The organism is Butyrivibrio sp. CB08 (assembly GCF_003625485.1).
GTDB lineage: Bacteria > Bacillota > Clostridia > Lachnospirales > Lachnospiraceae > Butyrivibrio.
In genome coordinates, this window is the sequence record NZ_RAIR01000002.1 from 1 (window position 1) to 461,373 (window position 461,373).

Annotated in this window: 399 protein-coding genes, 3 tRNA genes, 1 other RNA gene and 1 riboswitch (1 of these 404 only partly in view); of the genes, 39 read left to right on the plus strand and 364 right to left on the minus strand. The window is 44.1% G+C overall.

From position 1 onward, the window contains the following. Positions 1 to 230 precede the first annotated feature (230 nt). From D6855_RS03625 to D6855_RS03720, 22 genes are all read right to left on the minus strand, one after another. Positions 231 to 515, minus strand: coding sequence for an HNH endonuclease (locus tag D6855_RS03625; protein WP_120738168.1), 285 nt, complete (start codon positions 513 to 515; stop codon positions 231 to 233). Between the two features lie 85 nt (positions 516 to 600). Next, entirely contained in the window at positions 601 to 1,065 is a 465-nt protein-coding gene (locus tag D6855_RS03630) for a hypothetical protein (RefSeq protein WP_120738170.1), read from the minus strand. A 13-nt stretch (positions 1,066 to 1,078) separates the two neighbouring features. Further along, positions 1,079 to 1,486 carry a single-stranded DNA-binding protein gene (locus D6855_RS03635; protein ID WP_120738172.1) on the minus strand — a complete coding sequence of 136 codons (408 nt, stop codon included), beginning with the start codon at positions 1,484 to 1,486 and terminating at the stop codon, positions 1,079 to 1,081. Then, a complete protein-coding gene (locus tag D6855_RS16665; RefSeq protein ID WP_158589456.1) occupies positions 1,479 to 1,625 on the minus strand; it encodes a hypothetical protein in 147 nt (48 codons plus the stop codon). Before D6855_RS16665 ends, D6855_RS03635 begins: the two co-directional genes overlap by 8 nt. Beyond that, a complete protein-coding gene (locus D6855_RS03640; RefSeq protein WP_120738174.1) occupies positions 1,622 to 2,011 on the minus strand; it encodes a VRR-NUC domain-containing protein in 390 nt (129 codons plus the stop codon). Before D6855_RS03640 ends, D6855_RS16665 begins: the two co-directional genes overlap by 4 nt. An 85-nt stretch (positions 2,012 to 2,096) precedes the next feature. Further along, on the minus strand, positions 2,097 to 2,237 hold the full coding sequence (locus tag D6855_RS16670) for a hypothetical protein (protein WP_158589457.1): 141 nt from the start codon (positions 2,235 to 2,237) through the stop codon (positions 2,097 to 2,099). After that, positions 2,234 to 2,884, minus strand: a complete 651-nt coding sequence (locus D6855_RS03645; RefSeq protein WP_120738176.1) for a lytic transglycosylase domain-containing protein — start codon at positions 2,882 to 2,884, stop codon at positions 2,234 to 2,236. The genes D6855_RS16670 and D6855_RS03645 overlap by 4 nt, the downstream gene beginning before the upstream one ends. A 15-nt stretch (positions 2,885 to 2,899) precedes the next feature. Continuing rightward, entirely contained in the window at positions 2,900 to 3,658 is a 759-nt protein-coding gene (locus D6855_RS03650; RefSeq protein WP_120738178.1) for a rolling circle replication-associated protein, read from the minus strand. Between the two features lie 91 nt (positions 3,659 to 3,749). After that, positions 3,750 to 4,829, minus strand: coding sequence for a glycosyltransferase (locus tag D6855_RS03655; RefSeq protein WP_120738180.1), 1,080 nt, complete (start codon positions 4,827 to 4,829; stop codon positions 3,750 to 3,752). Then, complete coding sequence (locus tag D6855_RS03660; RefSeq protein ID WP_120738182.1) at positions 4,808 to 5,425, minus strand: single-stranded DNA-binding protein; 618 nt, start codon at positions 5,423 to 5,425, stop codon at positions 4,808 to 4,810. Before D6855_RS03660 ends, D6855_RS03655 begins: the two co-directional genes overlap by 22 nt. A gap of 4 nt (positions 5,426 to 5,429) precedes the next feature. Continuing rightward, positions 5,430 to 5,801, minus strand: coding sequence for a hypothetical protein (locus tag D6855_RS03665; RefSeq protein WP_120738184.1), 372 nt, complete (start codon positions 5,799 to 5,801; stop codon positions 5,430 to 5,432). Next, positions 5,802 to 6,167 carry a DUF7768 domain-containing protein gene (locus D6855_RS17160; protein ID WP_120738186.1) on the minus strand — a complete coding sequence of 122 codons (366 nt, stop codon included), beginning with the start codon at positions 6,165 to 6,167 and terminating at the stop codon, positions 5,802 to 5,804. It abuts the gene before it with no gap. Between the two features lie 24 nt (positions 6,168 to 6,191). Then, on the minus strand, positions 6,192 to 6,836 hold the full coding sequence (locus D6855_RS03675; protein WP_120738187.1) for a DNA-methyltransferase: 645 nt from the start codon (positions 6,834 to 6,836) through the stop codon (positions 6,192 to 6,194). Between the two features lie 20 nt (positions 6,837 to 6,856). Continuing rightward, positions 6,857 to 7,171 (minus strand): hypothetical protein, encoded by a 315-nt coding sequence (locus D6855_RS03680; RefSeq protein WP_120738190.1) that lies wholly within the window; start codon positions 7,169 to 7,171, stop codon positions 6,857 to 6,859. Positions 7,172 to 7,174: 3 nt separating this feature from the next. Further along, on the minus strand, positions 7,175 to 7,558 hold the full coding sequence (locus D6855_RS03685) for a hypothetical protein (RefSeq protein ID WP_120738192.1): 384 nt from the start codon (positions 7,556 to 7,558) through the stop codon (positions 7,175 to 7,177). 34 nt (positions 7,559 to 7,592) lie between these two features. Beyond that, entirely contained in the window at positions 7,593 to 7,958 is a 366-nt protein-coding gene (locus tag D6855_RS03690) for a hypothetical protein (RefSeq protein ID WP_120738194.1), read from the minus strand. Positions 7,959 to 8,099: 141 nt separating this feature from the next. Then, entirely contained in the window at positions 8,100 to 8,657 is a 558-nt protein-coding gene (locus D6855_RS03695; protein WP_120738196.1) for a hypothetical protein, read from the minus strand. Beyond that, positions 8,647 to 8,985: a hypothetical protein gene (locus D6855_RS03700; RefSeq protein ID WP_120738198.1), complete on the minus strand. Its 339-nt coding sequence runs from the start codon at positions 8,983 to 8,985 to the stop codon at positions 8,647 to 8,649. The genes D6855_RS03695 and D6855_RS03700 overlap by 11 nt, the downstream gene beginning before the upstream one ends. Next, positions 8,982 to 9,194, minus strand: coding sequence for a helix-turn-helix domain-containing protein (locus D6855_RS03705; protein WP_120738200.1), 213 nt, complete (start codon positions 9,192 to 9,194; stop codon positions 8,982 to 8,984). Before D6855_RS03705 ends, D6855_RS03700 begins: the two co-directional genes overlap by 4 nt. Further along, complete coding sequence (locus D6855_RS03710; protein ID WP_120738202.1) at positions 9,181 to 9,384, minus strand: hypothetical protein; 204 nt, start codon at positions 9,382 to 9,384, stop codon at positions 9,181 to 9,183. The genes D6855_RS03705 and D6855_RS03710 overlap by 14 nt, the downstream gene beginning before the upstream one ends. A gap of 17 nt (positions 9,385 to 9,401) precedes the next feature. Then, entirely contained in the window at positions 9,402 to 9,683 is a 282-nt protein-coding gene (locus D6855_RS03715) for a hypothetical protein (RefSeq protein ID WP_120738204.1), read from the minus strand. A gap of 22 nt (positions 9,684 to 9,705) precedes the next feature. Continuing rightward, positions 9,706 to 10,464 (minus strand): hypothetical protein, encoded by a 759-nt coding sequence (locus tag D6855_RS03720; protein ID WP_120738206.1) that lies wholly within the window; start codon positions 10,462 to 10,464, stop codon positions 9,706 to 9,708. Positions 10,465 to 10,671: 207 nt separating this feature from the next. Here D6855_RS03720 and D6855_RS03725 point away from each other — a divergent pair, with 207 nt between their 5' ends. Then, the gene (locus D6855_RS03725; protein ID WP_120738208.1) at positions 10,672 to 11,034 is read left to right on the plus strand and encodes a helix-turn-helix domain-containing protein; all 363 of its coding nucleotides are present in this window, start codon (positions 10,672 to 10,674) and stop codon (positions 11,032 to 11,034) included. A gap of 304 nt (positions 11,035 to 11,338) precedes the next feature. Continuing rightward, positions 11,339 to 12,394, plus strand: a complete 1,056-nt coding sequence (locus tag D6855_RS03730) for a tyrosine-type recombinase/integrase (RefSeq protein WP_120738210.1) — start codon at positions 11,339 to 11,341, stop codon at positions 12,392 to 12,394. Between the two features lie 151 nt (positions 12,395 to 12,545). Here the strand turns inward: D6855_RS03730 and D6855_RS03735 are convergent, their stop codons facing one another. From D6855_RS03735 to D6855_RS03765, 7 genes are all read right to left on the minus strand, one after another. Next, positions 12,546 to 13,565 carry a GGGtGRT protein gene (locus D6855_RS03735; RefSeq protein WP_120738212.1) on the minus strand — a complete coding sequence of 340 codons (1,020 nt, stop codon included), beginning with the start codon at positions 13,563 to 13,565 and terminating at the stop codon, positions 12,546 to 12,548. A gap of 24 nt (positions 13,566 to 13,589) precedes the next feature. Next, positions 13,590 to 14,282, minus strand: a complete 693-nt coding sequence (locus D6855_RS03740) for an iron-sulfur cluster assembly scaffold protein (RefSeq protein ID WP_120738214.1) — start codon at positions 14,280 to 14,282, stop codon at positions 13,590 to 13,592. 148 nt (positions 14,283 to 14,430) lie between these two features. Continuing rightward, entirely contained in the window at positions 14,431 to 17,928 is a 3,498-nt protein-coding gene (locus D6855_RS03745) for a type IA DNA topoisomerase (protein WP_120738216.1), read from the minus strand. Then, the gene (locus tag D6855_RS03750) at positions 17,921 to 19,297 is read right to left on the minus strand and encodes an ATP-binding protein (RefSeq protein WP_120738218.1); all 1,377 of its coding nucleotides are present in this window, start codon (positions 19,295 to 19,297) and stop codon (positions 17,921 to 17,923) included. The genes D6855_RS03745 and D6855_RS03750 overlap by 8 nt, the downstream gene beginning before the upstream one ends. Positions 19,298 to 19,316: 19 nt before the next feature. Continuing rightward, positions 19,317 to 20,402, minus strand: coding sequence for an aspartate-semialdehyde dehydrogenase (gene asd, locus D6855_RS03755; protein ID WP_120738220.1), 1,086 nt, complete (start codon positions 20,400 to 20,402; stop codon positions 19,317 to 19,319). A gap of 38 nt (positions 20,403 to 20,440) precedes the next feature. After that, the gene (gene argH / locus D6855_RS03760) at positions 20,441 to 21,829 is read right to left on the minus strand and encodes an argininosuccinate lyase (protein WP_120738222.1); all 1,389 of its coding nucleotides are present in this window, start codon (positions 21,827 to 21,829) and stop codon (positions 20,441 to 20,443) included. A gap of 142 nt (positions 21,830 to 21,971) precedes the next feature. Beyond that, a complete protein-coding gene (locus D6855_RS03765; protein ID WP_120738224.1) occupies positions 21,972 to 24,494 on the minus strand; it encodes a DUF342 domain-containing protein in 2,523 nt (840 codons plus the stop codon). 226 nt (positions 24,495 to 24,720) lie between these two features. Between D6855_RS03765 and D6855_RS03770 the strand changes: the two genes are divergently transcribed. From D6855_RS03770 to D6855_RS16775, 3 genes are all read left to right on the plus strand, one after another. Then, positions 24,721 to 25,923 (plus strand): 2-hydroxyacyl-CoA dehydratase family protein, encoded by a 1,203-nt coding sequence (locus D6855_RS03770; protein WP_120738226.1) that lies wholly within the window; start codon positions 24,721 to 24,723, stop codon positions 25,921 to 25,923. Then, positions 25,916 to 27,481 (plus strand): 2-hydroxyacyl-CoA dehydratase family protein, encoded by a 1,566-nt coding sequence (locus D6855_RS03775; protein ID WP_120738228.1) that lies wholly within the window; start codon positions 25,916 to 25,918, stop codon positions 27,479 to 27,481. Before D6855_RS03770 ends, D6855_RS03775 begins: the two co-directional genes overlap by 8 nt. Positions 27,482 to 27,542: 61 nt before the next feature. Beyond that, entirely contained in the window at positions 27,543 to 27,710 is a 168-nt protein-coding gene (locus tag D6855_RS16775) for a hypothetical protein (RefSeq protein WP_199712400.1), read from the plus strand. Positions 27,711 to 28,286: 576 nt separating this feature from the next. Here D6855_RS16775 and ppdK read toward each other — a convergent pair. After that, a complete protein-coding gene (ppdK, locus tag D6855_RS03780) occupies positions 28,287 to 31,124 on the minus strand; it encodes a pyruvate, phosphate dikinase (protein ID WP_120738230.1) in 2,838 nt (945 codons plus the stop codon). Between the two features lie 97 nt (positions 31,125 to 31,221). Next, complete coding sequence (locus D6855_RS03785) at positions 31,222 to 32,079, minus strand: glycerophosphodiester phosphodiesterase family protein (protein WP_120738232.1); 858 nt, start codon at positions 32,077 to 32,079, stop codon at positions 31,222 to 31,224. A gap of 141 nt (positions 32,080 to 32,220) precedes the next feature. On the opposite strand from D6855_RS03785, the gene D6855_RS03790 reads away from it, so the two are divergent. Together D6855_RS03790 and D6855_RS03795 are read left to right on the plus strand one after the other, a co-directional pair. After that, positions 32,221 to 33,534 (plus strand): MFS transporter, encoded by a 1,314-nt coding sequence (locus D6855_RS03790; protein ID WP_120738234.1) that lies wholly within the window; start codon positions 32,221 to 32,223, stop codon positions 33,532 to 33,534. A 58-nt stretch (positions 33,535 to 33,592) separates the two neighbouring features. Beyond that, positions 33,593 to 36,118, plus strand: coding sequence for a bifunctional diguanylate cyclase/phosphodiesterase (locus tag D6855_RS03795; protein ID WP_120738236.1), 2,526 nt, complete (start codon positions 33,593 to 33,595; stop codon positions 36,116 to 36,118). 71 nt (positions 36,119 to 36,189) lie between these two features. Here D6855_RS03795 and D6855_RS03800 read toward each other — a convergent pair whose 3' ends face one another. The 10 genes from D6855_RS03800 to pheA all read right to left on the minus strand — a co-directional run bounded on the left by D6855_RS03800 (position 36,190) and on the right by pheA (position 48,197). Continuing rightward, entirely contained in the window at positions 36,190 to 37,065 is an 876-nt protein-coding gene (locus tag D6855_RS03800) for a phosphoribosylaminoimidazolesuccinocarboxamide synthase (protein WP_120738238.1), read from the minus strand. A gap of 35 nt (positions 37,066 to 37,100) precedes the next feature. Further along, positions 37,101 to 38,741, minus strand: coding sequence for an ABC-F family ATP-binding cassette domain-containing protein (locus D6855_RS03805; RefSeq protein WP_120738240.1), 1,641 nt, complete (start codon positions 38,739 to 38,741; stop codon positions 37,101 to 37,103). Positions 38,742 to 38,875: 134 nt separating this feature from the next. Further along, the gene (locus D6855_RS03810; protein ID WP_120738241.1) at positions 38,876 to 40,765 is read right to left on the minus strand and encodes an EAL domain-containing protein; all 1,890 of its coding nucleotides are present in this window, start codon (positions 40,763 to 40,765) and stop codon (positions 38,876 to 38,878) included. A 95-nt stretch (positions 40,766 to 40,860) separates the two neighbouring features. After that, on the minus strand, positions 40,861 to 41,460 hold the full coding sequence (gene thrH, locus D6855_RS03815) for a bifunctional phosphoserine phosphatase/homoserine phosphotransferase ThrH (RefSeq protein WP_120738243.1): 600 nt from the start codon (positions 41,458 to 41,460) through the stop codon (positions 40,861 to 40,863). A gap of 81 nt (positions 41,461 to 41,541) precedes the next feature. Then, entirely contained in the window at positions 41,542 to 42,354 is an 813-nt protein-coding gene (locus D6855_RS03820; protein ID WP_120738245.1) for a Cof-type HAD-IIB family hydrolase, read from the minus strand. Between the two features lie 107 nt (positions 42,355 to 42,461). Further along, positions 42,462 to 42,716 (minus strand): glyoxalase, encoded by a 255-nt coding sequence (locus D6855_RS03825; RefSeq protein WP_120738247.1) that lies wholly within the window; start codon positions 42,714 to 42,716, stop codon positions 42,462 to 42,464. A gap of 17 nt (positions 42,717 to 42,733) precedes the next feature. Beyond that, positions 42,734 to 43,321: a Maf family protein gene (locus tag D6855_RS03830; protein ID WP_120738249.1), complete on the minus strand. Its 588-nt coding sequence runs from the start codon at positions 43,319 to 43,321 to the stop codon at positions 42,734 to 42,736. A gap of 17 nt (positions 43,322 to 43,338) precedes the next feature. Continuing rightward, positions 43,339 to 45,489: an RNA degradosome polyphosphate kinase gene (locus D6855_RS03835; RefSeq protein WP_120738251.1), complete on the minus strand. Its 2,151-nt coding sequence runs from the start codon at positions 45,487 to 45,489 to the stop codon at positions 43,339 to 43,341. Positions 45,490 to 45,504: 15 nt separating this feature from the next. Then, the gene (locus D6855_RS03840) at positions 45,505 to 47,052 is read right to left on the minus strand and encodes a Ppx/GppA phosphatase family protein (RefSeq protein WP_120738253.1); all 1,548 of its coding nucleotides are present in this window, start codon (positions 47,050 to 47,052) and stop codon (positions 45,505 to 45,507) included. 17 nt (positions 47,053 to 47,069) lie between these two features. Then, positions 47,070 to 48,197, minus strand: a complete 1,128-nt coding sequence (gene pheA, locus D6855_RS03845) for a prephenate dehydratase (RefSeq protein WP_120738255.1) — start codon at positions 48,195 to 48,197, stop codon at positions 47,070 to 47,072. Positions 48,198 to 48,300: 103 nt separating this feature from the next. Between pheA and D6855_RS03850 the strand changes: the two genes are divergently transcribed. From D6855_RS03850 to D6855_RS03860, 3 genes are all read left to right on the plus strand, one after another. Further along, positions 48,301 to 49,311, plus strand: coding sequence for a DUF5050 domain-containing protein (locus tag D6855_RS03850; protein ID WP_120738257.1), 1,011 nt, complete (start codon positions 48,301 to 48,303; stop codon positions 49,309 to 49,311). A gap of 77 nt (positions 49,312 to 49,388) precedes the next feature. Next, entirely contained in the window at positions 49,389 to 50,309 is a 921-nt protein-coding gene (pyrB, locus tag D6855_RS03855) for an aspartate carbamoyltransferase (RefSeq protein WP_120738259.1), read from the plus strand. A 15-nt stretch (positions 50,310 to 50,324) separates the two neighbouring features. Then, entirely contained in the window at positions 50,325 to 50,768 is a 444-nt protein-coding gene (locus D6855_RS03860) for an aspartate carbamoyltransferase regulatory subunit (protein WP_120738261.1), read from the plus strand. 52 nt (positions 50,769 to 50,820) lie between these two features. Here D6855_RS03860 and D6855_RS16680 read toward each other — a convergent pair whose 3' ends face one another. Next, positions 50,821 to 50,991, minus strand: a complete 171-nt coding sequence (locus D6855_RS16680; protein ID WP_158589460.1) for a hypothetical protein — start codon at positions 50,989 to 50,991, stop codon at positions 50,821 to 50,823. Between the two features lie 224 nt (positions 50,992 to 51,215). Continuing rightward, entirely contained in the window at positions 51,216 to 51,779 is a 564-nt protein-coding gene (locus D6855_RS03865; protein WP_120738263.1) for a CAP domain-containing protein, read from the minus strand. Positions 51,780 to 51,990: 211 nt separating this feature from the next. Between D6855_RS03865 and D6855_RS03870 the strand changes: the two genes are divergently transcribed. After that, entirely contained in the window at positions 51,991 to 53,301 is a 1,311-nt protein-coding gene (locus D6855_RS03870; protein ID WP_120738265.1) for a DNA polymerase Y family protein, read from the plus strand. A gap of 32 nt (positions 53,302 to 53,333) precedes the next feature. Here the strand turns inward: D6855_RS03870 and D6855_RS03875 are convergent, their stop codons facing one another. The 6 genes from D6855_RS03875 to D6855_RS03900 form a co-directional block, all read right to left on the minus strand. Continuing rightward, positions 53,334 to 54,272, minus strand: a complete 939-nt coding sequence (locus D6855_RS03875) for an RluA family pseudouridine synthase (RefSeq protein WP_120738267.1) — start codon at positions 54,270 to 54,272, stop codon at positions 53,334 to 53,336. A gap of 56 nt (positions 54,273 to 54,328) precedes the next feature. Next, the gene (locus tag D6855_RS03880; protein ID WP_120738269.1) at positions 54,329 to 54,577 is read right to left on the minus strand and encodes a hypothetical protein; all 249 of its coding nucleotides are present in this window, start codon (positions 54,575 to 54,577) and stop codon (positions 54,329 to 54,331) included. 10 nt (positions 54,578 to 54,587) lie between these two features. Then, positions 54,588 to 56,132, minus strand: coding sequence for a M56 family metallopeptidase (locus tag D6855_RS03885; RefSeq protein WP_120738271.1), 1,545 nt, complete (start codon positions 56,130 to 56,132; stop codon positions 54,588 to 54,590). 31 nt (positions 56,133 to 56,163) lie between these two features. Then, positions 56,164 to 56,517 carry a BlaI/MecI/CopY family transcriptional regulator gene (locus tag D6855_RS03890; protein WP_120739133.1) on the minus strand — a complete coding sequence of 118 codons (354 nt, stop codon included), beginning with the start codon at positions 56,515 to 56,517 and terminating at the stop codon, positions 56,164 to 56,166. 142 nt (positions 56,518 to 56,659) lie between these two features. Further along, a complete protein-coding gene (locus tag D6855_RS03895; RefSeq protein WP_120738273.1) occupies positions 56,660 to 58,045 on the minus strand; it encodes a PhoH family protein in 1,386 nt (461 codons plus the stop codon). Between the two features lie 90 nt (positions 58,046 to 58,135). After that, complete coding sequence (locus D6855_RS03900) at positions 58,136 to 61,039, minus strand: ATP-binding response regulator (protein ID WP_120738275.1); 2,904 nt, start codon at positions 61,037 to 61,039, stop codon at positions 58,136 to 58,138. Between the two features lie 167 nt (positions 61,040 to 61,206). Between D6855_RS03900 and D6855_RS03905 the strand changes: the two genes are divergently transcribed. Then, positions 61,207 to 63,711 carry a DUF342 domain-containing protein gene (locus D6855_RS03905; RefSeq protein ID WP_120738278.1) on the plus strand — a complete coding sequence of 835 codons (2,505 nt, stop codon included), beginning with the start codon at positions 61,207 to 61,209 and terminating at the stop codon, positions 63,709 to 63,711. A gap of 87 nt (positions 63,712 to 63,798) precedes the next feature. Here D6855_RS03905 and D6855_RS03910 read toward each other — a convergent pair whose 3' ends face one another. The 27 genes from D6855_RS03910 to D6855_RS04045 form a co-directional block, all read right to left on the minus strand. After that, on the minus strand, positions 63,799 to 65,418 hold the full coding sequence (locus tag D6855_RS03910) for a SulP family inorganic anion transporter (RefSeq protein WP_120739135.1): 1,620 nt from the start codon (positions 65,416 to 65,418) through the stop codon (positions 63,799 to 63,801). A gap of 154 nt (positions 65,419 to 65,572) precedes the next feature. Continuing rightward, positions 65,573 to 67,453 (minus strand): peptide ABC transporter substrate-binding protein, encoded by a 1,881-nt coding sequence (locus D6855_RS03915; protein WP_120738280.1) that lies wholly within the window; start codon positions 67,451 to 67,453, stop codon positions 65,573 to 65,575. Between the two features lie 75 nt (positions 67,454 to 67,528). Continuing rightward, on the minus strand, positions 67,529 to 68,518 hold the full coding sequence (locus D6855_RS03920) for an ABC transporter ATP-binding protein (protein ID WP_120738282.1): 990 nt from the start codon (positions 68,516 to 68,518) through the stop codon (positions 67,529 to 67,531). Beyond that, positions 68,518 to 69,504 carry an ABC transporter ATP-binding protein gene (locus tag D6855_RS03925; RefSeq protein WP_120738284.1) on the minus strand — a complete coding sequence of 329 codons (987 nt, stop codon included), beginning with the start codon at positions 69,502 to 69,504 and terminating at the stop codon, positions 68,518 to 68,520. Before D6855_RS03925 ends, D6855_RS03920 begins: the two co-directional genes overlap by 1 nt. A gap of 15 nt (positions 69,505 to 69,519) precedes the next feature. Beyond that, a complete protein-coding gene (locus tag D6855_RS03930; RefSeq protein WP_120738286.1) occupies positions 69,520 to 70,578 on the minus strand; it encodes an ABC transporter permease in 1,059 nt (352 codons plus the stop codon). Between the two features lie 40 nt (positions 70,579 to 70,618). Further along, positions 70,619 to 71,548, minus strand: coding sequence for an ABC transporter permease (locus tag D6855_RS03935; RefSeq protein WP_120738288.1), 930 nt, complete (start codon positions 71,546 to 71,548; stop codon positions 70,619 to 70,621). A 560-nt stretch (positions 71,549 to 72,108) separates the two neighbouring features. Further along, a complete protein-coding gene (locus D6855_RS03940) occupies positions 72,109 to 72,783 on the minus strand; it encodes a DUF4956 domain-containing protein (RefSeq protein ID WP_120738290.1) in 675 nt (224 codons plus the stop codon). Next, positions 72,780 to 73,505 (minus strand): polyphosphate polymerase domain-containing protein, encoded by a 726-nt coding sequence (locus D6855_RS03945; RefSeq protein ID WP_158589461.1) that lies wholly within the window; start codon positions 73,503 to 73,505, stop codon positions 72,780 to 72,782. The genes D6855_RS03940 and D6855_RS03945 overlap by 4 nt, the downstream gene beginning before the upstream one ends. Further along, the gene (locus D6855_RS03950) at positions 73,505 to 75,034 is read right to left on the minus strand and encodes a CotH kinase family protein (protein ID WP_120738294.1); all 1,530 of its coding nucleotides are present in this window, start codon (positions 75,032 to 75,034) and stop codon (positions 73,505 to 73,507) included. Before D6855_RS03950 ends, D6855_RS03945 begins: the two co-directional genes overlap by 1 nt. Beyond that, positions 75,031 to 77,649 carry a YfhO family protein gene (locus D6855_RS03955; RefSeq protein ID WP_120738296.1) on the minus strand — a complete coding sequence of 873 codons (2,619 nt, stop codon included), beginning with the start codon at positions 77,647 to 77,649 and terminating at the stop codon, positions 75,031 to 75,033. Before D6855_RS03955 ends, D6855_RS03950 begins: the two co-directional genes overlap by 4 nt. A gap of 91 nt (positions 77,650 to 77,740) precedes the next feature. Then, a complete protein-coding gene (locus tag D6855_RS03960) occupies positions 77,741 to 78,163 on the minus strand; it encodes a hypothetical protein (protein WP_120738298.1) in 423 nt (140 codons plus the stop codon). Between the two features lie 144 nt (positions 78,164 to 78,307). Further along, positions 78,308 to 79,066, minus strand: coding sequence for an ABC transporter ATP-binding protein (locus D6855_RS03965; protein WP_120738300.1), 759 nt, complete (start codon positions 79,064 to 79,066; stop codon positions 78,308 to 78,310). Further along, a complete protein-coding gene (locus D6855_RS03970) occupies positions 79,063 to 79,878 on the minus strand; it encodes an ABC transporter ATP-binding protein (RefSeq protein WP_120738302.1) in 816 nt (271 codons plus the stop codon). Before D6855_RS03970 ends, D6855_RS03965 begins: the two co-directional genes overlap by 4 nt. Beyond that, positions 79,869 to 80,693, minus strand: coding sequence for an ABC transporter permease (locus D6855_RS03975; RefSeq protein ID WP_120738304.1), 825 nt, complete (start codon positions 80,691 to 80,693; stop codon positions 79,869 to 79,871). The genes D6855_RS03970 and D6855_RS03975 overlap by 10 nt, the downstream gene beginning before the upstream one ends. Beyond that, positions 80,686 to 81,633, minus strand: a complete 948-nt coding sequence (locus tag D6855_RS03980; protein WP_120738306.1) for an ABC transporter permease — start codon at positions 81,631 to 81,633, stop codon at positions 80,686 to 80,688. The genes D6855_RS03975 and D6855_RS03980 overlap by 8 nt, the downstream gene beginning before the upstream one ends. Before the next feature lie 36 nt (positions 81,634 to 81,669). After that, the gene (locus D6855_RS03985) at positions 81,670 to 83,199 is read right to left on the minus strand and encodes an ABC transporter substrate-binding protein (protein WP_120738308.1); all 1,530 of its coding nucleotides are present in this window, start codon (positions 83,197 to 83,199) and stop codon (positions 81,670 to 81,672) included. A 133-nt stretch (positions 83,200 to 83,332) separates the two neighbouring features. After that, the gene (gene nrdR / locus D6855_RS03990) at positions 83,333 to 83,845 is read right to left on the minus strand and encodes a transcriptional regulator NrdR (RefSeq protein ID WP_120738310.1); all 513 of its coding nucleotides are present in this window, start codon (positions 83,843 to 83,845) and stop codon (positions 83,333 to 83,335) included. 765 nt (positions 83,846 to 84,610) lie between these two features. Then, positions 84,611 to 85,858 carry a cell division protein FtsZ gene (ftsZ, locus tag D6855_RS04000; RefSeq protein ID WP_120738313.1) on the minus strand — a complete coding sequence of 416 codons (1,248 nt, stop codon included), beginning with the start codon at positions 85,856 to 85,858 and terminating at the stop codon, positions 84,611 to 84,613. A gap of 110 nt (positions 85,859 to 85,968) precedes the next feature. Beyond that, positions 85,969 to 86,766 carry a cell division protein FtsQ/DivIB gene (locus D6855_RS04005; RefSeq protein WP_120738315.1) on the minus strand — a complete coding sequence of 266 codons (798 nt, stop codon included), beginning with the start codon at positions 86,764 to 86,766 and terminating at the stop codon, positions 85,969 to 85,971. A gap of 7 nt (positions 86,767 to 86,773) precedes the next feature. Beyond that, positions 86,774 to 87,919 carry an FtsW/RodA/SpoVE family cell cycle protein gene (locus D6855_RS04010; RefSeq protein WP_243111804.1) on the minus strand — a complete coding sequence of 382 codons (1,146 nt, stop codon included), beginning with the start codon at positions 87,917 to 87,919 and terminating at the stop codon, positions 86,774 to 86,776. Positions 87,920 to 87,960: 41 nt separating this feature from the next. Then, on the minus strand, positions 87,961 to 89,334 hold the full coding sequence (gene murD, locus D6855_RS04015; RefSeq protein ID WP_120738317.1) for a UDP-N-acetylmuramoyl-L-alanine--D-glutamate ligase: 1,374 nt from the start codon (positions 89,332 to 89,334) through the stop codon (positions 87,961 to 87,963). A gap of 49 nt (positions 89,335 to 89,383) precedes the next feature. After that, entirely contained in the window at positions 89,384 to 90,349 is a 966-nt protein-coding gene (gene mraY, locus D6855_RS04020; protein ID WP_120738319.1) for a phospho-N-acetylmuramoyl-pentapeptide-transferase, read from the minus strand. Positions 90,350 to 90,366: 17 nt separating this feature from the next. Next, entirely contained in the window at positions 90,367 to 92,637 is a 2,271-nt protein-coding gene (locus D6855_RS04025; RefSeq protein ID WP_120738321.1) for a penicillin-binding transpeptidase domain-containing protein, read from the minus strand. Between the two features lie 48 nt (positions 92,638 to 92,685). Then, positions 92,686 to 93,123, minus strand: a complete 438-nt coding sequence (locus D6855_RS04030; protein WP_120738324.1) for a cell division protein FtsL — start codon at positions 93,121 to 93,123, stop codon at positions 92,686 to 92,688. A 15-nt stretch (positions 93,124 to 93,138) separates the two neighbouring features. Beyond that, a complete protein-coding gene (gene rsmH / locus D6855_RS04035; RefSeq protein ID WP_120738326.1) occupies positions 93,139 to 94,077 on the minus strand; it encodes a 16S rRNA (cytosine(1402)-N(4))-methyltransferase RsmH in 939 nt (312 codons plus the stop codon). Positions 94,078 to 94,103: 26 nt separating this feature from the next. Beyond that, positions 94,104 to 94,544, minus strand: a complete 441-nt coding sequence (gene mraZ / locus D6855_RS04040) for a division/cell wall cluster transcriptional repressor MraZ (protein ID WP_120738327.1) — start codon at positions 94,542 to 94,544, stop codon at positions 94,104 to 94,106. A 257-nt stretch (positions 94,545 to 94,801) separates the two neighbouring features. After that, positions 94,802 to 96,379: a helicase HerA-like domain-containing protein gene (locus D6855_RS04045; RefSeq protein WP_120738329.1), complete on the minus strand. Its 1,578-nt coding sequence runs from the start codon at positions 96,377 to 96,379 to the stop codon at positions 94,802 to 94,804. Positions 96,380 to 96,523: 144 nt separating this feature from the next. On the opposite strand from D6855_RS04045, the gene D6855_RS04050 reads away from it, so the two are divergent. After that, positions 96,524 to 97,798 (plus strand): Y-family DNA polymerase, encoded by a 1,275-nt coding sequence (locus D6855_RS04050; protein WP_120738332.1) that lies wholly within the window; start codon positions 96,524 to 96,526, stop codon positions 97,796 to 97,798. Beyond that, positions 97,791 to 98,111, plus strand: coding sequence for a YolD-like family protein (locus tag D6855_RS04055; RefSeq protein ID WP_120738334.1), 321 nt, complete (start codon positions 97,791 to 97,793; stop codon positions 98,109 to 98,111). The genes D6855_RS04050 and D6855_RS04055 overlap by 8 nt, the downstream gene beginning before the upstream one ends. On the opposite strand, the gene D6855_RS04060 is transcribed toward D6855_RS04055, so the two are convergent. The 6 genes from D6855_RS04060 to D6855_RS04085 all read right to left on the minus strand — a co-directional run bounded on the left by D6855_RS04060 (position 98,108) and on the right by D6855_RS04085 (position 104,319). Then, entirely contained in the window at positions 98,108 to 98,959 is an 852-nt protein-coding gene (locus D6855_RS04060) for a DegV family protein (RefSeq protein WP_120738336.1), read from the minus strand. The genes D6855_RS04055 and D6855_RS04060 overlap by 4 nt on opposite strands. Positions 98,960 to 99,127: 168 nt before the next feature. After that, the gene (locus D6855_RS04065; RefSeq protein ID WP_120738338.1) at positions 99,128 to 99,715 is read right to left on the minus strand and encodes a low molecular weight protein-tyrosine-phosphatase; all 588 of its coding nucleotides are present in this window, start codon (positions 99,713 to 99,715) and stop codon (positions 99,128 to 99,130) included. Next, positions 99,712 to 100,203, minus strand: a complete 492-nt coding sequence (locus tag D6855_RS04070; protein WP_120738340.1) for a GNAT family N-acetyltransferase — start codon at positions 100,201 to 100,203, stop codon at positions 99,712 to 99,714. The genes D6855_RS04065 and D6855_RS04070 overlap by 4 nt, the downstream gene beginning before the upstream one ends. Positions 100,204 to 100,236: 33 nt before the next feature. Beyond that, positions 100,237 to 101,067, minus strand: coding sequence for a deoxyribonuclease IV (locus tag D6855_RS04075; protein ID WP_120738342.1), 831 nt, complete (start codon positions 101,065 to 101,067; stop codon positions 100,237 to 100,239). Between the two features lie 126 nt (positions 101,068 to 101,193). Further along, positions 101,194 to 103,977, minus strand: a complete 2,784-nt coding sequence (locus D6855_RS04080; RefSeq protein WP_120738344.1) for a hypothetical protein — start codon at positions 103,975 to 103,977, stop codon at positions 101,194 to 101,196. A gap of 24 nt (positions 103,978 to 104,001) precedes the next feature. Then, positions 104,002 to 104,319, minus strand: coding sequence for a hypothetical protein (locus D6855_RS04085; protein WP_120738346.1), 318 nt, complete (start codon positions 104,317 to 104,319; stop codon positions 104,002 to 104,004). Positions 104,320 to 104,456: 137 nt separating this feature from the next. Here D6855_RS04085 and D6855_RS04090 point away from each other — a divergent pair, with 137 nt between their 5' ends. Both D6855_RS04090 and D6855_RS04095 read left to right on the plus strand, forming a co-directional pair. Then, positions 104,457 to 105,389 (plus strand): DUF2156 domain-containing protein, encoded by a 933-nt coding sequence (locus D6855_RS04090; RefSeq protein ID WP_120738348.1) that lies wholly within the window; start codon positions 104,457 to 104,459, stop codon positions 105,387 to 105,389. A 69-nt stretch (positions 105,390 to 105,458) separates the two neighbouring features. Further along, complete coding sequence (locus D6855_RS04095) at positions 105,459 to 106,961, plus strand: DHH family phosphoesterase (RefSeq protein ID WP_158589462.1); 1,503 nt, start codon at positions 105,459 to 105,461, stop codon at positions 106,959 to 106,961. Here the strand turns inward: D6855_RS04095 and D6855_RS04100 are convergent. The 11 genes from D6855_RS04100 to D6855_RS04150 form a co-directional block, all read right to left on the minus strand. Then, complete coding sequence (locus D6855_RS04100; RefSeq protein WP_120738352.1) at positions 106,958 to 110,050, minus strand: TIR domain-containing protein; 3,093 nt, start codon at positions 110,048 to 110,050, stop codon at positions 106,958 to 106,960. The two genes, D6855_RS04095 and D6855_RS04100, sit on opposite strands and share 4 nt — an antisense overlap. 119 nt (positions 110,051 to 110,169) lie before the next feature. Next, positions 110,170 to 111,288: a hypothetical protein gene (locus D6855_RS04105; protein ID WP_120738354.1), complete on the minus strand. Its 1,119-nt coding sequence runs from the start codon at positions 111,286 to 111,288 to the stop codon at positions 110,170 to 110,172. A gap of 86 nt (positions 111,289 to 111,374) precedes the next feature. Further along, positions 111,375 to 112,712, minus strand: coding sequence for an MATE family efflux transporter (locus D6855_RS04110; RefSeq protein ID WP_120738356.1), 1,338 nt, complete (start codon positions 112,710 to 112,712; stop codon positions 111,375 to 111,377). Position 112,713: 1 nt separating this feature from the next. Then, positions 112,714 to 114,516: an arginine--tRNA ligase gene (gene argS, locus D6855_RS04115; protein WP_120738358.1), complete on the minus strand. Its 1,803-nt coding sequence runs from the start codon at positions 114,514 to 114,516 to the stop codon at positions 112,714 to 112,716. A gap of 21 nt (positions 114,517 to 114,537) precedes the next feature. Next, positions 114,538 to 115,566, minus strand: a complete 1,029-nt coding sequence (locus D6855_RS04120; protein WP_158589463.1) for a zinc ribbon domain-containing protein — start codon at positions 115,564 to 115,566, stop codon at positions 114,538 to 114,540. A gap of 37 nt (positions 115,567 to 115,603) precedes the next feature. After that, positions 115,604 to 116,293, minus strand: coding sequence for an epoxyqueuosine reductase QueH (locus D6855_RS04125; RefSeq protein WP_120738362.1), 690 nt, complete (start codon positions 116,291 to 116,293; stop codon positions 115,604 to 115,606). Next, on the minus strand, positions 116,290 to 117,681 hold the full coding sequence (locus D6855_RS04130; RefSeq protein ID WP_120738364.1) for a shikimate kinase: 1,392 nt from the start codon (positions 117,679 to 117,681) through the stop codon (positions 116,290 to 116,292). Before D6855_RS04130 ends, D6855_RS04125 begins: the two co-directional genes overlap by 4 nt. A gap of 11 nt (positions 117,682 to 117,692) precedes the next feature. After that, a complete protein-coding gene (gene lgt, locus D6855_RS04135; RefSeq protein WP_120738366.1) occupies positions 117,693 to 118,562 on the minus strand; it encodes a prolipoprotein diacylglyceryl transferase in 870 nt (289 codons plus the stop codon). Between the two features lie 39 nt (positions 118,563 to 118,601). Beyond that, on the minus strand, positions 118,602 to 119,699 hold the full coding sequence (gene ychF, locus D6855_RS04140) for a redox-regulated ATPase YchF (RefSeq protein ID WP_120738368.1): 1,098 nt from the start codon (positions 119,697 to 119,699) through the stop codon (positions 118,602 to 118,604). A gap of 682 nt (positions 119,700 to 120,381) precedes the next feature. Further along, positions 120,382 to 121,785 (minus strand): MATE family efflux transporter, encoded by a 1,404-nt coding sequence (locus tag D6855_RS04145; RefSeq protein ID WP_120739139.1) that lies wholly within the window; start codon positions 121,783 to 121,785, stop codon positions 120,382 to 120,384. 77 nt (positions 121,786 to 121,862) lie between these two features. Then, on the minus strand, positions 121,863 to 122,291 hold the full coding sequence (locus D6855_RS04150; RefSeq protein WP_158589464.1) for a MarR family winged helix-turn-helix transcriptional regulator: 429 nt from the start codon (positions 122,289 to 122,291) through the stop codon (positions 121,863 to 121,865). 516 nt (positions 122,292 to 122,807) lie between these two features. Between D6855_RS04150 and D6855_RS04155 the strand changes: the two genes are divergently transcribed. Then, complete coding sequence (locus D6855_RS04155; protein WP_120738372.1) at positions 122,808 to 124,841, plus strand: methyl-accepting chemotaxis protein; 2,034 nt, start codon at positions 122,808 to 122,810, stop codon at positions 124,839 to 124,841. A gap of 100 nt (positions 124,842 to 124,941) precedes the next feature. Here D6855_RS04155 and trpA read toward each other — a convergent pair whose 3' ends face one another. The 18 genes from trpA to D6855_RS04245 all read right to left on the minus strand — a co-directional run bounded on the left by trpA (position 124,942) and on the right by D6855_RS04245 (position 146,652). After that, positions 124,942 to 125,712, minus strand: a complete 771-nt coding sequence (trpA, locus tag D6855_RS04160) for a tryptophan synthase subunit alpha (RefSeq protein ID WP_120738374.1) — start codon at positions 125,710 to 125,712, stop codon at positions 124,942 to 124,944. Further along, a complete protein-coding gene (trpB, locus tag D6855_RS04165; RefSeq protein WP_120738376.1) occupies positions 125,712 to 126,911 on the minus strand; it encodes a tryptophan synthase subunit beta in 1,200 nt (399 codons plus the stop codon). Before trpB ends, trpA begins: the two co-directional genes overlap by 1 nt. A gap of 3 nt (positions 126,912 to 126,914) precedes the next feature. Further along, a complete protein-coding gene (locus D6855_RS04170; RefSeq protein WP_120738378.1) occupies positions 126,915 to 127,547 on the minus strand; it encodes a phosphoribosylanthranilate isomerase in 633 nt (210 codons plus the stop codon). Positions 127,548 to 127,573: 26 nt separating this feature from the next. Next, positions 127,574 to 128,356, minus strand: coding sequence for an indole-3-glycerol phosphate synthase TrpC (gene trpC / locus D6855_RS04175; protein WP_120738380.1), 783 nt, complete (start codon positions 128,354 to 128,356; stop codon positions 127,574 to 127,576). A gap of 10 nt (positions 128,357 to 128,366) precedes the next feature. Beyond that, on the minus strand, positions 128,367 to 129,389 hold the full coding sequence (gene trpD / locus D6855_RS04180) for an anthranilate phosphoribosyltransferase (protein ID WP_120738382.1): 1,023 nt from the start codon (positions 129,387 to 129,389) through the stop codon (positions 128,367 to 128,369). 431 nt (positions 129,390 to 129,820) lie between these two features. Beyond that, positions 129,821 to 131,887: an oxidoreductase gene (locus tag D6855_RS04185; protein ID WP_120738384.1), complete on the minus strand. Its 2,067-nt coding sequence runs from the start codon at positions 131,885 to 131,887 to the stop codon at positions 129,821 to 129,823. A gap of 19 nt (positions 131,888 to 131,906) precedes the next feature. Then, entirely contained in the window at positions 131,907 to 132,755 is an 849-nt protein-coding gene (locus tag D6855_RS04190; RefSeq protein WP_120738386.1) for a patatin-like phospholipase family protein, read from the minus strand. 81 nt (positions 132,756 to 132,836) lie between these two features. Beyond that, positions 132,837 to 133,517 (minus strand): hypothetical protein, encoded by a 681-nt coding sequence (locus tag D6855_RS04195; protein ID WP_120738388.1) that lies wholly within the window; start codon positions 133,515 to 133,517, stop codon positions 132,837 to 132,839. A 136-nt stretch (positions 133,518 to 133,653) separates the two neighbouring features. Then, positions 133,654 to 135,372, minus strand: a complete 1,719-nt coding sequence (locus tag D6855_RS04200) for an ArnT family glycosyltransferase (RefSeq protein ID WP_120738390.1) — start codon at positions 135,370 to 135,372, stop codon at positions 133,654 to 133,656. A gap of 8 nt (positions 135,373 to 135,380) precedes the next feature. Then, positions 135,381 to 136,985 carry a DUF5722 domain-containing protein gene (locus tag D6855_RS04205; protein WP_120738392.1) on the minus strand — a complete coding sequence of 535 codons (1,605 nt, stop codon included), beginning with the start codon at positions 136,983 to 136,985 and terminating at the stop codon, positions 135,381 to 135,383. Positions 136,986 to 137,039: 54 nt separating this feature from the next. After that, positions 137,040 to 137,792 carry a tRNA pseudouridine(38-40) synthase TruA gene (truA, locus tag D6855_RS04210; protein WP_120738394.1) on the minus strand — a complete coding sequence of 251 codons (753 nt, stop codon included), beginning with the start codon at positions 137,790 to 137,792 and terminating at the stop codon, positions 137,040 to 137,042. 14 nt (positions 137,793 to 137,806) lie between these two features. Then, on the minus strand, positions 137,807 to 140,551 hold the full coding sequence (locus D6855_RS04215) for a GH36-type glycosyl hydrolase domain-containing protein (protein ID WP_120738396.1): 2,745 nt from the start codon (positions 140,549 to 140,551) through the stop codon (positions 137,807 to 137,809). A 156-nt stretch (positions 140,552 to 140,707) separates the two neighbouring features. Continuing rightward, an RNA gene (gene rnpB / locus D6855_RS04220) (RNase P RNA component class A) lies at positions 140,708 to 141,060 on the minus strand. A gap of 117 nt (positions 141,061 to 141,177) precedes the next feature. Further along, entirely contained in the window at positions 141,178 to 141,891 is a 714-nt protein-coding gene (locus tag D6855_RS04225) for a hypothetical protein (RefSeq protein ID WP_147368117.1), read from the minus strand. Continuing rightward, positions 141,884 to 142,489 carry an RNA polymerase sigma factor gene (locus D6855_RS04230; protein ID WP_243111805.1) on the minus strand — a complete coding sequence of 202 codons (606 nt, stop codon included), beginning with the start codon at positions 142,487 to 142,489 and terminating at the stop codon, positions 141,884 to 141,886. Before D6855_RS04230 ends, D6855_RS04225 begins: the two co-directional genes overlap by 8 nt. 44 nt (positions 142,490 to 142,533) lie before the next feature. Next, complete coding sequence (locus D6855_RS04235; RefSeq protein WP_120738400.1) at positions 142,534 to 144,213, minus strand: vWA domain-containing protein; 1,680 nt, start codon at positions 144,211 to 144,213, stop codon at positions 142,534 to 142,536. 105 nt (positions 144,214 to 144,318) lie between these two features. Beyond that, on the minus strand, positions 144,319 to 145,329 hold the full coding sequence (locus tag D6855_RS04240) for a type I phosphomannose isomerase catalytic subunit (protein ID WP_120738402.1): 1,011 nt from the start codon (positions 145,327 to 145,329) through the stop codon (positions 144,319 to 144,321). 9 nt (positions 145,330 to 145,338) lie between these two features. After that, positions 145,339 to 146,652 carry a sugar phosphate nucleotidyltransferase gene (locus D6855_RS04245; RefSeq protein WP_120738404.1) on the minus strand — a complete coding sequence of 438 codons (1,314 nt, stop codon included), beginning with the start codon at positions 146,650 to 146,652 and terminating at the stop codon, positions 145,339 to 145,341. 87 nt (positions 146,653 to 146,739) lie between these two features. On the opposite strand from D6855_RS04245, the gene D6855_RS04250 reads away from it, so the two are divergent. Then, on the plus strand, positions 146,740 to 147,384 hold the full coding sequence (locus tag D6855_RS04250; protein WP_120738406.1) for a S1 family peptidase: 645 nt from the start codon (positions 146,740 to 146,742) through the stop codon (positions 147,382 to 147,384). Positions 147,385 to 147,480: 96 nt separating this feature from the next. Here D6855_RS04250 and D6855_RS04255 read toward each other — a convergent pair whose 3' ends face one another. The 16 genes from D6855_RS04255 to D6855_RS04335 form a co-directional block, all read right to left on the minus strand. After that, a complete protein-coding gene (locus tag D6855_RS04255) occupies positions 147,481 to 149,136 on the minus strand; it encodes a nucleoside kinase (protein WP_120738408.1) in 1,656 nt (551 codons plus the stop codon). Positions 149,137 to 149,155: 19 nt separating this feature from the next. After that, the gene (locus D6855_RS04260; protein ID WP_120738410.1) at positions 149,156 to 149,914 is read right to left on the minus strand and encodes a tRNA (adenine(22)-N(1))-methyltransferase; all 759 of its coding nucleotides are present in this window, start codon (positions 149,912 to 149,914) and stop codon (positions 149,156 to 149,158) included. A gap of 15 nt (positions 149,915 to 149,929) precedes the next feature. Then, the gene (rpoD, locus tag D6855_RS04265) at positions 149,930 to 151,138 is read right to left on the minus strand and encodes an RNA polymerase sigma factor RpoD (protein WP_120739143.1); all 1,209 of its coding nucleotides are present in this window, start codon (positions 151,136 to 151,138) and stop codon (positions 149,930 to 149,932) included. Between the two features lie 513 nt (positions 151,139 to 151,651). Continuing rightward, positions 151,652 to 153,430, minus strand: a complete 1,779-nt coding sequence (gene dnaG, locus D6855_RS04270; RefSeq protein ID WP_120738412.1) for a DNA primase — start codon at positions 153,428 to 153,430, stop codon at positions 151,652 to 151,654. Between the two features lie 24 nt (positions 153,431 to 153,454). Continuing rightward, positions 153,455 to 154,465, minus strand: coding sequence for a deoxyguanosinetriphosphate triphosphohydrolase (locus D6855_RS04275; protein ID WP_120738414.1), 1,011 nt, complete (start codon positions 154,463 to 154,465; stop codon positions 153,455 to 153,457). A gap of 100 nt (positions 154,466 to 154,565) precedes the next feature. Further along, on the minus strand, positions 154,566 to 154,799 hold the full coding sequence (locus tag D6855_RS04280; RefSeq protein ID WP_243111806.1) for a hypothetical protein: 234 nt from the start codon (positions 154,797 to 154,799) through the stop codon (positions 154,566 to 154,568). 80 nt (positions 154,800 to 154,879) lie between these two features. Beyond that, the gene (locus D6855_RS04285; RefSeq protein ID WP_120738418.1) at positions 154,880 to 155,557 is read right to left on the minus strand and encodes a DUF6465 family protein; all 678 of its coding nucleotides are present in this window, start codon (positions 155,555 to 155,557) and stop codon (positions 154,880 to 154,882) included. A 12-nt stretch (positions 155,558 to 155,569) separates the two neighbouring features. Further along, complete coding sequence (locus tag D6855_RS04290; protein WP_120738420.1) at positions 155,570 to 156,034, minus strand: hypothetical protein; 465 nt, start codon at positions 156,032 to 156,034, stop codon at positions 155,570 to 155,572. A 37-nt stretch (positions 156,035 to 156,071) separates the two neighbouring features. Further along, positions 156,072 to 159,317, minus strand: a complete 3,246-nt coding sequence (gene carB, locus D6855_RS04295) for a carbamoyl-phosphate synthase large subunit (RefSeq protein WP_120738422.1) — start codon at positions 159,315 to 159,317, stop codon at positions 156,072 to 156,074. 83 nt (positions 159,318 to 159,400) lie between these two features. Continuing rightward, entirely contained in the window at positions 159,401 to 162,820 is a 3,420-nt protein-coding gene (locus tag D6855_RS04300) for a DegV family protein (RefSeq protein ID WP_120738424.1), read from the minus strand. Beyond that, entirely contained in the window at positions 162,817 to 164,880 is a 2,064-nt protein-coding gene (locus D6855_RS04305; protein WP_120738426.1) for a hybrid sensor histidine kinase/response regulator, read from the minus strand. The genes D6855_RS04300 and D6855_RS04305 overlap by 4 nt, the downstream gene beginning before the upstream one ends. Positions 164,881 to 164,891: 11 nt before the next feature. Continuing rightward, positions 164,892 to 166,946: a sensor domain-containing diguanylate cyclase gene (locus tag D6855_RS04310; protein WP_120738429.1), complete on the minus strand. Its 2,055-nt coding sequence runs from the start codon at positions 166,944 to 166,946 to the stop codon at positions 164,892 to 164,894. A gap of 347 nt (positions 166,947 to 167,293) precedes the next feature. Beyond that, positions 167,294 to 168,403 (minus strand): tyrosine-type recombinase/integrase, encoded by a 1,110-nt coding sequence (locus D6855_RS04315; RefSeq protein WP_120738431.1) that lies wholly within the window; start codon positions 168,401 to 168,403, stop codon positions 167,294 to 167,296. Positions 168,404 to 168,561: 158 nt separating this feature from the next. Then, the gene (locus tag D6855_RS04325) at positions 168,562 to 169,017 is read right to left on the minus strand and encodes a type II toxin-antitoxin system PemK/MazF family toxin (protein WP_120738435.1); all 456 of its coding nucleotides are present in this window, start codon (positions 169,015 to 169,017) and stop codon (positions 168,562 to 168,564) included. 466 nt (positions 169,018 to 169,483) lie between these two features. Next, a complete protein-coding gene (locus D6855_RS04330) occupies positions 169,484 to 170,011 on the minus strand; it encodes an RNA polymerase sigma factor (RefSeq protein ID WP_120738437.1) in 528 nt (175 codons plus the stop codon). Positions 170,012 to 170,352: 341 nt separating this feature from the next. After that, positions 170,353 to 170,544: a hypothetical protein gene (locus D6855_RS04335; protein WP_120738439.1), complete on the minus strand. Its 192-nt coding sequence runs from the start codon at positions 170,542 to 170,544 to the stop codon at positions 170,353 to 170,355. A 183-nt stretch (positions 170,545 to 170,727) separates the two neighbouring features. Here D6855_RS04335 and D6855_RS04340 point away from each other — a divergent pair, with 183 nt between their 5' ends. Beyond that, the gene (locus D6855_RS04340) at positions 170,728 to 171,102 is read left to right on the plus strand and encodes a helix-turn-helix domain-containing protein (protein ID WP_120738441.1); all 375 of its coding nucleotides are present in this window, start codon (positions 170,728 to 170,730) and stop codon (positions 171,100 to 171,102) included. A gap of 45 nt (positions 171,103 to 171,147) precedes the next feature. On the opposite strand, the gene D6855_RS04345 is transcribed toward D6855_RS04340, so the two are convergent. The 34 genes from D6855_RS04345 to D6855_RS04515 form a co-directional block, all read right to left on the minus strand. After that, positions 171,148 to 171,330, minus strand: a complete 183-nt coding sequence (locus tag D6855_RS04345; protein WP_120738443.1) for a cysteine-rich KTR domain-containing protein — start codon at positions 171,328 to 171,330, stop codon at positions 171,148 to 171,150. A 155-nt stretch (positions 171,331 to 171,485) separates the two neighbouring features. Continuing rightward, the gene (locus tag D6855_RS04350; RefSeq protein ID WP_120738445.1) at positions 171,486 to 172,523 is read right to left on the minus strand and encodes a hypothetical protein; all 1,038 of its coding nucleotides are present in this window, start codon (positions 172,521 to 172,523) and stop codon (positions 171,486 to 171,488) included. A gap of 57 nt (positions 172,524 to 172,580) precedes the next feature. After that, a complete protein-coding gene (locus D6855_RS04355) occupies positions 172,581 to 173,426 on the minus strand; it encodes a hypothetical protein (RefSeq protein WP_120738447.1) in 846 nt (281 codons plus the stop codon). A 40-nt stretch (positions 173,427 to 173,466) separates the two neighbouring features. Next, complete coding sequence (locus D6855_RS04360) at positions 173,467 to 175,272, minus strand: hypothetical protein (protein ID WP_120738449.1); 1,806 nt, start codon at positions 175,270 to 175,272, stop codon at positions 173,467 to 173,469. Between the two features lie 106 nt (positions 175,273 to 175,378). Then, on the minus strand, positions 175,379 to 175,996 hold the full coding sequence (locus D6855_RS04365; protein WP_120738451.1) for a hypothetical protein: 618 nt from the start codon (positions 175,994 to 175,996) through the stop codon (positions 175,379 to 175,381). 170 nt (positions 175,997 to 176,166) lie between these two features. Beyond that, the gene (locus tag D6855_RS04370; RefSeq protein ID WP_120738453.1) at positions 176,167 to 176,793 is read right to left on the minus strand and encodes a hypothetical protein; all 627 of its coding nucleotides are present in this window, start codon (positions 176,791 to 176,793) and stop codon (positions 176,167 to 176,169) included. A gap of 158 nt (positions 176,794 to 176,951) precedes the next feature. Further along, on the minus strand, positions 176,952 to 177,563 hold the full coding sequence (locus D6855_RS04375; protein WP_120738455.1) for an HD-GYP domain-containing protein: 612 nt from the start codon (positions 177,561 to 177,563) through the stop codon (positions 176,952 to 176,954). 40 nt (positions 177,564 to 177,603) lie between these two features. Then, positions 177,604 to 178,881, minus strand: coding sequence for a sensor histidine kinase (locus tag D6855_RS04380; RefSeq protein WP_120738457.1), 1,278 nt, complete (start codon positions 178,879 to 178,881; stop codon positions 177,604 to 177,606). After that, on the minus strand, positions 178,878 to 179,588 hold the full coding sequence (locus D6855_RS04385; protein WP_120738459.1) for a LytR/AlgR family response regulator transcription factor: 711 nt from the start codon (positions 179,586 to 179,588) through the stop codon (positions 178,878 to 178,880). The genes D6855_RS04380 and D6855_RS04385 overlap by 4 nt, the downstream gene beginning before the upstream one ends. Positions 179,589 to 179,749: 161 nt before the next feature. Next, the gene (locus tag D6855_RS04390; RefSeq protein ID WP_120738461.1) at positions 179,750 to 180,730 is read right to left on the minus strand and encodes a hypothetical protein; all 981 of its coding nucleotides are present in this window, start codon (positions 180,728 to 180,730) and stop codon (positions 179,750 to 179,752) included. Positions 180,731 to 180,764: 34 nt separating this feature from the next. Next, on the minus strand, positions 180,765 to 181,526 hold the full coding sequence (locus D6855_RS04395) for a hypothetical protein (RefSeq protein WP_120738463.1): 762 nt from the start codon (positions 181,524 to 181,526) through the stop codon (positions 180,765 to 180,767). A gap of 80 nt (positions 181,527 to 181,606) precedes the next feature. Next, positions 181,607 to 183,040 (minus strand): sensor histidine kinase, encoded by a 1,434-nt coding sequence (locus D6855_RS04400; RefSeq protein ID WP_120738465.1) that lies wholly within the window; start codon positions 183,038 to 183,040, stop codon positions 181,607 to 181,609. Between the two features lie 25 nt (positions 183,041 to 183,065). After that, entirely contained in the window at positions 183,066 to 183,830 is a 765-nt protein-coding gene (locus D6855_RS04405) for a LytR/AlgR family response regulator transcription factor (protein WP_120738467.1), read from the minus strand. 271 nt (positions 183,831 to 184,101) lie between these two features. After that, entirely contained in the window at positions 184,102 to 185,076 is a 975-nt protein-coding gene (locus D6855_RS04410; protein WP_120738469.1) for a hypothetical protein, read from the minus strand. 357 nt (positions 185,077 to 185,433) lie between these two features. Further along, positions 185,434 to 185,865 carry a hypothetical protein gene (locus tag D6855_RS04420; protein ID WP_120738473.1) on the minus strand — a complete coding sequence of 144 codons (432 nt, stop codon included), beginning with the start codon at positions 185,863 to 185,865 and terminating at the stop codon, positions 185,434 to 185,436. Positions 185,866 to 185,902: 37 nt separating this feature from the next. Then, entirely contained in the window at positions 185,903 to 186,937 is a 1,035-nt protein-coding gene (locus tag D6855_RS04425) for a hypothetical protein (RefSeq protein ID WP_120738475.1), read from the minus strand. An 82-nt stretch (positions 186,938 to 187,019) separates the two neighbouring features. Then, positions 187,020 to 187,673, minus strand: a complete 654-nt coding sequence (locus D6855_RS04430; RefSeq protein ID WP_120738477.1) for a hypothetical protein — start codon at positions 187,671 to 187,673, stop codon at positions 187,020 to 187,022. Positions 187,674 to 187,754: 81 nt separating this feature from the next. Then, positions 187,755 to 188,636, minus strand: coding sequence for a DUF6033 family protein (locus D6855_RS04435; RefSeq protein WP_120738480.1), 882 nt, complete (start codon positions 188,634 to 188,636; stop codon positions 187,755 to 187,757). A gap of 44 nt (positions 188,637 to 188,680) precedes the next feature. Next, positions 188,681 to 189,715 (minus strand): hypothetical protein, encoded by a 1,035-nt coding sequence (locus tag D6855_RS04440; protein WP_120738482.1) that lies wholly within the window; start codon positions 189,713 to 189,715, stop codon positions 188,681 to 188,683. A gap of 227 nt (positions 189,716 to 189,942) precedes the next feature. Beyond that, entirely contained in the window at positions 189,943 to 190,332 is a 390-nt protein-coding gene (locus tag D6855_RS04445; protein WP_120738484.1) for a hypothetical protein, read from the minus strand. Beyond that, entirely contained in the window at positions 190,325 to 190,921 is a 597-nt protein-coding gene (locus D6855_RS04450) for a hypothetical protein (protein WP_120738486.1), read from the minus strand. Before D6855_RS04450 ends, D6855_RS04445 begins: the two co-directional genes overlap by 8 nt. Positions 190,922 to 191,182: 261 nt before the next feature. Continuing rightward, a complete protein-coding gene (locus D6855_RS04455; RefSeq protein ID WP_158589465.1) occupies positions 191,183 to 191,476 on the minus strand; it encodes a SpoVG family protein in 294 nt (97 codons plus the stop codon). 164 nt (positions 191,477 to 191,640) lie between these two features. Further along, positions 191,641 to 192,822, minus strand: coding sequence for a relaxase/mobilization nuclease domain-containing protein (locus tag D6855_RS04460; protein ID WP_120738489.1), 1,182 nt, complete (start codon positions 192,820 to 192,822; stop codon positions 191,641 to 191,643). Positions 192,823 to 192,918: 96 nt separating this feature from the next. Continuing rightward, positions 192,919 to 193,203, minus strand: coding sequence for a hypothetical protein (locus D6855_RS04465; protein WP_120738491.1), 285 nt, complete (start codon positions 193,201 to 193,203; stop codon positions 192,919 to 192,921). An 83-nt stretch (positions 193,204 to 193,286) separates the two neighbouring features. Then, positions 193,287 to 193,619: a plasmid mobilization protein gene (locus D6855_RS04470; protein ID WP_120738493.1), complete on the minus strand. Its 333-nt coding sequence runs from the start codon at positions 193,617 to 193,619 to the stop codon at positions 193,287 to 193,289. Next, positions 193,576 to 193,923 (minus strand): DUF4316 domain-containing protein, encoded by a 348-nt coding sequence (locus D6855_RS04475; RefSeq protein WP_120738495.1) that lies wholly within the window; start codon positions 193,921 to 193,923, stop codon positions 193,576 to 193,578. The genes D6855_RS04470 and D6855_RS04475 overlap by 44 nt, the downstream gene beginning before the upstream one ends. After that, positions 193,923 to 194,141 (minus strand): hypothetical protein, encoded by a 219-nt coding sequence (locus D6855_RS04480; protein ID WP_120738497.1) that lies wholly within the window; start codon positions 194,139 to 194,141, stop codon positions 193,923 to 193,925. The genes D6855_RS04475 and D6855_RS04480 overlap by 1 nt, the downstream gene beginning before the upstream one ends. A 76-nt stretch (positions 194,142 to 194,217) precedes the next feature. Continuing rightward, positions 194,218 to 194,874, minus strand: a complete 657-nt coding sequence (locus D6855_RS04485; protein ID WP_120738499.1) for a DUF4366 domain-containing protein — start codon at positions 194,872 to 194,874, stop codon at positions 194,218 to 194,220. After that, complete coding sequence (locus D6855_RS04490; RefSeq protein ID WP_120738500.1) at positions 194,861 to 195,133, minus strand: DUF4315 family protein; 273 nt, start codon at positions 195,131 to 195,133, stop codon at positions 194,861 to 194,863. The genes D6855_RS04485 and D6855_RS04490 overlap by 14 nt, the downstream gene beginning before the upstream one ends. Positions 195,134 to 195,143: 10 nt before the next feature. Next, positions 195,144 to 196,862 carry a C40 family peptidase gene (locus D6855_RS04495; RefSeq protein ID WP_120738502.1) on the minus strand — a complete coding sequence of 573 codons (1,719 nt, stop codon included), beginning with the start codon at positions 196,860 to 196,862 and terminating at the stop codon, positions 195,144 to 195,146. 4 nt (positions 196,863 to 196,866) lie between these two features. Continuing rightward, on the minus strand, positions 196,867 to 199,269 hold the full coding sequence (locus tag D6855_RS04500; RefSeq protein WP_442861346.1) for a VirB4-like conjugal transfer ATPase, CD1110 family: 2,403 nt from the start codon (positions 199,267 to 199,269) through the stop codon (positions 196,867 to 196,869). 1 nt (position 199,270) lies between these two features. Then, a complete protein-coding gene (locus D6855_RS04505) occupies positions 199,271 to 199,666 on the minus strand; it encodes a PrgI family protein (protein WP_120738506.1) in 396 nt (131 codons plus the stop codon). 18 nt (positions 199,667 to 199,684) lie between these two features. Continuing rightward, positions 199,685 to 200,551 carry a VirB6/TrbL-like conjugal transfer protein, CD1112 family gene (locus D6855_RS04510; RefSeq protein ID WP_120738508.1) on the minus strand — a complete coding sequence of 289 codons (867 nt, stop codon included), beginning with the start codon at positions 200,549 to 200,551 and terminating at the stop codon, positions 199,685 to 199,687. Positions 200,552 to 200,670: 119 nt separating this feature from the next. Then, positions 200,671 to 200,883, minus strand: coding sequence for a Maff2 family mobile element protein (locus tag D6855_RS04515; RefSeq protein ID WP_120738510.1), 213 nt, complete (start codon positions 200,881 to 200,883; stop codon positions 200,671 to 200,673). A gap of 431 nt (positions 200,884 to 201,314) precedes the next feature. On the opposite strand from D6855_RS04515, the gene D6855_RS04520 reads away from it, so the two are divergent. Then, complete coding sequence (locus tag D6855_RS04520) at positions 201,315 to 201,848, plus strand: type III toxin-antitoxin system ToxN/AbiQ family toxin (protein WP_120738512.1); 534 nt, start codon at positions 201,315 to 201,317, stop codon at positions 201,846 to 201,848. A gap of 37 nt (positions 201,849 to 201,885) precedes the next feature. Here the strand turns inward: D6855_RS04520 and D6855_RS04525 are convergent, their stop codons facing one another. The 14 genes from D6855_RS04525 to D6855_RS04590 all read right to left on the minus strand — a co-directional run bounded on the left by D6855_RS04525 (position 201,886) and on the right by D6855_RS04590 (position 211,929). Next, positions 201,886 to 203,631 (minus strand): VirD4-like conjugal transfer protein, CD1115 family, encoded by a 1,746-nt coding sequence (locus tag D6855_RS04525; protein WP_120738514.1) that lies wholly within the window; start codon positions 203,629 to 203,631, stop codon positions 201,886 to 201,888. Then, entirely contained in the window at positions 203,628 to 204,104 is a 477-nt protein-coding gene (locus tag D6855_RS04530) for a PcfB family protein (RefSeq protein ID WP_120738516.1), read from the minus strand. Before D6855_RS04530 ends, D6855_RS04525 begins: the two co-directional genes overlap by 4 nt. Before the next feature lie 22 nt (positions 204,105 to 204,126). Then, positions 204,127 to 205,071 (minus strand): ParB/RepB/Spo0J family partition protein, encoded by a 945-nt coding sequence (locus tag D6855_RS04535; RefSeq protein ID WP_120738518.1) that lies wholly within the window; start codon positions 205,069 to 205,071, stop codon positions 204,127 to 204,129. After that, entirely contained in the window at positions 205,031 to 205,852 is an 822-nt protein-coding gene (locus tag D6855_RS04540) for a ParA family protein (RefSeq protein ID WP_120738520.1), read from the minus strand. The genes D6855_RS04535 and D6855_RS04540 overlap by 41 nt, the downstream gene beginning before the upstream one ends. 18 nt (positions 205,853 to 205,870) lie before the next feature. Further along, positions 205,871 to 206,863, minus strand: a complete 993-nt coding sequence (locus D6855_RS04545) for a DUF6017 domain-containing protein (protein ID WP_158589466.1) — start codon at positions 206,861 to 206,863, stop codon at positions 205,871 to 205,873. After that, positions 206,850 to 207,080 carry a hypothetical protein gene (locus D6855_RS04550; RefSeq protein WP_120738524.1) on the minus strand — a complete coding sequence of 77 codons (231 nt, stop codon included), beginning with the start codon at positions 207,078 to 207,080 and terminating at the stop codon, positions 206,850 to 206,852. Before D6855_RS04550 ends, D6855_RS04545 begins: the two co-directional genes overlap by 14 nt. Continuing rightward, on the minus strand, positions 207,080 to 208,102 hold the full coding sequence (locus tag D6855_RS04555; RefSeq protein WP_199712401.1) for a DUF5688 family protein: 1,023 nt from the start codon (positions 208,100 to 208,102) through the stop codon (positions 207,080 to 207,082). Before D6855_RS04555 ends, D6855_RS04550 begins: the two co-directional genes overlap by 1 nt. Positions 208,103 to 208,410: 308 nt before the next feature. Next, positions 208,411 to 208,494: transfer RNA gene (locus D6855_RS04560), tRNA-Leu, on the minus strand. A gap of 109 nt (positions 208,495 to 208,603) precedes the next feature. Then, positions 208,604 to 209,263: an HAD family hydrolase gene (locus tag D6855_RS04565; RefSeq protein ID WP_120738526.1), complete on the minus strand. Its 660-nt coding sequence runs from the start codon at positions 209,261 to 209,263 to the stop codon at positions 208,604 to 208,606. A gap of 74 nt (positions 209,264 to 209,337) precedes the next feature. Next, positions 209,338 to 209,420, minus strand: a tRNA-Leu gene (locus tag D6855_RS04570). A 48-nt stretch (positions 209,421 to 209,468) separates the two neighbouring features. Continuing rightward, positions 209,469 to 209,801: a hypothetical protein gene (locus D6855_RS04575; protein ID WP_120738528.1), complete on the minus strand. Its 333-nt coding sequence runs from the start codon at positions 209,799 to 209,801 to the stop codon at positions 209,469 to 209,471. A 71-nt stretch (positions 209,802 to 209,872) separates the two neighbouring features. Then, on the minus strand, positions 209,873 to 210,355 hold the full coding sequence (gene ybaK, locus D6855_RS04580) for a Cys-tRNA(Pro) deacylase (RefSeq protein ID WP_120738530.1): 483 nt from the start codon (positions 210,353 to 210,355) through the stop codon (positions 209,873 to 209,875). After that, positions 210,348 to 211,034 carry an arginase family protein gene (locus D6855_RS04585; RefSeq protein WP_158589467.1) on the minus strand — a complete coding sequence of 229 codons (687 nt, stop codon included), beginning with the start codon at positions 211,032 to 211,034 and terminating at the stop codon, positions 210,348 to 210,350. The genes ybaK and D6855_RS04585 overlap by 8 nt, the downstream gene beginning before the upstream one ends. A 121-nt stretch (positions 211,035 to 211,155) precedes the next feature. Then, the gene (locus D6855_RS04590; protein WP_158589468.1) at positions 211,156 to 211,929 is read right to left on the minus strand and encodes an adaptor protein MecA; all 774 of its coding nucleotides are present in this window, start codon (positions 211,927 to 211,929) and stop codon (positions 211,156 to 211,158) included. A 304-nt stretch (positions 211,930 to 212,233) separates the two neighbouring features. Here D6855_RS04590 and D6855_RS04595 point away from each other — a divergent pair, with 304 nt between their 5' ends. Further along, positions 212,234 to 213,253, plus strand: a complete 1,020-nt coding sequence (locus tag D6855_RS04595) for a PD-(D/E)XK nuclease family transposase (protein WP_120738536.1) — start codon at positions 212,234 to 212,236, stop codon at positions 213,251 to 213,253. A 50-nt stretch (positions 213,254 to 213,303) separates the two neighbouring features. On the opposite strand, the gene D6855_RS04600 is transcribed toward D6855_RS04595, so the two are convergent. The 8 genes from D6855_RS04600 to D6855_RS04635 form a co-directional block, all read right to left on the minus strand. Beyond that, positions 213,304 to 213,954 (minus strand): sortase, encoded by a 651-nt coding sequence (locus tag D6855_RS04600; protein WP_120738538.1) that lies wholly within the window; start codon positions 213,952 to 213,954, stop codon positions 213,304 to 213,306. A gap of 66 nt (positions 213,955 to 214,020) precedes the next feature. Next, positions 214,021 to 215,184, minus strand: a complete 1,164-nt coding sequence (locus D6855_RS04605) for a Cna B-type domain-containing protein (RefSeq protein ID WP_120738540.1) — start codon at positions 215,182 to 215,184, stop codon at positions 214,021 to 214,023. 12 nt (positions 215,185 to 215,196) lie between these two features. Beyond that, positions 215,197 to 216,045, minus strand: coding sequence for a class C sortase (locus D6855_RS04610; RefSeq protein ID WP_120739144.1), 849 nt, complete (start codon positions 216,043 to 216,045; stop codon positions 215,197 to 215,199). A gap of 127 nt (positions 216,046 to 216,172) precedes the next feature. After that, a complete protein-coding gene (locus D6855_RS04615; protein WP_120739146.1) occupies positions 216,173 to 217,633 on the minus strand; it encodes a SpaH/EbpB family LPXTG-anchored major pilin in 1,461 nt (486 codons plus the stop codon). 74 nt (positions 217,634 to 217,707) lie between these two features. Then, positions 217,708 to 222,210, minus strand: a complete 4,503-nt coding sequence (locus D6855_RS04620) for a Spy0128 family protein (RefSeq protein ID WP_120738542.1) — start codon at positions 222,208 to 222,210, stop codon at positions 217,708 to 217,710. Between the two features lie 197 nt (positions 222,211 to 222,407). Continuing rightward, positions 222,408 to 223,025, minus strand: a complete 618-nt coding sequence (gene lepB, locus D6855_RS04625; protein ID WP_120738544.1) for a signal peptidase I — start codon at positions 223,023 to 223,025, stop codon at positions 222,408 to 222,410. Continuing rightward, positions 223,018 to 223,467: a hypothetical protein gene (locus D6855_RS04630; RefSeq protein WP_120738546.1), complete on the minus strand. Its 450-nt coding sequence runs from the start codon at positions 223,465 to 223,467 to the stop codon at positions 223,018 to 223,020. Before D6855_RS04630 ends, lepB begins: the two co-directional genes overlap by 8 nt. A 284-nt stretch (positions 223,468 to 223,751) precedes the next feature. Continuing rightward, a riboswitch (cyclic di-GMP riboswitch) is annotated at positions 223,752 to 223,837 on the minus strand. Between the two features lie 262 nt (positions 223,838 to 224,099). Continuing rightward, the gene (locus tag D6855_RS04635; protein ID WP_158589469.1) at positions 224,100 to 225,440 is read right to left on the minus strand and encodes a flagellar hook protein FlgE; all 1,341 of its coding nucleotides are present in this window, start codon (positions 225,438 to 225,440) and stop codon (positions 224,100 to 224,102) included. Positions 225,441 to 225,671: 231 nt separating this feature from the next. Here D6855_RS04635 and D6855_RS04640 point away from each other — a divergent pair, with 231 nt between their 5' ends. After that, positions 225,672 to 226,571, plus strand: a complete 900-nt coding sequence (locus D6855_RS04640; protein ID WP_120738550.1) for a serine O-acetyltransferase — start codon at positions 225,672 to 225,674, stop codon at positions 226,569 to 226,571. A gap of 38 nt (positions 226,572 to 226,609) precedes the next feature. On the opposite strand, the gene D6855_RS04645 is transcribed toward D6855_RS04640, so the two are convergent. The 13 genes from D6855_RS04645 to D6855_RS04705 all read right to left on the minus strand — a co-directional run bounded on the left by D6855_RS04645 (position 226,610) and on the right by D6855_RS04705 (position 239,940). Beyond that, positions 226,610 to 227,674 carry a tRNA dihydrouridine synthase gene (locus tag D6855_RS04645; RefSeq protein WP_120738552.1) on the minus strand — a complete coding sequence of 355 codons (1,065 nt, stop codon included), beginning with the start codon at positions 227,672 to 227,674 and terminating at the stop codon, positions 226,610 to 226,612. Positions 227,675 to 227,685: 11 nt separating this feature from the next. Next, positions 227,686 to 228,513, minus strand: a complete 828-nt coding sequence (locus tag D6855_RS04650; protein WP_120738554.1) for an energy-coupling factor transporter transmembrane component T family protein — start codon at positions 228,511 to 228,513, stop codon at positions 227,686 to 227,688. Beyond that, complete coding sequence (locus D6855_RS04655) at positions 228,510 to 230,225, minus strand: ABC transporter ATP-binding protein (protein ID WP_243111808.1); 1,716 nt, start codon at positions 230,223 to 230,225, stop codon at positions 228,510 to 228,512. The genes D6855_RS04650 and D6855_RS04655 overlap by 4 nt, the downstream gene beginning before the upstream one ends. A 5-nt stretch (positions 230,226 to 230,230) precedes the next feature. Continuing rightward, on the minus strand, positions 230,231 to 230,788 hold the full coding sequence (locus D6855_RS04660) for an ECF-type riboflavin transporter substrate-binding protein (RefSeq protein WP_120738556.1): 558 nt from the start codon (positions 230,786 to 230,788) through the stop codon (positions 230,231 to 230,233). After that, a complete protein-coding gene (locus D6855_RS04665; RefSeq protein ID WP_158589470.1) occupies positions 230,778 to 232,481 on the minus strand; it encodes an EAL domain-containing protein in 1,704 nt (567 codons plus the stop codon). The genes D6855_RS04660 and D6855_RS04665 overlap by 11 nt, the downstream gene beginning before the upstream one ends. Positions 232,482 to 232,568: 87 nt before the next feature. Beyond that, positions 232,569 to 233,234, minus strand: coding sequence for a hypothetical protein (locus D6855_RS04670; RefSeq protein WP_120738560.1), 666 nt, complete (start codon positions 233,232 to 233,234; stop codon positions 232,569 to 232,571). Between the two features lie 129 nt (positions 233,235 to 233,363). Then, positions 233,364 to 233,672 carry a hypothetical protein gene (locus D6855_RS04675; RefSeq protein ID WP_120738562.1) on the minus strand — a complete coding sequence of 103 codons (309 nt, stop codon included), beginning with the start codon at positions 233,670 to 233,672 and terminating at the stop codon, positions 233,364 to 233,366. 162 nt (positions 233,673 to 233,834) lie between these two features. Beyond that, on the minus strand, positions 233,835 to 234,332 hold the full coding sequence (locus tag D6855_RS04680; protein WP_120738564.1) for a Gx transporter family protein: 498 nt from the start codon (positions 234,330 to 234,332) through the stop codon (positions 233,835 to 233,837). A 21-nt stretch (positions 234,333 to 234,353) separates the two neighbouring features. After that, entirely contained in the window at positions 234,354 to 234,731 is a 378-nt protein-coding gene (locus tag D6855_RS04685; RefSeq protein WP_120738565.1) for a NusG domain II-containing protein, read from the minus strand. After that, the gene (locus D6855_RS04690; protein WP_120738567.1) at positions 234,728 to 235,804 is read right to left on the minus strand and encodes an FAD:protein FMN transferase; all 1,077 of its coding nucleotides are present in this window, start codon (positions 235,802 to 235,804) and stop codon (positions 234,728 to 234,730) included. Before D6855_RS04690 ends, D6855_RS04685 begins: the two co-directional genes overlap by 4 nt. An 87-nt stretch (positions 235,805 to 235,891) precedes the next feature. Next, the gene (locus D6855_RS04695; RefSeq protein WP_120738569.1) at positions 235,892 to 236,944 is read right to left on the minus strand and encodes a hypothetical protein; all 1,053 of its coding nucleotides are present in this window, start codon (positions 236,942 to 236,944) and stop codon (positions 235,892 to 235,894) included. Positions 236,945 to 236,996: 52 nt separating this feature from the next. Next, positions 236,997 to 237,953 (minus strand): polyprenyl synthetase family protein, encoded by a 957-nt coding sequence (locus tag D6855_RS04700; RefSeq protein WP_120738571.1) that lies wholly within the window; start codon positions 237,951 to 237,953, stop codon positions 236,997 to 236,999. Beyond that, positions 237,946 to 239,940: an FAD-dependent oxidoreductase gene (locus D6855_RS04705; protein ID WP_120738573.1), complete on the minus strand. Its 1,995-nt coding sequence runs from the start codon at positions 239,938 to 239,940 to the stop codon at positions 237,946 to 237,948. The genes D6855_RS04700 and D6855_RS04705 overlap by 8 nt, the downstream gene beginning before the upstream one ends. A gap of 150 nt (positions 239,941 to 240,090) precedes the next feature. Here D6855_RS04705 and D6855_RS04710 point away from each other — a divergent pair, with 150 nt between their 5' ends. Further along, complete coding sequence (locus tag D6855_RS04710; RefSeq protein WP_120738575.1) at positions 240,091 to 240,990, plus strand: UbiA family prenyltransferase; 900 nt, start codon at positions 240,091 to 240,093, stop codon at positions 240,988 to 240,990. Between the two features lie 45 nt (positions 240,991 to 241,035). Here D6855_RS04710 and D6855_RS04715 read toward each other — a convergent pair whose 3' ends face one another. From D6855_RS04715 to radA, 15 genes are all read right to left on the minus strand, one after another. Continuing rightward, positions 241,036 to 241,482, minus strand: coding sequence for a chemotaxis protein CheW (locus tag D6855_RS04715; RefSeq protein WP_120738577.1), 447 nt, complete (start codon positions 241,480 to 241,482; stop codon positions 241,036 to 241,038). A 202-nt stretch (positions 241,483 to 241,684) separates the two neighbouring features. After that, positions 241,685 to 241,757: transfer RNA gene (locus D6855_RS04720), tRNA-Pro, on the minus strand. Positions 241,758 to 241,816: 59 nt separating this feature from the next. Continuing rightward, positions 241,817 to 242,863: a galactose ABC transporter substrate-binding protein gene (locus D6855_RS04725; protein WP_243111809.1), complete on the minus strand. Its 1,047-nt coding sequence runs from the start codon at positions 242,861 to 242,863 to the stop codon at positions 241,817 to 241,819. 8 nt (positions 242,864 to 242,871) lie between these two features. Continuing rightward, entirely contained in the window at positions 242,872 to 243,852 is a 981-nt protein-coding gene (locus tag D6855_RS04730) for a sugar ABC transporter substrate-binding protein (protein ID WP_120738579.1), read from the minus strand. Then, positions 243,842 to 245,710, minus strand: coding sequence for a cache domain-containing sensor histidine kinase (locus D6855_RS04735; protein ID WP_330546857.1), 1,869 nt, complete (start codon positions 245,708 to 245,710; stop codon positions 243,842 to 243,844). Before D6855_RS04735 ends, D6855_RS04730 begins: the two co-directional genes overlap by 11 nt. A gap of 5 nt (positions 245,711 to 245,715) precedes the next feature. Continuing rightward, complete coding sequence (locus tag D6855_RS04740) at positions 245,716 to 247,314, minus strand: response regulator (RefSeq protein WP_120738581.1); 1,599 nt, start codon at positions 247,312 to 247,314, stop codon at positions 245,716 to 245,718. A 194-nt stretch (positions 247,315 to 247,508) separates the two neighbouring features. After that, entirely contained in the window at positions 247,509 to 247,817 is a 309-nt protein-coding gene (locus tag D6855_RS04745; protein ID WP_120738583.1) for a hypothetical protein, read from the minus strand. Positions 247,818 to 248,131: 314 nt separating this feature from the next. Next, positions 248,132 to 249,121, minus strand: coding sequence for a galactose/methyl galactoside ABC transporter permease MglC (locus D6855_RS04750; protein ID WP_120738585.1), 990 nt, complete (start codon positions 249,119 to 249,121; stop codon positions 248,132 to 248,134). 24 nt (positions 249,122 to 249,145) lie between these two features. Next, positions 249,146 to 250,657, minus strand: a complete 1,512-nt coding sequence (locus D6855_RS04755) for a sugar ABC transporter ATP-binding protein (RefSeq protein WP_120739154.1) — start codon at positions 250,655 to 250,657, stop codon at positions 249,146 to 249,148. Positions 250,658 to 250,758: 101 nt separating this feature from the next. Further along, positions 250,759 to 251,862, minus strand: a complete 1,104-nt coding sequence (locus tag D6855_RS04760; RefSeq protein WP_120738587.1) for a galactose ABC transporter substrate-binding protein — start codon at positions 251,860 to 251,862, stop codon at positions 250,759 to 250,761. A 271-nt stretch (positions 251,863 to 252,133) separates the two neighbouring features. After that, positions 252,134 to 252,547: a hypothetical protein gene (locus D6855_RS04765; protein ID WP_120738589.1), complete on the minus strand. Its 414-nt coding sequence runs from the start codon at positions 252,545 to 252,547 to the stop codon at positions 252,134 to 252,136. 49 nt (positions 252,548 to 252,596) lie between these two features. Then, positions 252,597 to 253,592: a transglutaminase domain-containing protein gene (locus D6855_RS04770; protein ID WP_158589471.1), complete on the minus strand. Its 996-nt coding sequence runs from the start codon at positions 253,590 to 253,592 to the stop codon at positions 252,597 to 252,599. A gap of 8 nt (positions 253,593 to 253,600) precedes the next feature. After that, positions 253,601 to 254,704 carry a hypothetical protein gene (locus tag D6855_RS04775; protein WP_120738592.1) on the minus strand — a complete coding sequence of 368 codons (1,104 nt, stop codon included), beginning with the start codon at positions 254,702 to 254,704 and terminating at the stop codon, positions 253,601 to 253,603. A 202-nt stretch (positions 254,705 to 254,906) separates the two neighbouring features. Continuing rightward, positions 254,907 to 256,823, minus strand: a complete 1,917-nt coding sequence (locus tag D6855_RS04780; protein ID WP_120738594.1) for a hypothetical protein — start codon at positions 256,821 to 256,823, stop codon at positions 254,907 to 254,909. A gap of 127 nt (positions 256,824 to 256,950) precedes the next feature. Continuing rightward, a complete protein-coding gene (gene radA, locus D6855_RS04785) occupies positions 256,951 to 258,327 on the minus strand; it encodes a DNA repair protein RadA (protein WP_120738596.1) in 1,377 nt (458 codons plus the stop codon). Positions 258,328 to 258,496: 169 nt separating this feature from the next. Between radA and D6855_RS04790 the strand changes: the two genes are divergently transcribed. Next, positions 258,497 to 258,907, plus strand: a complete 411-nt coding sequence (locus tag D6855_RS04790) for an endosialidase (protein WP_120738599.1) — start codon at positions 258,497 to 258,499, stop codon at positions 258,905 to 258,907. 51 nt (positions 258,908 to 258,958) lie between these two features. Here D6855_RS04790 and D6855_RS04795 read toward each other — a convergent pair whose 3' ends face one another. The 17 genes from D6855_RS04795 to D6855_RS04870 all read right to left on the minus strand — a co-directional run bounded on the left by D6855_RS04795 (position 258,959) and on the right by D6855_RS04870 (position 278,605). Then, on the minus strand, positions 258,959 to 261,562 hold the full coding sequence (locus D6855_RS04795; protein WP_120738600.1) for an ATP-dependent Clp protease ATP-binding subunit: 2,604 nt from the start codon (positions 261,560 to 261,562) through the stop codon (positions 258,959 to 258,961). 3 nt (positions 261,563 to 261,565) lie between these two features. Further along, positions 261,566 to 261,937, minus strand: coding sequence for a GntR family transcriptional regulator (locus D6855_RS04800; RefSeq protein WP_120738602.1), 372 nt, complete (start codon positions 261,935 to 261,937; stop codon positions 261,566 to 261,568). Positions 261,938 to 262,054: 117 nt separating this feature from the next. Continuing rightward, the gene (locus tag D6855_RS04805; protein ID WP_120738604.1) at positions 262,055 to 263,530 is read right to left on the minus strand and encodes an SH3 domain-containing protein; all 1,476 of its coding nucleotides are present in this window, start codon (positions 263,528 to 263,530) and stop codon (positions 262,055 to 262,057) included. Between the two features lie 3 nt (positions 263,531 to 263,533). After that, positions 263,534 to 264,811, minus strand: a complete 1,278-nt coding sequence (gene purD / locus D6855_RS04810) for a phosphoribosylamine--glycine ligase (RefSeq protein ID WP_120738606.1) — start codon at positions 264,809 to 264,811, stop codon at positions 263,534 to 263,536. Positions 264,812 to 264,843: 32 nt separating this feature from the next. Then, entirely contained in the window at positions 264,844 to 265,494 is a 651-nt protein-coding gene (gene purN / locus D6855_RS04815; RefSeq protein WP_120738608.1) for a phosphoribosylglycinamide formyltransferase, read from the minus strand. After that, positions 265,491 to 266,516 carry a phosphoribosylformylglycinamidine cyclo-ligase gene (gene purM / locus D6855_RS04820; protein WP_120739156.1) on the minus strand — a complete coding sequence of 342 codons (1,026 nt, stop codon included), beginning with the start codon at positions 266,514 to 266,516 and terminating at the stop codon, positions 265,491 to 265,493. Before purM ends, purN begins: the two co-directional genes overlap by 4 nt. A 52-nt stretch (positions 266,517 to 266,568) precedes the next feature. Next, a complete protein-coding gene (gene purE, locus D6855_RS04825) occupies positions 266,569 to 267,072 on the minus strand; it encodes a 5-(carboxyamino)imidazole ribonucleotide mutase (protein ID WP_120738609.1) in 504 nt (167 codons plus the stop codon). Between the two features lie 104 nt (positions 267,073 to 267,176). Then, a complete protein-coding gene (locus D6855_RS04830; RefSeq protein WP_120738611.1) occupies positions 267,177 to 269,282 on the minus strand; it encodes an aminopeptidase in 2,106 nt (701 codons plus the stop codon). A 2-nt stretch (positions 269,283 to 269,284) separates the two neighbouring features. Beyond that, positions 269,285 to 269,629, minus strand: coding sequence for a DUF6142 family protein (locus D6855_RS04835; protein ID WP_120738613.1), 345 nt, complete (start codon positions 269,627 to 269,629; stop codon positions 269,285 to 269,287). 4 nt (positions 269,630 to 269,633) lie between these two features. Next, positions 269,634 to 269,786 carry a hypothetical protein gene (locus tag D6855_RS16780; protein ID WP_199712402.1) on the minus strand — a complete coding sequence of 51 codons (153 nt, stop codon included), beginning with the start codon at positions 269,784 to 269,786 and terminating at the stop codon, positions 269,634 to 269,636. A 23-nt stretch (positions 269,787 to 269,809) separates the two neighbouring features. After that, positions 269,810 to 270,490 carry an orotate phosphoribosyltransferase gene (gene pyrE / locus D6855_RS04840; RefSeq protein ID WP_120738615.1) on the minus strand — a complete coding sequence of 227 codons (681 nt, stop codon included), beginning with the start codon at positions 270,488 to 270,490 and terminating at the stop codon, positions 269,810 to 269,812. Between the two features lie 76 nt (positions 270,491 to 270,566). Further along, positions 270,567 to 272,270 (minus strand): MutS-related protein, encoded by a 1,704-nt coding sequence (locus D6855_RS04845; RefSeq protein WP_120738617.1) that lies wholly within the window; start codon positions 272,268 to 272,270, stop codon positions 270,567 to 270,569. A gap of 116 nt (positions 272,271 to 272,386) precedes the next feature. Continuing rightward, positions 272,387 to 272,719, minus strand: a complete 333-nt coding sequence (locus tag D6855_RS04850) for a hypothetical protein (RefSeq protein WP_120738619.1) — start codon at positions 272,717 to 272,719, stop codon at positions 272,387 to 272,389. A gap of 5 nt (positions 272,720 to 272,724) precedes the next feature. After that, the gene (locus D6855_RS04855; protein ID WP_120738621.1) at positions 272,725 to 273,201 is read right to left on the minus strand and encodes an HAD family hydrolase; all 477 of its coding nucleotides are present in this window, start codon (positions 273,199 to 273,201) and stop codon (positions 272,725 to 272,727) included. A gap of 97 nt (positions 273,202 to 273,298) precedes the next feature. Then, on the minus strand, positions 273,299 to 274,696 hold the full coding sequence (locus D6855_RS04860; RefSeq protein WP_120738623.1) for an adenylate/guanylate cyclase domain-containing protein: 1,398 nt from the start codon (positions 274,694 to 274,696) through the stop codon (positions 273,299 to 273,301). Between the two features lie 87 nt (positions 274,697 to 274,783). Next, on the minus strand, positions 274,784 to 275,749 hold the full coding sequence (locus tag D6855_RS04865; RefSeq protein WP_120738625.1) for a cyclic nucleotide-binding domain-containing protein: 966 nt from the start codon (positions 275,747 to 275,749) through the stop codon (positions 274,784 to 274,786). A 105-nt stretch (positions 275,750 to 275,854) separates the two neighbouring features. Further along, on the minus strand, positions 275,855 to 278,605 hold the full coding sequence (locus tag D6855_RS04870) for an InlB B-repeat-containing protein (RefSeq protein ID WP_120738627.1): 2,751 nt from the start codon (positions 278,603 to 278,605) through the stop codon (positions 275,855 to 275,857). A gap of 170 nt (positions 278,606 to 278,775) precedes the next feature. On the opposite strand from D6855_RS04870, the gene D6855_RS04875 reads away from it, so the two are divergent. Continuing rightward, on the plus strand, positions 278,776 to 279,543 hold the full coding sequence (locus tag D6855_RS04875; protein WP_120738629.1) for a hypothetical protein: 768 nt from the start codon (positions 278,776 to 278,778) through the stop codon (positions 279,541 to 279,543). Positions 279,544 to 279,991: 448 nt separating this feature from the next. Here the strand turns inward: D6855_RS04875 and D6855_RS04880 are convergent, their stop codons facing one another. The 35 genes from D6855_RS04880 to D6855_RS05050 all read right to left on the minus strand — a co-directional run bounded on the left by D6855_RS04880 (position 279,992) and on the right by D6855_RS05050 (position 316,196). Next, entirely contained in the window at positions 279,992 to 280,288 is a 297-nt protein-coding gene (locus D6855_RS04880; protein WP_120738631.1) for an STAS domain-containing protein, read from the minus strand. A gap of 20 nt (positions 280,289 to 280,308) precedes the next feature. Beyond that, positions 280,309 to 281,517 carry a hypothetical protein gene (locus tag D6855_RS04885; protein ID WP_120738633.1) on the minus strand — a complete coding sequence of 403 codons (1,209 nt, stop codon included), beginning with the start codon at positions 281,515 to 281,517 and terminating at the stop codon, positions 280,309 to 280,311. Positions 281,518 to 281,560: 43 nt separating this feature from the next. Beyond that, positions 281,561 to 282,484: an orotidine-5'-phosphate decarboxylase gene (gene pyrF, locus D6855_RS04890; protein ID WP_120738635.1), complete on the minus strand. Its 924-nt coding sequence runs from the start codon at positions 282,482 to 282,484 to the stop codon at positions 281,561 to 281,563. Between the two features lie 24 nt (positions 282,485 to 282,508). Further along, positions 282,509 to 283,285, minus strand: coding sequence for a response regulator (locus tag D6855_RS04895; RefSeq protein ID WP_120738637.1), 777 nt, complete (start codon positions 283,283 to 283,285; stop codon positions 282,509 to 282,511). Positions 283,286 to 283,346: 61 nt separating this feature from the next. Continuing rightward, entirely contained in the window at positions 283,347 to 286,385 is a 3,039-nt protein-coding gene (locus D6855_RS04900) for a response regulator (protein ID WP_120738639.1), read from the minus strand. 38 nt (positions 286,386 to 286,423) lie between these two features. Continuing rightward, positions 286,424 to 287,896 carry a 4Fe-4S dicluster domain-containing protein gene (locus D6855_RS04905; protein WP_120738641.1) on the minus strand — a complete coding sequence of 491 codons (1,473 nt, stop codon included), beginning with the start codon at positions 287,894 to 287,896 and terminating at the stop codon, positions 286,424 to 286,426. A 41-nt stretch (positions 287,897 to 287,937) separates the two neighbouring features. After that, positions 287,938 to 288,528 carry an ABC transporter ATP-binding protein gene (locus D6855_RS04910; RefSeq protein WP_158589472.1) on the minus strand — a complete coding sequence of 197 codons (591 nt, stop codon included), beginning with the start codon at positions 288,526 to 288,528 and terminating at the stop codon, positions 287,938 to 287,940. Next, complete coding sequence (locus D6855_RS04915) at positions 288,525 to 289,250, minus strand: ABC transporter permease (protein WP_243111811.1); 726 nt, start codon at positions 289,248 to 289,250, stop codon at positions 288,525 to 288,527. Before D6855_RS04915 ends, D6855_RS04910 begins: the two co-directional genes overlap by 4 nt. A gap of 6 nt (positions 289,251 to 289,256) precedes the next feature. Further along, complete coding sequence (locus D6855_RS04920; protein WP_243111812.1) at positions 289,257 to 290,270, minus strand: ABC transporter substrate-binding protein; 1,014 nt, start codon at positions 290,268 to 290,270, stop codon at positions 289,257 to 289,259. A gap of 35 nt (positions 290,271 to 290,305) precedes the next feature. Continuing rightward, positions 290,306 to 291,082, minus strand: a complete 777-nt coding sequence (gene larB, locus D6855_RS04925; protein ID WP_120738645.1) for a nickel pincer cofactor biosynthesis protein LarB — start codon at positions 291,080 to 291,082, stop codon at positions 290,306 to 290,308. Between the two features lie 131 nt (positions 291,083 to 291,213). After that, complete coding sequence (locus D6855_RS04930) at positions 291,214 to 291,903, minus strand: aspartate/glutamate racemase family protein (protein WP_120738647.1); 690 nt, start codon at positions 291,901 to 291,903, stop codon at positions 291,214 to 291,216. A gap of 111 nt (positions 291,904 to 292,014) precedes the next feature. Further along, complete coding sequence (locus D6855_RS04935; RefSeq protein ID WP_120738649.1) at positions 292,015 to 292,641, minus strand: esterase; 627 nt, start codon at positions 292,639 to 292,641, stop codon at positions 292,015 to 292,017. Positions 292,642 to 292,644: 3 nt separating this feature from the next. Next, entirely contained in the window at positions 292,645 to 293,199 is a 555-nt protein-coding gene (locus D6855_RS04940) for a PadR family transcriptional regulator (protein ID WP_120738651.1), read from the minus strand. 4 nt (positions 293,200 to 293,203) lie between these two features. Continuing rightward, entirely contained in the window at positions 293,204 to 293,944 is a 741-nt protein-coding gene (locus D6855_RS04945) for a 4Fe-4S binding protein (protein WP_120738653.1), read from the minus strand. Between the two features lie 139 nt (positions 293,945 to 294,083). Continuing rightward, the gene (locus tag D6855_RS04950; RefSeq protein WP_158589473.1) at positions 294,084 to 296,444 is read right to left on the minus strand and encodes an EAL domain-containing protein; all 2,361 of its coding nucleotides are present in this window, start codon (positions 296,442 to 296,444) and stop codon (positions 294,084 to 294,086) included. An 87-nt stretch (positions 296,445 to 296,531) separates the two neighbouring features. Then, entirely contained in the window at positions 296,532 to 297,113 is a 582-nt protein-coding gene (locus tag D6855_RS04955; RefSeq protein ID WP_120738657.1) for a DJ-1/PfpI family protein, read from the minus strand. Between the two features lie 18 nt (positions 297,114 to 297,131). Beyond that, the gene (locus tag D6855_RS04960) at positions 297,132 to 298,250 is read right to left on the minus strand and encodes an alpha/beta hydrolase (protein WP_120739162.1); all 1,119 of its coding nucleotides are present in this window, start codon (positions 298,248 to 298,250) and stop codon (positions 297,132 to 297,134) included. A gap of 34 nt (positions 298,251 to 298,284) precedes the next feature. Continuing rightward, positions 298,285 to 298,986, minus strand: coding sequence for a DUF4097 family beta strand repeat-containing protein (locus D6855_RS04965; protein ID WP_120738659.1), 702 nt, complete (start codon positions 298,984 to 298,986; stop codon positions 298,285 to 298,287). A 111-nt stretch (positions 298,987 to 299,097) separates the two neighbouring features. Then, positions 299,098 to 300,069: a ribosome small subunit-dependent GTPase A gene (gene rsgA, locus D6855_RS04970; protein WP_158589474.1), complete on the minus strand. Its 972-nt coding sequence runs from the start codon at positions 300,067 to 300,069 to the stop codon at positions 299,098 to 299,100. Between the two features lie 323 nt (positions 300,070 to 300,392). After that, complete coding sequence (locus tag D6855_RS04975; RefSeq protein ID WP_120738664.1) at positions 300,393 to 302,387, minus strand: hypothetical protein; 1,995 nt, start codon at positions 302,385 to 302,387, stop codon at positions 300,393 to 300,395. A 266-nt stretch (positions 302,388 to 302,653) separates the two neighbouring features. Next, complete coding sequence (locus D6855_RS04980) at positions 302,654 to 302,890, minus strand: zinc-ribbon domain-containing protein (RefSeq protein WP_120738666.1); 237 nt, start codon at positions 302,888 to 302,890, stop codon at positions 302,654 to 302,656. Between the two features lie 15 nt (positions 302,891 to 302,905). After that, positions 302,906 to 303,331 carry a hypothetical protein gene (locus tag D6855_RS04985; RefSeq protein ID WP_120738668.1) on the minus strand — a complete coding sequence of 142 codons (426 nt, stop codon included), beginning with the start codon at positions 303,329 to 303,331 and terminating at the stop codon, positions 302,906 to 302,908. Between the two features lie 78 nt (positions 303,332 to 303,409). Next, positions 303,410 to 304,144 (minus strand): ABC transporter ATP-binding protein, encoded by a 735-nt coding sequence (locus D6855_RS04990; protein WP_120738670.1) that lies wholly within the window; start codon positions 304,142 to 304,144, stop codon positions 303,410 to 303,412. 5 nt (positions 304,145 to 304,149) lie between these two features. Beyond that, on the minus strand, positions 304,150 to 306,429 hold the full coding sequence (locus D6855_RS04995; protein WP_120738672.1) for an ABC transporter permease: 2,280 nt from the start codon (positions 306,427 to 306,429) through the stop codon (positions 304,150 to 304,152). 14 nt (positions 306,430 to 306,443) lie between these two features. Further along, entirely contained in the window at positions 306,444 to 307,697 is a 1,254-nt protein-coding gene (locus D6855_RS05000) for an MFS transporter (RefSeq protein WP_120738674.1), read from the minus strand. Positions 307,698 to 307,783: 86 nt separating this feature from the next. Then, entirely contained in the window at positions 307,784 to 308,407 is a 624-nt protein-coding gene (locus D6855_RS05005; protein ID WP_120738675.1) for a TetR/AcrR family transcriptional regulator, read from the minus strand. 62 nt (positions 308,408 to 308,469) lie between these two features. Beyond that, a complete protein-coding gene (locus D6855_RS05010; protein ID WP_120738677.1) occupies positions 308,470 to 309,120 on the minus strand; it encodes a DUF6796 family protein in 651 nt (216 codons plus the stop codon). 30 nt (positions 309,121 to 309,150) lie between these two features. Next, a complete protein-coding gene (locus tag D6855_RS05015) occupies positions 309,151 to 309,486 on the minus strand; it encodes a DUF3795 domain-containing protein (RefSeq protein WP_120738679.1) in 336 nt (111 codons plus the stop codon). 121 nt (positions 309,487 to 309,607) lie between these two features. Then, the gene (locus D6855_RS05020) at positions 309,608 to 310,144 is read right to left on the minus strand and encodes a Crp/Fnr family transcriptional regulator (RefSeq protein ID WP_120738681.1); all 537 of its coding nucleotides are present in this window, start codon (positions 310,142 to 310,144) and stop codon (positions 309,608 to 309,610) included. Positions 310,145 to 310,349: 205 nt separating this feature from the next. Then, a complete protein-coding gene (locus D6855_RS05025) occupies positions 310,350 to 310,691 on the minus strand; it encodes a hypothetical protein (protein WP_120738683.1) in 342 nt (113 codons plus the stop codon). Further along, complete coding sequence (locus D6855_RS05030) at positions 310,688 to 311,968, minus strand: MFS transporter (protein ID WP_120738685.1); 1,281 nt, start codon at positions 311,966 to 311,968, stop codon at positions 310,688 to 310,690. Before D6855_RS05030 ends, D6855_RS05025 begins: the two co-directional genes overlap by 4 nt. A 102-nt stretch (positions 311,969 to 312,070) precedes the next feature. Continuing rightward, positions 312,071 to 313,480 (minus strand): MATE family efflux transporter, encoded by a 1,410-nt coding sequence (locus D6855_RS05035; protein ID WP_120738687.1) that lies wholly within the window; start codon positions 313,478 to 313,480, stop codon positions 312,071 to 312,073. A gap of 18 nt (positions 313,481 to 313,498) precedes the next feature. Continuing rightward, complete coding sequence (locus D6855_RS05040) at positions 313,499 to 313,726, minus strand: hypothetical protein (RefSeq protein ID WP_120738689.1); 228 nt, start codon at positions 313,724 to 313,726, stop codon at positions 313,499 to 313,501. An 83-nt stretch (positions 313,727 to 313,809) separates the two neighbouring features. After that, positions 313,810 to 315,429 carry a histidine kinase N-terminal 7TM domain-containing protein gene (locus tag D6855_RS05045; RefSeq protein WP_120738691.1) on the minus strand — a complete coding sequence of 540 codons (1,620 nt, stop codon included), beginning with the start codon at positions 315,427 to 315,429 and terminating at the stop codon, positions 313,810 to 313,812. A gap of 17 nt (positions 315,430 to 315,446) precedes the next feature. Continuing rightward, complete coding sequence (locus D6855_RS05050) at positions 315,447 to 316,196, minus strand: LytR/AlgR family response regulator transcription factor (RefSeq protein ID WP_120738693.1); 750 nt, start codon at positions 316,194 to 316,196, stop codon at positions 315,447 to 315,449. A gap of 192 nt (positions 316,197 to 316,388) precedes the next feature. Between D6855_RS05050 and D6855_RS05055 the strand changes: the two genes are divergently transcribed. Next, the gene (locus D6855_RS05055; protein WP_120738695.1) at positions 316,389 to 316,586 is read left to right on the plus strand and encodes a hypothetical protein; all 198 of its coding nucleotides are present in this window, start codon (positions 316,389 to 316,391) and stop codon (positions 316,584 to 316,586) included. 23 nt (positions 316,587 to 316,609) lie between these two features. On the opposite strand, the gene D6855_RS05060 is transcribed toward D6855_RS05055, so the two are convergent. The 38 genes from D6855_RS05060 to lepA form a co-directional block, all read right to left on the minus strand. Then, the gene (locus D6855_RS05060; protein ID WP_120738697.1) at positions 316,610 to 317,185 is read right to left on the minus strand and encodes a histidine phosphatase family protein; all 576 of its coding nucleotides are present in this window, start codon (positions 317,183 to 317,185) and stop codon (positions 316,610 to 316,612) included. 15 nt (positions 317,186 to 317,200) lie between these two features. Further along, positions 317,201 to 318,118 carry a ribosome small subunit-dependent GTPase A gene (gene rsgA, locus D6855_RS05065; RefSeq protein ID WP_120738699.1) on the minus strand — a complete coding sequence of 306 codons (918 nt, stop codon included), beginning with the start codon at positions 318,116 to 318,118 and terminating at the stop codon, positions 317,201 to 317,203. A 6-nt stretch (positions 318,119 to 318,124) separates the two neighbouring features. Continuing rightward, positions 318,125 to 320,161 carry a Stk1 family PASTA domain-containing Ser/Thr kinase gene (gene pknB / locus D6855_RS05070; RefSeq protein ID WP_120738701.1) on the minus strand — a complete coding sequence of 679 codons (2,037 nt, stop codon included), beginning with the start codon at positions 320,159 to 320,161 and terminating at the stop codon, positions 318,125 to 318,127. Beyond that, positions 320,154 to 320,915: a Stp1/IreP family PP2C-type Ser/Thr phosphatase gene (locus D6855_RS05075; RefSeq protein ID WP_120738703.1), complete on the minus strand. Its 762-nt coding sequence runs from the start codon at positions 320,913 to 320,915 to the stop codon at positions 320,154 to 320,156. Before D6855_RS05075 ends, pknB begins: the two co-directional genes overlap by 8 nt. 54 nt (positions 320,916 to 320,969) lie before the next feature. Next, positions 320,970 to 322,034 (minus strand): 23S rRNA (adenine(2503)-C(2))-methyltransferase RlmN, encoded by a 1,065-nt coding sequence (gene rlmN, locus D6855_RS05080; protein WP_120738705.1) that lies wholly within the window; start codon positions 322,032 to 322,034, stop codon positions 320,970 to 320,972. Positions 322,035 to 322,057: 23 nt separating this feature from the next. Further along, positions 322,058 to 323,272, minus strand: a complete 1,215-nt coding sequence (locus tag D6855_RS05085; RefSeq protein ID WP_120738707.1) for an ABC transporter permease — start codon at positions 323,270 to 323,272, stop codon at positions 322,058 to 322,060. Between the two features lie 15 nt (positions 323,273 to 323,287). Then, positions 323,288 to 324,688, minus strand: coding sequence for a 16S rRNA (cytosine(967)-C(5))-methyltransferase RsmB (gene rsmB, locus D6855_RS05090; protein ID WP_120738709.1), 1,401 nt, complete (start codon positions 324,686 to 324,688; stop codon positions 323,288 to 323,290). A gap of 8 nt (positions 324,689 to 324,696) precedes the next feature. After that, positions 324,697 to 325,395: a zinc metallopeptidase gene (locus tag D6855_RS05095; protein WP_120738711.1), complete on the minus strand. Its 699-nt coding sequence runs from the start codon at positions 325,393 to 325,395 to the stop codon at positions 324,697 to 324,699. A 10-nt stretch (positions 325,396 to 325,405) separates the two neighbouring features. Further along, a complete protein-coding gene (gene fmt / locus D6855_RS05100; RefSeq protein ID WP_120738713.1) occupies positions 325,406 to 326,395 on the minus strand; it encodes a methionyl-tRNA formyltransferase in 990 nt (329 codons plus the stop codon). Between the two features lie 39 nt (positions 326,396 to 326,434). Then, the gene (locus D6855_RS05105) at positions 326,435 to 329,089 is read right to left on the minus strand and encodes an HD domain-containing protein (protein ID WP_120738715.1); all 2,655 of its coding nucleotides are present in this window, start codon (positions 329,087 to 329,089) and stop codon (positions 326,435 to 326,437) included. 30 nt (positions 329,090 to 329,119) lie between these two features. Next, the gene (gene def, locus D6855_RS05110; RefSeq protein WP_120738717.1) at positions 329,120 to 329,626 is read right to left on the minus strand and encodes a peptide deformylase; all 507 of its coding nucleotides are present in this window, start codon (positions 329,624 to 329,626) and stop codon (positions 329,120 to 329,122) included. Positions 329,627 to 329,669: 43 nt separating this feature from the next. Beyond that, positions 329,670 to 331,925 carry a replication restart helicase PriA gene (gene priA / locus D6855_RS05115; RefSeq protein WP_120738719.1) on the minus strand — a complete coding sequence of 752 codons (2,256 nt, stop codon included), beginning with the start codon at positions 331,923 to 331,925 and terminating at the stop codon, positions 329,670 to 329,672. A gap of 16 nt (positions 331,926 to 331,941) precedes the next feature. After that, on the minus strand, positions 331,942 to 333,435 hold the full coding sequence (locus D6855_RS05120; RefSeq protein ID WP_120738721.1) for a UDP-N-acetylmuramoyl-L-alanyl-D-glutamate--2,6-diaminopimelate ligase: 1,494 nt from the start codon (positions 333,433 to 333,435) through the stop codon (positions 331,942 to 331,944). A 198-nt stretch (positions 333,436 to 333,633) separates the two neighbouring features. Beyond that, on the minus strand, positions 333,634 to 335,442 hold the full coding sequence (gene recJ, locus D6855_RS05125) for a single-stranded-DNA-specific exonuclease RecJ (protein WP_120738723.1): 1,809 nt from the start codon (positions 335,440 to 335,442) through the stop codon (positions 333,634 to 333,636). 110 nt (positions 335,443 to 335,552) lie between these two features. Further along, the gene (secD, locus tag D6855_RS05130) at positions 335,553 to 337,853 is read right to left on the minus strand and encodes a protein translocase subunit SecD (protein WP_120738725.1); all 2,301 of its coding nucleotides are present in this window, start codon (positions 337,851 to 337,853) and stop codon (positions 335,553 to 335,555) included. 17 nt (positions 337,854 to 337,870) lie between these two features. Continuing rightward, entirely contained in the window at positions 337,871 to 339,307 is a 1,437-nt protein-coding gene (scfB, locus tag D6855_RS05135) for a thioether cross-link-forming SCIFF peptide maturase (RefSeq protein ID WP_120738727.1), read from the minus strand. A gap of 133 nt (positions 339,308 to 339,440) precedes the next feature. Beyond that, entirely contained in the window at positions 339,441 to 339,587 is a 147-nt protein-coding gene (gene scfA, locus D6855_RS05140; RefSeq protein ID WP_013281386.1) for a six-cysteine ranthipeptide SCIFF, read from the minus strand. An 88-nt stretch (positions 339,588 to 339,675) separates the two neighbouring features. Beyond that, positions 339,676 to 340,950 carry an HlyC/CorC family transporter gene (locus D6855_RS05145; RefSeq protein ID WP_120738730.1) on the minus strand — a complete coding sequence of 425 codons (1,275 nt, stop codon included), beginning with the start codon at positions 340,948 to 340,950 and terminating at the stop codon, positions 339,676 to 339,678. 18 nt (positions 340,951 to 340,968) lie between these two features. Beyond that, positions 340,969 to 342,234: a histidine--tRNA ligase gene (gene hisS, locus D6855_RS05150; protein WP_120738732.1), complete on the minus strand. Its 1,266-nt coding sequence runs from the start codon at positions 342,232 to 342,234 to the stop codon at positions 340,969 to 340,971. Between the two features lie 105 nt (positions 342,235 to 342,339). After that, the gene (locus D6855_RS05155; protein WP_120738734.1) at positions 342,340 to 344,295 is read right to left on the minus strand and encodes an EAL domain-containing protein; all 1,956 of its coding nucleotides are present in this window, start codon (positions 344,293 to 344,295) and stop codon (positions 342,340 to 342,342) included. 2 nt (positions 344,296 to 344,297) lie between these two features. Next, positions 344,298 to 346,250 (minus strand): EAL domain-containing protein, encoded by a 1,953-nt coding sequence (locus D6855_RS05160; protein ID WP_120738736.1) that lies wholly within the window; start codon positions 346,248 to 346,250, stop codon positions 344,298 to 344,300. A 24-nt stretch (positions 346,251 to 346,274) separates the two neighbouring features. Then, entirely contained in the window at positions 346,275 to 346,535 is a 261-nt protein-coding gene (locus D6855_RS05165; protein ID WP_120738738.1) for a hypothetical protein, read from the minus strand. Between the two features lie 83 nt (positions 346,536 to 346,618). After that, the gene (locus tag D6855_RS05170) at positions 346,619 to 348,808 is read right to left on the minus strand and encodes a beta-galactosidase (RefSeq protein WP_120738740.1); all 2,190 of its coding nucleotides are present in this window, start codon (positions 348,806 to 348,808) and stop codon (positions 346,619 to 346,621) included. 10 nt (positions 348,809 to 348,818) lie between these two features. After that, complete coding sequence (locus tag D6855_RS05175) at positions 348,819 to 349,811, minus strand: LacI family DNA-binding transcriptional regulator (protein WP_120738742.1); 993 nt, start codon at positions 349,809 to 349,811, stop codon at positions 348,819 to 348,821. 2 nt (positions 349,812 to 349,813) lie between these two features. After that, positions 349,814 to 350,677, minus strand: a complete 864-nt coding sequence (locus tag D6855_RS05180; RefSeq protein WP_120738744.1) for a sugar ABC transporter permease — start codon at positions 350,675 to 350,677, stop codon at positions 349,814 to 349,816. Then, entirely contained in the window at positions 350,677 to 352,074 is a 1,398-nt protein-coding gene (locus D6855_RS05185; RefSeq protein ID WP_120738746.1) for a carbohydrate ABC transporter permease, read from the minus strand. Before D6855_RS05185 ends, D6855_RS05180 begins: the two co-directional genes overlap by 1 nt. Positions 352,075 to 352,185: 111 nt before the next feature. Beyond that, on the minus strand, positions 352,186 to 353,514 hold the full coding sequence (locus D6855_RS05190) for an extracellular solute-binding protein (RefSeq protein ID WP_120738748.1): 1,329 nt from the start codon (positions 353,512 to 353,514) through the stop codon (positions 352,186 to 352,188). A 209-nt stretch (positions 353,515 to 353,723) separates the two neighbouring features. Further along, positions 353,724 to 354,890, minus strand: a complete 1,167-nt coding sequence (gene dprA, locus D6855_RS05195) for a DNA-processing protein DprA (protein ID WP_120738750.1) — start codon at positions 354,888 to 354,890, stop codon at positions 353,724 to 353,726. A 2-nt stretch (positions 354,891 to 354,892) separates the two neighbouring features. Continuing rightward, a complete protein-coding gene (locus tag D6855_RS05200; RefSeq protein ID WP_120738752.1) occupies positions 354,893 to 356,461 on the minus strand; it encodes a YifB family Mg chelatase-like AAA ATPase in 1,569 nt (522 codons plus the stop codon). Between the two features lie 154 nt (positions 356,462 to 356,615). Continuing rightward, positions 356,616 to 357,674: a type IV pilus twitching motility protein PilT gene (locus D6855_RS05205; RefSeq protein WP_120738754.1), complete on the minus strand. Its 1,059-nt coding sequence runs from the start codon at positions 357,672 to 357,674 to the stop codon at positions 356,616 to 356,618. A 14-nt stretch (positions 357,675 to 357,688) separates the two neighbouring features. Further along, a complete protein-coding gene (locus D6855_RS05210; protein WP_120738756.1) occupies positions 357,689 to 358,810 on the minus strand; it encodes an HD-GYP domain-containing protein in 1,122 nt (373 codons plus the stop codon). A gap of 47 nt (positions 358,811 to 358,857) precedes the next feature. Beyond that, positions 358,858 to 359,451 (minus strand): 5'-deoxynucleotidase, encoded by a 594-nt coding sequence (yfbR, locus tag D6855_RS05215; RefSeq protein ID WP_120738758.1) that lies wholly within the window; start codon positions 359,449 to 359,451, stop codon positions 358,858 to 358,860. 113 nt (positions 359,452 to 359,564) lie between these two features. After that, the gene (gene hemW, locus D6855_RS05220; RefSeq protein ID WP_120738760.1) at positions 359,565 to 360,743 is read right to left on the minus strand and encodes a radical SAM family heme chaperone HemW; all 1,179 of its coding nucleotides are present in this window, start codon (positions 360,741 to 360,743) and stop codon (positions 359,565 to 359,567) included. Next, positions 360,740 to 363,883, minus strand: a complete 3,144-nt coding sequence (locus D6855_RS16895) for a [Fe-Fe] hydrogenase large subunit C-terminal domain-containing protein (protein ID WP_243111813.1) — start codon at positions 363,881 to 363,883, stop codon at positions 360,740 to 360,742. Before D6855_RS16895 ends, hemW begins: the two co-directional genes overlap by 4 nt. Positions 363,884 to 363,904: 21 nt before the next feature. Continuing rightward, on the minus strand, positions 363,905 to 364,669 hold the full coding sequence (locus tag D6855_RS05230; RefSeq protein WP_120738762.1) for a response regulator: 765 nt from the start codon (positions 364,667 to 364,669) through the stop codon (positions 363,905 to 363,907). A gap of 18 nt (positions 364,670 to 364,687) precedes the next feature. After that, positions 364,688 to 368,068, minus strand: coding sequence for a DegV family protein (locus D6855_RS05235; RefSeq protein WP_120738764.1), 3,381 nt, complete (start codon positions 368,066 to 368,068; stop codon positions 364,688 to 364,690). Continuing rightward, positions 368,065 to 370,113, minus strand: coding sequence for a hybrid sensor histidine kinase/response regulator (locus D6855_RS05240; protein ID WP_120738766.1), 2,049 nt, complete (start codon positions 370,111 to 370,113; stop codon positions 368,065 to 368,067). Before D6855_RS05240 ends, D6855_RS05235 begins: the two co-directional genes overlap by 4 nt. 160 nt (positions 370,114 to 370,273) lie before the next feature. After that, positions 370,274 to 372,082, minus strand: a complete 1,809-nt coding sequence (gene lepA, locus D6855_RS05245) for a translation elongation factor 4 (protein WP_120738768.1) — start codon at positions 372,080 to 372,082, stop codon at positions 370,274 to 370,276. Positions 372,083 to 372,264: 182 nt separating this feature from the next. On the opposite strand from lepA, the gene rpsT reads away from it, so the two are divergent. After that, positions 372,265 to 372,528, plus strand: coding sequence for a 30S ribosomal protein S20 (rpsT, locus tag D6855_RS05250; protein WP_120738770.1), 264 nt, complete (start codon positions 372,265 to 372,267; stop codon positions 372,526 to 372,528). A 35-nt stretch (positions 372,529 to 372,563) separates the two neighbouring features. On the opposite strand, the gene D6855_RS05255 is transcribed toward rpsT, so the two are convergent. The 6 genes from D6855_RS05255 to D6855_RS05280 form a co-directional block, all read right to left on the minus strand. Then, a complete protein-coding gene (locus D6855_RS05255) occupies positions 372,564 to 373,529 on the minus strand; it encodes a putative ABC transporter permease (RefSeq protein ID WP_120738772.1) in 966 nt (321 codons plus the stop codon). A 2-nt stretch (positions 373,530 to 373,531) separates the two neighbouring features. Beyond that, a complete protein-coding gene (locus D6855_RS05260) occupies positions 373,532 to 374,494 on the minus strand; it encodes a TIGR03943 family putative permease subunit (protein WP_120738774.1) in 963 nt (320 codons plus the stop codon). Further along, a complete protein-coding gene (locus D6855_RS05265) occupies positions 374,491 to 375,747 on the minus strand; it encodes a GTP-binding protein (protein ID WP_120738775.1) in 1,257 nt (418 codons plus the stop codon). Before D6855_RS05265 ends, D6855_RS05260 begins: the two co-directional genes overlap by 4 nt. A gap of 76 nt (positions 375,748 to 375,823) precedes the next feature. Beyond that, complete coding sequence (locus D6855_RS05270) at positions 375,824 to 377,704, minus strand: hypothetical protein (RefSeq protein WP_120738778.1); 1,881 nt, start codon at positions 377,702 to 377,704, stop codon at positions 375,824 to 375,826. A gap of 252 nt (positions 377,705 to 377,956) precedes the next feature. Further along, positions 377,957 to 378,418 carry a PH domain-containing protein gene (locus D6855_RS05275; protein WP_120738780.1) on the minus strand — a complete coding sequence of 154 codons (462 nt, stop codon included), beginning with the start codon at positions 378,416 to 378,418 and terminating at the stop codon, positions 377,957 to 377,959. Positions 378,419 to 378,427: 9 nt separating this feature from the next. Then, a complete protein-coding gene (locus tag D6855_RS05280) occupies positions 378,428 to 379,798 on the minus strand; it encodes a TrpB-like pyridoxal phosphate-dependent enzyme (RefSeq protein ID WP_120738781.1) in 1,371 nt (456 codons plus the stop codon). Between the two features lie 109 nt (positions 379,799 to 379,907). Between D6855_RS05280 and D6855_RS05285 the strand changes: the two genes are divergently transcribed. Beyond that, positions 379,908 to 380,441: a GNAT family N-acetyltransferase gene (locus D6855_RS05285; protein ID WP_120738784.1), complete on the plus strand. Its 534-nt coding sequence runs from the start codon at positions 379,908 to 379,910 to the stop codon at positions 380,439 to 380,441. Positions 380,442 to 380,542: 101 nt separating this feature from the next. Here D6855_RS05285 and D6855_RS05290 read toward each other — a convergent pair whose 3' ends face one another. The 7 genes from D6855_RS05290 to D6855_RS05320 all read right to left on the minus strand — a co-directional run bounded on the left by D6855_RS05290 (position 380,543) and on the right by D6855_RS05320 (position 391,053). Next, the gene (locus D6855_RS05290; protein WP_158589475.1) at positions 380,543 to 382,282 is read right to left on the minus strand and encodes a bifunctional diguanylate cyclase/phosphodiesterase; all 1,740 of its coding nucleotides are present in this window, start codon (positions 382,280 to 382,282) and stop codon (positions 380,543 to 380,545) included. Between the two features lie 52 nt (positions 382,283 to 382,334). Then, a complete protein-coding gene (locus D6855_RS05295; protein WP_120738788.1) occupies positions 382,335 to 384,452 on the minus strand; it encodes a SpoIIE family protein phosphatase in 2,118 nt (705 codons plus the stop codon). 16 nt (positions 384,453 to 384,468) lie between these two features. Next, entirely contained in the window at positions 384,469 to 385,413 is a 945-nt protein-coding gene (locus D6855_RS05300) for an ABC transporter permease (protein WP_120738790.1), read from the minus strand. A 5-nt stretch (positions 385,414 to 385,418) separates the two neighbouring features. After that, on the minus strand, positions 385,419 to 386,753 hold the full coding sequence (locus tag D6855_RS05305; RefSeq protein ID WP_120738792.1) for an ATP-binding cassette domain-containing protein: 1,335 nt from the start codon (positions 386,751 to 386,753) through the stop codon (positions 385,419 to 385,421). A gap of 157 nt (positions 386,754 to 386,910) precedes the next feature. After that, positions 386,911 to 389,220: a glycogen/starch/alpha-glucan phosphorylase gene (locus tag D6855_RS05310; protein ID WP_199712403.1), complete on the minus strand. Its 2,310-nt coding sequence runs from the start codon at positions 389,218 to 389,220 to the stop codon at positions 386,911 to 386,913. A gap of 153 nt (positions 389,221 to 389,373) precedes the next feature. Further along, positions 389,374 to 390,363 (minus strand): LacI family DNA-binding transcriptional regulator, encoded by a 990-nt coding sequence (locus D6855_RS05315; RefSeq protein WP_120738794.1) that lies wholly within the window; start codon positions 390,361 to 390,363, stop codon positions 389,374 to 389,376. Between the two features lie 138 nt (positions 390,364 to 390,501). Beyond that, positions 390,502 to 391,053, minus strand: a complete 552-nt coding sequence (locus D6855_RS05320) for a DUF3793 family protein (protein WP_120738796.1) — start codon at positions 391,051 to 391,053, stop codon at positions 390,502 to 390,504. A gap of 157 nt (positions 391,054 to 391,210) precedes the next feature. Here D6855_RS05320 and D6855_RS05325 point away from each other — a divergent pair, with 157 nt between their 5' ends. Next, positions 391,211 to 391,642 (plus strand): flavodoxin, encoded by a 432-nt coding sequence (locus D6855_RS05325; protein ID WP_120739168.1) that lies wholly within the window; start codon positions 391,211 to 391,213, stop codon positions 391,640 to 391,642. 537 nt (positions 391,643 to 392,179) lie between these two features. Here D6855_RS05325 and D6855_RS05330 read toward each other — a convergent pair. From D6855_RS05330 to D6855_RS05350, 5 genes are all read right to left on the minus strand, one after another. Continuing rightward, a complete protein-coding gene (locus tag D6855_RS05330; RefSeq protein ID WP_120738798.1) occupies positions 392,180 to 392,545 on the minus strand; it encodes a heavy-metal-associated domain-containing protein in 366 nt (121 codons plus the stop codon). A 50-nt stretch (positions 392,546 to 392,595) separates the two neighbouring features. After that, positions 392,596 to 392,829: a Fur family transcriptional regulator gene (locus tag D6855_RS05335; RefSeq protein ID WP_120738800.1), complete on the minus strand. Its 234-nt coding sequence runs from the start codon at positions 392,827 to 392,829 to the stop codon at positions 392,596 to 392,598. A gap of 73 nt (positions 392,830 to 392,902) precedes the next feature. Next, positions 392,903 to 393,055 carry a FeoB-associated Cys-rich membrane protein gene (locus D6855_RS05340; RefSeq protein WP_120738802.1) on the minus strand — a complete coding sequence of 51 codons (153 nt, stop codon included), beginning with the start codon at positions 393,053 to 393,055 and terminating at the stop codon, positions 392,903 to 392,905. Between the two features lie 27 nt (positions 393,056 to 393,082). Further along, positions 393,083 to 395,074 carry a ferrous iron transporter B gene (feoB, locus tag D6855_RS05345; RefSeq protein ID WP_120738804.1) on the minus strand — a complete coding sequence of 664 codons (1,992 nt, stop codon included), beginning with the start codon at positions 395,072 to 395,074 and terminating at the stop codon, positions 393,083 to 393,085. A 60-nt stretch (positions 395,075 to 395,134) separates the two neighbouring features. Further along, complete coding sequence (locus D6855_RS05350; protein WP_120739170.1) at positions 395,135 to 395,350, minus strand: FeoA family protein; 216 nt, start codon at positions 395,348 to 395,350, stop codon at positions 395,135 to 395,137. A gap of 377 nt (positions 395,351 to 395,727) precedes the next feature. Here D6855_RS05350 and D6855_RS05355 point away from each other — a divergent pair, with 377 nt between their 5' ends. Continuing rightward, the gene (locus D6855_RS05355) at positions 395,728 to 396,105 is read left to right on the plus strand and encodes a metal-dependent transcriptional regulator (protein ID WP_120738806.1); all 378 of its coding nucleotides are present in this window, start codon (positions 395,728 to 395,730) and stop codon (positions 396,103 to 396,105) included. 391 nt (positions 396,106 to 396,496) lie between these two features. Here D6855_RS05355 and D6855_RS05360 read toward each other — a convergent pair whose 3' ends face one another. The 4 genes from D6855_RS05360 to D6855_RS05375 form a co-directional block, all read right to left on the minus strand. Further along, the gene (locus D6855_RS05360; protein ID WP_120738808.1) at positions 396,497 to 396,760 is read right to left on the minus strand and encodes a cobalt transporter; all 264 of its coding nucleotides are present in this window, start codon (positions 396,758 to 396,760) and stop codon (positions 396,497 to 396,499) included. Positions 396,761 to 396,821: 61 nt separating this feature from the next. Continuing rightward, entirely contained in the window at positions 396,822 to 398,330 is a 1,509-nt protein-coding gene (locus D6855_RS05365; RefSeq protein WP_120738810.1) for a 2-oxo acid dehydrogenase subunit E2, read from the minus strand. Between the two features lie 2 nt (positions 398,331 to 398,332). Continuing rightward, positions 398,333 to 399,064, minus strand: coding sequence for a lysophospholipid acyltransferase family protein (locus D6855_RS05370; RefSeq protein ID WP_120738812.1), 732 nt, complete (start codon positions 399,062 to 399,064; stop codon positions 398,333 to 398,335). 174 nt (positions 399,065 to 399,238) lie between these two features. Next, a complete protein-coding gene (locus D6855_RS05375) occupies positions 399,239 to 401,116 on the minus strand; it encodes a hypothetical protein (protein WP_120738814.1) in 1,878 nt (625 codons plus the stop codon). A gap of 222 nt (positions 401,117 to 401,338) precedes the next feature. Between D6855_RS05375 and D6855_RS05380 the strand changes: the two genes are divergently transcribed. Next, positions 401,339 to 401,551: a hypothetical protein gene (locus tag D6855_RS05380; RefSeq protein ID WP_120738816.1), complete on the plus strand. Its 213-nt coding sequence runs from the start codon at positions 401,339 to 401,341 to the stop codon at positions 401,549 to 401,551. Between the two features lie 65 nt (positions 401,552 to 401,616). On the opposite strand, the gene D6855_RS05385 is transcribed toward D6855_RS05380, so the two are convergent. From D6855_RS05385 to D6855_RS05445, 13 genes are all read right to left on the minus strand, one after another. After that, complete coding sequence (locus D6855_RS05385; RefSeq protein WP_120738818.1) at positions 401,617 to 402,138, minus strand: peptidylprolyl isomerase; 522 nt, start codon at positions 402,136 to 402,138, stop codon at positions 401,617 to 401,619. 25 nt (positions 402,139 to 402,163) lie between these two features. Next, complete coding sequence (locus D6855_RS05390; RefSeq protein WP_120738819.1) at positions 402,164 to 403,198, minus strand: hypothetical protein; 1,035 nt, start codon at positions 403,196 to 403,198, stop codon at positions 402,164 to 402,166. A gap of 85 nt (positions 403,199 to 403,283) precedes the next feature. Then, positions 403,284 to 405,125, minus strand: coding sequence for a PcfJ domain-containing protein (locus D6855_RS05395; protein WP_120738820.1), 1,842 nt, complete (start codon positions 405,123 to 405,125; stop codon positions 403,284 to 403,286). Continuing rightward, positions 405,122 to 406,093 carry a hypothetical protein gene (locus D6855_RS05400; RefSeq protein WP_120738821.1) on the minus strand — a complete coding sequence of 324 codons (972 nt, stop codon included), beginning with the start codon at positions 406,091 to 406,093 and terminating at the stop codon, positions 405,122 to 405,124. Before D6855_RS05400 ends, D6855_RS05395 begins: the two co-directional genes overlap by 4 nt. Before the next feature lie 261 nt (positions 406,094 to 406,354). Then, on the minus strand, positions 406,355 to 407,335 hold the full coding sequence (locus D6855_RS05405; protein WP_120738822.1) for a GGDEF domain-containing protein: 981 nt from the start codon (positions 407,333 to 407,335) through the stop codon (positions 406,355 to 406,357). A 38-nt stretch (positions 407,336 to 407,373) separates the two neighbouring features. After that, a complete protein-coding gene (locus D6855_RS05410; protein WP_120738823.1) occupies positions 407,374 to 407,760 on the minus strand; it encodes a response regulator in 387 nt (128 codons plus the stop codon). 21 nt (positions 407,761 to 407,781) lie between these two features. Further along, positions 407,782 to 408,294, minus strand: coding sequence for a hypothetical protein (locus D6855_RS05415; RefSeq protein ID WP_120738825.1), 513 nt, complete (start codon positions 408,292 to 408,294; stop codon positions 407,782 to 407,784). Positions 408,295 to 408,497: 203 nt separating this feature from the next. Next, on the minus strand, positions 408,498 to 409,304 hold the full coding sequence (locus tag D6855_RS05420) for a tetratricopeptide repeat protein (RefSeq protein WP_120738827.1): 807 nt from the start codon (positions 409,302 to 409,304) through the stop codon (positions 408,498 to 408,500). A gap of 2 nt (positions 409,305 to 409,306) precedes the next feature. After that, positions 409,307 to 410,272, minus strand: coding sequence for a vWA domain-containing protein (locus tag D6855_RS05425; RefSeq protein WP_120738828.1), 966 nt, complete (start codon positions 410,270 to 410,272; stop codon positions 409,307 to 409,309). Further along, complete coding sequence (locus D6855_RS05430) at positions 410,269 to 411,378, minus strand: vWA domain-containing protein (protein WP_120738830.1); 1,110 nt, start codon at positions 411,376 to 411,378, stop codon at positions 410,269 to 410,271. The genes D6855_RS05425 and D6855_RS05430 overlap by 4 nt, the downstream gene beginning before the upstream one ends. Beyond that, positions 411,369 to 411,866 carry a hypothetical protein gene (locus D6855_RS05435; protein WP_120738832.1) on the minus strand — a complete coding sequence of 166 codons (498 nt, stop codon included), beginning with the start codon at positions 411,864 to 411,866 and terminating at the stop codon, positions 411,369 to 411,371. The genes D6855_RS05430 and D6855_RS05435 overlap by 10 nt, the downstream gene beginning before the upstream one ends. After that, complete coding sequence (locus D6855_RS05440) at positions 411,850 to 412,734, minus strand: DUF58 domain-containing protein (RefSeq protein WP_120738834.1); 885 nt, start codon at positions 412,732 to 412,734, stop codon at positions 411,850 to 411,852. Before D6855_RS05440 ends, D6855_RS05435 begins: the two co-directional genes overlap by 17 nt. Continuing rightward, the gene (locus D6855_RS05445; RefSeq protein ID WP_120738835.1) at positions 412,731 to 413,735 is read right to left on the minus strand and encodes an AAA family ATPase; all 1,005 of its coding nucleotides are present in this window, start codon (positions 413,733 to 413,735) and stop codon (positions 412,731 to 412,733) included. Before D6855_RS05445 ends, D6855_RS05440 begins: the two co-directional genes overlap by 4 nt. 134 nt (positions 413,736 to 413,869) lie before the next feature. On the opposite strand from D6855_RS05445, the gene D6855_RS05450 reads away from it, so the two are divergent. Then, positions 413,870 to 415,378: a X2-like carbohydrate binding domain-containing protein gene (locus D6855_RS05450; RefSeq protein WP_158589476.1), complete on the plus strand. Its 1,509-nt coding sequence runs from the start codon at positions 413,870 to 413,872 to the stop codon at positions 415,376 to 415,378. Between the two features lie 55 nt (positions 415,379 to 415,433). Here D6855_RS05450 and metF read toward each other — a convergent pair whose 3' ends face one another. From metF to D6855_RS05520, 14 genes are all read right to left on the minus strand, one after another. Continuing rightward, positions 415,434 to 416,297, minus strand: coding sequence for a methylenetetrahydrofolate reductase [NAD(P)H] (gene metF / locus D6855_RS05455; protein WP_120738839.1), 864 nt, complete (start codon positions 416,295 to 416,297; stop codon positions 415,434 to 415,436). Between the two features lie 7 nt (positions 416,298 to 416,304). Then, positions 416,305 to 417,738, minus strand: a complete 1,434-nt coding sequence (gene purB, locus D6855_RS05460) for an adenylosuccinate lyase (RefSeq protein WP_120738841.1) — start codon at positions 417,736 to 417,738, stop codon at positions 416,305 to 416,307. A 195-nt stretch (positions 417,739 to 417,933) separates the two neighbouring features. Continuing rightward, positions 417,934 to 419,121, minus strand: coding sequence for a hypothetical protein (locus D6855_RS05465; RefSeq protein WP_120738843.1), 1,188 nt, complete (start codon positions 419,119 to 419,121; stop codon positions 417,934 to 417,936). Further along, on the minus strand, positions 419,122 to 419,964 hold the full coding sequence (locus D6855_RS05470) for a hypothetical protein (RefSeq protein WP_120738845.1): 843 nt from the start codon (positions 419,962 to 419,964) through the stop codon (positions 419,122 to 419,124). A gap of 6 nt (positions 419,965 to 419,970) precedes the next feature. Further along, complete coding sequence (locus tag D6855_RS05475; RefSeq protein ID WP_120738847.1) at positions 419,971 to 421,269, minus strand: DUF5716 family protein; 1,299 nt, start codon at positions 421,267 to 421,269, stop codon at positions 419,971 to 419,973. Positions 421,270 to 421,275: 6 nt separating this feature from the next. After that, a complete protein-coding gene (locus tag D6855_RS05480) occupies positions 421,276 to 424,866 on the minus strand; it encodes a DUF5717 family protein (protein WP_120738849.1) in 3,591 nt (1,196 codons plus the stop codon). 40 nt (positions 424,867 to 424,906) lie between these two features. Next, a complete protein-coding gene (locus tag D6855_RS05485; protein ID WP_120738851.1) occupies positions 424,907 to 426,115 on the minus strand; it encodes an ABC transporter permease in 1,209 nt (402 codons plus the stop codon). Between the two features lies 1 nt (position 426,116). Then, positions 426,117 to 427,685, minus strand: a complete 1,569-nt coding sequence (locus tag D6855_RS05490) for an efflux RND transporter periplasmic adaptor subunit (protein ID WP_120738853.1) — start codon at positions 427,683 to 427,685, stop codon at positions 426,117 to 426,119. Positions 427,686 to 427,719: 34 nt separating this feature from the next. Next, positions 427,720 to 428,424, minus strand: a complete 705-nt coding sequence (locus D6855_RS05495; RefSeq protein WP_120738855.1) for an ABC transporter ATP-binding protein — start codon at positions 428,422 to 428,424, stop codon at positions 427,720 to 427,722. 143 nt (positions 428,425 to 428,567) lie between these two features. Continuing rightward, positions 428,568 to 429,788, minus strand: coding sequence for an adenylosuccinate synthetase (locus D6855_RS05500; RefSeq protein ID WP_120738857.1), 1,221 nt, complete (start codon positions 429,786 to 429,788; stop codon positions 428,568 to 428,570). After that, complete coding sequence (locus D6855_RS05505) at positions 429,788 to 430,681, minus strand: hypothetical protein (RefSeq protein ID WP_120738859.1); 894 nt, start codon at positions 430,679 to 430,681, stop codon at positions 429,788 to 429,790. The genes D6855_RS05500 and D6855_RS05505 overlap by 1 nt, the downstream gene beginning before the upstream one ends. 25 nt (positions 430,682 to 430,706) lie before the next feature. After that, positions 430,707 to 431,651, minus strand: coding sequence for a TFIIB-type zinc ribbon-containing protein (locus D6855_RS05510; protein WP_147368123.1), 945 nt, complete (start codon positions 431,649 to 431,651; stop codon positions 430,707 to 430,709). Positions 431,652 to 431,654: 3 nt separating this feature from the next. Beyond that, on the minus strand, positions 431,655 to 433,787 hold the full coding sequence (locus D6855_RS05515) for an ATP-binding cassette domain-containing protein (RefSeq protein ID WP_243111814.1): 2,133 nt from the start codon (positions 433,785 to 433,787) through the stop codon (positions 431,655 to 431,657). Between the two features lie 60 nt (positions 433,788 to 433,847). Beyond that, positions 433,848 to 436,010, minus strand: a complete 2,163-nt coding sequence (locus D6855_RS05520) for an NHLP family bacteriocin export ABC transporter peptidase/permease/ATPase subunit (RefSeq protein WP_120738865.1) — start codon at positions 436,008 to 436,010, stop codon at positions 433,848 to 433,850. A gap of 200 nt (positions 436,011 to 436,210) precedes the next feature. Here D6855_RS05520 and D6855_RS05525 point away from each other — a divergent pair, with 200 nt between their 5' ends. Continuing rightward, on the plus strand, positions 436,211 to 436,993 hold the full coding sequence (locus D6855_RS05525; protein WP_120738867.1) for a formate/nitrite transporter family protein: 783 nt from the start codon (positions 436,211 to 436,213) through the stop codon (positions 436,991 to 436,993). 4 nt (positions 436,994 to 436,997) lie between these two features. On the opposite strand, the gene D6855_RS05530 is transcribed toward D6855_RS05525, so the two are convergent. Together D6855_RS05530 and D6855_RS05535 are read right to left on the minus strand one after the other, a co-directional pair. Next, a complete protein-coding gene (locus D6855_RS05530; RefSeq protein ID WP_120738869.1) occupies positions 436,998 to 438,653 on the minus strand; it encodes an alpha-amylase family glycosyl hydrolase in 1,656 nt (551 codons plus the stop codon). Positions 438,654 to 438,667: 14 nt separating this feature from the next. Continuing rightward, positions 438,668 to 439,642, minus strand: coding sequence for an adenylylsulfate kinase (locus tag D6855_RS05535; RefSeq protein ID WP_199712404.1), 975 nt, complete (start codon positions 439,640 to 439,642; stop codon positions 438,668 to 438,670). Positions 439,643 to 439,766: 124 nt separating this feature from the next. Between D6855_RS05535 and D6855_RS05540 the strand changes: the two genes are divergently transcribed. From D6855_RS05540 to D6855_RS05555, 4 genes are all read left to right on the plus strand, one after another. After that, entirely contained in the window at positions 439,767 to 440,783 is a 1,017-nt protein-coding gene (locus D6855_RS05540) for a LacI family DNA-binding transcriptional regulator (protein ID WP_120738871.1), read from the plus strand. A 346-nt stretch (positions 440,784 to 441,129) separates the two neighbouring features. Beyond that, positions 441,130 to 442,476 (plus strand): ABC transporter substrate-binding protein, encoded by a 1,347-nt coding sequence (locus D6855_RS05545; RefSeq protein WP_120738873.1) that lies wholly within the window; start codon positions 441,130 to 441,132, stop codon positions 442,474 to 442,476. Between the two features lie 102 nt (positions 442,477 to 442,578). Further along, complete coding sequence (locus tag D6855_RS05550) at positions 442,579 to 443,664, plus strand: carbohydrate ABC transporter permease (RefSeq protein WP_120738875.1); 1,086 nt, start codon at positions 442,579 to 442,581, stop codon at positions 443,662 to 443,664. Then, the gene (locus D6855_RS05555; protein ID WP_120738877.1) at positions 443,664 to 444,533 is read left to right on the plus strand and encodes a carbohydrate ABC transporter permease; all 870 of its coding nucleotides are present in this window, start codon (positions 443,664 to 443,666) and stop codon (positions 444,531 to 444,533) included. Before D6855_RS05550 ends, D6855_RS05555 begins: the two co-directional genes overlap by 1 nt. 104 nt (positions 444,534 to 444,637) lie before the next feature. On the opposite strand, the gene D6855_RS05560 is transcribed toward D6855_RS05555, so the two are convergent. The 7 genes from D6855_RS05560 to D6855_RS05590 form a co-directional block, all read right to left on the minus strand. Then, on the minus strand, positions 444,638 to 445,285 hold the full coding sequence (locus D6855_RS05560) for a hypothetical protein (RefSeq protein ID WP_120738879.1): 648 nt from the start codon (positions 445,283 to 445,285) through the stop codon (positions 444,638 to 444,640). Positions 445,286 to 445,366: 81 nt separating this feature from the next. Beyond that, positions 445,367 to 446,152 (minus strand): class B sortase, encoded by a 786-nt coding sequence (locus D6855_RS05565; protein WP_120738881.1) that lies wholly within the window; start codon positions 446,150 to 446,152, stop codon positions 445,367 to 445,369. A 4-nt stretch (positions 446,153 to 446,156) separates the two neighbouring features. Further along, complete coding sequence (locus D6855_RS05570; RefSeq protein ID WP_120738883.1) at positions 446,157 to 447,218, minus strand: LCP family protein; 1,062 nt, start codon at positions 447,216 to 447,218, stop codon at positions 446,157 to 446,159. Between the two features lie 11 nt (positions 447,219 to 447,229). Further along, positions 447,230 to 447,754: a hypothetical protein gene (locus tag D6855_RS05575; protein WP_120738885.1), complete on the minus strand. Its 525-nt coding sequence runs from the start codon at positions 447,752 to 447,754 to the stop codon at positions 447,230 to 447,232. Positions 447,755 to 447,766: 12 nt separating this feature from the next. Beyond that, positions 447,767 to 448,600, minus strand: coding sequence for a polysaccharide biosynthesis tyrosine autokinase (locus tag D6855_RS05580; RefSeq protein WP_120738887.1), 834 nt, complete (start codon positions 448,598 to 448,600; stop codon positions 447,767 to 447,769). Between the two features lie 9 nt (positions 448,601 to 448,609). Then, positions 448,610 to 449,341 (minus strand): YveK family protein, encoded by a 732-nt coding sequence (locus D6855_RS05585; RefSeq protein ID WP_120738889.1) that lies wholly within the window; start codon positions 449,339 to 449,341, stop codon positions 448,610 to 448,612. Between the two features lie 21 nt (positions 449,342 to 449,362). Next, positions 449,363 to 450,091: a CpsB/CapC family capsule biosynthesis tyrosine phosphatase gene (locus tag D6855_RS05590; RefSeq protein ID WP_120738891.1), complete on the minus strand. Its 729-nt coding sequence runs from the start codon at positions 450,089 to 450,091 to the stop codon at positions 449,363 to 449,365. 246 nt (positions 450,092 to 450,337) lie between these two features. Here D6855_RS05590 and D6855_RS05595 point away from each other — a divergent pair, with 246 nt between their 5' ends. Both D6855_RS05595 and D6855_RS05600 read left to right on the plus strand, forming a co-directional pair. After that, a complete protein-coding gene (locus D6855_RS05595; protein WP_120738893.1) occupies positions 450,338 to 452,047 on the plus strand; it encodes a methyl-accepting chemotaxis protein in 1,710 nt (569 codons plus the stop codon). Between the two features lie 48 nt (positions 452,048 to 452,095). Further along, positions 452,096 to 452,278, plus strand: coding sequence for a DUF4250 domain-containing protein (locus D6855_RS05600; RefSeq protein ID WP_120738895.1), 183 nt, complete (start codon positions 452,096 to 452,098; stop codon positions 452,276 to 452,278). A 467-nt stretch (positions 452,279 to 452,745) separates the two neighbouring features. Here D6855_RS05600 and D6855_RS05610 read toward each other — a convergent pair whose 3' ends face one another. From D6855_RS05610 to D6855_RS05630, 5 genes are all read right to left on the minus strand, one after another. Then, on the minus strand, positions 452,746 to 453,342 hold the full coding sequence (locus tag D6855_RS05610; RefSeq protein WP_120739174.1) for a flavin reductase family protein: 597 nt from the start codon (positions 453,340 to 453,342) through the stop codon (positions 452,746 to 452,748). Between the two features lie 99 nt (positions 453,343 to 453,441). Continuing rightward, positions 453,442 to 455,535 (minus strand): molecular chaperone HtpG, encoded by a 2,094-nt coding sequence (htpG, locus tag D6855_RS05615; RefSeq protein ID WP_120738899.1) that lies wholly within the window; start codon positions 455,533 to 455,535, stop codon positions 453,442 to 453,444. 153 nt (positions 455,536 to 455,688) lie between these two features. After that, positions 455,689 to 458,073 carry a hybrid sensor histidine kinase/response regulator gene (locus D6855_RS05620; protein WP_120738901.1) on the minus strand — a complete coding sequence of 795 codons (2,385 nt, stop codon included), beginning with the start codon at positions 458,071 to 458,073 and terminating at the stop codon, positions 455,689 to 455,691. A 31-nt stretch (positions 458,074 to 458,104) separates the two neighbouring features. Further along, positions 458,105 to 459,412, minus strand: coding sequence for a DUF3798 domain-containing protein (locus tag D6855_RS05625; protein ID WP_120738903.1), 1,308 nt, complete (start codon positions 459,410 to 459,412; stop codon positions 458,105 to 458,107). Continuing rightward, positions 459,409 to 461,373, minus strand: partial view of an ATP-binding protein gene (locus D6855_RS05630; protein WP_120738905.1) — the 3' portion only. It continues 540 nt past the right edge of the window; only the last 1,965 of its 2,505 coding nucleotides appear in the window; its start codon lies beyond the right edge, outside the window; its stop codon occupies positions 459,409 to 459,411. The genes D6855_RS05625 and D6855_RS05630 overlap by 4 nt, the downstream gene beginning before the upstream one ends.

Here is a 461,373-nt window from a genome sequence, read left to right on the forward strand (position 1 = left end):
TTTTTTGGCGCGCCTTTTTTGGCTGCTGCCGTTTTTGTTGCTGTCGTTCTTGCCATGTTCTTACCTCTCTACCCCCGCCCCCCTACTACACTACGCGTGCGCCCGCCTGCGGAGTAAAATTAGAGTTCCCCCCTCGGTTACTGTACCCCTTAGTCTTTGTGATCTAATGGGGGGAGTTGTCAAGCTGGGCTTTGCAATAAATAATTTTCAAAAAATAATTTGATTATTATTTATTTTTCGCTAGGAATTATATTTCCGTCACTATCAAAGCTGTAGCGCTTGGGTTTGTTGTGGTGTTCTTTGTTATGGCAGTCTTGGCATAACGCCTCTAGGTTATCCCAGCTAAGCGTTATGCTTACGTCGTTAATATTCTTTGCGGTTAAGTATTTCTTGTGGTGCACAACCTTTGCAATGTCGCCGCAGCGCTCGCATACGTTGTGCTGGCTAATGAGATATGCAGCCCTGCACTCTCGCCAGCTGCTACTTTCGTAAAACTCTTTTGCCCATGCTTTCATACTTTCCCACTCACTAACATTGTATACAATGCCTTAGCCTCAAAAAATATCATAAAAAAATCACGCCTGCCATTTTATCTGCTGCTTATATAATCGTATCGTCTATGCCCCAAAGCATAACGCTTAGCTCTTGTACTATAGCTGTTACCCAGCGGCGCGGTGTAGCCTCGCCTGTGTTAAGTGCCTCTGCTATGTACTGGTATGTCCTGCCCTCTAAGAAATACAACTTAAACGCCTCGTACTCGTGCTGCCTGCCGTCCTTAGCTTTGTCTGCCTCTATCTGCTGCATAGCTGCGTTAATATGCTCTACTGCTATTTCTGTCTTAAGCCTGTTAGCTTTTAACTTAGCCTGCTGCAATAGCTGCCCGCCGTCTGCTGGCGCTTGCTTTGTACTAAACAGTGCAGCCCTGTAGCTCTTCATAAGGTTAAACGTGTCTGTGTATCTGTCTCGCTGCTGGCGTTCTGCTTTCTCTTGTCTCTTGTATTCCTTTACGCCTGCTGCTACTGCCTGCGTTATGATCTGGGTTAACTCGTCCTGTGTTAGTTCCATAAGCGCCCCCTAATCACTTAAACGGTAGTTCCTCGTCTATACCGTCTGGTATGTTCATAAAGCCGCTGCCGTCGTCCTCAGTCTGTGGCTGCTGGCTCTGTGTCTGTCCTCTGTTCTCTGCGTCTGTCTTACTCTCTCCAAAGCCCACGCTATTAGCTCTTACCTCTGTGTAGTAAACCTTAACGCCGTCTTTGTTGGTATAGCTGCCCGTCTTAATCTTTCCTGTTAGCTCTACCTTTGTGCCTTTGCTTGCCCACTTCTCTAACCACTCTGCCTGCTTATCGAAAGCGACGCAGCTTATAAAGTCTGTCTCTTTGTAGTCGTCTACTGCCAGTGTAAAGCGCGCTACTGCTTTGCCCTCTTGCGTGTACCTTACGTCTGGCTCTCTAGTAAGTCTGCCTACTAAGCATGCGTTATTCATTCTTAGCGCCCTCGCTTTCTGTAATTCCTGCTGCAAGCTCTAGCCTGCGTCTCTTTGTCTTGCCTGCCTCGCTCACGATCTGAAACGCTAAGAGCGTTAAGCAGATAATGCCAGTAATTGCTATTGCTGTTGTGTTCATAGTTTTACCTCGCTTTCTAAGTAGTCTGTTAGTGTCTGTATTGTCTCGTCGTAGCCGTAGCATACAGCTGTAAAGTAGCCCTGCTCTTGTAATGCCTCTAGCCACTCTTTCTGCAGCTTTGTTGGCTTGTTGCTGTGGTCGCTCTTCTTAAGCTCGATATACAACCCGTGAAAGCCTAGCCTCGATACTGGTAGCATTAAGTCTGGTACGCCTGCCTTTACGCCCTGCCGCTTTAGTGCTATGGCTGTGCTCTTGTTTCTCTGCCCGCCGTTTGGTATGTGGTGCAGTAGCTTAAGCTCTGGGTAAGTGTTCCGCATAATGTCACACCAGCTAAATACTGCCTCTTGTGCCCCTGCCTCTGTGTCTAGTCTGTAGTTGTGCCTCATGTTATCCCCCTTGCTCGTCCTCTTTGCACTCGTCGTAGTGCCTGCATGTTAAGCAGCAGCTATGGCAGCCCTTGCCTCTTTTAAATCAGTGGCTAAGCCTCTGCTTAAACTGTGCGCCGCTGTCCTCTGCTGCCTGCTGCGCGCCTGCCTTACTGATAGCTACGCCTGCTGCCAGTACAAGCGCTATAAACACTGCTGCCGTAATAGTAATAAATGCTGTTATCATTTCCCGTGTAACCTCTCTAGGCGCTTGCTCTCTTCTATGATCTCTAGCGCATAGTCTGTATACGCGCCCTCTTTATACAGCCTGTTTGCTGTGTCTGTCGCCATGTTATACCTCATAAGCACGTATATAATGTCGTACCCGTAGTCTGTAGTGTCTCTAAGCTCTGCCAGATAGTCTGCAGCTACAAGTATGTTGCCTCTTACGTCGTATATGTCCGTAACGCCTAAGCGCTCCATGCGGTCTGCGTGCCAGCGCTCGCTTACCTGCATAAGCCCTTTGCAGTCGCCGTTAGTAGCCATAATGTAAAGCGTGCTCTCACGCTCTGCCATTGCCTGCAGTATCTCTGGGCATATCCCGTACATGTTGCCGTATTCCTCGGTAATCTCTATAAGCTCTAGCTCGCTTATGTAGCCCTCTGCTGCCTGCGTGCTAGGTATGTACTCGTACTGCGTCTCTACTACCTCGTCGCCTGCTGCCTCTGCTGGCGCTTGCTCTATAACCAGCTCTATAACTTCTAGCTCTGGCTCTTCGGTTTCTACTACTGCCTCTACTGCCTCGTCTCTCACAAAGCAGCTGCCCAGTAGCACAAGTGTAAGCACTGCTGCAATGCTCGCCGCTATAACTCTCTTTGCTTTTGCCTTTGTCATGGTTAGCCCCTCTCTTTACTCTAGCCGTACCATTGTGTACCTAAACCAGCCATAGCCGTAATACTCTGGGCTTGTTACGCCCTGCTCTATGCTGTCTGCTGGTATGTAGTAGCCTTTAGGTGGTTTAATATCCTCTCGCACTCTGTAGTAAGCGCGTGTGGTGCATATTTCATACTTTGGCTCTGGGTGTACTAGGTTGCGGCTACTGTTGTAGCGCTTGCCCATAAGTGCGCCCTCGTCTCTGCGGTGCTCGCTGGTGTACTTAATCAGATATGCCGCCAGCTCTGCGTAGTTGCCTGTATCGTCTAGCGGGAATACCTTAACGCGGTTGTGCCCCTCGTATGCTTTGTACCACGCCTGCTGCAATAGCTCAGTGTCTAGCTTGTTTATAACTAAGTGGTGGTGGCGTGCTCCCTTTTTGCCTATCTCCATTACGTGCACATACTTAAGCTCTTTGCCTGCTTTCTTGTATAACTTTCTCAGCTCACGCAGAAACTTAGCTATATCTGTCTGCATTTCCTCTTTGGTGCGATCTGGCTTACCCTCTTGTCTGATGTAGTCAAGTATTACGTGGTAGTCTCCATAACCAAAGTTAGCATTAAGCAGCAGCCTTAACTTTCTCTCTGCCTGCTTATTGTTAATTTTTTTCTGTGCCTCTTTCGTAGGCTTTACTTTATCGGCTCTGCACTGCCCCTTACGGTTGTACTGGCTGGTGTAGTAGTACTCTACCTCTATTGTCTTTCCTGCTTGGGTTGTTCTCTTAACATAAGGCATATTATTTTTTATCCCCCTGTCGGTAAGTTAATACTTTTATCAAGTGTTTTAAGAGCGCTTACCGCGCCTGTTTCTTCCTATATATATGTAGTTAATTTTCGATTAGCTTTACTAAGCCCATGCTTAGCAGCTTGTTTGCTCTCGGTATACTCATGTAGTGGCGCTCGCCAGCTACTACTACTTTGCCTAGTGCATTGTCTAAGTAGTCCTGTGTCGCCTCTACGTGCAGTTTTTCTGCTGGCTTATATGTGGGCTTGTGCGTTGGCTTGCCTATGATCTGCCGCCAGCGCTTTAATATTTCCTTGTCCTCGCTCTTGTAAGTAAAGCCTGTGGGTATCTGCTCGTATATCTTCTTAACGTCTATGCCCTGCATATCAAACGGCACTACATAGCCGTTAACGCCGTCCTCTACGCCTATTTCGTCTGCTACGCTAATAGGTGTAGTAATTACTGGCGTGCCTAAGCTAAACGCCTCTACAATGCTGTAGCAGTAGCTCTCGTTGTCCGAAAGCTGCACTAAGTAGTCTGCTGCTGCAATATATGGCTTAATCTCTAAGTCTGGCTGCATTACTACAATGCCTTTAGGCGTGCCGTTAAATGCGTTGGCTGTAAATACCAGCCATATAAACGGTATATGCTCGTCGTTTAATGCCTTTGCCAGCGCTTTAATACGGTCTGCGCCCTTTTCCTCAGTAAGCCTAGTAGCGCTTAAGAGCTTAAGCAGCTTTCTAGGCTTTTTGTTGTTTCCGATATTGTGCAGTACGCCTGCTGCCGCTGCTATCTCGTCGTCGTAGCTGTCCTTTGCGGTCTGGCTTACTGCTATGTACTCGTCGCGCCCCTCTGGTATTACGTAAAAGTCGCGCAGCTTGCAGCTGTGTATAAGCTGTAGTGTTTTTTTGGCTGTGATCTGTACGGGCGGCTTATCAAAAAGGCTGTTCATAATAAGCAAATCGCAGCTAGCCTCTAGCTCGTTGCCTAACTGCAGTGTCATTACTACGCCCTGCAGTCTCTCTACTTGCTTGTCGTCGCCGTTCTTATATATAACCGTTATGTCGTACTCTTTATGGAGTGCGCAGCATAGGTTATATATAAAAGTCTCTATGCCGCCTACTGGCGCTAATAGTTCTGCGTATATAATTACTTGTGCTGTTATAGCCTTGTCATATTGCATATTGATACCTCGTAGCTGGTGCGCTTAATATCCTCTGCGCCCTCTTGTTTTTTGATAAAGTCGCGGCTCTGCAGCCTGCCTGTAAGTTCTACTGTGTCGCCTACTTGCCAGTCTTTAGCTTTGTCTGCTAGTGACTGCCAGCAAATACAAGGTATATAGCAGTTAGTGTTAACCCTAAATACGCTGGGCACTTCTAGCATTAAGTTAGTAATGCGCTTGCCGCTCTTCTTTACGCGGTACTCTATGCCCTTGCCTAGCTTGCCCGTTATCTTAACGTCGTTCTGCAGCTCGTAGCCCTCGCCCTGTACTACGCCTATGTAGTCGGCAGCTACAAAAGTAAGCACTCTGTTAGTTTTAAAGTCCTTAGCTGTCTGCATTTTTCCTATTACCATTACGGGCATGCCCTTAACAAACGGTAAAAGCTCCTGCTCTGTTTTCTCTGTAAAGTAAATCTGCTCATAATCTGGCGTGCCGCTGTGTCTGTCCGTCCTAAGCAGGATATGCCAGCACTTAACTTTAGTGCCGTTGATGTTTTCGCGCTCTTCTACGTCTGTTTCTGCAATTCCTAACAACGTAATAAGGTTTTGTGTTTCCATAGGTCTATATATCCCCCTGTAACTCGTTTTTTGCTGCCTCTTCTGCCTCAGCTCGCCAGCTATCGCGCTGCAGCTTTCCGTTTAAATCTGTTATGCCTTTTACTGGCTTGCCTAGCTCGTCGTCTGGTAGCTTGTCGTAAAGCTCTAGGGCTGTAGTATCAAAAGTGCGCTGCCCTGCTACCTCTATGTCGTAAACGTCGTAGCCCAGCTCTGCGTATTTCTTTTCTACGCGTTTCTGTGCCGCGTCTACGTTAAAGTCTGCGCCCAGTATCTCTATTGCCTCTGCTTTGCTGTTCTTGCCGTTTCGCCTGTCTGTAAGCTCGACTTTAAATTTAATGAATACAATTTTTATATGATCTGCAGTACACTTAATCACTTATAAGTACCTCTCTATAGCGTTCTTAATAACGTCTACGTCGTCCTGCCCGTCTATTACAATTACGGGTATATCTGCTGCGCCTGCTGCCTGTAGCTCGCCCTGCATGCCTGCGCTAATGCCGTAACGGTTGCCCATAACGCAAAAATCGCAAGTTAGTAATAGCGCTGTGCCTGCCTCTAAGCCTCTGGCTCTTTCGTCTGGCTTGCTATCGTCCGTAACTTGCGTTAAATACAAGTGCGGCGTAATTGGTGCTAGTCCTGCTGCTAGCGCGGTGCGTGTAAGCTCCTGCGCGTAGTCTATGTGGTTGTCTAGCTGTGCCTCACTTGTCGCCCTATAAGGGCTGCATATATATACTGTTTTCATACGCTCCCATATTCTCCCAAAGTTTTATAGTAATCTCTCTTTTGCTATCTCGTAGTATTCTGTGTCTAGCTCGCAGCCTATAAAGTCTCTGCCTAGTTCTTTACACGCTACCCCTGTTGTGCCGCTGCCCATGAATAAATCTAAAATCGTGTACCCCTCTGGCAATATGCCTACTATGTTTTTCATAACTTCTACTGGCATTTGACAAGGGTGTGCGGTTTTCTCTGCGCTAGTGTTCTTTACTTGGTTTATGTTCCACCAGTCGTATAAAGCTGCGCCTGTCTTTCCTGCCGCAATAAGCGCCTTTACCCTTTTGTCTGTTGGGTTTTTATATGGCTGTGTCACTTGCCTAAAGTCTGGTGTAACGCCAAAGTATGCTACGTCTCTGTGTTGGCGTTTGTTGTTGCTGTTGTACGTCCAGCTGCAGACTTTGTTGGGCGCTTGCCCCGTCTCTATTGCTAATCTGTATAGCGCCTCTGGGTAATGTATAACCACATAAGGGCTTTTAAGCTCTGTAAGTAGTCCTGCTATCCACTGCCAGTACTCTTGCTCTTTCTTTCTGTCTTTATATGTCCTGTACTTGTAGCCGATATTAAAAGGTGGATCAGTAACAATAATTATTTTTCTGTCGCGTAGCTGCCCCCCCTCAAAAGTTCGGCGCAGTCGCAGTTAAAAAGCTCTATCATGTGTTAATACCTCGCATAGCTCCTAAAGTCCTTTTCGCGTGCCCGCCTCTCACGCTCTACATTGTCGCTGCCCCTCAGTTCGTAGTATTCCTCTTGCAGCTTTCGCCTGCAGCGTCCTACTGTCTCTATGCTGGGTATTGCGCTGCGCTTTACGCTGCTAAAAAAGCTAATTACTGAAACTCTGCTAAAGTCCACGTTAAGCCGCTTGCCGTAATACTCTAATACCCTGCAGTAAAGTACGTTGTCGCTGTCTCTTGCTGCCTTGTCCTCTTTCAAAATGTCGTAAACTAAGTCTGTTGTCTTTCTAAGTTCGCCCATTTCTTAGCCCTCGCTTTCGTTTGTATAGCGCCACGCTACTACCTCTGGCGTGTTCTTTGGTTTGTATTGCAATGTACTTTTAAAGGTGCTTTCTTTTACTAGCCATTTCTCGCGGTTGTACTTGTCTGTACGCTGGTAATAAGTAATACACTCTGCTAGCTGCCAGTCTTTGTTATGCGGTATGTCGCGCCCGTCGTCTACTAAGTGCCAGCCGTCTGACTTCAAAAGCATTTTGTTGCCGTCTACGCAGTAGTTGCCCTCTGTATCGTAGGCGCAGCAGCTTGCAAAGTTGTTAAATACGCATTTATCGCAAGGCAGCGCCGCGCTTGGGTTTTGCTCTTCATTTCCTAAAATATCCCATATAGTTAGCTGCTTATACTGCTGCATACTTGTTACCTCTCGCGTGTTAATGATCTGGCGCTTAGTCCTCTAAGCTCTTTTTATCTGTTACCGTTCTTTCGCATTTAATGCTATTTTCTTTGGCTGTAAGCGTTGCTCTTACGCCGTCTGCGGTTGTTACTGTAATTTTCTTAATGTTCTGTGCTGCTAAGCAGCCTGTGCTTTCTAGTAGCACATGTCTAAGCCCTGCGCAGTCGCCCTCGAAAAGCCTTTTAATGTTCGCCTCTGCGTATGTTTTCTTTTGCTCTACTTTCTGTAGTGCCTGTGCCTCGTCGCAATTACACTGCAGCGTTGCCAGCTTGTTAACTTCGTCCTCAGTTAAGCCCTCGCCCGCTACCACGTTTGCTAACTGTCCGCAATAAATGCAGCAGCCTGTATAACTTGCCATGTTTCTACCTCTCTTTCGTCGTTGTATTATTTACGTTTCCAGCCCCCGCGCAGTCTGCGCTTTTTCTCTACAATGTACATGCCGTACTCTCTTACTGTGCTTTTGTTTTTCTTTGGTGTCATGTCTTGCCCTCTCTTTCCTTTACCACTTGCCCTGCTCTTTTAACTGTTCTAAAAAGTGCGCTAAGTCGTCTGCGGCTTTCTGCCAGTCGTAAGCGTCCTTTTTAGCTTTTAATAGCTCTTTTTGTCCTGCTATTAAGTTGTCGCGTGTGTTGTTTAGTAGTTCCTGCAGCTGCTCTAGCTGGTTTATAAGCTCAGCGTTAAGCTCGTCTGCCTTTTTCTTTTCTTTCTTAGCCTCTGTAAGCTGGCTCTTTAGGTCTTTAATCTCTGCTTTTAGCTCGCTAATTGTTTCCATGTCTTTAGCGTCCTCTTGCGCCTGCTGCCCTGCTGCAGCTAAAGTACCCTCTATGTTAATTTCTCCCGTGTTTGCAGCTGTAAAGCTCTGCCTGCGTCGTAGTTCTGGTCTTTCTACTACTGTTAGGCTTAAGCTCTTGCCCGCAATGTCTACAAAATGCTGCTGCCCGCAGTACTTGCACTCTATAACCTCGTTATCGTGCTGCCAGTCTGTAAGCTCGCTGCCGCATTTTAAGCAATTATGCCCGCCTTTTGCATGTAGGCTGCTTACTCTCTTAAGTGCCATTTGTTGCCCCGTCTTTCTCTATTGTTATTTCGTAGTAAAGCCTTAGCTCTAAGTCGCTAAAGCTGTATGCTGGCGTGTCCTCTGGGTGCATGCTTTCAATAAGCCCCAGCTCTTTAGCCCGTTTGTGGTTTATTTCTGGTATCATGCGCAGCTTAAGCACTTTATAGCCTAAGTACTCGCGGTCTAAGTTGCCGCCTAGCTTGCCCTCGCTATCTATTGCAAGTGCCTTGTAGCTGTCAAATACTACAAAAGTGTTAGTTATGCGCTGGTCTAGTATGCGTACCCTGCAGCTATGATCTATAACGCTTAACTGGCTCTGTAAGTTCATGCCTCGCCCTCGCTTTCTGGTCTTTTGCTGCCGTACTCTATATAGTTCTTAAGTGCCGCCTCTGGTATGTTGTAAGCCCAGCGGCTAGACATTTTAACGGCAGTGCCGATAGGTAAAACGCCCTGCTGCAAGCCTACGCGTACAAATTGCGGGCTAACGCCTAATATCTTTGCCGCCTCGCTTGGTGTTACGTTCTTACTGCTCTGCATTTCCTACCCCTGCTGCCGTCGCAGCTATAACGCCCTGCGCAAAAAGCGCTACTTTTGTCTGCTGCTCTTTTGGCAGCTGTGCTACCTCTGCCGCAAGGTCTTTAAACTCTGTGTACTGTGGGTTATTCTCTAAAAAGTTTCGCTCTTTAGCCTCTTCTATGATCTGGTCTACGTTCTGCTTTTTTCTCATTTCCTTTTAACCTCGTATTAAATGTCTAGTACTTGCTCTTTGGTAAGCATTAAGTAAATGCCTAACGGTACTAGGAATACTGCCGCCGTTATGTCGCCGTCTAGTACGTAAGCGGCTAGTACGTTTGCTGCTACCAGCACAAGCCCTACGCTGCGCTGTATTAAAAAGTACTTGCGGCGCTGGGCTGCTGCCCTTTGCCGCTTTCTGCGCTTTGCGTCTCTTTCTACCATGTCTGCTACTGCTGCTGCATAGCCTGCGCTATATGCCTGTATATCTTCTAAAGTTCTATAATTTTCCATACACGCTGCCCCCTCTATGCTTTTAATGCTCTGCTACGCAGTAGCTAGTAATAACTGCCTCGCGTTTAAGTGAAAACATAAGGCTTTCTAGTTCGTACTCTGTGTCGCTGTGGTCTAAGATATTCTGCGCTACTATCTGCAGCTTAGCTGTGTCTATGTCTTGCCCTGTTTCCTGCCAGTAGAAAAGCATATTAGCAAGTCGTGTGTATTCCTCGTTAGTACCGCGTGTGTAAAGGTTTTTGCTTATACAAAAGCTGCGTACGTCGTCAAAGTCTAAGCGGCTGCGCTCTTGCATTTTGTTGCCCTTTACTTGTAGCTCTGCTGGGTAAACGTCGTAGCACTCGTCGTTAATGCTTACTTGTACTGCGTCTGGTACGTTTACGCTTTCAATAAATAAGGCTGCCTGCTCGAAAGTGTCGAAACCAAACTTAGTTTGGTATTCATGGTTAGGCTTTCCGTCTGGTATTCTTAACGCCTCGCCTGCCACGTTCCAAAACATTACTTCAAACTCTGGCGGGTATGCTCTGTAGCCGTTCTCTTTGTTAGCCGCCCATATTTTAATAACTGTTTCTGCGTCGCCTGCTGCCTCTGCGTCCTTTTCTGCTTTCTTTATGTCCTTTTCGATTAGTTTTCTATATTCTGCTAAAAACTTAGTAATGTAGCTTACTGTTAATGTGCCCAGCTTGTACGGTAACTCTTTCTCGCTGTTCACTGCGTCTATGCAGCCCGTAATAACCTTTACTGCGTCCTGCTGTGCCTCTAATGTTCTGTACTCTGTCATGTTGTTACCTCTCTTTCGTAAGTTAAATTGTGTTTTCTCGTTTCCGTAGGCACTAAATATAGTGTCGCGGTGTTTCTATATGTAACAGTATAGTTACTTTACGTACGCGTGTCAACATATTATTTATAAATATGTTGCGTTTAGTAACTTTACGCTTTATAATCTAGGTATCAAAAGGCATATATACTTATTAAGGAAAGCGGAATTATGAAAGAAAGAGTAAAAGCAATAAGAATAGCGCTAGGTATGTCTATGGAAAGTTTCGGCGCGCGTCTTGGTGTTACTCGTGCTACTATTTCTAGGATAGAAAGCGGCGTAAATAACGTTACCCCTCAAATGCTTATAGGTATCTGCAGGGAATTTAACGTTAATAAAGAATACTTAGAGACTGGCAGCGGCGACATGTTCGTTAAAGTTTCCGACGACGAGCAGCTAGCTAAGCTGTTAGGTGCAGTATTTACAGACGGCGACGAGTTCATTAAAAAGACTTTCTTAGCACTAGGGCAGCTTAGCCCGCAGCAGTGGCAGCTAGTAAAAGACTTTGTAGACAAAATTAAAAGCGGCACGTAATAGCGCCGCTTATTTTTTACCTTATTAGCTTGTCTTTTATGCCTAAGATAAACTGCAGTATGATTTTAAGCGCCTGCTGGTCGTTTAGTCCGTCCAGCGCGTCTATGATCTGCTGCTTAAGTTCCTTGTTATCCATGCTGCTACCTCACTTTCTTAAAGATTAGCTTTAGGTTATTAAAACTTATTGCCCTAAAACGTACATAAACGGTACAGCATATATTTAAGCCCTTTTTAGTCACTCTATCCCCTTTTTATGCACTTTAGGGCTTAAATATCCACATTTTACATACGAAAGCGTGATTATATGAAACTACCAAACGGCTACGGCTCTGTGTATAAGTTATCTGGTAAACGTCGTAACCCTTATATAGCTCGTAAAACTACGGGCTGGTCTATTGATGATAGCGGCAAAGCTAAGCAGCATTTCGTAACAGTCGGCTATTATCCTACTAAAGCTGCTGCACTACAAGCGCTGGCAGACTTCAACGCAAACCCCTACGACATACAAGTAAATACTATTACCTTTAAAGAAGTGTACGAAAAGTGGGCTAAAGAGCACTTCGAGCTTATAGTACCCAGTGCCCGCCGTACATGGATAAGCGCGTATAACCATAGCGCCCCGCTGCACGACATGCGCTTTAGAGACATACGCGTAAACCACTTAGAGCAAACAATAAAAGACGCTGCAGCAGGGCAGCCCACTAAGCAGCGTATGAAAAGTCTATATAATCTCATGTATAAATACGCTCTTAAGCACGAAATATGCGACAAAGACTACGCGGCGCTGTGCAATAGCGTTAAAAAGGGCGAAAAGGTTATTAAGCGCGTGCCGTTTACTGATAATGAAATAGAAACGCTGTTTAGTAATCTGGCTTACCCGTTTGTAGACATGCTGCTTATAGGAATATATAGCGGCTTTCGTCCACAAGAGCTAGCTATACTAAAGCTAAGCGACGTAGACTTAAAAGAGCGCACTATAGTAGGCGGCTTAAAAACAGACGCAGGGCGCAATAGGGTTGTACCGATACATAGCCGCGTTTATGATCTGGTCGAAAGCTGCTATAACAAAGCTGCTGCCGCTGGCTGTGATACTCTTTTTTATGATGAAAGCAGCCAGACTGGTAAAGAGCTTACGTACGATAAGTGGCGCGGGCGCTTTCGTAAGATTATGAAACGCTTTAAAATGTCTCATACGCCCCACGATACCCGCCACACGTTCATAACTAAGGCTAAAGAGTGCGACGTAGACGAGTACATACTTAAACTTATCGTAGGGCACGCTATAGACGACGTAACAGAAAAGGTATACACGCATAGAACACTAGACGAGCTTAAGCAGGAAATAGAGAAAATAAAGTAAGAAAAAAGAGCTAGCCAGCTGCTATACTGGTTAGCTCTTTTGTTAGTTACGTCTGTTAGTTACTTGTTAGTTACGTGTTAGTTACCCGTACTATTTTGTACTAACTCACATTGTTTTTAATTTTTCCAAAGTCTCATATTTACGGCATTTCTTAAAACTTGCCAGCCTTAGCAGCCTCTTCGATTGAAACGGCTGTTGAAACAGTCATACCAACCATAGGGTTGTTACCAGCGCCGATAAGACCCATCATCTCAACGTGTGCAGGAACTGATGAAGAACCAGCGAACTGAGCATCTGAGTGCATACGTCCCATTGTATCTGTCATACCATAGGAAGCTGGGCCAGCTGCCATGTTATCTGGGTGAAGTGTACGTCCTGTACCGCCGCCTGAAGCAACTGAGAAGTACTTCTTGCCAGCCTCGTTACGCTCCTTCTTGTATGTACCAGCAACTGGATGCTGGAATCTTGTAGGATTGGTTGAGTTACCTGTGATAGATACGTCAACGTTCTCCTTCCACATGATAGCAACACCTTCGCAAACATCGTTAGCGCCGTAGCAGTTAACCTTTGCACGAGGTGAATTTGCATCCTTGGAGTAGCACTTTCTTGAAACTTCCTTAACAGTGTTTGTATAAGGATCGTACTCTGTCTCAACAAATGTGAATCCGTTGATACGTGAAATGATCTGAGCAGCATCTTTGCCGAGACCATTAAGAATAACTCTAAGAGGTTTCTGACGAACCTTGTTAGCCTTCTCTGCGATACCAATAGCACCCTCAGCAGCTGCGAATGACTCGTGGCCAGCAAGGAATGCGAAGCACTCTGTATCCTCTTCAAGAAGCATCTTACCAAGGTTACCATGGCCAAGACCTACCTTACGTGTATCAGCAACAGATCCAGGAATACAGAAAGCCTGAAGTCCCTCACCGATAGCTGCAGCTGCATCAGCAGCCTTTCTGCAGCCCTTCTTGATCGCGATAGCAGCACCTACTGTGTAAGCCCACTTAGCGTTCTCAAAGCAGATTGGCTGAATGCCTTCGATAAGGCTGTAAACATCAATACCAGCTGCCATTGTAATATCTTTACATTCTTCGATAGAAGAGATTCCGTACTGCTTAAGGCAAGCCAGGATCTGGGGCTCTCTTCTTTCATATGATTCAAATAAAGCCATTATTATTTCCTCCTTCTCACCTTATCACTGTTTTCTAGGATCGATGCATCTAGCAGCATCAGCTACACGGCCATACTGACCCTTAGCCTTGTCAAATGCTGTGTTAGCATCGTCGCCGGCCTTGATGAAGTCCATCATCTTGCCGAAGTTTACATACTTATATCCAATGATCTCATCGTTCTCATCAAGAGCGATATCTGTGATGTAACCATCAGTAAGCTCAAGATAACGAGGTCCCTTGTCAAGTGTTCCGTAGGTTGTACCAACCATTGAACGTGATCCCTTACCAAGATCCTCAAGACCTGCACCAATCTGAAGTCCGCCCTCTGAGAATGCAGACTGTGTACGTCCATAAACGATCTGAAGGAAGAGCTCTCTCATAGCAGTATTGATAGCATCACAAACAAGGTCTGTGTTAAGAGCTTCAAGAACTGTAAGTCCTGGAAGGATCTCAGCTGCCATAGCTGCTGAATGAGTCATTCCTGAACATCCGATAGTCTCTACGAGAGCCTCCTGGATGATACCTTCCTTAACGTTGAGTGAAAGCTTACATCCACCCTGCTGAGGAGCACACCAGCCGATACCATGTGTATAGCCGGAAATGTCCTTTACCTCTTTGGACTTTACCCATTTAGCCTCTTCAGGAATGGGAGCAGCGCCATGATGTACCCCTTGTGTTACGGGACACATATTTTTTACCTCTGTTGAGTAAATCATGTGAAAATCTCCTTTCGTATTGTAAAGTAAAACTCTACTTACTCACAATAAGCATCGGGCATAGCCCGTGACAATACCTATTTTCGCATACAATTGCGCTTATTTCAATGGCAATGATATATTTTTAACGGATTTTTTAGCGGTTTTATCAATCAAACTTAAATACTACCCTGTATTGTTCATCAAAGGCGAGCATAGCATCAAAGCTGTTTCCTGACTTGCTGGTGAAACCAGAAATCTTGTCTGTTACCTTGTCAGTAAGAAGCTTGATCACAGCCTCCTTTGGTAGTTCAAGGCCAGCCACCTTGCCAATAAAGAAGTCGCAGCTGCCTTCCACGTCTTTCTGGTTGCCCTCGCACTTATAACCCCAGTGATTTTTGATAACTGGCTTGCCACACTTAGGACACTTGACTCCTTCAAGGGCCTCTTCCTCATTTTCGAAGACGAACCTGATGCCAGTAACCTTTCCAGCATCATCCTTAGAAAGTGCCAGTTTTGCTTCGAAAGGCTTTCCTGCCTTGGACTTAAATCCAGAGATTGGCTGGGTAACCTCCATCGTAAGAAGTTCCTTTACCTGACTGTCATTAAGCTTCTTACCAGCGATCTGACCTATATTGAACTTGCAGCTGTGCTCAGGATCTTCTCTATTGTAGTTCTTGCAGCCATAGCCAAAGCTGGTCTTAACTATCTCGCCGCCGCAGACAGGACATAAAACACCCTTAACAACCTTGGCCTCTACGTTCTCAAAATCAAAGGTAATATCGCTCTTGCCCTCTTCATTCTTTTTAAGAACAAGGCATGCATCAAAGGACTTCTTGTCCTTATTTTTGAAACCTCTGATAGTTCCAGTCTTACCTTCTTTAAGAAGCTGCACTACATTTGCTTCAGAAAGCTGTTTCTGGGCCACCTTTCCAATAAAGAACCTGCAAGACTCTGGGTCATCCTTTTTGTTGTTCTCACAGCAAATACCTGCTGAGAGTTTGATTATCCTGCCACCGCAGTCTGGGCAAACCACATCTTCCAGGTACTCTGGTTCAATTCCTTCAAAGTCAAAGCCTACTTCTGTCTTGCCTTCTTCGTTCCTTTTAAGGACAAGCTTTGCGTCAAAGCTTGTCTTTGATTTGGACTTAAAGCCCCTTATTACATCAGTTGTCCCATTTGTTATAAGAGTCCTGATGGTCTCATCATCCAGCTTTTTGCCCGCAACTTCGCCTATGTTGAAGTAGCAGCCATTCTCTTCTTTGCCTCGGTTTTCGCAGGCCACCCCATATCCGGTCCTGACCATCTTGCCGCCGCATACAGGGCATGCAATGCCCTCAATATATTCATCAGGAACGCCGTCAAAGTCAAAGCCTATAGTATGTTTACCATTCTCATCTTTGGTAAGAACAAGAATAGCCTTAAACTTCTTCTTGTTTTTACTGGTAAAGCCTTCGATAACTCCGGTCTTGCCTTCTGTTATCAGCTGCTTAACCTCTTCTTCAGAGAGCCTCTTACCTGCTATCTCTCCAACGGAAAATCCACACTTTACCTGATCGTTGAAGTAGTTGCTGCAGCCATAACCAAAGGATGTGGTGGTCATCTCACCGCCGCAGGCAGGACACTTTACACCGATTGGTCTGCGACCTGCTGGTCCCTTGGCATCTTTTCCAGCAAACTGACTGATATTGGAAGCTATGGAAGCCGTGAGATCTGCACCTATCATCTTGTTGGTCTCACGTCTTATATAGTCTTCCAGTTTCTTGCGGTACTCTCCAGAGTCAACGGAACCGTTATAAATTCCCTCAAGCCCCTTCTCCCAGCTGGCAGTCATCTCCGGGTTAAGAAGTGTAGGTATTGAGAGATTAACTACCTCATAGATCATCTCCCCAAGATTACCAGGGGTGATAACCTGAGACTTGTTGACATTAAGGTATTTATTGGTAATGAGCTTATCGATAATACCTGACCTGGTAGCGGCTGTTCCAATTCCGCTCTTCTTGATCTGGGCACGAAGCTCTTCATCCTCTATGAGATTACCTGCATTCTCCATGGCAAGGATAAGGGTACCAGAAGTATATCTCTTAGGAGGCGATGTCTTGCCTTCCTTGATCTGATACTCATTAACTGTTACAACATCGCCCTTTTTGGCGCTATCTACAAACTTAATGAAGTCCTCTTTTGAGATTCCAACATCTTCCTCATCGTTGCCTTCTGATGATGACCCTCCCTCAGCGCCAGCTTCTACCTTGTTGTCTGAAGGAAGTCCTGCCACCTCCAGGTATCCTGGAGAAACCAGCACTTTTGAAGAAGCAAAAAATCTTTCTCCGTCCACAAGAACCTGAATCTTGGCTGTCTTGTACTGAGCTGGAGGATAAAAGATAGAAAGGAATCTCTTCACAATAAGCAGATACACATCTCTTGCCAGTGGAGAAAGTGACCCTAAAGCCGCAGTCTGCCCTGTCGGGATAATTGCATAGTGATCTGTAACCTTGGAATCATCTGTATAAGATGACTTCTCAATTCCTTTGTACATGCCATTTTTAAGCACGTTATCTACAAACCTGGAGACTTCGTTTATGCCCGATAATCCCCTTACATTCTTGGTTATCTCTTTTGCCACAGCTGTCGTGAGAACTCTGGCATCAGTTCTTGGGTAAGTGGTGAGTTTCTTCTCATAGAGTTCCTGGGCAACCTCAAGGGTCTGTGATGGGCTTATTTTAAAACGCTTGGAGCACTCTCCCTGAAGCTCCGCCAGGTTAAAGAGCATAGGAGCTTTCTTGGAAGTCTTGCCTGATTCGATGCTGTCGATGACAGCCTCTTTTCCTGTAAGACTGTCTATAAGTGCCTGCGCATCATCCTGCTTGCTGAACCCATTCTCCTTGTATAAAAGAGGTGACTCAAAAAACTTAGATCCCTCAACGGCTTTCCACTCTGCCAGGATCTTAGCATCAGAAAATGAACCCACAATCCTATAGAATGGGGTCTCAACAAAATCTCTTATCTCACGCTCGCGCCTTACGACCATGCCAAGAACACAGGTCATTACTCGTCCAACAGCAATAGCTGTGTAGCTCTTGGTAGCTGCTGCGTCGTTTAAGAGCTTGCCATATTTAATTGATAACGCTCTGGAAAAATTGATACCTAGACTGTAGTCCTCAATGGCACGCATGATTCCGGACTCGCCAAGAAGAGCATAGTCAGACATGGGTTTTGCCTCAGCAATTCCCCTTCTGATCTCTTCATCGGTCTGAGAGTCAATCCAGACTCTGAGCTCCGTCATGCCATCACGGACTCCACCATAATTTCTGATGTTTTCCTCGATGGTCTGTCCCTCTTTTCCCGAGTCACCTGCCCAGTAGACAGTATCGATGTCCTCTCGGTGAAGAAGTTCATTGACGATCTTGTATTGATCTTTAGATTTTTCAATTACGCCGTATTTGTAATTAGCTGGCAGAAATGGCAAATCTTCTATACGCCACTTGCTGTACCTCTCGTCGTATGCCTCTGGATAGAGCATCTGGACAAGGTGTCCAACACACCATGAAATCACATACTGGTCATTTTCTATGTAACCCTTCTGGTTGCCAGAGACATTAAGCACTCTGGCAAAGTCTCTTGCAACCGAAGGTTTCTCAGTTATAATAAGCTTTTTGCTATCAGCCATTTGTTAATTCATCTATTCCAATCAGCCTCAGCTTCGATCCTGGCTTAAGGGATGCATCCACCAGCCACTCATCGAATCCTGCAGTTGAAAAGAGATAGATCAGATCTCCCTCAAGTCTTGCTTTTTTCGCGCAGTCCTCAAGCTTAATAAGGTCCTCGTGGGTGATCTGTCTCTGCCATGCGCAGATACCAATTGCGGTATCTCCCATGTCACTCTGGGCAATGATATCAATGTTGCCCTCTTTGCCGATCCATTCTCCCTCATCTCCTATCTCGAATGGAAGAAGTCCCCTCTCCTCGAGCCTGAAGACATACTCACGGCAGATGCCCTTGAAGAACTCATTAGCATAATTTTGAATTCCTGCAGATATAAATATATCATAAAACTTATCTGCCGGCATCATAAGAAGACTGCTCTCATTTGGGAAGATAAACTTGAAATAGAAGTAGATCAAAGGGTCAGCTATCTTATATACTCCCTTCATGACATTCTCTCTTCCAGCGTTGCCAAAAGAGTATGCCTTGTAGGCAAAGTCATGATGGATAAGTGTCTTTAGATATACGGAGATCTTAGCTCTGGAAAATCCTGTTGCATGATAGAGGTCATTGAGTTTGCTCACACCTGATGCCATCTCTGACAGGATCGTATGATAAACTGATGTCTCTCTAAGGCTGTATTCTGTGAGCCTTAATGCCTCTCCATAAAGGAATGATCCGGGATCTAAGATGTTCTTGCAGACGTTCTCTTTGAAGGAGAGGTTCTCGTCAAAGTATCTCCAAAGCATTGTCTGTCCGCCAAGAACTGAATAGGTAAGAACAGCGTCTCTGTATGGCATGTTCTTAAAGTAGCTTCTCATCTCAGAAAATGGCAGGGGCTTGATCTTGCGGAATCCTGCGATATTAGCAGAAAGAGACCCAAGTGTTGCCACCATGCTGTTCTCAACCCAGGATACGTCGCTACTTACAAGAAGTACCAGTATCTGTCTGAACTTGCCGTTCTGCTCAATAAAATTCACCAGCTCCTTCATAAAGGAATCGGAGTTTTTTATGATGTACTCAAAGTTTTTGACAACAAAAATAACGGGGTGTCTGGCATTTGTACCAATGCTGGTATTGAAGATATCTGTATAAGTCAGGTCTTCACCAGTCTTGTTCCCCGCCTCCATAAGCTCTTTTGACCACAGACGGATCTGCTCCCTTTCGGAGACACTCCTGGCTGTGTAAAAGACATTTCGTCTGTTCTCAATAAACTTAAAAAGCAAAGAGTCCTGCTCCACATTCCTGTGTCCATAGACCACAAGAATATTGGAGCGTCCACTCTCGTAATATCTGTTTAAAAAAGTTAAGTCGATTTTTCTAAGCTCTTCCATAGCTTCTCACATCTATAAATTATTTTTTATTGATATATCCGCTAGCCTTAAGAAGCTCTGCGCACTCTACAGCGCCGCCTGCTGCGCCACGAAGAGTATTGTGAGAAAGACCAACAAACTTCCAGTCGTAGATTGTATCCTCACGAAGTCTTCCGATGCTTACACCCATACCACCCTCGTAGTTAACATCAAGAGTAACCTGAGGTCTGTTGTCATCCTGCATGTACTGGATAAACTGCTTAGGTGCGCTAGGGAGCTGAAGCTTCTGTGGAAGTCCGGAGAAGGTCTCGAGCTTTTCGATAAGCTGCTCCTTGGTTGGGTTCTTTTTGAACTTGACAAATGCAGCTGCCGTGTGACCATAAAGAACAGGAATTCTAATGCACTGACATGTGATCTTAACATCATCAGCAGGAACGATAACGCCGTTCTCAACCTTACCCCAGATTCGAAGGGGCTCTTTTTCTGACTTCTCTTCCTCTCCTGAAATGAAAGGAATAACGTTTCCTACCATCTCTGGCCACTCTTCAAAGTTCTTGCCTGCTCCTGAAATAGCCTGGTAAGTTGTAGCAACCATCTCGTATGGCTCAAACTCCTTCCATGCAGTAAGAGCTGGAGTATAGCTCTGGATTGAGCAGTTTGGCTTAACAGCGATAAAGCCGTTTGTTGTGCCAAGTCTCTTTTTCTGATATTCAATAACATCCATGTGCTCAGGGTTGATCTCAGGGATGATCATAGGAACATCTGGTGTCCATCTGTGAGCTGAGTTGTTTGATACAACTGGAGTCTCTGTCTTAGCATACTCTTCCTCAATGGCCTTGATCTCATCCTTGGACATATTTACAGCTGAGAGAACGAAATCTACGTCCTCTGAAACAGCCTTAACGTCTGTAACGTCCTTGATAACAATGTTCTTAACAGACTCTGGCATAGGATTTTCCATCTTCCATCTCTTGCCAACTGACTCCTCGTAAGTCTGTCCAGCAGAACGTGGGCTTGCTGCAATTGTTGTTACCTCAAACCATGGGTGGTTCTCAATAATAGAGATGAACCTCTGTCCAACCATACCTGTTCCGCCAAGAACTGCTACCTTTAATTTGTCGCTCATAATAGTTACTCCTCCTAAATATTATTGAATATGTATTATTATTTTAATTTGAATGAACTAAGGAAATCATCACCTGCTGCAAGCACCTGCTTCATGGCGTCGCTACTTGGTGCGCCAACAGTAAGTCTCTTTTCAACGCAGGTCTTTAAGCTGATGGCATCAAAAATATCTTCATCGAACAGCTCCGAAAAAGTCTTGAGCTCAGAAAGAGGCAGCTCGTCTATCGCACAGTTTTTGTCAATGCAGTAAAGCACAAGCCTTCCAATGACAGAGTGGGCATCTCTAAATGGCATACCCTTAACTACCAGGTAATCTGCCGCATCTGTGGCATTGGTAAAGCCTCTCATGGCACTCTTTTCCATGTTGTCCTTATTGAATTTCAGAGTACTAAGCATATCGGTAAACAATGTCACACAGTTCTTGACTGTATCCATTGCATCAAAGGCCGCTTCCTTGTCCTCCTGCATATCCTTATTGTATGCAAGGGGAATTCCCTTCATTGTGGTCAAAAGAGACATCAGATCTCCGTAGACTCTTCCTGTCTTGCCACGAACAAGCTCCGCAATGTCAGGGTTCTTTTTCTGTGGCATGATGCTGCTACCGGTTGAATAAGCATCATCGATCTCCACAAACCTGTATTCATTGCTGTTCCAGATAATGATCTCCTCTGAAAGCCTTGAGAGGTGCATCATTATGGTAGAAAGAGCTGACATATACTCTATCAGATAGTCCCTGTCTGAGACAGAGTCCATGCTGTTAAGTGTAGGTCCGTAAAAATCAAGAAGCTGAGCTGTATATTCCCTGTCCAGGGGATATGTGGTTCCTGCAAGAGCTCCAGCTCCAAGTGGACAATAATTCATCCTGTTATAGATATCCTTCATGCGAAGGAGATCTCTTTTAAACATCTCAAAGTAAGCACCGAAATGATGTGCCAGAGTAACGGGCTGAGCCTTCTGAAGGTGTGTAAAGCCTGGCATGTAGGTGCCAAGGTTGTCCTTCATGATCTGGCTGATAGTCTTTAAGAGGTCCTGCAAAAGAGCTGCCATCTGTTCAACTTCGTCTCTTGCATAGAGCCTCATATCAAGAGCCACCTGGTCATTCCTGCTCCTGCCAGTGTGAACCTTCTTGCCAGCATCCCCAATCCTCTCTATGAGATTAGCTTCGAGGAAGCTGTGAATATCTTCGTATTTATCAGTTATTACAAGCTTACCATCTTTGACATCGGAAAAGATGCTATCCAGTCCTTTAATGATGTCTTCTTTTTCCTGCTCAGAGATAATGCCCTGCTTGGCAAGCATTGTCGCATGGGCCTTACTACCTCTTACATCAACCTCTAAAAACCTCTGGTCAAAAGAAATAGAGGCATTGAAATTCCATGCCAGTTCATTGATACTTCCAGTAAATCGTCCGCCCCATAGCTGTGCCATACTGTATTCTCCATTACTGCATAGTGGTAAAGTCAAAAAAAATATAATAAAAACTTAACATACAAATAATTTTAGCACAACTGCATTTTTTCACAAAAAATACTGCCAGAGTAAACTCTGACAGTACATTTTTACTATTGGTTTATATAATTACGATGTTTTCCCTTGCTCCGTCAGCCTTGATGATCATCTTGTCATAGGTCTTTCTGTCGGTGTCAAACTTGTAGATGATACCTGCTATCACAAAGATAGCGTTGGCATAAGCTGTTTCTGTGATGACAGCCTCAGCACTGTTGCCCTTTCCTATCTCCACTTCCAGAGAAAGAAGTTCCTTCTCAAGCTCTTTTATCCTGGTCTCCTTAGTGGCAACTGCAGCATTGATCTTAACCTTCCACTGCATGAGCTGTCTGTCACCGCCTCCAACCTCTTTGAGTCTTTCCTTCTCCTTGTTGAGGGTCTCAAGCTGTTCTGTCTCTCTGCTGATGTTCTTCTTAGTCTGGTTGTACCTGGAAAGAACATTGGAGTTAACGCCGATATTGATGATAGTCTTGGCTCCTGCCTTGTTTCCAACTGAAGCTGCTTCTATTCCAAAGAGGCTGTTGATGGTTCCGCCATAGATCATTCCGGCTCTTCCCAAAGTCTTGACCATACCCTTGGATTCAACCTTGCAGTTGATAAAGTAGTTAGCAACAATATCTTTTCCAACAATGGTAGCACCCTCAAAGTACTTGGCTGTAATATCTCCGCCTGCATAGATGCTTCCTCTTATAGGACATGTAACTCCGCCTTTGATGACCACATTTCCGCCAGCATTGACGTCAGAGCTCTCAAGATGTCCTCCGATTATTACATCTCCAGTTGCATCTATGACGCTTCCGGAAAAGACATCTCCCTTTACGTATACTGTTCCGTCGTATTTAATGGCCTTATCTGTGATCTTAACTTCCTCAGTAACAAGGAGCTTTGTTATCTCCACTTTTCCGTCTACCATTCTGATGGCTCCAGAATAAGTAGCCACGTAGCTGACTCTGTCATTAAGGATCATAAAGCCGGTACCTTTGAGAATAGGTATCTCTTTTCCAGGCATAGCCTTTAAAAAGGTTCCAAAGACGTCATATCCATCAACGCCCTTAGAGGCTCTGTGGTACTCAGCAATCTTATCTCCAACCTTTACAGACTGGATGTATTCAATATTATCAAGGTTAACGGTTCCATCCTTAAGAAGCTCAGGTTCTTCAGTGATCTCAGTGTTAAAGTAGAAGGTATAATGACCATTAGCCCCGTTCACAACTGGTTTTCCTGAAGCCACAAGCTCTCTTATAACAGATCTTCCTGCAGAACCGATCCTCTTTACCGCTTCCTTGTCAACTCCGTAAATGATATTAGCTTTTTCAAGGAACTTAAGGATTATCTCCTCAGTGTACTTCTTGCCATCAAGACGATCAGGAAGGGACAGAAAGCACTTCATGTTGTTCTCTTCATAGGCAAGATATGTCTCCTTATGAAGGATCATCTCCTTGACGAAAGCATCTATTTCACTTGTATCTTCTGTTGGTGTATAGCCTGCAGCAGCACCATTTTCTGCCGCTATGGACTTCTCGATATCGTATGCGCCAGACTCCAGTTTACGCCTTATACGGCGCATGTCTCTGGCGGTATACATCATGGTTGAATACTTGCTGATATCAAGGCTTGCTTCAATACCAAGCCTTATCTCCCTCATCTGGTCAGCCTGGTATAAAGGCTTCCTGTAAGGAGTGATATCTATCTGGTGCTCAAGGCCCATTCTCATCTCATACATCTGTTGCCATCCATATGCAACATCTGCATACTGTTTAACGTCTACACCATTCTCAAGACCAAGACGGATCTCTTTTATGGCGTCTCCTCGCATATCACCGGTAATATAGTCATCAATAGGAAGTCCTTCCTTGATGGCAAGTCTTACCTGTTCAAGCTGCTCATCATCAAATCTTTCACGGACGTATTTGTTGATGTCAATCTTATCAAGAAATGCCTTGTGCATCTGATCTAAGATGTTGGCATTGTATCTTTCAAAAACAGCTTTATCGAATTTAAGACCATCCTGGGCAGCAAGCCTTACAACCCTCATCTTAAGGAATGGAACATGAGGATGAGCATACATGGAAATATCAAGGCCATTTTCAAGGCCTTTCCTGATCTCACGCATCTGCATGGAGTCAAAGGCAGGATCCTGATAGAAAACAATAGGTACTCCACCTTCTTTGCTAAGCCCAAGGCGAAGCTCTCTCATCTGATCTGCGAAGTACTCCTTCTTGGCATAGACTGACACGTCGATGCCTGCTGCAATTCCCTGTCTGATCTGGGCCAGCTGCAGAACATCAAAGCCCTGCTTGCGATAACTGGACATATCGATGCCCGAGTACATCTCAAGGCGGATCTCCTCCATAGCTGACCATGATAAAGAAGGGTCCATATATTTGGACACATCAACTTTATCTGCGATTCCTTTTCTGATCTCTGCAAGCTGCAAGCTGTTAAACTTTAGGGCTTTAAGCTTTTCAACATCTGCGCCAAACTGTCTGCACAGCTCCAGCTCTCTTTCATAGGTGTTGTCGCCAAAGGAATCCAGACCTGAATATGTACTTCCACTATTTAGCATGTTAGTCTCGTTAGTTGCCATAGTACCCCACAATGAAGCTATATTAGTCTTATATTCATTATAGGAATCGTTTTTCTATTCCGTCAATAAATAAACAATAAAACAGAACAGTTTTTATATAGTTTTAATGAATGCTATGTAATATGTGTTTATACGGATTATCGAAAATGCACTAAAAATTGACAGTATAAGCTTCATATATTAGACTAAATTAATAAGTAATTTAACTTTAAAGGTAGGGGAAAAAGTGAAGGATCTAAAAAATTTAATATTCTTTGAGAATCTGCTCCTTGAGGCGAACAATGAGCTGGTTCAGAAGGCACAGTCCGAGGGGAAGGTTTGTGCCTGCTACACTTGTGAGAACACTCCTGAAGTGCTTCTCAATCTTGATGGCTGTTTTTCTGCACGTCTGCGTGCACCAAGAACAGGATCTTTGGATATTTCCACTTATTACATGACAAGTTTTCTGTGCGAATACTCTCGCGCCCTTTTAGAGCGCGCTATTGAGGGCGGCTATAACTTTGCTGACTGCATCATCACCCCTGATGGATGCTCAATGATGAACCGCTGCATAGAGAATATGGAACTGCTTAAGGCAGTAGGTAAAGGGAAGGACAAGTTCTTTTTCGAATACATGGAGATTCCAATGAAAGCCGATGACAATGGTCTTAATCTCTATGTTCTTCAGTGCAAAAACCACATCCTTAAGCCTCTTAATGAAACTTTCGGAATTGATACCTCTGACGCCGCCATCAGAAAGGCTGTTAAAGAACACAATCATATCTGTGAGCTTATTCGCGCTATTGGTGATTATAGAAAAGAAGAAAATCCAAGGATCACAGGTTATGAGTTTAATGTAATTACTCTTGCTACTTATGTGGCTCCCAAATATCTCATAGTAGATAAACTTGAGGAGACTCTTGAAGAGCTTAAGACAAGACAGCCGGATGACACAAACAGATTCAGAGCCCGTGTAATGGTAGTTGGCTCCGAGGTTGATGACACCGACTTTGTTAAGCTTATTGAGGACTCCGGCGCATATGTATGTGCTGACAGATTCTGCTACGGCTCTCTTCCTGGCAGAAATCCAATTATTCTCAATGACGAGGAAGATGCACTCACACAGATCTGCAGACAGTATATGATGAGGGGTGAATGCCCTCGCTTCATGAACACTGACAAGATGGATCACAGAAGAGTTTATGTAGATGAACTGGCAAAAGAGTATAAGGCTGACGGTATCATCTACGAGCAGATGAAGTTCTGCGACCCATGGGCCTATGAAAAGATGATGGGCTCACAGATACTCAGAAACAAGTACGGATACCCTGTTCTTGCTGTAGACAGACCATATTCCATCGGAACATCAGGCCAGATGCAGACAAGAGTACAGGCTTTTGTTGAGAGTATTGAGATCAAGAAGATTCAGAGAGGTGAAGCAAATGGCTAAGCAGATTGGCGCCGACAGGTTTGGCGATTTTTATATAGAAGGTTCCAGAGTCAGAAAACGCCGTGAATGGCGTGGCTTTGTGGACACCATGTACGATTATTCAAGATGGCTCAAGATAATGATGACTCTTGGCAAGTTCGTTATGAAGCCAAGAAACGTAAAGGCAATGTTCCGCTATCGCTGGATGGCCAATTATCTTGCAGTTCCCATGATGGTTGACAGACACACCCAGGGACTTAGAGGCGAATACCTTCGCATCTGCCACGAGGAGCAGGACCTGGTTATTGACGACGTAGCCAAGCTCCTTGATTCCCTATTCAGGGGCGATCGAAGGATCGGTAACGACAAGAAGTTCTCTGATAAGGTTGTACTTGTTGACGAGAACGAAATGACAGCAGTAATGATGGGATTTCCAACACTTAAGGTTCTTAGCCGCGAGACTCCATCTACTTATGTTTCAGTTCTTCTCAACCAGCGAGCTGCATGCCACTACATCGATGTAGCTCAGGAATTTGGTCTTGCCGGAGATGTATGTCCTATGCCAGAGGCTGAGGCCGGTGTTTCAATTGATGACGACGCTCCTATCCTTGGAGCCTGCGCTATCCAGTGTAACACCACCTGTGACGGATCACTTCTTGGCAATGGCGTTATCTCCCAGCGTCTCGAACACGAGGATGGAATCCCGGTATTCCAGCTTGCTGCTCCACTTCGCCACAGAGAGGACGACGTTCAGGAGTACGCTGCACAGGAGATTCGAAATGCCATCGCCTTTGTAGAAAAGCACACAGGAGTTAAATGGGACTGGAAAGCATACTTTGAATGTGCAAAGCGTGTAAACTACGCAACAAAGTGCCGTCAGGAATGGCTTGAGATGAACCGCACTCCTTATCCACAGGTATTTGGTTCTAACCTGGCACTCTACACAGAGACCAACTACATGGCTATCTGCGGAAGAGTCCCAGCCTTTGAAAAAGCTGATAGAAAGATCACCAAGCTTGCAAGACAGGCTTATGCTAAAAAGAAAATGGCAGCCAAGGAATATCGCCACCGCGCAATCGTATGGGGCGTTCAGTCACATTACTACATGGACTTCCTTGTATGGCTCCTTAACTGCTGGGGAATCGTTCCTCTTACAGATATGCTCTCAATGGTATCAACTAAAGAGATCGCTGAGGTTGACACTCCAGAGAACAGAGAACAGGCCATCTATGATATGGCTTGGCTTACAGAGAACATGATCATGAGAAACCGTACCCACGGTGGTTATAAGGTACTTCTTGATGAGCTTTGGGAGTTTGTAGAGATGTTCAACGCAGACATGGTTATCCTTTGGGAGCACATGAGCTGCAAGGCCCTCGATGGAATGCATGGTCTCTTCGAAGAAAAGGCCCGTGAAAAAGGAATCCCTCTTGTATGGGTATCCCACGACCTCTTCGATCCACGTATCATCTCCCGCCAGGGCGTTCGTGACCAGATCAATTCCTTCATGCGTACTGTAATGCAGGAAGAACCAATCGACCCATCACTTGAGATTCTGCCAGACGATCAGAGCTGGTAAAAACTAGCGGCTATAAGGCCCGTAAGAGTAAAACAAATTATATACAAGGAGTACCAATAAAATGGCATTGTTTCTACATGTACTTAAGATAATCGCAATCGTGATCGTAGCGCTGTTCGCATTAACCTTCACAGTCTACATCTTTAACCTGGACATGAAGCTCACAGCTGCTATAGAGCCATGGCTCTTAAAACACTACGATAAGATTGACAGAGATCAGCATCTATAACACTTCATACCCGCTTTATTGAATTGTAACGTCCTGCCAAAATCCCTCAAGGGGCTTTCACGGCATATCCCCTTGCCCGATTTTGGTAGGACGTTTTTTTGTGATCAATCGGGCTATGAAATTTCCAAAAATTCAGTTTATCACTCCCCTCTATCAAACCTCATACGGCTCAAATGCGTAGTAACGCTTCTCTGGTCCGTAATTTTTCAGCATTCACAAACTCGAAAAAGATGGTTTTTCAGACCAAATGCAAAGAAGTATTGATTTGGTCCGTAAAATTCCCTTTATTTTACCCTTGATCAACCAATCGATTTGCCAAAATTACAGACCAAATAGCATTAATCTTGTCCCTGGTCCGTAATTTAATTAAATATCATTTGATATACCCCTGAAAACTACATACCATTTGCATAAAAACCAGGCTCTGGTCCGTAAATTACGTAAAATCGCAATTTCATCATCTTACGGCCAATCACCTATACGTTTAAAATCTTTTCATCTCCCCTGTCGCACACAAAAAAGGGCTGCGCACCATATGGTGCACAGCCCTTTAATTATGCTTATTAGCGGAAACAATTATTTGTTTCTTGTCTCTTTGTAAGCCTTAACAGCAGCGTCAACGCCTGCCTTAAGTCCCTCGAGACCAGCCTTAGCTACATCAGCAGACTGATTAGCAAGTTCTCTTGCGATCTCCTCTGCCTTCTTAGCAGCCTCTTCAAGCTTAGCCTTTGTCTCGTCATCTACGAATGACTTCTTTGCATCATCAGCGCCCTTGCTAGCCTTGTCAGCGATAGCTGCCTGAGCTGCAGCAAGACGTGCAACAGGTACACGGAATGGTGAGCATGATACATAATCAAGACCAATCTTGTGGCAGAACTCAACTGATGAAGGATCTCCACCGTGCTCGCCGCAGATACCTACGTGAAGTGAAGGATTAACTGGCTTGCCGAGCTTGAGAGACATCTCCATAAGCTTACCAACACCTGTCTGGTCAAGCTTAGCAAATGGATCGTTCTCGAAGATCTTTGTGTCATAGTAAGCGTTAAGGAACTTACCAGCATCATCACGTGAGAAACCAAATGTCATCTGTGTAAGGTCGTTAGTACCGAAGCAGAAGAAATCAGCTTCCTTAGCGATCTCATCAGCTGTAAGAGCAGCTCTTGGGATCTCGATCATTGTACCAACTTCGTACTCAAGCTTAGCGCCTGCAGCAGCGATCTCAGCGTCAGCTGTCTCAACAACTACCTGCTTAACGTACTTAAGCTCTTTTACTTCGCATACAAGAGGAATCATGATCTCAGGCTTTACATTCCAGTCAGCGTGAGCCTTCTGAACTTCAAGTGCTGCACGGATAACAGCCTTTGTCTGCATCTTAGCAATTTCAGGATATGTAACTGCAAGACGGCATCCTCTGTGACCCATCATAGGGTTGAACTCGTGAAGAGAATTGATGATAGCCTTGATCTCGTCTACTGACTTGTTCTTAGCATCAGCAAGCTTCTTGATCTCGTCCTCTGTTGTAGGAACGAACTCGTGAAGAGGTGGATCAAGGAATCTGATTGTAACAGGGCATCCCTCAAGAGCTTCATAGAGCTGCTTGAAGTCGTTCTGCTGATAAGGAAGAATCTTCTCAAGAGCTTCTTCTCTCTCTTCTACTGTATCTGAGCAGATCATCTCACGGAAAGCAGCGATTCTGTCTTCCTCGAAGAACATGTGCTCTGTACGGCAAAGACCAATACCCTCAGCGCCAAGCTCTCTAGCCTTCTTAGCATCTGCAGGTGTATCAGCGTTTGTACGAACCTTAAGTCTTCTGAACTGATCAGCCCAAGCCATGATACGTCCAAACTCGCCAGCGATCTGAGCGTCAACTGTTGCGATCTGTCCGTCATAGATGTTACCTGTTGTACCATCGATAGAGATGAAGTCTCCCTCGTGGAACTCTTTTCCACCAAGAGTAAACTTCTTGTTCTCCTCGTCCATGTTGATGTCGCCACAACCTGATACGCAGCACTCACCCATACCACGAGCAACTACGGCAGCGTGTGATGTCATACCACCACGAACTGTAAGGATACCCTGAGCAGCCTTCATACCTGTGATATCTTCTGGAGATGTCTCAAGACGAACAAGAACAACCTTCTCGCCTCTCTCAGCCCAAGCTACAGCGTCATCAGCTGTGAATACAACCTTACCGCAAGCAGCTCCAGGTGAAGCGCCAAGTCCCTTTCCGATTGGTGTAGCAGCCTTAAGAGCAGCTGCATCGAACTGAGGATGAAGAAGTGTATCAAGGTTACGAGGATCGATCATTGCTACAGCTTCTTCTGGAGTCTTGTGTCCCTCATCAACAAGGTCACAAGCGATCTTAAGAGCAGCAGGAGCTGTTCTCTTACCGTTACGGCACTGGAGCATGTAAAGCTTCTTGTTCTCTACTGTGAACTCCATGTCCTGCATATCATGGTAGTGATTCTCAAGAGTCTCACATACCTTGATGAACTCTGCATATGCTTCTGGGAATTCCTTCTCCATCTGAGCGATTGGCATAGGTGTACGAACACCAGCAACTACGTCCTCACCCTGAGCGTTGATAAGGAACTCACCCATAAGCTTATTCTCACCTGTTGCAGGGTCACGTGTGAATGCAACACCTGTACCAGACTCATTATTAAGGTTACCGAATACCATAGGCATTACGTTAACAGCAGTACCCCATGAATAAGGGATATCGTTGTCACGACGGTATACGTTAGCACGAGGGTTATCCCATGAACGGAATACAGCCTCGATAGCAAGCTTAAGCTGCTCTACAGGATCTGAAGGGAAGTCCTTGCCAAGCTGGTTCTTGTACTCAGCCTTGAACTGCTCAGCCAGCTCCTTAAGATCTGCTGCTGTAAGGTCAACGTCGAACTTAACACCCTTCTTCTCTTTCATTGCATCGATAAGCTGCTCGAAGTACTTCTTACCTACTTCCATAACAACATCAGAGAACATCTGGATGAAACGACGATATGAATCATAAACGAAACGCTCGAAAGCTGGATCAGGATTGCCCTTGATCATTGCAGCTACTACTTCGTCGTTAAGACCGAGGTTGAGGATTGTATCCATCATACCTGGCATAGATGCACGTGCACCAGAACGAACTGATACAAGAAGAGGATTCTGAAGATCGCCGAACTTCTTGCCGTTAATCTCCTCCATCTTCTTAACGCCTTCCATAGCCTGAGCCATGATCTCGTCGTTAATCTTACGTCCATCCTCGTAGTACTGTGTGCAGGCCTCTGTTGTGATTGTGAAGCCCTGAGGTACTGGAAGGCCAATGCTTGTCATCTCAGCAAGGTTAGCACCCTTACCACCGAGAAGGTTACGCATTGTCATGTCACCTTCGCTAAACATATAAACCCACTTGTTCGCCATGTTTTTACCTTTCTTACCGGTTCTTGTCCGGTAACCTTTCATATATACATTTATTTATAACTACCAATTTTGATAACACTATCATAATTGGGAATTATCACATTTTATCGCTCCCTGGAATGAAGCTGTCAAAGATATAGATGTCGAAATCTCTTTTGGCATCCTCAAGCTGCTCCTGGCTCTTGATGGTCCAGGCTGCTGTCAGGCACCCATACAGATGTCTGTTTACCCAAAGTGAAAAGCTCTTTGGATACTTCCTGTTAAATGCTATGAAATCAGGCTTACCTAGGAAATTAAAGAAAAGATGAGTGAGAACGAAGTACAGTATTCCTTTAAATTCCTGTGGATCCTCCTTGTGGAACTCATCAGAAAGCTGTCCTCTCATAACATCAGGGCGATGCTTCCTGTACCAGATAACTCCCAGTGGATTGAAGGACTCGATACAATAAACGCCCTTGTAATCACTAAGAAGTCCATTGACTGCCGGACAAACAGATAAGTCCTTCAGTTCTATCTTAAGCTCTACAATAAGTGGAACCCTGCCGTCGACAAGTCTTAGGAAATCCTCAAATTTAGGAATCTTCTCGTTAGAATTGAAAAGGTGGAACTCCTTTAGCTCTTCATAGGTATAATCAATTACCTTGCCCTCTGGAGACTGGCCATCAGACGTCCTTGCCACCCTTTTTAATGTGAAATCATGAAAAATAACAGGGATACCGTCCTTGGTCAGCTGCACATCACACTCGATACCGTATCCAGCTTCCACAGCCTTCTTAAAAGCTGCCATGGAGTTCTCTGGAGCATCGCCAGCATTATCATGAAGTCCCCTGTGTGCATAAAGAACATTAATGTGTGGTCCTCTTTCAGGTCTGCCTATCATTCTGGGCATTGTCATAAGCAGATACAAAACTGCCAAAATCCCCAAAACCACGCATAAACACTGAATTACTGCCATTAATAACCACTTCCTAATTGATAATCTCGTAACTTGTCCGCCAACTATTTTACATTGCTTTTTGTTATAACGCAACCAATAATGTATAATATTAGTGTATTATTTCACAAAAAAATGTATGAAAAAGGGGCTTTGGGGATTATGAAACTTAATTACAGACGCACTATTCTTATTGGACTGGCATTTCTTTCTATCACTGCCTTCTGGCAGTTCTACGACAATGAGATACCCAGAATACTAAAATACACCTTTAATCTTGGCGAAACCGCTACCGGCGCTGTAATGGCAATGGATAACGTTTTTGCTCTGGTTCTTCTTCCACTGTTTGGAGCTCTTTCAGATAAGAGCAGCACGAAATTCGGAAAAAGAATGCCCTTCATTATTATAGGAACTTTCCTTTCAGTAGCTTTGTTCCTTATCTTAATGCTTGTGGCCAAGCCAAGCGGCAATGTGTTTTTCTTCTTTATAGTACTTCTCCTTCTTCTGGTAGCTATGGGAACCTACAGATCTCCAGCTGTATCCCTTATGCCAGACTTAACACCTGCACCTCTTCGTAGCTCAGCCAACGCTGTGATTAACCTTATGGGCGCTCTTGGCGGCGTATTTATCCTTGTTATGACAATGCTGGTTTTGGACAGACCAGAGAACCCTGCTGACACCAATTACACAGGCCTTGTTCTTAGTCTTGTTATCTGCATGATAGTATCCATCGTAGTTATGATCTTTACCATCAACGAGAACAAGATCAAGAAACAGATTGAAGAAGAAGGCGGACTTGGCTCCCTTGGCGATCAGATCGATGATGATGAAAAAGAGATCCAGGCAAGTAAAGGAAAGCGCCTTCCAGCAGACGTCATGAAGAGCCTTGCTTTCCTTCTTATATCAGTAGCATTCTGGTTCATGGCTTACAACGCTGTTACTACAGCCTTCACAAGATACGTCAGCGAAGTCTGGGGTCCTGAGGGCGGAAGCTACGCAGGAGCTCTTATGGTTGCCACTGTAGCTGCAGTTCTTAGCTACATTCCAATCGGTATTCTTTCAAGTAAACTTGGCAGAAAAAAGGTGATTCTCGCCGGCGTTTTACTTATGAGCTTTTGTTACCTCAGTGTGTCCTTTATGGTCACCTACTCTCCTCTATTAAACCTGTTCTTCGTTCTTATAGGAGTGGGCTGGGCAGCCATCAACGTAAACTCCTACCCTATGGTTGTTGAGATGAGTAAAGCTGGTGATATCGGTAAATACACAGGAACCTACTACACCTTCTCCATGGCAGCACAGGTATTTACACCTATTCTCTCCGGACTTCTTCTTGAGAATATTTCTTACAGGACACTGTTCCCATATGCCTTTGTGTTCTCAACCCTCGCATTCTTTACAATGCTGATGGTTAAGCACGGTGATTCCAAGCCAGAGGCTAAAAAGAACATTATTGAGCACTTTGATGTTGATGACTGATAAACGCTTAATAGAAGATTTATAATTGATTACTCATTATTTTGATAAAATATAATGTATGGAACGGTACTTTATAGATAATCTTGACACAGCCATATCCAGGGAGTGGATAAAAGCCTACCACCACCCCCTGATTCGTGCTGCCAGCGGACATGTTTCTGATGAAGAATCTCTTGCAAGATGGGAAGACCCTGAAAAAGGAGTCTTTACTGCCGCTGAATTTGTCCCAGTTCTCGAAAAAGAAAAACTCTCATATAAACTTGATCTTTATATGGTTGAGCGGGTCCTTAAAAAACTTAAGGGTCAGGCTGAGCACGGTCTTCACATCGTTCCTGAGTCCGTAAATATCTCCCGCGCAGATTTTGACTCCTGCGATATGGTAAAAGAGATAACCCAAAGAATAGATGCCTCCGGGCTTTCAAGGGATATCCTCATTGTTGAGCTTAATGAAAAAGATGTGGGAAGCGATGTGGATTACATGAAAACCCAGGTGGAACGTTTCAATAAAGAAGGAATCAAAGTCTGGCTAGACAACTACGGGGGCGGCCACTCTTCTCTTCTCATCCTCCTGAAGATCCACTTTGATCTTCTAAAGATATCCAGAGAACTGGTAGCGCAGATTGGTAAAAACGAGGCTGCGCAGATTGTTCTTACTGAATACATAAAGACCGCCATCGCTCTTGGAATGGACACTTCCGCCAAGGGCGTCGAGACCAGGGAACAAGCCATGTTCCTTAAGGAAGTTGGATGTACTAAGCTTCAGGGTTTCCATTACATAAAGCCTGTGTCGCTGGCAACTATCATCGAACGAAACGAAAAGGGCATTCAGATCGGTTTTGAGAATCCAGCGGAATTCGAATATTACGAGAAGCTTGGCAGAGTAAATCTCTACGATCTTTCTTTTTCAAGAGCTGACAGCGATTCTCTTGATAAATACTTTGATACCATGCCCATGGTCATCTTCACTTTGGATGATAACAAGGCCACTTTTATCAGATGCAACAAAAGCTACAGGGAGTTCTTAGACAAGTATTTCCCTGATACGAAGAGATGGCGATTCTTCAATTACGATTCCATAAGGCCAGGAGTTGGCTACTATTCGTATAACGCTGTAAGGCAATGTGCCGCAGATGGGAAAAGAGCTATCATCGATGACAGAATGAGTGATGGAAGGACTATCCAGCTCTTTGCAAGGCGCATAGCTGTTAACCCGGTCACAGGTGCTTCTGCAGTAGCTATTGCTGTTTTATCTGTATCCGAAGCTGCAGCAAAAAACGAGCTGACCTATAACTACATAGCCAGAGCCCTTTCAGAGGATTATCTGTATCTGTTCTTCGTTGATCTTGATACAGAAGAATACACTGAATATGCCGCCAATGGTATTAACCGCGACATAACCTTTGAAAGACACGGCGATCATTTCTTCGAATATGAAAAAACCGGTATTGATCTGGAAATTCCCGATGATGAGCTGTCTCAGCTCAAGGTAAACTTCACAAGAAAGAACGTAGAAAAGGGTCTTGCTGAAAACGGAACCTTCTCTCTGCTGACAAAGATGTATCTAAATCAGCAGCTGGTAAATATTTCCATAAAAGCCGTAAAAGTAAGAGGCGAAGGGAACCATATCATAGTGGGGATAAGCAACGTTGACGCCCAGATAAAAGCCCGTGAAGTTCTTGAAAAAGCCAGGGAAGAAAAGGTCATCTACTCAAGAGTTGGCGCCCTGACCGGCGATTATATCTACATTTATACCGTGGATCCCGAAACCTTCCACTACAAGAAATACAACCCTTCGGGTATTGTATCAGACCTTGGAATTACCGATGAAGGTGATGATTTCTTTGGATCCATCATAAGTAGCGCCCCCAACGGCATCTATCATGAGGACCTTCATGAATTTCTGTCAGCCTTTACAAAAGAAGGGGTCCTTGAAGAAATAGAGAAAAAAGGAATATTTGAAAACAGACACCGTCTGAACATCGGAGGAACCCCACGTTATGTGTTAATGCGCGCCACTATCCTTCAGGAAGAAGACGGAAAAAAACTTATCATGGGTATCTTTGACATTGATGAAAGAGTAAAGCGTGAACAGGAGTATGAAGCTAATCTCTTTGATGCCCAGCACAGGGCAAGTTACGACGAACTTACTGGTGTAAAGAACAAGAACGCCTACGCCAGCGTGGAAAAGAAAATGGACAGCCTTATAGTTGACGAAGTTCATTTTGATTTTGCCATCGCACTTTTTGATATCAATGATCTCAAGCTTGTAAATGACACCTATGGTCATCAGGCTGGAGATGCCTTTATCAAAAAGGGCTGCGACTATATCTGCCGGCTATTCAAACACAGTCCTGTTTACAGGATTGGAGGCGATGAGTTTGTTGTCGTAGCTCAGGGCTATGACTATTTAAACATTGATTCCATCATGGATAAACTTAGAAAGCACAATATCAAGAACAGATTAAAAGGTGAAATAGTTATAGCTGGTGGAATGTCCAAATATGATGATGATCCCACTGTCGCTGCTGTTTTTAAGCGGGCAGATGAAGAAATGTACAAGAACAAGGCGGAACTTAAGAGATAAAAAAAGCTGATACATGAAGCTCCCATTTAGGGATATCATGTATCAGCTATATTTTTTGTGTAAAAATACTATCAAACTGCCAGATCTGAGCCTGTAAGGAGCTTGTAAGCCTCAAGATATTTGGCAATAGTCTTATCGATAACATCCTGAGGAAGATCGTAGTTGCAATCAGGATTAGCCTTTAAGTAATCACGAACGAACTGCTTGTCAAAGGAAGGCTGACCATGTCCTGGCTCATAGCCTTCTACTGGCCAGAAACGTGAACTGTCAGGAGTAAGCATCTCATCAGCAAGAACTACCTCACCATTCTCATCGACACCAAACTCAAACTTGGTATCAGCGATGATGATGCCCTTTGTAAGAGCGTAGTCAGCGCACTTCTTGTAAAGAGCGATTGTGTAGTCCCTGATCTTCTCAGCGTAATCTCTGCCCTTTCCAGGGAACTCTTTTTCAAGAACCTCTATGCTTCTGTCGAAGTCGATGTTCTCATCGTGATCGCCAATCTCAGCCTTGGTGCTTGGTGTGTAGATTGGCTGTGGAAGCTTGTCGCATTCCTTAAGTCCCTCAGGGAGCTTAATTCCGCAAACTGTTCCGTTTTCCTTGTAGCTGTTCCAGCCGCTACCAGTGATATATCCGCGAACGATACATTCAACGGGGATCATGGTGAGCTTTTTGCAGAGCATGCTGTTGCCAGTAAACTGTGGCTGTCTGAAGAACTCTGGCATATCTGCTGTGTCAACACTTACCATGTGGTTCTTAACAATATCCTTGGTATAATCGAACCAAAATCTGGACATCTGAGTGAGAACTGCGCCCTTCTTGGTTACCTTGTTCTTAAGGATAACATCAAAGGCTGAAATTCTGTCTGTAGCCACCATAATGAGGTTCTCACCTACATCATAGATCTCTCTTACTTTACCTTCTTTTACTGGTCTGTACTCCTGCATATTCGCTCCTCCTTGTATTGCATTATAGCAATTTATCAATCGTCCTCTTCTTCGTCAGCTGCAGCGGTATATACTGTACGCTTTCTAGCCATCTCATCACTTTCAAGATACTCATCATATGTGGATCTCTTATCAACAAGAGTTCCGTCTGGAAGTATCTCCATGATTCTGTTGGCTGTGGTCTGTACAACCTGGTGGTCACGGCATGCGAACAGCTCTACACCTGGGAATTTGATCATTCCATCGTTGAGGGCTGAAATTGATTCCATATCAAGGTGGTTCGTAGGCTCGTCAAAGATGAGGCAGTTAGCGCCGCTTATCATCATCTTGGAGAGCATGCAACGTACCTTTTCTCCTCCGGAAAGAACCTTAACCTTCTTGATTCCGTCCTCTCCTGCGAAGAGCATACGTCCAAGGAAGCCTCTTACATAGGTAGCATCCTTGATCTCTGAGTAGCCTGTAAGCCACTCTGTTATATTGTAATCGTTGTCAAATTCTCTTGTATTGTCCTTAGGGAAGTAAGCCTGGGATGTTGTTACGCCCCACTTGTAAGTTCCCTCGTCTGGCTCGATCTCTCCCATCAGGATCTGGAAAAGAGTTGTCTTAGCCAGCTCATTGCCTCCTACAAAGGCAATCTTGTCGTCATGCTGAACAACAAATGAAATGTTATCAAGTACCTTCTCGCCGTTTACAGTCTTGGAGATTCCATCAACTGTGAGGACTTCGTTACCAATCTCTCTCTCAGGTCTGAAGTCGATGTATGGGTACTTTCTGCTTGATGGCTTAATCGTATCAAGCTCGATCTTCTCAAGGGCTCTCTTTCTTGAAGTAGCCTGCTTACTCTTACTTGCGTTAGCGGAGAATCTTGCAATGAACTCTTTAAGTTCCTTGATCTGCTCCTCTTTCTTTTTATTGGCTTCCTTCATCTGGCGGATCATCAGCTGACTTGACTCATACCAGAAGTCGTAGTTACCAGCATAGAGCTGGATCTTGCCATAATCGATATCTGCAATGTATGTACATACCTTATTAAGGAAGTAACGGTCATGGGATACAACGATGACTGTGTTGTCGAAGTTGATAAGGAACTCCTCAAGCCATGCGATAGCATCAAGATCCAAGTGGTTGGTAGGCTCGTCCAGAAGAAGGATGTCAGGATTACCAAAAAGTGCTCTTGCAAGCAGAACCTTGACCTTCTGTGCGCCGTCCAGTTCCTTCATATATTTGTGGTGGAACTCTGTCTCGATTCCAAGGCCGTTAAGAAGGCTCTCTGCATCTGACTCAGCTTCCCATCCGTTCATCTCAGCGAATTCAGCCTCAAGTTCGCTGGCTCTGATGCCATCTTCGTCGGTGAAATCCTCTTTTGCATAGATCTCATCCTTTTCCTTCATGACCTCAAAGAGCCTTGCGTTACCACCCATTACTGTGTCGAGAACAACGTCCTCGTCATACTTGAAGTGGTCCTGCTCCAGGAAGGAAAGTCTCTCGCCATCGGAAATAACTACGTCTCCGTTTGTGGTCTCGATCTTACCTGAAAGGATCTTAAGGAATGTTGACTTACCTGCGCCGTTGGCACCGATGATACCGTAGCAGTTACCAGGTGTGAACTTGATATTTACATCTTCAAAAAGAGCTTTTTTACCAACTCTTAAAGTTACATTATTTGCACTGATCATTTAAAAAACCTCATTAATATAAAACTACTCTTTGCAACAGTTCGTATTATATTGGATAGACAAATAAAATGCAATGTCTTTGCACAAAAAAGACAGCAGGTATACTTGCCTGCTGTCCACAAAACACACTATCGTCAAACAGAATATTTTTCTACGAATTCATTCATAGGAAGAGGCTTGGAATAATAATATCCCTGGAGATAGTCACAGCCAACCTTAGTCATAACTGCAGCCATATCCTCATCCTCTATTCCTTCTGCTGTGACACCAAAACCCATGTGCTTAAAGGCCTGTATCATACTTGGAAGAATATCGTCAGGCTCTCTGAAGTAATCCCTGACAATGCTCATATCAAGTTTGACATTTATAAATGGACATTTCTTGAGTCTGGCAATGTTGGAATAGCCTGTTCCATAGTCATCAAGTACGAACTGGAAGCCTTTATTCTTCATGCTCTCGATCTGTCTGTGCAGGAACCCATCATCAATAAGGGATTCTTCTGTGATCTCTAAATAGATCATTCCAGGATCGATATCATATTTCTTCATTATGGAAGCATATCTGTCTGCCAGATCAGTCTTTAAGAACTGTACAGGGGACAGATTGACGTTTATCCTGGATAGTCCCATCTTATTAATGTCATTGTCCTTAATAAACTGGCAGGTCTTTACAAACACCTGCTCACCAAGCTGATTTATCTTACCATTGGCCTCAGCTATAGGAATAAATAGTCCCGGAGGAATGAGCTTTCCTTCGTCGTCTCTTATTCTGCAAAGAGCCTCTGCACTTATGAGCCCTCCACTTTCTGCCTTTACAAGAGGCTGAAGGAACACCTCTACTTTGTCCCTTTCAACTGCAGTTTCAAGGAACCTCTTAAGGGCCATCTCATCCTCTTTTTCCCTGAGCTCTTCCTCTGAAAATACCAGTATATCACTGGAAGACCGGGTCTCAACTTTGTTAAAAGCTACGGTCAGAGTATTAAGAAGAACATCTAATGCGACTTTTTCTCCCACATCAATGAAGGCAAAGCCTGGTTCAAGATACAGCTCGACTCCCTCTTCTTTCCAGGGCGCTACAAACCTGCTGCGTATCTGCTCTACATAATTTTGATAATCCATATCGTTGCTTCCAAGAAGCAGGAATCTTCCATTTCTATAATAGAAGGTGCTTAACTCCTTAAAGTTTCTTGTCAGATACTGGCTGATAAGGATAAGTCCATCATCTATCTGCTGTCCGCCATATATATCCCGCATCTCGTGATAATTCTTGATCACAACGCAAAGTACTGAAAAGTGCTCCCTTCCGATCCTCTCTTCAATCAAATCCCTGAAAGCTGCGCTGTTAAATACAGCACCTCTTGTTTCCAGATAGAACTCAGGATTCTCAGTGGCAAGGTATATTATCAGAATGGCTATAAGACAGAAGGTGTCCATAAGCAGAAGGTGTGGCATAAGTCTTCTTAAGATAATGCCCACAGTCAAAACTGCAACAAAATAAAATACTGCCCAGTAGTGACGTCTTCTCTTTATCCTGTACTTAAATCTGTACAGGATTATATAGCACAATATCATATAGTAGGCATAAACAAAATAGATAATGTTGTAAAGCGGACCGCTTTCATAGAAGCCCTTGCGAACTGAATAGATAAGCCCTGTAAACGGACTTGTAATACTCAAAAGAAAACCAACTCCAAAAGGTATATTGATTATAAGAGTTTTTACATCGTTCTTTTCCGGAATCAGCTTGAAATAGCTGGCAATAAAATAAAACATAGCCAGTGCCCTTGCGAAGAAAAGCGCAAAGTAACTGGCATTTAAATAATCCACTAAAACAAGTGGCAAAATACTTATATTGTCATCCGCCCAACTTGAAAAAATGTCCGCGCTTATTACAAGACTCTCAACAATGAGAATCATGACATAGAAAATGTTCTTCCTAAGTGCGAGCCTTGGAAGCGAAAAGTAAAAGCATAGCACTATGAAAATAATTATACAGCTGGGAATCGCAAAGCCATAATCCCACATATTCCGTCCTCTGACTAAACATGGTGTGCGATTTTTAGTTATAATTATTGTCACATATCAATAATGCAAAAGCTATTAAAATTGTGTTAAATCTATTAAAGCTCTTTCTTTATCGCAGTAAGAAGGTCGTTATACTCTTCAAATGCAGGAAGTTCAGGGTAATCAGCCTTAATCTTGTCTGTGGATCTAAATAAAAATCCTGCCTTTGAAGCCTGAATCATTCCAAGATCGTTGTAGCTGTCTCCACTGGCTATAGTCTCATAGCCAATAGACTGAAGAGCCTTAACAGTTGTGAGCTTGGAGTTTTCTATTCTCATCTTAAAGCCTGTGATCTCGCCGCTGTCTGCAACCTCAAGGGAGTTACAAAAGATTGTTGGCCAGCCAAGCTTCTCCATAAGAGGAGTTGCAAACTGTGTAAATGTATCACTTATGATGATGACCTGGGTAAGACTTCTAAGTTCATCCAAAAACTCTTTTGCCCCAGGAAGAGGATCGATCTTAGCGATAGTATCCTGAATCTCTTTAAGTCCAAGGCCATGCTCCTTAAGAATTCCAAGTCTCCATCTCATGAGCTTGTCATAGTCAGGTTCGTCCCTGGTTGTTCTCTTAAGCTCAGGAATTCCACTGGCCTCAGAAAATGCAATCCATATCTCTGGAACAAGAACGCCTTCAAGATCTAAACATACTATATTCATAACGATTCTCCTCTAAATAGTTTTATTCGCTCGGATTAGTTTAGCACATTAAAGTAATAGAGACAACCTCAAAGCTGTAATTTAATCAATTGCCCCAAGAATAAACTCAGCAAGTCCATCGTGATCGTTGTCCAAAGTTGTGATAACATCAGCGCTTTCTTTTACGATATCTGTTCCATTTATCATGGCGATTCCGCAGCCTGCAGCCTGTATCATGGAAATGTCGTTCTGTTCATCCCCTGCTGCATAGGTATCTTTTATATCAACCCCGATCATATCAGCAAGTCTCTTTACTGCACTGCCCTTTCCCGCATCTGATGGGAATATCTCAAGGTAGTATGGATTTGAGTAAAGGGTGGTGAGCTTATCTCCAACCATGGTCTCAAGGGCCACCCTGAATCTCTCTTGCTTTTCATGGTCATGAAGCTCTATTGCGATCATCTTTGACGGTGGCTCTTTTACATCCTTAAGGACATCCGTTGTAATAAGAAGCGGGGTCTTGATAACACGCCTGTAGTAGGTCATACATTCATTGTCATGCCTTGATACTATGTGGTCTTCGTTATAAGTGTGGCAGTGAACGTCGTACTCCTCAGCCAGGTCCAGGATCTTTGGCACAAGCTCCAGGGGCACTCCGGTCTTAAACAGGTATCTGTCCTCATCAACGCTGTAGATCTCTGTTCCGTTGGAGCCGCAGAGGTAGCTTCCCTTAAAGTCCAGGTGCAGTCCCTTATATACTGCCTTGGCGCTGTCTATGGCACGGCCTGTATTTATGCAAAAAGAGTTCCCGGCGTCCGTAAATCTCTGAAGGGCGTCAAGGGTCTTTAATGATATCTTCTTATCTGTAGTAAGAAGGGTTCCATCAAGATCAAAGAAAAAGATTTTTTTACCCATTTAAGTTCTCCTGTCAGTCAAAAAATAAGAGAGTCTGAAATACTCATCAGACTCTCTAACCATATCACATTTATACTGGCTAAATCTATAGCCTTATCCTGCTAATATCAACCCTCTACGATAAGGTATCTGCCATCTCCAATATCAAATACTTCGTCAGCATCAAGAACATTGCCACCTTCAGTGTCAACGCCTGTCTCCTCGAAGTACTCCTCAACCTCATCAACTCCGTCTACGACAACAGCCATGCAATCCTCAAGGAATGCCTCAGCTTCCTCCATATTCTCAGCTACATTTTCCGGGAACAACTGACCCTGATTTTCCAAAAAACATCTAAGAACCGCTTCATCGTATTCGTGCATATTAACCTCCAACAAGATCAAAGAAGATTGTGGTTTTTAAGCTCCTGGTAAAGCCTTGCTACTGGAAGTCCCATTACATTGTAGTAGTCGCCTTCGATGCCGGTGATGTACTTTGCAAACAGTCCCTGGATCCCGTAGGCTCCAGCCTTATCAAGGGGTTCTCCTGACGCCACGTAGGATGCAACTTCCTCCTGTGTCATCTCTGCCACGTGAACCCTTGTCTGTTCACTAAAGGTGAAGGACTCCTCTTTTCCATCCCTGTTATAAAAACAGGTAACTCCGGAAAAGACATCGTGGTCTCTTCCCGACAACATGGAAACCATCCTTGCTGCATCATCTTCATCTGCAGGCTTACCAAGTATCTTATGATTATATGATACAACGGTGTCTGAACCGATTACAACAAGTTGGTCCGCTGTATCGGTTAAATTTTTATGAAATATTTCCGAAGCTTTCTGAAATGAAAGCTCCTCTACAATTTCCGCCGGAAGCTCTTTTGTTGCATTCTCCTCTCCCGTAGCAGGAATTATCTCAAAGTCCGGAACGACCTTCGCAAGGAGCTCCTTTCTCCTTGGGGATCCGGATGCAAGTATGTATCTCATCAGTCTTTCTCCAAATTGTATTATGTCTTGGCATCAGGGTTCATCTCAGGGATGAAAACTCTGCTACTGCCAGCGTCAAACTTTTTCGCTGCACTGACAGCCTCCTGCCCAAATATCTTCTGGGAGTTGACTTTTTCTCCATCAGAAGCAGTTTTCTTGACATAGATTCCCTTGCTGTTCATGACATGAGCCTTCTCTGTGTCCTTAAGCTCAGTATCCAGAATGTTCCACATCTTCTCCTTAAGCCTCTTGTCTTCAACAGGGAAAAGAATCTCAACCCTTCGCTCAAGGTTTCTTGGCATCCAGTCAGCACTGCTTGCGTAAAACTCGGGGCTTCCGCCATTTTCAAAATAGAAGATCCTGCTGTGCTCTAAGTAGTTACCAACAATTGATCTTACTGTGATGTTCTCACTTACCCCTGGAATACCGGTTCTAAGGCAGCATATTCCGCGAACTATAAGGTCAATCTTAACTCCGGCGCTGCTTGCCTTGTAAAGCTCCGCAATTACATCCTTGTGGCAGATGGCATTCATCTTGGCAACGATCCTTGCACTCTCTCCTGCCCTGGCATGCTCTGCTTCTCTTCTGATAAGATCGATTATCCTGTCCTTGAGCCAGAGCGGAGCAAGGGAAAGCTTGTTCCATCCAAGGGGCTCTGAATAACCAGAGAGCATGTTAAATACAGCAGTTGCATCCTCACCGATTGCAGGAGCACAGGTAAAGAGACCAACATCCGTGTACTGCTTGGCTGTTGAATCATTGTAGTTACCGGTTCCAAGATGGACATAGCGCATGATGCCATCTTCCTGGCGCCTTACAACCAGAGTTATCTTACAGTGGGTCTTAAGTCCAACAAGACCGTAGATTACGTGGCAGCCCGCTTTCTCAAGCATCTTGGCCCAGACGATATTGTTTTCCTCGTCGAATCTTGCCTTAAGTTCTACGAGAACCGTTACCTGCTTGCCATTGTCAGCAGCCTTGGCAAGAGCTGCAATGATAGGTGAATTACCACTTACTCGGTAGAGAGTCTGCTTGATGGCAAGAACATTAGGATCTACAGCAGCTGTCTCAACAAACTTAACAACGTTCTCAAAGGTCTGATATGGGTGATGCATCAGTATGTCGCCCCTCTGGATGACATCAAAGATGTTCTCACCACCCTCAAACTCTGGAACTGGCTGAGGTTCTGCATAGCTGTGCTCTTTAAGATGCTCAAAGCCTTCAAGCTTGTACATCTTAAACAGGAATGTAAGGTCCAAAGGACCATCGATCATGTATATCTCATTATCTTCAACAGAAAGCTCTTTTGCTATGAACTTAAGGAGCTTCTTGTCGATACCCTTTGGAACTTCAAGCCTTATTGCCTGGCCCCATTGACGACGCTTGATCTGCTTTTCAATCTCTTTTAACAGATCCTCCGCCTCGTCCTCGTCTATGGAAAGGTCGGCGTTTCGTCCAACCCTGTAGGAAGCGCTGGTAATGATATCATAATTAAGGAAAAGCTTTTGCATGTTCCTCTTGATGATCTGCTCAAGGAGCATGATCTTGCGAGGGCATATTCCGTTATCCTCACATGGGATCTCTAAAACTCTTGGAAGAACATCTGGTACCTGAACCGTTGCAAAGTCAACGTCATCCTTGCCCTCCTTCTTTTTAAGAAGAGCTCCGATGTTAAGGGACTTGTTCCTGATAAGTGGGAACGGCCTTGATGAATCCACCGCCATAGGTGTAAGAACAGGATAGACATACTCATCAAAGTATCTGTCCACGTACTCAAGGTCTGTGGCAGAAAGATCACTTCCGTCTGTTATCTTAAGTCCGTTTTCCAAAAGCGCAGGAATAAGCTGCTTGTTGTAGATCTGGTACTGCTTGTCCACAAACTTATGGACCTCAGTAAGAACTGCATCAAGCTGTTCTATAGGAGTCATTCCCGCTATGTCCGGCTTTTTATAGTCAGCGTTTATCATATCCTTAAGGGACGCAACCCTGACCATAAAGAACTCATCCAGGTTACTTGCTGAGATGCTAAGGAACTTAAGCCTCTCAAACAAAGGATTGCTCTCATCCTCTGCCTCAAAGCGAACCCTCTCGTTGAACTGAAGCCAGCTGAGCTCTCTGTTCATATAAAGCTCTGGTTTTTCAAAATCTGTGGATTTCTTATCCTTTACCATCTTATCCCCTCTAAATTACATCATCTTCTTTTGCTTGATAACCGGTTTGATTCCAAATACCTCTTCGAAGAAGTCAGCCCTGTTTGTGAAAAGACCTTTCTCCAGGGTAATGTCATCTCTGGTATCGATGTTGATGATAAGCTCTCTGTCCTTGACTGTGACCTTGACGTCCTTGAACTTCTGCTTGTGGGTCCTGTCAAGGCTGTTGGCAACCCTTAGGATCGCTGTGAGCTTTGCCACAATCAGATAGTCCTCATAGGAGAACCCTTCAAGATACGGACTTCCCTCTCCGTAGTGGTCAAAGAGCTCGTGGTTGTATCTTACGACGTTTGCCACTATGCTCCTCTCCTTGTGGGACAGTCCTATGATCTCAGTAGACATGATTATGTTAAAAGAGCAGTCTCCAAGGTTTATCATGCTGATATATTTGCCACAGTCATGAAGCATTGTAGCTACCTGCAGAAGGAGCCTTTCTCTCTTTGAAAGGCCATGGATCTTCCTGGTGTTGTCAAAGATCTCTGATGCGATCTTCCACAGTGTCTCGCGCCTTGACTTACTTCCCATGTAGCGCTTTGAAATATTCTGAGCGCAGGAAATAATGTCGTGTTCGAAGTTATGTGGAGACTTGATGAAGTTCTTTTTCTCGGCGTACTCATAGGCGATGCCGTCGCATAAGGTTACGCCCGGAGCCCAGAGATTCTCGGCCTTGGTGATCTCAAGGATACACTTGATGAGGATTGATGATACGTAAAGGAGTGGGATGTTTTCCTCAGGCATTCCAAACATCTTGGCAACGTCTGTTGCATTGACGCCATTGGCCTTATCAAGGAATCCATAGTACTCCTGCCTTGTGGCGAATCCCTCCATGCCCTGCTCAGGCTTAAGCCTTCTGATGACGGGGCTCACATAGTCATCGATAATTATAAGATTCTCAACCTTCCTGTCCTTAAGGTACATCTTGGAAAAGACAGCCAGCTGGGAATTGACAAGCTCTGAAATGAGCTCAAAATATCTGTGTCTTGTGGCGTGGACCGTCTGCATGATTGCATGAAGACGAAGAACACCGGTCTTAAGGTTCTGTGTGGCGATGAGGGCATCCTTCTCAAAGAGAGATATCTGGATACTTCCTCCGCCAATATCGATAATAGCTGTAGGGCGCTTGATTACTTCCTGGAACTGCTCGTTTTTAAGAGCGATGGATTTATAATCAAGAAACCTCTGCTCAGAGTTACTTAGAACATCGATCTGGATATGTGTTCTCTGCCTTATGAGCTCCTGAAGGACAACAATATCCCTGGTCTCTCTGATGGCACTGGTTCCGTAGGCCTTGTAGTGGGTTGCTCCGTAAGATTTCATGATCTGCCTGAATTCACCAAGGATCTTGATCATCTCATCTACGTGCCTTGAGCCGATCTTGCCGGTGGCATAAGTCTCAGAGCCCAGATCCATTCTGTGCCTTACATGATCCAGCTCTTTTACCCCGCGCTTATCTGACAGCTCAAAGATCTTAAGAGCCATCTCGTATGAACCAACATCAATTGCAGCAAATACTTCTCCAGTCATATTCGCTCCTTTTATAGTTAGTAATTGCCAAGGATCTTCATCATCTTAGCTTCTTCACGAAGTCCTCTGAGTGCATTCTTAACACTACTGTCCTCAAGATTGCCGTCGAAGTCGATAAAGAATCTGTACTCCCAGTTCCTGTCCTCAATAGGTCTTGACTCGATCTTGGTCATGTTGAGGTTGTTGTAGATAAAGTGTGACATTATATGGTACAAAGCTCCAGCCTCGTGAGGAATCTCAAGGCAAAGGCTGACCTTTTTAGCACCTTCCAGAAATACCTTCTGGGTTGTAACAACGATAAACCTTGTGGAGTTGGACTCCGCCTGGTTGATACCTTCCTTAATGATATCAAGGCCGTAAACTAGCGCCGCTCTCTCGCTGGCAATGGCAGCCTGGGTGATATCTCCGTCCTCAGCTACCTTCTTGGCAGCAAATGCATTGTTCTTCATGCTGACCTGATTGATGGACGCATGGTCTGCAAGGAATCTCTGAGACTGCATAAGGGACTGGGGATGAGAATAAACTGTCTTGATATCCTCAAGCTTAGCGCCCTTAACCCCCATGAGGCAGTGTTTGATATCGATGATCTGCTCTCCAACAATGTAGCACTCGTACTCTGTAAGAAGGTCGTAAACCTCGCTTACGATGCCCGCTGTGGAGTTTTCGATAGGAAGAACTGCATAATCTGCGTTGCCATCCTCAAGGGCTCCAAAGGCATCTCTGAAGGTTCCCACATGGAATGCATTGGCTGTAGGTCCAAAGAACTTAACTGTAGCCGCCTCAGAATAGGCCCCTTCTGCTCCCTGATAGCATACTCTTGCCTTGTCCTTTTCAAGACTCTTTATAGGTATGAAGGGAAGTCTAAGTGACGCTCCCTCCTGTGCAAGCTTTTGGTACTGGAGCTTACGGCTCATGGACATGATCTGGGAAAAGAGCTCCTCAATTCCGATACTGTTAAACTCAGAGTGGGTGAGACTTTTTACCGTCTGGATCTTCTCTTTTTCCCTTTCCTTATCAAATACCTTGCGGCCGTTGGCTATCTTGTAATCCGCGATCTCTGAAGAGACCTTCATCCTCTCCTCATAAAGTTCTACAAGCTTGGCATCTATCTCATCAATCTCTTTTCGAAGCTCTGACAAATCCATTTACTGCGCGTCTCCTTAACTCTTGTCTTTGTATTAAATGATAAACGAAATATTTCTTGATAGCAAGAAGTGACGCGGATATAATGGTTATTGGAGGAATGAAATGAACAGGAAATTTATCGTGTTTTTAATCATCATACTTCTTGCTTGTGCCGGGTTTGGTACCTACTATTTCCTGGATAAGAGAGTTCCCCTTAATCCCAATGCTGTTGGCAATTCAGCCGGCAATCTCCACAACAATGGTTTATTCTTCGAGATGAACGACAAGGTTTATTTCGCCAATTCTTCAGATAATAACTGTCTCTATGTAATGAACTCAGATGAGACCAAAGCCAAGAGACTTACAACCATGGGTGCCAAGTACATCAACGGTGCTGATGGCTTCGTATATTTCTATATGGATTCCACCTCCAAGTCCTCAAAGGTTAAGGGCCTTGGAGCTTCCACCAATCAGTTTGGTATCTACAGATGCAAGGCCGACGGCAGCAACCAGACATGTCTTCTAAGAGACTTCTGCGGAGAGCTTCAGCTGTGCGGCGAGTATCTTTATTTCCAGTTAAAATCAGGCGGCGGATCTCTTAACAAGATGAAGGTCAACAAAACCGATCTGACTCAGGTTACTGATGAACTGGTTTCTCCATTTTGTTATGACAATGGTTATATTTTCTTTACCGGTGTAAGTCAGGACCACAATCTCCATTATCTTGATACAAGATCCGGAGACATTCAGAACACATTTTTAGATGGCAACTATTTCTTTCCTGTAATTCAGGATGGTTATATATACTATATGAACGGTGATTCCAATTACAGCATCTGGAGAGCAAGTCTTTCAACTGGGGAAAAAGAGCTGGTGACCTCCGACAGAGCTGATTGCTTTACAATGGATCGCAATTATATTTACTATTCATTTTCCAATGCAGATGCTCCTTCCCTTAGAAGATGTAACCTTGACGGTTCAGACAGGGTGATACTTTTTAATGGCGTAACCAACAGCCTCAACTTAACATCAAAATATCTCTATTTCAAAGTTTTCGGAGATGATACTCTTACATACCACATGCCACTTGATGGCTCAGCAGCACCATCTCCATTTATAGTCAGTTCCAAGTAGTTTATAGGCGCGTATTCTTAGTTTAAGGATACGCGCTTACATTAAGTATAAAAATATTTAGAAAGATGGGAGAACGTATGGAAAAACTAAGACACATGATGAACCCTCTGGATTTCTCAGTGGAGGAACTGGAGAACCTCTTTGATCTGGCAGGGGATATCGAAAGAGATCTGCCCGGCTTTTCACACAAGTGTGACGGCAAGATCCTTGCAACCTGCTTCTATGAGCCAAGTACAAGAACCAGGCTCTCTTTTGAAACAGCAATGATCCGCCTGGGGGGACAGGTAATCGGATTTGCTGATGCAAACTCCTCTTCTGCAGCCAAGGGAGAAAGCGTTGCAGATACAATAAGGGTTATCTCCTGCTTTGCAGATATCTGCGCCATGAGACATCCCAAGGAAGGTGCTCCAATGGTAGCTGCTTCCAAGTCAACAATCCCTGTTATCAATGCAGGTGATGGTGGTCATCAGCACCCAACCCAGACCCTTACAGACCTTCTTACCATCAGGTCTCTGTATGGCAGCCTTAAGAATTTTACCATCGGTCTTTGCGGCGATCTTAAGTTTGGTCGAACAGTCCACTCTCTTATCAACGCCCTTAGCCGCTACGAAGGCATCCGTTTCATCTTTATCTCCCCTAAGGAGCTCAAGGTTCCTGACTACATAACAGAGATGCTTCGTCAAAAGAACATTCCATACGAAGAAGTAATAAAGCTCGAAGAAGTTATGCCTCAGCTGGATTTCCTGTATATGACAAGAGTTCAGAAGGAACGTTTCTTCAACGAGGAAGACTACATAAGACTTCGCAATTTCTATATCCTGGATAAAGAGAAAATGGCTCTGGCAAAAGAAAAGATGTTCATCCTCCATCCTCTCCCAAGGGTAAACGAGATTTCTGTAGAAATAGACGATGATCCAAGAGCCGCATACTTTAAGCAGGTTCAATACGGTATGTACGTTAGAATGGCTCTGATACTGACACTACTTGGGATCAAATAATAAGGAGAAGCGATTATGTTAAATATTGGAAAAATCGAAGAAGGCTTCGTTCTGGATCACATCCAGGCTGGAAAGAGCATGCAGATATACAGACACCTTGGTCTTGATAAGCTTGACTCAACCGTAGCTATCATCAAGAATGCCAAGAGTAAGGCCATGGGCAAAAAAGATATCCTCAAAGTCGAGTGTGATATCAACTCCCTGGACCTTGACGTCCTTGCGTTTGTCGACCACAACATCACAGTAAACGTAATCAAGGACGGAGAGATCATTGAAAAGAGATCCCTGGTTCTGCCTAAGCAGATAACAGGAGTCATCAAGTGTCACAACCCTAGATGTATCTCCTCCATCGAGCAGGAGCTTCCTCAGATCTTCTATCTTGCAGATGAGGAAAGAGAGATCTACCGCTGCAAGTACTGCGACGAGAAATACTCAGAGGGCGATGCAAATAACCTGTAAATAAAATAATAAGGCTTGGGCGATTGCCCAAGCCTTTTAAAATGCACATTATTTATTTGATGTATCCGTTTTGTCTGGCGTAGATATCATCGCGGTTCTTCTCCCGGCGCTTCTCCTCACCACGGAGCATTTCCTGCATGTAAGGGTTGTCATTGGCTCCCCCTACAGAAAGCGGCCTCGTCTCATTGTTGATGTAGATATCTTTCGAAGATTTTCCAAACATATCCATGTACCCCCTTATGAGATTTTTGGGCGTGCGCCATGCTCGAAGAACACAGCTAGCCATATATAATTAAGCGAGGATTACTCCGCTACGCTCTCGTAATCCTCAAACACCATTCGGAATCCGCACTATCGTGCTACTTCCTCACGGTGTTTGTTCGTAAAATAAATAAAATGCACAGCTATCCTGTAAACAGGAGCTGTGCATTTATTTACTTTACTCGCTTAATATCCGAACTCCTGTGCCCAGTACCAGTTTCCACCGTCATCCTGGAATACAGCGATACCAACAGTCTTGTATCCACCATCCATAATGTTAGCCTTATGTGTTGGTGAATTCATCCATGCTGTGTAAACACTGTCAGCTGAGCTGTAAAGCTTAGCAAGGTTCTCACCATACTGAACATTACTGTCTACTGTCCAGAAAGCTGAACCATCAGGTCTTGTATGTGAGAATGATGATCTGCACTCCTGTGCACGTACTCTAGCTGCATCTGTAAGTGGCTCACTCCATGCAAGTGTTGCAAGGCCCTGAGCTGCTCTTGTCTGGTTCATCATGTTAAATACTGCAGTACAAGCATCAACTGCAGCCTGTGTTGATGAAGCAGATCCTGCAAGTGCGATAGCCTGGTTATCAATCCAGATCTCGCCTGCACCTTCTTCAATTCCTCTGGTAGCAGCCTGATCATCGATAACAGCTTCCTTAGTAGCTCCACACGCAACAAGTGTGAATGTAAGAACAGCTGTAAGAGCAACTGCTACTATTCTTTTCACCTTTAACTTCTTCATAACTCTTACTCCTATACACTAATAACGTACTTCTGGTAATCCCATAATCCTACTTATATATTAGCTTAATTAATTCATCTATTCAACAACACATTCACTAAAAAACACTAAAATGTAATAGATTTTTTCATTTTCAAGTGAAATTAATGAAATTATGTTTTATTTATCCCCAAGCCTTGATTCGAACAGTTGTTCTTGATATGCTATAAATATGGATAATAACCATGTTTATGACTACGACAAGTACATATTTCACATCGATGTCAACTCCGCCTTTCTTTCCTGGTCTGCACTCAAGCAGCTGCGGGATGATCCAGGCAGCGTGGACCTTCGCACCATACCCTCTGCGGTAGGTGGCGATGTCAAAAAAAGACATGGAATCATAACTGCCAAGTCAATTCCAGCCAAAAAATACGGAATTGTCACAGGAGAGCCTGTTGTTAAGGCCCTGGAGAAGTGCCCGTCTCTTGTTCTGGTCCAGTCCGATTTTGCGACCTACAGAGAATACTCTGGTGCCTTTATCGCCATTTTAAACAAGTACTCTCCTCTTGTCCAGCAGATGTCCATAGATGAAGCCTTTGTTGATATTTCAGGCCTTAGAGAGATCTACAGTTACCTTGAAACTGAGGATGAGCCATTTCCAATCTGCCTTGCCCGTAAGATCAAGGATGAGATCAGGGATACCCTTGGCTTTACTGTAAATGTTGGCATTTCCTGTAACAAGCTCCTTGCCAAAATGGCCAGCGACTTTCAGAAGCCCGACAGGATACACACTCTTTTCCCAGAGGAAGTGCCTGACAAGATGTGGCCTCTTCCTATTGGAGACCTCTTTGGCTGTGGCAAGTCCACTGCTGCAAGGCTCCAGTCCATTGGTATCAGAACTATTGGGGATGCAGCCCAGTCAGATCCCGAGGTACTAATCTCCTTCCTTGGACCAAATGGCGGAAGCTATATATATCAGAGTGCCAATGGATATGGCAGCTCCGAGGTTCACGACGACTACGAAGATGCCAAGAGCTACTCCAATGAAACTACGTTAAAGAACGACCTGACTTCAGATAACTATGATAAAGATATAGTTCCTGTACTTAAATATCTCTCAGAGAAGGTTTCAAAGCGTCTTAAGGCAGATAAGGTCTACGGACGCACCATAACAGTCTCTGTTAAAACAGGAAGCTTTAAGCGCCACTCAGCCCAGCTCCAACTTGAGAGCTCCATCTGCGATGAACAGAGGATCTACAGATATTCCAAGGAGTTGTCAGATAAACTCCTTCTCGGAGACGATGGTCTTTTTATGAAGGGCGAGACCATAAGACTGGTGGGCGTTGGACTTACCAAATTGGACGACGGCTCCTACCAGCAGCTAAGTCTCTTTGACGAGAGCATGATTACCCCTCCTGGCAATGATGCATCTCTTTTCCCCTCTCCTATAGAAAGAGAACGTCAAAAGAAACTGGATGCCATGACTGAGAAGCTACAAAAAGAGTTTGGCAAAGACATAATCAAAAAAGGACACTTATGAACCGTCTGTAGTTCAAAAGTGTCCTTATATTTTTATACCAGTCTCTTCATATCTTCAGGAAGCTGCGCCTCAAAGGACAGCTCTTTTCCTGTAACAGGCTGCTTGAATTCAAGATGCGCTGCATGAAGGGCTGCTCTTGTCATCCCATGGCTGTCCGATATTTCTTTTCCATAGAGATTGTCTCCAAGAAGCGGGTGTCCAAGATAAGACATGTGAACTCTTATCTGGTGCGTTCTTCCTGTATCAAGGCGGAGCCTCACAAGGGCGTAGTCTTCAAACTGTTGTACTACCTTATAATGGGTGATAGCTCTTTTCCCATCCTCTATGACCTTTCGTATCATCCGAACGCCCTCTTCCTGGCCGATTGGCGCATCTATGGTTCCTTCCTTTTTCTCAAAGACGCCGCTGGCAAGGGCCAGATACTCTTTTCTCTTGGACATGTTCATGCGCTGGTTTGATAAAAGCGCTGCGCTGTACCTGTTCTTGGCAAAGATAAGGAGCCCTGAAGTCTCCCTGTCAAGGCGCCCGATGGTTCGGATAACATGGTCCTGGCCGGTCTTTTGATAATAGCCAGCCAGGGCATTAGAAAGTGAGTCCTGATAGTGGGCATAGGATGGATGAACCACCATGTCCCCAGGCTTATTAATAAGAATAATGTCTTCATCTTCATATACTATGTCTATTGGCGTATCCCAGGGGATTACTTCTCCAGCGTTGTCGTTGTCCTCATAGATTCTGATTCTTAGGACATCCCCCTCAGAAAGAGGCGTCTTTACGAGGATTGGGACAAAAGAATCCACATCGCCCTCAGCTCTTTTCCCAGACTTAAGGCACACTCCGTCCTCAAACTGCTTGCACCTTGTTATCTCCCTGGAAGACAAGCAAAGCCTTACCGCCATGATCTCTCTGGCAGTAAGGCCATCATCGTTTGCTGTTATATTTATACTGATCTCTCTATAGCTCTCATTCATAGACTATAGTATGTCACAAAACTCCATCCCCCACAAGGTGCGCCAAAGGCCCTTTATCAGGATGCGTCCTGGACTGACTCCGGAAGGCTCTCAAGAAGCGAATTGACAGGTATTGGCCTGAAATCAACTCCAAGAACCATCATTGACTCCTCCTCCACGTACATATCGTACATCATCCACTCAGTTGAAAAAGTGATCTCAAAAAATCCGTCCCTTTGTGTTACCAGAATTCCCTTCATTTCTCTTTCGGAAATGCCTACTTCGTTAGCTGCTGCGAAAATTACCATGTTTGTCTTATCTGCCATGATACCCTCCTTACCATCCAAGTATGCTGTCAACTAGTCCTAATGTTTCTGAGGTAATGCCAAATGCAGTGTCAACTACTCCGCCTTCATCAAAGACTTCTCCCACAACTGTATCTACTGTTTCGGTTGCCACATCAGTAGCAAAGTCCTCTGTAGCAGAAACCACTTCACTTACAGGTGCAATTGATTCGATCTTTTTAAGATCATCTGTTGATACATGCACGTGAGTTTTGCCTTTTTTCACATCCACAGTAGTGGATTCTTTTTTGGTCTCTTCTTTCTTTTCTTCTGATCTGTCTTCCTCTGGCTTTTTAACTTCAGCTGAGGCTTCTGGTTCTGACTGACTTTCCTGATGTGATTCTATAACTGTATTTTCCTGACATCTGATATCCTCTATTCTTGTTCGTACCTGGGAAGGCTCCTCTACTTTTACCTTGACCTCCACATCGGATTTCTTTTCATCAGCATCGAAGTCTTCCCCAACATAAGTAATGCCCTTAATCGTTACGCTTTGTGTGTTTGAGGAGGAGGCATTACCCACTTCTTCTACTTCCTTAACATAACTTACAGAGTATGGAGTTACTACAACCCTGTCTGCAGCTCTGGTAAAAGAGCATGTGGTGAGAACGCCAGTTGTGATAGCCAGCATCAGTAAAAGATAAAATGAAGGTTTTCTGTAATTGAAGATTCCCTTTATCCTGGTTCCCACTGCAACTTCGCCAAAGGCTACAGGATAGACCATCATCCTTCTCTTTTTGGTGCTGCAGGACAATAGTGACTCTGCGTAAGATTTCTTTTCATCAACAGACATCCTGCTGATAACTCTCTCATCGCAGGCAAGCTCAATGTCTCTGCAAAAGAGAACGTAGGCAAGCCATACAAATGGATTGAACCAGTGAATGGTCAGAATAAGAAAGCCAAGCTGTTTTCTTAAATGATCCTTCCTCTTTAAGTGCACTCTCTCATGAGCCAGAACATTGACTATTGTCTCGTGATCAAGACCTGAAGGAATGTAGATTGCTGGCTTTATCAGTCCAAAGATGAAAGGCGTGTCTATCTCATCGCAGACATATACCCTCTCACTGGACCTGTATCTTATGGATATCCTGGTCTTAAGCCTTATGGAAATGTAGCTATAGGAAGCATAGCCAAAGGCCATAAGCATTCCAATGATCCAAAGAACAACCAGATATACAAAGCTTCCAGCGCTTTTAGCAGCTACATTCTGAGTCTCTACAGGCGCTGCATCTCCAGAAGCGATGTCCTCAAGAACTCCTGTGGCAGGAGCCAGCGTATCTTCAGAGACGTAAGTAGCTACGTTGTTTGTATTCTCTTTTCCGAAAGCAGACTCTATCATGTTCCCAAAATCTGGCATAAAGCCTATACCAGACTGTATCTGAACAGGAACAAGGAGCCTTAAAGCCACAATGGTCCACAATACCCCCATGAACCACTTTGGCGCTTTCTTAAGCGGTATTCTAAGTAGTGACACTGCCACGATCAAAAGAACCGAGGCAAAACTCATTTCAAGTACTTTACCAAATATTAACCCCATACATTACCCCTCTTGCTGTCACATGATGTCGTTACTGTATTTTGTCAATTATGTTGCGTATTTCCTCTATGTCCTTTCTTGATAGCTGCTGATGTGAAGTAAATGCAGCCAGAAATGCCGGAAGGGAACCACCAAAAGCTTCATCCACAAATTCTTCGCTCTTTTTTGTATAAAACTCTTCCTTGGAGATCTTTGCAGATACAACTCCGTCTATGTTCTGAAACAGCCCCTTGTCGCAGAGCTTTTTGAGAACCGTGTAGGTAGTTGACTTCTTCCAGTCAAATCTCTCAGCGCAGAGCTTAACCAGTTCCCCTGAGCCAATGGGCTCTCTCTCCCAGATAAGCTCAGCAAACTTCATTTGTACTTCACCAAATTCTACAGCCATGATCATATCCCCTCATTGGTCTATTCGATATCGACTTCCTGATGTTAGTTTATCGTGAATAGACCAAAATGTCAACCTTAAAAGTGATAATAAAAAAATGGCATTGCGGAAATGATCCGCAATGCCACATATTCAGTAACAATCAGCCCTTGTCTCTCATCCTCTCTATGGCATCCATAGCAAGAAGGCTTCGCTCACACTCTGATGCTGACAGTGAGATCTGCCATGCAAATGGGCTGCCCTTCATATGCTCTGATGCATAGGAAAGTCCGTTGGTCCTCTCATCAAGGAAAGGTCTGTCGATCTGATTAGGATCTCCAAGAAGAATGATCTTGGTGTCCTTACCAGCTCTGGTGATGATACCCTTAGCCTGTGTAGGAGTCATGTTCTGGGCTTCATCGATAATGAGGTAGGTCTTAAGGATTGAACGTCCTCTTATGAAGTTTAAGGCCTCGCACTGAACAATGCCTCTCTCGAAGACCTCATCGGTCTTGCCCTGGAGCTCTTTTTCATCCTTGTAGCGCTCCTCCTCGTTGGAGTCAATGAGCTGCTCAAGGTTATCAATGATAGGTCTCATAAGAGGAGAGATCTTCTCCTGCTCATCACCTGGTAAAAATCCGATATCGTCGTCAAACTGAGAATTTGGTCTGCACACCAGGATTCTTCTGTACTCTCCGGTAGGACGGTTTATCATCTTCTCAAGACCAACTGCCAGTGAGTAGAAGGTCTTGGCTGTTCCTGCCATACCCTTTACGATTACAAGGGGTGCAACCTCAGCTGGCTGCATAAGCGCTTCCTGAAGGAAGTACTGTCCTGCATTTCTGGGCTTAACGCCGTAGGGCTGACTCTTTTCAAACTCAAGCTTTTTGATCATGCCCTTGCACACACGACCCATCTGGGTCTTAGAAAGGGACTGATCAGCCCTGACAACTACAAATTCATTCTCATAAAGCTCCGGTGCATACTGATTGCCGTTCTCATCACAGCAATATACCTTATCTACCGGAATGCCTTTCTTCTTAAAGTCCTTAAATACATCTTCAGGGGCATAAACATCAATTCTGCCGCTGTACTGCTCGCCTCCTCCCGCAACCTGCTCGGTTGTGAAATCCTCTGACTTAATACCAAGAAGCTGAGCCTTGATACGCATCAGAATGTCCTTGGTAACCAGAATAACCTGTTCCTTACGAGACTCCTTAAGGCCCTTGCATACCTTTAGTATGCGGTTGTCAGACTTGTAATCTGACATATCCTTGGGAAGCTCCACATCCTTGAAGTTCTTCTCAACTCGAAGAAGCCCTCCATTATCAAGCTCCACACCGGCTACAAGATCCCCTGCTCCACGCAGCTGCTCTAAGATCCTGATTGCCTCTCTTACATTCGCTCCCCTCTCACCCTCATCTCTCTTGTGAGTATCGAGCTCCTCTAAGACTACCAGCGGAAGAACGACCTCGTTATCATCGAAGCACTTCAGAGCGTGAGGTGCCTGAATCAAAACGTTGGTGTCCAGTACGTAGATCTTCTTCATGCGTAGATCCCCCTCTATTTGTATGACTTGTAAACTCATTATACCATATATTGTGTTTGCAAGTAAATAAATGAAAGATCCACATTATTACTAGCTTAGTATTCTGGACAGCTCCAAAAGCATCTTCTTTACGTCGATCGGCTTTGCTATATGTCCGTCCATGCCCGCCTCCTGGGCCTTTTTGATGTCCTCATAGAAGGCATTGGCCGTCATTGCTATAACTGGTATGGATGACTGAAGAGGATCGCTTAAACTTCTTATGGCCATGGTCGCTTCATAGCCGTTAAGTAGCGGCATCTGAATATCCATAAGCACAACATCGTAATAACCAGGATCACTCTCTCTTACCTTTTCAACAGCCTCCTGTCCATTCTCAGCCTGTTCCACCACAAAGCCGTTCCTTTCAAGAAGCTTGGCAGCAATCTTTCTGTTTATAGGCATATCATCAACAAGAAGGGCAATCTTGCCAGTAAAGTCCATGATTTCCGTATTGCCTGCGCTTGATTCCTTTGCCTTTAAAATATCCTCCTGGGTCTGAAGTGGAAGTTCAAGATTTACCACAAACTCAGAGCCCTTATCCTTTTCGGATGTAACTTCAATTGTTCCACCCATCATTTCCACGATGTTCTTTACAATGCTAAGTCCAAGACCGGTTCCCTGAATACCGCTTATTGTGGAGTCAACCTCCCTTTCAAAGGCATCAAATACCCTCTCAGTAAACTCCTTGCTCATTCCGATTCCATTGTCTTTTACACTGATCTCGTAAAGGGCATTTCCAGGCTCTTTTGCCGGCTTTTCTATTACACTTACTGCGACCCTTCCTCCTTCCGGAGTGAACTTATAGGCGTTACTTACAAGGTTAAGAAGCACTCTGTTAAGTCTGGTTTTATCGCAATATACGTATTCATTTTTGATTCCACTGGCATCAACACTATATTCGATCTTCTTCTCTTTCATCTGGGAGGAAAAGAGATCCCTAAGGTCGTCCATGGTGCTACTAAGGTCCACAGGAATCGCCTCAAGCTCCATCTTTCCGCTCTCAATCCTGCTCATTTCCAGAATGTCATTGATAAGAGCCATCAGATGACTGCTTGCTCCCCTGATCTTGCCCAGATACTCCTTAAGTTCTTCATAGGTCTTTGCTTCGCTCTCAGCAAGATCAATGTATCCAAAGATAGCATTCATAGGTGTCCTTATGTCATGGGACATATTGGACAGGAAAACCGTTTTGGACCTGCTCCTTTCATTGGCCTTGGTGGTCTCAATAACAGCATCTCTCTCCCTCTTGGCAATGATGGAATAGATAAAGAACATGATGATAAGGGAGATTATATTAAGCGACATCTGAATGATGATGTTATTCGTAATTCGCCTGTCAGTTTTATTTAGAAGATTCTCGATATAGAGCTCCGTCTCATACACATCTATAGGTCCCTGAGCCGGGTCATGTTCCTCATAGTAGGAACGTATCTCTCCTACTACTTCAGCTGTCATCTGGTCGGTAGCTCTTTTCACCCAAAGAAGCGATGTCAGGAAGATCAGGAACAAAAGCCCGATCCATACAATGGTCGACTTGCCAAAGCGCCTGTCCCTGTCCCTCTCAAATACAGCCCTGAAGCAAAGGAATCCAAGAATACTCCAGGTGGCCAGTATCAGGTAGCTCTCTGTGGACATTCCGTCGGAATACAGGAGCATAAAATACACCAGAAACAGGATGGACATAATAAAGCCCGCTATGCCGGTAATCTGAATCTTCGTGTTTTTCTCTCTTCTTGCCACAAGAAAGGCTGACGCTGAGGTGTAGGCATAGGCAATAACCGCACCAATGGTGTTAACGTCCACGATCCAGCCAATAGCTGTCCTTCCAAGGAATGGGATCAGCACAGATATGCACATAAGGAAAAGCAGCGCATTCTTTGGAGTGTAGTCTTTTCCAAGAACACCAAACCATGCAGGAAGCATTCTGTTTGCGGACATGGAATACATAAGCCTTGAAGCAGCAATGAAATTACCTATAAGTCCTGTAAGTATTCCAGCAAATGCCGCTATTCCAAGGATCTTAACGCCGTAGTCACCCGCAGCAGAATAAGCACCGTAGAATGTGGGAAGTCCCTTAAGTCCACTAAAAGAGCCAAGGTTTCTTGTATACTGCTCCCACCTGGTAACCCCCTCTGGAAGTGATGTTATGGCAATCTGAGACAGAGCCACATAGGAGAACACCGAGGTCAAAAGAGCTATCGTCATTATTGGCAGTGATTTACTGGTGGAGAACTTGAATCCCGCAGTGGAATTGGAAATTGATTCAAAGCCAACAAAGGCCCAGGGCGAAAGGGCTATTATGCAAAACAGCTGCTTAAATGATGAGCCCTGGTCAGTGGCAAAGGCGGGCACAGGAACAGCATGGGAATCTCCGCTTTTAAGCCCTACCGCCACCACTATAATGGCAATTCCAAGAACCATGGCAAGAGCAAGCACCACCTGAATCCAGACGGCCAGTCTCTTGGCATTGATACAGATGGTTCCGCAGACAAGGACCGCTGCAATTGACAAAAGAATTTCTCCAAAATATACATCATATCCAAGGATCTGATAATAAAAACCAAACTGGAAGGTGCTTCCGAAGAGATTTTTGCTGATAAGAGCAAGAGCCGACGCATTGGCCCAGATGATCGCAACATACACGAGAATAAGAAACCAAGCACTCATGAATCCATGATCGTAGCCAAGATTTTTGACGGTATAGGTCAGGGTTCCGCCTGCATCCTGATACCTGTTCATCAGAAAATGGTAGTTGATGCCTATGATAAACATAACGACAGCGCCAAGAATTAGTCCCAGGCTGGTTCCAAGAGGCCCTGCCATTGGCAGAAACGTAGTTCCCGGCATTACAAAAGCGCCCCATCCCACAGCGCATCCAAAGGACAGCGCCCAAACCTGCAAAGGGTTCAGGTATCGCTTAAGCTCATTAGCGGTCTCTCTACTGCTATCTGACATATGCTACACCTCCATTAACTATATTTTATAACATTTTTTATACTCTTTTAATACCATTAAAAGAGCCGCTTGATTTCTGAATTTAAGCGAATTCATGCCGTTTGTGCCGTCTTGACCTATGAGCCAAGTTATCGGAAAATTAATACACATTTTTTCGGGAGAATTGTATGATCGCAAAAGATACTGTAATGCTAAGTGGATTCAAACTGCACAATGGCCTTGATTCTTTTGCTGATGAAGCATTAGAAAAAGAGCTGGCTCTATGCAGCCGCTTTGGTCTTAATGCAGACAAACTTCGAAAATTCAATTACAACGCCCTTCAGCTGTCTGAGATCAGAAAGGGCCTTGATGCAGGTGTTGATATACAACAATACTTAAGTCCCAAACTCTCCTGGCTTGAAATGGAGGAGATCCGTCTCGAGCTCATGCAGGGCATAGATATGTCCTCCTACAGGGAACAGGGCTTTAGCAGTAATCAGGTCTATCAGATACGAAGAGGCATCTATGAAGGCATCGACGTTTCTGTCTATGCCAAAAAAGAATTTCTTCCGGAGCAGATGAAGCAGATCCGTAAGGGACTTGCTTTTTCTCCTGACTTCCCTGTAATCTTCTATCTCGATCCCGAATTTGACTGTCTTCAGATGAGGGAAATAAGAAAGGGCCTTCAGGCGCAGCTTGACGTTTCAACCTTTGCCCACGTAGACATACCATATATGAAGATGCGTGTCATTAGGGAAAGTGCTGAAGACGGCCTTGTATTTGATGAATATCAGATAAAAAGATACTCATCTGGTGTCCTAAACCAGATGCATAAGGCTTTCCGGGACAATGTGGACCTTGGAAAGTACATTACCTCGGGCTATGACGCTGAACAGCTTGAGGAAATAAGGCACAGCCTGATAGAGTGTCTTCCTATAGACGATTACCTCTCTATCGATATGCGTGGCGACGCTATTAGAGAGATCCGCCTTGGGCTTGAACACGGCGTGTTAGTAGATCAGTATGCAGATGCTGAGTTTAACTGGCAACAGATGTACGAAATGCGCCTTGGTCTTGAGCACCAGATAGACATCACCCCATACTGTAAGCCTCTTTACTGGGCTAATCAGATGAAAGAACTTCGTCTCGGTCTCGAAGAAGGCCTTGATATCAGCAAGTTCTCTTCTATGATGTTCACCGCCAAGGATATGCGCAGGATCCGCCAGCAGCTTCTTTTAGGTACCTATATGGACAGTGAATCTGAGGAAGCTGAGACCACGCAGGATTTTGGTACCCAGAATGAAATGAAGACCATCCTCTTCATGCTGGACCACAAAAGCGAGTATCTTTCTTTTTCCCACGAGAACATGATCTGCTGGTTAACTGTTCCTGAAAAGAAATACAAAAAGACCTATACAGAAAAAATCGTCCAGGGATTCTTAAGCAGATGCGGCATAAAACAAGGCATTGATCCAAAAGGCATTTCAGATTTTATCAAAGATCATGAACCGGGAAAACAATACCTTGTAGCATCAGGTATAGATGCCATTGATGGAACTGATGGATACTATGAATACTTCTTCAATTCCTCAGGAGACTGCCTTCTTAAAGAAAACGAAGACGGAACTGTTGATCTGAGTGGTCTTGATCAGATCGTAAAAGTTAATGTTGGTGATAAGCTGGCCGTGTACCACAGAGCCACAAAAGGCATCGACGGCTGCGATGTATTTGGGAAAAAGGTCATCGCCAAAAAAGGAAAAGAAATTCCAATCATCCAGGGTGAAGGATTCATGATCCTTAATGACAGAGTAACTTACGTCGCCAAATATACCGGAGCACTTAGCATTGTAAATGGTGATATTTTTGTACAGAAGATCCTGGTGATGTCTGAAGTTAAGATAACAGATAAGATCATCAGATATGATGGCACTGTACTGGTAACCGGGGATGTAAACTCCGGATCAGAGATTCACGCATCCGGAAACATCATAATAAGCGGGCACATGGAAAGTTCCCTTTTAGTAGCTGGCGGCGATGTATCCATCAAAGGCGGAGCAACCTGCCCTGTCCGTGGCGGCATCGAGGCCAATGGAAATGTATCTGGCAAGTACTTTGAAGGCGTTAAGATAACTGCTAACAACGTGTACGCAGGCTCTTTTATCAACTGTACTGTCCTGGCCAGAGGCATTGTTAAGACCTACGGAATTGACGGCGTAATTTATGGCGGAAGCATACAGAGCCTGTCCGGTGTTGAGACTGCTATCCTTGGCACAAAGAAAGGCGCCAAGACAATCCTTAGCATCGGTGCTATAGACAGCCTGCTTGCTGATTTCAATGCAGTTAAAAAAGCTATTGCCAGAGAGGAAGAAGAACTAAAGTCCCTAGAGAGTGAAAAACTTCGTCTTCAGGAACTGGGCGCAGTTACAAGAGAAATGCTCCAGTGGAAGATCCGAATAAATGCTGCTGTTGGAGTAAAAGAGAAAATAATTGGTGATCTCGAAAAGAGACTTGCTGATATGGACAAGACCATAAAAAGCAGCAGCAATTCAAAGGCGATCATTACCCAGACCCTCTACAGCGGCGTAATCTTCGTGATATGCGGCGTAGTCTACAGGGTTGAACAGGACCGAAGACTTTATAGTCCCGCTACTGTAAAGATCGACAGTAGAAAAGAGAACATCCTCATCCTCTGATATTTTTGTGAATCAAAGATAATTAATGAATAAGAGCCATGGGAATACATAAATCCCATGGCTCATTTTGCTTATATCTATTATCTATCAGATCTCTGCTGCTCTCTTAAGCGCGTCATCGATGTGTGGAAGGAAGTTCTCTCTTCCAACCATGTCTACAAATCCATCTTTTTCCATAGTGCTCATTGGCTGCTCATTAACGTGTGAGAAAACAAGCTGAACACCGTTCTTTTTGCACTTCTCATAGAGCTGCTCAAAGGAATGCATTGCTGTGGCATCAATAGCTGGTACTCCACGCATACGGATAACAAGAGCTCTTGTGAAATCCTTGATACTGATATCAGCGATAAGATCTGCATCACCAAAGAACATAGGGCCGCTGATCTCATACACTCTCACGTGCTTAGGGATCTCTTTAAGCTCAGGACCATCAGGATCTTCATCAGGATCATAGTACTTCCATCCGCGGATACCTGACTCTTCGCTCATTCTCTTCATGAACAGGAGGCATGCAAGAACCATACCGATCTCAATTGCTACAACAAGATCAAATACTACTGTAAGTACAAATGTGATAACAAGTACAAAGATATCGCTCTTAGGTGCTGTCTTAACAAGATGTACAAAGGTTCTCCACTGGCACATATTGTAAGCTACCATAAACAGGATCGCTGCAATAGTTGGCATTGGGATAAGTGCTGCGTAAGGCATAAGAACTACCAGTACCAGAACAAGGCAGATTGCATGTACCATACCTGCTATAGGTGTACGTCCACCGTTCTTGATGTTGGCTGCTGTTCTTGCGATAGCTCCAGTAGCTGGAATACCACCAAAAAGAGCTGAACCGATATTACCTGCACCCTGTGCAATAAGCTCCATGTTGGATCTGTGATGTGAGTTGATCATACTGTCTGCAACTACACATGATAAAAGAGATTCAATAGCTGCAAGGATCGCGATTGTGAATCCATCTCCTGCTACTGACTGGATAGTCTTAAGGTCAAATGCTGGAACCTTGAGAGTAGGAAGCGCTCCCTTAATCTCATAGAGGTCTCCAATAGTGTTAACATTCATGCCAAGAACCTTGACCATAAGAATACCTGCGATAACTGCAAGCAGTGATCCGGGGATCTTCTGGTTGATCTTTGGCCAAACGATCTGAATAGCAAGGCAAACAAGTCCAACAATAACTGCCTGAACATTTATGGTACCAATATTCTTGGCAATAGCCTCAATCTTCTCTAATGTCTCAACTGTAACTGTTCCAGCAGGATAAGTAAGTCCAAGGAAATCCTTAACCTGACCGATTGCAATAGTTACAGCAATACCAGCTGTAAATCCGGTTGTAATAGTATATGGAATAAACTTGATAAGCGTTCCAAGTCTGAACAGACCCATAAGGATCAGCAGAATTCCTGCAAAAATGGTAGCAAGGGCAAGCCCCTCCATCCCCTTAGTAGCAACAATTCCTGCAACGATAGTTGCAAAAGCCGCTGTAGGTCCTGCTATCTGCACTCTTGATCCACCCAGGAACGAAATAATAAATCCCGCAACAATTGCAGTATACAGTCCCTCTTCCGGGCCGACGCCAGATGCAAGCGCCAGGGCAATTGAAAGTGGCAGCGCGATGATCGCAACAATAATACCTGCAACCACATCACTTGCAAACTGCTTCCCACTATAGCTCTTCATATTGGAAAACAGCATTGGTTTAAGCTTATCTTTCGAATTCAAAATCTTTTCCTCCACAATAAACAAAGTGACTTTTAAACACAATTTGTAATTATATGCTCAATTATGTCTATCGTCAACGAAAAAAGAGCCACGGGGAAATCCCGTGGCTCTAAAAGCTCTAACTATATCAGCCTGTGATTGTGCAGTACATGAAGTACTTGTATCCAAGAGGACTTGAGAAGAAGCCCTTAACGCTGTCATCAATCATGTAAAGGTCTGTGTAGTAGTAGATAGGGCAGATGCAACCTGTAGACATAAGAAGGTCCTCAGCTCTGTGCATAAGCTCAAAACGAGTCTTCTTGTCTGTGCATGTCTTGATGTCGCTAATGATAACATCATATGTCTCAGCCCATGTTCCGTTCTCAACCTTTGTGTCGTAACCAAGGTCTGTGATGTCAAGTGAGTATGCAGCAACGTTAGCGTTTGCGCCCTTACCAAACTGAACATCGTTGTTACCAGACTGTGTTGTCCACATATCAAGGAATGAAATAGGATCGTTGTAGTCACCAAGCCATCCGTTACGAGCGATTGAGTAGTTACCAGCCTTACGTGTATCAAGGAATGTAGCCCACTCCTGGTTCTCAAGGTTCATTGTGATACCTACACCAGCGAATGTTGACTGAATAGCCTCACCGATTGCCTTGTGGCCCTCAGATGTGTTGTAGAGGTATACAAGACTTGGGAAGTCTGTGAACTGCTGTGTAGCCTCATCAAATGTGTAGTACTTCTTGAGTGTATCAAGAGCTGCAGCCCAGTTAGCCTCGTAAGCTGTCTCTGTTACATCATAGTATCCTGTGAATCCAGAAGGGCCAGCGTTCTGATAGAACTGTGATCCGTCAGCATCTGTAAGACCCATAGCTACGAATGAAGAAGCAGGAACCTGTCCACCCTGTGCAATATCGTTAACGATGTAGTTTCTGTCGATAAGAAGTGCAAGAGCGTTACGGATCTCGTTCTCAGCGTTAGCCTTCTCAGCACCTGTAAGTGTGCTTGATGCAGGAAGGATCTCCTCGTTGATGTTCCAGCATACATAGTATGTACCAAGCTGACCAGCTACTACGAACTCATCAGGGTAGTTTTCCTTAAGAGAAGCGATCTCGTTTGTAGGAACATCATCGATCATCTGCCAGTCACCATTCTCGAAGTTAGCGAGCTGGTTGTTAGCATCATCTGAAAGATAGAAGTTGATCTCGTTCATTGTTACCTTATCAGCATCTACAAAGTTCTCGTTCTTTGTAAGTGTGATAACTGAGTTGTGATCCCATGCTGTCATTGTGTAAGCACCGTTGTTTACATATGTAGAAGGATCTGTAGCCCATGACTCATTAGCAACAACATCCTCACGAACAGGCATGTATGTTGGGAATGCAAGGAGCTCGTTCCAGTATGCAACAGTGTTAATAAGTGTTACTTCAAGAGTCTTGTCATCAACAGCTGTAACATTGAGCTTCTCATCGCCTGTAGCGCCATCAGCCCAGATGTCTGCGTAGCCATCAACAACCTCGAACATGTAACCATAGTCAGCTGCAAGTGCCTGGCTAGCTGCACGGTTCCATGCGAATACGAAATCACCTGCAGTTACAGGCTGGCCATCTGACCATGTAAGACCATCCTTAAGTGTGTAGGTGTAAGTTACTGTACCATCCTCGTTTTCAACACCCTCAACGAGTTCCTGAGCGCAGTCTGGCTGAAGCTCAAGGTTACCATTTGCATCAAGTCCCCACTTAGCAAGACCTGAGAAAAGGTGGTTGATCATTGTAGCACCGTCAACTGCAGAGTTAAGTGCTGGATCAAGTGATGCAGGCTCAGAAGCAAGACAAACGTTAATTACCTGCTCGCCTACTGGCTCAGCTGCTGTAGCATCTGCCTGTGCGTTGTCAGCTGGAGCAGACTCAGTTGCCTGTGTATCTGCTGGAGCTGTCTCTGTGCCAGCGCCTGAGTTTCCACAAGCTGCAAGGCTAAGCACCATGCATGATGCAAGTACCAAAGAAACTAACTTCTTTTTCATAATTTTCCTCCTTATTATGAATGTTTTTTATATCATAAACATGATACACAATATTGAGTATATCACATGTATGAATCAATTGATATCAGCCACGTGGTGGCATGCAACAAAGTGTCCCTTTGAAACCTCTTTGAACTCTGGCATGCTCTCTGCGCAGTCGCCCTTGCAATATGCACATCTTGTTCTGAATGGACATCCAGATGGTGCATTAAGTGGGCTAGGTATATCACCAGAAAGTACAATTCTCTTATTAGCTCTTGCGATCTTAGGATCTGGAACAGGAACTGAAGAAAGAAGTGACTTACTGTATGGATGAAGTGGATTGTTGTAGATCTCATCTGCATCAGCCAGCTCAACCATCTTACCAAGGTACATAACTGCGATTCTGTTACTGATATGTCTTACTACTAAAAGGTCGTGAGCGATAAAGAGGTATGTCAGTCCAAGTCTCTCCTGAAGCTCATCAAACATATTGATAACCTGTGCCTGGATTGAAACGTCCAGAGCTGATACAGGCTCATCGCAGACAATAAACTCTGGATTAACTGCAAGGCTTCTTGCGATACCGATACGCTGTCTCTGTCCGCCAGAGAACTCGTGAGCATATCTTGAAGCGTGCTCTGAGTTAAGTCCTACGTATCCCATAAGCTCAAGGATACGCTCTCTTCTCTGCTCCTTGGTTGTATAAAGGCCATGTACATCCAAAGGCTCAGCGATAATATCAGATACTGTCATTCTTGGGTTAAGTGAAGAATATGGATCCTGGAAAACCATTGTAGCTTTCTTACGGAATTCCTTGATATCTTCCTTGGTCTTGATCAGTTTGCCATCGTACCAGATCTCACCATCTGTAGGCTTATAAAGATTAAGGATTGTACGTCCTACTGTAGTCTTACCACAACCTGACTCACCTACAAGGCCAAGAGTCTCTCCCTTTTTAATAGAAAAAGAAACATCGTCTACAGCCTTAAGTGGTTTTGTCTTAAAGAAGCCAACGTTTACATTGAAGTACTCCTTAAGGTGCTTAATCTCAACAAGGTTGTTCTGTGTTAAAATCTCACTCATTACTTTTCACCGCCTTCCATCAGCTTCTTGACATTCATCCAGCAGCCGGCAGCATGATCATCATTGATCTGCATGCGCTCTGCTCTCTCACGAAGGCAGATCTTCATAGCATTGTCACATCTTGGTGCAAAAGGGCATCCCTTAGGCATGTTAAGAAGGTCAATAGGAGTACCTGTAATAGGCTCCAGCTTCTTGCCCTCTTTTCCCTCTGTAGGGATAGATCTAAGAAGTCCCTTTGTATATTCGTGGCAGGGATTGTAGAAAATCTCATCTGCTGTTCCCTGTTCGCAGATTGAACCTGCGTACATAACGATAACTTCGTCACACATCTGGGCTACAACGCCGAGGTCATGTGTGATCATGATGATAGCCATTCCAAGTTCTTCCTGAAGAGACTTCATAAGATCAAGGATCTGAGCCTGGATTGTAACATCCAGAGCTGTTGTAGGCTCATCGGCAATAAGAATGTCTGGTTCGCAAGCCAGGGCCATAGCGATCATAACTCTCTGTCTCATACCACCAGAGAACTCATGAGGATACTGGTTCATTCTCTTTTCAGGCTCATTCACATTAACGAGCTTGAGCATTTCGATAGCACGCTCTCTGGCCTGGTCTTTATTTCTGTCTGTATGGAGAAGAATTGCCTCCATCAGCTGATGTCCAATTGTATATGTAGGGTTAAGTGATGTCATTGGGTCCTGGAAAATGATAGATACCTTATTTCCACGAACTGTCTTCATAACCTTCTCGCCTGCGCCAACAAGCTCCTGTCCATCAAGCTTGATGGAACCTGAAACAATCTGTCCAGCGCCAGCAAGAATCTGCATGATTGAATATGCAGTAACTGACTTACCACTACCTGACTCTCCAACAATACCAAGGACTTTACCTCTGTCCAGATTGAAGGATATTCCATTAACTGCCTTGACCTCACCTGCATCAGTAAAGAATGAGGTATGCAGATCTCTTACTTCTAATAAATTCATCTCTCCTGCCTCCTATCAAGTATCAAGCTTTGGATCAAACGCATCACGAAGTCCATCGCCGAAGAGGTTCAGTGAAAGAACTATAAGTGAAATAACGATTGCTGGAATGATCAGTCTGTAAGGATATGATGAAATACCATTAAGAGCATCTGATGCCAGTGATCCAAGTGAAGGCATAGGTGCGTTTACACCAAGTCCAAGGAATGAAAGGTAGCTCTCAGTAAAGATCGCACTAGGAATCTGAAGTGCTGTTGAAATAATGATAACTGAGAAGCAGTTAGGGATCAGGTGCTTTAAGATGATCCACTTTCCTCTCGCGCCTGCAGCTTCAGCCGCAAGTACATATTCCTGCTCACGAAGTGAAAGGATCTGTCCTCTTATAAGTCTTGCCATTGATACCCAGTAAAGGACCCCAAAGACAATGAACAAACTGATGATGTTAGAACCGATCTTGGAAAGTACCGTTCCGTCCAGGGCTCCCTCCATTACAACCTTAAGTACTGATGAAAGAAGGATAACCATGAGCATATCAGGCAGCGAATAGATGATATCAACTATTCGCATTATCACAAGATCCACAGCTCCGCCGGCGTAACCAGCCACAGAACCGATTGTCATACCAATGATAAGAACGATGATGCTGGCAAAGAAACCAACTGCGAGAGAGATACGTGTTCCGTATACTACACGGATGAAGTAATCTCTACCCTGTGAGTCTGTACCAAAGATGTGTGGAATAACTGTCTCTCCAGCTTCCATAAGCTTGATCTCAGATTTTCCATATTCAAAAGGTCTAAGATCTTTAAAGCTGTTATCAACTGGCTTACCTGGTGTCATACCAAGCATCTGGTCATAGGAATAAGGCCAGAACATTGGAACGAAAATAGCTGCCAGTGTAATGATCACTATAATAAAGAAGCAAACTGTTGCAACCCTGTTCTTAAGAAGTCTCTTAACTGAGTCCTTAAAGAAAGTAGATGATGGTCGCATCTGTACCATGTATTCTTTTTCAGCCTCGGTAGCAGGAATGAAGTCATCCATATTCACCTGGGCGCTGAGCTTTGAAATATCCATTTTTATGTCTCCTAAACTATTTTTTCAGCAATTTCTCTTGTTACTCGAGTGTGATTCTTGGGTCTACTACCTTGTACATGATATCGCCCACAAGGTTCATGATAACGATCAGTGTTGCAAGAACAATGGTTGTTCCCATAACAAGAGGATAATCACGACCTGTGATACTGTTTACAAAGGCACGTCCAATTCCTGGAACCGCAAAGATCTGCTCAACAACAAGAGATCCGGTAACGATACCTGCAAGCATAGGTCCGAAATATGTGATGACAGGAATAAGTGAATTCTTAAGAGCATGTCCGAAGATGATCTTCCATCCTGATACACCCTTGGCCTTGGCAGTTCTGATGTAGTCCTGACCAAGTACCTCCAGCATTGAAGATCTTGTAAGTCTTGTAATGTATGCCATTGGATACAGTGACAAGGTAATTACAGGAAGGACAAGTCCGTTCTTAGAAGCTCCATTTGCAGGGAACCACTTCAGATTGATCGCGAATGCAATAAGAAGAAGTGAACCCATAATAAATGAAGGCATAGATACGAATGCAGTTGTGATGATCATGATAATTCTATCAATGATCTTGTTTCTGCGAAGTGCTGCAACTGATCCAAGGATAACACCACAGAAAAGTGCGATCACAGCAGCAATAAGTCCAAGCTTGGCAGAAGTCTTCATTCCATCAAAAATGATGTCGTTAACATTTCTACCCCTCTGCTTAAGTGAAGGACCAAAATCAAATTTTGTAACAATATCCCCAAGATATGTAAGATACTGCATGCCAAGTGGCTTATCCAAACCATACTTAGCTTCCATAGCTGCCATTACTGACTCACTTACAGCCTTCTCACCAGTGAATGGACCACCTGGAACAGCGTGCATTACAAAGAAAGTAACTGTAATAACAACCCAAATTGTAACAATTGCAAGGAGAATTCTCTTTACAATGTACATCAAAGTCTTAGTATTCATAGCGTCTCCAACCCATTTCTAAATATAAATATTGCCTTGCATATTCATCCCCACAAAGCGTTAATACTTTGCCGTGCTAAATTATTAAATTATAACATAAAAAATGCAATTACGCACCATTCCTTGTACGTCATTGCACCTGAAGATCAACTTCTATTATGCAAGCCTTGTATAGTTTAGAATTTATATTACTTTATGTCAAGTATTTGACCATAAAATCGCTACAATTGATTAATATATATCAAGAATTTACCCTCAAAAGACACTTGTCTTTCTGTGGCGGACACTTTTGGCAAATATGTTTTTCACAATTGTTTTGTTTATTAAGTTTGTATTTATTTTAGAATAGGTTATATTTCTTTTAGAGTTCAGACATAGTTTGGCAAAATATTCCGTATAATATTATATCTATCAGAAGGACACAACTTCTGAACCCCCAACAATACTTTTTTTCATACACGGGTTGTCTGGTTCCCCACCCGACAACCCCTCCTCCCAAAAAAACAACCACCTGTCAGCTGACAGGTGGTTTTATAATGTTCATATTTAGTAGCCAGGTATCAGATCCTTACTTCACCCTCGTGGGTAAGAAGTGCTACGTTCTCAACTGCCTCCAGATCGTTGAGGCTTCCAATAAGCTCTTTCTCAGATGTTGTTGCTACCTCTATGATCATATCAAGTCCGCTCTTCTTAAGGTTTCTTGACTTGATCTTATAGCCCTTGGAATTATCAGCAATTCTCTTAACGATCTCATCCTCTGCCTCAGTATCAGAGCTGTTTACAATAAGTACATAAGGCTTCTTGTTGATTGGAATAAGCTCAAGAATAAGGATTCCAGCTGTTACAAGAAGAGCCACAACAACAGCAAGCTCAAAGAGTCCTGCTCCGCAGATGATACCCTCTCCAATTGACCAGAACAGGAAAAGCAGATCCATGGTATCTTTAATGGCTGTCCTGAATCTTACGATTGAAAGAGCGCCGACCATACCAAGAGAAATAACGATACTGGACTGCATTGCCAGTATGATACCTGCTGTAACAACAGATATCATTGCCATCGCAATATGGAAGCTTCTGTTGTAAAGAGAAGTCTTGTTGATAAGTCTGTAAATAAGGAAAAGATACAGGCCAATGCAAAATGTAAAAGCAAGTACAGCCACAATCTGGCTTACTGGGATATCGTTGGCTGTGAATCCCTCAAAAATTGATTTCTTAAGTGCGTCCTGAAAACTCATAATATTTCTCCTATCTCTTCGTAATTTCTTCTGGCCATGGTGTATTTAGAAAAGGCCGTTCTCTGAAGTGAACCAATCTCTAATATCTGCTGAATATATTCCGGCAAAAGCTCGTCGTACTTAACTTCAAGGATATGGGCTCCGCTTTCCATCACCGGTCTTGCGTATACATCCCTCTCAAAGAACCTGTCCACATACTCCGATGCTCCAATGTTCCTGTCAAAGGTGATCCTCACGTTGCCCACCTTCTCAACAAAAGCCTGTCTCTCGTATTCTACGATAGTCACAGGGTGAAGAAGCGCGGTGTTCATCCTGGCATAGAGCTTCTTAAAAAGAAATCCATCCTCCCGAAGAAGTACCTGGGAATTAACTGGTGCTCTCTCAGCCATGTTGCCATCTAAAAGAAGTCCCCGAGCAGTTTCCTTACTGATGACTGCTGACTCCTTGTGGGTAAGACCGCTCTTTTTGCTCTTTTCCTCAAGCCTTATAAAACTGTCATCCCTCTCGTAGGTGCGGATTCTGAACTTCTCTCTCTCGTCCACACCGCCTTCATTCTCAAAAAGAGCGCTGTCATTCACATCATCGAAGTATACGCTTCGTATCAGATAGCCGCCATCCTCAGAGCTGTGCTCATCATAAGCCATGACTTCTTTGAGGCGGTTTATCAAATATGCAATTTGATCTTCATATATTATATATTTGTCTTCTACTCTGTAATACATTATCTGGCCCATTCTTCATTAAGGAAGTCTGTTCTCTCCCTTATGAAGCTCTTCAGATTCTCATACTCCTTGTGATCTGCGGTGGAATATCCATGCTCCTGGTACATCTGATTCCATCTGATGCTGTCCATCGCAGCGGAAGCCGAAAGCTCTTTTTCATATGCATCTATACCCTCATCAAGAAGGTACTCCATATATGGCTGCACCTTGCCCCAATAGTAACTACGAACCCTTGAAGAAAACTCTTGGTTCTGGGCAAGCTCTTTATAGTATATACTAGAATGCTCCGCCAGGTAAAGTCTTGTTATTCCTGTGGCATCTTCTTCATCATACTCCATCCAGTCAAGATAGTTGCCAAGACTCATGTCGAAATCCCATCCAGGCCCGGCATAGAGCTTGCCGTCCACAAGATCTGAATCCTTATAATAGTATGCGCTGCTTACACCGCCATCGTAGTTTTTTACAACCTCTTCTACAAGATATCTTTTGGCAAAAGAGTCTATGTCAATTCGGGTTCCAAGTCCCTCCCCAGTCAGTATCTCAGCCTCAGCCTCCTCGAAAAAACTGGAAATGTAGTTTATCTCGTTCTTGCTACAGTACTGGGGCGACACAACTATGAAATGTTCATTACCATTTGTAATAAATCCATTTTTTAACTCGCCATATTCAAGCCTATAGCGGTCCATAAACTCTCTTTCAACCAGATAACCACCTGTGATATCTGTCACACCATCAGGGATATTCCAGCCCTTAAGGGTTGGGGTTTCGTATGGACTTAATGCATCATCATTTATTTTCGAGATGACTTTATCCTGCTCAATATCTATATTGGTGATATTTACCCTGTCCTTGCCAACCTCTATGCTTGGACAGAGGTAGTAATTTCCCATGTAATCGCCGTTTATATATAGGTCGATAAACCTGCCTTCTCCTGCGAAAGGAATCTCCACATCTTTCTCAATGTCTCTGCAGATCGCATTCCTTATGAGAGTTGCATCAGATGCATTCGCAATAAAGGCGTAGTCCTTGCCATTTCCAAGGCCTAATACCGATGTATTCTTTTGAAGCTTTATCTTAAAGGGCTTCTTGTCCCAGTTATTCCAGGAATAATTGCCTCTTCCCTTTAAAAACTCCAGTCCCGTGCTTGTATCCTTGTGTCCCTGGCTGTCATAAACAACTATCTTTCCTGATTCCTTGTAGTCCTTATCAGCAAGCACAGAGTCCAGGTTTCGGCTTCTGGTTGTAATGAATACAGAAGAAATATTCTCGGATTTAAGGATCCTGATGTCATGCTTTTTTGCTTCAGAAGACAGAATTATGTCCTCTTCTGTAAGAAACGAAGGCAGGAACAGATAATACTGGCCATCAGTTTCAAAAACACTGATCCTGTTCTTCCCGAATCGGGCATACATAAAATCTGTCTCCTCCATGCCTCTCGACCTGATATCCCAGGTGGCGATAATAGTTACCGCAGCAAGACAAAGCATGGCAAATATTATTTTTACTAATAACCTGCGCTTTTTGTTCATAGGCTGGCCCTCTTTTTCTCAAGTGCCACCACAACAAAAAAGCTGACTATTCCTATTAAAGAAATAACACATCCCAGAGACAGTCCCTTTGGAACATAGACCATGTCAATAGTGTGAAAAGAAGCACTTTCCGCAATTGGAATGTATGTAAGAGCGTCATAAACTGCAACAGGTGTAGCCATCCTGCCATCAACCTTGATGTTCCATCCCTTTTCATAGGGAACAGTTATAAAGACTCCTTCATGATCCCCACAGTTTATCACAAGGTGGGAGGAGCTCTTTTTTATCACCTCGCAGTTTCTCTTTGAAGCGTCACTATAGGCCCTTTCAAGCGCCTTGATATCCTCAGTCACAAACACTGCTGATCCATAACTGCTCTCAGCATTTTCCGCCTGGACAGTAAGGGTAAAGCTATCACCGCTATTAAACGTTCCCAGGTTCAGAACCTTGGTGCAGAATGAGTTACCATAGGTTGTAAGAAGTTCGTCATTTATAAAGATGGCAAGTCCCTCATCAGCCCCAATAAGGCCATTAAGATAAAAGTACATCTCGCCGTCCATGGCTGCTGTTACTTCGAAGTCCTGCCTGTATTTATCCTCTACTTCTGATATTCCAGAGTCTGAAACTAAAGCAGGCACAAAGAACTTTTCTTCTCTTCCGGTCAATCTGCTGTAAATATCCTCCTGTAACGCAAAAGGATCTATAGAAGGTACATGGGTAAGCGCAGAGTCTGCATCTCCATGATCAGGATCTGATACAGCACTGTAGTCATATCCATCTGTTCCTACTGCCACAGAGAGCGCATAGGGATTTACGTAAACATCCCTGTTTCCCTCAAAGATCATTCTGTAGTTATCATGGGTCAGGTGAGTTTCATCTCCCACAAGATACTTTACTCCAAGAATTGAATCTGCAGTCTCTGTGTTGTCATGACCATAGCCAAGATAAAGGCCATCATCATTGTAGCCCAGCCTTTGAAGAAAATATCTCATATAGATAAGACCCGCAGAACTATAATGTGTAACACCGTTGAAATTGTATTGAAGGGCATCATTTTGCTGTCTTGGATTTAACGTCTCCATTCTGTAAAAAGAGCTATCCTCTCCCTTTACATAAGTGACCGCCTCCAGGGTCTTACTTACCATATCTGAATACTCTGAGCCCTTATCGCACTTGAAGGCCTGGAAACGGTAGGTGTAAAGCGCATTACCAGTCAGATCCACCATGTTGGCTAACAGAAACAGCACTATAGCCACCGCAAAAGCCTTCTCTTTATCCCTGTGTATTAGGAGCATCACAGCACCGCAAATCACATAACATGCTATAAGGGCTGCATTTATAATGATCCCCTTAGTGGTAATGTGGTCGTATCCTCCCCTTGCAATAAGGAAGAGCCCAGTGTACATAATGGCCACCAGGATAAGCGCTTTAACCGTCAGGATCTCTTTTCCACCTGCCAAAAGAAATCTCTCTGCGCATAATATAACCAGGAACACGTAGAAAAACGCCTGCCTGTAGGGATGTCCAGAGGGTTCCATACCTGCATGCCAGATAATGTTTAGAAGATCTATGCACATGGAAAGCGCCATAAACAGCACAAGAGCTGCCATTCCAAGCCTCTCACGAAGCGTGATCTGCCTGCAGACAAAAAACATAAGCGCCAGGAAAGTTAAGAGAATTCCGCAGAAAAGCTGAGGATATCCAAATCTTGCCTCAATGACATCGTAGGCCATTGTGGGAAGCTTGGAGATAAAGTCCACAGGAGATAAATTGCTGTTTTTAAGATTCATTCCAAGCAGTGCCACATCCTTGGGGCTGTCCATAAGTCCCAGGAATGTAGGTATCATAAGGGCTGCTGAAATAGCACCGGATATAGCTGATGAATAGATAACTCTTCCTATAAGAGGAAAAGGGTTATTAAGGCGAAGCACCACAAGGCGCATGATGGTCCAAAGCGCTGCAAAGAGCACAACCTGATAGGTTATGTAGTAGTTTAGCATCACCATTATGGCAAGGATAATGATATATGGCGCTTTCCTATTCTGCACAAGGAGTTTTTCAAGAAAATAGATAAAAAGCGGAAGGAGCATTACCACATCTATCCACATGAGGTTCATGCTGTGGGCAAAAAGAAATCCTGAAAAAGCCCAGGACACTGCGCCAATATAGAGGGCTGCGCTCTCAGTTTCAAATAGAGATATCTCTTTTGCCACGCCAAAGGCCTTTTGAAGGACAAAGTCCATGATAAACGCAGCGATCATGAGCTTTAGGCCGATCACAAGGACAATGCCAAGGTAAATCTTATCCTGACTAAATAGGGATAAAAGCATGATAAAGGGACTGGACATGTAATAGGCAAAAAATCCCATGGTCCCTGAGCCTAAAGTGGTTGAAAAAGAATAAAAGATATTATTCTGGCCACTAAGAACTGTCCTGTAGTAGGCATAGTAGTCGGCGTACTGCCTCTTTAAGTCGTACATGAGAAAGGTCTCATCCCCAAAGGGTGCAATATGCCCTGCCACAAGGACAATAAGAAACATCACAAGGATAAAAAGACTCGCGATAAGTCCGTGTTTTATATTAACTTTTCCATTCAGACTCTCTTCATTAAACATACAAAATATATTGTAACATGAAGAAATGGGAATATTAAGAGGCCGGAGAAAGATATCTTTCTCCGGCCCCGGATAGTTTTCGTTATGTATATCAGTGAAGTTTTACAACCACACCATCTTCTGTTCCAGCAACAATGTTGCTCTGCTGTCCTGAGAGGTCCTTGCCTACAAAGTACTGATACTGATGAAGGAGCTGATCCTTCTGCATTCCTGAGATAGCCTGCTTCATATCTCTAGAAGCAAGTCCCATGTCTCCGAAGAGATCAATGGAGTTGCCATCGTACTGTCCAAAGGATATTGCTACGTTTTCAATTGAAGCGTTTTCTCTGGAAGGAACTTCTACAGTGAGGTCTAAGCCGCTCTTCTTCTCTTCAGGCTTAGGCTGCTGCTGTTCTGACGCCTTGGCATCAGGTGTTCCTACAGAAGCGGGATTTACTTGTGAGTTATCTTTTACAGAGGGAATATTATAAGCATTGTAATTTGAGAGATAGCTATTTAGTCCGTTCAATGCCATATCTTATTCCTCCTTTCTTGTCTACCATATGTGCTCACAAACTATTTCGGCTCCCACTTTCCGAAAGTTAACATTATAATATATAAAAAAAGTATAAAAATCCACTACTTACAGGGAATTTTTATACTTTTTATTGTTTTTTCGCTATTTTACTATGCCTGCGGCCTTAAGAAGACTCTTTGTATACTCAGCTTTGGGGTTTCTGTAAAGCTCTTTTGTCTCTCCGTACTCCACAACCCTACCATCCTTCATGATCATAACGTGGTCGCTTATCTTGTAAACAACCCTGAGATCATGGGAAATGAAGATGATAGAGATACCATGCTTCCTGTGAAGATTCTCAAGAAGCTCAAGTATCTGGGCCTGAATGGTGACATCCAAAGCTGAAACCGGTTCATCTGCAATTAGGAGCTTTGGCGACCTCATAAGAGCTATTCCTATGCACACCCTCTGCCTCTGTCCACCAGAGAGCTGTGCCGGATACCTGTCAAGGTAGCTGACTGGAAGCTCGATCTCATCAAGGATCTCCAAGACCCTCTTTCTCATCTCCTCTTTGGTCCAGGTTCTGGTCTTGTCTACGCGAAGAGGCTCCTCTAACAGCCATCCGATCTTCTTGGCAGGATTAAGGGAGCTGTATGGATCCTGGAAAACCATCTGTGGCCTGTCATACTTTTGCCAGATGGTACCTGTGTAGTCCTTATTGATCCCTACAATGGCCCTTGCAAGGGTAGACTTACCGCTTCCAGACTCGCCAGCTATAGCCAGCACCTCACCCTCTTCCATGGAGACGTTTACATCATGAAGAGCATGTATCTTCTTATTCTTTTTGGAAAAGAGCTTTCTCTTTCTGTTCTTATAATAGACATTAAGATCAGCTACTTTTAAAACATCTCTATCACTCATGCCTGTTCCCCGTCCCTTGAAAGGTCAATCTTGGGTATCGCTGCTATCAGCTTCTTGGTATATGGATCTCTGGGCCTTGTGAACACGTCACTAGTCCTTCCGGATTCCACAATATTTCCCTTCTGCATTACTATGACTCTCTGACACAGCTGATTAACAAGGCTAAGATCGTGGGAAATGAAGATAATGGAAGTATGTCTCTCCTTGTTCAGCTTTTTAAGAAGCTCCACAATCTGCGCCTGGACAGTAACATCCAGAGCTGTTGTAGGCTCATCTGCTATAAGTATCTTGGGGTCTCCGATCATGGCAGCGGCTATCATGACTCTCTGCCTCATTCCACCTGAAAGCTCGTGAGGATACATGTAGTAAACATCCTCTGCATTCTCAAGGCCAACAGACTTAAGAGCTTCTATGGCCATGGTCTTTCTGGCTTCCTTGGAAACCTCAGGATGATGGATGAATAATGGCTCTTCAACCTGCCATCCTATCCTCTTTACAGGATTAAGGCTTGTCATGGGCTCCTGGAAGATAATGGATATCTCATCTCCCTGATAGGAACGAAGGGTCTTTCTGTCGCAGGTAAGAAGGTCGTTGCCATCAAACATGATCCTGCCACTCTTAGTAAGACTCTTTCTGTTGAGAAGTCCTGCAATAGCCAGGGCGCTCATGCTCTTTCCAGAGCCTGATTCACCAACGATACCAACGATCTCACCTCTTCCCAGCATCAGGTCAAAGTCCTCAACCGCTACAAAGGGCGTATCGGAGTCATGGAATTCTATATGAAGGTCAGTTACATCAAGAATTATTTCCATCTGCTGATCCCCTCTCCTAAAAATGCGAATCCAAGCACCATAAGAACTATGATGGCACCTGGGAAAAGAACGTAGGTTGGCATAGTAAACATATACTGCTGCGCATCAGAGAGCATCTTGCCAAGGCTCGCATAGGGTGGCTGTGAACCCACTCCCAGGTAGCTAAGGCCCGCTTCTGCCAGTACAGCGTTATTAAATCCGATCATTATAGAAGATGCCAGAACGCCCTTGATATTGGGCACTATGTGAACGAAGATCATTCTAAAGTCAGATACTCCCTGAAGTCTTGCATTCTCCACATAGTCCATGTTCTTGCATCTAAGCACTTCCCCCCTTACTATTCGGGCAAAGCTTGGTACAAAGGCAATTCCCAGTGAGATAAGAAGCTGTATCCAGCCTGTTCCAAATACACTGACAATAACCAGTGCAAGAAGAATACTTGGGAAAGCAAACAACGCATCAATGATACGCATCATGACTTCATCAAGCATTCCTCCAAAGTAACCGGTAAGAGCTCCAATAATAGTGCCAACTCCAGCTCCTATAGCCACAGTACCAATAGCAATAAGAAGAGTTATCCTGCTACCATACATAACACGACTAAAGATATCTCTGCCCATGTTGTCAGTGCCCATAAGGTGCCTAAAAGATACTCCCTTAAGCTTTTCTGCGGAGTTCATGGCTGTTGGCTCGTAAGGAGTCCAAAAGATTCCAACAATAGTCATGAGAAGTATCAGGCCTGTTATTATCAGCCCCGCAAGAAGGTATGGATTCTCTTTGATATTTCTTTTTAACTCTGTTCTTGCCTTACTCATCCTCAAGTCCTATTCTTGGATCTACAATTCTGTAAATAACATCCACAAGGAAATTAACCACAATGACTATGGTTGCTATTCCCATGATGATAGCCTCAACAACCGGATAATCCCTGTTGCTGATGCTGGTAAGCAGTATCCTGCTGATACCAGGGATACTAAATACCTGTTCAATAACAATACTTCCTGCGATCATGTCCGCCAGCGCCATTCCAAGGAAGGTGATAACAGGGATAATGGCGTTTTTTAGGATGTGTCTGTAGAGAACGCCATTGGTGTTATTGCCCCTTGAATAAGCAGTTCTAGCATAGTCCTTAAGGGACTCATCAATAAGACTTCCCCTAAGCATCTTTACTGTCATGGCAACCTTGGGAAGTGCAATGGCTATAGCCGGGAAAATCAGATATCTTACGAATTTCCCAAAGTCTGCTGTATAGTTTACAAATCCGCCCGGAGTAAAGAACCTTAAGATCATTCCAAAGATAAAGGTAATAAGGATTCCTGAAAAGAAAGGAGGAATGGCCATTATTATCTGATTGATCACCGTTATGGTCCTGTCTAATATCCCGTTCTCATGCTTGGCTGTAACTATTCCCAAGGGAATAGAAACAAGCACTGTCATAAGGAAGGCCATGATACCCATAGTCAGGGTAATTGGGATCTTACTGGCAGCCATGCTTGCTACTGGGACCTTGTAATTGTAGGAAGTACCAAAATCCCCTCTGATAAAGTTTAGAAACCATCTGGCATATCTGATAAGAACAGGGTCATTAAGTCCCATTTCTGTTCTGACCTGTTCTACAAGTTCCGGGGAAGCCTCAGTTCCAAGCATCTTAAGAGCCGGATCTCCCGGAATAATATTAAAGGCGAGGAACACACATATAGAAACTACCAGTAATGTGGCTACCATCATGCCAAACTTTTTAATGATATATTTCATATATGTGTACCTCGCCTTAGGTTTAACCTGCTATGATCACTCAGTAGCAAGCTTTAACTTACTAATATCCTGTACATAAAGTGGATAGAATACATATCCTGTGTACTTCTTGTTGAGAGCTACAAACTCAGGAAGGTCCTGAATATATACGCTTGCAGCTTCCTCGGAAAGAATCTTCTCACACTCTTTGTAGTACTCAGTCTTAGCGTTGTCGTCAGATGTAGCCTGAGCATTTGCATAAGCCTCATCGTAAGCAGCGCTGTTGAAGTTTGTGAAGTTTCTGCCTGCATCAGATACATATCTTGCAAGAAGTGATGAAGCAGCAAGAGTTGATGCATCTACACCTACTACTGTTGACTGATACTTTCTGTCTGAGTATACGTCAGAAATCCATGAATTCCACTCGATCTCCTGAATCTCAGCAGTAACTCCGATGTTCTTGAGCTCTTCTGCAAGTACCTGAGCTGTATCTACGTGCTGAGTGTAGTTAGATGGAACTGTGATTGTGAATGTAAATCCATCTGGATATCCAGCCTCAGCCAGAAGCTCTTTTGCCTTGTCATAGTCAGTGTTGTATGTGTCATTGAGCTCAGGAAGGAAATACTTGGTAAATGAAGGGAACATAGCACTTCCGATCTCTGTGCCTGCGCCGTCAGATACGTAGTCCATAATCTCCTGAGGGTTGATTGCATAGCAGAGAGCCTGACGAACTCTCACATCATCAAATGGCTTCTCAGCATTGTTGAGGTAAAGAGCCTGTACCAGGTTCATTGTTCCCTCGTAAACCTCAAAGTTCTCATTGAGCTGTGAAACCTGTGTGCTTGTGATACGTGCGTACATATCAATGGATCCACCGTTGAGATCCATAACTACTGCATCTGAGTTAGCCTCAATCTTGAATGTTACATCCTTGATGAATGCCTTGTCTCCCCAGTACTCATCATATCTTGTCATGATGAAGTTCTCCTGAGGTGAGCTTGAAACATACTTGTAAGGACCTGTACCAATAGGTGTAGTCTCAGGTGTAGCGTTTGAAGCAGGAAGAATAGCTACTGTAAGCTGTGTAAGGAAATCAGAATCACCTTCCTTGAGCACTACTTCCACATGCTTGTCATCTACGATATTTACGCTATCAATGTTGGAAAAAGATGAGATAAGGGGCTCACTGCCATCAGTACCCGCATTGCGATCAATAGAATATTTGATATCCTCTACTGTAACCGCGCTTCCATCATGGAATGTGATCCCATCTCTTAAGGTAAATGTGTATACCTTGTTGTCTTCTGAAATCGTGTACTCACTTGCTACAGCAGGGTTAAGATTACCATTCTCATCAGGCTTGACAAGCCCTTCGAATAAATTAAATAAAACCTCTTTAGTTCCTGCCCCTGTAGCATAATGGGGGTCAAGACCATCAATATCCTGAGGTATTCCAATAGTAATCTTAGAAGAATCATCTCCTGCTGTCTTGTCGCTTGAGCATCCGCTCAATGCAATAGCCAGTGTCGTTAGCACGATCATCAGCGCTCCTGTTGTTATTCTCCTAAGGGAGCCTCTCTTGATCATGTTAAAATCCTCCTAGATATTAAGTTTTCATGGGCTTTCTTGGCCCATCACATGAACAATATAAGGCTACGTTAATAAAATGTCAAGCTAAAAAATACCCCGAAGAAGCATGCTTCCTCGGGGAAAATGACCATTATTGTTCTTTCAAAAGAGGAGTGCTTTTGTCGGTAGCATCAGTAATTGTGCCATCCGCCTCTTTCTTAAGCACAGATTTAAGCTCATCCATAAATGTATTAACGTCTTTAAATTCTCTATAAACAGATGCAAATCTTACATAAGCAACTGGATCGAGATTCTTCATCTTGTCCATAACGATCTCACCGATAGCACGGCTAGGGATCTCCTTCTGCTCCATGTTGAATACTTCTGTCTCAACAGCGTCTACAAGTCTGGATATCTGCTCTGCACTTACAGGTCTCTTATGACATGCCCTAAGTACGCCAGCTTCGATCTTGGAACGATCGTAAGGCTCACGAACATCACCTTTCTTGATGACTATAAGAGGAATAGTCTCAACTTTTTCATAAGTTGTAAATCTCTTGCCACAGGAATCGCACACTCTCCTACGTCTGATGGAAGTGTTCTCATCTGCAGGTCTTGAATCAATAACTCTTGTGTCATCTTTTCCGCAAAATGGGCATTTCATAACTTTCCCTCCATTTTTAAAATGATATGTCCACCTTATATTGTGTGAAAAACAATATCAATCCACAAATTATTGTATCATGATTTACCGCATTTTTCTATATATAATATTGATATTTGCTCAAAAAACGTTATTATTGCCAGCTTCCAACGCCCCTTGCTACTGGCCCCTCCGCTCCGGCCCGCATCCCAAGGGAATCTCTTTTTCGTCGCTCCGTCGCTTAAGTTCATGGCTGCGACCCTTTGCCCTTACGTTCTGCGGTCAAAAAACTCAGCCCCAAGCTGCACCGCCACGGTATCTTCCTGATTTCGAAGCATTAGCTGCAAACGCCATTTTCCCGATGCTCATAGGCCTCTTGTTAAGCGCGTGCGAATAAACAGAGGCGAAAGCAGGCGGATAAGATTTGATCAATATCAGTGGTCATAGGTGCCCTTGGCACCTCTGAAAAGAAGACTTCCTATGAGCCTGCTCGCCATGAGCATGCGCAATCAAAGAAAAGAGGCCTGAGCATCATGGAAAAGTTTCGTTTGCAGGTAGTGAGAAAGCGGGAAGATACCGTGGCGGCGCAGCTGGGACCTCAGACATTTGACCTGGAGAAGAACGTAAGGGCAAGATGTCGCAGCTCATGAACAGACAGCTCTCTCGCAAGACTCAAAAGTAAATTCCCTTGGGATGCGAGCCGGAGCGGAGGGGCCAGCGGCAAGGGGCGTTGGAAGCTGGCAATAAAAAACCCTCCGCAAAATGCGGAGGGTACTGGATTTTCTATTATTTTCTCTGAAGGAAATCAGGAATCTTCAAAGACTTAGGCTCTACTGTGCTCTTGATCTCACTTGGTCTGTTAAGAGAAAGTGGTCTTGTAGCTGAAGAAGTTGCTGGAGCCTCTGCAGCTGGAGTGCCAATAGTAGAGATTGTTGGCTGAATTGGTGTAATAGGAGTTACTGCGCTCTGTACTGGTGTAACAGGTGTTACAACTGGCTGAGCTACAGGAGTAGGAGCTGGTGCTACTGGTCTTGGAGTTGGAGCTGCAGCCTTAGCCTGAGCTACTGCTGCGTTGCCAGCACCTGCCGCCTCAATACCTGTTGCGATAACAGTAACTGTACATGTATCTGTCTTGCTCTCGTCATACATTGCACCGAAGATGACGTTAACATCATCACCAGCAAGCTGACGAACATATTCTGAAGCATCTGAAGCATCTGTAAGAGTGATATCACCAGAGATATTGATGATAACATCTGTTGCTCCATTAACCTTGGTCTCAAGAAGTGGGCTCTCAACAGCCATCTTAACAGCGTCTGTTGCCTTGTCATCGCCCTTACCACTACCAATACCGATATGAGCGATACCCTTGTCCTTCATAACTGTTGAAACATCAGCAAAGTCGAGGTTGATAACTGCAGGAACATTGATAAGATCAGTGATTCCCTGAACAGCCTGCTGAAGTACTTCATCAGCCTTCTTAAGAGCATCTGGCATTGTAGTACGTCTGTCTACTATCTGAAGAAGCTTATCGTTAGGGATAACGATAAGAGTATCTACGTTGGATCTGATATTGTTGATACCAAGCATAGCGTTCTGCATACGAACACGAGCTTCGAAGCTGAAAGGCTTGGTAACAACGCCTACAGTGAGAATTCCCATCTCTTTTGCAAGCTTAGCTACAACAGGAGCTGCACCAGTACCAGTTCCGCCACCCATACCACAGGTAACGAAAACCATATCAGCGCCCTTAAGTGCTGCTGATATCTCTTCTGAACTCTCTTCTGCTGCTTTCTGTCCGATCTCAGGCTTAGCGCCTGCTCCAAGTCCCTTAGTGAGCTTCTCACCAATCTGCAAAAGCTTTGGTGCCTTGCACAACTGAAGTGCCTGTTTATCTGTGTTAATACCGATGAACTCTACACCGGTAATATTTTCATCTACCATTCTATTTACAGCATTATTACCTGCACCGCCAACCCCGACGACGATGATCTTGCAGGCATTTTCTGCCTCGTTAGACTTAATCTCCAGCAAAACAACTCCTCCTTCATAAACCTCATAGACTCCTAATAGCTATGATACGATTTTTTGTTTCGTTTTTCAACAAATATTTTTTAATAAAATGTTCACAAATTGCTTGACAATTACTGATTTTTTTCCTCAAATGTAATGTTTTTTGTGTCGTCGTCAAAATCTTTCATCTCCAAAATTCCTTTTTTTCCACTAAGCTCTGGAAGGATATATTGAAGTTGGATTATTTTCTCGTCAATGTAGCTCTCAGTGCCCAAACTTACCTCAATTTCACCGAAGTAAAGGTACACATTGTACTCGCTGTCAAAGAATATTCTGTCAGCATTAAGCTTATATTTGGAAAGGAGCTGGGTGATATCCAGAATCTCCTCAAATACATCCTGATTATCAATAGGGAGCTTCTCATGCATGATGCAGTAGTTGAAAGAAAGTCCCATGACCTGCGGTACTGTATCAGAGGGTTCCATGGAGCTCTCTACCACTATTCCATCCCTGTCAAAGTACATATACCTTCCAAGGTAGGCAAAGTAGCCAGCAACCGCCTTCTCGTAGACATTTATCCTGATGGTGTCAGGCGAAACTATATCAACGTCCATCTTCTCGATAAATGGCACTCCCTCTATGCTCTTGTCCCTGTATTTAAGAGACAGATACATGGAGTTGTGGCTCATCCTGCCCTGCAGGACCATGTCAATGATCTCATCGTTGGTGTAATGGGTGTTGCCAGTAACGTAAATATTAGTAACCGTGTAGTTATCCGCAATATACTTGATGGCCACAGCAGCAATGATAAGCAGAGTCAGAAGGACTCCCAGGATAATATAAATGCTCTTGTGGTACCTGATCGAATCAAATGCTATTCTAAGAGGATTCTCTCCCCTTTGTTTGTATCTCTTTTTCCTCTTTGCCATACCTTACTTAATCTCTGCCTATATTTCTTGCCACATTCAGGGCGATTCCAACTTCAGCCAGCTGAATGATAACGGCAGAACCACCATAGCTGATAAAGGGAAGTGTAATACCTGTATTGGGGATCGTGTTGGTTACAACAGCTATGTTCAGGATAACCTGAATAGCGATATGTCCCATAACTCCGATAACCAGAAGAGCTCCAAACATATCAGGAGCGTTATTTGCAATGATCATAAGTCGCCAGATCAGCAGAAGGAACATCAGCATAACTGCGATAGCGCCAAACAGTCCAAGTTCCTCGCAGATGATGGAAAAGATCATGTCGTTCTGAGCCTCAGGGATGAAGCCCATCTTCTGCATACTCTCTCCAAGTCCCTTGCCAAATACACCGCCAGAACCAATTGCATAGAGGGCCTGCAGTGTCTGGAAGCCCTTGCCTGATGCATGGGCATTGGGGTCAAGCCATGCAAGAACTCGCTCAAAACGGTAGTTCATACCGCTGGACTGGTCAGAATTAGCTATAAGGATGACCAAAAGAGCTACCACGCCGAGAACTACTGCTGCGCCAATAATGTATCTCTTATATCCGGGAGTCGAAATAAAGAGCATGACAAAAGTGATTCCCATGATGATAATCGCTGAACTAAGGTTCCTTGTGATGATATACACCATACCAGCAAGGATAAGCGGAAACAAAAGAGCCACTCCAAAGCCCTTATATGTCATGAGATTTCTCTTGAGTTTGATGATGATTGTCGCTGTAAAGATAATGGTTGCCACCTTCGCAATCTCTGCAGGCTGGATGGATACGCCCATGATGATGAGCCATCTCTTGGCACCATTGACCATTTTACCAAATGGAATGATCAGAATAAGAAGTATTGCTGATGCAAGATAAATAGGCATCGCAAGCTTAGAGAGAATCTTGTATGGAATGTATGACATAACAAGCATTCCTGCAAGACCCAGAAGTGTAGGGATAAGCTGATGCTTGAAATAGTACGCTGAATCGCCATAATCAAGCGCCGCCTCATATGAACTTGTAGAATAGAGCATGATAAGACCAAAAGCCAACAGGAACAGAATGATAAAGATCAGACTGTAGTCAATGTATGACTCTTCTCTTTCACGCCTAAGGATTCCTACTCTCACTAAAACTTCCCCTCACAACAGTTTCTTTTTTATTGACAGCCTTACTCGGCTATCTTGCAAACGTATTCCTTAAATCTCTTTCCCCTGGTTTCATAGTTGGGGAACATATCCCAGCTTGCACATGCTGGTGAAAGAAGCACCGCATCTCCTGGCTGTGCACTCTCAGTGCAGAACTCAAGAGCCTCCTCATAGGTGTCTTTGAACACATAGTTGGTAAAGCCGTGCTTTTTAGCGCACTCTGCTATCTTCTCTTTTGTCTGTCCAATGAGAACAAGGAGCTTTACTGTATCGCCAAAGCACTCGATCCACTCGTCGTACTCGCTGCCCTTATCATAGCCGCCTCCGATGAGGATGGTGGGCTTACTCATAGCTCTGATGCCCTGGATAGCAGCATCAGGATTGGTTCCCTTGGAATCATTGTAGTAATCTACGCCTCTCTTGGTGGCAACGTACTCAATTCTATGCTCAACTGCCTTGAAATTTCTGATTACTTCAAGGATGGTTGAAAGAGGTACTCCCATTGCAAGGCTCATGGCAATAGCTGCCATTACGTTTTCTACATTGCAAAGTCCAACAAGGTTCATGTCATGGATGTTCATTATGGTCATTGGTGAGCCGTTTGTGCTCATGACGATGTTCTCGCCGTCAAGATAGAAGCCGTCAGAAAGCTTCTCCTTGGTTGAAAAGAATACGACTCTGGATGGACATCTTTTGCCAAAATCCCTTGTGTACTCGTTGTCATAGTTAAGAACGCAGGTATCATCTGCAGTCTGATTGTGTGTAATATTCTCTTTCATGGATGCATAGCATTCCATGGTGTGATGTCTGTTTAAGTGATCTGGTGTGATGTTCAGGATAGCTGATACCTTGGCGTGGAAATTGTCCACTGCCTCAAGCTGAAAGGAACTGATCTCACCAACAATAACTGTATCATCCTTCATGCTAAGGGCGTTTTCTGCAAAAGAGACTCCGATATTACCTACTACATACACAGACTCAAAATGAGCCTTCATGATATCTCCCACAAGAGTTGTGGTTGTAGTCTTACCGTTGGTACCTGTTATGGCAACCATTGTTCCCTTGGAGAAATTGTAAGCAAGCTCGATCTCACTCCAAATCGGGATGTTCTTTTCCTTGATCCTAAGGACTGTAGGTGAATCAAGTGGAACTGCAGGACTGGGTACAACAAGCGAAATAGTATCAAGCGTATCATCTGTTATTTCGCCAATAATGATCTCAGTCTTGTCCCTGTCTTCCTCGTAGAGCTTGTTCTTTATGTCATTCTCAGTAACCTTGGTGTTTTCCTCAAGCATTACAGGAAGGGCTCCGATCTGATCAAGGAGCTTGACAGAACCTACTCCTGAGAGACCTGAACCTATAACGAGTACTCTTTTACCCTTTAAATCTGCAGTCATATCCCTAAAATTCCCCTTTTAAGTCTTATGCCACCATTGATAGCAGTTGTTATAGACCCGCGTAAGCAATGAGACAAAGAAGTATTGTCACTGTAGTAAATACGTTAACGACTCTTGTTTCTGACCATCCACCCTTCTCAAAGTGATGGTGGATAGGAGCCATTCTAAAGATCCTCTTACCGTGTGTGATCTTGAAATAGGATACCTGGAGGATAACTGAAATTACCTCGAAGGCATAAATAAAACCAACTATTACTATAAATATAGGCATCTGCATAACATATGCTATTCCTGTTACAAAACCACCAATAGCAAGTGATCCTGTATCTCCCATCATTACCTTGCCCGGGTATACATTGTAAACAAGATAGCCAAGAAGTGCTCCAACCATGGCGCTGGACATAACTTCCGCACCTGTTGCCATGTAATGCATTCCTGCAACCGCAAAGAAGCCTGCAACTACAGCTGTAACTGATGCGCAAAGTCCGTCGACGCCATCAGTAAAGTTGGTTCCGTTAGCTGTACCAAGTGCTATAAAGAACATAACAGGTATGTTCAAAATGCCAAAATCAAGAACGATGCTTGTAAATGGAACTCTCATTCCAAGAGAGATGTCTGTAAAGTTAAGTACATATAATGAGAAAAGAATTGTAACAATGAGCTGTCCAAGGATCTTCTGCCATGCACGAAGACCTAAGTTGTGCTTTCTTACAACCTTGATATAGTCATCGATAAATCCGATTATTCCAAAGCCGATGGTAAGAATAAGGACTGGTATTACTTCTTTATGAGAAGCGCCATAGAAAATGCCTATAACTACTACAGGCAAAAGGAATATAACTCCGCCCATGGTAGGTGTTCCTGTCTTTTTCTGATGGGATTCAAGGCCCTCTTCTCTCTCAGTCTGGCCAGCTTTGAGCTTTCTAAGTATCTCTATCACCTTGGGTCCTATTAAAACCGCAATAACAAAGGAAAGAAGAGCTGGAAGAAGGGTCCTCATACAATAATCGTTCATTTCAAATCTCCAAATAATTAGTTTCCACCATTATTATCTATGCTCTCAAATATGGAAGATTCAGTGTTCTCGCCTGTGAAATCAGGAAGATCATCTCCTCCAAAAGCATGTCCTGATGATGGATCAATAAGATTACCTGTGTTCGGGTCAATATAATACCCCGTTGTACCATCAACGTCAAATGTCTCCCAGATAGAGGATTTATCAGCTTCTTCAGCCTTGGTTTCCTCCTCTGTGCTGGCACCTTCAGTTGCCTCCTCGGTACCTTCCCCGGTAGTTTCTTCCGGATTTTCAGCATTTTCGTCAACTGCTACAGCAGAAGTTATCATCTGTGCTCTAAGCTCTTCAAGCTCTGCCTGCTCCTTTTCACTAAGTGGCTCAGTCATTGGATAGTTAAGGTAAGGAAGGGCCTCAGTGAGGACCGCTCTTACGATCCTAGTCGCAAACTTGGCATCGTCCTGATATCTGGTATTTGGTCTGTCTACTACAACGTAGATAGCGATCTCAGGATCATCAGCTGGCGCATATCCCATGAAGGATACAACGTACTGATGGTTTCCACGAGGAAGTGTCTGAGCAGTTCCAGTCTTGCCACCGATCATATATCCGGCAGGACGGGCTGTTTTACCAGTTCCGTTAGGACCTGATACTACTGTGTTACAGAATTCTACGATCTTATCAGAGGTACTCTGAGAAATAACCTGTCTAAGAATCCTTGGCTCTACATTTTTAATAGTAGCTCCACTTGAGGAAACAACTCTTTTAACCACATGAGGCTCGTAGTAATAGCCGCCATTTATAAGGGCACAGAAACCAGTGATACCCTCGATCATATCGATGTTAAAGCCCTGTCCAAAAGAGTTGGTTGCAAGGTCAGTAGATGTCATATCAGAAGCCTTGTAGGTAAGTCCCTCTGTTCTGGCCTCTCCCGCAAGGTCTACGTTGGTCTTAAGGCCAAAACCAAAGTCCTTCTGGAACTTGGTAAAGGTGCTGACTCCTGTAGCCTGAGCTACATACATCATGGCAACGTTACAGGAGATCTCAATTCCTCGCTGGACTGAAACCGCGCCGTCACCGTAAGTGTTATGGCACTTGATCTCCCATCCACCAACTTCCAAAGAGCCTCTGCAATTATAAACCTCGTTGCCGGTTATGGAGCCTGACTCAATACCAGTTGCCACTGTAAATGGCTTAGCGACTGAACCTGGCTCATAAGTATCTGTAATGCAGAAATTCTTCCAAAGAGCGTTGTAGTTCTGATACAGCTGCTCATCAGTGAAATCTGCCAGCATTTCTTCTGTAATATATACACCTGAGTCAAATACTGACTCGCCCTTAACCTTATTGCCCTTCTCATCTACAGCAGGCATTCCGATAAGAGCTGACTTATCTCTCGGGTCATTGAGGTCGTACTTGGGGTAGCTTGCCATAGCAAGGATCTCGCCAGTATTGACGTTCATCATGATACAGCCAACATTATTGGCGCCATTTCCCTGTCTGAAATTGTTGGCATAGGTGTCGTTAAACTCCTGAAGATGCCTCTCAACGATATTCTGAAGGTTACCATCTATGGTTGTTACAAGGTTATCGCCGTCGGTTGCAGGAATTGTGGTTCTCTCAAGATTGGAATCTTCATCAAGATATCCATACTCTCTTCCCATTGTTCCTGACAGTGTATTGTTGTAATACTCCTCAAGGCCATACATTCCGTTGTTGTCTCCGGAGGTAAAGCCTATAACATCGCATGCAAGTGAACCGTTAGGATACTTCCTTATATAACTTGACTCAAACCATACACCCTGAATATTGGCGTCATACCCTTCCATTCCAGGAGTTATCATATCCTGGAAGTTCCTGATCTCATCATAAGGGAGTTTTTTTGCAAGAATGTAGTACTGGGATGTTGGATGCTCAGCAAGATATGCTCTGATCTCTCCGGAGTCGAGGCCAAACTCTTTTACCAGAGCCCTGATTGTTGGCTCTAAGTACTTCTCATCTCTAAGAAGAAGCTTGGCATCAAGAATTACATTGTAGACCTTTTCACTGTAAGCAAGGATGGTTCCATTGGCATCAAGGATCTCTCCGCGCCTGAATGGCAGCGTTGTAGAGTCGTACTGCTGCTGTGAGAGCACCTGTTTCTCGTACTCCTCACCGTTATTTTTGGTGATAAGGATAAGTCTTACCCCTAACCCAACGAAAGCCAGTAGTGCAAGCACAAACAGCACTACCAGCTTTTTCTTCATTCCTATAGTGAACTTCTGACTGTTCCCAGACTTCCTTTTTTTCATCGAACTAACTTAAATACCCTTCTAAATCTCTTAAAGTGGCTAAACAGACTAGTTCTTAACTACTTCAGGGATTGGTGCCAGCTGTCTTACATAATCGTTGCCGCCGCCATCAGAGTAAGTAATTATCTGACCCTCAGATGCATAAGTCATGCCGTATTCCTGGATTGCGATCCTCTTTATCTCATCCAGATCCACATTGCCACTTGCTCTATTATACGCCTCATCATTGTCCTGTTTCAAATTATTTAATTGACTTTCTAATGTGGCGATATTTTTAACACTGCTGGTGATCTGTGACTGAAGTGAAATGTACCAGGCCAGTGTTCCAACCATCAGAGCCATAGCCAGTGACAGGAATAACAGATAACCAAGGCTCATGTGGTGTCTTCTCTTTGATCTTGAAGGTTCCTGAACATGGACATGTCTGCGTTCTGGCGCTCTATTTGGTTTTCTTACGGATGTGCCACGGATGTATTCGTTTGCCATGTTCATTCTCCTTTCTTAAGATTCTTTTTCAAAGACCCTAAGCTTTGCGCTTTGTGATCTTTTATTCTGTTCAAGCTCCTCTTCACTTGGAAGGATCGGCTTTCTTGTTATCACCTTGCCCTTGGACTTCCTGCCGCAGGTGCAGACCGGAAATTCCGGAGGACAGATGCAAGGATCTTCATTGGTCTTGAAATTGTTTTTGGTGATCCGATCTTCCAGTGAATGGAAGGTTATCACGCAGAGCCTTCCGCCGGGATTCAGGAAATCTATGAATCCGTCCAGTGAATTCTGAAGGACGTCCAGCTCTCTGTTTAGTGCAATCCTGATAGCCTGATAGGTTCTCTTGGAAGGATGTCCGCCCTTCTCTCTCATTCTGGCCGGGATTGCAGCCTTTATTATGTCATTGAGCTGACCTGTGGTCTCGATCGGAGCCTTGGCCCTCTCTATACATATATGCTTTGCAATATTCTTGGCGAACTTGTCTTCGCCAAAATCTCTTATTATATGAAAGATCTCTGTCTCTGAATAATCGTTTATTATGTCTCTTGCTGTCAGGGTCTGTCTCTGGTCCATTCTCATGTCCAGTGGAACATCTTCCTTATAAGTAAATCCCCTGTCCGCATTATCAAGCTGGAAGGATGAAACCCCAAGATCAAGAAGTATTCCGTCAACTCCTGTAACTCCAAGCTCTTTAAGTCTTGTCACAGCGTTTTCGTAGTTGTCTCTTATTACAGTGATACGGGAGCCAAACTCTTCAAGCCTCTTGCTGGCTGCTGCTATCGCATCTGCATCCTGATCCACTCCGTAGAGGTGTCCCTTATCTGAAAGCCTCTCGGCTATGTGAAAAGAGTGGCCTCCTCCTCCCAAAGTGCCATCAAGGTAGATACCGTCTGGCTTGATATTAAGATTGTCTATGCACTCCTGAAGGAGCACTGAATAATGCTTGAATTCCATCAGATTCCTCACTGGAGGCTATATGCTTAAATGCTCAATCCGTACTCACTCATCTTGGCTGCAATTCCATTGATGTCATCAAAAGTACTTGCATTCTCCCACTCAGCCTTGCTCCAGATTTCAGCTCTGTTACCGACGCCTGCGATAACCGCCTCCTTCTCGATCTTGGCATGTTGTAAGAGGTTCTGTGGTAAAAGGATCCTGCCCTGCTTGTCAACTTCAGCATCAATGGCACCTGCGATAAAGAAACGTCCCAGCATTCTGGCTTCCGGCTTATCCATTGGGAGCGCCTGGAGTTTCTCTTCGAACTGATTCCAGCCCTCCTCAGCAAACACGAAAAGGCATCCGTCAAACCCCTTGGTTACCACAAACTGTTCACCTAGAAGTTCGCGGAACTTAGCTGGAATTATGAGTCTTCCCTTAGCATCAATGGAATGACTGTATTCGCCTTTAAATGCTGATCCCACAATTTTCTACCACTTATCACCACTTTTTGACACTTTTTACCACCTGAAACCATTATAATGCACTTTTTTTATGAAAACAATAGGTTTTTTAAACTTTTAAAATAAAAAAAGTCTAAAGTTTATGCGGGTTTGCACAAAAAAACGCCTATATAGTGTCTGACAAATTTGCCACCACTATATAGGCGATTTTGTTACTATTTTGTTGTAATATGTTCCTATTTTGTTCTGATTTTATTCAGGCATATTTTTATTTTTTATCAGCTCTTAAAGAATGTTGAAAGAATTCCGCGGCCTAAACTTGCACCAAGATTTCCACCAAGGGTCTTACCAAACTTACCAAAGGTTCCACCCACGGTCTTACCCACTTCTCTTCCAACGGTTCCAGCTACAGAGTTACCAATGGTCTTAGCTGTCTGCTTCTTCTTTCTGTCAGCTGCAGCCTTCTCTTTTTCCGCAGCCTTAGCTGCTGCGGCTTCCTCTTTCTCTTTTGCCTTGCGCGCAGCCTCTTCTGCCTCCAGCTTAGCCTTGGCCTCAGCGTCAGCCACTCCCTTTCTCTCAAGGAACTCAAATGCAGAATCTGGATCAACAGGCTCATAGTACTTGGTGTAGAGTGTGCTGCCCTTTATCTCTTTTTCTCTTGTGCTCTGATCTATTCCGCCCATAAGAGACTGTGGAGGAAGGATGAATACTCTCTCGCACATGGTTGGTGTTCCGGTCTCATCGAGGAATGAGCAGATTGCTTCGCCGGTTCCAAGTTCCTGGATAACATCTGCAGTGTTGAATGCAGGGTTCTCTCTAAAGGACTCAGCAGCTGCCTTAACCGCCTTCATATCAGCTGGAGTGTAAGCGTGAAGCGCGTGCTGCACCTTGTTTCCAAGCTGAGCAAGAACTCCGTCAGGAATATCCCTTGGGTTCTGGGTTACAAAGTAGATTCCAACGCCCTTGGATCTGATGAGCTTAACAACCTGCTCGATCTTGTCCATGAGCATTTTTGGTGTATCCTTGAACAGAAGGTGAGCTTCATCAAAGAAGAATACCATCTTAGGCTTATCAAGGTCTCCCACCTCAGGAAGAGTCTCAAAGAGCTCTGACATCATCCAAAGAAGGAAGGTTCCATAAAGGGTTCCGTTGTTGATAAGGCTTGTGGAATCAAGGATATTGATCATACCCTTTCCACCTTCACCTGTTGTGAACCAGTCTTTGATATCAAGGGCTGGCTCGAAGAAGAAGTCTTCTGCACCTGCAATCTCCAAAGATACGATAGCTCTCATGATGGCAGCTACAGAAACCTTGCTGATATTGCCGTAGCTTGCAGCAAAGTCCTTGTTATTCTCTGAAATATAATTGAGCATTGCCTTGAGGTCCTTGGTGTCCACAAGGAGGAGCTCCTGATCATCAGCAATCTTAAATGCGATTGACAGGATATCTCTCTGAAGGTCGTTAAGGCCAAGGATTCTGGAAAGAAGAAGTGGTCCCATCTCAGAAACAGTGGTCCTGAGTGGAATACCCTGTTTGCCAAACACATCCCAGAATGTAGCTGGATACTTCTGATACTTAAAGCCAGCCTCTGAAAGTCCGAACTTCTGAATGCGCTTTTGCATGTTCTCGTTGTCTTCACCCTCGAGAACCATTCCAGAAAGGTCTCCCTTGACGTCTGCAAGGAATACAGGAACGCCCATGTCGCTGAAGGACTCAGCAAGAACCTTTAAGGTTATTGTCTTACCAGTTCCAGTTGCACCTGCAATGAGGCCATGACGATTAGCCATCTTAGGTAAAAGAAATACATTCTCCCCCGCTTCGTTATTGGCAATCCAGATCTTGTTATCTCTTAACATGAAATACCTCCCAACGCTATTCTTCTATATTTGAAACACTTCCTATATTTTACCACATTTAGGTGCGCAAAAGGGTAATCCGGGTATTTTTAAAAAGAATCTTGCCGCCTTGACTATCCAAACACTTGTTCGTATAATGTGGGTATGGGATATGAACGAGAACGCACTTATATCTGCATAGATCTTAAGTCCTTCTATGCTTCTGTGGAATGCGCAGAAAGAGGACTTGATGTAATGACAACCAATCTTGTGGTGGCAGACCCCGAACGCACCGACAAGACTATTTGTCTTGCAGTTTCTCCGGCAATGAAGGCCCTTGGCGTCAAGAACAGATGCAGGGTTTTCGAGATTCCCAAGGGTATCGACTATATCATGGCCGTTCCCAGGATGCAGCTCTACATAGACTACTCCGCTGAAATCTATGCGATCTACCTTAAATACATATCCAAGGACGACATCCATGTCTACTCTGTGGATGAGGCCTTTATGGACGTAACTGAGTACCTGTCCCTCTATCAGATGACTGCCAGAGAGCTTGGTAAGCGCATTATGGATGACGTTTACGACTCTCTTAGGATCCGTGCAACCTGCGGAATAGGTTCTAACCTCTATCTCACCAAGGTTGCTCTTGATATCACAGCCAAACACTCCCCGGACTTCATAGGCGAGCTGGATGAAAAGAGCTACATAGAGACCTTATGGAACCACAGACCCTTAACTGACTTTTGGCGCGTGGGACCAGGCATTGCGAGGAAGCTTGAAACCTATGGTATGCGCACCATGGGCGATATAGCAAGAGGCGACGAGAACCTGCTGTATAGGCTCCTTGGAGTCAACGCCGAGCTTCTTATCGACCACGCCTGGGGCCGGGAGCCAGTGACTATAGCTGATATCAAGAACTACAGGAGCGCTGCCCACTCTTTATCCCAGGGCCAGGTACTTATGTCTGACTACAGCTTTGAGAAGGGTCTTGTTGTGGTCAAGGAGATGATGGACGTACTGTGCCTTGATATGGTGGACAAGGGCCTTGTGAGTAAGAACTTCTCTCTTATGGTGGGTTATACCAAGAACGTCATGCTCCCAATGGCAACCGGATCCTTTACCCTTGATACTGAAACCAATGCCAGCTCTGTACTGCTCCCCAAGATAGCTGAGCTGTACGAACAGATAGTTAATCCTGCCTACGAAGTCCGCAGGATGTATGTGGTATGCAATAACGTAATCCCCGAGGAATACATGCAGTACTCTTTCCTGATGCCCGCCGAGGACCTTGAGAGAGACCGCAAGGTACAGAAGGCAGTTCTTGAGATCAAAAACAAGTTCGGCAAGAATGCTATTTTGAAGGGACTAAGTTTTGAAGAAGGCGCTACCACCAGAGAGCGCAACAATCAGATAGGAGGTCACAAGAAAAATGGCTAGACAGAAGATGCCTCTTGATAAAAGAGCTGCTCAGTTCCTTCCATTTAAGGCAGTGGCCGGCCTTGATGAGGCTATAGCAGCAAAAGAGAAAATAACTGTACCAAAAATCGAGCTCTCCGAAGATTCCCTCAGAGAGCTCGATAAAAAGATGCATTTGATAAGAAAAGGTATGATGGTCTCTGTGGTGTATTTCCACAAGGAAGAATACCTTAAGATAACTGGAATGGTGGCCCGTCTTGATGAGACTGCCAGAATCCTTCAGGTGGTAAACACCAAGATTGAGTTTGATGATATTCTGGATGTGGAGTTTTAGCCCTTTTCATAGTAGGCAAGGGCAATTGCTCCAGGTCCCGCATAGGTTCCGATAGTTGCTCCTACTACAGCGTACTGGAGCTTACTTTCGTAGCCTTCATATAAAACCTTTGAGTCTTCCACATATTTCTTGAGCATCTCATCTGAGAAGCCCGAGTATGCAAGGCACACAGGTCTGTCCATATCTATTCCGCCGTGGTTTTTCACAAACTCCATCAGCATATTGTGGCTGTTCTTGGATCCTCTTGCCTTTCCAATGACCTTAACAATACCCTCATCAATAGTGATTACCGGCTTGATCATCAGAAGGTTACCCGCAAAGGCTGCTGCCGATGAGAGCCTTCCGCCAAGCTTAAGGTACTCAAGGGTGTCAAACACAGCGATTACATGGACCTTATCAAGTTCCTTTGTAATTGTATCTGCTATTTCCGCAGCTCCAAGGCCCTGTTCGCGAAGCTCTACCGCTCTCTGTACAATGATGTACTCTGCAATGCAGACCTGTTTTGTATCTATGGCAAAGACCTTTCCTGGATACTCAGCCGCGGACATACATGCATTCTGAAATGATCCTGAAACACCTGAGGACACTCCAAAGTAGACAACTTCATCCCCTGCTTCAACAGCTTCTTTAAAACACTCAGAATACTCATATGGAGGGATCTGACTTGTCTTTGGGATCACATCCGTCTCCACAAGTTTCTTGTAAAAGTCAGGACCTGTAAGTGTTACACCGTCCAAAAACTCTTCTTCCCCAAATCTAACCTTTAATGGAATAACTGTAACATTCCACTTCTTAGCCAGCTCCTGTGAGATATCACTTGCTGAATCTGTAATAATACGAACTGCCATACTGACTCCTCCCCATGTAGTTTTAATTACTACGTTTTGCCAATGTAGTTTCCGTTACTATATGATAAAATAAGCTACTGAAGATGTTTTTGGATTTGCAGTTTCCAAAAACATAGTCAGTAGCTTATCATGATTTGTATCTTTATGCAACTAATTATTTGCTATCAGTTACCCTTTGGGGAAGTCGTCGTGGATAAGACCAGGGTCTGTGTCGTCATCTTCGTCCCAGGAATCACCGCCGTCCTCCGACAGCTCTTTTGCATAGCGCTTATCTGTAAGGATCTGTCTGAAGAGCCCGTGGCATCCATCAGAGCAGTCTCTCCATGTAGCATCAAAGTTTCCAGTATACCAGGGGTCTGCCACATCTCCGTCTCTGTCAGTAAAGTCCAGCATCTTGTAGAGCTTACCCTCCGGGTCTCCTCCAAAGAGCCTCTCAAGATCCCTCATATTAGCCCTGTCCATGCCAATAATGAAGTCGAACTTATCATAGTCTCCTCTTGAGGTGAGACGAGCTCTCTTTTCGCTAACACCAAGCTCGTTGTCGTCGGTACCTATGCCATGCTCTCTGAGTTTAGCCCTAGCAGGTGGATATACAGGGCTTCCCATGCCATTCCATATCTCATCCGTGTGAGTTGCGCTGGACTCTATGTGGAAACTATCAAGAAGTCCCTGCTTATTTACAATGTCCTTCATAATAAACTCGGACATTGTTGATCTGCAAATATTGCCGTGACAAACAAAAAGTATTCTTATCATAGTTTTTTCTCCATAAGATCAAATCTGCCCTTGCGCCAGTTAGCGTATCCTCTGGATACGTACCCATTGTGGCGATAAAGTCTCTGAGCGTAAGGATTTTCTGTGAATGTATCAAGCCTTACTGCGCTGTATCCCATCTTTCTTATCTGGTCTTCTATCTGAGTAAGTACCGCTTTTCCAACTCCTTTATTCTGCATCCTTGGAGATACGCAGAATCTGTGGAGGACATAATAGGAATCTCCAAACTGCCAATCAGCGTTGCCATACTGTTCATCGCTCTCGTCGCTGATAACATAGAAGGCAGCCAGTTTATTGTCTTCAAGCACAACGTAAAGATTACCATCCTTAATATCCTGCTCAAAATCTATCCTGGCAGGATACAGCTCATCCCACTGATAGATCTCATGCCTTTCCATCTCTGCGATCGCGTCGCTCACAAGCTCGCAGATACTATCAAGATCCTTCATTGTCCCCAATCTGTAAATCATGTCTTATTCTCCTCCTGCCTCTTGGGTTTTGTTTTATTCAAACCAGCTCTTAACTGTAGCAATCTCCTGAATATACCCCTCATCTTCATTAGGCGTTTCAAGGATAAACGGAAGCCCTTCAAATACCGGATGCATCGCAAAGCGCTTCATGGCGTCCATACCGATCATGCCCTGACCAAGCTTCTCGTGGCGGTCCTTGTGAGAACCACGCTCATTCTTACTGTCATTGAAGTGAACAGCCCTTAGCCTGTTAAGTCCGATCACCTTGTCAAACTCTGCAAGTACGCCATCAAGGTCACTTACTATATCATAGCCCGAATCCCAGGTATGGCAGGTATCAAAGCACACCCCAAGCTTATCCTTGCACTCTACAAGGTCAATGATGTCTCTTAGTTCTTCAAAGCTCCTGCCTACTTCTGAGCCCTTACCCGCCATGGTCTCAAGTAGCACCGTAGTTTTCATCTCAGGGAAAAGAGCCTTATTCAGCCCTTCAGCTATCTGCTCAATTCCAACTTCCGCTCCCTGTCCTGTATGTGAGCCCGGATGAAAGTTGTAGTACTGCCCTGGCAATGCTTCCATCTTCTCAATATCTTTAATAAGCATATCTACGCCATTAGCCCTGGTCTCAGGATTAGCTGAGCACAGGTTCATGGTATAGCTGGCATGAGCTACAAGCTTACCAAATTTCTTTTCCTCAAGAATATCAGAAAGGGCCTTAACATCAGCAGGCTCTATATCCTTGGATTTACCGCCTCTTGGGTTTCTGGTAAACCACGCAAAGGTATCGCCGCCAAAACTAACCATCTGATGTCCCATTGCCTCATATCCATTTGTAACTGTCAAATGACATCCTATATAAACCATAATCTATCTACTCCACAACCACTTAGTAGCAGTGCCGAATTCCATCTTATCACAATCATGCCCATAAATGGGACAAATCCCAAAATAAAAGGGCACCCATTTAAGGGCGCCCTCCATGTTCAATCATTATTCCTCATTCTTAACTTCTTCCGCTCTCTTCTTTTCCATGTGCTCTCTGTACATCTTCTCGCCAGCTGCACCGAAGATCGCGATGATCATGATCCACCAGAAGCTCTTCTTTTCAGGGATCTTACCGGAATCCACCTCTTCTGAAAGAGCCACATTCTCTTCCTGGATGGCAACTGTGGTCTGATGATCTATAGTCTCTGTCTGAATTCCATCTACGTCACCTGAGAATTCCGAAGCATCAGGGGTCTCAGAAAGAGCTACATCTCCATCAGCAATAGTCTGACTTCCGCCTGCTCCTACAGCCTCACCAGATACACCTGCGCCGCCTACATCACCAGCTGCCTCAACATCATATACAGCCTGACTGCCAGTTATATCCTGAGCCTGAACAGTGTCAGCATGGAGCGAGCTTTCTGCAGATTCAATGATTGCTGCTACAGCCTGGGCGGCCACGTTGGTAGCTGGCCTTACAGCACCTGCTCCGCCAATATCTCCGGCTCCTGCCAGGTCAATGTCAGCACCTCCTGTGCCTCCTGAACCGCTTCCGCCTCCAGAAGACTTTCTAAGGGCAGCTAGAGTATCCGCCAGAACCTTTTCAGTGTCCACATATTTTTGCTGAAGTTTTTCGAGGTTATCGTTAGCCTGATCCGCAGTCTCTTTTGCCGCAGCCTTAAGAGAATTGAGCTCTGAGATAAGCCCTGCCACTGTCAGGTCATTGAGCCTTGCGGCCTCTGTTTCATCAACTGTGATTCCCAGATATCTTGCAACATCTGAAACACCAAGTGCCGTGGTTGCTTTAACAGTCTTCCGGCTCCTCTGGCTCTTTTCCACCACCTGATCAATTGCCTTATTCAGGGCATCCACCTGATCCTGGGCGTTCTGAGCTGCCTCCTGGGCCTTGCTGGTGGCTTCCTTGTACTGGGCATACTTGGTAATAAGCGCTGCTGCGTTTTCATTGCTATTGGCATTATCTTCAATAAACGAGTTCAGTCCAAGACTGTTATTAACAAGTTTCTCTACCTGTGCGCTTGAAAGCTTATTTTCAATATGCCACTTGTAAACATCGGTATTATTTTCTTTGCTGGTGTACTTCTTGATATTGTTATTTGATGCCACTATCAGACAGTTAGCATCGTGAAGGAGACTGTTCTTATTCTGAACAATCTTGGTAAGCGCATGTCCCTTGTAATTATCAAAGACAGGATACTGATCGTCGTCACCCACATTCGTGCAACCGGCATCTATAAGCTCCTGCCTTATGATCAGCTGCGTTTCTCCATTATCATCCACATAGCTGTAAACATCAAAGAAACCATCCAGATATGCTTGATTTCGCTCGCCACCATTTAGATAATGTTTATGTTCCGAGTGCTTGTTGCAGTATTGTATTATGTACTGGTTAGCTTCGTACTCGATAGCTTCTTTTTCAAATACTACGATACCCGGCTGTTTATCGCTGATATTGGTAGTCTTGTAATCCTTTCTCGTAAGAGAATCCCAGTTAAAGTACTTCTTGGCTCCTTCAATAGTGTTGCCATTTTCATCCTTGTAGCTGTAGGTGAGCTCAGTGTAGTTGTACTCCTGTCCATCAACACCCTTCATGGACTCACCAAACTTATAATCAACCACTTCTATTCCGAGGATCTCAGGCATATAGTAGTTGATGACTACGTTTCTCATAGTCTCTCTGCTTGGATTTATATTCTTAATGGCATTCTTCCAGGCGTTTTCATCATTTGTGCCCATTTTGCCTGCCATGTTGTTGGCCTGCTGCTCGTCTTCGAGTTTATCCTGTACAACTTCAAGAGCGCCTGCAAGGTTGTCCACCTTCTCTTTTGCAGTATCCACATCGTCCTGGGCATCATCAGCCGCCTTGGAAGCAGCTGCTGCCTTGGTAGCAAATCTTCCCTCAGCCTCATCAAGGGCCTGCTGGGCAGTTTCAAGATTCTTAAGAGCAGCCTCATACTCCGCAGTAAGTCGCTGATACAGAGACATCCTGATCGCCAGATCTTCCTTGGTCTCATCCACCAGCTGCTTAAGGTCAGCATATGCCTCCCTGGCATCTTCCGGAGTAGCTGCAGTCTCAATTGAGTTAACAAGCTGAGCTGACTTCTGGCTTGCGGTCTCAGTTTCCTCAAGCATCTCATTAGCTGTCTGATTGATAGCCTCTGAGCAGTCAAGCATCTCTCTTGCTTCTTCTTTTACAGTGGCAAAAGAGCTCTCGGCTTCCTTATTGGCTTTATCCGCCTCCTGAAGATTATCCTTAGCTTCAGATATGCTTCCTGAAGCCTCCTTAAGCTGAGTTGTAGCTGCGGAAATCTGCTCTCCCTCAGAGCTTTCCTTATCAATTACAACATCCTCTGCTGCCTGAATAAGATCTGAGATGGCAGCCTGTGCGTCTTTTCCGCCCTCTTCAGCGCTTGCAGCCTCTATTCCGTTTGCCTCATCCCCATTTATGATAACGTCAGCTGCTGCCTCAGATGTTTCCTGGGCATTTGGAACTGCTGCCTCAGAAGTCTCCTGAGCACTTGGAGCTGCTGCTTCAGGTGCAGGCGCAACGGCCTCCTGAGCAGTATCCGCTGCCTGCTCAGCCTCCTGAGTCACAGACTCATAGCTCTCCCCTGAAGATACGCTCTGTTCCTGACCAGAGCCGCTATCCTGAGGTTCCTCGTCATATTCATTGGCATAAGCAGTTATAGGAGTCTGCAGAGCCATCATGGCAGAAATACCGATGGTCAGGGCAGACAGTAACCCCTTGTTGGATATCTCTCTTTTTCTCATATTCTGCCTCCTTAAGAAAAACTATTACTCTTCGTCCCCACCAATATGTTCAAACAAGTACTGAAGTACGTCTGGCGTAAACTTCCTTGCCTTAAAAGCAACAGATTTCTTTTCCCCTTCTTCCTGGTCTTCTCTGACAGCTTCTGCATACATGATCATGGTCTCAGCAACAACGATCATATCTCTGCCTACCAGATTGGGAATTCGCTTATCAACAGTAATGGCGATACCAAGCGGACTTATGTTCTTAACCTGTCCATAGTATTTGTGGAGTGTCTCCTTATCCACGATTACACTGTTAGCAAGAAATTCAACTCGGTTAATGGTTCTTCTCTCTAGCATTTTCTTGTCCCCCTTAATGGCCAAAATTGTGTTTTTTTCTACCAATATTATATCGAAATATAAAACATCTGCCGTAACCTATTGTGCACAATATAATTGTATTGTATAATGGAGCTGACGTTTAGAAAGGAACGATTATGAGTAAACAGTTAGAATTTAAAAAGCCTTCCTTCGACGAGGCTTCAAAGCTTTCAAAGATATATGCACTTAGAAGCAACAAAACCTGCGACAGCACAGTGCTTGACACCTTCATCTGGAAGGACTTTTATAACGCAAGGATCTACATGGAGGATGAGGCAGCTCTTATACTTATGGAGGATGCAGACGGCTATTTTGCTGCAATGCCCTATTGCAGGCAGGAAGACCTTCCCAAATACTTCTCCATGTTAAAAGAGTATTTTGGTGAGGTACTCCATGCTCCCCTTAAGATACATCTTGCAGACGAAGATGCCCTTAAAGCGTTGCAGCTATCTGATAACCCGGAATTTGAGATCACAGAGGAGACAGACCTTAAGGACTACCTCTATGACGCCTCAGATCTTCGCACTCTTCCAGGTAAGAAGTTCCAGAAAAAGAGAAATCTCATAAATAAGTTTATGAAGGAGTACGAGGGACGCTGGTCCTACGAAACCATGTGCTGCAAGGACGAGTACTTCCTTGAGATATTCATGAACAAATGGGTTGAGGATAGACTTAAGGATGGCATCGAGAGCAGGGACACTCTCCTTAGCGAAAAGGATGGAGTTCTTGATATCTTAAGAAACTGCGATAAGATAACCTTCCGTGTTGGCGGTATCTTTATTGACGATCAGCTTGAGGCCTTTGCAATCGGTTCCTACAATCAGGCGGAGCAGATGATAGTTGTAAGTACCGAGAAAGCCAACAACGATATTCCTGGTATATACCAGATGATAAACCAGCAGTATCTCCTTAATTCCTATGAGGAAGCAAAGCTCGTTAACCGCGAGGACGACATGGGCCTTGAAGGCCTTCGCCAGGCAAAAGAAAGCTATAACCCTATAGGCTTTGCCAGAAAATTCAAAGTCACCCAGAAAAACTCCAAGTTCTGAATAAAGCCCCCAGTGTACTTTTTTATGGTACAATTCTTAGGTAAAGAATTTCTTTTTGGGGGACGATTCATGAAACTTAAAGATCTAAGCTCTTTTAACAATATTGTTATCCAGTGTCACGACAATCCAGATGCGGACGCTCTTGCATCTGGATTTGGTCTGTACACCTACTTCAAATCCCAGGGAAAAGACGTAAAGTTCATATACAGGGGTCACAACAAGATCCAGAAGAGTAACCTCATGATCATGCTTGATGAGCTGGAAATCCCAGTATCCTACGAGCCTGATTTTGATGAGGAGCCTGAGCTTCTTGTGACTGTTGACTGCCAGTATGGACAGAGAAATGTCACAACAACCAAGGCCAAAAACATCGCCATAATTGATCACCACCAGAAGACCGTGGATCTTCCAGAGCTCTCTGAAGTAAGGAGCAACATAGGAAGCGCCTCCACCGTTGTCTGGGACATGATCTGCGCTGAAGGCGATTCCGGAAAAGAGCTGATCCGCACCAACCAGGATCTGTCCACTGCTCTTTACTACGGCCTCTATACAGATACAGGTAAACTCTCCGAGGTATCCCACCCTCTGGACAGGGATATGCTTGATGATCTCTCCATCGAAAAGAGCCTTATTGTAAAGATGAGTAACTCAAACATTTCCCTTGGAGAACTTAAGATAACCGGAAAAGCTATCCTTGGATATGAGTACTTCAGGGAACAGAAATACATGATAATCAAGGCTGAGCCCTGTGACCCCAACATTCTTGGAGTAATGAGCGATTTCTCATTAGAGACTGCAGGCGTTGATATCTGCCTTGCTTACTACGAGCGCCCTGAGGAAGTTAAGTTCTCAGTCCGCAGCTGCACCAAGGAAGTCCATGCCAATGAGCTTGCTGCTTTCCTTGCAGAAGGTATTGGCGGAGGCGGCGGTCACATCTATAAGGCCGGAGGCTCTATCCGCCCTGAAAAGATTGATGATTTTTCAGCTGATGAGATCTTCAAAGAAAGAATGAAGGATTACTTCGACAGCTTCGAGGTTATCTACGCAGAAGATACCACTTTGGATGCTACAGATATGCTCATGTATGAAAAGCTTCCTGTAGACAGAGGCTGTGCAAAGCTCTCTGATATCTTCCCTGTTGGAAGTCTTGTGTGCATCAGAACCCTTGAAGGTGACGTTGATGTTACCGTGGAAGATGATCTGTATGTAATGATAGGAATTGAGGGTGAGATATACCCTATCAGAGAAGCCAAGCTCCTTAAGAGTTACTTCATGAAGGATACTCCATACTCAGAAACCTTTGAGTATCCACCAAGCATAAAGAACCTTGATACAGGTAAAAAGAAAAATATCATGGAATATGCAAGAAGCCTTGGCGTAGCTAGTACTGATTCTACTAATATCTACGCAAGGCCTCTCACAAAAGGTGTTAAAGTCTTTACCGCCTGGGATAAAGAAAAATATTATCTTGGAAATGTCGGGGATTATATCGCCTTCAGGACTGATGATCCACACGACATCTATGTAATTAAGGGCAGCCTTTTTGACAGGCTGTATAAGCGTTGTGATTAATCAGTGATACCATACATTGACTTCTGATCCTCACTCATCTCTTCTCCCTGAAGATAGTCTTTTGTTTTCTGGATCAGACGCTCAACAGAATAATGCTCAAAATAGCCTATCCTGCCTTCCTTCTTATTGTTTTCATAACTGTAAGTAAGGAAGGTATCTGTTTCTTTGTCATGTCCAAAGCAGTTCATGACCCTGGTGGTCTCGATCCAGGTATCTGTCTCAATAATATCTATAAGATCCCCAACCTGAACATATAAGAATCCATTTTCATCATCAGCTTCTATGGATGAATCGAACAGATATGCCATATATGAAACTGAAAGGTCGGCCTTTCCAACAAACTCTCCATTTTCAGCATTATATCTGAAAAGAGTACCATCCTGATAAGCAACAAGAAGAAGTCTTTGTCCGCCGATCTTTGTGATCACCATACCAAGGGGCTCAACGTTACCGCAGGATATCTCTGAAATGAGATTCTGGTCAGCATCAAAGAGCTTGATGACTTCAGCGTTTGATATGGCAAGTGCCTGGCCATCTCCCGCTACATATTTAGTCTTTTCCCATTCTTCAGGGAGCTTGACCTCTGAATAGGTCTCATTGTCCATGTGAACCAGATAGTCTGTTTCAGCAAGGACATATACATCGTTTGACTCAGGAACGAAAAAGAGATCTCTGCCCCAATCAGGGATAACAACAGTCTTTTTCTCTCCTGTAGCAAGGTCTATCTCTTCTGCTTTGTTTTCCTTGCCGTGCTGGGTATCTATGTACACGAGCTTACCATCAGCCATTGCGCACTTTGGATCATAATCCCAGGTATCGTCATTTATTAGGAGCTTGTCTATCTTCTTGCTCTCTATCTCAACCTCGGTGATCTCAAATCTGTTGTCCTGACAGCTTGCAAGGTACAGGGTTCCTGCATATACGCCAAGTATCTTGTATCTTGATGGCTTGATGCCGTCCTTAATGATCACATCCCCAAGGTAAGATTTCTCTTTTGTATCTACAAAGAACACCCTGCATCCCTCGTCAACCTCTGTAAGTACACACAGAGTATTGCCGCTAAGGAAGTGCTCGATACCGCTTATGTTGTATTCAGGAATGCCCTCGATCTGTGTCCAGTCCTCATCATAGACACCAGATGCATAATACACGATATCTCTGCTAAGGTACTTCTGGGCATAGACGCCGTTGCCAACAACTGCTCCTGAAAGGTTATCTGCAAACCTGCTAATAAGGGATACTCCAGGTGTATCTCCATTCATGCTTGGAGAGCCTGTTGCTCCGCCCTGGGTAATGAATAAAGGCTCGCCATCCTTATCAAGGTCGCTGATATCAATGATCGAGTCATTGAGTCTGTAGTTTCCCAGTTCCTCACCGGTCTGAGGATTCCAAACCTTACAGGTATCTCCAGTTGAATATGCTACATTGCCATTTTCAAGTGGCAGGAATTTGGATTCGATACTTACATCATAGGTTACAAGCTCTGATTCCCAGTCCTGAGTAAGAGTTCCTGATGAAAGACACCTTACAAGGGTATGTCCCTCAGTGACAAAGTCATAGTCATAGAGTCTTGAACTGCTGGTACCGCTCTCAAAAGGAGGAATGTCCATAAGGATCTTATCTCCTATATAGAGAAGCTGACGAGACCATCCTTCATAGGTGTCAGAAAAGGTTTTTTCTCCGCTTTCAAAGTCATACTCACCGACGCGGTAGTTATCGTCACTTATCGAATACCTTGTTGCCTCACAAAAAGCAAGCTTCTTGCGGTCATCAGACATTGCAAAATGGTTGATGTAGTAGCTGTCAGTCTCTTCCTTGGTAAGGATATCGAAACTCTTAGTGATAGAACCGTCTTTCATGGAGACTATATCAATATGTCCCTGGCTTCCGGCAATAAGTATTGAGTCATTGCCATAATCAAATACGTCAGAGGCATAAATGAAATTATACTCGCCATCCTTATCAGTAAGTGTCCAGAGCATTTCTCCAGAAGTAAGATCAAAGGCTCTTGCACTCTTTTCGCAGCGTATTATCAGCTTGTCATTTCCAATAAAGGTAAAGTCCTCAGATTCCTGCTGATAATCATCATAGTAGACCACCTGCTTATGAGTCTTGGCGTCCCATACAATGATCACGCCGCTGGTGTCCCTGGCTCCGAAGTACTTCGCATCAGAAGTAAGCTTCATGTCATTTACATGATTGGGCATCCTGTAGTTCCAGACTATATCAATGTTTCCACCCTCAAGGGATGTATATGCCATGGAAGACTTGGTCACAGCCCTTATAGCCTCAGGTGTTACAGGTCTTTCGTCCCCTTCTCCGTCTGGCAGGGCAAAAAGAGAAAGCTGCATGGCCTCAAGTCTGTTCTCATCTTCAAGAACCTTCTCTGCCTGATTGGCAAGATTTCTTGACTGGTTTTTAAGGGACTCAAGGTAGTTCTTATGAATAAGGGTATTGCTGTAGAACATGTATCCGGCAAAGCCAAGAGACAGCGCCATAACGCCGCTGGCAATTGCTGTCATCCTTCTCATCTTGTACTGACGATGTCTGTTTATGAGTTCGTCGTATGAGCATCCGATAAGGGCAGCTGCCATACGTGGAAGCTCCTCTGCCTTGGCTCTTCTGTATGGGAGACGATAGTCACAGGATAATGGCTCAAATGGCATCTCTACCGTGCGGGTAACTCCGTCCTCGTCCACCACTTCCTTTTTTCCTGTCAAAAGAATCTTAGGAATAACCTCATATGGCTCACCATCCGCAAGGACTGTGAGAATCTGGTTCATGGTGTGATTCTTAAGGAAAACCTCTATCTCTCTTTCAACCCAGGTAGACTTCTTGGTATTTGTTGAGCAGATGACAATAAGGTAATCTGCATTGTAAAGAGCCTGGGAAATAGTGTCATTAAGGTCACTTGTAATAGGGAGCTCATCCTTGTCCCTGAAGATCCTGTCGATCTTTTTAACTCCAGTGGACTTTTGGATCTTCCTTGGGATATGGTAGTGCTCAAGGTCCCTTACAATGGAAGCTGCGATCTTATTATCAAGATCCGCATGCTTGTATGATATAAATGCGTTGAAATGATTGATCATAAAAATACCTCACTTTTAAAAACACAGCGTTCGAATTATACCATAAACGCCCGTTTTTTCATATAAAAAGATGCCAGAACATTGTTCTGACATCTTAAGATATTATCACTCTATTTCGATTATACTGATACGTCAAATCCTCCGCTAGTAGCTGGTGCCATCATGGCTCCGCCAGCCGCTGCACCAGGCATTGAAATTACAGGAGTTATTCCTGGCATATCAGACTTAAAGACTGCTGAAGGGCTTCCACTATGTCCCGATCCCATGGCTCCTGCCATTCCATTGGCCTGTTTTGATTTTTCATGCTCCATGATTCCTTTAAGGTACTGCTTGTCGGCCTCAGCTATCTCTTTTAACTCCTTGAAGCGGTGCTTGATCTTAAGCATCTTAAGGTCTTCTTCCGACATATTTGGATCCGGAGCAACCATGGACTCAGACAGTTCCGAAAGGTCAAGCTCCTCTAACATGTCTCCCATGGCTTCCATGAGCTGATCCATCATGTCATCCATTGAACCTGAAAGCTCTTCTACAGGAATCTGGAACTCGGTAGCAAAGTCCTGCATCTGAAGGGCCATCTCATAGTCGTAATCTTCCAGACCTTCCTCCAGCTCATAATCCATCTCATCAGGATTTAAGCCTTCCTCAAGCTCTTTTGAAAGCTCGTCGTTTTCTTCCTCTGCCACCTCTTCTCTTTCTTCCTCGAACTCTTTGATGGCGCCAGAAAGACCTTTTCCATTTCTTTCGATCATCTCTTCCTGCTCAAGGTGGTTTACCTTTTTCTTGGCTACCTTTTCCATGGACTTGGCATGGTCTATTGCAAGCTGAAGCTCTTCCTCGTCGTACTCGCCGTTTGCCCTAAGGCGCTTTAGCCTCATTATCTCTCTCTTTGCAGCCTGGACTGCTTTTCTTGCAGTAACAGAAGTCTTACTTCTTATTATCTGGGAAGAAATCTTCTTAAAGCTGTACTGGAGTTTCTTTTTCTCAAGAGAAGACTTCTCGGTCTTAGTCCTTGAAGCGCTCAGCTGCTTGGCGTAGCTCATACTCTGTTCAATTACGCTTTGCTTTTGCTTCTGTTCAAGCCTGTTATTATATTCGAGCCGTGTGATAGATGTGCCGGAAGATTTACCGGTGTTAGAAGTCTGATTGGACGTAAATTTATTAACAGTACCAGTTTTGTTGCTGGTCCCGTTATAAGACTTGGCATATAGATTCTTTACCCCGATAGAACTAATAGCCATTACAACGTCCTCCGTGACGTATTTTGCCCATAGATATCCTTATCACTTTTTATATCGACCAGGCACTAAAAAATCTTTAGTCCCCTTTAAACAACTTTATGTATCCACTTCCCTTTGAAGAACCGAATAGTGAAGATTATGCCTCGCATTCCCCAGTCTGAGAACATTCCGATCCACACACCCATTGGGCCCATTCCAACTACTCTTATAAGATAAGTTGCAAGCGACACCCTGAGGAGCCACATGGTAAGGGTAGCAACTATCATGGAGAACTTCACATCTCCCGCTGCTCTCATTCCATAGGCAGTTACAAAGGATGGCGCCCAGAGGATAGGCTTAACGATTGTGATCCATCCAAGCATATAAAGACAAAGGGCCGCGCTCTCTTTTTCCATGCCAGCCATAGCAACAACCGGCCTTGCAATAGCGTAGGTGAAAAGACAACTCGCCAGGATCACAATATATCCCCATCCGATCATCTTTTTGGTATAGTAGATGGCTTCGTCCTTTCTTCCTGCCCCAAGGCACTGCCCAACTATGGTCATAAGTCCTATTCCGACGCCGCATCCCGCAACGCCGTTGACATTCTCAAAGATATTGGTCATGGCCTGGGCTGCGATCGCAGTGGTACCAAGGATAGATACCGAGGACTGGATAGCCAGCTTACCAAACTGGAACATGGAATTCTCTATTCCGTTTGGTATTCCCATAGCAAGGATCCTCTTTATCTTGGAGAAATCCGGTTTTATCCTGTGGTAGCTCCTTAAAGATATGAGCTGACCAGGTCTGTGGAGAAGTACAAGAAGCACTGCCGCAGAAAAGAGCCTTGAAAGCAGCGTAGCAAGTGCTGCTCCGTAAACTCCCATGTTAAATACAAAGATAAAAAGAGCATTTCCTGCAACGTTAAGGATATTGGAAACGATAGCCACATTCATGGGAAGCCTTGTGTTTCCTTCAGCCCTAAAGATCGCTCCTCCCGCCGCAGCAATGGCAATACCAGGGTAAGACAGGATCGTCATAAGGAAGTAGATTCCTGCAGCCCTCATAACGTCTGCGTCTATTTTTCCAAAAATAAGGACAAGAAGCTGATTTCTAAAGATCATGCACAGGAGCATGATCACAAAAGAGATAAAGCCTGCCACCAGGATCAGCTGGGCTGCGGCTTCGTTAGCTCTTTTGTCATCCTTCTGACCTATGTATGTGGCACAGATGATAACTCCGCCTGTAGCAAGAGCGGCAAAGGTCTGGACCACCAGGTTGTTTATGGAATCCACAAGAGAAACTCCCGAAAGGGCTGCTGCTCCCACGTTACTAACCATCATGGAATCCGCCATACCCATAAGGGAGTTGAGAAATTGTTCAGCTATAATAGGAATCAGCAACAGGATAAGTTTCCTGTTGCTGAACATGTGATCATTTTTCATATTACATTCTTTCTGGAGAATCAAAGCCTAAAAGGTCGATACCAGTCTCAAGGACCTTAAGTGTAACGTTAAGAAGTGCAATGTAGCTCTCCTTCTTGTTGGCATCTTCCTCGGAAAGGATCTTGGTTCCGTGGTAGAAGCTGTTAAATGCATTACTAAGGTCATAGATGTAGCCACAGATCCTGTTTGGAGCAAGGTCAGCAGCTGCACTCTCAACTGCATCAGCAAATCTTGTAAGAAGAAGCATAAGGTTCTTCATAGCCTCGCTGTCTGGGTTATCAAGCTTGGCATCCTTGGCACTTGAGCCCTCTGCCTCGTACTTCTTTAAGATAGACTTGATACGTACGATGGTGTAAAGGATGTATGGGCCTGTATCTCCCTCGAAGGAAGTGAACTTGTCTATATCGAAGATGTAGTCCTTAGCTGGCTGGTTAGAAAGATCGCCGTACTTAAGGGCTGAAAGAGCGATCTTCTTAGCTGTGCTCTTTGCCTCATCCTCTGGCATATCAGGGTTACTCTCTTTTACCCTGCTGTACATCTTGTCATTGATCTCCTGTACAAGACTCTCGAGGTGCATAACACCGCCCTCTCTGGTCTTAAATGGCTTGCCATCAGGGCCGTTCATGGTTCCGTTACCAACGAATCTAAGGTCAGTCTCAGGAAGAGCAAGCCTGGTCTTCTTGGCAGTTCTGAACACCTGCTCAAAGTGAAGGGCCTGTCTCTTATCTGTGAAATAGTAAATAGCGTCTGGACGATACTCCTTCATACGCTCCTGGATAGTAGCAAGGTCTGTTGTGGCATAAAGAGCTGCTCCGTCTGATTTAAGGATGATGCATGGTGGCATCTCTTTTGTATCAGACTCCTGTGCAACGTCAACTACAAGCGCACCCTGGCTCTCATGAGCATAGTCATGTGACTTCATATAATCAACCATTCCCGGGATGATGTCATGTACATCTGACTCGCCCTTCCAGAGGTCAAAGTGAACGTTAAGGCTGTCATAGTTCTTTTTAAGATCTGGAATAGAAACGTTCATGATGTGATGCCAGATAGCTCTGTAGGCCTTGTCTCCGTCCTGCATTCGCTTTGTAGCTTCGAGAGCCTCAGCCTTAAACTCAGCTGCTGCCTTCTTGTCCTCTTCGCTGGCATCGTCAGAAACCTTGGTCTTACCACTTGCTATAGGGTAGATCTCAGCAAGCTCCTGAATTGTGAAAGGTGGCTCCTTAGGGAAAGGACCACTGTGATTTGGATCAAAGTATGGAAGTTCCGGATGACGGCACTTGAGCTCTGTGATGATAAGGCCCATCTGAAGTCCCCAGTCACCCATGTGAATATCGCCAATAACGTTATTGCCGGCATACTTAAGGATTCTCTTTACTGCCTCACCAATGATAGCTGGGCGAAGATGTCCAACATGAAGAGGCTTAGCTACATTAGCTCCGCCGTAATCAAGGATTATTGTTGGTGCATGTCCGGGCATTGATACGCCCATGTGCTTCTCATGAAGCATTCTGACAACGTATCCCCTTACGAAATCACCACTTACTGTAATGTTAAGAAAGCCGGGCTTAACTGACTCAACCTTCTCAAACATCTCATTTCCCTGAAGCTTTGCAGCAACTTCATCAGCAATGATGAATGGAGCCTTGCCATACTTTTTAGCTCCAGCCATGGCGCCATTGCACTGATACTCGCACAGGTCAGGTCTGTTAGAAATTGTAGCCCTTCCAAGCTCACGCTCGTATCCTGCTGCCTCAAAAGCATCTCCTACTTCCTTTGAAATTAGCTCAAGTACTTTTTCCAAAATAATTACCTCTTTTCAAATTTACTCTATTCCATAAAACTCATCGATAGCAAAAAGCCAAAGTGACAATGTATCGTCTGAGAACATACCGTATTCACCCTCTGAATCGTACTCTGTATCCCCATCATTCATATAAAGGAACTTCTCAGAATAGTCAACGATCCAGGTATCTTCCTCATCATATGCATTAACACCGTAGAAATAGGTTGTTGGCTCATCAGCGTCATACATACAATAATAAACATCCATGTCAAGGTCACTGAACTCACTGGCAAATGTAAGGCAGTACATCATGGACTGCTCAAAATAATCCACCTGATTGTCCACAAGCTCTGAATCAACCAGATGAAGCTCCAATAGCTCATAGAAAAGATCTCTGTCGATCTCATAGCCATCATCTAAGACCTCTTCATCAATATAGTCACAGAATTCTCCAACAGTCTTGGTGCTGCCACTATATAGTATCGATGAATCATCTATAACGCCCTTGCCCGAAATATACACATAGTTGTCGAAGTATGTAGCGTAGGCATACTCATAATCCTTATAAGCGCCGTCTAATTCTTCACCCAAAAAGTCCTCAAAGAACTCCTGCTGATCTTCTCCAAGGTACTTTCCCCATGATGAGGAATCACGTGGAAGTTCATCTAAATCGATGTCATATTCATCTTCAAGATCCCCTAAGAGATCATCAAGGTCATCCATATCATCGATATTTTCTATCTCTTCTGCATAATCAAATGCTGTCTTAAAGTAGTCGTAAGCCTTCTTGATGGCAATACCTGTGCCTACTGAGATAACAAGGAGCGCTGCGATAACTATTGCAACAACCGGCCATACCTTGCTCTTTTTAGGAGCAACTGGTGGTGCTGAATAATTAGGATTAAACTGTACAGGTGCTCCAGTATTATCAATTACAGGTGCAGTGCCTGCTGGCATCTGCTCAGTTGGTGCTCCCACATTGATGGCTGTTACCATTACCGGTGCTCCACACTTATTACAGAATTTCTGATCCGGACTTACCTCAGCCCCACAATTAGTACAATACATTCTCATTCTCCCTCATATAAGTAATAAACAAGTTGCATTATATTAAATCTTTGCTCTCTTTTTCAAGTCCCCTTTGCGCCTTGGAAAAACTGCATCCGCAAAAGTCCTGTCTGTACAGTCCAAAGATATTTGACAGTTCAATAGACCTCTTATAGCCTTCCTTTTTCTTAAAGTCAGAGGGCAAAAAAGCTATCCCTGCCGAAGCTGCAGCCGCTTCCCCAACCTCATTTAAAACCTCTGCATTCTTGAGAGGACTGATTGTAAGGGTCGTAGTCATATACTCAAAGCCCTGCTCTTTGGCTACCCTGGCACTCTCGCGAAGTCGTAGCTCAAAGCACTTCCTGCATCGCTCGCCGCCTTCCTTGCAGTCTTCATAGCCCTTAACCGCCTCATAAAACTCCTTGGGATCATAAGTTCCTTCTATAATGGAGATCTTTCTGGCGTTTTTATCTGAGTGCATCTGGTCAAAAGAGCATTCCTCGACCTGTCTGTTGTACTCGGCAATGAGGCGCTTTTCTTCCTCTACTCTCTTATGGTACTCAGCATCAGATGTAATGTTTGGGTTATAGAAAAAAACTGTAATGTCAAAGTACTGCCTGAGGTACTCAAGACAGTAGGATGAGCATGGCGCACAGCATGCATGCAAAAGAAGTTTTGGATATACTCCCTCTTTCTGGAACTGCTCTATTTTATTTTCAAGCTCTTTTGCATAGTTTCTCTTGTTCATATTCCTAACTTATCTATGATCTCACTGGCAACTTCCAAAGGTTCTTTTCCATCAGTGTCGATCACTATATCTGCAGCAAGCTCGTAAAGCTCAGATCTGGCATCCTGCAGCTCTCTGATCCTTGCAAGAGGATCCTCAGTCTGAAGAAGCGGCCTCGTGGTGTCTCCCATGATCCTCTTATAGACTTCCTCTGGGCTAGTCCTTAAGTAGATCACCTTGCCAGCCTCAGCCAGAAGCTTTCTGTTCTCCTCTCTTACTGGAAGTCCGCCTCCAAGAGATATGACCATATCTCTCCAGTGGTCTGAAACAATCGTATCAAGAAGCTCAGTCTCCATGTTCCTGAAGGCTTCCTCTCCATCCTCACGGAAAATATCTGTAATGGCGCGGCCTTCTGTTTCCTCGATGGCCTTATCTGTATCAAGTATGTCAAGGTCAAGCTTATCAGCCAGGATCTCGCTCACTGTGGTCTTGCCACTTCCCATAAATCCCTCAAGGATAATGTTTCTTGCACCTGTAACTTCAAGGATAAGTGACTTGTATACTCTGTCAGCCTGCTCATCAGTTATCTTGATGCCTGCGTCCTGATTCCAAAGTTCATATGCATCCAGTCCCTGGTAAAGGAGCATCTTAAGACCGGAAAAGGTCTTGGCCCCAGCTGCCTTAGATAGCTTAAGGAACTTGGTCTCAAGGGGCTTATAGATAACATCAAGAGCTGCGCTCACATGGCGATAAAACTCTTCATCTTCAATAACTGCGCTGTTTACATCAGGGAACAGTCCCACTGATGTGCACTGGATTGCGAAAAAGCTCTTTTCCCTGGTAAGAACTTCTGTGTAATCAGCTATATCCATTGGGATGACTCTCTCATCCCCAAGCTCCTCGGCGATAGCAACAGCCTTCTCTAAAGTTCTGTTAAGGATATAAACCTTAGCTGCGCCCTTCTGGATACACAGATGAGCTGTTGGCCTTGCTACACCCCCGGCTCCAAGGATGACTACAGTCTCGCCCTCAAGCTCCACGCCTTCCTTTTGCATGGCTCTGTAAAGACCTGTCATGTCTGTATTGTATCCGCGATAGCCCTTAAGGGCTTCGTCACGAACAAGGGTATTAACGGCGCCTATGCTCTCTGCCAGCGGATCCACATACTTAAGCTGCGCTATGACATCACTCTTATAGGGTACTGTTACGTTCATTCCCTTGATCCCAAGCTCATAGGCTCCGCGGACAGCATTCTTAAGCCCGCCTTCTGGTACCTCAAAAGGTACGTAGACGAGGTTATTGCCTGTCATGTCCGCCAAAGTGTTGTGGATAAGCGGAGACATGGTATGCCTGACAGGATTACCAATGATTCCGCAAACTGTAGTATTGCCGTCGGTATAATTTAGCATAGGTCCCCTTTTTATGCTTTTTTCTTAAGCCTTAATCTAACTACTACGTCAGTAACAACTGCAAATATCACAAGGCATATAGCCAGCATCTGTGACACTGGAAGGCCTGTTGTGTGCATGATGAGCTGGTCTGTTCTAAGAGCCTCGATCCATGCTCTTCCCAGGCCATAGCCTCCAAGATACAAAAGAACTATCTCTCCATCAAATTTCTTGTGCTTGCAGTAAAGAAGCATCAGGATAAAGAGACATATATTCCACATGCTCTCGTACAGGAATGTAGGGCTTACCTGTATATAATTGGTGGCTTCTGACATGTGCTCCTTCATAAGAGCTGTGATCTCTCCGGAGCGGACCATCTCAACTGGAAGTCTCATGGCAAAGAGTGAATCTGTATACTCACCAAAAGCCTCTCTGTTTGTAAAGTTGCCCCATCTTCCCATTACCTGGCCAAATACAAGGCCGAACATGATGGTATCTCCAAACAGGAAGAAGTTCTTTTTCTTGATCCTGCAGTAGATAAACAGTGTAAGAAATCCTGCGATAACACCGCCGTAAATGGCAAGTCCGCCTCCCCTGGTGTTGAAGATACTAAGAAGGTTGTCCTTGTAGTAATCCCAGGAAAAGAACACGTAGTAAAGTCTTGCCCCAACAATTGAAAAAATGATTATGTAGATCGCCACATCCCAGTAGTCATCAGGTGTCTGGCCTGTCCACTTAGCAACTCTTGAGATGATAAGCAGAGCTACCAAAAAGCCAAGACCAATGATGACGCCGTACATGGCTATGTTAAATCCAAAAACTGAAAAGCTCTTGGGTACGTCCTTAAGATATAGACCAAGGTGCGGAAAGGCTATATCCATCTTCCCCATTATATCTGGCATAAAATCCTCCCAAGCATCGCGCTTTGCGATTTTTCAAAATCAGACGTTAAATCTGAACAGAATTACGTCGCCGTCCTGAACAACGTACTCTTTACCTTCCATACGAACAAGGCCCTTTTCCTTGGCTGCTGAAAGGGAGCCCTCTCTAAGAAGGTCTTCGTAGTTGATGACCTCAGCCTTGATAAATCCTCTCTCAAAGTCAGTGTGGATCTTACCAGCTGCCTGAGGCGCCTTGGTTCCGATCTTAATGGTCCATGCTCTTGTCTCATCCTCACCAGATGTAAGGAAGCTCATAAGTCCAAGAGTTCTGTAGCTTGCTGCGATGAGCTTATCAAGACCTGACTCTGAAAGGCCAAGGCTCTCAAGGAACTCTGCCTTCTCATCGTCGTCAAGCTCTGAGATCTCAGCTTCGATCTGGGCACTTATAACAAATACTTCAGATCCAGACTTTGAAGCAAGGTCTCTTACTGCTGCTACGTATTTATTGGAGGCACCATCATCTGCAAGGTCGTCATCCTTAACGTTTGCAGCGTAGATAACTGGCTTCCATGTAAGAAGATCAAGTCCGTTAATGAACGCTCTGTCATCGTCGTTATCAACTTCAAGCTCACTTGCCATCTTGTTTTCTTCAAGGGTTGCCTTGATCCTCTCGAGGATCTCAAGCTCTTTTGCTGCACTCTTGTCCATACGTGCGAGCTTTGCAACCTTGGCAATCCTGCGCTCCAAAACCTCAAGATCAGCAAAGATAAGCTCAAGGTTAATTGTCTCTATATCTCTTGCAGGATCCACTGATCCGTCAACGTGTACAACGTTAGGATCCTCAAAGCATCTTACAACGTGAACGATTGCATCTGTCTCACGGATGTTTGCAAGGAACTGGTTTCCAAGACCTTCGCCCTTGGATGCACCCTTAACAAGTCCCGCAATATCAACGAACTCTATTGTTGCTGGTGTTACCTTCTTGGAATTATATAAATCCCCAAGAAGTTTAAGTCTCTTATCCGGAACTGCAACAATGCCCACGTTTGGATCGATTGTCGCAAATGGATAGTTTGCTGCAAGTGCTCCAGCGTTTGTAAGTGAATTAAAAAGTGTACTCTTTCCTACGTTAGGAAGACCGACGATTCCCAATTTCATGATGATATATCTCCTTAAAATACATAATTAATCGAATACGATTCAAAACCTTATGCATCTTATCACATTTCCTGGAAATAGACTAGTGCTGTCAAAATGACTCAGGGGGACGGAGTGCTGATTCATTGTATTCGAAATATCTGTATGGCGTCCTTTCTATTAGCCATTTTCAATATTTTTTCATTTTTGGCTAATAGATGCATAGCATTAAAAAACCAGCACCGGACATTTGACTATCCGATGCTGTTATTTTTATCTGCTAACCTGGGTCTCAATATAGCTTGTTACAAATGAAATAATGTTAATATTTTTTCTATAAATTATAATAATTTATAACAAGTTACATACGAGAACAAATGACCACGAGCCCAGTATATATGCGGTTTCATAGAGTTTTATGACTCTTTATGGAGATTCATGAAACAGGATTTCATATAACGATTCCTCACTATAATAAATATGTAGAAATCTGGGGCGATGAATAAAATCACATAATGTTCTTTTATACAAGAAACTCCCGACTATTTAGTCGGGAGTTTTGTTCGTAACTCTACACCATGCTCTTCGACCGTAAGTTTTATCTTATCATTTTCAATTGTATGAAGTGCCATTTCAATGCCCCCTTAGAAGTTTATATTAACTATAATAAAACATTACGCTTACCTGTTCAAAATAAAAATCTTTAGCATTCTTCTATAGGTTCATTTTTAGTGAAATCAATGTCAACGGTAGCGTTTGTTTTACTATCTGTCATAAGACTTCTAGATGATTTTAGATAAAGTACAATGACTAAAACAAATGATAAGACATCTGCTACAGGCTGAGCCATTACAAGACCATTTATACCAAAGGCAGCATGGAGAATATATAGTGCTGGGATATAAATTAATCCCTGACGACTTATGTTGATAATCATTGCAAATGATGCTGCGCCCATTGCCTGAATTGAATTGGAGAAAACATAAAATACTCCAAAAAGAAAGCTTGTGCTAAGCATGATTCTTGCAAAACTTACTCCATATTCAAATGCAGCAGCATCCGTTAAGAATATACTTACAATTTGATCTGTAAATATATAGCATATTAGAGTAACAGCCACGCTCATTATCAATGCGAGAACAACTGAAAAGCGCATTATGCTTTTGAATCTATTGTAATCTTTAGCTCCTACAGAAAATCCAAGAAGTGGTTGAAGTCCCTGACCAAAGCCAATGAATAGTGTTCCTGTAATCATAGTTACTTTCATTGCGATTCCAATTCCAGCAACAGCCATATCTCCGTAAGTTGCCATCTGTCCATTGATAAGGATTGATGAAACACTCATTAGTAAATTTCCAAGAGCAGCAGGTATACCCATTGCAAGAACACCAGCGGCAATTCTTTCCTTTACAGAAAAATCCTTTGGATTAATGCTCAAAGAAGATTTACCCCATTTAAAATAACTTAAATAATAAATTGCTCCGATTATACTTGATATAGTTGTTGCAACTGCTGCACCTACTACGTTCCATCCTAGTACAATAATAAGGATTGGATCAAGAATGATATTTAAAATGTTGCCGGCTAATTGTCCAATCATGGCTGTAGTAGCTTTTCCCTCTGCTCTAATTACATTTGAGAGGCAGCTTGAAAGAATTGTGAATGGTCCAGCGATGGCAATAATCTGGAGATATTCTTTTGTATACTGCCAAGTTCCTTCACTAGCCCCAATAATATTTAATACTGGGTCAATAAAAATGAGTAATAACGCTGAAAATAAAACACCAGTTATTATAGAACCCCATACACTGAAAGCACTTATCTTTCGAGCCTTTTCTTTATTTCCTTCGCCGAGTGCCCTTGATATCGAACTTGTAGCTCCTATACCAAATACATTTCCAATTGCAATGAAAATCATAAATATTGGTGAAGCAAGTGAAATCGCTGCGACCATAAGAGCATCATGAGTTTGGCTAATAAAAAATGTATCCGCAAGGTTATATACAAGAACCATAACCATCGCTATCATCGATGGAATTGTATTTTTTAATACTGTGGCAGGAATAGAGCCATTTTTAATTGTTTTTGTTGTATTTTTCTTTTCCATAATTACGTCCTTTCTCAATAGCATGCTATCGTTTTCAGTAGTGATAATCTCGTCTAAACGACGAGATTAATTTCAAGCTAATTATCAATTAAATTTTTTCTGATTTTTATAAGAAGTGTTCTAAGAATTTGGCGCTCGTCATCAGAAATGCCTTCAAAAAATTTATCCTCTGATTCTTCTATAAAATCATGGAAAAACTGGCATTTTGCAATTCCTGATTCCGTTAGGGTGACAAGCTTAATTCTTTTATCATAGGCATCACCCATTGTCTCAATAAGTCCTTTGCTTTCGAGTCTGGAAATAATACCAACGACTGTAGGTTGTGCAACTCGAAGTTTTCTCTCTAATTCTTTAAAAGTGAGCTTACGCTCCGCCGTATTCCACACAGTCAGCATAAGCATCAGTTGGCTCTGAGTAAGATCATAATCTCGAAGAGCACTGTTAATATGAGTTTCAAGTGCATCACTGATTTGTTTAATTATTTTTCCACAAGGCTCCTTTTTCAAATTATCACCTCCGATGATGTAATAATAGCATGCTATCATTTTATTGTCAATAGCATGCTATTGTTTTTTAGATAATTACATTCGAATTATCCATTTCAGTTTTTTCGACCGGGCACCAAATCGGGCACCATTTTTGAATGAATTATATAAACCTATAACAAATTATATGGGAGTTGATATTCCAGAAAGCCCAGTGTTTATGGGCTTTTATCGATGTTTATAAAGGTTTATGGAGATACATGAAAACCGCCTTTACATAACGATTCCTAGTTTCATGATATATATACTCCTTTAAAAACTTGGTTTTCTAAACCACAAAATAGCCCTAGCATGGCAGGTTATATATTACCATGTCAGGACGGATTTGTAAAAACACTAATTACCTAATTAATGTATTTCAGAACTTAAATTATTAAAAATTTATAATATTACGACATAATATAATCTTTTTTCCAAGCATTACGCTATAATAATTATATGTGATTTCTTCATAAAACAATAATATGGAGGCGTGTTATGGCAAAGAAAACCAAAGAACAGAATGCAAAAAGTACTACAAAAGTAAGGGGTATGAACAGCGTTAAGAACCAGATCATCGCTCTTTTACTGGCAATAGCTATCATTCCTCTCGTAATCGCTATCATCGTAAGTTATGTAACTTCCACAAGAAAAGCTCTTTCAGATGCTCAGGAATCTCTGGAATGGCAGACCCAGTACATCGGTGCATCCTTCCAGTCTCTGGTTGAGCAAAATATGAACCTGATCCGTCAGGTAGGTGAAAACCCAACTATTATCGCTTATATCACAGCACCTGAATCAGGAATCGGTGACGATGTCATCATGCAGACCCTTCAGAGTGTAGATAACGTTCTTAATGACGGAAATGCTACCACCCTCACCGGAGCAGATGGTATGCAGCTCTTTAGAACAGACGGCGGTAAGCTCGTTGACGTTCACGAGAGAGAATATTTCAAACAGGCCATGAGTGGCCAGCCTTATATGTCTGACGTTATCATCAGTGCTTCTACAGGAAGCCGTCAGGTTACCTTCGCAGCTCCTGTAACTGATGGATCCGGCAATGTATACGGTATCGTTCAGAGAAACTACAACATGAATGCTCTTCACGACTTCCTTGCAGGAGAGTCAAAGGATGCCTTCATTTGTGACAGAACTGGTCTTGTTGCAGCTCATTCCCAGTACAAGATCGGACAGGGCGAACATGAAGAGGACAACAGAGAAAATTCCGAGTTCATGACATCCGGCCTTGATAAAGGTTTCTACAATGTAGACACAGGTAAGGGCTACAATGCTTATGTTGCTTATGTAAAAGAGCCTAATACTCAGTTTACTGTATGTGCAGCAACAGATTCTAACGTAATCCTCAGCACTTCAAGACAGGCAGCTATGATAGTTATCGCAATCGGCGTCGTAATGGCAATTATAGTAGCTATTATCGCACTGATTGTAGGCAGAGCTTTCACAGCTCCTATCAATGTTGTTTGTGAAGCCCTTGCTCACCTGGCAGAAGGTCGTTTCCGCAAGATTGATAAGATGACAAACAGAAAAGATGAGTATGGTCTCATGATCAGCAGCACCAATACCGTTCTTGATAAGTTAAGCGGCATCGTTGCAAATATCAAAGCATCTGCTTCAAGTGTTGGCGAGTCTTCAGAGGAACTCTCTGATATGGCTAATCAGATCTCACAGACAGCAGAGGACGTATCAAATGCAGTGCAGGAAATCGCATCTGGTGCTACTCAGCAGGCTGACGAGATCCAGAGCGCATCTGAGAACGTTGGAAGAATCGGCGATGCTGTAGGCGATGTGCAGAATTCAACTGGCAGCCTTTCAGATCTTGCAAACAAGATGAAGGAAGCTTCCGAGATTTCAAGTTCCTCTCTTGCATCCCTTCAGGATTCTTCATCTGAGATGACTGCTAAGATCGATGAGATCTCACGTACTATCTCCGCTACACAGGATGCGGTTACAAATATCAACGATAAGGTTGAAGGTATTGCTTCTATCGCAACACAGACCAACCTCCTTTCACTTAACGCTTCCATCGAGGCTGCAAGAGCCGGCGAAGCAGGAAAAGGATTCGCAGTCGTTGCGGAAGAGATCGGCAAGCTTGCTGATGATTCCAAGCAGATGGCTGATGATATCAGAAAAGAGATGGATGTTCTTCTTGAACAGTCCAAAGCCGCAGTTCAGGCAGCTGAAGACGTTAAGCAGGGCAACAACGATCAGCAGATCGCTCTTGGCGAAACACTTGATGCTGTTAACGGAATGCTTGGTGATATCGGAAGCACAGTTGGTGGTGTACAGCTCATTTCTCAGGGCGCTGATACCTGTGAATCAAGTAAGAACGCCGTTGTTGATACAATGAGTGCTCTGTCAGCTATTTCCGAAGAGAACGCTGCTTCTTCAGAGGAGACAGGTGCTTCCATGCAGGAGCTCTCTGCTACAGTTACTACCCTTGCTGGATCAGCTCAGGGACTTAAGGACATCGCAGAACAGCTCAATAAGGAAATGGAATTCTTCCAGTCATAACATGTCACATATCAATATAATGATATAAATAAAACCGGCAAAGAACTTAATCTTTGCCGGTTTTTTATTTTCTAAAAACTATCTGTCATGTCATGTCACGTCAGGCCATGGCCTCTTTCATGCTCTTAACATATTCACCCACATACTTAGGGCACTCTCTTCCGTACTTCTCAATGATCTTGATGATGGCTGAGCCTACAATAGCTCCGTCTGATACATCTGCCATCTTCTTTGCCTGCTCAGGAGTTGAAATTCCAAAGCCGATAGCACATGGAACATCTGTGTTCTCACGGATGGCCTTTACGATTGATCCAAGATCTGTTGTTATCTCTGTTCTTGTTCCTGTAACTCCAAGGCTTGATACAACGTAGATAAAGCCTTCAGCCTCTTTTGCTATCATTGCTATCCTGTTCTCTGATGTTGGTGCTATAAGTGAAACCAGATCAACGCCGTACTTATGGCAGATATCATCAAACTCCTCTTTCTCCTCAAATGGAAGGTCAGGAAGGATAAGTCCGTCAATTCCTATCTCGCTGCAGGTCTTTATAAATACATCTGCATCGTAGGAGTAAACAACGTTTGCATAAGTCATAAATACCATTGGGATAGAAACCTCGTTTCTAAGGTCTCTTACCATGTCAAAGATCTTATCTGTTGTCACCCCTCCAGTAAGTGCGCGAAGGTTTGCTCCCTGAATAACTGGTCCTTCAGCTGTAGGGTCTGAAAAAGGGATTCCAAGCTCAATAAGGTCAGCGCCATTATTGGCCATTTCAATGACAGCCTTCTTGGTTGTCTCAAGATCCGGGTCTCCGCATGTTATAAAGGCAATGAATGCCTTGCCATTTTCAAAAGCTTTTTTAATATTGCTCATCACTCGTCCTCCCCAACATATGTAACGCCCTTGTATCTTGCGATAGCTGCGCAGTCCTTGTCGCCACGTCCAGAAATGGTGATAACGATGATCTCATCCTTATCCATCTTAGGCGCGATCTTCATGGCATGAGCTACTGCGTGGGCAGACTCGATAGCAGGAATGATGCCTTCTGTCCTTGAAAGATACTCAAAGGCCTCAACCGCCTCGTCGTCAGTTACTGGCACGTACTGTGCTCTTCCGGTATCGTGGAGGTTTGCGTGCTCAGGTCCGATTCCAGGATAATCAAGTCCTGCAGATATTGAGTAAACAGGAGCGATCTGACCATACTTATCCTGGCAGAAATAGGACTTCATCCCGTGGAAGATTCCAAGGCGTCCGGTATTGATGGTAGCTGCTGTCTCAAAGGTATCTATTCCGCGGCCTGCAGCCTCGCATCCAATGAGCTTAACGCTCTCATCTCCTATGAAATTGTAGAAGCTTCCGATGGCATTTGATCCGCCTCCAACGCAGGCAATAACAGCATCAGGAAGTCTTCCCTCTTTCTCAAGGATCTGCTCTTTGATCTCCTTGGAGATAACAGCCTGGAAATCTCTTACGATAGTTGGAAATGGATGAGGTCCCATAACTGATCCAAGGCAGTAATGAGTGTCGCTTATTCTGTTTGTCCACTCTCTCATGGCCTCAGATACTGCGTCCTTAAGGGTAGCAGTTCCGGTCTTTACAGGCACAACCTTAGCTCCAAGAAGCTCCATTCTGTACACGTTAAGAGCCTGTCTCTTGGTATCCTCTTCGCCCATGAACACCACGCACTCCATGCCCATAAGAGCTGCAGCTGTAGCTGTGGCAACGCCGTGCTGGCCGGCTCCTGTTTCAGCAATGAGCCTTGTCTTACCCATCTTCTTGGCAAGAAGCGCCTGTCCTAAAACATTATTTATCTTGTGAGATCCTGTGTGGTTAAGATCCTCTCTCTTTAAGTAGATCTTGGCTCCGCCCAGGTCCTTAGTCATCTTTTCTGCATAGTACAAAAGAGATGGTCTTCCCGCGTACTCATTAAAGAGGGTCTGAAGCTCCTTATTAAACTCAGGGTCATTCTTGTAGTGGTTATAGGCCTCTTCCAGCTCTATTACTGCATTCATCAGTGTCTCTGGAATGTACTGTCCGCCGTGAACACCAAATCTTCCATTCTTGTTAGTCATAATTTACTCCTCAATCTTCCTTACGTTTCCTACAAATGCTCTCATTTTGTCCGGGTCTTTTACGCCGTCCGTCTCAATTCCTGAACTTACATCAACCGCCATAGGCTTCACATAATCTATGGCCGTGCTGACATTGTCAGGGTCCAGGCCTCCAGCCAGGAAAAACGGTCTCGGGATCTCAATACTCTTTATAAGATCCCAGTTAAACGCCCTTCCGGTTCCTGTTCCTGAATCCAGTAGATAGTAATCTGGCAAAAGAGCTTCATCCGAAGGCTTACTCTTTAGCTCCAGAAGATCATCCTTACCCTTTATCTGGACCGCCTTGATGATCTCTTTTCCCGGTGCCAGCTCCCTCAGTCTTCCAATATACTCGCCGTCCTCTGTTCCATGAAGCTGCGCCACATCGATAATGCCATCATTTAAGAGCCCCGCAACCACTAAAACCTCTTCATTGACGAATACTCCCACGGCCTTTATATCAGGTAAAAGAGCTTTCTTAAGCTTCTGGGCTGTTTCCCTTGATACGTTTCTTTTGCTCTTTTCCCAAAACACAAAGCCGATAAACTCAGGCTTTAATTCATTTGCAATTTGTACATCCTCAGGCCTTGTAAGGCCGCATAACTTAACCTGTGTCATAAAGGTCTCCCGGGCAAAATTCCCCCTTAGGCAAGACCCTTAAGCTCTGATAATTTCTGTTTCTTATCAGCTGCTCTCATAAGGGTCTCACCTACTAAAACCGCATCGGCGCCAATTTTAAGTAGCGCCTCTACGTCGCTCCTTCCCTTAACTCCGCTCTCGGAAACAAAGATCACATCTGATGGGATCAGTGCTCTTAGCTTTTTGGAATTGTCAGTATCAACTGTAAAATCCTTGAGGTTTCGATTGTTGACACCTATCATTCTTGCGCCGGCATTTAGGGCCATCTGTATCTCTTTTTCATCGTGGGCTTCTACAAGAGCAGAAAGTCCAAGCTCGTCGCATATTGCTATGTAATCCTTAAGCTGAGTATCTGACAATATAGAACAGATGAGTAGTACGCAGCTGGCACCAAGAACCTTAGCCTCATAGATCATGTACTCATCTACAACGAAGTCCTTGCGGATGCATGGGATACTAACCTCCTCTGCGATTTCCTTAAGGTACTCATCTGATCCAAGGAAATACTTTGGTTCAGTCAAGACTGAAATGCAGTCAGCTCCTGCCGCCTCGTACTGCCTTGCGATCTCAAGATATGGGAAATCCTCAGCTATAAGCCCCTTTGAGGGTGAAGCCTTTTTGCATTCGCAGATAAAAGAGATCTCGTCCTTCTTAAGTGCATTCTCAAACCCAAAGTCGCCCTTTGGCATTCCAAGTGCCTTTCCCTTAACTTCCTCTAATGATACCTTTTCTTTTGCTACGGCTACTCGCTGCCTTGCAACGCCTGCTATCTCGTCAAGTATTGTCATAATAAATTCCTTACTCTGGTCTGTTACTTACTTCAATTACCTTATTCAAAACTTCAAGGGCCTTTCCTGAATCAATAAGCTCTGCTGCAAGCTCAATGCCCTTTGCAAAGCTCTCAGCCTTGCCTCCGATGTAAAGAGAAGCACCAGCGTTCAAAAGAACTGCATCTCTCTTTGGTCCCTTGGCACCCTTTAAGATGTCCAGTGTGATCTTGGCGTTCTCCTCTGGAGTTCCGCCAACAAGATCGCTCTTTTCGCACTTCTTAAATCCAAAGTCCTCAGGAGAAATTGTGTAGGTTTTGTACCATCCGTCCTGGATCTCGCAGATCTTGGTGTTTGAGCTAAGAGAGATCTCATCAAGCTTGTCCATTCCATAGACAACCATTCCTCTCTTAACGCCAAGGCTTACAAGAACCTGAGCCAGTGGCTCAACAAGGTACTCGTCATATACTCCAAGAAGCTGCATCTTGGGAGAGCCCGGGTTAGTAAGTGGTCCAAGGATGTTGAACACTGTCCTAAAGCCCAGCTCCTTTCTGATGGCTCCTACGTACTTCATTGAGGTGTGATACTTCTGTGCAAAGAAGAAGCACATGCCAGCTTCCTTGAGAAGCTCTACGCATCTCTCAGGGCTCTGCTGGATGTTTACTCCAAGAGCCTCAAGGCAGTCAGCAGTTCCGCACTTTGAAGAAGCTGCTCTGTTTCCATGCTTGGCAACCTTCATTCCGCCAGCTGCTGCAACTAAAGCTGATGTTGTTGAGATGTTAAAGCTTCCTGCGTTGTCTCCGCCTGTTCCAACGATCTCAAAGATGTCCATTCCAGTCTCTACCTTGGTTGCGTGGTCTCTCATGGCTGCAGCACATCCTGCGATCTCATCTGTTGTCTCTGCCCTTGCGCTCTTTGTGGAAAGAGCTGCCAGGAATGCAGCGTTCTGAGTCTGGCTTGTTTCGCCACTCATGATCTCATTCATTACGCTGTAGGCCTCGTCGTAGGTCAGGTCTTCCTTGTTTACGATTTTTACGATTGCTTCTTTGATCATGTCTGTTCTCCTCCTGATTGTGGGCTCTGCCAGAGGTTTTTAGGTATAAAAAAACCTTGACAGAAAAGTCTACTATTTCTGTCAAGGACGAATACGTACTGTTTGGTACGACACTATCCGCGGTGCCACCTTGCCTTCACGGTTTGACCCGTGCTCTTATAGGATACCTTCATATCCCCGACTACTAACGGGAGTCTTCCGTTGCAGAATACTAAGCCTTGGAAAAAGAGCTGTTCCCTGCACCCTCAGCGGTCCATTTGAATACTTGTTTCCAACCTGTTCTCAGCTAACCAGGCTCTCTGTGTGGGCATCATAAACTTTATCTCCGCTTCAACGGTTTGAAGTATTAAATTAGTGAAATCATACCATCTGCCAAAGGGCATGTCAATAAAAAAATGGGACAACAGAAAATTTCTGCTGTCCCTTATTATTTAAAGTCTCATGGCAACTTCATATGCTCTCCAGATTACTGAGCGAAGGTTTCCGATCTGCTTGCAGTCACCAACAAAGTCCATGTTGCTGGTCCTGTCATTATCCCTGATAACCGGATCAGGAACGTATCCTGCGGAGCTTATTACGCTGTCGCAGGCTATCTCGATCTCTTTTCCATCCTTGTCTGTGCAGATGATGGAGCCGTCCTTAACCTCCTTAAGACGGGTCTCAAGGTAGACTGGAGTCTTATGAAGAGCAAAGTACTCGCGAAGGTATGAGCTATTAGCAAGACATACTCCTGTCTGTGAAACAAGGTCATCCTTCATCTCTACGATAACCGGGTTCTTGCCCATAAGAGCCAGCTCGTATGCTATCTCACAGCCTGTAAGGCCACCGCCGATAACAGCTACTGTATTGCCAACCTCTGCGCCCCTTAGGAACTCACAGGCCTCTATCATCTTCTCATGTCCTGGAACATTTTTAAGGATCCTTGGCTTAGAGCCTGTAGCAATAACGATATCGCTCTTTCTTCCAAACTTTCTAGGATCTTCAATCTCTGTATTAAGGTGCACCTCAATGCCAAGTACTTCCATCTGTCTTCTGTACCAGGCAAGAAGGTCACGAAGCTTACCCTTGTAGGACTCAGCACTGGCTGCAATAAAGGTTCCTCCAAGCTCTCCGCTCTTTTCGTAGATAACAGGGTTGTGGCCCCTGAGCTTAAGAACTCTTGCTGTCTCCATTCCGCCAATACCGCCGCCTACGATATGGATAGTCTTAGGGTGCTTGGCCTTTTCTATGAAGTGCTTGTCAGTCTGCATGGTCTCAGCATTAACTGCGCAGCGTGCAAGGTGAAGTGAATCAGAAAGTGCCTGATCATTAGGAACTCCCTTGTAGTGGCACATGTTAAAGCAGCCGTTGTGGCAGAGGATACAAGGTCTGATATCCTCTTCCTTGTCTTCCATGAGCTTGGTAACCCACTCAGTGTCTGCAAGGAATGGCCTTGCAAAGCCTGCGCCGTCGATCTCTCCCTTGGAAATAGCATCTGCTGCTACTCTTGGATCCATTCTTCCCGCACAGACAACAGGAACATCTACCTGCTTGCGGAGGTTTATTACATCCTGAAGGTTGCAGTTCTCAGGCATATAGATTGGTGGATGAGCCCAGTACCATGCATCATAGGTTCCGTTGTCGCAGTTGAGCATATCGTAGCCAGCATCCTTAAGATACTGCGCTGCCTTAACTGACTCCTCAAAGTCTCTTCCTGCCTCAACGTAATCCTCTCCAGGAAGGGCTCCCTGCCTCATTCCCTTGGTCTTACTGATGACACTGTATCTAAGAGAAACAGGGAAATCGCTTCCGCACTGCTTCTTGATTTCCTGAACTATCTCTACTGCAAAGCGGTATCTGTTCTCAAAAGATCCGCCGTATTCGTCTGTTCTCTTGTTGACGTAAGGAAGAGTGAACTGGTCAAGAAGATATCCCTCATGAACAGCGTGAACCTCAACGCCGTCAACACCAGCTTCCTTAAGGAGCTTTGCACTCTTACCGAAAGCTTCTACGAACTCCCTGATCTCTTTTACAGTCATCTCTCTGGATGGTACCTTATCAGACCATCTGTTAGGTGATGGGCTGGCTGAAGCAGTGATCTTATCAAGATCCATAAATGGCTTACTAAGAACGCGAAGTGCTCCGTTAGTATAGAGTTTCTCCATCATGCTGCTGATGGTAAAGGATCTTCCAAAGCCAGCTGTAAGCTGCACAAAGAGCTTAGCTCCAGTCTTGTGGAACTCAGGCATCCACTGCGCCAGCTCCTGATACATCTTCTTGTTGGTGTAAAGCCACTGTCCAAACATAGGATTATAGACTGGCTGACATCCAGGAAGCACAAGACCTGCGTTGTTCTTGGCAACCTTTAAGATAAACTCAGCTCCCGCCTTGTCAAAGTGGTTCTTTTCCATCCATCCAAAAAGATCTGTTCCACCCATGGATGTCAGTACGATCCTGTTCTTGATCTCAAGGTTACCTATCTTCCATGGTGTAAATAATGACTGTAAACTCTGGTCCATTTGCCGTAATCTCCCACAATTAGTCTTTTAAGTATTCTATGAGCTTATCAAGGTTTTCTGTTGCAGCTTCTCTTCCAAGCTGATAAACCCTCTCAAGCTCATTTGGATCTTTTTCTATTGCACTTATATTAAGGGGTGCCTTGGGTCTTAGAACAAAAACCCTGCCCTCATTTTCTCTGTTTCTTACATAGCGCTTCTCGTCGTTGTACATAAGATAGCGCTCCTGCATGCACTTTATCATCGCAGGATACTTACGAAGCATCACCCTTGCAAGTCCCATGAATTTCTGCTTACCCTTGACGTAGTCTATGGGCTGGGTCTCAATCACAAGGATCCTGCCGCACTCTTTTCCCTCCATGAACTTAAGAGGAATTGAATCAGATATCCCGCCGTCAAGGTATACACCGCCGTCAATCTCAACAGGCCTTGAAACCAGTGGCATAGAAGCCGAAGCCTGTATCCAGGTGATATCCTCTTTTTCTCCGTCCACGCATCTGTGGTAAACAGGGTCTCCCGTCTTAAGGTCAGTGGCCACGCAGTAGAACTCCATTGGGTTTTCCTTAAATGACTTGATATCCCACTTATCGAGATGGTATGGAAGTTCATCGTAGCAGAAAGATACGTTGTAGATGTCTCCTGTAAGAAGAAGAGACCTTACGCTGTGATACCTCTTATCGGAGCAGTACTTCTTGTTGTAGCGAAGAGCTCTTCCCTTCTGGCCTGACTTGATGTTGCAGCCAAATGTGGCTCCCGCCGAAACTCCAACAGCCACGTCAAAAGAAATATCGTTTTCCATAAGGACGTCCAAAATGCCGCAGGTAAACATCCCGCGCATTGCTCCGCCCTCCATTACAAGCCCTTTTCTCATACTATCTCCCCTGTAAACTCGCTATTATCAATTATATAACAAAAAAAGCGCCCCGTTAAGGGCGCTTTATAAGCATTTTACTTAGATATCCTCTGGAAGAGGAATGTTTGAAACTGAGGTATAGGTCACTACCACATCATCGTAGTCAGATACGTTCATGCCAACCACTTGGTAGTTGGTGCTTCCGCCGTGGAAGGCTGTTCCTACATCAGCGATATTTACTGTATCAAAAGCTACTGGCTTGCCATTCTTAAGGAAGATGGTGCGAACTCCTACTCCCTGTACATCATACTTGGAATAGTTGGTTGCAGACAGCTCTACAAGGCCGTCATTTTTCTGAGCATTTACAGAAACATGTGAGTATGCGCACTTATCTGTAGGAGCGGTGTTGTAAACATACTCAAAGCTTGCAGCTCTTTTCACTGCTTCAGTTGCAAACTGTCCATAAAGGATGAACTGCTGGCCGTTCTTTACAGCATCTGAGTAGTCGTTGACTCTCCTTAAAACTGTTCCGCTCTTATCCTTTGCAAGAAAATCAGCGCTGATCTTGATATCGCTGCCTGTGGTATTGGTTGCCACAACTACGTAATATGTAAAGAACCCCATTCCATCAGGGATCAGGTACTCATCGTCGATAGTAATGTCAGTACTTACCTCATTTTCTGCGTATGCTATTGTAGCTGGAACTATGTCGGATTCAAAATAAAAGACTGAAAGAATCATCCCCAAAGCGATAAGAATGGAAAAAAATCTTTTCTTCATAGCCATCTCCTCCGACAAAATTTTTAGTAACTTTTGCTTCGTTACATTAATCATTATCGAAGAAAAAAGTGCCGTTTTCCATAGGGAAACAGCACTTTTAATGGTCTTTTAAGAAAGGTACCATTCTGTTTAGAAACTACCTGTAGAGCACGTGGTACCCACCAAATTCTTCTACAGTATACAAGCCGATATCCGGGAACAGCTCTCTGTCAGCGCTTGATACAACGAACACATCGCCATCGTATTTCCCTGAACCAAGATCAGATGGGAGCTCAAAAATAAAGTTGCCAAAACTTTCAGCAATCCTGAACTCTGCAGTCTCATCCTTGTACTTAACAGTACTGATGAAGCGGTCTGGATCATACTCGGTGTAGTAAAGAGCAAGCATGAAGGGGGCTGAGAGGCCGTCGTAGGTGGAATGTATGGTCCTGTCGTCGCCTGCGATCTCATAGGCTCTCTTGATGGCATCTCCGTAGCCTGGCATGAAGATACTCACTGCCCAGTGGTTATAATCTGTGAAATAGTCTTTGGTAAAAGAGACTCCTCCAGCCAGCAGTACCACTGTAAGAACCACTGCTCCAACCTTTCCAAGATTATCAAAGATGAAAGCTCCACCCTTTACAAAGAAGTAGATCATAGGGATAAAGAGCATGACAAGCCTCTGAATATCAGGAAGTATCATCAGATCCAGGATCACGCTTCCTATAGTGACGCTGATGAACATGGCGTTAAGGGTCCTGCCCATGGTATCAACCTTATTGTTTATGCTGGTAAAGAGCTCCAGAACACCTATCACAAATCCCAGAAGTGTTATAGGGAAAGTGAACTCAAACAGGGAAGCATAGCCCTTGTAGTAGTGTGCAATAGTATGATTCTCATCACCAATGCTCACAGCAAGGAGCATGGACTTAAGGTTTGCAAGGATGTGTGCACCTGAGCCTTCTCCCAAAGCCACAAAGGCTTCTCCGGATCTGGCTGATGTAAACCTGTTAAAGGTAATTACATTCGTGATGATCTCAGGAAGTCCCAAATAATTAACTGCATAGAATATTAAAAGCGGCAAAAATACCACCACGAAAGTGATGATTGAAGCCACTAGCTGCTTTGGAGACAGCGCCTTTATTGCAAGGCTGTAAAGCGCCATGAGGACCAGCACTATAGGGATCACGATGGTTGCTGCGCCGTAGCTGTACATACAAAGGGAAAAAGCTGCTGCACTGAGGCAATATACTAAGGTACTCTGTTTTTTTGCTCCAAGCAAAAACAGATACACCGCCAGCATCAGGCTAAAGGGCATGATGTTGCTGTCAAGGCTCCACCTTGAGAGGATCACATGCCATGGGCAGATAGCAAGAAATGCTGCGCCAAGAACTGATGCTTCGTTGCGATAGCTCTTTTTCTCAAATCCAAGTCTTAAGGTCAGGTAGAAAAGAAATACCGTAAGTATCCCACATACTGCAGGTATCATCCTGAGCTTTGTTATGCCGGTTCCAAAAAGAGAAATTGATACTACGTTCAGATAGATAAGCAGGGGGCTTCCGCCGCCGCATCCCCAGGTTATCGGGTAGACCGGGAAGTGATATCCGTTTCTGTCTATTCCGAATTTGGCAAGGATGTAAGCCTCATATCCGATGGATGCCTCGTCCTGCTGAAGGCCAAGAGGAACTTCCCCAAGCTTATACAGTCGCAGAATTGCAGCCACAAGCATGATCAGGGCAAAAAGAAATCCTGCTGCTCCATCACTTAGATGAAAGGGATTTTTCTTTTTCCTGAAAACATAAAAATATAAGGCTGCCACACCCAAAAGGATGTAGGCAGCCGTAGCTATATAGTTGTAGTAATCAATAAGTCGCATATTGTATCCTATCTTGCATGCATTGCGCCGTTCCAGTCTGTGATGCCCATGTAGGACGCCGCTCTGTTAATATATGCACCGGCATTTGGTCCGTCCATCTGCTGGTAGAATTCAAAAGCAAGCTTTCTTGCGCCATTCTGATGAGTAAGTCCAACAGAAAGACCCTGTGCTACTTCTACAGGATAATCTGTCTGTCTGTTAAATGCAATGAGTTTGATGTGCTGATTGGTCACGCATCTCTGATATGCGTAAACAATAGCTGCAGCCTGGGCTTCCTCGCCCTGAGTTGAAGTGTAACCAACCTCTGTAAGAAGGACTGGTCTTACTCCGCCCTTGGTATTAAGGAATGCTGGCTGGCTCAGGAAATCTGTAAGAACCTCGATATTCTCCATGGTAAGGTATGGTGTGTTTGCGTCATGTCTTACCATTGCTGCGTTCTTAGGTGTCCAGAAGCTTGTCCAGGTCATTGGATAGTTATATGGATGCTCAGCAACTGCCCAGTCGATGTTGCCCTGAGCTGAGATGCATGCGTTGATTGCTTCCAGCATGCTTCTTGCTGAGTAATATGATCCGTTATGAATATGAGTCCAGTTCTGGTCAAGGCTTATGCAGACATAAGCGTTGGCGTTTCTGCTCTTGATGGCGTTATAGCAGACTCTTAATGAATCTGAATAAAGCTGAGCGTATGTCATCTCATCTGTTACAGCTGAATAGTTCCAGATATTCTTGGCATTTACTTCGTTGGCGATAACCCAGTTATCAACCTGGCCACAGCCATTCTTGCCGTTATATCTCATTGCAAGGAATGATACTACAGCCTCAAGATTCTCAAGACCCTGATCATCTGAAGTGTTCATCAGATAGTAGTTGGAATGTCCGCCTCTTGCAGTAGGTGAGATCATGAACTCTTTTCCACCTGCACGGGGATTAAGAAGGACCATTGTCATGCCCATTCCCTGATTGGTGCTGGTTCTTACACAGTGGTCATACTGGCTAAGCTTGGATGAATCAAAGTGATAAGTCTTGCCATTGTAGCCATACTGAACAGCCCCGTTACCACCGATGATGTCTGTGATGTTGATGTTATATGCACCCTGCTTTACGCCAAGCTGAACAGACTCTGTGTTGCCGTTTCCGATCTTGGCTCCGTCAAGGATAAGACCCTTTTTACCGTTGTTTTTCCTTGCTGGTGATCCTGATGCCAGAGCTTCAGGGTTGGTGATGTACTTGGCTCCTGCAACGGATACAAAGTTACCGCCCTGCTTGACTGCTACCTGGAACTTGTCATAGAGGTGGCAGTTTGCTGTCTGATAGCCAAGAGGTACACTCATGTTGAGGCCGGCGCTTATTGGAGCCTGAGCCACTGGCGCACCTGCTGGTGCTCCCTGATAGGGCTTTTCTGCGAAAAGATAGTACAGACCATCGTCACTTGCCGGAAGGTCTGAAGCAGAAATGTTTACTACTACACTATCACCTGCGATAGATACTGAGTTGATAGTAACAGCGCCAAGTCCGGCTGCATTAGCCTTTAAAGGCGCAAAAGAAAATACACTTATAACAGCTGCAGTGAGCACAGCGGCCATTTTAAGTGATGCAAAGAATGTTCTTTTCATTAATAACCCTCATTTCATAAAATAGTAGTATCTTTAATTGTATCGAAAAAGCGATTAATAATCAACCTTCATCAGGGCCAGACCCTGCGGAGGCGCGGTAGGACCTGCCTTCTGTCTGTCACAGGCCTCTAAGATATCCTTGACCTCTTCCGGTCTTATGTTTCCAAAGCCAACTTCAAGAAGGGTCCCCGTAAGGATCCTGACCATGTTCTGAAGAAATCCGTTGCCATGGAAGTAAAGCCTTATATAAGATCCGTTCTCTTCAATATTGATGGTATCGACGCATCTTACTGTGGACTTCTTCATCTTGTTGTTACCACAAAAGCTCTTAAAATCATGGGTTCCTATAAGGTACGTCGCAGCCTTCTTCATAGCCTCAGTGTCAGGCTTCTGATCAAGGATGGTCACGTACTTCCTGTCAAATACAGGCTTGGCAGTGCCATACCAGCAGGTGTATCTGTAGGTCTTGCCAAGAGCGTTGTACCTTGCATGGAACCTTTCAGAGCAGATCCTCACCTCATTAACAGAGATATCTTCCGGGAGATACTGATTCATGTAGCTCTGTATCTCCTCCTCGGACATATCCGTATCAAGGACTGCGTTTGCTGTCATGGCCCTTGCATGAACTCCCGCGTCTGTGCGCCCTGAACCGTTAAGGTTTACAGGTTCGCTCTCCGGAGCATTTGTCATCTTATTTAAGACCGCTTCAAGCTTACCCTGAATAGTCATGTCCTTGCCAGGCTGTCGCTCCCATCCATAGTATCTTGTTCCGTCATAGCTGATGATAAACTTATAGTTTCGCTTCATATCCTGTCAATCTCTTATCCAAGAACAACCAGTATCTTGTGAGTGCCAGCAGAAAGCACGTCGATAATGTCAGCGCCAATTATCGCGCATGCCTCTCCGGCTGCTTCAATCTCTTTTCCGTCAATAGCAACGCTCTTGATCACGTACTGACCAGCGTCCTTTTTGTCAGGATTCTGGTATGTAACTTCTAAAGTCTTGCCTCTGAATGGAAGTGAGATCGCCGCTTCATTGTCAGCACTGAACTGGCTTGCTACGAGCTTAGGCTCAATGCACAGATCTCCTGCTGCGCCGCATACACCAAACTCCTGTGTAACCACTGTCATGAGATACCAGCTGGCTGCACCTGTGAGATAGTTGTAAAGACCTCTTCCCTCGCCGTTAAAGTACTCAGGAACACCAGGATAGATCCTACTGGTCTCAAAATCTGATGCTGTCTCATAGAGAGAGTTAAGGGCCTTGAATCCCTCTTTTGCAAAGCCTCTCTTATAAAGTGCATTACCGAACATTACTGCCATGTGTGAGAATACAGCTCCGTTCTCCTTGTCGCCATAGGAGAAACCAAACATTCTTCCAAGGTCTGTTCTAAGTGCCTTGAAGTCTGTATTTAAGCGGTATCCGCCAATCTCTTTGCTGTAGAGGTGCTTATCTGCACTCCTTATGATCTTAGGAACATCTTCCTCTGTGGCTGTTCCAGCCATTACAGAGAATACCTGACCTGTGAGCATCATTCTGACGTTCTTGCCCTCTGGAGTACTGAACTCACCCTCAACAGCGTTACCATTGTCATCGTAATAACCGTTGAACCAGCCATCGCCCTGTGAGTCTCTTACCCACTCGGTCTTTCTGATCCTGTCCATGAGGTCCTGAGACTTCTCTTCAAGAGCAGCTGCAAGTTCCTCAAGATCTATCTCTTCCTTGACTCCGCTGATAGAGCTCTTTACCTCATCCATGTAGCCGTAAAGGAGCTTTCTCTTGTTCTCAGGGCTGTCAAAGAGCTCGTCGCCATCAGAGAGAATAAGTGGCAGTATCTCTTTTGCCAGCATGCAGGTCTTGTTGCCGCCAAGGGACTCATAGAGTCTTATATAATCTGCGATATCCTGGAGATTTCCAGCATATCCGTTAGTGAAAGCAACGCTCTCGCCCTTGTGAGTAGCCATATCCAGGGCGTCGTTCCAGTCTGCACCGCGAAGTCTAATCTTGCCATGCTCTCCCACATCATAAAATGCTGTGAGGTTCTCTATAAGAAGGTGCTCAAGTACTGAGCCCATGTACTCTTTTCCTGTGTCATCCTTCTGAACTACGCCGTAGTCCTCGCTGTAGGAATCATCTCTCTTCTCAGCGCGGCAAACGAAGTTGTCCTTGAAGTATGTGGCGTCTTCCATGAGGATATCAAGGTCACCTGTCTGATCCATGTAGAGCTTAAGGGTCAGGAAAGGCCAGAAGCCGTGATCCATCCATACTCTTGGAATACCATTTCTGTCAGCCTTGAATTCTCCTGGCTTGTCACCGATGATTGTAGCGTTGGTTCCATCAAGTCTTACGCCCCTGAAGTTATCAAGGATCATTTTGCGAACTCCGTCAGGATCTGTAAGAAGAAGTGCCAGGCAATCCTGCCAGAGGTCACGCCATCCTCTTCCGCCTCTTCCGTAGTCGTGGTGAGGAAGGAATGAGCAGCCGTATATTCTTCTAAGCTGTGGCTGGAAAGCAATCCACTCCATGAAGTTATCAAAGTTCTCATCGCCGGTCTTAACGTGGATGTTTGTAATGTTCTCCCAGTAAGCCTTAGCTTTCTCAAGCTCTTTTGCTGCATTGTCAGCGCTCTTTATGGCCTCTGTTGCAGCTTCAAAGTCTTTGCTCTCGTATTCCTTAAACTCTGTATCCTTTTCTCCAACATATGTACCAATAGCGATCTGGTAGGATGCGCTCTTGCCAGGTGACAGAGTTACCTCTTCAAACTTAAGGGCGCCGATCATCTCTTTTCCATCAACCTTGATTGGGCCTGACTGGAAAGACTTCATTCCATCAAGAAGTGATCTTGGACGGGTATATGTACCGCCTTCACCCACAAAACTGTCAGCATCAGCGATGAAACCTACAGGATTTCTGCCGCTTTCATCAGCGCCGATTACGAAATATGCTGTGTCATTGATCTGGTGTCCCCTCTCATCAAAGGACAGTGTTGGCTTAACTACAACTCCCTTGTCAGTAAGTATGGCTCTGTTAAGGAGAGATGTAACATGCCTGTGGTCCCTGATGTTGTCAGCGCTACGAGCGTAGATTGGAACTGCTGCAACAGGGGTAAAAGAAATATCAGCATCAGAGACATTAGTGAACTTAACGGTCATGATCTCTGATGAATTATCTAAAAGTGCAAAGATGGTTACCTGCGCCTGAATCCCTCTGTCCTTGGACTTTCTTGTGACACTCTGCCACATGCGTCCGCCAGAAAGAGTAACCTCATCCTCTCTGTCTGTGAATCTGTCAGCGTCCTGGGATGCAGATGCTCCGCATGCTGACCAGATGCCATCCTCAAATACAGCCCAGAAGTTTCTTGTGTCTCTCTCGGCATGCAGATCAGATACGCTCTTTGGCGCGATCAGAAAGTGATTCTGATCCAGCTTACTATCTCCGCCAAAATCTGGAGATACAGCGCTTCTAAGTCCCTTACCTCCTGCAACAGGAAGATAAAGACCACTGGTGTGCTGTGGATCCTTCATTTCAAATGATCCGCAGCCATCAATAAACTTGTAACCACTCATATGATTTCCCTCTTGTTTCCTAACAAAAATGGTATTGCCTCTAACACTTAATCTTACCTTATTGGCAGGCTACTTGTAAATGAAAATGGAAAAACTAGATACAAATAAAAAAGACTTCTTTCGAAGTTATAGATCGAAAGAAGTCTAGATTGTTTTTTTGTGAGCAGGACTATAAGCCGGGTTATGTCGTGAATGATCATCTATCTAGGACTGCTGTCGCCAACAGCCTCAAGCGACCCACCTGAGAACGAGCCGGGCAAGCTCATGGTCCTCTTTTCGGTCTTGCTTCGGATGGGGTTTACATGGCTACTGATGTTACCACCAGCACGGTAGTCTCTTACACTGCCTTTCCACCCTTACGTAGCGCAAAGCGCTCCGCGGTATATCTCTGTTGCACTATCCTGGGAGTTGCCTCCACCAGACGTTATCTGGCATCCTGCCCTGTGAAGCCCGGACTTTCCTCTCCCGTGCCCTTTCGTTTGCACGGCAGCGATCATCCATCCTGCTCATTGGATACTCAGTATAGCACAGGGTATTCCATGCCGCAAGTAGCGCAAAAGGATAGTAATCAAGAGGATGTCACTTTTAGTGGCATCCCCTTGATCTCCTCTTTGGGCAAATATGAATCACTTACGCCTTCTGATGAATCGCACGATCAACCATATGATGAAAATGATGATTCCAAGTAAGATGATCGGCAAAAGTATTGGTGCGATATAGTGAGTCCAGGACACTGTCTGCGGCTCTACAGCCTCTTCTACAGCTGTACCTGGCTCTACAGTTTCTTCAGGAGCATTTACGGCTCCAGTCTCAGTCTTTCCTGTACCCTCAGCCTTCTCTGCACTGCCTGCGGGCTCTGCAGCCTCCTCAGTTACTGCGGGTGCTTCTGTTGCGGTCTCACTTTCATAAGTAGGCTTTGCGGCTTCCTCAGTTGCGGGTGCTTCTGCCATTGAATCACTATCATAGGTTGCCTCTGCGGCTTCCTCGTATGTCGCTTCCTCTTCAGTGGCAGGTGCTTCAGCCATTTCCGCACTCTCCGTAGCTGCTGGTGCCTCCATGGCTGTCTCGCTCATGGAAGGGCTGGTGCTCATATTTGAAACTCCGCCAGTCATCTTAACAACGGCTGCTGCGCCAACAAGGAGAATCGCAAACATGGCAGCAATTCCAGCGTACTGCCTGATGCCATCACCAAGGCGCTTTCCAAATGTCACTATCTTATCTGTCTGGGGCATCGAACCCACGCCACCCTTTGACAGTTCTTTTTCCACGTTCTGAAGGATGCGCTTTTTCATTTCATCATCGACTTTAACGTGTTGCATAACTTTTTGATATTTATTCAAAGTCGTAGGCCTCCTTCAATATAGTTTTTAGTTTTTCCCTTCCTCTTAGAAGGTCAGAGCGGACTGTAGCCTCCTTGCGGTCAAGGACCTTTGAAATATCCGCGGTGCTAAGTCCCTCTGCGTAGAACAGGTGGATGACTTCCCTGTATTTTTCCGGGAGCTCTTTTACCGCGTCCCAAACAAAGGAAAGATCCTCTTTTTCAGCTGCCACAAGCTCTTCCATAAGCTCGTCGGTCTCTCTGTATTTGTTGTATTTGATCTTGTTCTTGCTGATGTTGGCAGCAACACGAAGGATCCAGGCCTTTTCATGCTCGTCGCTCTCAAAAGCCGGAGCTGCCTTCATATACTGGATAAGCGTATCCTGCAGAATATCCTCTGCGTCGCTCATATTGTGAACGTAAGAATATGCCAGACGGAGAACCTTGTCTCCGTAGATATCAATTACCTGGCCAGCCCTCTCGTTTATTGTGCCGGCAGATGATGTTTCTTTTTCCTTGGAAAAAGAGCTTTCTCTTGATATAACTTCTGCAAACAGGTGAAAAGACTGATAAAGCAGGTCATCCAGAGATACTTTTTCCCTCATAAGCGCTCTTGTCATAACTACCTCCCAGGGATTGTCTCCCCGGGAGATAGTATATCATATCAGCTTCTCTTTTCCACCATGCGAACAAGTGAAATGAACTCATCCTTGTAGTCGTCAGTGTTATCAAGTTCCTTGTATCCCTTGATGATGTCCTTGTAGGTTACTGATCCTGAATAGTCGCTGTCACTAAGAAGCATAGCAAACTCTGATACAAGACCTGCGAACCTAAGGTTCTCGCTGGCGTTCTCCCTGAATACCTCGCTGCCAACTACGTATGTAAGAAGGTTTGACTTATCCTCTTCTGGCTCTTTGTAGCGGATCTTGATTGTTGCGTAGTCATCAGAAGCATCTGAGTACTCAGCGTTCTGGTACTTGAGCTCGATGGCGTTCTTGCTGTCAGATGGAACGATCTCGTAAAGAGCTACAACTGTGTGACCTGAACCAAGCTCTCCGCCGTCCTTCTGGTCGTTATTAAAGTCAACTGCATCCATCTCTCTGTTTTCGTAGCCGATAAGTCTGTAAGAATTAACTACTGCAGGGTTGAACTCAATCTGGAACTTAACATCCTTAGCTACTGTTACAAGTGTAGAAGTCATCTCCTCAACAAGGACCTTTCTTGCCTCTGTAAAGGAGTCGATGTATGAGTAGTTACCGTTACCGCAGTCTGCAAGTCTCTCCATCTTGTCATCCTTGTAGTTGCCTGCGCCAAAACCAAGAACTGAGAGGTAGATTCCCTGATCCTTCTTTTCTGTGATGAACTTCTCAAGCTCGTCAGGATCTGAAATACCAACGTTGAGGTCGCCGTCTGTTGCCATGATAATGCGGTTGTTTCCGCCATCGATAAAGTTCTCTTTTGCGATATCATAAGCCATCTCCATGCCTCTCTCGCCTGCTGTTGCTCCGCCTGCTTCAAGAGATTTGATGGCAGATTTGATCTTTCTCTTATCTGAGAAGTCAGCTCCGTCAAGGACAACCTTCTCATGGCTTGCATAGGTTACGATTGATACTGTTCCTTCGCCCTCAAGGTTGTCTACAAGCTCTATAAATGCCTTCTTTAAAAGACCGAGCTTGTCTTCATCATCCATTGATCCGGATACGTCGATGAGAAATACCAGGTTACTCTCTGGGAGCTGTCCATCAAGCTTATCTTCTGCCTTTACACCAACGAACATGAGCTCGTGATCCTCATTCCATGGGCATCTTGATACTTCTGTTGTAACGCCGAACTTCTCACCCCTCTTTGGGCTCTTAAGGTCGTATGAGAAATAGTTGATGAACTCCTCAGGTCTTACTGACTCCATTGGGATACCTGACTGTCCGTAACCATCCTCGATCATTCGTCTTACGTTTGCGTAGGATGCTGTGTCTACATCCGCTGCGAAGGTTGAAAGAGGCTGTCCCTGGGATAAGAAGAATCCGTTCTCATCCGGCTTGTCGTAGGACTCTGTGTTGTAGTACTCAGGAACTACTATGCAGTAGTCATCATCGTAGTAGTAACCTGTTTCGCAGGCTGACTCTGTAGCAGCAAAGCTGTCAAAGAGTGATGAACCTGCTGACTTTGGTGCTGCCATGATTGGCTCTTCGCAGGCCTCTGTGCTGTAGTCGCCGTAAGATGCCTGTGGGCTCTCTGCAGCTGTCATAGCTTCTGTAGCAGCTGTTGCGCCGCCGCATCCTGCAAGTGTTCCTGTAAGCATTGTTGTCATAGCTAAAGTAGAAATAATTCTGTAGTTCTTTTTCATAATAAAATCCCTCCAAATGTGTTTGTTAATTGCCTTTCTAACATGTACACAATTGAAGGGAATAAAATGTTGCAACCATTCAAAAATTTTTTTTTAAAAAATTTTTTAGCACCTGACATCCAGGAAATAAAGTCTTCCGTTGAGCTTAAGCTTTCTGGAATTGGCAGGCACAAACAGGCAGTCGCCTTTATAAATATCTATGTAGTGATGGGTGCCATCTTCATCTTCGTAGCACACTGTTCCGCAGCCATCGAAGCACAGCAGAACCCTGAAGGACAATTCGTCTGTCTGGTAAAAGACATCCTGCCTTCTCTCAGTGTTAACCAGCATCCTGTGGACTTCGAAGTACTTACACCTTGAAAGAAGCTCGCTGGCAACTCCCGGTTTGTAGCGAAGGACTCTCAGCTTCTGTCTTGGCTCCTGAAGGCCTTTGAGATTAGAAACCTCCAGCGCCTTGTCTATGTGGAGCGGACGAAGATTGCCGTTTTTATCTACACGGTTGTAATCGTAAAGTCTGTAGGTTAAGTTACTGCTCTCCTGGATCTCCGCGATAAGAGCTCCCGCACCTATGGCGTGAATGGTTCCAGATTCTATATAGAAGACGTCATTCTTCTTAATAGGAACATACTGAAGGTGCTGCTCCAGCTTACCATCCCTGATATATGAAAGGAGCTGCTCTTTGGTACAGTCATGCCTTAGTCCGTACACAAGTCTTGATGAAGATGTCGCATCAAGAACGTACCACATCTCAGTTTTACCAAGCTGCCCGTTTTCATGCTCAAAGGCATACTCATCACTTGGATGAACCTGAACAGAGAGATCTTTCTTGGCGTCAATAAACTTGATGAGGATCGGTATCTCTTTTAGCTCCTCATAGTGCTGACCAAGGAACTCCGGATGAATGTTAAGGACCTGCTTAAGCTCCATCCCGTCAAACTCTCCGCCTCTTACAGTACTTGGACCATCAGGGTGAGTGCTGCACTCCCAGGTTTCCGCCAGGGGATCCATATCTATTTTTTTGCTAAAGTCGTCATTCAGTCTCTGACCGCCCCAAAGGTAGTCCTTACCTGCAGGCTTAAGGAGAAACGGAATGGCGCCAGATTTCTCTTTTCCCATAAAGTCCTATCACTCAAGCTCAAACTTCTGCTTGTCCTCCACGGAGATATCTGTTCCAAGCTGAACCTCTACAAGCTTAAGCTCTGTGTCAGCAAATACAGTGTGTCTGCAGCCAGCGCTCATGGTAATAACATCGCCGGGAGCAATGTTCTGCTCCATGCCATCAACTATAGTGCGGCCTGTGCCTGCCAGAACAACCCATACCTCGTCCCTGTTCTTGTGGCTGTGGTAGTTCATGGAATGGCCAGGATTTAAGATAACCTTGATGGTCATGGCCTCTGGCTCAACGTCCATAACCTGGTAACTTCCCCAGGACTTCTCAGCGAACATGATCTGCTGGTCGATGCCATCAACGTAAGGCTTGATATATGAGCTCTGCTCCTTGTCAGAAACAAGGATTCCCTCTGGAGATGCAGAGATGACCACATCGTGAAGACCCATTGCAATGATCGGAACATTGAGTTCGTTGAGGATATGTACGCCCTCGCAGGTATCGTTCATAACGCCCTTACCTACAACATTCTCAGTCATGGCCTCAGTCAGAGTGTTCCATGTACCAAGATCCTTCCACTCTCCGGCGAATCTCAGAACCTGGATCTTGTTCTCTTTTTCTACAACAGCATAGTCAAAAGAGATCTTCTCTAAAGTCTCATACTTGGAAAAGAGATCCTGGTAGTCTGTAAAATCAATGAGCTCATGGGCTCTGTCTAATACATAGCTAAGCTTGTATGCAAAAACACCACCGTTCCAGAGAGCGCCCTTACTGATATAATCCTTGGCAACTTCTACTGTTGGCTTCTCCTTGAAGGTTTCAACATCAGAGGTGTTGTCCTTGGTCTTAGGAATGATGTAGCCGTACTTCTCACTTGGATATGTTGGCTCGATACCCATAAGAACAAGATTGGCCTCGCCCTTTGCAGCCTGATCAGACAGGTTCTTAAGGGCCTCAAAGTAATCGTCATCAACGTATGGATCCACAGGGCAAACCACAACAGGCTCTGAAGGATCAACGCCCATAACATCTACAAGATAGCTGGTTGCCAGAGCAATTGCAGGGAAAGTATCCCTTCTGCAGGGCTCAACACTGATGCCAACTTCTGTTCCGATCTGATTGTGGATAGCAGAAATCTGGCTCTTACTTGTAGCTATAGTCACAGTGGCATCCTTGTCGATCTTCTTGATCTTGCCATACATTCTCTGGACCATGGACTCATAGGTTCCATCCTCATCCTTGAAGATCTTGATGAACTGTTTGCTTCTTACGTCGTTTGAAAGTGGCCACAGACGCTTGCCTGATCCACCTGATAACAGAATAATATTCAAAGTATTTTCTACCTTTCGTGTTGGTTTTTCAAAATCAATCTTCTATAGTATAGCACATTAACTAAAATGGCATGCTATAATTAGGCAATGAGCAAAAAACAACTGATTACAATTACAAAAGCATTAGGAATCATCCTGTTTCTCGCAGTCATCGCAGCCATGATCCTTGGCCAGAACAAACAAGATCCTGCTAGGGACTTTGACAGCGCCTTTAACTACGCTCTTAAGTCCTCCGTGACAATAGACAGCGGCAGCCTCTCCGGCAGCGGGAATGTCTGGAAAATTGGAAAAAAGACTATCACAGTCATAACCGCATCCCATGTGATAGACGATAAAGAAGACATCACAGTTTATTTCTGGAACGGGGATAATGCTAAAGCGCAGATCTTCACTAACAATACAGAGAAAGACTACTGTCTTCTCACCGTCAAAGTTGGTGACGCAAAAAAAATAGATATCAACGAAGTTTCACCAGCTAAGAACCTTCCTGTATCTGGAGAAAACATCTTCATGGTAATCCCGGATTACAACACAGCATCCGCAGGTCTTGTAGCTACTCCTGAAGTCTACTCAGAAGATTTTGGTCAGAACCTTATCTACTGCTATGTAGACGTCAATGAGGGCATGTCCGGTGGCGGACTGTTTAACAACAGCGGCAAATACCTTGGTCTCCTTCTTGGTGGCTCAGATGAAGGCGAAGGGGTCTTTTTGTCAGCTGAAGAAATCCGCTGACAAGCCTCCACTTAATATCGTGAAAATAATAAAGGCTGAGGAACTTAATTCCTCAGCCTTTTTGCTTCTCTTTAAACTAAAGCCCAGCGCACTTCATCAAACCTTAAAGCAGCTACCGCCCACAAACTCTCTGCAGATGGAGTTACGTGGAAGCATGGAGTTGTCCACACTTACGAAGTAGTCAAGGAACTTAAGAAGTCTCTTGGCCTCGTAGTACTCAGGCTCATCTTTCTCTATTGAGAAAAGAAGTGGCTCTGCGTACTGCTTGATAACTGCCAGCTCATAGATCTGAGCTGAGTTGAACATGGCATCAGCCTCTTCCTGGAATGGGAAGATGTTGGCCTCCTCACCTGCTCTAACAGATGGCCACATGCTGATGGTCTTCTTGGCAGATGCGCCACGGGTTCTTGCATCTCTTACAATTCTCCTAAGCAGACGCCCATCAGTTGTAGCGATTCTGTTGTGGTCGTCAATACTTAAGGTTGTAAGACAGCTTATGTAGATCTTATATTTTGACTCAGCAGGAAGTGAATAGCTCATCTTCTCGTTAAGTCCATGAATTCCCTCGATTACTAAGACGTCGTTCTTACCAAGCTGCAGGAAATCACCGTTCATCTCTCTTTTGCCAGTAACGAAGTTAAACTCTGGCATCTCAACTCTCTCACCCTTAAGAAGTCTTGTCATATCCTTGTTGAACTGCTCAACATCAAGAGCTTCAAGGCACTCGAAGTTATAACTTCCATCCTCATTAAGAGGAGTGTCTTCTCTGTTGACGAAGTAGTTATCAAGACTTATTGGATGAGGATTCATTCCATTGGAACGAAGCTGTATTGAAAGTCTGTTGGCGAAACTGGTCTTACCTGATGAACTTGGACCAGCGATCATAACAAACTTAACATCAAGGCGTCTGAAGATATCCATTGCGATCTCGCCGATCCTGCGCTCCTGGAGAGCCTCCTGCACAAGGATCATATCTCCGATCCTGCCAGAACAGATCATGTTGTTAAGATCACCAACGTGCTCTATCCCCATCATGCTGCCCCAGTCGCTACTGAGCATCATGGTGTTAAAGAGCTTTTCTCTTGGCTCAGATACAATGAGCTTCTTGGAATTCTGTCTGGTTGGAAGTGTCAGCAGGATTCCATCGTGATACTTCTGAACCTTGAACTTCTCTATGTAAGAAGTGTTAGGAAGCATGTATCCATAAAAATAATCATAGAAACCATCAAGCTTGTAGACATTGATCTCAGAACTTCTTCTGTATTTAAGAAGTCCTACCTTGTCCATCATGCCCTGTTTTCTGAATATCTCTATGGCCTCATCAAGAGGAAATACCTTCTTGGTGATAGGAAGGCCAGCGTCAAGGATCTCAGCGTATCTGTCAGAGATCTTTTTAACCAGGTCTTTAGTGACGTTACATCCCCTGATGGTGCAGTAAAGGCCGTTACCTATAGTAAACTCTGCCTTTATGGAAACACCGTTTTTACATCCGCCAGTCACATCAATGACTGCCTTGATAAGGATCATAAGACCTGTTCTTCTCATGGTCTTATATCCGATGTTATCTTTGACAGTGATAAAAGACAAAACGCCGTCCTTCTTAACTGTCTTCATAAGCTCTCGTATCTTGCCATTGAACATTACAGCGGCGATACGATCGTCATAGAACTTCTGATACTCCTTAGCAATCTCTTCGTAGGTTGTGCCCTTTTCGTACTCCTTGGCTGCTCCATTAATAGTAATCTTAGGCATAACATTTCTCCTTGTCAGTTTAAAATTGGTCTAGAAGTAATTCTATGTCACTAAGCTCACCAGCAACTTCCGCATATCGCTCAGGATGCTGGTCTTTATCCAAACTACTAATTATCGAACCTGCTACCTCTCGTCCGTGTTCAAGATAGGCTTTTAAAAGAGGATCCCGTCTTAAGATATTGTAGACGCCGTACCTGTCTGCAAGGCGGACCGCGTCGCACCTGCAAAGCTCTGACAGCTCTTTTATAGCCTTGTCATAGGACTCATCTGCCCCGGTGAAATCCACCAGCATTGGAAAATAGTACTTGCCATCCTCTAAGATGATCTGCTCATCCAGGATAGAAAAGCCTCTGCCTCTCATATATCCCCTAAACTCCGGGATATCTGACTGAGGCTGCAGTACCGCGCGCTTGATCCCAAGGCCCTGGATATCTCTTTTCTCTAAGATGCTGAGCATGAGCTTGCCGCCCATACCTGCGATCACAAGAGAATCCGCTTCGCCCTTACCAAGCTTCTCAAGGCCATCAGAGAGTCTGACCTCCACCTTGTCACTGATACCAAACTCTTCGATGTTGCTCTTTGCAGCGGAAAGAGGTCCTTTCCGCAGGTCCATGGCTATGGCCCCCTCAGAGATTCCCTTAAGGACCAGATATATGGAAATATATCCGTGGTCACATCCCACGTCTGCGGTGCACTTATAACCACTGCCCAGCATATCGGCAACAGTAATGAGTCTATCGGACATCCTGCCTCTTAGAACATCTAATCCGTTGTCCATATATTACAAATCCTATCAGTCGAGGTAATCCTTGAGCTTGCGGCTGCGGCTTGGATGACGGAGCTTACGAAGTGCCTTAGCCTCGATCTGTCTGATACGCTCACGGGTTACGTTAAATTCCTTACCAACTTCTTCAAGGGTTCTTGCTCTTCCATCGTCAAGACCAAATCTGAGACGAAGAACCTTCTGCTCACGCTCTGTAAGAGTATCAAGAACCTCAACGAGCTGCTCCTTGAGAAGTGTGAATGCTGCAGCATCTGCAGGTACAGGAACGTTGTCGTCCTGAATGAAATCACCAAGATGGCTGTCTTCCTCTTCACCGATAGGTGTCTCAAGAGAAACAGGCTCCTGGGAGATCTTAAGGATCTCTCTTACACGCTCAACTGGCAAGTTCATCTCTTTTGCAACTTCCTCTGGAAGTGGCTCACGGCCAAGTTCCTGAAGGAGCTGACGGCTTACTCTGATGAGCTTGTTGATAGTCTCAACCATGTGAACAGGAATACGGATAGTTCTTGCCTGGTCAGCGATAGCTCTTGTGATAGCCTGTCTGATCCACCATGTAGCGTAGGTTGAGAACTTGAATCCCTTTCTGAAATCGAACTTCTCAACAGCCTTGATAAGACCAAGGTTACCTTCCTGGATAAGGTCAAGGAAGAGCATTCCTCTTCCGACATATCTCTTGGCGATACTTACAACGAGACGAAGGTTAGCCTCTGCAAGGCGCTTCTTGGCCTCATTGCCCTCGTAGATGATCATCTCAAGCTCTTTCTTCTTGGCAGCTGAGAGCTTGTTCTTGCCCTCGTCATCTGCAAGAGTCTTCTCAGCGTCGATACCTGCCTCCATAGCCTTGGCAAGGTCGATCTCCTGCTCAGCTGTAAGAAGAGGTACCTTACCGATCTCCTTGAGGTACATTCTGACAGGATCCTCGATGCTGATTCCGTCAGGAACTGACAGGTCGATATTCTCCATATCAACCTCGTCCTCATCTGTAAGCACCATATCGTCGTCATCAGGGATATCATCGTCTGTATCCGAAACTCTGAGTACGTCTATTCCGGAATTCTCAAGTACTTCAAGGACATTGTCGAGCTGCTCCTCGTTAAGTCCCATATCAGCAAAGAAATCGCTGATCTCTGCGTACTCAAGAACGTTCTTCTTTTTCTTGGCAAGGGTGAGGATATCTTTTATCTTCTGGGAAAAGAGCTCCTTGGTAGCCTCATCCATTTCGCCCTCATTAGCTGGAGCTTCAGCTTCTTCTGTCTTGGCAGCTTTGCCACGAGTCTTCTTAGCTGGCTTCTCCTCTACTACTGCCTCTTCAGCCTTAGCTTTGCCACGGGTCTTCTTGGCTGGCTTCTCCTCTACTACTTCCTCAACCTTCTTGGAAGCCTTGGTAGCCTTCTTAGCTGGCTCTTTAACTTCTTCCTTGGCTGCCTTGGTTGCCTTCTTAGCAGGAGCCTTAGTCTCCTCTTTAGCTGCCTTGGTAGTCTTCTTGGCCGGCTTCTCCTCTACTGCCTTCTCAGCAGCCTTCTTGGTTGTTTTCTTCTTAGGCTCTTCTTTTGCAGCCTCAGCCTTAGTTGCCTTCTTGGCTGGAGCCTTCTTAGCCTCTTCCTTGACAGCCTTAGTAGCCTTAGCTGCCTTAGTCTTCTTCTCTGTTTCTTTTGCTGTATCCTTCTTAGTTGCCATTTTACGTTTTCCTTTTCTAATTTAGATAGATTTTTTATTCAAGTAATGTAAGTTCTAGTCATCAGGAGAAATATCTGCGTGAGATAGTTTTTCCAATTCTTTCTTGCCCTGGATAGTCTTCATAAGATACTCAGGGTCATCCAGTGCCAGTTCTTTTTTCTGGCGCTCATAACCGGAGTGCTTGACCGAATAGATGATATCTCTAAAGGCCTTACGTCTCTGGTCTTTGGTCTCGATCTCTACCAGATTGGTGTTGAACATCTCAGCAACCTGCCTGTGTTCCTCTTCATCCGTGAAGTGATCAAGAACTGTGGCCGGTGAAAAATTACCAGCCTCCATGCCTGCAAATAATTCCTTTGCGACACTTCTATATAAATCATCTGAGAAATCCTCAGGTGTTACCCACTTGGTTACCTTGGGGAATATCTGTGGCTCATCTGTAAGCCAGGTAAGAAGCAGTCTCTGGTTCTTGCGAGCACCGTCATCAGGACTCTTTTTAGCTGCTATTCCTGACTTGGGTCTCTCAACCTGTCTGACTCCGCCGCCTCTTGCTGCAGTGTCGGAAACGAGCTTACGAAGGTCATCTATGGCTATGTTGTATCTTGCTGCAACTGCCTCGATGTAGTTCTCCCTCTCAAGAGCCTCTTCAAACTCGCAGAGCTTTCCTGCAAGTTCCCTCTGGAACTCGGTCTTGGATACGGGATCTGAGAAATCATATCTGGATTCCATGACCCTTATCTCGAAAAAGAAGGTGTTCTCTGCGTTTTTGATACGCTCTTCAAAAGCTTCTCTGCCCTCAGCCTTCATGAACTCATCAGGATCCTTGTAGGGCCTAAGGTCAAGAACCTTACCCTTAAGACCTGCGTCCTTGAGTATTCCGATTCCTCGAAGAGCCGCTTTGGTTCCGGCTTCATCGCTGTCATAGGACAGGATCACAGTGTCAGTGTATCTCTTAAGGATCATTGCCTGTCCCGGCGTAAATGCTGTTCCAAGAGAGGCAACTGCCATATCAAAGCCCGCCTGATGCATGGCTATAACGTCCATGTAACCCTCACAGATTATCATGTAGCCTGCCCTTGAGCTCTTGGCATAGTTAAGACCAAATAGGTTTCTGCTCTTATCAAAGATAGGCGTCTCTGGTGAGTTTAAGTACTTGGGCTTGCCATCTCCCATAACTCTTCCGCCAAAGCCAATAACCTTGCCTGTGGCATCCATTATAGGAAACATGACTCTGTTCCAGAACTTGTCGTGGGTTCCACGCTTCTCATCAAAGGAAGCAAGTCCCGCCTCGATTATCTGTGAGTCATCATAGCCAAGCTTCTTAAGATGCACCACCATATCGTCAGGACTAATATTGGAATATCCAAGTCCAAAGTGCTTGATGGTGTCATCACTAAGCTGTCTTTCTTTAAAGTACTCCATACCCTTCTGGCCATTTCGGCTCCTTAAATTGGCGTAGTAGTACTTGGCAGCCTCTTTGTTGATATCAAAGAGGATCTGCTTTTTATCCCGAAGAGCCTTAGCCTGCGGCGAGTTGTCCTCTTCCGGGAGCTTGATGCCAGCTCTGTCTGCCAGCACCTTAAGAGCTTCAGAAAATGTTAAGTTGTCATATTTCATCAAAAAAGTGATCACGTTGCCGCCGGCTCCGCATCCAAAGCAGTAATACATCTGCTTACTAGGTGATACGGAAAATGAACCCGACTTCTCATTGTGGAAAGGGCATAGGCCAAAATAGTTGGCTCCCTTTTTCTGGATATGGACGTACTGTCCAACCACATCCACAATGTCGTTGCGCGATCTGACTTCTTCTACGATCTGATCTGAATAGCGCACGCTGTTTTCCCCATTTTATTAGAATTAGAGTACTGTCCATGACTTGGGCACATAGACCTCCTGGAATGCGGATACTGCATATCTGTCGGTCATAGAGCTCACATAGTCGCAAACAATGCGTTCCCTGCTGGCTTCTCCAAGGTCATACATCTCCTTGAGGTAATCAGGAAGTACATCGATGTGATCAAGATAATAGTGATAAAGGATCTTGATCATATCATCAACCTTGGTCTCCTCCCCCTTAGCTACAGGGTTTGTATATACTCTTTCAAACATAAAGCTCCTAAGAGCATGAAATGCCTCGTAGACTTCCTCAGACATCCTGATGTCGTCCTTGTCCATGCTGTTGGCGATGATATCGTGGATAAAACCATCAAGCCACTCGCCCTTGGTATGTCCAAGAACCTTAGTGATGGAATCCGGAACATCGCTCTCTGCAATGATACCGCCCCTTATGGCATCATCCATGTCGTGATGCATATAGGCGATCTTGTCAGAAAGTCGCACAACCTTGCCCTCAAGGGTTCCAGGATTTAGGTTCATCTCATGGTTGATAATTCCATCCCTTACTTCCCAGGTGAGGTTAAGGCCCTTGCCATAGTTCTCAAGCCTCTCAACTATGCGAAGCGACTGCTCATTGTGTCTGAAACCTTCTGGACACTCTGCATCAAGCGCCCTCTCGCCTGCGTGACCAAAGGGTGTGTGTCCAAGATCATGTCCCAGCGCAATGGCTTCCACCAGGTCCTCGTTTAAACGAAGAGCCTTGGCTATAGTCCTTGCATTTTGTGAAACTTCAAGGGTATGCGTCATGCGAGTCCTGTAATGATCCCCATCAGGCGACAAAAAAACCTGGGTCTTGTCCTTGAGCCTCCTAAACGACTTGGAATAAAGGATCCTGTCGCGGTCTCTCTGAAAACAAGGCCTGATATCACACGGTTTTTCTTCTTTTTCCCTACCCTTGGAATTCATGCTGAGAGTAGCATGTGTACTTAAGATCTGAGTTTCTCTTTCTTCAAGTTTCTCACGTATCTTCAATGCTGTTCTTCTTTCTCAGTTTGACATTTGGACAAAAGAAAAGTCCCATATCTAGTATTATTCGACATGGGACTTTAAATTCCTTTTTTATTTTTCTAAATTATTTATTCCACTCCGAAATCCTGCTCTCATACTGCTCATTGATCCAGACTACAGCTGCTTCAAGCCCCTCCTGGGATACCTCAAAGTTTTCGCTTGTCATAAGATCTTTGTCAGTATTTGCATAGGAGTATGGCTCTGGCCACACGGTAGCCATAAGTGTCGCTGGGCCTCTGTCTTCTTTTTTTACGAAAAAGACATTTTCCAGTGGTTCACGGGCCAGGCGGTATCTCATGCCTTTGTGACTTCCAAAATAAGCCTCTCCATATTCATAGTGGGTCAGATTAAAAAAGCTTGATAACTCTATTTCCATTATTAGAATTCAAGTTTACCTGTATCTTCGTGGTTGATAACGTAGTAAGCCGCATTATCTGAAGGTTTGATGTAAACCTGGATCTCCTTTATCTCTTTTTCATGATGGCCTTTGCTCACATAATCAGCCTTGGCTCTGTCAATGATATCCCTTGCCCTTACCTCATGGTGATTGTACTGGACATAGACCTCTTCCTTGACCTTTCTCTTTGAAGCGCTGGCTTCCAGAGTGTTTTTCATCCTGTTTGCAGCTTCCGTAGCCTTGCCTGCCTGCTTTTTAGCTGCCTTGGCTGCAGGAGAAGTCTTCTCTTTTACCTTCTTGATAACAGGGTCTGCCTTGGTCATGATCTGCTCGATATAGGGTTCAGCTTTAAGCTTAGCATCCTCTACCATAGGCTCAGTTCTGCCTTTAAGATCATTGAGCTCAGCCTCAGCCTTGGTTTTGATATCCTGGGTAACAGGCTCTGCCATGTTCTTAAGCTCATTAACTATAGGATCAGTCTTGCTCTTAAGGTCCTCAATATAGGGCTCTGCCTTCTTGACATAGGGACTTGCTGCCACCTTAACGTCTCTTACGATTGGTTCAGCTGCCTTCCTTGCGCTGTCGATCATTGGCTCAGCCGCTTCAAGAGCTTCCTTGGCCAGTTCCTTTAATCTTTCAGAAGTATCCTTTTTTGCCATGTTATTCACCTCTCACCTAAACCTATTGAAAAAATTAGCCATTGGGCCAACTGTATCCTGAAGATCAGTTATAGCCTTGTTAAGACCATCAAAATCAACATTTGACATGTTCTTGACCGCCTCTGTAAGTGGTCCGGCATTTTCATTAACAAGCTCATTGAGATTCTTGCTGGCGGTGGTCATCTCAGATACCATGCCATTTATCTGCTCCAGTGAGTCTGTGGCGTCAGATAAAACCTGGTTCACATTGTAAAGTGTGACAAGAACCCTGGGAACAACCACAAGCGCTGCTATAAGGATAACAGCAAATATTCCAAGAACCGCAAGAGAAGCGATCCTCTGCCAAAAGAGCTGCTTCCTGCTATACTTATTGAGCTCTGCCATCATCTTATCGTCTGCCATAGCTGCTGCAGGTACCTCAGCACTCTGTGCAACAGGCTCAGGAGCCTTAACTTCTTTATTTTCTACATCACTCATAACATGCACCCCCTCTAAAGAATAATTATATCACCTATTACTTCTGGTGGTACTCCTGAAGAGATTTGATGTGTCCACAGCCCTTGGCCTTAACTTCAGTGATACCCTCTGCTGCTGCCTTGGCTGCTGCCACTGTGGTGATATATGGAATGCGGGCCTTTATTGCTGCGCGGCGAAGGTATCCGTCATCATGCTCAGCGCCCTTTCCAATTGGTGTGTTAACAACAAGCTGTACATCGCCGTTCTTGATAACATCCTCTACGTTAGGTCTTCCGCCCTCGTAGTTCTTCATGATCCTTACTGCGTCGATGCCTGCTTCTACTATGTTCTCAAAGGTCTTGCCTGTTGCGTAGATCTTAAAGCCCTCGTCTGCGAAAGCTCTTGCAAGATCTGCTGCCTCTGGCTTGTCCTCTGAATTCAGTGAAATAAGTACTGCTCCCTCTAATGGAAGTGCTGCGTTTGCTGCCTCCTCAGCCTTAAAGAATGCTTCACCAGGAGTTCTTGCAAGACCAAGAACCTCACCAGTTGAGCGCATCTCAGGTCCGAGAACAGGGTCAACCTCAGGGAACATATTGAATGGGAATACAGCCTCTTTTACTCCGTAGTAAGCTGGCTCATCCTTGCTCTTACTGTCGATAAGATCCTGTACCGGTGAAGGTCTTCCTGTTATCTGGGAAGTGATGATATCTGTAGCAACTGGAACCATCTTGATTCCACAAACCTTGGAAACAAGAGGTACTGTTCTGGATGCTCTTGGGTTAGCCTCAAGAACATATACAGTGTCATCCTCGATGGCGTACTGCATGTTCATAAGACCTACAACGTTCATCTCAACAGCGATCTTTCTTGTGTACTCCTCAATAGTCTTAAGGTGCTTGTCAGAAATGTGCTTGGAAGGAATGATACATGCTGAATCTCCGGAGTGGATACCAGCAAGCTCGATGTGCTCCATAACTGCAGGAACGAAAGCCTGCTTGCCATCGCTTATGGCATCTGCCTCGCACTCAAGGGCATTGTGAAGGAATCTGTCAATGAGGATAGGTCTGTCAGGTGTTACACCAACAGCTGCCTTCATGTAGCCTTCCATGCTCTCCTCATCCCTTACGATCTCCATTCCTCTTCCGCCAAGGACGAAGGATGGACGAACCATTACAGGATATCCGATCTTAGCCGCAATCTCTTTTGCTGTCTCAACGTCTGATGCCATTCCTGACTCAGCCATTGGGATACCGAGCTTTTGCATCATCATGCGGAACTGGTCTCTGTCCTCAGCAAGATCGATAACTTCTGGTGTTGTTCCAAGGATATTTACGCCCTCTTCCTTGAGCTTGGCTGCAAGGTTAAGAGGTGTCTGTCCTCCGAACTGAGCGATTACTCCAACGGGCTTCTCCTTCTTGTAGATCTGGAGAACATCCTCAAGAGTAAGTGGCTCAAAGTAAAGTGTATCTGATGTATCGTAGTCAGTTGAAACTGTCTCAGGGTTGCAGTTTACAATAATGGTCTCAAAACCAAGCTTCTTAAGGGCAAGGGCTGCATGTACGCAGCAGTAGTCAAACTCGATACCCTGTCCAATTCTGTTAGGACCACCGCCAAGGATCATGATCTTCTTGGAATCTCCAGTTCCCATGTCCTTAGGATTCTCGAGATTAGCACCTCTCTTATAAGTTGAGTAGTAGTAAGCTGCGCCGTCAGTACCATAAACGTGAACGCCGTCCCACTCCTCTGAAAGTCCTGCTTTTTCTCTTGTATTTCTGATATCATCCTCAGATACTTCAAGGATCTGAGAAAGATACTTATCTGCAAATCCATCTTCCTTGGCCTTTATAAGAGCTGCCTCAGAAGGAACTGATCCCTTAAAGCTCTCTACAAGCTCTTTTTCCTCTTCTACAAGGTCCTTGATCTCGTTAAGGAAATAGTGCTTAACCTTGGTGATCTCAAAGAGCTCATCTACAGTAACGCCCTTCTTGAGCGCTTCATAAATGAGGAAGTATCTCTCAGAGGAAGCATCCTTGAGCATACGAAGGAGCTCACTCTTTTCCATCTGCTCGTACTTAGCCACGTTGCCAAGTCCGTATCTGCCCTTCTCTAAGGATCTTATAGCCTTCTGGAAAGCTTCCTTGAAGTTCTTACCAATTGACATTACTTCGCCAACGGCTCTCATCTGGGTTCCAAGCTTGTCCTCAACGCCGTGGAACTTCTCAAATGCCCAGCGGGCAAACTTAACAACAACGTAGTCTCCGTTAGGTACGTATTTATCAAGAGTTCCAAACTTGGAATCAGGAAGTTCTGAAAGTGTAAGTCCAGTTGCCAGCTTGGCTGAAACAAGGGCGATAGGGAAGCCTGTTGCCTTACTTGCAAGGGCTGATGAACGGGAAGTACGTGGATTGATCTCAATAACAACTATTCTGCCGGTCTTGGGGTCGTGAGCGAACTGTACGTTGGTTCCACCGATAACACCGATGTGCTCAACAATCTTGTAAGCCTGGCGCTGAAGTTCCTGCTGAAGGTCCTCTGATATTGTCAGCATAGGAGCTGTACAGAAGGAATCACCTGTGTGAACACCAACAGGGTCAACGTTCTCGATAAAGCATACGGTGATCATATTGTTGTCCTTGTCTCTTACAACCTCAAGCTCAAGCTCTTCCCAGCCAAGGATTGACTCCTCTACAAGAACCTGGTGAATGATAGAAGCTGCAAGACCTCTTGCGCAGACTGTCTGGAGCTCTTCCTTGTTGTAAACAAGTCCGCCGCCAGCGCCGCCCATGGTGTATGCAGGACGAAGAACTACAGGATAACCAAGTTCGTCAGCCTCAGCTAAAGCTTCCTCTATGCTGTAGCATGCCTTGGACCTTGCCATCTCGATTCCCAGCATGTCCATGGTCTTCTTGAACTCAGTTCTGTCTTCACCACGCTCAATGGCGTCAACCTGAACACCAATTACCTTTACGTTATATTTATCGAGGACTCCTGCCTTATATAGCTCAGAGCACAAATTAAGACCAGATTGTCCACCCAAATTAGGCAGTAATGCATCTGGTCTTTCTTTTTCAATAACAGCCGCAACGCGCTCAACATTAAGCGGCTCAATATAAGTCTTGTCAGCCATCTCCGGATCAGTCATGATAGTTGCCGGATTGGAATTAACCAAAACTATTTCATATCCAAGGCTACGAAGGGCCTTGCATGCCTGTGTTCCTGAATAATCAAATTCACAAGCCTGTCCGATAACGATAGGCCCTGAACCGATTATGAGTACTTTGTGTATGTCTGTTCTCTGTGCCATTTTGATCCTCCCCGATTAATCTTTTTCCATCCCTACAATTCTATTATTCAATCGGCACAAAGACAAGTAGAAATACCTTGATTTTAATTAATCTCTTTTAGTATTTTTTCCATCTCCTCATAATCACCTGCAGCAAAGGCATCTTTTAATTTCGCAATGGTGTTTGTATGTTCCTCAGAAAACGTATAGTCCGCCATCTCCTTAAAGGTATTCTCTAAGAACTCCTTGTTCTTCTCCTTAGCTCCCGCTTCCAGTGCGGTATACATGCTCTTTACAAGGATCTCCCCAAGGTCCTGGCTGGGCACAGCAGAAGGCGCCTCATGTTGTTCTTCTTCGGCAAAAGAGCTTTCGCCTCCCACAGGGTTTTCATCAAAGTACTTCTTAAGTGGCTCCTTGAAGGAAAGAAGCTCATCCAAAAGGTTCTGGTGATTCTTCTGAACATAGGAGGTCTTACCGTCTTTACCAGCCATCTCCATGTCCTCAGCGTTCTTGGACAGTTGCATGGCGCCAACCAGACGGGCAGCGCTCTTAAGAGCATGAGCTTTTATGGTGTAGCTTTCGTAGTCGCCCTTATCAAAGTAATCAGACAGCTCTTTTGCCTTCTGCTCTATTGAGTTGTAGAAAATGGACAGCACAGTTAAGAACGCCTCTTCAGAGCCGCTGTTTTCTATTGCTATCTCTTTATCCAGACCCTCTATGCCTGCAAACCACTCTTTTTCTTTGACAACAGGCTCTGGCTTAGTCGTTCTGTCAGGCTCAGAGTCAGGTACAAAGGAAGGAACATCTTCATCATATGAAATTAGCTTTTCAAGGTTATATGGGTGCTCAGTCTCATCCATATACATGATTCCAAAGGCTCCAGGGCCGCAGCTAAGTGACATTGCTGCGCAGGCTTTCTGGAATATAACCTTCTTAAACGGGAATCTTGAAAGGACCCTGTCCTCAATTCTTTCAAGGGTATCCTCAGAAACATCCGAATAGGTTATAAATACGAAATCCAGGTTTGGCTTTGCCATCTTTGGAAGGGCGTAGTCGATGTACTTTTCATAACCTCTCCAGGTATCTCCAAAGTGAGCTCTGTCCATTCTGAAGGTATTGTCCTTAACCAGCATGAATGGCATCATTCCTATGGACTCCATGAATCCATAAAGTCCCTTTCCTACAAATCCTCTCCTGAAGAGGACTCCGGTATCTGCAGACACAAAACTGCAGTGTACATACTTCTTGATATTGTTAAGCTCTCCTATGATGTTTCCTGGAGTAAGGCCCTGGTTTGACATGTGGTATGCCAAAAGAGCCATGATTCCCATGGAGCTTGAGTTAAGTCCAGAGTCATAGACATATACATTGCCATAGGCCTTGGCTGCCTCCTTGGCATGTTCATACTCCTTGCTGACCTGGGATGACAAGGTGATATGAATGACCTGATGGGCCTTCTTAAGCTCTTTTTCAAAGAACTGCTCAAACTCTGTGACAGATGGTGGTGCAGACGCGAACTCTTTTCCCTCGCTCATGTAACGAAGAACCTCGTCAGCGTCAGCTTCGATTCCATCAAAATACTCCCTGCCGTCAGCAAGGACCTTGAAGGCTATTGTATCGATCTGAAGGTTACGAAGGATATTCTCAGGAAGGTCGCACATACTGTTGATGGTAATAACAATAGGCACCTTTCTGCTGTATCCGCGGGAAGTGTTCATCTGTGCTCTAAGGGCCTCTGTGCCTTCAGAACGCAAAAGCACTGCCTCAGGAAGATGTGCTAAAAGCGTCTCCTCAAGCTGCTGCCCTGAAACAGGTTTAACAAGATATCCGTCAAAACCGCTTGAAGAATAGAGCTCTCTGTTCTCACTTCCGGCATTGGCTGTAAGAACGATGATCGGCACGTGGTTATTTCTGCCGCCAGCCTGCTTTCTGATCCTCTGCATACACTCAATGCCGCTCATACCAGGCATCAGGTGATCCATAAGGATAATGTCGTAGCGGTTATTGGTGGTCATAACAAGGGCTTCTTCGCCGCTGTCTGCAGTATCTATGGCCATCTTAGTTCCAAGAAGGAGCTTCTTTTCTACTTCCAGGTTCATCTCATTGTCATCGACAATAAGTATCCTGGCTTCCGGAGCAGTAAAGCTCGCCTCGTATCTTCGGCCGTTTGTCACGCTTCCGTAATTGGTAAGGTCTATATCTCCAACAGCCATAGGGTTTGAAACCTTCTGCCAGAGGGATACGGTAAAGGTTGAACCCTGTGTGTAGACACTGCTTACTGTGATATCGCCGCCCATGAGGTCCACCAGCTGCTTAACGATGGAAAGGCCAAGGCCAGTTCCCTCGATCTTGATAGTCTTGTCCTCATCAAATCTCTCGAAGGCATTGAAAAGATAAGGCAGCGCATCCTGCTTGATTCCCATACCCGTATCAGAAACAGAGAACAGGATATGTACGGAATCATCTCTGATGTCTTCCTCTTCGATATGAAGGGTCACTGTACCCTCCTTGGTGTATTTGACAGCGTTGTTAAGGAGATTTACCAATATCTGCTTGATACGCATCTCATCGCCAAAAAGCTCCTGAGGGATCGCAGGGTCAATCTCAACCTTAAACTCCAGGCCCTTTTGCTCGGCTCTTAGCCAGATCATGTTTACGATCTCAGAAACAAGCGTGGCCACGCTGTAATTGACAGGAATGATATCCATCTTGCCAGCTTCGATCTTGGACAGATCCAGGATATCGTTAACAAGGGACAGAAGCATCTTGCCTGCACCCTGGATATTTCCTGCATCCTTGATGATCTCATCTGAAGCATCTTCCTGACGAAGGATGATCTCATTAAGGCCAAGAATGGAGTTAATAGGAGTCCTGATCTCATGGCTCATGCTGGAAAAGAATCTGTTCTGCGATTTATTGAGCTCCTCGAATTTAAGGGTCTCCTCTCTGGCCCTCTTGTTCTCAGCTCTAAAGAGCCACTCCACAAACCAGACCATGGCGCAGCAGATGATGCCAACAAGGATAATGGATATGACAGAATCAATGTAGTACATTCGCTCAGAGTGATGCACTACACGTTCAGGGTGGAAATATCCGTCAAGATAAAATCCGATAGTCTCGGCAGTTAATATGATAAGCATTACAGGCTTCCATCTTGCGCCTACAACAAGTCCGGTATATAGAAATGCAAAGATGATCCAGATAGCTCCGCCGCCTCTTATTCCTCCGCCGTAGTAGAATGCAGCAGGAAGCTGAACAAGCAGGATTCCAACTACCGCTATGCGGATAGCGACAGTTACCCTGTTCTTTTTTATGGCGATGGCAGTCATTATAGGCGCAGAAACAACCGTAAATGCCAGAACAATGATCTCAACAATGTTCTCGCCGCAGATAATATCGCCTATAAGGGCCAGTGCTACGAAAAATACAGTAATAAGAGTAAGCAATATAAAGACACGTTCCCTGAAGCTTCGTGAAGGGTCTTTAAGGCGTTCTATGGTGCTTTTAAACAATTTGGCAATCATTGTACACCTCCCCTTCCTGCTTTTCCTTCAGAGATTATGCGCTGCATAACTCTTTCGAAATCTCCGATGCTGATAGGCTTAGAGATAAAGCCATCAAAGCCCTCTTTTATGAACATCTCTTTTGCACCGCTGACAGCATTGGCTGTAAGAGCCACAAGACTGACTCTGCGGTTATCTCTTTCTGCGATGCTCTTAATTCTCTTCATGGCTTCAACGCCATCCATCTGTGGCATCATATGATCCATGAAGATGACGTCGTAGCTGTTTCTTGTAAACTTGTCTATAGCCTCGATACCGCTGTCTGCAGTGTCGATGGACATGTTATATTCCTTGAAAAGACCTGTTGCAACTACAAGATTCATTGGCTCATCGTCCACGACAAGAGCCCTGATTCCAGTAAGGTCAGGTTTTTGGATATCTTCTTCAAAAGAGACAACAGTGTTCTTGGAGGTGCCATTGAGCACCTGCACAAGAGACATTCCATATACAGGCTTTCTAAGAACGATGCCTCTTGAGTCCTTATCAGGAATAAAATCATTGTCAACAGTTACAGCAAAAACGATGTTCTTATCAAGTTCATTTTCAAAGAAGGACTTATCATGCAGGTACTCTCTGTCCCCCATATATACGTGAGTTATGTCGCCTCTTGCAATAAGCTTTTTGAACTCATCAAAGGTAGCTGCAAAGAACAGGTTGTGGCGAAGACCCTTTGCAAGGTTTTCAGACATGTTCTTGTACATACCCGCAAGGATCGGATTCTGGAATCTATCCAGCCAGTTATATATCACCACATTTACAAACCTGTCGGTATTTAAGGCCATGCATGGCGAAGAATCAATAACTTCCTGGAAGATACTGATCCTGACTGTTGTGCCAAGGTTTTTCTGGCTTTCTATCTTTACAAATCCGTCCATACTGCGGACAAGACCAAGGACTACTGAAAGACCAAGTCCTACACCTCCGGTGCTCTTATCTCTCTTTCTGTCCGCTTTATACATACCTCTGGATATCCTGTTAATATCCCTCTGGGTCATACCTACACCGGTATCAGAAACCTCTATGATCAGGTTAACTCCGTAGTCCTTCTTAAAGGATGTGATCCTAAGGCAGGCTCCACCTTTCCTCGTGAATTTAAAGGCATTATCAAGAAGGTGACTTATGATCTTGTGGATCTTTTTCATGTCACCTTTCATAACCGCCGGGACTTCAGGGTCAAGGTCCACCACAAAGTCCAGCGGAGACTGACTTCTCATGAGACTGTAGTTCATCAGGATGTCATTTAAAAGAGATGTGATCATATATCTCTCGTTCTCAACAATGACGTTCTGCCTCTGAATCTCACTGTAGTCCTGGATATCCTCGATCTGGTGGGAGATCCTTACTCCTGCGTTTTTGATGGTCTTTATGTCTTCTCTTTTTTCTCTTTTAAGGATCAGGTCTGTAAGACCATTTATTACGTTGATAGGGGTCCTGAGCTCATGGGATAAGTTAACCAGGAAGTCCTCCATATCGTTGTCATTGGACTCTATGGTCTTTTCGAGTTTTTCTACAGTGCTTTCACTGTCCTGGATCTTATCCACAATAGCCTTAAGGACAATGTACAGGCATATGAGAGCAACTATATGAAGAGCAACCCTTGAGATTGTCATGGAGTCAAAGACATATTCATCCGAAGATGTGGCCATTCCTATGTGCATCACCATAAGTATCATGAATTCCAGCATGATAAGACGCAGGAAATCAACCCTCAGGATCAGGGCGGAGACTGCCATCAGTAAAGCTGCGATAACAAAGATGTCAAAAAAGCTGCTCCTGTGGGCGCCATGATAGAATGCGATGACCATGGAGAATATCAGGTAGTAGTCCTCTCTTATCCTTGCAGTACCCTTCTGGGTAACATGTATCCACCAGGCAGAGATAATGCCGATCAGAATAAGTGGTGGCACCCAGAATTCCCATCTCTGAGATACACTCTCAGCGACGGCCCCGATACCAGCAATGGTAATGACAGCTACTACGGTATTATGAATTTTAATGGTCTTTTGTGAGTTATCTCCCACTTCCTGCTCCTTTACTGCCCGCGCTGACTTTCTCTGTCCTTAGCCAGAAGTTCTCTTGTGTACCTTATGACGTTCATGATATCTGAGGTTCCGTTGGCGCAGTAGGATGCACCAATAAAGGTCCTGCAGCCTCTTTCCTTAAAGAGCCTCTTAGCCCTTTCTACGTCATTGATAAAATAGTACTCATCATTTTCAAATCCAAAGCAGACGAACTCTTCTCCGGAAACCGCATATACATTGTCATCTCCAAAGGCATCCATAAGACACCTTGCAGTATTCTTAAGGATCTGCTCAGTGTTTTCATGGCGAAGGTTGTCATTTATCTCACGAAGGCCTGCGACTTCACAGACCACATATCCGAATGGCTGGCCATAGTCCATCTTCTTTTCAGCAAACTCAGAAAGAGCGCTTCTGTTCCTTGCTCCTGATACAGGATCATGGTAGCTGTAAAAGAGCATTCTCTCCTGCTCTTTTCGCTGACCAATAAACTGGGCAAAGAAGTAGGTCATGATGTTTACGATCTCATTAAGGCTTCTTGAGCGCTCCTGAGCCACGTTGTTCACACCAAGGAAGCCTATGACAGTGCTTCCGGATTTTATTGCTCCATAAGCATTAAGGCCAGGTTTATCACTCATCTTTTCAAGGAACTCTTTTTCGCAGCTTTCCTGATTCAAAACAAGCCCGTCCTTAGGCAGAGGATCAAGACCTTCCGCAAACCATTCGTAGGAAGGTCTGAATTTGCCATCACCCTTATCTTCATAGATAAAAGCACGGCTGGCTCTAAGCTCTTTTGCAATATACTCAAGAAGAACGCGGATACTGTCAGATGGATTACTGGTGGCCATGGCGACCTGAATAGACCTGTTGATAAAGCGGTCTCTGTCGATGGCTGCCTGATCCCTCATCCACCAGTTGACGAATTGTGCCATAACTGTGGTGATAAACAGTACCATACCGATCCTGATGAAATTGCCAAAGTGATGCTGCCAGAGATGGAAGAAATAGATTATTACTTCTATGACACTGCACACAGCCATTTCAATAAGGGCAACATATATTCCGTTCAGCTTTATAGGTATTGATTCTCTCTTGCAGTAGCGGTAATTATCGATGATAAGAGCTACCAACAGGATGACCATTACTGCCACAGAAGCAAGCTCAAAGGGAACATAGCTGTCCACCATATCTACTTCCGCATAATAACGAAGGCCCACGATCATGATCATCACAGTGATGGTTGCCAGAAACGCAATATACTCATATATCTTTTTCTTTTGTCTGGTGGTGGAATTAAAGAATCTGACAAAGGGATAGACAAGCAGCATGATAAGGAGCCTGTTAAGGACTCGCCAGAAAAAGACAGTACCTGTAACTGCCTGCGCAACTGGCATTCCGGCAAGAAGCCACATGCCAAACAGACCTGCCCCAACGCCAAGGTCCAGAATATCAAGTGGAATGTTCTTTTTATCAGATATGCCAGCCCAGATAAGGACGATGGCAAATCCAAAGAATATGATAAGAAGTGTAAGGATAATGCTAATAGCATCCTTCCTTACCATCATATGAATATAGTCAGAAGCAGGTCCCACATAGACATTGAAAATCTCGCCAGCAGTAGCCTTTATGCTGACCCTGCTGTATTCAATGATTATGCTCTTTCCTGCGTGCTTTTTCGAAAGACCTACAGTATGACAAACTGTGCCATACCCCATTCCTGTCAGGTTCTCTTTTGCGTCATAGCTGTAGACAACCTCTGCATCAAGGTAGACCTTGATATTGGTATTACTGGATAAGAAGCATAGACAATCGTCATCAGAAAGTCTCGTGGGCAAAGTGTTTGCCAGGGTAGCACTGCCCCCAAACTCCTTAACCTCTATTTCATCGACAACGTAGGTATTACCCGAAGAATCTCTCCAGCTTCCGGAAAAGCTCCGAAGATGATCTTTATAGTCCTTGTTAAAGACATCAGTAAAGAAAAGTGCGTAGAAAAACACCACAATAACCACACCTGCAAAGATCAGGTTGTAATATACTATTGTACTGATGGTCTTCTTGCTGTCCTTCATGGCCCATTACCTCAAACAGGCAAATGCGTATAATAATACACATTAATTCTATCATGTATGGGCGAAACAGTCGGTAAACTTTTTCTAAATTTCGAAGCGCAGGGAACGTTTTTTCATAAACGAGTACCACATGGGTTCAAGTCCCATCTTCCGCACGAACAAAAAGGATCAACTCGAAAGAGTTGGTCCTTTTTTGTTTTGTTTAGTGCGGAAGATGGGACTGTATCCACATACCCGCATAAATACTGCTTTTCATGCTATCTGTCATCATATCTGTCATCTTTTGTACAAGATGATGTAAACAGGCCTCTATAAGAGCTCTTCTAGCATTTTTGCCGAACCATAAATCATATTACTATTCTCAATCTGCTCATTGCCTTTTCTTTTGTATCATCTATAACATGACCATATAAATTCATAGTAATGCAATAGTCCTTATGTCCTAATAGTTCCTGCAATGTTCTAGGTTCTATTCCCTGCTCAATCGCCCTTGTAGCAAAAGTATCGCGAAATGCATGGCATGTAAAATGCTCTATGCCAGCTCTCTTACAAATACGTTTTATTTCCCTGTCACAAGGTGTTGCCATAAGCAGTCCTCTCTCTGGTGCTTTAAATATCAAATCATCAAAGCCACTTATATTTCCATCAAACATACGATTAAACTCACGCTGATGGGCAATTATTTCTGAAATGCTCTCATTTAGCGGAACAGTTCTTTTTCCGCTCCATGTTTTTGTTTCTTTACCCACGCAGTACGATCCATCTTCTTCCCTTGTGATTGTCCTATTAACGTGTATCGTACCATTGTAAATATCGCTATTCTTCAAAGCACCTATCTCACCAATTCTCATTCCAGTGTGAATAGCAATCCTAAAAACATCATAGTAAAAACTGTTTTGCGCATATTCAAAGAAAAGCCGTGTTTCTTCAGGCGTCAAAGCCCTATGAATTGTTTCCCTTGCAGCCACCTCAGTTTTCTTAAGCGGTTTGACCGGGCTGCATGGATTATAGTTAATATACTGCTCTCTAATGGCATCATGAAAGATGTGAGAAATGAAGCTGATCTTATCATTTACTGTCTGAGTTCTAATTTTTCTCTCAACCAATGTCCTTTGGATTATCCTGATATCTTCCGCTTTCACTTCAGAAAGGCGACAATCTTTAAATGCCTTTCCATTTATCTGAATCTTGGCTATTGTATTAAAATGACACTGCTGTGATCTCAGAGTCGCCGGAGTCACACTCCCTCTTCTGTTTTCCATCCACCTTTCAAAGAAAATGCCTATCGTAGGATTATCATGCATTTCCTTCTTTTCTTCTAATTCCAGCTTTTTCTCGTATATCTTTTTTTCTAATTCATCCTTATCTCTAGCACGCACAAACACTCTTTTTCCATTGAATGTGAAGGATCTTTGAAATCGACCATCGTCGCATAAGTATTTTTTCTTCTTGCTCATTTTCTTATCCTCTCAGCATAAGCACACATTTCAGATTATTCTTTTATCCCTGCTCTGCTCCCATAGCATCCAAAGCGACATCAATGATGTATCTATCATATAAAACGCGCCTGCCGATGTGTCTTATGCATTTTATCTTTTCACCGTATTCTCTGCACTTATTTCTTTTTAGCCCCAGATACTCCTGAGCTTCCTTTTCTGATAAAAGACGTTTCATAACCATCTGATTTGTCATTATGCTTTTTTTCTCTCCTTCTTGTTTTTATATCAAGCTGCGCAGCTATTGATGCTTCAATTCTGTCATCCATAAAATGTCTTGGCAATGTTCCCATTTTTTCTAGAAGCTTACATTTATCAATAGTGACTATTTGTTCTGCCATAGCAGCTGACTTTTCATTAAGTCCTCCCAGATTGTCAATGATGACATGTGTTGGAAGTCCCATACTCTTGTGTATTTTTGTTGTAATTGGTAATACTGTTACTGTTGGAGAATGCTTGTTGCCCTTATCGTTCTGAACAATCAGTACCGGTCTTATGCCTTTTTGTTCAGATCCAACTCCATCTCCTAGATTAGCAAGATAAATCTCTCCACGCTGGATATCATCCTTTCCCATACTCATCACCACCTTTCAGACATATGTAAAGAGGGCTCCTTATTATATGAAGGAACGCCCTCGTAATTGTTCCAGCGAATTATACGTATCTACTTGTCCTCGACACCCCGATTTAGGGAAATCATCAGGCGGCTGCAGCTGACAGCACCATAGGCTACACCTCCCCGCGGATCTCGCCGGGCCGCTCCCATTACGATAGTTGTGGCTGAGCGGAAGTATCATTATCCCTGCAATTATCATCGCCAGGCCGGAACTACCGGCTTTCCAGTGAGGCTATATCGCGCGAGGCGTACCTTTGAAGCTATCTGCTGCAGGAATGTACCTGATGAATGGTTATTCAGTTTTCAATGTCCTTTCACCTTTTGCCACAAAACAGTATTTTTTTACATGCACTTTTTTTAATCTTTTTATTTTTTTTTAAATTAAAAGACAGTAGACCAAAATGCTGATCTACCGCCTTTTATTATTATTTCTTTATGATTTTTCTTAACCTTACAAGTGCTCTATTGATCGAAAGCGACACATTCTGTTGACTGATTCCTTCTAATGATGCGATTTCTTCCTCTGATAATCCCATCAGAAAATAAAGTTTACATCTTCTGCGCTGTTTCTCTGGTAGCCTATCAATTGCACTGATAAGTGCTTCTCTATTAAGCATTTCAATAACAGTATCCTCCGGTTCTTCTTTTGAAAAAATAGAATTGCAATACTCTGTAGCACCCTCTGTATATCCCCAGATATCATGATGCCTGATTCTCCTCATTTCATGCTTATTCTCATTGCGCCTATATTCATGTAAGGCTTCGCCCTGCTCACATGTCATGATTACATATGGTTTGAATATTGAAAGCTCCTCGCTAAATTTTAAATCTAGTTCTTCCTGCGACAGATCAGTAATTATCGCCCACTTTACGCCTCCTGTCATTCCTGGATACTCATAGCCAAGGTTAATAATCTCATATTCCTTATTCTGTTCATTTTCATTTCTATTCATTTTCCGTTTCCTCCGATTTTTGAAAGTTGATAGATTCAAAAACCGGAAGATCACGGGTACTTCCCTATATAAGTTTCCCAGCACAATAAGTGCATCTGTTACACCCTAAGGGCAAACAGAGGGGACATACTTAAGAGCAAAATAAAAAGACGTAGCAAAACAGAATACCCATCACAGGTATTTCCCATCTGTTTTGCCCGCCTTTCAACGATTCTTTGTCGTTCTTAGCCGTCTAAGCAAACTCTTGTCATCTGCTGCGAACCTTCCGATTCTCTGTCGGATCCAACGCCTATAACAGTGACTCATTACTTATTCAATTACATCAATAATCTATCATCTTCCTACACGGCGCATCTCCGCTCCAGAAGAAGCCTAAATCCGTTCTCATCATTTATCATGACAATATAATGATTACACGCTTTACATTCTCGCTCAGCCTCACCATAAACTAAAGTCAATAGATATTTCCCACAGAAAGGACAGTGGACAAATATTTTGCTTCTCCTTACAATAATTTTTCTTTTTTCTACCATAACAATCTCCTCCTCTATACTTCATCAACAATCAAAAGTTCCTTTCTCGAAACATTTTTGATTTTCTAGGTAGCGTATATGAAATATGTTTCTAATGTGTTACGTAATTATTTTTATACGTTTCATTGCTGTAATTTATAAGTAAGCCTATTATCCATAGAATATTCATAGAGGTAATAGCGCATGAATAAGGACATTAAACTATATTTAACAGCATTATCAAAAGCCGTAAAAAGAGCTAGAAAAGCTCAGCATCTTAAACAAATTGATCTCGCAGACATCGCAAACTTGGAAACCATGAGCATAAAGCGTGCTGAGAATCCCAATCTTGTTGATGACCTGAAGTTATCTACTTTTATCTTCATAATCAGAGCCCTTAATCTAGATTCCAATATTGTTGTGTATCCTGAGCTTAAAGAAATGCAACCCACAAAATCGGAACTACTCAACTTTATTACAACTAATTGTTCAGAAGCTGACTGCAAATTTATCTTCCCAGCTTTCAAAGAACTCGTAAAGATGGCACATTCCAGCAACTTGTCTGACATAAGAGATTAAAAAAGAGTCTACTCTTCCATATAGGAAAAGCAGACTCTCCACATTTCATGTGCCCGGCTCCAAGCTTTTTTCTATTTTAAAATTGATTACATTTATTAGAGTTGTCTTTTTGCATTTTTGGCAATGCAACGGAAACTTAATAAGCACCGTATCTTCGCAAACTTTTATTCTGGTTTTCTTATCACATTCCGGGCATCTTACCCATCGTGTCTTTTTTTCTTCATTCATTGCTTCTTACTCATATATTGACAGGAACGCAACAGTTATGTTTTATCACTTTGTCATTTAATTATCAATATCAGTTGCATGAATGGACGTTATTTTGTCATGAAAAGACAAAATTGAGAATGTCATCTTTCTTTTACTCGCAAAACCTACAAAACCTACAACATGGCCATTCCAAAATAATCCATTATCCAGTTTCTGTCATCTGGATTTTTTAAAGGAATTCCATTACTGTTCAAATATTTGTGAATTCTGGCTTTTCCTTCTCTTAGCGAGTTGTCATAATGACTATTCCGTTGTATTTCCATCACCAGTTTTGAGTCACTACTGTCATTCGTTTTTCGTAAGTTCTTTGAGACATATTTCTCAACAACAGTTTTTATCTCATCAAGATTTGAGTATCCCCTAAGATCAGCCCTTGCCTCGCAGAATAAAAATGACCTTGATGGTACAAAATCATTTGCAATAACTCCGGAGTCATCCAGACCCCTGTATATATTTATTGTCTTCTGATTCCATACACCATTGTATGTAATTCCTCCATCTATAAACGTACCGCTCTTATCAATTGCGTCATAGTCAGGTCTATTTATTCCGTACTGATCGGCCAGTTCGTTCAATGTATTCTTTACTATGCTCTGCATATCGGAATAAGCGTAGTAATAATCTGCATTATAGTACATACTACCCTTGAGATTACTGTAATAATCCCCGGCGTCCTGCCTCAATCCGGTTTTGATATACAATTGCTCAGATTCGAGATAATTGTTTTCTGCTGCATATTGGGCATTGGCTCTTGACATATGCTCATACATTGTAGATAACGCTTTTGATATTCTTTCTTTGCTGACATTATTGAAGCTGCAGGTTTTCTTTACATACTCTACGACTTCATCTGCAGTTCTGGTACCGGAATAGTATTCCTTCATTACATCATCTGTTTCATGAAAAAGCGTATTCCAGCTTAAAAGCGGTATTTCAGCCATTCTGCTCTTAATATCATTATAGTTCTCACAGGGAATCGGGGCTGAAGACACTACGGGAGCCTCATATCTATATAAAGATGTTTCTGTACCATCTTCATTAATCCTGTTAAAGCCACCGTCATCTCCCTTTCTAAGAGTAACAGTTTCATAACTGTTCTTCTGATAATAGCTAAATTCATATGTATCTGTCAGCCCCGTTTTCTGAATCATAATAATTCTCCTGTATCATCCTGCGTCATACATTACTCATGGCATCATAAATTCATTTTACGTCCTCATTTTTGGGAATTGCACATCAAAAATATCGATTCCATATGGGATATCTATTGTTCTATCTTCCTTTAATTCATATTCTTGCCCAGCAAAGGTGAATTTTGATCCTACAGGATAGTCTTTGAATAATGCACTTCCCCTTTTGTTGTACATTTCATAAGTGGCATCATACTCAAATTTTCTTACACACACCCCTGCATTTCCGTTGGAATAATAGTATTCTTGTTTTCTTGACCCTGATTCCACGCAAAAGAATCCTTCTTTTATGCCAGCGTCACCAAGCATCTGTTTCTGTTCTTCTGCACTGAAATAAAGTCCCAAGTATGTCCCATCACCAGAAAGCATATTCCAAAATTTAGTAATCTGGTAACTATTATTATTTTGTCTTCCAGCCAGCTGATCTGAATAAGGCTGATTAATCCTGTCATGATCACAGGCAAAAGTATGTGTATACCCGCTACGGTCCGTATACTTGTAATAATTTCCATTCTCAAACCGAACTGTGTTGTTAATTGCCTGAATTGGGGAACACCAATCAGTATCAATCGAAGGAAGGTCTTTTTTTAATAGTTTTTTTCCATTGACTGTAATCGAATCAACAGATTCACCATGATTCCTATGAATGTCCATGTAATTGAAATTAATCGCATCCATGACAGATCTTGATAATTTCGATTTATTCATCAACTTTTTGGAATAGGTAATAGAAGGCGATATTAGTCCATGAACATATTCATCACGTTGAGTTCTGTTTCCCTTACTACGAGCTATTGTTGTATTTGAACCTTTGTATAGTAGCATTTGCGTCAAACTCAAATTAGGTTTCCTTTGTACCCTCACTAATATCGCCTCCTAACCCTAATTGAAGTATAGTAGTTTATCAAGCATTCTTTTTCTTCTGTAAAACTGCCCAGTTAGCCAGGTCAAGGAAATCATTTCTGGGTGTTCTTGCATTAGCACGCTGCTCAGCCCACATATTATCCATGAAGTTACAGAACTCATCGAAAGAATAACGTTTGCTGCCATTGTCGTACATGTACCATCTGCTCGCCGCATTGGGATCTTGCTCAAGCAGTCTTTCTCTGGTGAACTTCCAGTTTTTGTTAAGCTCCTGCTGGTTACTGGCAACCTTTTCGCCCATCATTCTTATGAACTCGTATCCATCCATAGCCTTCTGAATCTTGCCATTCTTCCAGTTTTCTTCGATGATATTCTTTACTCTTTCTGCCTCTTTCTCTCTGCTTTCCTGCGCTTTGCTAGCAGCCTCTTTTGACTCCTCTACGTTTTTATCGGTATCTCCAAGAAGCTTCTCCCATTCTTCATCAGTCAGGTCGCCCAGATCCCTGTCTCCGCCCTGTGATAAAAAGAGATTACGGGTCTCTTCAAGCATCTTTAGAACAACTGATGCATCAATTGTCTCGCCTGTCTTTTCCTTTGTGAAAGAAACCTTAGAACCTGACAAGGCACTATTCCAGTTCTGCTTCTTTGTCATGGCCTCTTCGAAATTTGAATAACTGTTTTCTGAAAGAGGGTCTATAACGCTTTTCATGGAATGGAAGCTGCCAAAAGAATCAGATGTGCCTGTCCCATGTGCATCAGCATACTGACAGTATGCAAACATCTCTATTACCGTAGCATTCTTGGGATCAACCTCATCAACGTTCACGTCGATATCATGATCGTGTACATGAACCCTGACTATTTTTTCATCAGAACCAGGCTTGATGACCTCAGAAGCAGTCATGACATAACTGTTGTTATTTCCTACCGGAATTGTTCCCATTCCATGAAGTGGTCTTACTTCCAGTTCTCCCAGATACTCTTCGCTCTCTTCTGGTTTATTTTCTGTTTTTTCAGCACCACCAATTTCTCTTGTTCCTTCAAAGGTTATTGACTGGAACCTAAAGCTGGTGCTCCCAAATGTACCAAAACCTCCTGTATCTCCCCAGACTTTTGCACCATTAAAGCTTGTTGCTGTAGCAGCAGGGTCCGGTGAGATGCCGGTTCCGATACCCGATGTCATCATAACTTCCATAAGCCTGTTTATATGCGACAGAAGCTGCTCTGCTCCAAGTGTACTTACACCCATAAGCTGATAGTTTTTGATTGAACCATCAAGCTCAGACATATAGTTCTTTTTCTCAAAAATATCATCAGGCGCAACACTATCCACAGCTCCCATAGCCTCATCTGCCAGCCCTTCTGTATCCCTGATGTATGAGCAAAGCGCTGCAAACTCTGTAAAATCAGAGTCAGTTGGATCTACGTTATAAGGGTCTATCTCCTTTGAAAACTCATTTCCGTTTTCATCGGTACCTGTGGCGGTATACTTTCTGGTGTCCCCATCTACATCTATTCTGATCTGGAACTGCTGCATTACTCCCTGATAGGAATAAGCCGTTTTTCCATCTGCAAGCTGCGTCGCACCAAATCCGGAGTTCCAGATATTTGCAGTAATAACGCGGGTATAGCCCTTCTTAGCAGATGTATCTTCCTTAGCTACTGCGTCAGTAAGCTCCGGCGCTTCCTCATCCTTATCAAGAACCGCACTCTGAAAATCTCCGCTGCCAATAGTCTGGTTTGAATAATAGTGGGCACTCTGCACATACGCACTCTGGGTGTAATAATAATTTCCGTTTGTAATGGTATTTGACATAAGTGTTCCTTTCTGCGGCTCATCTGTCATTCAAAGCCGCTCCACTCTCCTGAAAGGACCGAGTGGGTGCTACGTTTTTAGGTTCTTTACATTTAATCCTGGCCTCACCTTCCTTCATCATTTTCTATCCCTGGTATTAAAGCCATTTAAGAAGATCCAACAATCCTTTCAGACCTCTTGGCGAAGCATTATTGTTCATATTTAACATAAGCTGCTGCTCGTACCAGCTCCTAAAGTTGATATTTGTACTCATATCCGCATCCGGTCTGCTATATTCCATCTTATGATGGGCAACCACAAGGTTCATCATCACATCCTTACTATCCAGCTTGCCCTCATCCTGAAGGTGTTGCATCCTCACGGATAGTTCTATAAAGTCACAGCTTGATGCATCTACTTTATCAACATCAATGTGTCTCTCTTCATATCTTCCATCGTTAAACTTTAGCTTGACCGTATACTCAGAGTCTGTTCCTTCATCTCTGTAAACTTCTGCATCATATCCATATTTGCCGTCATACCAATGGAACGTAGGCTTTTTACTCTGCTGGTCATCTGCGATATCATTATCGTCGGAATTGATTCTGTTTTCTACGACATCTGCCTCATTTTCATAGGCTTTACTTTTCTCCATCAGTTTTGTTGCAAAAGAATCTGAAATGGATTCTTTATTATTACTGTCTGGTGGTCTGTCGCTTATACGAACGCCCTGATAGAAGCTCGTCTGACTAAGATACTGTACGTTTGTTACCATATTTTTCCTGCCTCTCTTAAAAAACACAAATGCCGAATACCCCTAGACTTATCAATCCATTGATATCCGGCTGTTCCTTCACTTTTTATATCGGAAATAACACAGGTCATCTTATATTGACAGCATGAATAGTCGCTAAATAGTCATAATTGGACTATTAACACCCTTATCTACATGAATGCGTATGATTTCGTGTTTGCTCCAAAGAAATTCCGACTTTCTGAGAGTGCATCAAAAAACGCCTTAAACCGCAAATATCCCTGAGTATTTCCTATTGTGTACTGCATCTGCATCATGTCACGCGCAAGCTCCATGAAATTAGCTGACCCCAGGCCATCATAACTGGGATTCTTATCATAAATCTGACTCCTGCACATCAAAAAACTGTCAACAGCATTCTTACACTTTCCGCTATCTGACAGATATGCAGAATAGGCATGCATTTCAGCCGTGGTAGCATTACTTGGATCAACCTCAGAAATCTTTACCATCTGCTCTGTTTTATTTCCATCTTTATCCCATACCTCTACCCGATACTCAGGATCACTCTCATCAAAATCTGCAGGCTTATAAATAACGGTATTTACTCCTGATCGCGCATCCACCCACGAACTAAGACACCTTGAGCCATCCGTAGGTGTTTTATCATAGTGAAGTGTAAGGCCTTCTGATAAGGAAATTGTTGATATACCCTTTCCTCCAATAGCATTCTTAAAATCCCAGTTTTCTGCTTTATTTGTCTTTGATTCATTAATCCGCTGGTAAGAATATGTATTATCAACTGCTCCTATTCTCATTGCCATTTCCCCTTTCAATATACAAAATGCCGGATATCCAGGATTGTCTCAATCCATTGATATCCGGCTGTTCCATCAATTCTATTATCGAAAAAAGCACCTGTAATCTTTATATTTATGTCATGAATAGACGTTATAATGTCATGAATCGCATATGCTTAATCATTTACTATAGTTGTCGGTCTGCACCTGTCCAGACTGTTCTTAGGTATTCTCACAAAAACATCAGCTATATCTTCATCAAGTTGGGTTCCGGAAACTTCCCGAATGATACTTATTGCGTCCTGGTGAGTTCTTTCGCCCTCATAAGCTCTCTTCATCGTAATAGCAGAGTAAGTATCTGTTATGGCTATCATTCTGGACGCTGTAGGTATATCTTTTCCCTGTAAATGATAGTAGCCTATGCCATCAATTCTCTCATGATGGTATAATACCCATTTTGCGATCTCGGAAGGAACCCCAATAGTATCAAGTGCTCTGGCCCCAAGCTCAGGATGAGTGCGTATTATCTCCCATTCTGCTTCATCAAGTTTTGCCGGTTTATATAGTATGGCTCTGGGTATTTCAAGTTTCCCTATGTCATGCATTAGGGCAGCAATCTCTAAATTCACAGGATCAACCTTGCATCTGTATACTTCCGGCAAAGCAGTATAAAGAGTCATGGTAAGTCTTTGTACATGCATGCTATGCCACAGCACTTCATTGTCATCAAAGTATGCATATAGATCCTCTATCCTATTCTTCCACTCCAACGCTTGTTGAATACTCAATTTCTAAAATTACCCCTTAGGAAAAGCGTAAAATACTGCATCAGATCATTACTACCGCACTGAACTCCTGATCATTACAAGAGATTGCGAAACTGCCATCATACTTACTTGCTACATGTTCCACATTGATAAGCCCAATCCCATGTCCTACCGAATTATTCCCCTGAACCTTATTGTCAATAATATCAACTCTCTGGGCTACAGGATTTTTAACCATAATTATTATGTTTCCATCCTTCTCAACGAATTTAACCTGTATTGAAGCCGTTCTACCGGTTGCAATTACCTTTTCACATTCATGAATAGCATTCTCAAGAAGATTTCCAAGTAGTACTACAATATCCTCATCAGATATTCGGATGCTCTTAAGATCGCTTACTGCAAACGTCATTCCAATATTCTTTTCCTTGGCAATGCGATACTGCTGGTTCAAAACTGCATTTACCACTGGATGGCCAACATTTACCTCTGCAATTTCGACAGAAATACTCTTGGTGAGCTGTTCCACATACTCTGCAGCTGCACTAACATCCCCACTTTTTAATAATTCCTGCACAGTGCCAAGCTGTTTTTTATAATCATGGAGTTTTCTTCCCTGTCGTTCATACAAGGACTGCATATCCCTGAATGCCTGTAGCTGATTCTGCTTACTTTCGATTTGTACCTCAGACAGCCTTATCTTCTCGTCTTTAATCATTAGTTCCTGTAACGCGAACAAGGCTGCGACATTTCCAATAAGCAACACCGCAGAAACAAACGTTTCAAATGGTCCCATAAGCGCTTGTGTGAAAAAAGAACCATAATACAAACCGGCAATAACACCTGCAAATGGCAACCATATAAATTTCAAAAGCTGATTTGTAGGTCTTTTTAGCAGTTGTTTTATCTCAGGCATTTTCCATTTTAGCAGCCTTATGATCGCTGCCATGATTGTGTATGCACCGCTTATTCCAAGTACAGAACGCCACATATACTTATCATCATATGTAAACTGCAGTACTCCAATCATTATTGTCGCTGATAAAGCCATAAATGTTGTATTGATGCTTGCAACAAATATAGCTGTTATAACGCTTGATTTGTAAAACACCTTCAGAAATACCACAAAAATATTCAACAGTATCAGTAATTTCAATGCTATATTAGTGGAAAAAGACTCAACCAAAAGCGCGTTTCCGCACATTGCTATATACAATGACACCCCTAAAACATATCTCCTGACAGAATTCCATTTATGGTCAAGAAATATATCAAAAAGCCACATGCTTAAGATCATTTCAATCGCGCTTGAAGCAAAAAAGAGAAACCATGCCATCATATCCGATCCCCCGCGTAGAGAGCAAAAGCTCTTCTAACTTCTTTATATCTCCCCCGCGGAACAGGTAACTCCCTGCCGTCATCCAAAGTCAGAACATAGTTATTAATGCTTCTAACGTGATCCATGTTTACAAGAAAACTGTTATGAATACGGAGAAATCCGTGCGGTTTAAGCTGTTCCTCCATATCATCCAGCTTCTTATATATCTGGTAGGTCTGATTACTCAAATGGATAATATTCTTATGCCCTGCAGTTTCTACCAGTAAAATGTCCGCTGCTTTCAGGCAGACATCCCCACCCACACATGAAAACATTATCTTACTGGATCTTCTGTGCTTGTCACTGCAAATATGGTCCATGCACTCAAAGATAGTCTTATCCAAATCGTCTTTTATTAGGAACCGACTTGCTCTTACTTTATAACCATCAAGAGCATAATTCATGTATGCAGTAACAAGGATTATCGGAACATCTTCCATATCCATTCGGATTTCCTTTGCTACAGCAAGTCCATCCATTCCTTCCATGTTAATATCAAGGAAAATGGCATCTGTGTCGGAATCTGTTTTTAGCGAGTGAATCAGCTCAGATCCCGATTTATACTCGGAAAAAGAAATGCCAATTCCTGTCTTTTTATCATATTCTTCAATTAGCTTCTCCAGTCTTTCTATATCCCTTATATCATCATCACATATTGAAATGTTCATAAAACACCTTCTTTCAAGTTCTACTAATAATGATATCGGATATTTTATGAATATAAAAACATGGCAGCATGAATCGACTTCAAAATGGCATAAATCGGCGGTAATACATTAAAAATCAAGAAGGCACTCCTTTGGTGGAATGCCTTGACGATTTCCAAAGCTTATGTGCCATATAACATTTTCCTATGCTCTATAGCCTTTTCAGTGAGTTCCTTGTTCAGATCCTGTCTTTTCTGGTAATCTTCGAGTTGCTTTTTCTGCCTAGCAGCCCTGGCTCTGCGTCTTGCAGCATTATCATTATTATTGCTCCGCCTCCTCTGGGAGTTTTCGCTTCGCATCTTTTCCAAAACTTCATCAAGCTTTTCTGCTGCACTCATAAGTTCAGATTCACGCCCCTTAATGGCGAGGTCAACGTGCTGGATGGTTCCGGCTGTGCCATCTTCTTTCAGGAAAATGCCTGTTTTACGAACCTTCCCATCCAGAACGCCATCCTCACCTTCAAGGGTAAACTCCGTATCTTCCGATCCCAGGAAAATTGCACCTACCCCAGAGTCTTTTAGGCTCTTAAGCTCATCCTTCCCATCTTCTGTTCTGGTCCATACCTTAAGCTTCTCAAAAACCTCATCGTTTTCATCAATCCAGCCGTTGCCATCGCTGTCATATTCAGCCAGATCAGAAAAACCGTCACCGCTCTTAACTCCAAAGAGTTCATTGCCATCATTTATCTTGCCATCTCCATTTTTATCAAGTGCCAGGAATCCGCTTCCCGCCTTCGTCATGGAGATTTCATCCTCCTTGCCATCTGCATCCAGGTCGAATTTAAATTTCTTATCACTAAGCCCGGATGTCTGGGCATTGGTATTGATGATCAGCGGATCAAAAAGGTTATCCAGAGGTGATGACATTGCAATAAAGGTTTCATGCTCTTTCTTCCTCGCCATGCTCACATCTACATCGACATTGATCTCTCTGCCATCCTCTGTCTGTACTTTTCCGGATGCTGTATAATCCGTCTTTTCTTTTTCTATATGCTTTTCTACAATGCCTGCAAAAAATCCGCTAGTCCCTGCGCCGGTTGCTGCCAAATCCTTTTGATAGCTGTAGTTTGCATTTGAATACACATCACTATTTGCTATCTTCATATGTTTTTACCTCGTCTGCGCCTGCCTGCTAAGATCAGAACCAGCTTGAGAACATGGATGAAAGCATCGAAGCATATCCTCCATATCCTCCCAAGAAACTGTTTGTTCCGTATCTTCCATTTGATCCATAAATACCGCTTGTTGCAGCGTTATACCTTGTGGCTGTAACGGCTGCCTGCGATGTCAAAGAAGCATTATTACGCATTCTCTGTCCAAAAGATCCTGTATTTCCAAGAGTCTTCTTAACAGTCTCTTTGTCTGCTCCCTTAAGAACATCCTCATCAACAGATAATTCCCCAGTCTTACTATTAAATCCAATTCCGATTTTTCTTAGATCAGATACATTGTTAAGGGCATCTTCCCTCATCCATCCGGCACGGTTTCTTACTGTTGTACTTGTGGTATTTCTGGCATTGTTATTTACTTCGTTATATCCTTCCACAAAGTTCTTTACCGTCTTAAGGAGCTGATCCGTGTTCTTTTCCTCATAAAGTTCACCATATGAGAGCTTTCGTCCAGCATTCTCTACTTTCACTGCTCCATCGGCTACGGACTGATCTGACATATAATTTCTGTTGTATGTCGTGTTATAGGCATTGTTCATGGCCTTGATGGTATTAGCACTGAGTCCAAAATAACTGTTATTGTTTCCAAGTCCGGTCGTTCGTGACGTACCACGTGTTCCTGTGGTTCTGTTTCTGCTGTTAACATTAGACGTTCCCTGTCTGTTCCAGATATTGGAGGCTCCGCCAAACCTGCTTGTCAGGACATCAAAATAGTTTTGCCCAAAGTTCATAAAAAACACCTCCTTCTATGGACGTACATTTTGTTTCAATTCAAGTATCGTCCATAAAAAGAGGCGTTTAAATAGCTTTGTCACGAACGGACATATTTATGTAATGAATAGTTATTATCTGTATTTTGTAACATTATCTTTACTTCAAAGACATTGTTTTCCGTCTTAATCTCCACTGCTCCAAGATACTTCTCAGCTATGTTCTGTACACTCTTAAGGCCAATTCCATGCAGTTCATCTTCTGCCCCAAGTTTTTTTCTGCTGACTATACTGTTTTCAGAATCTCTTTTGACAATTCCATCATAAGCATTTTCGATATTTATAAGATAGAAGTTATCTTTTACTCTTCCGGTCAGTTTAATATACCGGTTTCCAACCCGAACCTCAGAAACCGCTTCAAGAGCATTATCCAAGAGATTATTCAGAATAATTCCCATATCAAGAGCACTGATTTCGTTATCATCAGGGAATGAAAAGTCGCAGTCAAATCGGCAATCTAACTTCTCACAAGATGCAGTAGCTTCATTTATCACCACATCAGTTACCGGATTTCCAGTTGAATATTTAAAGCCACCGGAATTAAGCTCAATATCCATTTCCCCCAGGAACTGCTTTGCATCCTCAAGTCTTCCTGCTTCAAGGAAGCTCTTTATTATCATAAACTTACCTGCCATATCATGGCGAAGAGTCCTGATCTGATCATGGTATTTTTCGGTATATTCTATTTTCTTTTTGATAAACTCCTGCTCATGAAGCTGTTCCTGCAATATCAACTCTTCTTCCTTAAGTCTCCTGTACCTCTGCCAGGTCGCAATGGCTGACATTTCACCGGCAAAGATAAGGATTGCAAGAACCGGCAACATCCATTTGATATCCTTTTTCTCCTCAAACAACACGAACACCTCGTTTTCCAAAGGAACAATCATTACCTCAGCTATCATGTATACTATAAAATACGAAATCACAGAATAAACCGACAGATACAAAGCTTCCGTCAGGCTCATATCATACTTCTTTTTGCATATCACCTTAATGATAAAGTGCGAAACCATGAAATAAACACATAGAAATAGGATAGCTATAGCAAACAGAATCGACATCCTGCCATACATCTGTTCCATGGCATTTTCCGCTGAATAATCCAGAGTCTCTATGATCAGATCTCCCAAGATATCATTGGTTACTGTATTCATCAGAAACCATACATAATAGACATTTGTCCAGAGCAGCAGCACAAATGCGATATGTGGCATATATTGTCTGTTATAGAAAAAGAAAACTGCAAGAACTGTGATAAGACTTATATATGTCCATACCCCTCTTGTTGATACCGGCAGCGAAAACAGAACCACGCCTTCTACAGTCACTACCGCCGACAGAATGATATTTTTTTTATTATCTAAAACCGATTGAGCAAAAAAGGTTTTTATCAGCAATCCCAGAAAAATGCCTCTCACTATGATCATGGCATATCCATAGCCATCCTGAAACAGCAAAAATAGTTCCTCTGACATAAAAAGTCTAGCTCCCCCTCTAAATCTATGATATGAAATCCATATATGCCCTGATAAAATCAGAATACTTATACTTGGAAATAATCAATAGTTCGCCGTTATCTACCTGAACCTCTGTCCTGGAATAACCAACCACATGACTGAGGTTTACAAGGTATCCTCTGTGAATCCTGAAAAAGTCTTTTCCAAGCGCCTCTTCAAATTCGGCCATCTGCTTATAAACCTCATATTTCTTTTCGTTCAAATGAACAATGGCTTTCCTTCCAGAGCTTTCCACGTAAAGAATATCCTTATGCTTAACATTGACGATTCCTTTACCGGATTGTAATGCTATAAACGCATCTGACATATCTGCATAAGAAGTCTCACAGACGAGCTGTGCATCCAGCTTTTTAAGTTCCTCCACAGCCCTGTGAAGTTCACCATCAAAAGAAGGTCTTGAAACAGGCTTTAACAAATAACCATACGCTTTTACCCCAAAAGCATCACCCATTCTGTCTGGAATCCCTGTAACATATATGATAAGCGGCCTGGATGCACGCATGCTTTTGCCATTATTCTCTATTCTGGTTACAAGTTTTTTAGCAATCTCTATACCGTCACTCGCTCCCATGGCAATATCAAGGAAAAGAACATCTATCCTTGTCCCGGTATCAATATCCTTTATGAGTTCTTCCCCTGATGAATAATCACTTATCTGTGCTTTGTATGGACTATCTGACAGCCATCCATGAAGCAGATCCCTTACAGCTTTTTCATCGTCACACACAGCAAAATGGTATTTTTCCATTTACAGACACCTCTTTTATCCACAACCAAAAATGCTTAGCATGGAGCCCCATGTAAGCACTTTTGACTTTAGCACCATATTTATCATAACATCATAGAAATTATCGTTTACACAAGGATGTAATGAATGGACATTTTTTTGTCATGAATGGTCAAGAATTAAATTGCCTCCAACTCATCACTGTTACCACCATGTTTTCTACCCTCCATGCTCTGTATTTTATATATCGAGTTCAACTATTGTTTATGCCGAACAAATCAATCAGCTATTGTCAGATAAGACCACCGCTTGTTTCATCCAGTTGTCTTTCACGTAATGCACGCAAGGAATTACTTCCTTCATCTTCATATATCATTAGAAGAGTAAGATAATTACCACTCTTCTTACATTCACCCAAGAGACATCTCATGCTTTCTGATGTTCTGCCAAACATCATTCCCAGAAGTCCCATATCATAGTAACTCTGTTTATCACTCAGAATTCCCTGTTCATGAAGATCTTCCATAAGCCCGTTTATCCTTACTTCTTTTCCAATCTCCTGAGCTCTGTTATACAGATCAGGATCTACTCGTCTTAAATAGTCCAAATATCGGGTCTCAATATTCCTGTTTGGTGTACCACTCATTATCCAATTAGATATGTCTTCAAGTGACGCTCCCACCTCATAGTCCTGGATTAGATTCATCCGTACTCGTCCTGATTCATCAGTAGTAAATGTATATTTACCATCTTCGGAATACATGGTTGAAGAGCCAGGGTACTTGGGCATTGCTTCCTGTTTAACCAAAACTTCAAATGCATCATTAACCTTTCTGTATGCTTCCTTAGGGCTATCATCGTCTGTCACTGTCACTTTCCCCGCTGATACAGCTATCTGTAATAATTCATAATCAGTCACATTTCTTCCATGATAATAATATTGCTTATTATCTTTTAATTGTTCATATACAGACGGAAGGGATGTGTTTTTGACAGCAAACTCATCACTACCTGACCACTCAGCCGCTTCTTTGCATCCTGCAGTTCTCTTTCTGATACTTGGTCCGTTTGTTATGGCTGTTCCATACTTGTCAACCAGCATATGCTCAGTAATCGTCACTGAAGCAAATTCAAAAAGACTACCTTTGTTCGATGTATTACCATATCCAGAAACCTTGTATGAATATGGAAAACCACCACTTTTTCTTTCACTTCTTAAAGCTGAATATGTACCTGAATAGGGAATACCTCTGTTGTGAACAATCATTTAATGACCTCCGATAATAACAAATGCCGAACATCCATGAATTTTTCAATCCATTGATATCCGGCAAATCCTTTGCTGATATTATTATCGGAAAAAGTATTGTTTTGTTTATAGAAACGTCACAAATAGACGGTCATAATGCATGAATGTTATCTATGCCTATATGTCTATCGACGAAGCACTTGTCATCTGTGGCGCAGGAACAGAAACTCTTATACTCTGGGGGACTGAAAGTGTTGTTGCCAAAGAACTTCCGCTGCCACCTCCCATGCCTTGCATAGACGCATTCTTCGCAAGCTCATGCTTTATCATATTCTTGAGATATTCCGTGCTTAGTTTATTTTGAAATACGAGATTTTAATACACTGACGAATGCTCACGCCTATATGACTCAGTTGTCTTTAACAACAATTCTGCATTAACCTGATTTAGCTCTGCTTCTATCTGCTGGCGTTTAGCTTCGTCAGCTGTACGCAGCTTCTGCTCAAGCTCAGCCTTCTTTTCTTTAAGTCTTTCTATCTCTTTATCCACAGAATCTGTGTCTGTAGTTGTCTTTTCTGCCTTAGCTTCCTTATCTTTCTTCAGCGCAGCCATACCTTCCTCAGAAATAGATAAAGCATTTTCCTGGCGTTGCTGCTTCCTACTGGCCACAAATGCTGCTGCACCCTGAGCATCGCCTTCAGCGATATACTTCCCTTCAGTCTTTACTTTTTCAATCATAGCCTTGGCTGTAGGCTGACTTGTCAGATAATCAAGTTCTGCTTTTGATACATCAGTGAGAATACGCATAATATCGTCCTCCACTATTTATGTTTACATAAAACCTCTATGCCTGTATATCTATTGTGGGAGCCTGCATCTGTGGTGCAGAAACAGAAATCCCGATGCTTTGTGGCAATGAAACAGATGTTGCAGAGGAAATCCCGCCACCTCCCATGCTGGGCATTGAAGCATTCTTTGCAAGCTCATGTTTTATCATATCCTTAAGATATTCCATGTTTGCTTTCATGATAGCCTTGTCTTCAGATGCGCGGTGTTTACGTTTAAGGTCTTCTAAATCCGCTTTACTCATATGCGGATCGACCACTTCCATGGTCTCCATTAGTTCCATGGCTTCTTCAAGCTCTTTTAGTTCTTCCTCTCCGAATTCGGAGATCATCTCATTCAGCTCTTTTAACTCTTCTTCAGAAAAAGAGGCTTCTCCTTCCTGCATCTGCTGGAGTGCTGCATCAAGCATCTCTTCACGGGCATCAAATATGGCATCTTCCTTCTCAGTGATTTTTTCTTCTTCGGCAGAAGCAAGTGCGCTCTGCATCTGTTGTCCTACGTCTCGCTGATTTTCAAGTTTTTCATCCCTGCTCTGGGTGCGCTCTACCATTTCTTCCAGTTCAAGGTGATGCTGCTTTTTCCGGGCAACCATTTCCATGCGTTTTGCATGGGTAAGCGCAAGCTGTAATTCTTCCGGATCACCGTTTCCTGAAGATATCTTTCTTTTTATCTTTAAGGTCTCCCTTTTTGCTGCAAGGACGGCCTGTCCTGCGCTTATGGAAGTCTTTGCCCTCTGGATTTTGGAAGCTACTGTCTTGTAATTATATTTTTCGGAAGTATCTATCTCTTCCTCTTCTGCAGCATCAGGAGATCCTGACAACTCAGAAAAACCATTAACCTTATCCTTTGATGTCTTCGAAGCATACTGTTCCTGCTTCAAATCTCTGATCATCTGTCGCATCTGTTGTGAGATGGAAGCCTTATCTTCTGTTACCTTGTTCGCAAATTTAGAAAGAGGATTTGCTGATGCATCTTTTCCAGGCGCAAAAGGAGAGTTGCTCCCAGCAGTCTTTTGCTGCGAGTTCTGCCCCATAAGAGTGCCTTTTTGATAAAAAGACGAATATGGACTTTGTGTATTAAACGATATATTCATTATCGTTCCTCCCATCCATATATCAGCTATGTATCTTTTCTAAAATACTGTTCCATAACCTCTCCTGCGCTTCCTTGTCTTTATCCTGCTTAGATTGGAGCAGCTTGATCTCATCAGTAGAAATAACAATCGACTTTCTGTTATTTCTCATGTGATAATCATGATTCTCAGGCGTTCCTGAAGACTTAACATAAATATCCACTTCGGGATCTTCGTTATGTATTCTGTCAAAGATATCACCATAAGCCCAGTTATATGCCTTGGCATAGACTTTAAACTTTTCGCTTGGATCAGAATCATTATCAGCAGTTTGCTCTGCTTTTAAAAGATCATTATACGAAGTGCGGTCTGTATCCTTCATTCTGCTCCGAATATCATAGTACTCTTCAAGCCTGAAGCTTTTTAGAATACACGTTTCATCTTCTGAAAGGTTAAACTTTTTGTAACCCCCATCAAGTTGAACAATGGATTCCTTAAGAGCAGCCTCTCTTCCGGCACGATCCATCTGCGCAGCTCCTGATGATGAGATTGAAAGTGTGGCTGCCACATCTGAATCAAAGGCATTGGAAACAGTGCCATCCTGCTTTGAAGCAGCCAGCTTGTCTTTTATTTCCAATTGCATTCCCTGTAAATAGTTTTCAGTTTTATTGATTCCAATAGAATCAATTCCGTTCATAAGTCATGTCCTCCTACTTTGAGGTATATGTTATGTGTCTGAACGTTACTTTCACAATTGTTGTAAATCTCTATATGCGTTTTATCCCTTGAAGTCCACCCTTGTACCTACTGCTCTTTCGGTATCTGTCATTACCCTTGAAGCTGCGTTGTTATAAGAATAAGTCTGTACCTTGGAAAGAAGATCATCCAGGGAATTTGCCTCTATTATTTCGAACTCTTCTTCCTCATAAATGTTCATATCATCTTTGTCTTTTGCCTTTTCAGCCTTACTGTCTTTTGCCTTATTTATGCGGTCTTCCTGAGCTTTTTTCTCGGCTTTCTTCTTTTCCTTTATCTTCTGTTCTTTCTTCTCAGCAGCCTTCTTCTCTATACGCTTTTTCTGAAGATCCTGAGATTTACCAACCGTGGCAAAGAAACTCTCTTTTCCATTGGAATCCACTGACATGCCAAAATTCTTAACATTGGAACCACTGCTGGAAAGGCCCATCTTAGCCTGCATCATCTTACTTTGTGATGAAGCGATGATTCCCTCATATTTCTTACGGAATGACTCATCGGTAGCCATACGCTCAAGCTTCTCTTCATCGATCAGAACAACCATTTTATTGGCATTGCCATATGCAGCTGCGTTCTGCTGTACCTGAGCCTTCATATCTTTGCTTACCGTGATGAACTCCATACCATGGAACTTGGACTGAAGCTTGCCAAGATAATCTTTAGCCTTGTCAGAAAGCTGCACATCACCAATCGTCATTCCAATTTCCGTCTTGGTAGGCACAAGAGATGATTTTGTATCAATAGGAGACCAGCCTTTTGTCTCTACCTTTGCCTGTGCTCCCTTAGTGGCTGCAGTCTGATCACTTTTAGCTGTGCTCTGTGTTTTAGTGTCATTATTCACTGTGCTTTTGCTATATGCCTGTGAAGTCTGCTGATAAGCTGATATACCATATAATCCTGCCATGCCATTTACCTCCATTTTCACTTTCAATTATCCAAAAGACATTTTCAGATTTGACTGTCTACCGACGTTCCTTTTATATCATTTGATAAAAGACTGAGTCTGTTAAGTATATTGGTAATCTCTGTATTCACAGCATTCTGGGTATCTTCCATAGATGTAGCATCGGAAATAATCGTCTTTTCTACATCACCAAGATCCATCCTGTTTGCATCTTCACGCTCACGTCTGGCAACCGCCTTTTTGATATCAGCACTGGTCCTTCCGCTTTCAGCAGCATGCTCCTTGATATTTTCTATCATTTCCTGCTGCGCTGCCTCTTTCTCAAGCTTCTTGGCCTCTTCCTTCTTTTCTTCTTTCTTTTTTTCGGAAGCTTCTTTTGCAGCTTCTTCGCGCTCCTCCTGCTCTTCATCGACATGTTCTACAGCTTCCTGTGTCAAAAGAGCTATCGTCTCGCCATTTGCTGCTTCCATAATGTCCTCAGCAGCATCCTGGGCTTTAAGCATATCCTGGGACTTGGCACGCTCTGATTTCATGTCAGCATAACCCTGAACATTGGCCATCTGCATGGCTTTTGCATGATCTATGTCAAGCGAGTTCTGTTGGTTTGTAGTCACATAGTAAAGAGCCTTCTGCTGATATTCTGAAAGCCTGCTCATTTCTTCATCAGAAACTCCTACATTTGGATTTCTCATCTTGGCAGCCAGCACCGACAATTCTTTGTGTTCTTTGCTGTCCGGATCAATACCATATTCTTCCTGGAGTTCTTTTAGCTTGGCATCATTTTCTCTTGTATCAGCACTCTTCTCATTGATCTCATCCTGCAGGCGCTTTATCTCATCCTTGATTCCCTGCATCTGTGCGTCAAGTTTCTTTTCTCCGCCAAAAGCATCGGACACGACTTTAAGAGCCTGCTTCTTTGCAAGGCCCTGTCTCTGAGCTATCAGGCTATCTCCTGTGAGATTTGCTCCTGATATCGTTGTGCTGTTTTTATTATTAGTATGTGATTTAGACGCAGAATTTACGCCAGTCTGATCCTGTAAAAAGTTATTCTGCACTTCCATGTTCTGCTGTATCTTCATGAAGCACCTCCTTGTGACATCCAAATGAACATAATTACAGCTTTCTACTTATATATCGACTTAAAATAAAACAATCTTAACCCTTTGGATTGAAAAACTTGCTAAATATTGTTTTCCTAATCTTCATATCGGTTCTGCATAGTTCCCATTAAAGACCACTTGCATGAATAGACGTTATTATGTCATGAAAAGACATTTTCCGGTGTCAATATGTAGCCATTAGGCAATTACCTGCTTAAAACCGTCCATAAAGTGTAAACTGACCAATAGTTCTCTGATTCCAAGGATATAGTTTTCATGCCATCAGAGAATAAATATACACTTCCTGCTTGCTCTTGAAACTCAAGACCACTACTGTCAGAAATATATTGTAGTAATTCCTGACACTCACCACGTCGGGAAATGTATACCGGTCCTTCAGCTTCAACATTCACCTTTACGTAGGGGTATTCCTCAGTAATTGCTGATGCAGCATGTAGGTATGGAAGTGGATTTCCTTTCTGAAAAATTTCTGATGAATAGCAAAAGAATACTGCTCCGATAGTTACTACTACAGTTATCACTATCAAAATTGTTCTTAATGGCTTTGTTTTCTTGCTCTTGTTAAGATTATTCATCAACGAACTCCATATGCCCTGTGTCATAACCACAATCTATTTTTACCTTTTTTATTTCATGATCTGACTCCCCAGATGTCGGGACAGGATATGTAAAATATAGTGTATTTTCTTCCCATGAAAAATATGGTTCATCAGTTGACGTTGCTGTGTAGAACCATTCTTCAAATATACAATTTATATTTCTGTCAGTGCCATTAATTGTGTCATTTAATATGATCCCATTAGCACCTTTTTCTTTACTGATTATTCCATATGCCCTATATCTTCCGGTAGAATCTTCTGCCATATCTACGAGAATATCTGCATCTTCTTTAAATTCTATCGTATTATTCCAGGGCACCGGTTTATACTCATATTCATTTAAAACCCGGTCAATAACAGCGCTGTAACTATTATCAGCAGGTTGATCATTGTCATATTCTATACATTCTTCATCTTTCTTTTCCGCTATAAACACAGCTGTTGGGCCATCAGTAGTGTCGATTCCAAGTTTTTCAAAATCAATTGTCGGCTCTTCCTTTGCCCCACAGCCGAATAGCAACATAATTGAAACAACTCCCAATAATACAATTCCATATTTTCTCATATATTCATTCTCCAAAAATTTTTTAGTAATTGTTCTAAATCTTCACATTTTCATTATACCGCCATGTCCACTTTTTCAATCATTACAGTGCACGAATAGGCACCAAAATGTCATAAATGGACGGTTGAAGCCAAATCACCCATCATGAAGTGAAGTTAATTATACTGCTTTAAGATGCCAGGTAGTGAAAGTCAACTACCTGGCAAATAATAGTTCAAACTATGCTGATAATGCAATTATACTTATAAAGCATTTTACTTATCAAATATCAAAAGCCACATCTTCTCCGATATCGTAGCTGTGGAGTACGTTCTCCTGAAGCTTTTCCCTGAAATCCTTAGTCACAGGATAAGCAATGTCCTTGAACTGAGGCTTTCCGTTCTCATCAGTTGTCTTCATCTTGTAGCTGGGCATAGAGATGAAAAGATTACCTGCCTTGCTCTCCACGATAGAGATATTCCTGACAGCAAAGCTGTTTCCAAATGTTACTGTTGCTACTCCCCTTACTCCGTTTGTAGGCTCCTGAAGTGCCTTTGTTCTGATATCAATTCTCATAATAAAAATCCCCCTCATAATGAAATTGTTTGTTGTTATACTTTTGTAGTTTTCTTAAAATGCTCAAGATCTTTTTGCTCTGGGCGGTTACTCCGGGACGACCATTGCCGCTGGCAAGGTCGCATGCAAGCAATGCATTTGTCGGACAAATGCGATTTTCGCTTTTACAACGAGGCCTCCGACCTCGAGCTACGGCTAGGCTTCGCCTTTGCCTTTTCTTCTTTTTCCTGCTCTTCTCTAGAGAGCAAAAGTTCAAGACTCTTTCTCGCGATAAGATAATCCTTCCGCTCTTTTCTTAGCTGCACATACTGCTGAAAATCAGGTCTGTTGGCTTCGATAAGTTCTCCATATTCCCTACGAAGGTCAGCCAGTTTTGGGATCTTTCCTCCAGGGACTTTTTCAAAAACTGCCTTTGCATCCTTATGGGCCTGGATCTCTTTTTCATGTTCAGCGAGGAACTGTTTGCTATAACCGCTCTCCCTATAGGCAGTGTAAACATCACTGGTTTTGGAGTAGGTGATTATGGCATTCTGAAGTTCTTTGTTATCGGCCATTTTCTGATTTCTTTCTTTGACGCGGTTATTAAGTTCCTCAATTTCTGCGTCCATGGTATTGGTCTTTTTCACCAATTCTTCGAAAGATGAAATGCCATGTTCCTCCAAAAACAGAAGCACCTTGGCACGCTGCTTTAGGTTAAATTTCCTGGCCCAGTTCTCATAGCCTTTGCCCTTTCCTTCCCGCATCTTTATCTCGATATCAACAAGAAAGCTCAGGCTATTATAGTCAAGGCCATGACTACTGCCATGTGCGTTCATACGACTATGACTTTTAACCCGCTGCTCATATCTGGACTCTATAACGCTGAGATTATTCTCAAGACAGAGCATGTCAGAGATTCTGGAAAGCACGTAACTTGAAAAATACATGTTCCTGAATCTGCTTTTTCCATCAATAGCCACAGCGTTGAACACCACATGATTATGAATGTGATGTTTGTCCGTATGAGTAGTTACAATAAAAGCATGCTTGCCCTTAGTGAACTTCATGGCTAGTTCATAACCTATCTCATTTGCTCTTTCCGGAGTAATCTCTCCCGGCTTAAATGCCTGCCTGATCTGATAAGCAATCACGTCATTTTTGTGAGGTTTCCGGACATTATCCTCATAGATTTTTCTTGAAAGAAGGAACTGTTCTGTTACGGAATTAGGATCACAGCCATAGGTACTTACATACTTTTCGTCCTCTGTTTTTCTGGAATCCCTGACATAATCGATGCTGCGATCAAGACACTCTCCAACAGATTTTGACTTCACATGATGGAGCGGAATAAGCATTGTCGCTGCCATGATAATCCCCCCTTTCTAAAAAAGGGCATAAGAAAAGCAGCCCATATTTTGCAAATACAGACTGCTCTCATGCCTTACTATATTGAATTACTATGATCAGATTTCGTGATAAAACTCGATAACCCTGTCCAGAAAGTAATCACTGTAGCCAAGTACAAGCATCACTGCTGCAATCATCATTGCCGCGATAAAAGTCATGCACACTCCAAACAGGCAGTGGGTAGTGATGTTATAAATGATGATCACAATCCCCAAAAGGAACGCAACACCCGCCACAAGACCGGATACATTTACAATGACTTTTACAAAAAGACTCAGTGTAAAAAGGATCAGAAATACCGGGAACAAAACAACCTTCAAAATAAATCTCACAATACTCATGGCAATTACCTCCGTGATGTCTAAACAAATGATGCCTACAAAACCATGATATGATCAGCAAGTGTATCTGAAAAGTTTGTCGATTATCTTATCTGTGAAAATGCCAGCATCATACTTTTGGTATGCCCCCAGATTTCATCAAGACGCTTTTTCAGGTTTTCGATATCTGCAGCATACACCTCTCCAAAAGCATTTGCTTTTTTCGCATATTGGTTCAGATTGTTGGAACACATACGCAGAAGATATACGATCTCTCCAAAGTCATCTGTCTTTAGTTTCACGCAGTATCCATCCAGCATCATCTTCCTGATATAAAGGCTCATGCTCCCTACACCAACTTCATTCATTTTAGCGAGAAGTCTGGTGTACTCCTTATCTGTCAATCTCACGGTAACTTTGTGCACGCGCTCTGGCATTTCGTTTTTTCTCCTTTGCGATTTCTTCATCTTCGACGGCTTTTTGCCTGGCTGCATCATATTCCCTGGCTCTCTTTACAGATAGTTCAGAAGAATAATCATCATCAGGATCATCTTCGCCATCATCAGGAACAGCATTGATCAGACCATCAAAGTTATTATCATTGGCCTCTATCGCGTCCTCTGCAGCCTTAAGATAATTCTTCCCGGAACGCATTGTATGTTCCTCCAGGATAGCCTCTTCCTGCTCCGTGAGTTCTTCCTCTTTGTGGATCCGGTCATTAGCAATATCAAGTCCGCTCATCAGATCACCCCCTTAGCCTTTTTGTAGTTATCCAATTTCTGAAGAACAGAAGGTCTGCCATCGATCTTGCCCTTCTTGATCATCTGTTTCTTTTTCTGGGCTTTCTTTTTGGCATCAACTACCTCCCCCATCCTGAAGCTGTAGTTGGAGAGACGACTTGTGATCATCTCCACCTTTTCTTCCCCAGTTATATCCTGAGCTATAGCATTCTCAGCCATTGCAATCATCTCCTTTCATAAAAACGGCAGTCACGTGCTGAGTCAGCGCGCAACCACCGTCGCAAAAGATTAAGCCTTAATCCTCAGGCTTTTCATTTATGGTTTCTGCATTATCCAGCGCTCCACCGGTCTCTTCATCTTCGTTATAGTCCTCATCAGGATCCTTCTTTTCTTTTTTGCCAAAAGAAAAATCCTCTCTGTTACTGTAAAGATAGAAACCTCCAGCACAGCCAAGGATTGCGATAATAACAAATATGATCAGATTGGAGTTATCCTTCTTGGGTTCCTCCTTTGGAGGTTCTTCTTCCACCGGTTCCTCTACTACAGGCTCCGGTTCAGGTTCTTCCTCTTCTTCCATAAGTTCAGCTATTTCCTCGTCATCCATAAGCGAAAGCAGATCTCTCTCATCAACGAGATTTAAGAAGTGAACTGTGTTCTCACCCTCATCATCACGGTCGATGATGATATAAAAGATGTTTCCACTCTTGGAAGACACAGTGATGAACTGCTTACCGCTTTTGTTTGGATCGCCATAATCATCAATGATGGTAAGATTACCATCAGGAGTAAGAGGCCCCATGGGTTCTTCCACTTCCTCCACAGGCTCAGGTGGAATAATTTCCTCTTCCTCCACTACCTCCGGATCAACATAAGCCAATGACGTGATAGGCGAAAACGATAACGCCATGCAAATGCTGCTTAAAGCGAGTACTGCTGTTTTAAACTTCCTCATCTTCGAGTTCCTCCTCATCTGTATTTCCGCTGACTATATCGCCAACAGATTTGCCCCCAGGCAGATTGTCCTTTGTGTAGGCAATCAGCTTCTGAAGACCTTCAGGAGTTATGTCAGCTGCTTTCATCATTTCATGAACTGCAGCCATCTCTTCCTCCTGGCATTTCTTTTCCAGAACTCTGACTCTTGCATCAGCCTCGGCTCTGCGCCCCCTTGCCTTTGCAAGTTCGGCTTTATATCTGTCTAATCTCTCAAACATAATCTCCTCCTCATGGTTTTACTGGTCTTCCATAACATAGGAAATGATTTCTCCAGTACTTGGTGTTGATTGATGTGTAGGATATGGGATTGCCACAGTGGAGCATCATGCCATCACCAGCATAGATGCCAACATGACTTGCCCCGGGAGTGTCATAAGTTCTCTCAAAAAAGATAAGATCTCCCGGTTTTGCATCTGAAGGCGATACATAAGCGCATCTTTTTCTAAGTCCCTGAGCTGTAGTTCTTCCCACACTGTAGCCACAGTGATTTAATACCCAGCAAACATACCCCGAACAGTCAAAACCAGTAGTTGGATTACTGCCTCCCCAAACATATTCCCTGCCAAGGTACTTCTCAGCTTCAGCTATCATAGCTGCAAACTGTGCATCAGTGAGAGCATCTCCGGGAACATGATAGTCCTCAGGGTCCTCAAGGTCAGAATAGATATCTGCGAAAAGATACTCCTTGTTGCCCTTCGTCATTAGCAAAAGATCATAGTGAGATTTCTGCTTTGAAGTAAGCCCCATCTCCTCTATGACTTTACCAAGGCTACGGTTATCCAATTTTACCTTCAGGATTTTTACTGTGTACTCCTCTTCCTCCTCGTAGGTGTATTCTTCTTCATAACCACCTTCAGGATAAGAATCGTCATCTACCCATCTGGTTCCAGTCTTTTCTACAGTACGTGTCCGCTTCTCAGTCCTGGACTTATATGTCAGCTTGTACTGCTTTTCAAAGAGCTTTTTTATGATAGGCTTCATATCTTTTCTCTTGAAATCATCATATTTGACTGTAAGATACGTGATGAGTTCATAAGGGTTATGCCCTATCTCATCAAGCTCGTACTCATACTCGTCATATCCCGGGTATAGTGTCTCAGTATCGTCTATTTTCTTCTTAAGTTCCTTTTCCAGCTTACGATAGTCCGTTTCTACACCATGAATATCCTCATCATACGCAGTGTATGTGGAGACCAGGGTTCCATCAGACATAGTAGGAACCATCATGGCGCAGCTGGATACCATAGCTGATAACAGAACAATGATCAGAACGACAATAACTATTGCGAGAATCAGCTTGGGATTCCCTTTTACAAAGTTTGCGAGTGCAGCAAGAGCATCGCCTATCTTTTCAGATATTTTGTTTATTGCATCCTCCAGCCATGTTGCTCCCCGCTTTGCAGCCTCACGCTCTTTTTCCCTCTGGTAGTAAGACTTACGGTTTCTTTTTTTCTGAGCTGCTCTGGACTTTGCATTTGAACCATCCTTGGGATTCTGCTCATTGGCATGCTTCTTTTCTTCTTTATGCTGACGTTTAAGCTTTCTTTGGTAGATGCCTTCGTTGATCTTGTCCGTAGCTTCATGAACTGCGGAGGCTCCCTCATGAACCACATCCCCCGATACGTTCTTATCATCCCTGCAGTCACTGCTACCCGCAGCCACTACTTCCGCTGCTGCACCTATAACAGTATTTCCCACAGTAACTACTGTGTCTGCAGCCTGTAATGCTTTGATTCTGGCACTCTCAGCCTTCATTTGAGCCTTTACACCAAGCATTTCTTCTGACTCAGCTCTGCCCCTAAGAACCTTCTTACGCTCCGGATCCGGCTTTTCCTCAGTGTCCTTTGAGCCAACACCAACTCTACTTTTTTTCAGCTTTTTCCCATACTCTTCTTTAAGGGCGGACTGCGTCCGGAACTTCTCTCTGAAATGCTCCCTATCATTCAAATCGTTATGCCCCCTTTTCTTCTTTGTATTTCACAAGATCTGATGGACGGGTGGTGAGAATCCTGTAAAGCTCTATATCCTTAGGGAAGTGATCTACAAACGGCAGGATCACATTTCCAAAAAACAAAAGCCCTTCACCTTCTCCGGCCTGTGTGACATGGGATAACTGGTGTGGGCTTATATTGAGCTTTTGTGCAAGAACTGTTCTATCACCTGCCGCCTGATTGAGCATATAGATAAATTCGCAGTTCTCGAGGATATTCTCGATTTCCGCAGAGGCCAAAAGGTCCTTCACGTTCTGAGTTATTGCGGTCGGGATGCCTCCCCATTTACGGAAACGTTTGTAAATCTCTACGCTGTAGCTTGCGGTCTGCTTCTCACGAAGAAGCAGATGGAACTCGTCCATATAGTAACGGGTACTCTTTCCGGAATCTCGGTTAGCAGAAACTCTGCCCCAGACCTGGTCCTCAACAATCAGCATTCCTAGCTTTTTGAGCTGATTACCAAGGTCTTTGATGTCATAGCAGATAATCCTGTTATTGATATCAACGTTTGTCCTGTGGTTAAAGACATTGAGGGAACCGGAAACATATATTTCCAGTGCTGTTGCCAGATTGTGCGCTTCTTTCTCATCCTGCTTAAGGAGTTCATTGTATAGATCTTCCAAAAGAGGCATGTTCTCAGGACGCGGATCATTGAAATACTTGTTGTATATCTTATGAACACATCTGTCGATAACAGTCCTCTCTATGGGCATCAGTCCGTCTCTTCCTCCGATAACAAGCTCACATAAGGACAGGATAAATTCTGCCTTAAGTGCTACAGGATTGTCATCATCTGAATAGTTCTGGTTGATATCCATGGGATTGATATACTGGCTGGAATTGGCGCTGATCTTGATGACCTGCCCGCCGAACTTCTGCACAAGAGGTGCATACTCGGCCTCTGGATCACATACTATGATGTCATCGTCCGTAGAGAGCATAACATTGGCTATCTCCCTCTTTGCAGCAAAAGACTTTCCGGAACCTGGTGTGCCAAGGATAAGGCCGTTAGGGTTCTTAAGTTTCTTTCTGTCAGCCATGATCAGGTTATTGGAAAGAGCATTAAGACCGTAATACAGAGATTCCTCTCCCTCCTGGAATAACTCCTGAGTGGTGAAAGGGATCATGATTGCTGAGCTTGAGGTTGTCATGCCGCGCTGTATCTCGATGTGGTTATGAGCAAGAGGAAGGCTACTCATAAGCCCCATCTCCTGCTGATAGTCAAGACGAACCAGCGTGCAACTGTGTTTCTGTGCTATACTCTTTGCCTGGAACACATTGTTTTCGAGCTCTCTCAGAGTCTTTCCGGTATTCATGATAAGAAACGTTATCATGAACATTCGCTCATTCTGGCTCTGCAGCTCCCTCAGAAGAGACTTGGCGTCTTTGCCGTATGTGGCAAGATCTGAGGGAATTATGTCCATATCATAACCGGAACGGACAGCCTTTTTCTGCTCTTCGATTTTACTTCTATCAAGCTCTGTAATGGTGTGCTTAACCTTCTTTATGGCTGTATTCTGGTCTACAGACTGCATGTGGATTGTAAGAACCTGTGATGAATCCATGGAAAGAAAATCACAGAGCATCTCATCATTTATTTCTGATGCAGTGATAGACAAAAAGCTCATAGCGCAGTACATATCTCCCATCTCGAATGTTTTCTTTGTGGGAAATGCAATACTGCTGGGAACGATAAAGTCCTTAGGTCCAAGTCCACGCTCCGTACACCACTTCCAGTCAAACATGAATCTGTCATCATCTCCCATGTGGAAGATCGCATGCATGACTTTCAGTCTCTCTTTTCCGTTAAGACTGTTGGCAAACACTCCCAGGTGCTTGAAGTTATTGAGAACATCAGTCTCTATTCGGGCCAGTCTTGGCTTAGCTTCTCTTATGGAAGCTGCGTGGATACCGAAAGTAAGGTACTTGGTCTTTGTAAGGCCGTTATTACCTTTTTCGAACTGACTCTTTAGTACTGATGAATACTGATCTCTTACGTCGTTGAAAGTATCATGCCTAAGTGGTATTCTGATACTCTTTTCAAACTTTGTGCCATCTGTACTGACATTAAGGAAGGTCAGGGAAAACTCAACAGAGCTGTCAAAGAAGTTAAGAAAACTGCACCACTCCTCAAAAATGGTTGTCTTATCTTCTTCCTGTGCCAGCTTATAGTTGATGTCCTGAAACTGGATGGTTTTGGAGTAAAAATCTCCTTCTTCCCTGCAGATACCGCTTGGAAACATTCTCTCAAATGTTACGGACTCCTGTGCGGAGTGCGGCACCTTATCAGCCTTCTTGGCATCATCTATGACCTTTTTTATCTTTTTCTTTTCCTCAGATGAGAGGCGAACCGGAACTTTCAGGTCACGTTTTCTTTTCTTTCTGAACAAAGGAAATAACAATGTCCTCCACCTCCTCATATAGTTTTTTCTGCCTCATGAGGGCAGCGAAATAATTATTGGTCCTGTAAGGACGCTCCTTGGGTCTTTTGAATCGCCACTGGATCATGTGCTTAAGGATGGTCTCACAGTTCATACCATCTTTTTCGTATAGAGCCACGAAGAAGAACGGCAACATAAGCACCATCATTACGAGCGTTGCTCCGCTAACATCTTCTGAAAGCTTTTTTACAAAGAAAAAAGACGGAACTCCTACGAGTGCCGCCAGTGAAAAGCAGATGATCTGTCTTTTGGTGAGATTCAGGAACAGTTTTTCCTTGACCCTTGAAAGATCCCTGGGGACCGAAACAAAATTTGCCATGGTTTTTGCCCCCTTGTCTTACCTTGCATTAAATATGCTCTTTGAGATGGAACTTGTCTTCAGAAGTGAGAAGCATAAAAGAACCGTATATCCCAATACTCCCCACATAGATCCGACTATGTCGGTTGAGAATGCAACTGAACTTATCAGCGCTGCATAGATAGCCACACATACCATGATAAGGAATCCCTGAAAGCCCAAAGCGAACAGGCCTCTTACATAGTTCTGTCCCATCTGGCTCTGCTCTCTGTTCCCGAATGTCGCAAACGGAATAGGCGCAAGACTTATGGTCAGATAGATTTCCAGCATACGTCCATAAACAACTACAAATATGAATGCAGCAAGAATCCTTGTTGCCAGGTTTACAAACATTACCTGGAAAAACATGCCAAAGAGTGCTGCCATATCCATTGCTTCCAGAGTTGACCTCATGGTCGCAAGCGCAGAGTCGTCTATTGCGGTTGACGCTGCAATAAGTCCTCCGCTGCTTCTTACCACATGCTGGGCAACATCAAATACCGCCATGGTAAAGTCAAAGCAGTGAGTGATCAGCATGACTGCAACATAGGTCTTAAAAAGCCATTTGAAGAAAATCCATGTCTCAAAGTTAGCCAGGTTATTATGAGCTGTGATTAGCTGTATCAGTTCATAGCAGGCAATAAAGGTTAGCACCATACCCGCTATCGGCATGATTACAGTTTCCGATAGGTTACGTATCATGCTAAAAACACTGGGCTGAAATGCATCAGGAGTCATTCCTACCTGTGTTGTGATATCAGCCACGTGGTTATTCACGTCCTGAAACATACCTGCCATAACGCTCATAACACCATCTACAAGTACAGACTTAAGCCAGGCGGCGAGCTCTTCTACTACTCTATCCATAGATTGCCACCTTTCTGTTTTTTATAGGTGGGGACTGGTCGCGCCAGCCCCCGAACAATATTCAGTTTTCAGTCCTGCATCTTGCTATAGCGCGGCAGGCCGCGCTCCCCTCCCAGGAATCAGAAGAGTCCTGAGAGAAGAGGAATGAGCTTAATACCGATGAGGCAAACACCTCCACCTGCCATCAGCTGCTTGATTCCCTGGCTCTTAGCTCCAGGGTTGTCATTGCCATACCCCTCGAGGAGGTTGATAATGCCCCAAACACCAAGGCCTGCGCCAAGTGCTACAACAAGTGTCTGTAAAACTCCTACCGCTGAATTGAAGAATGCCATAATTCGTTTTCGCCCAAAAATTCAGCTTCATACAACATACTTCATAATCGCTCTACTTCAATAAACAACCTTCATCCGAACTAATTGAACCTTCGGACTACTCTCCTTTCTTGAAATGAAATTGATTAGTAGTTTCGTTATGCTCTCATCCCATGCGCGCCTGTTCGAGGGCATAAAAATAGACCAGTAAGTACCGGACGTCTCCGGCCTTTGCTGGTCTATGTAAATTCTTTGTGAAATATTTCCAACTTATATTGACTTAAGTACCGATTATGTTATTCTAGACTTAGCAGTGAACCCTACTGTGAGTGGGAGCTATTAAAGCAGTGAACCCTACTGTGAGTGGGAGCTATTAAAGCGGTGAATCCTACCGTTAAGTGGAAGCAAATGAGGGCTGCACTTGTTGCAGCCTTCTTATATTTTGGAGGAGTATGAATCAAGAAAAGCTATATCTGTACACCATGGACATGAAATATGTTCGCAATCTTCATTCTGCTGATGACAGGGTGCAATCAGTATCTCCGCAGATTCACAAGAGTAATAGACCGTTTGTTGGTGTAGTCGTTATTTGTGGCGAGCATCAGTACTGCATTCCCTTGGATCACCCAAAGCCAAAACATTTGACAATGAAAAATGATATTGATTTTACAAGGATTTTTCATGATGAAAAGTTAATAGGTGTTATGAACTTTAATAATATGATTCCTGTTGACGATTCAGTGATCACTAAAATGAATGTAAAAATCAATAAAAATGATTCTGCTGAGACAAAAGCATATAAGAATCTATGTTCTAACGAGCTTGATTGGGTGCAGAAGAATCAGGATGCAATAATCAAAAAAGCAAATAAGCTTTACGATATGATTAATTCTGACAAAGCTAATAACAATCTCCGAAAACGGTGTCTTGATTTCAAAAAACTTGAAGGCGTTTTGGCCAAGTGGAAAGCAAATAAACAGAAATGATTTTGAGCGGAGTATAGCAATATACCCCGCCCTTTCTTTATGCTTCTACAACGTCATAAAGATCTTCATCCTTAAGAGACATTCTCGGCTTCAGGTTCTTTGCGATATCGTATTTATTCTTTTTGTCGTACTCGCCAGTCTCCTTATAGTGTGGATGCTGTGTTACATCATACTTATCAGAGAAGAACGGCCTTACTCCACGAAGCTGCAAGATACACTTACCCCCATCCATAACAGCAAGCTCATCCATGGTCATGAGGTCTTTTCCTGTTTTCTGATAATTCATAGAATAAGACGGATTGTTGCCTCTGCTTTCTCCGGTGTTGTACATGTCGATGGTTTCCTTACCGAGCATCTGGCTTAGATCCTTAAGCGTAGTCTGCTCAGTACCACCAAGGAAGAGCTGTGAATCCATATTTCCGATTATGGTATCACAGTGGTCTTTGTAGATTGCCTTGAGCTGTGACTTTGCCTGAAGGAACAGGCAAGCGCTTATCTCACGACTTCGAATTGTGGCTACAAGCTTTTCCAGGTTAGGTATCTGGCCAACATTGGCTGTCTCATCTATAAGGCATCGCACATGAATCGGAAGCTTTCCGCCATAGACATCATCCGCCTTTTCGCATAGCAGGTTGAACATCTGAGTGTAGATAAGAGCTATAAGGAAATTGAATGTCGGATCAGTATCACTCATGATAAGGAACAGTGCAGTTTTCCTGTCTCCAAGCATATCAAGGTCAAGTTCATCATACCTTGTAATATCTCTTAGCTCCTGAATATCAAAAGGCGAAAGTCTTGCTGCACAGCTTATGAGCACTGATTTCATAGTCTTGCCGGCAGCAACTTTGAATTTTTTATATTGCCTAACAGCAAAGTGATCAGGACTATCTTTTTCCAAATCTCTGAAGAGCATATCCACCGGGCTCATATAATCCTCATCATCTTCCCTGACATCTGAGGCGTTTATAAGCTCCAGAAGAGTATTGAAATTCTGCTCTTCATATGGTGCGACATAATAGATATATCCGATCAAAGCTGTATATAACAGCGTCTCTGCTTTTGTCCAGAACTCATCACCTGATTTGCCTTCACCTTTGGTGTTGGATATCAATGCGTTTACCAGCTTCAGGATGTCTTTTTCCGAGTGGATATAACGGAATGGGTTGTAGTGTGCACTCTTTCTGAAATTTATGGTGTTAAAGACTTTAATCTCGTAGCCATGTCTTTTCAGACATTTCCCTGTCTTGACCACAAGGTCCCCCTTGGGATCAGTAACCACATAAGAACTGTGCATTTGTAATAAGTTCGGCAACAGGAAAAACCTCGTTTTACCAGAACCGGAACCACCTATGATAAGCACATTCTTATTTCTGGCGTACTTTGGAATCTTAGGTCTGCTCTCCATTGTTAGCCTCTCTGTCTGAGTGAGTATCACATTATCCTCAAACTTAGGAGCTATGAATGGCTCAATGTCCTGTGGTGTTCCCCATCTCGCAGTTCCATACTCAGCGCCATGCCTGTACTTCTTGGCATTTTTCCCCTTAAGATATACCGCCAGCTTAAATATACCGCCGATAGTAGCACCGACCGCAATATCAAACGGATGAAAACTTGGTATTGGATTGGATAATGCAGCTGGGAGCATATCAAAAAGATGATTTATCTTCTCAGATACATTTGCTCCGGAGGCAATCCTCCATGCTTCTCCGAAGTTAGTAGCAAATAGTCCTGCCATCACATATGGGATGTTTAGAATGATAATACGTTTCTGTTTCTTAGTCATCGCACCATCTCCTTTACTCGGATTTTTGCTTTTGTGATCTGTTCCTTGGATACCTCCTTATAATGCTCAAGCTGTTTTAGTACGCTTGGCTTCTGCTTTTGAAATGCTTTAGTTTTCTCAAACTCATCCATGACCGCTTCCAGCGCATCAAGGTCTTTTGCCTTAAAGAACACTGTATACTTCGGTGGATCAACGAACTTGTCCTTTGTTATGGCAAAATCAACACCATAGCGCTTGGCAATTCGTTCGAACTGGCTAATACTTTCATCACCAACAAGCATACTGGTCACCCCCTGGTCTTGGCTGATTAGCTGCTTGACCGTCTGCTTTCCACGATATCTCTTTGGCCCCATCATCTCTTTATGACGTTTGTAACTGATATATGCCCTGACTGCTCCTACTATAGCCCTCCATGAAAGCTTAGTTACCGAAACAGCCAGGTTTATGGTTTTCTCTTCTACCGCCTCCTGCATAAGAAATCCCCCCTTTCAAATGCTACTGCAATTGCTGCTCCCGCATTCGTTTCTTCTGCCATTGGTCTAGGAGCTTAACTATAGTGTCCTCCATCTGTTTTGGTGTATAGCTCTTTGGAAAATACTTTTTTAGGACATCGTTCTTGATCGTAACTCTGTCCACATCTGACTTCTTTTCTTCTGACATGATTACATTCATAGCCTCCTGTGTTATTCCTTCCTCCTGAGACATCTTTTTGATTCGCTGTGCCTGGGATAAAGATGGCGTGGACTGCGAGAAGTCCATGGCTTCTAACAGGCGTCTTTGCTCATCCTCATCAAGGTATGACAACTCAACGGCTGGATTTAAGCCAATTTGCTTGTTATCGACCATATCTAATATTTCAGGCAAAAGATAAGTCAACCTAATATATCGTTGAATCTGGTTTCTACTTACTCCACTTTCTTCTGCCATTATTTGGTCAGACCTTAACTTTGTCCCAATTTGGGACGAAGTTAAATCTCCTCTTGCCCCCTGATGCTTTATCGCTTCCAACTTCATTCTAAACGCCCATGCCCGCTCACTTGGAAGTAATGTCTCTCTCTGTAAATTGGCATCTACCATCAAAATGGTCGCTGCATCATCATCAAGCTCTCTCACGATGCAAGGTAGCGTCTCTTTTCCAGCAATCTCCGAAGCATGACATCTTCTGTGACCTGACACAATTTCATATCCACCTTCATCTCTCGGTCGTACAATTGCCGGAGTGAGTACCCCGTATTCCTTGATGCTTTCCACAGTTTTATCCATCTCTTCATCATCCAGAACCTTAAAGGGATGGTTTTTAAATGGATAAAGCTCCGATAAAGGAATATCCTTAACATGTTCTTTCCCCTGTTCATCCGCAGTCTCTTTTGCACGATCAGGAGCACCGCCAAAAATGTCATCATAACTCGAAAGCTGAATGTTTCCGCGCGATTTCTGCATTCTTCAGTACCTCCTTCGTAAGATTTCTATAAGCCTCAGCCACCTTTCCCTTAGGATCGTGCCTGAAAATACTCTCTCCTGCGGCACTTATCTCAGCTGCTCTTACTGAATGCGGAATTTCTGTGTCATATACCCTGATCTTGCCGCCATACACGTTCCTTACAAGGTCACTTATCTCTTTTCCATAGTTGGTTCTTCCGTCCACCATGGTAAGAAGAATACCATCAATCTTAAGTCCCGGATTCATCTGTCTTTTTACCTTACTGACAGTCTGAAGCAGAGCCTCCAAGCCCTTTGCTGAAAGATACTGTGCCTGCATTGGGATTATGAGCCTGTCTGCTGCTGTCATGGCATTGATTGTTAGCATTCCAAGTGACGGATTGCAGTCGATCAGAACGACGTCATAGTCTCTCTTTACGCTGTCCAGATATTCCTTGAGGATTCTTTCTCTTGCCATGACATTTACAAGTGACACCTCCATTCCCGCCAGTGAAATATTGGCAGGTAGGAGATCCACTCCCTCCTTATTGTGGATTATTCCTTCACCGGGCTCCAAAGGTACTTCCTGAAGGACTTTACTCATGATATCCGTTACTGTGACCGGAATATCATCAGTCTTTGGATATCCAAGGCTTATAGTAAGAGAGCCCTGCGGGTCAAGATCAACCAACAGGACTCTTTTGCCTTCATTCGCAAGGCCAATTCCTATATTCTCTGTACTCTGTGTCTTCCCTGTTCCACCTTTCTGGTTGACCAGAGCGTAAACTGTTCCTCTACTCATCTTCATCATCTCCTGTGTTTAAATCTGCCCCATAGCCATGTCATGATTAACTTGGGTCTCATAATGGGTTTCTATCGTAAGTGGCGCGTTATACAGTGCTGCAATAAGATATTGCCTTGTGTTACGTACTTCTGTAGTGTTCCTGCTTAGAGAATCAAGTACATAAGCGATATGCTCATACTCAAGCTTTTCAAACTGTCTTTTAACCAATCCTGCCGGTTTCCTGGCTCCGCCTACAACGTAATAGTCTGCTTTTCCTGCAAGGACATCAACCATAAGGTCTGCAATCTCATTGATCAGCTTAGAATCCAGAGGATATCGTTCTTCAAGGCTACAAATATCTATGTTGCTGTGGACAGTCCTGATAATCTCATCCAATTCACTTTCACTATCCCCTCTCTTCTCATCTCTTCTATCTTCTTCGTTTCGGGATATACTTCCTGAAGGTGGATATATCTTTATGGGATTAGAAGAGAAAGGAACAGATTCAGTATTATTAGAATCAGTATTATTATTCTCAGTATTAATACATTCCGTTTTTGAGAATTCTAGGGTTCTGCTTTCCGGAATTCTAGAACTATCATTTTGAGAATTCTGCTTTTGAGAATTCTGGTTTTCAGAATTCTTATTTTGAATACGCTTTTCTCTTGGTTCCGAACAATCTGAAAGGATCTTCTTCACATAAATAAGCTGAGCTTTCCCCTGGCCTTTATTGTCTTTTTCTATAAGTCCCACCTCTATAAGCTGCTTTAATGTGTTACAAGCCTTTGTATTAGCGCAGCCAAGAGTACTTACTATCTCAGCAATCGTATATATGATAAAAACTCTCCCCTGCTTATCAAACCAGTTATTCTCAATGGAAAGACTCATCCTGTCGAGCAAAAGTCCATAAAGGATTTTGGCATCACTTGTAAGATCTTTAAATCTGCCATCGGTAAACAGCAGCTTCGGTACCCTTATAAAGCTAAAAAGGTCAGCTTCCTGACCATAAAAGTATTCAAACTCGCACATTCTCATCATTCCTCTTTTTCTCAAGAATCTTACGGGTGCACCAGCCAATGCATGGCCAGTGCGCTCCGTAAGGACAGTCCTTTTCACACGGTTTACGCGTCTGCTTGTTTCTCTTAATGACGTAGAAGCACTCAGAATGTCTGGTGCAAACGCCCTTACTTGTCCCGAAGTAGCAGTCTCTGCAATCTTCAGGCTTATCAGCCGCGTAGTATTCCATTAGATTGCTTCGCCTCCCCTGTCTCTGTGAGGCTTAATAACTTCCTTAGCCCTGTCTGCCTTAGATATATCAATATCCTTTGTAGCAGTCCTCTCATCGAATTTCTCTGCCAGCTCAAATACCTTAGTCTCAGCGTCATAGTGATAAACGCTGTCAGTGAGCTGCTCTGTGATATCGACTGTGGTTGCATTTACTTCTCTTACCATCTGCTCAAGGCTTGCTGTATCGAACTTTCCGTTATCCGGAATGATGAGAACTTCATGGATACTGCTGGGCAAAATATAAAAGCTGCCTCCAGCCCTTTCCGCAGCCTGATCCATGAAGTTCTGATAAGCGATTACTCCTGCCCCATGGACATTTCCTTCCACGGAAGCAACAAACATCTGCTCCTGTTCAGGTGGAATGTTAAAACCGAGCATCTCAAGATCCTCAACCCCCATCTGCTTAGCAAGGACTTCTGCCATACCCTCAATAACCAGAGGTCTGATCTCAGGAGCATTTTTTAGTGCATCCTCATGGAGCTGAGTTGCTGTGATGCCATAGTTATCAAGCATCTGATTTGTGACAAGGATTGAACCGGTTCCTGAAAGAGGACCTTCTGAAATAATGAATCTGTAGACTACAGCCATGTCCTCTATTTCCTTATGAGGCACTGTCTCAAGAGTGCTTCTGTTTCTATCAGCAGAAACAATCTCAATAGCCAGTGTGGACTTCATCTTGTCGTAATCTTTGATTGAATCAAGATCAAAGTCCGGTCTGTTGTCCAGTGCCTCTGTTGCGATGTCTGCAGCCTTTGTCACTATGGAATCATAACTGGTGCCGTTCTGATACTCCTGATAGAGATTATCCAGGTTTAGATTAACCCCGATCTCACCGTCATCAGGCTTTACTGTAAGCCCCTCATAGGTCTCATTCATTTTTTCCACGGTTCTGGCTTCTACCGTAAACTCTTTTTCTGTGTTCGCCTCAAGCTTCTCCTTTACATCTGTCGCAAAACTGTTCTTAAACTCATCAAAATTCATGCATTGTTCCTCCTGTGAATTGAATAATGGTTATTACCCTTTTCTGGGCAAGAAAAAAGAGCAATCTTCCATTGCCGGAAAACTGCCCTATGTAATAACATATGCCATTATTCTCTTTTAGAGGCTCTACAGGAGCTTTTTATCTGTCATCCTACTTGTCATCTTTTCCGTCATCTTTTTGTCCCAAAATAGACCAAATTTGATGATTCTTGATAACACTCCACAAACAAAGTGAAGCCACCTAAAACAGCATGAATACTAACAAAAAAGGCTCTTCATGCATCTACATGAAAAGCCTTAATCATTCGTGCGGAAGATGGGACTTGAACCCACACGATGTAAGCATCACAAGATCCTTAGTCTTGCTCGTCTGCCAATTCCGACACTTCCGCGAACCTTCGTCTTTCGAGCTAACCGCTCGTGACGACTTTTATATATTAGCAAACTCCATATCTTAAGTCAACACAAAATCTCAATTTTTTTCAAAAATCGTTATTGCGTTCATTTCTGGAGCAGGTCTAATATTTCTAATGGATCTGAAACGAAGATATTTCCTGATGCTCCGGCATTTAGGAGTTCCTCTTTTGTACGAAATCCCCACAAGCAGGAAATGCATCTTAACCCCGAATTCATGGCAGTTTTGTGATCTACTTCTGAATCTCCAACGTAAATTGACTCCTCTTTGGTGCTGCCAAGCTCGTCCATTGCGGCAAAAACTTCATCAGGATAGGGCTTTCTTCGCATGGTTTCAGTAACACCAATAGCCACAGATACGTAGTCTCCAAAGTAAATCTTGGTAAGCTCTTTTACCGCACCCATGGGCTTGTTGGACACAATAGCAAGCTTGTACCCTCTCTCGTTAAGCCCCTTTAAAAGCTCAGGGATATGCTTGTATGGTCCTGTCTTAATATTACAGTGCTCCTCGTAGTAGCTCTGGTACTCCTTAAGGATAATATCAAACTCCGGATGCTCTTTTCCCGAAGCGATAGCTCTTTCCATAAGATATGAAGCCCCATTGCCCACCATGTGCCTTATCTCATCAATTGTCCTAAGTGGCAGATCGTGGCGGCCCAGGATCACGTTCACTGAATCCGTGATGTCATCCAGAGTATTAAGGAGCGTACCATCCATATCAAAAACAACTGTTGTGATCTTATCCATTTTAGCCTCACTCAAAATGTCTTAAAAAAATAACTCCAAAGAGCTGTTACAGCGCTTCGGAGTCAAATTATCAGTGCAGAAGAAGGGACTTGAACCCTCATGTTGTTGCCAACACATGGACCTGAACCATGCGCGTCTGCCATTCCGCCACTTCTGCAAGCGACAAGAATAATAATACCGATTTTGGCAGAATATGTCAATGCCATTATTTGAGCGTGAGCTTATCTACATAGGCGCACAGCTGCTTGGTTACAGCAAAGAGATTCTTATATGTAAGGGCCAGATAAAGAGTAACAAGGCCACATACGCCAGCTGCGATGAAATTGCCAATATAGAACCCATTGAAGGCCGCAGCCAGGAAGATGCATGCACAGATAAGAAAAGCACACATAGGAACAAGGATCCTCAGCATTTCCTGATGGATCTCAGTTAAACGAAGCTCTAAGCCCTCGCGTTCCTCCCATATTTCCTCTTCAGAGATTACGTCGTAGTCAATTTTCTCAAGATGTCTTAAGTAGTCTCTAAGTCTCTTTTCCATAATGCCTCCCACTCAAAAAGGTAGTATTTATCAGTCCTTGGAATTCATTATACGCTATTACGTCAAACATGTCACTCACAAACGTCTGCTGTAGTGAACCTGATAACCTTTGACAGCTCTTTTACCGGAACTTCCACCTGAAAGCCCACTTTACCAGCGGAGAAAAAGATACTGTCAAACCCGTTTACTTCCTCATGGATCACTGTAGCAAAGGTCTTCTTCATGCCTATTGGCGAGCATCCGCCGTGGACGTAACCGGTAAGGGGCAAAAGCTCTTTTTGAGGAAGCATGGATATGGACTTTTCAGATACTGCCTTAGCAGCCTTCTTAAGGTCCAGCTCCCTCTCAACAGGGATCACAAATACGTAGTGCTCTCCGGACTTTGAGTCTGTCACAAGTGTCTTGAACACCTTCTTAGGGTCCTCCCCAAGGATACCAGCTATCTGGGTTCCTGTCATGGTGGCATCGGGCTCATAGCTGTAGCTCTTGTATTCTATCTTTTTCTGCGACAAAAGCCGCATTACATTGGTCTTCTCTTCCTGGTTCTTAGCCATTTATTCCTATCTCCTGTTCCAGTATTTCAAGCACTCTGGCGTTGAATCTGTCGTTCTCCTCTATAGCCCTTGAAAGGTCGCACCCTTCCTGGTCCGGGGCGCACTCTCCGCAGATGTCCACTCCAAGGAGTCTTCGCTTAGCAGGTAATGCCCTTACAAACTCAAGAACCTGCTCTGGCCTGGCTTCCCCCTGGTCCCAGTTGGTGGTCAGCTCCTCTTTCCTTATGACATCCTTATCTATAGACAGGTACACGGGAAAAGAGCTGTCTGGAAGATTTACTATGATCTCTCCGCCAGGGCCATCTGAAAATATATCTTCTATATTATAGAAGTGAACTTTTTTCCTGTCCTCATCATCCAGCTCATCAATGAGTTTTTCATCCGCTCCAATCACATGCACATCCCTCACAAACTCATTGTGATCAAGTACATCAACGATCCATCCGCCGCAGGATAATATATCAAACATGGGCCTTTGCATGTCAGGATGGTGGTCTAATACTATAAGAGAGAAAGGTTCTTTTACCTGACTAAGATATATGGAAGACATATAGTGAAAGTTCCCGTTGTCGATAAAGTGAAGGCCGTAAGGCATCATGCTGTGGGCAGAATCCAAAGCTCCCCTGTCAGGAGATGAAATACGCGAAAGGATCTCTTTTGCCGCTTCATCATCACACATGCAATTGGTCCCTGAAATATCACAAAGGTCAACAAAATGAGAGCTCTTATCTGACCGATAAAAGCTCTCCTGATCATAGATTTTAGAAAAATTAAGTATCGCTACATCAAAATTCATTGTCTTATTTAGCAAGGTCTGCCAGATGGATAATGGCGTCGTCTCTTATGATGCATTCGCCGTGTTCCTGGATAAACATGGATTCTGGCGAGTTAACTGTGAGCATCTGTGAGTACTCAACACCTGCTCTTCTCATGTCATATATTATGCTCTCATCTGCGGACATAAGTCCTGCAATGAGATAAAAGCGTCCCTTGTCCTTGTAAAGCGTGGAATCAACGATTGGAAGCCTCTGGACAACCTTAGAAAAGCGCCCTGCCTGGGCTATATCGTCAAACTCCATCATGTACCTTGCATACTCTGTCAGAGGCTGATAGCTGTATTCGTTCTTTTGCTCCTGCTCTGCTGGTGTAAGGTCCTGGGTGTAGATCCTGTTGATAGTGTCTGATACGTTGGTGATAACGTTGTTGAGGGCAATTCCCTTGTCCTTGCCAGTCTTACTCTTGACCTCATCAACCTTCTCCTGGGTAAGAGTCTTGAGAATGGTCTCCGCAGCGCCTCTGATCCTGTCTGCAGCCTTCTGGATATCGTCATTGGAAAGCTTAACAGCAAAGATACGGATGCTGCCATCCATCATCATGTTCTTACTCATCATCATGACCTCTGTCTCAGGGTCATAGTCAAGCTGAGCTCCAACCTCCTTGTTGAGCTGTGCAAAGAAAGACGTGGTGTTCTCCGCTCCACTGATTACAGCTTCAGGAGTCAGACCGATCTCGTGGAGCTCTGATGCAGCGATACTGCATTCTACTGTGGTTTCATTCATTTTTACTATGATCACTTGCATCATCTCCCTTCTGAAAAGTCTATCTTCTTACTGTAATTATAGTACGCTGATTTCGCAACGTCTATCAAAGAGTCGTAAAAGTTTTATTAAGAAAGAATTGAAGTGCAACCAAATTCTTAAGATGCCTTAAGAATTATACAGAAAGTCTTAAGAAATTCTGCCGGTTTTCTTAAAGAATTCCCATCATAAATCTGTTATGATGACATTTGTCGCGCCCATTCAGGGCCATATGCCACAGTCGTGGCATCAGCATTTTCGCTAAAAAATCCAATATTATTTCAAAGAAAGAAGGAATTAAATGAATCACAAAGAAACAAATCTAGCCAATTACTTCCCCATGATCAGGACAAAGGAAGCTATCCTTGAAGACATCCGCAGAAATGATTCTCTACAGGATACCTTCGAAGGTTGGACCAAAGACCACCAAAAGGAATTCCTTAACATCTGCAGTGGAACAAAAGGAGTGAAGATGCTGTACGACAGTTTCTTCAAAGAATGTTTAAATCCAGAATACGATCCAGAAAGGCTCTCTGACCTCCTTAGTGAACTGATTCAGTGCAAGGTCAAGGTAAAAGAAATCCTTCCAAACGACAGTACCCGCCTTGGCGATGAAATGTCTCTTGTCATCACTGATATCGTGGTCGAGCTGGAAGATGGATCACTTGCAAATATTGAAGTTCAAAAGCTCGGATATCTCTTCACCGGAGAAAGAGCTTCCTGCTATTCTGCAGACTTATTGCTCAGACAATACAAAAGACTCCGCGATTTAAAGAAATCGAAATTCAGTTATAAAGACATAGCACCTGTCTACACGGTAGTCTTTCTGGAAAACAGTCCTGCCATCTTCCATGAATTTGAAGAAAGCTTCATTCACAGATTCACTTCCATCTCAGACACCGGAATTAAGCTAAATATGCTCCAGAATTTTATCTTTATTCCGATTGATATTTTCCTGAAAAAACTACATAATGAAGGTATCAATAACAAACTTGATGCGTGGCTTGCTTTCCTTGGATGTGACGAACCGGAATATATAATCCAGCTTATTACAAAGTATCCGGAATTTAAGCGTATCTACGATGATCTTTATGAAATGTGTCAGAACACAGAAAGGGTGATTGAGATGTGGTCTAAAGAACTTCAGATTCTCGATAGGAACACTGTAAAATATATGATCGATGACCTCCAGGAACAGCTTGACGACGCTAAAGAACAGCTTGATTCTGCCAATGCCACCATTGCCGATAAAGATGCCACCATCGCCACTCTACTAGAAAAACTCCAAAAATACGAATCGGAGAATGACTCGAAGACCTGATCAAACCAAAAACCCCTTGGATCACTCCAAGGGGTTTCATTTTATAATCTTCAATTTGTCTTCCTGATATGCTTGCTCTCTTCCACAGCCTTTAATATATCCGGCTCAGAACCTGCATCAGTAACTTCTCCAGTGGCCTCACACCTTACTGTCACACGATTTGAGCCGCCAACTGTACATGTAAACATGGTGAAATCCCACTGTCCTGATTCCATCTTCTCGGTGTCATAAGCTCCAAGGGTCTCAATGTTAGAAACCACAAAGTGGAAGCTTATTCCGTTCATATCAGTAACAATAACATCAGATCCGATTTCCAACTCCGGAAGCCTTCCGAAGTGCTCCACGTAGTTGTGTCCGCAAACGATCAGATCATTCTCATACACAGATCCTGAATATCTGCAGATCGCCACCTTGGCGTTTTCCTTGCTCCACTGGTCCTGGATAGGAAGTATCAGCCCAAGGGAAGGAATCTGAACAGTTCCAACAAAGCTCCTTCCGTCCACATCTGCAATAGGCATCGCACCCTTAAAATGGGTTCCGATAGCCACCTCAGGCATCTGCTCAATAACACCCTGTAAAAGCTCATCTGAAGCCGCACCTGCCTTGGCATTCTCATCGAAGTTGTTCTTAACGATCACTGCTGCGATTATTATCAAAAGAGCTCCTATCGCAATATAAATGTATCCAGAAATCTTCTTCAAGCCTTTTCACCTCGCATTTGAAAATATAAGCCCTGCTTTTTCCTGCAGGGCTTATGATAAATTCAATTACTTAGCACTCATTTTAGCATTTTTCCTGATTCCCTTCACAATGAAGAAAATACCAGCTATCACAAGGATAGGAAGTGGCCACCAAAGCTGACCTGTCTGAGGAAGTCTTCTTGCACCAAGAACTGCTGGCAGCTCTCTTATAGCTCCAAGAACCTCAGGAAGATCGAAGCCTCCTGGTGGAGGGTTGTCTCCTGGTGGTGGGTTATCCGGTGGCGGGTTATCCGGTGGCGGGTTATCTGGCGGCGGATTATCTGGTGGTGGAGGTGGCGTCTCTGGTGAGTAACTGTTAGTCAGAGTATAAACAACTATCGTACCATCCTCACTCAAGGCTGGATCAGAAACACTTACAGTGTACTCAACATCACTTGTGTAAGTCTCCTCAAAAGTCCACAGATGACCAGGTTCGTCTTTCCACGAATAACTCCAACCCGTAGAATCGCTTAGCGTAACTATATTATAATCTATTCCATCACGCTTTATCTTTACTGTAATGGTGGAAGGCCTGTAAATCTCTCCTCCACTGTCAGCCCACCTCTTATGCAGACTATACTTAACCACCTCAATGTTGGTCTTCTCACACTTTGCAAAAGCCTCTGCTATGTAAAACAAATCATCATAGATCCATTCATCAGTTTCAGCATCAAGCTGCGGAACAGATACCAAAAAGCTTGAAAATACATAAGTACACTCTTCTTCAATATCTTTCACCACAACGCTTTTTACCAAATAAATGCCAAGGTCCAAGCCCTCAAAAACCGCCTTGCCATCAGAAGTGGTAACTGTCCTTGTCGGCTCATGGTTGGTGATTGCTTCCGGTTCTACCGCCTTCTGCACAGCCTCCCATTTTGCAGCCGCAGTATCATTGTCCGTTATTGAATCAAGTTCAATTCCAGTCAAAGAATCATATGGCGGATCCAGTTTAAAAGAAAACCTGTCATCCGAAACAGAAGCTACCTTGTAAATAGATACGTTGATACCATCAAAATACCTGTAACTGTCTTTGCCATCCTCTTTAAACCTGTACGTTATGGTCAGTTTTCCTTTTTTTCCAGTATCAATCGGAACTCTGGCATAAGAAGTAAACGACACTCCTTCTGCAAAAAGAAGCACCGCCATAGCAAATACTAGTATTCTGCTGATCTTGTAAAATATCTTTTTCATAAATCAATTTCCTCAATTTTGAGACTTACTCTTTTCCTTCTTAGGACTTCTGGTCCTTATCAGGAAAATGATAAATGCCAAAAGAAGTATCGGTGCTGCAACAAATGGTGCAACAATAAAGTTTCCGTATCTGGTCGCATCTGCCGGTACGATCAGTTTTGTTTCTTCATTATAATCAACACGCTTTGCCCTTACAAGGAGCCTGTGGGTATTTACACCGTATGGTGTACATGTAACAAGCGTGACATATTCCTTTCCATCGACTATCGCCAGGTCCTGAGTCTCTTCAGGAAGTACTATATTGATCTGATCAACCTGATATGCGAAAGTCTGATCAAGTATGTGTAAAAGAAATGTATCTCCCACGATCATCTGATCGAGGTCTGAAAAAAGTTTGGCTGAAGGAAGTCCCCTATGCCCTGAAAGGATCGCATGGGTCGACTTAGTTCCTGTAGGAAAAGATGTTCCTTCAAGATGTCCAATTCCTACCTGTAGAACACTCTCGCTTGTTCCGTGGTAAATTGGAAGATTAACTCCTATATTCTCAATCTCGATGTAACCCATGATACCGGTTCCTGTTACATCAAGTACACTTTTATACTCTTTCATCTCCTCTTCCGAGAGAGTAAAATTGAGTGGTTTTTTGGCAAGTTCCTCGTTATATCTGTAGGCCTCACTCCACATCCTGGAGTAATCCTCTTCAGAAATTGTATTGATCAGTTCCTCGTAGTTCGAAATAGCTCTACTCTGGTTCTTGGAGTTGATATAGTTACTGACCGACGGATATAAAAAGATAACCAGTCCAACTACAAATATAAGCCCGAATATTATGTTAGGTATCTGCTTTTTTAGTTTGCTCATATTTCTTTCTTGAATCATTCTGTACTTCCGAAGTGGCTTTCGCCACTTCGGAAAATACAGTAAGTTTCTTTATTAGAAACAAGATTCAAATATATATATTTACTTTTTCATACCCTTTTAATACAAATTACTTTGCAGCTGCCTTTCTGCGTACGATGAAGTATGCAACACCTGCTACGATGAGAAGTCCACCAACGATGTAGAAAATAGTTGTTCCGATTCCACCTGTTGAAGGAAGTGTAAGACCTGTTCCATCTTCTACCTTCGCAACCTGAACTGCACCGGTCTTAGAAGTTGTTGATACTGTTACCAGCTGAGCATGCTTAATCTCCTTATTACCTAAAGTTACGCTGCTCTCAAGAAGGTTGTAACCCTGAGGAGCCTTTGTCTCTTCAAGAACATAGTTCTCTGCGTTAAGACCTTCAACTGTTACAGGAGTTTCAGCAACAGTTACGATTGACTCTGCTGAGCCATCAGGATCTACCTTGTACTCAGTATCTGAAATCTTTGTAAACTTAATCTGTGCCTGATCAAGCTCTCTGTATACCTTAAATTCAGCACCAGGAAGAACCTTCTCGTCTTTATCCCCTACAGCGACCTTCTTAATCTGAATAGGATATGTCATTGTCTTTGTTGTTACGTGAGTTGTCTCAGTGTCGTTACCATAGATGAGATAAGCTTCATTTATATTTTCCTCAGATGCGATAACAGCGTCCTTGTTAACAACTGCCTGGTAAGAAACAGTTACAGTTGTATCTGCACTAGGCTCACCCTCAAATACGATCTCAAATCCCTTATTTCCATCCTCGTCAACATACTTGTTGTTGATTGTAAACGCAAGAGTAACATCTGAGAAAGTAACATTGCTCTCCTGAACAGGTACAAGTGTAAGACCTGGTGTTAATGTATCAACAATCTTATAACCCTCACCACCAACTTTAAGCTTTGCTTTGATCTCGAAATTTACTGTATCACCAATCTGTGCATCGTTTCCTGTCTGATCAGAATAAATTGTTGCATCATTTGTAGCGTCTGTAACCTTCTTGTCAAGTTCAGGAACACTGTTCTTCTCGCTAATTACTGCGCTAGGAGTAGTTGTATTAACTGCTACTGCACTACCAAGTGATGAATTAACTACATAGTAACCATACTCACTAACAGAGATAGTAGCTACACCGTCTTCTGTAGCTGTTGTTGAACCGTCGTTTGCTATTCCGTTAGCCTTTACATATGCAAGTACAGCCTTACCAAAAACCTTCGCATCATCTTCTGTTTTAAGTCCTGCAGTATCAAGGATATCATTATCGCCAACTGTGAAGAATGAGCTCATTGCTACACTGGTTCCGTCATTATCGTATGTGTATGATGGAAGACCTGAAAACTTGGAAGCAAGCTTGTAAATACCACCCTTATCAGCATTCGCTTCATCAGCAGGTACATAATCAAATACGCGGTACGCGTCGTATGTCTGTCCAGCTGCTGCATTTTCGATTGTAATTGTTCCTGAAGCCGCATAGGCTGTGATTGCCATTCCAAGTACCATGGCTGTTACAAGGAACCCTACTAATAGTTTCTTAATACCTTTCATTTGTTTCCTCTCCTTTGAATCTTGTTATTTGTTTTAGTTTTATTTTTAGCTCTCCCAAGCTCTAAAACCTTTAGTTACTCTTCTTCCTGGTCCTCATCTTTTTTCTTTTTGTAATAAAGACCTGTTCCAAGAAGTCCTACTACTGCTGTTCCAGCACCTGCTGCCATGTAAGGGATATCTCCTATACCGCCAGTTGAAGGAAGAACATTATCACCTACTTCGTTTGTAACAGTCAGTGTAAAGTTTGGATCTTCATTAGCATTTCCAAATGCATATACCTCGTTCCAATTCACACTAGATTTGTTTTTATAACTTGTGGTGTATATTACAAGGTTCTTCTTTTCTACGTACTCGTTGGTCATCGTATCAAGTACGTATTCTCGAACATAGTAGCAATAGTTTCGTTTTGTATCAGCTGGATGAATCTTCTCGGTGAGAAGCTGTAATTGCCATTCAGTTCCATTTGAAATAGCAAGCATCGATTCTCCAGAATCACTTGCTTCGTAAACACCCGAAGCTACTCTGCTCCATTTCATAAGCTCATATTTCCCACCATCTATCTCCTCGAAATCCTCTCCATGAGTTCCATATTTAAGGCTATATGAGCGATAAACTTTAACGTAGATCGGTGTTGTAAATTCAGGATTAGTTATTTCTTCTCCATTTTTTGTCCACTTCTTTTTAACTATCAAATATGATTTTTCATAGTTATTAAATTCAGCTTTCTCGACTGGAGTTTTGCATTCCTTGTCAGAATAATACTGTGGTTCTAATAACTTATTATTCTGTACAACAACCTTCACATAAATCTTGTGAGAATCATATTGAACTTCACTGCGGTCACCTTTGGTCTCACTGATAACGTATATGTACTCTCCATTGATGCTCTGATCAAACTCAAGTGGACCAAATACTACATCTCTGGTATTCTCGCCACCATAAACCGTCTGTTCAACTTTTTCAGGCATTGGCTGGTTAGCGTTATCTCCAAGCTTTTCAATCTTGAAAGTGAATCCAACGTCTTTAGTCCAGGTACCGCCAATATAATTCTTTTTAACCTTGATCTCAGTAGGACGCGTATTATTAAATGCTAGCACCTCTGGAGATCCGCTTAATTTCTTGAAGTATTCTTCTAAGTTTCTCTGACCAATGATAGTTGCAAGATCAGATCTTACATACTCTACTGTTTGATTTGCACCAGGATTAGTAACTATAACGATAATTGCCGATTGATCCTTTATTACATTGCTTCCTTCCGGCATATCATCCTCAGTTACTATGAAGAAGGCTTTCTTTGTCTTATTTCCATGACCGCCTTGTCCTGGGCCGCCTTGTCCTGGCGTATCAAATTCAACAATAGCACCCTGCTCAGTCAGCTCCTTAAGCGTAAATGAAACTGTTATGTTTTCTAAACTGTTAGTTACATTTCTCAGAGGATCACTAATCTTTGTTGTTGGTCTTGGTCCCGTTCCATTAGTTTTAGTAAACGCTCTGACAGTGAAGTTGTACTGCTCTCCCTCAACAGGCTTAACACCATTCACATACTTAAGCAGGTGGAATTCCAAATCACCATTTGTAGTATTCTTAAATGTAGGAGCCGTTGTTGATTCGTTAGACAAGCTTCCTGCTTTTGTCGGATTAGCATCCTTGGATTTAAGAACATAGTATTTTGGAGCAGTTGCTTTATACCTTACTTCGTTTTTGCCCTCTATGCGCTCAGTTGTAACTTCTACCTTCGCAACATACACGTTTGAATCATATTCGTAATCAGTACTTGTTCCAGGTATTTCAACGATTCTGTAATAATGCACTCCTTTATCTGTGCTAACGCCATAACTAATAGGCTTGAATTTAATCTCACCTTTAACGTTCTGTTTAGTTTCGATAGAAGTCTCTTTCCATTTATTATTGCTGTTATCCCATTCAGTTAATTCAAATGAGAAGATTTCATTTTCTGCAGGCTCTTTATCATCTACAGTTTTGTTCGCCTTCAGTTCGATCTGTGTTCCGTAAACGGAAGGAAGATCATGGTTATGGAAGTGCCACTCAGCGGAGCCATTTACCTTATCAGCAACTAATATGCCACCGCATGCAGATGTCTGATTCACCTCCGAGTTGGGAGCAATAAAGACACCACACCATGATTGATCTATTGTTATCTTTTCGGCCTTTACAATATTGAAAACCACTGCAGTGGTAAGCCAATCAAGCTCTTTAGCTGAAGATCCTGCTAAAGTATCTGTTTCAATGCCATTTATCTTATATTTTCTTATTTTCAAATTAGGAGAAGTACAATTTAAAATAAGATGCTGATCAGATTTTATGGTAATATTTAATAATTCTCCACCTCCAAGGTCGATATTATCGCCGTTATAATTAAGTACATATGTACCACCTGGTAAATCATGTAAATCAATATTCACTGTAACCTTGCCCGCGCCATCTTCATATGGCGTAGGATCGTACACATAGTCACTTACTGTTTCATATTTGTCATAATACTCACCAATACTCTTTATAATACTTTTAACATCAATATCATGATTTGTTACAATATTAGTCCCATCAACATTTCTCAGCTGATATTTCCCAGACGCTATCGGATTTGTCCGTGATGGATCATATTTTTCGGTTGCTTTTTTACCAAGATAAATATTTGCTGGTGGCTGATAGAACCATAAATAACCATCATTTGGCCATTTTTTTATTTCCCCAAAATAGTTATTACCTCCAGCATTGCTGTAATTTGAAGATGCTCCTATTTCTTTAGTATCACCAGAAAATACACCTACCATTACATTCGTTTCAGTATCGCCTTGCCATTTGTAATCATTGGCAATAACACCATAATCATAAGCATCGCCAAATGACTCCATAAAGTCGTATGAAACATCAACTAACTTGGCACTTAAATTAGGAGTTAATGAAGTAATGGCATATACCGAGAAACTGTCTGTCTCAAACTCAACCTTTTCAGTTCCCTCAACATCTACAGTAGCGCCTGTAAGAGTTACTACATCAATATCCCCTGAAGAAATGCCTGTTGCATCTTCAGTATTTTCGATCTCGTTCTCTTCCTTGAATGATTCTGTAATAGGAAGATGCACAACTGTAAGATCTTCTTCAGAAGAAGCGGAAAGATCTTCAGTGAGCTGATTGTTCATAAACTCGATCTTAACAGTTACTGTGCCTTCTTTAGGCTGGATCTCTTTTCCCTCGTATACAAATGCAATGTCATAAAGCAGAGTATTATCCTCAGTAAACTCGTTCGCGTCTTCCTTACCTGCATCCTCAGCGATATCATCAGCGTTATCATTGAGGGCATCCATGTAAGCATCATAGTTGTAGCTTGAGGAGTCCTTAGTTACCTCAACAGCCTTGAGTTCAATTCCATCAGGGAATACGTTCTTGCCGTTGATGGTTGCTGTAACTGTTACCTTGCCATCTGAGAAAGTAAACTCTGTCTCTTCACATGCCTTCATGTAAGAGTACTCAATCTCAGCATCCTCAGTGATCTCTATAGTTTCGCCGTCTGCTGTTGTAAACTCGTAAGCTTCTACTGATACAGACTCAGCTTCCTCTTCGTCTTCCTCAGAAGCCTCTGCTTCTTCTTCAGTATCCTCTTCCTCAGCCTCAACTGGCGCGATCTTGACGATCTCTTCGCCTTCGTATGTTGCCTTCATGAAGAAGTAACCGTCGATCTCAGGTACATTGTCATTATTTAATGAAGTCTCTTCTGCAAAAGAAACTTCCTCTGAATCCTGAATCTCTTCGCCGTCCTTGTCCACATACTTTGCTGTAAGGACGAGCTTGCTCTCTACTTCAACTTCTTCCTTATCCTTGATATATGTAAGGACGATAGTTGCGTCCTTCTTAATCTCTTTTGAATCGCCATCAGCAAATGTTACTTCGTAGTATCTGATGTCGTCTGCGTTCTTCTTAACTGTGATCTTGGAGATCGCATCTTCCTTATAGGTAGCTTCCTCGAAGGTGTAACCATCAATGGATGGAGCCTCTTCTGAGAAATCAAGGCTGTCGTAAATGTCGATCTCTTTCTCGTCTGCTATTGCTTCACCGTTTTCATCTACATAAGAAACTGTGATAACAACATCCTCTGAAAGCTCGTCTTCTTCCTTAGCCTCTTCTTTCTCTTCCTTTTCCTCTTCTTCTCCCTCTTTAACTTCTTCCTCTACCAGGTCTTCTGTTTCTGTGTTTTCCCCAGATTTCTTAAGCTCATCAGCATCTACGCCTTCGCCATCTTCGTCATCATCGTCGTCATCGCCATCCCCAAAATCGAAGATGCTGCCATCGTCATTGTTGCCATCGCCGTTTGATTCCAGCTTATTTTCCATAGTCTGCTGGATCCATTCTGCTTCATCCTCAGCACTTGCGGTGTCTAAAACAACTCCCACTTCTTCAGCACCGTCTTCTGTCATAGCAGTAGCAGGCTTGTTCATAATATAAAGAGTGATTGTTCCTGTAAGAAGGGACAGGCAAAGAACAAATGCCAACCACTTTTTATAGTTCGTATGCTTTCTTATGTAGTTTGCCGCGCGAGACTCATCAACTTTGCGCATTACCTTACTCCTATTTGCTTGAAAACCCCTAAACTTCTGTGAACTTTGTGTGAAAACCTATTAAATCTTTATTAAAACCCGCTTCCCAATCATCATTTTTATGTCTCTTTTCAAATCTTTCTGCAAATATGATGTTTCGAAAACGTTTAAGTACCTCTCCCACAAAAAGGTAAAAAAATATAGGGCAGCTCGATGTCTTACATCCCGCCGAAAACTTCGAAGGGATACACTCTGAAAAATATCTTTCCAATGAGCTGTTCTTTGGTTACGCATCCAACCACACTTGATCTTGAATCGATTGATGCGCTCCTGTGATCTCCAAGAACGAAGAATCTGTTCTCTGGTACCTGATAAGGGAACTCGATGTCTGTTGGGTCCAGGCTCTTTTCTGATACATATGGTTCATCGAGAGCCACGCCATTTACTGACACATTACCTTCATCATCAATGTTGATCCAGTCCCCAGGTGAGCCGATGACTCTTTTTACAAGGACCTTATTGTTATAGTAGAAAGCAAGCAGATCTCCTGGTTCAAAGGTGCTGGAATTCTGTGCTATTACTATCTCTCCGGTGTTCATCGTGGGAGTCATTGAGTCTCCCGTAACCTTAAGTACTGTTACAAAGAAGCTTGATACCAGTACCGCCAAGGCTGCCACAACAACCACTACAAACACGGTGTTTCGAAGAACTCTTTTGTATTCTTTTTTATTGTTCTCCCTCTTCAGCTCCTTCTTAAGAGCATCTATTGAGGGACGCTCAACTTGTGAGCTTTCGACAGTTTCCTCAGTTTTTGTCTCGTTTACTATTTCAGCCATCTTCTCTCTCTCGCATCTTATTAGTAAAAAGATCTATTGATTCCTGAGCTTTTTCCATCAGGCCTGTGATGTTTATCACTGCCTCAGCCAGTGTTCCTGACTTCTCGATGGCTGCCAGCTTCCTGTCGACTTCTTCATCCTTGGCCTTCATCTCTCGTTCGTGTCTTGCCTTAAGGCCATTTATATCTTTATCGAACTTCTCCTGCATCTCGGCTTTTTGCTGAGCGAACTTCTCTCGCATCTCGGCCTTCTCTTCATCGAAGGTCTTGAGCATCTGTGCTCTTTCATTGGCCATCTGTTGCTGGAGTTCGAGCTTTTCACGCTCGAGTTCTTTCTTTAATTCTATTTCATGATACTTCGCAAGCTCAGCTTCTTCTGAAAAACTGATCATCATCTCAAGAAGTTCTGCTCTGCTAAGCTTTTTAAGATTTACGTCTGCCATTATTCTCTCGCCTTATAGTCAAGTTTCAGGAAACGTTTAAGTAAAAAAGGTACCATGCACCGGACATCAGCGCATGATACCTTAAGTATCGAAACCCTCTCAAAAAACAGGCAAAGACGCCAAGTCCAATCGCATTATTTAGAAACTACTTTGTTCCCTGTACCGCAACAAAAAGCTGCTCGCTCTTCCATGAGCAATAGTCGTACAATAATTTCCAAAAAAATAGACCGTTTGAACTGCCCCCACAGCCACGGTCATCCCCTTTGGTGCCGTTTATATCCAGCACCAGCAACTGGCTGTCTTTCACCTATGTGATTAAGACCCTTTAGCTTTGCGTCACCATCTTTCAATGGCTTTGCCTTTTATATCTGCTGAGATAAAAATACAATATCTCCTTGCGTGAATTTAATATATAATATTCCGGATTTTTTTACAATAGTTTTTTCACACTTTTTTCACAGTTTCCTCAAACTTTCTTTAGAAACCGTATCATTACTGGGTAATATTTTTTCATTCGCTTACATTTTTATGATAGTTTCCATTTTGGAGAACATATTTTAACACTGCGTTTCCATAAAGTAAAAAAGAGCCAGGAAATATCCTGGCTCTCAAACCCGCTTATTTACTGATGTTTACTGTTTTAATCCTCTGAGGATCTGAAGCATCTCATCGGATGTTGTTATAACCTTACTGTTTGCCTGGAAGCCACGCTGTGTCGTGATCATATCTGTGAACTCTTTGGCAAGGTCAATGTTACTTCCCTCCAGAACGCCGGAGTTCATATATCCGCCATCCTTGGTAATATCCATGATCTGTGCCACTCCAGAGTTAAGAGATGCAGCATAGAGGTTATCTCCAACCTTCTCAAGTCCCATGGCATTGCTGAATTCTGCAACTGCGATCTGTCCTTTCTTGAGGGTCTGGCCATTTGAGTATCTTCCATAAATAGAACCATCTGTTCCAAAAGAGATATTGGTAAGTTCGCCATTAGGATATCCCTGGTTAAGACCCTTGGTATCTCCTCTGTATCCGTATATCGATGATGAATGAGAAGCAGAATTTCCTGCGTAGTTAGTCGTGTGAATGAAGTCAATGTTGAGGCCGTTTACAACAGATGCATCGCCTGTGAGGTTAAGCGTATATGTACCAGCTGTGTTACCATTAGCTGATACCAGCTTACCATCGCTCTTACTATATACAAGGTCAACCTTCACATCATCTGTAGGATTCATTACAGAATCACCATCTTCGTTAACCACTTCGTTAAGCTTAAGTGTGTATGTATTATTCTCAGTATCTCCACCATCCGTCAGTGAGAACTTCAGAGTATACTTCTCGCCGTCACTTCCATATACTTCGATGCTAAGAGCCTTACCTTCCTCAAGAGACTCATCAAGCTCGTCGATATTTCCCTTGAAGTATGACTGTGATGTTGCCTGACCTGGCATAACATCTACCATTCTGGTCTCCCCGTCAGGGCCGGTAACAGGAGTTCTGTTGATAACGTGAAGCTTCTGAACAGCATTACCGATAGCCGCTTCTCCCATAACACCAAGCACATAGTAGCCATTGCCCTTGGTTACAAGATCGCCATTAGCATCGATTGCAAAGGAACCGTCACGGGTAAAGTTCATCTCTGCGCCTGAGATATCAGGGCTGATGATAAAGAATGAATCACCAGTGATCATAAGGTCAAGGACGTTATCTGTTGTAACTGCTGAGCCCTGTGCTGCGATGTTGGTATAGATAGAACCAACCTTTGAGCCAAGACCAACCTGAGCTATGTTGGTTGAACCAACATTCTCTCCTGCACCTGTTCCTGATTTAACTGTCTGATATAGGATATCCTGGAAACCAGTAGCCTGTGATTTATAGGATGTTGTATTAACATTGGCAATGTTGTTACCAATGACATCCATTTCAAGCTGATGGGTTTTTAAGCCGGCGACACCGGACCAGAGTGATCTCATCATAGTACACGTACCTCCACGTGGGTAAACAAATAGCTCTTTTGTGCGTACATCCGTGTACATAAATGGCAAGATCCCTTTGCCGATAAAGAAGCATATTATACCTGCTGTAATCTTTATCGGATGGTTTCTTTAGAATGTTTAGAGGGGAAGCGAAATATTTTTTCAAAAAGCTTTCAAACACCATATTTGTGGTATAATTGAAGAAATTTTAGACCAAGGTCAGGGGAAACCATGGATTATAAGAAGAAAAACAATTCATCAGAACTAAAGACCGAGATCAGGGATATTGTCGACTTGATCCTGTCCGACTACGAGAAGGGCCGTGATGTGGACCAGATGGACGTCTACAACCAGCCTGATCGCGACGCGGTAAAAGATATCGTCATCAAACTGATACGTATCATTTATCCTGGATATTACAGAGACAAGGTTTACAAGAGCTACAACGACAATAACAGGATTGCTGTGGTAATCGAGGACGTTATCTACAATCTGCAAAAGCAGATCGCAATCGCCTTCCATCACAGCCCTGAATATAAAGATGCTCTTGACGATACATTGGAATGCGGCGCAAGATGCATTACTCATGAGTTTTTCAAACAAATCCCCAAGATAAGGGAATATGTTGACACAGACCTGCAGGCCTGCTACGATGGCGATCCTGCGGCTTACTCCAAGGGAGAGATCATTCTTTCATATCCTGGACTTACTGCTTCTACTATTAATAGAATTGCCCACGAGCTGTACCTGCTTAAGGTGCCGCTTATCCCCAGGATGATGACAGAATATGCTCATTCCAAGACAGGAATCGACATTCATCCAGGAGCAACCATTGGCAAGTACTTCATGATCGACCACGGAACAGGCATTGTTATTGGCGAGACTTCAGTTATCGGAGAACACGTCAAGATGTACCAGGGTGTTACAATAGGTGGTCTCTCAACAAGAGGTGGACAGAGCCTTAAGGGCGTTAAACGTCACCCTACTATCGAGGACAATGTAACAATCTATTCCGGAGCTTCAATCCTTGGCGGCGAAACCGTCATTGGCGAAGGCGCAGTTATCAGAGCTAACGCATTCATCACTTCCTCTGTTCCAGCAGGTAGCAGAGTCAGCATGAAGAACCAGTAAATAATTAAGGCCACAGCACTTAGCTGTGGCCTTATTTTTTATATGAATTCACATTTTGCAAATATGTCGTTGACCGCAGCCTGGTACTCTCCTTTGCTACGGCTTTTTCTTATGGTCTTTAGGCACTTGTCACAGTCCTTAAAGTGCACATGAATAAATGCCCAGTGTTCCAGCATTTTGAAGATGACGTTTCTGTCCTCAGGAATGTACTCAGCGTAGGAATCGTAGAGTTTTCGAAGGTAGGACTTGAGTTCATCAGGTTTAAGAGATTCACCGCCCTTAAGTTCACGGGCAAGTGCGGGATTTGTGAGAAGTCCACGACCGATCATGATACCAGAAATCTCTGTACCAGATTCACTTAGCATTTCAGCTAGTCTGTTGTAATCTTCTACGCTGTTCACATCGCCATTGTATATGATATCTGCTGCTCCGCCGCAGTCTCTGTAAGTTTTCACAGCTTTAACAAAGTCATCGGCCCTTGGCTTTCCGCCGTAGTAGTCCTCCCGGACTCTTGCGTGAATAGTAAGTTCTTTAATAGGATACCTGGCGTACACCTCCATAAGCTTTCTGGCTTCAGCAGGGTCACTAAATCCCAGTCGAGTCTTCAAAGAAATATCAGGATACATCTCACTTCCAAGACCGGCGAGATCCTCCTCATCTCTTCGCTTATTGAATGGTTTTCCACCAGCTACAACGCCTTCGCTAAATGCTGCAAATATCTCGGATAGCATCTTATCCAGATACTCAGCATCCTGCAATAGCCCTGCTCCTTTGTGCCTGTTAACCACCGTCGGCGCAGGACATCCAAGGTTCAGGTTGACTCCCTGATAGCCCAGCTTTTTCATCTCTCTTGCTGCCCACAGGAAGTTTTCTGAATTTCCAGCCATGATCTGGGGCTCTATCTGGGTTCCGTAATCGTCAAAGACTGGTGAATTCTTTTCCGGGAGCACATCTTTCTTTTCCCTGTTCTTGAAATGAAATGTTGACGCAGCAGTAAGAAACGGGGTGTAGTACTTATCTACCCCCGCCCCAAAAACTTCTCTATGTACATTTCGAAGTGGATAAAGTGTTATCCCCTCCATCGGTGCAAAATAAACCTTCATAAACTCCCTCGTCACACAAACGGATTGAAGTAGCGGCTTCCGTCTGCGTAGGTGATGACCATGGTTGCCACAAAGAACAAAATGATAAACACAATAACAGCGTAGTCTGCTGTACGTAGCGGTTTTCTTGAATACCAGCTCCTGGTCTTTTTCTTGCCAAAGCCTCGAAGCTCCATGGCATTGCTGACAACGTCGATCCTCTCCATGGTTGAGAACAACAACGGGAAGATGATGATGGCAACGTTCTTGATCCTGTCGATGAGCCTTCCCTTGTTGCTCATCTCAATGCCTCTTGCCTCCTGGGCATTCTTGATGCGCCTGAATTCGTCCTGCACATCCGGGATATAACGAAGAGCAATCTCCAGTGAATATGCTATGGAATATGGCACTCCGATTCCATTAAGTGATGAAGCCAGTTCACTGGGGTCAGTGGTGGTCAGGAAGATGAACACCGCCGGGATTACTGTGAAGTACTTGATGAACACGTTGAACTCGTAAAAGAGCTGTTCCTGAGTCAGACTGTAATTCCCAAATAAATGTGCTATCTCAGTCTTGGTGCCATAGATAACTGTTCCCTGATATGGTGCAAAGAAGAAGATACAGGTTAGGTTGATCACCATAAAGAACATTACTGCTGCAAAAATGGTGCTGACCTGCTTCCACTTAACGTCAGATATCTTATAGATAATAAGTCCCATCACAAGCATGGTAAGAAGAATCCTTGTGTCAAAAGTAAGTGCACTTGCCATACACCACACAATGAAGAACACCAGCTTGGTGAAGCCGCTCAGCTTATGGACAGGAGTATTCTTTTTTTCATAGGAAATAAGCCTGCTCATTTTGACGCGCTCCTCTCAAAATCAATAAATCTTGCAGCGAATTCTCCAGGCTCGTCAATGTCACACTTAAGAGCAAGGTCGTAGAGAGACGTCCTCTTAAGATAAGCTCTGTCGCAGATTTCGCTGTTTGTAAGAACTTCAGATGGAGCAGCGTCCATAATAAGTTTTCCATCAGTAAGGACCAGAGTCCTGTCAGTGTACTCCAGCATCAGATGCATGTCGTGGGTGATCATGATGATGGTGATGCCAAGCTTCTCTCTGATATCCTTAAGGAACTCCATGATCTCTGTATAGTGCATGTAATCCTGTCCGGCTGTAGGCTCGTCAAGGATCAGGATCTCCGGATTCATGATGAGTATTGAGGCTATTGAGACTCTCTTTTTCTGTCCAAAAGAAAGAGCTGAAACCGGCCAGTTTCTGAATGGATACAGACCGCAGATCTTAAGGATCTCTTCTGCCCTCTGTCTGATCTCATCTTCCGGAACGCCTCTTGAAGCAAGGCCAAGGCCCACTTCCTCCATGATCATGGGCTTACTGATCATCTGGTTAGGGCTCTGCATCACGTAGCCGATCTTCTCTCCCCTTTCCTTAATAGAAAGTGGAGATATATCCTGTCCGTTAAGAAGGATAGTTCCGTTATCAGGCTTGTAAAAACCGCAGATAAGTGAAGCAAGGGTAGATTTACCTGCTCCGTTCTTTCCAACCAGGGAGACTATCTCTCCCTTCTTTATGTCAAAGGAGACCTTATCAATGATCTTCCTCTTTTCGTCGTAGCAAAATTCCAGGTCAGTGACTGTAAGAACACTCTCATCAGAGGTCTTGACCTCATGAAATGGAATTGAATGATACCAGCTCCTGATAGTGTCTTTGTATGGAGCAATGTCCATAGACTCTATGTGCTGAGGATGAGTATCTGCCAAAACCCTGGCGCCAGCAGCCTTCATAGCTGATACATAGAGAGGCTCTCTGATACCGTTCTGAACAAGAATGTCAGATGAAAGCATATCATCCGGAGTCATATCCGCAATGATCCTGCCCTGGTCCATCAGAACTATCCTGTCAACATCACGATACAGAACATCCTCAAGTCTGTGCTCAATGATGATAACTGTCATGTCTTCATCGTGCATGATCTCATCAATAAGAGCTATGGTGCGCTTACCTGTGGCGGGATCAAGGTTCGCCAGAGGCTCGTCAAATAAAAGGATCTTCACATCGCAGGCCATTACGCCTCCAAGGGAGACTCTCTGCTTCTGACCACCGGAAAGCTCTCCAGGAGCATTCTCCATAAATGAAGTAAGCTCAAGCTTGCCAGCAACTTCATTAACCTTCTTAAACATCTCCTCCTGAGGAACGTTATCATTCTCCAGCGCAAAGGCGATGTCCTCTCCAACAGTAAGTGCGATGAACTGTCCGTCAGTATCCTGCAGTACAGTTCCCACTATTTTGGACATACCAAAAACTCCGAGCCCCGCAGGTTCTTGCCCGCTCACTCGGAGAGATCCACTCTGATCCCCCGCATAGGAGCAGGGGATCAGAGCGTTTAATAAATGTGCAAGTGTTGATTTTCCAGATCCTGACTGACCAGCAATCAGGATTTTCTCGCCGGGATAGATCTTTAAGTTAATGTCTTTTAAGGTGGGCTCCTTCTGGGCTCTGTACTTAAAGGACAGGTTCTCAAACTCTATGATTGGCGATATTTCTTTTTCCAAAACTATTAGTCCTCCGCCTGGAGATTATTGGAGCCGCCTGCGATCTTGCTGTATGCAACAAGGAGGATTGTTCCAAGGATACCGATAACAACGATGTTGCCAAGGAAAGCGAATGCGCCCTGAGCAAATACCTTGTTAGCTGGCTCTGCGAAAATAAGGATATCAAGAACAGGTGCGCAGATGATCCATGCTACTGCATTTACCACTACCTGAACGATGTTGAAAAGAATGATGTTCTTGCTGTTTACGAAGCCGCCCTCTTTTACAGCGAACTTGTTTGCAAAGAATCCGATTGCGAGGCCAACGATTCCATCAGGAATAACCCAGCTCCACCAAACTGATCCATAGAAAAGAGCATCTCCAAGTGCATGGCCAACAAGTCCTACAACAAGACCAACGATTGGTCCGAATACTGCTGAAAGGAATGCGAGAATTGCCATACGTGGCTGAAGCGCTGTGTTAGGTACTACGATAAGTGGAATCTGTACGTTTGTAAGTACTACAAAAAGTGCAGTTCCGATTCCCATTGCTACTACTTCTTTGATACCGATCTTAAAATTCATGATCCTTCTCCTCCGTTACTTGTTTGCTTAGTTTTCCCCTGTATTTATCCTCAAAGCTCTCAACAGGCATTGGCATGTCGTAGTAGAATCCCTGGAACATCTTACAGCCCATTCCCATAAGGAAATCAAGCTGCTCTTTGGTCTCTACTCCTTCAGTGATAACGCCCATTCCGAGCTCATGAGCCATATCTATCGTGTAATTAAGGATAACCTGTGCACGCTGAAGATTGTCAGTCTTGCGAAGGAATCCCATATCGATCTTAAGCACATCGGCGTTGATGTCCTTGAGCATGTTAAGTGAAGAATAACCTGATCCAAAGTCATCGATCTCAACCACAAAGCCGCTGCTCTGAAGGTCAAGGATGAGCTTGGAGCACTTGGAAACATCAGATGTTACCGCTGTCTCTGTGATCTCAATGTTAAGAAGATGTGGATCAATGTTGTACTGATTCACAAGATCCGTAAACTCTCTCTTGATATCCAGGTAGTACAGATCCTTGGGGGAAACATTGACGGATACGGACAAGCCCTCCATGTCTGTTCCCTTCCAGGCTGCAAGCTGAGCTGCTGCCAGCTCCCAGATATATCTGTCCAGCTTGTAGATAAGATCTGCTCTCTCCAAAACATCTATGAAAACTGCTGGCTGGATAACACCGTTTTCCGGATGAAGCCATCTTGCCAGAGCCTCTGCGCCGAACACTGTTCCGTCTGAATGAACCTGTGGCTGCAGATAGATACCAAACTGCTTGTTGATGATAGCAAAGTCAAAACTTGAGAGTACCTCTTTTTCCAAAAGAGCATTTACCAACATCTCATCGCTGTACCATGCGATCTCGCAGACTCCGTCCTTTTTGATGGACTTGCAGGCCATGTAGGCTCTGTCGCACATAAGGGCGATGTCCATGTATGGATCTCTTACCTCATAAACTCCCACCTGCATGTGAAGAGAATAGGTCTTACTGGTAACTCTGTTGGCAATCTCTCTTACGAGCTTCTTAAAGCCTCTCTCGTCAAAGCGATCCTTGGGAATACACATAGCAAAGTGATCGCCGTTGATCCTGCCGTAGATATCATCCTCCCTCACGTGCTGAAGGATCATATCGCCAATATTAAGAAGGATGTCATTGCCCTTGTCTATACCAAAGAGCTGGTTAAAGAGCTTGAAATCCTTGATGTTTGAATAAAGAAGAAGGTAGGGCTTGTTGGCTTTCTTGAGAAGTTCCCTTGCTCCTTCATTAAAGCCCTCTCTGTTGTACAGACCAGTAAGTTCATCGTGTGTGAGTCTGTACTGCTCGCCAGTGCTGTTCTCCACAAGATCTGAGAGATTCTGAATTGTGTACATATAGCCAATAAGAATTCCATCCGTATCGATGATACTCCTGAAGCGGACCCTGTACAGTCTCTCCTTGTCGCCGTTACTATATACTCTGCACCATGATGCAGCTGTCTGTGCAATTCCAAGTCCATTCATCCACTCGTAAAAGAGATTTCCAATTACCTCAGGATCTTCCTCAGAATGGAACATAGAAAAAGCGTGCTTGTTGGCATAGACACACTTCCTGTTGCTGTCCAGGAACAGTATGCCCACTCCAATGTGCTGCACGCCGTAATTTAACAGTCTGACAATATCTTCCGGGTCAGACTTCTTACTGTAATAGCTTGTATTGTCACCAAAGATCAAATTCGCGTCCATAGAAACATTGTACTTAATTTCATTTGTAAAATCTACTAGAATTTGTGGTATAACTAGCATTTTATGCTATTTTTTTACAACAGCTAGTTATTCCCTGTTCTTCTTGTACCTACGATCAACCAAAAACCATACAAGTACCAGGAGAACTATACCTCCAAGAAAGAGATGCTGCGATTTGATCTGGACTTTTTTCTCAGTAGGGACAAGGCTCTCGCTCTTCGTCTGATACAGCAAAAGAGTCGTTCCAATACTGTGAGTACTGACTGTAAGAGTATCTGCACCAACATCCGTATCCTGCGCAAAATCGCACACTCCCATCACATCGGTCATGAGATAGTATTCTCTTTCGGGAGCTACAAGATAGAGTGGAATGTCATACTGCATCTCAACGTCTTCAGAAAAACTTTCCAGTTCCTCTGGCTCCTCTGCGCCAACATACTTCTCGGCGTTGACATCAAAGAACACACCATTATGCAGAGCGCCATACTCCTTAGACTTCTCCTCTATAGCCTGGTCAAAAAAAGCCAGCTCGCTCTCGTTTGCTATCTCATCAGACATCACGAAGCTAAAGCTCACCTCCGCATCCTGTCCTGAGGATATTTCCTCCAGCTCTTTTGCGGTAAAGCAAGCCCTCACAGCGCTTTCATAACTGCCAAATCTGATATCGGGAGCAGCTACTTCAGTATTGCTCTCCGAGCTCATTGTCACAGTTATGGTTCCCTCTCCATAAGTGACCTGTGTGGTTTCGTACATATTTGCCCTTCATAAGAAAATGTTGCTACATATAAATTATAAGGCTAATTTTAACACCGGGTCAAACCATAAAAAAACCTCTCTACCGGGATTCCGATAAAGAGGACAACACATATAAATTCTTCAGTTTTATTTTACAACCTCAGTCTTCAAAAGAGCCTTAACCTGTGGGTTCTGCATCATCTTGATTGACTGAATGGCACATTCGTAAATCATAGCCATCTGTCTTGATGAAGCATCGTTTTTATCATACTTGCTTGCTACAAGTTCAAAATGCCTGATAGCCTGATCAGCAATTGACGCATTGATCTGCATTCCATTGCAATATAAAGTTCCTGTCTTGGCGTCATATCTTGACTCTTCCTGTTTGGTTGTTACACGCTGACCTGCACCCATTGATGCAGCTAACTGATTGATAAGATCTGCTCTGTCTAGCATCAGTAAAACTCCTAATAAATTGAAATTATGTCTTTAAAAATAAGCAATAAAAAGGCTCCTGGGCCTTTGCTGTCATAGCTTTGGTTTAGAGCCTTTAATAGATTATCATAATATTATGGTTAGTCAACAAAAAAAGTGTGAAAAATGATTGAACAATCATTTTCAGAATTGCATGGACTTTTTTACCCTCTCAGTGATGAGGCTTGAAACAATACCAATCACCACTCCCGTGATGGTTCCAACAATAATGAGAAATGGCAGGTAGTAGAAAAGGCTCTTTGTCTCAAGAACCAGCATAGCCACAATGATCTGTCCTACGTTGTGGAATACTCCGCCCAGAACGCTCACTCCGGTCATGGAGAGCTTTGAAATCCGCTTAGCTATCAGCATTGCAAAAAGAGAAAGCGCCGCTCCCGCCAGTGAATACATCATCATGGATAGATTGCCAAATGTAAGTCCCACCAGAACTACCCTTATTATAGAAAGAACAATAGCATCCCTCTCACCAACTGTGTAAAGGGTCACCATTACAGCAAGATTGGCGATACCAATCTTGGCTCCGGGAATTCCTATATTAAGAGGAAGCATGAATTCAATATATGAAAGGACAAAAGCCAGCGCCACAAACAGTCCTAAAAAAGCAATTCTTTTAGTTTTCATCTCAATTTCCTTTTTCACTGATCAGTAGGTTGATCCGTCAATACCATTGTCTTCTCCGCCCTTAACTTCAACCACCAGCTTATTTGGAAGACACACTATCGACTCTCCGGAATACCTTATGTGGTTGTGATGAACACAGATCTGATCAGGACATGAGGCCTCTGTTACATCAGCGTAGCCTTCTGATACTGTAAGGACATTGAAGCTTCCATCAGGAAATTCAATCCTCTCTACTATATCTTCAGAAAGAGGGAACTCTCCGTAGATATCTCCATCGATGGTCACAACAGCAACTGCGTCTTCATCAGTATTAGATTTCTGCCATATCCTGGTGCCAATAAAGCAGGCCAGAGCCACCACCAGTGTAATAGCTATTAAAATGATATCGTTCTTTTTCATTTCTTTACGTACTTTCCAATAAAACCTTCAGAGTATCTCTTTGTTCCGTCATGCATGATCCACATGGCTTCTACGTTATCTCTTTTCCCTACAAATGAAAGTCCATCTTCATAGGACATGGTATAAAGGGCTGTGGAATAAGAATCTGCAAGTCCCGAATCGTCAGTGATTACGCTGACACTGGCAAAGCCACCTGCAGGATACAGAGTCTTTGGGTCAATTATGTGGCAGTATCTTACGCCGTCTACATAATAATACCTCTGATAGTCTCCTGAAGATACAACGCACTCCCCGTCGCCAATATCCACCATCTCAACATACTGCTCATCGCTATCCATGTCGGGATTCTGAATACCAAGCCTGAAGCTGGTTCCATCGATCCTTGTGCCTATGCAGGAAATATTGCCCCCAAGGCTAAGAAGGATGTTATCAAGACCTTCCTCTCTAGCATACTCTAAAACTCTCTGGACTGCATAGCCCTTTCCTGTACTGCCCACATCCAGGGACATGTCAGGGTCTGCAAGATATACTGTGCTGTTTTCCTTATCGATCACTATGTCTGTGATATCCGTGTGGAGAGAAGCTTCTTTAAGGGCTTCTGCGTCTGGAAGAGCTGCCCTGTCAGGGTCATCCATTCCTATCATCCTCTCCTTGTGCCACAAAGATAAGACGCTTCCTAACGCTACGTTTACAGCGCCGTCAGTTTCATAATATGTATCTATACTAAACTCAAGTAGTGAGATTATGTCCGGATCCACTTTTACAGGAGCTACTCCTGCATTGTCATTTATGGTCTTAATATTGTTCACTCCCGGATAATCATTGTAAATATCATAGAGCTGATTGTACCTTATAAGCTCATCCTTGATAAGCTGGGCGTTTTTTGCAAATTCGTCCTTGTCTTTGGCAAAGCCAACTATCTCTGTTCTGGTGTCAAAAACATCCAGGAAAGTTGCAGTATATCTGTTTAGCTGAGCTGCCTCAGAAACAGATCTGTATGTAATTATCCCGGCTATCAGTATCAGGAAAAGAATTCCTGGCAGTAAAACCGGCAAAAGTTTTTTCATCTTCATAATGCGTTCCCAAGAGAAAAATGGGGTGCGTAAAATAAAGCGCACCCCAAACACTTCTACAATCTGTCTTATAAAACTATAAGTTCATTATTTCGCAGCTGCAACAGCCTTAGCAATAACAGCGTTGAAATCTGTGATGTGAACTGATACAGAAGCTGCAAGATCAGCATCAGCAGCGCGGCCCTCTTCCATAGCTGTGCCAGCTACTTCATCAGCTGTCTTACCAACTGTGTAAGCAGCGTATGCAGCAGCCTGCTCGTTCCACTCTTTTCCAATAGCAGATGCCTTCTTCATTCCATAAGCATCACCAAGTTCGTTCTTGCTCTGTACTTCAGCTGACTTATCTGCTGTGATAACACCAGCAGCATCAAATGTGATCTTAGCCTGAACAGCGTCGATGATGTTGCTTGTGATCTTGCCATCGTTTCCTACAGTAAGAACTGAGATTGTTGTGTAAGCCTCAGCTGTTCCATCGCCTTCAGCAGATGCATCAACTGACTTCTCAATGTTAGTTGTAACACCAAGGCCAAGCTTGTCGCCCTCGTGAGCGCCCATTGCTGTAGCATTGTTTACAGCCTCAAGAACTGCTGCCTGGAAGCCTGTTACATGGATAGAAACAGAAGCTGCAAGGTCAGCATCACCAGCGTAACCCTCTGAGATAGCCATTCCGCTAAGATCAGAAGCTGTCTTGCCAACTGCCCATGCTGCAAAAGCATCAGCCTGCTCGTACCACTCCTTGCCAATAGCAGAAGCCTTCTTCATTCCATAGTTGTCGCCGAGCTCTCTCTTTGAAGGATACTCAGCTGCAAGATCTGATGTGATCTTACCGTCTGCGCTTGCACCGATTTTTGTCTGTGCGATATCGATCACGCACTGTGTGATCTTACCATCAGCATCAACAGTAACTGCTGCGATTGTAGCATCAGCCTGTGCTGTTCCATCCCCCTCTGCTGTTGCGTCCTTAGAATCAGCGATTGATACGCTTGTTCCAAGACCAGTCTTGAGCTCTGCTCCTGTTGCTGCCTCTGAAGTTGTCTGTGTAGCAACCTCTGAAGCTGATCCTGACTGTGAACCACAGCCTGCAAGTACTACTGCTGAAAGAAGAGTAGCACCTACGAATGAAACTAATTTCTTTTTCATTTGTTTTTTCCTTTCCTTTTATAGCATTTATATTAAGGCCTTAGCCAAAATATCATTTAAGACCTCTGTAGGCTCTCTCAAGGAGGCCAGATAAGATCTCTTTTTTCCTGCCTCCAAGCGCCAGTTTATCCATTATCGCAAGGCACCTGTCGTAGTAATCTCCTGCCATCTTATGGGTAAAAGAAACTCCTCCGTGCCTTTCAACTTCTCTAAGAACCTTCTCCTTGGTGAGACTTCCATTTTCTGCATCCTGTGCAAGGAATGGGTCCTTACTAATAGCATGGATAAGAGGCATTGTTATAACGCCGTTTTCAAAATCTGCCTGCACCGGCTTACCTGCTGTATCCTCAGATACCTCATAGTCAATGCAGTCATCCGTAAGCTGGAAGATGATACCTGTATATCTGCCAAGCTTTCGCAAAAGAGCTATACGCTCACTGCTCTCATCTCCTGCAAGAGCACCTGCATGGTACGCCCCTTCAAAAAGAGCTGCAGTCTTGCCATCGATAATGGCCAGATATCTGAAAACATCCAGTCTAAAGTTTTTGTTATTGATGTTCTGCCTCAGTTCGCCGAGAGCAACTCTCTCGACGTACCTGGAGAAATCAAAACTCTTATATCTGTCATTTTCCTTAGCTCTTGAAAGCTGTCTCATGGCTGCTGCCAACAGATAGTCACCGCAGATAACAGCTGTCCTTTTGCCAGCCTTTTTCTGAAGTGTCACAAGTCCACGTCTGACATCAGCATCATCCATAATGTCATCATGGATAAGTGTTGCCAGATGCATTGTTTCTACTGCAGAAGCAAATATCACAGCATCCATAGGGATCATCCCATCTTCATCCATGGAGCACGCAAGCGTAGCTGCTGCCCTCATCATCTTGCCCTGTGCGGCAGTAAGATAGGATGTGTAACCTCTTATAAGTCCTGGTGCTCTTTCTATAATTCCAGCGCACTCTTTGCGGACCATTTCGAAAGCTCTGTCAAAATCCAAATTTCGATCAGTCATTGTAGAGATACCACTTTCTCGCCCACTTAACCTTCTTCCACTTGCTCTTAAGCCATGGCATCAGATAGTAGTCAAGACCAATTGAACGTCCACCACCAAACATAACTGCAAGGCCAGCAAAGATCATCCAGAAGGTGTTGAGGTATAGACCCGTTGTAGTTACAAACATTGCCTGAAGGACCAGTGAAACACCGGCTGAAAGGAATGTGAAGCATCCAGCCATAAGTCCAAGGCCAATAAGAATCTGCAGGATAACGATAAGTCCCTGCATGAACATTGTCATAGCATCACTTGAAAGAACTATGTTCTCAACTATCCAGTCAACGAAAGGAACCTGGATCTTGAATGCAAAGTCAGAAATTGTAGACTTTGCAAGGTCTGTTCCTGATACAAAGATCATTTCAAAGAGCCCTAAGTTCCAGTCAAAGATAACTGTTCCTGCTGGAGCTGCTGCAGCTACTTCAGTTGAAGCTGATGCCACTGCGTCTGCAACCTCTGTTGTTGCTGCTGAAACTGCGTCAACTGCTGTAGGGCTGACTCTTCCAAGAAGAGAATCAAACCATGAGTTTGCTCCTCCAAAGAAGCCTTCAAGCATTGGCTTTTGAAGCCATCCTTCAACAATCTTCATGACGCCTTCAAATACCCATACAGCGCCGAGCCATACACGAAGGGGTACCATCATGAAGCTTGGAGTCTTGTTTGAGAAGTGACCGCCAAGGAAACTTCTGTTGTTTCTGATAGTAAAGAACTCATGCATCAGGTAGCTGAACACCTTGGTCCATCCCATTACCTGAATGAAATAGATAATGTTGATGAAGTGCTTTGCAAACATAGCAAAGAATGACGCAAAGTTGATCTGGTGGTTGGCCATTCCGCCTCTTGCCACGCCGTAACGTCCGCCAACACATACCATAACGCCGTGGAACTTAGGGTTGTAACTCTCTTTTTCCCCTTCTCCGGTAATATCAACCATGATGTTCCTTGCTACAGTAGCTGCGGAGTGCTCAGCATTCTCAACCATCTGAGGAACTGGTCTCTCCTGGCCTGGAGCCGTGTAGAGCATGTTGTCGCCAATAACAAAAACGTTTTCATGATCGACACTTCTAAGGAACTCATCAACTTCAATACGTCCTCTTCCGCCGCTCTTAACTTCCTGTGCAATCTTGGAAGTGATCTCTGAGCTCTCGATACCAGCGGTCCAGATAACTGTTCCTGCTACATGCTCAGATACTTCATCGCCCTTCTTAAGCTTAATGAAGTTCTCTCCAACTCCTACAACTGAAGCGTTCATAACAACATCAACGCCCATCTTGCGAAGCCTTCTGTCTACTTTATTAGAAAGCTTCTCAGGAAGAATTGGCACTGGACGTGAAAGGCCATCTACATCAACGATAGTCACATCACCTCTGTCGATACCAAATCTCTTGCAAAGGATTGGTGTATACTCAGCAAGCTCACCAACCATCTCAACGCCTGTAAAGCCTGCACCAACTACATAAAAGCTAAGAAGTTCTCTCTTCTTATTGATATCTGTCTCATCTGCTGCAAGTCTGAAGCACTCGTGGATCCTGTCGCGAAGCTTTACTGCATCGTCATAAGACCAGAGCTTGTAGCTATACTCTTCAGCTCCCTCAACGCCAAAGTATGTTGGCTTGGATCCTGCTGCAACAACAAGGTAATCGTAATCATAGCTGCCATTCTTGCCCTCTACAGTGTTGCTGTTAAAATCAACGCCTGTGACTGTATCAAGAACTACGTTCACCTTTCTCTCAGCAAAGATCTTCTTAAGATCCATCTTGATGCTCTCTTCACCAACACGACAAGCTGCGACTTCGTGAAGCTCAGTGAGCATTGTGTGATAAGGGTGCTTGTCGATAATAGTTATCTCGCAGGAGCCGAGAAGTTTCTTTTTACGAAGCTTCTTTTCGAGCTTTTTGGTGGCCAGCACTCCGGCGTAACCAGCACCGATAACAACAATTTTCGTCATTTCATTTTCCTTCTTTCTAAAACTTTCATAAATTCATTGCGTGAGAAACATTGACATGATATCATATTTAATTGTACGCGACAATATATATTTCAATTTTATTTTATAAAATGTATTTTCGTATATTTTTGTTCACAAACAGGAGTCCAAATGGTCAGAAATTTTTTGAAATATGTGGAGATAACCACGAAGATAACCAGTGTTTTTGCTTATCTTAACACCATGCTGTTCATCCTCTATCAGAGACAGCCGGTCAATATAAAACTGATGGTAATATTCTTTATCGCCATGTTCTTATTTGATCTGACAACTACAGCAATCAATAACTACATTGATAGTAAGGATTATCCAGAGATGCTTCCTATTCCAAGGAAAAGAGCTTTTGCAGCCATCATCATCATGCTGTCTGTCAGCACCTTACTTGGCCTGTATCTGGCATATAACACCGGGATAGTGGTTCTTTTGCTTGGAGCCTTTTGCTTCCTTCTTGGAATCTTTTACACCTTTGGTCCAATACCGATTTCCAGGATTCCACTTGGAGAAGTAATATCAGGTATCGCATACGGAATGTTCATTCCCTTCCTTATGTTGTATATAAACAATCCAACCTATTACCTGGATTTAAACCTTTCCTGGGAAACTATTTCACTGCAGATACATGTGATGCCATTTATCACTTTTTTCCTGTTCTCTCTGGTAACAACCTTTACCACAGCGAACATCATGCTTGCCAACAACACCTGTGATATAGAAAAGGACACTGCTGTAGGAAGACTTACTCTCGCCTACTATATAGGAAGAAAATGGGCGGTAAGGCTCTACGCACTTTTGTACTACGGAACCTATGCTTCAGTTGCTCTTATGGTAATATGTGGATTCCTAAAGCCTGTAGCTCTTATCTACTTCTTATCACTGCCCCTTGTAATTAAGAACATTCACGAATTTAGAAATGCTCAGATCAAGGAAAAGACATTCATCACATCTATAAAGAATTTCCTCATAATAAACATCTCTTATGCCATCTCAATTCTGGCAGCGACCATAATATAAAAATATACGCCGCAGATCATTTGTAAATCTGCGGCGTCTTCTTTATTAGTTTAATGATTCAAGGTTGAATACTGAGATCAGCTCGTCGTCCTTTTTGCCAACTCCGCTGATAAGTGACTCACTCTTTTTAAGGAAAGGAGATGGCTCCATGATCTCATCATCAGAAAGGTCCAGAACTTCTGTAACCTCATCTACGATAATTCCAACCTGTTTATCCTCTTCAATATCAACAATGATGATCTTTGCGCTATCTACAACTTCTTCCTCATAATTCATCATTTTTCTTAAGTTGATAACAGGTATTACCTCACCTCTTAAGCTGATGATACCGCTATAGTGCTCTGGATAATCCGGAACATTTGTTATAGCTGGCATCTTGATGATTGAATTCACAAAAGAAATATCAATACCAAAGTTTTCATCGTTGATGGTGAAGATCACATACTTCGTTTCACCAATTATTGTTTCCTTATAAACTGCTATTTCCTGCATTTAAAACCTCTTTTTTACTTACTCTTTCTAAGAATGAATATTTATACGTGACACGGTTAATTAAATTAACACAAAGATGCAGTATACGTCAAGAAGTAATTAAATTGTCAGGAATTCGCCATAGATGAAACTTAGTTACGATTGCATATTTATTCTAAAACAGACAAAAAAAGAACCGCTCGAACTGAGCGGTTCCTCTAAATCGGAGTGACGTGATTCGAACACGCGGCCCCTACCTCCCTAAGATAGTGCTCTACCAACTGAGCCACACCCCGATACGCTAAATATCAGCGACATTTAGCATTATATAACCCCGTGGGAGTAAAATCAAGTACTATTTTACCTTAAGATATTTATTGATATTCGTTGCTGTTATCTTCTCATAATCAAGCCTGATGTACTTTCCATCAGTAACTTCAAACTCGTCAGACAGCTCCTCAATGCTTCCGCCCCTTGCTATGGTTGTGGTGAGCCTGTACAGGGCGTGGGCCTGGCCTTCCTTGTCGTTATATACAGTGCCTGTCATCTTGTCATCACGGACAGCCTCAAGACCAACTGTGGTTCCGTCGATACCAAAGATCGCAGGCCACTCGCTCTTTATCATGCCTGCTGCCTCATAGGCGTCGATGGCACCAAGGGCCATATCATCGTTATTGGACATGATAAGCTCAATGCTGTCGTGGTAGTTTTCAATAAACTGGGCAACCTTGGTCTGGGCCTGAGCCCTGTTCCAGTTGGCAATAGCGTATCCAAGCTTATCAACCTCAACACCTTTTTGAACCAGGGTATCAACGGAATACTCTGTTCTTACGATCGCGTCCTGATGACCAGCCTCGCCCTCAAGGACTATGTACTGGATCTTGCCATCGCCATTTCTATCGATGGTCTTATCAGAAAGGCAGGTCGATGCAGCCAGCTCCCCTTCAAGGATTCCTGACTGGGCGGCATCAGCACCTACGTAAAAGAGCTTGTTCCACCTTCCAATATCTCCCTCAACCAGCTCTCTGTTGAAAAAGACAATTGGTACGTCAGCTTTTTTCGCAGCATCTATAACTGTGGTGGGGTCAGTTCTGTCCACCAGATTAACGCACAGAATATCGCACCCGTCCTCGATCATCTTCTTTACCTGAGAATTCTGAGTCTGCTGGCTCTGGGAAGCATTGTATACCACTACTTCTACCTCTTCGTCAGCCTCAAGCTCTTTTGTAAAGCACTCCATGTACTGGCTAAGGAAGGTGTCGTACTGGTCATAGATCGTAACTCCCACCTTGATCTTATCCGAGCGTCTTACTGTATTCTGTTGTCCGCAACCTGCCGCAAAGACTGCAGCAAGAAGCACAAATGACAGTGCAACAGCCATCCCCTTTATGCGTTTGCTCATACTCTCTCCTATTCTACAACTGGGAACAACGCTCTCTGGTTGCTCTCATCAAACAGATTCTCCCTGTTGACCACGCGGTAGCTGATCTTCTGATCCTCCATCGGAGTCAGCTTATTGTCCAGTCTCCTCATGATAGCCACTATGCTCTGATAGCCCATGTAGTACTCATTTGGAACCACCATGCTGTTTATTATGCCATCATCCAGGTAACTCACATTTTTAATCGAAGTTCCTTCTCCAAAGATGTAGAACTTATCCCCGGTCCTTAAAGCATAGTCGCAGACCGCTTCAAGTCCCGTATTATCCAGCGCCACCAGAATATCTGCCTTCTCCTGACTCTGGCATATCTCTATCCTCTCGCTGACATCAACGATGCTGTTGTCTGTCCAGGCCACCACAGCTCCAGAGGATGCGATGTTCTCATTAAAGCCCTCCATCCTCTCTATGAGGCTGTTCTGTTTCTGGTTACCAGCAACAATTCCAAGCTTGTGGCCAGAAAGGTCATTGCCAAAAGCTATGCGGACTTCGTTGGCAAGTGCTCTTCCGACAGCCAGGTTATCTGCGTCAATGCAGGCTGACTTGCCCTCAACATCAACATCCATGTCTGCAGTAGTATCCACCAGCATCAGCACAACCTTGTTGCTGACCTCTGATATCATCTCCTCTGTCCCACGGCTGCTTGCTATCTGGAGCACCACTCCATCTGCTCCGTCTGCGATCTCATCGTTTATGGCCATCTGCTGCTGTTTAAGAGTAAAGTTCCTTCCTGTTGGAACAACGTTTAGCTTAACGCCGTTATCCTTGGCAGCCTGTTCAAGTCCAGCCAGGAAAGAAGCCCATCTTGTGGATCCGCTGTCATCCACCACAACCGAGATCCTTACAGGGTCCTCCCTTACGCCGCTCATAATAAGAGCAGAGGTTGAAGCCACAAGCACGATGGAAAGAAGAACTGCCACGACTAAAATAAATAGATTCCTGTTACTCTTCATCGCCCCGCTCCTTTCCGGATTCAAGAGCCTTTCGGTTCTCCTCCGTATATTCTATTGCAGGCAGATGGATGGTAACAACGCATCCCTCGTCTGGCTCAGACTCAATCTTAAGACCATACTCCTGGCCAAAGCGAAGCTGTATCCTTCGCTGCACATTGATGAGGCCAACACCTGATCCCTTCTTGCGAACTCTCGTATCATCAGTCAAAAGAAATTCCAGCTGCTCGCTGCTCATTCCAAAGCCGTTATCTGAAACCGTAATGTAGATATCTCCGTCCTCGCCCTTAAAGCCTTTGACTCTGATCTCTCCGTCTTCCATATCCTTAACGCCATAGTAAACCGCATTTTCAAGGATAGGCTGAACGATAAGCTTAACTGTGCAGTAGTTCTTTATCTCCTCGTCAATGTCAAAATCTATGGTAAAGGCATCCTTAAATCTGACCTTCTGAATGTTCATATAGTTGCTGGCATGGCGGATCTCATCCTCAATAGGAATGATGGTCTTGCCACTTGAAAGAGACACTCTAAAGAGGCTGGCGAGCTGGGTTATCATAAACACCGCTTCGTCATATTTTGCTCCCTCGATCATCCACACAATGGAATCAAGGGTATTGTATAAGAAGTGAGGATTGATCTGGGACTGAAGAGCGTCAAGCTCTGATTTTCTCTTTTCCTCCTGGGAAGCTACCATGTCCTTCATAAGCTGATCTATCTGGTCGTAGCTTCGACGAAGTGTCTTACCAAGGTGCTCGATCTCAGAAGGTCCGCCAATATATACAGAAGGGTTCACCTTGCCCATCTCGATCTCTCTGATGGAATCATTGAGCTTGGTGATAGGCCTTGTAACTCGCCTTGCAACCATTCTGTTAAGGATAAGCATTGCAAGCAGGGTTATTGAGAGGATCATCATTACGAAATATCTGATATCCTTCATGCCAAGATAAGAGTTACTTGTTGGGATAACACTGACAAGTTTCCATCCTGTGTAGCTCATGGTCTTGACGGTGACAATTCTCTTTTCCCTCATGAACTCTTCCTTGTGGCTTCCATCATCGTAACTTGCAGCCACAGAGTTGTTCTCCCTGTAGAGCCCCGCTTCGATCTGCATAAGCATCGGATGGTAGATGATAGCCCCGGAATTATCGCACAGGTATACATACTGCTCTGAAGGGTTGTCGTTAACCCCCTCAAGCATCTGCTTAATAACGGCGTAATTCATATCCACCAAAAGAACTCCCTGCTCAGGTACACCTCTTCCGCCAAGCTCAACTGCGCGGCTTAGGGAAGTTACCCAGTAGTACCTGAAGGTAGGGTCGTCTACGAAAATGTTCTGGACATGTGGCAGGGAAAAATGCAGGTTCTCAGGCCTTGCAAGCGCAGTCTTAAACCAGTCCTGGGTTGTGACATCAACTTCCGGCTTTTCTACAGCTACGGGAGAAGCGCACACAAGCTGGCCATCCTCTGTGTACAGAGCAAGGCTTATAAGGTAGTCCTTGTGGGCCTCATACAAAAGATTCATCTGTTCAATGGGAGACTCTCTGCTGATATCCTGATCTTTGATGACATTGTAATAGATTGCATCAGACATTCGTCTCATGCTTCTAAGATAGTCCTCAAGAGCGAGAACAGTCTGGTCCAGAGTCAGCTCCGCGCTGTCGGTGAGCATCTTCTCTGACCTTACAGAAAAACTGTTATAAAGGGCAACACCCATGGCAAGCATACAAACAAGGGCTACGATGGTAAAAGAAACCGATATCGTAACCTGGATACTCCTTGGAACTGCATTCCTCATGTACCTCTCAAGCTTCCATTTGGAACGCAGCTTATCAAATTCCTTGGATACACTCTTATCTTCCAATGCCTTTATTCCTTGCCAGCCTTGTATTTAGAAGGTGAAACCCCAAACTGTTTTTTGAAAACATAGCTGAAGTAGTTTGGATCTGAATAGCCAACTTCCTGCGCTATGATATATGTTTTTTCATCAGTTTCAAGAAGCATGCGCTCAGCCTTTTCCATGCGGAAATCTGTGAGATATCCAACGAAGGTCTTTCCTGTCTCCTTCTTGAAAACTGTGGAGAAATATGCACTGCTGACACCAAGATAGTTGCACATAAAGTCGATGGACAGGTCCTGATCCATGTAGTGGTCAGCCACGTAGTCTTTTGCCTTAGTGACAAAGCTTCTGGTGTTGTCAGATCTCTTTCCCGCAATCTGCTCATGCATCTTAAGAGCCACAGAGCCAAACCAGTTTGAAAGCTCTGTGCCTTCCATCTGCTGAACCTGAGCATATACATCGGTGTTCATGTCAAAGATCTCACCCACTTCAAGCTGATTGCTCCTTGCAAACTTATAGAGCTCGCTGACAAGATCCATGACAAAGAATCTGTGGTTCTGAATTGAAGACTGGTTCTCAAGCCCCTGCTCAATGTACTTCTTGGCAGCTGCCTCAACAGCCTCTTCATCAGCCATCTTTATCTTTTTGAATATATCAAGAAGGCTGTTGTCATCCTCTGAAACCACCTCATCGCTGTCCATAGGTGAGATCTCAGAGATGTTGATTGCCTTGGTATGTCCATATAAAACTCTGTAGGAAACCGCATCCCTTGCGCCCTTGTATGAAGAATCAATATCTGAAAGAGCCTCAACCAGTGAACCTACGCCAATAGTTACGTTAGCCTTACAGATACTCTCAGCCAGCCTGCAGAGCCTGTCGCACTCGTCGGTAAATGCAGTTGCATCCTTCCTCTCTGCAAACTGAGCCACCATGACAGTACTGCCAAGGTAGGAAAAGAACCTGCAGCCCCACTTTTCATCTATCCTCTCTTCAAGAAGCTTGCGCACGGAAACAGATAAAAGAACAGGATTCATGCCCTCAGGAATACTGGAGCTGCTGATGTGAACAACTGCTACAGCAAAAAGAGGTCCTGTAAGCTCGATACGATAGTCAGATAAGAACTTCTCTATCTTGCCCTCTGCAATCCTGCCCTCTATGAGCGCAGTAAAGAAATCCTCCTGAAGAAGTGGCAGAGAATCCATGTAGTAATTCTCAAGCTTGGCCACATTAAGCTTCTCATTGATATCTCTATCAAGTGCCTCATGAACTCTGGTAAACACTGCCCTAAGCTCATCAGAATCTATAGGCTTTAAGATATACTCTTCAGCCTCAAGTCTAATGGCCTCCTTGGCATACTCAAACTCATCAAAGCCAGAAAAGATGATGATCCTGATATTTGGATAGAGCTGTTTCAAGTTCCTAGACAGCTCCATTCCATCCATGTATGGCATCTTAATATCAGTCATGACAATGTCAGGCCTTAGCTCTTCCGACAGTTCTAACGCCTCAAGTCCATTGTGGGCATATCTTGGCTTCTCAAAGCCCATCTCTTCCCAATTCAGTTTCTTAAGTATCGCCTGGGCAACATCTTCCTCGTCGTCCACAAGCATGACTCTATATCTGTTCATGGTAATTCCTTTTTAGTCCGCCCTGGGGATGAGAAAAGTATTTCTACTCTCTAGGCACGCTCTCGCTCCTTATCTCTGGCAACGGTACTAAGTGTCTAAAAAACAGACACTAAGTACCGGCCGAGCTAAAGGGCCGGCGAGGAGCAGAAATATCTTTTCTCATCCCCAGGGCTCACTGATAAATCAATTATAGATTACGCATATTTCTCGTGCATGAACTTCCACATAATTCCCATAGCGAATACAGCCACAAGAATCACTATGAGAGAAGCCACCGCATCGAAAAATGAAACAATACCCATAACCAGGGCTGCTACTCCCAAGAAGATGATTATCAAACCAGCATATAAACAATACTCCTTGGGGTGCTTAATCTCTTCAGGGTGTTCCTTCTTTATTATACTCACATCTCTAGTAATGATGAGGCGAATACCAAAGAACATACACACAGCAAACGCCAGTATCTCAATTCCCATGTGGTTAATTACGTCCATAAATGTCATAGTTCAATTCCTTTCAACAACAAAAGCATTACCGTTTGTCGACCTTCTTCCGGCCGCAACAAACGCCTTTAAATGGTCTGCGCCATGTCCCCATTTCTTTAATGTGTATATGGTGGGACAAGTCTTATGCCCCACTGAAGAGGCCTTTGAGCCGGCCGGTACTTGGCGAGGTTTTACCGAGCTTAGTACCGCTGCCAGGCGAAAGGAGCGCAAGCGTCCTCAAAGTGGGACATAAGACTTGTCCCACCAAAAACCAATAAACCAAAAGGGGACATGGCGCAGGCCATGCCCCCAGATAATTATAAGGGATGTTATTACTTCTTAGCAACGTACTTACGGATATCAAGTGAGATAGCTACGAAGATAACCAGTCCGATGAAGATGTACTGTGCGTTAGCATCAACACCGAGGTACTGGAGGGCTGCCTTTAAGAGCTCGAATACGGCAACACCGATGATAGCACTTGAAACCTTACCACGTCCACCAGTAACTGATACACCACCGATTGTACATGCAGCGATAGCTTCCATCTCGTAACCAAGACCAAGGTTAACTGATGCACCGCCGGCCTTAGCACCAAGCATGAATCCTGCAAGACCATACATCATAGCGGCCTTCATGTAAATGAGTACCATTGTAAGACGAACAGGAACACCGGCAACTTCTGCAGCCTGTGGGTTTCCACCGATGGCATACATGTACTTACCATGTCTTGTCATGTTGAAGATGAACCATGTGATAGCAGCTACGATAATTGCGATCCAGATAAGGTAGCTGACACCAAGGAATCTTCCTGATGCAATGTTTGTGTACTCTGTTGTGTATCCACCAAGAGGTGTAGCACCTGTGTAGATAAGAGCAAGTCCATAAACGATTTCCATCATAGCAAGTGTTGCGATGAATGGAGGTACGTGAAGGAATGCGATGAAGAATCCAGTAATAGCACCAAATGCACCGCAAATAGCAAGAACGATAAGAAGTGCAACGAAGATGTTAAGTGGCTGCATATCAGGGAAGAACTTACCTGAGTAGTCGATCTTCTGAAGAAGTGTACCTGCGATACATGCTGCAAAACCGATCATACGTCCAGCTGAAAGGTCACAACCAGCTGTGATAACACAACCTGCAATACCAAGAGCGATTACAAGTCTTGAACTCATATTCATAAGAATGTTGAACAGGTTGTTTGTTGTAAGGAACCTGTCATTTGTAATACCTGTGTAAATAACCAGGATGAACATTACGATGATAACACCGTTATTGATAAGAAAATCTATCGCTTTCTGTTGTTTTGTCTTTACCATTTTTCCAATCCTCTCTTCTAATGATTAAAACTGAGTAGCGTAGCTCATAACCTTCTCCTGGGTCATGTCGCTCTCTTCAGTTATCTCGCCTCTGAGTTTACCGTTACACATTACATAAATTCGATCTGACATACCAAGAAGTTCTGCCATTTCGGAGGATATCATTATGATAGCCTTACCCTGCTTGGCCAGATCTGTCATGATCTCATAAATCTCATGCTTGGCACCTACGTCGATACCTCTTGTAGGCTCATCCATTATAAGAATATCAGGATCGTTGGCAAGCCATCTTGATACGATAACCTTCTGCTGGTTACCACCTGACAGATTGGAAATGTGCTCCTGCATGCTTGGAGTCTTGATGGAAAGCTTCTCAATACTGTCATCAACTACCTTATTGATCTTGCCATGGTCAAGAACAAATCCCGCCATTAAGTACTTGTTGTAAACTGAAACGCCTACGTTATCCTTTATAGAAAGACATCCGAAGATACCGTTACCTCTTCTGTCCTCTGTGATCATTCCGATGCCGGCATTCATGGCATCCTTAGGTGATTTGATCTTGACATTTTTGCCGTGTATCGTGATCTCACCTGCAGAAAGATTTCTGATTCCAAACAGACCTTCCATAAGCTCTGTTCTCTGAGCACCAACCAGTCCGCCAAATCCAAGGATCTCACCCTTTCTAAGTGTGAAGGATACATCCTGGAATGACTTCTCATGGATTGAAGAAAGTCCCTTAACTTCCATAACTACTTCGCCAGGAGTTCTGTCCTTGACTGGGTAGATGTTTGTAAGCTCACGGCCTACCATCTTGGCGATGATCTCGTCAATTGTAAGGTCTTTTGCTGGCCATGTTCCGATGTATGTACCATCACGCATGATAGTAACATCATCAGCAATTCTCTTGATCTCATCCATCTTGTGTGAGATGTAGATCATTGCAACACCCTTTTCTCTAAGACCTTCCATGATCTTAAAGAGCGCTTCTACTTCGCTATCTGAAAGAGAAGATGTAGGCTCGTCGAAGATGATAACCTTGGCGTCATGGGAAACTGCCTTGGCAATTTCTACTGACTGCATCTGTCCGATAGACAGTGTGTCAAGCTGCGCCTTTGGATCAAAGTCCATGTTAACCTCTTTGAGCCACTTCCCTGTTTCTTCGTACATTGTTTTGTGGTCGATTACCTGAATAGGACCAAATTTCTTAACCGGGAATCTTCCAAGGAACATATTCTCTCCTACGCTTCTTGCAAGAACCGGCTGAAGCTCCTGATGCACCATGGCTATACCTTTTTTCATAGCCTCATCAGGATTATCGATTGTTGTCTTTTCTCCGTCTATATATATCTCTCCGGCATCCATCTTATAAATGCCGAAAAGACATTTCATAAGTGTTGATTTACCGGCTCCGTTCTCTCCCATAAGTGCATGGACGGTACCGGGCTTAACTGCCAATTGTACGTTATCCAGTGCCTTTACACCGGGAAAGGACTTTGATACGCCCCGTAGTTCCAATTTGTACTCTGATGCCATACCCAATTCCTTTCTTCCTTTAAATCCCTTTGCTTCTTTCTCAATAAAAGGTGCGGGTGCTAATTGGGCGCCCGCACCATATTATTTCTTAAATTACTTAATTACTTAAGTGAATCAAGAACTGACTGTGCGTTGTCAGTTGTAACCTTTACATAATCGCATCCGATGTAGTACTCGTTGCCAGCACCTGTGATGTAGTTGATAGCTGCATCAGCTGCACCGTGTGACTGAGCGATGTGATCGTTGAATACTGTACCTGTCATTGTTCCAGCAAGTACGTCCTCAAGAGCCTCTGTAAGAGCATCAACACCTACAAGGTAGATGTCCTCGCCAACCTTACGTCCAGCTGCCTCGATTGACTGAAGAGCACCAAGTGCCATAGCATCGTTGTTGCAGAATACAACTTCTGTCTCAGGATGAGCTGAAAGTGAGTTAGCAACGAGCTGCTGAGCTGTAGCCTGATCCCAGTTACCAACCTGATCATCGAGCTCTTCAACTGCCCAACCAGCATCCTCAAGAGCCTTAACTGAGAACTCTGTACGATACTGAGCGTCAACGTTCTCTGGGTCACCCTCGATCATGATGTACTGGATCTTGCCATCGCCGTTGAGGTCGATCTTGTCCTGGCCAAGGTCTACAAGGATCTCACCCTGCATTGTACCTGACTGACGAGCATCACATCCAACGTATGTTACGTTCCAGCCATTTGACTCCCATCTTGCTTCCTCGTCAGCGTCTGGCTCACGGTTGATGTATACAAGAGGGATGTTAGCGCCAACTACAAGATCTGTAATTGTTGCTGCTGATGATGAGTTAACTGGGTTGATGATAAGTACATCAACACCCTGTGTGATGAAGTTCTGGATCTGGTTTGTCTGTGTAGCCTGATCGTTAGCACCATCTACGATAGTGATGTTATCTTTTGCAAATCCCTGAGAGATGAGATAGTTCTCAAGCTCTGTTCTGAAGAGAGTCATGAAGTTATCAGCGAACTGATAGATACATACTCCAACCTTCTTGTCAGCGAGATCAGCGTTTCCTGCTGTCTCAGCAACTGTCTCAGCAACTTCTGTAGCTGTCTCAGCAACCTCTGTAGCTGTCTCAGCAACTTCTGTAGCAGTCTCAGCTGCGCTGTTTCCGCAACCAACGAGCATTGAAAGTGTCATTGCAGAAACTACTAAAAGACTAACCAATTTCTTTTTCATTACATGTTCCTCCTTAAAAATATGTTAACAATTTGTTTACATTAGGAAGTATAGCAATGTCTTTTGTGCAAAAACATAGATTATTCTTCTCTCATTCTTAGAAATCCTTTTAAGTTTTTGTGGCTTTATTGTATTTTGCACAAAAACAAGCCTCGCCTTTTGGTAATATTTCCTTTACTAAGACGTTTCCGCCAAAAAATGTTTCGTCAAAATGTATTTTTGCACAAAAAAACAGCTGCCATAACAGGCAGCTGATTCGTATAAATTCTATTTAGTACTGTTCAATTTCCGTACTTCCATCATCATAGGTGATAACCCAGTATCCTGCGCCAGTACCGCAGTCTTCATGGTATTCCTTGCCAATGATCTGCTTTGCAGGTACTTCAGAGACAGCGCTCTCAACAGATGGTGCCAGAGGTACATCCTCTGAGATTCCCATATCCACAACTGCTTCTGCCTCCTGACTGGAACTTACAGGCAGAATGTCATTTTCTTCTTGGTAGGAAGTGCTGTCGATGGCAAGACCTGAATTGACGTCAACTACAGGTATATTCTCATCCCGCCCTACTGCACCTGATAACATGCTCCTATAGGAAGGAACAAAAGCATACATCACCAGATTAAAGATGAAGATTGAAAATATCGTACCCGACATTATAAGGGTTACAGCAAGCACTCTTCTCATATCAAAATCCCTTTTCTTAAACTACAACCCGGCGGAAACTCTTTTCCCGTCAAAAACTGATTGTATATACCGCCTGCTTATTTATAGGAGCTGCTGGATAGCTGTAGTAGGTCTGTTTGTAATAGCCGCTTCCTTTTGCTCCCTGCATCTCTGTGTCAAAGATGTACCACTCGTCGCCAAACTTTATCTCTGTCCAGGCGTGTGGTGTAAGGCCTCCAAGCGATGACTGAACCGTTCCTGTGCAGACTCTTGCGTCATACCCAAGGCCCTTAGCTATGTACGCAAAAGCTGATGCGTAGTTGTAGCAGTTACCCTTACCTGTAGATAAGATGTCCGCTGCGAATGGTCCTGTCCACTCTCCTATCGGAAGGTCCACCTTGCGCTCATAGCTTGAAGTATTAACAAAGTAGTTAAAGCATTTCTCAAGCTGCTTTTTCTGAGTCATATCGCCTGTGGTGCAGGCTTCAACAACTGCAGCTGTCATCTTCTTAAGATCTGTGTCAGGATCTACAATTGTTCCGTCAGCTCTTTTCCACTTGACACCTGATGGTGTGTGGACGAAATGCTCACCAGGAACATCAAACTCCATCATATTCTCTGCTGCCTGAGCCTTAACCACAGATTTCACCTGCTCTTTAAGACTCTGATCAACTCCGTAAAGTGCGTTGTCTCCGATGGAAACAACTGTATCAGGAATGACTGCTCCGTGAAGTGCTGCAGGAAAACAGATAAGCTCAGTCATGTTTTTGTCATACAGGCAGTTACTGTAGGATGTGTAAAACGGGTTGTTGGCACTGACTGTAATTGACTGAAGGTTTATAAGGCCTCTGAAAGCATTTGAAGAAATCTCTGAAACATCACTTCCAATATGGATTGTTGAGACCTGCGTGTTTCTCTTGAAGGTGGTCCCGCTTATCTTGGTAAGTTCCTTGGCGTCAACCTTAGCTGCCCTTGCAGGTGGGATCAAAAGAACTGCTGCCACCATGAGGGCTACACACACTTTAAACTTTATCTTTATCCAGTTTTTATCTTTCTTTGCTGTCATCATATGTCTCACGGTTTGTAGTCATTTGAAGCGTTGCCATTTAAGTTAGCATTCCAGGTTGGATCAGAAGTAGGTGCCTGTCCATTGTCGCCATAAGCTGGTCTTGTGTTGATGATCTTAGTTAATGTTGCGTAATTTACATAGTTCTGGATATCCTGTTCAACTCCGCCCTCCAGAGGGTGCTTACCATATCCTGCAATTCCATAGATGGCATCAGCATAAGCTTCATGGTTGTTGCAGGCTATCTGGCAGTACTGCTGATTCCAGGTATTGGCATTTACATGTACCCACTTGATAGGTGCTGCTCCAGGATTGTTAGTCTGAATGATCTCATTTAAATAGTCCAGGATAAGGCCCAGAGCCCTTGTAGCTCCTGCACTGGTATATTCATGAGCACAGAACACTCCATATGCGGTTCTGTACACCTTGCTGTTTCTCTTTTTTACCTGATCCTGTGTAAGCTCTGTTCCAGCGTTGCAATATGCCTTTACGATTCCTGTAGCATAAGCAACCATCTCAATCTCCGGGATTGAAGGAGTGGTGCTGGAAGAATCTTTTTTGCTCTTCTTACTCTTTTTGTTAAGAGTTTCATTGGTCATGATCTGGTTATATATATTTGTAGCCAGCTGCTTGGCTATGCTTCTGGCCTCAGTCTCCTGACGTCTGTTCATTCCACCGTTGTTGTGAAGCTGGTCAGGAATAACTACCATTCCATCCTTCTTTTCCTTTGTGAGCTGATTGGAAGGAACAATATACTCGTTACTGCTGCTCCAGGCCTGAGCTCCTCTTGTAATCTGCTTGTTGGCTACTCTTTTTTCTTTTATTCCATAGAGCGCATAGTGCTCAACAAGCTTGGCAGGATCTGCGCCAAAAGCAATCCTTAGATCATTGTAGTTGAGGAAATAGTAGAGAGGATTGTATCCATACTGCTTGCCGTAGTCTACTCCGTTATACACTGTTGTTCCCTTGATCAGGGTATTATAAGTGTCTTCCGACAGCTTAACAGAGTCTTCGTAGGCTGAGCACTTAATAGGAGTACCCAAAAGAACTGCTATTATCATCAAATAGCAGATGCCAGACATAAGTGATTTCTTGATCCTTGAATCAGACATTATCGCCTCCAACAATAGTTTCTTGCTTGCTATGCCCTAAAAAAGGGCATAGCAAGATCATTCACTATAGTTATCGGCAATTTTATTTCAATTATTAATAAGAAAACAGATTATTTCTTTTCCAGTCCGCTGAATATCATCCATTTTTAAATATAAAAAACCACATTAGGGATTAAAAATCCGAAATGTGGTTTTATAAGCGTTAAATTTTTTCTGTAGCTCTTCGCCTTAAGTTAACCCCGTAAAGAGCCATAAATCCAAGACAGATCAGGATGATCATGTAGTTTATAAGCGGATCGCTGTCTTCTCCAGTACCTGCTCTTCTGGCACCAAGCACCTGAGGCAGGTTGTCCGAAAGATCAAGTCCTTCGCTGGTCTCAAACGGAACATTGATGTATGTGATGGATCCGTCAGCGTGTGTAACCTTGGCCTTAAATACTGTGCCAAAGGAATTGGTATTATTGGCAATAGTACCTGTTCCACTTGTAACAGTCGTATTGTTATTAGAAGAAGCCACACTACTACCTGACGTTTTTTTGCTTACGTCTACCAGCCAAAGTCTTCCATCGATGGTAGATATATCATAATATAAATCAGTTACATCTGTTCCAGCTTCGTTAACGATGGTAACACCCGTAATCTCATTGGCGCAATGAGCACCAGCTCCTGTCACACTTCCATTAAACACTATAGATTCTATCCTGTGTCCCTTGGCCAGTGATCCTTCTACTATCTTGTAGGTGTCATTAGTAAGAGTGGAACCATCATCATTTTTAACTGTGGATCCAGCTTCAATAACCAGCTTTCTCTTTTTCAGATCAATCGATGGTGTCGATCCAGGGCCCATGATGGGGCCAGGGGTAGCTGACAAATGGGGTTCGATTGGCTTTCCTCTTTCGTCAGTAATCTGTAAGTCATCAAAAGATACTTCCTGATTTCCACAATAGAATTTAATATCTTCTTCAATAAAATCAACTACTTCAGTGTAGGCACTTGTGATATTTAAATAGAACGTCTCGCCCATGTATTTAAAGCTCGTGCCATCACCTTCTGCATGAACAGTATGGGAAAGGAAATTACCAAGATAGTTATAAAGGAAATCCTCAAGAGGATTTCTGTTCAAGTCAGTAATAACGATGTCAAAACCACCAACCATGTGCGGCTCGCCATCATACTCGATATCCTTGAGTTCTCTGCCCTCTGCATCGCGATACTGAGGAACGATATAGAATTTTATGCCTTCCTCAAGCTCATCAAGCCTCGCGTCATGTTCAGGATCGCCAGTAGTATAAAGCACTTCCGTAGCTTCTTCCTGGGGCGCAACTTCCTGCAATTGTCTCTGTCTGATAACGCCATCAACATGAATAATGACATCTCTGTTTTGTCCAAGAGTATATGCTCTCTTAACAACATACCAGACAACATAATGCTGCTCTGGATCAAATCCAGGAACAACTGCCTTGATCTCATCTGCTGATGGAACACTGTTAAGAATACTTGTTACATCGTTAGAAGCAGTAAAGCCATCAGAAAGAAGGCTGTCCATAGAGCCATCAACTTCACTCTCGCTAAACTTCAGTTTACTGGAGTTAACTGCATCGTTTATCCTGATACCTGCAGAATACTGCGTGTACCAGCTTGCACTGGGCTCCTTGGGAATAGCTGCTCCGATACCATTCCCCCTGATATAGAAGCATATATCATATGCTGGATCAATCTCAGGTACTGGAGATGGTCTCCTGTCCCGAGGGTCATACTTAAGAAAAGCCTGTCCCTTAATAAGCTGCTCATCATCTAAAACCGGAAGTTCCTCTTCAGCTGGCTGCTCAACAGGAGTCTCGACCTTAAGTTCAACATTCTCATCAAGATCAACATCCTCGTCCAGATCAACATCCTCGTCCAGTTCAGCATCCTCATCAGATTCTTCATCTGGATCAGTAACCTCTGGAAGAGTTCCTGCAAGAGCTGGCTCCTGATCTGGAATATCTACTATAGGTCCATCCCCTGCCGCATCAGAAATGAGACTGTCAGTCTCCTCTGCAGCGTAGGAAATATCAGCACTTGTCACTATTAAAATTGTCACTAAAAGGAGCGCCATGGCTCTTTTTACTTTGACCATTTTCTTCCCTCAAAAAATCGTCGCTTTAACACACTACGTTATCATACCAAATAACCTATCATAATCTCAATCATATATAGTGAATTTTTTGTCATTTCGAGATATTTTTCTGACCAAAGTACATTTTTTAGATGACCTTCATGGCATCCGCCACTGAGGATACTCCTATGATCTCAATATCCTTAAAGTTCTTTTTCAGCTTACTCTCCAAAGCCTTAGGAACAATGCAGGTCTTAAAGCCAAGCTTTTTGGCTTCTGATACCCTTGCATCTCCCATGCTAACTGACCTTACTTCTCCGGATAAGCCAACCTCTCCAAAGGCGATCACATCGTCGCTTATGGGCTTGTTCTTGAAGCTTGAAACCAGAGCAAGGCATATACCAAGATCCAAAGACGGCTCTGCAACCTTCATTCCACCAGCAAGGTTTACATAGGCGTCAAAATCGCTCATCTGAAGCCCGATTCTCTTTTCCAGAACGGCCATAAGAAGGTTTACCCTGTTGTAATCTGTTCCGTTTGCCTGTCTTCTTGGGAATCCAAAATTGGTTCTGGTCACAAGGGCCTGGACCTCGATGAGGATTGGCCTTGTGCCCTCTACGGAGCAGGTCACGATGGATCCGCTGGCGCCCTCTGGTCTTCCATCCAGCATAAACTCTGAAGGGTTTGTCACTTCCACAAGGCCCTTCTCCTGCATCTCGAAGACGCCGATCTCGTTGGTTGATCCAAACCTGTTCTTGACGGCGCGAAGGATCCTGTAGGATGCATGTCTGTCGCCCTCAAAGTAAAGCACTGTATCCACCATGTGCTCCAAAACTCTTGGTCCTGCAACCTGACCTTCCTTGGTCACATGTCCCACGATGAAGACTGAGATGTTCATACTCTTGGCAATCCTGAGAAGAACCGATGTTGACTCCCTTACCTGGGATACGCTTCCCGGCGCAGATGAAACAGACTCATTGTACATGGTCTGGATTGAATCAATGATGACAACCTGAGGCTTCTGCCTTGAAATTGTCTCCTCAATATTGGAAAGGTTCGTTTCGCACATGAACTTAAGCTGCTCAGTAAAGCCTCCGATCCTGTTTGCGCGAAGCTTGATCTGCTGCAGTGATTCCTCTCCTGAGATATAGAGGACATCTCTTTTGTCCCCAGATATATTACCTGCAACCTGCAAAAGAATTGTGGACTTACCTATACCTGGATCGCCGCCCACCAAAATAAGAGAGCCCTTAACAAGGCCTCCGCCGAGAACTCTGTTCAGTTCCCCGATGTGGGTGTCGTATCTCTCCTCGTCGTTCATTACGATCTCGGAAAGAGTCTTAGGCTGGATGTATTCACCTGAAGCGGCAGAAGAAGGAACCCCTTTGACAGCCTTAGCAGCTGGCTTAACCGTCTCCTCCACAAATGTATTCCACTCCCTGCAGCCCGGGCACTGTCCCATCCACTTGGATGATTCATAGCCACAGCTCTGACAGAAAAATACTGACTTGATCTTAGTTGCCAATTTGTCCTCCAACAATCTTTTTTGATGTATTTTATACTGATTATTATAAAATAAGAGCTTCAGGTTGAGAAAGAGAAAAAAATAAGAAAAATTTCATTTCGCAAACCCTCTCCTGTGCTATATAATTATGGTGTAAATATACATTTTCTTTTTTATTAGGAGGGTTACTATGGCTGTCGTAGAACAGTTGATCAGAGCTGAAAGCGATGGAAGCATCAGCTTTGGCAATTACAAGCTTCCTGAGAAAACGAAGCTGGAGAATTTTGAACACAATGGTAATATCCTCAAGGTTAAGACCTTCAAGGATATCACGAAGCTTGAGAAAGACGAAAACTTTGTATATGAGTCCGTACCTGGAACTGCAGTAACAAGCTTTACTGAGACAGACAAGGGTGTGGAGTTCAAGGTAGAGGGCGCTACTGATGCCCAGATCACACTTGGTCTTAACGAGAACACAGAGTACAGCGTATTCGTAAACGGCAGTAGCATCGGCAAGATGAGCACAGGCCTTGGTGGCAAACTTAACCTTAGTGTTGAGCTCTCAGAGGATGCACCAACTACTGTAAAGGTAGAGATGTAAATTAAATAAAGAACAATAAAAAGAGCTATCCATCACGGATAGCTCTTATTTTTATTTCTTCTTTTTCGCTGCGGGCTTCTTTGCTGCAGGTTTTTTAGCAGCACTGCCCCTGGGTTTCTTGGTAGTCACGGCCTTGGCAACCTTAGTAGCCTTCCCCGGCTTTGTGGTCTTAACCTGCACCTTCTTGACTGATGCAGCCTTACCATCCTTGCCAACAAACACGATCTTGTCATCCTTGAGAGTGACAGTTACATCCATGCCAGCCTTGATGTTGCCCTTAAGAAGCTCTTCTGCCATGGCATCCTCGATGGTCTGCTGGATAGCTCTCTTAAGAGGTCTTGCACCCATCTTGGCATCGGAATGTTTGGAAACAAGGTGCTTCTTAACAGCTGGTGAGATGGTGAGATTGATATCCATCTGCGCCTTACATCTCTTTGAAAGGTTCTGAGAAAGAAGGGTTACAATGTCCATCATCTCTTTCTCAGTAAGGGTATGGAATACCATGATCTCATCAATCCTGTTGATGAACTCCGGTTTAAAGAGCTTCTTGACCTCATCCATAACGCCGCTCTTCATATCCTCGTAGTCCCTCTTGGCATCTGCTCCGGCTCCGAATCCGAGCTTCTTGGGATCAACGATTCTCTGGGCACCAACGTTACTTGTCATGATAAGGATAGTGTTCTTAAAGCTTACCTTCCTGCCCTTGGCATCTGTAATGTGTCCGTCATCAAGAACCTGAAGGAGCACATTGAAGATATCAGGATGAGCCTTCTCAATCTCATCAAAAAGAATAACTGAATATGGATGGCGTCTGACCTTCTCAGAGAGCTGGCCACCCTCGTCATATCCAACATATCCTGGAGGTGATCCGATCATCTTGGATACCGAATGGCCTTCCATGTACTCAGACATATCAACTCTGATAAGGGCGTTCTCATCACCAAACATAGCTTCAGCAAGGGCCTTACTAAGCTCAGTCTTACCTACACCAGTAGGTCCCAGGAAAAGAAATGATCCGATAGGTCTGTTTGGATCCTGAAGTCCTACTCTTCCTCTTCTGATAGCCTTGGATACAGCCTTAACTGCATCCTCCTGGCCTATTACTCTCTTGTGGAGAACTGACTCAAGCTTAAGGAGCTTCTCTGACTCCTTCTCAGCGATCTTCTTGACAGGGATTCTTGTCCATTCAGCAACAACCTCTGCAATGTCGTTCTCGTCTACTATAAAGCCTGATGACTTCTGCTTTCTAGCCTCTGCATTCTTAACTCTGGCAAGTTTCGTCATCAGAGTATTCTGTTCTTTATTTAGCCTTCCAGCAGCAGTAAAATCAGAATTCTTAAGGGCATCCTCTATCTGCTTGTCCAGTTCAGCTACCTGCTTCTCCATCTCTTTTACCTTGGGAGATACTCCCATGGTGCGAAGTCTTACAGCTGAAGCAGCCTCATCAATAAGGTCGATGGCCTTATCTGGAAGGTTTCTGTCGTTTATATATCTCTCTGAAAGATCCACTGCAGCCTTGATAGCCTCTGGAGTTACAGTAACCTTGTGGTGTTCCTCGTACTTGCTGACGATTCCGTTAAGTATGTCAGTAGCCTCTTCCTTGGTGGGTTCATCCACGTTAACAGGTTGGAAACGTCTCTCAAGGGCAGCATCCTTCTCAACATACTTGCGGTACTCGCTGATGGTTGTGGCACCGATCATCTGAATCTCGCCTCTTGCAAGAGAAGGCTTTAAGATATTAGATGCATCGATTGCTCCCTCAGCGCCGCCGGCGCCAATAAGGGTGTGCATCTCATCCACAAAGAGAATGATATTGCCATCATCAGCTACTTCCTTGATGACCTTCTTGATCCTCTCCTCGAACTCACCTCTGTACTTGGAGCCTGCGATCATTCCAGAGAGGTCCAGAGTCATAAGGCGCTTATTCTGTACTGTTAGAGGCACGTCACCTGAAGCGATCCTCTGAGCAAGTCCCTCAACTACTGCTGTCTTACCAACACCAGGCTCACCTATAAGACAAGGGTTATTCTTGGTCCTTCTTGAAAGGATCTGAATAACTCTCTTTATCTCACGCTCTCTGCCAATAACAGGATCGAGCTTGCCTTCTATAGCAAGAGCTGTCATGTCCCTGCTGTACTGAGCAAGGATTGAAGGCTTCTTGCCAGTCTTGGCACTTGTCGCACTCTTTTTACCAAGGTCCTCTTTAACAAGGTTTGGGTCCTCTCCCATGGCTGCCAGTGTCTCAGCGTAGATCTTCTGAGCTGGCACGTTCATGGTGCTGATAAGTCTTACTGCTACGTTCTCACCCTCTTTGATAAGAGCCAGCAGGATATGCTCAGTTCCTGTCTTGTCCGCGTGGAACCTCTCAGCCATCTTGTGGGCCTCTTCAAGGACCTTCTCAGCTCTTGGTGAAAAACCGTCTCTGTCCAGTGTTCTTACGTTGCTATCAGGGACGATAAGATCTCTTATCATCTCCATCATGCGGTTCTCATCTATTCCGTTATCAATAAGGATCCTTGATGCCACGCATCCGTCCTCTAAGATGAGTCCCATAAGAATGTGCTCTGTGCCAACGTAGTTGAGCTTGAGTGTTCTTGCTGTCTTCTTGGCCAGCTTCAGAGCTTCATTCGCCATTACTGTAAACTTAGAATCCATAATTTATCCTCCATAGTGATCGTATATCTGATCAACAAGTGCATGGATATCATCTCGTCCAATGCCCTTACACATTGCTCTTGCCAAAACTACTGCCAGTTCGCTCTGAGCTTCCTTCAGGGCCCGGAGCTTGTCGATGTCGATGGCAATTATCGCACCTCTTCGCCTGTCGATCTTAACAAAACCTTCCTGCTGCAATATGGAATAGGCCTTGTTGACAGTGTGCATGTTGATGCCAATGGTCTCCGCCAGTTGTCTTACACTTGGCAGCTGCTCCCCTTCCCTGAACTGGGAGGTCGCTATTCCAAGTATGATCTGATTGCAGAGCTGAACATATATGGCTTCATCACTGTTAAAATCTATTTCAATGATCATCTTTGCGCCTCCTTGTGTGATATATTTAGTATAACATATGATACAGTTTTTTTCATGACAATAAGCACATAAAAAGAGTGACGCAGTAGCGTCACTCTTTTAAACCCTGTAAAGATATTACTTGTCGTCATCAAGATCGAGGAACTCAAACTCAAAGTCATCCTCATCGCCGATGAAATTCTTAGCTCTGCGCTTTGGAGCTTCCTTAGCTGGAGCCTCTGCATCAGCATCCCTGAAGCTCCTTCTGCCATCAGCATCGCCCTCAGGGCGCCTTGGTCTTACTGGTCTGTCGCCCTCATCGTCTCTTCTAACTGGTCTTGATGGTCTTACTGGACGATCATCGCCTTCATCAGAAACAGGTCTGCGTCTTACTGGTCTGTCCTCTGCATCCTCATCTCTTCTTACTGGTCTTGATGGTCTTGCTGCCCTAGGATCCTCATCGCGATTAGGTCTTACAGTTCTCTCCTCAGCTGAAGGTCTGCGTCTAGCTGGACGCTCGTCCTCTTCATCCTCGTCAGGTCTTGCTCTTCTCCTTGAAGGCTGTGAGTAACGGTCATACTCCTCTTCCTCTTCATCCTCATAGTAAAGAGAATCTCTGAGCTTAAGTGCCATAATGATAAGTCCGATCACAAGTGCTGCAACTACTACAGCAAGAATGATAAGGATTGTCTTGTAGTTGTTGTTGGTCTTAACAAGCTTGTTAACTTCATCGCTGCTCTTAGCTGCATCAATGAGTTCGTTAACCTTAACTCTGTAACCTTCGATGTTGTCATAGAGGTACCAGATAGGCTCTCCGCTTGCATCATCTGTAAGATATACAAGTGAGTAGTGTCCGTCACCTGCTTCGCTTGTTACTGCAGGTCCCTGCTCTTCTTCCTGTGGCTCCTCAGTTTCTTCTGGTGTCTCAGCTACTTCGCCTTCACCCTCACCACCTTCAGCGCCTTCACCTTCGCCGCCTTCAGCTGGTGCAGCCTCGCTGACCTGAAGAAGATCTGATCTTACATAACCTGTCTTGTTGCTGCTTCCAAATGTTACCTGATACCAGGTCTTATTATCTGTTCCAGTAGCTTCACCTGTTATTGTAACAGTGTCGCCCTTGGTAACCTTACCTACAGAATTGTACTTGGTGCCAGCGCCCTCACGAACGTTAACGCTCTCCTCTGTGATGGTTGCTGACTTGGCGTCTACTGCTGTAGCCTGAGTTGCAGGAAGTTCAGCTGCTGCGCCGTTTGATTCTGTTGTTGATGTTGTGGTTGTTGTAGTTGTGGATGAAGATGAAGAAGAACCACCCTTCTTGGAAACCAGGTCACTTCTTACATATCCATACTCACTCTTGTTGACACGGATCTTGTACCATACATATCCTGAAGCATCTGTTGCCTCGTCAACAATATCAATTGTATCGCCCTCTCTAAGGCTTGATACCTGTGATGCTGTTGTGCTGGCTGAAGATCTTACCTTAACATTGCTTGTTTTTACTGTACCAGTAGTCTCAGTGTAAGCGAACGCTGTAAAACCTGCTGATACGAAGATAGCCGCTGAAACCACTATAGAAAGTCCCAGTGACAAAACTCTCTTTCTTAGATTTTTCATATCTTACTCCTCCGTTTCATCAATCGCCTTGCCAATGTCATGACGCATGTATTTATTTTCAAAGTCTACCCACTCTGTAGCCTCGTAAGCCTTAGCACGAGCCTCCTTAAGAGTGTCACCCTTAGCTGTTATGCCAAGAACTCTTCCACCATTTGTGACGATTCCCTCGGGAGTCGCCTTGGTGCCAGCATGGAAGCAGTAGTAGCCTTCCTTGCCTTTGAAATTATCAAGGCCTGTGATGAGCTTACCCTTCTCATAGCTAAGTGGATAGCCATCACTTGCAAGAATAACGCACACAGCTGCCTTGTCTTCAAACTCAAGATCAAGGTCCCCAAGTGTTCCATCTATGCACGCATTTACAACATCTATAATATCTGTCTTAAGTCTTGGAAGTACAACCTGAGCTTCTGGATCTCCAAATCTTGCGTTGTACTCAAGTACCTTAGGTCCATCCTCTGTGAGCATCAGTCCAAAGAAGATAATTCCCTTAAACTCTCTGCCCTCTTTTGCCATGGCTTCTACTGTCTTGCCATAGATATTGTCTCTGCAGAACTTATCAACTTCCTCTGTGTAGAAAGGACTTGGTGAGAAGTTACCCATTCCACCAGTGTTCAGTCCTGTATCTCCATCCCCTGCTCTCTTGTGATCCTGAGCGCTACTCATGAGCTTGTATGTCTTGCCATCAACGAAAGATAAAACTGAAACCTCGCGGCCAGTCATGAACTCTTCGATAACCATGTGGTTACCAGCTGAGCCAAACTTCTTATCTTCCATAATCTCTTTTACTCCGGCTCTGGCCTCTTCAAGGTTCTGGCAGATAAGTACGCCTTTGCCAAGAGCAAGTCCGTCTGCCTTAAGAACGATAGGGAACTTTGCAGTCTCAAGGTACTCAAGAGCCTTGGCTGGATCATCAAAGGTCTCATAGCCAGCTGTAGGAATGCCATATTTCTTCATAAGGTCCTTGGAGAAAGCCTTGCTTCCCTCAAGGATAGCTGCGTTCTTGCGAGGTCCAAATACACGAAGTCCCTCTGCCTCAAAGACATCTACAACGCCTCCAACCAAAGGATCGTCCATTCCAATAATAGTAAGGTCAATGGCGTTCTCTTTTGCAAAAGCTGCAAGCTTGTCAAACTCCATTGGAGTAATTGGAACGCACTCGGCAAGCTCCGCAATTCCGCCATTACCTGGCGCACAATAAATCTTATCTACCTTACTGCTCCTGGAAACGGCCTCCACAATTGCGTGCTCTCTACCGCCTCCACCAACAACCAAAACTTTCATACGTAGCCTCTCTCCTAATTATTTATCCCCATTTACAGTTCTGAAAGAACCTTGTCGTCATAATCATCAATTACTACATGACCATCCACAATCTTAACCCTGCCATTGGCTATAAGGTCGATGGCCATAGGAAGGATCTTCCACTCAGCCTGCTCCATAATGCGCTGCTGAAGTGATTTTGCTGTGTCGTCATCTCTTATCATCACGGGCTTTTGAAGGATGATAGGTCCTGTATCTGTCCCCTCGTCCACGAAATGCACTGTGGCACCAGATACCCTTACGCCCCTCTCAAGAGCCTTCTCATGGACCTTAAGTCCGTAGTAACCTGTTCCGCAAAATGATGGAATAAGTGATGGATGAATGTTGATAATGCGGCCCTGGAACCTCTTTACAACGCTCTCAGGAATTACCACAAGACATCCAGCCAGTACCACGAGATCCGGATCAGCCTCAACAAGAGTCTGTAAAAGAGCTTCATTAAACTCTGCCCTTGTCTCGTAGTCCTTGGGAGACTTGCATACGCTTGGGATTCCAGCCTTTTTGGCTCTCTCCAGTGCATAGGCACCAGGATTGTTGGAATACACAAGGCAAATCTCTGTGTTAGTAATTGTTCCGTTATTTATTCCATCGATTATGGCCTGGAGATTAGTTCCGCCTCCAGACACCAGTACAGCTATCTTCATACCAGTTCAACACCCTTTTCACCGTTTGCGGCTCTGCCAACTACCCATGCCTTGTCGCCTGCTGCCTCGATTGCCTTAAGTGCAGCGTCTGCATCTGCAGGATCAACGGCAAGAACCATTCCAAGTCCCATGTTGTAGGTGTTGTACATCATCTGGTCTTCGATCTCGCCCTTTTTCTGCATCAGCTTAAAGATAGGTGGAATGTCATAGCTGTTCTTGTTGATAACAGCCTTGATTCCATCCGGGAGCATCCTTGGGATGTTCTCATAGAATCCGCCGCCAGTGATGTGGCTGCAGCCCTTAACCTTAATGCCTGCGTTCTTAAGGGACTTCATCATATGTACGTAAATCCTTGTTGGAGTGAGAAGACACTCGCCAAGGGTCATTCCAAGTTCATCGTAGTATGTCTCGAGACTTTCTTTTGTCATCTCGAAGACCTTTCTTACTAGAGAAAATCCGTTTGAGTGAACACCGCTGCTGGCAACACCGATAAGAACGTCTCCGTCCTTGATGGTTGATCCGTCGATCATATCTTTTCTGTCTACAACGCCAACTGTAAATCCAGCTACATCGTAATCATCCTCAGGCATAAGACCTGGGTGCTCAGCAGTTTCACCACCGATAAGTGCACAGTCAGACTGCTTGCAGCCCTCTGCAACACCCTTAACTATGGCAGCTATCTTCTCAGGATAGTTCTTGCCACATGCTATATAATCCAGGAAAAACAGGGGTTCTCCCCCGGCACATGCTACATCGTTTACACACATTGCAACCGCATCGATTCCGATTGTGTCGTGCTTATCAAGAAGAAATGCAAGCTTGATCTTGGTTCCTACACCGTCTGTTCCGGATAAAAGAACTGGATCCTCCATGTCCTTGATCCCCTTCATGGAAAATGCTCCAGAGAATCCGCCAAGACCTCCAAGTACCTCAGGTCTCATTGTCTCCTTGACATATCCCTTGATCAGTTCAACAGACTTGTAGCCTGCCTCAATATCAACTCCCGCCTTTTTGTAATCCAGTGCCATTTGTTCTCCCTTTCCTTACTACGTTTGAAATGATATTTTTCTTTATTTAGTTGTAATTCTTATAGCCAACTTCCGAAAGCTTCTTGTCCTTGGCTACAACAGCGTCCTTGAGAGATGCGCTGTAGTCCTTGAGCTTGCCTAAAAGCTCCGGATTGCTGGTTGCCAGAATCTTGGCTGCAAGAAGGCCTGCGTTAGCGCCTCCGTTTATAGCAACTGTTGCCACAGGAATTCCTGATGGCATCTGTACTATGCTGTAAAGTGAATCTCTTCCGCCGAGGGAAGTGGTATGCATCGGAATACCAATAACCGGCATTGGGAAAATAGCCGCGCACATACCTGGAAGATGTGCTGCCATTCCTGCTCCTGCGATGATGACCTTAAAGCCTTTGTCCTCAGCAGTTTTTGCATATTCAAAGAATTCGTCAGGCTCTCTGTGAGCTGAGATAATTCTCATCTCATAGGATATGCCCAGCTGCTCCAAAATATCAGCTGCCTTGCTCATTACTGGCATATCTGAATCGCTTCCCATTACAATTCCAACCTGTGGCATAGCTATTATCCTCCAATGATGTAGAAAAAAATTCAATATTTAGTCGGTCATATCATACCATAATACTAAATATAGTGCCATATATTTTACGAAAATTTTAACAATTAAAACTCTCCGTCAAGGGGCTTATTGAGTTCTTCTGTTCCAGGAAGAACAAAGCGTCCCTTCTCGATGATGGTAACACTGCTTCCATCTGCTCTCACTGCCCTGATACTGCCCAGTTCATCATAAGGAATGGTGATATCTGTGTGGCAGCTAAAGTATGCTTCAGAAGGATTAGTAGTTCTCTTACAGGAGATCTCATTTTCCCTTGCCACGATAGCCTTGCCATCAGGATTGTAAGTAACGTTGTCCTCTTCGTATGAGTAGCAGGTATCACCCACAGCAAAGTGTGGTCCTGTCTTTTCCGCGATGAGGATTGGAAGTCTTTCTTCTATTCCATACTTTCTGGCGATGACATAAGCCAGAGTGTTGGTTCCAATAGCAAACTCTCCGATAGGGAGCATCTTGTGGTTAAAGAGGATGTTGTCCTCTATGTACTTTTTGTTTTCTTCCTCAGACTCAAAGTTAGTGCAGGTATAAGTTGTCGTGCAGCCATCCTTGAAATTGATCTCAAGATTCTTAAAGAACAGACCCTCAAGATATACACCTGTTACGTGAAGCACGCCCTCTGTTCCTGTGAGCTTTGGTGAAGTAAATACCTCTCCAACAGGAATGTTTACATCAGCAACGCAGTTCTCAAAGTTGGTCTCTTTGGACTTATCCTTAAGCTCATGCATGCAAACCTTAATGTCTGTATGGTTGTCTCCCATTCCCTTAACTTCCACATACTCTGCTTCATCAAGGGCATCCACTATTCTTTGCTGGATGGTCTGGTAGAGCTTGTAATCTAAAGTGTTGATCCTTACTACCTCATCAAAGATAGTCTTGAAGTTCTCACCGATCTCAGGAATAGGGAAAGAGATAATGGTAAAGCTTCTTTCTTTTCCAATAATATATTCATTGGTAATAAGGGAAGCCTGAACCTTATACTCACCCATCATCTTTCTCTGAGAAGCGCTAAGCTGAACTGCATTTGCCTTGGGCTGTGGTGAGAATGGATTCTCTCCAAACACCTCAATTACTGCAGGTCCGCCAAAGAGCTTGGCCTTAGCCTTGTACTTTTCACCTGCTGCCCTTACAGCCTCGAGCCTTCTGTTAACAAGCTGACTGTCAAGGAAAAGACCTTCATCATCCTTGTGGTCGTAGTCGAACTGCTTGTTTGGTACAGCTCCTGTGCAGGCACTTCTTGTGGCATTGCCACCCATGTAGAAGGTGCTCTGTATTGATCTGTAGATGGTTGAATCAAGGTCGATAGCCTTGAGGTTCTCGATAGCTTTTTTGATTATCCTCTCAAAGCCCAGGTTATAGATAATAGAAGCGGTCTTCTTGATGGTGATATCCTTACCTGTCATCTCAAAGCCGATGCGATAACCCTCTGTGAAGGTTGTGGCCATCCTGTCGATATCTTCCTGACTTAAGGATGCAAGATGCTCCGCTGTCTTAATCTCATTGTCTGTGATGTACTCACCAAACTTATACAGATAGCGAACATCTGAAAGGTCGCTGCCTGTGATGATATCTCTAAAGAAGCTCTCGGAAGGATCTACGATGCTGGCAAAGCGGGCGATACGCTCTGTCTCTGCGTAGTCACTGTAGAACCAGTACATGATCTTCTTGAGGTCCTCAAACTTAGGAAGGGCGCCACTTTCGTCAGTTGCCTTGAACACTCCGTATACTTCTAAAAAGAGCTCTATGCGGATCACAAGTTCTTCCTTCTTTTTCTCAAAGGCGTATCCGATCATGGATCTGAGCTCAAAATATAAAGAAGAAAGAAGCTGTCCGTAGTCCTTGGAAAGGTTTTCTACTGCATAGTCCGGATTACCGTAGCTTACTGCGTAGTTCTCTGGAAGGATATCCTCAAAGAGCTGTCTGTTTCTCTTTTGCAAAGAAGCAAGATCATCCTTGTCAGGACCTCCCTCAAGGACCCACTTGTAGGTATCAAGAACCATGGATACGAAGCCGGCAGTTCTTTTAAAATAGTCATCAAACTTCTCATTAGAAAGAGACTCTGATGGCAACTCCCCAATTCTCTCTGCTGCCAGATCAAGTCTCTCCTGGATTACATCTTCTCCGTTTTCAAATTCAAAAATAAGTTCTTCACTGTTCATGATCAACTAAGTCCTAACACTAAAATGAATATTACAAATGCGATGGATAGTGTATTAAGCACTATTCCAAGATTGGGAAAGAGCTTGAAGATGTCCTTTTCAAGCCTGGACATGATCCCCAGAACAAGACCCACAACAGAAAAAATGGCCGCAACCAAAGCCGCTGCGGCGTATCTAAGCTGTGCCTGACCACCGTCGTTGTAGGTAAATACAACGGCGGCAATGAGTGCACTTACTGAAATGATTCCTAAAATTGCAGACATTACGCCCTTCTCGGGATGTCTGTTGTCGGTAAACATATATCGGTCTCTGACCGGTTCAAATTTTTTGATGCGAATCTTCTTCATAGACTTAAATAATTACGTTCCTTCTGCTGCCAAGGAGTTTAGCTCCGCTGATGATAAGAAGCACTCCTGCTGTAAGTCCAACCACAATGGATACAACTCCAAAGGTGATATTTAAAGCTCCTGTTCCACCAAGAACCTTGTATGTACGCTCTTCCATAAATGTAACCCCCTAAGAATATATTAAGCTTTTGCGCCGTACTCTGCGTAGTAATCGTCGATGGCCTTCTTGATGTCCTTGGTCAAAAGAACTTCTCCATCGATCGGTCTGTTATAGAGGTATGAAACTACATCCTCCATTGTAACGATTGAATGAGCTGAGAAACCGTATCTCTCCTTGATCTCGTCAAGGGCGCTCATATCTGAATCCTGACCCTTCTCCTGTCTGTTAAGTGAAACCATAAGTCCCACGATATCGCAGTCAGCCTGTGCCTGAATGATAGGCACTGTCTCCTCGATTGACTTGCCGGATGTTGTAACATCCTCGATGATAAGGACTCTGTCTCCGTCGCGGAGCTTGCTTCCAAGCAGGATTCCCTTGTCGCCGTGGTCCTTGATCTCTTTTCTATTTGAGCAGTATCTGATCTCTCTTCCGTAGAGCTCGCTGATCGCAACTGATGTAACTACTGAAAGAGGAATGCCCTTGTATGCAGGTCCAAACAGAACATCAAACTCAAGACCAAAGGTGTCGTGAATAGCTCTTGCATAGTACTCGCCGAGCTTACGCAGCTGTGATCCTGTAACATACGCACCTGCATTCATGAAAAATGGTGACTTTCTGCCACTCTTAAGTGTGAACTCTCCAAACTTAAGAACATTGCTGTCCACCATAAACTCAATAAACTCTTCCTTGTAACGCTCCATCTCCCCTGACTCCTTCATTATTTTCTACTAAAAACTAACAGTTTCTAATACCTAAGACATAATAACACTATATCCATTATTCCTCAACCAATTGACCGTAAGTCACGCCATATTTTTCAGCGATGTCTCCGGCATAGGAAAGTCCCACTGGCGGCGCAACTTTTACCTCATAGGAGCGCTTGCCCTCCTCAGATACAACGATAAGGGATGCGGCTTTAGCCTTATCAGCCCCCTCGTTGATCTCACCTATATCCATGGCAAGCTTATGCATGTGGGTGTTGTAGATTGTCCTTATCCCCTTTTTGAGGATCGCCTTTGAGCAGTCCCTGGCGATATAGTAGCCCTCCTCAAAGGAGGTGGTTGAAAAGGTCTCATTTAGAAGCAGTATGCTCTTATCTGTCGCCTCCTCGTATAGCTCTTTAAATCTCTTGCACTCTTCGCCGAGTCTTCCAAGATCTAAAGTCTTGTCCTCATCCGCCGGAAAGTGCGTCAGGATCGTATCTGTTGGCACGTACCTGAACTCTTTTCCTGCTACGTATATTCCACCCTGGGCCATGAAAAAGAGCTGTCCCACCGCCTGAGTGATGGTGGTCTTGCCGCCTCTGTTGGCTCCTGTAAGGATGTAGAGGGTTCGGTCCTTATCAAAAGAGATATCGTTTGGCACAATACCTTCCCTCTTTGCAGATTCATCAAGAACCAGCTTCATGTTGTAGACGCCCTTCGCATCAAGTGACAGAGCACCCGCACTATCTAAAGGTTCAATGGCATCAGGCTTACAAAAGACAAGTCCCCTTCCCTGTAATTTCTCGATATACTCAGCCCATCTTATATAGTAGATGAACTCTGGCATAAGGTCCGTAATGTCTGTGATGGTAAGTGTAGTGTACTTAGACAGTACGTCACGAAGCTTTTTTACCGTCTTACTTAGCATCCTCTCTGTGATGTCATCCATGTAGTTTGTGACGCTCCTGATCTGGTCATCACTTTCAGAGATGTACTTGATGCTCATAAGTGCCATGGGGCTAAGAGGTGGGATTACAGGAATCGTGTTGTTTACGTATGGGCTCTGAGCCTTAAATTCCTCGAATTTGTAGTCTCCATCCCAGTCATTTCCGTCCTTCACATTGTCTTTTCCCGAGATCTTATCAGCAAAACGGCCAACGATTCCAGACTTGGTAAAGGGCTTGTTGTTAAGGGATACGATTCCGATGCCACAGGCTTCAAAGCGCTCGTTAAGATTTACCCCAAGGGTTACACTCTTAAGGTTCTGTGTGGTGGCACGAAGGTCAGCAACATCCGCCTTGAGCTCCCCAAAGCCGTTGTCGTTATAGAGCTTTTCAACGAAAGCCTTTAGGGATAAAAGTCCCTCTGAGTGAATGTCCGCATCCTTAAGGCAGACTGTCACAGCTTCGATGCTCTTAATATAGTCATCAAGCTCTGAGAGCCTGTGGAGCAGATCCCACACCTGGGGCTCGTGGTCGTGGTCATGCTTAAAGGAACCAAATTCCCTAAGGAAATTGATCTTATCAAGGATCTCCACGATGTCGTCCCGCATCTTCTTATTGTTCAGGATATCCTCAAAGACATCGCTTCTGAACCTGGCGTTTTTTACGTCATCACAAATAAGCCTCATAACATTCATGATATATGTCTGTTCTGAGACTTTAGTTGTCACCTTACAAACAATGCTGTCCATGCCAATGTCATGGACAGCCACGTCTGAAAGCTTCTTAAAATCTAAATTCTTATCTGGAAATAAAATACTGATCTTGCCTGACATTTTTAAGTTCTCCTCAAAATCAAAGGCCCTTGTCTGCCGCTCTCATTCATAAAAAAGCCGCCTTAAGGTGTCTGTCTCCTTTTTTACTTGAGTCAGTCTCTATAAGGCGGATGTTATCAACTTGTAAAAAGGTCCTCGATGCCCATGGCAAATCGGATCTCAGTTTTTGTTTCCTCATCTGATAAAGTATATTCAAAGGCATGAACGTCATCAAAAAGCCCATATTCAGCATATTTTTTGGTATCTGTGCAACTCACTACAATGTATGGATCATCAATTCCATCAAAGGTAACTTCACCAAGTCTGTAGTAATTGCCATTGAACCAGAAAATGGTCCTTTTTTCGTCCTTACCCTGACCTCGCGGCTGTATTTTGGCATCGATGGCCCCATTCTCAGTCAGGAGGGATTCTACGTATCTGATTCTGTCTTTCTTTTCGCTATCGGTCATACGGCTTATTTCCCTTCTTCAAGCTTTCTGATCCTCTCAGCCTCATCGATGATCTTCTGTGCCCAGTCAGGATCAGGCTCATACACCTGCATTGCCCTGAAACCATAGATTCTGGCATTCTGGATGATCGCATCCTCGTCATCGATATGGAGAGATATCCTGTAGTGTTGAGGCATCTTCTGGGGCAGTGTCATCTCCCGGTCTCCCTGCACCTCAGCCTTATGTCTGTAGCCGTTTACAATCTGGTCGAACTTAACTCCGTACTGCCGAAACAGTGATCTTATGTACACCTCCGTCCTGAAGGAAGAGGTATACACCCACACTTCAAAGCCCCTCTTATGGAGCTCATTAATGAGCCACACAGTGCCCTTTCTTAGGCGCTCCGGAAACATCCTGTTTAAGGGAAACCTTAATTCCGGCTCTACTTCGTAAGTATCTGGAGAAACAAAAAGTACTTCATCCAGGTCAAATGATATTTTCATGTGGTGGATTGCCCCTCAACTTGTAACTATGCATTAATTATATCCGTTCTATGTTCATCTCTCAATGAACATATGGCAAAAATAAAAGTACAATTTTTTACTTTTCTACGAAATATTGTTTCCAGGCCTTGTAACCCGATGGAACCGAGGTGAAATGGATAAGATAGCCATCATCATTTTTCTCCATCACCTTACAGTACAGTTCTCCTCCGGCTTCCAGCTGCATGTTGTCGTAGACATTAAGCTCTGCCTCGGTTTCGATTACAGCCATGTCCTGTCCCAGGGCAGTGATTCCGCCGTAGTGAGATTTCTTTTCACCGTGCTTACCTTCTATGAGATAGAAAGTTACAGGGATGATCTTTTGAAGTTTATCAGGCGCAGTGCCCTTTACATCAACAAAGAGGTTATAGGGCTCTCCAATTCCGATTACCTGGAAGAGCTTCATATCTCCTTTGACTCCCTTTGGATGAACCACAATTTCTTTTGCAATAGACATCTCTGAAATTATGGCATCCTTGGTGGACTGGGAGATCAGAATCTGACCATTAATGGTGTAGCTCTCTACTCTTCCTGTGAGGTTTACGTTGCTTCCTACAACTCCATATTTGGTACGCTTTTCAGAGCCTATGTTTCCAACAATTACTTCGCCGGTGTTGATACCGATACCCATCTCCAGGATTGGATAGTCTCTTTCAATGTTCCACTTATTGATTGCTTCCATTCTGCTCTGCATATCTAGAGCTGCAGCAACAGCGTCTGCTGCGTGGCTTTCATTCTCAAGTGGTGCTCCGAAAATGGCAAAGATTCCATCGCCCATAAATTCAATGATGGTGCCCTCCTTGCTCTGAATGGCATCTGTCATCTCACCCAGGTAGTGATTGAGCATGGTGATAAGATCTTCAGGATCCATCCTCTCACTCATGGCAGTAAAGCCTCTAAGATCACTCATAAGGACAGTCAGCTCTTTCTTTTTACCTCCAAGGCGAAGTCCGTCAGGAGTATCAAGAAGCTGCTTTACAATGTCGTCGGACAGGAACCTTCCAAAGGTCTCGGACAAGAGGTTATTTCTAAGCTCAAGCTGTGAGTTTAAGGCCCTTATCTTTTCCATGCTCTTTACCGCATCTCTAAGATCTATAAGCTCGCTAAGATCGCTGAACACAACGATAATTCCAACCTTCTCGCCATTTTCCTGAAGGAAGGAAGTGACAACACGAAGCTGAAGGGTTATGTCTCCCCTGATATAGGGCACGATTCCCTCATGGGATTTGGTCCTGTCGTACACAGCATCCAGCACCATCTGAGTAAACTGGTCGTTGTTGATACTGTCAAAAAAGCACGCCGCAAATTTTTTTCCAACGCAGTCATCAGGAAGTCCCAGAGTTGTTACTGCAACCGGGTTGACGAAGGTGATCTCACCATTAAAGCCTATGGACATGACACCCTCTGCCATATTCCTCATTATGTTTTCCTGAATGATTCTTGATGAATCAGCCATTCTCTTCTCCTTGCTCAAAGCTTTATAGCTTCAGATAAAAGTTGTGCCCGCTCTTTAGATAAGAGCGGGCACCTTTAAAGACTAGTATCATCCAAAGTAATTCTCTTTATAATCCTGTGCCTTCTTCTTGAGCTCATCGCTTACTGAATTCTTAAGTTCAGCATCAGCAGCATCATAGATCATCTTGCAGGCATTGACATACTCATATGTAAGTCTTCTGATTCTGAAGGAAACATGCTTGATAATAGCCTCGATCTCAGCAGGATTCTTTTTAAAGATATCCTCGAAGTCATCCATGTAGATAGATTCAAGCATTGTGCCCTCCTCAAGAGCTACTGCTGTAGCTGTTCTTGTTTCTCCGCTAAGAAGAGCCATCTCTCCAAAGAACTTGCCTGCATACAGAGTAGTAAGGCACTTCTCCTGAGGTGTGCCATAGCCTGTATAGATGCCGATAGTACCAAAGTGAATATCATACATGCACTTTCCAGGCTCACCCTCTCTGAAGATGATTGTTCCTTTTCCGTACTTCTCAACATTCTTGCCAGATGCATCCTTATCGCCAGCTCTTTTAGCTTCTCTAAGGAATTCAGCACTTGGCTGTTTTGACTTATCAAGAAGGTTGTATGCATTTACGAACTTCTTGATCTTGTCAGCGATACCAGGCTTACGCTCCTCGTTAACAGGATAAAGCTCTCTGATAGTCACACATGCATCAGTATAGTCGTCTGTAAGTCTCTGAAGTCTTTCACCAAGCTCTCCAAGGATAAACTTGATCTTGTCAGGTGAACCTTCAAAGTAAGCTCTCATCTGGTCAATGGTAACCTCTGTGAGCTCGGTGTCTTCAAGAGCAACAACTGTTGCGCTTCGTGGAAAAGCATCGATGAGTGCAAGTTCACCAACAATGTGTCCTGCACCGATCTCTGTAAGCTTCTGCTCGGTATCTGTGCCATAGCCGGTGTATACGCCTACAAGGCCCTTGATCACTTCAAAAAAGCTCTCACCATTATCTCCTTCGCGGAAAATAATCTCGCCCTTACTAAATGTCTTGTTCATGTCCTTTTCCTGCCTTTCGTTAGTTGTTTTTATCCCTTTTAAAAAGCGCTATGCGCATGTGTGTTTATACAAAATATTATAACACATCTTTACGCAAAATTATTATTATCTTTTCGCTCTTTTTCTGGCTGTTCTCTTGTATTTTACAAGGTTTGCAAAGCATATAACTGCAAGTATAAGTGAAACTACTGCTATAATCGCAAATCTGAAGATCAGCTTGTTTATATTGATCGCTTCGTATGCAATGGCATACTCAGAAAATCTGTCTGTCCTGAATGTGATGGTAGTAGGGTCATCACCGATATCTTCAAGGACATCCACAACTCCATTGTGATTTCTTATGATAAAGAATTTTCTTCCTTCCTTCTGATACTCTGCAGGAATAGGAACTACTACCTCAAGCTCTGATGCCGTCTTGTTGATAACTGTTGTCTCACCGCCCATGGACTTCATGATAAGGAAGTCAAAATAGCTGACTGGCTTATAACCGACTTTCTTTTGCATCTGCTCCTTGGTGGTAGCATCCACAAAGTCTGTGTTCTCGCTGATATCAATGTTGAAGGAAACTGGTGTACCAGTAAGCACTGCAAACTTCTCATCAGCAGACAGTGTCTCTGCTATTACATCCTCAAAGTTTACAAGGGTTGGCTTCTGGTAGTAGAGCTGAGCTGCTGTTTCCTGTGTATCTTCTGCATAGCTGTTGTTTACTGTGATCTGGAGTGTTCCATCCTCAAAAGCCTCCCTGAGCATTGGAAGAACCGCGTCATCATTTATAAGGATCTTCAGAGTGTCTTCATCCATGTCATGTCTTGCCATAACACTTCCTGCTGCAAGTGGGACTTCTGAATCGGGAATTTCCTGAGCCTCTGTATATACGTCATCTTCGTACTCCTCTCCCTCAAGTTCACTGGTGTTTTCGGGAACTGTGACATCGACAATCTTCTGCTTAGGAACAGCGCCTTCAGCTGCAGTGTTATCGTTGTACTCAGTCTGCTTGGGAGCCTCCGTCTTTTTAGCAGCTGCTTTCCTGGTGGTATTTCCTGTTGTCTGCTTATTATTTGCAGGGGCTGGAGCAGGTTTTTTCTCAAAACTTGCTGTAATTGAATGTCCGCCTCTGATGTTATTAAATGTATAGCTTGAAGCTGCGCCAATGTTCTTGCCATCAACCATTACTGCAGTGATATTGTAATCAGCCGCAGGAACGATATTGTAGGTTACGCTGCTTCCTTCTGCCACTACAAGATCACCACTTGGAACAATGCTTCCTCCTGCATTAGCTATTCCAGAAGTGAGCTTATAGGTTGTGGCGTTCTTCTTCATGAAGTTAGCCACGATGTTTACATCACTCTTGATCTTGTCGATGGTGTACTCTGAATCGTACGAAACGATCTGGCCATTTATTGACCAGCCATAGAACTCAAATCCATCGTAAGCCTTTGCTTTTAGCTTAACCTTAGAGCCCTTGCTGTACTTGTCAGCGCCCTCTGCCTTACCAGTATCCTGAGGGTTAATGGTGATGTTTACGTTACACTTTTCTCTGTTAAATACAGCTGTGATATTTCTGTCTGATGTTATGTTATTTAGCTCGATAGATGAGGCTGTTGAAATAGTCTTGTTGTTCTCCACAAATCCAGCGAAGGTATATCCTGAGTTAGCCTTTGCTGTGATGGTATACTTTCCGCCATAAGCTACAGAGCCGCTACCTGTAACACTTCCGCCGTTACCATCGTTTACACTGGTCCTTATGTAACAGGAATTTCTCTCAAACTTAGCTACCAAAGTCCTGTCACAGGTAATGTTTGTAAGATTAAGTGTTCCGCTGTTTGAGATGATCTTGCCATCCTCATACCAGCCCTTAAATACATAGTTGTTATTTGGAGATGCTGATACGCTGCAGTTTCCTCCTGACCGTACAGCTCCGCCTCCTGCAACTGCTCCGCCGTCTGACGGATCAGCCTTGACACTGACTATGTAGTCAACACTTGATATGGTTACAATTGACCTGTCTGCGAAGGATGGATCCTGCTTGGAGGTTCCTATTACTGCAAAAGAGCTTGCTGTCTCATTTGAAGCTACTGTCAAAGTTCCATTTGTATCAATCTGTGTTCCTGTACTCTGACTTCCTACAAGAGACCAGATGACCGTGGGATCATATCCATTTCCGCCATAAACTGTAGCATCGAACCTGTAGCTCTTTCCCGCAGGAATAGTCACAGATGCTGGAGTCACCTGAATATCCGAGATGTACGGAGCAACGTCCTTAACTGTAATTGTCACGTCAACTCTTGCTGTGTGATTACGCCTTATATCATTAGCCGAGAAGAATATATAGCTTGCCACATAGCTTCCAGGCCTCAGATTCTCATTTGGGGCTATTGAAAAAGTAACTGACTCATTAGGATCCATGTTGAGATCAGGACTTATATAGCCAAGGTCAAATGCTGTGTACTGATCAATTTCCTCCCATGTAAGTGGAAAAGGATTCTGACCAACGTTTACAATAGAAAACTGCTTGGCTGGTACCGCATCTCCCTTAAATACTGTTCCAAAACTGATGCTTGGAGTGTAGCAGATAAGATTGTAGTCAAAAGGATCTGGCTGATATTTTGCCGAATCTGGTTGTTCTGACTGATTGCCCTGATCAGAATCAGCTGGTGAATCAGGAGTTTGTTCCGGTTCTGGCTCTGGTTCCGGATCTGAATCTGGCTCAAAGTCCAAAAGATCATTATCCCCTTCTGTGTCCACAAAGCCTTCTCCTGCATAGACTCTTCCAATCTGTACTGCAGTTACGCTGGCAAGCACGATGCATGCAGCAAGAAGTAATGAACAGATTTTTAAAAAGATATCTTTTTTCAAAATAATTTCCCCCTCTCTGGAAATCGCTGGAATAAAATTTCAATCCATAAACAACGATATCATGGTTTTTTGCACCAATGTTGTAACATGGCGAAAATTTAAATAAATTTAATAATATGGTATTCTATCTATAGATTTATACGAAACGAAATGCAGAAAGGCACAAAATTTTGTATATCAATATCAAAAAAAGAATTCTTTCCAGCACAATACTGCAAGTTGCTGTAGTTAAGATAATTGCAGCATGCCTTGAAGGAGCCATAAGGATCATCCTTAAAAAGAGCAATATCACTTCTCCTGACATGATGGACATAGTCCTGTGGAGAGCTCAGATAACGATATCCTTTATCCAGATCATTGTCATAGCATTTATGTTCTTCAAGGTCTGGCAAAAGCTCAATCACTATATGAAGCTTGTTCCCAAAGAAGACCAACAGGGAATTGGCGAGCTTCAAAAAGAGGTCTTTGGGAAAAGCAAGCTTGCTGCCCTATCTGTCAACTCAGTAAACAGGCTTATCCAGCTGTGGGCTGTTATCTTCATTGGAGCTGAGCTCATCTACGATTTCACTTCTATCATGTACAGACGGTTTATTGGAATTCTTATGGATGCCCTGTCCTCAGGAACAGGCATGAGCGACGGAACCTTCGTCATGCTCTACAACATGACTCATGGGTTTAAATACCTTGAGATCCTGTCAGCCATACTACTTGGAGTTATGATGACAGGAATTTTCTTAAGCGACAGATATCTTAAGATAGCAGCGGCGGTTATCCTGGGACTTTTCCTGATATCCTTTGGAGTTTTACAGATGCAGACAGTGTATCTCATGGGCCGTGAAGTCGGGATAGTCTGGACCTCCATGATCTACCACATAACAGAGACCGTTGGTCTTGTGGTTCTATCAAGATATCTAACCAAACAATACAAGGGACTATAAAGAATGCGCAAACCAAAAGGTTTGCGCTTTATTTTGCCCAGGCCACACATCTCTGATTCCAGCCACAAAACCAACTAGTTTCAGGCAAGCAAAAAACCTATTACGGACCAGGAGCACCAAAAGGCCTTTCTGGTATGTAATTTTTCAGCACTCACAAACTCAAAATGTGGGTATTTTCAGCCCAAATGCATAGAACAGGCCATTTGGTCCGTAATTTTTTATGCTCTCAGCTCGTTCCGTCAACAGTTTTTTCCTGAAATTACAGCCCAAATGCCACTATCCAGCTCTCTGGTCCGTAATTTCAAAAAATATCAGGCGTTATAGGCTCAAAAACTACATACCAGAAAGGACTTTCTAAGCTCCTGGTCCGTAATCAGCCAATTATCACAATAAAAAACCCGCGCCAGCGCTTAGCTGGTGCGGGTTTCAGTATTAACCACTAAAAGTCTTACTCGATCGTAAGAATATCAACAAATCCTGTTACCTCGAAGATCTCCTTGATCTCTTCGTTAACATTCTTGATAACCATGCTGCCCTGCTTGTTCATAACCTTCTGAGCTGAAAGAAGAACACGAAGTCCTGCAGATGAGATGTACTCAAGCTTTTCAAAGTTGAACTCAAGCTTTGTGACGCCCTCAAGTGCTGTCTTAAGCTCATCGTCAAGCTGTGGTGCTGTTGTTGTATCAAGTCTTCCCTCAAGCGCGATTGTAAGTTCATTTCCATTAGCTATTTTGTTGATTGTCATTTTATCCACCTCTCCTATCTTTATTTGATATCACATACAATTGTCATGTCTATTCTGTTGCCCTTAACACCAACAAGTACATCCTTGGCAAGGCTGGCAACGATTGACTTTTCAAGTTCATCCCAGGCTTCCTTGGCTTCTTCATTGCTGCCAATGTTCTCTTTAAGAGCATCTCTGTATTCGTAAAGGGACCACATGATTCCTGAATCCGCCATTCCCTCTACGCCATTGTACATACCCATTGTACCGTAGTTGACATATCCACCGCCGTATTCCTGCTGAAGCTTCATAACGTTGTTGTAGTTAAGAAGACCATTTTCGATAATGTCTCCAACCTTACCCATGAAGCCCTTAACCAGGGTGTTCTCTTTCTGAGAAGCAACTCCAAGAAGTCCTTCCTTCTTGTCCTGATCCATTTCAGTCTTACCTGATACTCTTATGCAGCACTCGTGGTTGTACTTCTCAAACCATATAGCTGCATGGTAATCAGCCGTAAGAGCCTTAAGCATTCCAACTGTCTCTTCAAAGAGAAGCTTCATGTGAACTGCATCCTTGGGTGAAAGTTCAAGGTCTTCAAGAAGCTCATCAACCTTGTCAAAGGTACGAAGATCGTTCTTATTGTTGCTGTCAATAAATGTGAATGGTGTAATAGCCTGAGGAACTCTTGATCCTACTGTGCTGAGGGCCTCTGAGAAGTCCTTGGTAACAACCATTTTTACTGTGTTCTTATCTACAGAAACGTCGATATCGTCAGCAAGCTTAGCAACCAGTGATCTCTCAAGATCATCCCAGGCTTCCTGGGAATATGGATCCTTTTCTCTCTTGGTGTAAACTTCCTGGAGATAATCCCTAAGGTTCCATTCCTCGTCATCAATTCCCTGCATCAGGAACATTGACTTAAGTACTCCGAAGAATCCCTTTTCATTACTGTTCTCGCCGGTACTGGAAACAGAAATAAGTTCCTGCTGTTTAGCTTTATCCATGTGGTTTTCTGCTGAGAGGTAAATTCTTGTAACTCTGTTTGTTCCCTCAAGCCAGAAATCCATAATTCCGTAGCCAATAATGGATTTCGCAAGCCTTAAAACTTCCTCACACAAAAGCTTAAGTCTGAGCTGATCTTTGTCTCTAAGGCCTACATCAAAGATGTAATCATCGATCAGCTGATTAGTCCCTTCAAGTTTTGCTTCTACGTCAGCAATTTTAATATGACTTGTCTCTACGTATCGCATATTCCCTCCTCATATATCGTTATATCATAAATGATAGCACATTTTAGTGTACAAGTGCATCAGCAATATCTTTTTGCATATCAAGTGCTGCGGCTCTTGCAGCCTCACCAACCTTGCCATCAGCAAACTGCTTGTAGTTATCGCTCTTCCATGCTGCAATTATACCTCTTGAGGAATTGACGATAGCACCAAGGCCATCCTTGTCAAAGAAGTGAACAAGATCTTTTCCCTTGCCTCCCTGTGCTCCATAGCCAGGAACAAGGATGTAAGCATGTGGCATGATGCCTCTTAAGACCTTACCCATCTCTGGATATGTGGCACCAACAACTGCGCCCACATTACTGTATGAACCATCCATCGAGTCCAGACCCCACTTCTCTACCTGCTCTCCAACAATCTCGTAGAGAGGCTTGTCATCTATAAGTCTGTCCTGGAACTCTCCGCTGGATGGATTAGAAGTCTTAACAAGAACAAAGATACCCTTGTCCTCTTTATTACAAACATCGATAAATGGCTTAACGCCGTCTGATCCAAGATAAGGATTAACTGTTGCAAAATCCTCATCGAATCCTCTGAAGGTCTCTCCTTCTATTGTTACGCTTCCAAGATGTCCCACAGCGTAGGATTCTGAAGTAGATCCGATATCACCTCTTTTGATATCGCCTATAACGATAAGTCCCTTTTCCTTGCAGTACTCTACAGTCTTTTTGAATGTGATAAGTCCAGGAATGCCAAGTTCTTCATACATGGCGATCTGTGGCTTAACTGCAGGAACTATATCATAAATATTGTCGATGATCTCCTTGTTGAACTGCCAAAAGGCTTCTGCAGCACCTTCAAGGTTTTTTCCTTTCTCCTCAAAGCATCTCTCCTTCATGGCGTCAGGAATAAAAGAAAGCTTAGGGTCTAATCCCACAACAATAGGTGCGTTGGTCTTCTGAATCTTGTCAATCAGTTTGGAAATCATTATTAGTCTACCTTCCTTGATGTTTTATTGTTTGTTATTTCTTGCGTCCATCATCACAAAGAACTCATCGATAGCTCCAATGAGCTTATCCTTGGGCATGGACTTAAGAAGATACTTGGCTGGCTTAAGGGAAACAACCTTCATTACGGACTCTTTGTCATCCTTGGCTGTCAGGAAGATAACCGGAACATTCTTGAGTTTGGAGTGATCTCTCATGGCCTTAAGTACTTCAGGGCCACTCATGACCGGCATCTCATAATCAAGCAGTACCAGGTCAACGGGAGTCTGCTCAAGGAATGTAAGCGCGATCTTACCTGAGCTCGCCATATACACATGGTACTTAACAGAGAGCCAGGTCTTCATCATCCTGAGCATAGCGCCGTCATCGTCGATAATAAGAACCTTCTTCCTGAGGCTCTCATCAACAGCGCTGTAATCCACAACCATATTCAGATGCTCTACAAGAAGCTTGACATCCAGGGGCCTTAAATAGGTCTCCTGTATTTTTTCCTTGCCAATAATAGAAGTTGCATAGGTAAGCTCATCATTATTACCAATGAGATAAAGCAGGAATCTCTCAGAATCTATATGTTCATTGAGATAAGTAAAAAGAGATGTTGCTTCTGATGCCAGATCTCCAAGATAAAGAATGTAGATATCTGGCCTGTCGATCAACCTGTCAATAGCTCCAGCGTATGGATCAACTGTCTCTACCTTGTAGTTTTCCTTTTGAAGTCCCACTGCTATGGCATTTATCATAAAGCTCTTCTGAATGCCAATAAGCAATACCCTTTTTTCCATTTAGCTGCCTTTCTATGCGCCGAAACATCCGCCACAGCACATTTTTCCATCTTCTTATAAATCACAATACATTTAAAAGTCCATCTCTGTCAACTGCCGCAAGAAGCCTCTTGACCTCCAGGAATTTATTCTTGTAATCCGCTGGAATCCTGTATCCTTCAAGCATAGCAACTATATCATCTGCACTGTCAAAGTAGGATGCAGAGACAAACTCTTTTATTGAAGCGAAGGCCCCTTCAAGATCTTCAGGGCTGATCAGCGGTTTACCATTGTCGTCCTCCGCAAACAGTACTTCAAGCTTCTTGGAATAGCTCCTGTACAGGGTCAAAAGACCTGGCGTCAGCATCTCAATCTCATCAATATCTCCGCCATTTCCACAGGCCTCGAGGTACTCAGCCTTCTCGGAAAGGTCCAGCGCTCCGATAGCCTTGGCAGAGCTCTTAAGGCCATGTACATAGATGGTGTAGTCCTTAATGTTCTTTTCCATCTCGTATCTTTCGATGTGTGCCGCCCTGTCATCAATAGCAAGCCAGAAGTCTCTCATTACGTCTCTTGCTGCCATAGCTGATCCGCACCTCTCTATTGCAGAATTGATGTCTATTCCATTTATCTTAAGAAGCTCCTGCATGATGGCTTTCTCTTCGCCGTTATCCTCCTGAGTTTCCGCAACATAGGCCACATCTCCAGGCCTTGAAACCATATCCTCTGGAAGGTAAGAAAGTATCATCTCCTCAAGCTTTGCAGGGTCTACAGGCTTGGACATATAGTTGGTAAAGCCTTCCCTGAAGTACATCTCTCTTGAACCTGAGATTGCATTTGCAGTAAGAGCAATGACCGGAGTCTCTTTATTGAGATTGTCCTCCATCTCCTCCATGGCATGGAAGGTCTGAACGCCGTCCATTTCAGGCATTCTGTGATCAAGGAAGATCACGTCGTACTTGTTCTCCTTAACCAGCTTAAGAGCCTCTTTGCCGCTGGTTGCAGTGTCTATCTTCATCTTGGTCTGCTTAAGAAGGCCCTCTATAACTGTAAGATTGGTCTTGGTGTCATCAACCACAAGGATCCTTGCCTTCTCAGCCTGGAAACTCTCCTTGTAGCCCTTTGCATCCTTCTGGGCTTCCTTAACTTTCTGGGCAAAGTCGCCAACTCTGTCCCAGCTTATAACCTTCTGTCTTATGACAAAAGAGAATACGCTGCCTTTACCATATTCGCTGTCAACTTCAAGCTTACTATCCATCATGCCAAGAAGACTTGTGACAATGCTGATTCCAAGGCCGGTACCCTCAATGGTGCGGTTTTTCTTGACATCTATTCTCTCAAAGGCGCCAAGGAGCTTGTCCATATCCTCCTGCCTGATTCCAATTCCGGTATCAGAAACACTGACCTTAAGATCGATGAAATCTTCGTCAGCGTCAAAGGATTCTTCGCTCTCAACCACTTCATAAGACACATCCAGAGTAACCGAGCCTTCCTCGGTATACTTAACAGCGTTGGTGATGATATTGATGATACACTGCTTTATCCTGATCTCATCGCCAAAGAGAATGTGCGGCGTGTTCTCATCGACATTGACGTGGAGCTTAAGGCTCTTTTCCCTGGCTCTCATCTCTGACATGTTGACAATATCGTTCATCATTGAGCCAAGCTCGTACTCCACAGGGATGATCTCCATCTTGCCCGCTTCGATCTTGGAGAAGTCGAGGATATCGTTGATAAGCGCCAAAAGAGTCTTACCCGAACTCTGGATATCCCTGGCGTAGCCCAGGATCTCGTCGTCCTTACTCTCTCTAAGGATCATCTCGTCAAAGCCAAGAACGGCGTTGATAGGAGTTCTGATCTCGTGGGAGATATTCGAAAGGAACCTGGACTTGGCTTCATTGGCGGACTTGGCAACCTGAAGCTGATCTTCGATGGACTGCCTTGTCTTAACAAGTTCAATGTACTCCACCAGCCTGTAGACCGTAAGGTCCACGGCGTGGTACAGATCCTCTATCTCATCGCCTGTCCGAAGGTCCAGGTCGTGTACTGCCTTGATAGACTCGTTAAGGTACCCTTCTTTGGCGTTATAGATGCCGGACATGACCTTGGACATGTTCCTTATGGGTCTTGCTATCCTGTACTGAGCATATCTATTAACAAACACCGCAAGAGGAATGACCAATATGGAGATCAGCATGGCAAGGCGCACACTGTATCTATAATTGATGCCTCCGCCTACAATAGTATCGGCGAAGTAGGCCCCTTCATTTTTGACCTCTTCTGTAAGCTGCCTGTAAACAGTGTTCTCGAGTCTCTCAGCGCTGTTGATACCAGACAGATCATAATCACTGCTGGTTATAACGTTTTCATCATGATAGTAATCATGCATTGTAGGAATAAGGGTATTTGAAGCAAACTCAGCTGCAAGACCAAGCACCAGCGCCTCAAATACGATGATGTTCATGATTACGCTGCTGATCCTGGAGCGCTTTTCAACCTCGTATCTCTCATCGTCTGAAAGCTTCTCCGGATTCACATAGTATTTTCCGTTTGCAAATATTAGTTTTACTTTGTCGGGAAGTTTTTTGAAAACAAGATAAACCACCGTGCTGCTAAGAAGGCAGCCCGGAAGTTCATTCAAAAAGATATAGACGATCTGCATTGGTGTTGCATACATGATTCCATTATCGCTAAGAAGAAGCAGCAAAATGGCCCAGAAGGTTCCTACCAGGTTCATCATAAAGAAAGTAACAAAGATGACCTTGTACCACTTGTTAAAGAAGCGCCTTCTGGTGAGGAGATCAACTACGCATACTACCAGCAGGTATATAAATGTCAGATAGGAAAAAGAGCTGCTGGTAAAGCTTCTGTGCAGAAAAACAAGGAGCACACTTGCCATACCAGGGACATTACCGCCAAGGGCAGTCGTGATCATGATGGGAACATATCTAAGTGAATACACAATTCCAGCAACACCAAAGCCAGCCCCGTCAAGTGAAGGTATGGCTTCGGTGTATATGATTGTAAAGGTAGAGGTAAAAAGGACCATGATAAAATTCATGACATCTGCCTTAATGGTCCTTTGTTCCTTGGGTCTGCCTAAGATGCTGAGTATATCCATAAATCTTGCCCCTCATAGCGGTGTAACAAGAGTCGATATTACATGTGTCCATCTCTGTGCATTGAGAATTTATCCATTGGATAGTTCTTGAGGTTCTCTAATACTTTTCTGTCATCAGCCTTGGCAAGCAGTGCCTCCCTTGGCTTGTTTATATCACTGATGTTCTTGTGTCTTGAAGGTCCGCCTACGCAGCCTCCAGGACAAACCATTCCTTCGATGAAGTCCTCTGGAAGCTTACCAACCTTAAGGAGGGTGAGAGCTTTTTTACACTCTGATCCGCCTGCTGCCCTAAGGAGCTTAAGCTGCGTCGTGTCTTCTCCTCTCTCCTGCATGCACTCAATAACCGCATTGGCAACACCGCCGCTGGTTGCAAAGCGCTTGCCCCAGATTGAAGACTCCTGATAGTTTTCAGAAACAGGTTCAAACTTGGCATCCTTGGATCTCATGAGAGCTCTGAGCTCACCGTAGGTTACTACGTAATCTGCGTTATCTGGAACTGACTTATCCTGAGCCTCACTCTTTTTAGCGATGCAAGGTCCGATGAATACTGTAACGCAGCCAGGTCTTGTAGTCTTTAAATATCTTGAAATAGCACACATAGGTGAAACTGTGGTGCTCATGTTCTCTTTATACTGATCCGGGAAGTGTTTCTTTAACATGTTGATGAAAGCTGGACAGCAGGATGTTGTCATCTTTCTGCCTTCCTTGTAGGCCTCTGACCACTCCTCTGACTCATAAGCAGCAGTCATATCTCCACCAAGTCCGACCTCAACCATGTCCGCAAAGCCGATCTTCTTAAGCCCTTCTCTGATGGATCCCATTGAGATATCCTCGCCAAACTGACCCTCTGTAGCAGGTGCGCACATGGCGATAACTTCTTTTCCAGCCTTGATCTCCTTGATGATATCTACAAGGAAGGTCTTACTTCCGATAGCTGCGAAAGGACAGCTGTGGATGCAGTGACCACACTGGATGCACTTCTCTTCATCGATCTTGCAGTAGCCGTACTCATCGTAGGTAATAGCGCCTACAGGACAGGCCTTCTTACAAGGTCTCTCAAGATGAACGATAGCGTTGTAAGGGCAGGCTGTAGCACACATTCCGCACTCCTTGCACTTGGCTGGATCGATGTGCATGTGGGTATCACCAGGGGTGATGGCGCCAAACTTACAGGAGCTGATGCAGGCCTTACCCATACAGAAACGACAGTTATCAGTTACTGAATAAGCTGCGATAGGACACTCGTCGCAGGCAGGATCAATAACCTGAACTATGTTATCTGAATCAGGATTGTAGCTGGGAGCCTTGGCATTTGCCAGGTTGATCCTCTGACGAACGATCTCTCTTTCTTTATAAACACAGCATCTGTACTCTGGCTTGGGGCCTGGGATCATCTTAAGTACAAGCTGTTCGATGTGCTCCTGATCGTTTTCATTGTTCCACTCAAGTCTGCACACTTCCTCCATGATCTTGTGCTTAAAGCTGTTCATACTCGCATCATTTGTTACCATAAATAAATCTCCTCCAAAAATAAAACACTCTTTAACTCATATCAGGTCGCTATGCCAAGGTCTATTATTCTGCCAAACTCAAGGCCTGTGGTATCGTGGGTTGTAATAACAAGGGGACCTGACCCCTGTTTATCTCTTATATAAGCTATTGCTGTTTTCCTGGCCTCCTCATCAAGCCCCGTAAATGGTTCATCCATAATGAGGATGTCGCTTGGGATGGCACAGGCTCTTACTATCGAAACGCGTCTTTTCTGGCCGCCGGATAATTCTTTTACCGGTTTGAAAAGAGCTTCTTCCGGCAGAAGCTTTTTTAGCTCCTCGATAACTGTTTCCTTAAAAACCTTCTTACTGACCATGGTCACGTTGGTGACGGCGTCGTAGTCTTCGCACAGGCGATCTTCCTGAAAGACCATTCCGCAGTTTATAAAAGGATACTTGTAATCCCCAAGGAGCTTGACGCTGCCACTGTCACACTCATCAAGTCCAAGGATCAGTCTAAGAAGCGTTGTCTTGCCACATCCGGAAGGTCCGGTTATGACGTAGCTGTGCTCTGACTCTATATTCAGATTGAAATTGTTTAGTACCTGCTGCCCGTCAAAGGACTTGCATACATCTTTGATCTCTATGGTCATAGGATGTCTATCACTTTCGTAATTATCTTTTCGCATACAAAGGATATAAGAACAACAACGATGGTCCATGCGAAAAGGTCTGCTGTCTCAAGATATATCTTGGATAAGTACAGTCCGTTGCCAATGGTATTAAGTGGCTGCCCGATTACTTCTGCTGCGATTCCGCTCTTAAAACTCATTCCAATGGCGAGCTTAAATGCGCTCTTAAAAAACGGAGACAGCTGTGGAAGATATATGTATCTAAGCCTTCTGCCGCCTGGCATCCTGAAAACCTTTGCCATCTCAAGGAGCTTAACATCTGTGCTCTTTAAGCCCTCTAAAGTGTTCAGATACAGGATCGGAAATACCACCATTGCGCAGATGATAATGGAAATGTTACTGCTGCCAAACCAGATAAGAAGCAGTATTACAAAGCTTGCTACCGGCACTGACTTAAGGGCTGAAACAAGAGGCCTTAAAAAGTCTTCTACCCAGCTCTTTTCATGGGCGATATATGCAAGGATGATTCCGATAACTGATCCCAGAAAAAATCCCAGAAGGATCCTGCCTGTTGTCTGCCATACGCTTCCCCAGAAGGAAGGAGTCTTCGAAAGGCTCACCAGTGCTGCCACTGTATCTATGGGACCTGCCAGAAGTATTTTGTTGTGTATTATCATAGCTACCAGCTGCCAGATGATGATCCATGCCGCTGCTGCTATTGTTCTCCTTACTATCTTTTGCACGCCTTATCACCCTTCGTAGTAGAAATCATCTGAAGGGATCTGTCCGCCAACAGACTTAGGGTCCTGCTCAAATAAAACTTCCAGATAACCTGAAAGGGTCTCTTTTATCTCTTTTCCTGAAATACAAACAACTGCGCAGTTTGGAATGGCCTTCTTGGCAAGGGGCTCCTTGGCAATGATGCCCTGCTCCACTGTAAGAGCTGCTGTCTTGTCGATATTTTCAAGAGCCTTGTCTGCGCTGTCCTTGTGAGCCTTGATAAACGCATCAACCGCGCCCTTGTGCTCACTTAGGAATTTGTTTGTTACTACTGTTACACCGGTTACGATCTTGCATGAATCGTTGACCTTTGACCACTCCTCATCAAGATTAAACGCAATCTTGAGGTTCTCGTTCTGAAGCATTGCGGCTGTCACAAAGGGCTGTGGAAGCACTGCGACGGCTTTTGGATCCTCTGAAAGGATAGAAACGATCTCAGTTGGCTCTGACTTAAACTCAACAGCACAGTTCTTAACGTCATGCTTCTCAAGAAGATACCTGATGGTATATTCAGGAGTTGCGCCCTGGCCTGTTGCATAGATTGTCTTGCCAGCAAGATTTTCTACAGTTTTAACACTCTCATCTGCTGTAACGCAGTTAAGTACTGAAAGTGTGTTGATATCGATTATTGAAACACCGCCCTCAACCTTTTTATCCATAACACAGGCAACGTTTGAAGGAACAAGTCCGATATCCACGTTTCCAGCAACCATGGCTGCCATGATATCTGACCCTTGCGTGTACATCTCGAATTCGCACTTAACATCTGAAGTTCCGTTTTTAGCATCATCTATAAGGTTCACAAGTCCGATGGTTGTAGGCCCTTTAAGAGCTGCAACTCTTATTGTCACGTCATCTCCGCTTGCGGAAACTCCACCGCATCCTGTAAGTGAACTTGCCACCATTCCAAGAACCATCACCAGAATAAGCACAAGGGCAATGGTTGAAACCATCTTCTTAAATCTTCTACTTCCTACTCGCATTGTAAGAAACACTTCCTTTCATACATCCATTTATTTTATTTTTGATTGATCATACTTGCTAAGAATCCGGCGCCGAAGCCGTTGTCGATGTTAACGACACTTACTCCGCTGGCACAGGAATTGAGCATGGACAAAAGAGCTGACAGTCCCCCGAAGGAAGCTCCATATCCCACACTTGTTGGAACCGCAATAACAGGGCAGTCCGCTAGTCCTCCAACCACGCTGGCAAGAGCACCTTCCATTCCAGCAATGGCAATGACCACATTTGCTGTCATGATCTCTTCCATGGGCTCCTTGGACATAAGTCTGTGGATACCTGCTACGCCCACGTCATAGAGCCTTACAACGTTATTGCCATAAAACTCTGCAGTAAGAGCTGCCTCTTCTGCAACTGGCATATCACTGGTTCCGCCTGTAGCAATGACTATTTTGCCAACCTTGTCATCAGCTTCATCAGCCTTTTCTCCAAAGGCAATTCCAACTTTGCTGAGTTCATCGTAAAAGAGCTCTTTTGTAAGCTCTGATCTGTTACACTCATAATATGTAGCAGCTTCCTGGGACATCCTTGTAATAAGGACTTTTTTCTGTCCATGGCTAAGAAGCATCTCTGATATCTTAACGATCTGCTCTGGAGTCTTGCCCTGGCCGTAGATGACCTCAGGCTTACCCTGGCGAAGACCTCTGTGAAGGTCAGGCTTGGCAAAGCCCATATCTTCATAAGGAGCCTCCTTCAATTTAAGAAGCGCCTCCTCAATAGTGGCATCTCCGCTCTTTACCTTATCCAACAGGTCCCTTAAGTCTTTCTCTTCCATAGGTAATCTCCATGTAGCAAAATGCAAATGCGCAAACTAATCTAATTTATAGTATATCATTTTTCTGTACATCAAAAAAGACAGCCGCTTTCACGGCTGCCTTTGTTTATACACTTTTAATTATTTGCTTTTCAGGCGAGGGCCATTTTTACTGCTGCCTTGGCATGGATGATAGTAGTATCGTAGGTTGGAAGGCAGCTGTCCTTATCGCCAATAAGCATTCCAATCTCTGTGCATCCAAGGATCACTCCCTCTGCTCCCTTTGCCTTCATATCGTCAATGATCCTCTGGTACTCTTTTCTTGAAGAATCCAGAACCTTTCCAAGACAGAGCTCATTAAAGATAACATCGTTTACAAGCTCAATGTCCTTATCATCCGGGATCACAACTTCAAGTCCTGCATCAGATAACCTGCTCTTGATAAAGTCCTGTGTCATGGTGAACTTTGTTCCAAGAAGTCCCACTTTCCTTATGTTGTCGCACTTTACAGCATCAGCTGCAGCATCGGATATGTGAAGGATCGGGATATTTATCTGCTTTTGGATCTCGTCAACAAGCTTGTGCATGGTGTTTGTTGCGATGACAATAAAATCTGCTCCCGCCTTCTCAAGTCTTGTGGCAGCATCTGCAAGGATCACTGCATTTCCCGCCCAATAGCCGTTTGACATATTCTCCTCAAGCTCTGCAAAATCCACGTTGTACATAAGAATCTTGGCGCTGTGGAATCCTCCAAGCGCACCTGCTACTTCTTTATTTAAAATCTCATAATAGGTGACAGTGCTCTCCCAACTCATGCCACCGATAAGTCCTATAGTTTTCATACCGGCCTCCGTTCCTTATTACATCTATATTGTCAAAGATATCCTATCACCAAAAAGAAACAGACTCCCATCTGACACTGATTTGAGTCTGTTTTACACTTATATATATTCTTACGTCCTGTTAAGGATCCAGGAAAAAGCTTTGGCTGTCCGAAGGTCTGCATCTTTAAAATGATTACCCTGATTCCATTCAAGGGTTACGTCTATGCCCCTGCTCTGCAAGTATTCATGTGCCCCTCTTATGCAGTCACCCACTTTAGCCATAGTCTGATTTCTTGCCTTCTCCTCTTTATCTCCAAGACTTAAGTACACACTGTGAGCTTTAAGTTCATGGTCTTTCATATAATCCACAAATCCCGGAAACCAGATGGAGGGCGAAGCTGCAGCAACGCCTTCAAAGATATCTGTCTGATATGCAGCCCAAAGCGCAAAGAGTCCTGCAAGGGAGTAGCCTCCAATATGGTAGGTTTTGCTCTTATCTGTGCAAAGCTCAAGGACCTCTTTTAGCGTAGCCTCTGCATTTCCACCAAAACCTTCATTTCCAAAGACCGCTTCGGATTCCCAGGGAGATAAGTCATCATTCCAGTTTGTGACATGAAGCGCCACGAGGCAGAAATCTCTTTTCACATTCTCCTGTATAACAGAAACTTCTCTCTCGATGTATTCAAGGTCATGGTCGTCAACCATCTGGATAAGGACAATATCAGCGTCTTCATTTCCATAAAGGTTTTTCTTCATATATTACTTGCCTTTTCTTTTGCTCTTTAATAGCTTCTTGGCCTTGTCGCACCACTTAAGGTAAGCCTCGTAAGTGTCTATACCAAAGGTCACAGTCAGATAGTAGTAAATATGGTCCTCTTCATCAAGGACCTTTTCAAGGTTCTCTTTATACAGGTACAAAAGAGATAAACTGCGCTTTATATCTTCCTCAAAAACTTCTATGTTCCTTACGGAGATTTCTTTGGTTGAAGCCCCTCCAAAATAGAGCTTTAAAAGAGTCTCATACTTAAGCTCGTTAGTAGCCTTATCATCTGAGATCCATTCATTAAGGACCTTAGTGCCCTTTGCAGTTATATGGTAGGGAATCCTCTCCCTGGCTCCGCTTGTCTTGACCCTGGCCTTCTTAACAAGCCCCTGCTCTTCCATGGCAGCTAGGGATGGATAGATATTTCCAAAGCTTCCCTTCCAGAAAAAGCCAATGGCTCCGTCTATTCTCTTTTTTATATCGTAGCCTGTAAGATCCTCATGGGATAAAAGCCCCAGAATCACCAGGTCTATCTTCCTGTCCTTAGCCATGTTTTTATCTCCACAAAAGCTTGTATTTTAAAACCTTCTTAGGGCACTCATCTACGCATGCGCCGCACTGGATGCACTCTGTGCACTTTGGTCCCGTTCCATCAGCCACCATTTTTTTTACATCAAGACCCATTGGGCAGGCCTTGGAGCACATACCACAGGATACACACTTACTCTTGTCAGCCTCCACATGGAGCTGAGGCAGATGAAGGAACCTTTCTATGCTGCTGCCGATCACCATAAAGGGTGCCATCCAGCATATATAGTGGCAGGTAGCTCTTTTCCCATGAACAAGTGGTGGTACTACAAGAAGCAGGATCACTCCGTAGTAGATCACGTAGTTGTATATCCCCGAAACTGAAATGCCATGATCTGTCATATAAAAGGGATTTACAGTTACATCGTTCTTCCCAAGGATAAAGGTCACGATCACAGCGGCGATCCATACGACCCAGATCACATACTTTATTTTATCACGTTTCCCCTGAGGTGCCGGAGTATCTTTTATCCTCATGGCGCACTCCTGAAGGCCACCGGCAGGGCACAGGTATCCGCACCAGGCTCTTCCAAAAAACATGGACAAAACCAGCATTAACACAAATACTATGAAGCTTCCATTTATGATGTGCTCCGATGCTGCCTGGATTATCAGGTAGGGTGAGAAATACCAGATTGTTATTGGAAAAAGCAGAAATGATATTAAAAGCAGAGTCTTTCTTATTGTCTGTCTCTTAGTCTTTTTCATTTTAATAATCTCCTTAACATATATCTTATTGATATATCTATTTGATATATTAGTTACAGGATCATTCTATGTCAAGCAAAAGAAAAACAGACCCAAATACACTGATTTGGATCTGCTTTACACTGATATCTTTTTTGAATTAGTCCAGGAGTTTTTCAAACTCAGATTCCGGCATTGGCTTGTAGCAGTAGAATCCCTGAATGTAATCGCAGTCATAGTTTCTTAGGAACTTGAGCTGCTGCTCTGTTTCAACACCCTCTGCTGTAACCTTGGCTCCTATCATGTGGGCAAGGCCAATGGTGGTGATAATGATGGACTCCACCTTGTCATTTTGGCCGATCTTGCGGATAAATCCCATGTCGAGCTTGATGATATCGAAGTTGAAATTTTCCAGCATAGACAGGGAACTCATGCCGCTTCCGTAATCATCAAGGAGTATCCTGATTCCCTGAAGCTTCATCTCATTAAGGTAATCAAGGGCCTTCGACTCAAGATCTGCGTAGGCGGACTCAGTAACCTCAAATCTGATCATCTTGGTGTCAAGCTTAAGCTTATTTATCCTCTCAAATATGCTGTCTATAAATGCAGCATCGTAGAAGTCTATCCTGGAGAGGTTTATGGCACATGGCACTATCTTTTTGCCGCTGCCTGTGCGCCTTGCTACAAGCTCCATTCCCCTCTCAACTATAAAGTTATCAAGGACTGAAATCTTGCCCTCAGCCTCAAGCACAGGTACAAAGTCACTTGGTGATACCATTCCAAAGTCCTTATGGCGCCATCTGACAAGGACTTCTGCGCTGACTATCTCGCCAGTTTTGGCATTGATAATAGGCTGATAATAGGGCTCAAATTCATTGTCTTCTATACCACGTTCAAAATCAGCAAGAAGCGTCCTCTGCAGGAGGTACCCTTCCTTCATGGCATCGTCATAGTAAGCAAAAAAAGTTCCCTTTCCAGCCTTTAAGCTCTTCTCTGCAAGCTTGGCTCCTGCTATGAGCTGAGTTATCTCCACATTGGAATTACCTATCGCATAAATTCCGCAGCTGATCTCATAGTTAAACTCTTTGGATTCAATCCTGAAAGACTGACTGCACATAGCCTTAAGGTTAGCTTCTGTCAGGTTTTCATCGGAGGTGATAAGGACAAAGTGATCACTTTCAAGTCTTCCCATGATCAGCGGCTTTAAGTATTTACGCAGTACATCCCTTGTCTGGAAGATGACCAGATCGCCGTTCTTATCGCCAAAGAGCTCGTTTACAGCCTTAAAGCCTTTGACGTTGGTGTACACGAGGCTGTAATGGCCATCTGCAGGAAGTTCCTTAAGGAAGAGCTTAGCTCTTTCAACAAAGCCTGTCCTTGCATATTCATCTGTCATCCAGTCGTGGTCAAGGGCTGTAGTTATATCGTAAAAGACAAACAATATCCAGTCTGGATAACCCGGAACTTCTCTCACTCTGACATTCTTGGCGCGTCTGCCGGACTCCGAATCAATGTGAACAGTTTTTACAAAAGAACCTTTCTCCTTTAGCTCTTTTCTTATATTAGGAAGAGCAACATTGATAAGGAAAGTATCCTTCTCATCCTCCCATATCATCTGGGAAAGTCTGAAGCAAATATCGCTGTACTTAAGACGGCTGGTGGCAAAGAGCCTTGAGAATTCCTCGCAGAGATGATAGATCTCGCAGACCTGATTTGTGGTATTTACTGAAACCACCAGATCAAAACCATCTTCCAATATAGTCTTGATAACAGGCTGCTCATAGACACCCATGTATGGGATCACTGTTCCCTGTTTAAGAGGTGTGATCTTTCCATCTTCAACAAGTTCACCGACACCACGAAAAACAGTCTTACCATTTTTCACCTTGAAGTAGCTTCCGTCGGTGATCAGGTAAAACCTGCTTCCATAGCTGTCGGGGATCACAATGTCTTTTATATAATCCCTGCCATCTAATGAAGTCTGTTTTAAATAATCTGCATGTGGAATTATCTCGATATTGGTTAGATCAAGTCCCTCCAAAAAGCGAACGTAGTTTGGATCCACAGCTTCACCATTAAGCTCTGGAGTAAGATAAACATTATACGCAGCATTCATTGAACCTGAGCTCAGGCCAATGACAATACCCTTATAGGATAAAAGAGCTTCTTTAAGCCCTATACGTTTCATGAAAGCAAGCTGAGTTGGCGTATGACCGCCGGATAAATAGATCACATCTGCCCAGGAAACAAGCTCTGGAAGCTTTTTCCTGTCTTCATCTGTAACCATACGTAGATCAGACACCTTGAGATCTTTCATCTCAAAGGCACCAAGAATACACTTCTTTTGATGGTCGTTTGCAGCATCATCCAATGGGTCACATGGAATATACAGTATCTTTGCAGACTCAGGCCACTCCTGTCTAAGATCCTCAAAAAAGCCATAGCATTCCCCTGGATCTTTTTTCTCATAGTGACCGATTTCCTGATAAGGTATAAAGCTGCTTGTAAGATACAATACCATGGATGCTACTCCCATATACCTGAAAACGACAATGTGTATATAGGCTCATTGTATCACGTTTTCAGGTTTTGGGCTCCATGGAATTTGTTAATATCCCATGGCTGCTGAAACGGTTTTGGACATCTCTTTTCCAAGAAGAAGCTCAAGAAGCGTAAAAGCCACATCTGCTGCGGTCTCAGGGCAGAAGCTTGTGACGATGTTTTTATCAACAACTATTCTCTGATCCGGGATCACATTGACTCCAAACTCAGCAAGCTGCTTCTGTCTGATGCCACTTCCAAGGTGATAAGTGGTTGCATTTCTTCCCTTAAGTACTCCACTTGCTGCTATAGGAAGAGCTCCAACGCAGATTGATGCGATTGGCTTTCCTGCCTCATCAAACTTTCTGATAAGATCAAGGAACTCAGGTTTATAGCCATCCTCGTAGAATCCATATTCCTCATACCCTCCAGGGATTGCAAGGGCATCGAAGTCACTCGCATCTATCTCATCAAAGAGCTTATCTACAATTACCGGAACTCCAAAGGTTGAAACAACGGTCTTGGTAAAGCCTGCTGTCACAACATTGATGTCATTGTGAAAATCATCCCTCGCCCATCCGCATGCATCCAAAAATGGGGCAAACTCCATGGTTTCAAATCCCTTACAGCAAAACAGTAATACTTTCATAACGTCTCCTCTTTTCTATTAAAATCCCAAATCTAAAACCTGCATCCAGCCAGCGCTGACCTTGGCGCTTTTACTTGAAGCGTCGTTATCAAGGAAGGCAACAAACTGATCAAACATCCTTGTATCAAGTTTATTGCTCCACCTTTGTCTGTCAAGGTTCTTATGTATGTAATCAGCCTTATCCTTGATGAACTGCTCCTCATTATCTCTGTCGGCGTAGTCATAATCTAAAGTGTCCAGCCAACCAGCAAACTCCTCATTAAACTCATCGATGTAAGTTGTGTCATCAAAAACATAGCTGTGACCGTTATCCTTAAGCCTCATAAATGAGAATCTTGGATCGTTCTTGTATTTATCATAGTAGATGTCGTAGCCATAGTTGATTCCAACCACATCGTCGTCCTCGCTGTGAACCACCATGACTCTGGCATCACTATTTTCAAAGCCCTTCATGGCTGTTGCTCCAGCAACCTTGCCAAACTTGATGCGCTCATGAACTTTAACACATGGAACCATAAGAGCAGCAAGAGATCCTGCTTCCTGCCTAGCTCCAACTTCAAACACATCGGAAGATTCGTTGCATCCTGAAACAGCTATTACTGCCTTCACCTCAGGATGATACTCAAGAACGCTGCATGCACTGTAAGCACCCCAGCTGTGTCCAAAGAGCATGATTGGAATCTTTGGAAAATTGCCGCTCTCTTCTACAAATGTTATGGCTGAATCCAGATCGATAACTCCCTGTGGGATTCCGCCGATGCTCTTACCTTCACTGCTGTCGTTGCCCGTTACATCGTAGGCAAATGCATAGTATCCGTGTTTGGCAAAAAAGTTCGCGGCCTCCATATAGAAGTTATGACCAGAGCCAAGTCCATGGGCTATCACTACGATTCCCTTTGGAGTTCCCTCTGTGCTATATAAATATCCAGAGAGCTTCTGTCCTTTATCTGAAGTGAACTGATATCTTGTAGATGTCAGATCCGGAAAATCAGATATCTTAAGAGATGTGGGCTCGTAGGTCTCATACCTTTTATTGATGGCTGAGTTGTAACAATAAACTGAAAAACCGTAATCTATAAATACAAGTGCTGCAAGGATAATTCCAACTATTGCAGCAACCTTTCCAAATTTTTTCATATCTTCTCCTCTTTCCATAGCTCTTTTCCATGGATCATTTGGTGTACAACGCTCCCTGAGGCTTTCCGTCTACTTCAATATTGCCCATTCCTGTCTTTAAAGTTCCCTTCCAGTTTGTATTGTTGGAAACCTTGATGTCTCCCATGGAACTTTCAAGATTCAGCTTGTTGTACTTTCCGTCAAAAGAAACATAGCCCATGGCGCAGTCCCATTTCGCATCAGAAAACTCACATCTCTTCACATACACATCGCCCATGGATGTCTTTCCTTTAAGCTTATCTGCATGGATGTCATCAACATTTACATCAGACATGGCAACACTTATTGATACATCCTTGAGGTCCATCTCTTCTGGAACCGTGATGATAAGATAAGTCTTGCTGAGCTTATTATCAGAGATCGTCTTTACTTCCTTACCCTCTATTACAAGAGTTCCATCCTTGACGCCGTATTCTGGCTGGATCTTTTCAGGGAAGCAGTACTCTATGCTGTAGTCCGTTCCTTTTTCTACGGTGACATCACCAACTGAAAGATTTATGTCGATGTTTGAAAACCTGCTCAGAGCTGTTTCAAAAGACTTCATCTCTCCATATCCATCATCGTATGAAGATAAGACATTTGTCAGATATGCTGTGCTGTCGTCTGACCTGTCAACGGCTGAACTCTGAATGATCCCGCATCCAACAAGTGACACAGCTATTATTAAAATGGGAATTATATTTCCATATTTTTTCATAACATTTCTCCTCTAGAGCCTAGTCTAACAGAGGTAAAAAAACAGACCCTCATCTGCACTGATTTGGGTCTGTTTTACACTGATATGTTTTTGAGTTATTTCTGGCAGCCTTTAGCACCAGTTGTTGTTATTCTTGAACTTCACCGCCTGCTTTGCCCACTTGGAAATCTCTTTTTTCTTGGCATAGTTGCGGACGTTCTCCTGGCTAAGACTCTTGTAGAGAATGTACCTTTGTTCTGACAGCTCTCCGTTTTTAATGGCGGCCTTGATGGCGCATCCAGGTTCTGTGTCATGCTTGCAGTCGCTGAACTTGCAGCAGCACTCAAGCTCAACAATGTCTCTGAAGGTGTCATCTAGTCCCTCTTCAACCCTTGCCATTCCAAGCTCTCTCATACCAGGAGTGTCGATTATTGATACGCCGTTTTCAAGGTCTATTAGCTGTCTGTGAGTTGTGGTGTGGCGACCGGTTGAATCGTACTCCCTTATGGCGGAGGTCTTCATCAGCTCTTTTCCCGCAAGAGCGTTTAAAAGAGTGGACTTGCCAGCTCCGGATGATCCCATAAGGCAGATGGTCTTACCTGGGATAAGGTACTCATCAAGCTCCTCCATTCCGATGTCGTAGAGGGCACAGATCGCATGGACTCTTACCTTGTCTGAGATCTGCTCAACTTCTCTGGTGTACCTGCCAACGTTGTTACAAAGGTCTGACTTGGTCAGAACCACTACAGGAGTTGATCCGCCCTGAAGCACAACGCTTACATATCTTGCTATTCTGTTAAAGCTGTAGTCCTCATTAAGTGAGGTGATGATAAATGTGTAATCTGCGTTGGCAACCATGTACTGCATTGTGGCTGTCTTGGCCTGATCAGGTCTCTGAAGAAAACTTGTCCTCTCAAGGACCTTTGTGATCATTGAATCTCCCTGGGGATTGTAGGTAAACTCTACATAGTCGCCAACCACGGGAAGTTCGCTTGCTTCTTTTTCATAGAAGCTTCCTTTAAGTTTTCCAGGAATGTCTTTTCCTTCGAATCTTATCTTATAACTGTTCTTTTGTATTTCTGAAATTCTACCTGTATTATTCACTGCTTTATTCTCCATTTCAAATAAAAAAGCCGCGACTAATAAGCCACGGCTGATGATTACGATATAGTATATGTATAGACTAAAATTTTAATCGCAGACCGAGGTCATCATACTATATTCAGTTACAATCTCTTTTCTGTTTGCACTCATCAAGATAACCTCGCTTTCCTTTAGATTTTTGTTGGTTCGTTTGTGATCAAATAATTGATCCTATGACGATAATAACTTATTCCAATAGAAAAAGACCCCAATACACTTAATTGGGGTCTTTTTACACGGATTTGGATTTACGAGAAGTAATGTTTACGGGTTACTGATATTGTTTATCTGTTTTCTGATTTCTTTCTTGCAAGTACTAAAACGCTTGCTGATGCTGCAATAACGATAAGTCTGAGAACCATATTAGTCTCATCGCTTGTGCCTGCTCTTCTTGCGCCGAGAACTGCAGGAGCCTCAGCTGGAAGCTCTCTCTGAGCACCAAGTACTGCAGGGGCATCGCCAGGTGTAGGTGTTACAGTTGGAGTTCCAGGATCTGTTCCAGGATCATCTCCGCCACCGCCGTCACCAGGAATGTAGCCATCGCCGTTTATTGTTACAACATAAGCATCAGTCTCTTCGTCATAAGTTACACTGTACATCTTTTCAATCTCTGTATAGCTGATTTCCGCATTGATCTTCTTAAGTGCACGGATTGTTAACTGTGAGACTGCTTGAATAATTGAATCCTCGTAAAAATTATCTACTAGTGGTCCATCAAGTCCAAACTTAACTGTGAATTTGATCTGCCCTCCATCTGCCGAGAAATCCATATTATCATTAGTAAAGAAGTTTGATCCATCCTTCTCGGATATCTTCGTTGTTCCATTCTCAGTTTCCTTATTCATAGAGAATGTGACATCCCATCCATACTGCTTAAAAAATTCGGACCAGAGTTCAAATACTGTGTCATAACTCTTTTCCGGATCTTTTTCAATGACAGCATCATACAGCTTAATTATCTCTTCTTCGTTTATCAAGCCATGATTCAATTCACACCAATCTTCACGTTCACTTAGCAAAGTATTATACAATGTCGGATTATGATGAAAATCAATTATATTACGGTCTTCATCATATACAGGCATAAAATATGAGATAGCGTACCATTTCAACTGCGCTCCTGCCTTTTCCGTATCAAAAAAAGGATCATCGTCAAATAATACATTACTGCCATTAACTACTGTTACAACATTCGGCTTATATGCAACACATTCGTCGCCATCCTCATCTATAAAATCATACAAAAACTCACCATACTCATCTTTATGATTCTTATAGTCTTCTTTGCTGGTCCACCTGGCTATACTATCAAGAGACTGCATATAATCCACAATTTCATAGTCATCACCTGATTCATTGACTATAACGAACGATCCAACAATCTCATCTCCTGGTTGCATGGTTTTCTGCTCTCTGATCCAGTCAAAATCAATTTTTATTTCTTCAACGCCGCCGGTGATAACAATCTTATACTTTCCAGTACTTCCCCATGGAGATTTCTCTACATTTTCTGCCACAATATGATATCCGTCAAATGAAAACTCATCGTCAACCCACTCTCCGTCAACAAGCCTCTTACCTCGCTTATCTACCTGAGTAGCACTAACATCACCTGCCTCTGTAGTAGAAACGACTTTTGCATCCTTGATGTTGTCCTTCTTATTTAGTTCAACAACATAAGCCTCAGCTTCTTCCTCGCTGGCAAAGTCCTTATTCTCAGTCTTTGGTGTCTCGACTGTTTCCTCTTTTACTTTAACGTTCTTTGCCTTCTCATTTTCTTCTTTCAGCTTCTCAGCTATCTGATTAGCATCTTCTTCTGATTCTGCGGGAATTGGTTCCTGCGGAATCAGAACGACAGTCTCACCTGTCTCTATGGTATAACTATAACTTCCTCCCTGTCCTTCGATGTCAGCCTTAATCTGCTCCTGCTCGGCAGTCTTTTCATCAACTACTTTAGCAGTACTCTCTTCTGTGAGCATTCCAGATACCTGCTTGTCGTAGCTTACTGTCTTACTTCCATCAGGATTGTCCGTAGTAACCTTTCCATTACCTGATTCGGTAATGACCTCTTTTACTTCAGGTTCCTGCTGTGGCGCATCCTGAGTTGGCGCATCCTGCTCCCCACCACCATTATCAGCGGGTGCATCTGCTGCTGGTTCATCAAGGCCGTAGTCTTCAATAGCATAAGATACAAAGCTTGATCCCAAAACCGACGTCGCTACAATGGCGCCAGATAGCACAGATACTAACCAGCGTCTAAGTTTCCTCTCCTTTACCATTTTGTTTACCCCTTTCTCATAAGAAAAAACAATACATAAAACACTCAAGCAAGCAAATTATAAAACATCAACTATCATACGTTTTATCATATTTTCATTAAATTTTGATGTTTTTTAACATTTTTTGATTTATTTTAAGCAATTTTCCTTATTATCCAAACAATTGTATAAAATACAAAAAGAGTCTGACCAAAGCAGGTCAGACTCCTTAAAAAATCACTATTTATGCACAATTGACGGTGTTTGTGACTGACCGTCAGCCATTTTTAGGCATTCTTGAGCTCTTTATACTGTGAACCTGTGAGAATTTCTGAATCTCCACAGCATGGACATACGATAAGTTTCTTAGATGTCCATCCAAGAACTGGGATGTAGAAAAGTGTTACTGCGAACTTCTCTCTTGCAAGAGCACGCTCTACATTGTGGTGGCAGTTAGGGCATACCCCCGCGCCAAGGCTCTTATCTACCTTAAGTTTCTTTTTTGTTCCGTATATGATCAGCATTTCTATGTCCTCCTATTATGCGATAAGGCTTCCGTCGTTTGCACGGCAGCGCTCTTTTAATGTGCCAAGTGTAGCATTGAAGTCAGCAACATTCTGTGCCTTTGAGCACTTTGAGAAATAGAATGTCTCGTTCTGTGCTGTCTCTACTGCAACAGCCTTGAAGTTGTAGTCATAGGATCCATAGAAACAATTTGACTGGTAAACATTTGTGATGTCCTTAAGTGGAAGGATCACAAGTGTTCTCTTGAAATCACCGTAGTGACAAACATAGTTTGCTGTGATCATGATATTAGCTTTTGCCAGGTTCATTACACCAGCGCCCTGAGACTCTGTCAAAAAAGAATTCAGGTACTCTTTACCACGACCGTTATCAAGTGCCTTGTTTACGGCTTCAACATTTTTCTCTTTGTCCATGTTGAAGACCTTTTCAAATTTTGCCATCTTTTTTCCTCCTCCGGTGGAAAACCCACCAAGGGAAGATTATATAACAGTTCTGACCAACGTTCAACTTTAAATGTTCTACCAACCAAGACTCTCAAGCCACCTTGCTGTCTGCTGTTCCCGGTCTCTTTCCATGGAAGCATCGTATTTTCCAAGGTTTAGCTCGCCCCTTATCTCGCCATCCAGGATATAGAGCACTCTCTCGCACTTACTTGCAACTCTGCTGTCATGGGTCACCATGAGGATAGATGTTCCCTCACTGTTGATCTTAAGGAAGGCATCCATCACTTCCCCGGAAGCAGACTGGTTCAGGGCGCCAGTAGGCTCATCAGCAAAAAGAATCTCCGGCTTCATTATCATGCTTCGGCAGATGCATGCCCTTTGAAGCTGGCCTCCAGACACTTCATTAACCCGTCTTTCCGCCAGGTCTTCTATATGGAATTTTGCCATCAGCTCTTTTGCCCGGGCATAGTACTCTTCTCTATTCTTCCTGTCAGCATGAACTGCAGGAAAAACTATGTTATCAATGAGGTTTAGATTTGAAAGGCAGTTCATCTGCTGGAACACAAAGCCCATGTTCTTTAGGCGTATGCTGGCTTTCTCATCTTCGCTAAGGCCCCGGATCTCTTTTCCCTGAAGAAAAACTTCTCCGCCATCTGCAGTGTCCATGCCCGATACGTTGTATAGAAGCGTTGACTTGCCTGAGCCCGAAGGTCCCATGATAGCTGTCATCTCGCCCTTCTTAAGCTCAAAACTGATGCCGTTTAAGATCTGTCCTTTTCTTATATTGTTTACCTTTAAAAGTTCACTCATAATGATCACCTTCCTGTTCCTGACTGAAGACACTCGTAAGCTGCGATGCTGTGTATTTCGTATAGTCCCGTAAATGCCGCTGCGATAACTGTAAGGAGCGCCAATGCCGGCGCGAATGCAAATACTGTAAAGGGGCTGATGATAAACTTAAAGCCCTGGGCTCCCATGGCTCCAAGGAAAAGCCCTGCTATGCTCTGGCCTGGCACTACGCCAGCAAATACTCCAAGGGCAATGCCAATTACTGTCGCCGCGATGACCTTCCTCATATACTCCTTTTGCACGTCCCTTGATGTGAAGCCAAGAGCTTTTTTAAGTGAGCTGTCACTTCTCTCCCTGAATATCAGAAGTCTTAGAAGGAGCAGCACCACCACAAAGAGAACCATGCAGGCAAGGATTGTTGTTACTGCCGATGCGCTTCTGATGCCTCTTATGGTCTGTCCATAGGTTCCATCAAGGTATTCACTTATGGAAGTTACTTTTATTCCTTCGCCGGAATAAGCGTATTTTGTCTGATACTGCGCAGTCCATTCGTGGATCTTATTTGGCTCTTTTAGCGAGAGATAAATGATGCTCCAGATCACGGGAGTGTTGTCACTTTTGCTGTCAAAGCAGCCCTTGGCGGTCTTACCTCCGTTTGTGATGTCTGAATAGATTCCGCATACTGTGCAGGTCCTGCTGGTTTCTGTTCCATCTTCTGACTGTAGGAACACTTCTACCTTGTCGCCGACACTTAGCCGAAGCTCCTGCGCATTAAGGAGAGAAAGAGCTATCTCATTATCTGCCTTTGGATATGAGCCTTTGCTGTATCTGACCGGAAATCTTTTGTGGTCTCCGTTCTCGATAAGCAGGTTAACGCTCTTTCCATCCGGAAGCTTTGTCTTATAATTACCTGTTCGCATCAGCACGAAGTCCGAAACGCTATCGTCCGCTGTCAGCTCTTTTCCCAGGGACTCTGAAACTTCAGCTATGTCATCCATCTGCCTTATGTCGATGCGAACATCGCTGTCGCCAATTCCCATGTAAGTCACAAATTCCGGAGCCTTAAGGGTATTTGAGATGTTAAGCGGAAGCAGGATCATGAACACTGAAACCGCGGTGATGATGCATGTTGGGATCCAGAGATTTTTCTTTTTCCCAAAGCTTCCCTGGCCGTTTAGAACCTCTACCGTGGAGGCCTTGTCGATCTTCCTTAAGGTACGGCTTATGGAAAAGAGTATGATGCTCTCCACAAGTACCTCCCCAAGGATCATCAGAACGTATGTCATCGCAAGGTTTCCTGTATCTCCGTAAAGCTGCCTCATCTGGGCTGACAGGGGCTTTGCAAGGATAAGCGCTACGATGAATCCAAGGACCGTTCCCACCGCAGACAGCATCAGGTATTTGGACAGATACAGTCCTCTGATGCTCTTTCTTGACAGGCCTATTGCCTTTATCATTCCGATCTCGCTCCTGTCCTTTTCAAGCTGGGTAAATAGAAGGCACCTGATGCAGAACATGGAGATAAATAGCATGGCCACTGCAATAAGGAGTATCACCAGGATCATCATTCCATCGGAGAGGGCGTTCATCATCCTGATAAGCGGATAGGTGATGGTCGGGCCATTTCCGGGAAGACCAGCATCCTCGTAGGCTGTTGTAAAGGCGCTATAGTCGCTGCCATCCGAGAGCTTGAACTCAATCAGATACTCTTCGCTTCCCAGACAAAAGAGCCTGTCGTAGTCGCTACTGTTAACCAGAAACCTCTTTGAGGACGCCATCATGGAATTCATCTGGGAGTCCCTGAGAAACCCTGCGATAGTGAGCTTCTCGGATCCGATGTAGACACTGTCTCCAACCTGGGCATCGTACTCTTTTCTATAACAAACAGGAATATAGATATCGCCCTGTGATGGATAGATCGGGTGGTTGTCCATATCCACCAAATAGTCAAACTCAGGACTCTGGACGCAAAGACCGTTGTCCTGCATGTTGCCGTCCATGGACTTATCCCCTATCTGAAGCTGACTGTTTGGAAGATTGAGAAACCGGCAGATCTGTACTTTTTCTACATCATCTCTGCCCCTGGCAAAATCCATTATCTGCTCTTCATGGATGTCTCCTGCGTGCATCTGCAGAAAGTCAGGGGTCTGCGCGACATTCATCAGCGTGTCTATGGAGCCTGAAAGATTTACGAACAGAAGCGCCACAAGGCCCAAAAGAGCTGCATTCACCGTCATAAAGAGCAAGGTCCCTATTGAGGTCAGTTTATTCTTTTTTAGATCATTTATTATTAGTCTCTGGTACATAGGAAACTCCTTTCTTAAACAGCCTGTTCCTGCTCTTTGCTACTGCCTTCAAGCGCCCTGATATTCTTTGATAGCAGAACTGAGATGGATGAGATACAAAGGCACATCCCTGCAAACATGACTACCATTGCAGAGCCTCTTCCAACGCCGCGGCCGCTCACCTTTCCAAGAAAATCTGCAGCTGCTCCTGAAACTCCGTAAGATACCACATATCCTATCTGGGAGATAAACCCGATAAGCCCCCAGACTCTTCCCTGAGCATCATCCGGGACGTTGGTCCTGACCAGATAATCAAGGCAGTTGTTTGCAAAGGGAAGTGATGCGAAAAACAAAAATCCAAAGAGGCATATTACAAAGATGTTCTCCATAATTCCAAACCCAAACATGGCAAAGCCTGAAAAGATAAGAGCCGCACCAAGTGTCTTAACATAGCCACTCTTTATTCCTCTCATTCCAAGGAACACTCCGCTTACCAGCATTCCACTTGCACAGACAGTCTCTGCAATTCCAAGGGTCCTGGCATCTGAGAAAGACAGGATGAGTGGCTCCGCAAGGATCTGAAACATTCCCATGAAAAGAGTTATCACTGAAGATACAAAGACCAGAGTAAGAACTCCTCTTCTGTCGCTTAAGATCTGCCATCCTCCCTTGATACTCTCAAGAAGGGGCTCCTTCTTTTCTATCTCCCTGCTTCCAATGCCGCGTCTTACAACCGCAGCGCTTACAACTGTCAAAACAAAAGTACAGATATCAATGATCAGCAGAAGCTTTACATCGCTTACTGATAACAGGAATCCTGCGATGACCGGGGAAAAGAGATATCTTGCTGATCCCGCAAGAGATACCAGTCCGCTTGCCTTTGAAAACTCCTCTTTGGTCAGAAGATCTGTTATGGTTGCTCTGAATGATGGTTCAAGAAGAGCTGAAAAACATGCACTTATAAATACACCTATACAGATCTCAGTGATGGTCGCATTTCCTCTTATCATACACAGCAGAATGTAGATCACGCCAAGAGCTGAGCAGCCATCTCCTATCATCATAAGAAGCCTTCTGTCATAGCGATCTGCCAGTGCTCCTGCTGGAACTGACAAAAGCAGGGTTGGCAGAAAGCCAAGAAGTGTGACGATCGCCATGCTGGCCGCGCTCCCTGTCTGTTTAAAGATATATACCCCAAGGCCAAAGCTTGTGAGGCCTCCGCCCACTGAAGAAATAAGCTCTCCAGCCCACAGCAGCAGGAATTTTCCGAAATTTCTTTTTTGTTCCATTGTTTTCTCCTTTTAACCGACAGATTGTCGGTACAAATTTCTAATATATGGGACCGCCATTTCCTGGCAGGTCCCAGTTAACAGTATTATCCAAAGAATGGGCCAAGTACTTTAACAAGGCTCCCTTCTTTTGCTCCAAGAATCCTCTCAGTGTGATGAATAAACGCCTTACCTTTGGCCTTCATCTGCTTGGGGGTTAAGTTTTCCAGTTCGTCAAAGGCTACATTAGAGTAGATCATTATCATCTCAGATGCTTCCTGTGGGTACCTGGCATCAAACAGCCCCTGCTTGTTGCCCTCTTCTATGAGCTGTGCAAAAAGAGGTACCACTCCGCTTATGAGCTTTTCCTGCATCTTCTGGTGAAGCAGGGCGTTCTGCGGCTTGTGCATCTGTTCAAGTACAGCATCCTTGGCACCATTTTGTATATTGATGGCAAGTAGTGCCTTGGCAACCTTTTCAAGAACAGGCATATCCTTGTCGTTAACAATAGCCTTTGCTCCAGCGATCGCCTGTCTTGTCATCCTATCTATTATGGCATCCAGGATCTCTTCCTTGGAGCCAAAGTGATGATAAAGCGTTCCCCTTGCTATTCCGATCCTGGCAATGATGTCATTGGTACTTGCATTGTCATAGCCTTTCTCAGCAAAGAGCTCCTCAGCCACATCCAGTATTTCGTTTTTTCTCTCTTCTGCAGTCTTAACTATTCTCATATTATCTGTTGTTTTCAGGCTTTTTGGTATCAACCGACACCTTGTCGGTAATCATTATAACCTCAAAGACAGATTAATGCAAGTACCCCGTAAGCAGCCAGTCCCAGGCTTGCTGCGCAGCAGCTTGGAGCGTCGATAAAGATATCGAGCTTGGTTGCTCTGAACATAAATCCAATGAGCTGAAATGCCAGAGGATTAAGAAGTACACACCAGTAAGGAGCCTGCAACACTCCTGTAATTAGGAGCACTATCACCACCAGAGCCGGGATGATCACCAGCATGACATACAACGTAAAGAATGGAACATAGATCTGTCTGAAGGTAGACTGGATCACATCCTCCGCAAGTTCCTCGTCGCCCTTTGCCACTATCTTTCTATAGATGGTAGGCTGCTGGCACAGGAAGGTGTGGATCATAAATCCTCCCATGGCCCCACATAAAAACACTATAGTAAGGGTTGTTGCCAGAGTCTGATTCTGCTTGCCCAGAACCATCATAAGAGCGATAAATCCGCATGAATACATTGGAACAGCGAACATTGCCAGGATGTCAGACCACACAAATCTCCAGTGGGCCATGTTCATCCATTCGCTGTCTAAAATCTTCATCTTTCCAAGCTTCTTATTCTTTGGTCCCTTGAGGTCCAGCAAAAGATCTGCCGTGGCACACAAAAGTCCTCCAATAATTCCGATAATAGCTAATGTAGTGATCATATCTTTTCACCATCTTAAAGGTACTTGCCTTTAAGCCCTTTCAAGTCTCTTTCGAGCCTCCTCATTGTTGCCTATGATCATTGCGACCTTTTCGCATGCTGTCATTTCTGCGCAGTCGCCACAGGTCTCAACTTTTCTGCCAAGAGCGCACTGTCTTACCGGGCACATTGACTGGCAGTATGGAGTCTTAACTCCTGTAAGCCTGCAACCAACGCAGTTGATCATCTCTGGAGTGATCTCAACCCCATTGAGCTTACTCCACTCCTTTGCAACCTTCTGTCTAAGCTCGTTGTCATCATTTACTGTTGCGATCCTTGCCTCGCACTTCTCGCAGTCAAGTCCGCAAAATGCTATATAATCTGTCATAGTTTTCTCCTCCTGTTTCTGTATATGACAAGCCAATCTTTTTTTACTATGACCATCTTATCAGCAAAAAAATACAGCCCCTCATCATGCACTGATTTGGGGCTGCTTTACACTTATTTAACTATTTCTTATTGTTTCCCATGAAGTACATCTTTCCTCTCATTCCGCCGCCAGAGAGGTAGTATTCCTTGAGAAGATCTTTTTTGAGCTGATTGATGGTGTCATCTTCTTCCTTCTTGGTATAGGTCGCCAGCTCTTCACTAAGTGCCAGGATCTGGTGCTGCATGATCACCATGTTCTTGGCCATGTTCTTCATAATCTGAAGGATACTTGAATGATTCTCCTGAATGAAGTCACCAATTCGACCTTCTGTAACTCTGATGGCATAAACATCGGTGTAAGCTATGACTGTATAGATCGCCGGTGCCTGCATCAAAAGACCAAGCTCGCTAAAGCAGGCTCCTGGTCCGATAATTCCAATAAGCACTTCATTAGGAGTACCATAACCAACATACATCTCAGCCCTGCCCTGAATGATCTTGTACATATCAAGGCACACTTCACCTTCCTGAACGATCATGGACTCGGCCGGAAAAGTAACTATGGCCTTACCTTCAAACTTGTTATCACCTATAAGGTTATTATTACCGTCACCCATTTTATCTCCTTCTCAAATGACATTCTGATGTTCAATAGGGAAAAGAAATATTAACAGTTTTTCAGATAATAATATCATACTATATTATTGAGTTTTGGGACATCATTTCCATTGTCTTCTTCATATTTTCTTCAAACTGATCTGCCCTCTGTCATTTACAGTGAGCTAAGGAATAAAGTCATCTGTCCTGACAGCTTGTAGCATGTCAGAAATTGCTTCTGTTTTTTGATTTTGGGTCAAAAACGGCCTTTTTCAAAAAGGGGGACCATTTTTCTAACAGTATATTGATAAATGCTATGCGCTTTATTGATGCCGCAGCATTTTTTCCAATGTTCCACCACGTATTTAGCGAAGGACTATGCATTTCGTGCAACTCAAAATGGTACCCCTTTTTCAAAAACCGCGATTTTCGCCCAAAACCAGCTAGCACTCCATGCAGAAATCCTTCTGCCGCAGAAAAATGCCAACCCACAGGATAACTGTCACCCCACCGGATGGCATAGCTATCCATTACTGCTTGATTACTTAAATTCTTTTCTATCTTCAATCTTCCACATACTTGTATCTTCTCATGAATCTGCTTGATGTAATGGTTATGACAATACCTGTGATAGCCAGGATAAACATCATAAGAGCTGCTCCTGATCCCTTGCCTGTTCCAAAGACACCTGTCCAGAATGCACTACCACTCTTTACTTCCATGAATGGCTCGCAGATATGGTCCACGAAGAAGCCACCAAGGAAAAGACCTATTGGAATGGTAAAGAACTGCAGAGTATTTCTGCAGGCGTATACTCTTCCCTGAAGTTCGACTGGAACTGAATTACGCATGATAACATTCTGATTAGCTGCCATCAGTGGAACCAGCGCCCAGCCAAGGAACTGTCCGAAGCACCACACAACCGGATTTCTTGAAAATGCCAGAAGGAAGTTCTCTGTTCCAAGGGAAAAGAGCATTGTAAGGTATATTACTCTTACCCTGTCCTTGGGCTTTGGCAGAACAGTTGGAAGAAAGCTCCCAATAACCATGGCTATTCCTGAGCATGCTGTAACCACGCCAAGAACATTATTTCCCTGTCTTGGAATTACAAGAGCAGGAAGTACTGCATCAAAGCTTGAAGCTGTAAGGTTAACACCTGCCATAAACAGTATCACGTGAAGTACCAGAGGGTTCTGTTTTAAAAACACAAGTCCCTCTTTAGCAAGTACCAGTACGTTCTCACTCTTTCCATTACCAGTCTCAATCTCAGGAAGCTTAATGAACAAAAGAAGTGCCAGAAAAGCAATTCCAAATGTCACAAGGTCAACTCCTATAACAGCATCAAGGCCCGCAATACCATATAATGCTGCTGCAATAAGTGGATTTCCAATTGAGATAAGTGAACGTGAAAGAGACATAAGTCCACTGGTCTTCTGGTACTCATCCTTAGGTACGATCAGCGTATTTGCTACTTCAGAAGCCGGCTGCTGAACCGTGTTCATAAGACCTGAGAACATGTTGATGGCATACAGATGCCACATGCTAAGAAGGTCTGTCTTGTAGAGGACAAATACCAAAACTGTTGTAAGTGCCGCCATAAGATCGCAGACAAGCATGGTTTTCTTTTTATCGAACTTATCTGTGAGAGCCCCTGCAAAAATGCTCATGATAACATATGGTGCATAGGTGCAGATTGAAAGCGACGCTGTACTAAGTGCTGAGCCTGTCTTTTCATAAATCCACAGTGTCAGCGCAAACTGTGTCATGGCGCTTCCAAGCTGTGACAGGCTCTGGGTACTCCAAAGTATGTAAAAGTCTCTAAGTTTCATTATTCTGTTTTTCATTTTTCTTCGCTCCTTTTTCAAACAATTACTTCAGTGAAAAAGGAGCTCTTGCTCCGCAAATAGACATTGCTTTTTCCTCCTTGTTAATTTGCTTTATAAGTCTCACGAGGCCTTTGCGGTCTCGAAGCTTGCATTCTCATCTGCAAGATTGTGGAGCCAGCGCTCTTTTTTCATCCAGATATGGAATACTACAATCTTGACGATATCCAAAAACTTAACTGTCATATACATCTGGACAGGTCCTATATCTGTGAACCTTCCAAGTACAAAGAGCATCGGAAGCATGATCAGAATAGTAAGTGACGCATCTGCATAAGCTCCCATTTTTGTATCTCCACCTGCCCTTGAAACTGCCTGCTGAGCGTTCATATAAACCCAGACCGGCATAAAGAAGGACATTAAAATTACCATGCTCCTTGAGATTGCAATGGCGTTGTCTGAAAGCCTTCCAAAAGCTATTGGAATGATGAGGGTTGTGGCAAAGCCTACAAGAGTCATCATGCATCCAAATACAAAAGATCCGGAAAGCAGCCAGTTCTTTTTCTGTCTGGCCTCCTCAAGGTTTCCTTCTCCAAGAGTCTTACCAATGATCACGCTGGTGGCTGAGTAGATTCCGCTAAATGCCACAAAGAACAGGTTTGCAATGGCAAAGCTTGAAGCCATGCCGGATACTACATCTGCTCCTCCTCTTCCGTTGTAGATGGCAGAGGTAATGGTCTCAGACAGTACCCAGGTCATCTCGCAAAAGAGCATCATGGCGCCCTTCTTCATGATCTGGGAAAAGAGCTTTAGGTCCACCATAAAGTCTCTTGTAAATTTCACTGCAAACTCAGGCCTGGTCTTAAAATAGATCCCAGCGAATATCAGAAACTCAAGAGTTCTTGATATTACTGTTGCATAGGCTGCTCCCGCAACTCCAAGAGCAGGAAGACCAAGATGTCCATATATCAAAAGGTAGTTAAACACTGTGTTGGTAAGTGTTGCAATTATAGTAACAACCAGTGGTGTCTTAACCTTACCCATATCCCTTAAGGAACTGGCTATACAAACAGATCCGATAAAGGGTGGTCCTATGATGGACATGATCCTGATGTACTTAACACCTTCATCAAGAATCACTGCTGCCTGGGTGTTTCCCATTACCATAAGTGAAAGGACCTGCCTTGGATATATAAGACAAACCATAAAGTATGGTATCAGAATGATCAGTCCCATGATCAGCTTGAACATGAATGCCTGCTGCATTCCGCCCTTGTCCTTCGCGCCAAAATACTGGGTTAAAAAAATACCTCCTGCCATGCAGGTGGTATTTGCAAATACAATAAATACGAACATTACCTGCCCAGCCACGTTAACTCCTGACATGGACACATCTCCAAGTCCCGATACCATAAAGTTATCAATAAGTGATACCAGGCTCTGGATGAGTTGCTGTAGCATTATGGGAACTGCCAGAGCTAATGCACTTTTATAAAATTTCCAATCTCCAAACAAAGACTTTTTTTCTGTCATCAAAAATCACTCCAAACATCATTCAAAAACCTTCTGAGGCCATTTACAGATACCAACCTCAAGAGCGGTTTCTTCCTTCAAATGAAAATCTGCATACTTGCAGTACCAGCATCCCTTGATGCTTGGGATCGCTCCTTCTCTTGGTGTATATGCAGGACATCTATCGTCAGGCCAAACACTTCCATCTCGCTTTGGCACGTCATAAACGGTTTCTTTATTGTTATTATTGCTGTCTTTAGTTTCCATGTTTCTCCCTCCTGAGGATAATCTATCACAAGAAAAAAACAGGCCCCATAATTTCACTTATTTGGGCCTGTTTTACACTGATTCTATCCTATGATCATTCTAACTTTGAACCTTCCATCCTCAGCTATATATCTGATCTCGCTGCCTGTTTTTTCAGCGAAAGCTATGACGCTTTTTGTTCCAATTCCATGGCCCTGTTCATTGGTTATTGGATGTCCGTCCTCATCCAGCTCAACCTGTCCAATGCAGGAATTAACAATTTCCAAAAGAAGCTGATCCTTGAACTTGGCAGTAAGCTCAATAAATCGCTCTGACTCTGGAACCTCCTCGCAGGCGTGGATAGCATTCTCAAAGAGGTTACTAACTGCTATAGCAAGCTGCATCTCATCAACACCCGGTTCATACGGGATGTTAGTTGCAACAGAAGTCTTGATTCCTTTCCTCTCAGCCATAGTTACATAGTGCATGAGAGCCGCGTTGACCGTTGCGTTTTCGCAGTATCTCTTGGCTGACCTTGGTTCCTGGGAAAGTCTCTCCTGAAGGCACTCCCTCGCTTCTTCAACCTTGCCGTCCTGAATAAGAGAAAGCAGAAGCGCCTCAAAGTGTCTTCTGTCATGACGCATAGTCCTGTCCTGATTCATCAGCTCCTCTGTAGTAAGAAGACGCTCTTTCATGTTGTTGGCAGCCATCTCAATGATGGCAGCGTCTGCCTTAAGCTTGTACTCTCTCTGCTTAAGAACTGTTGTGTCGACCAGAGCATAGAGCTTACCAAAACTCTCTCCGTCGTCAAAAAGCTCTTTTTCCTCAGGAGTGTAATACCTGTCCTGGAAGGTTATGGTATCGCCTTTGATGATAGCCTCCTGGATCTCAGTCACAACACTCTCCGGATCCTTAACTATGTCAGGATAAAGAACCTTGGCATGCTGATTGTAGTACTGGATCTGGCCTTCAGAATCAACGGCGATAACGCCCTCTGCCAGAGTATCAATGATGTACTCCCTTGCCAGATCTATGATTCCAAGAAGGTTGTATCTGAAGATCGCTATGAACATAGCCACAGTTACAGCCACGTTACCAAATACCGAAACATCGAAGGTGTAGGTAACCGGGAATATGTGAGATACCTGAACCAGATACAGCGCGGTCTCAACAAGATAACCTGCGACTATGATCCAGATGCGCTTTTTTGCTGTACCACTGGTGTGCTTTCTAAGGGACTTAAACATCCAGAAGAGAATAAAAGCAATTGCAATGATCTGGTACTGCATAAAGAATGCATGGACAATTCCGCTCTGGTGAAGAAGAATCGGGAACATTCCGTTAGTGTTAAATATTGTTTTGGTGTAGTACAGATTGTGGTTAGGCATTGTGAAGATTATTCCATAGGTCACAATGTCGATAAGAACAAAGATCCTTACAATCACCTGCGGGATCCTTATGTGACACAGCTCAACTGTGAACATGAACAGCGAAAACAAAATCCACACTCTTCCTGCATATGAGAACTTAAGGGAAGCCATGTACTCGCCCTTAGTCTTTGAAAGCAGCTGCGCCAGATATCCGATATTGTTGATTATCATCACAAAGCAGTTCATGAACAGATAAGCATGAAGCCTGCTCTTCATATTTCGAAATACAATAAAGCTCTCAGTAAAGAGCCCGAGGATACTAAGGACAAGTATCGCCAAAAGAAAGTCATGCATCCTGTCATCCTCCGCTCTTAGAATCTGTAATCCATGTAGCTGTCCATAACCTCAGCGTACCTGCTCTTTGTGACAGGAATCTGCTCTCCGCCCCTAAGGGTGATATCGGTTTTGGTAAGCTTATCTATGGCAGCCACGCTGACAGCCAGTGACTCGTGGCAGCGCACAAACTCTTTTCCCGAATGGTTCTCAGCAAGATACTCCGCAAAGCCAATTCTTAAGGTTGGTGTGGAGATCACATCGCCGTTGTCCATGTGATATGACACCACGTGGTTTCGATACTCGATATAAAGGATCTCATCAAGACGAAGGGTCTGCATTCCGCCCTTGACCTTGATGGAAATGCTCTTCTCATTGGAGATGTCCACCCTGTCGATAGCCATATCCAGTGTATTAAAGAGCTTCTCTTTATCTATTGGCTTAACAATATAGTTTATGGGATTAACGTCGAATGACTCCAGGGCAAAAGAGCTCTCGGAAGTCGCAAAGATTATCTGGGCATCCGGCTGATTCCAGCGAAGTTCCCTTGCAGCCTGGATCCCGGTTACCATTGGCATTACGATATCGAGGATATAGATGTGAGGCCTGAAGTGCTCACACTCCTCTATAAGGGCGTCCGGATGGTCAAAGACCTTAACCTCAGCCTTAATACTTCTGTCCTTTAAATACTCGTCTACAAACCCCTGTACTCTCTCTCTGTCTGTCTTGTCATCATCACAGATTGCTATGCGAAGTGATGAATCTCTTGATAGTTCCTTCTCAGCCATAATGCCCCCTGAAAGATTTAATAAAACGCTCTGCTACTATTATAGCATCAACTTAGTTACCTTCTAAGATTAGAATAACAATGAATAAAGTTTTCCCATAAATATACACTTAAGATTAGCTAATTTACACTGATTTACATGGAAAAAATGTGAGATAATGATAGAGAAATTTAGAAGTAAGGAGATGCAAAAATGAATATACATTTATGCAAGGGAGATGAGACTTTAGAGCAGGCTCTTGAGTACATCAATTCCCATGACAAAGATAACAGGAAATACACCTTTGATAAGGAGGCAGACAGATGCTACATCGGTGATGAAGCTTTTTCCACTGCCCCGGTTCTTATCAATTACAAGAATACCTACTACGCTCTTCATGAAGTAGAGTAAAAAAACTTAAGGCTTACGTCAGCTCACTGAATATCCTCAATGAGTCTGTGCTTGCCATCAATGGATTCGTAAACAAATATCTCGCAGTTCTTGGGCCTTGGGCGCCAGATGATACCGCTCTTCTTGCTCTCAAGGTAACCTCTTATAGGTCTTATGATACCGCCGTGACAGGCAACCAGTACTGTTTCGTAGTCATGCTGTAAAAGCTCTTCGATGAAAGAAGCTGTCCTGGCCCTCATCTCTTTAATGGTCTCAACCCCTTCTGGAGCCGGGAAGATCTCTGGAAGGGACCAGTAAGCCATCATCTTAAGGCCTGTGCCATAGTAATTCATAAGCTCATATTTACCAAAGTTCGCCTCGATGATCCTCTCGTCAGTGATGACCTCTTCTTCGCTGACATCGCCTATTATGGAAGCAGTCTTTACAGCCCTTACAAGGGGACTTGAATATACTGCGTCGAACTTAATGTCTCCAAGCTGCTGCCTTCTGGCTGTGGCCTGGGCTATTCCCACATCGTTAAGTGGAATATCGCTTCTGCCCTGCATCATTCTCTTTTTGTTATAGTCAGTCTGTCCATGTCTGGTCAGATATATCTTCATGCTGTAAATCTCCTGTTATCTCTTTTTGCCTTTGCTGTAGTCAGGTCTCATGCCCTTGAGCTCAGAGTATATCACCTTGTAATTGTCATATCGAACCTTCGATACTTCTCCAGCCTCAACAGCTTTTTTAACGCCGCAGTCCGGCTCTGCTATATGAGAGCATCCGCCAAACCTGCACTCCGGCTCATATTTTTCAAACTCCGGATAGTATCCCATAAGGGAATCCGTTGTGACATCTCTTAGCTCCAGTGAAGTGAAGCCAGGAGTGTCAATGATAAAGGTCTCCTGCTGTTCGTCCGTCAGCTCTTTTACCAGAAACAGCTCTGAATGCCTTGTGGTATTCTTGCCCCTGTCGATCTTCCTTGAAAGCTCTCCAGTCTGCATCCCAGCATCAGGAACAAGCTTATTTAAAAGAGATGACTTACCAACGCCACTTGGTCCAGCCAGGGTAGAGGTCTTGCCCTTTAAAAGAGCTTTGAGCTCATCAAGGCCCCTTTCCTCTTTGACGCTGATAAACAGAACTCTGTAGCCGCACTTCTCGTAAGCGTCGTAGAGCTCCTGCTGTTCCTCTTTTGTTGCGATGTCCTGCTTGTTAAAGCAGATGATGACCGGAAGCCCATACTGCCTCATCATGATAAGAAACTTATCAAGAAGGTTGTAGTTGGGATTTGGCTTGACGATGGCAAACAAAATAACCGCCTGGTCGACGTTGGCAACAGGCGGTCTTATAAGTGCGTTGGTCCTTGGCAGGATCTTCACAAGATTGCCCTGCCTGGTGTCCTCATCTATTATTTCGATCTCAACGTTATCGCCAACTATTGGTTTTATATTGTCCTTGCGGAAGATTCCCTTGGCCTTACACTCATAGACTGTCTGGCCCTTGACCTCCACATAATAAAACCCGGCGATACCCTTCATAATCTTTCCCTGCATATAGGGTTAATTCTCCTGAGTAAATGTCACTGCTCTGGTTACTGTGTAATCAACTGGCTGACCACCAGTTGTCTCTCCTGTTTCAGGATTGGTGGTTGTTGGTGTTGTTGCTGTATAGACAAAGGTAATAGTACCGGTAGGTGCTGTGATACCCTTGTAGTTTCCTACTACTGGAAAATCTGATGTTGTTGTGCTAAGAAGTGTTGTTCCATCTGATGTTACGAGAGTTACCTTAACCGGGATTCCGTAGTTGTAGTTCTCACCCTCAGTTGGAGCATCAATTCTTGCGTCATAGCTGTAAGTTACCGTTGCTGGTCCTGTTGAGAGTTCCATGTTGATCTTGGTTCCCTCAGAAACTGAAGTGCCAAAAGCGATGCTCTGGGCACAGATCTTGCCTGTAAGGTTTGCATCCTCGTTGGATGTCTGGACGATTGTTCCCTGCTGAAGTCCAGCTTCAACAAGTGCTATAACTGCATCCTCTTCTGTCATGCCAATAACATTTGGAACTGTAACCTGCCCCTCTGATACTGCAGTTGAAACCTCGGTAGTTGCTGCCTTGGCGTCGTAATTGGATCCGTCGCTGACATAGAGCTTGATGGTCGCTCCGCTCTTAGCTCTCTCACCTGCTGAAGGTGATGTGGATACTACTGTATCCTTGGCTGCTGTATTCTTGGAATCAGCTTCTTTTGTTACCTTGAATCCCTTGTCATCCTGAAGGATAGATACAGCCTCTGCATAGGTTTTGCCTGATACATCAGGAATCTGAATGCCATCTGCATTGTCACCTGACTCTGTAACTGATGAAAGCTCAGAGCTTGCATTCTCTGAAGATTCATCTGATCCGCCAAAGAGTCCAAGACTTCTTCCAAGAAGAAGGATAACTATAAAGCCAACAAGAGCTGCTGAGATAATAGCCATTACTATGGTCATCTTCTCGATCTTGTTATTATTCTGATTGGACTGGGCAGGGCGGCGTCTTGGCTGCCTTGGCCTGTCATAGTCATAGAGATCTTCCATCTCGTCGTAGTCAGATCTCTTTTTCCTGCGACCATCGTCGTAGTCATCGTAGCGATCGTCCTCGTCGTACTCGCCCATTACATCAGTCTTGAGTCTCATGGTCTCAGATTCTGCAAGGCGATCATCAGCTTCTCTCATCTCCTCTTCGGAAGCAACTCTTGTTGCGCCCTCTTCGTCAGGGTCAACCAAGTTTACGAAGTCCTTGTCAGGAGTGATAAGAGATTTCTTGAGGTCTGCAATAAGCTCTGCGGCGCTCTGATAACGTCTGTCAGGGCTCTTCTGGCAGCACTTAAGGACTATCTTCTCGACGCTAATAGGAATCTCGTCGTTGTATTCAACCGGGCTTGGAAGGTCCTCCTGAATGTGCTTAATGGCGATGGCAACTGTTGTATCGCCGTTAAAAGGAACTCTTCCTGTGAGCATCTCAAAAAGAGTAATACCAAGTGAATAGATATCACTCTTGGCATCACTGTAACCACCTCTTGCCTGCTCAGGTGAGGTGTAATGAACTGAACCCATTACGTTGCTGGTAATGGTGTTGCTGGTTGCAGCCTTGGCGATACCAAAGTCTGTAACCTTAACCTTGCCTTCCTTGCTGATCATAATGTTCTGAGGCTTGATATCCCTGTGGATAATGCCGTTGTTATGAGCAGCTTCAAGGCCCATTGCAACCTGGATTGCAATGCTGACAGCCTCTTTTACGGAGAGGCGGGATTTCTTTTCAATATATTTCTTAAGAGTGATACCATCAACCAGCTCCATAACAATGTAGTTGATGCCATCCTCGTCGCCTACGTCATAGACATTAACTGTGTTTGGATGCAGAAGTCCCGCTGTGGACTGCGCCTCAACGCGGAATTTTGAAACGAAGTTCTCATTCTCAGAAAACTCCTGTTTGAGCACCTTAACAGCTACAAGTCTGTTCAGTTTATGATCTTTTGCCTTATAAACATCGGACATACCGCCGGTGCCAATCTTCTCAAGCACCTCATAGCGATCGCCGATCACCATCCCTATCTTAACCATCTATTCCTCCATCGCGCGGGGTCTCTTCTGCAAAGGGCTCGATCAGAATAACTGCAATGTTGTCCTTACCGCCATTGTTGTTGGCAGCCACAACGAGCTTCTGAGCCTTCTCGACAATATCCCTCTGGCCGCTTACTATCATGCGGATCTCTTCATCCTCAAGCATGTTAGTAAGGCCGTCAGAACACAGAAGGACCATGTCCCCACGATTTAATTCCACATTAAAAAAGTCGATGTCTACTGTCTCAGTGGCACCGATTGCCCTGGTAATGATATTTTTATCCAGATGAGTCCTTGCGGTCTCTCTGTCAATACCACCCATTCTGACCATCTCTTCCACCAGGGAGTGATCCCTTGTGATCTGAGTGATCTTGTCGTTGATAACGTAAAGTCTTGAATCTCCTACATTGGCTACCTGAAGGTATCTGCCAAGGACTGTACACGCCACAACTGTGGTACCCATTCCGAATAGTTCCTCGTTTTCAGCAGCCTTATCTCTAAGCTTTTTGTTGGCAATCTTGATGGCATTCTCCAGAATCTTAACCGGACTCTGCTCAAAGCTGCGCTCAATCTCTTCAACCATTGTGTCTACTGTAAACCTTGAAGCATAGTCGCCAGCGTTGTGGCCACCCATGCCATCAGCAACAATGAACACGTTGGAGAGATTGCCTATCTTCCTGTCGGAGGAAAAGACATAATCCTGATTCAGTTTTCTCTTTTTTCCGATGTCCGTAATGGAAAAAGTCTTAAGCAAAATTGCCTCCCGGTGGAACTAGTAAATTTCATCATGGAAAAAAAGCAGGTGGTACTACTTCCCTTCTAAATGACGCCTTCTTAGCTGTCCGCAGGCGCCATCAATATCCCTGCCCATTTCTCTTCTAATAGTAACATTTATTCGGCTTTTTTCAAGTTTATTTTTGAACTCCAGAGCCCCAGAGCGGTCTGTAGGCCTATAGTCTCTCTCCTTGATAGGATTTACCGGAATGAGATTGACTACCGCGTTAAGACCTGACAAAAGAGCTGACAACTGTCTGGCATCTTCATCAGTATCATTGACTCCTGCTACCAGCGAATATTCGAAGGTAAGCTGCCTTCCAGTCTTGTCAAAATAAGTCCTGCAGGCATCCAAAACCTCACTGATGCTGTAAGTATTGGCTATTGGCATCAGCTCTTTTCTCTTGGCATCGTTGCTTGCATGGAGAGAAAGCGCCAGGTTGATGGACAGCTTCTCATCTGCAAGTCTTAAGATGTTTGGCACTATTCCGCAGGTTGAGACTGTAAGATTTCTCTGTCCAAGGTTCATTCCGTTCTCATCTGTCAGGAGCCTTATGAACTTAAGGACATTGTCGTAGTTATCAAGGGGCTCTCCGCTTCCCATGACTACAACTCTTCCGATCTTTTCGCCTGTGTACCTTGAAATGGAATAGATCTGATCCAGCATTTCTGAAGGAAGAAGGTTTCTCACAACGCCGTCTAAGGTAGATGCGCAGAACTTACAGCCCATACGACATCCAACCTGGGATGATATGCAGACGCTGACTCCAAACCTGTACTTCATAAAGACGCTCTCAATGACGTTTCCATCTGAGAGAGCAAAGAGGAATTTTTTGGTCTCATCTATGTGAGACTCCTGAACCTCTACCACCTCAAGGCTGGTGTAAGAAAAGCCCTCTTTAAGCTTCTCTTTAAGAGCCTTGGGGATATTGGTCATATCTTCATACCCTGCTGCCTGCTTGACGTGCAGCCACTGATAGAGCTGCCCCGCCCTAAATGCTGGCTCACCCAGGTCTTTGATGCACTGGGTAAGCTCTGGCAGATCCAGGGATTTTAAATCTATTTTGTTATCTACTGCTCTAATATAATCTTTATCCATATCTAAAACATGCGCGTAGGCGCTTACTCGGTTCTAAGGGCCTCAATAGGATCCAGCTTGGCTGCTCTCCTTGCGGGATAGATACCAAAGAAAAGACCTATTCCTGTTGAGATCATAACGACCACAGTAACCAGCACCGGATTAACAACAAAGGAGAATCCAACCACCTTACAGATAAGGAATGCCACAGACAGACCAAAGATAATACCTATGATACCTCCTGTGAAGGTAAGGATTGCTGCCTCAGCAAGGAACTGCACCAAAATAGATGATGTCCTGGCACCAAGGGACTTTCTGATACCGATCTCCCTTGTTCTCTCTGTAACTGAAACCGTCATGATGTTCATAACACCGATACCACCTACAAGAAGTGAAATAGCGGCGATGATGGCTACTACTGAAGTGATGATGCTAAGGATCGAATTGGTTGTGGCATCAAAGCCATAACCTGATGAGATCTTAACCGCATTCTCTCCTCTAAGGCCCATGACATTTTCAACAACAGCTCTTGCCTGAGAGAGAACCTTGTTCTTGTTCTCACTGTCAAGATAGATGGTAAAAGAGGTGATTCCGGTATCAATATTAAGATCAAAAGACTTGGCAACTGATGTAAAAGGCGCATTTCCAGCAACCATTGCATCGTCGCCCCAGGCTGCAAAGGCGATATCCATTGAGGTATCTTCTCTTACGCCTATTACTGTAAATTCTGCAGTCAGATCGAAGGCTGTTATCTCAACAACCTCACCAACAACCTCTTCGTATCCAAAGAGCTTGTTGGCAGCGCTCTGACTGATAACGCACACATTTTTGGCTTCATCCACGTCGTTCTTGGTGTAGTATCTGCCGTGGAGCATCTTAACTCCGCCGCTTTCCTGAGAGGCCTCCATACCGCCTTCAAGCTGCATGGAAAAAGAACCTCTATTTCCAACGGCTGTTCCATAGGCAGAGTTTCCTGCGCTGATGCCGTAGATATCCTTAATCGCATCCTGTATAGTCAGGAGCTGATCATAACTAAAAGACTTGTCTGTCTTGGTGTCATCAAGTGAAACACTTACTGTTGTAGCGCCGATGGTATCCATCTCGCTGTTTACTGTCTCCTTCATGCCATCACCAATGATAAGCACTGTGAGCACGGCTGAAATACCAATGATAATACCAAGCATTGTAAGAAATGATCTGCCCTTGTTGTTACCAATGCTGGACAGAGCACTTTTAATATACTCTCCAAAAGTTCCCATTTTCTAAACTCCCATTTAAACTCTCCTGAGTTTCCCAATGAAGAATCCGTCGGTGCCAAAGGCTCCAGGGATAAGCTGTATATATCCATTTTTTGCGGACTTTACAAGCTCTTTTCCCGCATCACCCTCTGTGAGGGCCTTTGGAAGGCTATCTGAAAAGTCCACAGCTTCAAAAGGAAGCTCAGCACAAATTCGTTTACACATTTCCTCGTTTTCTGCCCTGTTTACGGTACAGGTGGAGTACATCAGGGTTCCACCTGGCTTGACGTAATCCCAGACAGTTTTAATGATCTCCCATTGAAGAGCGGATAGTTCCATAAGCCCTTTTCTGGAAGCGTTGTATTTAATGTCGTTTTTTCTGCCAATAATGCCAAGCCCTGAGCATGGAAGGTCGAGATAGATCACATCTGCCTTATTCTCCATGTTGCGGTCATGGATCTTGGCGTCGTGCATCTCTACCTTAAGATTTGTAAGCCCCATTCTCTCGGCATTTTCCCTTATAAGCTCGCACTTCCTCTCAGATACATCCCTTGAAAGAACTGTGCCAGCCCTCTGGGCCGCGTGAAGACTCTTGCCCCCTGGCGCTGCGCACACGTCAACTACTACGTGCTGGGGTTCTATCCCCGCTATCTCAGTCACCAGCATTGAGCTCACGTCCTGGACAAAGAATACTCCTTCATCAAATCCTGGTAAGAATCTTATATTATCTGTCTTTTCCAGGTCAAGTGCATATGGAAGAATATTGCTTCTTTTTACCACCGCACCTGCTGCCTCTAACTTCTCAATATACCTGGAAAATAGCGCATCTTCGGTATCATTTTCCTGCCCATAAACTTTTTTTAAAGTCTCAGGATTAATTCTTATTGTAGTAGGTCTTGGCTCAAGGAAAAACGAAAGAATCCCTTCTGTTTTCTCAAAGCCGTAATTTTCAAGCCACATGTTACAGATCCACTCTGGCATGGAATAGCAGGTGGACAGGTACTTGGCTCCGCCATCAACAGACTTGTCAGGGTATGTGATCTTATCTTTTCCCCTGGCAATGTTGCGAAGCACTCCGTTAACAAAGCCCTTGAGCCCTGAAAACTTGTGTTTCTGGGCAAGCTTGACTGCCTCGTTGCAGGCCGCAGAATCAGGGATAGCATCCATGAACATGATCTGGTAGACGCTCATCCTAAGTAGATTCCTGATAAATGGCTGCATCTTAGCTACAGGAGTCTTGGAAAAAGAGTCAAGGATATAGTCGATCTGAATCTGCCTCTCGATACATCCGTCCACGACCCTCTTCATAAAGGCCTTGTCCCTGGTCTCAAGATAATCATATTTATTCAGGCTGTCTTTTAAAAGAGATGGCTTACGAACGCCATCTCTCTCGTATTCTATGAGAATATTTAAAACCAGTTCCCTGACATTAGCCATAAACTAAATTAGTCCCTTCGTCTGTTTAGTAACACAAATCTCATGAGCTGTACAACAGCTGCTGCAGTGCTGGCAACATAGGTCATTGCCGCTGCTCCAAGTACTTTCTTACCGCCGCCGATTTCTTCAAAGGACAAAAGCCCTGTGTTTTCAAGAACTGCAAGAGCTCTTCTGCTGGCATCAAACTCAACAGGAAGAGTAACCACCTGGAAAAGAACTGCCAGAGAGAATACCCATATTCCAACAGTAACAAGTGGTGAAAAGCTAAGGAACAGTCCAAGAATGATGATCGGAACACCTGCCTTGGAACCAAAGCTTGCCATTGGCAGGATAGCTGTCCTTATCCTGAGAGGAAGATATCCTTCCTCATGCTGCATAACATGTCCGCACTCGTGGGCTGCAACGCTTATTGCCGCAACACTGGCTGAGTTATATGTAGACTCAGAAAGATTAACTGCCTTGTTTCTTGGATCGAAGTGATCTGTAAGATCACCGCCAACATACTGGACGATAACATCATCTATTCCGCTTCGTCTTAAGATCTCAAGAGCTGCCTGGGCGCCAGTAAGGCCGCATCCGGCTTTTACCTTGGCAAACTTCTTATAAACGGACTTTACCCTGAAGCTTGCTATCATGCACACAACTGCCATGACGATCATCAGGATATACATCAGAAAATCAACATTAATTCCACTTGAGTAATTCATAGTCACCTCTTCACTTTAAGATTGTTCCTACCTCCAGCTTGTTTCCAAGCAGGAAGGACTTAACATCCATTCTTTTTTTCCCCTCAAGCTGAACTTCTAATATCTGCAGGTAATCGCTTCCGCAATTTACCACAAATGAATCTCTGGTCAAAAGAGCTATCGCTCCCGGCTGGCTGTTTGCGGCAGTTTCAGCACTCTTGCCGCTAAGCTCAGAGTAGTCTTTGGCAAGCCTCTGGAAATCTATCTCAGATAAGGTCCTGGCCTGCCAGATCTTAAGCATCTTGTTTCCAAGATATGTAAAGGCTGAAGGCCATGGATTAAGGCCTCTTACCAGGTTTCTGATATCCTCAGCATCCTGCTCAAAATCAATCCTTCCCATGTCCTTTGAAAGCTTACCACACTTGGTGGCTCTCTCCTCATCCTGAGGAACAGGAGTAAGCTCCCCTGCTTCGATCTTAGGAAGAGCCTCAACAATAAGCTCGCCGCCAAGAACCGAGAGCTTGTCAAAGAGCCCTCCACCTGTCTCATCATCAGTGATAGGTATCTCTCTCTGAAGAAGGATATCTCCAGTATCCATTCCGGCTGCCATCTGCATGATAGTTACGCCGGTAGTTTTTTTGCCATCAATGATAGCTTGCTGGATAGGAGCAGCTCCTCTGTACTCAGGGAGAATTGACGCATGGATATTGACGCATCCAAACTTTGGAATATCAAGGATCTCCTGGGACAGGATCTGTCCAAAGGCTGCTACCACATATATGTCAGCATCGTACTTTTTAAGCTCTTCTACGTTCTCAGGAAGTCTTATCCTGACTGGCTGAAAAACAGGAATCCCATGCTCAAGGGCACAGGCCTTAACATCTGAAATCTGAAGCTCTCCGCTTCTGCCCTTTGGCTTGTCAGGCTGTGTGACAGCAAGTACCACCTCGTGTCCAGCCTCAATTATCTTTTCAAGGGCTGACCTGGCAAAGTCGGGAGTCCCCATAAAAACTATCTTCATATTATATCTGTTCTCCTGAAAAATCTTATCATTATCTGTTTAAATTCGCTTTAGAATAACCTTTTTCTGACTGATTGTAAAGTCGGACCTCTTATCAACTACTGCTCTGCAGTAATCAAGGGTCTTTTGCATCTTGCCGGTCATTTCCTTAAGGCCCTCTTCGATCTCTTTTTCATCACTCTCATAAGACAGAACGAAGGCATTTCCTGTCATGGCCATGTTCTTGATGGCGTTTAGCTTCTTGTTCTCAACGATCTCAACTTCATCTGTAAGAAGATCGATGTCATAAAGGACCAGAGGGTTCCTGGTTGCAACCACATCAATCTCGTCAGACAGTCTTATGAGTGCTGCAAGATATGGAAGGCAAATGGTATTGCCATTAGGAAGCCTGTAGTCTGATGGATACTCGTTCTCATCCAGAAGATCAGTTTTTCTGTGGCCTCTTGATATCTGCTTGATGGCAAATGCGTGTTCCCTGGTTGGTATCTCAAGAACCTCTGCGTACTTATCAATAAAGTAGCCGCTAAAGTCATTGTGGTAGGTTCTTACAAAGTCCGCTTTGGTTGCGCCTGGGTGACTGTCAAAATACTCTTTCTCCCCGAGCTTTTCCTTGCACTCGTCGTAGTCCTTTTCACTTATGCCCATGCCCACGTCGTGAAGATAACAAGCCATAAGAAGAACAAAGATCTCATCGGCGTTGAGCTTATCTATCTGGTCTCTTCCTATTATCCTGTTGCAGGAATCAATGACCGTAAGGCTGTGAAGTTCAGAGTGGTCCGTGTACTCCGGGAAAAGAAGTCTGTATCTGGTTAAAATTCTCTGGCTAGCAAAAACAGTGTCCTTAAATCTCTGATGAAGGTCCTTATCAAGCTCTTTAAGCTTTCTCTCCAAAAGGAAATCATCAGCTTCGTTCTTGATAAGGTCCTCTTCGCTTACAGTAACTGTAAGGACGTTAAGACCAAGCATATTCTGGTAGTTGACGTCGCTGGCGATATTGTAGACCATTCTGATTCCAAGGTTGTCAAAGCCGCCATCGCTTGAAGTCATCTCAGCCATCTGGTTTGGATCAAAGGGAGCGCAGTCATCCTTGATACGAAGCAACACCTTCTCTCCAAGGAAGATAGCCATTGCGTTTAAGGAATGTTTCTTTTTATCTGCGGAAAATCCGTGTCTTATTACGTTTCCAGCAAGTTCCTCAAGACAAAGCGCTGAGTAGTAGGCACTTCTTTTCTCCATGCCATGTTCAAGGCAGAACTGCTGTATCCTTGCAGAGGCCTCAGAAACATCGTCGTTACTGGTTATCGGGATATCAAGTACATTTCCTGGATCCACACCAAATTCCGGCTTAAGGAGCATCCACTCATCCATGTTCTTAGGGATCCTCTTCCAGAAGATAATGCAGTAGACAGGAACAGTCAGGATCGTAAGGACGATTCCAATGGGGTTGGCAAGCCATACGCCAAGAGCACCCATAACAGGCGCAAGGATAGCTGCCGGGATTACCATAGAAAAGAACCCGTCAAAGATTGACTGGATATTTACAAAGATGCTGTGGCCTGTAGCCTGCAGATAGTTGGTGAATATCTGGCAGATAAGGATCAGCGGGATACATATGGAGTAGATCACAAAGAGCTGATAAGCCAGATGATATACGTTTGAAGTCCTGTCCGGGAAAAAGACACTTGTAAGAAGTGGTGATATGGCAAAGATAACTGCGCCAACAACCACGGAGAGTAACATCCCCTTGGTAAATACAAGCTTTAAGGTCTTCTTCATTGAAGCCTTGTCCTCTTCACCCACAAAGACGCTTATAAGCATACGAACGATAGAGCCATTTCCAAGACAGTAAGCAATAAAGATACCGCATACCATGTTAAAGGAAGACATGGCTGAAAGGCCGTCATTGCCTGCATAGCGAAGAAGGATCCTGTTTATCACCATGCAGCGGATAGCTATACAGAATACAAGCATTGCCCCTGGAAATCCTATCTTAATGAGGTTTCCAAGATCCTGCCAGAGTATATTTTTAAAGCTGTAACGGAGCTGCGCCCTGGAAGTGAAATAGTAAGGCACAAGGATAAGAAAATAAGTGAGATTACTCAAAGATGTAGCAAGGGCAAGTCCCCAGATACCTAAACGAAGGACTGCAACAAATAAAACGTCCAAAGCCACATTTGAAATGATCATACCAGCTACGCCCACATAGCCCCTTAAAGACTGCCTCTCCATCTGAAGGAAGGCAGCAAGCTGCTGAGCAAAGAGCATGGGAATGATTCCGACTGCATATCCAAGAATGTAGGAAACAAGAGAAGCCTTGAGCTCTTCATTGGCTCCAAGTAAGGTCGCCAAAGGCCCAGGAATAAGAAAGCTTACTATTGTAAGAATAGTGCCAACGATAAAAGTGACTGTAAGGTTTAAGGAGAAGATACCTTCTGTCTTTTTGCTCTCTCCCTTTCCCATATATCTGCCGCACAAAACAGCGGTGCCTCCAAGAAGCACCGATCCAACTGCGGTCATTATTTCCACCATGGCATAGTACAGTCCTACAACACCAACGGCGGATGCATCTATGTATCGTCCTGCCATAGCGCCATCTACGATGGTGTTGATGGCTCCCATGGCAAATATCAGTATCTGAACTGGAAGTAACTTGAAAAAAAGACTTGATAGGAGCTTGTCAGATTTCTGTTTCATGTAAATCCCTCTCCATTAGTTTTTTATTCTTTATTCTTCTTCATATTCTTCCTGCTGTCTTGCGATAAGCTCCTCGTTGTCTACAAGATCTCCCTCGATCTTCTCAACATACATATGTCCATCAAGGTGATCAAGCTCGTGGCAGATAGCTCTTGCAAGAAGCTCCTCACCCTCGATAATATATTCGTTGCCATCAAGGTCTGTTGCCTTGGCCTTAACATAGTTAGGGCGTGTAACAACTCCGCTCTTACCAGGAAGTGAAAGACATCCCTCGTATCCTGTCTGCTCTCCGTCTGTCTCAAGGATTGTAGGATTGATCATGATGATAGGATCATCTGATTCTGGAGAAACATCTATAACAACAATTCTCTTAAGGACTCCAACCTGAGGTGCTGCAAGGCCTACGCCGTTTGCATCGTACATTGTCTCAAGCATGTCCTCTATAAGTTCTTTAACTCTTGGAGTTATCTCTTTAACTTCCTTGCACTCTTTTGCAAGGACATCATCACCATATTCTCTGATAGTTCTAAGTGCCATTTTTCTTACCTTTCTTTACCTGTAAATAACCATATATAAAAGTTTACCCATGCATTGGATCAAAGTCAAATTGCAGGGTTATAGTGCGAAGCTTGCCCATATCCTCAAGCTCTTTTACATAGTGCTCCAAAGTATCCTTTAAAAGCACCAGCTTGTCGTAGTCATCAAACTTAACGTAGATTGCCATCCTGTATATATCGTTGATCTTAGCTATTGGTGCCAGGGCTGGTCCGATAAATACTGCACCCTGAACCCTTTGCTGCTCCATGATGGCACGGAACCTTCCAGCGTATTCCATGCCCTCCTCTTCGTTTTTACTCTGGATCTGAACGCACATCATGTGAGATATTGGAGGATAACGAAGGAGGTCTCTGTAGGCTATCTCTTCCTCATAAAAGGACTTATAGTCCTGCCTTGCAGCAGTAACGATGGCGTAGTGCTCCGGCTGATAGCTCTGGATCACCACGTTTCCTTCTTTTTCGCCCCTTCCTGCTCTTCCTGCTGCCTGGGTAAGGAGCTGGAAAGTCCGTTCACTTGCCCTGAAATCACTGGCGTAAAGAGACATATCAGCTGCCAGAATTCCAACCAGGGTAACGTCAGGGAAATCATGTCCCTTAACTATCATCTGGGTTCCCACCAGCACATCTGCTTCTTTATTGGAAAAAGCTGACAGAATCATGTCATAGCTTCCCTTGGTCCTGGTGGTGTCGGCGTCCATCCTAAGGACACGAGCCTGTGGCCAGAACTTTTTAACTTCATCCTCTATCTGCTCAGTTCCTGCGCGGAATGAGGATACGTACTTGGAACCGCACTCAGGACAAACCTTGGGTCTTATCTCCTGGTGTCCGCAGTAGTGGCAAACAAGCCTTCCTCCCCTGTGCTCAGACAGGGATACATCGCAGTGAGGGCACTTAAACACATGGCCGCAGCTCCTGCAGGAGATAAAGCCCGCAAGGCCTCTTCTGTTGATAAAGAGCATTGCCTGCTCGCCCTTTGAGAGCTTCTCATCCATGAGCTCCTGAAGCCTTCTGGAAAAGATAGACCTGTTTCCGCTTCTAAGCTCCTCCCTAAGGTCTGCCATCTCAACTGTTGGAAGGGTTCCTCCTGTGAGCCTTCTATTTAGCTCAAAGAGGTGATACTCTCCGCTCTTTGCCCTGTAATAGGACTCCAGTGAAGGCGTAGCTGAACCAAGAACAACCGCCGCTCCGTCAGGAAGGAGCTTAGATAGTTCAATCGCTGTCTCCCTGGCATGATACTTGGGGCTGTTCTCACTCTTATAAGTGGATTCGTGCTCCTCGTCTATTATGATGATTCCGGTGTTTGGAAATGGAGTGAAAAGAGCTGATCTTGGCCCGATAATGATATCGATATCGCCACTTCTTGCTCTCTCCATCTGATCGTATTTTTCCCCCGGTGAAAGGGAAGAATTCATAACTGATACCCGGTCTCCAAAATGCCTGTAAAAGCGCATAAGAGTCTGGTATGTAAGAGCAATCTCAGGAATCAGAACGATGGCCTGCTTGCCTCTTTTTATCATGTCATCGATAAGAGCAATGTAAACTTCAGTCTTACCGCTTCCTGTAATACCGTGGATAAGGTAGGTATCTCTTTTGCCCTGGTCATAGTCACGGCTTACGGTGTCAACTATGTGCTGCTGCTCGGGACTAAGTACCTTGTCAGTGTATCTGTCAGTGGTGGCAGCTATGGGGTTTCTAAAGTACTCTTCCTCATCTATCCTGATGATCCCTGCATCTGCCATGCTCTTTAAGGTGGCTGCAGACACACCAAGCTTACCAGTTATAAGCTCGTAGGGAATACGGTCTTCCTGGTTATCCAGAAGCTCTTTTAATATGCGCTCTCTGGCCCTTTGCTTCTTGCGGATGCTCTCGTTGTAGGCATCACGAGCCTGTCTCTCATCAAGGCGCAGAGAAACAAACTTGTGGACCTGTCGCTTTTGCTGCTTGTAGGTGGGCACAGCGGTCTTAAGGGCAGCGATCATGGTGGATCCGTAGTATCTCTTCATCCAGGCTGCAAGCTTAATTGAGATGTCCTCTGCTGTGTCGATACCTTCTGAAAGAGAGATGATCTCTTTTATCCTGTCCTCGTCGTAATTAGATTCATCAGTAAGCTCTATAACGTAGCCCTTGCGCCTGGTGTTGCCTTTGCCAAAGGGCACGTCAACACTGCATCCGATCTCCACCTGGCCAAGTAGCCTTTCGGGGATCCGATACTGAAACAGGCGGTCAACCTTTTCATGGGATATGTCAATTATGATGTTAGCGTATTTGGGAAAAGACACATCGCCCTCCTGTAGGTTACCCTCTGCCGCGCTCTTTTAAGATGTCCGCAATAAGTTCTCTCTCATCCATGTGGTGCTTGACACCTTTGATCTCCTGGTAATCCTCGTGGCCCTTACCAGCAAGAACGATGATGTCGCCCTGCTCACCGTGGTCGATGGCATAGGCAATGGCTTCTTTTCTGTCTGTGATCTTGATGTACTTGCCGTCTGTCTTATTAATACCTGTCTCGATATCAGCGATGATATCTTCAGGCTCCTCAAATCTTGGGTTATCTGAAGTGATAATGGTAAAGTCAGCGTACTTACCGGATACTTCGCCCATCTCAAAGCGGCGAAGCTTACTTCTGTTACCGCCGCAGCCAAAGAGGCAGATAAGTCTGTTTGGACGATAGTCTCTAAGGGTTGTAAGAAGGCTCTTAAGTGCCATTGCGTTGTGGGCGTAGTCGATCATAAGGGTAAACTCGTCAGATACCTTGACCATCTCAATTCTACCCTTTACCTTGGCATCCTTAAGTGCTGCTGCGATCTCCTCTGGCTTGCAGTCAAAGTGTCTTGCAACTGCGATAGCGCAAAGAGCGTTATATACGCTGAACTTACCAGGAGTTACGATCTCTGCGTGCATATCTATAAGACCCTCTGTGTCAAAGAACACGCCAAGGTTTCCTGGCTTTCTGATATAAGCAAGGTTCACGGCTCTGATATCCACGTCCTTGTTAAAGCCGTAGGTCTCAACCTCACAGGTATGGCCCTCAAGGATATCGTCTGTGTGGATGTCATCTCCGTTGCAGATACCGATCCTGCACTGTTTAAAGAGAAGTCCCTTGCAGTGCATGTAGTCGTCAAAGTCCTTGTGCTCGTTAGGTCCGATGTGGTCTGCCTCGATATTTGTAAAGATACCTATATCGAAGGTAAAGCCCTGGCTTCTGTGGAGCATAAGTCCCTGGGATGAAACCTCCATTACTACAGCATCGCATCCAGCCTCAACCATCTTTGCCATGTATTCCTGAAGGTTATAGGACTCAGGAGTTGTGTTCTCTGCATGGATATGCTCATCGCCGATGATAACTTCTATAGTTCCGATAAGACCAACCTTGTGGCCTGCATTCTCAAGCATTGATCTGATGAGATAAGTAGTAGTGGTCTTACCCTTGGTTCCAGTAATTCCAATAGTCTTAAGCTTACTTGCAGGGTGGTCAAAATATGCTGCTGAGATAAATGCCATGGCATATCTTGTATCCTTTACTCTTACAACCGGCATTGTGCATCCCTCAGGAAGCTCGATATCGCTCTCTACAACGATAGCTCCTGCCTTTTTCTCTGCTGCCTCACGGCTGACACTGTGACCATCGAAGTTTGCTCCCTTGATACATATGAAAAGAGATCCTTCTTCAATCTTTCTGTTGTCGTTAACAACATTCTTTATTTCAACTGACTGTGGGTCAATTTTTTCTGAAGAATTGCCGCAAGTTACCTCGTATTCTATCCCCTCAAGCAATTTTTTTAAAAACATCCTCAATGCCCTCCATTTTTTATTTTTTCGACACAATTCTGACACAATTATATATTATTATAATAATCAAGATGTGAGCAATCACATCTCCCCCTCATAAGAAACCGCAGGCACACGCGTTACGCGTGTGTTTTTGTGGTTTATGGGGTATTTTTATTTTCAAAACTCCTGAAAGTCGCATGTTTACTGCATTTTCGCTCACATAGAGTAATCACTCATCACCATCTGAATGGTATTTTTCCCCATATAACTGTTAATATTTGGATAGTAGGCAACCTTGATCATCATACTGCTATCTGCAAAACCGCCGTACAGGTCATCTACTGCCCCTTTTCCAAAGTTTTCTGTAAGGAAGCTGTGGAAATTATCCATATCCCCAAAGAACATCATCTCGTAGTTTTTTCCGCTTTCGTCAGAAACTCTGTACTTTCCGCAGTTCTTATTTTTCCCAAGTATCCTTCCGGATAAGAGCTTTACATCCTTCTGGGCAAATACCGGCTTAGCATTGCCATTTCCAAAGGGCTCAAGCAGCGAAAACTCAGAGATAAGCTCCTCATCTACAGCCGCAAATGGAAGTGCCATATCAAGGTGAAGGACAGGAATAAAATCCTCTTCGCTTAGTGTGCAGCCTTCATTGAGGCGCCTTGCAAGCTCATCTATATTGCCTGTAGGAAGTGACAGTCCTGCAGCCATCTTGTGACCACCAAACTTGGTAAAAAGGTCCTTACACTCAGAAAGCCCTGCAAACATGTCGTACTTTTCTGTGGATCTTCCTGATCCCTTAGCCATAGGAACGGAGTTTTCCATATCCTCTTCATCTTCAGCTGAAGCTTCTGTAAGTACAATGGTTGGCCTGTTATACTTCTCCCTGATCCTGCCAGCTATGATACCGGCGATGGATTCGTGAACATCCTTAAGGAATACCACTATGACCTTTGGAAGCTGGCCCTTCATAGCCTCTTCGTCTATAATCTCGCAGGCTTTTTCCACTCCCTTGGTAGTCATATCCTTCCTGGAGTCGTTAAGGCTCTTTAAGTCTGTTGCAATCGTAGCTGCCCTGTCATAGTCCTCTTCAAGGAAAAGAGACATTGCACGGGAAGCAAGGTCAAGTCTTCCTGAAGCATTAAGACATGGTCCAATTACAAAGCCGTAGTGGAAGGCAGAGATCTTGTCAGGGTCAAGACTGTTTACGTTAATAAGCGCCTTAAGTCCCTTGTTACTGGTTCCTGCGATCCTCTTTAAAGACTCTTTTACGATGATCCTGTTTTCGCTCTTTAGCTCCATGACATCGCATACTGTAGCAAGGCCGGCAAAAACAAGCATCTCTTCAAAGAAAGTCTTAACATCTGGGTCGTTATCTCTTCCAAGCTCTTTTGCCATTACCTGAAGGAATTTGTAAGCTACAACCGCTCCGCATATCTCTATAAAAGAGCTGTTATCCTCGCTCCTCTTCGGGTCTATAACTGCCATTGCGGGAGGAAGTATCTCTTTTCCATCATCTACTGGCACTTCGTGGTGATCTGTAACAACCACAGTCATGCCAAGGTCATTGGCGTGGGCAATCTGCTCAGAAGCAGCAATTCCATTGTCACAGGTAAGGATCACATTTTTGCCATCATCTGCAGCAGCATCAACAAGCTTAACGCTAAGGCCATATCCGTCCTTGACTCTGTCCGGGAGAACATAGTCGGCGTCTGCCCCAAAGAGCTTAAGGCCCTTTGCCAGGATGTATGTAGAACAGATTCCATCAACGTCATAGTCGCCGATTATCCTGATGGCACTGCCCTTTTGTATCTCATCGATCAGGATGGCTGCTCCCTTTTTTGCATCAGCAAGCTCATAAGGATCATGCATTTTAGATGCATCTCCGTTAAGATACATCTCAATGTCCTCATCTGAAGTTATTCCCCTGTTTGTAAGAAGTCTCGCGGTGATGTTCCTGATACCGTACTTTTTTGCCGTAGCATCAAAGTCAGATTTCTTCATGCTCACCATCCATTTTGACATAACACACCTCTAAGTTAAATGCTAAAAATAGCGCATCTGATTGCAAAATGTGCGCTTATGAAAACAGGGTGCAGGTCATTATGGCCCGCACCCTGCGAAGGTTCTTTTAATTATTCTGCAGTCTTCTTGGAAAAGAATGTCTTGAAGCCTGTCTTTAAATCGTACCACATAGGTGATGCAACAAAGATTGAAGAATATGTACCACTGATCACACCAACCATAAGTGGAAGTGCAAATGCCTTGATATCAGCCACACCAAAGATGTACAGTGCAAGAACTGTAAAGAAAGTTGTGATTGATGTGAAAAGGCTTCGTGTAACTGTCTGTGATACTGATGTGTTAACAAGCTCAGCCATTTCCTTCTTGCCAGTTGCAAGATGCTGGTTCTCACGGATACGGTCGAAGGTAACGATTGTATCGTTGATTGAGTAACCGATGATTGTAAGTACAACTGCGATGAAGGTGTTACCAACTGCAAGTCTTGTAAACGCATAGGATACGATTACGATAAGTGCGTCGTGTGCAAGAGCGATGATAGCTGCAGCACCAAACTTGATGTCCTTGAATCTGATCCAGATGTAGATAAGCATAAGGATAAGCGCGATTACAAGGGCTTCGATAGCACTTGATCTCATCTCAGAACTGATTACGCCACTGATTGTCTCAGCAGCTACATTGTCTGATGTTACACCATAGTTAGCTTCGAGAATGTTCTCTACTGCCTCTCTCTGAGATACAGAAAGAGTTGTTGTCTTGAAAATAACCTGGTTTGTTCCAGTTACTGTCTGGATAAGAATCTCGTTAATTCCTGCAGCAGACTTGATGTCATTTGCAACTGTCTGCTCAAGCTCAGCGAGCTCATACTGTCTGTCAAATGTTACTGTTGTTGATGTACCACCAACGAAGTCAAGGCTGTAGTTGAACGCTCCCTTGCCTGCGCCAGCGTTAATGCCCATTACTACAACTCCTGCAATGATGATAGCGCATGAGATACCGTAGAAGAGCTTTCTCTTTCCAACGAAATCAACCTTTGGAGTTTCCTTAGCCTTACCATAGAGAACTGGGCTCTGAAGACCGATGCCATAGAAGATTGATGTGATTGTTCTTGTTACTACGAGAGCAGTAAACATTGAAAGGATGATACCAAGGATAAGAGTCTCGGCAAATCCCTTGATGCTACCGGTTCCAAGGAACCAGAGAACTGCTGCAACAATAAGTGTTGTTATATTACCGTCAAGGATTGATGAAAGGGCTTTGTTATAACCATTCTTTCTTGCTTCATCAACGGCCTTACCAGATCTGATCTCCTCCTTGATTCTGGAGAAAACAAGAACGTTGGCATCAACCGCCATACCAATTGAAAGGATGATACCTGCAATACCAGGAAGTGTAAGTGTCATCTCAAATGCTGAGAGAAGGAACACCATAAGTCCTGAGTAGAATGCAAGTGCAAGTGTTGCTGAAACACCAAGTATTCTGAAGAATACGATCATGAACAGAGCGATAAGTGCAAATCCAACAGCTGCAGCTATAAGGCTTGTTCTGATAGCGTCTGAACCAAGCTGAGCACCTACAACGTTTGAACGAAGTTCGTTGAGCTGAAGCTTAAGTCCACCGATACGGATCATAGAAGCAAGATTATCAGCTGCCTCGTAGGACTCCATACCTGTAATAACTGCCTTACCATCTGTGATAGCTGCCTGTACGTTAGGAACAGAAATGAACTTGCCATCATAGTAAATTCCGATGCTCTCACCATTTGCATAAGCCTTGGTTGTTGCATCTGCAAAAGCCTTAGCGCCTGCCTCTGTAAACTCAAGAGAAACAACTGGCTCCTGTGCGCCATATGAATCCTGCTGATATACAGCCTGAGCTACTGAAACATCATTACCGCCAAGAACGATAGAACCTTCAGCCTGGAGCTCTTCAATCTCCTTGTTGAGCTTCCATCCAAAGATAAGATTTCCTTCTTCTGTTGTCTCGAGATTGCCATCCTCTGTGATTCCAGAGTGGTATGTGTAGTTGTCATTGCCACTAGCATCTGTCTGAGCGATGAAATACAGATTACCAGGCTGTCCAAGATCCTCTAAGATCTTGTTGGCATCTGATACACCAGGAATCTCGATGTTGATTCTGTTAGAACCTTCCTGATAAACCTGAGCCTCAGTGCTGTACTGCTGTACACGCTGCTGGAGCTTGAAGATAGTGTCTGACATATCTTCCTTGCTTGGGTTCTCATCACCTACTACCTCGTATGTGATGCTGACACCACCAGCAAGATCAAGTCCAAGGTCGATACTTGAAAGTGATCCTGACTTGTCTGCGCCAAGACCGTTCACTGCTGCGTATCCCAGTCCCCCAAGAAGTCCCAGAGCCAGAATCAGCGCCAAAACATACTTTAACCGTTTCATAATCCAATAATCCTCCGTTAACCTTCTTCTTCGGCTAATGCCGCTTTTATCATAATCGCACACTCGATGCGCTTCCTCTGAAGCTCACATCCGTGCTTATATGTCGTATTGATGTCGCCATTGAAATTATAAGCGTTGGCAGCACAACCGCCGCTGCAATAATATCTGGCAAAGCATTTCTCACACTCAGGTCTCGAGTAAACATTACTCTTTTTGAACATCTCCCTGAGATCTGGTCTTGTGATGCCATCATAGACATTGCCCATGATGAAATCTTCATTACCAACAAACTGATGGCATGGATATAAGTCTCCCCATGGAGTAACTCCAAGGTACTCACATCCTGAGCCGCAGCCAGATAATCTCTTGGCCACACATGGTCCGCCTTCAAGGTCTATATTAAAGTGGAAGAAGTTAAATCCTTTTCCCTCTTTACGTCTCTCGATATAGTATCTTGCAAGCTTGTCGTACTCATCGCAAAGCTTAGGAATATCCTCATCCTTAAGTGAGTACCAGTCCTCTGGCTTAGCAACAACAGGCTCAACTGAGATCTGCTTAAAGCCAAGCTCTACAAGGTGCTTGACATCCTCAGAGAAATCGAGATTGTTGTGAGTAAATGTACCTCTTACGAAGTATCTGAGCTGATGACGGGACTCTGCTACCTTCTGGAACTTAGGAACTATCTCATCGTAGCTGCCCTGTCCGCCTCTCTTTGGACGCATGAAGTCGTGTACTTCCTTGCGGCCGTCTATTGAAAGGACGATGTTACCCATTTCCTTATTTACATATTCAAGGATCTCATCATTAAGAAGAGTTCCGTTGGTTGTGATTGTAAACCTGAAGTTCTTGTCGTGCTCTTTTTCAATGCTGCGACCGTACTCTACGATCTTCTTGACTACTTCCCAGTTCATAAGGGGCTCACCGCCAAAGAAGTCAACTTCAAGGTTTCTCCTGCTACCTGAGTTTGCAACCAGGAAATCAAGGGCCTTCTTGCCCACTTCCTCAGTCATGAGAGCTCGTCTTCCGTGATACTCTCCCTCATCAGCAAAACAGTATTTACAACGAAGATTACAGTCGTGGGCTATGTTTAAGCAAAGTGCCTTAACAACTGTCTCTCTGTTCTGAAAATCATCTACGTAGTTCTCATATACATCATCTGTATAAAGAACTTCTGAAGCTCTAAGCTCTAAAATCTCTGAAATAGCCTCTCCAATATCCTCTGGAGAATAGTTTGATGAGATAGCTTCCATCTGCATTACTTCATTGAAAAGCTTCTGGAAATCCTCATCTCCTTCCTTGTCCGCTTCCAAAGCTGCAGCAGTTCCGTGGTAAGCCTTAAGCTTGTCCTCGATAACTGGAACAAGGTCATAAACAACGTCATCAACAACATGAACAGAACCGGAATTAACGTCCAGAACAATGTTGTAGCCGTTGTTTCTGTATGCGTGAACCATATAAAAAACTCCTAACTAAATGTTGAAACAGAATACGCATCCTCGCGGAGCGTTTCTTGTCATCTGACAAGAAATAGGCAGCGACCATACTTGGGTCGCTGCCCCACATGATTGCTTGAATTATCGAAAAATCTTACTTGCTAAGCTGCTCACAGCTCTGGTTTCCTACTGTGCAGGATGTCTTGCAAGCAGACTGGCATGATGTCTGGCACTCGCCGCATCCGCCCTTCTTCATGGACTCCTTAAGGTTTCTTGTAACTAATGACTTAACATGCTTCATAATATTGCCTCCTACTTGAAAATGCGCCAAATCTTTGCATTTCGAGTTTTATTTACGTCGATTCAGTATATCATAAAATAAAAAATTGTTAAAGGTTTTTTTCTTCTTCCGGAGAATTAACAGTAATAAGAACCTTGGTGATACGATTGCCCTTAACACCGCGGGCTGTAAGGGTTGTTCCATCATCTAAGGTAACTGATTCTCCGACGCCTGGAAGTCTGTCCAGAGCTTCTATCAAAAGACCTCCGATAGAATCGTAGTCCTCAGAATCAAGGTTTGTTCCCAGTTCGTCGTTGATATCATCGAGCTTCATACTGCCCTCGACCAGATATCTGTTTCCACCCAGATTCTTGATAAGGTTGATCTCATCAAGATCGTACTCATCTCTGATCTCTCCAACGATCTCCTCGAGAAGATCCTCAAGAGTGATCATACCAACTGTTGCGCCATACTCAGACAGTACAAAGGCAACGTTCTGGGATTTTTCTCTCATCTCTACCAGAAGATCTGCAGTCTTCTTGAACTCATAAGTGTAATAAGCTTTTCTAAGGTAATCGCTGATCTTGAAATTCTCTTTATCCTGAAGAAGAATAAGGTCCTTGACGTTTATAAGGCCGATAATGTTGTCCTGATCATTGCCTTCGTAAACAGGAATTCTGGTGAACATATTCTCCTTAAAGAGCTTCATGACCTCGTTGTAATCAGCCTCAGCGCTGACACAGGACATGTTGATCCTTGGGATCATGATGTCTTTTGCAACGGCATCTGAGAAATCGAAGACGTTGTAGATGATCTCTTTTTCTCCGCTCTCAATTACACCGTCCTCATGGCTTACATCCACGTAGGTCTTGAGCTCATTCTCAGTCATGGCCTGGCGGCTCTGTGTATCCACATGAAGGATCTTAAGAACTACTGTAGCTATACCATTTATGATAAAGCTAAGAGGTGTGATAAGCACTATAAGCGCTGCTATTATTCCGGAGTACCAGATGGAGATATTCTCCGCATAAGCTGTCGCAATGGTCTTTGGAACTATCTCGCCAAAGATCAGTACAATAAATGTGAGGATACCAGTACCAACACTGACAGCATAGCTCACATTAAAACGATCTGTCACATAGACTGTCATAAGTGCAGAAGCACTTAAGTTTACGATATTATTCCCAATAAGTATTGCAGACAGGACTCTCTGGGTGTCCTCTGTGATCCTAAGGACCCTTCCTGCTCTCTTGTTGCCCTCATCAGCCAGAGCCTTCATCTTGACCTTGTTGCAGGTCATAAGGGCTGTTTCTGCAGATGAAAAAAACGCAGACAAAAGAACTAATACTATCAGGATTATTATCCTTATCAAATGTATGTCCAACAGACAAATCTCCTTCCATTAACTAAGAGGATTTAAATAAAACTCCTTGAAATTCTCATAACCCTGATCCACAAGCTGCTGTTTCTGGAACTTCTTGTTCTTATTCATTCTGACAACAAGAACCTGCTTGCCAGAAGCTCTTTCCTTCTGAGCCTCTAAGATGATCTCAGAAAGTCTCTCTCCGCCAATTCCCTTTTCAATAAGGAAAGCTGTCTTCTCGCTCTCGCCAGGGATCTTAAAGCCTTCATCCATCATGATCATGATGATTCTCTCAAAACCGATGGAGAATCCGCAGGCTGGTGTATCCTGTCCAAGGAACTTGCCAACCATCTTGTCATATCTTCCGCCACCGCCGCAGCTTCCGCCGTACTGTGGCATTGCAACCTCAAAAATAGTTCCTGTATAGTAACTCATTCCACGAACAAGAGTTGGATCAAATACCATCTCAAACTGAGCAGTCTTGGTTGACTCTACAGAGCTGATGATCTCTGAAAGTCCTTCTCTTACCTCTGCAGAAAGGAAGTCACCAAGCATATCTGCGATGACCTTAAGGCCTTCAAGACCCTCTTTTCCCTCTGCTGCCCTGAAGAGGTCAAGGTACTTATCGATGCACGCCTTATCAAAGCCCTCTTTCTCAAGTTCCTCTGATACGCCATCGATACCGATCTTGTCCATCTTGTCCAGAGTGATGAATACTTCGTCGTATCTATCCTCAGCAAATCCGCTGTAAGCAGCCATAGCCTTGAGGATCTGTCTATCGTTGATCCTGATCTTGAAATCCTTGAAGCCAAGTCTTCCAAGGGTAGTTGTTGTAGCAAGGATAAGCTCTATCTCTGCAAGGTTTGAAGCCTCACCAAGAATATCGATATCGCACTGCATGAACTGACGATATCTGCCCTTCTGAGGTCTGTCTGCTCTCCAAACGCTTCCCATCTGAAGTGCCTTGAAAGGAGAAGGGAGCTCTCCTGCATGTGCTGCATAAAATCTTACAAGAGGTACAGTAAGGTCGTAGCGAAGACCTGAGTCTGTAAGATCATTCTCAGTCTGAGCCGTCTCAAGATTGAGCTTCTCTCCTCTTTTCATTACCTTGAAGATGAGCTTCTCATTTTCTCCACCCTGCTTGCTGTTGAGGTTCGCAAGGGACTCAACTGCAGGTGTCTCAATAGAAGTAAATCCAAACTCACCATAGGTCTTTTTGATGATTCCTATCGCATAATCCCTGAGCTGCATTTCAGCCGGGAGAATATCCTTCATACCGGTTACAGGTTTTTTTACAAGTGACATAAAACTATCCTCCTAATACAAATCCAGTGTGTCGGCAGTTTAGCAAGACGTCGCGACACACTGATAGATTGTACTATATTAGCTGCTTTTTTTGCAACGTTTTATCTAGTGGTTGTTATTCCTAAGAAACTCCAGGAACTGATTCCTTGGCATTGGCCTTGCATAGAAAAATCCCTGAATGTTATCACAACCAACTCTAATGATCTGCTTAGCCTGCTCCTCTGTCTCAACACCCTCTGCCACGATCTTTTTGCCAAGGGACTTAATGATCTTGACCATGTTGATCATAACCATATATGAAGTCTCTGACTCAAAGGCAGACTGGACAATACTCTTATCAAGCTTAAAGAGATTAACAGGAAGAGTACCAATTCTTGCGATATTGGAATAACCTGTTCCAAAGTCATCCATGGAGAAGTTGATTCCCTTGCTGATAAGAGCCTGGATATTCTCATCCATGGCAGAAGAAATACCCTCTTCGAAGGTCTCAGTGATCTCAAAGTTGATCTGCGCAGGCTCTATTCCATACTTGTTCATGGTCCTGCAGACATTGTCCGCAAGGTTTGCCTGAATACAGTCAACAACTGAGAGGTTAACTTCCACATATTCAATGCCATGGGCAACTGCATCTGATTCCGCCAGCATCTTGCATACGCTGTCCAAAACGAAGCTGTCGATCTCGATTACCTTACCATTTCTCTCTGCAACAGGCATAAATACCGCTGGAGAGATAAATCCAAGATGTGGATCACGGAGCCTAAGGAGCGCCTCGCAGGAGATGAACTTACCAGCTTCCGGGTTGTAGATAGGCTGATAGTAGACTTCCAAAAGTCCGTCTTCGAGAGCTCTTTTTACTATGGAATCGATCTTCTTGTCGTGCTCCACATGCTTGAGGTTAAGGTCTGAAACCCTAAGGACATCCTTGTTGTGGTGAAGGATCGCCTTGTTGATAACGCCGCGAACTTCGTTGAACTTATCCAGGGTGTCGATCTCATCCGGGAATCCAATAACGTATGGATGCTGGAAAAGCTTGATCTCCTGGTCGTTCATTATCCAGGATTCCTTAAAACGCTTTCTTATCTGTTCTGCAACCTTCTCTATCATCTGATCATCAGGATCAATGTTAGGGAAGATCAGCAGGAAATTGCCATCATCTGTAAAAAAGATATTTCCGTCCTGACTCATCTGCCGCAGGTACGCTGTGATCTGGCCAAGGAGCTCTGAAACTGTCTCCATGGACTGACCACCTGTAATGACATTCAATCTTTCGATGTAAATTCCAAATACTGTAAACATCTTCTTTTGAATAAGATTGTTGCCAACTATGAAGTCAAGCGCGTTTCTTGTTCCAGCTCCTGATACGCTGTCCGCAAACTCACTGGGATTCTGGAAGGTGTAAACACAAAGAAGGATCGCAAGAGATACACCAAATTCAAACATAGATGTGGATCTGGTAAGGAAGCGGACCGGAACAGCGATAAACATCAAAAGGAAATATACCGCAATAGAGACCTGTTTCTCCGTACTCATGGTCCTTGCGTACATAAAGAACAGATAAAAAGCAAAGGGGAAATAGATCCACAGGCCTATTCCTACCGATAGTCCCTGTGGGAAGTTGTAATGAAGCTCTCCCTGCTCATTAAATACATAGAAGAAATCGGACACAAAACCGCACACAAAGAACAGAAGTGCATAGACCTGCGGAATGAACAAAATAGCCCTCTTCCACAGGGTATCCATCTCTATCCTGTAAATGGCCATCATATAGAGCATAGATAAATAAGCCATTGTGTAGGCCGCCAGCTTTTCCAGAACTACGATCGCATTATTAAGCTCAATAGAAACGCTTGAATTGATCACATCAATGTAGAGCCACAGATTGTGGAACAGACCTGCACAGTTAAGCACAAGAGCATCTGCAATGATAAATCCAAAGAGCTGCTTTTGCCTGTTGTCATAAGTCTCTTCTGAGGCATTGATAATAAACGCAACCAGAATTATAAGCAGAGATGCGATGGAAAAGTAAATATTATAATTGTAGGGGTCGTTGCCAAAAACCATCTTTATCCCTCTTCAAAATAGGCATCGATGTATTTTACGAAGGAACTGTCCTTCATAGGTCTTCCCATGTAGTCACCAATAAGGAAGTCGCAGCCAAGCTTTTCGGCTGTATCTCTCTCTTTTTCCGAAGCGATATCTGTAGCACCAACGAAGATACTGATATCGTGGAAGAGATTGACGATTCCAGAAGCCACAGTAAACATGGTCTCTGATTCACCAGCTTTAACGATGATGTCATGATCAATATTGACCTGTGTTACAGGAAGATCCAGGATTTTATCAAGATCTCCATAGCCGCTTCCGAACTTATCAACAACTATAGAGCACTTCATCTCTCCAAGGAGCTTTAAGTTTCTCTCAGCCACAGCGTTCATGGTGGAAATGGTTGTCTCAGTAAGCTTAAGGGACACCCAGGAAGCCTCAGCTCTCTCTTCCCTCAATATCTTCTTAAGACGTCTGATGAGGTCATTTCGCGCGATCTCGCCCTGACTCATTCCAACTATAGCTCTGTATTTGCCGTTCTTATCTCCCGCATTCCAGAAAGCCAGAGCCCTGCAAGCCTTTCTGTACACAAACTCGTCAGTATCAAGAAGAGCCTGTGAGACTCTTTTATCCGGAATGTGTCCTCTCATGTCGATCTCATTACCATACTCATCAATGAAAAAACATATAGCATCAGCACAGTAATTGATCTTGTATACCTTGGACAGAACAGGCTGGAACTTAACAAAGGCCGACTTTTTATCGATATTGGATCTTGCCAGGACATCGTAGTCCATAACCTTGGTGATCTCGTCAATTCCACTCTTATGGATATCAACAACCACGTCATTTTGAAGATCGATGCTCTCAACAACAGCGTCAACCTTGGTGATAAGCTCCGCAGTTGTTGTGTAATCACTTGGGTAATTGATCTGGAAGCAGTGTCCTTCAACCCTGATGGACATGTTCGCAAATTCCCATGGCTCATGAAGTCTTAGAGCGATGGCATGCAAAAGAGCATTTATCCTCTTTAAGTCTGATCCGTGAACCGTAACTGCAAATACGTATTCAGAATATCTGTAGGCATAGGTCTGGAGCCTGAAGTCCCTTGCTCCAACTCTCTTTAGATAAAGAGCTATCTTCTTCATTACACTCTGAGCCTGAGCATAACCGATCTCATCACTCAAAGCTCTGATGTTATCTATTGTCACGAAGATGGTGCTACTTGGACTCTTTCTGTCAGTCTTGATATCAAGTCCCTCGAGAAAGGCCTTTCTGTTGAGGATATTAAGCGTATCATCAACCATCTCACTTGGGTTCTGAAGAGAAATGTAAACCAGCGTAATAGCCAGCGCACTCATAAGGTTCTCGATAAGGATCTTTGGATAGAAGAACTGAATAAAGATTCCAGTGATAACGAGCACAACATATGAGAGGATAACCAGCTTGGTCCTCCTTCTCATAAGCTTTTTGTACTTAAACAGGATTCCGCAGCCATAGACCATGTAGTAGGTTGCAAGAATATAGTAGATAAACAAAAATCTGTCTCTGTGATAAAGTCCATTTTCGTCGTAATGGAACAGAACAGGAACAAAGACATTTATGATGACCATAACAACACCTATGACATGTCCCAGCATGACGCTGATAAAGTCTATAGGTTTTCTGATGTCCACATAAATATCGAGAACAGAAAGTATATAGATCATGTAACAGAATCCGGAACCCAGATGGGCTACGAAATAGACAGATCCAGACAGCATCTCAAGAGGATGATACCAGGGTTCAGAGCTTGGGAACATCTGAAGATAGGTCTCTACCCTCTCAGACAGAGTTGCCATAAATACAGCCAAAAAGAGCATACCATAAGCTCTCTGCCTGTAAGCGGGAACCCACTTTCTTGACAGAGAGACAACAGCTATTGTCAGTAATATGCAAATAGCGCAGATATCAAAGTAGAAAATATAGTGCATGCGCCGCCTCCGGCTTAGTTACGATCAGAGCCACTTAAGGGGATTGCTTATCTCCTTGGCTCTGGAAAAGATCTCATCACTGTTATTCTTAAGATACTCCTCCAGATCTCTGACCTCTTCATCGGAAAATCCGTTCTGGCGCTGAATTACGCCATCAGGAAGAAGACCCTCAGCAAGCTGTTTGCCAGAGTCTGTATCGCGCTCAAACTGTACTCTTATGACCCTGTTTCCAGCCTTATCCCTAAGGATAGCCGAATAGGTCATGGTGATCTCACTGTCAACCATAAGCTTTTTCCTTATGCTCGCACAAAAATAGTGTTATCGGAGCGCAGAATTCCGATAACACTATTATACGTCAAATAATGCAATTATGAAATATCGATAATGAATTGAGCCGTTAAATGAATATAGTTAATTCTGGACGCTTTTCCATCCTTCATATCAGGCCATTCCTGGAGATATATAGCATCACCCTCCTTTAGAGGTTCTATTTCCAGGTCAAAAGAGATCTCGTCTGCATTACCATATTCATCAAAATATCTCTTTAAACCGATCTCCCAATCCTGCCCGGTATAGAAATTGTCAGCTATAAGCTTGCCATCTTTATAGAGCTTAGCTGTATTTCCTTCATAACCGATATTTGCAAATATCTCATTTAGGCCATCCAGATTACCAGGAAGAGCAACGGTGTACTCAGTTTCTGACTTCTGGGTAAAGCTTGCCTTCTTGTCACTAAGGATAGCATTAACGCCCTCATAGAGTGCAAAGGCATCTCCGTTTAAGAAGTCCTCTCCATCTGTCTGTCCATTGGCTCTGTTAAATCCAGAAGGAGTCCTGGAAAGCTCAGGGAAGCTTCTAAAGGATGGAACTACTCTTCCATCTTCATCAGATACATCGTAGTAGAGCCTTGCTCTGCCATCCGCTGCTGTAACAGCCTCACCCTTTGAAATGATAAGGTGCTCTCTTCCTCCGATCACAACCTTTACAGAGTGCAGAGCCTCTTCCTTGGTAATGGTGATGATGCAGTTTCCATCAAGGTCTCCAGTGACATCAGCATTTATATCTCTGTCAGTATCTGTGTAGAACACGTAAGCATTTTTCCCGGACCCGCAAGCATCATGGATAACGCAAAGAGGCGTAGCATTTGCAGTCAAAAGAGCTTTCTCCCCAACAGGAAGATTAAATGGATAGAAGAAAAAGTCTCCGTCCTCGATATCTCTTTTGCCAAAAGATGCTAAAACTTCACCTGACTCAGAAATTGCGGAAAGCTCTGCATCCTTGTGAGAAGCCATCTCATAGCGCCTCTGGTAGTTGTTTACAAAGAGGTATCCGCGCCTACAATCTCCGCAGGTCTTGTATCTTACAGCTGTTCTAAGACTCTTAAAGTCATCTGGCTTAAGAGGATTACCTGGCTGCTCAGTGTAAACCATGGCAGCAAGGTCATCGCCAAAGTCGTGCACAAAGGTTCCAAGGAGTCTTACGTGCCTGTAGGTATCCTCCATCTGACCATACTCACGAAGGGGAGCATTAAAGTCATAGGATCGAACAGGAAGGTCGTTGGGATAGCCTGTCTCTCTGGACTCCTGAAGAGTTGTAAGCTTACCATCAGGATTGGTGCCGCCGTGGTACATGTAGTAGCCAACAAGGTTTGCACCGCTGGCGATCTTGACCATTGTCATAGCCTCAGTATCTGTGCCTGTAGCAACCGGTCTTCTGTGTTTAGTTACCTGAAGTCCGCCTCCCAGCTCAGCAGTGAGGTATGGGAACTTGTCCATATCAAAGGTAATGCCAACTCCAAGACCGTGGTCTGATCCAATGTTGTGGTCATTTCTCTCTCTGGTGAAAATGTAGTTGCCGCTTGGCTCGATCTCTGTGGTTCTCTGATCCCATGGAGCCTCGCAGTAGCCGCCCATTACAGGGAGCATTCCGCCGGTGACAGCTCCGCCCCAGCCTGTAGCTGTGTAGATAGGAGCATCAAATCCGATCTCTTTTGCCATGGCAAGAAGAGTCTTCATGTGCTGTTCACCCTCTTCTCCGCCTTTTCCGCCGCAGTGGCCGTACTCATTTTCAATCTGAACACCTATTACAGGGCCATCGTCCTTGATAAAAAAGCCTTTGGCCTGCTCATAGGTCTTTTCATAAAAAGCTCTTACATGCTGAAGGTATCTTGGTGCATCGGTTCTGGTCTCATAGCCGTTTACTCTGGCATCCTCTAAAAGCCAGTCCGGGAAGCCGCCGTTTCTGGCCTCGCCGTGGGCCCAGGGGCCAATCCTTAAGATGCAGTAAAGACCGCACTTTTTAACTGTTTCAAGGAAGAGCTTTAAATCTCTGTCTCCAGAAAAATCAAACTCGCCATGAACTTCCTCGTGGTGGATCCAGATAACATAGAGTGAAACAATGTCTATTCCTCCGGCCTTCATCTTGTACAGCTCTTCTTCCCAGTATTTCCTTGGGTATCTGCTAAAATGCATCTCACCCATCATCGGGAATACCCGCTGTCCGTCCACAAGAAGGCTTAAAGGATCAAAGGTCACCTTTGAATCTTTTGTGATCTTCATAAAATAGTCCTCATTTTGTACTTTCTTTTAATATTACTTCGTAGTTGCTAAGAGTCTTGCTTGATACATGGGCTCCGCCGATCATATCAAGAAGAGTTTTGGCTGCACTTGCTCCAAGATTTCTGTCATTGAAATTAAGAGATGTGACAGATGGCACAGTATTCTCAAGGATAGAACTGTTGTAGAAAGAAGCGATCTTAAGATCATCAGGGATCCTTATGTGCTCATCCCTGCACTTTGACATGATTTCTCCTGCAATGGCATCATCCATGCAGACAATTCCATCGATATCCTTCTTTTGAAGCTCCTTAAGAATATTGCCAACCTTGGAAACATCCTCAACCTCAAGATAAACAAGGCTTGTATCGAGAGGAATACCCGCCTGCTCAAAGGCCGCAGTAAAGCCTTCGTGTCTGGTCCTTGTAATGATGTGGTTGGTAGAACCTCCGATAAGAGCAAGTCTCTTAAGGCCCTTGGAAATAAGTATTGATGTAAGCTCCTTGCAGGCTGAATAATTGTCGTTGTCCACATAGACGATTTCTTCGTCATAGGTCTTGCCAATAGCCACGAATGGGATACCAGTGCTTCTTAAGAAGCTTGCAGGGATATCCTTCACAAGAGTCCTTGTAAGGATCATTCCATCTACCTTATGGTTATCGATTATCCTCTTCATGCCTGTGATGTCATCGCCATTTACCAGTGTCACAATTACATCATAGCCATAGCTTGAAGTCATCTCACTTATTCCGATCATGCAGCGCTGGAAAAATGGAAGATCCACCGCATTATAATCATCAGGCCAGATTACGCCAATATTGTATGTCTTTTGTTTTGCCAGAGCTCTGGCATTGATATTCGGTATGTAATTATGTTCTTCAATGAAGTCCTTGACCCTTTGCTTGGTGTCATCTCCAACCCTGCCCTTGCCAGAGATTGCTCTGGACACAGTGGTCTTGGAGATACCAAGGGCTTTGGCCACATCATCGATCGTAATATTAGCCATAGTTAACCTTTCACTGCTCCGCCAGTTACACCTTCTACATAGTATTTCTGAAGGAACATGAATAAGAGTGTTACAGGGATTGCTACAAGAACGCCGCCTGCGCAGAATCTTGTGAAGTATCCCTGGTAATCATTGGTCCATACCCATCTTGTCATTCCGACAGCCACGTTGTAGCTGGTATCATGACCAAAAGCAACGTAGGAAGCGAATACGTAGTCGCACCATGGGGCCATGAAGGCTACCAGTGCTGTGTAGATAACGATAGGCTTGGACATAGGAAGGATCATTGTAAAGAAGATCCTTGCTCTTGTGGCGCCGTCGATTCTTGCCGCCTCGTCAAGAGCCTTAGGTATTGTATCAAAATATCCCTTGCAGACATAGTAGCCCATTCCGCAACTTGCAACGGTTACAAGAATAAGTCCTGGGATTGCTCCTGCCTGAGTAAGTCCAAACTGCTTAAGAAGGAAATACAGACAGATCATGGTAAGGAATCCTGGGAACATTCCAAGGATAAGCCAGAATCTCATAAGGAAAGTTCTTCCTGTAAATCTCATTCTTGAAAGAGCATAACTTACACAGAGCTGGATAAGTGTCTGAAGTACTGCAACGCAGATCGCAATTGTAATTGTGTTTCTGTACCACAGAACATAGTTGGTCTGTGCTGAATCAAAGAGGAACTTGTAGTTATCAAGACTAAACTGCTTGGGAATAAGGTAGTCAACCATTCCGCCGTACTCAGTTGCATAGGATCTGAAGCTCTGAAGCACAAGCCCCACAAATGGGAACAGCCAGATAATGCTGATGATAACCAGAAGTATATATGTTAAAACATTGCTCAGATTTCTTTTTGCTTTGTATGATTTCATTATTGGAAGCCCTCCTCATCTTTAACTGATGGAAGCATGTTGTAGACAACCAGTGAAATAACCGCTGTAACAACGAATACCATGATACCAAGTACTGCTGCCATTCTATAGTTGGTGTCGTTGACTGTCATCTTGTACAGCCATGTGATAAGAAGGTCTGTGTTTCCTGCCTTTTCTGCCAGGTTAACCGATTGTGGCTTACCCTGGGTAAGAAGGTAGATTACATTGAAGTTATTTAAGTTTCCAGTGTACTGTGTCAGAAGGAAAGGACCTGTGACAAACAGCATGTAAGGAAGTGTGATGCTCTTAAACATCTGCCAAGGATTAGCGCCGTCGATCCTTGCGCTCTCATAGAGGTCTTCAGGAATATTCATGAGAAGTCCTGTTGCAATGAGCACCATGTAAGGAATACCAATCCAGATATTGACTACGACTACTGTGATCCTGGCAAGTACGGGATCTGTCCAGAATGGAATGTAGGTCTTGATAAGTCCCCACTTGATAAGGTATCCGTTGATAAGTCCGTCGTTAGCGAACATCTTCATGACATAAAGAAGTGAAACAAACTGTGGAACAGCGATTGTCATAACAAGGATTGTTCTCCACAGTTTCTTGAACTTGATGCCCTTCTTATTGATGAGCATCGCTACTCCAAGTCCAAGGAAGTAGTTGGTAAAGGTAGCAAGAAACGCCCAAACCAGAGTCCATAAAAGGACATGAGTAAATGTTGATCCAATTCCGGCTCCGGAAAATGAAACCAGGTTTTTAAAGTTCTCAAGTCCAACCCAGGTAAAGAGATTGGATGGAGACTGATGGTTCTTGTCATAGTTGGTAAATGCTACCAGGATCATGAACACGATCGGAAGCACTGTAAATACGAAAATGCCAGTTACTGGAAGTGCCAGCAAAGTCTTGTGGAAGTTCTTGTCAAACAGAGACATGAATACTTCATTGTTTGTAGGAAGCTTTTTGCCACTCTTTAAAAGAAGTTCCTCTTTGCGGTTCTCTCTGATGTTGATATACCAGATAACCACAAAGGCCAGTACTGCAAAAAGAGCTAAAACTCCGAACAGCAAAATAAGAAAGCTGTTATCGCCGTATACAGTTTTACGGCCAACCTTCTTGGTAGCTACTGTTCCCAGAGTTCCTATTTTTGAAAGATATTTCCAGCCAAAGCCGGCCATAAACCAAAAGAACAACACTTCTAAAGCAAGAAGCGCAGCTCCTATCAATATCTGTCCTCTAAGAAGCGGACCAAAACCAAAGATCAGAAAAGATATCTTTGTCTTAAAATCTCCCTCCACGAATGTGGTACCTATTTCCTTAAAACCATTTCCCAGGGCTTTAAAGAAATTGGCGATGGCATTCTTTTTATTACTATCTGCGCTTTGTGCCATACCCTCAGGCCTCCTTCTATCCCAGCAAATTCTCATTAGTTAAATATAGGCCCGGAAACAGATTGAATCCGGGCCTGTAATAGTTAGTAGAATGAAGTTCTTCTACCCAGATTACTTAGCGTATGACTCGCAAGTTGTCTGGAAGTCTGTAAGAACCTGCATAAGTGTAGCATCGTCTGCGTCAGCCTTAACCTCACCTGAGATGATTGAATCACCAAGTGATGTTGCAAGTGACCAGTAATCTCCAGGGTACTGTCCCTGAGGGATTGTGTACTGAAGCTGATCAGCAAGAGCTGAAAGAGCCTCGTCAGCCTTAACTGCATCTGACTGCTGAGCCTTGAGGTTTGAAGGTCCCCAAAGAACTGCATCGTATCTAGCCATCTGTACTTCCTCACCTGAGAGGTATGCAGCAAGTGCATCGCAAACAGCAAGCTTCATGTCGTCTTCCTGAGGCTTAACACCAAGGAGCTTGAATCCACCGAAACCGCTCATCTGGTATGTCTTGCCATCAGCACCTTCGAATGTAGGAAGCTTAGCGCAAGCGTAGTTGTCACCAAACATATCCTTAGCTGCCTGTGCATCCCATGTACCATCAACGATTGCTGCGCAGTTTGTTGCGTTAGAAACTGAAGAACCGTTCTGGAATGACTTTGAAGAAGCAACCTCAAGCATCTTCTTAAGAGCTACAACACCCTTATCTGAAGCGTATGATGAGTTGCAAGTTGTGAAGTTACCTTCATCGTTTGTCTCGTATGTAAGCTCAGCACCTGTTCCGAAGAAGAATGCTGTCTGATACCAACCTGAGTTGAGCTCGAAGTAGAAGTTCTTGCCTGCTGCTTCGCAATCAGCGATGATGCCTTCAAGAGTTGAAGGATCTTTTACAACGCTCTTATCGTAGTAAAGGAAGTAACCATTATCTGAAGTAATAGGATAAGCATAAAGTGTTCCACCAACTGTAGCAGCTGCAACTGCACCAGCATCGTTCTCAGACTTAACAACCTCTGCATTAGCGTCCTCAACTACCTCAAGAGCACCAGCAGTAACAAGTCTTGCGATCTGATCCTGAGCGAATGCATAGATGTCAGCACCAGCTTCAACGTCTGTGATCATGTTTCCAGCAGCATCACCTTCACCAACAGGCTCAACTGTGAATGTGTAACCGCTCATCTCAGGATGTGCTTCCTGGAACTTAGCGATCTGCTCATTTGTGAAATCAACTACGTTATCAGCAACCCAAACCTTAACTTCGCCTGTGCCGTAGTCTGTGATCTCCTCTGCTACCTCTGCTGCTGTCTCAGTTGCTGTCTCAGCTACTTCTGTGGCAGTTTCAGCAACCTCTGTTGCTGTCTCAGCTACCTCTGCTGCACTGTTGCCACAACCTGCAAGAAGTGACATGCCCATAGCAGCTGTTAACATAACAGATACCAATTTCTTTTTCATAATAACTTTCCCTCCATTTTGTTAAATAGTGACTGCGCAATTATGCGCAATCGGTTGCTCACATAAAAAGTTTATCCTTTGTGCATTTTTTTGTCAATTAAACATTTTCAATGATTAATTTGGGCGAATTTCATACAGATTGCACATTGACTTTTTTCGTGGTAACGTTTCCGGAAACGTTGTCGGTAACGTTTTGCGCAATCGGTATCTCACGCTATTTTGCGGTAATACGCGCCATTTTGGGCTATCTTTCCACTGTAAGTTAACTCCATTAACGTGGACATCAGTACCGGAACCGGAATTTCTTTCCCCTTTTTATAGAGTTCTTCCAGGATAAAAGAGGTTGAAACCGGGATAATATCAAGGATTCCCAGTATTTCTTCCTCAATGGTAAGTTCTCTCATTTCAGTTTCCAAAAGTTCCGGATCCAGGTCTTCAAAACAGCCGTCCTTCATGGCTTCACCGGCTTTTGTATCTGACGAATGTGACGAACTCCTCTCTCCCTTAATGGTCCAGAGTCTGTCCAGAACATCCTCAGCGGAAATTGCCACTCCCGCTCCCTGGCTTATAAGAAAATTACATCCATCGCTAAGTCTGTCCGACGCTCTTCCAGGAACAGCAAATACTTCTCTTCCCTGCTCAAGTGCAGTATCTACAGTTATCTGCGTTCCTGACTTCTTCCTGGCTTCCACCACCAGAAGAACATCTGAAAGAGCGCTGATGATCCTGTTCCTCATGGGAAAGAAGTTGGCTATAGGCTCCATTCCAGGGGGATATTCAGAGATGATGCCTCCATTTATCACGAGACTATCGTAGATCTCTTTATTCTCAGGGGGATAGCAGATATCCACGCCGCAGCCAAGGACTCCAAAGGAAGTTCCACCAACTGAAAGGGCTGCGTTCTGGGCAATTCCATCCACTCCTCTTGCCATTCCGCTTATGACCTGGACTCCAGCCATGGCCAGGTCCCTGCCAAACTGCCTTGCCATCATCCTTCCATAGTCCGAGCACATCCTTGCTCCAACTATGGATACGGCAGGAACACCCGGGTCCGGAAGTCTTCCCTTCACATAAATTGCAAAGGGAGCGTTTGGTATGTTTTTTAGCTTTTCCGGAAATATGGGATCAATCCTTGAAATAAACTGAATCCCCTTTTCCTTAAGCTTTTTCTTTTCTCTTTCAAAGTCCCAGTTGTGTCTTGATCTTTCTATGCTAAGGACCTGCTTTTGCGAAAGAATCTTAGACAGCTCTTTTGAGCTCATCTGATACACATCCCTGCAGCTAAGCCCTCCGCAAAGCAATTTGTCAGCACTGGCATTCCCAATACCTTCAACGTTAAAAAGCCATAGTGCATAATCTTTTTCTGTAATCTCCAAATTTATTCCTCCATCTGACTGTAATATTTTCCGTCTGTGATCCTGTACCCCACAGCTTCCATGAGGTGGATCTGCATTATTTTTTCTGATCCGTCGATATCCGCTATAGTTCTGGCAACTCTAAGGATCTTGTGATAGGCCCTCGCTGAAAGCTCCATGCTGGTAAAGAGGTTTTCAAGGTAGGCCTCTTCCCTTGGACTTAAAGGGCAGAACTTCTCGATATCCTTAGGCGACATCTCTGAATTGAACTTAATATCTGTCCCCTTAAACCTCTCTTCCTGTATCCTCCTGGCCCGCAGAACCCTTTCCCTGATTGCCTTGCTGGATTCGCCAACGCTCCTGCTTTTGATGGTAAGGTCCGAGATATCTACCCTTGGAGCCTCCACGCAGATATCCACCCTGTCAAGGATCGGCCCTGAGATGTGTCCAAGGTACCTTCTTATCTCCGAAGGAGAGCACTTGCATTTGTTTCTGTCAGGGTAATAACCGCAGGGGCAGGGATTTAATGCCCCGACAAGCTGGAAGTTGGCAGGATATGTATAGGTTCCTCTGGCCCTTACTATGTGGACATTCCTGTCTTCCAAAGGCTGCCTTAACATATCAAGCTTGGCCCTTGAAAACTCCGGCATCTCATCCAGAAAAAGTACTCCTCTGTGGGCAAGTGATATAAGCCCTGGCCTTGGTACCACTCCGCCTCCAATAAGGGCGGTCTCAGTAACCAGGTGATGAGCACTCATAAATGGGCGTTTGGTGATAAGAGCCTCCTCTTCCCCAAGCATTCCGGATACGGAATAGATAGTTGATACCTCAAGACTTTCCTCCAGAGAAAGAGGTGGAAGGATGGTCGGGATTCTTTTGGCAACCATGCTCTTTCCAGCTCCCGGAGGGCCTATTAGCATAAGGTGATGGAATCCTGCTGCCGCTATTTCAGCAGCTCTTTTCACCCCGGACTGTCCGCTTATATCTGAAAAGTCCACATCATTGTCATAGCCCGATGTATCTTCAAAAAGCTTGTCTACATCGACAATGGTAGGCGGGATCAGGATATCTTTTTCCTGGTCATCTGCCTGAAGATAAAGAGCCGCTTCCTGAAGGGAGCTTACTCCAATGACCTTGATTCCTGACACTACCGCACCTTCTCTTGCGTTGCTCTTTGGAAGGATCACCTTCTGATAGCCCATCTCCCTGGCTTTGGTAACTATGGGAAGGATTCCCTTGACCGGCTTGACTTCTCCGTCAAGGCCAAGCTCTCCAAGGACCACCACATCTTCTAGCGTCTTATTGTCAATAAGCCCCACGGCGGCCATTATTCCTATTGCCACAGGTACATCAATAACCACGCCGGTTTTCCTGATATCTACAGGCGACAGATTGATCGTGATCCTGGCAGCGGGAATCCTGCAGCCTGCGTTCTTTAGCGCAACCTTAACTCTCTGGCCCGCCTCTTTTACCTCGCTGCTCATAAATCCGATCATGTTAAAGCTTGGAAGACCGTCGGAGACATCAACTTCAACCTGCATAAGGTATGAAGAGATGCCACCCACAGCTCCCGAAGTAACTGAACTGAACATTTCTTTTCCTCGTATTCTAAGTATTTGTGGAATCACTGCCTGGAGAACTCAGACAGCTTTTTTGATATAAAAACAAAATCGACCTGCTTATTGTACAACAGGTCGATCCTATAAATCTTTAAGATTTTCTTAAGATTGAAAAATATTCGTTTTTTTATCTGAGCATCTTGTTCTGCATTGTGTCAGGATCCTGAGCAAACTGCAGAGCAACTTCTCTTGTAACCTTCTGAGCCTTGTAAAGTTCAAGGATAGCATCATCCATTGTGATCATACCCTGCTTCCTGTAGGTCTGCATGTAGGTGATCAGCTGATGTGACTTACCTTCACGGATAAGGTTTCTAACCGCACTGTTGATATGAAGAACCTCGAAAGCTGCTATACGGGATCCATCTCCTGTAGGAAGAAGCTGCTGACAGATAATGGCTTCAAGAACGCCTGCCAGCTGGATTCTGATCTGCTGCTGCTGATGTGAAGGGAACACGTCGATAAGTCTGTCCACGGTGTTGGATGCTCCGATTGTATGAACAGTTGAAAGAACCAGGTGTCCTGTCTCAGCTGCAGTGATGGCTGTACTGATGGTCTCAAGGTCACGCATCTCACCAACGAGGATTACGTCAGGGTCCTCACGAAGTGCTGCACGAAGGGCACTTGCGTAGTTGTTGGAGTCCGTTCCGATCTCTCTCTGGTTAACGATAGACATTCTGTGCTGATATGTGAACTCGATAGGGTCCTCCAGCGTGATAACATGGGCTTCCCTGTGGTTATTGATCTGATCGATGATGGACGCAAGGGTTGTGGACTTACCACTTCCGGTAGGACCTGTAACCAGCACCAAACCTCTCTTTTTCTTGTAGAGATCAATTACTGTATCAGGAATACCAAGAACCTCTGCGCTTGGAATGTTGGTGGCAACGACTCTGAATGCCAGAGCATATGAACCCCTCTGCTTAAAGACATTAAGTCTGTATCTTCCAACCTGAGGAATGGAAAAAGACATATCGTACTGTCCGTTTTCATCGAGTTTCTCTCTCTGTTTCTCGGACATTATCTCTTCCACGATGGCAAGAGTGTTGGGTGGAAGCATCTTGCCGTAGCTCTCCATTGGGATAAGCTTACCGTTAAGTCTCATCTTTGGTGGAAGACCTACTGTTACATGAACATCAGATGCTCCTGCTTCTTTTGCTTCTCTTAAAACATCTTCAATAAGTGACATATCATGCTCCTTTATCAGACGTAATTAGGCTCCTCGACATTGATACCAAGTGCCTTTATCTTGGCTGTGTCCATAACGTATCTGTTGTCCATGGTCTTCATGATGTCAACTATTTCAAGCTCGCCATAGGATCTTCTGTCAGACAGATCGATTATGGTGTTGTCCCTGAAACTAAGTACTGTCGGGCGAAGGAAATCATCATCGTTGGTCCTGATGACAAGGGCCTTCTCCCCTGAATTAAGCTCTACACTGACTCCCGGAACAAGGATGTTAAGTGAATCGATAAGTCCCTTAACTACCTTGGGATCAAAGACGTCGCTCCTGTTCATCATCTTTCTGATGACTACAACTTCAGATGTAGGAGAATCGTCCAGTCGTACAGCTGTCTCTTTATCGAAAATACCTGCAACAACCAAAACCTTGGCTGCAAGTAACATCTTCTGGCTGTCTATTGGATTGCCATTCCAGTAATCAAGAAGCATACGTCTTGCCTGGTTACATGCTCTCTTTATATTGGGCTGGAAGGAAAATGCCTCATCGATTATCGGATAGCCCTGAACCTCATGGCCATCGATGACTGCTCTCTCTTCCTCAGTGGTGTGCTGCTTGGACTGAAGGTCCGTTGGAAGTGTCAGCTTACCAATATCGTGGATGACCGCTGCCATAACAGCCTCATTCTGCTCAGAGAGCGGAACATTCATGGCATGGGTTATTGCTGCTGCTAAAATGGCAACGTTCAGGCTGTGCTTGTAGATGTAATCCTCTTCACTTCTAAGTGCCTGCTGGAAGGTGATCTTTTTGCGAAGGTTACCATAGCTCTTAATGATCTGAGCGCAGATATTAGGAAACTTCTCCTGTTTGCCCTTAGCTCTGATCCTCTGAAGCTCTTCCATGATCTCGTTGTACATAACGGTCTGGAATCGCTCAAATTCAATGTCATCCGCGGTCATCGGAGGCACAGGCTCCGCTGGCTCTAAGATAAAAAGGCCAATAAGGCCGAACCCCTTGATGTTCTCAATGCTCTGGGTGTCCTTAAGAACCGTAGCACGGTCGTACAAAAGAACTCCCTTCTTGCTGTAAATTGGCTTAGCCAGTCTCATTCCCGGCCTAAGTTCATCACATTTAATAAATAGCATATGCCGCTCCCCAACGTTCAAAGTACTATAATTCTAGTATCTTCCTATCATGTAAGCTCGTCAAGAGTACTTCCGTAAGAAGAAAGGAATTCGTTAACAAAATCCAAAACTTCCGGAAGTTCCTGGTAGAGACTCCTTATGGCCTTACCAGTACTCTCCTTGGCTGTTCTGAACTCGGAGTTACCAGCATTCATCTCCCCGATGCACTTAATGAGGGCTGAGAGCTTATCTGCTGCCTTTACAAGCCTTCTCATATATCTCTCTTCCTCTGTATCAGCGGGAACAAATATCTCCTCAAAGGAAGGACGAAGGTCATCTGGAAGCTTCTCAAGGAGCTTGGAATCAGCTATAGCCTCAACTTCCTTGTATGCGTGTTTAAGATCTGCGTTAAAATATTTGACAGGAGTTGGCATATCGCCGGTGATGATCTCGGATGCATCGTGATAAAGGCCTATAAGTGCTGCCTTATTGGCATCAAGATTCTTGCCATATCGCACATTGCCAATGGTGCAAAGTGCATGGGCGATCATGGCCACCTCCATGGAATGCTCGCAAAGGTTCTCCTGTCTGGTGTTCCTCATAAGAGCCCAGCGCTCGATATATTTCATCCTTGAAATCAGCGCAAAGAAATTGTAATTCATAATATCCCCCGATCTAACAAAACTTCTGACGTTGCAAAACTTTGCAACATATATATTTTCGCATGATTAAAGGTACTGGTCAAAGAGAAAATACTGCGATTTTTTTGTGCAAACTAAAACAAAAACTCCGCCATTATGGTGTTACTGACATCAAGTCCCTCTTCAGTAAGACGAAGGCGCCCGTTATCATAGACAAGGTGGCCAGAGTTTAAGTACTTATCGATAACTTCGCCATAGACCTCATGGATCTCTCTGCCAAAGAGTTTCTTAAAGTCATCTGTGCTCACACCTTTTACGAGGCGAAGGCCAAGGAACATGAATTCCTCCATCTGGCTCTCTATAGATAATTCTTCGATGTTTTCCCGAAGCTGCTTAAGATCGCCGCCATCCATGGTCTCAACATATTCCCTGATGTCCCTGATATTGTTCCACCTTACATTCTCTACCATGGAAGAAGCTCCAAGGCCAAGTCCAAGGTAATTTCCCCTTTTCCAGTAGACCTTGTTGTGGATGCTCTCATAAGTAGCATCACTTTCATCAGCCACTGACTCTCCGTCGCTGTTTCCAAGACTCCTTGCATAGTTAGAGATCTCATAGCGATGATACCCCCTCTCAGCCAGGTACTTTTTTGTCTCGTGATACATCTGTCTGTCAGCTTCTTCATCAGGAAGATTTAAGTCCATGTCATAGAAAGGAGTCCCCTCCTCGATGATTAGACTATAGGCTGAGATGTGCTCCGGAGCCAGTTCCACCACCTTCCTAAGGCTGCCCATGTAGCTTTGAAGGTCCTGATCAGGAAGTGCACTCATCACATCCACGTTGATGTTCTCAAATCCTGCAAGCCTTGCGTCCTCAAAGGTCTCATAGAGCATCCTGCTGTCATGAAGTCTTCCAAGTTTTGAAAGCTCAGCGTCATTAAGGGACTGGGCTCCGATACTTAATCTGTTAAAGCCGGCTCTTCTGTAGGCAACAAGCTTTTCAAATATGGCTGAGGCAGGGTTTGCCTCGATGCTTATCTCGCAGTTTTCGCCAATCTCAAAGTTTTCTCTGATAAGCTCCAGGGTATCGCATATAAGCTTTCCTGCGGGAAAAGAGGGAGTTCCGCCCCCAAAGAAAATGGACTTTACCACGTATCCCTCATATTCCTTTGAAGTAGCCTGGATCTCTTTCCCCAGAGCCTCAAAGTACAGCTCCATCTGACCTTTTTCTGCACTAAAAGAAAGGAAGTCACAGTATAGGCACTTCCTTTCGCAAAATGGTGTATGTACGTAAATAGATAGTTCTTTGCTCATGAATTTCTTTCTGCCAGTATTTCTTTTATTCCATCCCAGTCCATGTTGGACAAAAGAGCCTGAATCTTATCAAACCTCTCCCTGTCAACGGATGGGAGCTTGTATTCCTTAACAGAATCCATGACCATTCTAACACATTCAAAGTCCTGTGCAGAAACAAATTCCATAAGTCCGCCGTAGGCATCTTCCAGCATGTCAGATGGGATTTCCGGAAGGTCTTCATCCCCCTCTGACAGCGGTGATAATATATCAAGGTACGAGCGGTAATGAGCCAGCAATTCACCAGTCTTTTCATCGATATATGAAATGTTGTCGTCCTTGCCTGCTGCCTCCAGAAGCTTAGCCTGTTCAGACAGCTCTGCCGCACCGACTATCCTTGCTGAAGACTTAAGGGCGTGGACCTTGATGGTGTAGTTCTTTATGTCACCCTCTTTGTAATACTTCTCTATCTCATCGGACTTAGTGGTTATTGATGTGAAAAATCCCGTGAGCACATTTAAGAAGTCCTCTGTTCCGCCGCAGTTCTTAACACCTGCTTCATGGTCAATTCCATCGCAGGAAAGGATCCACTCAGGAAGTGGAACAGCTTTTTCTTCTTCCTCTTCAATATCAGACTCTGTGGCCATAACAACCTTTTTCGCAGGCAGATACTGGATCAGCATCTCCTCAAGCCTGTCCACATCTATGGGCTTTGTCAGATAGTCGTCAAAGCCTTCCGCAAGATACATCTCCTTGGCTCCGCTTATGGCGTTGGCTGTAAGGCACAGGGTCGGTGTGTCAAGATTTGGATTACCTGCGTCCGCCCGAAGCTCATGGAAAGTCTGAATACCGTCCTTATCCGGCATCATGTGATCCATAAAGATCATGTCGTACTTATTTTCCTTTGAGAGCTTAAGGGCCTCGTCGCCGCTTCCAGCAGTGTCGATGTGCATTTTGGTACGCTTAAGAAGGCTCTTGAACACATCAAGGTTTGTCTCAGTATCATCAACCACAAGAATAAAGGCTCTGGGCGCAGTGAACTTCTCGTGATATCTCTTTTGCCCGGACATGGCATCCAGATAGGAGGCCTCGTAGTCCCCAAGGGGATCCCAGGAAGTCACCTTTTGTTTTAATCTAAAAAAGAACTTTGAGCCTTCCCCGTAGGTGCTTTCAACCTGCAGCTTTGAGCCCATCATCTGAAGGAGCTGCATGGTGATGTTCATACCAAGGCCAGTTCCCTCGATATTTCTGTTTCTCTCAACTTCAATCCTCTCGAATTCGGTAAAGAGCTTCTCCATATCCTCAGGTTTTATGCCGATTCCCGTATCCTTAACTGAAATATCAAGATAGACCTGATCCGGCTCGTCATCTATCTTTGCAAAGTCTGCACCAAAGGTCACGCTTCCGCTCTCCGTATACTTGACCGCATTTGTAAGGATATTGGTGATGATCTGCTTGATCCTGACTTCGTCTCCAAACAGGAGCTTTGGCATATTCTCATTGATATCCAGCTTGAGCTTAAGGTCCTTGCTGTCGGCCTTGGTCTGGATAACATTCACTAGGTCGTTGATGACAGAGGACATGTCATACTCCACAGGAACGATCTCAAGCTTGCCAGCCTCGATCTTGGAAAAATCAAGGATGTTGTTGATAAGACCAAGAAGGGTATTGCCAGCTGTTCTTACATTCTGGGCATACTCCACAACGTTTGGCTCCATGCTCTCCCTCAGGATCATCTCATTCATGCCAAGAACCGCATTGATAGGCGTTCTGATCTCATGAGACATATTTGCGAGAAAAGAGCTCTTGGCCCTTGTAGCCTCTTCCGCCACAGCCTTTTCAATCTCCAGCTCATGGACCATGGTCTTCTCGTAGTAGATACAGTTGTCTTTATGGTTAAAGCCATTGAAGATAGCCGTAGCCATCTGCCTGCAGCTGTCATATCCACAGCAGGTGCAGTCGATGTGCCGTGACTCTTCATCCAGCTTATTCATTGAAACGAAGATTTCTTCAAGCTGCTCATCATCTGGTAAAACGTAGCTGCACTCTGAAGATCTGTCAGTGTAGCCACGAAGGTAATCATTAAGGTCGAGCTTATCAAACTGTTCGTTGAAGCATGCTAGTCTCTCATCCGGCGTAGCACACCTTGACCAGGGATTTCCCCCCTCTGACTTTTTGGACTGCTCTCTTATCTCAAGAAGAGCATAAAGAGCATCATCAGTCCTGGACTTATCAGGGTTAATGGCTGTTCCGCAGATGCATCCGTTTTTACAGTTCAGGGCATCTATAAAAAGAAACGGTGTCTTATTTTCTTTTATCCTGTCCTCGTTGAGGTGCAGCCAGTCATAGAGGTGACGTTCGCCTTCGATCTGACGGATGAATACCTGGTCCCCGAGAAACCACTTAACATTCTCTGCTAGCCCTCCTGGTGTCGGGTAAAAAGAGCCAAGACCGTATTCAATTTCGCTCCGGGCGGAAGGTCCTTTGATGTCGTGCTCTTTTACATAGTTCATCAGGTGTTCGAAGGTAACGTTATACTGAACAAGTCCCTCATTATGTGAATCTTCTATCTCAAGCTTTTTGGCAATGCATGGACTGATAAAGGCAAACTTATCAGTAATGCCCATCTCTTTTCTTGCGTATTTAGCTGCACACATTAAGGGACTCTGTACCGGGAAGAGCTTAGGAATAAGCTCAGGGATATATCTCTCGATATAGGAAACAACTGCGGGGCATGGCTGTGAAATACCTCCCACAAAGTCATAGTTTTTGATGTAGTTAAGATATCCCCAGGTGGTAATATCAGCGCCAAAGGAAACACTGATTATCCTGTTTACTCCAAGACTCTTTAAGCCTCCAAGGACGCTTTCGTACTCATCCGGGTAATTGGCCTTAAATGCAGGCGCAAGCAAGAGAGAGATTCTCTCTCCCTTTTTAAGATCTTCAAAAAACTTTTCCGTGTCATCAAGGTACTCACGGGCTCCGTGGGCGCACACGTCAATACAGCTGCCGCAGGCAACGCACTTGCCTCCGTCAACAGCTATCCTTGCTTTGTCATCCTCTTCCACCGAAATACAGGCACCGATGGCACTGCACACTTTGATGCACTTGTTACAACCTATACAGTTATCATTTGTATAAACAATGCTTTTTATTTCCATGCAACTGCCTTTAGATACTTATTATTTTTTCGCTGCCTGAAGCTTAAAGAAGTTGTCTATTTTTTCATGAAGTCCTTCCCTGTCGATTGTTTTAAGGAGGTAATCAGCAGGCTTAAGCTCAAGCACCTTCATGATGCTTGCCCTGTCAGCATTTCCAGTAAGGAACATTACAGGAATAGAAGCAGATGGTTCCTCAGATCTTATCATCTCAAGAACCTTTGGTCCTGTAACAACAGGCATCTCGTAGTCCAGAAGGATAAGGTCTGCCCTGTTTGTTGCAAGCCACCTGATGGCGTTCATTCCGGAGTTGGCCACAGAAACGCGGTAGTAATCCTTGAGCCAGTCCATGATCATGGTCATATACTGAACATCATCATCAACTATAAGAATGCTCTTTCTCCTAGCAAGCTGTGCTTCCTCGCTGAGGTACATTTCCAGATTGTCAAGGAATTTAGCAAGGTCTAAAGGCCTCTCGTAGAAGTCCAGAATATACTCATCCGGAAGCAGATTCCTGATCTGTCCATATTCTATGGCAGCTCCTATGGAAACCACCTTTTTATCATTTTCAGCACAGTAATCTTTTACAAAAACTATTGCCTCTGTAAGTTCCCCTACATTGTCGTCAGTGTAGAGAATAATAAGGTCTGTATCTACGATCTTCTGCTGAATCTCAGAAACCTTGGGAGAAGCATAAACAACATCTACTCCGATGCCCTTTATCTTCATCTCCAGCCCCTTGACAGTAAAGGTCTCTGCTGTGCTTATAAGAAGTAATTTCTTGCCCATGTTGCTTCCTCCTGGTCGTTAACTGCGTTCGCTCAAAGTGGCAGCTATTTCATCAAAATCCATCTTAAGAAGTGAATCCGAAATCCTCTTAAACCTTCCTTCGTCCTCGGTTGGAAGTTTAAAATCTTTTACCGAATCAAGAACCATCCTGACGCACTCATAATCTCTTGCCTGGGTAAACTCATTTAATGCACCGTAGGCTTCTTCAAGAGTATTATCATCAATTTCCGGAAGGTCTTTATCCGCAGCAAAATTTGGTGCGATGGCATCAACAATTTCTTTGTAATGCTTCATAACTGTCCTGTGATGCTCTTTTATGTACTCTGTATTTTCTTCTTTGCCTGCGTTTTCAAGAGCCTGTGCTTCTTCTCCAAGTGACGTGGCACCAATGAGTCTTGAGCTGCTCTTTAGGGCATGGACCTTGATGGTATAGTCCTTAAAGTTCTCTGCTTCGAAGAAGCTTTCTATCTCTCCTGCCTTAACATCGTAGGAGTCATGATAGATCTTAAGAAGTGACAGGTAAGCATCTTCAGATCCGCTGTAACCAATACCTGTCTTTGCGTCAACCGAAGGTAAAAGCTCATACCATTTCTTTTCAGGTTCCTTCACAGTTTCTTCTGGCTCTGCTACAGGTTCCTCAGTAGTAACCTCTTCTACAGCCTCTGCTTCTTCATCCTTAGGCAGCACCTGACTTAAGTTGTAACTGTGGTCGCCCTTTTCAAGGAAAAGGATTCCAAAGGTTCCAGCTCCGCAGTTTGATGAAATACCGGCGGATGCCTTCTGGAAAATGATGTGCTCAAAACTGCACCGTTCTCTGACCGCTTTCTCAATCCAAAGAAGGTCTTCCTCCTTCATTCCGGCGTAGGTGATAAAGGCAAACTCAGTATCCGGATTGGCTTTAGAAGAAAGAGTTTTCTGTATGTATTTCATGTAACAGCTCTGGTCGCTTCCCATGAAGAACCTTCCAACTGTCATCCTGTCATTCTTAAGTACCAGTACAGGCCGCAGCCACAAGGTATTAAGGACACCATTGATGAACGGCGAAATATATCCACGCCTTGCCATAACTTCTGTATTTCTGATGACAAAGCTGCATCTTATATGCTTCTTGGCAATTTCAAGTTCCTGCAGGATCTTATCCACAGGGAGGTTCTGGCCTGCCAGCCTTGCAGCTATCATGGTAAGGGAACCAGTTGAGCTTGACAGACACTCGGAATTAAAAATAGTGACATTTTCAAAGGTTGCCGCTGCTCTTGAAGCTCGTCTGTGTTCCTCACTTATATTGCTGCTTAAGGTTATATAGATAAGGTGGTGGGCCTTCTTAAGCTCTTTTGAAAAGAACTGCACAAACTCATGCTCTGAAGGTGAATCAGAGGATGAGAATCTGTTCTCATCTCCCATGTAGCGCAAAAGCTCATCTGAATCAATATCGATGTTATCCCAGAACACGCCTTCTTTTGTGATGACGGTGAATGGGATGATGCTGATCTGGAGCTCCTTAATGATGCTCTGTGGAAGGTCTGTCATACTGCTGGCTGCAATGACAACAGGCTTCTTCCTGGCATAGCTGCTGGCTGTATTTATGGATGCACCTGTCACCTCGTTGCTGCCTGCAAGAATGACCTTCTCAGCCGGCAGATGAGAAATGAGCATATCCTCCAGCTGCCTTCCGGATACAGGCTTAACCAGGTAGCCGTCAAAGCCGGTGTTATTGTACAGCTCCAGATTCTCACCACCTGCATTTGCAGTAAGAACGATTATCGGAACGTTCTGGTTGAGACCTCCGCTCTGCTTTCTGATCATTTCGTAGCACTCGATGCCATCCATCTCTGGCATGAGATGATCCATGAAAATGAGATCATAGCGGTTTTCAAGTGTCTTTTTAAGGGCATCCTCACCAGAAATGGACAGATCCACAGTCATCTCTGTGCCCTGAAGAAGTTTGTCCTCCACCTGAAGATTCATCTCATTGTCGTCAACAATAAGAATCCTTGCCAAAGGAGCATGGAATGAGTGCTCAAACTTCTCACTTTCAGAAAGAGATCCGCTGCCAGTGATGTTTACTTCACCAATCTTTTTATCAGATGCAATACCCTGCTTTAGCGTAACCTGGAATGCAGACCCCTGTGTATAAACGCTGTTTACTGTGATGGTGCCATCCATCAGCTCCACAAGCTGCTTAACTATGGACAGACCAAGACCAGTACCCTCAATGTATCTGTTCTTTTCTTCATCAACTCTCTGGAAAGTATCAAACAGATGTGGCAGAGCCTCTGCCTTGATTCCCATTCCGGAGTCAGTGACAGTTATCTTTAAAAGAACGTGATCCTCCTCGGGATACTCGCACTCAAGGTGAAGGCTTATGAAGCCCTCTTTGGTATATTTAACAGAGTTATTCAGGAGATTTATCAGTATCTGTTTTATCCTGACTTCATCACCAAAAAGAGTCTCAGGAACATCCGGGTCAATATCAACCTGGAATTTAAGACCTTTTTCCTCAGCCTTAAGCCAGATCATGTTGACGATCTCAGACAGAAGTGCAGACACGCTGTAGTTTACCGGCACAATATCCATCTTTCCAGCTTCGATCTTGCTGACATCAAGAATATCGTTGATAAGAGCAAGGAGCATCTTACCTGCACCCTGGATATTTCTTGCATCCTTCCTGATCTCTTCAGACGCATCCTCCTGACGAAGGATGATCTCATTAAGTCCAAGAACAGTATTTATAGGAGTTCTGATCTCATGGCTCATGCTGGAAAAGAATCTGCTCTGAGCCTTATTAAGTTCCTCAAGCTCTTTTGTCTGCTGAGCTGAGAGTTCAGCTTCCTTCCGATATATCCTGGCCTGGAACATGGTGGTTGTAGAAAGTACCAGACAGGTGATGATGTACTTGGCAAATGAGTATACATAGTCACTTTCCCTTGAATAGGTGGTAACAAGCTCTGGTCTTAAGTACGCAATGATATAGAGCACGCCAAGACTTACTAGGTTGATCACAGTCATAATGATCCTGAATCTGCCCTCAAGAACCAGAAGCAGGAAGTATGTACCAAGAAGAAGTGTAAAAGGATCACCACAATATATACCGCCCTTAGTAAAGAACAGCGCTGGCTGGAATACAAATACCACCAAAAGAGCCACAATGATCTTAGCCCTTCTATAGGTTCCTTTCTTTGTTACGCGAAGTAAAAGGGCGGCGCCGAATATAGCCACAAGTATGGACACTACTGTTGATGAAATGGGCTCATGAAGGAACAGTCCCACCAGCATAGCTGAAATAACTGCAAGGATAAAGCATGCAGAAATAATGGTAAAAGCCCTGTCCTTTTCATGGATTGAAGAGTCATAGATAAAGTTAAGGTACCTTTGTTTGATCTGCTTTAGTAATTTCTTCATGCCAGTACCCTCCCTTCATAGCTGATCCTGTCTGCGGGAAGGAGTCTTTTCATTACTCGCTCAAACTGACCTATATCGACAGGCTTGGCGATAAAGCCATCAAAGCCCTCCTGAATGAACATCTCTTTTGCACCGCTAAGGGCATTGGCCGTAAGTGCCACGATGATCACGTTTCTATCAGAATCCTTGGCAATCAGGCGAAGCCTCTTCATAGCTTCAACGCCGTCCATTTCAGGCATCATATGATCCATAAAGATCACATCATAGTTACCAAGAACATATTTCTCTATAGCTTCTTTTCCGCTCTCTGCAGTGTCAGTCACCATTCCATACTCTTTAAACAGTCCTTCTGCCACCACCAGATTCATTGGCTCGTCGTCAACAATAAGAGCTCGTACTCCCTCAAAGCGCACTTTACCTAAAGCTTCACTATCATTGGCATCTTCATATTCTCCGTTAATAAGCCGGACTATAGGATAACCGTAGAGCGGCTTTGGCATCATAATGACACGACTGCCCTTGGAAACTGAGAAATCAATGTCGGAAGAAACAGCAACTGTATAGCCTTCTTTTGCCAGTTTGTCAAAGAATTCGCTGTCCTTTTCATACTCTTCCTGCCCCATGAAAATATGAGTAACATCAAGATCATCAAGAAGACGCTGAAGTTCTCTTGGATCATGGGCAGAATAAAGCCTCATCTTAAGACCCTTGGCAAGATCAATAGCCATGCTGCTGTTAAAGTCTCTAAGTTCAGGAACAGCGTACTTTTCTGGTCTGCTATAGAATACAACATCCTTTGCCATACCCTCTTTTACAGACATGCAAGGGGTGTTGTCCACTACCTGCTGTGGAATTGACAGACGAACTGTTGTTCCATGTCCCTTTGTACTGTCGATCTTTACAAAACCGCCCATTTTATGCACGATTCCGTAAACGATGGGAAGTCCAATACCGATACCGCCGGTACTTCTGTTTCTCTTTTTATTGGCCTGGTACATACCACCTGCTACCTTTGCCATGGCTGCTCTGGTCATACCAACGCCTGTATCAGTGATCTCAATTGTCAGATTGATTCCATATTCCTTCTTAACAGGAAATACCTTGATGTAGATTCCGCCCTTTCTGGTAAACTTAACCGCATTGTCGATAAGATGCCTGAAGAGCTTATGGATCTTTTGAACATCACCCTTAAGAACTGAAGGGGTCTTTGGAGAAAGATCAACGATGAACTCCAGGTTCTTGGCGTTGTTCATCCTTCTATAGTTTGCAACCACATCGTTAATTAGAGAGCTGCACATATACTCGCTCTCTTCAAGGACAAGCTCTCCCCTCTTAAGCTCAGTGTAATCCTGGATATCCTCAATAAGGTGCGCCAGATGAACGCCTGCTTCCTCTATGGAATCAAGCTCCGTCCTGTCCTCACTCTTTTTCAAAAGGGCAGTCATTCCGCTAATAACATTTACTGGAGTCCTGAATTCATGGGAAATATTAGACAGGAAATCCTGCATATCATTTTCGTTTTCCTTAACTGTATCACGCCACTTCTGAACCTTGTCGCGCTCAATAAGCCTTCTGCTAATGGTCAGCCTGCTGAACATATACAAAGTGAAAAACGATCCGATATGGAAAATGATCTTGACGATAGTAAAAGCCGTCATATTCACTTCCTCATCCTTGTAGAGGAAAGCAAACTGAATGGCCATTACCAAAAAAAACTCGATCAGAATAAGATTGAGCATCAACAAACGATCAAGAGACGTAAACGTAGCCAAAAACAGCATAAAAGCCACAGCCACGTCATAAAGACTGGTCTTCTGCATTCCATGATAAAAACACAAAAAAGCCGAGAACGCAAAATACATATAAATTCTGCCATTAAAGCTGGACTTTTGAGCTATGTGAACCCACCACAGTGCCACAGTCACGCCAAAACAAAGTGGTGGCACCCAAAATTCCCAGCCACCAATATAGTTCTGAACCGAACAGGCCAGATAAGCCACAGTAACAACTGATAAAATTAATCTCTCTCTACGGATGTCCTGCATAGTCTCTCCTGCTATAGTATAGATACTATAATTTTACTATATTCCGTAGTGATTTTTTCTTAAAAAAGTGTAAAAGATTCTCCCCATTCCCGCCCCTTTGGCAGATGAGGGGAAAAAGAAAGGGCAATGTACAACGGATGTAGTACATTGTCCTTGGGTGTTAGTCGGTATTGTCGAGCTTGAGGACGCTGAGGAATGCTGCCTGGGGAACTTCCACGTTTCCGATCTGGCGCATCTTCTTTTTACCCTCTTTCTGTTTCTCGAGAAGCTTCTTTTTACGAGTGATATCACCGCCGTAGCACTTGGCAAGGACGTCCTTGCGGTAAGCCTTGACGGTCTCTCTGGCGATAACCTTGCCTCCAACAGAAGCCTGGATAGGAATCTCGAAAAGGTGCCTTGGGATCTCCTCTTTGAGTTTTTCGCACATCTTGCGGCCTCTCTCGTAAGCTCCGTCCTTGTGTACGATGAAGGAGAGGGCGTCAACTTCTTCTCTGTTAATTAGGATATCCAGCTTAACAAGCTCTGATCTCTCGTAGCCTTTGAGCTCGTAGTCAAATGAAGCATAGCCACGGGATCTTGACTTAAGCGCATCGAAGAAGTCGTAGATGATCTCGTTAAGTGGAAGCTCGTACTTAAGAATAGCTCTTGTCTGCTCGATGTAGTCGGTACTTAGGTACTTGCCTCTTCTCTCCTGGCAGAGCTGCATGATGGCACCAACATAGTCTGTGGTCACCATGATCTCGCCGTTTACGATAGGCTCTTCCATGTAATCTATCTCTGATGGGTCTGGAAGGTTGGTTGGGTTTGTGAGGTCAAATACCTCTCCATCGGTCTTGTGGACCTTGTACACAACGGAAGGCGCTGTGGTAACAAGGTTAAGGTCGTACTCTCTCTCAAGTCTCTCCTGGACTACTTCAAGGTGGAGAAGTCCAAGGAATCCAGCTCTAAAGCCAAAACCAAGGGCTTGAGATGTCTCTGGCTCATAGAAAAGAGATGCATCATTGAGCTGAAGCTTTTCAAGGGCGTCTCTAAGGTCTGAATAGTGAGCTGAATCTGCCGGGTAAAGGCCACAGTAAACCATTGGCATTACCTTTTTATATCCTGGAAGTGCCGCCTCACATGGCTTGTCAGCATCTGTAACTGTATCACCAACTCTGGTGTCCTGAATGTTCTTGATGGAAGCTGTAAAGTATCCAACATCTCCTGCGGAGAGCTCATCACTTGGGATAAAGCTTCCAGGAGCAAAGTATCCAACCTCAACCACCTCTGCCTCTGCAGAAGTAGCCATAAATCTTACCTTCATGCCCTTTCTGATAACACCGTCTCTTACGCGGACAAATACGATTACACCTCTGTAGGAGTCGTAGATACTGTCAAAGATAAGTGCCTTAAGAGGAGCTGATACATCTCCTGTTGGAGCTGGGATCTTATGAACAACTGCCTCAAGTACGTCCTCGATACCGATTCCGTTCTTGGCAGAAATAAGCGGTGCATCCTGAGCCTCAATGCCGATGACATCCTCTATCTCATCCTTGGCCTCCTGAGGCATTGCGCTTGGAAGATCTATCTTGTTGATAACAGGAAAAACATCAAGGTCGTGGTCAAGGGCCATATATACGTTGGCCAGTGTCTGAGCCTCAACGCCCTGGGTAGCATCCACGACAAGAATTGCTCCGTCGCAGGCTGCAAGGCTTCTTGAAACCTCATATCCAAAGTCAACATGTCCAGGGGTATCGATCATGTTAAAGGTATATTCCTGTCCGTCCTTGGCCTTATAGATCATTCGAACAGCCTGGGACTTGATGGTGATACCTCTCTCCCTCTCGATATCCATATTATCAAGAACCTGGTTCTGCATCTCACGAAGAGTCAGAACTCCGGTCTTTTCTATCATTCTGTCTGCAAGGGTTGATTTGCCGTGATCAATATGGGCAACGATGCAAAAATTTCTAATCTTACTCTGATCCACTTTATATTCCTCGTAAATTTCGTTCTATTGTACTCGGTGTATTATATCAAAATCTATTGACAGTTTCTAGATTTTAATCTAAAATATCTAGCGTATGTGGCATTAACTGTCCGTGTCCGGCTTAATGCGCACACGAACATTCTTTATAAACATTTATTTTATTGATTTTTTCGGAGGTAATTATGGCAAATATTAAATCCGCCAAGAAGAGAATTTTAGTTAACCAGAAGAAGGCAGCTCAGAATCAGATGATCAAGTCAGCTGTTAAGACAGAGGTTAAGAAGGTACGCACAGCTATCGAGGCTGGTAACAAGGAAGAGGCTGCTAAGGCACTTCTTGCTGCTACATCAGCAATCGACAAGGCTGAGTCAAAGGGCGTTATCAAGAAGAACACTGCTTCAAGAAAGATTTCTCGTCTTGCTCTTGCAGTTAACAAGATGGCGTAAGCTTTATATTTGAGAAAAATATTAAAGACTGTGGATCATTTCCACAGTCTTTTTTTTGCCTTTTCTTTAAGTTCTTCCATGCTTCCTCTAAAACTTACTGAAGACATGGTTGGGTTTCCTGCGATAGTTCTTTCTCTGTACCACTCAAAAAAGTTCCGTACAGGCGCTGGTGTTATCTTAGACATTACTACCCTGTACTTGGCATAGAGTTCTGTAACTTCTTCTCTTACATTTCCAACATAGGATGCGGGGTCAAGAGCAATCTTTTCTTTTATTACCTTAAATGAGTTCTCAAGAGAATCACTTAGTGAATCTACTCTGTCATAAATGCCTGAACCAATGGATCCCACTGCATTTCCAAGAGCATCTACCTTATCAGCGATTCCCTCTTTTACATCCTCGCCCTTAAAAGCAATAATTACATCAAGGCGCTTCTGCATCCTGCGCATCTCAGTCTTGGCCTTGTCCATGTAGATAAGAACATCTCGAAGATCAAGGGCTGTCTTAAAGGCCAGCATGAAATCGCAGCTCACAAGGAAAGTCAGGATCGCGGTACATACTGTAAGGAAATTGTAAGGGATCGACAGGATCATCTTCTCGATCGGAATCTGAAGAAAATGGGTGAAAACCACTGTGCATATGCCCCAGACTATTGAGGACTCAAGACTTATATGTCCCTGGAAGTTAAACTTCTTGTGGGAATAATCCCAGTACCTCACTTTGAAAAGAGCTTCCATTGTAACTCCAACTACGTACTCAAGGGCAGTTGCTCCGATACAGCCTGCTATGAATACCAGGATCAGGTTGTCATAGAAGGGCTTGGAAACCACCAGCATCATGATTCCGCCAGATCCATACAACGGCAAAAAGGGTCCACGCATGAACCCTCGATTTACCGGATGTTTTTCCATAACTGAAACATAGGTTGACTCAAAACACCAACCAAAGAAACTATAAAAGAAAAATAGAAATAGCCACTGACTAGGCTGATAATTAAACATGCTTACTGCTCCGGATTAGAAAAATCTATTACTGGATTAGCAGGCTCTGTGGTCTTCTCAACAGATGTAGCCATGAGAACAGGACCTTCACCCTGGTACTCAGGCACGTACTGTTTAACAACTTTAGCGGTAACCTCAACCCACTCTTTCTCCTTGAGTTCATTAACCTTGTCATACTCGCAGGCAAAGCCAAGGAACTGCATATCCTGGGCACAGCATGTCATTGCCATTCTGCCAGGAACAAATCTGTTATCAGGGAACTCTGGTGGGATAAGTACCATTCCCTTAAATCTAACGTTCTTGCCTTCATATCTCTCAACGTGGTCAAGAGCATCAAGGTAGAACATTCCATAGCCATAGTTGTTAAGCTCGATAGGATCATCATTAAGGTCAAATGGAAGATCCTCATCTAGAGTAACATCAACCTCTCCATTCTGATCCTCGAAGATAATATCCGCCTTCTGGTTGATAGCCTTAACATTTCTCTTGTAGGCTGGAAGGTTCTCAGTAAGACCATCGCATCTGTTAAACAGGATAAGGTCTGAATTTCTGATCTGCTCAGCTAGAAGTGATTTCATATTGCTGAAGTACAGCTCAAAGCTTGAACAGTCGATAACAGTGATCTGCTGCTCTAAATTCCACATAACAGGAAGCTTCATATTCTTGAAGTTCCACATTCCGTTGTACTCTACAAGAATACGCTCTGGGTTGTGCTTGGCATCAAGGGCAACAAGGGCATCCGGATTGAAGTCCTCTTCGTCCTCGATGATCTCGACTACAGTATTTGTGTTCTTAAGGAGTTTCTCCTCATATTCATTCTCACCCTCTTCGCACACGATAAGAAGGGTCTTACCCTTGGTACGGAAGTATGGCTGAGCGATGGTATATCTGAAAAAGTCAGTCTTACCTGCATCTAAAAAACCATTGATAATATAAACTGGTTTCAATTTTTCTCTCCTTATCATAACCTTCTAAAGAGCTTCTCAAGGTTCTCTTCCTTGAGCTCAGCACCAATTACACAGAACTTACCAGTTACATCAGCTGATCCGCTTCTAACGTCAGCTTCTCCTGGAACATAGTCAAACTCGATCCATGAACCATCTGTACTTGGAACTACGCCCTTTGTACGAAGAACGATACCGTAGGTCTCCTCGTCCTCAAGCTTACCAAGCATCTGCTCGATTTCTTCCTTGGTGTACTTAAGTGGAGTCTCCATACCCCAGCTGATGAATACGTCAGCAGCATCGTGATGATCATGGTGATGATCGTGATGATGCTCATGGTCGTGATCATCGTGGTCATGATGATGGTGCTCGTGCTCATGGTCATGGTCGTGATCATCGTGGTCGTGATGATGGTGCTCGTGCTCATGGTCATGATCATGCTCATGCTCGTCGTGGTCATGGTCGTGATGATGACAGCACTCGTGATCATGATCGTGATCGTCGTGGTCGTGATCATGGTGACAGCAGCACTCGTGATCGTCGTCCTCGCCACCTGAAATATAAACTACAGAACCATCCTCTTTAACGATCTTCTTGCTGCCATGATCGTGATGATGATGGTGATGATGCTCCTCTTCCTCCATGATCATCTTGAGCATCTCAGCCTCAAGCTTGTTGTTGCCCTCGAAGGTATCAAGGATCTCTTTTCCAGAGATCTGATCAAGAGGAGTTGTGATGATAGTTGCCTTCTTGTTGTGCTCTCTGATCAGCTCTACAGCTGTCTCGATCTTGGCCTGATCAGCCTTGTCGCATCTTGTAAGGATAACAGTTCCTGCATTCTCGATCTGGTTGATGAAGAACTCACCAAAGTTCTTAATGTAAACCTTGGCCTTAGTAGCATCAACTACTGTAACAGCACTGTTAAGCTCCATATTCTCGTCTGCATCAGCGATGTTCTGGATAGCTCTCATAACATCTGAAAGCTTACCAACACCTGATGGCTCGATAAGGATTCTCTCTGGTGCGTACTGCTCCATTACCTGCTTAAGTGATGTCTCAAAATCACCAACCAGTGAACAGCAGATGCATCCTGAGTTCATCTCTGTGATCTCAATACCAGCTTCCTTGAGGAATCCACCGTCGATTCCGATCTCACCAAACTCGTTCTCAATAAGAACAACTTTGGTTCCTGCAAGGGCTTCCTTTAAAAGTTTCTTTATAAGTGTAGTCTTACCGGCTCCAAGGAAACCGGATATAATATCAATCTTTGTCATATATACTCCAATCTGCACAGTAATCTGTGCTATAACCACTACAACACATCTATTCTATGCAGAGCCATTAGGAATGTCAAGGAAGGTTAGAAGCGTCGTCAGAAGCTGTCACATCACCATCATTTTGTTGGCCAGAAGGCTGAGTATCACCACTGTCACTGTCAGAGCTGTTCTCATCATCCCCATTGTCATCTGTGTTGCTGCCAGTTTCATTGTTTTCATCTATGTTTTCTCCCTTTTCATCATTATTATTTGTATTTTTCTCTTTATCATCTCCGTCTCCGGAGTCATCTGTATCTCCTGATTCCGAAGGCAATGCTCCTTCAGGCTTGTCAGACTTCTCTTTTTCCAGAGAATTATTATCATCTTCCGGAAGCAGATTCCAGATGGAGTCGTCATCCCACAGAATAGACTGAGATAACCCGACAGTTTGAGGTACCATCATTAGAGATGTTGTGACATTTGTCGCAGGAGCTATGATTCCTGTAGAAGTGTTGTATTTTTCGTAGTCATCAGCAAACACTATCCTGGCTGCAACAATCTGTCCATGAAGGAGGTTGCAGGAAGTCTGATAGCCAAGAAGGGTTCCCTCTGGCTTGTCACACTTTAGGACCCTGGTCTCGCTGACCTGTGGAGTCCTCCTTGCCCTGCTATCTGCAACACTCTTGTCCGTTGTTGTCTCAGTATGCCTTGGATTGTCTTCCACAAAACTAAGGCCACAATATTCACAGCGATAATAGTAATTATTGGCGCCATTCGTATAATGGCTAAAGCCTCTGTTTACGACATCTTTCGTAGTTGTGTAAACATAGAGGGTAGTGATGTCATAGCAGGCATCTGTATGAGTATGAACATAAGGCTCTGTATAGCAACCGCCCTGTCTGTCTATTGGAACATACTCAATATCGCAAACATTGTCCTTCCCGTCCTTATGATAATGATATTCATAGACCACTTCCCCGGGAACGTCATCCTTATCAAGAACGATCTTAACAGGAATGTTCTCTATTGCCTTTGCGATCTCATCAAATGTGGCATCCTCTCTGATCTGGACGTTTTTGGTGAGCAGGGTGGATGCCAGCAGCCTTTTGCCCCTACTCACACGCTGAAAAACCTGATCGATCTTTCCATTTACATTTGAAAGCTCACCTGCAAGATAGCCCTTTAGACTGGTCAGATCACCTTCAAAGGTGAGGTTTACATTACTAAAATAGTTCTCAAGATTTGCATTTAATTCCTTAAAGTTTTTAATGCTCTCATTATCCTGATTTACAAGTTTCTCATTGGATTCATTAAGCTGCTTTAAAAGCTCTGTGTAGTTGTCCAAAAGCTCTTTTGACAGCTTGTCATCTCCGCTCTTTAATGCATTTTGTATCTCTTCAATGAGATTCCTGGTATTCTCCTGGGTCTGGTTGTAGGTGTTCTCTATCTCCTCAAGATTGTGATAGATATTGGTAAAAGAGTCCGCGATGGCCTTACCTGAATCCTCCCCTCCCTTATTTATGAGCTCACGGAGCTTCTCGATATCTTCTCCGGTTTTTGAAATAGAGTTATGAAGGTTAGTCATGTCATTGCCAAGACCTGAAACCTTCTCGGTTACTGTGTTTGTCATCTTCTCTGTGTTCTTTTCGCTAAGGAGTTTGTCTGCTCCATCCTTCTCGTAGAAGCTGCTAAGGCTCTCCTTACTCTCTGTAAGCGACTTATCAAGGCCATCAAGATACTCTGACAGTTCGTCCAGCTTCTCAATAGTCTGTTCGGTGTCCCTGCCCTGAATCTGCTCAAGGTCCTCCTTTGCGCTGGCAGCCACAACCGGGGTGCTAAGGTAGATAAGTCCTCCGCACAGGATCACCGCGATAACTACCGCTATGGCAACCACCACTGTGTCATGCCTTTTTAGTTTTCTCAGCAAAAGCTTTACTGAGTTGTTCTGTTTTGTCCACTTTTCCTTTAGGTTCATATAGTTTCCTTTCTTGAAATACCCGCGGCAAAAAAGACACAGCAAAACAGACCATGCGCCCTTACGCCGCACACATAATAAAAAAATAATTGGAAAATCATCGGGAGAAATCCCGTGATAGTAGTCGGAAGAATACCGACAAGAATTCATTATACATATAAGTCCCAAAAAAGCAAGACGGATTTTAAGACCCGTATAAAAAGAGCGCCACCATGCAGGTAGCGCTCTGTATTATTCATATATTCTGCTGTATCAGTTGTCGATGTGTCCGTCAAGATCGTCCATTCCATCCACATCGTGGATATCCCCGGCACCGAATCCGATGTTCTGCATACTCACTGTGCGGCGACGGATCCTTGCGGATTCTGAAGCCTGTAAGATGAAGTCCTTGATCTCTTTTCCGTGCTTGATGTTCTTCATGACAATGGTTCTGTCTGTAACATCAGATGTGTACAGAACGATCGTAGAAAGGCCAGCCATACGCTGCATCAGGCTGCGAGTGATCTCAACATCGCTGATCTTGTACATGTAGCAGTCATTTTCTCTGACTGTGAAAAATCCCTTTACGATAGTGAAATCATTGTCTCTGATCTCATACTTGGTAAAAGTCCATGGAAGTCCGAACAGGAGCCATCTGCTGCGCTCTCTGTATCTCATTTCTCCCTTGGCTTCTTCTGAATGTGCGAACTGCTCTGGATTAGCTACTTTTGACATATCTTCTCCTTACTTCTCAACCTTTGGAAGAGAATCAAATGATTTCTGAAGTTCTGCATCTGTTGGAACATAGTCGTTCATCTCATGGTCGTTGTACTTCTGATATGCAACCATATCGAAGTAACCTGTACCTGTAAGACCAAATACGATGTTCTTTTCCTCGCCTGTCTCCTTGCACTTAAGAGCCTCGTCGATGGCAACTCTGATAGCGTGACTACTCTCTGGAGCAGGAAGAATACCCTCAACTCTAGCAAACATCTCAGCAGCCTCAAATACGCTGGTCTGCTCAACTGATCTTGCTGTGAGGATTCCCTGATCGTAAAGCTCTGAAACAACGCTGCTCATGCCGTGATAGCGAAGTCCGCCTGCGTGGTTGGCTGAAGGAATAAAGCCGCTTCCAAGGGTGTACATCTTGGCAAGAGGGCAAACCTTACCAGTGTCGCAGAAGTCATATGCATACTTACCTCTTGTAAGAGATGGGCATGAAGCTGGCTCAACAGCGATGATCTCGTACTGGTTCTCACCGCGAAGGATCTCTCCAGCAAATGGTGAGATAAGTCCTCCAAGGTTTGATCCGCCGCCTGCGCAGCCGATGATCATGTCTGCCTTGATTCCGTATTTATCAAGAGCGGCCTTGGTCTCAAGACCTATTACTGACTGATGAAGAAGTACCTGAGAAAGAACTGATCCAAGAACGTAGCGGTATCCTTCCTGAGAAGTTGCTGCCTCTACAGCCTCAGAAATAGCGCATCCAAGGCTTCCTGTTGTTCCCGGGAACTCTGCATTTATTCTGCGTCCTACCTCTGTATCCATTGATGGAGAAGGAGTAACCTTAGCTCCGTAGGTACGCATAACTTCACGTCTGAATGGCTTCTGCTCGTATGAAACCTTAACCATGTATACCTGGCAGTCCAGATCAAAGTATGAACATGCCATGGAAAGAGCTGTTCCCCACTGACCTGCACCGGTCTCTGTGGTTACGCCCTTAAGTCCCTGCTTCTTGGCATAATATGCCTGAGCGATAGCTGAATTAAGTTTGTGGCTTCCTGATGTGTTGTTACCCTCGAACTTGTAATAGATGTGAGCTGGTGTCTGAAGCTTCTCTTCAAGGCAATAAGCTCTTACAAGTGGAGATGGACGATACATCCTGTAGAAATTTCTGATCTCCTCAGGAATATCAATAAATCTTGAAGTATCATCAAGTTCCTGCTCTGCAAGCTCTCTGCAGAAGATTCCTGAAAGCTCATCCAAAGTCACTGGCTCAAGAGTTCCTGGATTCAGGATAGGAGCTGGCTTCTTTTTCATGTCGCCCCTGACGTTGTACCACTGCTTTGGCATCTCTGATTCTTCAAGATAGATCTTATAAGGTATTGTTGTCATTTTGTTTCCCCCGTTCTAAAAAACTACTAGATAATCATATCTCATTTGACACTTTACTGCAATGAAACCATAATGTAAGAAATATTTCGAAATCGGGAGTGCACATACCATGCCAGATACTGAGTACAAAATAAGGACAGCCACCGAAGACGACGCAGCTGCCCTACTAAAGATATACGACTACTATGTTCGCAAAACCGCCATTACTTTCGAGTACGACACCCCTTCCCTTGAGGAATTTACTGGCCGTATCCGCAACATCAAAGAGAAATTCCCTTATCTTGTTATAGAGCAGGGAAAAGAGATCCTGGGATACGCCTACGCAAGCTCCTTTCACCCAAGAGCTGCCTACCAGTGGTGTGTAGAGATGACTATCTACATTGATAAGGACGTCCGCAGAGGCGGTCTTGGCCGCATGCTCTACACTGAGCTCGAGCGCCAGTTAAAGGATATGGGGATCCTCAACCTCTACGCCTGCATTGGATATCCGGATGAAGAAGATGAACACTTAACCTTCGACAGTGTCCACTTCCACGAAAAAATGGGATATAAGCTCAACGGAAAGTTCACAAAGTGCGGCTACAAGTTCAACCGCTGGTACAACATGGTCTGGATGGAAAAACTGATCGGAGAGCATAATTAATATAAAGGTGGGCCCCAGCTCTAGAATACTTTACTCCTCAATGCTAATCGCTTAACCTCGTCGTAAAGAATTCTAGAGCTGGAGCCCACCTGTATTTTAACTTATGCTTCCTGTTTTTCCCAAACCAGGCCTTTTTCGGATGTGAAGGCTCTGGTCTCTTCCATTGGCATAGGCTTTCCGAAATAGTAACCCTGCGCCCTTTCGCAGCCGATCTGCTTAAGGAAATCAAAGTGCGTTTCGGTCTCAACGCCTTCGCAGAGTGGTGATACGCCCATGGCCTTGGCGCCCTTAATTATGTACTTCATGATCTGACCTGTCTTAGGACTCTTATCGAAACTTCTAAGGAATACCATATCAAGCTTAAGTACATCGAAGTTGTAGTTGGCGATAGTATTAAGTGATGAGTAGCCACTTCCAAAGTCATCGATCCAAACGTGATATCCCATCTCTCTCATCTTGTCACATTCAGACCTTATATAGCTCTCGTTCTCGTTAAGGGAGCTCTCAGTGATCTCAAGATCCAGCATACTTCTTGGAATATCATATTCCTCCCTGGTGCTTTCAATGTACCCAAAGATATCACACAGTTCAAAGTCCAGTCTTGAGATATTTACTGATACAGCGACGATCTCTTTTCCCTCTTCCCTCATCCTTGCGTAGTCCTCGCAGACCTTTTTGACCACGTACTTATCAACCAGATGAATAAGGTGGAAGTCCTCAAGTGTAGTGATGAAGTCGCCAGGAGACAGCATTCCCATCTTGGGATCTATCCATCGAACCAGTGCCTCATATCCACAGATTTCTCCAGTCTTAACCCTTACAACAGGCTGATAGAACACCTTAATGTACTCATTTTCAATGGCTTCGTCGATATGATCGATAACAAACTGCTGCTTGCGGAGATTCTCACGGAGCATCTCGTCATAAACGCAGTAGTTCACGTCGTGCCTGTGCTTAATTGAGTTGCAGGCAAGTCTTGCATGATCGCAGGCAAGTCCGATCTCTGCCCTTCTGTCGTCCAGATAATAGATTCCGGCTTTGATCCTGACCTTCTTGTTGACATCCTCAGCAAGGAGCATAGTCTTATAGACCTTCTCAACCTTCTGGATAACGCTTTCCCTGTCGCCTGTGGTGCACACAACAAAGTGGTCATCGGAAAATCTCGCAACGATTCCGCCGGTGATAAAGGTCTCCCTGATAGCCTTGGCAAGGTCGCACAGAAGCTCATCGCCAAGCTTAAAACCGTTTCTCTCATTAAATAATTTGAAGTTTGGAATATCAAAGTGGATAAAAGAAATGTCCTCTCTCCAGCTCTCGTAGGACCCAAGGAACATCTGGGCCTTCTGGTAGAAGAAGGACATATTAAGAAGACCAGTCAGGTCATCAGTTTCCTGATTAGCAGACAGGATCTCAGCCTCTGCAAATGAATTGCGGTTCTTGTTAAAGAACTCATTCTGATCCACATCAACGATGTAGACATAGTAAAAACTCTTTCCATCTCCCCTGTGAAGAAGATGTCCAAAGTCCTCTACATATCTTGTAGTACCGTCCTTTGTGAGGATACGGTAGCGGACATAATCGTGTTTCTTTTCCCCAAAGATAGTCTGGGCCTGGATCTGATTCTCGATCTTCTTGTAATCATCGGGATGAACCATGCCCTTGAAAGTGCCGCCTGTGTGCATAATGAACTCGCCCATGTTCTCGCACCCGTAGAGAGCAAGCACATTGGGTCCTGCATAGTAAATACTCTCTGATGGTCCTGCATCATAGATGAAAAATCCACCAGGCAACCCCAACGGAATCATGCCACTAGTTCCAGCGTCGAAACTCTTTTTCTCCATACACTTCCTCTCCTTTCCCGGGTCAGAAGGCGCACGCTGCGCCATCTTCAGGTCACTTATACTCAAGACACATCATTGTAAGATCGTCAAACTGCTCTGCATCTCTTATGAAATCTGTTATGTCGTAGCAAATGTTGTCAAGGAGTTCTTTGGGTGATACATTTGGATCTTTGTTAAGTGCTATCAGCATCCTGTCAGTGCCGTACATAACCACATCTGCATTGGTTGCCTCCGGCACTCCGTCTGTGTATAAAAAGATCTTATCGCCATGTTCAAGCTGTATCGTGTATTCTTTGTATCTGGTACCTTCCATTCCGCCGATAACAAAGCCGTGCTTATCCTTATAAAGCTCAAAGTAGCCGTTAGCTCTTTTCACTGCTGGATACTCATGTCCGGCGTTGGCGCAGGTAAGCTTGCCGGAAGATATCTCAAGGATTCCAAACCATGCGGTAACAAACATTCCTGTCTGGTTGTTGGTGGTAAGAGCCTCATTGGTCTTATCAAGGGTCTCCGCTGCAGACTTACCAAGCATTGCACAGCTTTGCAGGATGGTCTTGGCGATCATCATGAAAAGAGCTGCAGGAATACCTTTACCAGAAACGTCCGCCATGACCATTCCAAGATGATCATCATCTATGAGGAAGAAGTCGTAGAAGTCGCCTCCAACCTCCCTTGCGGGTTCCATCATGGCATAGATCTCAAACTCATCCCTGTCAGGGAAAGGCGGGAACTCATGAGGCATAATGCCTGCCTGAATCCTGGTGGCCAGAGAAAGTTCGGTGCCGATCCTCTCTTTTTCCGCTGTAACTGTCTTGATGTCTGAGATGTATGTCTTAAGCCTTTCAGTCATGGAGCCAAAGGATTTAGCCAGTGTCTCAACTTCATCGTCAGTGTTCTCGTACCAGGCGAAGTCCAGCTTGTCTCCATCCATGTTCTGAACTTTATCTGTCAAAAGAGCTATAGGCATAACCAGGCGTCTGCTGAGCCTGTTTGAGATGATAACTGAAAGGGCTGCCATTGCAAGAATAAGCAGTAGTATTGTTGCAAGAGCTGATTTGGTAACCTTTGCAACCTCATCTTCTTCGCTCTGGTGACTCTGCTTGATAAATGTAAGCAGGTTCTCCTTAGGAGCAAGGACTGTCTTTTCAGGAATGATATTGATAAGGGACCAGCCTACGCACTCGATCGGATAGTATGCAACATAGCTGCTCTCTCCATCGATGTTTAAAAGCTCCAGACCATTCTCTCCATTAGTTGCTCTTTCAGTGAGGTTTACAAGGCCTTTATCGCTGTTTTCTTTTCCACCAAGCTTGGTGCCTGACTTAAGCTCACCATCATCGCTGGATGAGAAAATGATGGATCCATTGCCATCGATGATACATGTATTTCCTTCATCTGTGAGCTTGGCATTCATCATCATGCTCTCGATTCCCTCGAGGTAAAGACCAGCTGATGCAACTCCCACAAACTCTGTATCCCTGTAGATAGGAGCGCCGCACATGATGGCCAGCCTTCCTGTGTCATAGTCAGGGGTTATCTCTGTGAAATAGAGCTTGCCTGAATGCTTGGCTCCTGTGTACCAGGGGCGCTTTCTTGGATCAAGGTATCCGTAATTGCCCTTTGCATCCCATCTCTCTTCAAGAACTGGACCAGCAAGAAGAAGGATTCCGCTCTCAGTTCCTATACTGGATGCTCCAAGCTCAGGATACTGATTGTACATGGCAAGAAGATTGCCCTTTAGATTTCCTATCATGTAAAGCTCATCCTGAATTGCAGGATCATCTGGATCCACATCCTCAGCGTAGACGAACTGCTCCATGTCCTTGCCTATATCTGATGGCTCAAGTTGCTTAATATATGTTCTTCCGTAAATGTCCGGATGACTGTAAATATCAGTAGCTGAATCAGCTATCATCTGTATGGTGGCTGCAAACTCTCTTAGCATCTCGTTAAGAGTGTAAGCACATCCCAGGGTTGTAGCGTTCAGATTCCCCGTTATCTGATCACGCATTGCAATATCAGAATACTCCTCTACCTCAGTACTGGTCTGTACCGAGCTCTCCGTAAGAATATTCCTGACTCTCCCCAGCATATGCAATGCAATAACTCCAAACAGGATCAGCAACAATGAAGAGACTAGAAGCATCATCCTCATTATCTTTTTCTTCATACCAAATTTTCCCCTCTTATCTCTTATCTTTATCTATAAATTCAAGCAGAATGATTGCTGCTATAACATATACCGCTGTCCATATTATAAGCCATGCCCAGCATTTTAGTACAATCTTTGCATCATAATTAAACTCAGGATTCTGATTCTGGGCTGCAGAGGCCATCAGAAAGTCATCTCGCATATCGTTCTGCTCAATATACTGAAACGCGGTTAAAAGAGGTTTATCCCCTTCAACTTCTACATCCTTCATCTTAAGTGCGTTGTTCCATACGCTCACCATAGGAAGAGAGTTGTAATCTCCCTGGGAACACATGGCTGTCAGTCCCCATTTCGTAGCCGTAAGGTTTGTAAATGGCATTGCCTCATCAGGAAGAGTAAAGAATGATCCTGAAAACAACAGCTCTACTATCAAAAGAAATGGCATTATGGTCATGGCTGCTGTAGTAGTTTTGGAAAATGCTGAAACCAGAAGTGCCAGCATATCCGCACAATATGTCACAAGGAAAAGAGTTATTCCAAGATCAACAGCTGGCCATGGAGTGAAAAGACATTTCTCCGGCATCTTTATCTTCATAAACTGACATACAAAGAGAGTGATACATACCTGAAGGATACACAAAATAGCCTGATAGATCATGTGCGCTGCCACATAGGATGTTATATGAAGGCCGGCTCTGTGCTCTCTTTTTACGATAGCTCTTTCTCTGCATATCATCTGGATCGAGTTAAAAAAGCCATTCCAGACGCATACACAGGACAGGGCAAAGGTGCCCATAAGAGTGCCTTCCATGGTATCAAACAGGTTAGCTCCAACAGCAAATGCAACCAGTGCTGCAATAATTGCTGACATCGGGAGAACCTTCCAGTCGTTCTGGAACAGGAACATCCTAAAGAGCTTTCCCAGATATATAAAGGTCTGTGCCCCTCGGCCTCTGTGCGTGTACTCATAGGTTTCCATAGTAGTTACCCCACCTTCTCTTTCATGAGGTCAGCGTATTTCTCCACGAACTCATCTGCTCTGCCTTCGCCGCCTTCATCCTTCTGGTTGATGGAAAGAAGAATATCCTCCATGGACTCTTTTCCAAAGAATTCATAAGCCTTATCAACAGGGCCATAATATGCCAGTCTTCCGGTTCTTCTGGCATCCTTGGCAAGGACGATAACATCATCAAAAAGATCTATTACACGGTCAGGGGTGTGGGTGATAACTATTACGATCTTGCCCTCATCAGCAATTTCCCTTAGCTTCTCAAAGAGCTTCCTGGCCACAACTCCGTCAAGGCCCGAATCCGGCTCATCAAGGATAAAGAGCTCCGGGTCAGTTATAAACTCGAGGGCGATGGACAGTCTCTTTCTCTGACCACCAGAGAGTTTATCAACAAGGCTGTTTTTCACAGCCGTAAGTCCAAACAGATCAAGGACATAGGCCATGCGGTTTTCTCTTTCCATGACAGACATCTCAACCGGAAGGCGCATCAGCGCAGCATCCAAAAGAGTCATCTCCACAGTATCTGTGCCTCTCATAAGGTCAGCCTGTGGCACAAAGCCGATGTCATATTTCATCTTCTCGTAGTCTTCGTAAACATCCTGCTGCCCAAGCATTATCCTGGCGTCAGCCTTCTCATACCCTGTCACTGCATTAAGGTATGTTGTCTTTCCAGCGCCTGATCCTCCAAGAAGAAGCACCAGATGTCCCTTTGGAATGGACATGTGGATGTCCTTAAGAAGGACTTTCTTTTTGAAGAAATCTATGGCAGTTCGCTTGCTTATGTTTACAGTAAGGGCATTGTCAGAAGCTTTGATGTCTTCTCCAAGCTCTTTTGCCCCAGATACCCCTTTGAGACTGACAACCTTCTTGCTGGGCTGGAACTTCCTGGAAAGTCCCCAGATAAACAATGTCAGTGTCTTGAAGAAAATGAATGCCCATATCCATTTTCTCTTTCTCTCAAATATCTGTATAAGCCCCTGGTATATCTTGATCCCATAGATAAAAAGAGCCACATACAGTCCTAACAGAGGGATGGCAAGGAACATCGTTACCCTGATGTCGCCTTGAAAGATGAATCCAGCGATGACATCAACATAGTACAGGCAGGTCAGGACAGTATATGTCCGGCCTTCCTTTTCTTTGTCCGCACAAAGGGCTATGTTGTACTCTCTGACTGCAGGAATAAAAGCAAAAAGCTTATTTACCCCGCACTTATGAAATATCCCAAGATAAGAAAGGGATATCAGTAGATATGATAAAACCTGTGGTCCAATACGGTTAATATCAGTATAGTCAATGTTTCCAGCCATGCTTGTCTCCTTTTCCCCTCATAAACACATAGCCACACCTATAATTTTAGCCGAAATTGCGCTTTTTTTCATTAGTTTTTTGCTGTTTTAGCTAAAAATAACGGACTTAAAGCCACAAAAAAACCGGAGAGCTGTCCGCTCTCCGGTTAACAGGTCATCAGTTAAGATGCCAGATATCTCTGTTGTACTCTGCAATTGTTCTGTCTGATGAGAAGTAGCCTGCCTTGGCGATGTTTGTGAGCATCATCCTCTTCCACTTATCTCTCTTCTCATAGTCAGCGAAGATCTCATCCTTCTTGGCAATGTAGCTCTCAAGATCGATAAGAGTCATGAACCAGTCCTTGTTAAGGAGCTCTTTGTGGAGTCTCTCAAGATTCTCCTTGTGACCAACCTTAAGGCACTCTTTGCTTACGATGAAGTCCACAGCCTCTTTGATAACAGGACTCTTCTTGTAGTAATCCTTAGAAACGTAGTCTGCCTTCTTGTAGTGCCCTATAACTTCGTCAGCGCTTACACCAAAGATGTAGATATTGTCATCACCTACAAGCTCGTGGATCTCAACGTTTGCGCCGTCGTCTGTTCCAAGAGTTACAGCGCCGTTAAGCATAAACTTCATGTTACTTGTTCCTGAAGCCTCCTTGGAAGCAAGTGAGATCTGCTCAGAAACATCACATGCAGGAATGAGCTTCTCTGCGTAGCTTACATTGTAGTTCTCAACCATGATCACCTTCATGTACTTGTTTACATCAGGATCGTTGTTGACGATCTCCTGAAGAACAAGAAGAAGGTGGATAATGTCTTTTGCGATAACATAAGCAGGTGCAGCCTTGGCGCCAAAGATAAAGGTGATTGGCCTTGTTGGCTTCTTGCCGCCCTTGATCTCAAGGTACTTGTGAATGATGTAAAGGGCGTTCATCTGCTGTCTCTTGTACTCGTGAAGTCTCTTTACCTGGATGTCAAAGATAGAGTCGGGATCAACCTCCACGTTCTCAGCCTTCTTGAGGTAAGCAGCAAGCTCTTTTTTCTTGCCCATCTTGATGGCCTCAAGCTGTGAAAGTACTTCCTCATCGTCCCTAAACTCAAGGAGCTTCTCAAGCTTGTTTGCATCCTTCTTGTAGCCGTCGCCAATGGTCTGTGAAAGGAAGTCAGCCAGAGGATGGTTGCAGGAAAGAAGCCATCTTCTGAAGGTAATTCCGTTAGTCTTGTTGTTGAACTTCTCAGGATAGAGCTTGTAGAAATCATTGAGCTCGCTGTCCTTAAGAATATCTGTATGAATTGCAGCAACACCATTGATTGAGAATCCGTAGTGGATGTCAATGAATGCCATGTGCACTCTCTTGTCCTTGTCGATGATCTGAACCTTAGGGTTCTTGACCTTAGCTCTGATCCTCTTATCAAGCTCCTTGATGTAAGGAACAAGCTGAGGAACTACCTTCTCAAGGTATTCAAGAGGCCATGTCTCAAGAGCCTCTGCAAGGATAGTGTGGTTGGTGTATGCACATGTCTTGCTTACAACATCGATAGCATCATCAATTGCAAATGCCTTATCCTCAACAAGGATCCTGATGAGCTCAGGGATGATCATTGTTGGGTGTGTATCGTTGATCTGAATAACTGCGTGCTTATAAAGCTCGTGAAGGTCGTACTGACGCTCCTTCTGCTCTCTTAAGATGAGCTGTGCTGCGTTTGAAACAAGGAAGTACTCCTGGTAGATACGAAGGAGGTTTCCTGCCTCGTCTGAATCATCCGGATACAGGAAAAGAGTCAGGTTCTTGTCAGTCTTGGTCTTATCGAAATCGATGCCCTTCTTAACAAGGCTCTCATCGATAGACTCGATATCAAAGAGGCGAAGTTTGTTAACGCCTGTATCGTAGCCTACAACGTTCATGTTGTAGAGGCGGCTTACTACCTTCTTTTTGCCAAAAGAAACTTCGAAGGTTGTATCTGTCTTCTCAAGCCATGACTGATCCTCGATCCAGTCGTTCTTTTCTGCGCACTGCAGGTGATCTTTGAATACCTGCTTAAAAAGTCCGAAGTGATAGTTAAGTCCGATTCCCTCTCCTGCCATTCCAAGAGTTGCGATTGAATCAAGAAAGCATGCTGCAAGTCTTCCAAGTCCGCCGTTACCAAGTGATGGTTCTGGCTCGCACTCCTCGATCTCTGGAAGGCTCTTGCCGTTGGCTTCAAGGATTGCCTTAACTCTGTCATATACTCTCAAATTTATAAGGTTGTTGGAAAGAAGCTTACCAATAAGGAACTCCATTGAAATGTAGTAAACCTTTTTCTCCCCGTTATATACTTCCGCTACATCCATCAGCCTAGTTGTCATCTCAAGAAGTACATAGTAGGTTTCCTGATTGCTTAAGTCCTTAAGGCTCTTGCCGAACTTCTCATCGGCGATTCCCTGAAGCTGTTCTTCAAGGTTAAGGACAAGTACGTCGCGCTGCATGTTTGTGTGCTTTGACATTTTTCATTCTCCTTTTTGTTGCTTGTTTTTATTTCCCTTTGTTTTATTTTTCTGGAAAACGTTTTCTTCAATTGATGAATTAAATGTATCACAGGAAAACGTTTTCCGCAAGTACAAATTTTAAATTTTTTGTGATATCCGTATTGCTGCGCCTTAGCAGATGATGTCTTCGTATTTCATCCTGACCATAGTGTGAGGAACTGTAACCTTCCTGCCCTTTTCTCCCTGCATGAGTCTCCACAGTTCATCCAGTGCAATCTCTGATATCTGCACGAAGTCCTGCTTGACTGTATTCATCTGCTTGCCCACATATCCCATGAGGATAATTCCATCAAACCCACATACCGGGCGGAATATATCCATATCTATAAGGGCCTTCATCGCTCCGATAGCCATAAGATCTGATGCACATACAACGCAGTCGTTGTTCTTTGCATATCTCATGGTGAGCTGTCTTGCCCGAAGCTCAGAAAACTGCCCGTTTCGCACGCTGAGCTTAAGTTTCTTTTCATCGCAGAGCTTCTTAATACCCTCGAGCCTTTCTGAAGTCACATAGCCATCCTCTTCTCCTGCAATGTAGAGGATCCTCTTGCATTTATTCTCAGTGATGGTCTTTTTAGCTATGTCATACTGAGCCTTTTTATTGTTGATGCTGACACAGGTTGTGGTGTCGTTGACCATTGGGGCGTCGATGACAACCATTTTAAAGATCCCGCTGTCGATAAGCTTTTTAATGAGCTTATCCTTCTTGGTCATGCCATATACGATGATGCCCTTTATACCTTGGGATTCAAAATAGCTGATAACCTCTGTAGCAGTCATGTCTTCTATCATGGTCTTAAAGACAGTGATCACATCAAGCTGCAGCTCTTTTGCCCTGTGAACTGCCCCTGAAATGTACTGCATGTTGATCTCGTCGCTGGCCTGCGTGCCAAGACTTATGTTGATAAGAAGAGCCACCCTTCCAGTCCTCTTGGATGAGAGACTTGCTGCCACAGCGTTTGGCACAAAGCCAAGTCTGTCCACCACATCCATGACCTTCTTCCTGGTGTCCTCACTTACATTTGGATAGTTGTTTAAAACCTTGGAGACTGTTGATATTGCAACCCCTGCCTCCTTGGCTACATCCTTAATCGAAACCATTGTTTTCCCCTTATACCCTCATTTCGGAAATCGTTTTCCGTACATACAATACTATATCGAAAGCGCCAGGAAATGTCCAATAAATTATATATAAAAAAAGGATGGCACCTGCTATGTGCCATCCTTGTATGAATAATCTCAGCTTGCAACCGTAAGCTGCTCCAGGCTCTTTCCGTTCTTGTGGGCCCTGTTATATATTTCAGTGCATTTCCTGTACTGAGCAAATGTCTTAAGGGCAGAGGCCGTATCTCCATATACCTTCCAAAAGCCTGTGTACTTAACCCCTTCTTCAGGACTCTTCATAAATCCCAGCACATCTGTAACAGGGTATCCCAGGAAAAGACCTATCTCGTGGGGGAACTTTGGATCCTGACAAAGATGCCTTGTAAGCTCCGCCACGCACCTGTCTGCATTGGTGTAGGTATATCCCTTCTCCTTGAGGATCCTGCAGACCTCCTCGTTTCCAAAATCTCTTTTTAAAAAGGCTGGTCTGTAAAGATAAACAAGCATCCTGCCCCTTGAGAATCTTACCGGTATCATACGGATTCCCTTGGGTGCCAATCTCTTGTTGAATCCTCTGACTTCCCTGTTGAATTCTTCCTTATCATCGCATTCCACAGTAAAAAGATTTCCTGTTTTGAGCCCCGCCAGAGTTGGCGAGCATAGACTGATCAGTAATTGATCCCCCATTTTTGAAGTTTTCCTCCATGTGGTTAGTGTGCGCTAACTCGATAATTCTTATCATCTGTTAGTCTTGATTACTATGTTAGCATGTGCTAACTTCTTTTTCAAGAGTATATCTACAAATTTCACATGACTTTCAATGCTCAGAAAGGATGAGATAAGTATGAATAAAGTAAAGGTTGTATTCTGGAGCGGAACAGGAAACACAGAGGCTATGGCAAACGCTGTAGCATCCGGAATTAAGAGCGCAGGCGGCGAAGCTGAGCTTATCCCCTTCGAGACAGTCAGTGTATCCGATGTTTCAGGAGATTCAGTAATTGCATTTGGATGTCCTGCCATGGGAGCAGAAGTTTTAGAGGAAGGTTCCGTAGAGCCATTCATGATGGACTACGAGAACAAGTGCAGTGGCAAGAAGATCGCCCTGTTTGGTTCCTACGGCTGGGGAGACGGCCAGTGGATGAGAGACTGGCAGGACAGACTCACCGCCGGTGGCGCAACTATCCTTGGCGGCGAAGGCGTTATCGCCAACAACGCACCAGATGACGATGTCATCTCAAAGTGCGAAGATCTGGGAAGAGCCCTTGCCCAGGCATAAATAACAGTCAAGTCATTTTATTGACCACTACTTGAATTTTAACGACCCTCGGAAATCGATCCAGTGGCTTTCACGGCATATCCTCACAGGTGCTCTGTATAGATAGACCTATATATGACGGCCTATCGCACCTGTTGCGGTATTCCATGATCCACTTGACCGATTTTCAAGGGTCGTTTTTTGGTAATCAAGCGGGCAATAAATATCATTGGTGCCCATATAGTACTTGTGTTTGTATTGCCGTCCTGGACTTTGGGCCAAAACAGCCTATTTTCAAAAAGAAGTACCATTGAATTTACTTTATCTAGTCAATTGCCGCACGAAAAGCTGATTTCGTAGGCATTTTTTACAAGTTCCTCATGAATTCATTGCAAATGATGCAGTTCTCAATGGTACCCCTTTTTCAATAACACCCTTTTTGGCCCAAAATCAAATTATTCATAGCCCGCTTGATTACCAAAAATGCCCCCAAGCCTGCAGTCAAGCAGACCTGGGGGCATTATAATCTCAAGCGCGGACTATGAATATTACTGATACTTATTTCTCTATAACAGACACAACTTTATAATCCAGCGCTTCTATAGCCTTAATGATCTCATCGTCATCAACATCCCTGTCGTACTCTACCACAGCTTGTTTCTTACGAAGATTAAGCCTGGCTGAAACGCCGTCTATTCTATTGATAGCTCTTTTAACGCGGTTTGTGCAGTTCTCGCAGTGCATTCCGTCAATTTTAAACACCTTGGTCTTAACCGCTGGTCCGGAGAGCTTCTTGTCAGGTTCCTTAACAGTAGAGGATCCACCTCCGCAACAGCTTCCCTGTCCCATAAGGTGCTTTACAGCTCCCTTTGTCGCCGCGGCGAATATCACAGCCAGAATTACAACTATGATCGCATTTGCCATATCCTTAAATTCCTCACTAATTTTCTATATTTTAGGGCAGCATAAACTGTTCACCTAAGCTTAATTATGTCGATCCTGTCTACCACTCCAATGTCCTCCAGGACCTTGATCATTCGGTAGACTGTGGCTGTGCCTATTGAATCATCTTTCTTTTTTACATTGCAGCAGATATCCTTGCAGGATGATCCATCGTTCTCTGCAATAACGTCTGCTACCAGCCTTCTCTGTTTTGTTATGCGCATTCCGCTGTCTTTTAATGCTGTGATGATCTGTTCGTTGCTCATAATCTTTTCTCCGTTAGTCTACGCTAACCACATGCTAATAATAAAGCCCGCTGTTTGGACGGGCTTTATTACATCATTTCTTTTTACATGAACAGGTTGCCTTATGGCAGGCACCTGCTGATGGACATCCGATGCAGTGTACACCCTTTTTCTTCTGGGTGTATATGTATCTGATCGCAAGTCCAAGGATTATTCCGATAATTACAATTGCAATAAAATCTGCCATATACTAACACTTTCTAATAACTACAGATCAGTCGAGCTTGTACTCCAAAGCCATCTCTTTCTGGTTTCTCTGGATCAAGTATACAATAACTACTGCAAAAACAACAATTGCGATAAGTCCGCCTACAAAACCTGCTCCAAGAGAGCCTGTTGTAATAAGAGTTCCGATCTGATAAACAAGGAATCCAACGGTAAAGCCTGTTGCAAGCTGAAGTCCGATGGCACCCCACAGCCACTTAGCTGACTTCATCTCGGAGTTCATAGCTCCAAGAGCTGCAAAGCAAGGTGGTGTGTAGAGGTTGAACATAAGATATGCAAGGGCTGCAACCTTGGTGATTCCCATAACTGCTGCTACTGCATTTCCTTCACCAATGAGTTCAAGCTCCTCTGTATCGATGAGGTTAGAGATAGCAAATACTGTTGCGATGGTTCCAACAACGTTCTCTTTTGCGATAAATCCTGTGATAGCTGCTGCAGCAAGCTGCCAGCTGATAACGCCAACTACTGGGATCAGGAGATATGCAAATGGTCCTGCAACGCCCGCTAGGATTGATGTACTCTCCATGCCCTCTTCAACTGGCTGGAAGCCAAAGTCGAAGGTCTGCATGATCTGAACTACAGTGTTACATACAAGAATAACTGTTCCTGCCTTAACGATGTATGCCTTACCTCTTTCAAGCATTGACTTGAGAGCAAATGAAAGGCTTGGAACCTTGTACTCAGGAAGCTCAATGATGAAGAAGCTCTTTCTGTACTTCATACCTGTGATAGCCTTGATAAGAAGTGCTCCAAGGAGAATCAGAAGAATACCACCCATGTAGCAGATGAAGCTTACCCATCTTGACTCTGGGAAGAATGCACCAGCGAAAAGAGCTATTACAGGAAGCTTGGCTCCACATGGCATGAAGGTTGCAAGCATGGCTGTTGCACGTCTCTCCCTCTCATTCCTGATAGTTCTGCAGGCCATGATAGCTGGGATTCCGCAACCTGTACCGATGATCATTGGGATAACTGACTTACCTGAAAGACCAACTCTCTTAAAGATAGGGTCAAGGACTACTGTTGCTCTTGCCATGTATCCACAATCCTCCAAAAGAGCGATGAGGAAGTACATAACCATAACCAGTGGAAGGAAACCAACAACGGCACCAACACCGCCGATTATTCCATCAACGAGAAGCGCATAGAGAAGAGGGTTGGCATCTGCCATTGCATCTCCAACCATTCCCTGGAAGGACTCGATCCAGCCTGCAAGAATATCAGCAAGCCATGTTCCTACTGTTGTCTGTGAGATATAGAATACAAGCCACATGATGGCTGCAAAGATAACAATACCAAGAACTGGATGTGTAACTATGTTATCGATCGTATCGCCGAAATTCTTGTCCTTAGTAAATACCTTACGGTTCTCAACTTCGCTTACGATCTTATTTACAAACTCGAATCGCTTTCTATCAGCTGCCTCAACCTCAGCTTTGCTGGTAAGATCAATGTTGCCCTGAACATAAGGCTCTTTCTGACCCTTGCCCTCAAGCTCAGCAGCTGCCTTAACAACTTCCTTAAGGCCAGACTCTGATGTGGCTACAGTCTTGATAACAGGACAGCCAAGCTTCTCTGAAAGGAGCTTCTCATCAATGGAGTTACCCTTCTTGTCATTGGCATCGTTCTTGTTAAGAGCAACAACTACAGGCACCCCAAGTTCAAGGAGCTGTGTTGTGAAAAAGAGACTTCTGCTAAGATTAGTTGCATCGACAATATTGATGATTGCATCAGGATGCTCATTCTTAACATATCCGCTTGTGATGCTCTCCTCTGATGTGAATGGAGACATTGAATACGCTCCGGGAAGATCAACTGCGATCAGCTCCTTATCACCATCATAGTAGCTCTTTTTGATAGCACTCTCTTTCTTGTCAACTGTAACACCGGCCCAGTTACCGATCTTTTCAGAACGACCAGTTAAGGCATTGTACATGGTTGTTTTGCCGCTGTTGGGATTACCCGCCATAGCGATTCTCATTTTCTTTTTCCTCCTAAATTGCTATATCATTCAAAACACATTTAAATGTATCTTTGAAACTTACTGAACCCTGATAGCACTGGCTAACTCAGGATCAATATTATATCTTGCGTCCTTGATAGCGACTACCAGGTTTTTCTTCTTGTCTACAACTGTGATCTTCTCTCCACTATAGCAACCAAGGGAAAAAAGAAAGCTCTCCATCTCCTCATCGCCTCCAGTTGAGACATTGTCGATTGTATATTCTGTACCAAGATTAGCTTCATTAAGTGACATAGACATTTTTTCCTCCTATTTGTTCAAATGACGTTAGCACTGTGTAACATGTGTTATCATGTGCTAACTTCAATTCATAGAATAGTCTTGTCAAGAATAATTGTCAATAAGTAATTTTAAAAAACCTTAGACTATTTCTGGTTTTATGCAATTGATTAATCAGATCTTTCTGCAATGGAAATGCCGCATTGGCAAGATGCGGCATTTTAGGTAGGAGATTTCTTATGACTTGGCTTGTCATTTGATTAGCTTTCGCTAACAAAATGAATGTTAGCATATGCTAACTTCTTTGTCAACACTTTTAATTACATTTGTTTTTCATCAATGGTTATAGTATGCTTAATTATAGAAAAAAGCTTATGAAAGGCGGCTAAGTTATGGCACTTCAAGAATCTGGAGAGATGTATCTGGAAACAATTTATGTTCTTTCACAGGACCATACCAACGTTCGTGCAGTGGATATAGGCGAGGAGCTTGGATATTCAAGGCCTTCTGTTAGTCGTGCCATGCATGTGCTTAAGGATGAGGGACTGGTTAAGACCGACGAATATGGTTTTGTAGTGCTAACTGAAGCAGGCAGAGTTCTTGCCAAGCGCATCTACGAGCGTCATACAGTTCTGACTGAGGCTTTTCGTTATATTGGAGTTGATGAGAAGATCGCTTCTGAGGATGCATGCCGCGTGGAGCACTACATCAGCGATGAGACCTTTGATGCCATTAAGGCTTTCATGGCAACCAAGAAGAAAAAGAAATAATAAGATTGCGCAGATAACAATAGAGATGCCAGGGGCAAATTGCCCAGGCATCTCTATTTTTGTGTCTTTATAAAATTCAGCGAGAAAACCCCTTCCGATGAAGTTGGTTGTGGGATGAATCGCCTTTACGCGAACAACTGTTCGTGATAGAATAAACATATCGGAACCTTGAAAACTGTATATATAGGGTTGTACCACGAATCTAACAAACCAAGAACCTGTGGTGCATAAAATATACAAGGTGTTAGTTCCCACGCGCCATAAGCGCATCAAACAACATTTTCAAGTATGCCGAAGGGCTTTGCCTGACGGAGTAGTGGCACAGTGAACGTGCCTTACTATACCACAAGGTATTGTTGAAACCATTTCCGATGTCATCGGTCATGGTAGTTCATTTATCCATCTTTTCAAGAGCTTTTTTAAGAACTTCATTTCCCTGCTCATAGAAGCGCACAGCCTCCATTGTCAGATCATAAGCTTCAGTGTTTCCACTCTCTTTTACATGCTCTGCAAGATGCTCAAGCTCATGAGTATGGTCTGCGTTGTGCGTAACCATGTAGTTCATAAGAGCGTGCAGCTTCTCAGCAGGTGTTCCACCCTCGTGATCGTGGTGGTGATGCTCGTGTTCATGATGATGCTCGTGATCGTGTCCCATAATTAATCCCCCAATTGATTAAAATTATCATAACATCATGATAATCCTAATCTATGGGTCATTACAAGATATCTTCAGAAAAAGGTCTCTCCATAAGCTCAGGATTTTCTACAAGCTTTTTCATGAGCTTAAGTGAGCGTCCATAATAGAATCCGTCTGATATTCTCTCATCGATTGTAAAGGCAAGGTCCAGTTCTCTCTTCATGGTGACATTGCCATCCTGATCAAAATGTGGCTTGTACTGCTTGGTTCCCATAATGATGAAGATGGAATTAGTTCCCCAGTTCATCAGATGGTGATATCCGATATTCATTCCAAGAGATCCAAGATTAGTAAGTACGACAGAGCACTGATAAGGGTCAGTTGCGATAACTGACTGTGGCATCCAGCCATGTCTGTCAAGGAATCTTGCAATGAGGCCAATAAGGTGCTTGCCAGGAAGCTTCTTGATAAAGTTCATGGCCTCTGTGGACTCATCATCCTGAGTCTTACAGAGAGCTATCTGTTCCCTTACCTTGCGGCTGATGCTGGAAAGCGTGTCGTCATCTTCAGCAACTATCCTTGCAAGAGTCTCATCTCCGTCGTCCTTAAACTCTTTTTTAACAGTGAAAGCTGCTGTCACACAGTTTCTCTGATACATTGTCTGGTTAGCGATAAATCGATTCATCTGAGGCCTGAGCTTAACAAGCTTAAGAGCCGCTGCGATAACAACATCCCAAATGGCTATCCTGTTGTCAGGATGCTCTGCATTGAATTTTTTGATGTACTCCTCTGTTCCGGATATATCCACAGAGAGTTTCATATAAGCTTCATTGTCGCATCTGTTTGGATACATGAGTGGCATGATATAGTGCATGGCATCTAAATCACGTATCAATTCACCATCGCGTCTGTCGCCCAGTCTCCTTTTTCCCAACTTAATGTCCCTCCCAAATAATAACAGTTCCAAGAACAGATATAACACTACAGCAGCCCATACATCAGTAAATGAATGCTGCTTAACAAACAGTACAGAAACGCAAATCATCAGCCCCCAGGCTGTGATAATAAGTTTCTTCCATGCCTTTAGCTCTTTTATCAAAAGCCATGCTGAAAGCACAGCCAAAGTATAACCTACATGAAGTGAAGGGCAAACGCCTGTTGGTGTATCGCCCCAATAGAGGATGCCAAGCATCCAGGTGCAGAAGTTCTCGCGTTCAAAATGATCAGGGCGAAGGAGCTGCACTGAAGGCCACACAATATAGGTGATGACCGCGATTATCTGCATACCAATTATGATCTTCTCAGCACGGACAAAGCTCTTTATATCGTAGAGCATAAAGTGCAATAACGACCATACCATAAAAATGTACCACGATACGTAAAAAAGTACAAAGTACTCATTAAACGGTATGATATCGTCCACTCTGCTGTGAACTACGTGGCACTTGCTGACTGGAATCAGGTTCTCTGTGACAAAGTACATGATAAAGTAGATAAGCCACCCTGTCAGCATCAGTAAATGTCTGTATTCTTTGCTGGTAATATTGGAAAATCTAAGCTTTCTATAATCAACTACAGGTTTCTTCATAACTATCTTTCATTATATGGGTAATTTCTTTTGGATACATTTGGGTATGGCACAACCCTGTGCCTTGGCATGTCGTACGCAAGCTCCGAAATGCTGTCCTGAAGTTCTGTGCAGATGCGTTCTGCCTCATCTCCTATCCTGGCATCAGGGTCAAACATTATGGGTTTGCCGATAACAAGCTTTCTAAAAGCAGGGCATACATACATTGGCACAAAGGGCAAAGCTTCTCCCGTCTGCCTGTAATAGTACTTGGCCACATGGACAAAGCCTCTCTGGAACTGATGAACTATATTGTTGTACTCAGTGTATTCTTCCGGAAAAATAACAACTGCCGCATTTTCTTTTAACTTATCTACAGAAATCTGGAAGGTCTTAAGAACACGCTTATCGCGGTAAACAGGTATGGTCTTTGCGTTGGTAAAAACGATCTCGCAGGCCCTTGGAAGTATGTGGGCAACGAGCCAGAAAAACGGTCTTACAATGGCTGGCTTCTTGGACCAGAAATCCTGATAAGCGTAATCCGCCACCCTGTCTTTCTCCATCATATCTGAAATGCACCAGGTGTAATTGTGGCCTGGAAAATACAATTCAGAAGTGACAGGGCCATAAGCCTGGGAGTGATTACCTACAACCACGCATGGACCTTTGGGGAGGTTCTCTGCACCTTCTATTTGAAATTCAGGGATCAGGATCGATACTATGGTCCTGAACATAAGATACACTGGATGTTTCACTTTACTGCTCCAAATCCGATCACTTTTTATGTCTACCCAAAGGACAAGTATACCTCATTTGGATAAATTTAGCCACGAAAACAATAGAAAACAACGCAAAATAAACAGAGGCCTGCCCTTAAGACAGACCCCTGCTCATATGGTGGTTCCCTACGCTATGGGGAATAATTTATCTTATTTTGCTACAACTACGGATCCTTTGTGACGAAGCATCTTAAATCCGCCGCCGTTCTTGATAGTCTCCTTTACGAAAGCGTTCATGATCTCAGTATATCCACACTTGCCATCCTTAGAGTAAGCTGGCTCGATGGAATCAAACTCATTGCCCTCGTATGTGATAGACATAGCGTTGCCATCTGATGTCTTCATGACAATAAGAGTGGTTTCGCCATTCTTGATCACTGTATACTCATAGTTCTCTGAGCTTAAGAACTCTTCGATATCTTCAACTGCGCCTTCCATTGCATCAGATGCTGCATCCATGTCCATTGGAGCAGGTGTCTGCTCTGGCTCACTCTCCTCGATGATAGGCTCAGTAACCTCTACAGGCTCTGCAGGAATTTCTACTGCTGGCTCTTCTACCGGAGTCTCTGCAGCCTCAGCTGCTGCTTCCTGTTCAGCTGCCATCATTGCCGCTGCAACAGGATCGATATCTGCAGGCGCTGCATCTGCTGGAGTTTCAGCTGCAAGAGCTGCCATCATGACATCCATCTCAACAGGAGTTTCTTCTGCTGCTGGAACTGGTTCTTCTACTGGGATTTCAGGTGCCGGCTCTTCTGCTGGCATCTCGCCTGTAAGGGCATCTACTTCTGCATTCAGGATAGCATCAAGGTTCTCAGCCGGGCTCTCCTCAGCTGGCATTTCTACTGGAATCTCCGGAGCTGGTTCCTCTGCTGGTATATCCATAGGAATCTCTGGTGCTGGTTCCTCTGCCGGAGCTGCCTCTGGCATTGGCATGTCGCCTGCTGCCATCATTGCTGCCATAACAGGATCTATATCTGCAGGAGCTTCCTCTACCGGCATTTCTGGTGCTGGCTCTACAAGTGCTTCCATCTCTGGTGCAGGAGTTTCCTCAACAGGCACTGCCTCAGGAACTGGCTCCTCTGCTGGTGCTTCTCCTGCAGCCATTGCTGCCATTAAAGCGTCCATATCAACTGGTGCTTCTTCTGCCGGAGCTTCTTCTGTAGGCGCCTCAACTGGTGGCTCCTCTGACGCCATCATAGCCGCCATCATTGCGTCCATATCTACAGGGGCTTCCTCTGCAGGTGCAGCCTCTACTGGAGCCTCAGGAGCTGGTTCTTCAGCTGGAACATCTCCCGCTGCCATTGCTGCCATAAGGGCATCCATATCCGCAGGAGTCTCTTCTGCTGGTGCTGCCTCCTCTGCTGGTGCCTCTCCTGAAGCCATAGCCGCCATCATTGCGTCAACATCTGTTGCTGTTTCTGCAGCAGCCATTGCTGCCATCATTGCATCCACGTCAACCGCAGGTGCTTCCTCGGCTGGAGCCTCCTCTGCTGGTGCCTCTCCAGCTGCCATTGCCGCCATAAGGGCGTCCATATCTGCAGGAGTTTCCTCTGCTGCAGGTACTTCTCCTGGAATATCCGGAATTGGTTCCATTATTGCATCAAGACTTGCTGTAATATCATCTGCTGGCGCTTCCGCTGGAGCTTCTGCAGGCATATCAGCCGTCATAGCTGCCATCATTGCGTCAAGATCTACAGGCATGTCAGCCGGTGCTTCCTCGGCTGGTGCCTCTGCTGGTGCCTCTGCTGCCATAGCTGCCATTGCTGCTGCCATAGCATCTGCCTCTGCTGTCTCTGCGGGACTTGGTGCCCCATCATCAGCAGCTGCGGCCATTATATCCTCTAAATTCGGAATATCCTGAATAGGTTCTGGGGCTGCCTTCTTACGTCCTCTCTTAGGCTTTGGTGCCTCTGCAGGCTCCTCTGCTGGTGCTGCCTCCCCTGCTGACATTGCTGCCAAAAGATCATCTACATTAGCTGTAGAAAGGTCCTGTCCATTAAGAATATCCTGAGTGCTCATGCCGTCCATGCTGTATCTCCTTTCAAGAGTAGTACATTCACGATACCAAAAAGGCGTCTATATACATTATCGTTTATTTTTATTAGAATTTACAGTAAATTTTTTATAAATTCTGACATTTCTTTTTGCCACAACCAATTCTCATTCGTATATAATAGTGTCAAAGAGTTGTAGCCCTTATAATCAGCATGTTTATGCTCGATATATATTGCAGAAAGAGGGAGGTGTATCATGGACGATAAAAAGAAAACAGAAAACCTTGCATCACTTTCAGAGAATGATTTAACCACCGTTTCTGGCGGAATTTCTAATGCCAAGGTAGATATGTATAATTCTGTTATTGATGGCATTACAGAGAGCGTAGACTCCAATAAAGCTGTAAAAACCATCACCAGTGCCGGCGCTGAGGGAATAAAGAGCGTACTCAACTCCCTTCGCGACTAACTTATACTAAAAGAGCGCCTCTTACCCGTTTATTAAGCGGGCAAGAGGCGCTTTGCATTTACGTATTACATCTTCTCAGGTTCTGGATAGTCAACACCAAAAGTCTCAACTGTCACAGTCTTCATAACCTGTGGATTAACTGGTCTGTCGTTCCAGTCAGTATCTGTCTCTGCGATCTTATTTACTACATCCATTCCCTCAGTAACTTTACCAAATGCAGCGTAGTCACCATCGAGATGAGGTGCATTCTTGTGCATGATAAAGAACTGTGAACCAGCGGAATCTGGCATCATAGATCTTGCCATTGAGAGGACACCCTCTGTGTGCTTAAGATCATTCTTGAAACCGTTTGATGAGAACTCGCCCTTGATGTCATATCCAGGGCCACCCATTCCTGTTCCTTCCGGATCGCCACCCTGAAGCATGAATCCACGGATAACTCTGTGGAAAATAAGTCCGTCGTAGAAATTTCTTTTGATCAAAGAAATGAAGTTGTTGACGGTGTTAGGTGCAATCTCCGGATAAAGCTCTGCCTTGATGACATCGCCATTCTCCATTGTAAATGTAACTACTGGGTTCTGTGCCATTTCTAAAAAACTCTCCTTAAAACTATTACTGTGCGATTATCTGAACTGCGTGAAGGTATTCATCTGAACCATGTTCGCAAACAACCTGTACTTTCTTGTCATAAAGAAGAACAGGGCATCTTGAGAAGTTGGTTGATGCATCAAGTCTGATCTGCATTGTGCCACCATCTGTATCAAGGAAAAGAGTGCTCTCCTTAGTATCACCTGTAACCCTACCAGTTACTGTAACCTTGTTGCCATCAAGTGAAGCCTCTGAAGAAGCCTTACCCGTATTGTTTACCATCTTGGATGAATGGTTCCAGGCATCACTTCCTCTGTAGAAGTAAACTGTTACTGAAGCACCTGGGATAAGAGTTCTGCACTCGCTGGCATCTGTTGCAAGGTCAAGTACGAACTGCATTGTTCCACCGGATGTCTCAAGGAAGAGGATTGAAGAAGTTGTACCCTTCTCAACTGTTCCTGTAACTGAGTTGCCTGAAGCTGTTCCTACAGAAGATCCTGTATATGATGATGATCCTCCAACATCAGAGATTGAAAGAGCGTGCATGTAAGCATCTGATCCTCTAGCGCAGGAAACTGAAACGGTCTTACCTACGATAAGGAATCTGCAGCCACTAAGGTCTGTGTCGCCATCAAGCTTGATCTGCATTGTTCCGTTATCAATTACAAGATAAAGAAGATCTTCACTTGTTCCCTTGGCAACTCGTCCCTGAACTGTAGCCTTGGTTGACTGGTCAACTGAAACCTTGCCAGCTGATGAACTGCCGCTGAGCTTGGTTGCATGCCAGTAGGAATCTGTTCCTACATAGCAGTTCGCTGTTATTGAGTTACCAGGCAAAAGAAATTTCGCATTAGAAAACTCTGTACTGCTATCGATCTTGATCTGAACCGTTCCGCCACTTGTTGAGAGATAAAGAACGTCAGCTGTTGTCTTTTCAGAAACTGTTCCTGTATAGGTCATCTCAGCAGCTTCTACATTTGTTGGGATCGCAAAGGCCCCAAGACATGCTAAAAGCACCACTACGAATGCTAATGCGCTAGCACATATTCTTTTTTTCATAAATTTTTACTCCCTTCACAACACTAAATATTCCTCATAGTTAAGTTAATTATACATCATGTTGTGGTGCATTGTAAACAATTGGTTAGCCAGCCTTTTCAATCGGGGAGTAAATTGTTGTCTGTATTTTCAGATTTCTTAACGCTGCATAGTCTTTAATGAACTGACCTATCTCAGGATCATGGTTATAGGAGTCCCTAAAACCATAGCACTGACAGATTACGCCCTGCTTTTCCTCCATGGTGATGAGGGGTTCCTCCAGGTGATTGTTGTCCCTTACAAACAGGATAGTACAGCCATTACCAGCCATAGACTCGATGTATCCCGCCCTTCCGACACAGTGTTCAAGTTTTCTGCCTTCAGTGATGATATCAAGGGCGTCCCTTGGCATTATGACAGAGTACCTCTCTGCCCTGTACTCTCTGTCCTTGGCCTCCTTCTCTTTTCTGCGTCTTATAGCTTCGGTGTATTTATTTATCTGATCCGAGCACTGGATAATATCTATGATCTTGCCAAGCTTATCGTGTCTGTCCTTGATAATTGAAGGCTTTATGCTGATGGGTGCTTCTCCAAATTTGGTTATCTCCTCAAAGAGAGGGTCACTATCCTGCATCTGGCTTACATGCTGCAAATAAGTTCTGCGCATTTTGATATAGTCCAGATACTCTCCAATGAGCTTGTCTTTTTTCTCATGGTCAGCTATCTTCTCCAGAGAGTTAAAGGTTTTTGCCGCCTCAAAGAGTTCCTGCCTTGTGAGGCTCCAGGTTACGAAGTATGAGTCTGCGCCTTTCAAAAAGATACTTGTTGCAAACATTCTCTTCTTAACATCGGGATAATACTGGTTAAACTCAGGATCCCTCATGCAGTTTGCAAACTCATTGAGGTTGAAGGGGATGTTGATGTCATCCATGAACTTTACCTGGCTTCCTGTAATGCCAAGAAGCTCAGGCAGTGCAAGCTTTCCATCCGTAATTCTGCCTGCGAATATGTTAGCTATAACACCAAAATACAGTCTTTTACTGACCTTAAATGCCTGCTCCGCAGACAGAAACACTGCCTGTGCCATGAGATGTCCATAGTTTACTTTTTTATTCCCCTTGAACTTGTGCTCGATGGCCCCAGGAACAAACCTCTCCATGCAGGTATTCTCAAACAGATCCCTGTCTATATATCTTTCGCGCATGTCTTTGTCATATCTGAAGTATTCTGTATCTCCCGAAACAAGCCAGGATTTAGTCAAAGGGCTTTTTCTGAAAAAGAATGCCCTACTGCCGTCAAAGTAAGCCCTGGTCTGTTCTGTCAGATTAAGAAGCGGTAATTTACTCTCCCCGGTTACTACCACCAGGTCTTTTGCGATTCTCACCGCTATCCCACCTGGCATGCTCCTTCCGCAGAGTTCCTTTACTATGCGGTCCGGAATGCCCTGAAGTTCTCTTGACTCCCTGTCTGCAATTCTGTAAATCTCCTGGAAAGAACTGAGCATAAACCGTTCATTCTCCCTGACAAGCTTCATAGCCATCAGGATATATCTTTTATTTGCGATAACAGCTTTATCTGTAAATTCCCGCAAGAGTGCTTCCCAGGCAAAATAGCTCATTGCCTTATAGCAATCGTAGTATTCGTTTTCAGCCTGCAGCGCATCTACTGTTATAAACTTCCAGCTGCCGTCTGCATCTTCCCTTATGATATTTGCGCCGTAGAATACAAATCTGGACAGCTCTTTTGCATTATCCTGTCTCTTGGTCACTCCTTCTGGAAACTGAAATTTCCTAAAGACAAGTCTGTCTCCGATCATCATCGGGAAGATGATGGGACTATTTGAGTTTTCCCGCCATTTCCTTTCAGGGGCTGGGATCATGCCTTTTCCCTCATTAAAGGGAAGCATCTTCCACGAGGGCTTTATATCTGAAAAAAGAATGATGCTCATGATATATCCTCCTTCAAGAAGAATTCATCAACTTCTTCCTCTTCACAATCAAAGAACTCCCACATATCATAGTCTTCTTCACAATCGTCGTTAAGTTTATCTGAGACCCTGAAGTTTATGATATTTTTTCTGGTTTCTCTTATCTCTTTGCTCATCTCAGTCAGGTCAATATTTATATGTCCGGACTGTTCTTCAAGATCATTCAGCCTCTTTTTGGCATATTCCTTTATCTCCATCAATGGTATCCTCTTCCCCACCTCGTACTTATGGGTAGAGAGCAGCATTATCGCCTCGGCGAAGGCGAGAAGCCTTAATTCGTAATACTTATGTCTGCGATTAACCAGATAGAGGCTCTCAGCATCTTCCATCAGATGCCTTATCACATTTGCCTCAATCCGCCTTGCCAGTAGATGTTCAAAGTTGACCTTAATAAATCTTTCTACGTTTTCTTCATCCATGGCAAATTCTATAAAGCTAAGTTTCAAAGTATTTTCAAAGCTTTGCATGCCCATGTTTTTCTCATAGCGCTCACGCTCCTTCGTAAACGGATCAAAAGATATGCAGTCATCATACTGATATCTTGAGTAGTAGCAATAATTCAGATTCATGCTCTTTGTGGGAAACCGCCCACCCGGGCATAAAATACTGTAGCTTGCCACGAAGTCATTTGTAGTCTCTATGTCAGTTTTTACATCAGATCCTGTAAGGATCATGTCGTAGGGTGCAAACACCAGATCATAGCTTCTTTCAAGTCTTATACTGTCATCAATCTTTTTTATATGGTAAAAGAACTCGTTCCCCATCAGGTTCTGTTCCTGAATAAATCTCCTGTACCTTGAGTTGGAAAAAGCCTTAAACAGTTCTCCGAAGGTCGCATGTCTGTCCGTAAGCTCCTCATTCTTTTCAAGGAGCCAGTTATAATAGTCTCTGCTAAGGTAGATTCCATTCTTTTCGTAATTTGTTTCCATGGTCAGACCCTCCTTGTTTATCCATGTAAATCATCGCACTGCGGACAAAAGCTCTGATCATCCAGAAAACTCAGTATTCAATTGTCAAGGTGCAGTTTGTGCTTAGTAGCACTTATGTCTATAGCTTAATCCAAATTGAAAAATCCCGTAATAAATCTGTGATTTAGTATCAGGATAATGGCGGTAATCTGTTTTTCCAAAAAAATAGACATTATAGAGCGTTATCTCTGCTCTATAATGTCTTTTTACTTTCCGTAGAACTCACCTCTTATGAGGGTCTGTTTCTTCTTTCATCTTGTACATTTTCTCATCAGCTACTTCTATATATTCATCAAGACTCTCCATTCCTTCTTTTGGCGGAAGGAACACGAATCCGTAGCTGGCGGCCACCTGGAAAGGATTGTCGTGAGTTTTGTTGTAGGTGGTAAGTTCTTCCTCCAATATTTTCCCAAAAGAATCCGGCTGAGTACTGTCTTTATCAAGCGGGCAGAAAACAAGGAACTCATCTCCACCAGTTCTTATTATACTTGACCCATTGGGAGCTGCTTTTTTAAGTGCTCCTGATACCGTAGCGATAGCTGTATCACCAGCTCCGTGTCCGTAGGTATCATTCAGATATTTAAGACCGTTAAGATCAAGAACACATACAAATATGTTTTTGTTATTCTCGACAGAATCCTTAAGTGCTATTGCTTCAAAATACTTAAGTCCCTTCCTGTTATAACAACCAGTCTGTGCATCTGTCATATTCTCAATAAAGAGCTTGTTGTATTCTTCCTTGAGGGAAGCGATGGTTCCCGCCATCTCGTTGTACTCTGCTAAAAGAGCGTCCTTCTGAGTGTGGATGTCTTCTATGAGGATCAGATACTCATGTCCAATGGGGCTATCTTCAATGCTTGAATTGCATATGGTTATCCTGGACCAGTAATACTTTAGATCAGTATGCCTGATGCGGCATTCGCAGGAGATATAGACCTGCTTCATCAGAGCATCGTGAAGGGCATCGATATTGCTAAGAAGCGCCAGACTATCTCTATCTTCAAAGTAGGTTGCTTTCTGAAGAGTCTTGTACAGACTGTAATAATCATTAACGCTGGAAATCTTTAGATTATCCAGTTCCTTATTGCAATCTGCAACGTGACAGATATAAGTCTCATCCTCAACTAACACTATCAGCTGGTACAGACTCTTTATTGCATTACCTATCGAAGCTTTTCTCTGTTCCGTAAGATAACGATCCATAACGCCTCCAAAATAATACTTTGATGTACTTTATTTTATCATTTTTTCTTCTTTATTTCCTCAACGTATTTCCTAAGCTGTCCCTCCCAGTCAACATTCTCCGAGAAGTACAGTGTTCCCAGGATGTTTTGGTAATTGTAGTGCTGATTGGAGCAGACCAGTATTGGTACATCCCAGTGCTCTTTGTCAGCCAACTTGACCAATATGTCGCCGCATTCAGCTTCCTTCATCCCTTTCTCAGGCGGGTACCACATATCCGTGATAAGAAGGTCATAGGGATTTCCTGCTGCCAGAGCTTCTTTGTATCTGGCTACCCCATCATCCAGATACATCTCGTGATCGATATCTGTCACTCTGCAACTCTCAAGGACATCTCTGATAGCCCTGTGTTTGGTTGGTGTATCTTCGATATTGAGTACTCGCATATGAAATACCTCCTTTTGTAATTATATAACAACTATTTTCTTGGGTTTACTGGCCTTTTTCTTTTCCCCAAAGTCAAGGCTTACACTAAAGCCATACACCCCATCTGTGAAAAGAAAGGCATGGGTGCCATCTTTCCCTGGGAGGACTCTTATCTGTGCCCTGCACTGGTGCATCATTGGGAACGTGACTTTTCCTTCCACATCCCTTGCAACTAGTACCTTCATCTCTTCCATGACGCTGTCACGGGTTCTCCTGGTACAGGGAGTATTCTCCTCAACGTTCTGGCCCATTGCTTCCTTCTGCGCTTTAACCTGTGCCTGAACTTCCTTTCTTATGGGAAGCTCATTAAAATAGAGCCTTAACCTGTCCGGAAGAAGTGATGAGGTCTCGGTTTCCTTAAAGAGATCCGAAACCGCAGTAAGCAGTGCATGTTCATACTGATAGGTTTTGGTCTTGGGATCGACGTAGTACTTATCAAGACCTTTGCCGTTGTCGAGCTTTATTTCTGTGTAGGTTTTTACTATCTTCTTCATGTATCTACCTCCTGGCAATATGTATTTTTCAAGGAACCATGGTTCATAAGACAGAAAAAAGGTTGGACATAGTAATAGCAATAAGTGCACTCACTTTGTTCAACCTGTTATTAGTTTCAAATAATTCTTTTGTTTTTGTCTTATGACCTAAGTATACATTTTCCAGAAGATATGAAAATAAACCAATAGTTTAGTATCCCCCATCACCATGGGTTTACCTGTTTGCCGGATCCGCCGCCTTCGCCGTCTCCGTCGCCGCCGTCAAGGTCTCCACCCGGACCGCCTTCCTGGTCTCCTCCGATGAAGTCGGAGTACTTCTCAAGGCTTCCCTGCTGGTCTTTACGGTCTTCCATGGCGTCTTTCTTTTTGCCCTCAAGCTCGCCCTGGATCTTCTTTTCCCTGTCTGATGGTCCTGAGCTTCCGCTGCTGCCACCGTCGCTGTCCTGGGACTGATCGTTGTTGTTTTGCTGGTTGCCGGAGCTGTTCTGGTCAGGATTCTTGAGCTTCTCGATCATCTTATCGATGTCTTCCTTGAGCTGCTGAGCCTCCGGGTCATGGCCCTGCTCGCCCTCTGCCTCAGCCGCACAACCATTTTCTATCAGCACATCCCTTGCCTTGTACAGGATGAAAAGAGCTGTATCTATCTTGTCCTGTGAATCCAGATGATAGAAGTCTATTGTATCGCAAAGTGACAGCGCCAGGTTCACCCTGATGTCGCAGTCCTTACTCTCAGATGGATGCATCTCCAAAGCCTTGGTATAGTAAGAGATTGCAGAGTTGTAGTCAGCAAGCTTATAAGCTGCGTTTCCAAGGTTGTAGTATGGCACATAGCTCTCCGGGAAATTCATGGTCAAAAGAGATTTCTCTGCCTCTACCTGATAATCCCCTTTATCAAAGGCGCTGACAAAGCTGTGGTTCACAATAAGGCGACGCGCCATAAACACTGTTACCACCAAAAGCGCCAGTGCGATTATTGAAACAAATATAACTCTGAGAGGAATCTTTTTCATAATTACAGCCTCCCTCTTCTTACAAATATCACGATCTCAGAGATCACCATAAGGATCAGCGGATACGCAAAGAAGTAGTAGATATCTCTTTCTACCTCTGCTCCGGAACCTGACTCAATGATGGTCTTGCTGCTCTCCTTGATAAGCTCAACTGCGCCATCAAGAGCAGAATTGCCGCTGTTCATGTTAAGGTATGAGATCCCAAGGTCCTCGGCGATCTTGTTGAGGTTGTCCTCATCTATCTTTGATACAGCATCCTTGTGGGTTGAATAATCATAGATATAGCCGTAGCCAAAGCCCTCTTTCATCTTGCCGCCCTCCGGGCTTCCATAGCCCAGCACAGCACCAGCGTCGATATACTGGGCAAGCTCTGAGTAGTCCACCAGCTCTTTTCCATTGGTGATCTCACCGTCACTGATAAAGAACACGATAGTCTTGCGGTTCTCCTTCCTTGCTGAGGAGCGAAGAAGGGCATCAATGTCCTGATAAGCTATGGAAAGGTCACTTCCCTTGGCATAGTAGCTGTCCGGGGACTCAAAGGTATCAAACAGATCCTTGATGTACTGCATGTCCTGAGTAAAGGGTGACAGCACATGGGCTGTATCATCGAAGGTCACAAGGCCAAAGTTACTGCCAGCAAGCTCATTGATGATAAGGTTTACGTCTGCTTTGACGCCGCTCATCCTCTCCCTGTGGCCATTGTAGTCCTGGGCCCACATACTGATGGTGTTGTCCACGATAAATAGAACGTCCAGGTTCTTGGTGGCAAACTCGTACTGGGTCTCCAGCATAACAGGGCGAAGTCCGATGACAAGCATAAGAACATAGATCACTGTCATCCTGGTCAGGGCTGCGATCTTTTCTGCGGTATTAAATTTATTCCTGATAATGAAGTACGCTGTGATGCCAAAAAGGCAGGCGATCACCAGGAGCAGCACTCCAATTGGAAGTATAGGTTTAAGGCTCATTTCTGTAGTACCAATCCTGCCAGACAAGCAACTGCGAGGCTTGCCAGCATAATGATATATGGAATCTCCGGAAGGTCGATGGTCTGCCTGGTCATAACAACCTTGACCAGCATGGCCTCCTGCTTCTGAATATCTTTGACGATCTCTTCAACGGTCTGGGACCTGGTTCTTATATAGAACTTGCCCCCGGTGGACTCAACTGCCTCCCTGAAACCGGACAGGCATGAGGAATAGTCATATTCCTCTGGAAGATAGAACTTTTCCTCTGATGGGAAGATACCAAATACTGTTACTTTGTTCTTCTTGCAGTAACTTGCTGCTTCTTTAAGGTTCAGCACTTCTCTTACAAAGGCATTATTCTCATTGTCGGTGCTCATTATGATAACTCTCGTCCTCTCGGAATTTCCAAGATAGGGAAAAGAGTAAAGGGCCGTTCCAAGCCCTTCTCCTATAAGGGAAGATCCCCTGTACCAGTTCTCATACAGGGTTCCGGCTTCAAAGTAGTCCAGTTTATCCTGAAGCTCCTGATATCTTGCATACTTATCATCTGGCATCATGCGCAGGTCATCGTAGGCAGTGTAGTAATCCTCGAAGTACTCCTTCTGCATGGCAAAGTAGCCGTTAAGCTCATCAAGCCTCTCGATGATGTAGTCGTAGTCATCAGTAAGTGGCACGTAGGTTACGGAAGAGGTGTTGAAGATATTGATTCCGAACCTGTCTCCATCAAGACCTGCCACAACTCCCTTGTAGTAATCAACGATCTCGGCGTTGAGGTCGTAGAGGGAATAGGAAACATCCAGGCACAGGATGATATCTCTTTTCTTGACGCCACTTACAACATCATCTGTTCTGTAGGGCCTTGCAGCCAGGAAAAGAGAAGCCACAATACCACATACCATACCAACAAGCATGATAACTGACAGCACTCTGTATCTTATGTTCAGAGACCTGTACAGCTTGGAATTCCTGATCCTTGAAGTGTTGGCCGCCTTGATACCACCCCCGTAGCTGGCGGTCCTCTTTCTATGGATCAGATAGATTATCAAAAGGGCTGCTGCAAGAACTGAGATTCCCGCTATCACAACCTGTTTATACATCAGCTCCATGACTTTATCACTCCCATAGCCACTCTGCAGGAAGCGGCAAAATCTTTGTTTTCAGCCTTCTCGTCCTCAGCAAACTCAGGAACATAGTACTCTTCCATGAGGATATCAAGCTTTCTGATGCCTATGGCTTTAACCTCTTTTACAGTGAAGGTCTCAACATTGATGCCTGTAACCTCGTGGACAAAGCTCCTTATGATGGCACTAAGCTTTTGGTAGCCATCTCTCTTTTCAAGCTTGCCTGCGTTGTAATCGTTGAGTAGGACCCCTACCCTGTAGATGTAGTCCTGCTTCATCTTCTGAAGGTTCTCAGGTGTAAGCTTGATCTTGCGAAATCTTGGCTTTTCAGCCACAGGTTTCTGTCTGAGGTCAAGTATCTTTTTTACCACATAGATAATAAGCCCAATGGTCAAAAGCCCAATGAGAAGGGTAACAAGTGCAACAATCCAGCTGTATTCAAATGGCGCCTGAAGTTTAACCGTAGTAACCATTTCTATACCTTTCAAGGAGCGCTATAACGCTCTCTATTATTTCTTCCTGTTTGGAGATCGTTGTCATGCAGGCCCTAAGCTGCTTGCAGGTCAAAGACGTGGACTCAAGGATTTCTTTCCTAAGTCTTACTTCCTCGTCGTGAAGGGCCTTTGAGTGAGATAAGAAGAACCTTTCATAGCTCTTTTTCTCATTGTCATAGACCTGATCTCCCGTAAGATAGGCATCCTCTATGTTAAGGATAAGTAAATCGTTGTTGTCAGTTATGCTCCTTACCAGGCCAGGATCCAGCTGGCTAAGTCCCTCGATATCAGTCAAAAGAAATATGATCATCCTCTTGTGTACCGTGTTAAGGACTTCTTTTATTGTGTCCGTAAGCGATACTTCAGTGTCGCTGTCGAGGCTCTTTTCAAAGTCATAAAGAAGTCTCTCCAGGTGGTCAGTTCCTGACTTGAACATACTGATAGTAGCGTGGTTTGCTCCTGAGTAGGACAGAGCAAAGTCAGCGCCGTTTCTGCCAACTATATATGCAAGAGTTCCGAAGGTCATCATCATGAGCTCAGCCTTGGCTTCTCCAGCAGCAGTATCTCCCTGCATCTTAAGACCTCTGTCGCAGATAAACATCACGTTGTGTCTTCTGTCTGTCATATATCTGCGCACAAGAATAGAACCCATGCGCGATGAACTCTTCCAGTCGATATCGTGAACATCATCACCATAGGTGTATTCTTTGAGATCATCAAACTCCATGCTGCGGCCTCTGTGAACAGAGTGGAAATCGCCGTCAAGGATGTTTGATGTCTTTCTCTTTGTATAAAGAGCTACTGCTCTTCTTATTTTTGAAAGATACTCATAATCAATCTTCATCATGGTGCCTTCACTGAATTAACAAGAGCATCTATTACTGACTCAACAGGCACATTGTCTGCAACTGCCAGGTAGTTAAGGCCGATCCTGTGGCGAAGAACCTGATGACTTACCTGCTTGACATCCTCTGGTGTTACGTAGGTTCTGCCCTGCATAAGAGCTGCTGCCTTGGCCATCTTAAGGAAGGCGATGGAAGCTCTTGGGCTTGCTCCTATTCTTATGTACTTGGCAAGTTCAAGGCCCTGTATCTGATTGGCTCTTCTTGATGCCACAACTATGCTTGAGATGTACCACTTGATGGCGTCATCTACGTATACTCTCTCAGCGATATCCTGAAGCTTGTCCACATCCTTGATAGTAAGGACAGGGGGATCAACTCTAGAGATTGCTCCCGTCTCTATCCTTGAAAGAATCTCAACCTCCTCACCTGCTGTAGGATAGGTGATTACTTCCTTTATAAGGAATCTGTCAGTCTGAGCCTCGGAAAGAGGATATGTACCCTCCTGCTCGATAGGGTTCTGGGTTGCGATAACAATAAAGATATCCTCTGGCATGTGATAGCTCTTACCGCCAATTGTTACCTGCTTTTCCTGCATGGCTTCCAGCATAGCTGACTGAGTCTTGGCACTTGATCTGTTGACCTCGTCAAGAAGAACGAAGTTGGCAAATACTGGTCCAAGGATGTTCTCAAACTTGCCAGTTGCCTGGTTGTAGATCTGAGTTCCGATGATATCTCCAGGAAGAAGGTCTGGTGTGCACTGGATCCTTGCAAACTTGCCATCCACTGCATCGGAAATAGCCTTTGCTGCTGTAGTCTTGGCAAGTCCAGGTACAGACTCAATAAGGATGTGACCATCGGCCACTATGGCTCCAACCAGGGAGAACTTAAGCTGCGCCTGGCCAACCACCTTGTTCTCAAAATAGTCTGAAAGCTTTTTTAATACCTCCTGGGAGTAGGCAAACTCCTCTTCGGTGATGTTATTATTTGCACTTGTTACTTCCATAATATTTCTCCATTTTTTTAGAGTCTTTTAATTGTATATTATAACAGTCTATTCCTATAATTGGTTAACAATTTAGTTACTTGGTCGAAATATTAATAGAATTAGTAATTTACCTTCACTGCATGGAGGATTATATGAATAGAAAAAGATTGCTAAGCAGCATATTGGCTACTGCCTTAAGCGTAAATATGATAATCGCCTCAGGATTCACAGCTTACGCATGTGAAACCGAAGAGGTTACATCCACTGAAAGTAGTAGCGAAACTGTTGAAACCACAGAAAGTAGTAGTGAAACTGCCACCGAGACTTCTGAATCCACAGATAGTAGTGCCGAAACTGCTGTAGCTGCAGAAAATAATACTGAAACTGTTACCGCTGCAGAAAGCACAGTCGAAACTGCAGCATCCGAAGCTCCGACTCAGGTAAATCCTGAGTACCTTGGCGGCGACGTCATGTGGGTAGTCAACGAAGGCTATACTGATGCTGAAAAATACGGCACAGAAGATTATGACTCGCAGCTTTGCTGGGCAGCCACAGCTGCAAATATGATCTGGGATGGTAACTATGGCTCAGGTACTATCAATCCTATGACCGGTGAGTATTTCACCAGCGTTGATGAAGTATTTGATTACTTCAGATATTGTTTTACTGATGAGCCGGGAGTACCCGATGGAGCTTTAGCCTATTTCCTTGACGGAACCTACCAGTACCAGGGTTATGTCGGTGTCTCACAGCTAAAGGATGATGCGCCAGATGGCGGAATGATAAGAGGTACCTTCGAAAACGTATCACAAATTATAGAACATACCAATGATGTGAATGTCCTTGACCTGGTAGCAGATCTTAGCAACAAGACAGCTGGAGCACTTTTAAAATGGTGGGGTATCAACGAACAGGAAACACTCACAAATCTTGGCGCCCACTGGCTCACAATAGCACAAGTTGTAACTGACGATAACGGCGAATATCAGGGAATCTGGCTTGCTGATTCTGATAACGATGTAGCCTGTTATTATCCTGAATACCAGAATGTGGCCGATGATGAAAGAGCTATGGCTGCAGCACAGATGCCAAACTCCTATACCTATTACGATTTATCCTACGAGCAGCTGGGTGAGGCTTATTACTGGGTAGTAAATGACTTTATTGACCGTTCAGATCTAAAGACGTACATACACGTTATCAATTATCTGTTAAACAACAACGAAGCTGGTGGAGGCGATCCTGATGACATCTACTATGGCCCTGAAGATACTCCAGCAGTTGAAGATACAGATGAGATCGACATAACACCATACGTCGCAGAGGAAATGAGACAGGCACTGCTTGTGGATATCAAATCAATGATGATCGAAAAAGATCTTGTTGTTTACTCACCAACAGATAATGTTTACAACAAGAGCACAGATAACGGATATTCACTTATACTCCGCAAGCTTGCAACAAATCTGACCAATGTCTACATAAATGGTATAAGACTTGAAGCTGGCGGCCTTGACTACACCATCAAACAGGAAAAGAACGGTCTGTTCACCATCGTCATAAGCAAGGAATACCTGAACACTTTAGAAGCTGGCACCTACACAATGACAATGGAATTTGCCGGTTCAGAACCTGTGACAGTAACAATTATTGTCAAATAAGAAATGTGCATAATAAAAGGCTGAAGTCGAACAAAACGACTTCAGCCTTGTTTTATTATCGTATTATAGTTGCAAGATTTCTCATGATACCTGCAGCGATGTCAGGCTTGTTCATTGAGTAAACGTGGATGTGACTCACTCCATTACTGATAAGATCGATGATCTGGTCGCTGGCGTAGATGATACCGGCTTCCTTCATCTTGTCAGGGTCATCAGCGAAGCGGTCCACCATGATCTTCATCTTCTGAGGAATTGTAGATCCTGAAAGAGCCACGCTCCTTGAAACCTGCTTGGCGTTTGTTATTGGCATGATTCCTGGAAGAACAGGAACTTCAATGCCCTTCTCTCTTATCCTGTACAGGAACTGATAGAGAGTAGAGTTATCAAAAAACATCTGGGTTGTCAGGAAATCACATCCTGCATCAACCTTCTCTTTTAAATGCTCGATGTCCTCTGACTGTCTTGCACACTCGATGTGTCCCTCGGGGTAGCATGCACCGCCGATGCAAAAGCTCTCATCAATAGACTTGATATCGTAGATGAGCTGGGTTGCATGATCGTAGTCGTAGCAAATCCTGCCTTCCTTGGGAATATCTCCGCGAAGAGCCATAATGTTCTCAATGCCCCTGCTCTTATACTCTTCTATCATGGACTTAACAGTCTCTTTGGTAGATGATACGCAGGTAAGGTGAGAAAGAACTGTTACTCCGTACTTATCCTGAAGGTCTGAGGAGATGGCCGCTGTATTCTTGCTGGTTCCGCCGCCTGCTCCGTAGGTTACGCTCATAAAGTCAGGTTTAAGGGCTGCGATCTCGGCTGCTGCCTTCTCTACTGCTTCATAGCCAGCATCTGTCTTTGGTGGGAACACCTCAAAGGAGAGGGTTACCTCTTTTTCCTTGAATATATCTGTTATCTTCATAATTACCTCATACGTTAATCTCAGCTGTAAGGCCAAGGTCTTCCTTGTTAGCATCAAGGATAGGCTTAACCACTTCATTTAAGAACTTCTCAACCTGGTGAGCGCTGCATCCTACATACTTCTTAGGATCCATTGATGCCTTAAGCTCTTCAAGTGTGAGTGGGAATGCAGGGTCTTCTGCGATAAGCTCAAGGAGGTTGTTGTCCTTACCCTCAACCTTGACAGTCTTACCTGCTTCCATGGAGAGCTCTCTGATCTTCTCATGAAGCTCCTGTCTGTCACCACCTGCCTTAACTGCATCCATCATGATATTCTCTGTTGCCATAAATGGAAGCTCAGCGAGCATGTGCTTTTCAATAACCTTAGGATAAACAACAAGTCCGTCTACAACATTGAGACAAAGGTCCAGAACACCGTCTGTTGCAAGGAAGCCCTCAGGAATTGAAAGGCGCTTGTTGGCTGAATCATCGAGAGTTCTCTCAAACCACTGTGAAACCTCTGTAATAGCCGGGTTAAGTGTATCGATGATCACATATCTTGAAAGGGAGCAGATTCTCTCACTCCTCATAGGATTTCTCTTGTAAGCCATAGCTGATGAACCGATCTGGCTCTTCTCAAATGGCTCCTCAACTTCCTTAAGGTGCTGAAGAAGTCTGATATCCTGAGCCATCTTGGTAGCTGATGAACAGATGCCTGCAAGAACATTTACAACCTTCATGTCGATCTTACGGCTGTAGGTCTGTCCTGAAACTGCCATGCATCCCTTAAATCCAAGCTTGTCAGCAAGCATTGGATCAAGCTTGTCAACCTTGGTAAGGTCTCCGTCAAAGAGCTCAAGGAATGAAGCCTGAGTACCAGTTGTTCCCTTTGAGCCAAGAAGCTTCATGTTATCTAAAACGTAGTCCAGATCCTCAAGATCAATGGTAAAATCCTGAAGCCACAGGCACGCTCTTTTACCTACTGTTGTCGGCTGTGCAGGCTGGAAATGAGTAAATCCAAGGGTTGGCTGATCCTTGTACTCATCAGCAAATTTAGAAAGAGCAGCGATGACATTAACGAGCTTCTTGCGAACAAGCTTCAAAGCCTCTGTCATAACGATGATATCTGTGTTGTCACCAACGTAGCAGCTTGTAGCGCCAAGGTGGATGATTCCCTTAGCCTTGGGGCACTGAACACCGTAAGCGTAAACGTGGCTCATAACATCGTGACGAACTTCTTTTTCCCTTGCCTTGGCAACATCATAGTTGATGTCATCCTTGTGGGCCTTAAGCTCTTCAATCTGCTCATCTGTGATAGGAAGACCAAGGTCCTGCTCAATCTCAGCAAGAGCGATCCAGAGTCTTCTCCAGGTCCTGAACTTCATATCAGGGGAAAAGATATACTGCATCTCTTTACTTGCATAGCGCTCTGATAGTGGGCTTAGATAGCGGTCTGTACTCATTTTTTCATACTCCTCTTTTTTTGAATAATATTATAAATGAATGATATACGGATTGCTACGCTAAAAAGCAGCTTTCGCAATCCTACAACCATTCGGAATCCGGCCTATCGGCCTACTTCCTCATGTTTGTTAGTGTCATAAAGTCAGAAGGCTTAGCATGCAAGCATGCACGCATTCTGACCTTCTGACACCATATCATTCATACTTGTCCTCATATTTTGAAACCATATCGAGAATTTCCTGAGTGTACTTGGGGTACTGCCTTGCCATATCTTCGATCTCCAGCTTGGCATTTCCAGCAACCACGTCCCTGTTGTACTCCATGCGTTTTCTAAGGGACTGTCTCTGGACGTTCAGACTGTGCCTTATCTCTACCTCTTCATTGTGATTAAGAAGGGCTTCCACCTGGTGGATCCAGATATCAGGATCCTTGACCCTGTAGTGGCGGAGCATGTAGATAAGGTCTTTTTCATTGGAATCAAGGAGCTTTCTGGCATCCTCGAATCTTGCTCTCTCTTTCTTTTCCTGCTCATATCTCTCGTACAGATCTGTCAGCTCTGATGAGGTGTTGACGCCGTACTTGATGCAGAGGTAATCGATCAGGTTCGTGTTGTTGACGTATCTGATCTTAACCTGGTTTTGAAGCATTATAAGCCTTGAGATAGACTTTGTCACTGTTTTAAGCTCAACTGCTGCATTGGAATTCTGCACATACAAAACGGTGATGGCGATAGCTGCGAGAAGTACTGTCACCATGATGCCATATATTACGTTAAGCTTAAGGCCGATCTGCAGTATCAAAAGAAATACCAGGATCACCACCAGTGCTACGCCTATGGCAATTATCAGCTTCTTGGTATTCTCTATAGTTGCAAGAAGTTCCTCTTCCTGGTACTCGTAAGCCTGGTGCTCACTGTCAAGGCGCTTAAGGTCGTTTCTGATCTTCTTTTGATAGACCTCTGCCTCAGCAAGCTTACTTGCTCCTGACTTGGCGTCGTGCTGGAGCCTCTCCATGTGCTCGAACTCAGCATCAGTCATCTTGCTTTTTCTTTTACCAAACTTCTCCTGAGTAACCTGGGAATCAAGGATCTTCTGGGCACAATCGTTGATCTCAGCCCTCTGCTCTGGTGGCAGCGCATCGATTTCCTCCATGTCACGAAGGTGACTTGTGACATCATTGTACTCATACTCAAGGGCGTCAAGTTCCCTGGCAGCCTCCTGCATCTGAAGAAGGCAGCTGCCTATATACTCTCTTCTCTGGACCGGATCGTCCATATCCACGTCTTTTCTGGTATAGACAATGTCGTTCCAGTCCTGGAGCCTTGTCTGCTCCGCCCAGTCCTCGTCTCTACTATTGTTTGAAAAGATGTCTAAAAAGCCCATTTATTTCACCCTGTCTTTAACCAGCTCTCTGTAAGTATACTTCATCTTATCAGTGAGCTCCCCAACCTGTTCGTAGTACTCGTGCATCTTGCCCTCAGCCTTGTAGACTGAAAGAGTTCCAAGTGTGTGGTTATCATCACTGGCAGCGTAGAGCTCCTCTGCTTCCTTCATCCTGCCTTCTATGGTCATGGAAGCCTCATAGGCCTCGTCGCTGTCTGCTATAAATGAAACGTATTCCTTGTTTGAAAGGTTCATCCTCACGGCTGAAAGATACTGGTAATAGGACTCCTTGTCACCGCTGTCCTCGTAGGCCTTAAGGAATCTCTCTGCGGCCTTCTCAAAGAGGAACAACCTTGCGTACATCACGCCCTCGTTGTGCTCGATCTTAGCCCTTAGCTTTTTGTCTATATCAGGAGTGTTGGCAAGAAGGAACTCATACTCTCTGAAGGCCATGGCGTATCTGCCGTTCTTAAGAAGGAAGTTAGCTCTTGCCAGCTTCTTTTGATAGACATCCATGCCTGCGTTACCACGAAGGATCTCTTCAGTCTTGTCCACTTCCTTCCTGGTGTTGTATCCAACGTAATCAAGGATGGTTCCTGCAAGAGCGGCCATGGAACATCTCTTTGAATACATGCTCCTAAGCTCATCAGAGAGTCTGTGAAGGCTGCACTCCTCTTCGATCCAGTCAAAGAGTGATGGTCCAAAGCTCTCCTCATCAAGAAGAAAAGCGTTCTTGACTATGCAGTAACACAGCTCCTCGATGCAGTAGACATTCCTGCCTATCTTCTCTATGTGGTATGGATTTTCAGCATAGCTTCCTATGCACAAAATCGGTTTACTCATAAGATCTTATACCTCTATAGTCTGCTCCCAGACTTTGCCAGTTGCAGGGAACAGTTCTCCAAATCCCCTGTCTGTGACTTTTACGCTCACTTCACTTACGCTGTTCATGGCAATTGCCAGATGAAGTCTGGTGGTGCCAGCAGGTCTTTTTACAAGACCGTCCAGATAGAGCTGAACAACCTTGGGCCTTCCGCCGGTAAGTGGTGTGACTTCTATGTTCAAAATGCCGCTCTGGTCCATGATGATGTCAAGGCTGGTCTCAGCCTCGTACCAGTTAACTCCGGCATCAAGAAGGGCGTGATAAACCTCTGTTCCGCACTTAAGGAGCTTCATTCCAAGATTGGCCTTAAGCTTGTCCTCACCAAGGAATACAAACTTGCCTGCATTGCCTGTGGGACTCACCCTCTCTCTTGCGGCGATGCTGGCGCCCTTGCTAAAGAGGTTGTTGCCCTGGAATACACGCCTTGTCCTGCAAAGGAACTCTAATGACCTCTTGGTCCACTTCTCATGGAAGCCGTCACCAAGAAGGAATACCGTTGATATGATCTTCTCCTGGCAGACCTTCTGCATGATGGTCAGAAACTCATCATCTAGTCTCTCACAGGTCTTATGGAAAAGAGCTGCATCCTTTGGGAATCCGGTTGGAAGCATCAGCTCGTCAAAGTGCTCTACATCTATGGTTGCAACCACGGGCTTGGTGTTGGTGTTTAAGGTCATCTTAAACACAGACAGCTCCTCAAGGTCGTAGTCACAGGCAAGGATCGTGTGATGTGTCAGGTCATCAGGCTGATAGAGCATGTAGTTGTAAAAGCTCTCCTCATGGCTCTGATAGAAAATGTTGGAAGTCTTAAGCTCAAGGGCAGCTGTCACAGCATTTAAAACCTGCACCATCCTGTGATCGAGGCTTCTTGTGGTAAACATGATGGCATCCACGTTGTCCATGGAAACCTCAAGGGAGAGAAGTGATAAGCTTCTTTTAACAAACAGAGTCAAAAGAGCTATCGGATCGTACTCAGCTTCTCCAACCATCACAGGCTTGCCGTCCTTGGCAGCTGCAATAAGCCCCTCTACAGCAGTTCCATCTCCGTCTTCAATGTGCCTTACAGCCTCTTTACCGTAAAACCACTGATTGACGTCCTTTCTTTTGCACAGGACAGTAGGAATATTATAAAGTTCGCTTCCTGCCAGAACTGACAGGGTTTCAGGCATGTCTGCATCTGACGCCAGGTAGCTGATCTGGGATACTTTTTCACCCAGATCATACCCCAGGACAAATCGCCTTGAGTCAGAGTTACCAAAAAGCATTGTCTATCATCCTTCCCTGCTGTCTTCTGTATCCATAGGAGAAAACAGCTTGTCACAAATAAACTTCTTTCTAAAATACTCCCCGATAAGTGAGTCCACTGTATCGTAGTCCTGCAGGGTCTCACCGATCATAATGTCATTTATAAGACTGAATCTTCCTGGAAGTGTACCACCTACGATGTCGCTCTTTTGGATGGTTCCGCTCTCAGTAAGGATCTCCTCTTCTCCGTTTTGCTCAGTGATGTAGTACTGCATCTGCTCTCCGAAGAACAGGATGAAATCTGCAACATATATGCCATCGTACATCTGACGCATCTCGACTACCTTGTACTCATTGTCAGCGTCATTATCAAGTCTGTAGTGCACCTTGCAGTGGGCGTCAGGACCTGACCTGTACTCGAGCATGGTCTTGTCTATGAACTGCACCATATCTGGCAGGACATCTGCGTACTCCATGTAGAAAGAGAAGTACACATCCTTGGAAAGAAGGCTCCTTAGGAACTTCGCTGCGATCTCCTCGTTGACCTCTTCCTCGGACTTCCTGTCGTTAGCATAGTAGCGAAGGTAAGCCAGTGCACAGACTTCAGAAAGCGGCATGTTCTCAAGTGCCAGCTTCTCAATTCTGTCAAATATGAACTTATCTGTCACAGTGCCCTTTACAAAGCTGTCGTAGGCACTCTGTGAAAGGAATGCCATCTCAACGTCAGCATTGGCACCGCTCTTAACGTACTTCTTGAAGATCTCGATCTTCTCACCGATGAAGGCTCCGCTGTAAAGAGCCTGCACAAGGATCCTCTCACTAAGAGAATAGGTATCAAGACCAAAGGACTCAGCAGCCCTCCAGATCTCTCTCATCTCCCTCAAGGTTCCGTTGTAGTGGGTGATCAGGAAGTTAAGTAGCTGCTCGTCGTACTTGCCTGATCTGAAAGCGTAGTGGGCAATCTCCAGCTCTTTTGCCTCGGGCTCTAATGCTCCTCTGTCGAGGAGACGGACGCAGAGCTTAAGGATCACCTTGGCGTCAATTCCGTGACATCCAAAGGTCTTTACCCACTCCATTGCCTTCTCGTAGAGGCCTGACATTACCATGAGCTCTAATATCTCGGCTCTTCCGGCACTTTCAAACTCCTCCGGGTCTATGTTCACAAGGTACTCAGTGAGCTGCCTTGTAAAATCGTTGTCGTAATAGAATCTGATGAGGTTACCTGAAATCTCGTTCCTATAGCTCTTTCTGACAAGCTCGGAACCAGCCAGGTCTCTGTATCTGCCCACATTATCAAGGTCGATGGTGTAGGCATTTTTGCCAAGGTCGCACAGGAATAGATCCAGGTTCTCCTTGCCCTTCTGGATGTAAGGGATTGCATAGGCTGAGAGTTTGCCAGGGAGCATCAGCTTGGTATTGGTGTACGGGATGCTGGCTGCATACCTGTTGCCCTCGTGATCAGCTAAAAGAACTGTGTAGTCACTTCCATATAACGGAACGTAGCAGACTCCGTCTACCACGGGGAAGCGCATTGCGCCCTCGCACTTGTCATACACAACGCAGACACCTACGATCCTGCTGTCGCTGACTCTGATCTCTGAGGTGTAAAGAGCTGACAGCACCTTGGATGCATTGGCTGCGTCAACCATCTGCCTTGTGAGCATGTTTTTGTACAGATAGCCAAGGTCTCTTGTGACTCTGCCCTTATCAAGCTGGGCCATAAGGAACTTCTCTATCTGTGGAACATATGAATCGTAGAGCTCAGGATACTCTTCCTTGTGCTCGTGAACATATCTGTAGAGGATAGCGTTCTTGTCGTATTCAAGGTCGCTCTGATATGAGAAGTACATAAGGACCATCTTGCTGATGTCGCAGGGAAGAAGCCCATTCTCATCGGTGTAGATGGACATCATGTAGTACTCATACAGTCTTGTGATACGAAGCTCGCTGTCGACGCCTCTCTTGTACCACTCGAAGGCAAAGGCATCTGTCTTGCCGCCCTTGATAAGAAGAGAAACAATGGCTTCAAGCACATCTCCGCTCTCTCTTATCTCGTAGCAGGCCTTTAAGATCCTAAAGAGTCTCATGTCAAAGTTTCTGACTCTCATGGACAGATAAACTATCTGATCAATGAGGTTTAAGGATATTATCTGTTTCTTGGCGCCGTACTCAAGAACGTACAACTCGTAGTTATCAAGCCTTGTTAAGATCGAAGGTGAATCATTTAAAAGATTCATGGCCTCCAGATACAGGATCGGACTCCTGCAACCAAAGGTGAACTGCTCTTCAAGCATCATCCACTTTCTGGGGCTGCTTGTGGTGTACTCCTCAGCTATATAGAGAAGGAGCCATGCAATTCTCCAGTTATCAGGGTTTCTCCTGAATATTCCCTCAAGCCTTTCTGACACGTCGTTGATGTAGGCGTCCTCTCTGCTGCAGAGAGTAGAAAGGTAGAGATAGTAGCTATAAAGAGTATCTCCATCGGCGTCCAGTGCCTCTTTTTCCGCCTTATCAAGGATCCACTTACCCTCGTTGATCCTGCCTGCGGTGATGTAGTACTGGGCAGTGTATAGTCTTGTCTCAAGATTCTTGTCATCGATGGCATTCATCTTGGAGATGATCTTGCCAGTCTCAGAAAGCCAGGCTCTTGAGGTTATTTTTTTGCAGCTGAAATTCTCATAGACTCTTACAAGGTCCACAAGGAGTCTCTTCATCTCCTGGTAATCCCCTGTCAGATGCTTGTCAGAAAGATGGACAATGGCTGTTACAGGGAAAATGACCTCTGTAAAATTGTTGTAGAAACGGATTCTTCCGTAATTGTTGCCCTCGTGGAGCTGGTCGGTACGAAGACGCAGCTTGATCCTTGCTGTGGTGCCGGTAAAGTCGTCCTCTGAGATCTCATACTTATCTAGAGTTATGAAGTCTCCGTCCACATCTGCAAAGAGGTGGGTATAACCCCATCCGTTCTTGGTTATGATAATGCCATGATCAGCGTTAAGTCCCGTGTAGTCGATCTGCAGCGACTCCTGGTCCATAACGTAGGCAACAGGCTGTTTCTTGTTGATGGAGATGAGAAACTCCTCAACATTCTGCTCGTTGTCAGGATCCTCAGACAGTCCCCTGTATAAGCTCTCGTACTGAGCATCATTGCCCTTGAAAACGGAAATAAAGTCAGACGAATAAAAGAGGGCCACTGCCTCATCCCAGTCTGTCTTGGCTAAATTTGCAAAATGAAATAGGTTCTTGATATCACCAAGGCTAGAGGCCACAACCTGCGACCTTACGGTGACAACGAAGGGGAGAACATACTCTCCCTGATTAGATATGACGCGGAATTCCCCCTTAAGGACGTCCCCATGGGACATTCCAAGAGAATTGAATCTGTAAGATACTTCATAGGGGGATCCGGATACGTCTGGTGTAATAACTTCCATCCTAAGATCGGTGGAAGTAACTTTGCCTTCTAAAAATGCGTTTTCTGGGCCAAAGATGGTAAAAGAGCCTGTGGCCAACTCCCCAGGTCCAAGGTTGAGTTCTATACGTGCAGTCGAAAAATCAAGGTTTCTCTGCGTATAAACATATTTTCCCTGAAGAAGCTGATCAATAATCTCTCTCACGACACACCCCAAAAAACAATTTATCTACAATAGTATACCATCATAATCTTAGTGCGTCGATTGGTTTCATTAAAGCGGCTTTTCTTGCCGGATATATGCCAAAAAACAATCCAATAAGTACGGAAAACAGCGCAGCTCCTGCAACTGAGGAAGGAGTGATGATAACATCAAAGCCAATAGCGGTGCAGATGATATATGCAAGTCCTATTCCAAGGACAATTCCCACTATTCCTCCAAGGAGAGTGAGGATTGCTGACTCAGCGAGGAACTGAGTAAGTATTGCTCCAGTGCTGGCTCCGATTGACTTACGGATACCGATCTCTCTGGTCCTCTCTGTAACTGATACCAGCATGATGTTCATAACACCGATACCACCTACAACAAGGGAGATAACTGATACAAGCAGAAGGAAACTGGATGCATATCCAAGAATCTGATCAAGCTCTTGTGCAAAATCCGCCATACTATAGGCCGAAAGAGCTGTGGTTCCGCGAAGACCGTGCTTGTTAGTCATGATCTCTTTTGCTGTATCAACTGTCTGGGAAAGAGTTGACTGATCATCAAACACTACAAGCTGATAGAAGTTCTCTGAATCAAAGTCAAAGTCTGCACAAAGAGCAGTATAAGGAAGTTCGATCTCACAGTAGTATTCCTGCCCCTCCATAATGAAGGCATACATGTCATTCATGTGATCTCTGAGACCTATTATCGTATATGTGGCGGTCTTACCACCTACAGTAATATCAATTTCTCTGCCTACAGCATCCTCTGTTCCAAAAAGCTTCTTGGCATCATCAAGGAGCATAATGCAAACCCTTGCTCCACTCTCAACCTGCTGCCTGTTAAAGTAGGAGCCCTTAACAATTTCGTTGCTCAGAGCATACTGCAAAGCCTCTGATCCGCCATTAAGGCTGCATTCAAAGGTTCCCTTTCTGGCAGTAACCTTACCATAAGCAGAGAGATTCGGTGATACACCCTTGATACCTGGAATTGAATCCTCGATAAGGAGCATGTCATCTCTGGTGAAACGCTCAGAGGTCTTGCTGGTGTTCATGGACATTACACCGTAGTTACCAGCAAGATCGTTAATTGAATTGGTAACATAGGCGCTCATACCGTTGCCAAGAGCCACAACTGCTATAACAGCAGCGATACCGATAACTATTCCAAGCATGGTCATGGCAGTTCTGTAGCCATTTCCCAATATTTGTTTAATTGCGCTTTTTAAATACTCGCCAATTTTTCCCATATTACTGAACAGGCATTACTGATACTGCCATACCCTCTGTAAGCATTGATACATCTGAAGAGATTACCTGATCGCCTACTGAAAGTCCTTCAACGATCTGGGCATCTGTACTTGTAGAGATACCAATAGTAACGTCTCTTCTTGCTACTACGCCGTTATCAAGAACATAGACGTAGTCTCCGGTTGAATCTGTCTGAATGATCTCATAAGGAAGAACGATGGTGTCGTCTGCCTTCTGAGCATGGATCTTGTTGTTAGCTTCTACACCAAGAATAATATCTGAATCAGGATTGGTAACCTTGATCTTGGTGTCTACTACTGCAACACCATTAGAGTTCTTGGTCGCAGAACCGGAGATCTTGGTAACTTCTCCCTGATATGACTTGCCATTTATTGTGATGTCTACCTTCTCACCAACTGAAACCTTAGGAAGGTCACTCTTTGATACCTGGATGGAAATCTGTACATCATCAAGATTGGCAATAGTAAGAAGCTGTGCTCCGTTAGCAACTGTAGCTCCGTCAACTACTGTAGCTGGAATCGCTGTGATAACACCGTTAAATTCAGCCTTGATTCCCTCTCTTGCTGACTCGATCTTGGAAAGAGTATTACCCTGTGTCAGCTCTGTTGACTCAAGGGAAGCCTTCTGAGACTGAGCTGTTCCAGGATTGACCTGAGCTGCCTTGGCACTTGAAAGGTGAGACTGTTCTTCCTTAAGAGCTGTTATCTGATTGTTCCATGCCTCAATCTCAGGATCATGCTGGATAGCATAGGAAACATCTGAGATAGAGTCCTGAATAGCAAGTGACATCTGCTTGTTGGACTCTGATGGCTCGTTGTAGTTGCCATCTGTCTTGGTATCATCCTGGTTACGATAGATGTATCCATCATTGCCATTGTCGAAGTACATCTCACTGCTGTCAGAAATACCATTCTGGTTGATATCCCTTGCAGTCTTCTGAAGATCAGTAAGGGTCTGGTTCATACGATCAGACTTTTCTGTGATCTTTCTGTTTATTGCATCGATCTCAGCTGTGATGGCATCAATTCTGTCGTTGATCTGCTGCGCTGTCATACCCTCAGCGTATTTTCTGTCTGCTGCACCAGTTGGGCTGTAAAGGGAGCTGTAGCTTCCCTTGGCCTGCTTGATGGCAAGCTCTGCGCTCTGCTGCTGAAGATCAAGGTTTTCTGCATCAAAGGTGCAAAGAACATCTCCTGCCTTAACCTTGTCACCGACCTTGACGTTGACCTTGTCAATTGGAGCTGCAAGCTCTGAGAAATAGTTTTTGGTCTCTCCACTCTCTACTGTTCCGGAGATTGAAAGAATGTTCTCAATACTGCCAAGAGCAACTTCCTGAGTCTCAACAAAGGTAACTGCGTTCTTGCTGGCATTTACCCTGAATACGATAAATCCGATAAGAGCAAGAGCTGCTACTCCGATAACTATGTATCTCTTTTTGAATTTTTTCTTCTTTTTTACTGAGTCTGATAAATCTACACTATCATCCTCATCGTAGATCTCTACTGCATCTACGGTGGTCTCTTTGATCTCGTTCTTGTTCTCTTCCATTACACATCCTCCAAAATACTAAACAAATGCTGCCTTAAATTTCATCCTTGTAATCAGGATTCATAATGTCGCTTGTGATCTTTCCATCGGAAATAGTTATGATCCTCTTGGCCTGAGCCGCAATACCAGGATCATGGGTGATTATAATAACGGTTCTACCTTCAAAGTAGAGCCTCTTTATTATCCTGATAATTTCTTTGGTAGAAGCAGTATCAAGGTTACCTGTTGGCTCATCCGCAAGAAGAATAGGTGGTGCCTGTGCTATAGCTCTTGCGATGGCAACTCTCTGCTGCTGTCCACCTGACATCTCGTTAGGCTTGTGGGTCTTACGCTTTTCAAGACCAACACTGTTAAGTGCGGCGTTAGCAAGCCTGTCCCTCTCCTTTTTTCCAACTCCTCTATATATAAGAGGAAGCTCAACATTCTCTAGAGCTGTCAGTGATGGTATTAAGTTAAATCCCTGGAAAATAAAGCCGATCTCTCTGTTTCTGACTTCAGACTGCTCGTCATCTGTCATGTGGGATACGTCCTGTCCGTGGAGAAAATACTTGCCACTTGTGGGCGTATCAAGACATCCGAGCATATTCATAAGAGTTGACTTACCGGAACCAGACTGTCCGATAATAGCTACAAATTCCCCTTCTCCGATGGTCAAAGATACGTGGTTTAAGGCTCTGACCTCGTTTTCACCAGGATTGTAGATCTTACTTACATCCTTTATCTCAACTAGTTTTTTCATAATATTCCTCAAAATACTTCCATACTAAAGCAGTTTAAAACATTACCATCATAAACTAAAGATGTACCACTTTCAAATCTTACACTGAAAGTGGTACATTTTACACTAATTTATCAATTCTTCATGGAAAAATCACAGTTTGTTCACGCGAGTTCCCAAAAGGAGTCAAATACCATAGTGATCTCTTTCACCATCTGAAGCTCGTTCGTTGTCATATTGGCCGCTCTGTCTGGAAACACGATTCTGCCTTTAGTTTCCGAAAGGTGGGTCACTGCACAGGTAACTCTTGGTCTGTAATCAAGGATCCTAAGATCCTGAATGACTGGATCCATGAACTCGTAGACCGATGGATGTGGCGCATAGCGTATGGCTCCCTGCCATGGATTGGTCACATTGGTGGTGTCTTTTCTTACATTTCCAAGGTGCCTTCTCCTGCACTCGTGGGGCAGATCTCCAGCTCCGTGCCTGGTGACATAGCTCCTTGTCACATAGACCACTTCATCGATTCTTAGCCCATATCTGTTAAGGAAGGCTGCAGGGTTCGTAAGACCCGTTCTTGAGCCTGTAACGTGGGGCGCAAACCTCTTGTTCTCTGAATCAAGAAGAAGTCCCTGTCCGCTCTCAAAGACCACATTGTCATAATTATTAAGAAAAGAGACAACGTCGTCCTCTACAATCTCCACAAGTTCTGAGTTTCTCTTCATCTCCGTTGCTGCGTTCTCTATCACAGTATCGTTTAGCATATCCGTAAGATACTGGGAGGATGTCTTTTCCCCAAAAAGTTCTCTTAATCTTGGGATATAGTAGCTCTCCCGGATATCCAGAAGTCTCTTAAACAGCTCTCTCTCTTGAAGATTCTTAACATCCTTAACAGTTAATGTCACGCCGCTTTCCACTCTAAGGAACGTCTCATAGATTCCCATTCCGCAGCTTCCGTGACGCTCTTTTCCCCTTGACTCCTCAAGAGCCATGTTAAAGAGAACATCTAAAACCGTAGTCACGTTTGTGGTGGGCAGAGCGTAGATCCTGGGAGTAAGGCCAGATACTTTTGAAAAAGAGTCCACCTCTTCCCTAAGCTTAAAAAGATCCGGGAAAAAAGTGTCGATCCACAAAGTGTCAGCACCATTAAAGCTGCCAGATCCCACTTCGTGAAAGATGAATCTCTTTTCACTGTCACAGGCATCTGGCAGTTCTAAAAAGGCTACCGACTCGGGGCCAGCTATAACGGTGTGACCAGACTGAGCGCCGCCGTTGTGACGGATCACAAGGCTCTTTCCCAGTCTGCCTGAGAGAAGGTGAGTAACTCTCCCCTTTCCCTCGTCACCAAAATTTTTTCCAATAACTACGTAGATTTTTGGAGCCATTAAAAGAAGAATCCTTTTTTCTTTGTCTTAAACACAAGGTCCTCAACTGCTCGTCTTACTATAGGCTGTTTCATGCCACTCCACTGGTTAACAGCCTCCTCAAGACCCATTCCGTTCACCATCTGCATTACTGTGATGATAACTTCTGGAATTGATGAAACATTCTGCTTGCTAAGGGTAATGATCCTGCCTGGAATAGCTTCGCTAAAGTGTACAGGCTTGTTGTAGCTGTCTGAGAGGTTGATGTGGAAGATCTCGTACTTCTCTCCTGCAATCTCAGCAAGCTTCTTTGATGAAAATCTCTCCGGATCATCTCCGAAGATTCCTGCTATATCTGTTCCTCTTACCTCTGGATGACAGTCTGCATCACCGATGGTAAACAGGAATCCTTTCTTGCCTCTCTTTTCAAAGGAATCGATCTTGGTATGCCTTGCAGCAAAGTACCATAAAAGCTCAAAGTCCTCAGGTGAATCTCCACCTCTTCCCTCAAGCCACAGCTCAAGGAGCTGCTCAGCGATCCTGATGTCTGACTCAAACTGTGTTACCTGAAGTGGCGCCCTGTCTGAAACGTCGCCAACTGCTGCAAAAAGAAGCTGTGGATCATCAACAGGCTTGGTTGAGTAGAGCTTCATCATGGTCTCGTGAAGGGAGTTCTTGGCAATCTCCTCTGACAGATATCCCATGGAGCCTGTGACGTCCAGTCCTATGATAATTGGGGTTGAGTTTGGATGGTCCTCTGAATCCATTGCCTCACGGGCATTTACAAACAGAGGGTTGAACTTCTCCTCCATCTCCACTTTTCTGAAGATCTGGGAAGCTGTAGATTTCTCCGAAATTCCTGCAGAGTCACGCAGCCTGCTCCAGTCCGCACTTGTGTAACTTCCGTATCCCATTTGTTAATACTCCTCCTAAAAAAACTTAATAATTCATTTTAGTAAAACGCCTTCCCCCGAAGGCATCTTCTATCACTTTATCCCAGTTCTCGAAATCCTTGTAGGCATCGCAGGTTGGCTTATCCTTAAGGAATTTCTCAAAGCTTCCAGACTGCTGCCCGGCTTCATATCCAAGGATCATCCTGGCAGTTTTTCTGATTGCCACAAGGTCTGTATTAGGCGATGGCAAAAGAGAAGTCTTTTTGTCTGTTACTGCCCACCAGGCCCCAAAGAGCATGGCTTCGTGAGTTCGTGGATTTATACAGATGGTATCAGGGCAGATATCCCCGTGACAAATACCGCTGTATTCAAGGACGCAGCAGATATTCTCAAGCCTGGAGATGATCCAGGCCACATGCTCTTTTTCCAAAGCTCCAAAGAGTTCCAGTGGATAGAACTCCTCTGGCTTATTGAACACCAGTAGCATTCCGCCATCTGAAAGAACAATGGTTCCAGAATACTGAGGGAAGCACTTCTCAAGGTGCTTTAGATCAGCCTGTGGGAAATTGAGCTTTCCCAGCCCCGCAATAGCCTTGGATGTAAGGTTTCCGTGAAGCTCTGCTGTATTATTTATATCAGTGTGATTTCTAAAATCAGCGGGGAAATGGTAGATCACATTGTACCTTGTAAAGTAGGATGAAACCTGTCCATTCTTTGTCTTATAAAGGTAGCTTACTACCACTTCTTCGCCGTCTTTGGATTTAAGCTTAAGCTGTTCAGCTCTGTCCCACATCCTGTCTGTCTTGTCAGGATCAGGATCTGCATCAGAACAGGCCTTTAGGTACTCCAGCATATGGATTCTGAACTTTTTGTACTCAGCCAGTTCTGCGTCTGAGAAATTCTCTTTTGTTCCGCAATAGGGACATACCAGGTCCCCGGATGAATGCACCACCATCTCGGCGCTGCAGTTTGGACATTTGTAACTTATCATGTTTTACAGTTGCTGCCTTTCTACTAATTCGCTGAAATAGCCCTTCCTGGCAATAAGTTCGTCATATGTACCCTCTTCAACTATCTTGCCGCCATCCATAACAAGGATCCTGTCGCAGTTCTTGATTGTTGAAAGCCTGTGGGCGATTACGATCCTGGTGCACTTAAGACCGTCAAGGGCTTCAGATATCTGTCTCTGGGTAATGTTATCAAGGGCGCTGGTAGCCTCATCAAATATCAGGATCTTGGGCTTGCTTGCCACAGCTCTGGCAATCAGGATCCTCTGCTTCTGGCCTCCGGAGATTCCTCCCTGACCCTCAGCAATGATGGTGTTCATGCCCATAGGCATTGCCCTGATATCATCGGCGATTCCCGCCATCTCAGCTGCCTCCCAGGCCTCATCCTTCGTGAGCTTCTCGGAAGCAATGGCTATGTTTCTGAATATATCTCCGTAGAAGAGCTTGCCATCCTGGATAACAGAACCTATTTTACGCCTAAGAGACTTAAGGTCAATCCTCTCAAGATCTTTTCCGTCATAGAAAACTGCACCTTTCTCAGGCTTTTCAAACCCAAGAAGAAGCCTTACCAAAGTGGATTTACCGCATCCGGTCTTACCTACGATGGCAACGTACTCTCCGGCCTTGATCTTGACTGAGAAGTTTTCAAGGATGTAAGGTGCCTGCTCGTTGTACTTGAAGTAAACACCGTTCATCTCGATACCGCCGCTTATTCTTGTGACCATGTCTTTCCTTAAGGTCTTCTCTGGCTCAGTCTTAAGGATTGGCTCAGCCATCTCCAGAACAGGCTTGATCTTGGCCACTGAAAGAGAAGCTGATGAAAGCTGTGAAAACGCTGCGAACATGGTTGTATAGGCGATATTAAAAGCAAAGTACTCAGGAGCTGACACGCCAGATTTAATGGCGATACCATAGAGTACTACTGTACCTATCAGCGAAATTCCGGTATTGATAACACCGCTTATCTTAAGGAAGAATGGCGGGTTGTACTGAAGAGCTGCGCCCTCTGCGTACTGATTAGCCCACTTTGCAAATATTCTTTTCTCTGCGCCTGCAAGTTTGATCTTCTGAATGCCGTTGATGATAGCGAAGGTAAGGCCACTCTCCTTGGCAAGGAGCTCCATGTGCCTCTTGGAAATACCCATCTGCATCAGAACGGAAATTGTGGAAAAGAGCACCGTAAGGAACATGATCACAACGGATGGCACCACCAGCCTTGGTGCATAGTGAAAGATCTGGAATAAGTACACCAGTGAAAATGCTGATGAAAATCCAAAAGCAAACACATCCTGAATGATGATTTCACAGATCTCGTTGATACTTGAGGATCTGCTTGATAATTCACCGGCGCTGTACTGCCTGAAGAACGTAGCAGGAAGTGTCAGGATCCTCTGCATAACCGCCTGCTCAACAGGGATTGTAACCTTCCACTTTACTCTTGCCAAAACTGCTGTCTCCAGCGCATCAAATAGAGTTGTAAAGAAGATGGTCACTATGATGGCAATAACAAGGGCCATATAAAGGCTGTAGTTTTTGGTATCAAGAACTGTTCCTGTCAGCAATTGGGATGCATAAGGAAGGATCATGGTAAACAGCACCAAAATCAGAGCTATAACTGCAACTGACAGATAATCAAAGAGCGTAAGCCTTCTCTTCATGAAGCCTATAAGGTCAGGGATTCCCAGCTTTTTAAGAGGCAGAGGCTCATAGAAAGCCACTGCATCCTCTGAAAACTGCTGTGCCTCTTTTTTGCCAACTCTCACCTTTTTGCCAGTGTCAGGGTCATAGTAGAAATACCTCGCAAACCCGATTGGGAAAAGAGCTATCGGCATATTGTCTTCTTTGAAGAAGCAGATGATAGGCCCAAAGCAGTCACTAAACCACTTTCCCTCCAGCTTGATATTGGCCTTCATCATACCAACTGTGCCTACCGCATACTCTATCTGATCCAGCGGGTCAGTAATATTGTGGGGTACCTCTACTCTTGGATAGTTGTAGTAGTAGAAAACCTCATCAATGGCATTTTTGATGTTGGCCTTTAAATCTTTTCTTTTGACAGGCTCGCCAAGTACCCTATGAGCAATATTGTCATAGGAATCCCTGAAAAGCTCGTCATCCATTCTTTTTCTTTGTCTTATTTGTTCGTCAAACCAGCCCAATTTTACGCTCCTAGTGTATACTTAGTCGTTTGTTACCAGTTCGCTGTAGTAGCCGCCAAGTTTAATAAGTTCATCGTGGGTTCCACGCTCTACGATCTCTCCCTTATCAAGAACTATGATCTCATCACTGTCTCTTATGGTTGAGAGTCTGTGGGCGATGATGATAAGTGTGATTCCTCTGTCCTTAATGGCCTTAACTACCTCATACTCAGTCTTGGCATCAAGGGCACTTGTGGCTTCATCAAGAATGATAATGGATGGGTCCATGGCCAGGACTCTGGCAATCTCAAGGCGCTGTCTCTGTCCGCCGGAGAGATCCTTTCCACCTTCAGAAAGCTTGTACTGATAGCCTGAAGGCTTGGCGATGATATCGTCGTGGATCTGGGCATCTCTTGCAGCCATGATAACTTCGAAGTCCTCGATCGACTCATCCCACATCTTGATGTTGTTCTCTATTGTGTCCTCAAAGAGGATGATATCCTGATCAACAACGGCAACTGAACCTGTAAAGGCACTTCTGTCAATCTCAGAAATTGATTTGCCATCAAATAAGATCTCGCCGCTCCAGGGTTTATACAGTCCTGATATCAGCTTACTCATAGTGGATTTTCCGCATCCACTTCCGCCTACGATGGCGACTCTTTTACCCGTTGTAAGATTCATGGAAAAGTCCTTGATAAATGGCTCATCAAGAATTGAATATCCAAAGGTAACATTCCTTATCTCAACGTTTCCGCTGAGCTTCTTAAACTCGTGGCTGTCGTCGTCCCCTCTGTCAGCGAATTCGTCAGTCTTGTACTCCATTACGTCCTCGACACGCTCCATCTCGGTACGCATCTCAAGAAGGGTCTGTCCAGCATTGGTAAGAGTAGTTGCAGGTTCCATGAAGGAAGCAAGAATTCCCTGGAAACCTGTGATCATACCGATGGTGAACTGACCGTGCATGGCAAGATATACGCCGGCAAAGGTGATACCGTAGTTAGCAAGCTTGGAGATCATGTTTGGAAGAGCACCCATATAGGTGTCATTTCTCATGAACTGAACTTCCTTCTCATCAACCTTGGCCTTTAAGTTTGCCCAGGTTTCAAAGAATCCGTTCTCTGCTCCGCTGGCCTTGATGGTCTCGATCATGCTGATACCTGAAAGTGCGGTTGTTGCCAGCTTGCCGCTGTCTATCAGCATTCCGCGGGTAACATTTATCCTGTGATCAGAAATGATCTTGGACAGGATAAGGTTTATGAGAACCGTAGTCACACCAAGGATTGTAAGTGGAACCGAATATCTGATAAGAACTACCAGATAGAACACCATCATTGCTGTGTTCAGACACAGAGGAGCAAAGGTGTTAACGATGGCGCTGGCGATCTCTTCATTGGTAGTCTGTCTCATCATCAGGTCACCAGACATTCTCTGGGAAAAGAACTCCATAGGAAGTCTTAGTACCTTCCACATAAAGGAGGTACTACCGTTAATTGCAAGCTTTCCATCGATCTTCAGTGAATATACTGCAGATATCCAGGACACAATGATCTGGACAAAAGCAAGGAATCCTAAAAGGATCAGGAACGGGTCAGCGTTTTCAAATTCTGTGCCCGTAAGAAGTTTATCCATAAAGTACTCTGACATAAATGGATTAACTACGCTAAATACATATGAAAAGATTGTCATGGCAACAGTAAAGATAACTGCTGTCCTGGCATCCTTAAGTCTCTTGCCGGCGAATTCCAGCACACTCTTTCTCTTACCGCCTGGCTGGAAGTTTTCAGTCACATCAAACATAAGGGCTATTCCGGTATAGCCCTTGGCAAAGTCCTCTATTGGCATTGCAATGCTGCCCCTTGAAGGGTCGTTGACATAGGCCTTGTTGCCTCTAAAGCCATTGAGCACAATAAAGTGATTGTAATCCCAATGCACTATGCAGGGGAACATGCCCTTTTCCCTAAGAGCATCCAGTTCAAGCCTGTATCCGTTGGCAGTAAGCCCATACTTCCTGGCAGCCTTGAGGATATTTTTGGCATTTGATCCGTCCCTTGAAACACCACAGTCAAGTCTCATCTGCTCAAGAGCGATCCACCTGCCATAATATGCAAGGATCATAGACAGACATGCAGCGCCGCACTCAAGGGCCTCCATCTGCATAACTACTGGTACTTTTGCAACTCCATTAGAAACTACTTTATTCATATGATTAATAGTCCCCTAGATTTTTGACTTTAGACTAATTATACCTTAATTTTCCCCTTTGTTGTGCGGTTTATAGCTAAGATTCCCAAAATCGATTCGATTTATTTGCACACAACTATATATTGTGTTTTAACAAACCTTGGTATACTATATTATGTGTATTGGGATAAAAATTTTTATATAGTGAGGGGGGAGCAAAAATGAAATCACCAGCGCAGATTGCAGCGGCTTATGAAGCTGCAGGAACAGCGAAAACAAAACTGTCATTTAGAAAAACATTTATCCTGGGAATAATGGCGGGAGCCTTCATCGCCCTTGGCGGACTGGGAAGCCAGATAGCTTCTGTATGTGCACCAGATCCATCCACCGGAAGACTCATCAGTTCAGTGGTATTTCCTATAGGACTTTTTATGGTGCTTATTGGCGGCGCTGAACTGTTTACAGGTAACTGCCTTATCATGGTTCCCGTATTGTCCAAAAAAGCTACAGTACAGGGAATGCTCAGGAACTGGGGCGTTGTGTATCTTGGAAACCTGGTCGGTGGAATCATAATTGCTCTTCTTGCTAACTTTTCACATACCTACGCTTTCGCTGATGGGAAGCTTGCTCAGGCAGTTGTAAATACTGCAGTTGCCAAGTCAAACATAACTTTTATGGATGGACTGCTCAAAGGAATCCTCTGCAACATCCTTGTTTGCATGGCTGTATGGTGCTCATTTGCTGCAGAAGAAGCTGCTGGCAAAGTACTTACCCTTTGGTTTCCTGTTATGCTCTTTATTATTGGCGGTTTCGAGCACTGTGTTGCCAACATGTATTTCATTCCTGCAGGAATGATCGCATCTTCTGTTTATGGCATTCCAGCCGAGGGGCTTTCACTCTTTGGATTTATTGTTACGAACCTCATCCCCGTAACTATAGGCAATATAATAGGCGGCAGCCTGTGTGTAGGCGCCACCTATTTCGCAGCATATTTAAAAGATTAAATTATTACATGATCTGATAACTGTAATCACTGAAGTCGGCCTTGAGCTTAGCCTCATGGCCGTCTTTTTTCCATGTAAATGTCATTACACTTCCATCAGTCTCAATGTTAAGTTCACTGTCAAATCCAAAGGCCGGATTGGTATTTCTGTACTTCAGAAGGAAAAGCTGCTTTTTGACCACATCCTTTTTAAGCGCCTCTTCAATCTGTGCCTTTGAAAGGTTGGTTCTGTTGATCTCCTTGTGACCGCCGGCGCCAGCTCTTTTAACTGCCTCGTGGTCGTTCTTGCCAGCAAAAAGATCGAGGTACCATACCTGTGGCTTACCTGGCATGAACATCTGGATTGCCCTTGCAAAGAGCATCTTTTTGTCGTCATCCCCAAGAGCGCTGTAGTATGTGGCATTTACCTGGTAGTACATGTTCTTCTGACCGTGGAGATCTTTTACGTATCCGCCTCTTCCAACAATGGTGTCGATCATGCCCTGGATCTCATCCTCACCAAGGATTCCCTTAAGATCAAGAAGTGGAATACCATCGTGGCAGCCAAGCATGTTGACTACGCGAATTTTCTTTTCCTGAATCTCCTGTGCCCACTTCCTTAGAACTTCGCCGTTCTTATTCTCAATGGCATAGATAAGAAGTCCGGGAAGGAAGAAGTCATAAGTCATATAGCCCTTAGATGCTACTGTTTCATAAATCTTCTCGTTGTAACTTGCGTGGATCTCAGGAAGCAGGGATACACCCACCTCATCAGCAAGCTCTTTTACCTTTTCAAGAACATCCCAGGTATCAGGTTCATTTAAAAAATTCTTCTTACCTGGCTCCTTTGGTGCATAGGCAAAGGCATCAAGTCTTACGATCTTAGCACCATAGCCGGCAAGCGCCTTAAGAGTGTTCCTGTAATGCTCCCAGACAAGATCAGATTTAATGTTAAGATCCATCTGGCCAAGATAGCGTCTTTTTGATTCCAAAAGAGCTACCGTCTGTTCCTTATATTTCTCGAATCTTCCAAATTCAATCTCGGAAGGCTTTTTCCCCTCATCAAGCCCCGCACACACAATTTCCGCAAGCCTCTCGGCAGCAAGGAACTGAATATCCATATGCTCCATAAGATCCTGAGCATTAAAGCGTGGATACTGCACCTCCTGATAAAACGTGTTCCAGTAAGGAACATCGCTGCCATCTGGCATCCTTACCATAAGGATAGGAAGACCTGGCTTTCTAAAGAACATGTCCTTGATATACTCTGGCTTTGGCTGGATGTAGCCATCCTCTGTCATGTCGCCATAGCCATCCCAGAACTTGTTCCAGTTTATAAAGAAATCTTTGTACTTTGAATTCTCACCGTTCTTAATAAGATCCTGGAACTGTGGAGAAAGAACTGATGCGTGATTTAAAATGAAATCCAGCTTAAGGTCGATACCAAGGTCCCTTAATTTATCAAGGTCCTCCCTGTCTGCCATCTCCTCGTTGATTCCATAATCTATAACTGAAAAACCTCTGTCCAGATCAGTATTAAAGATACTGGGCAGAATATAAAAAGACTGAAATGCGTCCCTGAACTCTGCTAAAGAGAGCACTGATGCAATATCCGAAAGTCTGCCACCGCAGCTGTCCGGGTAAGCATTGAGCATTGGCCCATTGTCTACGAATTTACTCATCCTATTCCTCCGTATCAGCCCATGAGCTTCTGAAACTGGTCAAATGTTAAAATTTCCCCTGCCTTTGAGATGATGATCTTAGCCTTTTTTGCCTGGCTGGTAAGCTTCTCCTGTTCAAGTTCAAGAACCAGCATAGTAAATGGGCTATCAAGCTTACTATCTCTGTTTCTGGATCTTCTATGCTCCAAAGTCTCCTCTGGAGTTGAATTTAAAAGAACAGGGATATCAACCTGGGTCATATAGTCACTGTTTCCATGGGTCCACTCTACTATAAGGACCTGCTTAGCTGACATATCAACCTCATCATACCAAAGGGAAGCTTCATCTCTGCCCATTCTCTTGAGCCAGAGCTTGTCTGCTCCGTCCTTGAATGCCTTCATAATCTGATCAACTTCTTCAAAGTTTGTTTCCTTGGGAGTTCCAAGATAATCCTTAAGTCCTGCAGCTCCTGCTTCAAAGTAACTTCTGAACCAGGTGTCAGTGCCTAGATGAGCCTTGTTTGCATCATCTTCAGCCTTTTGAAGTTCTCTGATCTTAGCAGCGTTTTCAGGATTCATGACACCTGCGTCAACCATGCCTGCGATACCGCATTTTCTGAATGTATGCAGTCTTTCAGCATCATTGTACATAGGTATCCTGTGTGGATAATTATCTCCAGATAAAGTGTAGCTGCCTATTCCTGCTGTTTCAAGGAAATATGACAGCAGTGACGCAATCTCAGATTTTCCAACGCCCGATCCACCGCAAACAGCCACTACAGCTCGATTGTAGGGATTAGCTGACATTTTTTCCGTAAGTTCTTTTACTAATATAGGAAAAATAGTCTTAGCCTTGGAAATGTGACCCTCTTCGATCTCTACCTTATCCCCGGGCATATCGCCGTGAGGAATGTCTTCTGGGATCACTATGTTCTGAATACCATCACATGCATTTTTAAGCTTATCAATTGTTCCATCTAAAACAGTGATTTTGTTATATTTTGTATTCATAATACTCCTCAAAAATATTCAATTGCTATTTTGACAAAAAGATAACCGCCGTGTTATTTTTGTGAACAAAGATACAATAACTTTTTTTCTTTGTAAAGTCCCAATATCTAAGGCTGGAAAAAACATGATAACCATTAAGGAAATCGCTAAACAACTGAACATGAGCACCACTACGGTCTCAAATGTAATCCACGGAAAAGTCTCTGAGGTATCAGATGATACCAGGGAAAAAGTAGAGGAATTTCTACGAAAAGTCGACTACGTTCCAAACATCAATGCACGGAATCTTGCTCAGAATGAATCCAAGATCATAGGATTTGCTCTTAAGGCAAGAGCCGACAAGTATGAGAACCTCATCATGGACCCCTTCGTATCAGTACTTATAGGTGGTGTCGAAGAGACCATCAGAAAAGCAGGATACTTCATGATGCTGTACATATCAAGTGATACAGCTGAGATCATGAGACACGTCTCCACCTGGAACGTGGACGGACTTATCCTCTTTGGTATGCTTGATGATGACGGTATAAGAGTCAGTGAGAAATATAAAAAGCCCATCGTATGTATTGACACCTACAGCTTGGAGGGGCTTAAGCACTTCACCAACGTAGGGCTTGACGATGAGCAGGGCACATACGAGATAGTTAATCACCTTATCGCAAATGGTCACAGGAAGATCGCTTTCCTGTCAGATAACACCAAGGGCGTTGACCTTGCAAGGCTTACAGGCTACAAAAAAGCTTTGGAAGATGCAGGCATCAAGTATAAAGAGTCCAACTTCTTAAAGATCCGCCCAAGATCAGACGAGATCGAGGAAAGCTTAAAAGAGATCTGCGAGAGATCAAAAGAGTTTACCGCCATCGTCTGTGTATCAGACCTTTATGCAGTAACACTTATGGCCGCACTTCAGGACAGAGGCATCTCAGTTCCGGATGATATCTCCATTGTGGGATTTGACGATAATATGCTGGGTCAGCTCCACAGACCAGCCCTCACTACTGTCCACCAGGATGTAAAGGTAAAGGGAATCACCGCTGCTGACACTCTGCTCAAACAATTAAAGGGTGAAAAAACTCCCAATCAGATCAAGCTTCCAACCCATCTTGTGGTTCGTGATACTGTCAAAGACATTTCCAGATAATTCATATAAGCCTACAGCTAACTGCCATGCACATGTACAGCATGGCAGTTTTTTTGTGTACAAATTTACCAAATGCAGCTTACGCGCATAAGTTCCTCGTTTTTTATGTTTTAATATATTTTTTATATACGTTTTATCGATTTTTTAGTTTCTAACGAATACGTTTAAGTTCACTATCCATGCAAGCTTATCCCCATAAGTTAATTTTAGCATTGGTCTTTTTACCTAAACCACCTTGTTTTTTGTGGTTTCCTGTGTTATTTTGAATTTAGCGTACAACTTATGCGCAAAAGTAACCGCCAAAAAAGAATTAAGTTATGGCAACTTGCACAAAGGAGGATTAGAAATGAAAAAGAAACTCATGTCAGTACTTCTTGCAAGCACAATGGTTCTTTCACTTGCTGCTTGTGGAACAACAGGTACTACTGGCACAACAACATCTGACAACACAGATGCACAGACACAGGAAGCAGCTCCTGCTGATACAGCAGCAGCTACAACAGAGGCTCCTGCAGCTGAAGCTACAGGTTCTCTTGGGGAGGTTCGTCTTCTTAATGGTAAGCCTGAGATCAACGATCAGATGCAGGCTCTTGCTGCTAAGTACAATGAGGAGACAGGTAACACTCTCGTTGTAGAGACAATCGGTGGTGACACAAACGCTTCTGACGAGCTTAAGAAGATGAACGCAGCAGGCAACATGCCTGACATCTTCGTTATCGAAGCTAACCAGGCAGCTAACTGGGACGGCATGCTTGCTGACCTTGCTGGCGAGGACTGGACAAACAAGACAGGTTTCGAACTTGTTAACGATTCAATGGGAACAATCGGATTCCCTTACACTGTAGAGGCTACAGCACTTGGATACAACGCTGACATCCTTAAGGCAGCTGGTGTTGATCCTGCTTCTCTTACAACTCCTGCAGCTTGGCAGGCAGCTTGCGAGACTCTTGATTCCAAGAAGGATGAGCTTGGCATCACAGCTGTATTTGGCTGGTGCGCAGAGCCTACAAACCTTGGATGGTCTTCAGGAACACACGTATTCGCTCAGTACCTTGACGCTGGTCTTAAGGCTGATGACACAACATACATCGACCTTCTTAACGACGGTGGTAAGATCGACGAAGCTAGAATGAAAAACTTCGCTGAGTTCGTTGGCATGATGAACAAGTACTCAGATCCTGCACTTCTTATCGACGGAACATACGACAACCAGGTAGCTGGCTTCAAGGAAGGCAAGTATGTATTCATCACACAGGGTAACTGGTGTGTAACATCTCCTGACGACGTATCTTTCGAGTGCGGATTTGCTCCATATGCATTTGAGGATGGTATCAACACAATCATCGCTGGTCCTCCTTCATACTGGGTAGCATTTGCTGATGGCAACGTTGATGGCGCTAAGGCATTCTTCAACTGGTGCGCAGGCGATTCAGCTCAGGATATCCTTGTAAACCAGGCTGGTCTTGTATCACCTTTCGACGATTGCAAGTATGAGGCTGTTAACCCATTCTACAAGAGCATGAACAGCTACATCACAGCTGGTAACTACTCTGGATGGCACACAATGCTCAAGAAGGACGGTCTTCAGAACGAGACATGTAACGTATTCGCTGATTATGCAAAGGGCAAGCTCGATGCTGACGGATTCGTTTCAACAATGGCTAAGGTTATAGCTGGTTATTACGCTCAGTAATTAGTTTCTATACGGGCAGGGCTTCCATGCTCTGCCCGCTTTTTGTTAAAATAAATTAAAGCCTGCAGTTTACGTTTTTCATCTTTGAGAGGAGGATTACGAATGGGTACATTTTCTACCGGTAGAAAGGTTGCATCGTTTGGCAGCCTCATTCTGGGACTTGTGCTTACGATTGCCGGTCTTGGTCTATCAATAACCGGCGCAGGAGACCTTATCTTAGGTTATAGTGGAAATACACCTATCATCCTGGGTAGAGGTGCCATGTTCGTATGTGGTATTATCCTGTTTTTCGTTGGCCTTTATCTTTTCCCAACACTTAAGTATCACAGAACAATCATCAATATTATTTTCCTGTTCCCGCTCCTGTTTGCCTTTGCGGTAACAGTGATCATTCCGCTTTTCCTTGGTATCGGATACTCCTTTACCGACTGGAACGGAATCAAGATGACCGGATTTGTTGGTCTTTCAAACTACACAAGAATGTTCAAGCAGCCATCATTCCTCTGGTCAATTCTTCTTACATTCCTGTTTGTTGTTTTCAACATGATCCTTGTAAACCTTGTGGCATTCTTACTTGCTCTTCTTTGCACATCAAGGATCAAGGGACTTGGGTTCTTCAGAGCTGCATACTTCCTTCCAAACCTTATCGGAGGACTTGTTCTTGGTTATATCTGGCAGTTCATCTTCAGTAACGTAGTTACTAAGTTTACCGGAACCTATTCAATGCTTTCGGATACACATACAGCATTCATTGCTGTCATCATCGTATATATCTGGCAGTATGCAGGTTATATCATGCTCATCTACATCACAGGTCTTAACACTATCCCTGGCGACGTACTTGAGGCATCTGCCATCGATGGAGCGAGCCCTACACAGACTCTTTTCAACATCAAGCTTCCTATGATCGCTCCTACTATTACAATATGTACATTCCTTACACTGACATCTGCCTTCAAGCAGTTCGATGTAAACCTTGCGCTGACAAATGGTAAGGGCTCTATCGATTTCCTTGGCAACTACATTGCAAACGGAACCGAGATGCTGGCCCTTAACATCTACACCACAGCAGTTATCAATAACGATTACGCTCTTGGCCAGGCTAAAGCGGTTCTGTTCTTCATCATCCTGGCTATAGTATCCATCGTTCAGGTTCGTATATCTAATAAGAGGGAGGTGGAATTATAATGCATACAAAAGAAAAATGGCCTTCTGTAGTAATAAGACTCATTATTGCAGTTGTTATCGCAGCTTATGTATTGTTCCCATTTATCCTGCTTCTTATTAACTCAGGAAAAGAGACTTCGGATATAACATCAAATCCTGTAAGCACTGCAGGTGCAAGCTTTGGTCAGCTCATGACCAATATAAAAGCTGTTATAAATGATCCAAACTTCATGTTCTGGCGTTCCTTTGGAAGCTCAGCACTTATTACAGTTTTATCCCTTGTTCTGCTGGCACTTTTTGGAGCAATGGCTGCATGGGTTATCTGCCGTAACAAGACTGTATGGTCAACAGTGATCTACTTTATATTCATTGCATCCATGATCATTCCTTTCCAGGTAGTAATGCTTCCACTTATCTCAAGTTTCAGGGATGTTGGTAAGTTCATCGGAATCCAGATGCTTCAGTCAGTTTCAGGTCTTGTATTTGCTTATCTTGGATTTGGTGGAGCAATGACAGTATTCATCCTTACAGGATTCATCAAAGGTGTTCCATATACATTGGAGGAAGCTGCAGCCATTGATGGATGCAGACCAGAGCAGACATTCTTCCAGATCATTTTCCCGCTGCTCTCACCTGTTATCACAACAGTTACGATCCTCAACGGTATGTGGATCTGGAATGACTACCTTCTTCCATCGATGATGCTTGGACAGAACGGTAAAGTAATGACTATTCCAATCGCTATTCAGAAGTTCGTAGGTTCCTACGTAAAGAGCTGGGACAGAATCCTTCCAGCCGCGCTTCTTGCTATCACGCCAATGATCATCATCTTCCTTATAGCTCAGAGACAGATCATGGAAGGAATGATCGAAGGTGCTGTAAAAGGTTAATAAACCATTTTCTTTCATAATATACATTTTTCCATGAAAAGACCCTTGCCAGTTAATCTGACAAGGGTCTTTTGATTCTTCTTTATTCTATTAATATATAGTAATCAGCCAGTAATGGAAGCAAGTGCAGGAACTCTGATAAATGCTATGTCACCAAGTCTTGTAATGTTAACTACAACATGATCCTGACGGACCTCAGCTACAGGAAGCTGAACCCAGGTTCCGCCCTGGTTCTGATAAGCCGCAATGTTTTCTCCATCTGCAACTCCGCCAACATAGAAGTTAACCTTAGCTGTCTTGAAGTTTACACCAGGTGCGCTTGCATTGATGCAGGATACCAATGATCCACCAAGCTTACCAGCAAGGGTATTAGCTGAAGTGATAACGCCTGAACCTGGAGCCTTGATGGTGAGTGTAGCATTGCTTCTGCCACCATTGATTTCTACTCTGCCACCCTGGTATGTCACTGTTCCCCCAAAGTTTACGTAGTTGCTGTTGCTTGAAGGAGCAGGTGTTGGTCTTGAGTTTCCGCCACCGCCGCTGCTGCCTCTTGCTTTAACAGCTTTTGTAAGTTCAGCAATCTGTCTTGAAAGCTCCTCATTCTGAGCCCTCATCTCTTCAAGCTCTTCAATGATCCTGTCGATTGAAGGTGAGCCAACCTGAGAGTTCTGTGTCTGCTCAGCTGCAAACACACAGATTGATGAAGAAATAAACATCACACAACAAAGAGTAAGAGCTAATATCTTTTTCATTTACGCGCCTCCATACTTTCTTTTTTGTTTGACCATTAATTATATTATATATGATGTCAGAGATTCTATCCATCTGACCAATCACCAATCCAAAGAAGGGTCTGAGTAATCCACCTCTCTGTCTATAGTTCCCATTACATCTCCCACAAGACATCCCACAACAACTATCTGTTTGGAAGGGTCATCCATGTTCTGTGTGGTAAGCGTAATAATGAAATTATCCGGCTCAACCATACCTGCCCAACCATTCCTGAGCATCTTGTTCATGCTCTTTCCATGGTCAACCTCGTCAAGGAAAGCCTGACATCCGGCTGCGTAGGTAAAGTCATAGGTCTCAAGGAGTCTTGTGTAGTTTCTGGTATAGGCGGCATACACGTAGTAAACAAGTGCGTTGCCTTCCAAATATACGTAAATGTACTCGTGTTCGTCGAAGTACTTTTTATCCAGAAACTTCTGAAGATCTGCAAACATGGTCCCATCTGATGGTGAAGACCCGTGTAAAACTTCGTTGAAATCACACATATTAGTGAGATTAGCGCACTCTGTGTATATCGCGCCCTTAGGATCTGACTGCCCAAGATAATTGTGGGTCTGGTAAAAAGAGTCATCTCCATCTCCGCTTTGACACACTGGGTAATCAATTGCGGTCCCAGGGACATTTATCCATGCAAAAATATCGCTGTTCTGGCTCTTTAGCTTTTCAAAATCAACCCGGGGTTCATCAGAGATCTCACTCCCATTCCCCTTAGCAGGATCATCATTTCCTTTTGCTGCGCATCCTGTAAGCATCAGCGATGCAAGGATTATTGCCAAAAGCCTTTTAAGCGCAATCTTCTCTATGTAGTTATTTCGGCATAAACTTTGCATTTATTTAGCCCACATAATCAACTTTTTCATAAAAAGTATCAATTATAGTCTGATAAAGATCCTCTTCATCCACGATAAACTCTTCAAACTTACCTGTCTTCTGAGTCTTGCCTTCAATAACCTTGATGTCTGATGGGTCAAAGCTGTAGCTGGTTATGTATGGAGCCAGATAGCTGACCTCATCAACAGAGATGTTGGTAACCATCATGTCACTTACAGACTTAAAGAGACTTACTGCAAAGCCAGGATCCTCTGCGCTATTTTCACGAACAGCCTCAATAAAGCCGTTCAGATACTGCTTTTGTCTCTCAAGTCTTGCATCGTTGGATCCGTAAATAGCGGTATCTCTCTGTTTGATGTACGTGAAAGCCTGTTCGCCCTCAAGATGAACATCTTTTCCTTTTTTAAGGGACTTATCCCACTTGGTGAGATCTTCTAAAACAGTTACATCCACTCCACCCACCTGATCGTTAACTGTAGGTATGGCGCTCATGTTTATGGCAACATAGCCATGGATAGGCAGCTGATAAAACATGTTTGAAACAGCCTTCACCTGGTATTCACAGCTCTTTTCCATGCCATCGCCGAAGGCGTGCTGTGCTGCTATCTGTGCCACCATAGTGGTCTGATATCTTCCGTACTCATCGTAGAAATCCACGTCAGTCATGGAGTTTCTGTTTATTCCGATTACCTTTATTGCTCCCTTTCTGTTGTCCAGAACCAGAAGGAAAAGAGCATCTGCCTGTCCGCCATCATCACCCTCTGGAACCGCAGTTACCACCTCATCAGTCTTGTCAATGCCCATAATGAGGAACGTGGTGATGTCTTCATTGTAATCGTAAACTTCTCCGTTGTATCTGACCCAGTCTGACTGCCAGGCCACTTCCTGACTTGCAGGCTGCTCTTCGTAGTCCGTAGGCGCCATCATAGGCGTACTGGTAGCGGATTTAGAGCTGAGATTCGATTTTCCAAATATCCTCACCATCTCGAAGCCAACAAGACCGATCACTATAAGGGTCATCAGGCTCGCCCAAACAATGAGGAAAACTCTTCCTTTTCCCCGCATATTGTCTCCTGTTAATTACCGGTTGTATTGTTTTCTGCTGTGGCTGACGTCTCTGAAGTAGCCTCGCCTTCACCCTGGGTCTCTGTTTCATCCCCCACAGGGATCATAAAACCGCCTTCGCCGCTCTCCTTATTCATGCCATCCATCATGTTAGGAAACATACCATCTTCCATAGTCTCGGAAGAATCACCGTTATAATCAATATCTGCTATGTCAGCAGGAAATACTCTTGACTGCTTGGTCACGTTACCTGAAAGGTCTGCGACTGCATAATAAACAACCGCAGTCTCTTTTTCCCTGTTAAGGACCACCTTTTCAACCACGATCCTGCGGGTTAAGTCTCCGTCCTTGGCATCGTATGCTGCAATTCCGTTCTTTAAGTCATTGTCTGTGGTCTTGGAATCATAGATTATATCCACAGACGAAAAACGAAACTCAGGCTCGATGCGATCGCTTCTGCCATAAGCTACCACGATCAGAAAGATCAAAACGCCACTCAATATTGAAAAGAATATTCCAAGAATATTACCTCTCATCTAATTCTCCTATCAGTCTTTCCTTGTGACGCCTGCCAGGTAGTTGAGCTCGTCCAGGTCATCGTCATCAGGTTCTATATCTGCAACAGAACTGCTTGGTCTTGGCGGCGATGGAATATCAACACCATCATCTCCATTTCCGTAGTATTTGCCGTAATACTTGCCATAGTACTTGCCATAATAGCTGCCATAGTGGCCATAGTAACCCTTACCAGAGATATCTACCTTGTTAAGGACAACTCCCAGCATCTTGGCTCCAGCCTTATCCAGCTGGTCCTTGACTCTCTGGGCAAATCTGTAGCTGATGGCATTACTCTCTATGACCATAACTGTGCCATCACACTGCTTGGCAACAACCGCAGCGTCGATAACGCTTCCAAGAGGAGGTGTATCAATGATGACATAGTCGAATACCTGCTTCATATTCTCAAGAACCTTACCAAAGATCCTGCCGCCCAGAAGCTCACTTGGGTTTGGCGGTACAGGTCCCGCAAATACAACATACAGATTTGGGGTGTCTGTCTCGCAGATAACGCTTGAAAGACGCTCTCTACCTACGAGGCAGTGGGTAAGTCCAAGTCTTACAGAACCGGTTCTGTATCGTCCAACAAGAACGGACTTACGCATATCTGCATCCACAAGAACAGTCTTTTTACCCGCCTCTGCAAAGGCTCTTGCAAGGGCCATGGCAACTGTTGTCTTGCCTTCACCGGGCGTACAACTGGTTACTGAAATAACCCTCACGTTCTGTCCGGAGAATTCGATATTGCTTCGAAGGGTCTTATATGCTTCTTTTATCTGATAGTTGTTTTCAGACTGGCTGAAATGGAGTTTTGCGCTCTGCATGTGATCTCCTTATTTCTTTTTCTTATCAGACTTCTTGGATTTCTTTTTATCAGTTTCTTCTAATGTGAGTGGAACCAGTGCCAGTGTGCTAAGTCCCAGGTGCCTCTCAACATCGTCGTTGCTCTTAATTGTGTCATCAAGAAGATATCCCAGGATAACAAAAAATGCCACAACTACTGCTCCAAGGAAACCTGCAATAACAGTCCATCTGGCAACACTTGGTCCAGCCTTCTGGGTTGGAACATTAGCAGTCTCAGCAACATTGATGGCGTCGATATCCATAACGTTTGTGATGTGCTCACTGGCCACTTCTCTTATGCAGTTAGCGATCTGCATGGCCATGAGAGGATCCTCGTCCCTTGCTGTTATGGCAACAATACGGGTATCTGACGGAGTATCAACCTTGAGAACATCTGAAAGACTTTCATAGTCCATATCCACAAGATTAAGTCTCTGGATAACCTCCTCTAAAACGTAGCGGCTCTTGATAAGCTCTGCATAGTCCTGAGTCAGCTGTGTGGATATCTGCACGTCAGAATATGTTACTGTCTGGTTCTCTTCTTTATTCAGAATGTATATCTTGGTGGTGGAGTCGTAAACCGGATGGATTACGAACTTGCTGATAAACAGTCCTGCCAGGGCAAAAAAGATACCGGCGCTGATGATAAGAAACGCCCTGCCCAAGAGCACTGCAAAAAGCTCGCCAAGATTGATTTCAATTATGTCGTCCCTATTCCCCATAGGTTACTCCTAAGTAATGGTTCATTTTATCTGTTCATTGCGAATGACGTTTGCCGCGTTAAGGAAAAACAGCCTTGTGGCGTAGTCCTCGCCAAATTTTCGCTCAACATAGTTTCTGCAATCAAGAAGCTTTGGCGCTCTCTTTTTTGCATCGTGGGCATCTGATGCCACAAAGTGAACCAGCTCACTTTTTAACAGCTTCTTACAAAAATGCCCTATTCCAAATCCATAGTCTCCCATGATACTGGAGGCATTGACCTGTATGTAACATCCCATATCCACCAGATCCTGTACCCTTGCCGGGTGACTTACAATGTCGCTGTATCTCTCGACATGGGCTATTATCGGAATGTATCCAGCCCCCTGTACCCTGTAAGCCGCATTCTGTATAGACTTAAAAGTGGCTGTTGGATGGAACTCAACAAGCACGTATTCAGAGCCTGCCAGTGGGCATATCTGTCCATCTATCAGCTGGTCCATGGTCTCATCACTATAGTAGATCTCATTTCCGGAAAAGAGCTTTATCTTAAGCCCCTCTTCCTTGGCCGCCTCCTGAAGCTTCTTCCTGTACACAACGTTGTGCTCAGGGCTGACGTTGTGGTGCATGGGCTTGTGATGCGGTGTAAGGATCATATGTGTGATGCCATTTTTCTCGGCTATCTTAAGCATTGAAATACTGCAGGCCATATCTGGTGAACCGTCGTCAACGCCTGGCATAACATGGCAATGTATATCTATCGTAGGCTGCATAGCGCTCCTAAACATAGTTACCTTAGAATATAAAATTACACAATAATTATACACCAAAAAACGTACTATTCCAATATTGTGTGGTTAATAATACGAAAAGTACCATATGTAGATTTGATGATATTTAAGGACTAAAAAACTTATAAACTCATGTATTTTTTAGTGTAAAAATGTGCACATTTTTTCGATAGTACGATATTATAATTTTATAGGTATGTTTTGCACTCGGAGAGAGGAGAGGAAAGCATGAAGGTACGTAAGATCAGTATTACAAAGAAACTGATAATGGGTGTGATAGCTCTTTTCCTGATATCTGATATCATCCTGGGCATCATAATCTACAACAAGGCCACTGATATCTTAAATCTCGAGATCAGAAAGAACACCGAGGGAATCGCTGCTTCTGCAGCTGCGCTAATTGATGGAAACATTGTTGCTTCCGTTCAGCCTGGCGAAGAAGGCACTGAGGCGTATCTTGAAGTCAGCAATCTCCTCACCACCATCTTGGATGGGACTGGCATCGAGTACCTTTACACCGTAAGGTATGCTGAGGGTGGCTCTCTTGAATATGCAATAGATGCCCAGATTGAGGACTACTCCGCTATAGGCGATGAATTTGACGACGAGGAGGCAATCCCTGCTCTCCAGGGCCAGATCGTATCAAGCAAGGAACCCTACACTGATGAATGGGGAACCCACATCACCTCCTATGCTCCTATCAAGGCCGACGGAAAAGTTGTTGGCGCAGTAGGTGCCGATGTAAGCATGGACTGGGTTACAGAGCAGACATCTTCACTTATGAAAGCCATCATTATAACCTGCATCATTGTTCTACTTGTTAGCAGCATCATCTTCTTTATCCTCAGCAGAATGCTGGCTTCAAAGTTTAATGCCCTTAACGACAAGATCGTAGAGCTCTCCAATGGCGACGGCGATCTTACAAGAAATATCGAAGTTGACTCTGGCGACGAGTTTGAGGTTATCGGTAACAACGTCAACTCTCTTATCCAGTTCATCAGAGAGATGCTTTTGTCCATCAACTCAGACTCCAACCAGCTTAGCACTGCATCTGGAAATATCGCAGTTAATATCAAGGATGCCCGCAGTAATTCAGAGGCCATATCTTCCACAATTACAGATATGAGTTCTATGATGCAAAATACATCTAGCTCCCTTAACGAGATGACAGAGCTTATGACCGATATCACCAATTCCTTCAAGGATATCGTTGAAGAGATTGACAGCGGCCGTAACTTCTCAAGAGACGTTAAAGAATCTGCATCTGAGACAGGCAAAAGAGCTTCTTCAGAGCGAAGCAGCACAGAAGAAAAAGTTGCCCAGATGGCCGAGTCTGTATCTGATAAGATCGAACGCTCCAAGGCAGTTTCAAGGATTGAAGATCTTACTGGAAACATCATAGCTATTGCAAGCCAGACTAACCTCCTTGCCCTCAATGCTTCCATCGAGGCAGCAAGAGCCGGAGATGCAGGAAAAGGCTTTGCAGTTGTTGCTTCTGAGATCGGTGAACTTGCAAGCAACTCCCAGAAAGCTGCTGGAGAGATCCAGACAGTTTCTTCCGAAGTTATCACCGCGGTTAACGAATTGTCCGCCGAGGCAGAGAACCTTCTTGCCTTCGTTAAGGACACCACCATTGACGGATATGATAAGCTTGTTAATATAAGCGAGGATTACCTTAACTCCGCTGTCAGAATCGATGAGATGATGGGACGCTTTGCTGAAGCTTCAGAGCAGATTCAGAAGAACGTCAACCTCATTCAGGAATCCACAGGCGCCATCAATTCTGCAGTTGAGGATGCTACCCAGAACGTTCTCACCACTGCTGAGAAGTCAGTCGAGATGAGCGAGAACATGCTCAAGATTGACGAAGATGCATCAGCAAGTAGTGAGCTTTCAAGCAAACTCCAGAACGAAGTTGGCAAGTTTAAGCTTGAGTAAACTGTGGAGCTTGGGATCTGACCTGACAAGTTTACCGGAGGAAAAGAGATGTTACCACAGGATCCTGTTATGCTGCTAAGTTACCTGAACACGCAGCTTAGAGACAATTACAGCGGCCTTGATTCACTGGCTGACGGCCTTGATATTTCAAAGGATGACCTTGATACAATAGTTTCAAAACTAGAGGGCATCGGATATAAGTACGACGCCGGCACCAATCAGTTTAAATAAAAACAAGGGAAGTCACATTATGCGGCTTCCCTTTTATATTCTGCTTAAAAAATTATAACGCCCATTTCACGACAGTTTACATATGATGCGCGCCCATGGATTGCGTGCAATCATTTTGTTTCTTCGGCTTTTGGGCCAAAATGGCCTATTTTCAAAAATGGGGTACCATGGTTTTTACAATATACTGATAATCCTCATGCTTTTTATTGTTTAAGAGGAATTTGATGCGCATTTTTTCCATACCACTTAGCGATATGGGAATGACTACCTTGCAATTCGTGCTATAGCAATAGGGTCCCCATTTTTGGAAAACCGCCCATTTGGCCCAAAAGTCAGCCATCACAGGCAAAATGCCACCTCCAGCCGGTTGGCATTCTAATCCATTGCTGCTTGATCAAAAATAAAGCCTGGCCTGACAGCTGTCAAAGGGACCGTGGAATACCGCAGTGGACATGTCCGCAAGGAATTTATTTAGTTTTTTTCTTCACCTTATTCTTAGTAGGCTTCTTGGATACGCTGTATCCGAACTTGCCAAGCTTCTTGCCAAGCTCAAAGTATTCGCCGTGGGAATAGGCTATAAGATCTGCTGCCCCAAGATCAAAGCGCCCCTTGTCGTCCATGAACTTCTCATCAACCGTTACGCACATAACTTCTCCGATGATCATGTCGTGGCTTCCAAGTTCTAAGATCTGATGAACCTTGCACTCGATGTTTACGGGGCTTTCAAGGATTCCCGGGCACTTTACCTTCTGGGACTCCTGAGGCGTAAGCTTCATCTCTTTGAATTTATCAAAGTCTCTTCCGCTCTTTACTCCGCACCAGTCTGCTGCCTTTACCAGGTCTCTTCCAACAAGATTAACAACAAACTCCCCTGTATCCTTAATGATGCTGTGGGAGAATCTCTCTTTCCTTACGGAGATTGAGAGCATGGCGGGGTTAGTGCACACATTACCAGCCCAGGCCACAGTTATGATATTGGGAGTCTCCCCTTCTCTGCCACAGCTCACCATCACTGCTGGCAGGGGATAAAGCATATTTCCAGGCTTCCATACTTGTTTTGACATATAAGTCCCTTTCATGGAATAATGCCGCCTGCGGCATTCTCGCGCCGAGCGCGGTTGCATTTATGCAACACATACATTACGCGCGAGTGCGCATCAAAATCACTGTGCAAGTACCATCATGATATCGTTGCTACGAGCTACAAACCTGCTCATTGCTTCACCTTCAAGTGGAGCGTTCTGGATGCGCGCAAGGTCGTAGAGGTGCTCAACGATCATCTTGGCGTTCTTGTCATCGCCGTGCTCCATTACATACTCAACAAGAGGATGGTTTGCATTAAGGATCAGTGTCTGTCCCTCATTGCCAAAGTCTCCCATGCTCATTCCGTTTGCCGCATACATCTTCATCATGTCAGCCATACGTCTTGCTTCCTCAGAAACTGTGAGCATTGATGACATCTTCTTGTCCTTGAGCTTCTCAAGCTTAACGGTAAGTCTGTCGTTCTTAAGAGCCTTCTTGACCATCTCTGCGAGCTCTTTTTCCTTCTCAGAAAGCTCAGCTGCTGCCTTCTTGGAAGTCTTGGACTTGAATGTATCTGTAAGATCAGCATCAATTCTAGCAAAGCGGATGCCTTCGTTCTTGCGCTCAAGCTGCTCCATGAATGGAACATCGATATTGTGGTTCATGATGAAGGCTTCCATCTTCTGGGCCTTGAACATCTTGATGTACTGGCTCTGCTGCTGCTCGTCTGTTACGTAGTAGATGGTGCGAGGCTCTTTATCCTCTGGCTTATCCTCAGCCTTATCAGCGCCTTCTGCAGAATCAAGCTTCTTGCCATCATCAACAACCTCAGCCTCAACCTTTTCACCGTTCTCGTCAACAGCACCCTCTTTGGCAGCCTCTTCCTCAGCCTCTTTGTTGATCTGCAGAGCCTCTGGAGTTGTGAGGTACTTACCATCAAGGTTCTTAAAGAGGATGAAGTCTGTCATCTTCTCGCAGAACTTGTCGTCTCTAAGGCAGCCATACTTGATGAATGGGCTGATGTCATCCCAGTACTTGTCATAGTTCTCTTTATCTGTCTTGCAAAGACCTGCAAGCTTCTCTGCAACCTTCTTGGAGATATACTCTGAGATCTTCTTGACGAAGCCATCGTTCTGAAGGGCTGATCTTGATACGTTAAGAGGAAGATCAGGACAGTCGATGACACCCTTAAGGAGCATCAGATACTCAGGAATAACTTCCTTGATGTTGTCAGCGATAAATACCTGATTGTTGTAGAGCTTGATCGTTCCCTCAATGGATTCAAACTCCATATTGATCTTAGGGAAGTACAGGATACCCTTTAAGTTGAAAGGATAGTCCATGTTGAGGTGGATCCAGAATAAAGGCTCCTTGTAATCCCTGAATACTTTTCTGTAGAACTCCTTGTACTCATCGTCTGTGCAGTCCTTAGGAGTCTTAGCCCAAAGTGGGTGAATATCGTTAAGAAGCTGAGGTCTTCTCTTGATCTTGAGCTGAAGCTCACCCTCTTTCTCCTCGCCCTCTTTCTTTTCAGGTTTGATCTCTTCGATCACTGTATCTGAATCAAGCTTCTCTGAAGCCTTAATGGTCTCTGTGCCTTCCTCGTTCTCCCTTGAAAGGTAGATCTCATAAGGCATGAATGAGCAGTACTTCTCGATGACTTCTCTTGCCTTATACTCATTGCAGAATTCAAGGCAGTCCTCAGAAAGGTGAAGAGTTACAGTTGTACCAACTGTTGTCTTGTCGCCGTCGCTCATCTCGAAGTCTGAGCCGCCGTCGCAGGTCCAGTGAACAGCCTCTGCTCCCTTATATGAAAGAGTATCGATATCTACGTAGTCAGATACCATGAATGTTGAATAGAAACCAAGTCCAAAGTGACCGATGATCTGATCGGCATTAGCCTTGTCTTTATACTTATTAAGGAAGTCTGTTGCTCCTGAGAAAGCTACCTGGTTAATGTACTCCTCAACTTCCTCAGCTGTCATACCAATACCATTATCTGTGATCTTGATGGTCTTGTCCTTGTCGTTGAGCACGATGTCCACACGAGGCTTGAAGCCTTCTGGAAGCTCATACTCACCCATCATATCCATCTTGCGGATCTTGGTGATAGCATCGCAGGCGTTTGAAATTACTTCTCTGTAAAAAATATCATGATCCGAATAGAGCCATTTCTTGATGATCGGAAACATGTTCTCGCTGTTGATTGAAAGATTACCCTTTTTTGAAGCCATAATTCTCACTCCTTTTTGTAAAAATCCATAATAATAGGGCATGCTGCTTATCGCCCAAAAACTAGTTTAAGACCCACAAAACCAAAAGTCAACAAAAATTTAGCACTCACCATCAGTGAGTGCTAACAAAAGTCAATATATGCATACTTCCTGTTAAACAACGTGCATCACAGCCTGAACTTCATGTTTTTCCAGATATTTATCTCTTGCCTTATCTCCCACAGCACAGACACACTTATACACGGTCGTAAGCTTTTCTTTCTCTGCCTTTAGTTTGTCTGAGTCTTCTCCCCAAATCAGGATAACCGGCATGCCTTCCTCTTTATCCCTAACAATCTGTTTCCCTTTTGGTAAATAGTCTTTTAACGCCTGTTCCAAAAGAGCATATTTAACAGGTTTGCTGATGTAGTCAGTAAAGCCCTTTTGTATGTAGCTCTCCTTGGCACCTATTATGGCATCTGCAGTAAGAGCGATGACCGGAGTGCCTTTGAGGATATCCATCTCCTTCATTTTGATGAGAGTCTCCTCTCCACTCATACCAGGCATCATCTGATCAAGCAAAATGCAGTCATATTTCTTTTTAGAAGCTCTCTCAATGCATTCTTCTCCGGACTGTACAAGTTCCAGCTTCATCCTGGTATCTGCCAATAATCCTTCTATAACTTCAAGATTCATGGCATTGTCATCAACCACGAGAACCTCAGCCTCGGGCGCATATAGAGCCACTTCATCGGTTCCTATATTATCAAGATAGTTTTTGACAGCTTTCGAAAAATCGCCGATGGGTTCTTTATTTATCACCTGCTGGGGAACCGTGATCGTGAATGTACTTCCCTTGCCATACTCGCTCTCGATGTCAATTCTGCCTCCCATCATATCCAGAAGACTGTGTGTTATATGAAGGCCCAGTCCAGTCCCTTCAATATTACGGTTTTTCTTTTCATCCAGCCTTTGAAAACTCTTAAAGAGCTTGTCCTTGTCCTCTTCCCTGATTCCCATACCTGTGTCTGAAACACTTATGACAAGATCCACAAAGTTTCCAGATTCAATTTCCCTTGCGGCGATCACAACGCTCACACTGCCTTCCTGTGTGTACTTGATGGCGTTGTTTATGATGTTTAGTATCACCTGCCTTATTCTGATCTCATCTCCGTTGAGAGTTGAGGGGATATCGGGAGAAACCTGAAAAACATACTCAAGCCCCTTCTTCCCAGCCCTTGGCCTCGTCATGTTGAGAACGTCATTCAGAACCGATGACACCTCATAGTCAATAGGTACGATTTCAAAGTTTCCCGATTCTATCTTGGACATATCAAGGATGTCATTGATTATGGACAAAAGAGTATTTCCTGCGCTCTTAATCTCCAGCGCATACTGCTTTATCCTGGACTCCCTGCTCTCTCTTATGATCATCTCATCCATGCCAAGAATGCCGTTAAGCGGCGTTCTTATCTCATGCGACATGTTAGCCAAAAAGTCACTTTTTGCCTTATTGGAGGCATTGGCTGCATCTTTTTCAAGCTCTAATACTTTCCTGTCATATTCCGACTTTTGTTCTTCAAGCTTCATCTCCTCCATTCTCGTCGTGTACTTTTTCTCATTGTTGTAACCCGCATAGTAAACCGCACTGATCATGGAGAAAATCAGGACACATATTATAATGATAACGATGCGCTGACTCCAGACCTCTGAGTACAGCTCTCTGTCGCTTACCACCATGACAACATACCAATCACTGCCAACGCTGTTGACATGAATTGTAGATTTTTCTTTTCCTATCTTATATGAAAAGCTGCCGGAATCAACCTCTCTGATAGTAGCAAGCAGTTCTTTGCCCCCTTCCGTTTCAGATATGTTGGTGCCTATTTTGGTCTCGTCTTCATTGGCAATAATCAGACCGTCACTGTCAATCACAAATCCATAGCCTTTTCCGTTGACTTTAAGTTCCTTCATCATTGACTGTATCCCACGAAGCTGCACATCCAACGCGATAACACTTTGCTTATCAGGCAGCATTCTGCAGGCGGATATTATCATGTTTCCAGTCTGAGCATCAACATAGAGCGGAGAAAAAGCCACTTCGCCAGCAGCTTTTTTGGCAACAATAAACCAGTCACGACTCTTGGGATCATAATCCTCTGGCGGAACCCAGTTGAGGCCGTCTATATATTTCCCCATGATGTATCCGTATAACCCTGTATAGTTTTCATCAAACTGCTCTGAAACATTTGTAGTTTCGTTCACCAAAAACTCATGTATCCTGGCAGAAGTAGTACCACTTACAAGCATGTGATGTACAGAGTCTCCCGCCACATGAAGAACGTTCTCGGCAGTGTTTAAATGATTGTCTATCATTGATGAAACTGTCATTATCCTGTCTTCCATAACCGCATAAGAATTGGAAACAGCTACCTTATACATCAAAGATGAAACATAAACAACCATGACCGTCATAAACACAAATACAAAGACAAGCGGTATGATCATATTATTCTTTTTTCTTTTATCTTCTGAAGCCGTCTTGTTCTGCCTATTCATATCACAGTCCTCTTAGACCAAGCTGACATTATCACTTGATGGTAAAATACTCTTCTGGAACCTCAACGCTTGTGGTCCCCATATAGCGACCGGGATCACCAAAAATGTATGTATCCTGATAGATCAGGAAAATATGGTCTGATCTTTCACCTGTTTCAGCGTCCGTATAGCCAGAACCATTCCAGCTTGCTCCTGGCGAAAAAACATTGTACGCCTTGGAAAGATCTTCGATGCTGTCAATTTTGCTATCGCCAAGTATCACATTCCTGGCGTGCTCAGCAAGCCCGGCAGAAGAAGTATACCCATAAGAATAGGACCAGGTTCCGAATCTGTCTGCTCCACCAGCCTGTACAACAGCATCTTCAACTGTCCCAAGTATTTTCTCAAAATCATTTGTTTCTCCGGTAAAGTCAAGATCCAAAGCGCCAGGATATCCCATGAGCGGCGAAGGAAGATCTGCTTCTATAAAGTATCCTCCATTTTCAAGCAGACTTTTTATAAGCGGTTCCGTGTGTGCGTCATTGGTACAAAAATATGCTGAAGCCTGTCCATATTTTGAAACCCACTCAGGTGCATGCTCCAGAATAAATTCCTGAGCCCCAGGGACGCCCACTTCCGTGGTGGGATCCGGCGCTTCTTCCATTGCAAAAGTCATATCAAATTCGTTGCATGCAGCTCTCATTATAGCCACCTGCCTTGACACAGACTCATAGGAAAGATGCCTCGGGAAAGAAACATGGACAAAGGTATCACATCCAAGCTCATGAGCTGTGTGTACCATCAGATATCCTCTACTTATAAAGTCGTAATTTACAACAAGATCTGCTACCTGCCCTATGTCTGAAAAATCTTCATAGGCTTCCCCCGCAATACACAGAATATCAGGCCTCATATCATGAATCCGCCTAAAAGCCTCGCAGGTTCCGTCTACTGCCTGGTTGACAACTATCGCCTTCATATCAGGGTCCTCAGCAAGTCCTACCATGATCTGAATCGTGGTTTCCTGCTCCTCAGTAAAATTATCCGGATAGATAGCAAGAGTAACCATTTCTTCTCCGTACTTCTCCTGGAAGGCCTCTGCACCTCGCCTGTCATCCTCTGACTGGGAGTATGAGCCAGTCACAATGCCAATATGAAAAGAGTCGCCATCACCATTTCCATCTGTTGTCGCCATCAAAAGCTCATCACTGCTTTTTCCAGAGGTATCCTCTGTAGAGACATCCTGCTCCATTTCACCACTATTATCCGTTGACACAGCATCACTGCTGCCTGCACCACATCCCATAAGTACTATTGTTATGGTCGTTACGAGTAATATTGCTAAATGTTTTCTATTCATGTAGCCTCCTTGCTAAAAACATGCATGATACCATCCGGCTGATGTTTTTCAAGATATTTGTCTCTCGCCTTTTCTCCAACAACGCAGACACATTTGTATATGCTCTCAAGCTTTTCCTTTTCAATCTTAAGCTGATCCGAGTCATTACCCCACAAGAGCACCACAGGAAGATCTGCGTTTCTGTCCGGGATCAGCTGTTTTTCTTTTGGTAGATATTCCTTTAATGACTGCTCCAAAACGGAGTATTTTACAGGCTTGCTGATATAGTCTGTAAAGCCTTTCTGGATATAATTTTCCTTGGCACCCATTATGGCATCTGCTGTAAGGGCAATTACTGGAGTACCTTTTAAAATATCCATCTCCTTCATCTTTACAAGCGTTTCCTCTCCGCTCATACCGGGCATCATCTGATCCAGTAAAATACAGTCATATTTCTTTTCCGACACCTTTTCTATGCATTCAGCACCGGATCCCACAAGGTCAACCTGCATTTTTGTGTCGCCGAGAAGCCCCTCCATTACTTCGAGATTCATGGCATTGTCATCAACAACAAGTATTGCTGCACCAGGGGCATATAATGCCACTTCTTCTGTCTCGATATTATCGAGATAGTTTTTGACAGCATTGGAAAAATCGCCAATAGGTTCTTTTTTTACGACCTTTTGCGGAACCGTGATCGTAAAAGTGCTGCCAACTCCATACTCACTTTCAATGTCGATCCTGCCATCCATCATCTCAAGGAGACTTTGAGTAATATGAAGGCCAAGTCCGGTCCCTTCAATATTTCGGTTTTCCTTTTCATTCAGCCTTTGAAAACTCTTAAAGAGCTTATCTTTGTCCTCATCCTTTATTCCCATTCCGGTATCAGAGACGCTTATAACAAGCTCAATGTAATTACCCATCATGATCTCCCTTGAAGAGATGTCAACGTTAACACTTCCCTCTTTTGTGTACTTGATGGCATTGTTTATAATGTTAAGCGTCACCTGTCTGATCCTTATTTCATCACCATTAAGGATCGAAGGTATGTTGTCAGACACAACAAAGTTAAACTCAAGTCCTTTCTTTTGTGCCCTCGGGCGGGTCATATTAAGGACATCATTTAGAACTGATGACGTATCATAGTCTATGGGAACGATCTCAAAATTGCCTGACTCGATTTTGGACATATCAAGGATATCGTTGATTATGGACAAAAGAGTATTTCCTGCGCTTTTAATCTCAAGTGCATACTGTTTTATCCTGGACTCTCTGCTCTCTCTTATGATCATCTCATCCATACCAAGAATTCCGTTAAGTGGTGTTCTGATCTCATGAGACATATTTGCAAGGAACTGGTCTTTTGCCTTGTTGGCAATCATTGCTTCACTGGCCGATAACCTGATTCCAATAAGTTGCTTAATCGTATGAATAGCCGCGCATATAAGAAATCCCAAAAGTCCTGTAGCCATAAGAAGTCCGGAGAAAACTCCATTGTGAGCAAACAGATAAGCAAAGATCTGTCCTATCCCGGCAAGTGCCAGAACAGCAAAACCAACTGCAACATACTCATAGTCCTTAGTCAGCTTTTTGCCCGAGTCTCTTATGATTGTACTGGCTATTATTCCTATACAGACAAGACAACTGACAGCCGCTATATTGAAGCTCTTAACAAGTGGCATCTTTCCGGACACAAAAAGGATCATGATGATAACAAAAACAGCTATCTCCATAAAACCCGCAAAAGTAAGAAGCTTTGTATATCTCTTTTTCTGCAACGAATCAATAAAAATTGTAAATGGGATAGGAAGAAGTATCACCATAAGAAACGGAATGTCAGACATGACTGAGATATTCCTGGCATAGAATTGCCTGAAGATAGAGTTGCTCATGACCCAGCATGCACCAAGAAGTACTCCAATGGACAAATGCTGCATCTCAAGATATCTTTTATACATTATCCTATAAACTATGGACGCTAC

Excerpts from the sequence above, each read along its gene's own strand:
- D6855_RS03625 (WP_120738168.1), bottom strand. The coding sequence starts at position 515 with ATGAAAGCATGGGCAAAAGAGTTTTACGAAAGTAGCAGCTGGCGAGAG.
- D6855_RS03630 (WP_120738170.1), bottom strand. The coding sequence starts at position 1,065 with ATGGAACTAACACAGGACGAGTTAACCCAGATCATAACGCAGGCAGTA.
- D6855_RS03635 (WP_120738172.1), bottom strand. The coding sequence starts at position 1,486 with ATGAATAACGCATGCTTAGTAGGCAGACTTACTAGAGAGCCAGACGTA.
- D6855_RS16665 (WP_158589456.1), bottom strand. The coding sequence starts at position 1,625 with ATGAACACAACAGCAATAGCAATTACTGGCATTATCTGCTTAACGCTC.
- D6855_RS03640 (WP_120738174.1), bottom strand. The coding sequence starts at position 2,011 with ATGAGGCACAACTACAGACTAGACACAGAGGCAGGGGCACAAGAGGCA.
- D6855_RS16670 (WP_158589457.1), bottom strand. The coding sequence starts at position 2,237 with ATGATAACAGCATTTATTACTATTACGGCAGCAGTGTTTATAGCGCTT.
- D6855_RS03645 (WP_120738176.1), bottom strand. The coding sequence starts at position 2,884 with ATGACAAAGGCAAAAGCAAAGAGAGTTATAGCGGCGAGCATTGCAGCA.
- D6855_RS03650 (WP_120738178.1), bottom strand. The coding sequence starts at position 3,658 with ATGCCTTATGTTAAGAGAACAACCCAAGCAGGAAAGACAATAGAGGTA.
- D6855_RS03655 (WP_120738180.1), bottom strand. The coding sequence starts at position 4,829 with ATGCAATATGACAAGGCTATAACAGCACAAGTAATTATATACGCAGAA.
- D6855_RS03660 (WP_120738182.1), bottom strand. The coding sequence starts at position 5,425 with ATGGAAACACAAAACCTTATTACGTTGTTAGGAATTGCAGAAACAGAC.
- D6855_RS17160 (WP_120738186.1), bottom strand. The coding sequence starts at position 6,167 with ATGAAAACAGTATATATATGCAGCCCTTATAGGGCGACAAGTGAGGCA.
- D6855_RS03680 (WP_120738190.1), bottom strand. The coding sequence starts at position 7,171 with ATGGGCGAACTTAGAAAGACAACAGACTTAGTTTACGACATTTTGAAA.
- D6855_RS03685 (WP_120738192.1), bottom strand. The coding sequence starts at position 7,558 with ATGCAGCAGTATAAGCAGCTAACTATATGGGATATTTTAGGAAATGAA.
- D6855_RS03690 (WP_120738194.1), bottom strand. The coding sequence starts at position 7,958 with ATGGCAAGTTATACAGGCTGCTGCATTTATTGCGGACAGTTAGCAAAC.
- D6855_RS03695 (WP_120738196.1), bottom strand. The coding sequence starts at position 8,657 with ATGGCACTTAAGAGAGTAAGCAGCCTACATGCAAAAGGCGGGCATAAT.
- D6855_RS03700 (WP_120738198.1), bottom strand. The coding sequence starts at position 8,985 with ATGAACTTACAGAGCCAGTTAAGCGTTATAGATCATAGCTGCAGGGTA.
- D6855_RS03705 (WP_120738200.1), bottom strand. The coding sequence starts at position 9,194 with ATGCAGAGCAGTAAGAACGTAACACCAAGCGAGGCGGCAAAGATATTA.
- D6855_RS03710 (WP_120738202.1), bottom strand. The coding sequence starts at position 9,384 with ATGAGAAAAAAGCAGAACGTAGACCAGATCATAGAAGAGGCTAAAGAG.
- D6855_RS03715 (WP_120738204.1), bottom strand. The coding sequence starts at position 9,683 with ATGGAAAATTATAGAACTTTAGAAGATATACAGGCATATAGCGCAGGC.
- D6855_RS03720 (WP_120738206.1), bottom strand. The coding sequence starts at position 10,464 with ATGACAGAGTACAGAACATTAGAGGCACAGCAGGACGCAGTAAAGGTT.
- D6855_RS03725 (WP_120738208.1), top strand. The coding sequence starts at position 10,672 with ATGAAAGAAAGAGTAAAAGCAATAAGAATAGCGCTAGGTATGTCTATG.
- D6855_RS03730 (WP_120738210.1), top strand. The coding sequence starts at position 11,339 with ATGAAACTACCAAACGGCTACGGCTCTGTGTATAAGTTATCTGGTAAA.
- D6855_RS03735 (WP_120738212.1), bottom strand. The coding sequence starts at position 13,565 with ATGGCTTTATTTGAATCATATGAAAGAAGAGAGCCCCAGATCCTGGCT.
- D6855_RS03740 (WP_120738214.1), bottom strand. The coding sequence starts at position 14,282 with ATGATTTACTCAACAGAGGTAAAAAATATGTGTCCCGTAACACAAGGG.
- D6855_RS03745 (WP_120738216.1), bottom strand. The coding sequence starts at position 17,928 with ATGGCTGATAGCAAAAAGCTTATTATAACTGAGAAACCTTCGGTTGCA.
- D6855_RS03750 (WP_120738218.1), bottom strand. The coding sequence starts at position 19,297 with ATGGAAGAGCTTAGAAAAATCGACTTAACTTTTTTAAACAGATATTAC.
- asd (WP_120738220.1), bottom strand. The coding sequence starts at position 20,402 with ATGAGCGACAAATTAAAGGTAGCAGTTCTTGGCGGAACAGGTATGGTT.
- argH (WP_120738222.1), bottom strand. The coding sequence starts at position 21,829 with ATGGCACAGCTATGGGGCGGACGATTTACTGGAAGTATCAATGAACTG.
- D6855_RS03765 (WP_120738224.1), bottom strand. The coding sequence starts at position 24,494 with ATGGCAACTAACGAGACTAACATGCTAAATAGTGGAAGTACATATTCA.
- D6855_RS03775 (WP_120738228.1), top strand. The coding sequence starts at position 25,916 with ATGGCTAAGCAGATTGGCGCCGACAGGTTTGGCGATTTTTATATAGAA.
- D6855_RS16775 (WP_199712400.1), top strand. The coding sequence starts at position 27,543 with ATGGCATTGTTTCTACATGTACTTAAGATAATCGCAATCGTGATCGTA.
- ppdK (WP_120738230.1), bottom strand. The coding sequence starts at position 31,124 with ATGGCGAACAAGTGGGTTTATATGTTTAGCGAAGGTGACATGACAATG.
- D6855_RS03785 (WP_120738232.1), bottom strand. The coding sequence starts at position 32,079 with ATGGCAGTAATTCAGTGTTTATGCGTGGTTTTGGGGATTTTGGCAGTT.
- D6855_RS03790 (WP_120738234.1), top strand. The coding sequence starts at position 32,221 with ATGAAACTTAATTACAGACGCACTATTCTTATTGGACTGGCATTTCTT.
- D6855_RS03795 (WP_120738236.1), top strand. The coding sequence starts at position 33,593 with ATGGAACGGTACTTTATAGATAATCTTGACACAGCCATATCCAGGGAG.
- D6855_RS03800 (WP_120738238.1), bottom strand. The coding sequence starts at position 37,065 with ATGCAGGAGTACAGACCAGTAAAAGAAGGTAAAGTAAGAGAGATCTAT.
- D6855_RS03805 (WP_120738240.1), bottom strand. The coding sequence starts at position 38,741 with ATGATCAGTGCAAATAATGTAACTTTAAGAGTTGGTAAAAAAGCTCTT.
- D6855_RS03810 (WP_120738241.1), bottom strand. The coding sequence starts at position 40,765 with ATGTGGGATTATGGCTTTGCGATTCCCAGCTGTATAATTATTTTCATA.
- thrH (WP_120738243.1), bottom strand. The coding sequence starts at position 41,460 with ATGAATATAGTATGTTTAGATCTTGAAGGCGTTCTTGTTCCAGAGATA.
- D6855_RS03820 (WP_120738245.1), bottom strand. The coding sequence starts at position 42,354 with ATGGGTAAAAAAATCTTTTTCTTTGATCTTGATGGAACCCTTCTTACT.
- D6855_RS03825 (WP_120738247.1), bottom strand. The coding sequence starts at position 42,716 with ATGCACGAATACGATGAAGCGGTTCTTAGATGTTTTTTGGAAAATCAG.
- D6855_RS03835 (WP_120738251.1), bottom strand. The coding sequence starts at position 45,489 with ATGGTAAAGGATAAGAAATCCACAGATTTTGAAAAACCAGAGCTTTAT.
- D6855_RS03840 (WP_120738253.1), bottom strand. The coding sequence starts at position 47,052 with ATGACTGGAGAAGTATTTGCTGCAATTGATGTTGGTTCATACGAGATG.
- pheA (WP_120738255.1), bottom strand. The coding sequence starts at position 48,197 with ATGGATTTGTCAGAGCTTCGAAAAGAGATTGATGAGATAGATGCCAAG.
- D6855_RS03850 (WP_120738257.1), top strand. The coding sequence starts at position 48,301 with ATGAACAGGAAATTTATCGTGTTTTTAATCATCATACTTCTTGCTTGT.
- pyrB (WP_120738259.1), top strand. The coding sequence starts at position 49,389 with ATGGAAAAACTAAGACACATGATGAACCCTCTGGATTTCTCAGTGGAG.
- D6855_RS03860 (WP_120738261.1), top strand. The coding sequence starts at position 50,325 with ATGTTAAATATTGGAAAAATCGAAGAAGGCTTCGTTCTGGATCACATC.
- D6855_RS16680 (WP_158589460.1), bottom strand. The coding sequence starts at position 50,991 with ATGTTTGGAAAATCTTCGAAAGATATCTACATCAACAATGAGACGAGG.
- D6855_RS03865 (WP_120738263.1), bottom strand. The coding sequence starts at position 51,779 with ATGAAGAAGTTAAAGGTGAAAAGAATAGTAGCAGTTGCTCTTACAGCT.
- D6855_RS03870 (WP_120738265.1), top strand. The coding sequence starts at position 51,991 with ATGGATAATAACCATGTTTATGACTACGACAAGTACATATTTCACATC.
- D6855_RS03875 (WP_120738267.1), bottom strand. The coding sequence starts at position 54,272 with ATGAATGAGAGCTATAGAGAGATCAGTATAAATATAACAGCAAACGAT.
- D6855_RS03880 (WP_120738269.1), bottom strand. The coding sequence starts at position 54,577 with ATGGCAGATAAGACAAACATGGTAATTTTCGCAGCAGCTAACGAAGTA.
- D6855_RS03885 (WP_120738271.1), bottom strand. The coding sequence starts at position 56,132 with ATGGGGTTAATATTTGGTAAAGTACTTGAAATGAGTTTTGCCTCGGTT.
- D6855_RS03890 (WP_120739133.1), bottom strand. The coding sequence starts at position 56,517 with ATGGCTGTAGAATTTGGTGAAGTACAAATGAAGTTTGCTGAGCTTATC.
- D6855_RS03895 (WP_120738273.1), bottom strand. The coding sequence starts at position 58,045 with ATGAAGAAGATCTACGTACTGGACACCAACGTTTTGATTCAGGCACCT.
- D6855_RS03900 (WP_120738275.1), bottom strand. The coding sequence starts at position 61,039 with ATGTCAGATAGCAGTAGAGAGACCGCTAATGAGCTTAAGCGATACCTG.
- D6855_RS03905 (WP_120738278.1), top strand. The coding sequence starts at position 61,207 with ATGATCGCAAAAGATACTGTAATGCTAAGTGGATTCAAACTGCACAAT.
- D6855_RS03910 (WP_120739135.1), bottom strand. The coding sequence starts at position 65,418 with ATGCTGTTTTCCAATATGAAGAGCTATAGTGGGAAGCAGTTTGCAAGT.
- D6855_RS03915 (WP_120738280.1), bottom strand. The coding sequence starts at position 67,453 with ATGAAAAAGAAGTTAGTTTCTTTGGTACTTGCATCATGCATGGTGCTT.
- D6855_RS03920 (WP_120738282.1), bottom strand. The coding sequence starts at position 68,518 with ATGAGTGAGATTTTAACACAGAACAACCTTGTTGAGATTAAGCACCTT.
- D6855_RS03925 (WP_120738284.1), bottom strand. The coding sequence starts at position 69,504 with ATGAATTTATTAGAAGTAAGAGATCTGCATACCTCATTCTTTACTGAT.
- D6855_RS03930 (WP_120738286.1), bottom strand. The coding sequence starts at position 70,578 with ATGGATATTTCAAAGCTCAGCGCCCAGGTGAATATGGATGACTTCATT.
- D6855_RS03935 (WP_120738288.1), bottom strand. The coding sequence starts at position 71,548 with ATGAATACTAAGACTTTGATGTACATTGTAAAGAGAATTCTCCTTGCA.
- D6855_RS03940 (WP_120738290.1), bottom strand. The coding sequence starts at position 72,783 with ATGAGTTTTCAGGACGCACTTAAGAAATCAATTTTTGAGGGATTCACA.
- D6855_RS03945 (WP_158589461.1), bottom strand. The coding sequence starts at position 73,505 with ATGTATTACAGAGTAGAAGACAAATATATAATATATGAAGATCAAATT.
- D6855_RS03950 (WP_120738294.1), bottom strand. The coding sequence starts at position 75,034 with ATGAACAAAAAGCGCAGGTTATTAGTAAAAATAATATTTGCCATGCTT.
- D6855_RS03955 (WP_120738296.1), bottom strand. The coding sequence starts at position 77,649 with ATGTTTAATGAAGAGAGTCTGAATGGAAAAGTTAATATAAAACACGGA.
- D6855_RS03960 (WP_120738298.1), bottom strand. The coding sequence starts at position 78,163 with ATGGCATTGAACGGACTAAATAGCTATCTCTCAAATTACAATGCTTAT.
- D6855_RS03965 (WP_120738300.1), bottom strand. The coding sequence starts at position 79,066 with ATGAGTGATAGAGATGTTTTAAAAGTAGCTGATCTTAATGTCTATTAT.
- D6855_RS03970 (WP_120738302.1), bottom strand. The coding sequence starts at position 79,878 with ATGGAAATAATTCTTGATGTAACTGACCTTCATATAGAATTCCATGAC.
- D6855_RS03975 (WP_120738304.1), bottom strand. The coding sequence starts at position 80,693 with ATGAGTAAGGCAAGAACAGAGTTAAAAAGAAATATCAAAGAGAATCCA.
- D6855_RS03980 (WP_120738306.1), bottom strand. The coding sequence starts at position 81,633 with ATGAAATATATCATTAAAAAGTTTGGCATGATGGTAGCCACATTACTG.
- D6855_RS03985 (WP_120738308.1), bottom strand. The coding sequence starts at position 83,199 with ATGATCAAGAGAGGCTCCCTTAGGAGAATAACAACAGGAGCGCTGATG.
- nrdR (WP_120738310.1), bottom strand. The coding sequence starts at position 83,845 with ATGAAATGCCCATTTTGCGGAAAAGATGACACAAGAGTTATTGATTCA.
- D6855_RS04005 (WP_120738315.1), bottom strand. The coding sequence starts at position 86,766 with ATGGCAAAGAGGAAAAAGAGATACAAACAAAGGGGAGAGAATCCTCTT.
- murD (WP_120738317.1), bottom strand. The coding sequence starts at position 89,334 with ATGACTGCAGATTTAAAGGGTAAAAGAGTACTCGTTATAGGTTCAGGT.
- mraY (WP_120738319.1), bottom strand. The coding sequence starts at position 90,349 with ATGAACGATTATTGTATGAGGACCCTTCTTCCAGCTCTTCTTTCCTTT.
- D6855_RS04025 (WP_120738321.1), bottom strand. The coding sequence starts at position 92,637 with ATGAAAAAAAGGAAGTCTGGGAACAGTCAGAAGTTCACTATAGGAATG.
- D6855_RS04030 (WP_120738324.1), bottom strand. The coding sequence starts at position 93,123 with ATGGCAAACGAATACATCCGTGGCACATCCGTAAGAAAACCAAATAGA.
- rsmH (WP_120738326.1), bottom strand. The coding sequence starts at position 94,077 with ATGGAATTCAAGCATTATTCAGTGCTCCTTCAGGAGTGCATAGACAAT.
- D6855_RS04045 (WP_120738329.1), bottom strand. The coding sequence starts at position 96,379 with ATGTTAAGAGATAACAAGATCTGGATTGCCAATAACGAAGCGGGGGAG.
- D6855_RS04050 (WP_120738332.1), top strand. The coding sequence starts at position 96,524 with ATGGGATATGAACGAGAACGCACTTATATCTGCATAGATCTTAAGTCC.
- D6855_RS04055 (WP_120738334.1), top strand. The coding sequence starts at position 97,791 with ATGGCTAGACAGAAGATGCCTCTTGATAAAAGAGCTGCTCAGTTCCTT.
- D6855_RS04060 (WP_120738336.1), bottom strand. The coding sequence starts at position 98,959 with ATGGCAGTTCGTATTATTACAGATTCAGCAAGTGATATCTCACAGGAG.
- D6855_RS04065 (WP_120738338.1), bottom strand. The coding sequence starts at position 99,715 with ATGATAAGAATACTTTTTGTTTGTCACGGCAATATTTGCAGATCAACA.
- D6855_RS04070 (WP_120738340.1), bottom strand. The coding sequence starts at position 100,203 with ATGATTTACAGATTGGGGACAATGAAGGATCTTGATAGTATCTGCGAG.
- D6855_RS04075 (WP_120738342.1), bottom strand. The coding sequence starts at position 101,067 with ATGGTTTATATAGGATGTCATTTGACAGTTACAAATGGATATGAGGCA.
- D6855_RS04080 (WP_120738344.1), bottom strand. The coding sequence starts at position 103,977 with ATGAGAAAAAGAGAGATATCCAACAAGGGGTTACTGTCTGCCCTGACC.
- D6855_RS04085 (WP_120738346.1), bottom strand. The coding sequence starts at position 104,319 with ATGCTAGAGAGAAGAACCATTAACCGAGTTGAATTTCTTGCTAACAGT.
- D6855_RS04090 (WP_120738348.1), top strand. The coding sequence starts at position 104,457 with ATGAGTAAACAGTTAGAATTTAAAAAGCCTTCCTTCGACGAGGCTTCA.
- D6855_RS04095 (WP_158589462.1), top strand. The coding sequence starts at position 105,459 with ATGAAACTTAAAGATCTAAGCTCTTTTAACAATATTGTTATCCAGTGT.
- D6855_RS04100 (WP_120738352.1), bottom strand. The coding sequence starts at position 110,050 with ATGATCAATCATTTCAACGCATTTATATCATACAAGCATGCGGATCTT.
- D6855_RS04105 (WP_120738354.1), bottom strand. The coding sequence starts at position 111,288 with ATGGCTATTAGTTCTATCGGGGTAAAGAATCTATATGCCAAGTCTTAT.
- D6855_RS04110 (WP_120738356.1), bottom strand. The coding sequence starts at position 112,712 with ATGAAAAATGATCACATGTTCAGCAACAGGAAACTTATCCTGTTGCTG.
- D6855_RS04120 (WP_158589463.1), bottom strand. The coding sequence starts at position 115,566 with ATGTATTGTACTAATTGTGGGGCTGAGGTAAGTCCGGATCAGAAATTC.
- D6855_RS04125 (WP_120738362.1), bottom strand. The coding sequence starts at position 116,293 with ATGAACAAGAGAAACTATGCAAAAGAGCTTGAAAATAAAATAGAGCAG.
- D6855_RS04130 (WP_120738364.1), bottom strand. The coding sequence starts at position 117,681 with ATGCTAAATTATACCGACGGCAATACTACAGTTTGCGGAATCATTGGT.
- lgt (WP_120738366.1), bottom strand. The coding sequence starts at position 118,562 with ATGCCAGATATAATGGGGAAGATGGATATAGCCTTTCCGCACCTTGGT.
- ychF (WP_120738368.1), bottom strand. The coding sequence starts at position 119,699 with ATGAAATTGGGAATCGTCGGTCTTCCTAACGTAGGAAAGAGTACACTT.
- D6855_RS04145 (WP_120739139.1), bottom strand. The coding sequence starts at position 121,785 with ATGGAAAAGAAAAATACAACAAAAACAATTAAAAATGGCTCTATTCCT.
- D6855_RS04155 (WP_120738372.1), top strand. The coding sequence starts at position 122,808 with ATGGCAAAGAAAACCAAAGAACAGAATGCAAAAAGTACTACAAAAGTA.
- trpA (WP_120738374.1), bottom strand. The coding sequence starts at position 125,712 with ATGAGCAATATTAAAAAAGCTTTTGAAAATGGCAAGGCATTCATTGCC.
- trpB (WP_120738376.1), bottom strand. The coding sequence starts at position 126,911 with ATGACTAACAAGAATGGAAGATTTGGTGTTCACGGCGGACAGTACATT.
- D6855_RS04170 (WP_120738378.1), bottom strand. The coding sequence starts at position 127,547 with ATGACACAGGTTAAGTTATGCGGCCTTACAAGGCCTGAGGATGTACAA.
- trpC (WP_120738380.1), bottom strand. The coding sequence starts at position 128,356 with ATGACAATACTTGACGAGATAGCAGGCGTTGCAAGGCAGCGAGTAGCC.
- trpD (WP_120738382.1), bottom strand. The coding sequence starts at position 129,389 with ATGATCAAAGAAGCAATCGTAAAAATCGTAAACAAGGAAGACCTGACC.
- D6855_RS04185 (WP_120738384.1), bottom strand. The coding sequence starts at position 131,887 with ATGGACCAGAGTTTACAGTCATTATTTACACCATGGAAGATAGGTAAC.
- D6855_RS04190 (WP_120738386.1), bottom strand. The coding sequence starts at position 132,755 with ATGAGAAAAGGGCTTGTAATGGAGGGCGGAGCAATGCGCGGGATGTTT.
- D6855_RS04195 (WP_120738388.1), bottom strand. The coding sequence starts at position 133,517 with ATGAAGAAAAGATTTTTTTCCATTCTTATCGCTTTGGGGATGATTCTT.
- D6855_RS04200 (WP_120738390.1), bottom strand. The coding sequence starts at position 135,372 with ATGCGACTTATTGATTACTACAACTATATAGCTACGGCTGCCTACATC.
- D6855_RS04205 (WP_120738392.1), bottom strand. The coding sequence starts at position 136,985 with ATGAAAAGAACATTCTTTGCATCACTTAAAATGGCCGCTGTGCTCACT.
- truA (WP_120738394.1), bottom strand. The coding sequence starts at position 137,792 with ATGAAGCGAAACTATAAGTTTATCATCAGCTATGACGGAACAAGATAC.
- D6855_RS04215 (WP_120738396.1), bottom strand. The coding sequence starts at position 140,551 with ATGAGTGGTTACAAGTTTATTGATGGCTGCGGATCATTTGAAATGAAG.
- D6855_RS04230 (WP_243111805.1), bottom strand. The coding sequence starts at position 142,489 with ATGACAAGAGCGCTTATGAGGGAAAAAGTATCTCTGGATGACCTGCTT.
- D6855_RS04235 (WP_120738400.1), bottom strand. The coding sequence starts at position 144,213 with ATGAAAAAGAACTACAGAATTATTTCTACTTTAGCTATGACAACAATG.
- D6855_RS04240 (WP_120738402.1), bottom strand. The coding sequence starts at position 145,329 with ATGGGAAAAGAGAAATCTGGCGCCATTCCGTTTCTCCTTAAGCCTGCA.
- D6855_RS04250 (WP_120738406.1), top strand. The coding sequence starts at position 146,740 with ATGAGCAAAAAACAACTGATTACAATTACAAAAGCATTAGGAATCATC.
- D6855_RS04255 (WP_120738408.1), bottom strand. The coding sequence starts at position 149,136 with ATGCCTAAGATTACTATTAATGGAGCAGCCAAGGAGTACGAAAAGGGC.
- D6855_RS04260 (WP_120738410.1), bottom strand. The coding sequence starts at position 149,914 with ATGGACAACGGATTAGATGTTCTAAGAGGCAGGATGTCCGATAGACTC.
- rpoD (WP_120739143.1), bottom strand. The coding sequence starts at position 151,138 with ATGGATGAGGCTACCAAGGAGCTCTTTTCCCAGAAGATAAAAGATATC.
- D6855_RS04280 (WP_243111806.1), bottom strand. The coding sequence starts at position 154,799 with ATGAGATACCGCCTGGCCCGTGAACCACTGGAAAATGTCTTTTTCGTA.
- D6855_RS04285 (WP_120738418.1), bottom strand. The coding sequence starts at position 155,557 with ATGGCAAAAAAGGATACTTCTGAAAGATTAAAGGAACTGGCCAAGGAA.
- D6855_RS04290 (WP_120738420.1), bottom strand. The coding sequence starts at position 156,034 with ATGAGTGATGTAGAAAATAAAGAAGTTAAGGCTCCTGAGCCTGTTGCA.
- carB (WP_120738422.1), bottom strand. The coding sequence starts at position 159,317 with ATGGCACAGAGAACAGACATACACAAAGTACTCATAATCGGTTCAGGG.
- D6855_RS04300 (WP_120738424.1), bottom strand. The coding sequence starts at position 162,820 with ATGATTGCCAAATTGTTTAAAAGCACCATAGAACGCCTTAAAGACCCT.
- D6855_RS04310 (WP_120738429.1), bottom strand. The coding sequence starts at position 166,946 with ATGAAGGACAGCAAGAAGACCATCAGTACAATAGTATATTACAACCTG.
- D6855_RS04315 (WP_120738431.1), bottom strand. The coding sequence starts at position 168,403 with ATGAGCAAGAAGAAAAAATACTTATGCGACGATGGTCGATTTCAAAGA.
- D6855_RS04325 (WP_120738435.1), bottom strand. The coding sequence starts at position 169,017 with ATGGGAAAGGATGATATCCAGCGTGGAGAGATTTATCTTGCTAATCTA.
- D6855_RS04330 (WP_120738437.1), bottom strand. The coding sequence starts at position 170,011 with ATGAATAGAAATGAAAATGAACAGAATAAGGAATATGAGATTATTAAC.
- D6855_RS04335 (WP_120738439.1), bottom strand. The coding sequence starts at position 170,544 with ATGGTAGAAAAAAGAAAAATTATTGTAAGGAGAAGCAAAATATTTGTC.
- D6855_RS04340 (WP_120738441.1), top strand. The coding sequence starts at position 170,728 with ATGAATAAGGACATTAAACTATATTTAACAGCATTATCAAAAGCCGTA.
- D6855_RS04345 (WP_120738443.1), bottom strand. The coding sequence starts at position 171,330 with ATGAATGAAGAAAAAAAGACACGATGGGTAAGATGCCCGGAATGTGAT.
- D6855_RS04350 (WP_120738445.1), bottom strand. The coding sequence starts at position 172,523 with ATGATTCAGAAAACGGGGCTGACAGATACATATGAATTTAGCTATTAT.
- D6855_RS04360 (WP_120738449.1), bottom strand. The coding sequence starts at position 175,272 with ATGACAGATGAGCCGCAGAAAGGAACACTTATGTCAAATACCATTACA.
- D6855_RS04365 (WP_120738451.1), bottom strand. The coding sequence starts at position 175,996 with ATGGTAACAAACGTACAGTATCTTAGTCAGACGAGCTTCTATCAGGGC.
- D6855_RS04370 (WP_120738453.1), bottom strand. The coding sequence starts at position 176,793 with ATGAGAATAGGAGCAGTTGATAATACATATTCTTACCAGCGGATTAAT.
- D6855_RS04380 (WP_120738457.1), bottom strand. The coding sequence starts at position 178,881 with ATGATGGCATGGTTTCTCTTTTTTGCTTCAAGCGCGATTGAAATGATC.
- D6855_RS04385 (WP_120738459.1), bottom strand. The coding sequence starts at position 179,588 with ATGAACATTTCAATATGTGATGATGATATAAGGGATATAGAAAGACTG.
- D6855_RS04390 (WP_120738461.1), bottom strand. The coding sequence starts at position 180,730 with ATGAAGATAGCAAATAGTGATGTGTATTCAAATGCAAACTACAGCTAT.
- D6855_RS04395 (WP_120738463.1), bottom strand. The coding sequence starts at position 181,526 with ATGAACTTTGGGCAAAACTATTTTGATGTCCTGACAAGCAGGTTTGGC.
- D6855_RS04400 (WP_120738465.1), bottom strand. The coding sequence starts at position 183,040 with ATGTCAGAGGAACTATTTTTGCTGTTTCAGGATGGCTATGGATATGCC.
- D6855_RS04405 (WP_120738467.1), bottom strand. The coding sequence starts at position 183,830 with ATGGAAAAATACCATTTTGCTGTGTGTGACGATGAAAAAGCTGTAAGG.
- D6855_RS04410 (WP_120738469.1), bottom strand. The coding sequence starts at position 185,076 with ATGATTGTTCACAACAGAGGTATTCCCTATTCAGGTACATATTCAGCT.
- D6855_RS04420 (WP_120738473.1), bottom strand. The coding sequence starts at position 185,865 with ATGCGTATTCTCACTGATGTATCAAAAGCAGAACTTGATTATCTGACA.
- D6855_RS04425 (WP_120738475.1), bottom strand. The coding sequence starts at position 186,937 with ATGGGGCAGAACTCGCAGCAAAAGACTGCTGGGAGCAACTCTCCTTTT.
- D6855_RS04430 (WP_120738477.1), bottom strand. The coding sequence starts at position 187,673 with ATGAACGGAATTGATTCTATTGGAATCAATAAAACTGAAAACTATTTA.
- D6855_RS04435 (WP_120738480.1), bottom strand. The coding sequence starts at position 188,636 with ATGGCAGGATTATATGGTATATCAGCTTATCAGCAGACTTCACAGGCA.
- D6855_RS04440 (WP_120738482.1), bottom strand. The coding sequence starts at position 189,715 with ATGAAGATACAGCAGAACATGGAAGTGCAGAATAACTTTTTACAGGAT.
- D6855_RS04445 (WP_120738484.1), bottom strand. The coding sequence starts at position 190,332 with ATGAATAATCTTAACAAGAGCAAGAAAACAAAGCCATTAAGAACAATT.
- D6855_RS04450 (WP_120738486.1), bottom strand. The coding sequence starts at position 190,921 with ATGAGAAAATATGGAATTGTATTATTGGGAGTTGTTTCAATTATGTTG.
- D6855_RS04455 (WP_158589465.1), bottom strand. The coding sequence starts at position 191,476 with ATGAGAATTGATATCAGAACAAAGGCACTTCAGGAGCCTACAAACGGA.
- D6855_RS04460 (WP_120738489.1), bottom strand. The coding sequence starts at position 192,822 with ATGGCAGCGACAATGCTTATTCCGCTCCATCATGTGAAGTCAAAATCT.
- D6855_RS04465 (WP_120738491.1), bottom strand. The coding sequence starts at position 193,203 with ATGAGTATTGTGAGATTTATTTTGAAGGTTGTTTTGTTCCCGGTATTT.
- D6855_RS04470 (WP_120738493.1), bottom strand. The coding sequence starts at position 193,619 with ATGCCAGAGCGCGTGCACAAAGTTACCGTGAGATTGACAGATAAGGAG.
- D6855_RS04475 (WP_120738495.1), bottom strand. The coding sequence starts at position 193,923 with ATGAGCGGACTTGATATTGCTAATGACCGGATCCACAAAGAGGAAGAA.
- D6855_RS04480 (WP_120738497.1), bottom strand. The coding sequence starts at position 194,141 with ATGGCTGAGAATGCTATAGCTCAGGATATAACTGGGGAAGAAAAGGTG.
- D6855_RS04485 (WP_120738499.1), bottom strand. The coding sequence starts at position 194,874 with ATGAGGAAGTTTAAAACAGCAGTACTCGCTTTAAGCAGCATTTGCATG.
- D6855_RS04490 (WP_120738500.1), bottom strand. The coding sequence starts at position 195,133 with ATGTTTGAGAGATTAGACAGATATAAAGCCGAACTTGCAAAGGCAAGG.
- D6855_RS04505 (WP_120738506.1), bottom strand. The coding sequence starts at position 199,666 with ATGGCAAATTTTGTTTCGGTCCCCAGGGATCTTTCAAGGGTCAAGGAA.
- D6855_RS04510 (WP_120738508.1), bottom strand. The coding sequence starts at position 200,551 with ATGGATAGAGTAGTAGAAGAGCTCGCCGCCTGGCTTAAGTCTGTACTT.
- D6855_RS04515 (WP_120738510.1), bottom strand. The coding sequence starts at position 200,883 with ATGGCATTCTTCAATTCAGCGGTAGGAGTTTTACAGACACTTGTTGTA.
- D6855_RS04520 (WP_120738512.1), top strand. The coding sequence starts at position 201,315 with ATGAATCAAGAAAAGCTATATCTGTACACCATGGACATGAAATATGTT.
- D6855_RS04525 (WP_120738514.1), bottom strand. The coding sequence starts at position 203,631 with ATGACTAAGAAACAGAAACGTATTATCATTCTAAACATCCCATATGTG.
- D6855_RS04530 (WP_120738516.1), bottom strand. The coding sequence starts at position 204,104 with ATGCAGGAGGCGGTAGAAGAGAAAACCATAAACCTGGCTGTTTCGGTA.
- D6855_RS04535 (WP_120738518.1), bottom strand. The coding sequence starts at position 205,071 with ATGCAGAAATCGCGCGGAAACATTCAGCTTTCGAGTTATGATGACATT.
- D6855_RS04540 (WP_120738520.1), bottom strand. The coding sequence starts at position 205,852 with ATGAGTAGAGGAACAGTTTACGCTCTGGTCAACCAGAAAGGTGGAACA.
- D6855_RS04545 (WP_158589466.1), bottom strand. The coding sequence starts at position 206,863 with ATGTGCGAGTTTGAATACTTTTATGGTCAGGAAGCTGACCTTTTTAGC.
- D6855_RS04550 (WP_120738524.1), bottom strand. The coding sequence starts at position 207,080 with ATGGAATACTACGCGGCTGATAAGCCTGAAGATTGCAGAGACTGCTAC.
- D6855_RS04555 (WP_199712401.1), bottom strand. The coding sequence starts at position 208,102 with ATGAATTTTGATGAGTTTAAGAACAGTTTTGCGACAGATGTAAAGGAG.
- D6855_RS04565 (WP_120738526.1), bottom strand. The coding sequence starts at position 209,263 with ATGGATAAGATCACAACAGTTGTTTTTGATATGGATGGTACGCTCCTT.
- D6855_RS04575 (WP_120738528.1), bottom strand. The coding sequence starts at position 209,801 with ATGGAAAAGAGACTTAGAGACTACTTAAGACATCTTGAGAAAATTGAC.
- ybaK (WP_120738530.1), bottom strand. The coding sequence starts at position 210,355 with ATGGCTAAGAACCAGGAAGAGAAGACCAATGTAATGCGGCTTTTGTCG.
- D6855_RS04585 (WP_158589467.1), bottom strand. The coding sequence starts at position 211,034 with ATGTGTGATGATGAAGCGGCAAAAGAGATCCTTTCGCGTATTTCATCT.
- D6855_RS04595 (WP_120738536.1), top strand. The coding sequence starts at position 212,234 with ATGAATCACAAAGAAACAAATCTAGCCAATTACTTCCCCATGATCAGG.
- D6855_RS04605 (WP_120738540.1), bottom strand. The coding sequence starts at position 215,184 with ATGAAAAAGATATTTTACAAGATCAGCAGAATACTAGTATTTGCTATG.
- D6855_RS04610 (WP_120739144.1), bottom strand. The coding sequence starts at position 216,045 with ATGAGCAAACTAAAAAAGCAGATACCTAACATAATATTCGGGCTTATA.
- D6855_RS04615 (WP_120739146.1), bottom strand. The coding sequence starts at position 217,633 with ATGAAAGGTATTAAGAAACTATTAGTAGGGTTCCTTGTAACAGCCATG.
- D6855_RS04620 (WP_120738542.1), bottom strand. The coding sequence starts at position 222,210 with ATGCGCAAAGTTGATGAGTCTCGCGCGGCAAACTACATAAGAAAGCAT.
- lepB (WP_120738544.1), bottom strand. The coding sequence starts at position 223,025 with ATGGCTGAAATAGTAAACGAGACAAAAACTGAGGAAACTGTCGAAAGC.
- D6855_RS04630 (WP_120738546.1), bottom strand. The coding sequence starts at position 223,467 with ATGGCAGACGTAAATCTTAAAAAGCTTAGCAGAGCAGAACTTCTTGAG.
- D6855_RS04635 (WP_158589469.1), bottom strand. The coding sequence starts at position 225,440 with ATGATGAGATCACTCTGGTCCGGTGTCGCCGGCTTAAAAACCCATCAG.
- D6855_RS04640 (WP_120738550.1), top strand. The coding sequence starts at position 225,672 with ATGGATTATAAGAAGAAAAACAATTCATCAGAACTAAAGACCGAGATC.
- D6855_RS04645 (WP_120738552.1), bottom strand. The coding sequence starts at position 227,674 with ATGAAGGTTTATTTTGCACCGATGGAGGGGATAACACTTTATCCACTT.
- D6855_RS04650 (WP_120738554.1), bottom strand. The coding sequence starts at position 228,513 with ATGAGCAGGCTTATTTCCTATGAAAAAAAGAATACTCCTGTCCATAAG.
- D6855_RS04660 (WP_120738556.1), bottom strand. The coding sequence starts at position 230,788 with ATGAATTTTAAGATCGGTATCAAAGAAGTAGTAGCAATGGGAATCGGA.
- D6855_RS04665 (WP_158589470.1), bottom strand. The coding sequence starts at position 232,481 with ATGGACGCGAATTTGATCTTTGGTGACAATACAAGCTATTACAGTAAG.
- D6855_RS04670 (WP_120738560.1), bottom strand. The coding sequence starts at position 233,234 with ATGTACGAAACCACACAGGTCACTTATGGAGAGGGAACCATAACTGTG.
- D6855_RS04675 (WP_120738562.1), bottom strand. The coding sequence starts at position 233,672 with ATGCTAGACAGAGCAGATCTTATCAATCAGTTAGCTGCATCAATGGGT.
- D6855_RS04680 (WP_120738564.1), bottom strand. The coding sequence starts at position 234,332 with ATGAAAACTAAAAGAATTGCTTTTTTAGGACTGTTTGTGGCGCTGGCT.
- D6855_RS04685 (WP_120738565.1), bottom strand. The coding sequence starts at position 234,731 with ATGAAAAAGAACGATATCATTTTAATAGCTATTACACTGGTGGTGGCT.
- D6855_RS04690 (WP_120738567.1), bottom strand. The coding sequence starts at position 235,804 with ATGAAGATGAAAAAACTTTTGCCGGTTTTACTGCCAGGAATTCTTTTC.
- D6855_RS04695 (WP_120738569.1), bottom strand. The coding sequence starts at position 236,944 with ATGAAAAAGAAATTAGTTTCATTCGTAGGTGCTACTCTTCTTTCAGCA.
- D6855_RS04700 (WP_120738571.1), bottom strand. The coding sequence starts at position 237,953 with ATGACTGATCGAAATTTGGATTTTGACAGAGCTTTCGAAATGGTCCGC.
- D6855_RS04705 (WP_120738573.1), bottom strand. The coding sequence starts at position 239,940 with ATGACGAAAATTGTTGTTATCGGTGCTGGTTACGCCGGAGTGCTGGCC.
- D6855_RS04710 (WP_120738575.1), top strand. The coding sequence starts at position 240,091 with ATGGTCAGAAATTTTTTGAAATATGTGGAGATAACCACGAAGATAACC.
- D6855_RS04715 (WP_120738577.1), bottom strand. The coding sequence starts at position 241,482 with ATGCAGGAAATAGCAGTTTATAAGGAAACAATAATTGGTGAAACGAAG.
- D6855_RS04725 (WP_243111809.1), bottom strand. The coding sequence starts at position 242,863 with ATGAGCAAACGCATAAAGGGGATGGCTGTTGCACTGTCATTTGTGCTT.
- D6855_RS04730 (WP_120738579.1), bottom strand. The coding sequence starts at position 243,852 with ATGAAGAGTAACAGGAATCTATTTATTTTAGTCGTGGCAGTTCTTCTT.
- D6855_RS04740 (WP_120738581.1), bottom strand. The coding sequence starts at position 247,314 with ATGAACAGATATAGAGTCATGCTTGTGGACGACGAGGAAGATGTTGCC.
- D6855_RS04745 (WP_120738583.1), bottom strand. The coding sequence starts at position 247,817 with ATGACATTTATGGACGTAATTAACCACATGGGAATTGAGATACTGGCG.
- D6855_RS04750 (WP_120738585.1), bottom strand. The coding sequence starts at position 249,121 with ATGGTAAAGACAAAACAACAGAAAGCGATAGATTTTCTTATCAATAAC.
- D6855_RS04755 (WP_120739154.1), bottom strand. The coding sequence starts at position 250,657 with ATGGCATCAGAGTACAAATTGGAACTACGGGGCGTATCAAAGTCCTTT.
- D6855_RS04760 (WP_120738587.1), bottom strand. The coding sequence starts at position 251,862 with ATGAAAAAGAAATTGGTTAGTCTTTTAGTAGTTTCTGCAATGACACTT.
- D6855_RS04765 (WP_120738589.1), bottom strand. The coding sequence starts at position 252,547 with ATGAGAAGAGTGCTTGCTGTAACCCTTATAATGTCGGGTACGATATTT.
- D6855_RS04770 (WP_158589471.1), bottom strand. The coding sequence starts at position 253,592 with ATGACAGCAAAGAAAGATAAAAACTGGATAAAGATAAAGTTTAAAGTG.
- D6855_RS04775 (WP_120738592.1), bottom strand. The coding sequence starts at position 254,704 with ATGTCTGATTCAAGGATCAAGAAATCACTTATGTCTGGCATCTGCTAT.
- D6855_RS04780 (WP_120738594.1), bottom strand. The coding sequence starts at position 256,823 with ATGGTCAAAGTAAAAAGAGCCATGGCGCTCCTTTTAGTGACAATTTTA.
- D6855_RS04790 (WP_120738599.1), top strand. The coding sequence starts at position 258,497 with ATGGCTGTCGTAGAACAGTTGATCAGAGCTGAAAGCGATGGAAGCATC.
- D6855_RS04795 (WP_120738600.1), bottom strand. The coding sequence starts at position 261,562 with ATGGATTCTAAGTTTACAGTAATGGCGAATGAAGCTCTGAAGCTGGCC.
- D6855_RS04800 (WP_120738602.1), bottom strand. The coding sequence starts at position 261,937 with ATGATCATTGAAATAGATTTTAACAGTGATGAAGCCATATATGTTCAG.
- D6855_RS04805 (WP_120738604.1), bottom strand. The coding sequence starts at position 263,530 with ATGAAAAATCTAAGAAAGAGAGTTTTGTCACTGGGACTTTCTATAGTG.
- purD (WP_120738606.1), bottom strand. The coding sequence starts at position 264,811 with ATGAAAGTTTTGGTTGTTGGTGGAGGCGGTAGAGAGCACGCAATTGTG.
- purN (WP_120738608.1), bottom strand. The coding sequence starts at position 265,494 with ATGAAGATAGCTGTACTGGTGTCTGGAGGCGGAACTAATCTCCAGGCC.
- purE (WP_120738609.1), bottom strand. The coding sequence starts at position 267,072 with ATGCCACAGGTTGGAATTGTAATGGGAAGCGATTCAGATATGCCAGTA.
- D6855_RS04830 (WP_120738611.1), bottom strand. The coding sequence starts at position 269,282 with ATGAACAGTGAAGAACTTATTTTTGAATTTGAAAACGGAGAAGATGTA.
- D6855_RS04835 (WP_120738613.1), bottom strand. The coding sequence starts at position 269,629 with ATGAAGAAGATTCGCATCAAAAAATTTGAACCGGTCAGAGACCGATAT.
- D6855_RS16780 (WP_199712402.1), bottom strand. The coding sequence starts at position 269,786 with ATGGAAGAGCGTACATACAAGGTTCTTGGTGGAACAGGAGCTTTAAAT.
- pyrE (WP_120738615.1), bottom strand. The coding sequence starts at position 270,490 with ATGGAGCGTTACAAGGAAGAGTTTATTGAGTTTATGGTGGACAGCAAT.
- D6855_RS04845 (WP_120738617.1), bottom strand. The coding sequence starts at position 272,270 with ATGTCAGGCAAGATCAGTATTTTATTTCCAGATAAGAATTTAGATTTT.
- D6855_RS04850 (WP_120738619.1), bottom strand. The coding sequence starts at position 272,719 with ATGACCGATAGCGAAAAGAAAGACAGAATCAGATACGTAGAATCCCTC.
- D6855_RS04855 (WP_120738621.1), bottom strand. The coding sequence starts at position 273,201 with ATGAAAATATCATTTGACCTGGATGAAGTACTTTTTGTTTCTCCAGAT.
- D6855_RS04860 (WP_120738623.1), bottom strand. The coding sequence starts at position 274,696 with ATGGCTGATTCATCAAGAATCATTCAGGAAAACATAATGAGGAATATG.
- D6855_RS04865 (WP_120738625.1), bottom strand. The coding sequence starts at position 275,749 with ATGAACAAGACATTTAGTAAGGGCGAGATTATTTTCCGCGAAGGAGAT.
- D6855_RS04880 (WP_120738631.1), bottom strand. The coding sequence starts at position 280,288 with ATGACAATCAACAAAATAGCTAATGGAAATGAACTTACAATCGCGCTT.
- D6855_RS04885 (WP_120738633.1), bottom strand. The coding sequence starts at position 281,517 with ATGCGATACGTAGAGACAAGTCATATTAAAATTGCTGACGTAGAAGCA.
- pyrF (WP_120738635.1), bottom strand. The coding sequence starts at position 282,484 with ATGATTTCCAAACTGATTGACAAGATTCAGAAGACCAACGCACCTATT.
- D6855_RS04895 (WP_120738637.1), bottom strand. The coding sequence starts at position 283,285 with ATGGAAAAAAGGGTATTGCTTATTGGCATTCAGAAGAGCTTTATGATA.
- D6855_RS04900 (WP_120738639.1), bottom strand. The coding sequence starts at position 286,385 with ATGGATATACTCAGCATCTTAGGCAGACCCAAGGAACAAAGGACCATT.
- D6855_RS04905 (WP_120738641.1), bottom strand. The coding sequence starts at position 287,896 with ATGGTAACAAATGATGCGAGTATGAACAGCTTTAAGCACAAGATCATG.
- D6855_RS04910 (WP_158589472.1), bottom strand. The coding sequence starts at position 288,528 with ATGACCATAGAGATCAAAGATGTATGCAAGTCCTTTGACGGGCAGCAG.
- D6855_RS04920 (WP_243111812.1), bottom strand. The coding sequence starts at position 290,270 with ATGCGAGTAGGAAGTAGAAGATTTAAGAAGATGGTTTCAACCATTGCC.
- larB (WP_120738645.1), bottom strand. The coding sequence starts at position 291,082 with ATGGAAGAGAAAGACTTAAGGGACCTGTTGGATAAGGTAAAGAGCGGA.
- D6855_RS04930 (WP_120738647.1), bottom strand. The coding sequence starts at position 291,903 with ATGAAAACTATAGGACTTATCGGTGGCATGAGTTGGGAGAGCACTGTC.
- D6855_RS04935 (WP_120738649.1), bottom strand. The coding sequence starts at position 292,641 with ATGAAGAAAAACCTTTATGGAAATGAAGACGCTGATATTGTCCTTATC.
- D6855_RS04940 (WP_120738651.1), bottom strand. The coding sequence starts at position 293,199 with ATGGCTAAGGACAGGAAGATAGACCTGGTGATTCTGGGGCTTTTATCC.
- D6855_RS04945 (WP_120738653.1), bottom strand. The coding sequence starts at position 293,944 with ATGAAAAAGACTAAGAGACAGACAATAAGAAAGACTCTGCTTTTAATA.
- D6855_RS04950 (WP_158589473.1), bottom strand. The coding sequence starts at position 296,444 with ATGGTATTGTATCTTACAAGCAGCTTTATACCTTATCAGGAAATCGGT.
- D6855_RS04955 (WP_120738657.1), bottom strand. The coding sequence starts at position 297,113 with ATGAAAGTATTACTGTTTTGCTGTAAGGGATTTGAAACCATGGAGTTT.
- D6855_RS04960 (WP_120739162.1), bottom strand. The coding sequence starts at position 298,250 with ATGAAAAAATTTGGAAAGGTTGCTGCAATAGTTGGAATTATCCTTGCA.
- D6855_RS04965 (WP_120738659.1), bottom strand. The coding sequence starts at position 298,986 with ATGAAAAAATATGGAAATATAATTCCCATTTTAATAATAGCTGTGTCA.
- D6855_RS04975 (WP_120738664.1), bottom strand. The coding sequence starts at position 302,387 with ATGGTAAAGGAGAGGAAACTTAGACGCTGGTTAGTATCTGTGCTATCT.
- D6855_RS04980 (WP_120738666.1), bottom strand. The coding sequence starts at position 302,890 with ATGCTGATCATATACGGAACAAAAAAGAAACTTAAGGTAGATAAGAGC.
- D6855_RS04985 (WP_120738668.1), bottom strand. The coding sequence starts at position 303,331 with ATGGCAAAATTTGAAAAGGTCTTCAACATGGACAAAGAGAAAAATGTT.
- D6855_RS04990 (WP_120738670.1), bottom strand. The coding sequence starts at position 304,144 with ATGAGTGAACTTTTAAAGGTAAACAATATAAGAAAAGGACAGATCTTA.
- D6855_RS04995 (WP_120738672.1), bottom strand. The coding sequence starts at position 306,429 with ATGTACCAGAGACTAATAATAAATGATCTAAAAAAGAATAAACTGACC.
- D6855_RS05000 (WP_120738674.1), bottom strand. The coding sequence starts at position 307,697 with ATGGAACAAAAAAGAAATTTCGGAAAATTCCTGCTGCTGTGGGCTGGA.
- D6855_RS05005 (WP_120738675.1), bottom strand. The coding sequence starts at position 308,407 with ATGAGAATAGTTAAGACTGCAGAAGAGAGAAAAAACGAAATACTGGAT.
- D6855_RS05010 (WP_120738677.1), bottom strand. The coding sequence starts at position 309,120 with ATGATCACTACATTAGCTATTATCGGAATTATTGGAGGACTTTTGTGT.
- D6855_RS05015 (WP_120738679.1), bottom strand. The coding sequence starts at position 309,486 with ATGACAGATTATATAGCATTTTGCGGACTTGACTGCGAGAAGTGCGAG.
- D6855_RS05020 (WP_120738681.1), bottom strand. The coding sequence starts at position 310,144 with ATGGGTGACGGTAATAATAACCTTATAGGTGATAACAAGTTTGAAGGT.
- D6855_RS05030 (WP_120738685.1), bottom strand. The coding sequence starts at position 311,968 with ATGAAAAACAGAATAATGAAACTTAGAGACTTTTACATACTTTGGAGT.
- D6855_RS05035 (WP_120738687.1), bottom strand. The coding sequence starts at position 313,480 with ATGACAGAAAAAAAGTCTTTGTTTGGAGATTGGAAATTTTATAAAAGT.
- D6855_RS05040 (WP_120738689.1), bottom strand. The coding sequence starts at position 313,726 with ATGGAAACTAAAGACAGCAATAATAACAATAAAGAAACCGTTTATGAC.
- D6855_RS05045 (WP_120738691.1), bottom strand. The coding sequence starts at position 315,429 with ATGCATGACTTTCTTTTGGCGATACTTGTCCTTAGTATCCTCGGGCTC.
- D6855_RS05050 (WP_120738693.1), bottom strand. The coding sequence starts at position 316,196 with ATGGCTGAGAAGGAACTATCAAGAGATTCATCACTTCGCATAGCAATC.
- D6855_RS05055 (WP_120738695.1), top strand. The coding sequence starts at position 316,389 with ATGAATATACATTTATGCAAGGGAGATGAGACTTTAGAGCAGGCTCTT.
- D6855_RS05060 (WP_120738697.1), bottom strand. The coding sequence starts at position 317,185 with ATGAAGATATATCTGACCAGACATGGACAGACTGACTATAACAAAAAG.
- rsgA (WP_120738699.1), bottom strand. The coding sequence starts at position 318,118 with ATGCAGGGAAAGATTATGAAGGGTATCGCCGGGTTTTATTATGTGGAG.
- pknB (WP_120738701.1), bottom strand. The coding sequence starts at position 320,161 with ATGGTTAAGATAGGGATGGTGATCGGCGATCGCTATGAGGTGCTTGAG.
- rlmN (WP_120738705.1), bottom strand. The coding sequence starts at position 322,034 with ATGGATAAAGATTATATTAGAGCAGTAGATAACAAAATAGATTTAAAA.
- D6855_RS05085 (WP_120738707.1), bottom strand. The coding sequence starts at position 323,272 with ATGGGAACTTTTGGAGAGTATATTAAAAGTGCTCTGTCCAGCATTGGT.
- rsmB (WP_120738709.1), bottom strand. The coding sequence starts at position 324,688 with ATGGCTAATGTCAGGGAACTGGTTTTAAATATTCTCATAGAATACGAG.
- D6855_RS05095 (WP_120738711.1), bottom strand. The coding sequence starts at position 325,395 with ATGAATTACTCAAGTGGAATTAATGTTGATTTTCTGATGTATATCCTG.
- fmt (WP_120738713.1), bottom strand. The coding sequence starts at position 326,395 with ATGAAGATAGTTTTTATGGGGACTCCCGACTTTGCCAGGTCAGCCCTT.
- D6855_RS05105 (WP_120738715.1), bottom strand. The coding sequence starts at position 329,089 with ATGAAACAGAAATCTGACAAGCTCCTATCAAGTCTTTTTTTCAAGTTA.
- def (WP_120738717.1), bottom strand. The coding sequence starts at position 329,626 with ATGGCACTTAGAACTATCAGAGAATATGGTGATGATGTCCTTGCAAAA.
- D6855_RS05120 (WP_120738721.1), bottom strand. The coding sequence starts at position 333,435 with ATGTTTTTAAAAAAATTGCTTGAGGGGATAGAATACGAGGTAACTTGC.
- recJ (WP_120738723.1), bottom strand. The coding sequence starts at position 335,442 with ATGTCAAAATGGATGGTGAGCATGAAGAAATCTGACTTTGATGCTACG.
- secD (WP_120738725.1), bottom strand. The coding sequence starts at position 337,853 with ATGAAACGGTTAAAGTATGTTTTGGCGCTGATTCTGGCTCTGGGACTT.
- scfB (WP_120738727.1), bottom strand. The coding sequence starts at position 339,307 with ATGGTTCACGCATACAGAAACAACGGCTACAACATTGTTCTGGACGTT.
- scfA (WP_013281386.1), bottom strand. The coding sequence starts at position 339,587 with ATGAAGCATGTTAAGTCATTAGTTACAAGAAACCTTAAGGAGTCCATG.
- hisS (WP_120738732.1), bottom strand. The coding sequence starts at position 342,234 with ATGTCACTTGTAAAAAAACCTGTAACCGGTATGAAGGATATTCTCCCG.
- D6855_RS05155 (WP_120738734.1), bottom strand. The coding sequence starts at position 344,295 with ATGGTTTTTGGCAACGACCCCTACAATTATAATATTTACTTTTCCATC.
- D6855_RS05160 (WP_120738736.1), bottom strand. The coding sequence starts at position 346,250 with ATGCACTATATTTTCTACTTTGATATCTGCGCTATTTGCATATTACTG.
- D6855_RS05165 (WP_120738738.1), bottom strand. The coding sequence starts at position 346,535 with ATGGTTGACAGTGAGATCACCATGACCTATTCGGCTATCCTTAGGGAT.
- D6855_RS05170 (WP_120738740.1), bottom strand. The coding sequence starts at position 348,808 with ATGAAGATCACAAAAGATTCAAAGGTGACCTTTGATCCTTTAAGCCTT.
- D6855_RS05175 (WP_120738742.1), bottom strand. The coding sequence starts at position 349,811 with ATGGCTAATATTACGATCGATGATGTGGCCAAAGCCCTTGGTATCTCC.
- D6855_RS05180 (WP_120738744.1), bottom strand. The coding sequence starts at position 350,677 with ATGAAATCATACAAAGCAAAAAGAAATCTGAGCAATGTTTTAACATAT.
- D6855_RS05185 (WP_120738746.1), bottom strand. The coding sequence starts at position 352,074 with ATGGCACAAAGCGCAGATAGTAATAAAAAGAATGCCATCGCCAATTTC.
- D6855_RS05190 (WP_120738748.1), bottom strand. The coding sequence starts at position 353,514 with ATGAAAAAGAAATTGGTATCTGTTATGTTAACAGCTGCTATGGGCATG.
- D6855_RS05200 (WP_120738752.1), bottom strand. The coding sequence starts at position 356,461 with ATGTTCAGTTCAGTTACTTCGGGAGCTGTGGGTGGCATCTCTTCATAC.
- D6855_RS05205 (WP_120738754.1), bottom strand. The coding sequence starts at position 357,674 with ATGTCACTTATTGAAGATGTTTTAAGAGAAGCAAAAGAAGCAGGAGCA.
- D6855_RS05210 (WP_120738756.1), bottom strand. The coding sequence starts at position 358,810 with ATGCTATTTATTAAATGTGATGAACTTAGGCCGGGAATGAGACTGGCT.
- yfbR (WP_120738758.1), bottom strand. The coding sequence starts at position 359,451 with ATGAATTACAATTTCTTTGCGCTGATTTCAAGGATGAAATATATCGAG.
- hemW (WP_120738760.1), bottom strand. The coding sequence starts at position 360,743 with ATGAGCAAAGAACTATCTATTTACGTACATACACCATTTTGCGAAAGG.
- D6855_RS16895 (WP_243111813.1), bottom strand. The coding sequence starts at position 363,883 with ATGGAAATAAAAAGCATTGTTTATACAAATGATAACTGTATAGGTTGT.
- D6855_RS05230 (WP_120738762.1), bottom strand. The coding sequence starts at position 364,669 with ATGGGCAAGAAATTACTTCTTATAAGCACAGCAGAGACCTTTACTGTC.
- D6855_RS05235 (WP_120738764.1), bottom strand. The coding sequence starts at position 368,068 with ATGAAGAAATTACTAAAGCAGATCAAACAAAGGTACCTTAACTTTATC.
- D6855_RS05240 (WP_120738766.1), bottom strand. The coding sequence starts at position 370,113 with ATGCAGGACATCCGTAGAGAGAGATTAATTTTATCAGTTGTTACTGTG.
- rpsT (WP_120738770.1), top strand. The coding sequence starts at position 372,265 with ATGGCAAATATTAAATCCGCCAAGAAGAGAATTTTAGTTAACCAGAAG.
- D6855_RS05255 (WP_120738772.1), bottom strand. The coding sequence starts at position 373,529 with ATGTTTAATTATCAGCCTAGTCAGTGGCTATTTCTATTTTTCTTTTAT.
- D6855_RS05260 (WP_120738774.1), bottom strand. The coding sequence starts at position 374,494 with ATGATAAGGAGAGAAAAATTGAAACCAGTTTATATTATCAATGGTTTT.
- D6855_RS05265 (WP_120738775.1), bottom strand. The coding sequence starts at position 375,747 with ATGACAAAGATTGATATTATATCCGGTTTCCTTGGAGCCGGTAAGACT.
- D6855_RS05270 (WP_120738778.1), bottom strand. The coding sequence starts at position 377,704 with ATGAACCTAAAGGAAAAGTGGACAAAACAGAACAACTCAGTAAAGCTT.
- D6855_RS05275 (WP_120738780.1), bottom strand. The coding sequence starts at position 378,418 with ATGTCAAAAGTAGCTAATCCAGAGCAGTTCGCACATTCAGAAGAAGCC.
- D6855_RS05280 (WP_120738781.1), bottom strand. The coding sequence starts at position 379,798 with ATGACAACAATACCTTATAAGATCTATCTTGAAGAATCAGAGATGCCA.
- D6855_RS05285 (WP_120738784.1), top strand. The coding sequence starts at position 379,908 with ATGCCAGATACTGAGTACAAAATAAGGACAGCCACCGAAGACGACGCA.
- D6855_RS05290 (WP_158589475.1), bottom strand. The coding sequence starts at position 382,282 with ATGGAGAAAAAGAGTTTCGACGCTGGAACTAGTGGCATGATTCCGTTG.
- D6855_RS05295 (WP_120738788.1), bottom strand. The coding sequence starts at position 384,452 with ATGAAGAAAAAGATAATGAGGATGATGCTTCTAGTCTCTTCATTGTTG.
- D6855_RS05300 (WP_120738790.1), bottom strand. The coding sequence starts at position 385,413 with ATGGAAACCTATGAGTACACGCACAGAGGCCGAGGGGCACAGACCTTT.
- D6855_RS05305 (WP_120738792.1), bottom strand. The coding sequence starts at position 386,753 with ATGGCTGGAAACATTGACTATACTGATATTAACCGTATTGGACCACAG.
- D6855_RS05310 (WP_199712403.1), bottom strand. The coding sequence starts at position 389,220 with ATGTCAAAGCACACAAACATGCAGCGCGACGTACTTGTCCTTAACCTT.
- D6855_RS05315 (WP_120738794.1), bottom strand. The coding sequence starts at position 390,363 with ATGGTTTCGATTAAGGATGTAGCCAAGGAGGCAGGGGTTGCAATATCA.
- D6855_RS05320 (WP_120738796.1), bottom strand. The coding sequence starts at position 391,053 with ATGGGGGATCAATTACTGATCAGTCTATGCTCGCCAACTCTGGCGGGG.
- D6855_RS05325 (WP_120739168.1), top strand. The coding sequence starts at position 391,211 with ATGAATAAAGTAAAGGTTGTATTCTGGAGCGGAACAGGAAACACAGAG.
- D6855_RS05330 (WP_120738798.1), bottom strand. The coding sequence starts at position 392,545 with ATGGCAAATGCGATCATAGTTGTAATTCTGGCTGTGATATTCGCCGCG.
- D6855_RS05335 (WP_120738800.1), bottom strand. The coding sequence starts at position 392,829 with ATGAGCAACGAACAGATCATCACAGCATTAAAAGACAGCGGAATGCGC.
- D6855_RS05340 (WP_120738802.1), bottom strand. The coding sequence starts at position 393,055 with ATGGCAGATTTTATTGCAATTGTAATTATCGGAATAATCCTTGGACTT.
- feoB (WP_120738804.1), bottom strand. The coding sequence starts at position 395,074 with ATGAGAATCGCTATGGCGGGTAATCCCAACAGCGGCAAAACAACCATG.
- D6855_RS05350 (WP_120739170.1), bottom strand. The coding sequence starts at position 395,350 with ATGTCACTTAATGAAGCTAATCTTGGTACAGAATATACAATCGACAAT.
- D6855_RS05355 (WP_120738806.1), top strand. The coding sequence starts at position 395,728 with ATGGCACTTCAAGAATCTGGAGAGATGTATCTGGAAACAATTTATGTT.
- D6855_RS05360 (WP_120738808.1), bottom strand. The coding sequence starts at position 396,760 with ATGGGACACGATCACGAGCATCATCATGAACACGAGCATCACCACCAC.
- D6855_RS05365 (WP_120738810.1), bottom strand. The coding sequence starts at position 398,330 with ATGAAGAAACCTGTAGTTGATTATAGAAAGCTTAGATTTTCCAATATT.
- D6855_RS05375 (WP_120738814.1), bottom strand. The coding sequence starts at position 401,116 with ATGGACGGCATGAGCACTCAGGATATTCTTAATGGACAGGACCTTTCT.
- D6855_RS05380 (WP_120738816.1), top strand. The coding sequence starts at position 401,339 with ATGGACGATAAAAAGAAAACAGAAAACCTTGCATCACTTTCAGAGAAT.
- D6855_RS05385 (WP_120738818.1), bottom strand. The coding sequence starts at position 402,138 with ATGGCACAGAACCCAGTAGTTACATTTACAATGGAGAATGGCGATGTC.
- D6855_RS05390 (WP_120738819.1), bottom strand. The coding sequence starts at position 403,198 with ATGAAAAAAAGAATATGTGCTAGCGCATTAGCATTCGTAGTGGTGCTT.
- D6855_RS05395 (WP_120738820.1), bottom strand. The coding sequence starts at position 405,125 with ATGAGCATCATTCTTTTTTCAGATATAAAGCCCTCGTGGAAGATGCTT.
- D6855_RS05400 (WP_120738821.1), bottom strand. The coding sequence starts at position 406,093 with ATGGAAACAAATTACGAAAAGAATGGAATCTACCTTAGCAGAGACTAT.
- D6855_RS05405 (WP_120738822.1), bottom strand. The coding sequence starts at position 407,335 with ATGGATCGTTATCTTACGGAACAGAGAAAAGCTTCGATAGGTAATGCA.
- D6855_RS05410 (WP_120738823.1), bottom strand. The coding sequence starts at position 407,760 with ATGCGAGTACTCAATATCGAAGATACACCAACCAAACACAGGGCTATC.
- D6855_RS05415 (WP_120738825.1), bottom strand. The coding sequence starts at position 408,294 with ATGAAGAAGATAGTAAAAACCTACACAGAAATAAAGCTCGACAACGGC.
- D6855_RS05420 (WP_120738827.1), bottom strand. The coding sequence starts at position 409,304 with ATGAAAAAGATTCCTCTCAGAGTTATATTTGTTTCAATAATCGCACTG.
- D6855_RS05425 (WP_120738828.1), bottom strand. The coding sequence starts at position 410,272 with ATGAGCCTTAAACCTATACTTCCAATTGGAGTGCTGCTCCTGGTGATC.
- D6855_RS05430 (WP_120738830.1), bottom strand. The coding sequence starts at position 411,378 with ATGGAGCTGATGTATAAACAGGTTGTGATAGCGGGAATCTCAGTTCTT.
- D6855_RS05435 (WP_120738832.1), bottom strand. The coding sequence starts at position 411,866 with ATGGTTACTACGGTTAAACTTCAGGCGCCATTTGAATACAGCTGGATT.
- D6855_RS05440 (WP_120738834.1), bottom strand. The coding sequence starts at position 412,734 with ATGATGAAGATTGATTATGAGTATCTTTCAAAAATAAGAAGAGCAGTA.
- D6855_RS05445 (WP_120738835.1), bottom strand. The coding sequence starts at position 413,735 with ATGGAAGTAACAAGTGCAAATAATAACATCACCGAAGAGGAGTTTGCC.
- D6855_RS05450 (WP_158589476.1), top strand. The coding sequence starts at position 413,870 with ATGAATAGAAAAAGATTGCTAAGCAGCATATTGGCTACTGCCTTAAGC.
- metF (WP_120738839.1), bottom strand. The coding sequence starts at position 416,297 with ATGAAGATAACAGATATATTCAAGGAAAAAGAGGTAACCCTCTCCTTT.
- purB (WP_120738841.1), bottom strand. The coding sequence starts at position 417,738 with ATGAGTACAGACCGCTATCTAAGCCCACTATCAGAGCGCTATGCAAGT.
- D6855_RS05465 (WP_120738843.1), bottom strand. The coding sequence starts at position 419,121 with ATGGGCTTTTTAGACATCTTTTCAAACAATAGTAGAGACGAGGACTGG.
- D6855_RS05470 (WP_120738845.1), bottom strand. The coding sequence starts at position 419,964 with ATGAGTAAACCGATTTTGTGCATAGGAAGCTATGCTGAAAATCCATAC.
- D6855_RS05475 (WP_120738847.1), bottom strand. The coding sequence starts at position 421,269 with ATGCTTTTTGGTAACTCTGACTCAAGGCGATTTGTCCTGGGGTATGAT.
- D6855_RS05485 (WP_120738851.1), bottom strand. The coding sequence starts at position 426,115 with ATGGGAAAAATTGGCGAGTATTTAAAAAGCGCAATTAAACAAATATTG.
- D6855_RS05490 (WP_120738853.1), bottom strand. The coding sequence starts at position 427,685 with ATGGAAGAGAACAAGAACGAGATCAAAGAGACCACCGTAGATGCAGTA.
- D6855_RS05495 (WP_120738855.1), bottom strand. The coding sequence starts at position 428,424 with ATGAAAAAACTAGTTGAGATAAAGGATGTAAGTAAGATCTACAATCCT.
- D6855_RS05500 (WP_120738857.1), bottom strand. The coding sequence starts at position 429,788 with ATGGCTCCAAAAATCTACGTAGTTATTGGAAAAAATTTTGGTGACGAG.
- D6855_RS05505 (WP_120738859.1), bottom strand. The coding sequence starts at position 430,681 with ATGGGATACGGAAGTTACACAAGTGCGGACTGGAGCAGGCTGCGTGAC.
- D6855_RS05510 (WP_147368123.1), bottom strand. The coding sequence starts at position 431,651 with ATGATAAGTTACAAATGTCCAAACTGCAGCGCCGAGATGGTGGTGCAT.
- D6855_RS05515 (WP_243111814.1), bottom strand. The coding sequence starts at position 433,787 with ATGGATGACGAGCTTTTCAGGGATTCCTATGACAATATTGCTCATAGG.
- D6855_RS05520 (WP_120738865.1), bottom strand. The coding sequence starts at position 436,010 with ATGAATAAAGTAGTTTCTAATGGAGTTGCAAAAGTACCAGTAGTTATG.
- D6855_RS05525 (WP_120738867.1), top strand. The coding sequence starts at position 436,211 with ATGAAATCACCAGCGCAGATTGCAGCGGCTTATGAAGCTGCAGGAACA.
- D6855_RS05530 (WP_120738869.1), bottom strand. The coding sequence starts at position 438,653 with ATGAGTAAATTCGTAGACAATGGGCCAATGCTCAATGCTTACCCGGAC.
- D6855_RS05535 (WP_199712404.1), bottom strand. The coding sequence starts at position 439,642 with ATGAATACAAAATATAACAAAATCACTGTTTTAGATGGAACAATTGAT.
- D6855_RS05540 (WP_120738871.1), top strand. The coding sequence starts at position 439,767 with ATGATAACCATTAAGGAAATCGCTAAACAACTGAACATGAGCACCACT.
- D6855_RS05545 (WP_120738873.1), top strand. The coding sequence starts at position 441,130 with ATGAAAAAGAAACTCATGTCAGTACTTCTTGCAAGCACAATGGTTCTT.
- D6855_RS05550 (WP_120738875.1), top strand. The coding sequence starts at position 442,579 with ATGGGTACATTTTCTACCGGTAGAAAGGTTGCATCGTTTGGCAGCCTC.
- D6855_RS05555 (WP_120738877.1), top strand. The coding sequence starts at position 443,664 with ATGCATACAAAAGAAAAATGGCCTTCTGTAGTAATAAGACTCATTATT.
- D6855_RS05560 (WP_120738879.1), bottom strand. The coding sequence starts at position 445,285 with ATGAAAAAGATATTAGCTCTTACTCTTTGTTGTGTGATGTTTATTTCT.
- D6855_RS05565 (WP_120738881.1), bottom strand. The coding sequence starts at position 446,152 with ATGCAAAGTTTATGCCGAAATAACTACATAGAGAAGATTGCGCTTAAA.
- D6855_RS05570 (WP_120738883.1), bottom strand. The coding sequence starts at position 447,218 with ATGCGGGGAAAAGGAAGAGTTTTCCTCATTGTTTGGGCGAGCCTGATG.
- D6855_RS05575 (WP_120738885.1), bottom strand. The coding sequence starts at position 447,754 with ATGAGAGGTAATATTCTTGGAATATTCTTTTCAATATTGAGTGGCGTT.
- D6855_RS05580 (WP_120738887.1), bottom strand. The coding sequence starts at position 448,600 with ATGCAGAGCGCAAAACTCCATTTCAGCCAGTCTGAAAACAACTATCAG.
- D6855_RS05585 (WP_120738889.1), bottom strand. The coding sequence starts at position 449,341 with ATGGGGAATAGGGACGACATAATTGAAATCAATCTTGGCGAGCTTTTT.
- D6855_RS05590 (WP_120738891.1), bottom strand. The coding sequence starts at position 450,091 with ATGCAGCCTACGATAGATATACATTGCCATGTTATGCCAGGCGTTGAC.
- D6855_RS05595 (WP_120738893.1), top strand. The coding sequence starts at position 450,338 with ATGAAGGTACGTAAGATCAGTATTACAAAGAAACTGATAATGGGTGTG.
- D6855_RS05600 (WP_120738895.1), top strand. The coding sequence starts at position 452,096 with ATGTTACCACAGGATCCTGTTATGCTGCTAAGTTACCTGAACACGCAG.
- D6855_RS05610 (WP_120739174.1), bottom strand. The coding sequence starts at position 453,342 with ATGTCAAAACAAGTATGGAAGCCTGGAAATATGCTTTATCCCCTGCCA.
- htpG (WP_120738899.1), bottom strand. The coding sequence starts at position 455,535 with ATGGCTTCAAAAAAGGGTAATCTTTCAATCAACAGCGAGAACATGTTT.
- D6855_RS05620 (WP_120738901.1), bottom strand. The coding sequence starts at position 458,073 with ATGAATAGGCAGAACAAGACGGCTTCAGAAGATAAAAGAAAAAAGAAT.
- D6855_RS05625 (WP_120738903.1), bottom strand. The coding sequence starts at position 459,412 with ATGAATAGAAAACATTTAGCAATATTACTCGTAACGACCATAACAATA.